Raw genomic sequence first — 401,262 nt, 5'->3', positions numbered from 1 at the left:
GCCAGGGCGCGGGTCCTACGTCGGTGCTCTAGGCACAGGTGGGCAAGGCGGCTCCCGGCGGATCGGCCCGGCCGACCAGCCTACACCAACTGACTGGCCTCCGAACGCCAGAAGGGTACAGGGTGGGTTAGCCGTAGGCGTAACCCACCTCTTTGCAATCCACGCGGATGGCGCTGGTGGGTTACGCCCTGCGATCGCGCTTCGCGCAATCGCAGCGCTAACCCACCCTACGATAGCAGTGCGAGCGTCTAATGCTTCCCCGGCCCCATATACCCGAACAGGAATCCCGCCACTTTCCGCATCTGGATCTCCTCGCTGCCTTCGGTGATCCGATAACGGCGATGGTGGCGATAGATGTGCTCGAACGGCTTGTGGCGTGAATAGCCCATGCCGCCATGGACCTGCATGGCGCGGTCGGCGGCCTCGCAGCAGAGGCGGTTTGCCCAATAATTGCACATCGAGACCCGGTCGGACAGGGTGCGCTCGATTTGCTCCTCATTGAGCTGGTCCATCTCCCAGGCGGTCTTGCGGATCAAGAGGCGCAGCATCTCGGCTTGGGTCGCAAGCTCGACCAACGGGAACTGGATCGCCTGGTTCTCGGCCAGCGCCTTGCCGAACGGTTTGCGCTCACGCGCGTATTTCACACTCTCGTTGATGCAGTAGACCGCGGCGCCGAGCGAGCTTGCCGCCTGGCGAATGCGGTTCTGGTGCACGAAGCATTGCGCCAGCGACAGGCCGCGGCCGACCTCGCCAAACAGCGCATCCTCCGGCACGAACACGTCGGTGAAGCTGACGCGCGGATGATCGGTCGGCATGTTGAAGGTCCACATGTACTCCTCGACCCTGACGCCGGGACTCTTGGCCGGCACTAGGAAGCAGGTGATGCCGCGGGCGTCGCCATCGTTGCCGCTGGTGCGCGCGAACAGCGCGCAGTGCGTGGCGACGTGCATGCCTGTCGTCCACATCTTCTCGCCGTTGATGATCCAGCCCTTGACGTTGTCGCGGGTAGCTGCCACCGCGCGCGTCTCCATATGGGTGGCGTCCGAGCCGTGATGCGGCTCGGTCAATCCAAACGTGATGCGGTACTTGCCTCTGATCGAGCCGTCGATCATCGCCTTCTGGTCGTCGCGGCCGTAGCGGTCGAGCATCGTGACGACGGGGAAGTTGCCGACGATGGAATGCTCGTTCTGGAGGTCGTTATGCAGGCCGAGGCCCTTTGCGGCAAAATGCTCGCGGATCACGGCCATCCAGAGGTTGGAGCCGTCCTTGCCGCCATATTGCTTCGGCACAGGAAAGCGCAAATGCCCGGCGGCATCCGCAAGATCCTTGGCCTTGCGCAGCAGCGCCTCCCATTCGTGACGCGGCAGGCCGCCATTGTCGAAATCGGTGCGCGCCCATTCGCGGCGATGGTCGAAGAAGCGGATGTTGTCGTCGGCCTGTTCCAGCGGCTTGATCTCGCGTTCGATGAAACGGTCGAGCTCTCCGAGATAGGCGACGAGATCGGCAGGCAATGAGAAATCCACAGGTTCTCTCCCGGATTGATTTTATCGTTTTGCGTTAAGGCGCTGGGCGCATTCTTGCTTGGTGCGATTAAGGTGAGAAGAGCGCGTGCAAGTCAAGCAAGCCGAGATGTGAGGAGCGCAAGGCGCGCCCGCGCAATTCGATGGTGCTCTGGCGCACCCGCACGGTAGTATGGCGCCAATATTCCTCGAAAGAAAATCCGGGAGCGCGCGATGGAGCTGAAATTCTCAAAGGTGGAACGCAAGGGGCCAATCACGATCGTGACGCTGTCGCGGCCCGAGGTCTACAACGCGCTGCACACCGATGCGCATTTCGAGCTTCAGAAGGTGTTTGACGATTTCTCCGGAGATCCCGAGCAGTGGATCGCGATCGTCACGGGCAGCGGCGATAAGGCGTTCTGCGCCGGCAACGATCTGAAGTGGCAGGCAGCGGGGGGAAAACGCGGCTGGGACAAGGGCGGTTTTGCCGGCCTCACCTCGCGCTTCGACTGCGACAAGCCTATCATCGCCGCGGTGAACGGCGTCGCGATGGGCGGCGGCTTCGAGATTGCGCTCGCCTGCGACCTCATCATCGCCGCGGAGAACGCGACCTTCGCCCTGCCCGAGCCGCGCGTCGGCCTTGCCGCGCTCGCCGGCGGTCTGCACCGGCTGCCGCGGCAGATCGGGCTGAAGCGCGCCATGGGCATGATCCTCACCGCGCGCCATGTCAGCGCAAAGGAAGGTCGCGAGCTCGGTTTCGTCAACGAGGTGGTGCCGCAGGGCGAGGCGCTCAACGCCGCGCTGCGCTGGGCCGAGATGATCGCCAAGAATTCGCCGATGTCGATCCGGGCCTCCAAGCAGGCGATCCAGAAGGGGCTTGGCGTGTCGCTGGAGCAGGCGATCGCGGAGCAACGGGACTATCCGGCCGTGCAGGCGATGGTCGCCTCGCAGGATTACGTCGAGGGCCCGAAGGCGTTTTCCGAGAAGCGGCCGCCGAAATGGGTGGGGAAGTAGGAAACGGGTCTCCCCACTCGTCATTCCGGAGCGCGCCGACAGGCGCGAGCCCGGAATCCATTGAGCGACAGAACGTGCGGATGAATGGATTCCGGGTTCGTCGCTTCGCGACGCCCCGGAATGACGGCGGAGAGAGGAGCGCCCCCTCTCTCAACACTGTCATTGCGAGCGTAGCGAAGCAATCCAGGCTGCCCAGCAGAGACAGTCTGGATTGCTTCGTCGCAAGGGCTCCTCGCAATGAGGGGGAGAGACCTACCCGCTTCGTCCTAGTTCGCGCTTGTACGAGGCATAATTCGGCTGATCGACCGCCAGCTTGTCCATCGTGGTTGCCCACAGGTGCTCGGCGAGGCCTGGGGTCGCGAGATCCATCTCCCCGCTCGCGATGCGATGTGCGAGAACACGGTTGAGCTCCATGACCGAGCCGTCGATGCCGAGCAGCGCGCGCAGGCGCTCCACCTCCTTCGCATCGCTTCCCTCCTCCCGCGTCAGCTGCCGCGTGACGAGGTCGAGGATGTTGATGGCGACGCGCAGCTTGAAGGCTTGGTGGCCGGAGATCAGCGGCGTGATGTCGCTGCGGAGGAAATCGGCGACTGCCTTGGTCAGCTCGATCGGGGTCGGCTCGTCCTGCATGTGTCAGCTCCCGCGCGGCGCCAGAAGCCGCAACAGATCGATCTCGGTCTCGCTGGCGCGGCGGCCGATCATGGCGCGCTCCATGGAATGGTCGGGCCCCTCGCGAAAGCGCTGCATCATGCCGCCGCACATGATGCCCCAGCGCAGCGTGCCCATCACTTCCCAGAACTTGACGCGCTCAGGGTCGACCTTGCGGCCCGAAGCCTCGTAACCGGCGAACAATTCCTCGCGCGAGCCAAAGCCGCCGACGGGCTTGTCGATCTCGCCGAAGCGCCAGGAGTTCACGCAGACCCAGCCGAGGTCCTCCATGGGATCGCCGAGATGGGCGAGTTCCCAGTCGAGCACGGCGCGAACGCCATCCGCGCCGATGATGAGATTGCCGTTGCGGAAATCGCCGTGCACCAGCGTGGTCTCGACTGAGGGACCCGGATCGTGGTCGCGGAGCCAGCGCAGCGCCAGCTCGAACACGGGCTTGGGCCAGTTCAGGCTGCGATAGTCGCGCTCGAACTCGGCGATCTCCTGGGTCGCGCCCCTGCTGCGCAACGCAGGCAATTTGTCCTGCGGCAGCCGATGCAGACCTGCGAGAATGCCGCCGATCTGCCGCGCCAGACGCGGCCGCGCCGCCGCATACTCTTGATCGCGAAGAATCTTGCGCGCGATGGTCTCGCCCTCGACGCGCTGCATGATGAAGCCGGTGCCGAGATCGTCCTCCGGCACCAGCACATGCAGGACGCGGGGCGACGGCACGCCGGCCTCATAGGCGAGCTGCATCAGCTGCGCTTCCGCGGCAAGACCGGCCGCGCGGGTCGGCGCGGCGCCATAGCCCTTTGGTGAGCGCCGCAGGATCGCGCCGATCGGCCCGTCGGGATGGGAGATGTCGAAGCGCCAGGTTTCCTGGCTGGCGCCGCCGGAGAGCTTTGCCGCACAGGTCGCGCCGGTCGCCCCTTTGCACCAGCGCTGGACGCTGCGTGAAAGCGCCGCCTCGATCATTTGCCCTTGAACTGCGCGGGCCGCTTCTCGAGGAAGGCGCCGACGCCCTCGCGGAAATCCTCGGTGTCGCCGGCGCGGAGCTGGCACTGGAATTCCAGATTGAGCTGATCCTCGAAGGAATTTTCCGGGCTGTCCCAATAGAGCTTGCGGATCAGCGACAGCGCCACGGTCGGCCCGCTGGCGAGATCGCGCGCCAGCTTCATCGCTTCCTCCATCAAGACGCCGTCATCATAGACGCGGTTGACAAGGCCCCATTCCAGCGCCTTCTCGGCCGGCAGGCGCTCGCCCATCAACGACAATTCGATCGAGCGCGCGCGGCCGACGAGGCGCGGCAACAGCCAGGTCGAGCCGCAATCCGGCACGAGGCCGATGCGGCGGAAGGCCTGCAGGAAATAGGACGAGCGCGCGCATAGGATCATGTCGCCGAGCAGCGCGAAGCTCATGCCGGCGCCGGCGGCCGGGCCATTGACCGCGGTGACGATCGGGCAGTGCAGGTTGCGGATGCGGCGCAGGAAGGGATGAAAGCCGGTCTCCAGCGTAATGCCGGCCTTGGTCTTCTTCGCCTGGTTGTTGCGGCCTTGCAGATTGGCGCCCGTGCAGAACGCCCGCCCCGCACCGGTCAGCACCACGCAGCGCACCTCGTCCTTCTTCTCCTCGATCGCATCGAGCGCCTCGGAAAGACCGCCCAGCATGTCGACGGAGACCGCGTTCATCACCTCCTGATGGTCGAGCTTGAGGATCGCGACCGAGCCATCGAAGTCGAGCGTGACGTGTTTGAACTGCATGGTTTCCTCATCAGTTGCGGCCCGCACCAGTTTCGCAGGCCGGAATTCGTTTTGCCGGGGCGCATATTTGATTTTTGGCGCGGTCTTGTCCATGCTGATCGGAGCATAGCAAGCAATCTTGTGCGCAGCGGCTGATGCGCCGCAGTCAGAAAACAGGAAACGCGCCATGAACCTCTTCGACCTTTCCGGCCGCGTGGCCGTGATCACCGGTGGCAATGGCGGCATCGGGCTCGGTATCGCGCAGGCGCTCGCGGGCCAGGGCTGCAACGTCTCGATCTGGGGCCGCAATGCTGACAAGAACAAGGCCGCTGCCGCGAGCATGGAGGGCCTGTCCGGCAAGGTCGACAGCCGCGTCTGCGACGTCACCGATCCGGCCTCGGTCGCTTCAGCGATGAAGGCGACGCTCGACACCTTCGGCCGGGTCGATGGCTGCTTCGCCAATGCGGGCATCGGCGGCGGTGGCCGGCGCGCCTTCATCGAGCGCACCGAGGAGGAATGGCGCACGATGTTCGCGACCAATCTCGACGGCGTGTTCCACGCGTTCCAGGCCGCCGCCAAGCACATGACGGATCGCGCCAATGCCGGCGATCCCTTTGGCCGGCTGGTCGCGACCTCGAGCCTCGCCTCGATCTTCGGCACGGCGCGCAACGAGCATTATGCCGCGACCAAGGCCGCCATCAACGCGCTGGTGCGCGCGCTCGGCGTCGAGCTGGCACGTCACGGCGTCACCGCCAATGCGATCCTGCCGGGCTGGATCAAGAGCGACATGACCGCAGGGCTCATGGCGAACGACAAGTTCGTAGCCAACGTGATGCCGCGGATTCCGATGCGGCGCTTCGGCGAAGCCTCCGATTTCGGCGGCATCGCGGTGTATCTGATGAGCAAGGCGTCGTCGTATCACACCGCGGATACGTTCGTGATCGACGGCGGCTATACCGCGTTTTGATTCTCATAGCCCGGATGGAGCGCAGCGAATCCGGGACGGCCAAAAGCAAGCAGACCCGGATTTCGCTCTGCTCCATCCGGGCTACAACACTGAGGGAACGGGCAAATGTTTTCACACGTCATGATCGGTACCAACGACCTGGACAAGGCCAAGGCGTTCTACGACCAACTGCTCGGCACGCTCGAGGTGCGGCCGGCCAGGGTCGACGGCCACCGCATCTTCTACATCACCAAGACCGGAGTGTTCTCGGTATCGAAGCCGATCAACGGCGAGCCGGCGACCTGCGCCAACGGCGGCACGATCGGCTTTGCCGCCAATTCGCCGGAACAGGTCAATGCGTGGCACGCAGCGGGCGTTGCAGCCGGCGCAAAATCGATCGAGGATCCACCCGGCATTCGCCAGGGCCCGGGCGGCAAGCTCTATCTGGCCTACCTGCGCGATCTCGATGGCAACAAGATCTGCGCGATGCATCGGATGGCGAACTAGCCACATCCACTGCTGTCATTCCCCGCGACCCGGCTACGCCAAGGCTTCGCCGGGGTTGAGGTCCAGGGGCGCCGAAGCTTTAGCGTAGGCGGCAGGCGGGGAATCCAGTACGCCGCAGCTACTCTGTTCAATCACTGCCGTCTCGGAGTGCTGGATCGCCCGCCCCAGTGCGCAAGTGCGCACAAGGCGGGCGATGACGGCGGAGAGCGTGGCGCGGGCGTGCCCAGCGCGCCGCGCCCATTCAAACAACATTTCAAACGGCCTTGCGATATTCCATCGCATGGCATGGCCTCACGCGAGAAAATGCGCGCTCGCACTTTGACGGCGCTGCGACTATTCTTGCGCACAACACATTCCAACGATCCCGGGAGGACCAATGACAAAACACACCTACATTCCCCGCACCACCAACTACACGCTCAATCCCGGCGACGAGCTCAACGACTTGCGGATGTCGGACCAAGTCCGGCCGCTTTACGATCACGTCAAGAAGTTCATCCGCGATACCGTCGAGCCGATGTCGATCGAGTTCGCCAAGGCCGGCGAGGGCAAGGAAGATCGCTGGAGTTTTACGCCGAAGCAGCTCGAGGTGCTGGAGAAGGCCAAGAACAAGGCCAAGCAGGAAGGCCTTTGGAACTTCTTCCTGCCCGATGACGAGACCGGCCAGGGCCTGAAAAATCTCGACTACGCCTATATCGCCGCCGAGCTCGGCAAGAGCCCGCTGGCCTCGGAGACCATGAATTGCTCGGCGCCCGACACCGGCAACATGGAGGTGCTGGAACGCGTCGGCACCAAGGAGCAGAAGGAGAAATGGCTGAAGCCGCTGCTCAACGGCGAGATCCGATCGGCCTATGTCATGACCGAGCCGAACGTCGCCTCCTCCGACGCCAAGAACATCTCGACCACCGCAAAGCTGGTCGGCGACGAATGGGTGATCAACGGCGAGAAGTATTACATCTCGGGTCTCGGCGATCCCCGTTGCAAGATCCTCATCGTGATGGTGAAGACCAACCCGGACGCGCCGCCGAGCAAGCAGCAGTCGCAGATCCTGGTGCCGCGCGACACGCCCGGCGTCGAGGTGCTCGGTCCCATGTACGTGTTCGGCCAGGACCACGCCCCGCGCGGCCACATGCACATGCGCTTCAACAATGTGCGCGTGCCGAAGGAGAACATCCTGCTCGGCGAAGGCCGTGGCTTCGAGATCTCGCAGCTCCGCCTCGGCCCCGGCCGCATCCATCACTGCATGCGCACCATCGGCAAGGCCGAGAAGGCGCTCGACCTGATGGTGCAGCGTGGCCTCACCCGTGAGGCCTTTGGCAAGAAGATCGCCCATCTCGGCGGCAACATGCAGATCATCGCGCAGGCGCGCTGCGAGATCGAGGCGATGCGGCTGATGGTGCTGAAAGCGGCGAAGGCAATGGACGTGCTCGGCAACAAGGAGGCCCGCGTCTGGGTCTCCATGGTCAAGGCCATGGTGCCCGAGCGCGCCTGCAGGATCATCGATCAGGCCATCCAGATGCACGGCGCCACCGGCATCTCGCACTGGACCCCGCTCGCCGAGATGTACCAGGACGTGCGGCACCTGCGCTTCGCCGACGGTCCGGACGAGGTGCACTGGATGGTGGTGGGCCGCCACGAGCTGAGCATGGCGTGAGCCGCTCTCTTGGCGCGCGTCGGCCTCTCCCCGCCCACGGGGAGAGGCGCAGAAAGAAACGGAGCCACCATGGACTACGCCGCCAGCGAGCTGACGCCACGCGAGCGCTACAAGGTGCTGACGTCCTTCATTCTGCCGCGGCCGATCGCGTGGGTGACCACGCTCGGGCCGACCGGCGTGGTCAACGCCGCCCCGTTCAGCTTCTTCAACGCCTTCTGCGAGGATCCGCCGCTCTGCATGTTCGCGGCCAACCGCAAGCCGAACGGCGAGGACAAGGACACATTTCTCAACATCCAGCGCACCGGTGAATTCGTGGTCAACCTCACGGACGAGCCGCTGGCGCGGGCGATGCACGAGAGCAGCGGCGATTTTCCGCCTGAGATCAGCGAGCCCGATTATCTCGGGCTGAAGCTTGCGCCCTCGACGAAGATCGGGGTGCCACGGCTAGCTGACACGCCCTGGGCGATGGAGTGCAAGCTCTGGAAGCTGATCGACGTCAACGACGATCGCCGGCTGATCATGGGCGAAGGCCTCCACTTCCACATCCGCGACGAGCTCTGGGACGACAAGGCGATGCGGGTGCACATGGACCGCTATCACCCGATCGGCCGCATGTTCGCCGACCGTTACTGCCGCACCGATGACCGCGTGGTGTTTCCGGCGGCGGAGGGCATGAAGAAATAGGCCGCAGCAACGGTGCGCTCCCTCGCCCCATTCCTACGGGCCGCGACGAGCTTGGCTCGCGCTGAGAGGGTTGGGGTGAGGGGCTTTCTCCACGCGCGAGACTGTCGAGGGACCTGTACCCCCTCACCCGAATTCGATCTGCGATCGAATTCGACCTCTCCCCGCTTGCGGGGAGAGGTGATGAACCCGTCAGCTACGTTGCGGGCACGAGCTTGTCCTGGGTCTTGGTCTCGAAGTCGCTCGCGTCGTGGCGCTCGTGGAGCTGGCTGGCGGGATCGCCGGAGACCCGGTTGACCATGCGGCCGCGCTTCACGGCGGGGCGCTGCGCAATCTGGTCGGTCCAGCGCTGCACGTTCCTGTAGTCCTGCACCGACAGAAATTCGCCGGCGCCATAGACCAGCCCCTTGGCGAGCGCGCCATACCAGGGCCACACCGCCATGTCGGCGATGGTGTAGTCCTTGCCCGCGAGATATTCGTTGTCAGCGAGACGCCGGTCGAGCACGTCGAGCTGGCGCTTGGTCTCCATTGCGAAACGGTCGATGGCGTATTCGATCTTGGTCGGCGCATAGGCGTAGAAGTGGCCGAAGCCGCCGCCGAGATAGGGCGCACTGCCCATTTGCCAGAACAGCCAGGACATCGCCTCGGTGCGGGCCTTGACGTCCTTCGGCAGGAAGGCGCCAAACTTCTCGGCGAGGTAGAACAGGATCGAGCCTGACTCGAACACCCGGACAGGCTCGGGGCCGGAGCGATCCATCAGCGCCGGGATCTTGGAATTTGGATTGATGTCGACGAAGCCGCTGCCGAACTGATCGCCATGGCCAATCTTGATCAGCCAGGCGTCATATTCGGCGCCCTTGTGGCCGAGCGCCAGGAGCTCCTCCAGCATCACGGTGACCTTGACCCCGTTCGGCGTCGCCAGCGAGTAGAGCTGAAGCGGATGCTTGCCGACTGGCAGCTCCTTGTCGTGGGTAGGGCCGGCAATGGGTCGGTTGATGTTGGCGAATTGCCCGCCGTTCTCCTTGTTCCAGGTCCAGACTTTGGGCGGCACGTAAGGGGCGTCGGTCATGCGGGGCTCCGGGCAAAAAGGATGCGTCTGCATTAATTAGCCCGCAAACGGCCGATGACAAGGGCGCCGCAATGCATTGCCGGATGGGACAACTCTGCGTTTTGTCATGGCAGCCCCTCCCCTCCGTCATTCCCGGGTGCCCGCAGGGCCTGCGGCCCGCGGATAGAGCGCGACGTCTGCACACAAGATGCCTCGCCAGATCCGGCATGTCATCGATCGGCTAGCGTCACTTTGCTTTGCCAGCGAAAGCAACGAGAATGCGAAGCCTGCCGCCGGGAGAGAGCCATGAAATCGCCGATCTGCGACATGCTGGGGATCGAATTCCCGCTGCTCGCCTTCAGCCATTGTCGCGACGTCGTTGCCGCCGTCAGCCGCGCCGGCGGCTTCGGCGTGCTGGGCGCGACCGTGCATACGCCGGACACGCTCGAGCGTGAGCTGACGTGGATCGATGATCACGTCGACGGCAAGCCTTACGGCATCGACGTGCTCATCCCGGAAAACATCTCGACAGCCGGCGAGAAGGACGTCACCTGGAAGAGCCTGGAAGCGCGCGTGCCGCAGGAGCACCGCAACTACACGCGCGATCTCCTGAAGAAGTACGACATCGAGCTGACCACCACCGAGGTCGCGGACAACCAGCCGCAGCCGTTCGACGGCAAGACCGCGCTTCAGCTGCTCGAGGTCTCCTTCAATCATCCGATCCGCCTGATCGCCAATGCGCTGGGCGTGCCGCCGAAGGCGATGATCGAGATGGGCAAGAAGCACGGGGTGCCGGTTGCAGCGCTGGTCGGCGCCAAGGAGCACGCGCTGCGCCAGGTCGCGGCCGGCGTCGACATCCTCGTGGTGCAGGGCACCGAGGCCGGCGGCCATTGCGGCGAGGTTTCGACCATGGTGCTGGTGCCGGAGGTGATCAAGGCGATCAAGCCGATCCGCGACGTGCCGGTGCTGGCGGCCGGCGGCATCATGACGGGGCAGCAGATGGCGGCCTGCATGGCGATGGGCGCGGCCGGCGCCTGGACCGGCTCGGTGTGGCTGGCCACGGTCGAGTCCGAGACAAGCGAGATCTTTCGCGAGAAGATGATCGCGGCATCCTCGCGCGATGCGGTGCGTTCGAAGGGCCGCACCGGCAAGCCGGCCCGGCAGCTCCGCTCAGTCTGGACCGACGCCTGGGACCGCGCGCCGGATAGCCCGGGCGCGCTTCCGATGCCGTTGCAAAGCATCATTAGCCGCGACGCCTTCCATTCGATCGACCGAGCCGCCGCAAGCGGCAACGCCAAGGCGCGCGATCTCGTCAGCTATTTCGTCGGCCAGGGCGTCGGCCTGATCGACAGCGTGAAATCGGCGGGTGCGGTGGTACAGGAGTTCAAGCAGGATTTCGCCGAAGCCGTCGAGCACATGAATGCGCTGGTGGCGGAGTAGTCACTACATCGTCATTGCGAGCGCAGCGAAACAATCCAGGCTGCCGCCGCGGACCCATTTCTGGATTGCTTCGTCGCTTCGCTCCTCGCAATGACGAAGCAACTAACGTCGTGAATCGAGATTATGACTGAGAAGAACAATATCCCCGAAGACCGCATCCCCGTCATCGTCGGCATCGGCGAGATCGTCGATCGCCCGAAGGAGATCGCCGAGGGTCTCGAACCGCTCGACCTGCTCGAACAGGCGCTGCGGCGGGCTGAACAAGACGCCGGCGCAAAGCTGCTCGGCGAGGTGCAATCGCTCGACGTCGTCAATTTCCTGAGCTGGCGCTATCGCGATCCGGAGCAGCTTTTGGCTCAGCGCCTCGGCATCTCGCCCGCGCATTGCTATTACGGCCCAGTCGGCGGCGAGAGCCCGATCCGCTACATCCACGAGGCGGCCAAGCGCATCGCGCGCGGCGAGTGCAGCGTGGCGGCGGTGTGCGGCGCGGAAGCGCAATCGAGCGCGACCAAGGCGGAGCGCGCCGGCGTCAAGCTGCCGTGGACGCCGTTCGCCCATGACGTCGAGGAACCCAAGCGCGGCGCGGCGTTCCAGAAGCCCTTAGCAGTGAAGCTCGGCGTATTTCGGCCTGTGACCGTCTATCCGTTCTATGAGGCGGCCTCCTCGGCGCATTGGGGGCAGACGCCGCGCGAAGCCATGGCGGAATCAGGCACGCTGTGGTCGCGCTATTCGGAAGCCGCCGCGGAGAATCCATACGCCTGGCTGAAGCGGCGTTATGCGCCGGAGGAGATCACGACGCCGACCGCAGACAACCGGCTGATCGCCTGGCCCTACAACAAGCTGATGGTGGCCAATCCCAGCGTCAACATGGGCGGTGCGCTGCTGCTCACCAGTCTCGCCAAGGCACGCGCGGCCGGGATCGCCGAAGACAAACTGGTCTACCCGCTCGGCGGTGCCTCGGCGGAAGAGCCGCGCGACTATCTGATGCGCGACCAGTTTTACGAGAGCCACCCGCAGAATGCCGTGCTCAAGAGCGTGATGGACCTCGCCGGCGGCGATCGCAAGACCTTCGACGCAATCGAGCTCTACAGCTGCTTCCCCTGCGTGCCCAAGATGGCGCGGCGGACGCTGGGCTTGGACCCCGACGTGCAGCCGACCGTGACCGGCGGCCTCACCTTCTTCGGCGCGCCGCTCAACACCTACATGACGCATGCGGCCTGCGCGATGGTGCGGCGACTGCGCGACGGCGCCAAGCTCGGCCTGCTCTATGGCCAGGGCGGCTTCGTCACCAAGCACCACGCGCTGGTGGTGTCGAAGACGGCGCCGCGCGAGGTGCTGGTGCAGGAAACGAGCGTGCAGGCCGATGCCGACCGCAACAATCGCGCAGTGCCGGACTTCGTCGCGGAGGCCACTGGCAAGGGCAAGGTCGAGACCTTCACCGTGCTTTACGGCCGCGGCGGCAATATCGAGCATGGCGTCGTGATGCTGCGGACAGAGGACGATCGCCGCACGCTGGCGCGGGTCCCGGCGAGCGACGGCGCGACGCTGGCGCATCTGCTCGCCATGGATCGCACCCCGGTCGGCTCGCTCGGCGAAATCGCTATGGCAGAAGATAACGTGCCCGAGTGGCGGGTGGCGTGATCTCGTAGGGTGGGCAAAGCGAAGCGTGCCCACGGCCTTCGTGTGATCCGGAAAGAATGGTGGGCAAGGCGCAAGAGCGCCTTTGCCCACCCTACGAGATCTCAGCCCTTCGGCGCCTGTTTTTCCGACGCGGTCGAGAGTCAGGCGGCGCGAACCGAGTTCAGGAACTTGCCGACCTCGAGCTTGAGGCGGTTGGAATCGCGGGACAGCATCTGGGCCGCCGACAGGACCTGCGTGGACGCTGATCCCGTCTCCGAGGCGCCGCGCTGCACGTCGCCGACGTTGGACGAGACCTGCTGGGTGCCCAGGGCGGCCTGCTGCACGTTGCGGGCGATCTCCTGGGTCGCTGCGCCCTGCTGCTGCACGGCCGTCGCGATGGCCGAAGCGATCTCCGACAGACGCGCGATGGTGCCGCTGATCTCCCCGATGGCGCTGACCGAATCCTGCGTCGCCGCCTGGATGCCGCCGACCTGCTGGCCGATCTCGCCGGTGGCCTTGGCCGTCTGCTCGGCGAGCGCCTTGACCTCGGAGGCCACCACCGCGAAGCCGCGGCCGGCTTCGCCAGCCCGCGCCGCCTCGATGGTAGCGTTGAGTGCCAGCAGGTTGGTCTGGCCGGCAATCGCATTGATGAGCTCGACGACATCGCCGATCCGCGCCGCAGCCCGCGACAGCTCGCTAACACGCTCGGTGGTGGCATGCGCCTGGCTGACCGCCTCGCTCGCGATCCGGGAGGAATCCTGCACCTGCCGCCCGATCTCGCGCACCGAGGACGACATCTCCTCGGCAGCCGAAGCCACCGAATGGACATTGCTGGAGGCGGCCTCCGAGCCGGACGCGACTACCGTGGCCAGCTCCTGCGCCCGGCCCGCGGTCGAGGACAGGGTCGAGGCCGATGCCTCAAGCTCAGTCGCGGCGGCCGATACGGTCTCGACGATTTCCCCGATCGCCGCCTCGAAACCGTCGGCAAGCTCGGTCATGTCGGCCTTGCGCTGCGCCTCGGCGCGGCGCTGCACCGCCTGCACCTCGTCGCGGCTGAAGCGGATGATGGTCTGCACGGTCTGAAGGTTGCGCAGCGCCTCGCCGATCTCGTCGTCGCGGTCGATGACGATGCGGTTGTCGAGCTTGTCCTGCACGAGGTTGACCAGGGTGTCGTTGAGATGCTGCATCGGCCCCTTGATCGCACGCATGGTCGCAAGGCCCGCGAAGCCGGCGATGGCGGCCCCGGCAACAGCCAGTAGCGACAGGATCAGGCTGGCCGAACCGCCGGTGGAGACCGCACCACCGACGCCAAGCGCAAGCATGAACAGCGTCTGGAGCGCCATCATCGTGACCAGGCGCGCCTTCAGCGTCCCGGTGAAGATGCCGAAGTGGTCGAGCCAAGAGCGGCGGCGGATGATGCCGGCGTCGATGCGATAGCCGTGCGGCTTCTTCTCGCGGATGGCGGCATAGACCTCTTCGGCGAGCTTGCGCTGATCGGCCGGCAGCCTGGTGCGGATCGAGGTATAGCCCTTCACCTCGCCGTTCTCGCGGATCGGAGAAGCCGTCGCCAGCACCCAATAGAAGTCGCCGTTCTTGCGTCGGTTCTTGACTGCGCCGAGCCAGGGCTTGCCGGCCTTCAGCGTGTCCCAGAGATTGTCGAATGCCTCCGGCGGCATGTCGGGGTGGCGGACGATGTTGTGCGGCTGGCCCATCAGTTCCGCCGACGTGAATCCGGCGGCAGCGAGGAAGTCCTCGTTGAAGTAGGCGAGCTTGCCCTTCAGGTCGGTCCGCGAAACGATCAACGTCTCATCACTGACCGGATATTCAACGGTGGTGACGGGAAGATTCTTGCGCATCAGAGCCCCCAAACAATGCGGTATGCGTTCATTCCAAGACAGGACGGCCGCTGCTCGAGGCGCCTTCCGCCGATTCTCGTGAATCGAATTTAACTATCCATGAAACGGGCGCCCCGTATGTTTACGGTCGGCTCCCCATGATTCTACCGCCAGACGACATCACGCTACCGCAGAAAAAAAAGAGCGGCGCTTTTGGCGCCGCTCCCGGTTTGATCTATCCTTCGGCCGCGCCTTACGCGGCGCGGACGTTGGTCAGGAACTTGCTGACCTCGCTCTTCAGCCGGCCCGAATCATTCGACAACATCTGCGCCGCCGACAGCACCTGCGAGGAGGCCGTGCCGGTCTCGGTTGCGCCGCGCTGCACGTCGGTGATGTTGGACGACACCTGCTGGGTGCCCTGCGCCGCCTGCTGCACGTTGCGGGCAATCTCCTGCGTCGCGGCGCCCTGCTCTTCCACCGCAGCCGCGATGGCCGACGAGATCTCCGACAAGCGCTCGATGGTCGAGGAGATCTCCTTGATGGCGCCGACGGAGTCGTTGGTCGCCGCCTGGATGCCGGAGATCTGCTGGCCGATCTCGCCGGTCGCCTTCGCGGTCTGCTCGGCGAGCGCCTTCACCTCGGAGGCGACGACGGCAAAACCGCGGCCGGCTTCGCCGGCGCGCGCCGCCTCGATGGTGGCGTTCAGCGCCAGCAGGTTGGTCTGGCCGGCGATGGTGTTGATCAACTCGACGACGTCGCCGATGCGCGCGGCGGCCTTGGACAATTCGCTGACGCGCTCGGTGGTGGCACGGGCCTGACCGACTGCATCGCCCGCCATCCGCGCCGATTCCTGCACCTGGCGGCTGATCTCGCCGACCGACGAGGCCATCTCCTCGGTCGCCGAGGCCACCGACTGCACGTTGGTGGAGGCTTCCTCCGAAGCGCCGGCCACCGTGGTCGCGAGCTTCTGGGACCGCTCGGCCGTACCTGTGAGGGTGGTGGCCGATGCTTCCAGCTGGGTCGATGCCGACGACACTGTTCCGATGATCTGGCCGACGGCGCTCTCGAAGTCGTCGGCGAGCCTGACCATGTCGCGTTTGCGCTGCTCGGCATTGCGACGCTCGGTTTCAGCCTGTTCCGCCTTCAGCCGCTCGACCTCGATGGCATTGGTCTTGAACACCTGGACCGCCTGAGCCATCTCACCGATCTCGTCCTTGCGTTCGATACCCGATACGATCACCGAGGTGTCCCCATTCGCGAGAACACCCATCTCGGTCGTGATGCGCTGGATCGGGCGGGTGACCGCGAAGGCGACGCCGAAGGCGCCCACGAGCGAGAGCAGCAGGGTGACGAGGCCTCCGATCAGCATGGCCATGGTGGCGCTGGACGAGGCGGCGTCGGAGGCAGCCGCCCGCACTGACAACAGCGACCGCTCTTCCCTGTCCATTTCCTGGACGACGGCGCGGAGGCCATCCATCGACTTCTTGCCGGCTCCGGAAGCCTCGAGCTCACGCGCCTTCGCCTGGGTTGCCGGATCCTTCATCAGCGCGATTTCGCGCTGCGCGACGTTGGTTGCCCAGTCGTTGGCAAGCGCCTTGACCTGCTCGAGTCGCTTCTGCTGCGTGGCGTTGTCCGAGGTCAGGCTGCCGACTTTGGCCGCCGCAGTCTGAAATTGTTTCAGCCCGGCTTCGTAAGGAGCGAGAAAGCCGGCATCGCCAGACACGAGATAGCCGCGAACGCCGGTTTCCTGATTGACCATCGCACCGACAAGCTCGGAAAGCTGCTCCAGCACCTGATAGGTATGCACTGTCATCTTCGCCGTGGAATTCATTACGCTCAGCGAGTTGTAGATGGCTGCGGTGCTGCCGGCGACGACGAGACAGATCGCCGCGAATACGGCGGAAACCTTAATGGAAATACGAAGGTTGTTGATCCAAGACATTAAATCCTCCCCAATGCTGACGGTCGGGAGTTGCTGGTCCGGACCGGCTCCGATCGTGCTACGACTTCCGCCACGATCTTACCGTCGCTCAGGATTGTTAGGTTTAACGACGCTACGCAGTAGTACGGAGCTTTCGCTGAAGAGTACGTCGCAATTCTACGGGCATATCGACAGCGCAACGCGCGCAGGAAAAACTATGAGCGGCGCCGATGGCGCCGCCCTTGCTTGTGGAACCCACGTCTGTCTACGCGGCGCGGACGTTGGTCAGGAACTTGCTGACCTCGTTCTTCAGCCGGCCCGAATCATTCGACAGCATCTGCGCCGCGGACAGCACCTGCGAGGAGGCCGTGCCGGTCTCGGTTGCGCCGCGCTGCACGTCGGTGATGTTGGACGACACCTGCTGGGTGCCCTGCGCCGCCTGCTGCACGTTGCGGGCAATCTCCTGCGTCGCGGCGCCCTGCTCTTCCACCGCAGCCGCGATGGCCGACGAGATCTCCGACAAGCGCTCGATGGTCGAGGAGATCTCCTTGATGGCGCCGACGGAGTCGTTGGTCGCCGCCTGGATGCCGGAGATCTGCTGGCCGATCTCGCCGGTCGCCTTCGCGGTCTGCTCGGCGAGCGCCTTCACCTCGGAGGCGACGACGGCAAAACCGCGGCCGGCTTCGCCGGCGCGCGCCGCCTCGATGGTGGCGTTCAGCGCCAGCAGGTTGGTCTGGCCGGCGATGGTGTTGATCAACTCGACGACGTCGCCGATGCGCGCGGCGGCCTTGGACAATTCGCTGACGCGCTCGGTGGTGGCACGGGCCTGACCGACTGCATCGCCCGCCATCCGCGCCGATTCCTGCACCTGGCGGCTGATCTCGCCGACCGACGAGGCCATCTCCTCGGTCGCCGAGGCCACCGACTGCACGTTGGTGGAGGCTTCCTCCGAAGCGCCGGCCACCGTGGTCGCCAGCCGCTGCGAGCGGTCGGCGGTCGCGGTCAAGGTCGAGGCGGAGGCCTCTAACTGGGTCGAGGCCGATGACACGGTCTGGACGATCTCGCCGATCATCGTTTCGAATTCGCGGGTGATGTCGTCGACGCGGCGGCCGCGCTCGATCTTGGCTTCGGCGTCGGCCGCGGCGGCTTCGTCGGCGGCCTTCTTGGCGATCAACGCCTCCTTGAAGATCTGGAGCACGTCGGCCATGGCGCCGATCTCGGTCTTCTCGCCGCGATGCGGGACTTCGGCGGAGAGGTCGCCTCGGCCCAGGGCCTGCATCGGCAGGGTGATCGAGTTGATGCCGCTAGACACGTCGCGGACGAGATAGAAACTGACGGCGATGCCGATGACGATGGCGGCGCCGAGAATTGCCGAGACCAGCATGAAGGCGTAGGCGTAGCTGTCGGCGGCGTCCTGAGCGGCCTGTTCTCCGCCTTTGGTGTTGAGCTCGATGTCCTTGGTCAGGACCTCGTCTGCCTGAAGACCGAGCTTGTTGACGGTCTTCGTATTCAGCTCCCGGGCCTCGTGTGGGATCTTGCCGGCTTCCTTGCGCGAGAGCGCCATCACCTCTTCGGTGCCCCTCTTGTAATCGTCCCAGAGCTTTGCCCATTGGGTGTAGAGCGCCCTCTCCTCCGGCGAGGTGATCATCGGCTCGTAGCGGCTGCGGTATTTGGCAAGCGCCTCGAGCACCGTCACGGCCGTCTTTTCGTTGGCGAGCTTCTCGTCCAGCGTGTCGGAAAGCATGTGCTGGCGGACCACGTTGCGATAGGTGATGACGCTCGCCCGAAGCTCGCCCAGCACCCGCACGCTGGGCATCCAATTCATCGTGATGTCGACCGTGTTGGCGTTCATCGACCGCATTTTCATGATGGCGAGCAGGCCCATGCCGGCCATCGCGACGAGCAGGAATGCCACGACACTGATGATCTTGGCGCGGATGGAAATGTTGGCGAACATAATCGGATCTCGTTGTGCTGGCGCGGATGCGCGTCGAAGCTCTAAGAATCAACCAAAGAGGAGCTGCGGCGACATCTGAGCGCAGAGCACCTGCGCAAATGTTAACTGCGGCTCCGTACGAGTACCGAAGCCGAAAGAAATGAACGATGGACTAAGGAGGCTCTGCGCTCAGCGCATGAGCCTAAGCGCGTCGGAGAAGAAGTCCGGACCGCCAAAGTTTCCAGATTTCAAAGCGAGCAACATCTCGCCGGAGCTTGCACCGACCGCGCGCAGCACCGGGACTCCCGCCGCGATTTCTACTCCTACGAGAAATCCAGGAATTTTCAACCGATCGACCACGGCGCCGGATGTCTCGCCACCGGCGACGATCAAGCGACGGACGCCGGCCTGCACCAGACCCTCGGCGATGCCGGCCATGGCCTGCTCGATGGCGTGGCCTGCGGCATCGCGGCCATGGCGTGCCTGCACGGCCGCAACGGCGTCCGGCGTCGCGCTCGAAGCGATCAGCACCGGACCTTCCGCAAGCCGCGGCCTCGCCCAGTCCAGCGCACGCTGCGCTTCAGCGGCGCCCGCGACGATCCGCTCCGGATCGAGATGAAGCACCGGCATGATGCGTTCGGCGCTGGCGATCTGCTGAAGCGTCGCCTGCGAGCAGCTGCCGGCAAGGCATGCCGCCAGGCCGCCGACGGCCGCGCCGGTTTCGCCGCTCGGCGCCGGCTTCACCTTGCCCGTCGACACCAGCGCGCGCGCAAGCCCGAGGCCCATGCCGGACGCGCCGACCGACAGAAGATGTTCAGCGGCGACGAGACCGATGGTCTCGAGGTCGCGGTCGAATACGGCGTCGATGATCGCAGCACCGATGCCTCTGGCGGCGAGCTCAGCCAGCCGTGCCCGCACGGCCTCCGCGCCGCGCGCGACGGTGGCGAGATCGACGAGGCCGATCTGCGTGCTGCTCTGGCGCGCCAGCACGCGCACCAGGTTGGAATCATGCATCGGGTTGAGCGGATGGTCCTTCAGCGGGCTCTCGCTGAGCGGCACGGCGCCGACGAACAGATTGCCCTGATAGACGGTGCGCCCGGTCTCCGGAAAGGCAGGCGTCACCAGCACGGCTCCCTCGCCGCAATCGGCGCGCAGCGCATCCATGACCGGGCCGATATTGCCGGCGTCGGTGGAATCGAAGGTCGAGCAGATCTTGAACAGCACGTGGCCCACGCCGCGGCCGCGCAGCCATTTGTCCGCCGCGCGCGAGCGCGACACGGCAAGGCCGGCCTCGATCGAGCGGCTCTTCAGCGACACCACGACGGCATCGACCTCGGGCAGCATCAGATCGTCGGCAGGGATGCCGATGGTCTGGACGGTGCGCAGGCCGGCGCGCGTCAGCGTGTTGGCGAGATCGGAGGCGCCGGTGTAATCGTCGGCGATGCAGCCTAACGCTGGGGTCACGGCTTCACTCCCGCATAGGGCTTGAACCAGGCGAGGCCATCGGTGGTCTTGCCGCGCGGATTGTATTCGCAGCCGACAAAGCCGGCATAGCCGAGCCGGTCGAGCTCATCGAACAGGAACGGATAGTTCAGCTCCTCGCCATCGGGCTCGTTGCGCGAGGGAATGCTCGCGATCTGGATGTGGCCGATGATCGGCATCATCTCGCGCAGCCGCATGGTGACGTCGCCATGGATGATCTGGCAGTGATAGATGTCGAACTGGAGCTTCAGGTTCGCAAGCCTCAGCTCCTGGATCAGATCCCGCGCAAAGCCGAAATCGTTGAGGAAGTAGCCGGGCACGTTGCGCGCATTGATCGGCTCGATCACGATGTCGATGCCGTGCGGCGCGAAGAACTCGGCGGCCCAGGCCACCGATTTGTAGAAGGCCTCGATCGCGACGCGCTCGCCGCGATTGGCGATGCCGGCCATCAGGTGCAGGCGCTTGACGCCCGTCGCCTTGGCATAAGGCAGCGCCGTCTCCAGGCTCGCCTTGAGATCGGAAAAGCGCGATGGCAGTGCCGCAAAGCCCTTCTCGCCGGCGTTCCAGTCGCCCGGCGGCAGGTTGAACAGCGCCTGGGTCAGGCCGTTGCGCTTGAGCCGTTCGCCGACGGCCTCGGCGGCATGCTCGTACGGAAACAGGAATTCCACCGCGGTGAAGCCCGCTTGCGCGGCGGCGTCGAAGCGGTCGAGGAACGGCACCTCGGTGAACATCATCGAGAGATTGGCGGCGAAACGGGGCATTGGAGATCCTCTGTTACTTGTCGCCGGGCAGCTTGACGCCGGTGACCTGCGCATACATGCGCGCGACCGATGCGTCGTCGTCGCGGCCCATGCCGGCGGCCGATGTCATCAGGAACATCTGGAGCGCGGCGGCGGAGACCGGCACGGGGAATCGGGCCGTGCGCGCCATGTCCTGGATGATGCCGAGGTCCTTGACGAAGATCTCCACCGCGCTTCGCGGCGTGTAGTCGCCGTCGAGCACATGCGGCATGCGGTTCTCGAACATCCAGGAATTACCGGCCGAGGCCGTGATCACCTCGTAGACCTTGCGGATGTCGAGGCCCTGCTTGGCTGCGAACGCCATGGCTTCGCTGGCGGCGGCGATGTGAACGCCGGCGAGCAGCTGATTGATCATCTTGAACGCAGCGCCCTGCCCGGCGGCATCGCCGAGCTCGTAGAGCTTTGCAGCCATGGCATCGAGCGCCGGCCGCGCCTTGGCAAAGGCGGCCGAGCTGCCGGAGGCAAGAATCGTCAATTCGCCTTGCGCGGCGCGCTGCGCCCCGCCGGAGATCGGCGCATCCAGATAGTGCCGGCCGGTCGCCTCCAGCTGCTTGGCAAGACGGCGCGCCACGTCGGGATCCATCGTCGCCGAGGAGACGAACACGCTGTCCTTGGGCATGGTCTCGGCGGCGCCATCCTTGCCGAACAGGATGGTTTCGGTCTGCGCGGCATTGACCACCACGCTGACGACGATGTCTGCGTCCTTGGCCGCTTCGGCCGGCGTCTTGGCCCCCGCGCCGCCGTCCTTCACGAAGCGCGCGACGGCATCCGCCGAGACGTCGCAGCCGGTCACGGCATGGCCGGCGCTCTTGAGCGAGGTCGCCATGCCAAATCCCATCGAGCCGAGCCCGACGACGGCAATACGCTGATTTTGTGAGGTGGAGGCGGACATATGCAACTGACCCTTGCGAGCGTTTCCCAGATGGCCGCCCTTTGCGGCAGCTTGGCAACCGAATAACACGGCTTGGCCGCGCTGCCAAAGCGTGAGACAAGCAGGCATGACGGCCATGAGCAATGAGACATTGCTGCGCGAGGACATCTGCCGCTTCGGACGGTCCCTGTTCGAGCGCGGGCTGACGCCGGGCTCCTCCGGCAATATCAGCGTCAAGCTGGACGATGGCGGCTGGCTGGTGACGCCGACCAACGCCTCGCTCGGCTTCCTCGATCCCGCGAAACTGTCACGGCTGGACCAGCAGGGCCGGCTGGTTTCGGGCGATGCCCCGACCAAGGAAGTTCCGCTGCACAATGCGCTCTACGACACGCGCGGCAGCGCGCGGGCCATCGTGCATCTGCACTCCACGCATTCGGTGGCGCTGTCGATGCTGCCCGAGATCGATCCGCGCGCCGCGCTGCCGCCGATGACGGCCTATTATTTGATGAAATGCGGCGCCACCGCGCTCGTGCCCTATTACCGCCCTGGCGATCCCGCGGTCGCAGATGCGATCAAGGGGCTGGCTGGGAAGTACTCATCCGTGCTGCTCGCCAATCACGGCCCGGTCGTCGCCGGCGACACGCTGGAAGCGGCGGTGTTCGCGACGGAAGAGCTGGAGGAGACGGCGAGGCTGTACCTGCTGCTGCGCGGGATGAACCCACGTTACCTGTCGCCGGAGCAGGTGAAGGATCTGGTGCAGGTGTTCGGGGTGACGTTGCCGGAGCACGGGCACGAGTATTAGCGACTTGCGGTAAGGGGTGGACGAGCGTCGCCTCACCACCGTGTCATTCCCCGCGAAAGCGGGGAATCCAGTACGCCGCGGCTTCTCCGCATATCTCTGACGTCTCGGAGTACTGGATCGCCCGATCAAGTCGGGCGATGACACCGGGTATGTTGCGCGGGCGTGCCCGATACTATTCGGCTACAGCCCCAGATATGCCTTCCGCACATCCGGATTGCCCTTTATCTCGCTGGCTGCGCCCTGCATCAGCACACGGCCGGTCTGCAGGATGTAGGCGCGGTCGGCGATCTCCAGGCATTCGGCCATGCGCTGCTCGACGATGAGGACGGTCATGCCGGAGTCACGGATGAGCTTCACCGCCTGGAAAATTTCGTCGACCAGCTTCGGCATGATGCCCTGCGAGGGCTCGTCCAGCATCAACAGCCGCGGACGCGTCATCAGCGCGCGGCCGATCGCGAGCATCTGCTGCTCGCCGCCAGAGAGCGTCTCGGCGCGCTGCTCCAGACGTTCCTGGAGGCGCGGGAACAGCTTGAAGACGAGATCGAGCGGCTCTTCGCGGTTCGCTTCGCCCCTGTAGAGATAGCTGCCGAGGCGAAGGTTGTCGCGCACCGACAGACGCGGAAACAAACGGCGGTTTTCCGGCACATAGGCGATGCCGGTGGCCGTGATGTGATGCTGCGCCATGCCGTCGAGGCGCTTGCCGTCGAAGGTCACGCTGCCCGAGCGCGGACGCTCGGCGCCGGCGATCGACTTCAGCAGCGTCGACTTGCCCGCGCCGTTGGCGCCGGCGACGCAGACGATCTCGCCCTTCTGGACCTCGATCGAGACCGCGGAGATCGCAACCAGGCCCTGATAGGCGGTGGTGACTTCACGCACCGACAGCATGACGATCTCCCAGATATGCCTTGATCACCTTGGGATCGCGCACGACGTCGGCGGGCTTGCCCTCGACCAGCACCTTGCCGAGATCGAGCACGATGGCGCGATCGACCAGCGGCATCACGATCTCCATGACATGCTCGACCATCAGCACGGTGATGCCGGCATCGCGCACCTTGCGCACCAGCGCCACGCCGGTCTGCGCCTCGGTCGGCGTCAGTCCGGTGAGGACTTCGTCGAGCAGCAGCAGCTTCGGTTCGGTCGCAAGCGCCCGCGCGACTTCGAGGCGGCGCTTCTCGGCCGGCACGAGGTCGCTCGCGAGCACGTCGGCGCGCGCGGCAAGGCCGGTAAACTCCAGCACTTCGTGCGCCTTGCGGCGCGCCTCGCGCATCACGGTGGTACGCACGAGGGCACCGACGATGACGTTGTCAATGACCGTCATGGTCTCGAAGCTCTTTACGACCTGAAAGGTGCGGCCGATGCCCCGCCGGCAGCGTTCGGCCGCCGGCAGTTTGGTGACGTCCTCGCCGTCGAATAGAATTGAGCCTTGCGTCGGCGGCAGCACGCCGGCGATCAGATTGAACAGCGTCGACTTGCCGGCGCCGTTCGGGCCGATCAGGCCGACGATCTCGCCGCGGCCGACCGAGATCGAGACGTCGCTGTTGGCGACGAGGCCGCCGAAGCGCTGCCAGACGCCGCGGGTTTCGAGCAGCGCGCTCATCGGGCAGCTCCCGTCTTCTTCGGGCGTGAAAACAGACTCAGCAGGCCGCGCGGCAGGGCCAGCGAGATCAGAACGATCAGCGTGCCGTAGACAATGAGGTCGACACCCCGCCCCGAGCCGCCGAACTTGAAGCGCGTCAGCTCAGTCAGCGGGATCAGGATGGCCGCCCCTAACACCGGCCCCCACAGGGTGCCGATGCCGCCGAGCACGGCCGGCAGCGCCATCAGCAGCGAGAACTGAAAGCCCATGACGCTTTCCGGATCAATGTAGGAGACGAACTGGGCGTAGAAGCTGCCGCCCACGGCGACAAGGAAGGCGGAGACCGCGGCCGCACCCATCTTGGAATTGAACACGTCGACACCGAGGCTCTCGGCCGCCTCCGGGTTGTCCTTGACGGCGCGCCACCAAAATCCCCACTTGGAGTTTTCCAGCCACCATGTCACGAACCAGGCGAGGCAGCACAGCGCCAGCGCGAAATAGAAGTAGGGCAGCTTGGTGCGCAGAAACTGGAATTTCAGCCAGCTGTCGCCGCGGATCGGAATGGTGATACCCATCGCAGCGCCTGCCCATTCCCAGTTGTGGAACAGAAGCAAGCCGATTTCGGCGATGACGATAGTGGCGATCACGAAGTAATGGCCGCGCAGGCGGAAGAAGGGATAGCCGAGCCCCATCGCGATCAGCGCCGACACCACCCCGCCCGCCAGCATGCCGAACCAGGGCAGCACGCCGAACTTCGTGAACAGCAGCTCGGTGGTATAGGCCCCGAGGCCGAAATACAGCGCGTGGCCGAGCGAGATCTGCCCGCAATAGCCGGACAGGATATTCCAGCTCTGCGACAATCCCGCATACATCAGTGTCAGGATCAGGATGTTCTGGACGACGACGTCCTTCACGAGCAACGGCGTCAGCGCGGCAATGGTAGCGAGCGCTGCGGCGATGATGAGGTTGCGGCAGCGCCGCGCTGCAAAATCCTTGTCCATCACATCGATCCGAACAGGCCGCGCGGCCGGATGAAGACGACCAGCAGATAGACCGAGTAAATGCCGACCGATTTCAGCGACGGCGGCAGCACCAGCGCGGTGACCGCTTCGACGAGACCGACGATGATGCCGCCGGCGAAGGCGCCGAACACGCTGCCGAATCCGCCGAGCGCCACCGTGACATAGGCGATCAGCGCAAAGGACGCGCCGACGTCGGGATAGATGTAGAAGAACACCGCCATGATCGCGCCGGCGAGACCAACCAGCGCGGCGCCGAGCCCCCAGCCGAATGCAAACACGCGGTTCTTGTCGATGCCGACAAGCGCGACTGCACCGGGATCCTCGCGGGTCGCTTCAATCGCGCGGCCGAAATCGGTTCGGTGGATGAAGAAGTAGAGACCTGCAAAAGCGGCGATCGAGACCAGCGCGCCGACCAGTTGCGGCTCCGGCAGAAAGATTCCGCCGACCGAGATGGTTTTGCCGCCGAGCCAGGATTGTGGGATGCTGCGATAGTCCGGCGTGAAGAAATACTGCGCAAGGCCGCGCATGACGATGGCGAGGCCGAAGGTGGTGAAGATCTGCACCATGCCGGCGTTGGCCTTGGCCCGCATGGCGAAACGTACAAGGAGCAGGTAGACGACCGCTCCGAATATGAAGAGTGCCGCGGCGACCAACGGGGCCGACAACAGCGGATCGATGGCGAAGAACGCGAACAGGAAGAAAGACAGATACATCGCGATCATCAGGAATTCGCCATGGGCGAAGTTCGTGACGTCCATCAGGCCGAAGATCAGCGCGAGGCCGACCGCGATCAATCCGTAGAGCAGGCCCATCAGGAGGCCGCTCGCGAGACTCTGGATAATGGCTTGGGCTGTCAACTCTGGTCCCCCGTTCGAAACGTCACGACAGGCTTCGTCATTGCGAGCGAAGCGAAGCAATCCAGGAATGTTTCCAGGGAAGCAGTCTGGATTGCTTCGTCGCTTCGCTCCTCGCAATGACGGTGGGAGCAGTTTGCTCCCACCCCGCCTGCTCCGCTGCCCTCCGCAGCTCTTACTTCATCGGCCAGATCGCCTCGGCGATCGCGGCCTGCGGCGGGAAGATGGTGACGAACTTGCCGCCGACATATTGCAGCAGCACCGGATCGGCGTCGTTGTTCTGGCCCATCTCGTCGAACTTGACGCGCTTCCAGGGCATGATGGTCTTTTCGCCCGGGATGTCGGTCGCGGCAAGCGCGTCGCGGATCTTCTCGCCGTCGGTCGACTTGGCGCGGCTGATGGCGTCGGCGAGGATGATCAGGCCCATGAACTGCCGCGAGGTGAGGTCGTTGAAATCCTTACCGGACCTGGCCTTGAACATCTCGTTGATCTTGCCGACCATCGGCCGCTTCTGCGCGAGGTCGAGCGAGAAGGTGCCGCGCGAGATCACGCCTTCGAGCTTGTCGCCGACGGCATCGTAGAGCGCCTTCTCGGAGAAGCCGGCGTCCTGCGCCACGATCGCATTCGGCTTGTAGCCGAGCTCGGCCATGGTCTTGACCAGGAGGATGCCGTCGGTGGTGTAGCTCGACGGCATCAGCACGTCGGCATTGGCGGTCTTGAGCTGCTGCACCTCGGCAGAGAGCGAGGGCGAGTTGGCGCGATACTTGATGTCGGTGACGATCTTATAGGCGCGCTCGCCGGCGATCTTGGTCTGGGCATTGCCGGAATCGGTGCCGAAGATGGTGTCCTCGTGGAACAGCGACAGCGTCTCGATCTTGGTGCCCTTCTTCTTCATGGCGTCGAAGAAGTCGAACATCGCAGCCGAGTACATCTCGTCGTGCGGCGAGGCGCGGAAGTAATATTTCAGGCCGCGGCGGTGCAGGCTCGGCGAGGAATTGTCGGCGGACAGGAACGGGACCTGATAGCGCTCGCAGATCTGGCTGACGGTGACGGCCACCGCGCTCTGGTAAGTGCCGACGACGGCGCAGACCTTCTCCTGCGTGATCAGGCGCTCGGCCTCGGCGCGGCCCTTCTGCGGATCGGCCTGGTGGTCGGCGAACACGAGGCGGATCTTGGCGCCACCGAGGCCCGGCAGGCCTTCGCCCTTCGCCAGCGGCAGGTCGAAATCGCTGTCCTTGTTGATGACTTCGAGCGCGGTCTCATAGGCCTTCTGCGCGTCGACGCCCTGCTGCGCGCTGCCGCCGGAGAACGGATAGATCACGCCGATCACGACTTCCGAACTCTGTGCGCGCGCCGCCAGCGGCACGAGGGCGGCAGTGGCGGTGGCCCCCAACAACACGTCGCGGCGAGTGATCGTCATGGCAAAGTCCCCTGTTACTGAATTTCGGCTGATCGAATGAAGCGATTGGTGGATGCGGTAAAGCCTGAAGAAGCAGCAGACGCTGCCCACTAAATCACGGCCATGTTTCTGTTCTTGAGATCGGTCACCAGCATCAGGCCGGGCGAATGCGTGATTGCAAACGGCAGCTTCGCGGCGTTGATGACCGATTGCGGCGTCACCCCGCAGGCCCAGAACACCGGAATCTCGTCGTCGGCGACCGGCACCGGATCGCCGTAGTCGGGCTTGGCGATATCCTTGATGCCGATCAGATGCGGATGGCCGAGATGCACGGGCGCGCCGTGCACGGCCGGATAGCGCGAGGTGATCTGCACCGCGCGGATCGCATCGGCCGGCTTGAACGGACGCATCGACACCACCATGGGGCCGGCGAACGGACCTGATACACCGCAGGCGATGTTGGTGCGGTACATCGGCACGCGCACGTTCTTCTCGATGTGGCGGATCGGCATGCCCTCCTCGAGCAGCGCCTCCTCGAACGAGAACGAGCAGCCGAGCACGAAGGTGACGAGATCGTCGCGCCAGTAGCCCTTCACGTCGGTCGGCTCATCCACGACCTCGCCATCGCGCCAGACGCGGTAGCGCGGCACGTCGGTGCGGATGTCGAGATCGGCGCCGAGCGAGGGGATGTAAGGGCTGCCGACATCGGACATGCCGATGATCGGGCACGGCTTGGGATTGAGCTGGCAGAAGCGGTGGAAGGCACCGGCATACTCCGCCGGCAGGATCGCCAGATTGCCCTGGACATATCCGGGAGCGACGCCGGCGGTGGAGGCGACCAGCCCCTCGCGGTAGGCGAGCCGGGCCTTGCGGCTCGGGAGGGCGTCGGGTGTTTCAGTTTGCTGCGCTGCCACCAAAACAGTCATGTGATCGACCTGCCTATAAACTCGACAAAGACAAGCCAACACCAAGCGTGCTATAAAGTCTAATCTTCGTTTCTAATCAATCTCGATAAATCTGATTTATCGATTGGGAAAATCCTTCCAATGCTGGACTTCAGGTCGATCGAGACGTTCCTATGGGTCGTGAAGCTCGGCAGCTTCCGCGGCGCCGCGCAACGCCTCAACACCACCCAGCCGGCGATCTCCCAGCGCATCGCCCAGCTCGAGCGCGAGATGGGCGTGAAGCTCCTGAACCGCGACCATCGCATCGCCTCCCCGACCCCGAGCGGCCGGCAGATGATGGTCTACGCGGAGAAGCTGATCGGCCTGCGCGCTGCGATGATGGCGGAGATCGGCGATGCTTCGGCGATGCGCGGCGTGATGCGGCTCGGCGTCGCCGAGACCATCGTGCACACCTGGCTGCCGCGGCTCGTCAAGAGCGTCAACGAGGTCTATCCGAACCTGTCGCTGGAGATCGAGGTCGACATCACGCCGAACCTCACCGCGCGCCTGCTCGCACAGGAGATCGAGCTCGCCTTCGTGGTCGGACCGCTGTCCGCCTCCGGCGTGCACAACCGCGTGCTCGCCGATTATCCGATCGGCTTCCTCGCGAGTCCCTCGCTCGGGCTCGGCAAGGGCCCGGTGACGCCGGCGGACCTCGCGCGGTTTCCGATCATCACCTTCCCGCGCAAGACCAAGCCCTACGAGGTCGTGCGCGAGGTGTTCGACCGGCCGGAGCTGCCGCCGATCCGCCTGCATGCGTCCGCTTCGCTGGCGACCGTCATCCACATGGCGGTCGAGGGCCTTGGCATCGCCGTGATCCCCGACGCCATCGTCGAGAACGAGCTCGCCGACGGACGGCTGCAGCTGCTCGACACCGATCTTTCCATCGCGCCGCTGACCTTCACCGCGAGCTGGCTGGCCTCGCCCGATGTCGTCGCCGTGGAGCGCGTCGCCGAGCTTGCACGGCAAATTGCGCAGAGCAGCCTCGCGGTTGACGCGCCCGCACAGGCGCGTCATTGAAAAAGGCGCCGGACAAAAGAGAGAACGACCGCATGAGCCGAGCCGCGACCAACCTGCAAATCGATTCCGCCCGCCTGTGGGGCTCCATCCACGAGACCGCGCAATTCGGCGCGACGGCCAAAGGCGGCGTGCGGCGGCTGACGTTGAGCCAGGAAGACAAGCAGGTGCGCGATTGGTTCCGCAAGGCCTGCGAGGATGCCGGACTGGAAGTCCACGTCGACGCGCTCGGATCACAGTTCGGCCTGCGCAAGGGCCGCGACATGTCGAAGCTGCCCGTCGGCATCGGCTCGCACCTCGACACCCAGCCGACCGGCGGCAAGTATGACGGCATCCTGGGAACGCTCGGCGCGCTGGAGGTGATCCGCACGCTGAACGATGCCGGCATCGAGACCGAGGCGCCAATCTGCGTCGTGAACTGGACCAACGAGGAAGGCTCGCGCTTCGCACCGGCGATGATGGCTTCCGCCGCCTATGTCGGCGACTTCACCACAGACGACATTTTGTCGCGCAAGGACGCCGAGGGCACCACCGTCGGCCAGGCGCTCGACGGCATCGGCTATCGCGGCGACAAGCCGGTCGGCTTCCAGAAGCTCGGCTGCTTCGTCGAGCTGCACATCGAGCAGGGGCCGATCCTGGAAGCCGAAGGCAAGACCATCGGCGTGGTCGATTCCGGCCAGGGCGTGCTCTGGTACGACGGCAAGATCTCCGGCTTCGAGAGCCATGCGGGCTCCACGCCGATGCCGCTGCGGCGCGATGCGCTGGCGACCTTGTCCGAAATCGTGCTGGCGATGGAGTCGATTGCGAGGAAGCACGGACCGAACGCCGTCGGCACCATCGGCGAGGCCGTCATCGCCAATCCCTCGCGTAACGTCATTCCCGGCGAGATCGCCTTCACCATGGACTGCCGCAGTGCCGATGGCGCCATCATGGATGCGCTCGACCGCGATCTGCGGGCGGCAATCGCCGAGATCGCCGCGCGCCGCAAGGTCGAGGTCAAGATCGATCTGGTATGGCGCAAGCCGCCGACGCATTTCGATCCGAAGCTGATTGCTGCCGTCGAGAACGCCGCTAAGACGCTCGGCTATTCCTCGCGCCGCATCACCTCCGGCGCCGGCCACGACGCCTGCAACCTCAACACGATCATGCCGGCGGCGATGGTGTTCGTGCCCTGCAAGGACGGCATCAGCCACAACGAGCTGGAGGATGCGACGCAGGGCGACTGCGCCGCGGGCACCAACGTCCTCATGCATACCGTGCTGGCAGTCGCCGGCGTCGCATCCTGAGCGGAGAGAACCATGCGCGGAGTTTTCGTCGACGCCAATGAATCGCTGGCCGTGATCATGGAGCGGCTGGGGAAGCCTGGTGATCCCAAGGTGCGGATCAACAGGAATCCCGACATCACGCCCGAGCAATATCCTGATATTCTCGACGGCGCCGAGATCGCGATCGTCGACCACACCGCACTGCCGACCGAAGTCGCGAAGAAATGCACCGGGCTGAAGCACGTCGTGTTCCTCGGTACCGGCGCGCGCAGCTACATGAATCCGGAAGAGCTCGCCGAGCTCGGCATCTCCGTGCATCTGATCAAGGGCTACGGCGACACGGCGGTTGCGGAATCCGCGATCGCGCTGATGTGGGCGTCGGCCCGCGTCATTGCGATGATGGACCGCGAGATGCGCGCCGGGAACTGGCTGCGGGAGGACGGCATGCAGCTCACCGGCAAGACGCTCGGCCTGATCGGCTTCGGCGGCATCGCCGCGGAGGTCGCGCGCATCGCGTCCGGCAGCGGCATGAAGGTGATCGCCTGGAACCGTTCGCCGAAGAGCTATCCGGGGGTCGAATTTACCGATCTCGACAGCGTGCTGGCGAGAAGCGACGTGGTGTCGCTGCACCTGCTGCTCAACGACGAGACGCGCGGCATGATCACGCGCGAGAAGATCCTTGCTATGAAACGCGGCGTCATTCTCATCAACACCGCCCGCGCCGCTGTTGTCGACGAGGCCGCCATGATCGAGGCGCTGAAGTCCGGCCATATCCGCCACGCCGGCCTTGATGTCTTCAACATCGAGCCGCTGCCCGGCGATCATCCGCTGACGAAGCTGCCGAACGTGACGTTGTCGGCGCATTCGGCCTTCCGCACACCGGAGGCGAGCGAGAACCTGATTGAAGCGGCGTTGGTCCATTGCCGCCGGATCGTGAAGGGATAAGAGCAACAACAATGGCCGAGTATCGCATCATCAAGGCTGAGCCGCTCACCAAGGCCATCCATGCCATCGTCAGGGCCGGCGGCTCCTCGGACCGCGAGGCCGAGCTCGTGGCCACCAATCTCGTCGAAGCCAATCTGAAGGGACACGACTCGCACGGCGTCGGCATGATTCCGCGCTACGTCCAGAGCGTCACGAATGGCGGCCTCGCCGTGAACTCGCACGTCAAGATCGTGCTCGACACCGGCCCGCTTCTCACCCTCGACGGCCTCACCGGCTACGGCCAGGTGATCGGACATGAAGCGATGGAGCTCGCGGCCGAGCGCGCCAAGCAGAACGGCGTCTGCCTCGTCGGCCTCTCCAATTCGCATCACATCGGCCGCATCGGCCATTGGGCCGAGCAGTGCATCGACCACGGCCTGGTCTCGATCCACTTCGTCAACGTGATCTCGCGTCCGATCGTGGCGCCCTGGGGCGGCAGCGACGCACGCCACGGCACCAACCCGTTCTGCGTCGGCATCCCGCGCGCCGGCAAGGACCCCATTGTGCTTGATTTCGCCACCAGCAGGATCGCGCAGGGCAAGACCCGTGTTGCCCATAACAAGGGCGTCGAGCTCGAGGCCGGCACGATCATCGATCACGAGGGCAAGCCCACGATCAATCCGCGCTACACCGTGATCCCGCCCTACGGTGCCATCCTCCCCTTCGGCGAGCACAAGGGCTCGGGCCTTGCGCTGGTGTGTGAAATCCTCGGCGGCGCGCTCTCCGGCGGGCAGGTGGTCAAGGGCTCCTCTGACGGCAAACACAACGTCCTCAACGGCATGCTCTCGATCGTCATCGATCCCGGCAAGCTCGGCACCGGCGAGAACCTTGCACGCGAAGTCGAGAGCTTCGTCGCCTGGCACACCGGCTCGCCGCCCGCGCCCGGCCTCGACAAGGTCAGGATCGCCGGCGAGCCCGAGCGCGAGACCAAGAAGAAGCGCCTGGCCGAAGGCATTCCGGTCGATCCGACCACCTGGCAGGAGATTCTGCAGGCCGGGAAGAAGTTCGGTCTGGACCAAGCGGCGATCGAGAAGATCGCGAGCTGATCGGAACGAGGCGCGTTCCTCGGCCTCGCCTCGCTCCTCATGCACAATCGCGCAAGCGAAGCTGGACGGCGGCGAAATGTCGACGTGCGCGCGGCGCGGGTTTGAACCGCCCCGCATGACCTTGCGACAATGCGGATATCCGATTGCATCCGTCCGAGGTTCGCATGCTCTCCCGTCTCGCAAAATTCGTGTCCGGCTCAAACCTTCCGTCGCCCGGATCCGATCTCTACCGGCAACGGCTCGCCATCTACGAGAGCGAGCTTGGCGAGCCCGAGCGCACATTCACTGATAACGCAGAGCGCCGCATCGACATCCACGCCTTCGGCCGCGATTTCGTCCCGGTCTGCCAGGAGGGCTCCGACGAAGGCTATGTCCTTCTCACCAACGGCATGAGCGAGCAACGGATGCACGGCGTCCCCGGGGACGCAAAGCCCCGGGCCGAGCTGATGTGGTACGTCCGCGAGCCGACGCAGGACGTTTGCGCCAATCTGCGCTGGCTGGCCAATCTGTCGTTCATCGACACGACCTGGTTCGGCTTCGGCCATCGCGTCGCGCTTCCGTGGCCGCCGGTTGCAGGAACGGACTTCCAGACGTTCCTCTTGCTCACACCGATCATCGGCCCCGACAAGGAGATCGCCGAAGCGCTTGAGATCGCCGGCGATCCGGTGGAGATCCTGACCGTGAACCTGATCTCGCATCAGGAGCTCGGGCTGATCAAGTCCAGGGGGCTGGATCCGTTGCTCGATCTGCTCGACGAGAACGATTATCCGCCGATCTTCGATCCGGCGCGGAAATCGTATGTATAATCGTAGGGTGGGTTAGCCGAAGGCGTAACCCACCACTGTGCGCATCCGCGGAGACAGAACAGGTGGGTTACGCCAGCGGACCGCGCTTCGCGCAGTCGCAGGCTAACCCACCCTACGCAGGATCACTCCCGCGCTAATCCACCATATCCGCAACCGCCTTGCCGCACGCCGTCGTGTCGGCATTGCCGCCGAGATCCTTGGTGCGCAGCGTGCGTTCGGCGAGCGTGCGCTCGATCGCCTCGACGATCGACTTGCCGGCTTCCTTCTCGCCGAGATGCTCGAACATCATCGCGCCGGACCAGATCATGCCGATCGGGTTGGCGATGCCCTGGCCTGCGATGTCGGGCGCCGAGCCGTGCACCGGTTCGAACACGGATGGGAAATCACCCTCGGGGTTGATGTTGCCGGACGGAGCGATGCCGATGGTGCCGGTGCAGGCCGGACCGAGATCGGAGAGAATGTCGCCGAACAGGTTGGAGCCGACCACGACGTCGAACCAGTCCGGATGCAGCACGAAGTTCGCGGTGAGAATGTCGATGTGGTACTTGTCCCACTTCACGCTTGGAAACTTCTTGGCCATCGCCTCCACGCGCTCGTCCCAATAGGGCATGGTGATGGAGATGCCGTTGGACTTGGTCGCCGAGGTCAGGTGCTTCTTGGGCCGCGACTGTGCGAGCTCGAAGGCGAATTTCAGGATGCGGTCGACGCCGGTACGGGTCATCACCGTCTGCTGCGTCACGAACTCGCGGTCGGTGTCCGGGAACATGCGGCCGCCGACCGAGGAATATTCGCCTTCGGTGTTCTCGCGCACCACCCAGAAATCGATGTCGCCGGGCTTGCGGCCCGCGAGCGGCGACGGCACGCCGGGCATCAGCCGCACCGGGCGCAGGTTCACGTACTGGTCGAACTCGCGGCGGAACTTGATCAGCGAGCCCCACAGCGAGACGTGGTCCGGGATCTTGGCCGGCCAGCCGACCGCACCGAAATAGATCGCATCGTGCTTTCCGATCTTCTCCTTCCAGTCCTCAGGCATCATCTGGCCGTGCTTCTCGTAATAGTCGTAAGACGAGAAGTCGAAATGGTCGAAATGCAGCGAGACGTTGTGCTTCTTCGCCGCCGCCGCCAAAACGCGCAGCCCCTCCGGCATCACCTCCTTGCCGATGCCGTCGCCGGGAATGACCGCGATCCGGTATTGTTTCTTGCTCATCGAGAACGTCCTTGGTTGGTCCGGCAGTCGCCGCCTTCTGACTGCACTGCAATGGACCAAACGCGGCGGCAGTGCAACGCTGCACTGCAATGTTGACCATGGCGCGGGCGAGCGCCTACTGATTTGATCCTGTTCCCACGAACGAGTACCCCCATGGATCTGCATCTGCGCGGGAAGCGCGTCCTGATCACCGGCGCGTCCAAGGGCATTGGCGCAGCCGCCGCCGAGGCCTTCGCCGAGGAAGGCGCGCATCTCCTCCTCGCGGCGCGTAGTGGCGATCAGCTCAAGGCGCTGGCCGACCGCTTGCGCGCCGCGCACCAGATCGACGCCACAACGAGCATCGTCGATCTGCGCAAGGAAGAGGACGTGGCTCGGCTGGCGAAAGAAGCCGCCGATATCGACGTGCTCGTCAACAATGCCGGCGACATCCCCGGCGGCTCGATCGACAAGATCGACGAGGCGACCTGGCGGCACGCCTGGGAACTGAAGGTGTTCGGCTATATCAACCTGACGCGCTACATCTACGCCCAGATGAAAGCCAGGGGTGGCGGCGTCATCGTCAACGACATCGGCGCGGCCGGCGAGAAGTTCGACGCCAACTACATCTGTGGCAGCGCCGGCAACGCCGCGCTGATGGCGTTCACACGTGCGCTCGGCGGCAAGAGCCTCGCCGACAACATCCGCGTGGTCGGCATCAATCCCGGCCCCGTCGGCACCGACCGCCACGTCACCCTGCTGAAGACTCGGGCCAAGCACCAATTCGGCGACGAGAGCCGCTACAAGGAATTTCAGAAGAGCCTGCCGCTCGGCCGTCCCGCGCATGCGCGCGAGATCGGCGACCTCATGGCGTTCCTGGCCTCGGATCGCGCCGGCTATACGTCGGGCGTGATCTACACGGTCGACGGCGGCATCAGCGCGGGGTGGGGTTAACTCTATCCTCGTCATTGCGAGCGCAGCGAAGCAATCCAGGAATGCCTCTGCAGCAACCAGTATGGATTGCTTCGTCGTTTCGCTCCTCGCAATAACGAGCTTCGAATAAGCACAGGAGTAAACTAGTGTCCCAGGATCTGATCCGCGAAACCGCCTGCACCGTCGTCGACAAGCTGCGCTCCGGCGACGTCTCGCCGCTCGAGCTCTTGGACGTGCTGGAGAAGCGCATCAACGAGGTCGACGGCAAGGTCAACGCGCTGCCGACGCTGTGCTTCGATCGCGCGCGGGAGAGTGCGAAGACACTGATGCAGAAGCCGGCCGGCGCGCGCGGGCTGCTCGCCGGGCTGCCGGTGCCGATCAAGGATCTGACCGACGTTGCGGGCGTGTTGAACACGCAGGGCTCGCCGATCTTCAAGGACAACATCCCCGCGAAGTCTGACCTTATGGTCGAGAACCTCGAGGCCAACGGCGCGGTCGTCTACGCCAAGTCGAACACGCCGGAATTCGGGGCCGGCGCCAACACTTTCAACGAGGTGTTCGGCGCGACGCTTAATCCCTGGGATACGAGGAAATCGGCCGCGGGTTCTTCCGGCGGCGCAGCGGTGGCGCTTGCGACCGGCATGGCCTGGCTCGCCCAGGGCTCCGACATGGGCGGATCCTTGCGCAGCCCCGCGGCCTTCTGCGGCGTCGTCGGCATGCGGCCGAGCATCGGCCGCGTCGCGCATACCCCAAAGTCCGGCATCGATCGCAATCTCGGCTTGGTCGGCCCAATGGCGCGCAACGTCGAGGATCTCGCGCTGCTGCTGGATGCCATGAGCGGCGACTATGCCGACGATCCGCTGTCGCTGCCGGCTCCCGCAACCTCGTTCCTGTCGGCGGCCCAGGCGGGCAAGAAGCCGAAGCGCATCGCCTATTCGCCCGATCTCGGCATCACCCCGGTCGACCCCGAAGTGAAGGCGATCACCCGCAAGGCCGCCGAACGTTTCGCCGAAGCCGGCGCCATCATCGAGGAGGCGCATCCGGACTGGCGCGAGGCGCATGAATGCTTCCACGTGCTGCGCGCCTTCGATTTCGCGATCACCAAGGCCAATCTGCTGCGCACCAAGCGCGACCTGCTCAAGCCCGAGGTGATCTGGAACATCGAGGAAGGCCTCAAGCTCACGGTCGAGCAGCTCGCGCGCGCCGAGGCGCAGCGCGTCGGCATGACGGCGCGGGCAGTCGAGTTCTTCAAGAGCTACGATCTGTTGCTGACGCCGACCACGATCGTTCCGCCCTTCCCGATCGAGCATCGCTATGTCGCCGAATGCGCCGGCAAGAAGTTCGAAAACTACGTCGAGTGGCTCGGCATCGTCTACGCCATCACGCTGGCCTGCTGCCCGTCTCTCTCCCTGCCCTGCGGCTTCACGGCCTCGGGCTTGCCGGTCGGCGTCCAGGTGGTCGGCGCGCCGCGCGCTGATGCGCAGGTGATCGCCGGAGCGAAGGTGCTGGAAGACATTCTGGGCCTGCGCGGCACCACGCCGATCGATCCGAAGGTGAAGAACTAGCCTCACTCTTGTGCCCCGGACGCAGCGCAGCGCTGGAGCGCTGCCACTTGTCCGGGACACGAGACCTCACCTCCCGCTGGTCGCCTCCAGGCTGGGACGGTTGCTCGATTCGCTATTTGGCGATTGGGCAGGAGCCGGGATTATCGCAGCGAGGGGGCGTCGATCGCGTGGTGCCGGTCGCCTCGTCGGAGCTCGGGCCCACCGCCCCGTTCAGAATGACCGAGACACGCCATCGATATGTTGTTTGCGGCGTCAGACCGGAGTCTCCAAAGCTAGCGCCTGTCACGTCGCCAACCGCTTGGAACGCACCATCGGGCCCCGCACGCGAAACCCGGTAGGTTGTTCCGTCGTCCCCTGGAGACCAGGCCAGGTCAGCGCCGCTATCCGACGTATCGATCACCGTGAGCGACTGCGGTGCCGATAGCGAGGGCGCGATCGCGCCGGCGGGCGCCGCGGCAGCGGCCGTGAGCGCATCCAGCATCGCCTTGATCGCCTTGATTTGCGATCCGGACTTCGTGACGTAGCTATCCTGATGGTTGACGTAACTCCACCAATCCCAACAGGCCTGCGGATTGCTTGGCCAGTATGGGCTGGTCTTGGTCTGCGGATAGAGAATGATCAGGCGGTTCGTGTCCGCCCACTCATTGTAGCCGGCCTCATCCACGAATTTGCGTCCGATATCGGCGACGTCCTGCTTGCATCCGTGGAGCGCGACGTGGACGCGACACGGACTGCCCTGCTCGCAATCCCGGGGCACGAACACATAGCCGGTATCGCCCATGCTGAGCGCGTCGGGCAGATGCGGCGTCGTATAGATCGATTGATCAAAGCTCTTCACCGAACCTGCAAGCTGCGCGGCATTGGGCGGATTCAGGCGGCCGTAAATATGCTGCAGGATGACGCCGGCCTGGTCATAGCCGCATTGGTCGATATAGGGCGCCGTGTTGGCCTTGCACTCGTTGAGCCCGGGTGTGCCCTGTTTCGCCACGACGAACGAGTGGCCCGCGCCGAGCGTGGCCTGATAGAACAAGTTGCCGCGATTGGCATCCCCGAGATAGTGGCGATAGAAATCGGCGGCCGCATCGGTCGCGGCCTTGTCGACGATCGCGTCATTGTAGCCGTGAAAGAGATAGATCTTCTGCCTGCCGACATTGCTGAGAGGGTCGATCTCGCCCGCTGCGGCCTTCGCGTCGGCCTTTGCCGTAAAATCCTTCGGATTCAGATCCGACGCCGGCCCTTTCATGCATGCACCCGTGGCCCGCCGGATCGGCCCCCAGTACCAGGTGACGGCGTCGAACGCGTCCGCCTTCGCGCACCAGTAAGGGCCGCCTGCGACCACGCCGACGCCCTTGATCACCGACGACCACGCCGTGCCGAACTGAACGGCCATAAACGCGCCCGACGAAATTCCCGAAATCGAACTCTCACCGATCGGCGCGCGATAGCGCCGTAACCCCTCGGCGGCGCACGCTGACACGCCGAGAGTGGTCGCGAAGATCAGGACGCAAATCTGGGCGGCGGTGAATTGCCGCAAAACGGCCACGCGCATGACAGCCTCGCCAAATCGACCGCAGGAGCAACCTCTGGTATTAGAGATCAAGAGCGGCAATCGGTGCAAGCGCAAACAAGCGGCACCAAACGACAAACCGTCACTTCGGCGTTGTCGGCGCCTCCAGGCTCCGGCTGTAGCGCGACATCGCGAAGCAGAAGACGAAGTAGATCGCGGCCACGAAGATGTAGACCTCGACCGAAAACTGCTGCCAGGCGGGATCGATGATCGCGGTCTTGGCCGTCGTCAGCAGGTCGAAGATGCCGATGATCAGCACCAAGCTGGTGTCCTTGAAGAAGGCGATGAAGGTGTTGACCAGCGGCGGGATGACGTGGCGGATCGCCTGCGGCAGGATGATCAGCCGGTGCTTGCGCCAGTAGGACAGGCCGAGCGCGTCGGCGGCTTCATATTGCCCGCGCGGCACGGCCTGAAGCCCGCCGCGGATCACTTCGGCGAGGTAAGCACCGGCGAACAGGATGATCGCGATCTGAGCACGCAGCAGCTTGTCGATATTGAATCCGGCCGGCATGAACAGCGGAAACATCACGCTCGCCATGAACAGCAGGCTCACCAGCGGCACGCCACGGATCAGCTCGACATAGAGCACGCTGAGCGAGCGGATCGCCGGTAGCTTCGAGCGCCGGCCGAGCGCGACCAGGATACCGAGCGGAAAGCCGACGGCGAGACCGAACGTCGCCAGGATCAGCGTCACCGGCAATCCGCCCCAGCGATCCTGCGAGACGAAGGACAGGCCGAGCACACCGCCCCACATCAGCACGCTGATCAGCGCCAGTGCACCGATCCAGAGATAGACCAGCTCGCGCCGCCACAGCGCGCGCCGGGTCGAGAGGTAGTACAGCGCGATGAACAGCACGACCGACAGCGCCGGCCGCCATTGCTCGTCGAACGGATAGGTGCCGAACAGGATGAAGCGGTACTTCTCGGGGACGATGGCCCAGCAGGCTCCGAGGCCGCGCGCGGCGCGACAGGCGCTGGAATCGCTCGTGGGCGTCAGCCAGACCGCATTGGCGATGCCCCATTGCACGAAGCTGAAAATGCCTTTGGCGAGCAGCACCATTAGCAGGATGGTGATGATCCCATTCGGGATCGAGGAGAACAGGTTCTTGCGCAGCCAGTGCAGCACCGGATTGCCCAGCTGCGGTCGGCGAGTGGCCCGGGGTGCATCGGGGATGTCCGTGATCGCGGTCATGATCAGCGCTCCACCAGCGCGATGCGCGCATTGTACCAGTTCATGAAGAAGCTGATCGAAAGGCTGATGGTCAGGAACACCGCCATGATCAGCGCGATGGCTTCGATGGCCTGTCCGGTCTGATTCAGCGTTGTGTTGGCGATCGAGACCACGTCCTGGTAGCCGATCGCGACCGCGAGCGAGGAGTTCTTGGTCAGGTTGAGATACTGGCTCGTCATCGGCGGCACGATGACGCGCAGCGCCTGCGGCAGGATGATCTGCCGCAGCATGAAGCTGCGACGCAGGCCGAGTGCGTTGGCGGCATCCCATTGCCCGCGTGGCACCGACTGGATGCCGCTGCGCACGATCTCGGCGATGAAGGCGGAGGTGTAGGTCACCAGTGCGATCAGCAGCGCGAAATATTCCGGCGCGAGCGTCAGCCCGCCGACGAAATTGAAGCCGCGCAGCTGCGGCCACTCGACCGTCCAGGACACGCCGAGCACCAGCGAGACCGCCGCCGGCACCACGACGATGAGGCCGAGCGCAGACGGCCAGGCCGGCCGCGGCTTGCCGTCGCGCATCTGCTGTGCGACCAACCAGCGACGGAAGAGGAAGAACACCGCACAGCCCAGCACCGCGGTGCCGAGCACCGTGAGCTGCGGCGGACCGAACGGGATCGCAGGCAGGATCAGGCCGCGATTGGACAGGAATATGCCCTCGACGGGCCGCCAGGCGGCACGTGCAGCCGGCAGCGCCTGCATCAGCACGTACCAGAACAGTAGCTGGAGCAGCAGCGGGATGTCGCGGAGCGTTTCGACGTAGACGGCCGCAAGCCGCGACAGCAACCAATTGGCCGACAGCCGCGAGATCCCGATCAGGGTGCCGAGGATCGTCGCGAGCACGATGCCGATCACGGCGACGCGCAAGGTGTTGGCGACGCCGACGACGAAGGCCCAGAGGTAGGTATCCCCGGGATTGTAGGCGAGCAGGCTGTCGGCAATCGGCATGCCGGCCTCGCGGCCGAGAAAGGCGAAGCCGGTCGTGATGCGGCGGGCCGACAGATTGGTGACGGTGTTGGACCAGAGGAAGGCGATCACTGCGATCGCGATGCCGACCACCAGGACCTGCCAGAACAGGCCCTTCAATTGGTTGCGGCCGAGCACGAAGCGGCGGCGCGGCGGCGGCCTGGGATGATCGGCGGTCACAGCACAAAAATCCTTCGTCGAATGCAGCGATTTCCGGCGACGCACGTCAACTGTTGCACCGAACTCAGATTTATGCAACAAATGTTTCATGGCCGAGCCCGCGAAATCCTCGCCTTTGAGCGAACTGCGCATCGCATTGCCGTCGCTCCCCCTGCGCTTACAGGAGGTCGGCCGTTTCGTCGCCGCCAATGACTACGATGCCACCACCCGCTCGATGCGCGATCTCGCAGCGGAAGCCGGTGCCGATCCCGCCGCGTTCACGCGGCTTGCGAAAGCGATCGGCTATTCCGGATGGGACGAGCTGCGTGCGGCGCTGACCGAGGCGCGGCGGCCGTCCCAGACCGCGCCCTTCTCCGGCCGCACAAGAGGCCGCCGTCACGGGCCGAACGCCGATGTTACGCTCATCCTCGACAAGCTCGAGGCCGAGGCCGCCGGCCTTCCGCGCATCCCGGCACAGCCGATCGCAGAAGCGGCGCGCGCGCTGCACGAGTCCAAGCGGATCTGGATCGCGGGCTATCGCAGCTGCCGCAGCGTCGCGGAACTCCTGAACTACGAGCTGCGCCTGTTCCGGCCCGAACAGGTGCAGCTCGTCGGCACGTCCGGGCCCGACGACCTCGATCTCGGCGCGTTCCGGCCAAGCGAAGCCGTCATCGTCATCGGCTTCCTGCCTTACACGCATGCGAGCGTCCGCGTCGCTCAGGCCGCGCATCGCAGCGGCGCGACGCTGATCGCGATTGCGGATAGCCTGTCGGCACCGATGGCCGAAGGCGCCGACCATGTGCTGCTGTTCGAGGCAGCCTCCTCGCCCGGCTTTTTCCCCAGTCTCACGGGCGCGATCGCGATCGCGCAGTCGCTCGCGGCGGTCACGTTCTCGCTCGGCGGCGCCGCCGCGAAGAAGCGGCTGGAAAACACCGAGGCGCGGCTCACTGCTGCCTCCACCTACGTCCCGGAGAAAGGTTGACCCATGAGCACTCGCACCAGCCGCGTGCTGCATCGCTCGCTGCGCGAAACCCCGCCAAAGGCGATCGGCGGCGAGGGCGTTTATCTCTTCGCCGAGGACGGACGTCGCATCATCGATGCCTCCGGCGGGGCGGCGGTCTCCTGCCTCGGCCACCAGCATCCGCGCGTGATCGCGGCGATGGCCAAGCAGGCGTCCACCCTCGCCTATGCGCATACGGCTTTCTTCTCCTCCGAGCCGGCGGAAGCACTTGCTGAAACACTGGTCGGACACGAGCCTGGCGGGCTCGCCTACGCTTATTTCGTCAGCGGCGGATCGGAGGCGATCGAAGCCAGCATCAAGCTGGCGCGGCAATATTTCATCGAGCGCGGCGAGCCGCAGCGGCAGCACTTCATCGCGCGGCGGCAGAGCTATCACGGCAACACGCTCGGCGCGCTCGCCGCCGGCGGCAATGCCTGGCGTCGCGCGCCCTATGCGCCGCTGCTCTCGACCGCTTTCAGCCACGTCACGCCGGCCTTCGCCTATCGCGAGAAGCGCGAGGGCGAGTTGGACGCGCGGTTCGTCGCGCGTCTCGCCGCCGAGCTCGAAGCCGAGTTCCAGCGGCTCGGCCCCGACACCGTCGCCGCCTTCCTCGCCGAGCCCGTCGTCGGCGCCACCGCCGGCGCCGTGGCCGCCCCGGACGGCTACTTCAAAGCGATGCGCGAGATCTGCGACCGTCACGGTGCGCTGCTCATTCTCGACGAGGTCATGTGCGGCATGGGCCGCACCGGCACGATGCATGCGTGGGAGCAAGAAGGTGTCGCCCCCGACATCCAGGCGATCGCAAAGGGGCTCGGCGGCGGCTATCAGCCGATCGGTGCGATGCTGGCAAGCGGCAAGATCATCGACACGATCCGCTCGGGTTCGGGCGCGTTCCAGCACGGCCACACTTATCTGGCGCATCCCCTCGCCTGCGCTGCGGCGCTCGCGGTGCAGGATGTGATCCGCGAGGATGGCCTGCTCGACCGCGTGAAGGAGCGCGGCAAGCAGCTCGAGCAGCGCCTGACCCAACGCTTCGGCAATCATCGCCATGTCGGCGACATCAGGGGCCGCGGCCTGTTCTGGGCGATCGAGCTGGTCGCCGATCGCGCTAGCCGCATCTCGTTCGATCCGGCCCTCAAGCTGCACCAGAAGATCAAGGCGGAGGCGTTTGCCGGTGGCCTCGGCTGCTATCCCAGCGGCGGTACCGTCGATGGCGTGCGCGGCGACCACGTGCTGCTGGCACCGCCCTATATCGCCTCGGCGGACGAAATCGACCTGATCGTCGACAAGCTGGGCACGGCCGTCGACAGCGTGTTGCGTAGTGTCAATCAGTGAGGGGAGAGTAGTATGAGGAAAGTGGTTATCGCAGCGGGCCTGCTCGCGGCATCGACGGTGATCGCAGCGGCGGCGACGCTCGATACGGTGAAGAGCCGCGGCACGCTGGTGTGTGGCGTCAGTGCCGGTTTTGCCGGCTTCTCGGCGCCGGACTCGCAAGGCAATTACAGGGGTCTCGACGTCGATTATTGCCGCGCGCTGGCGGCCGGCGTGCTGGGCGATCCTACCAAGGTGCGCTACGTCTCGCTGACGGCTCAGAACCGCTTCACCGCCCTGCAATCGGGCGAGATCGACGTGCTCTATCGCAACTCGACGCAGACCTATTTGCGCGGCGCGACGCTGGGCCTGCGGCAGGGTCCGATCAACTTCTACGACGGCCAGGGTTTTGTCGTGAAGAAGGACCTCGGCGTCAAGGAGCTGAAGGACCTCAAGGGCGCCACCGTCTGCGTCGCGCAGGGCACCACGCACGAGGTCACGCTCGGCGATTACGGCCGCGCCAACGGCATCGACTGGAAGCCCCTGGTGTTCGACCGCGTCGACACCATGTACCAGACCTTCTTCGGCGGCCGCTGCGATGCGATGACCCAGGACGCTTCGGCCCTCGCCGGCGCGGTGACCACGGCCGCGCCGAACGCAGCCGACTACATTGTGCTGCCGCAGACCATCAGCAAGGAGCCGCTCGGACCCTTCACCCGCAACGGCGACGAGGTCTGGAGCGACATCATCACCTGGCTGCATTACGGCCTGATCGAGGCCGAGGAGCTCGGCGTCACGCAAGCCAATGTCGAGGAGATGACGAAGTCGCAAACGCCCGCGATCCAGCGGCTGCTGGGGGCCAGCGGCGACCTCGGCTCGCGGCTCGGGCTCGACAACAAATGGCTGGTCAAGGCGATCAAGGTCGGCGGCAATTACGGCGAGATTTTCGAGCGCAATATCGGCAAGGCGAGCCCGCTCAAGCTCGATCGCGGCCTCAACGGTCTCTGGAGCAAAGGCGGCTTGATGTACGCCATTCCGTTCAAGTAAGGGAGTTCACCTCTCCCCGCTTGCGGGGAGAGGTCGGATTGCGCAGCAATCCGGGTGAGGAGGAGTTTCCGCGCGTCCAACTCTCACCTTTTTGTGCCGAGAGAGCCCCTCACCCCCGACCCTCTCCCCGTAAGAACGGGGAGAGGGAGAAGAAGCATCGAGCCCCCCATGCGCATCGCCCTTATCCACGCCCTCAAGCATTCCATCGCCCCGATCGAGGCAGCGTTTGCGCAGGCGTGGCCCGAGGCGCGGCTGATGAACCTGCTTGACGACAGTCTCTCGGCGGATCTCGCCCGCGACGGGCAACTCAACGATGCCATGACGGAACGGTTCCTCGCGCTCGGCGACTATGCAGCGGCGACGGGAGCGGATGGAATCCTGTTCACCTGCTCCGCCTTCGGCCCGTGCATCGAGGCCGTCGCGCGCGCGCATGCGCCGATGCCGGTGCTAAAGCCGAACGAGGCCATGATCGAGAGGGCGGTGACCATCGGCCGGCGCATCGGCCTGCTCTCGACCTTTCCGCCGACGCTGGCGTCGATGCCGCCCGAGTTTCCCGCCTCCGTCGAGGTGGTGCCGAAGCTCGCCGACGGCGCGCTGGCCGCGCTCGACCGCGGCGACCGCGCCACGCATGACCGGCTGATCGCGGAGGCCTCACGGAGCTTGCGCGATTGCGACGTCATCGCGCTGGCGCAATTCAGCATCGCCGCGACGGCGCCGCTGGTCGCGGAGGCCACCGGCCGCCCCGTCGTGACCTCGCCGGACAGCGCGGTCGAAAAGCTGATGAAGCTGCTGAAGGCGAAGGCCTAAAGCGCGATGCAATTAGGATGGATCGTCATCGCGCTTTAGGTTATTGTTTGAGCATGATCTTTTCGGAAAACCGCCATGCACTTTTCCGGATCATGCTCTAAGCGCCGGCCTTGGTCCGACGTCGCGCATCCTTGATCGCGACCGCAAGCGCAGCCTTCGTCTCGTTGACGAAATCCTCGACCAGCTCCTCGCGCGTGGCATGCGCCGCCTCGCCCGTGAACAGGCCCTGCTCGGCCAGCATCACCACGCCGTGCAGCGCCGCCCAGATCTTGAGCGCCTGCCGTTCGCGCAAATAGCCCACGGCGGGCGCTTCCAGAGCTTCGATGACGAGCGCAAAGGTCTCCCGCGTTGCCTCGTGCAGCTCGCTGCCCTTGGCCGCGCAGGACACCGTGCGCGAGGCGAACATCAGGCGGTAGATGCCATTCCGGCGCAAGCCGAAATCGAGCGTCGCCTGTGCGAGCCGCGAGAGCTTCGATTGCTGCGACGGCTTTGCCATCGCATCACGCAAGAGCGCCGAGAGCTGCCGGAATGCTTGCGCGGTGACGGCGGCGAGCAGCGCCTCGCGGTCGGCAAAATGCCGGTATGGCGCCGGTTGCGAGACCCCGAGCTTCTTGGCAAGCGCCTTGATGCTGATCGCCTCCGCGCCGCCCCGCTCCGCATCTTGCAGCGCGGCCTCGATCAACGCATCGCGAAGATCGCCATGGTGGTAGGTCTTCGCGGGCTTGCGGGCTGGTCGTGAACGCATGTCGGGGCGAAGCCTACAAGTTCCCGCTTGACAAGGGAAGCCCGCCGCGAATGTAATAGTATATAACTTAAATAGAACCGAGATGAGGAAACGCGCCGCCTTCGGGCCCTCGCGCGCACACGACCAAGGAAGCCGAGAATGGCAGAGCGACTGAAGGTTCACGTCGATCCCGACAAATGCCAGGGCCATGCCCGCTGCAAGGCGCTCGCGCCGGAGCTTTTCGAGCTCGACGAATACGGCAACGCGCACGAAGCTGGTGACGGCACCGTCCCTCCGGGACTCGAGGACAAGGCCTGGCTTGCGAAATCCAACTGCCCGGAAATCGCAATCGATGTGATCGAGGAATAGTGCGGCCGTTGCCGCCCCGCTGCGTTCAGCGAATACAAGCCAAGGGATTCCCTGCCATGTCCGACGTCGACCAGCCCGTCGCCCATCCGCCCGTCACCGACTGGGTTCATGATTTCGACCACACCGATCCGCAATGGACCGAGGACCCGTTCCCGATCTGGGACGAGCTGCGAGCCGTAAGCCCCGTGGTGCACACGAAACGCTTCCTCGGCTGCTATTTGCCGACGACCTATGAGGCCGTGCGCGAGATCGCCAACGACACCGAGCACTTCTCCTCCCGCCGCATCATCGTCCGCGACGTACGGCCGGAAATCACCAGCAGGAACGCAGCCCCGCCGATCACCTCCGATCCGCCCGAGCACAAGCCGGCCAAGCAATTGCTGCTGCCGCCGTTCACCCCGGACGCGATGAAGAAGCTCGAGCCGCGCGTCCGCGCCATCTGCAACGAGCTGATCGACGACTTCATCGCCGAGCAGAGGGTGGACGCTGCGGCGCGCTACACCAAGCACATCCCGGTTCGGGCGATCGCGCACATGCTCGGAATTCCCGAGAGCGACAGCGACCTTTTCATCAATTGGATCCACATGATCCTCGAGCTCGGCATCAAGGACGAGAGCAAGCTGCTCCAGGCCGTGCAGGAGATGACGGCCTATTTCGGCGGCCATATCGAAGCGCGCAAGAGCAAGCCCACCGACGATCTGATCTCCTACCTGATGAACGCCAGGGACAAGAACGGCAATCCGCTCGAGGACACCCATGTGATGGGCTCGCTGCGCCTGCTGCTGATCGCCGGCATCGACACCACCTGGAGCGCGATCGGCTCCTCGCTCTGGCATCTTGCGAAGACGCCGGCCGACCGCGAGCGGCTGATCGCCGAGCCCGGACTGATTCCAACCGCCGTGGAGGAGCTGCTGCGTGCCTATTCGCCGGTGACGATGGCGCGCGAGGTGGTCAAGGAGACCACGGTGTCCGGCTGTCCGGTCAAGCCGGGCAACATGGTGCTGCTGTCGTTCCCGGCAGCCAACCGCGACCCCACGATGTTTCCGGACGCTGACAAAGTCGTGATCGACCGGCGCGAGAATCGTCACGCGGCCTTCGGCCTCGGCATCCACCGCTGCGTCGGTTCCAACCTCGCGCGCATGGAAATGCAGGTGGCGCTGGAGGAATGGCTGAAGCGGATTCCCGACTTCCGGCTCGATCCGGCAGGCACTGTGACTTGGTCGCAAGGAACGGTGCGCGGCCCCCGCCAGTTGCCATTTTTGCTCGGAAAGGCGATGTAAGGCCTTCCCAAAGGAAGCGGACAGGCCTTTCATGGCGGGCGCGACACCAAGCACGCCTCCGCCATGCATCGCCACGAGCACAGGCCATGACCGACGAGACGCCATCCGACAGCAAGCTGACGCGCACCAAGGAGAAGTGGGCGCGCGAGGGCCGCTTTCTCACCGGCAAGATGACACGCCCGGAGGATCAAAGGCTTCCGCCCGGGCAGCACCTCACCAAGGACTGGCCGGTACTCGATCTCGGGGTCACGCCGCCGGTCTCGCGCGAGCGCTGGCGGCTCGACGTCTATGGCGCGGTCGAGGCCCCCGTGTTCTGGACCTTTGCTGAATTCGCCGCGCAGAAGCAGTCCCGGTTCACCTCGGACATCCATTGCGTCACGACCTGGTCGCGCTATGACAACGAATGGGAAGGGCTCGCCACGCGTGAGCTGCTGGCGGCCTGCCAGCCGCGCGAGGATGCTCGCTTCGTCGTGCTGCATTCCTATGACGGTTACACCACCAATCTCGCGCTGGAGGATTTTGCCGCCGAGGACGCGCTGCTCGCCCACAGCTGGTCCGGCCAGCCGCTGACGGAGGAGCATGGCGGCCCGGTGCGGCTGGTCGTGCCGCACCTCTATTTCTGGAAGAGCGCGAAATGGCTCCAGGCCATCGAATTCCTGACCGAGGACGCGCCGGGCTTCTGGGAAGTCCGCGGCTATCATAACCGCGGTGATCCCTGGGCCGAGCAGCGCTATTCGGGCGATTAGGTTCGAGCAAGACGGGGGGAAGCCCATGCCGACGGAACGCTTTCAATTCACCGGCGAAGGCGGCCATCAGCTCGCGGCCGCGCTGGAGCTGCCTGACGGCGAGCCCGCGGCTTTCGCGCTGTTCGCGCATTGCTTTACCTGCGGCAAGGACACGCTGGCGGCCAAGCGCATCTCGGTCGCGCTCGCCGCCAAGGGCATCGCGGTGCTGCGCTTCGACTTCACCGGGCTCGGCTCCAGCGGCGGTGATTTCGCCAATTCGACGTTCTCCTCCAACGTTGCCGATCTCGTGCGCGCGGCCGATCATCTGCGCGAGACCCGCAAGGCACCCTCGATCCTGATCGGCCATAGCCTGGGTGGCGCCGCGATCCTCGCCGCTGCCGGACAAATTCCCGAGGCACGAGCGGTGGCCACCATCGCGGCGCCCTCGGATCCCGCCCACGTCACCGGCCTGTTCCGGGAGCATCTCGACAACATCCGCGCGCAGGGCGAGGTCGAAGTCTCGCTCGCGGGACGCCCGTTCCGGATCAAGCGCGAATTCCTCGACGACATCGCCGAGCACGAGCTGATGAAGGACGTCACCGGCCTGCACAAGGCGCTGCTGGTGATGCATTCGCCCCTCGACGACACCGTCGGCATCGACAACGCAACGAAGCTCTTCGTCGCGGCAAGACACCCCAAGAGCTTCGTCTCGCTCGACCATGCCGATCATCTTCTGACCAAGCCTGCCGACGCGCTCTACGCCGCCGACGTAATCGTGGCATGGGCCAGCCGTTACGTCGATGCAGCGACGCCCGCGAAGGCGATGGATCTGCCGGAGGAGCCGCGCAAGGTCGTGGTGCAGGAGACCCGCAAGAGCAAGTTCAACCAGACCATCATCGTCGGCCCGCATCATCTGGTGGCGGACGAGCCCATTGCAGCCGGCGGCGCGGATGCCGGGCCCGGCCCGTACGATTTCCTGCTCGCCGGCTTAGGTGCCTGCACCTCGATGACCATGCGTCTCTATGCCGACCGCAAGTCGCTGCCGCTCGACCGCGTCACGGTCACGCTGAAGCATTCCAAGATCTACGCCAAAGATTGTGCGGAGTGCGAGACCCGCGAGGGCATGCTCGACCAGATCGAGCGCGACATCGCGATCGACGGCGCCCTCGATGCCGAGCAGCGCAAGAAGCTGATGGAGATCGCCGACAAGTGCCCGGTGCACCGGACGCTGACATCGGAGATCCGGATCGTGACGAAAGTGGTGGAGTAGCGATGCCCCACTAGAAGCACGACGCCATCGTGCGCACGGCCGCGCTGATCTCGTTTTCGCGCCACGCCGCAAAGCCGAGCAGCAGGCCGTGATCGCGCGGCTTGCCGAGCGCTAGGCTGGACAAGGCGCGCGTTTCGACGCCCGCCTCGACCAGCCGCTTCACCGCCGCCCGATCAGTGCGGCCGCGCTCGAGACGGGCGACGAGCTGGATACCGCCGGGGGGCACCTCGAGCAAGAGCATGCCACCGAGATGCCGCTGCAGCTCCTCGACAAGATGATCGCGGCGCGCGTGATAGAGCCGGCGCATGCGGCGCAGATGCGCGAGGAAGTGCCCATCGGCGATGAATTCGGCCAGCGCCTCCTGAATGTGGCTGGCGGCGATCAGTCCCATGTGCTGCTGCGCGATCTCCAAGGTACTGACCAGCGCCGCCGGCGCTACCAGATAGCCGAGTCGGATGTCCGACCTCATCGCCTTCGAGAATGTGCCGACATAGAACACACGGCCATGGGCATCTAACCCCTGCAAGGCCGGCACCGGCCGGCTGTCGTAGTGGAATTCGCCGTCGTAATCGTCCTCGACGATCCAGGTCCTGCCGGGCCGGCTTGCCGCGAGAAACTCGGTTCGACGGGCCAGCGACATCAACCGGCCGGTTGGGTGCTGATGCGACGGCGTCATGAAGATCAGCCTGGGAGCTCCAAGGCCTGGCATTCGCTGCATGCCCTGTTCATCCAGCCTGATGCCGGTCAGGCGCGCGCCGGATGCGTGAAAGGCAGCCGCCGCGCCGGGATAGCCAGGGTCTTCAACCCATACATGATCGCCCGGTGAAATGAGTGTGGCAGCAATCAAGGTCAGCGCGGCCTGCGCGCTCGGCAGGATCATGATCTGCTCCGCCGTGGCGCGGACGTCCCGGTTCGTCGCCAGATAATGCGTCAGCGCCTCCCGCAGGCGCAGCCGGTTGACCGGTCCCAGCTCGCGCCTGCCTGCATGCACGGCGCTGCGGCGCAGGCACCGTGCCCAGACCTCGTTCGGAAACTCCCTGAAATCGCCCAGCCCCGGGCGCAGCGGTTTGAGCTCCCCTCGATAAGACATCGGCCAGTCGGCCTGCTGGAGCTTCGTAGCCCAAGGCGAGAGCCGCAGTTTGCCGACGCATTCGCCCGCTGCGACGGCGCCCCGTTCGATGCGTTCGTGGCCGTCGATCATGACCACGGGACGGCGGCCATGAGACGCTGCGACATATCCCTCGGCCGCGAGCTGCTCGAACGCGTATGTGACGGTGTTGCGCGAGACGCCGAGATCGCTCGCAAGCCGTCGGCTCGACGGCAGAACGCGGCCTTTGCCGAGGCGGCCGGTCGCGATCAGGCTTCGCAGCTGGCTCGTCAGTTGCGCCACCAGCCCCTCGCCATCGGTCCGCTTCAGCTCGATCAACGCGGAGATCGTCGTGTCGGATACTGGCACTCTCTTCTTCTCCAATCTGGCACTTTTTCAAATGCCAGTCGGGATGCTATCCGGCGGCTCGGACTGCTTCAAGGACCTGCGACATGAACACCCTGTCACCCCGTGCGGCCATCGGCCTGTTCCTCATCGTGGTGCTGGCCTGGGGCGTGAATTGGTCGGTGACCAAGCAGCTCGTGCAGTTCGTCCCGCCGTTGTGGAGCGCGGCAATCCGGAGTTGGATCGCGCTGGTTGGATTGTTCGTGCTGCTCGGACTGAGCAACAATCTCGTGATCCCGGAGCGACGCGACTTTCCCGTGATCCTGAGCGTGGCGCTGCTGCATATGACGCTGTTCTCGATCCTGGTTGCCAGCGGCCTTCGCTTCCTGCCCGCAAGCAAGGGCATCGTGCTCGGCTACACCACGCCGCTCTGGGTCGCACTCGCCGCGCCCCTTTTCGGCAAGGACACGCTGACGGCGCCGAAGCTCGCCGGCGCTCTGCTCGGGCTGATCGGCCTTGCCGTCATCCTGAATCCATCCTCGATCGACTGGACCAACCCAAACGTGCTGCTCGGCGCCGGCATGGTCATCCTGGCCGCGATCTCTTGGGCTGCGAACATCATCTATATCCGCGCGCATCGCTGGATCGGATCTCCGCTTCAGCTTTTGCTTTGGCAGGTGCTCGTGGCAACGATCGTGCTGTCGGTCGGCGCGACAGCTGTGGATGGCCTCCCGCATGTGGGCTGGTCGTGGAGGCTCGTATTGTTGTTTCTCTATTCGGGCCTGGTCGGAACGGTCCTGGCTTATTGGGCGATGTCGATGGTCAACAAGAGCATCTCAGCCCTGACGACGTCGCTCGGCACCACCGGGACACCGCTGGTCGGCATCGCCAGCGCTGCGATCCTTCTGGGTGAACCCATCGACGCGAGCCTTGCCGTCGCGGCCGCGCTGATCGTCTCCGGCATCGGCCTTGCGACGCTGGGCGATCGGTTGTTGCGCAGTCAGGCCACCGCGAGAGGCTGAACCCGCAGAACCCCGCGCAGGCCCGCCGCGGTGCCGAGCAGGATGCCGGCAGCCGCGACGAACGATCCCAGCGCGAGCGTAGACACGCCGGTGAGCCCCTGCCCGATCGAGCAGCCGAACGCCATCACGCCGCCGATCCCCATCAGCGCGGCACCGGTCCCTGAGCGGAGCATGTGGCGCGGCGAGGAATAGCCTTCGAGCTTGAAGCGGCCAGTTGCGAGTGCCGTCACCAGACTGCCGGCGAAGACGCCGGCCACCGTCGCGATGCCGAAGTTGAGCGTCAGTCCAGTCGAGAGCATGGCATATTGCAGGCTATCGGCGATCGGCGCGACGAACGTAAGGGAGGTCACGGGGACCGGATTGAAGTCGTCGGCACCGAGATAGCCGGTGGCCAGCCAGCCGCCGGCGACGAGGAGGCCCACAATGATGCCCGCTACGACCTGACCGGGCGAGCGACGGAACGCAGGATGCGCGAAAGCGAACAGGCTCAGCGCGACGGTTGTCGCGGCCGCGGCGAGCGCGCGTGAAAGCGATTCCGTGAAGCCGAGCGTCGCCAGCAACGACGGCAGCGAATTGGCAGGAGCCGTGGCTTGCGTTGCCTGGACCAGCGCAATGCGCGCCGGTGCGATGAGGCCCTTCAGCGTCATCTGCGCGGCAATCGCGAGCACGATCACGACCACGAAGGAGCGGAGATTGCCGCGGCCGAGCAGCACCAGCGCCCGCGAGCCGCAGCCGTTCGAAAGCACCATGCCGTAGCCGAACAGCAGGCCGCCGAGGAACAGCACCGCCGGCGAAAACGATTGCTGCAGATAGATCGACTTGCCGAGATCGACCGTGCCGCTGCCGGCGAGGAACTGGCTCGCGGCGATCGCAACAGCGATTGCGAGCGCGTAGGTCCGCACCAGCCGCCCGTCGCCCTCCGCCAGAAACCCGCGCATGCTGCTCATCAGGCAGAAACCGCTGAGCAGGCCAACGGCACCGTAGACGAGACCGATGGCCAGGCCGGCGAGGATAACGAGTTGCGTGGATTCCATGGTTACGGCTTCAGGATCACCCGGTCACGTGACGAGCCGGCGACCGCAACATACGCTTCCTTCGCGCGCTCCAGCGGATAGATCGCATTCGCCCTGATCGGAAACGGCTTCAGATGGCCGCTGGCAAAACCCGGCCCGATGTCGCGCAGCACCGCGCCCGTCGCGGCCGAGGATAGACCCAGCGTGTCGATGCCGACATAAGTGTGCTGGCCCCGATAGAATTCGAGGATGTTGAACTGCACGATGCGGTCGATCGCGGCGATCAGGATTTGGCGGCCGCGAAGCGCGAGCGATTTGTGCGCGGCCTGGAAATAGGGATCGCCGACCGTGTTGAAGACGACGTCGGCGCCCTTGCCGCCGGTCAATTCGCGCACGCGCGCGGCGGTTTCGGTGGCGGAGGCGTCGATCACCTCGATGGGCGCGTTAGTGTGGCCTTCATAGGCTTCCGCCCTGCGCACCACACCGATCACGCGCGCGCCCTGCCAGGTCGCGATCTGCACCGCGGCCTGACCGACCTTGCCATTCACCCCGAAAACCAGAACGGTCTCGCCGCGCTTCGGCACGCCCGCCCTGCGAAAGCCTTCCATCGCGGTCACGAAGGGCACGCCGATGCCGGCGGCCTCCTCCCAGGACACAGTCTTCGGCTTCTCCACGACCGCATCGCATTCGACCACGAGATGGCTCGCATGAGTGCCGTCACAACGAATGCCGAGGTCCCCGGACGAGCCGAACACTTCGTTCCCAATGGTGGCGGCGGGCCCGTCAATCACCACGCCGGCATAGTCGCGGCCGGGGGTCCGGGGGAACACGGCATAGGGCATCAGCCCGGTCGCAGCCTTGACGTCGGAGGGATTGACCGCGGCAGCCTTCACCTCGATCAGAAGATCGTTCGGCCCGCGCGCAAGCATCTGCCGCTCAATTGTCGGCGCAAGCGCAGCGGCATTTTCAGCTTTGGCGCTGAGGCGCACACAGCGCGCTTCGACGGTTTTGGCATCGGCTGACATGAAAAGACCCGCGATTTCTCGCGGGCCTTGTCGCCTCTGGCGCCGGTCGAGTCAATCCGTCCGGTCAGTCCTTTGGCCGCTTGTCGAAGAGCCGCTTGGCCTTGCCGAGCGAGCGCTCCAGCGTGGCCGGCGCAACTACCTGCACCCTGGAGCTGACGCCGATCGTATTCTTGATGTGGGTCGAAACTCGATCCGCATGGTCGACGAGGCCGCGGCCGTCCCAGCTCTCGGGCCGCGCCTCGGCGATGATGGTGAGCTCGTCCATGCGGCCTTCCCGGGTGAGCTCGAGGATGAAATGGCCGCCGCACCAGTCGGTCGCGAGCAGCACCTCCTCGATCTGGGTCGGGAACAGATTGACGCCGCGCAGGATGATCATGTCGTCCGAGCGCCCGGTCACCTTCTCCATCCGCCGCATGCCCGGCCGTGCCGTTCCCGGCAGCAGCCGCGTCAGGTCGCGGGTTCGATAGCGGATCACCGGAAAGGCTTCCTTGGTGAGCGAGGTGAAGACCAGCTCGCCCTTCTCGCCGTCGGGCAGCACCGCGCCGGTCTCGGGGTCGATCACTTCCGGGTAGAAATGATCCTCCCAGATGTGCAGGCCATCCTTGGTCTCGATGCATTCCTGAGCGACGCCCGGGCCGATCACCTCGGACAGGCCATAGATGTCGGTCGCGTCCATGTCGAAGGCGTCCTCGATCTCGGCGCGCATCGCGTTGGTCCAGGGTTCCGCGCCGAAGATGCCGATCTTGAGCGAACACTGGCGCGGATCAAGCTTCTGGCGCTTGAACTCGTCGAGGATCGCCAGCATGTAGCTCGGCGTCACCGTGATGATGTCGGGCCGGAAATCATTGATGAGCTGCACCTGCCGCTCGGTCATGCCCCCGGAAATGGGGACAACCGTGCAGCCAAGCTTCTCGGCGCCGTAGTGCACGCCGAGACCGCCGGTGAAGAGTCCATAGCCATACGCATTGTGGATGATCATGCCGGTGCGCCCGCCGGCGGCGCGGATCGAGCGCGCCATCACCTCGGACCAGGTGTCGATATCGCGCTGCGTATAGCCGACCACGATCGGCTTTCCGGTCGTTCCGGATGAAGCATGCACCCGCACCAGCTTTTCGCGCGGCACGGCGAACATGTCGAAGGGATAATTGTCGCGCAGGTCCGTCTTGACCGTGAACGGGAATTTGGCGAGATCAGAGAGCTCGCGAAAGTCGGACGGATGCACGCCCGCTTTGTCGAACGCCTTGCGGTAATGCGCGACGTTGTCGTAGGCGTGCTTCAGCGACCACGCCAACCGCTGCTTCTGCAGCGCCATGATCTCGCCGCGCGAGGCGCGCTCATGCGCATCCATCTCGGCGCTATAGGCGTTGCCACCTTCCTTGAGCCTCGTCAGAGCCATCCTCGTTTCCCCACATTGCCTGTTCTTTTTTGTTTGGTTTTATTGATCTTGCGCCGGCAGCCATTTGCCGGGAATGACGCGGGAATGTCCGCGGAATTCCGCGATGACGACCTCGCCCGCCGTGACACGCACGTCGTAGATGCCGGAGCGGCCGCCGCGGGTGATCTCCCGCGCTCTTGCGATGAGACGATCGCCAAGCTTGCCCGGCTTGATGAACGTGATCTGGCCCTGTGCCGCCACGACGCGCTCATTGTGCGAGTTGCAGGCGAACGCGAAGGCGGAATCGGCGAGCGTGAAGATGAAGCCGCCATGAGCAATACGCTGGCCGTTGACCATATCAGGCCGCACCGTCATGGCGAGCGTCGCAAAGCCCGGGCCGATCTCGACGATCTCCATGCCGAGACCTTTGGAGGCATCGTCCTCGGCCCACATCGCATCGGCGCAGGCGCGGGCGATATCCTCAGACGACAGGGCGGCTTTCACGTTCACGCGCTTCTCCCGGCCAGACGTTTGCTCATGATGTTGTTCTGGTTGGCTCACGCTGTCAAATCATGCGACGCATTTGCATTGCGGAGCCGCAGAACGCCCGATCAGACATGATCATAGTCGACTACGACCCGCTCCGTGGACGGCTTGGCCTGGCAGGTGAGAACAAAACCGGCCTCGAGCTCCCACGGTTCCAGCGAATAGTTGATGTCCATCGGCGCCTCGCCCTCGACCAGTTTTGCGCGGCAGGTCGAGCACATGCCGCCCTTGCAGGCAAAGGGCAGATCGACACCGGCGCGCAGGGCGGCATCGAGGATCGCCTCGTCCTCGGCGACGGGCACGTCGCGGCGCTTGCCGTCGATGATCAGCGACGCCATCGCCTTCGGCGGCGCGTCGGGCGCAACCGCCTTTTTCGGCCGCGGCTTGCCGCCGAACTCGGAGACGAAGCGCTCGACATGGATGCGCTCGTCCGCGATGCCGAGATCGCGGCAGGTCGCCTCGATGTCCTCGCTCATGCCAAGAGGACCGCAGATGAAGACGTGATCGACGCTGGCCGCCGGCACCAATGCGCGGAGCAGCACCCTCACCTTGTCGCCGTCGAGCCGGCCATGCAGGATCGGAATGTCCTGCTCCTCGCCGGAGAGCACGTAAAAGATCGAAAGACGATCGATGAAGCGGTCCTTGAGCTCCTCGAGCGCTTCGAGGAACATGATGTTGTCGGTGGTGCGGTTGCCGTAGAACAAAAAGAAGCGGCTGCCCGGCTCGCGCGCGAGCACGCCCTTCACGATCGACAGGATCGGCGTGATGCCGGAGCCGGCGGCGAAGCCGACATGAACGCGCGCACGATCTGTCGGCGGGACCAGACCGAAGCGGCCGGTCGGCGTCATCACGTCGAGCTCGTCGCCGCATTTGAGATCTTCGGCGGCCCAGCTCGAAAATGCGCCGCCATCGACCTTCTTGACGGCGATACGGATCTCGCCGTCGTCAGGGCCGGAGCAGATCGAATAGGAGCGGCGCACCTCTTCGCCGTCGAGCGTGGCGCGCAGCGTCAGATACTGGCCGGGCGTGAAGGCGTAATCGCCGGCGAGTTCGTTGGGGATGGCAAAGGTCATCGAGACGGCGTCCGTGGCCTCGCGGCGGAGGTCCCTGACGGCGAGGCGATGGAAGCGCGGTGCGGCTGCGGACATGGTCAATGGCACTTGAAATAGTCGAAGGGTTCGCGGCAGGCCTTGCAGCGCCAGAGCGCCTTGCAGGAGGTCGAGCCGAATTCGGACAGCAGCTCTGTCTTGTCCGAGCCGCATTGCGGGCACGCCACCGTCTGATCGCCGAACAGCGCACGGCGCGAGTTCGAGGCTTGCGGCGGCGCGATGCCGTAGGCGCGCAGCTTCTTGCGTCCGTCCTCGGTCAACCAGTCCGTGGTCCAGGCCGGCGACAGCACGGTTCGTACCTTCGGATGATGGAAACCGGCGCGCTCCAGCGCGATCTCGATTTCGAGCGCGATCATGTTCATCGCCGGACAGCCCGAATAGGTCGGCGTGATCGCAACCTCGACATGATCGCCGTCGAGAACGACGTCGCGGAGCACGCCGAGATCGCCGATGGTCAGCACCGGGATTTCCGGATCGACCACGCTGGCGGCGGCGTCCCAGGCGCGCTGGCGCAGCGCGGCGTCATCGGTCACCATCACCATGTCAGCCCCGGAAAAGTCCGCTGCATCGATTGCAACTCCGACAGGAGGTGGCCGAGATGCTCGCTGTGACGACCGGAGCGACCGCCCTGCTGCATCCAGTCGTTCTGCGGCAGCGCGAGCGTTGCTTCACGCGTGACCTCCGAGAGAGTCGCCAGCCAGCGCCCGCGCAAGCTTGCGGGATCGACGGCAATGCCGGCATGGATCAGCGCGCGTTCGCCGTCGTCGACGGCAAACATCTCGCCGGTAAAGGCCCAGAGATTGTCGATCGCAGCCTGCGCCCGGCGATGACTCTCCTCCGTGCCGTCGCCGAGCCGGATGATCCATTCCGAGGCATGGCGCAGATGGTAGGCGCTCTCCTTCTCCGATTTCGCAGCAATCGCCGCCAGCGTCGCATCGCGCGAATTCATCATCGCGCGCCAGTAGAGATCGGCGAAGGCGGAATAGAAGAATTGCCGCACCAGGGTCTGGGCAAAATCGCCGTTGGGTTGCTCGACTAGGAGAAGATTGCGGTACTGCCGCACGTCGCGCAAGTAAGCGAGCTTGTCCTCGTCGTTGTCCCTGCCTTCGACCTTGGCGGCAAAGGTGTAGAGCTCCCGCGCCTGGCCGATCAGGTCGAGCGCGATGTTGGAGAGTGCCATGTCCTCTTCCAGCATCGGCGCATGCCCGCACCATTCCGACAGCCTGTGACCAAGAATCAGCGCATCGTCGGCGCGGCGCAATGCGTAAAGCACCAGCGGCGTTTCGGAGACCTGGATGTTGGCGCAAGACATCACATCATCCCCATCACATGTGCCCCACTTCATCCGGCACCTCGTAGAACGTCGGGTGCCGGTAGATCTTGGATTCCGCCGGCTCGAACATCATGCCCTTCTCGGCGGGATCGCTCGCGGTGATCGCGCTGGAGGGCACGACCCAGATCGACAGGCCCTCGCCGCGCCGGGTGTAGATGTCGCGGGCGGCCTGCAGCGCCATGGTCGCATCGCTCGCATGCAGCGAGCCGACATGCTTGTGTGCGAGCCCGTTGCGGCTGCGAATGAAGACTTCCCACAGCGGCGTGTTCGGCGTGGCCATATCGCTCTCCTATTCGGCAGCCTGGGCGGTCTGACGCTGGGCGCGCTTGGCGGCATAGCTAGCTGCCGCCTCGCGCACCCAGGCGCCCTCCTCGTGTGCCTTGCGGCGCGCGGCCATGCGGTCGCGATTGCACGGGCCGTTGCCGGCCAGCACCTGCTTGAATTCGGTCCAGTCGATCTCGCTGTAGCGCCAGTGGCCGTCAGCGTCCTGCGTCATGCCGGGATCGGGAATGGTGAGGCCGAGATATTGCGCCTGCGGCACGGTGGCATCGACGAACTTCTGGCGCAGCTCGTCATTGGAGAAGCGCTTGATCTTCCACTTCGTCGAGGTGTCGCTGTGCTGGCTCGTCGCGTCGGGCGGACCGAACATCATCAGCACCGGCCACCACCAGCGGTTCAGCGCGTCCTGCGCCATCGCCTTCTGCTCCTCCGAGCCGCGGCACAGCGTCACCATGATCTCGTAACCCTGGCGCTGGTGGAAGGACTCCTCCTTGCAGACGCGGATCATCGCGCGCGCATAAGGCCCGTAGGAGCAGCGGCACAGCGGGATCTGGTTCATGATCGCGGCGCCGTCGACCAGCCAGCCGATCGTGCCGATGTCCGCCCAGGTCAGCGCCGGATAGTTGAAGATCGATGAATATTTGGCCTTGCCGGCGAGCATGGCGTCGACCAGCTCCTCGCGCGAGGAGCCGAGCGTCTCGGCGGCGGCATAGAGATAGAGCCCGTGGCCGCATTCATCCTGCACCTTGGCGAGCAGCGCGGCCTTGCGGCGCAAGGTCGGCGCGCGCGTGATCCAGTTGCCTTCGGGCAGCATGCCGACGATTTCGGAATGCGCGTGCTGGGAGATCTGGCGGGTGAGCGTCTTGCGATAGGCCGCCGGCATCCAATCGTTCGGCTCGATGCGCTCCTCGGCATCGATGCGGGCCTGGAATTGCGCAGCTTTGCCTGCGTCCTCGAGATCGCGATCAGCGGTCTCGGCCGTGTTCAGCGCCTGGGTGTACATGCGCATCCTCCCGTTTATTGGGAGAGAATATATAACAAGATTTACATCATGCAAGATATTTCTGTAACATAATGATCAGGCACCGAACCTTCGTTCCAGCAGCTTTCGCGCGGCCGGCAACGGCCCTTTTTCATTGGTTCCATGGCTGTCGAGCCATTGTTCGGACGGAGCAAGCAGCGCGCGATAGATCTCGCCGCAGAGTTCGCGGGCCGCCCTGCCCGGCCAATCCGGCGGCAGCAGGCTCTCGGGCAGCAATGGATCGCGCAGCACGACGCGGCGGTAATGGTGGATCAAGAGGATCCGCGCGGTGAAGGCGTCGGCCTCGGACAGATCCGTGCCGCGCGCGATCGCAGCGCGCAGCGGCTCGAACGTCTTCATGAATTTCAGATAGGCATCGGCGGTCCGATCGAGCGGCCAGCTCGCGCTGAGCAGACGGCGGCCGCTGTCGTCTTCCGCCGAGACTTCGAGCCGGATCGCGCCCGCGGCCTCATCCGGCACCGGAACGCCCGATGGCGCGACCCATACGCCCGGCAGCGGGCTGCCGAAGCCGGCATTGCGCAGCGCTTCGCGCGATGCGTCGCGATCCTCGCCATTGCCGATCAGCAGCAGCTCGAAACGTCCGGTCCAGTCGGACGGCGGCGGATCGTAGATGTGGCGCGTCGCGGCCTCGAACGTCTGGCGGCCCTTGTCGGCCAGGCGATAGAAACTGTTGCGACCGACCTTCTCGCGCGTCAGCCAGCCGTCGGCGGCAAGCCGCGACATTGCGGTGCGCACCACGCCGCTGACGATGTCGAGGCTTTCGAAGAATTCCAGAAGCGTGCCGAGCCACACCGAGCCACCACGCGGCACGATGGCATCACCAAACACTGTGATGACGATGGAGCCGGTGCGCGAGGGCTCGCGCTTGAGCTGGTCGATGATACGAGAGAGCGGATGCGCCATGCAGCAGCCTTAGCGCGTTTGGTGCAGGCGCGACAGTGGAGCGGGACGACGGCTCTTCTCCTTCTCCCCCTATCGCATCTCCGATGCAATCCGACCTCGCCCAGCTTGCAGAGAGAGGCGAAGAGGAGCGCTACCGATGCGGATCGGGATACACCACGCTGCGCCAGCCGCTGCGATCGAACGGGCGCCACTGGCCTTCCTTCTGCGCGAGGCGATCGGCTACGGCATAGACGGCGGCCGGATGATGGCCCATGCCGCAATGGCTGCTCTCGACCTCGATGCTCTCGGTCTGTGCGCCCGTCTTCTCCATGCAGCCTTGCCAGGCGCAGACGCCGTCGGTACGGCTGAAGATGGCGGTGGTCGGCACCGGCGGCGGAGCGGCAAGCTCGCCGCCGAAACGCGGATCAACCTCGTCGGCCTTGCGGCCGCTCGCCCATTCATACACGCGCCAGGCGTTGGTCGAGCGTGGATCGCCGGCAAAGGGGCTACCAAGCGTGATCACTTGGCGCACGCTGTCCGGCACCATCTTGGCAAGCTGGCGCGAATAGATGCCACCGAGGCTCCAACCGACCAAGCTGATCTTGCGGCCGTGGGTGTCGTTGAGCTCTCGGATCTGACCGAGCATCGCATCCTGCACGCCGGGCCGCAGGCCGTAGTTGCGGCCTTGGCGCCAACCAGCCACTGCATAGCCCTTGCTGCTCAGAAACGTGCGCAGCGCGCCAGTGGAGGTGTCGGAGGCCACGAGGCCTGGCAGCACCAGCACCGGATGCCCATCACCGCGCGGCGCAAGGCTCAACAGCGGCAGCGCGCCGAGGAATGCGCCGAACTCGTGGATCGCGCGCCCCTCCAGAAACATCAAGGTGCGGGACGGCGGGCGCAGCGTCTGGGCAGTTGCGGTCATCAATATTTCCCCTGGGAAGAATTCCTGGAAAGGCCGCCGGCAGCGAGACCGGCAAATCGGCATGAATTCCAATGCACCGGCTTCTTGATCGTTCCGCAGCGCAACATGAATCAGCTAGGCGGCCGGTTCCCGACATTCAAGCGGGAGAGACGCGGGGCGACAATAGGTCCGCGCGTTAATGCTAACGGCCGTGACGCAAAAGTCACAACAATCGGAGCAGGAATTCTACGGTGTAGAGCGCGAGCCCGGCGAGCCCGCCGATCAACGAGCCGTTGAAGCGGATGTATTGCAGGTCGCGGCCGATGTTGATTTCGATCAGCGAAATCAGCTGCGTCATATTCCACGCCTTGACCTGATCGGAGATGAAGGTGGAGACGCCGCTCTTCTGGTCCGCGACGAAGCTGCGCAGCAGGGTCACGAGACCCTTGTTGATCTCGCCGCGCAGCTCGGCATCGCCGGCGAGCGCCTCGCCAGCCGAGACGAACATCCCGGCGAGATGATGTTGCAGCACCTGCGTCTCGCCGCTCGCGCTGCGCTCGATGAAGGAGCGCGTGTTGGCCCAGACGGTGCGGGCGAGATCGGCAAGCTCCGGCCGCGCCAGGAGATCGCGTTTCAGGCCGTCGATGCGGTCGATATAGGCCTGATCGGTGCCGAGCCTGTCGACGAAGTTCAGCACCATGCGGTCGAACTCGCCGCGGAACGGATGCTTGGGATCGCTGCGCACTTCGTTGAAGAAGGCGGTGGCGGAGGCCACGATCTTGTTCACCAAAAACTTGTCGGCGCGATAGAGTTTGAGCAGGGTCGGCAATTCCGCGCGCACCTTCTCGCGGATCATCGCCATCGTCTCTGTCTGGTTCAAGGTCTCGTGCATCACGCGCAGGAGATCGTCGAACAGGATCTGGTGCCGTCCCTCCGCGACGAAGCCGCGCAGCGTGCCGGCCGCGAGCGGCGCAAGGTCGATCGCCTGGAGCTGCGAGGACATGCGGCGGATGATAAAGGTCATCAGGCCGGAGCTTTCGGTTGCGGACACGGCCTCCGGCAAGAGACGCAGGGCAAAGCGCGCGAGGTCGTCGCTGCGCTTGCGGTCGCGCAACCAGTCGGCGACGAAGGAGCCGAAATCGATCTCCTTCAGCTTGGCTTCGACGGGACCCGCCTCGAGGAAATGCACCTGGATGAATTCGCCGAGCTTGTCGGCGATGCGGGCCTGGTTGCTCTGGATGATCGCGGTGTGCGGGATCGGCAGGCCGAGCGGCCGCTTGAACAGCGCCACCACGGCATACCAGTCGGCGAGCCCGCCGATAGTCGCGGCCTCGGCGAAGGCGGCAATGAAGCCGAACACGGGATGCACGGGCAGCAGCCATTTCGCGACGACGAACAGTGCCAGCGTCGCGGCCAGCACCAAAGTCGCCAGCGTCTTGACGCGGCGCAGCTCGGCCGCGCGTGCGGCATCGCCGGGGGCGTCGAAGGAAAAGGTGACAGACGAGTCCATGACTGCATCACAGTACTCGTCATTGCGAGCGAAGCGAAGCAATCCGGAATCTTTCAGAGGAAAGACTTTGGATTGTTCGTCGCATCAGCGCAAAATTGCTACGCAATTTTGTCGCGAGCTCCTCGCAATGACGGCGGCGCAAAAACAAAGGCCCGCCGAAGCGGGCCTCAAATTCAGTTTGTGCTCAGGTGCCAGATCAGGCGGTCTTGCTGTAGACCTTGGCGAAATTGTCCTGAGCGGACTTCGCACCGTTGGCGGCGAGCTTGCCGAGATAGTCGGCGGTCGCCTTGGCGCGCGAGACGAACACTTCGCCGCGGGAGCGGAGCAGGCTCGACTGGATCTCGACGGCTTCGCTGACCGACTTGGCGGACGCGAGCTTGTCGATGCCCGAGAAGAACGCCTCGGCGTCCTCGTAGATCGCCTGCTGGATGTTGCGGCTGATCTTGCCGGCCTCGGTGATGGACTCGGTCACCGCGTTCTCGACGGCGGCGGTCACGCGCTCGGAGCCAGCAAACACCTCGGCAGCACGGTCCTTGGCAGTGTTGGCAGTCTTCTTGACGAATTCGCGGGCGGCCTCGGGAACTTCCAGGTTCTGGATGTTCTTGAAAGCGTCCTTGAAGCCCTCGAAAGCGGTGTTGGTTTCAGTGGTCATGGGGTTCTCTCCATCCTCAATGGTTTGAGCTATGGGCTCACCCCGTCCGCATTGGCCCGGGGCACGACCTATATGGCACGGTTAATTGTGCATCGCAATATTGATATTGCAGTGCGATATCACGAAATCGTGAACAACTCTCACGAGAGACATCGTGATGCTTCCGTAGCCATGGGGGCACGTGAATGGGTTCCGATCCGGACCCAATGTCGGACGCCTCCTGCTTAGTGCTGCACGGCGCCAGGCAGGCCGTAGGCCTCCATCTGAGCCTGGACCTGCGCGATGTTATGGCCGAGCACGACGATGTCGTGGGTCTTGCCGTCGACGTCCCGGACATGGTCCCGCAGCAGGGCCTCGGCCTTGAAGCCGAGGCTCTCGAACAGGGCGATCGCCGCCTGCTGATCCACCGTCATCTGGACCGAGAGCTTTTCCAGGCCCGCTCCGAGCGCCAGCGCAAAAGTCTCCTGCGACAGCGCTTTGCCCACGCCCTTGCCGCGGACCTCGGGCGAAACCACCATCCGGATCTCACCGACATGAGGCGACCAGGAATGGGGATCGCGCACCAGCGTGCCGCAACCAACGACCCTGCCCTCTCTCACCGCGAGCAGGCTCTGAATAGCTCCGCGCTCGATTTCCTTGACCCAGGCCGACAGCACCTTCGGCTCGCTGATGTTGCGTGGCAGGAACAACAGGTCATGGGTCGGCAGGCCCTTGCCAAAAGCCAGCACCGCGGCCTCGTCCGCGGGCGACATCAGGCGGATCTCGATAGTGCCGGCGTCGGTCTTGACATGGCGCGGATAGGAACGCTGCTCGCTCATATCGATCTCTTTCCCAGCCAGGAATCCAGTTTCGGCCACAGCCGCTTCACCGCGTTGGCGCCGGCAACGAGCGAAACGTGACCGCCCTTCAGGATCACCTCTTCCTTGTCGGTCGAGCCGACCTTGGCGATCAGGTGCTTGGCCGCCTCATAGGGCACGATATGATCGTGCTCGGCGACGGCATGCAGGATCGGCACCGTGATGTTCTCGAGCTTGGCCGCACGGCCGCCGACCGACATGGTGCCGTCGAACAGCTTGTTGTCCCACATCAGGTCCTTGGTGATGGTGCGGAAATATTCGCCGGCGAGCGGCAGCGTGTCGGTCGCCCAGCGGTCGAACATGCGGTACGACTTCACGAACTCGTCGTTCCAGATGTTCTCCCAGAGCTGGATCTGGCTCACCGTACGCGAGGCCGGGCGCAGCATCTCGAACGAGGACAGGATCATCTCCGGCGGCACGTTGCCGACGCTGTCCACGAGGTGGTCGACGTCGAAATAGCGGCGGTCGGAGAAGTTCGAGAACAGCTTCATCTCCCGGAAGTCGATCGGCGTGGTGAAGCAGATCAGGTTCTTCATCGGCCCGTCCTTGTGGATCGAGCCGTAGAGCAGCGACAGCACGCCCCCAAAGCAATAGCCGATGACGGAGACGTCCTGCTCGCCGGAATCGGCTTGCACGCGGCGGACGCAGTCCGGAATGAAGTCGAGGACATAGTCCTCCATGCGCAGGCCCTTCTCCTCCGGCCGCGGCGCGCTCCAGTCCAGCATGTAGACGTCGTAGCCGCGTTTCAGCAGAAACTCGATGAAGCTCTGGCCGGGCACGAGATCGAGGATGTAGCCGCGATTGGTGGTTGCCATCACGATCAGCACCGGCACGCGGTAGATCTCGTCCGACATCGGCCGGTAGTGATAGAGGCTCATGGTCCCGCGCGTGTGCAGCACGTCCTTTGGCGTCGAGCCGAGCGAGGGGCCCGAGGTCGAGAAATATTCGACGCCCTTGATGCTGCGCTGAATCGCGCGCTGCACCTCGGACTGGATGCGCTCCGGGATCGAGGCAAGATCAAGTCCCGCCGGCGCGTTCATTTTTGGTCTCCGCCTTCGGACGGCGGACGCTTGGTTCGCGGTGGCCGCGGGGCGGCGCCGGGTTGCGGCGCGCCCGAAGTGGCCGACATCTGGCTCAGCATCGACTTGATCTCGCCGAGCTGGCCTTCGATCGACTGGAGCCGTTCCGCGATGCCGGTCATCTGCTCGCGGCTCGGCAGGTTCATCGAGATCAGGTACCTCTCCATGAGAGCGCCGAATTGCTTCTGAGCACCTGCAGCAACGCCGCCGGCGCGGTTCATGGCCTGCGAGAATTCGGGCGTCTCCATCGCCTTGGTCGCGAAGGAGTTGAAACCCTTCTCCATTTCGCCAACCATCTTCTGCCACAAGGCGACCGGATCGGTGATCTTGTCGGTCATCGGCGTCCTCCCAATGCGGAGGGCTTTGCACCCTTCTTGTCCCGCCATACCACACCGTTGCGCGGTGCCGGTCAACCGGCAAGCAACCGACGCAACGTCGGAGACGCGGCTTCTTCGTGAAATGAAACCGTGCGATACAGCATCGGTCAGCAGGAGGAACCCGTGACCGCCCATCAACCGCCCCAGACCGTCCGCGCCAACGGCATCGATATCTGCTACGAGATCTTCGGCAACGACAATGCCGAGCCGCTGCTGCTGATCATGGGCCTCGGGGCGCAGATGATCCATTGGGACGATGCATTCTGCGAGCAGCTCGCCGCACGCGGCTTCCGCGTGATCCGCTTCGACAATCGCGACATCGGCAAGTCGAGCCATCTCACCGGCGGCAAGCGGCTGACGCCGTTCGAGCTGCTGAAGCTGCGCTTCTTGCGCATCCCGGTGGCCGCGACCTACAAGCTGATCGACATGGCAAAGGACACGGTCGGGCTGATGGATGCGCTCGGCATTAAGTCGGCGCATCTCGTCGGGGCGTCCATGGGCGGCATGATCGCGCAGGAGGTGACGCTGTCGTTTCCGCACCGCGTGCGCTCGCTGACCTCGATCATGTCGACGACGGGCAATCCGCGCGTGCCGCCGCCGACGCGCGAGGCCGCCGCGGTGCTGATGGCACCGCCGCCGCGCAGCAAGGAGGAGTTCATCGTCCGCTATGGCCAGACCTGGAAGGTGCTGCGCGCCGGGCATTTCCCGGAAGAGGAAGCGCTCGACCCCGGCCGCGCCGAGCGGGTGTTCGCGCGCGGGCTCAATCCGGCCGGCGTCGGCCGTCAGCTCCGCGCCGTGCTTGCCTCGGGCAGCCGCAAGGAGCGGCTGCACACCGTGAAGGTTCCGACGCTCGTGATTCACGGCACCGTCGATCCGTTGGTCCGCCCCGAAGGCGGCAAGGACACGGCCGCGTCGATCCCGAACGCAAAGCTGCTGATGATCGAGGGCATGGGCCACGCGCTGCCCATGCGCTTCTGGCCGGAAATCATCGACGCGATCGACAAGCACGCGCATGGCGCGGCGGCGCAGGCGGCCTAGCCCTTCCGCGCGATCCAGATCACGTGGCGCGCGCCGCCGCCTCTGCCGGTGGCGCGAACGTTGACTTCGTTGACGTCGAAGCCGGCGCGCTTGAGGCGCCCTGTGAATGCCGCATTGGGTCCAGACGACCAGACGGCCAGCACGCCTCCCGCCCGCAGCGCCGTCTTCGCAACCTGCAGCCCGCGCGCATCGTAGAGCGCGTCATTGCCTTTCCGGGTCAGCCCCTCGGGACCGTTGTCGACGTCGAGCAGGATGGCGTCGAAGGCCGAACGCTTCGCCCGGATGACTTCGCCAACATCGATCTCGCGAATGCTCACCCTGGCATCATCGAGGCTATCTCCGAAGACCTCGGCCATCGGGCCTCGTGCCCAGGCGACCACCGACGGCACCAACTCGGAGACCACGATCTTCGCCTGGGCTCCGAGCACGGCCAGCGCCGCGCGTAGCGTAAAACCCATGCCGAGACCGCCGATGAGAACGACGGGCTTTGCGACTTTCTCGATCTGCTTCGCGGCAAGGGTTGCCAGCGCTGCTTCCGACCCCGACAGGCGGCTGTTCATCAGCTCGTTGGTGCCGAGCTTGATGGAGAACTCCTTGCCCCGGCGCATCAGGCGAAGCTCCTCGTCGGAACCGGGAATTTTGGCGGTGTCAATCTTTTCCCAGGGAATCATGGGAATGCTTTAGCACGAACAGGATCGTAGGGTGGGTTAGCCGAAGGCGTAACCCGCCGCTCGGACAGAATTGGTGGGTTACGCCTAGCGGTTTGCGCTTCGCGCGATCCGCGGGGCTAACCCACCCCACGATCTGCGGCTACGCTCCCGCCCAGACGTCCAGCACATAGCGGTTGTTCGCGCCCATCTCCTCGATCCAGCGCGCGCCTGCCGCAGCATCACTGCCGCTCCTCTCGCGGTGGATCGCAACCAGCGCCGCCTTCACGTCCGGCTCCATCTTGCCGCCGTCGCCGCACACATAGATGATCGCGCCCTGCTCGATCAGCGGCCAGACCTTGTCCTTCTGCGCGGCAAGCACATGCTGCACATAGGTCTTCGGTCCGTCCGCGCGCGAGAACGCCGTGAACAGCTCGGTGATGCCGCTCGCCGCGAGCGCCTTCAGCTCCTCCGCGTAAAGAAAATCCTGGTCGGGATGGCGGCAGCCGAAGAACAACATGGCCGGGCCGAGCGCGGCCCCTTTCGCCTTGCGCGCGGCGCGCTCCTGGAGGAAGCCGCGGAACGGCGCAAGTCCCGTGCCCGGACCGATCATGATAACAGGCACGGAAGGATCGTCCGGCAGGCAGAAGCCCGCCTTGGTCTCGCGCACGGTGGCATAGATCGTATCGCCCGCCCGCCGATTGGCGAGATAGTTCGAGCAGATGCCCTTGTAGGTGCCGCGGCCGGAGGCAGCCGGACCTTCGACCACGCCGACCGTGACGCTGCAACGCGCGGGGTCGACCGACGGCGAGGACGAGATCGAGTAATAGCGCGGCGCCAGCAGCGAGAGCATTTCGAGATAGACGTGGAACGGCAGTTCGCAAGCCGGATATTCGAGCAGCAGGTCGAAAACCGATTTGCGCTTGGCGAGGATCTCACTGCGATAGCGCTCGAGCGGCTCCGCCTCCTCGCCGACGAAGGCCAGCAGCTTCGGCTTGGTGACGGGACAGCGGGTGTGCTCGGCCATGATCTGGATCTGCTTGCGCGTCGCGACCTGCTGCAGCTCGACGAACTCGCTGAGCAGGCGGCCAACCGACACGGCCGCGCCGACCGGCAATTGCGCGCGCCGGCCTTCGGCCACCTGAAGCCTGATCTGATCGGCCGGCAAAAAGCCGAAGCGGCGGGCAACCGAATCAACCAGCGTAGGATCGTTGCGCGGAACGACGCTGAGGTGATCGCCGACGCGGTAGCTGAGGTTGGCCGGTAGCTGCACCTCGATGTGGCGCGTCGAGCGCTCGGAAGCATTCGCGCCGGACTTGTTCTGGAGCTCGTCATTGACCAGCACCTTCATCGCCACTGCGCCGCCCTGGGCGACGATGGTGTTGACGGCGGTCACCGCGACCGGCTCGATTGCATAGAGCGGATCGTCCTCGGCGGTGCGGGTGAAATTCCAGTCGATGCCGAACTCCTTGGTCGCGACTTGCGCGGCGGCGGGGAACCATTTCTGGAACTGGCCGTCGAGATCGCTGCGGGCATCGCCCTCGCCGCGCGGATAGACCGCGCGCGCACCATGCTTCGACAATTGCTCGTCGATGAAGCGCGGCACCGATTGATAGGTCGCGGCCCAGTCGCTGTTGCCGCAGCCGAACACGGCGTAGCGCACACCGGCGAAGGCATCCTTCGGCAGATCCTCGCCGAGCCATTTGACGAACTGCGTCGCATTGTCCGGCGGCGCGCCGTTATAGGAGGCGCAGATGATCAGCACCCCGCCCTCCTGCGGCAGCTTGCCGACATAGTCGTCGAGCGGGCCGAGATGCACGGCAAAACCGTTGATCTCGGCAAGATCGGCCATGCGCGTTGCGAGCTCCTCGGCGGTGCCGAGATTGGAGCCGTAGAGCACCAGCATCGGCGTGTTGTGGCCGGGCCGCGTGGTGGGCTGACGCTGCGCCTTTGGCGCCGAGGACGCAGCGGCAACGGGCCCGCCATAGGCGCCGCGCTCGCGATCGGCGCGCGGCCGCACCTTGATCTTGAAGCCTTCCGGCTTGATGGTCAGCGTCTCCTTCAGGTGCATCTGGTAGCGCTGGTGGTCGATCAGCTTGAAGCGCTGCAGGATCATGCCGAGCGCGAGCGCTGCCTCGTGCATGGCGAAGCCGCGGCCGATGCAGGCGCGCTGGCCGTTGCCGAACGGCTTCCAGGCATTGATCGGCCGTTTTGCCTCCGCCTCGCGGCTGAAATTCTCGGGGTCGAACGCGTCGGGATTGGGACCCCACACGCTTGGATCACGATGCAGCGCCGTCACCAGAATGGTGACGAACGTTCCTTTCCTGAGCTTGTACTTGCCGCCGCCGATGGTCTCGTCGTTCAGCGGCGAGATGCCATAGGCCGGCGCCGGCGGCCACAACCGCAACGACTCCTTGAGGATCTGCGTGATGTAGGTGAGCTGCGTCACCTGCTGATAGGTCGGCTTGGCGTTGACGTCGGGGCCGAAGACCCGGTCGACCTCGTCATAGGCCTTCTTGAGAATCTCCGGGTGCTTGAGCAGCGCGTACAGCGTGTAGGACAACAGGCCGCTGGTGGTCTCGTGCCCTGCGATCAGGAAGGTGTTGATCTGGTAGCGGATATTGACGTCGTCGAGCTGCTCGCCGGTGGAACGGTCGACGCCGGTCATCATCGCGGCCAGCATGTCCTTCTTGTCGTCGATGCCTTCCGCGCTCTTGCGGCGTTCGGCGATGATCTCGTCGACCATCTTGTTCATGAAAGCGACGTCTTGGACCAGCGTCTTCCGCCGGTTCTGCATCCAGAGCTGCTCGAACGGCAGGCCGCGCGTCATCATGATGGTTTCGAGCGATCGTACCAGTGACTCGACGAAAGGATGGTAGTCGCGCCGGTAGAACGAGTTGAAGCGGTACTCGAAGCCGCACAGGCCGATCGTATCCAGCGTCAGCGCGGTCATGTCGTGGACGACGTCGATCTCGTCGTCGGCGTTGAGCCGCTCCCATTTCTGGACGAGCTGCTCGGCGATGTCGACCATGCTCGGGTGATAGGACTGCATGGCGCGGTTGCCGAAAGGCTGCAGCAGGATGTTGTGCGCCTTGCTCCAGTTCGGCTCACGGGTGTCGGCGGTGAAGAGGCCGTCGCCGCCGACCGCACGCACGCGCCGCAGCGCGCCGCGCACCGTCTTGTCGAACCGCTTCTCGTCGGAGAGCTCGTCGACGAGATCGTGGCCGGAGACGACGACGATCGGCGAGCCCATCATGTCAAGCCAGAAGATCGGACCGAGCTCCTTGGCAAGCCGCGTCAGGTGCTGCACGGGAGCGGCCGCGTCCAGCGACAGCATATTGCCGACCACTGGCTTGGTCGGCGGCTGCGGAATCGGGTCCAGACGGTTCTTGGATGACATCGAAATGTAGTCCCCCTGCCTCAATGTCGTCGTTGCGAGCGAAGCGAAGCAATCCAGAAATGTATCCGTGGAGGCAGTCTGGATTGCTTCGTCGCCAGCGCAAATTGCTTGGCAATTTGCCGCGGGCTCCTCGCAATGACGCGTTCCCAATGACGAGCGCTAGCCAAACCGCCTTCTCCGCCACTCGATCAGCTTGGCGCTGACCTCCTCCGGCTTCTCCTGTTGCGTCCAATGGCCGCTGTCCTTCACCAGATACTTCTCGAGGTCATCGATCAGTTTCTCCATGCCGTCGGCCGCCGAGGGCGGCAGCACGGCATCATTCTCCGCCATGATCATCAACGAGGGCACGTGGATGTGGTGGTCCAGCCCCTCGGCGCGCTCCCAGTTGCGGGTGAAGTTGCGGTACCAGTTGATGCCGCCGGTGAAGCCGGTCTTCGTGAAGGTGTCGACGAACACCTTCTTCTCATCAGCCGACAGGATCGGCGTGCGCGGATCGACCTTGGCGTCGTACGCCGCAATCATCTGCGGGAAAGCCAGGTTGGTCTTCGACGAGGCGCCGACACCCGCGATCGGCGGCTCGTCCGGTTTCGCTGCCGGCTTTGCCAGCGGCTTGCGCATGAAGGCGTCGAAGGTCTGCTCGACGCGGCTGCCGAAGATCTTGTCCGGCTCGCGCGCGGGATCCTGGAACTGGACGATGTACATCTGGTCGCCGTAACGCTGGCGGAACAGCGCGATCGGGTCGATCGGCATGCGGTCCCAATGCGGGGTGTTGACGCCGACGACTCCGGCGACGCGCGTGGGATGCCGCAGCGGCATCTGCCAGACGACGAAGCCGCCCCAGTCGTGGCCGACGAAGATCGCCTTGTCGATCCCGAGATGATCGAGCAGACCGACGAGATCGCCGGTCAGGTGCTCCATGTCATAGGCTTCGACCGGCTCGGGCCGGTCGGTCGCGCCGTAGCCACGCTGGTCGGGCGCGACTACGCGGATGCCGGCCTCGCTTAGTGCCTTGATCTGGTGACGCCAGGAGAATGCGAGCTCCGGCCAGCCGTGGCACAGCACGACCGGCGGTTTGTCATCGGACGGGCCCGCCTCGTAATAGCCCATGCGGATTCCGTTCGTCGTCGCGAACTTGAGCGGCGGCATTTCAATCATTGCAAAGTCCTTACTCGGCGGCGCCCTTGATATCAGCGGCCGGCGGCGTGTACGCCGCCTCCAGCGCGGCGAATTCCTCAGGCAGCATGTCGCACATCACCTGCACATGCGGAATGATGTTGGCACCGACGATAAAGCCGAAATCGAGCTGGTCGCGATAGCTCTGCACGGTGATGTTGAGTGCCTGCCCGTGGGTCGAGATAGACACCGGGAAGATGTGCAAGAGCTCGGCACCGGCGGCATAGAGCGTCTGCCGTGGCCCGGGCACGTTGGACACGGTGATGTTGGCCGCGGGCGGCAGCACGTCGGAGAGGTTCGAGCGGCTATAGAGCAGCGCCAGAATCTGCACCATGATCGGCGCGCCCAGCATCGAGATGTTGGAGACCTGCGGCATCAAAGCCCGCAAAGGATGCGACATCTCCTTGGACTTGGTTGATTGCGCGATGATCGCTTCCAGCCGCGCCTTGGGATCCTCGATGTTGGTGGCGATCGAGCAGATCATGCCGAACACCTGGTTGTTGGCCTCGGTGTTGCCCTCCTCCCGCAGCGAGATCGGCACCGCTGCGGTCAGGGATTTCGCCGGCAGCGTGCCGTATCGCAGGAGATAGCGGCGGACGACGCCGGAGGCGAGCGCCAGCACCACGTCGTTGAGCTTGCCGCCGGCCTGCTTGGCCAGCGCCTTCGCCCGCGACAGCGGGATCGATACGCCGGCAAAGCTCCGCTCCGAGGAGATCGTCTTGTTGAGCATGGTCGCCGGCGACACCATGCTGGCAAGGCTCTCGCGCGACTTCGGATCGGCGATCTTGCCGAGCACGTCGGAGACGCTCTTGAGCACGGTCGGGATGTTGCCGGCGAAGCGCACCGCGCTCTCGATCTGGTACATAGCGTTGTCGAACAGGATCGAGCCGATATCGCTCTTGCCGGTGCGGGGCAGCTGCAGGTTCTTTGCCGCTTGCGAAGCCTCCAGCGGCTGGCTGAACAGCTGCTGATAGGAGTCGAGCAGGTTGGCGGCGATGTCGCGCGGCTCCTGCCCGGGCTTGCTGCCCGCGGTCGGCGGATCGACCTTCCGCGGGATCGGCGAGATGTCGTAGATCATGTTGGTCAGCGCCGCACCGGCGCCGCCATCGATCGCGGCATGGTGCATCTTGGAATAGAGCCCGACCTCGTTGTCCTTCATGCCCTCGAACACGTAGAACTCCCAGAGCGGACGGGCGCGGTTGAGCAGCTTGGCATGCATCCAGCCGACGATGCGCTCGAGCGTAGCGCGGTCGCGCGGCTGCGGCAGGCTGGCGCGGAAGATGTGGCGGTCGATGTCGAACTGGTCGTCCTCGACCCAGGAGGGATGATCGATGTCGAGCGGCGCCTTCTCCAGCCGCGCCTTGAGAATCGGCGCGATGTGCAGGCGCGAGACGATCATCGACTTGAAGTCTTCGAAGAAATCGCCCTTGTAGTCGTCAGGCAGGCGGAAGATCGCCATGCTGCCGACATGCATCGGCATCTCCGGTGTTTCCAGATAGAGAAACGACGCGTCAAGCGACGACAGCTTCTTACCGTCAGCCATGGTTCCCTCCCGAGTATTCGACGGGCGCCTTGGCGGCGCTTCTCGTCAGGCCGATACTGCCCGGTCCGGCGGGGCATATGCAATGGCAAACGGCCCCGCCCGGTCAAATGGCCGGAAGTCTCCCTCCGGTTGCGCCAGGCGATCCGCCACGGCCCACAGCACCGCCGGGTTCACGCCAAGCCCAATATGGCTCGCCAGGTGCACCTCGATGTTCTCGGCACGGTCGGAGGGGCGCAGCACACAGGTCCGCCAGTTCACGACGCCGTCGGCGCGCGAATAGATCGACGTTGCCGGCACCGGCAGATCGCCGGCAATCGCCTCGCGCGCTTCCGCATAGTCCTCCACCTTCTCGCCGGATAGCGTCTCATAGAGCCGCGTCGCGTGGGTCGCCCGCACATCGTTGGCAAAAGGGCTGCCGAGCGTGACGACGTAGCGGACCTTGTCCGGCGCCCAAAGCGCGAGATCGCGGGCATAGACGCCGCCGAGACTCCAACCGACCAGGCTGACCTTGCGTCCCGTGGCGGCATGGATTTCGGCCAAGCGCATGCGCAGCGAATCCCGCATGCGCCCGAGCCCGCCGAGATTGCGGCCCATCCGCCAGGCATGCGGCGCATAACCGAGCTCGCTGAGGTAGCGCCGTATCGGCACCATCGAGAGGTCGCTGGCGAGAAAGCCCGGCAGCGCCAGCACCGGATGGCCATCGCCCCGCGGCGCCCGCATCAGGAGCGGCGACAGCAAGAGGCTCGCATTCAACTCGAATAGCCCACGGGCCTCGGCGAGCAGCAGGCCGAGACCCGGCGGACGAAGCCGGCCTTCTTGCAGCGCCCCGTCCGGCCCGGGCGACACTATTTTTTCTTGTCGCCGCTGCGCGTGCCGCCGAGGCCTGCCATCGCGACGAACATGTCCTGAAACCGCTCGGCGATCTTGGGATCGAAGGTGAACCAGCTCTGGATCAGCGATTCCGGCGAGACCTTCTCGATGTTGCTGAGAACCTGCTGCTGCAGCTTGTCCATCACGGCCGTCTGCATCGGCCCCACATCGGGCAGACCGAAGAACTGGCGGGCCTCAAGGGGGGTGCAGTCGATTTCGATGTTAACCTTCATGTCCCCTCCAGATGAGATTCGAGCGGCCCGTCGGAGTATCACCGCGAGAAGGTCTGCAAGGCAAGCGACCTGAGGGGAAGCCGCTGGGATCGGCTTCCCCAATCGGCTCGTATGGTCAATCAATCAAATTGGCTGGCCCGCGACCCGCGCAGAAGCTCGCCGGCCGGCCCCGGGGGACGCCGGGCAGCATTGCTGCACAGCGGTGCAACTTGGCGCGTTCCTTGCTGGAATGATGCTTGCACGGGTCGAGAACTCTGGGCAACATGGATCAGTCAGCCTCGCCGAACAATCAAAAATCACCGGCGCGGAAGTGTGGAGAGGGTCAAGAATGTCAGTCGGTCAAAGTCTGTTTGCGGCGACACTCGCCGGCACGCTCGCGTTGGCGGTCTCGCCAGCATCGAGCCAGACGCTACGTTATGCCAACCAGGGTGACCTGAAGTCGCTCGATCCCTATACCCTGAACGAGAGCACCACCCACGCTCATCTCGGCCACGTCTATCAGGGCCTCACGGCGCGCGACAAGGACCTCAAGATCATTCCGGCGCTGGCGGAAAGCTGGGAAACCCCAGAGCCGACGCGCTGGCGCTTCCATTTGCGCAAGGGCGTGAAATTCCACAACGGCAACCCCTTCACCGCCGACGACGTGGTGTTCTCGGCCGATCGCGTCCGCAAGAAGGGGTCGAACATGCAGACTCGCCTTGCGCCGGACGTCAAGGTGGTCAAGGTCGATGACTATACCGTCGACTTCGTCCTGCCCTCGCCAAATCCCATTCTGCATAACGCGTGGGATGTCTGGTACATCATGAACAAGAAATGGGCCGAGGAGAACAACGTCGTCGATCCGACGCCGGTGGCGGCGACCACGCCGAGCTATGCCTCACTGAACGAGAACGGCACCGGTCCCTTCATTATTGAAAGCCATCAGCCCGGCGTGAAGACGGTGTTCAAGGCCAATCCCAATTACTGGGGTAAGGTCGAGGGCAATCTCAAGGAGATCATCTTCACCCCGATCGCTTCCGACGCCACCCGCGTCGCCGCCCTGCTCTCGGGCGAAGTCGACGTCATCGAGCCGGTTCCGATCCAGGACATCTCCCGCGTCGATTCCAGCCCGAACGCCCAGGTTCTGAAGGGACCGGAGCTGCGCACCATCTTCCTCGGCTTTGACCAGATGCGTGACGAGCTGCTCTACTCCAACATCAAGGGCAAGAACCCGTTCAAGGACGTCCGCGTCCGCGAGGCCTTCTACAAGGCGATCGACATCGAGCTGATCAAGACGCGCGTGATGCGCGGGCTGTCGACGCCGTCGGCGCTGATGATCGCACCGGAATTGTTCGTGCTGTCCAAGGAGTTCACGCGGCCGAAATTCGATCCCGACGGCGCCAAGAAGCTCCTGACCGAAGCCGGTTACCCCGACGGCTTCGAGGTCACCATGGACTGCCCGAACGATCGCTACGTCAACGACGCCGCGATCTGCCAGGCCGTGGTCGGCATGCTCGCCCGTATCGGCGTCAAGATCAATCTTCTGGCGCAACCGAAGGCGCAGTACTTCGCCAAGGTGCTGAAGCAGGGCGGCTACCAGACCTCGTTCTATCTGCTGGGCTGGACCCCGAGCACGATGGACTCCCACAACGTGCTCTACGACATCATGGGCTGCCGCGACGATGCGAAATCCTCGCGCGGCGAGGCCAATCTCGGCGGTTATTGCAACAAGGAGTTCGACGCCATCACCGACAAGGTGCTGGTCGAAACCGACACCGCCAAGCGCAACCAGCTGATCAAGCAAGCCTACGAAATCGGCATGAAGGGCTGGTCCTACATCCCGCTGCACCAGCAGGCGCTGGCCTGGGGCGTATCGAAGAAGGTGAACCTGCCGCAGCGCGCCGACAATCTCGTCATGTTCCACTGGGCAACCAAGAAGGAATAGGATGGGTTGAACACGAGGTCCCGGCGGCATCCACCTTCCGGGACCTTTTCTTTTCCGGCCGCCAAGGACGTCGGCCGTACGCTCACCCAAGGACAGTGGAAGGCATGCTCGCTTTCACGCTTCGCCGCGCCGTTCAGGCCATCGGCGTCATGTTCGCCGTCGGCATCATCGCGTTCTCGATGTTCCGGTTCGCCGGCGACCCCGTCAACCAAATCGTCTCGATCGACACCTCGGCCGCTGAACGCGCGATCGTGCGCAAGTCGCTCGGCCTCGATGACCCCGTGCCGGTGCAGTTCGTGCGCTATTTCGCCGATGCGGCGCAGTTCAAGTTCGGCGTCTCCTACCAGTTCCGCCAGCCGGTCGCGACGCTGTTGATGGAGCGCATGCCCGCGACGCTGGAACTTGCGATCTGTGCGACCGTGTTTGCAATGGTGTTCGGCATCCTGATGGGCGTCTATTCGGCGCTCAAGCGCGATACCGTGCTGGCCAAACTATTCCAGGCGGTCTCGCTGATCGGCATCTCGCTGCCGACCTTCCTGATCGGCATTCTCCTGATCTACCTGTTCGCAGTGACATTGGGCTGGTTGCCCTCGTTCGGCCGCGGTGAGGTGGTCAAGCTCGGCTGGTGGACGACGGGCCTGCTTACGGTGTCGGGACTGAAGGCACTGATCATGCCTTCGATCACGCTCGGCCTGTTCCAGATGACCCTGATCATGCGGCTGGTGCGCGCGGAGATGCTGGAAGTGTTGCGGACCGACTATATCCGCTTCGCCCGCGCGAGGGGGCTGACTACGCGCGCGATCCACTTCGGCCACGCGCTGAAGAACACGCTGATTCCGGTGATCACCGTGGCCGGGCTTCAGTTTGGCTCGGTTATTGCATTTTCGATCATCACTGAAACCGTGTTCCAATGGCCGGGCATGGGGCTTCTGTTCGTCCAGGCCGTGCAAAACGTCGACATTCCGATCATGGCCGCCTACCTGCTGATGGTTTCACTGATCTTCGTCACCATCAATCTGGTGGTCGACATTCTCTACACCGTGGTCGATCCGCGCCTGCGCTCGACCGTCGGTCGCGCCGCATAGGGCAGCCTGCATGTCCGACGCAGTCGTCTCCAATTCCGACAAGCAAAGCGCGCAGCCGGCGCAGGCCGCCCATAGCTGGTTCAGCCGCACGCTCGACAGCGACCTGTTCTATTCGTTCCGCCGTTCCAAGCTCACCATGGTGGCTGCGGCCATCACGGTCCTGTTCTTCCTGCTTGCGATCTTTGCATCCGTGCTCGCGGTGCAGAACCCGTTCGATCCGGCACAGCTGCAATTGATGAATTCGCGGATTTCACCGCTGTGGACCGCGGACGGCCAGAGCCCGTTCCTGCTCGGCACCGACGAGCAAGGCCGCGACGTGTTCTCCGCGATTCTCTATGGCATGCGCATTTCGCTCGCCGTCGGCGTCGCCGGCGTGATCTTCGCCGGCGCGCTCGGCATCGCCCTCGGCCTGATCGCCGGCTATTTCGGCGGCGCAGTGGACGGCGTGATCATGCGGATCGCCGACGTGCAGCTGACCTTCCCTGCGATCCTGATCGCGCTGCTGGTCAACGGAATCGCGAAGTCGATCCTCGGCAACCGGCTGGACGCCACCAGCATGCTGGTGGTGCTGGTGATCTCGATCGGCCTGAGCTTCTGGGTCGGCTATGCCCGGACGGTGCGCAGCTCCGTGATGGTCGAGAAGAACAAGGACTACGTGGCCGCTGCACAGCTGATCGGCCTGCCGGCGCCGAAGATCATGCTGCGGCACGTGCTGCCGAACACGATGGGCCCGATCTTAGTTATCGCCACCATCAACCTCGCGCTCGCCATCATCACGGAGGCGACGCTGTCCTTCCTCGGCGTCGGCCTGCCCGACACCATGCCCTCGCTCGGCACGCTGATCCGCATCGGCAACAATTATCTGTTCGCCGGCGAATGGTGGATCGTCGCCTTCCCGGGGCTCGCGCTCGCGGCGCTGATCCTGTCGATCAATCTGCTCGGCGACTGGCTGCGCGACGCGCTCAATCCGAAGCTTCGATGAATACGCCTCGTTCATGACCGAACCCGTCCTTTCCGTGCGCGATCTTCACGTGGAGTTCGCCTCCCGCCGCGGCACCCTGCGCGCCATCGACGGCGTCTCCTTCGAGATCGCCAAGGGCGAGGTGCTCGGCGTCGTCGGCGAGTCCGGAGCCGGCAAGTCCGTCACCGGCCTCGCGGTGATCGGCCTGATCGATCCGCCCGGCCGCATCGCCGGCGGCGAGATTCGTCTCGCGGGCCTGCGCATCGACAATCTGCCGCCGGAGGAGATGCGCCGTATCAGGGGCAAGCGCATCGGCATGATCTTCCAGGATCCGCTGACATCGCTCAATCCGCTGTACAAGGTCGGCGACCAGATCGTGGAGACGATCCGCACCCACCTCAATCTGTCCGAGTCGGCCGCCCGCCGCCGCGCCATCGACCTGCTCGCCGAAGTCGGCATACCCGCGCCCGAAAAGCGCATCGACGGCTATCCCCACGAGTTTTCCGGTGGCATGCGTCAGCGCGTCGTGATCGCGCTCGCGATCTGTGCCGAGCCCGAGCTGATCATCGCGGACGAGCCGACCACCGCGCTCGACGTCTCCGTGCAGGCGCAGATCATCTCGTTGATCAAGCGCCTCGGCCGCGACCACGGCACCGCGGTGATGCTGGTGACGCACGACATGGGCGTGATCGCGGAAACCTCCGACCGCGTCGCGGTGATGTATGCCGGCCGTGTCGCGGAGATCGGCCCGGTGCAGGACGTCGTGAAGAATCCGCTGCACCCTTACGCCAAGGGCCTGATGGGCGCGATCCCAACTCTTGCCGGCGAGGACAAGCGCCTGGTGCAGATCCCGGGCTCGATGCCGCGCCTGTCGGCGATCCCGCGCGGCTGCTCGTTCAATCCGCGCTGCGCCTTCGCCTTCGATCGTTGCCGGGTCGACCGGCCGGAGCCGCTGCCGCGCGGCGCGCAATCGGTGGCCTGCCACCTCTATGACGACGTGCCGGCGGAGAGCGTGGCATGAGCGCTCCCTTCGTCCAGGCCACAAACCTGCGCCGCATCTTCGACGTCTCGAAACCCTGGCTCAACCGCGTGCTCGAAGGTGGACATCTCGAATATCTCAAGGCGGTCGATCACGTCACCTTCGACATCAGGAAGGGCGAGACGTTTGCCCTGGTCGGCGAATCCGGCTCCGGCAAGACCACGGTGGCACGGATGGTCGTCGGCCTGCTGCCGCCAAGCGCCGGCGACGTGCTGATCGACGGCGTCTCGATGACCGACCCGCGGCAGGCGCCAGCGCGGCGGAAGCTGCGCCGGCGCATCCAGATGATTTTCCAGGATCCCTATGCGAGCCTGAACCCGCGCTTCCGGGTCGATGCCATCATCTCCGAGCCGATCCGTGCCTTCGACCTGATCCAGGGCGAGCGCGACATCCAGGCTCGCGTCGGCGAGCTGCTCAGCCTCGTCGGCCTGTATCCGGACGACCGGCTGAAATATCCGCACGAATTCTCCGGCGGCCAACGCCAACGCATCGCGATCGCGCGCGCGCTCGCGTCCGACGCCGAATTCATCGTCTGCGACGAGCCGACCTCGGCGCTCGACGTCTCCGTGCAGGCGCAGATCCTGAACCTGATGCGCGACCTCCAGGACAAGTTCGGCCTGACCTACATGTTCATCAGCCACAACCTCGCCGTGGTGCGCCACATGGCGAGCCGCGTCGGCGTGATGTATCTCGGCCGTATCGTCGAGATTGCGGACGGACGCGAGCTGTTCGCCAATCCGCGCATGCCTTACACCAAGATGCTGCTGGGCGCCGTGCCTGATCTTGCCATGAGCGGCCGCCAGCGCATTCCGGTCAAGGGCGAGATTCCGAACCCGATCAATCCGCCCTCCGGCTGCGCCTTCAATCCGCGCTGTCCGCTGGCGTTCGATCTCTGCCGCAAGGAAACCCCGGAACTAATCGACGGCGTCGCCTGCCATGCGGTCAACACCGCGCCGGTCCCGGCGTGACGCGCGCGTGCCATGCAGCCTGCGCATTTGGAAGCGGGGTGGCCCTGTGATCAATTGCGCGCGCCGGAAATAAGGTGGTGAAGTCCCATGGGCAGTAATATCAATCCCGATCCGTTCACGACGAGGCCCGAGATCGAGGGCACGTTCGGGGTCGTCGCCTCGACGCACTGGATTGCGACTGCCGTGGGCATGGCCATCCTGGAAAAGGGCGGCAATGCCTTCGATGCCGGCGTTGCCACCGCCTTCACGCTCCAGGTGGTCGAGCCGCATCTGAACGGTCCCGGCGGCGACGTGCCCATCATCGTGCATGACGTCAAGCGCGGCCGCACCGAGGTAATCTGCGGCCAGGGCCCGGCGCCGGCGCGGGCCACCATCGCGCATTACAGAAGCGAAGGCCTCGACATGGTGCCGGGCACGGGTCTGCTCGCCGCCTGCGTTCCCGGCACCTTCGAATCCTGGATGATGCTGCTGCGCGACTACGGAACGATGCGCGTGCGCGACGTGCTGGAGCCGGCGATCTCCTACGCCCGCGACGGCTATCCGCTGGTCGAGCGCGCCTGCGCCACGATCCAGACCGTCGAGCAGCTGTTCCGCAAGCACTGGCCGACGTCCGCCGCGGTCTACCTCCCGAACAGTGAAGTGCCTAAGCCAGGCACGCTGTTCACCAACAAGACACTGGCTGCGACCTACGCCCGGATCCTGAGCGAGGCGGAAAGCGGCGGCGGTGGCCGCGATGCGGTGATCGAGCGCGCGCGCAAAGCCTGGTCGCAAGGCTTCGTCGCGGAAGCCGTCGACAAGTTCTGCCGAACCCAGGAGGTGATGGACGTCAGCGGCTCGCCACATCGCGGCGTGCTCTCCGCCGACGACATGGCGCGCTGGCAGCCGACAGTCGAGGCGCCGCTCACCTACGATTACGGCCGCTACACGGTCTGCAAGGCCGGCGTATGGAGCCAGGGCCCGGTCACGCTGCAGCAGCTCGCGCTGCTGAAGGGCTTTGCGCTCGACGGCCTCGACCCGACAGGGCCGGAGTTCATCCATCTCCAGATCGAATGCGCCAAGCTCGCCTTTGCTGATCGCGAAAAATTCTACGGCGATCCCAAGTTCAACGAGATCCCGATCGAAACGCTGCTGTCGGATACCTATAACGACGAGCGCCGCAAGCTCGTCACCGACAAGGCTTCGCTCGATTTCATCCCTGGTTCTGTCGAGGGCTTCGGCGGTGTCGTCAAGCTGCGCCGCGCGGAGGGCCAGCGCGAGGCGGTCGGCGCGCTCGGCGCCGGCGAGCCGACCGTGGGCCGCTTCGGCGAGGTGCGCGGCGACACCGTGCATTTCGACATCATCGACAGGGACGGCAACATGGTGTCGTCGACGCCGTCGGGCGGCTGGCTGCAATCCTCGCCGATCATTCCCGAGCTCGGCTTTTGCCTCGGCAGCCGCGCTCAGATGTTCTGGCTGGAGGAAGGTCATCCCGCCGCGCTCGCGCCGGGCAAGCGGCCGCGCACGACGCTCTCTCCGACCATGGCGCTGCGCGACGGCGAGCCTTACCTCGCCTGGGGCTCGCCGGGCGGCGATCAGCAGGACCAGTGGATCACGCAATTCTTCCTGCGCCACGTCCATTGCAACCTCAATCTCCAGGAAGCGATCGACGCGCCGGCCTGGCATTCCGAGCATTTCCCGATCTCGTTCTGGCCTCGCACCGCGCGTCCCGGGGTGCTCGTGGTCGAGAACCGCGTGCCGAAGGCAACCATCGAGAACCTGCGCGAGCGCGGACATATCGTCGAGGTCGGCCCCGACTGGTCCGAAGGACGCCTGACCGCGGCCTCACGCGTGGGTCCGCGCCGGCGCGCCGCCGCCAATCCGCGCGGCATGCAGGGCTACGCGGCGGGACGCTGAAGGCAGCACATGACCTGGTCGATCATCGCGCGCGATCCTGCCACCGGCCAGTTCGGAATCGCGGTCGCGACCCGCTTCTTCGCCGTCGGCGCGCGCGTGCCGTATATTGCCGCCGGCCTCGGCGCGATCGCAACACAAGCCTTCGTCAATCCCTATTACGGCATCGACGGCATCAAGTTGTTGCGCGAGGGCCTCAACGCCCACGACGTGCTCGCCACGCTGCTGGCGACCGATGGCGGCCGCGAGAGCCGCCAGGTCCATATCATGGATGCCAGCGGCGCAATCGCCGCGCATACCGGGCGCGACTGCGTTGATTGGTGCGGCCACGTCGCGGGCAGCGGCTTCTCGATCGCCGGCAATATGCTCGCCGGCCCAGACGTGCTCGACGAGACCGCGAAGACATATATCGCAAATGACAGCCTGCCCTTCCCTCGTCGACTAATCGCGGCGATGCGCGCCGGCGAAGCCGCCGGCGGCGACAAGCGCGGCAAGCAATCGGCCGCGCTCGTGATCCACGGCGAGGAGGAATGGCCAGCGTTGGACATTCGCGCCGACGACCATCCCGATCCGATCAGCGAGCTCGAACGCCTCGAGCGCGTCAGCCACGAGCTCTGGGTGCACTTCCGCGCCTCCATGCCGACGCGGCAGAACCCGGCTGGCAACACCGATCGCAGCGTCATCGATGCCAGCATCGAAGCGGCGCGCGCGAGACGATCATGAGCGCCAGCCCCCTCATCGAGATCAAGGATCTGCGTATCCGCTTTCATGGCGACGACGGCCGCATCACCCACGCGGTCGACAGCGTCGATCTCAGCGTCGCCAATGGCGCGACGCTCGGCCTGGTCGGCGAATCCGGCTGTGGCAAGAGCGTGACGTCGCTGGCGATCATGGGCCTGCTGCCGAAGCAGAGCGCGGAAATAAGTGGCGCGATCCGCTTCGACGGCTTCGACCTGCTGACCACGCCGGACCAGACGTTGCGCGATCTGCGCGGCAACCGGCTGGCGATGATCTTCCAGGAGCCGATGACCTCGCTCAATCCGAGCTTTACGATCGGCGACCAGATCATCGAGACGATCCTGCGTCACCGGGGCGGCTCGCGGAGGAGCGCGCGCGAGCGGGCGATCGAGCTGTTGCGCCGCGTCCATATCCCCTCGCCCAACCGGCGGATCGACGACTACCCACACAAGCTCTCCGGCGGCATGCGCCAGCGCGTGATGATCGCGATGGCACTCGCCTGCGACCCGCGGCTGCTGATCGCGGACGAGCCGACCACCGCGCTCGACGTCACCCTGCAGGCCCAGATCCTGGAGCTGATGCGCGAGCTGAAGGCCGCGAGCGGCGCCGCGATCATCTTGATCACCCACGATCTCGGCGTCGTCGCCGAGGTCTGCGACGAGGTCGCGGTGATGTATGCCGGCGAGATCGTCGAGCGGGCGCCGGTCGACGAGTTGTTCTCCGCGCCGCAGCATCCCTACACGGTCGGCCTGCTCGGCTCGATCCCGCGGCTCGACCACCGCGCCGAGCAGCTTGCGACGATCGAAGGCATGGTGCCGAACATGGCACAGCCGCCCGCCGGCTGCCGCTTCGCCGCGCGTTGCCCCTTCGTGCTCGACGCCTGCACCAAGGTGCCGCCGCCACTGGTCGAACTCAGCGACGGCCACCTCTCGCGCTGCATCCGCGCGCCGCTCGAATTGCTGGTGTCGTGATGGCGCTCCTCGAAGTCGAAGGCCTGGTCAAGCATTTCGTCGCTCAGCGCTCGCTGCTCGGCCGCGCGCTGGCGCACGTCAAGGCGGTCGATGGCGTGTCCTTCTCGCTGGAGGCCGGCAAGACGCTGGCCCTGGTCGGCGAATCCGGTTGCGGCAAGTCCACCGTCAGCCGCCTGGTGCTGCGGCTGATCGAGCCAGACGCTGGTATGATCCGCTTCGACGGCCGCGACCTGCTGGCGCTCGACGCCGGGACCTTGCGCGCCTTCCGGCGCGAGGCGCAGATCATCTTCCAGGACCCCTACGCCTCGCTCAATCCGCGCATGACGGTCGGCCAGATTCTGACCGAGCCGCTGGCGTTGCACGATCTGGTGCCGCCGGTGCGGCGGGCCGAGCGCGTTGCCGAACTGCTGCGGCTGGTCGGGCTGGAGCCGCGCCTCGCCCGGCGCTATCCGCATGAATTCTCCGGCGGCCAGCGCCAACGCATCGCGATCGCCCGCGCGCTCGCGGTCGAGCCGAAGCTCATCATCTGCGATGAGCCGGTCTCGGCGCTCGACGTCTCGATCCGCTCGCAGATCCTCAATCTGCTGCGCGAGCTCCAGGACCGGCTCGGCCTCGCCTACATCTTCGTCTCGCACGACCTTGCCGTGGTCAAGCACATTGCCGACCACGTCGCGGTGATGAATCTCGGCCAGATCGTCGAGACGGCGGAAGCCGACGCGTTGTTCGCCGCGCCGCGCCACCCCTACAGCCGCGCACTGCTGTCGGCGATCCCGCTGCCACAGCCGAAGGCGAAACGGACGACGGTGCTGCTGGAGGGCGAAATCCCGAGCGCCCTCAATCCGCCCGCCGGCTGCCGCTTTCACACCCGCTGCCCGTTCGTGGTCGAGCGCTGCCGCAGCGAGGCGCCTGCGCTTCTGGCCGACCGCACGGGCCACGCCACCGCCTGTCACCGCACCGCGGAGCTGCCGTCCGCCGACGCCATTCTACCCACCGCCGGCGGTTTTTCGCCGGCGCTTGCAAAGCTGGTCGCGGCCTTCAGCCAAAAGACGGAAGGCAGCAGCCCCGCCGGGGTTGGTATACAGTACGCCGCGTCCGCAACGAAATAGCCGAAGCAATGGGGATTGACCGATGAAGATGTTTCGCCTGGCCGCAACAGCCGCCGCTGTGCTGGTGTCGATCGGGGCCGCGCAGGCCCAGACCACGTTGCGCATCGGCCTCGCGGAAGACCCCGATATCCTCGACCCCACGATGGCGCGCACCTATGTCGGCCGCATCGTGTTCTCCTCCTTCTGCGACAAGCTGTTCGACATCGACGAGAAGCTCAACATCGTGCCGCAGCTGGCGCTCTCGAGCGAAACCGCCGACGACGGCAAGGCGCTGGTCATCAAGCTGCGGCCCGGCGTGAAATTCCACGACGGTGAGCCGTTCGATGCCGAGGCCGCAAAATTCTCGCTGGAGCGGCATCTGACGTTCCCCGGCTCGTTCCGCAAGCCGGAGCTCGCCTCGGTCGATCACGTCGAAATCGTCGATCCCCTCACGGTCAAGCTGGTGTTGAAGTCGCCGTTCTCGCCCCTGCTCGCTCAGCTCACCGACCGCGCCGGAATGATGATGTCGCCGAAGGCCGCCAAGGAGGCCGGCGACAAGTTCGGCCTTCGCCCGGTCTGCGCCGGCCCCTACAAGTTCGTCGAGCGCGTGCAGCAGGACCGCATCGTGTTCGAGAAATTCGCCGACTACTGGAACAAGGACAACGTCTTCATCGACAAGATCGTGTTCCAGCCGATCGTCGATGCGACCGTGCGGCTCGCAAACCTGAAATCCGGCGGCCTCGACCTGATCGAGCGCGTGCTCGCCACCGATCTCAAGGAGGTGCGCGCCGACTCGCGGCTGAAGGTCGCGACCGCCATCGAGCTCGGCTATCAGGGCATCACGCTCAACATCGGCAAGGACAAGGCCAAGGGCCCGCTCAGCCAATCCGCCAAGGTGCGGCAGGCACTCGACTGGTCGATCGACCGCGAGGCGATCAACCAAGTGGTGTTCAACGGCGAATTCAAGCCGGGCAACCAATGGGTCAATCCCGATCACCCCTATTATCAGGGCGCATTTCCGATCCACGGCCGCGACATCGCCAAAGCCAAGGCCCTCCTGAAGGAAGCCGGCGTCACTGGGCCAGTCAGCGTTGACTTCCTGGTACCAAAGGGTGCGGAGACCGAAGCGGTGGCTCAAGTGGTGCAATCCATGGCGAGCGAGGCGGGCTTCGATATGAAGATCCGCGTCACCGAGTTTGCGACGTCGCTGAAGCAGGCCGAGTCCGGCGAATACCAGGCCTTCATGCTGGCATGGAGCGGACGCATCGATCCCGATGGCAATTCCTACGTGTTCCTGCGCAAGGATGCGCCGCAGAACTACAGTGCCTGGACCAACGCCGACGCGGACAAGGCGCTCGACGATGCCCGCCGTACGTCGGACATGGCTCAGCGCAAGGCCGCCTACGAGAGACTTGCGAAGCTGGAGCTGGAAGATCACGCCATCCTCTACCTCTATCACCGCCGTATCATCATCGCGCACACGACCAAGCTCGAAGGCTATAGGCAAATGCCGGACGGCCTCATCCGCGTTGTCGGCCTCAAGCTGAAGTGACGCTGCGAGGATGCTGAACTTCCTCGCCCGCCGCCTTGTGCAGATCGTGCCGACGCTGTTCTTCGTCTCGGTGCTGATCTTCTCGCTGCAGCAATTGCTGCCGGGTGACCCCGCGCTGGTGATGGCGGGCGAGGAGCGCGACCCGGCCGTTATCGAGCAGATCCGCCGCCAGTACCGGCTCGATCAGCCCGTCCCGGTGCAGTACGCCTACTGGATCAAGGGCGTGCTCTCGGGCGATTTCGGCGAGTCGCTGCGCAATAAGATGCCGGTGCGCGAGCTGATCGCGCAGAAGCTGCCGGTGACGCTGCAGCTCGGCTCGATGGCGATTCTGATCGCGCTGCTGATCGGCATTCCCGCCGGCATCGTCGCGGCCGTGAAGAAGGGTTCCGCGTGGGACTACGGCGCCAATCTCTTTGCGCTGTGGGGCATCTCAACGCCGAACTTCTGGCTCGGAATCATGCTGATCTTCCTGTTCTCGATCGAGCTTGGATGGTTGCCGGCTTCCGGCTACGTGCCGCTCACCGAGAACTGGCGCGCAAGCCTGGCCGTCACCATCATGCCGGCCTTCGTGCTCGGCAATGCGATCGCCGCGATCCTGATGCGGCATACGCGAAGCGCCATGCTTCAGGTGCTGGAAAGCGACTACGTGCGCACCGCGCGCGCCAAAGGGCTGTTGGAGCGCACGGTGATCCTCAAGCATGCCATGCGCAATGCGCTGACCCCCGTCATCACGCTCGGCGCGCTCGAGCTCGGTACGCTGCTCTCAGGCGCGGTCCTGACCGAGCAGATCTTCTCCATTCCCGGCTTCGGCAAGCTGATCGTGGATGCCGTATTCAACCGCGATTATGCCGTGGTTCAGGGCGTCGTCCTGGTCACGGCCACGGTCTACATCACGCTGAATCTGGTGGCCGACATCGCCTACATCCTCGTCAATCCGCGGCTTCGGGGCTGATCATGACCGATGCCGCGCTGCCGAGTCCTCTCACGCGAGCCGACGAGCTGGATAGCCCGGCCCGCCGCGCGCGTCGGCGGCTGTTCAAGCGCAAGGCAGCGGTGTTCGGGCTCGTCGTGCTCACGATATTCATCACCCTTGCCGTGCTCGCTCCGCTCATCGTGCCCTATGATCCCATCGCGACGAGCTGGAGTCTGGTGCGCAAACCGCCGACCTCGGCCCACTGGTTCGGCACCGACGAGCTCGGCCGCGACATCCTCAGCCGCGTCGTCTACGGCGCGCGCGCCTCGCTGCTCGCAGGCCTGATCTCGGTCGCGATCGCGCTCGGCATCGGCGTGCCGCTCGGTCTCCTCGCCGGCTACCGCGGCGGCTTCACCGACGCGCTGATCAGCCGCATCACCGATGCGATGCTGGCCTGCCCGTTCCTGATCCTGGCGATCGCGCTCGCCGCGTTCCTCGGCCCGAGCCTCGGCAATGCCATGATTGCGATCGGCATCTCGGCGACGCCGATCTTCATCCGCCTGACCCGCGGCCAGGTGCTCGTCGTCAAAGCCGAAGACTATGTCGAGGCCGCGCGCGCACTCGGCAATCCGCCGTGGCGGATCGCGCTCTCGCACATCCTGCCGAACATCCTCCCCTCGCTTCTGGTGCAGGCGACGCTCTCGATCGCTGCGGCCATCATCGCCGAAGCCGCCCTCTCCTTCCTCGGCCTCGGCCAGCAGCCTCCGGCGCCATCGTGGGGCAGCATGCTTAACGCGGCACAACGCTTCCTGACCCAGGCGCCCTGGATGGCAATCTGGCCGGGCCTTGCGATCTTCCTCGTCGTGCTGTCGCTGAACTTGCTCGGTGACGGCCTACGCGACGCGCTCGACCCAAGGCAGCGCTGATTATTCCTCTTGGTGAGAAGCTCAGACCACCACCTCCCGCAGCACGCGGCGGCAATCCATCTCGAATTCCAGATCGACCACCGGCGGACGGGCGAAATGCCAGGTCAGCCCGGAGCGGAGCGCGCCACGGCGGACCAACTCGTCCACCAGCGCATGGTGAAAGTCGTGCACGGAATAGGCCTGCACCCCGGTTGTATCCTTCCAGCCGAAGCCGAAGGCTGCCATCCGGTTTTCCATCTGCGACGTGGTGGTGAAGCGCACCTTCTCGCGCAGCCCCTCCGGGCTGAGATCGCGGTAGCGCACCGTGCGCTCGACATAGGAGCCGCTGCCCTCGCGCGCCTCGGCGCCGCCGGCGATGACGAAGCTCGGCAAATCTGACCGCGTCGGACGCGTGAAGGAGAACGCATAGAACGACGGTTCGGACGGCGGATCGATCTCGGGGCAGACATTGCTGCGCGCCACCGGATTGGTGCTGCCGTCGAAGATGCCCCATTCGGACAGCGTCTTCACATAGTGCAGATTGAACGCGCGAAAGCCTTCCTCGCTGAAGGCCGCGGGCGAGCGCAGCTCGCAGGCACAGAATGCCGTCAGCGGACGCCCCGCCTCCTGGATGAACTTTGCGGCCAGCGCAAACCCTTCCGCGAGCGGCACCAGGCGGTCGAACCGGACCCGCTCGATCTCGTAGCCCTCATCCGCGGCAGCACCGGCGGAATATTGGAACACGGACGGGATGAAACGATAGTTGCCGGCCGAGAATTCGCGCGTCATGACGGACTCCTATTCCAGTTGCATGCGAGTGCCCTTGGCGCCGTTGAGCAGGCGCTTCAGGTGAAATCCGGCCAGCGGATCGTCGGCGTGCATGCCGACCAGCGCGGCGAAGGACGGCATGGCCGCGGCATCGCCGGCCTCCATCTTGGCAAACGCTTCGGCATATTGCGCCGTCGCTGGCGCCTCGAACCTCGCCTGCGGCAGCGGCTCGAATGCGCGCAGCGGCTCGCTGCGTCCGCGCAGCATCAGGTCGCCCACGGGACGGCCACGAAAGTTTTCGGCCCCATTCGCAACGCTGGCACTAACGCAAATGCGCGTTCCCAGGTGCTTGTTCGCCGCCTCAAGCCGGGCCGCAATATTGATGGTGTCGCCATAGGCCGTGTAGTCGAAGAAACGGTTGCCGCCGAAATTGCCGACCAGCGCCGGACCGGCATGAGCGCCGATGCGGGTAGCTCCGAAATTCACGCCTCTTGCCTTCCAGCGCGCCGAAAAGTCCTCCGCCCAGGCGTCGAGAGCATGGGCACAGGCGACCGCGCGCGTTGCATAGTCCGGCTGGTCGCCGGGGGCGTTGAACAGCACCTGGATCGCATCGCCGATGATCTTGGCGACCGTCCCCTCATGGGCGAAGACGATCTCGGTCATGCCGCCGACATATTCGTTGAGGAGCTCGCCCAGGGTCTGCGGAGGCGCGGTCTCGACCAGCGAGGTGAAGCCTGTAATATCGGTGAACAGGGTGGCGACATCGCGCCACTGCACCTCAATGCCGTCGCCATCGACGTTCGCGGCCAGTCGCCTTGCAATCTCCGGCGAGAAGAAGCGCGACAGCGAGGCATGGGCGCGCTCGGCTTCCATCTGGCGCCGCCGCACCTCGCGCAGCATCTCCACATGGCGGACGGTCTTCTCGATCGTAGCTTCGAGGTCGGCGAAGTCGATCGGCTTGGTCAGGAAGTCGAACGCACCGCGGTTCATGGCGGTGCGGATGTTGCTCATGTCGCCGTAGGCCGAGACGATGATGGTCGACTTCTTCTCCTGGGCCTCCTGGAGCTTCGCGAGTAGCGACAGGCCGTCCATTCGCGGCATGTTGATATCGGAGACCACCATGTCGACATGCGGATTCTGCTCCAGCGCTTCCAGCGCCTCCAGGCCGTCGCGCGCGAAGATCAGCGCGAGCTGCCCATCGCGGATCTGCCTGCGGAATTTCTGCAGGATCAGCGCCTCGAGATCCGGCTCGTCGTCGACGAAGAGGATGGTCGCAGTCATGCGGCTTGCTCGAGCCTCGTGTCGATCTCCTGCCGCAGCAGCGCAAAGTCGATCGGCTTGGTGAGGAGCCCGACGGCGCCCCGTTCGATCGCCTTGCGGCGCGTCTCCGCATCGCCATAGGCCGTGATCATGATGACGGGAACATCGGGATGCGCGGCACGCACCTTCGGCAGCATGTCGAGCCCGCTCATGCCGGGCATGTTGATGTCCGACAGGATCAGGATCAGCGAGGGATCACGGACTTCGGCGGCGCGCTCGAGCGCCTCGGGGGCCGAGAGGGCAAACTCCATCTGAAACCGGCCGGCGCGCAGGTCGCGCCGGAACTGCTGCCGAAACAGTGCCTCGACGTCGGGCTCGTCATCGACGACCAGGATGTAAACGTTCAAGACTTTCCTCCGGAAGTGTCGCCCGCTGCCATCGTCCGCGGCAGCGTGATGATGAACTCGGTGAATACACCTTGTGTGGTGTCCACGTCGATCGTGCCGCCGTGTTGTTTCACCACGATGTCGTGGCTCATTGAAAGGCCGAGTCCCGTGCCCTCGCCGGCCGGCTTGGTGGTGAAGAAGGGATTGAACATCTTTTCCTTCACCTCGGCTGGAATCCCGGTGCCGTTGTCGCGAATCCGGATCTGGACCCTGTCGCCGAGATTCTTCGTTGCCGCGCGCAAGGTGGGCTCGAATGCATCGCCCTCGCTCTCCTTGCGCTTGGCCGCGGCATAGAAGCCGTTCGAGATCAGGTTCAGCAAGACGCGCGTGATCTCCTGCGGATACACCTCGATCATGCCGGCATCCGGGTCGAAATCGCGCTGGAGCGTGACGTTGAAGGCGGGCCTTTCGGCGCGCGCGCCGTGATAGGCGAGATTGAGGCTCTCCTCGACCACCGCATTGATGTCGACGGCGCGATGCTCGCCGGAACCCTGACGCGAATGCAGCAGCATGTTCCTGACGATGGAATCGGCGCGCTTGCCGTGCTGCACCACCTTCTCGAGATTGGCCCTGAGCATGCCGGTCAGCTCGTCGACCTCCTTCTTCGTCTTGCCGTCGAGCGCGGCCGATTGCAGGATCTCGTTGAGCTCGTCGATCAGCTCGGTCGAGACCGCGGAGAAGTTGTTGACGAAGTTGAGCGGATTCTTGATCTCGTGGGCGATGCCGGCGGTGAGCTGGCCGAGGGAAGCGAGCTTTTCGGTCTGGATCAGGCGGTCCTGCGCGGTGCGCAACTCATCGAGCGACTGCGACAGCTCAGTGGTGCGCTCCCGAAGCTGCTTCAGCAGACGCGTATTCTCAATTGCGATGACGGCCTGCTTGGTAAAGTTCTGGACGAGAGCGACCTGCTTATCCGTGAAGCTGCGAATCTCTTGTCGGAAAATGGTGATCGCGCCAATCAGATCGTCCTCTTTCAGCATTGGAACGACGAGGAGCGTCCGGGCCCCGGCAATATCTGCCATTCCAACGACATTGGGAACGCCGGCCTTGTAGGTCGGACTCTCTCTCAAATCACGGATCTGCGCCGGCTGATGCGTCGAAACGACTGCAGCCAGAATCGATCCTGGGTGTGGAAGGATCGGCGTCCGCTTGCGGTAGGCGGAGAATTCGGGCGGAATGTTGTAGTCCGTGACGATGTTGAATTTCTGGCCGTCCCACAGATTCATCGTGCCGAAATTCGCACCGCAGACGCGGGTAGCATTCTCCAACATCTTCTGAAACACCGGCTCTAACTCTCCCGGAGAGGAGCTAATGACTTCGAGCACCTCCGACGTCGCCGTTTGTTGCTCGAGCGACTCCCGCAATTCGGCGGTCCGCTTCTCGACCTTGTTCTCGAGGTCCGCATAGGATTCCTGCAGGCGCGCGCCCATGTCGTTGAACTGGTCGGCGAGCCCTTCGAGCTCGTCGCCGGTCTTGATCGAGATGCGCTGGGAGAAATCACCACCGCCCATTCGTTCCGCGCCGCTCCGCAGCGCCTGAATCGGCCCGACCATGCGGCGCGCCAGGAAGATCCCGGCCAGCACCGCGAAGATGGATGCCGCGAGCAGCACGATTGCAAGGCGCTGCAGCGAAGCATAGAGCGCGGCATAGGCTTCCTCGACCGGCAGCTCGACGAACATGGTCCAGCGCAGCGGCTCGATCGGGGCCGATGCGGTCAGCACCTTCTGCCCCTGGATGTTGTGGGCCTCGGAAAGCACGTCAGGCATGGCGCCGCCGGCCTGCACGGCGCGTACCTGCGCAAGGCCGGACATGTCGGTGTTGCGCAGCACGAGACTGATGTCGGGATGCGCGATCAAGCGGCCCTCCGGGCCGACCACGTAGGCGTTGCCGTGCTCGCCGACCTTGATCTGGGACACGACGTCCCAGATCAGCTTGAGATTGACCTCGGCGATGCTGACGCCGGCATCCTTGCGTGCGCCCGCCAGCGCCAGCGTCATGTAGGGCTCGGACTCCCGGCGAAAATAGACCGGCCCGTAATAGACCTTGCGCGCGACCGCTTCGGTGAACTTCGGATCGCTCGACAGGTCGATCCCGCTGTCGAGCACGTCCATCGCCAGCCGCGAGACCCGCAGCCGCTCCTTGCCGGTCGAATCCACCTGGGCCAGCTCGGTGATCGCAGGGACCTGGCGCAACAGGCGCAGCGCGTCGAACCGGCGCTGCTCGATCGAGCCGCCCGACCAGGGCAGCTGCGTGGTCCAGCCGAGCTGGCTCTCGATCTCCTTGACGAACCGGCCGATCTTGGCAGCGGCCGCCTCGGCCTGCTCGTGCTGGACCCGGATCAGAGAGGCCTTGTGCTCGCGATAGTAGAAGTAGACCTCGAACAGGCCATTGGCGAGCAGCGCAATGGCGACGACCGCCACGAAAAGCGCGACGTATTTGGCAAAGAGCCGGGTCCGGATTCCGCGCCCCGCAGTGTCGCCGGAGGCGACCTCGCCTGGGGCCGCGCTCGGCAATGTCCCGGCTCGAGGTGTATCGGGGTGGAGGGACAGGCTCATTCCACGGAACCTAGCAAGAAGACCGGACCTTGTCTCTCGCAAGCGCGGCAAGGAGCTCGCCCGAGACCCAACGAAAAGGGCGGCAGCGGATCACCGCTGCCGCCCTTTCGGGACTAACCTGCCAGCGGCCTCAGGTCGGCCGTAGCGCCTTTGAATCGAGGTCCAGCTCGCCGATCTGCTTGTTCCGCTCCGAATCGGCCGCCGCGCGATGGTCGGTCGCCAGCACCACATAGACTGCCGGCAGCACGAACAGCGTGAACAGCGTGCCGATCGACATGCCGGCGACGACAACGAGACCGATCGAGAAGCGGCTGGCCGCGCCCGCGCCGGTCGCGGTCAGGAGCGGGATCAGGCCGGTCACCATCGCGGCCGTGGTCATCAGGATCGGCCGCAGACGGATGCGGGCCGACATCTCGATGGCCGAGCGGCGGTCGAGCCGCTCGTTAACCTGGAGCTCGTTGGCGAACTCCACCATCAGGATGCCGTGCTTGGTGATCAGGCCGACCAGGGTGAGCAGACCGACCTGGGTGTAGATGTTTATGGTCGCCATGCCGAAGAACAGCGGGATCAGCGCACCGACGATTGCCATCGGCACCGAGATCATGATGACCAGCGGGTCGCGCAAGCTCTCGAACTGGGCCGCCAGCACCAGGAAGATGATGATCAGCGCGAAGCCGAAGGTGATGGCAAGCTGATTGCCTTCCTGCACGTATTGCCGGGAGTCAGCCAGATAGTCGTGGCTGAAGCCTTGCGGCAGCTTCTTGGCCTCGCCTTCGAGGAAGTCGACCGCAGCGCCGACGGTCACGCCGGGCATCGGCACGGCGGAGAACGTCGCCGAATTGAGCTGGTTGTAGTGCGTCAGCGAATTCGGATCGGTCTTGGTCCTGATCGAGACCACGGTCGACAACGGAAGCTGCTGCCCGGTGTTGGTCGTCACATAGTAGCCACCGAGCGATTCCGGGGACAGCCGCTTGCCGCGCGGCACCTGCGGAATCACCTGATAGGAGCGGCCCTCGAGGTTGAACCGGTTGATGTAATTGCCGCCGAGCAGCACCGCGAGCGTCGAGCCGAGGTTCTGCATGTTGACGCCGAGGTCCTGAGCCTTGGTGCGGTCGATCGTCACCTCGACGTTCGGCTGGTTGTAGGCGAGGTCGCTATCGGAGACGATGAACATGCCGCTCTTGCGTGCAGCCTCCTTCAGCTTCTCCATCTGCTCATAGACGGTCTGGAAGCTGGCCGTGGAATTGATCACCATCTGGATCGGCAGACCGCCGGGTCCGCCCGGCAATGGCGGCAGGTTGAACGCGAACGCCTGCACGCCCTCGATCTTGGAGAGCTCGGCCTGCACCAGCGGCTTCAAGGCGATCGACGAGCGTGTGCGCTCGTCCCAGGGCTTCAAGAGCATGCCGGCAATGCCGCCTTGCGGGCCGTTGATGCCGTTCAGTACGAAACGCAGATCGGTCTCGGGGAATTTCTGGAATTCCTTGTCGAGCTTCTCGCCGTAGAAATCGACATAGTCGATGTTGGCGTATTTCGGCGCCTTGGTCACCGCGAACACGATGCCCTGATCTTCCTCGGGCGCCAGCTCCTTCGAAGTGTTCATGTAGAGGAAGCCGACGAGTCCCAGGATCGTCACGGCGAACAGGCCGGTGATGGCCTTGTAGTCGAGCGAGCGGTCGAGCTTGCGGCCATACCACCGCGTCATGGCGCCGAACACCCGGTTCACCAACTTGGCGAAGCGGCCCTCTTCGGTGTTCTTCAGCAGCACCGAGCACATCATGGGCGACAGCGTCAGCGCGATCACGCCTGATACGATGACCGAGCCTGCGAGGGTAAAGGCAAATTCGCGGAACAGCGACCCGGTGAGGCCACCGAGGAACCCGATCGGCGCGTACACGGCGGCGAGCGTGATGGTCATGGAGATGACCGGTCCGACGATTTCGCGCGCGCCTTGTAGCGAGGCCTGGACCGGCGTCTTGCCCTCCTCCAGGTGGCGATGGATGTTCTCCACCACGACGATGGCATCGTCGACGACGAGGCCGATCGCCAGGACCATCGCGAGCAGGGTCAGCAGGTTGAAGCTGAAGCCCAGCGCCAGCATCATCGTGCAGACGCCGATCATCGACAACGGAATGGTGACGACGGGAATGATGACGGAGCGCAGCGAGGCCAGGAACAGGAAAATGACCACGATCACGATGATGACGGCTTCGCCCAATGTATTCCGCACCTCGTCGATCGAAGATTGGATGAACTTGGTCGAGTCGTAGGCGACCTTCATCTTCATCGAGGGCGGGAGGTTGCGTTCGAGCTCGGGGAACAGCGCGCGCACACCCTTGACCAGCGTCAGCGGATTACCCTGTGGCGTCGCCTGCACGCCAATGAAGATCGCGCGCTCGCCGTTAAAGGCGACGCTGGCATCCGTGCTCTGGGCTGCAAGCTCGACGGTGGCGATGTCCTCCATCCGCACGAAGCCGCCGTCCTTGGCCTTGACGATCATCTTCTTGAACTGATCGACGTTGGTCAGGCCCGTGTTGGTCGAGACGTTCGAGACGATCAGATAGCCCTTGGTCTGGCCGGCCGCGGACTGGAAGTTGTTGGCCTGGATCGCCGCCGCAACGTCAGCCGGCGATACGTTGCGGCCCGCCATCTTCACGGGATCGAGCCACAGCCGCATCGCAAAGGTCTGGCCGCCCAAAATGTCGGCCGAGGCGACGCCGTCGACGGTCGACAGCACCGGCTGCACCACACGCGTCAGATAGTCGGAGATGGCCGAGCCGGACAGCTCGTCCGAGGAGAAGCCGAGATACATCACGGCCGTGGTCTGGCCGGTGGTCTTGGTGACGATCGGGTCGTTGGATTCCTTCGGAATCAGGTACTTCACTGAATTGGTCTTCGCCAACACCTCGGTGAGCGCCTGGTTCGGATCGAAATTCAGCTTGATGTAGACCTGGATCGTCGAGGTGCCGAGCACCGAGGACGAGGTGATGTAGTCGACGCCTTCGGCGGACGCGACCGCCTGCTCGATCGGCGTGGTGATGAAGCCCTGGATCAGGTCTGCGGACGCGCCGGGATAGACGGTCGTGATGTTGATGACCGTATTCGACAGCTTCGGATATTGCCGGATCGGCAGCACCATTGCCGCGCGCAGGCCGATCAGCAGGATCAGCAGGCTGACGACGACCGACAGGACCGGTCGTTTGATGAAAATGTCGGTAAAGGCCATCGCGGGCGATCTCGATTTCTTTTTTTCAAGACGCGTGATCCGGCCGGGCCGGATCACGCGAGGATATTGTCAGTAGCGCGGCGGCTGCGCCGGGATCTGCGGGGCCGGATCGGTCGAGATCGATACCGGCGCGCCTGATTGCAGCTTGAGCTGGCCGAGAGCGACGACCTTGTCGCCTACCTTCAGGCCCTTGACGATTTCGACGCGACCCTCGACCCGGTTGCCGGTCTGCACGAAGGTGCGCACCGCCGACAGGCTGGTCTTGCCGTCTTCTTCCTTCTTCTCGGTGATCACGAACACCGAGTCGCCGTACAGCGTGTAATCGACTGCCGTTTCAGGCACCGTGATCACGGCCGGCTTTTCCGGCAGCACCACGGTCGTGGTGACAAACATGCCGGGCTTCAGGATCTTCTCCGGATTGGCAATCGTGGCCTGCACGCGGATGTTGCGAGTATCGGTCGAGATCTGGGGCTCGATCGTGGTGATCTTGCCCTCGAAGGTGCGGCCCGGATAGGCGTCGACCTTCAACCGCACGACCTGGCCGACCTTGAGGCTGCCGGAATCCTTTTCCGTCACCGTGAAGTTGGCCCACAGCTCGGACAGATCGGTCAGCGACACGATCGCCGTGCCGGCGGTCAGATACTGGCCGACCTCGACCTTGCGCATGCCGAGATCGCCGGCGAACGGCGCGCGCACCAGCTTCTGCGAGATCAACGCCTCGGTCTTGGCGATGCCCGCCTGGGCCTGGTCATAGGCAGCCTGCGCGGTATCGACGGTCGCCTGCGGACCGAACTGGCGCGAGGCCAGCTGCTTGGCGCGTTCAAGCGACAGCTGCGCGACGGTCGCTTGCGCCTTGTAATTGGCGAGATCGCCCTGCTCGGGCGCGTCGAACAGTTGCACCAGCGGCGTGCCGGCCTCGACGCGCGTGCCCGGCTCGAACTTGATCGCGGTGACACGGCCGTTGACGTCGGCGCTGACGTCGACCTGATGCACGGCGACGAGGCTGCCGACCGCGGTGAGCAGGTTCGGCACCACCTCGGACTTCGCCTCGGCCGCGCTGACAGCGGTCGGCGGCGGCTTGTTGTTGGCGAAGAATTGCTTGATCATCTGGCCGCGGAAGTAATTGAACCAGACGAGCCCTCCGACGAGCACGGCCAGAAGCGTGCCAACGATGATGAACCAGCGCACTGGCCGGACCGGACGCTTGGGAGCCTTGTTGTCGATCGGTTGCCCCGAAATCTTGTTTTCGGCCACGATGTTCATGTCATGCACTTTCTGCAATCGCCGCCCGGTTCGCATCCGCGGCCTGATTGCGGCCCAGATGCGAAGCAATTGCGGCGTCGTTAAGTCCGATACCCCTCAGGAGAAACTCACAGAGCTGCCGCTCCAGGTCGGTCGCCCTGCCGTAAGCAAGACAGGGCGTGGCCGGCAGCCTGGTCAGCGCCGCGGTCATCACCGCATGATGCGCGAACCAGAACAGGTTGAGCGGATCGCCAGCGCAGGGCCGCGCGTCACCGCTCGCAACCGCACGCTCGAGCGAGGCGACGAAGACAGCGCCGATCAGCGTCTCGATCTTGGCATACAGCAATCGGGCGAATTCGCCGTCATCCAAATGGCTCGTGGCCATTAGCCGCAGGCGCTGGGCCTCTTCCTGATCGGGACCGTCGGCGATCTGGAGGAAGTGTTCGACCATGCCGCGGATCACCTCGACCAGCGTAGCCGTCGACGGCTCGCGCTCGAGCAGCTCCATCAGAGCGGGATCCGCCTCGCATTCGTCGCTGAGGATCTCGGCGTAGAGCGCCGCCTTGGACGGGAAATGCTTGAACAGCAGCGCTTCAGAAATGGCAGCGGCGGCCGCCACGCTCTTGGTCGTGGTGCCGTTATAGCCGTGTCGGGCAAAGCAGCGCTTTGCGGCGCCGAGGATCAATTGACGCCTCAGGTCGCTCGTCATACGCAATGAGCTCATGCTGGGTGAGTAAGCACTCACCCACGCAGGAGTCAAGCACTATGTTGCATCGCAACCTGCGTGCGACCTAGAATCAATGGAAATTGGCCGAGCCTGCACGGCCCGCGTGCAGACGTTCAGCAAGGGATTACCGGACCGCCTAGATCGGCTGGAAGCCCAGGTCAGCACGGATCCGGTTGACGATGTAGGTCCCGTCCCGCGTCGGCAGAATCCGCTCCAGGCCGGCGCTGTCGATCTTCACATTGGCAAAGCGCGGACCCGCGGAGAGGTCATGGACGGCTTTGGCGAAGGCTTCGACTTCGGCCATGGTCGTGACAGCCCGGCTGTCCTTAATGCCGCAAGCCCTGGCGATGCCGACGAGGTCGGCGGCGGCGGAGGTGTGGCTGGTCTGGCCGCCGGTCTCGCCATAGGCCTCGTTGTCGAGCACTGCGATCGAGAGGTTGGCCGGCTTCTGCAGGCCGATGGTGGCAAGGCTGCCCATGCCCATCAGCATCTCGCCGTCGCCGGTGATGACCAATACCGGCAGCTTCGGCTGCGCCAGCGCCAGACCCAGCCCGATCATCGCGGCGCCGCCCATGCCGCCCCAGAGGTAGAAGTTGCGGGCGTGGTCGCCGGCGGCGCACATGTCGTTGGTGGAAGCGCCAAGGCCGCCGATCGCGACGACGTTCTTGCGGTTCGCCAGCAACGTGGACACCACCTGCCGGCGGTCGAGGAGATTGGCCTTGCTCATTTGGTGAAAACCTTGGCGCCGATCAGGCGCTGCGACAGAAGGACGGCGGTTGGCGTCAGGGCGTTGTAGGCCTGCGCCGCGGCCGCTTCCAAGACGGCAGGCACCTCGGCAGCGTGCGAGGCGCGCAGCACCTTGACGCCGGAGAGCTCGAACACGCCTTGCGTGGTCGAGCCCATCGGCACCTGCCACGGATTGAACTCGCCCCACTCGCCGCGCATCGTCACGAGCGTGAGGAACGGAAAGCGCAGGATCGGGATCAGCGACAGCATGTTGATGCAATTGCCGACGCCGCTCGACTGCATCAGCAGCACGCCGCGCTGTCCGCCCGCCCAGGCGCCGGCGAGCAGCGCCACGCCTTCCTCCTCCGTCGTCAGCGCAATGCCGCGCATGGTGGAGGAGGCCAATACGCGCTGGATCAGCTTGGAATGACCGGCGTCCGGAACGTAAGGCACCTGCCGGACGTCAAAGCGCTGGAGGGTCGCGAAAATATCGTCGGGCCAGTTCGGCGCCGTGTCGGCAGCGTCAGCGCGTGCGTGCATTTTCCTGTCCGGTCGGCTAGCAAGGTGCCAAGACTAAAGCTGCGAAGACTGTAGACGCATGCACGCGTCGACCAGAACAACAAAAACGGCATATCGGCTTTAACCGGCGAGTATAACGGGATGAACGCAGATGCGAAGGCGCTGGCGGCAAGCTTCGACCTCGAGAAGCTGACGCCGGAGTTCTACGACAACCCCTATCCGACCTATCGTGCACTGCGGGAGAACGAGCCGGTCAAGCGCCTGCGGAGCGGCACCGTGTTCCTGACCCGCTACGATGATCTCGTCACCACCTACAAGAACACCAAGTCGTTCAGCTCGGACAAGAAGCGCGAGTTCGCGCCGAAATACGGCGACACCCCGCTCTACGAGCACCACACCACGAGCCTCGTGTTCAACGATCCGCCGTCCCATACCCGCGTCCGCCGCCTGATCATGGGCGCGCTGTCGCCGCGCGCGATCGCCAGCATGGAGGGGGACCTGATCAAGCTGGTCGACGGCCTGCTCGATGCCATCGAAACCAAGGGCGCTTGCGAACTGATCGAGGATTTTGCCGCTTCGATTCCCATCGAGGTGATCGGCAACCTGCTCGACGTGCCTCACAAGGAGCGCGGGCCGCTGCGCGACTGGTCGCTGGCGATCCTGGGTGCTCTCGAACCTGTAGTGTCGCCCGAAGTAGCTGCGCGCGGCAACAAGGCGGTGGCGGACTTCCTCGCCTATCTGCAGACGCTGGTGTCGCGGCGGCGCACGAAGCCGGGCAATCCCGAGCGCGACGTGCTGACGCGTTTGATCCAGGGGGAAGAGAACGGCGAGCGGCTGACCGAGAAGGAGCTGCTGCACAATTGCATCTTCCTGCTCAATGCCGGCCACGAGACCACCACCAACCTGATCGGCAACGGCCTCGTGGCGCTCGACCGGCATCCCGATCAGAAACGGCGCCTGATCGAGAACCCGGACATGATCAAGACCACGGTCGAGGAGGTGCTTCGCTACGAGAGCTCCAACCAGCTCGGCAACCGCATGACCACCGAGAAGGTCGAGCTCGGCGGCGTCATGCTCGATGCCGGCACGTCGGTGACGCTGTGCATCGGGGCTGCCAATCGCGACCCCGCGCAGTTTCCCGACCCCGAACGTTTCGATATCGCGCGCACGCCGAACCGGCACCTCGCCTTCGCCACCGGCGCGCATCAATGCGCAGGCATGGCGCTGGCGCGGCTGGAGGGGGCGATTGCGATCTCGCGCTTCCTGGCGCGCTTTCCGAACTATGCCGTGAGCGGCCCGCCAGTGCGCGGCGGACGGGTCCGGTTCCGCGGCTTCTTGAGCGTGCCCTGCGCGCTTGGCTGAGGCGCCGGCAACCAAACTGCGAAAACAACCCCATGCACAGTAGAGCCTGGGTCGCGGAACGGTGCCCTGTGGCCCGGCAGAACCACCTGACATTTCGGGACTATCAGGACGCGCCGCGCCATCGGCGCATCAAGGCTTCCGAGCTGACAAACCGATACCCACATTCATTTGGGCGCGACCCGCCGGTGCAGTCGATTGACGCCCCCGCGCGCAGCAATGGAGTGACGGCAGATGAGCTCGTCGGTCATTGATTTCATCGCGACAGAAGCGCGCTTCGGGGCCCGTAATTACGAGCCGATCGGGGTCGTCCTGTCGCGCGGCGAAGGTGTCTGGGTCTGGGACACCCAAGGCAACCGGTACCTCGATTGCCTCTCGGCCTATTCGGCGGTCAGCCAGGGCCACTGCCATCCCAAGATCCTGGCGGCGATGGTCGAACAGGCGCACAGGCTGACGCTCACCTCGCGTGCCTTCCACAACGACCAGCTCGCCTTGTTCTACGAGGAGATCGCCGCGCTCACCGGTTCCCACAAAGTGCTGCCGATGAACAGCGGCGCTGAGGCGGTCGAAAGCGCGATCAAGTCGGTCCGCAAATGGGGCTACGAGGTGAAAGGCGTGCCGGACGGCCAGGCCGAGATCATCGTCTGTGCCAACAATTTCCACGGACGCACGCTGGGCGTCGTCGGCTTTTCAACCGACCCCGAGACACGCGGACACTTCGGGCCGTTCGCGCCGGGCTTCAAGGTCATCCCGTTCGGCGACGCCACGGCGCTTGCGGGAGCAATCACCCCAAATACGGTCGCCTTTCTGGTCGAGCCGATCCAGGGCGAAGCCGGTGTCGTCATTCCTCCGGCCGGCTATTTCACTGAGGTCCGGGAGCTCTGCACCGCCAACAACGTGATGCTGGTGCTCGACGAGATCCAGACCGGGCTCGGTCGCACCGGCAAGCTGCTCGCCGAACAGCACGAGGGAATTGAGGCGGACGTGACGCTGCTCGGCAAGGCCCTGTCCGGCGGCTTCTATCCGGTCTCGGCCGTGCTCTCGAACAACGACGTGCTCGGGACATTGAGGCCCGGGCAGCACGGCTCCACCTTCGGCGGCAACCCGCTTGCCTGCGCCGTGGCCCGCGCGGCGATGCGCGTGCTGGTCGAGGAAGGCATGATCGAGAACGCGGCGAGGCAAGGCGCGCGCTTTCTGGAGGGCTTGAAGGACATTCGCGCCAATACGATCCGCGAGGTGCGCGGGCGCGGCCTGATGCTGGCGGTCGAGCTGCATCCCGAGGCCGGGCTGGCACGCCGCTATTGCGAGGCGCTCCAGGCCAAGGGCATCCTCGCCAAGGATACCCATGAGCATACGATCCGCATCGCCCCGCCGCTCGTGATCACAAGCGACCAGGTCGACTGGGCGCTGGAGCGGTTCGCCGCGATCCTGACGCAGGATTTCTCTTGAGACTGGCTGCGTCGGAAGATCGCAATGCCGGCCGTGGCCAAGGACGAACGATTCCACGGTCTGTGCGTTGAAAGTCGTGGGCGATTACGAGTTGGGAGCTAGGATCATGCTTCCGCGTGGCGTTTGCCTGACGGCTGTTTTGGTTGGCGTCTCGATGCTGACGACGAGCGCGCCGGCCCAGGGACCTCACGGACACGGACGGGGTGGAGGACCACCAGGACCAGCCGCAGCGCCGCCATCAGCACCACCGGCCATGGCCCGCCCGGCAGCACCACCGGCAGCACCACCGGCTATGGCTCGTCCGGCCGCAGCGCCAGCAGCACCGCCAGCCATGGCACGTCCGGCCGCTCCGCCAGCCATGGCGCGTCCGGCGGCTCCGCCAGCCATGGCGCGTCCCGCCGCGCCGCCAGCCATGCCGCAGCGACCGGCGATGGCGCCACGTCCGGCGCCCCACATCGCCTCACCGCCACCGCGTCCGACCCCACAAATCAGTGCCCCCCGAGCCGCCCCGCAGGTGGCAGCGCCCCGGCGCGAAATCCAGCGCCCGCCGGCAGCGCCGCAACGTCCGGCGATGGCGCCGCGGCCGACGCCGCAGATCGCCGCCCCTTCGCGCCCAAGTGCACCCCCGGCCGTGAGCGAGCGTTCGGGACCGCCGCGTGAGATGCTTTCGCGCCAATCCGCGGAACGCCAAGACCGCATCGACCGCTTGCAGCAGCGCGTGCAGCAACTGCAATCGCAGAAACCGGAAGGCGCAAGGGCGCAGCAACAGCAGCAACGGCTGCTGCAGTCGCAGAGCCGTCTTCTTGAGCGCGAGCAACGCGTGCAACAGCGCTCGCAGCACGTCGAGCAGCGGCAGCGCGACATGCTGTCGCGCCAGACGACGGAGCGCCAGGCCCGCATCGAACGCCTGCAGCAGCGGGTGCAGCAATTGCAGTCGCAAAAGCCCGAAGGCGTGCAAGCGCAACGGGCGCAGCAGCGAATGCTCCAGGCGCAAAACCGCTTGCTTGGCCGAGAGCAGCGCGCGCAGCAAATTGACCTGGCGCGCCAGCAGCGGCTTGGGCTGCAGGCTCCGGCGGAGCGCGCTCCGGCACTTGCAGCCGCTGCGCAGGCCGCCGAGCGCGGACGGTTTGCGGAACGCTTCCGCGAGCAGTCCACTGCGCTGACCCAAGCGGCTCTCGTCACGCGCCAAAGCGGCTGGGCACCCCGGCAGGCCTGGCGTCACCGTCATCCCGCGGTGTTCGTGGCTTGGCTTGGGCCCGTGTTCTGGCCTTACGCCTATTCCGACATCTTCAACTACACATTCTGGTCGTATGGCTACGAGCCCGGATATTGGGCGTACGCCTATGACGACTTCGTCGACACCGTGTTCTGGGGCGGTGACGGCCCCTACTCCGCTTATGCCAGCACCAACTCGTATGACTACCCTCAAGCCGGCGGCGGCTACCGCGCGCGCCAGCGTGCCAGCGTGAGCCCGCAGACGCTTCAGCAATTGTGTGCCACGCCGGACAAGGGCGTGACCGCCTGGCCGCTTGCCGATATCGCACAGGCGGTGCGGCCGACGCCGGAGCAACGCGCATTGCTGGACGAGCTCAAGACCGCGGCGGCCAACGCTGCCGGTGTGTTCAAGGATTCCTGCGCGGAGACTTATGCACTGACTCCCCCTGGCCGCTTGCGCGCGATGATGAACCGCATCAGCGCGACGCTTGAAGCCGTCAAGATCGTTCGACCGGCACTGGAGAATTTCTACAACTCGCTCAGTGACGAGCAGCAGGCCCGCTTCAACGCGCTTGGCCCCAATGTCGGCGAGCGCTCGCCGCAGCAGCAGGAGGCGAGTAGCGAGGGCTGTGGCGATCCGAAGTCCGGGCTGACGCAGTTGCCGATCCAGAGGATCGAGGCTGTGCTCCACCCAGCCGGCAAGCAGAAGGAGGCGCTCGACCGCCTCAGCGAAGCGACGGCGAAGGGCGTTGAGGGCCTACAGGCGGCCTGTCCGAACGATGCGCCGCTGACACCTGTCGGACGGCTGGAGACGATGCAGCATCGGCTCGAGGCCATGCTGACGGCCGCCAAGCTGGTCGAACCCGCCCTGGACGAGTTCTATGCCACGCTGAGCAGCGAGCAGAAGGCGCGCTTCAACAGACTGCAACAGGTCGCAGCCCAATGAAGGCGGCGTCGCGTTCCCTCGTTGCAGTTTGCAGCGGTCGAACGACGTCAGGTGACGTTATCGTTCTCCAACGAAAGCAAGCCCGCGTTTGAGGGAGGGATCATGACAGCCTTAGCTTCCTCCATAAGACACGACATTGCTGCGGCGTACGCCGCGTGGGATTCAGCATTCAACAAAGCAGATGCCAGGGCTATCGCGGCGACTTACGTGCCAGACGCCAAATTGTTGCCGCCAACGCATCAGGTGATATCCGGTCCGACAGAGATCGAGAGCTTCTTTGCTGGGCTGTTTTCAAGCGGATTCACCGATCACAGGTTGGTCGTCATCGACGCCGGCGGAGATGAGAAGATCGTCTACGGCACGGCCCATTGGAGCGCCAACGGTAAGACAGCGGATGGCGCCAGCCAACCTGCAGGCGGGATCGCAACCCACGTGTTTGAGCGTCAGGCAGATGGTTCGCTGAAGCTGAAGTTGCATACTTTCAATTGAGCTGACCGTCGCCTGATCCGGCACGAGGAGGCTTGTCGTGGATATCGCGCAATGGCTTCGCGGTCTCGGGCTGGAGCGCTACATAAAGACCTTTTGTGACGCTGAAATCACGTCCGAAATTTTGCCAGAACTGACCGAAGCCGACCTGCGGGAGCTTGGCTTGCCACTCGGCCCACGCAAGGCTGTGCTAAAGGCAATCCATGCACTCGCTGCGCCGATCACCCCGGTGGCTGTCAACGCCAATGGACCTGCCGACTACGCGAAGCCATCGATCCCTTCGGACGCGGAGCGTCGACAGCTCACAGTCATGTTCGTCGACCTGGTCGGCTCGACGGCACTTGCTTCAGGGCGGGATCCCGAGGAGCTGCGTGACCTCTTGCAGGCCTACCATAACACCGTGGTGGGCGAGATCGACCGATTCGAAGGCCACATAGCCAAATTCCTCGGCGATGGCGTTCTCGCTTATTTCGGCTGGCCGCGGGCGCACGAAGATGAGGCGGAGCGCGCCGTTCGCGCCGGGCTTCGAGTGACCAAGGCGGTCGCATCGCTTACCGAACCGAGTGGTGCAGCGCTCGCCGCTCGCGTCGGCATCGCAACCGGTCTGGTCGTCGTCGGCGAGTTGATTGGCGAGGGAGAGGCCCGCGAGCGCGCAGTCATCGGCGAAACACCAAACCTAGCAGCGCGACTGCAGGGTTTGGCCGAGCCCAATGACGTGGTGATTGCCGAGTCAACGCGCCGCCTACTCGGAGAAGCTTTCACATACCACGACCTCGGCAGAGTGCCTCTCAAGGGGCTCCCGGAACCAGTGCAGGCGTGGCTTGTCATTGGTGAAGGCGCAGCCGAGAGCAGGTTCGAGGCCCAGCACGGCACGGCAACGACCGCACTGGTCGGACGGAATGAAGAACTTGCATTGCTCTTGGACCGCTGGGAGCAGGCAAAGGAGCGGGAAGGACAGATCGTCCTGCTCGGCGGCGAAGCCGGCATTGGCAAGTCGCGGCTCGTGCGAGCCTTACGCGACCAAGTCGCACGTGTGCCGCACACGCCACTGAGCCATTTCTGTTCACCATTTCATACCAACACCGCATTGTATCCCGTCGTTGGCCTCCTTGAACGAGCAGCGGCAATACGGCGGGAGGACGCTTCCGACGAACAGCTCGACAAACTCGAGGCCATGCTCGCGCTTGGTACGGACGATGTGCAGGAGAGCGCGCCGATTCTCGCGGACCTCTTGGCAATCCCGACACGGGACAGATACCCACCCCTTGCACTTAGTCACACCAGAAGAAGGAGCGAACATTCCAGGCCCTTCTGGAACAGATACAAGGCTTGGCGGCAAGACAGCCGGTCCTTGCCATTTACGAGGACGTCCATTGGGCGGACCCTACCATGCTCGAATTTCTCGATCGGCTTGTCGACGAGATGCAGCGGCTTCCGATCTTGATGATCATTACCTTCCGGCCCGAGTTCGTTCCGCGCTGGACGGGTCATGGACACGTGACAGCGCTCTTTCTAAGCCGATTAGGACGTAGGCAAGGGGCGGCAGTCGTTGACCGGATTACGGGCGGCAAAATACTCCCCCAGGACGTGCTTGAGCAGATTTTGGCCAAGACCGATGGCGTGCCGTTGTTCGTCGAGGAGCTCACCAAGGCCGTCGTGGAATCCGGACTGCTCAAAGACCACGGCAGCCGCTATGAATTGATCGGCCCGCTGCCGCCGCTAGCGATTCCGACGACGCTGCAGGACTCGTTGATGGCCCGCCTTGATCGGTTGGCGCCGGTCAAGGAGGTTGCCCAGATTGCAGCTTGCATCGGACGCGAATTCGGACACGATCTTCTCCGCTCCGTAACGGCGCTCGACGAACACGCGCTCCAGCATGCTCTCAATGATCTATTGGCGGCGGAACTGATATTCCGTCGTGGCGTGCCTCCGAATGTTGGCTACAGCTTCAAACATGCGCTGGTGCAGGACATCGCGCACGAGAGTCTTCTAAAGAGCAAGCGGCAGCAGATCCATGCCCGCATAGCTGCAGCTCTCGAACAACATTACCCTGCCCGTGCTGAGGCGGAGCCGGAGACGATCGCTCTGCATCTCACCGAGGGTGGACTGGTAGGAAAGGCGGTGGACTATTGGCTGCGGGCCGGCCGCATTGCGGCTGGGCGTTCCGCAAATCTCGAAGCGATCACTCATCTCACAAGGGGGCTGGAGGCGCTCAAGTCCAATCCACCAGGCCCGGAGCGCGATCGTCAGGAACTCGCTTTGCAAACAGCAATCGGAGGTCCACTGATTGCCATCCACGGATATACGGCTCCGCAGCTTGGCACAGCCTTCAACAGGGCTCATGCGCTCTGCTATGAACTCGACGACACGGGTGCGTTGTTCTCCACCCTTAGCGGCAAATTCATCTTCCACTTCGTGCGCGGCGACTTTGCTGCCATGCAGAGCCTCGTTGCCGAAACGCAGCGCGCCGCCGAGCGCACCAGTGACACAGCGCTGGAACTAGCTGCGCATCGTCTGGCTGCGCTCACCGCCATGCATGCCGGTGATTTTCTAACCGCACGCTCGGAGTTCGAAACGATCTTGAGGCGCTATCAACCAGGGGCGCATCGGCCGCCGCCTGTGCACTACGTACATGACCCGAAGGCCTCGGCGCTACCCTACTTGGCGATTGTGCTTTGGATTCTGGGTTACCCCGAACAGGCTCAGCGGACTAGCCGTGCCGCATCTCAATACGCTATTGAGTTGAATCAGACGAACCTTACCGCGCATGTGCAGGTCTATGGCGGGGCGGCCACTGCGGAGCTAATGGGTGACGTGGCGGCCGTCAAAGCGCACGCCGAGGCCATCATCGATCTCGCCGATCAGAACAGCTTGAACTATTGGCGCGAGAGCGGCCTCATCCTGCGGGGCTGGGCCATGGCCCAAGAGGGCAACGTGGAGGGCGGCCTGGCGCTCATGCGCCTCAGTCTGAACGAGCGGAACAGGCTCGGAGCCAGTTGGTACCAGGTTCGGTACTTATGGATGCTCGCGGCCACCTACCTCCACTTAGGTGACTACGACAACGGCGTCGCTGCCCTTGCCGAAGCAAAGGTCCTTGCCGCGCGCAGTGACGAGCATATGTGGGAGGCAGAACTTGCATGCATCGATGGCGAACTGCACCGGATTCGTGGTGCTCCAGCTGACGAGGTCGAGGGGTATTTGCAAACTGCACTCAAGGTCGCCCAAAGCCAGAGCGCAAAGTCCTTTGAATTACGTGCCGCAATGAGTTTGGCTCGGCTTTGGCACGACCAGGGTAGGATAGCCGACGCGCGGTGCCTTCTTGGCTCGGTTTACGGTTGGTTTACGGAAGGCTTCGAAACGCCGGACCTTCGTTCCGCCAAGGCGCTCATGGAGGAGCTTTCCCGATCATGATCGCGCGCCTTTTCAAGCTTCAGACGTTGCCGCACAGCGAGCACACAGATGATACGGCAACCCTGTACTTGCGTTATTGGATCTGAACACGAGGCAATTCCGCTGTGGGTCACAAGCAGTGCTGCTCTGGACGATCAGCCCGACTTCCTTTTATGAGTACACGACCTTTCTGTCCTCACGCGGCGGAAATCGTCTTCCGCTCAGCACTTCGCATCTGTGATCGCTTGAGGCTGCTCTACCTCATTCAAGCCAATGGCGTTGCATTGTTGGAAATGGGAAGATAGCTCGAGGTCAGCCAGATGATCCCAGTATTCTGCCTCTGCGAGCAGCTTCCATTTGTTCATGCTGTTGTACGCGGCCTGTTGACGGCACAGTGAGCTCATCGCACGCAAGCGTCGCACTTTCTCCACTGCGAACCTCCCTCCGCGCCTGCTTGGTCGCAAGCGCATTTGTGTCGGCAGAGCTTCGCAGATCGAATTGACGAGTGATAGTCCGGGATTCGACGGTAAAATCAATGATAGCGCAATCGTCTGACTTTTCACGAGACACTCGAGGCAACTACACCACCGTCCGATGTCGCTGGATGCAGGTCTTCAGCACCTCGTCCATCGGCTTGCCCCACCATTCGTTGGAGAAGATCTCGATCTCGGAATAGCCGGCAAAGCCCTGCGCTTCGACCGCTGCACGCACCGATTTGATGTCGATGACGCCGTCGCCCATCATGCCGCGGTCGTTGAGGATGTCCCTGGTCGGCACCAGCCAGTCGCAGACATGGAACGCCAGCAGGCGGTCCCGGCCGGCGCGTGCGATCTGGTCCATCAGCTCCGGGTCCCACCAGATGTGATAGACGTCGAGCGCGACGCCGAGCATGCCGGTGCGGCCGGGGTCGAGCCGGTCGCAGATATCGAGCGCCTGCTTGGTTGTGTTCACGCAGGCGCGGTCGGCCGCATAGGCCGGATGCAACGGCTCGATCGCCAACGGCAGCTTGGCTTGCCTCGCGTAGTCGAGCATGTCAGCGAGCGCTTCCTCGACCTGCCCGCGCGCTGCCACCAGATCCTTCGAAGCCTCACTGCCCGGCCGCGAATATTGCGGCAGGCCGCCGACGACAAGGACGATACAGGGCGCGCCTAGTGCCTTGGCTTCATCGACACAGCGCCTGTTATCGTCGCGCACTTCGCCCCGGCGCGAGACATCCGAGGTGAACATGCCGCCGCGGCAATAGCCTGAGAGATCAAGGCCAGCCTCGCGCACCGCGCGCGCGGCGCGGTCGAGACCGACGTTCGCGACCTGGTCACGCCAGGGATCGATGGCGCGGATGCCGTGACGTGCGCAGGCATCAATAATCTCGATAAGGTCACCCTGCTTGCGGACCGTCGCCGTGTTCAGCGACAGCCAGCGGTGATCGGACGAAAAATCGCGCATCAGGATTCGATACCGTGGGTGGCGAGCACGGTTTTCATCCGTTGCGTCGCGAGTTCAGGGTTGGCGAGCAGGCCGGCCTTGTCAGCGAGACGGAACAGTTCGGCCAAATGCAGCGTGGACCGCGTGCTCTCCTGTCCGCCGACCATGGTGAAATGATCCTGGTGTCCGTTGAGATAGGCCATGAACACGACGCCGGTCTTGTAGAAGCGCGTCGGCGCCTTGAAGATGTGACGCGACAGCGGGACCGTCGGGCCAAGCACGTCGTGGAAGCCGGCTTCGTCGCCTGCCGCCAGCCGCGACAGCGCGTAGGACGCCGCCGGCGCGATCGCATCGAAGATGCCGAGCAGCGCGTGCGAAAAGCCCTGTTCGTCGCCGGCGATCAGCTCCGCGTAGTTGAAATCGTCGCCGGTATACATCTTGATCCGCTTGTCCAGACGCCGGCGCATGTCGATCTCGCGCTGCTTGTCGAGCAGCGAGACCTTGACGCCGTCGACCTTGGCGGCATTGCCGTTGATGATGGCGACGGCAATGTCCATGGCCTTGTTGAGATCCCTCGTGCCCCAATAGCCCGCCAGCGCCGGATCGAACATGTCGCCGAGCCAGTGGATGATGACAGGCTCGCGGACCTGCGAGAGCACGCGGTCATAGACTTTGGCGTAATCGTCCGCATTGCGACCGAGTTTTGCGAGAGCCCGCGAGGCCATCAGGATGATGCGGCCGCCGACCTTCTCGACCGCCGATATCTGCTCCTCATAGGCGCGGATGACGTCGTCGAGGTTTCTCGCGTCCTCCACTGCGAGATGATCCGTGCCTGCACCGGAGAACACCAGCGCGTTGCGGCGTTTGGCGGCGGAGACCGAGCGCGTGATCAGCTCCAGCGAGGTCGGCCAGTCCAGCCCCATGCCGCGCTGCGCGGTGTCCATGGCTTCGGCAACGCCGAGGCCGAGGTCCCAGACGTGCTCGCGGAAGGCGATGGTCTTGTCCCAGTCGACCGCAACCGACAGCCAGGGATCGTTGTCGGCGAAGGGATCGGCGACCGTGTGCACGGCCGAGAAGGCGATGCGGTTCAGCGGCCCCTCGAGCTTTGCGGAGAACGTGCGCGAGGCCGCGAGCCGATAGGTCTCGATCGAGCGATCGGCTTTGGGCAGCTTCAGCGACAGGGATGACATTGGTTGGACGGGCTTGTTCATTTTGGTCCTCTCTCCGTCATTGCGAGGAGCGAAGCGACGAAGCAATCCAGGGTCTTTCCGCGGAGGCAGTCTGGATTGCTTCGCTTCGCTCGCAATGACGAAATCATGAGCATCGGAATGTCAAACCTTGATGGGCGCGACGTCGATCCAGCGCCGCTCCTTCCAGCTCTTCAGCGCGCATTCGGCGAGCTGAACGCCCTTGGCGCCTTCGAGCAGTGTGAACTTGTAAGGGGCGTCCTCGTAGACGTGGCGGATGAACATCTCCCATTGCTCCCTAAAGCCGTTGTCGTAGGTGACGTTGTCGGGCAGCTTCTGCCAGTCGCCGTAGAAGTCGTGCAGCCGCTTCTCGTCGGGATTCCACACCGGGCGCGGTGTCGCCTGCCGCGCCTGGATCATGCAATCGGTGAGGCCCGCGACCGCCGAGCCGAGCGTGCCGTCGACCTGAAAGGTGACGAGATCGTCGCGATAGACCCGCGTGACCCAGGACATGTTGATGTGGGCGATGATGCCGCCTTCGAGCTGGAACGTGGCGTAGGCGGAATCGTCAGCCGTCGCCTTGTACTTCTTGCCCTGCTCGTCGAAACGCTCGGGGATGTCGGTGTTACCGATGCAGCTGACGCTCCGGACGTTGCCGAAGAGGTTGTCGAGCACGTAGCGCCAGTGGCAGACCATGTCGAGGATGATGCCGCCGCCATCCTCGTCGCGATAGTTCCAGGAGGGCCGCTGCGCCTCCTGCCAGCCGCCTTCGAACACCCAATAGCCGAACTCGCCGCGCACCGAGAGGATGCGGCCGAAGAAGCCGGAATCGCGCAGGAAAGCGATCTTCTTCAGCCCCGGCAGAAACAGCTTATCCTGCACCGTGCCGTGCTTGACGCCCTTGGCATTGGCGAGCTTCACGACCTCGACCGCTTCCTCGAAATTCGTCGCAATCGGCTTCTCGCAATAGACGTGCTTGCCGGCGTTGATGGCCTGGGTCAGCAGGCCGGGACGGGCCTGCGTCGTCGCGGCGTCGAAGAACATGGTGTCGTTCTTGTCGGCGAGCGCGGCATCGAGATCGGTGGTCCAGCGCGTGATGTTGTAGCGTTTGGCCAGCGCCTCGACCTTGTCGGCGCTGCGGCCGACCAGGATCGGGTCGGGCATGACACGGTCACCGTTCTTCAGGCGCACGCCGCCCTGGTCGCGGATCGCGACGATCGAGCGGATCAGATGCTGGTTGAGCCCCATCCGGCCGGTGACGCCGTTCATGATGAGGCCGAGGCGTTGGGTGGTCATGCCAATTGCTCCTGAGATCTTGGCTGGGCGAGCGGGCGCAATGCCGACCAGTCCGGATGGACCGACGAGGCGAAGCCCGCGCAATGAAGCGATCCCGTCAGGAGATCGCCGTCGTGAATGGAGAGCCGGATACCCCGCCTGGCATCGGCATAGAGATCGGGATGCGCGGCGGCGAAGGCCTGAGCTTCTGCTATGGGCGTTTCACCGAAGCCATCGACGTAGTGGTGGCCGTTGCGCTCGGCGTGGGTGACGCCGATGAAGGCACCGAGCGCAAGATCCTGCTGCACGGCAAGGCCGGCCTGGCAGGTGAGGTCCTCACCAGTGATGAAGAAGGCTTCGCCTTGCGCGCTCCATTTCGCCACACGCGCGGCGTTGATGATGGACTTGTAAAGTCCCTTGCAAGATTTCGAGGAGATGCCGCGATAGCCGAGCGCCCGTGCTGCCGGGAACGCGTCGTAGGAATCGTCGGCTTCGTCGATGATGAAGCCGCGTGTGCCCAGCGCGCCGAGCGGCGTTCGCCGCGTAATGTCGCGCGGCATCGGCTGCTCGACATAGAGCAGGCGCGCGGCAATCGGGCGCAGCGCGGCGTCGCGATTGAGCCCGTCCATCAGCGCCTGTAACGCGGCGAGATCGGCATACTGCTCGTTGGCATCGAGCGTCACCTTGTAGTCGCGTCCAAGCGTGTCGAGCTGCTTGCCGATCCGGGCGAGCCGCGCCGCATCGGCAGCCGGATCGCCGGACAGCTTGAGCTTGAAATAGCGTGCTCCGGTATTCTCGCGTGGATCGGCAACGCCGCCCTCACCCTCGACGACATCATCAAGGCCGACGGTATGCCTGATGGCAACACGCGCCAGCGGCACCCGGCCGGCGAGAAACGTCCTGATGTCCCGCTCGCTCAGGTCAGGAGAAAGCCGCGCGTCGATGCCGGCGATGTTCGCGGCCATTCCTTCAAAGAAGCTGGTACCTATCGCGCGCAGCAGCGCATCGAGGATGGCCTTTTCGATCTCCGCGGGGCCGTAGGCAGCAGCCAGCGCCGGAATGTTCTTCTTCGCGCAGGTCGCGATCTGGGCACCGATGCAGGAGGCATGCAGATCGAACGCCGTCTGGAAGCCGGTCCGTGCCAGATAGAGTCCGCGCGCGATCTCCAGCGAGCGACGCAACTCGTCCACCGTCTGCGCTGGCGACAGCTCCGGCCGCTTGTCGAACCACTTTGGTACCAGCAGCTCGGCGCTGGCACCGACGGCGGTACCCCGGCCCTCGACCTCGATCTCGGCCCGCACGAACAGCTGCGGCGTCGCGTTGATCGTGATCGCACCGAAGCGGAACGGCCGCGCGAACTGCACGGGACGTTCGAAGAAGGCGATGTCTCGCAGCTTCAGGCGGGGGGACATGGTTTCAGTCCAACGCCCCTTGCGAGAAGAAATGCTTGCGGATGCGCTGCACCAGCTCCGTAAACACCGGGTCGGCCATCGCGTCGAGCGAGCGCGGGCGCGGCAGCGGCACGTCGTAGATCGCGGCGATCGCGCCGGGGCGCTCGGTCATGACCAGCACGCGGTCGGCGAGGAACACGGCCTCCGGAATCGAATGCGTGATCAGGAGCACGGTCTTCTTCGTCTCGCGCTGGATCCGCATCAATTCGACATTCATGCGCTCGCGTGTCAGCGCGTCGAGCGCGCCGAACGGCTCGTCCATCAGCATGATCTTCGGATCGTGCACCAGCGCGCGGCAGATCGAGGCGCGCTGCTGCATGCCGCCGGAGAGCTGCCAGGGCAGCTTCTTCTCGAAGCCTTCGAGGCCGACCAGCTTCAGCAGCGACTTGGCGCGGTCGAGATATTCCTGGCGCGGCAGCCGCTTCATGTCGATCGGCAGCATCACGTTGGAGAGGATGTTGCGCCAGGGCAAGAGCAGCGCGTTCTGGAACACGATGCCGACATTGCCGTGCGGCGTCGTCACCTTCTGGCCCTCGACCAGGATCTCGCCCGTGGTCGGCGCCAGCAGGCCCGAGATCAATTTGAGCAGCGTGGACTTGCCGCAGCCGCTTGGGCCGACCACGACGAAGAACTCGCCGTCATTGATGTGGAAGTCGAGCGGCCGCAGCGACGGCACGTCGCCGTCGCGCGTCCGGTAGGTCTTCGACACGCCCGACAGCTTGATGCCCGACGCATCGCCGGCAGCCCGGTCGCTCACCAGTCTCAGATGAGCGGCCGACTGCGCGGTTTCACTCATGACCGTCGCAGGTTTCACGAGCCGCTCTTCGGCAGGTAATCGCTGGTGTAGAAAGCCTTCGGGTTCTCCTTGGCCTTGGCGTCGAGGCCGCCATATTCGACCAGCAGGTTGACGGTCTCGGTCATGTTCTGGTCGGTGACCTGGAACGGCCGCTTGCCCTTGGTCTCCGCGGTCCGATAGAGCGGGATGGTCAGCTCAAAACCCTGCGTCAGCGTGTCGATCTTGCCGCCCTTGGGGTTGGCATCGAGGATCGATTGCGCCGCCGCCTTCGGCTCCTTCTCGGCAGCTTCGACCGCCTTGGTCGTCGCCGACATGAAGCGGCGGACGAGGTCCGCATTGGCCTTCACGTAGTCGGTGTTGGCGATGACGCCCGAGGAGACCATGTTGATGCCGTAGTCGGCGAACTTGATCGGATAGACATCCTTGCCGGTGGCGTCCTTGATCTTCATCGACTGGTCCATGACGTAGCCGAGCAGGAGATCGGCCTGGCCGTTGATGACGGCGTTGAGCTTGGTCTGGCCGTCGCCGGCGACGGTCTTGAAGTCGCTTTCCTTCAGGCCGGTCTTCTTCAGGAACAGCGGCCAGATCTGCGTCATGGAATCGGCCGGCGTGATCGCCACCGTCTTGCCCTTGATGTCTTCAGGCTTCCTGATGTTCTTGTCGGCGAAGCCCATGGCGGACATCGGGCTCGTTTGCAGCAGCACGCCGGTTGCGACCACGGGCGCGCCCTTGATCGCGGCGCGCATCATGGTGGGGACGTCGACATAGCCGAAGTCCGCGGTCTTGGCGGCAACCGCCTGCGTGGTCGCAGCCGAGCCGCGGCCTTCCTGGATCTCGAGCTCGATGCCTTCGGCGGCGTAGATGCCCTTGGCCTTGCCGTAATAGAACGGCGCGTGCTCGCCATAGACGTACCAGTTCAGCATCAGCACGACCTTGTCGGCTGCCTGCGCCGGCATGGCTGCGAACGCCATCAGTGCTACGGATGCAGCTCCAATCAACCGCTTCATCGTTTCTCTCCCTTGCCGTTGGTTGCGTCGGCCGTTGGTGGCCGCTCGTTGCTTTAGTCAGGATGCAAAGATCATGTCCTCGCGCTGGCTGACATGCCAGGGAATGACCAGCTTCTCGACCCGGTCGACGATCCAGAACAGGACCACGCCGAGCAGCGCCAGGATCACCAGCGCCGCGAACATCGTCGGCAGGTCGAAAGTGCCGATCGAGCGCTGCATCACGTAGCCGATGCCGGAATTGGAGCCGACGAACTCGCCGACCACCGCGCCGACCACGGCCAGCGTCACCGACACTTTGAGACCGGAGAAGATCGCCGGCAGCGCATGCGGCAGGTTCACCGCGCGGAACACCTGCAGGCGGCTGCCCTGCATGGCACGGGCGAGATCGACCATATCGGGATCGACCGATTTGAAGCCTTGCACCGCGGAGACCACGACCGGGAAGAAGCCGAGCAGGAACGCCGAGATCACCTTGGGAATGATGCCGAAGCCGAACCACACCACAAACAGCGGGGCGATCGCGATCTTCGGCACCGATTGCGAGAACACCAGCAGTGGATAGACGTAGCTCTCCACCGTCTTCGAGCCCGCGATCAACATCGCGACGGGAATGCCGAACAGCGCCGACAGCAGGAAGCCGCAGACGGTCGCATAGGTGGTCGGCCAGGACTGGCGCAGCAGCTCCGGCCATTCGGTGCGCAGCACGGCGACGACGTCGAGCGGCGCCGGGATTTGGTAGGCCGGGATTCTGAACAGCCGGATCGCGAGATCCCAGGCGACGACGATGAAGACCAGGAACAAGAACGGCCGAACCCAGGTTGCATTCAGCAGCTTGGAAACAGCGTTTTGCGGCTTCGGCTCGGCCAATTTTCACTCCCGGCAGTCTTCTTCATTATGGGGAGAAATTAACCCGTTGGATAAATACTGTCCAGAGCTTTCCCTGTGACGTTTTGTGCTCGGGGTTCCGGGAGCTTGGGGACCGGACTATCGCCTTCCGTGTCCCGGACGCGCTGCAATGTAAGCGTTGCTGCGCTGCGTCGGGGCACGGGGGCGGAGTGAGGTGCACGCGCCTCCACGTGGTCATTGCGAGCGCAGCGAAGCAATCCAGAATCTTTCCGCGGAGACAGTCTGGATTGCTTCGCTGCGCTCGCAATGACGGAGCAAGGCGCCCCATCATGGCTACGGGCTACACCGCCTGCACGACCGCGGCGCGCGACTTCGGCGTCTTCGCGATCTCGAACAGCGCCGCGGATTGCCCCGTCAGCGCGGCCAGCACCAGGCCCACCATATGCGCCAACCGCTCGTCCTTGGCCTTCTTGTCCAGGAGATCGCGGCCGAAGATCACGCTCAGCGTTGCCGAATTGGAGAGATAGAAGAAGCTGAGCGCTGCGATCGAGATGTAGAGCTGCACGGGGTCGACCGCGACCTGGAAGTCGCCGCTGTCGACGCCGCGGCGCACCACGGTGCGGATCATCTCGACGAAGGGCGAGTGCATCGACTTGACCTTGGTCGATTTCTTCAGGTGCTTGGCGCGCGCGAGGTTCTCGGTCTGCAGCAGCGAGAGGAATTCGGGATTGCGCAGGAAGTAGTTCCAGGTGAACTCGATCAGGCGGCGGATCGCCTCGGGCGGATCGAGATGTTCGAGGTCCAGCCCGCGCTCCTCGCTGCGGATCTTGTCATAGGCGCCTTCGAGCACGGCGAGATAGAGCTCGTCCTTGTTGCCGACGTGATAGTACAGCATGCGCTTGTTGGCGCCGGCCTTGGCGGCGATGCGGTCGACGCGCGCGCCGGCAAGGCCATGGGCGGAAAACTCCTGCTTGGCGGCTTCGAGAATGCGCAGCCGCATCCCCTCGGGGTCACGCTGCCATTTCAGAGTTCGCTTTGCCTTCGCCAAACCGGGTGCTCGCTGGGTGCCGACAAGACGCGTGTAGCACGCGAGCGTGAGTTTGAGAATGTTCGTCATTCCGGGGCGCGCCTCTTGGCGCGAGCCCGGAATCCATTGGGCGGCAGAGTCAGCCGCGAAATGGATTCCGGGTTCGATGCTACGCATCGCCCCGGAATGACAGAATCACTCCACCGGCCTCGGCGAACGCTCCAGCAGCACGGTCTGGATTCCGCAGGTGCCGTTGCGCACGGTCATGATGCGCGTCCCCGGCTTGCGGCCGGTGCGGACCTCCGAGACGTCGAGTCCGCTCGCGATCAGGCGGGCGCGGGTGGCGTCGATGTCGCCGACCCGCCAGCTCAGGCCCCAGAGCCGGTCATGCGCGGCATCGCCGCCCGCGACCGGGCGGCGCACCACCTCGACGATGACGTCGCCGCAGCGGAAGAACATCAGCTGGCCCCAGTCCTGGTGCGAGCGGTCGAGCGCGAGATCAAGGCCGAGCCGGGCGCCGTAGAGCGCGGCGGCGCGCTCGGAATCCTCCGTGGTGACGACGACGTGGTCGAGCCCCTCGATCGGCGCGATGTCGGTCACGGCGGACTTCGGACGCTCGTCGGCCAGCTCCAGGAAGAACATGCGCACGCCGCGCGTCAGCTCGGTGGCGGCCCGCGTGCGCTTCCAGTGCAGCACGGCGTCGGTGGCGGTGTCGCTGCTCTCGACCTCGGCGACCGTATCAGGCCTCAGGGCCACCCGCTCCAGCCGCCGGTGCATCTTGCCGATGTCGGCGACACGAAAGCACAGGCTGGCGAGCATGCCTTCCTGGTCGCCGAGCAGTGCGCGCATGCGGTCGGCGGTGACGCTGAAGCCGTGAGGGGCCATCAGCTCGACGGTCATGTTGTCGAGGGTGAACAGCACCCGGTCGGCGCCCTCGCCCGAGTTCTGCCAGGCCGGCGCGCGGGCGAGCAGCGTCTGATAGGCCGCCTTGGCCGCACCGATATCGCCTACGAGAACGACGATGTGATCGAGGCCGGTGATCATTCTGCACCCTTTTTGTGGACGGGGAACCCCGGGAGCGAAAGACGGCGTTTGTCCGGGCTTGGCATAGGCCAGTGATGGTCGTATTCCCGGACCATGCTGACCTCAAGCGCTTCGGACGGCAGTTTTGCGAATAATTTCAGCGTCCCTCCGGAGCGGAACCGGTGCTAGAGTAATCTCGCCGGCCGGGACCACAAGCGCATCACGGACAAGCAATGCAGGCTCTCTTCATCGGACAGACCTATATCGACGTCGTCTTCATCACCGACCACATGCCGACCGGCGACGAGAAGCACGTGGCGCGTGACTACGCGGTCTCCTTCGGCGGCAATGCGGTGACGGCGGCGTTCTGCTGCGCCAAGCTCGGCATCGTGCCGGACCTGATCGCGACCGCAGCCAATGACTGGCTGGGGCGCATGTTCCAGGACATGTGCGCGAAGTACGGCATCTCGCTGCATGGGCGCAAGGTCAACCAGTCCTCGCTCTCCTTCATCATGCCCAAGGACGGCAAGCGCGCCATCGTCCGCTGCCGCGACGACGAGCACATCCACCCCTTTCCGATGCTCAATCTCGGCGGCTGCCGCGCGCTGCATGTCGACGGCCACCAGCCGGATGCCGCCATCCACTACGCCAAGGTGTGCCGCGAGGCCGGCATCCTGACCTCGCTCGACGGCGGCGGCCTGCGCACCAACACCCATGAGCTGCTGGAATTCATCGACGTCGCCATCGTCGCCGAGCGCCTGTGCGAGCAGATGGATCTGACGCCGGAGAAGATGCTCGACTATCTCAAGAGCCGCGGCTGCAAGATCGGCGGCGTCACCATGGGCGAGAAGGGCCTGTTCTGGTACGACGAAACCGGGACGGTGCAGGTGATGCCGGCGATGCCGATCCCGCGCGAGCGCGTGATCGACACCAACGGCGCCGGCGACGTCTTCCACGGCGCCTATGTCTATTCCTACCTCGCCCATCCCGGCAAAAGCTGGCGCGAGCATTTCGACTTTGCCCGCGCCGCCTCGACCTACAAGATCCAGCGCCTCGGCAACGAGGCCGGCTTGCCGACGCTGGTCGACATCGCCAAGGTCAGGCACGAGTTCGAGGTCAGGGTCTAGAAAGAGATGGGGCGGGTCTTCGTTGCCGGCAGCATCAACATGGATGTGGTGGCCACGGCCGATCGCCATCCGCGCGTCGGCGAGACCGTCGCCGGCCGCCAGGTCCTGTATTTCCCAGGCGGCAAGGGCGCGAACCAGGCGGTCGCGGCCTCGCGGTTAGGGGCGCGGACCACGCTGATCGGGCGGCTGGGCAGGGATTCGTTGGGCGCCGAGCTGAAGGCCTTTCTCGGCGACCAGGGCATCGACCTCGGCTATGTCGTGGAGACGGCCGAGGCGCACACCGGGACGGCCATCATCACGGTGGCCGAGGCCGACAACACCATCGTCGTCGTTCCCGGAGCGAACGGGCTGGTCGGCGCTGATGACGTCAAGGTCGTGCCGCTGCTGAAGGGCGACGTCGCCGTCAGCCAGTTCGAGATTCCGCTGCCGACGATCGCTGCCTTCTTCCACCGCGCCCGCGCGGCGGGGGCAGTGACCGTGCTGAACCCGGCGCCGGCGCAGAAGATGCCGGGCGAGCTGCTGGCGCTGGTCGACATCCTCGTGCTGAACGAAACCGAGCTCGGCTTCCTCGCCGGCGTTGAGCTCTCCGAGAGCGACGCGGCCGGCCGCATCATCGATGTCGCGCGAAAACTTCAGGCGCGCGAGGACCAGACCATCTGCGTCACGCTCGGCAAGCGCGGCGTGCTCGCGCTCGCCGGGCACGAGGAGATCTCGGTGGCCGGCCGTGTGGTGAAGGCACTCGACACCACCGGCGCCGGCGACTGCTTCGTCGGCGCGCTCGCCGCGCAACTCGCTGATGGCGCGCCCTTGCGTGAGGCGCTGACGTTCGCCAATGCCGCCGCCTCGATCAGCGTGCAGCGCATGGGCGCCGGACCGTCGATGCCGACGGGGGCGGAAGTGGCGGCGATACTGTAGAGGCCTATCCCAGCGCGCTCTTGAGGTCGAAGCTCTCGTCCGCGGCCTGCTCCGGCGTGATGGAGCGGTCCATAGCCTGCAATCTCCGGCCGAACATGTGATCGCCGGCGCGGTTGATGGATTCGATTCCGAGCAGCTTGTCGCCGTGATAGCAGAACGCCGAGAATGCCTTCTTGGCGGGATCGCCGCGCAGCACGACGCGGTCGTAGCCGGTCGTCAGCCCCGCGATCTGGAGCTTGTCGTCGCCCTGATCGCTCCAGAACCAGGGATGGCTGTCGTACGGTTTCTTATCCCCGGTCAGCTTTGCTGCGAGGCAGCGGGCCTGATCGGTGGCGTTCTGCACCGATTCCAGCCGCAGCGATCCGCCGAAGCGCGGGCTTGCGAACAGCGCGCAATCGCCAATGGCCGAAATGTTGGGATCAGCCGTCGACAGATATTCATCGACGATGATGCCGGCGGCGACCGGCAGCCCTGCCTCGGCCGCGAGTTCGATGTTCGGCAGCACGCCGACGCCGACCACGACGAGGTCGGCCGGCAGATGCCGCCCGTCGCTCAAGGACACGCCGGTGACCTTGCCGGCCTCGGCTTCGATCGAGGTCGCCTGCACACCGAGATGGATACGGATGCCGGCCTCGCGGTGGCGCGCCTGAAAATATTCGGAGACCTCCGCCGTCACCGCCCGCGCCATCACACGCGGGGCGAGCTCGAGCACGTCGACCTCGAGGCCCTTGATGCGGGCGGTCGCGGCGAATTCGAGGCCGATGAAGCCGGCGCCGATGATCACGGCGCGCGTCTTCGACGGCATGATCGCGCGCAGCGCCTCGCTGTCATCGAGAATGCGCAGATATTTCACGTCGGGCAGATTGGCATTGGGCAGATCGAGCAGGCGATTGCGCGCGCCGGTCGCCAGCACGAGGTGCCAATAGTCCAGCGTCTCGCCGGATGCGAGATGCACCTTACGCGCGGCGCGGTCGATCGAGGCGGCGCGGCCGGCGATCAGCTCGATGCTCTGGTCCTGGTAAAACTTCTCAGGCCTGAACATCAGGCTCTCCGGGCCCGCGGAGCCCTTGATGTAGGCCTTGGACAGCGGCGGCCGCTGATAGGGCAGATGCGGCTCGTCATTGATCAGGCAGATGCGCTCGGCAAAGCCGGCCTGGCGCAGCGATGCCGCGATCTGGTAGCCGCCATGGCCGGCACCGACGATGATCACCGGGCCAGTCATCGGACAGCCCATTTCCGGAAGACACGAGCGTGACCCATGCCGCCTCCTCTCTCGCTGATTTTGCTTGCTGGCCTTGCGAGGAGCCGGCGCTCGTGTCCGTCCCTTGGCGAAAGCGGCTCCATTTGAGCCTATCGTTCCGCCCGGCGCAAGAGCGGTGGTTCGGGGATTGTCACCCCTGCCCTTCTGCGATTTAGTTCGAGCCTCGACCTCCTGCCGGAGAATCCAGATGACCGCTCCCGTCTCAAAGCCCGACGATCCCGCCCTGCTCAAGGTCGACGGCCCGATCGCGACCATCACGCTGAACCGCCCTGCCGCATTCAACGCGATCGATCTTGCGATTGCCCAGAAGCTCGAGCAGCTCGCAACCTATATCGAAGGCGCCGACGACATCCGCGTCGTGGTGCTCGAAGGCGAAGGCCGCGCGTTCTGCGCCGGCGGCGACCTGCAGACGATCGGGGCCGCCGCCGAAGCCGGCACGGTGACGCCCGTCGTCGGCGAGCTATTGAAGCACTATCACGCCTTCATCGAGATCATCAGGCGCATGCCGAAGATCTCGCTGTCGAGCGTGCACGGCTCGGCCGCCGGCGCCGGCATGGGCCTCGCCTTCGTCACCGATCTCTGCATCGCCGCTGACGATGCCAAGTTCACGCCGGCCTATGCCAAGATCGGGGTGTCGCCGGACGGCGGCTCGACGGTCGGCATCGTCGGCACGGTCGGCTCCCGCCGGGCGCTGCAGATCTTTCTCGCCGAGGATAATTTTACCGCGCAGCAGGCCTATGAATGGGGCTTGGTTGCCAAGACCGTCCCCGCGGCCGAGTTGAAGACCGCGACGCGAAAACTTGCCGAGCGTCTCGCGCAGAACCCGCCGGCTTCGATCGCCGGCACCAAGCAGCTGGTCTATCAGGCGGCGACCACGCCGGTGAAGCAGCAGCTCGATGCCGAGGAGCACAAGATCATCATGGCGATGAACACGGAAGCGTTCCGCACCGCCGTGAAGAAGTTCACGAGCAAGGGGAAGTAGCGAGGCGGTGGCTCAGCCCTTCGCGGGGCCATTCCTCTGCATGAAGTCGAAATCGCAGCCCTCGTCGGCCTGCAGGATGGTCTCGTTGAACAGCCAGGCGTAGCCGCGCCGCGCCTCTTCCGGCGCGGCCACCGGCTTCAACGCAGCGCGGCGCCGCTCCAGCTCGGCGGCGTCAACCAAGAGCTCGATGCTGCGCTTGGCCACATCAAGGCGGATCATGTCGCCGTTCTCAACCAGCGCCAGCGGCCCGCCGACGGCGGATTCCGGGGTGATGTGCAGCACGATGGTGCCGAACGCGGTGCCGCTCATGCGCGCATCCGAGATGCGCACCATGTCCTTGATGCCGCCGCGCGCGAGCTTCTTCGGGATCGGCAGATAACCGGCTTCCGGCATGCCCGGCGCGCCCTTCGGGCCGGCGTTGCGCAGCACCAGCACGTCGTCGGCGTTGACGTCGAGATCGGGATCGTCGACCCGCAAGGTCATGTCCTCGACGGATTCGAACACGACGGCGCGCCCGGTGTGCTGCAGCAGCTTCGGGCTGGCGGCGGATTGCTTGATGACCGCGCCGCGCGGGGCGAGATTGCCGTGCAGGATGGCGAGGCCGCCCTCCTTCTTGATCGGATTATCACGCGGACGAATCGCATCCTGGCCTGGCACGTCCTCCGCATTCGCCGCGATCTCCCGCAACGTCTGGCCGCTGATGGTCTTGGCATCGAGGTCGACGAGATCGCCGAGCTGCGCCAGCAGCTTCGGCACGCCACCAGCGTGGTGGAAGTGCTCCATATAATGCTCGCCGGACGGCTTGAGATCGACCAGCACCGGCACCTCGCGACCGATCTGGTCGAACGCTGCGAGATCGAGCCGGTGCGGCGAGCGATGCGCCATCGCGGTCAGATGGATCAAGCCGTTGGTCGAGCCGCCGATCGCCTGCAGCACGACTTGCGCGTTCTTGAACGAGGCCGGCGTCAACACGTCGCTCGGCTTCGGGCCCTTGGCCTTGGCCATCTCCGCGGCAACCTTGCCGCTGGCCTCGGCGAGACGGAAACGCTCGGCATGCGGCGCGGGAATCGTCGCGCTCATCGGCAGCGACAGGCCCATCGCCTCGATCATGCAGGCCATGGTCGAGGCCGTGCCCATCACCATGCAGGTGCCGACCGATGGCGCCAGCCGGCCGTTCACCGCCTCGATCTCGGCATCGTCCATGTCGCCGGCGCGATATTTCGCCCAGAGGCGGCGGCAATCGGTGCAGGCCCCCAGCACCTCGCCCTTGTGATGACCGACCACCATGGGACCGACGGGGATGACCACGGTCGGCAGATCGGCGCTGATCGCGGCCATCACCTGCGCCGGCAGCGTCTTGTCGCAGCCGCCGATCACGATCACCGCATCCATCGGCTGGGCGCGGATCATCTCCTCGGTGTCCATCGCCATCAGATTGCGCAGGTACATCGAGGTCGGATGCGCAAAGCTCTCCGCGATCGAGATGGTCGGGAACACGAAGGGCATCGCGCCCGACAGCATCACGCCGCGCTTGGCGGCTTCGATGATGTCAGGGACGTTGCCGTGGCAGGGATTGTAGTCGCTATAGGTGTTGGTGATGCCGACGATCGGGCGCTCCAGCGCGTCGTCAGAATAGCCCATGGCCTTGATGAACGCCTTGCGCAGGAACAGCGAGAAACCGGCATCGCCATAGCTCGTCAGACCCTTGCGCAAGCCACTCGTCATCAGGGCGCTCCCTTCAGCTTTTGTCGTGGTGGTAAGGCCAGCGCCCTGATTGTCAATAACTCGACTTGCAGGCCTGACGCTTGGTTTCTGGCACTCCTGAGCACCGCGCGGCATTGCCGCACGGGACGGCGCCGAACGCGCAGGGAATCTCCCGTTTCCAGCCTCTCCAGCGTGGATCGGACCCGACCCGCCGCCCAGCCGAAGTGAATTCCATTGAACGCAACTAAGAATGATTAGCAAGTAGTTGCACGGCCGGCCATTCTGTGGAATTGTTCTTGCGAATGACTTGCAATCGCAGGGGCTTCGCGTGAACCAAGCTCCTTGCGTCGATCAGTGTCCTTGGTTCGCGCGGGTTGGTGGATGTCGTGCTGAGAAAGTTGAGCTTGCGGGGCGCAATAACGGCCGCAATTGTCGTCGCCGGTCATCTGGCGAGTTGCGTCTCCGCCTCTGCCGACGACGGTCCACGCGGCCTCGCCTATGCCTGGCCCGGCTCAGCACCGGCCCCCGGCGTCAGCAAGCTGACGGGAGGTTTGCCGTCGGCTCATTCGGAAATCGACACCGAGCACATCTTCGGTTTCAGCATGGGCTCCGACATCGGCAAGCCCGGCGAAATGGAGATCGAGTTCGAGAATGTCGGCGCATTCGGCAAGCGCTCCGGCACTTACGCAGCCTGGGCCAATCTCAATCAGGTCAAATACACGGTCTCGGACAACTTCCGGATAGCACCCGGATTCGCACTGACCGGACATCACATCAATGGCGTTCCGGGATTTGCCGATCATCGCGACGTCGCTTTCGGCGGGGTGGCGCTCGAACTGCGCTACAAGCTGCTCGATCGTACCGTCGCGCCCTTTGGGCTGACCCTCCATGCGCAGCCCGGCTGGAGCCGGATCGACGACGGCAGCGGCATGCACATCGCGCAATATGGCGCAGAGTTTGCCGCGCTGTTCGATCGCGAGCTGGTGAAGGACAGGTTGTTCGCCGCCTTCAACGTCTGGTACGGGACCGGCGGAACCCGCGAGACCCTGACCAATCTTTGGCGACACGATTCCGAGATGCAGCTCCAGGCCGCGATCTCCTACGCAGTGAATCCCGACCTCCTCTTCGGCCTCGGCGTACGCTACGCGCGGGCCTATGACGGCGGCGGCCTCGACCGCTTTTTGGGAGACGCCGTCTTTGCTGGCCCAACCTTCTCCTACAACATCTCGAAGGAGGTCGGCATCTCCGGCACCTGGCAGATGCAGGTTGCCGGCCAGGCGATCGGCGACGTTCGCAGCCTCAACCTCGATCAGTTCGAGCGGCACCAGGCGCTGTTGCGGCTCAACCTGCATTTCTGATGTGCGGGCCCGCAGTTACGCCCGCGGCCTCCGCGGCGCAACGTTTCCGGGACTGTCGGCCAAGCGCGCCCTCAGGCGCAGCCCTGCGAAGTCGAGAAACGCTCGCAGCTTCGCCGGCATGAAGCGGTTGGGCGAGTAGACGAAGCTGACCGGCTGCGGCGGCGGTTGAAAGTCCTGCAGGACCGCAACGAGCTCTCCAGACCTCAGCGCATCCGACGCCAGATAGGAGAACACGACGGTGATCCCGATGCCTGCGCGCGCGGCATCGATGGCCGATTCCAGATTGCTCGCAATGAAGCGCGACCGCACCGGCACTGCATACTCGGTCTGCCCTCGTTTGAATCTCCACGTGCCCGGCGATTGAAGCGGAGGATAGCTGATGCAGTCGTGGGCGGAGACATCATCGGGAGCCTTCGGCGTTCCCCGCAGCTTCAGATAGGACGGGCTGGCGCAGGCGACGCGGTGAATTTCCCCAACGCGCACGGCGATCAGGCCGCTGTCGGCGAGATCGCCGACACGAAGCGCGACGTCAATGTTCTCGTCCAGAAGGTTGAGCGTCCGGTCCTGCAAGATGAGCTGAACATCCACCTCCGGAAATGCCGCAAGAAACTCGGCAAGGATCGGCTGCAAGCATAGCCGACCGAGCGCGACCAGCGTCGTGATGCTGAGATCACCACGCGGCGTGGTGTATTCGCCGGAGGCAACGCGCTCGGCTTCGGTGAGATCGGCGAGAATTCGCTTGGCCGCGGCGATGTAGGAGCGACCGGCGTCCGTTGGGACGAGCGCGCGGCTCGAGCGATGAAACAGCTTGGTCTGGAGGTGCTCCTCGAGCTCCGAAACCTTCCGGCTCACCGTTGCCAACGGCATTTTCTGACGGCGCGCGGCGGCGGACAGGCTGCCCGCCTCCGCCACCGCCAGGACCACCGACATGCTTTCGAGACGATCCATGGGACACTTCCATATTCTGGAAGGAAAGATCCCGATTTTGCCAGATACCCACCATTTCCGGAAGTGCCTATTCCTTCCCGCACCCAAACCGAAGGAGAGACGAAAATGACCCAGACCAGAACAGGCACTGCCCTCATCACCGGAGCTTCGACCGGAATCGGCGCGATCTACGCCGATCGCCTGGCGAAGCGCGGCCACGACCTCATCCTCGTTGCGCGCAACAGGCAGCGGCTCGCATCGCTCGCGCGCAGGCTCGGCAACGAAACTGGCCGCAAGGTGGAAACGGTGGAAGCCGATCTCACATCCCCTGCCGACCTCCGCCGCGTCGAGCAACTCATCAGAACCAACGGCGACATTTCGGTGCTGGTCAACAACGCCGGCGTCGGCGCCTCGGCCCCGCTGATCGATTCCGACATCGACAAGATGGAAGACATGATCCGTCTCAACGTCGGTGCACTGACGCGCCTGACCTACGCAGCGGTGCCCGGATTCATCGCCCGCGGCCACGGCACGATCATCAACATCGCTTCCATCGTCGCGATCGCGCCGGAGCTGCTCAACGGCGTCTACGGCGGCTCGAAAGCTTTCGTGCTCGCATTCACCCAGTCACTCGTTCACGAGCTCGCCGGGAAGGGCATCCGCATTCAGGCCGTGCTGCCGGGCGCCACTGCGACGGAGTTTTGGGACATCGCGGGCACGCCGGTTCACCAGCTTCCGGCAGAGATCGTCATGTCGGCCGACGACCTGGTCGACGCCGCCCTCGCCGGTCTCGACCTCGGCGAAGTCGTGACGATCCCGGCGCTGGCCGACAAGTCGGAGTGGGATCGCCACGAGAGCGCGCGGCTTGCCATGACGAACAAGCTCTCGAGCACTATTCCCGCCCCTCGCTACAACCTGCACACGCACGTGAATGCGTGAGCGAACAACCGGCATCAAACGGAGATCACCATGTCACGCATCATCAGCCAATCGTCCACCTTATCCATCGCCCTGCGCCGCACGATCAGTTGGCGCGAACAGTCTGAACGCCTGCTCGCTTACGCCGAACCGATCAGCCGGATCGGTCTCTACGCCTCGCTCGCAATCATCTACGGCTGGTTCGGCGGGATGAAATTCACCGACTACGAAGCACAGGGACTCGTACCCCTGGTCGAGAACAGTCCGCTGCTGCGATGGTTCTACACGCTGTTCTCGGTGCGCGGCTTCTCGACCTTTCTCGGCTTCGTCGAACTCAGCATCGGGCTCCTGATCGCGCTCCGCCTGTCCAGCCCGATCTACTCCGCGGCCGGCGGCCTGTTGTCGGCCGGGCTGTTCGTCACCACGCTGAGCTTCATGATCTCGACGCCCGGCGTCGTCGTGCCGGAGCTCGGGGTCCCCGCGATCACGGTCGCTCCGGGTCAGTTCCTGCTGAAGGACGTCGGCCTGCTCGCCGCTTCCTTCTGGGTGTTCACGGACTCGCTGAAGGCCGTCATCCGCAGGTGAGAGCTCAGCCACAGCGCAATAGCCGAACTCGAACAGGAGCCCCGCCATGAAAATACGATTCAACCTCGGCGGGGCTCGCGCTGCTCGCGGTGTTCGCCATCGATAGCAGCGAGAAGGATCCGACCACCGCCATCCAGCAGAATCACCGCCAAGGAGAGAAACATGAGTAAGCGTCTCGACTACAACCAGATCGCGCCGGCAGGCATCAAGGCGCTCGGGGGCGTCTACGGATACGTCCTGCAGAGCCGGCTTTCCGCCACGCTGATCGAGCTGGTTTATCTGCGGATCTCTCAGATCAACAATTGCGCCTACTGCCTGGACATGCACACCCGCGACCTGCTCAACAAGGGAGAAAAGGTCGAGAAGATCGCGCTGCTGCAGGCATGGCGCGAGGCCGGAAATCTCTTCGACGAACGCGAACGGGCTGCCCTGGCCTGGGCGGAAACGGTGACGCGGGTCGCCGAGACCGGCGTGCCCGACGAGGCATACCAGGCCGCACGCGCTGTGTTCGAAGAACGTGAGCTCGTGGACCTCACGATCGCGATCAGCCTGATGAACGCCTACAACCGCATGGCCATCAGCTTTCGCGCAATGCCGGCGGCTGCCGCCGGTTGATGCGCTCACCGACAACATCCTGCACAATCCGAAAGGACATTCACATGACGAAACGTGGAACCGTGGTTGCGGCGGCGCTGATCGCCGCAATCAGCCTGGCTTCACTCTCGGCACGATCCGAAGAGCCACGACTGGGCGACATCAAGCGCACACATCTCATGAAGGAAGCGCTGAGTGCGCCCGGGCGCGAGGTCATCCAGGTTCGCGTCGACTTTCCTCCGGGCGTCGTTGCCGTCAGGCACAGTCACCCGGGCGAAGAGCTCGTCTATCTGATCGAAGGCGAGCTGGAATATCGGCTCGACGGTAGAGAGCCCGTGATCCTGAAGGCCGGCGACGTGCTGCTCATTCCTCACGGAGTGCATCACGCCGTGAAGAATGTCGGCAGCGGCAACGCCGCGGAGCTTGCGACCTACATTGTCGAGACCGGCAAGCCGCTGTTGACGCTCGGCCGGTGAACGATCTCTACCGCTTATTCCAGTCGATCACACGATCCGGATCAGCGTCGAACTCCATGCTGCAGAACGTGCCGCCCTGGAAATAGTCGCCGACCGGGTCCGGCTTCAGCTTGGCCTGCTCGGCCATGGCGTGCTCACGGAAATCTTCGGCGCGGCCGGTGGGGCGATAGCCGAATTCGTAGGCGCGGTGGTTGTCCCACCAGGCGCGCTCGTTGAAAGAGGCGCCGTAGAATATCTCGAAATGGATGTCGGGATGCTCGAGCCCGATGCGGCAGAGCTGCACGAGATCGTCCGGCTTGAGCCAGATCGAGAGCCGGCGCTTGTCCAGCGGCATGTCGCCGAAATTGCCGATGCGAAGGCACGTCACCTTCATCCCATGCTTGTCGGCGTAGAGCGCGCCGACGGCCTCGCCGAACACCTTGCTGACGCCATAGCGACTGTCGGGCCGCGCAGTGACGTCGGTGCCGATCTTGTGATGGCGCGGATAGAAGCCGACGGCGTGGTTCGACGAGGCGAACACCACGCGCTTGACGCCTTTGCGGTACGCCGCCTCGAACAGATTGTAGCCGCCGATGATGTTGGCCTGGAGGATCTGATCCCAGGTGCCTTCGACCGAATAACCGCCGAAATGGAGAATGCCGTCGACGCCCTCGCAGATCGCCTCGCATTGCGCGAGATCGGCAAGGTCCGCGGCCTTGAATTTTTCATCGGGGCCGAGATCGGCCGGCGGCTTGATATCGGACAGAAGGAGATCCGGGTAGATCGGCGGCAACAGCTTCCGCAGGCTGGTGCCGATTCCGCCCGAAGCTCCCGTCATCAAAATACGCGCCATGTCGTCCCTCGCCGTTGGTGATCGAATTTGCGGTCACGTGTCTCTAATGATAGCAGGATTGTCCAGAGGGAACGAAACGAGAGAACCGGCATGAATGAGGCATCGTCCCACACGGAGGAACGGCCAGGCTGGCGGCCGGCGACCTATTACCCCGATCCCGCGATCAAAGCGCTCGATCCCCGCTTCGAAAAATACTGGCTGAAGCTTTCGGCGGTGGAGCGGCTGGCGACCGGCCTGCGCTGGGCCGAGGGGCCGGTGTGGTTCGGCGATGGGCGTTATCTCCTGTGCAGCGACATCCCGAACCAGCGCATCCTCAAGTGGGAGGAAGAGACCGGTGCGGTCAGCGTGTTCCGCAAGCCCTCGAATTTTGCCAACGGCAACACGCGCGACCGGCAAGGCCGGCTGATCACCTGCGAGCACGGCGGCCGGCGCGTGGTGCGCACCGAGTATGACGGCAGCATCACCGTGCTGATGGATCAATTCAACGGCAAGCGGTTGAACTCGCCGAACGATGTCGTTGTCAAATCGGACGGCTCCATCTGGTTCACCGATCCGACCTTCGGCCTGCTCGGCAATTACGAGGGCTACAAGGCCGAGCCCGAGATCGAGCCCAACGTCTATCGGCTTGATCCCGATACCGGCAAGGCGACCATCGTCGCCGAAGGCGTGCTCGGACCGAACGGCCTGTGCTTCTCACCGGACGAGAAGATCCTCTATGTCGTGGAATCGCGAGGCGTGCCCAACCGCAAGATCCTCGCTTACGACGTTTCGCCCGAGGGCACCACGATCTCGAACAAGCGCGTCCATATCGATGCCGGGCCGGGCACGCCCGACGGCATGCGCTGCGACATCGACGGCAATCTCTGGTGCGGCTGGGGCATGGGCGATCCCGAGCTCGACGGCGTGGTGGTGTTCGCACCCGACGGCGTCCTGATCGGCCGCATCGCCCTGCCCGAGCGCTGCGCCAACCTCTGCTTCGGCGGCGTCAAGCGCAACCGCCTGTTCATGGCCGCGAGCCAGTCGATCTACGCGCTTTACGTGAACACGCAAGGTGCTGTGGGGGGATAGGTTTTACATACAGCGCGCCCAACCACCGACCGCCTCTACCCCTTCTTCTCCTGTACCGCCGCGGTCTGCTTGACGAGCGCCTCTTCGAACGCCTTTTCCAGCGATGCCGCATAGACCTTGAACTCGCCCGGGTCGACGAACGGATTGGGTCCGCCGCCGGCGAGCTTGGCGCGCTTCTCGGCCATCTTGTACATCTCGGGATGAGGAGCCAGCAGGATGTCGACCTTCATGTCCTTGGCACGCGCAAAGGTCTTGCGATAGTCGTCAACGATGCCGGCATAGGTCGGCCTGCCGACAAGCCGGTTCAGCGCGACGGTGCCGCTGCAGAAGATCAACACCGAGCGTGTTGCATCGCCATCCTTCACCGAGAATGCCCAGCTGGTGCAGCCCGGCGAATGGCCGGGCGTCTCGCGCGCCGTTAGCGTGACGCTGCCGACCGCGACGGTCTCGCCCTCACGCACCGCGCGGTCGACTTTCACCGGCGGAAAGTCGAGCGCCTTCTCCTCCTGCGCACCCGGATAATAGCCGCCTTCGAGCAACGGCTTGTCGGCCTCGCCCGCGACCATCTGCGCGCCGCTCGCCCGCTTCAACTCGGCGAAGCCGCCGGTGTGGTCGATATGGGCGTGGGTGTTGATGAGATACTTGATGTCGCTGATGTTGAAGCCGAGCTTCTCGATGCTCGTCCTGATCTGCGACGTCGATTCCGGCATCACGGTATCGACCAGAATATGTCCCTGTGGCGATGTGATCAGGTAGGACGCGAGGCCGTTGGTGCCGACATAGTAGACGTTGTCGATGATCTTGAACGGCTCGGTCGGTTCGTTCCATTTCGCCCTGAGCGTGTTGAGCAGATCCTTCACCGTCTGGGCCTGCGCAGCGCCTGACAGCGCCAGCAGCGCAACGAATGCGATGATCAGTTTTCTCACGTTCCGTCCCTTTGCTTTTCTTGATTTGACGGGCTGTTGTGGCCGTAAAGCGGCTGGTCTCACAGCAAAGATGCCGGCTTCCCTGGAAGCCGGCATCCCCTCGCGGCGCAAGCGCCGTATCAACTACGCCGCGTTGAAGCCGGCGACCGCCTTCACTTCGAGGAAGTCCTCGAGGCCGTACTTGCCCCATTCGCGGCCGTTGCCGGACTGCTTGTAGCCGCCGAACGGCGCGGTGCGGTCGTTGGGCACGCCCTGCAGGTTGACGTTGCCGGCGCGGATCTGGCGGCCGACGCGCTTGGCGTCCTCGACCGTCGGGCCGGTGACGTAACCGGCGAGGCCATAGGGCGTATCATTGGCGATCTTGACCGCGTCGGCCTCGTCCTTGGCGCCGATGATGGTCAGCACCGGCCCGAAGATCTCTTCGCGCGCGATCGTCATGTCAGGCGTGACGTCGGCGAAGATGGTCGGGCGGACATAGAAGCCCTTGTTGACGCCTTCGGGCAGGCCAGGACCGCCGGCAACGAGCGTTGCGCCCTCGTCGATGCCCTTCTTGATCAGGCCCTGGATCTTGTCCCACTGGCCGCGATTGACGACCGGGCCGATGGTGGTGCCTTCGGCGCGGGGATCACCGGCCTTGGTCTTGTCGGCGACGGCCTTCGCGATCGCGGCGACTTCCTTCATCTTCGACAGCGGCACGATCATGCGCGAGGGCGCGTTGCAGGACTGGCCGGAATTGTTGAACATGTGCATCACGCCGCCGGTCACCGCCTTCGTGAGGTCGGCGCCTTCGAGGATGACGTTCGGCGACTTGCCGCCGAGCTCCTGGCTGACGCGCTTCACGGTGGGCGCGGCGCGCTTCGCGACGTCGATGCCGGCGCGGGTCGAGCCGGTGAAGGAGATCATGTCGATATCAGGGTGCTCGCTCATGGCGGCGCCGACCTCGGGCCCGAGGCCGTTGACGAGGTTGAACACGCCCTTGGGCACGCCGGCTTCATGGAGGATCTCCGCGAAGATCAGCGCCGAGGTCGGCGTGAACTCGCTGGGCTTCAGGATCATGGTGCAACCGGCGGCGAGCGCGGGCGCGACCTTGCAGGCGATCTGGTTCAGCGGCCAGTTCCAGGGCGTGATCATGCCGACCACGCCGATCGGCTCGCGCAGCACCATGGCGGTGCCGACCGGCTCCTCGAAATGATAGTTCTTGAGCACATCCAGCGTGGTCATGAGATGGCCGAGGCCGGCGCCGGCCTGCAGCTTCTCCGCCATCGGCAGCGGTGCGCCCATCTCGTCGGAGACGGCGGCGCCGATCTCCTTGAGGCGGCCCTTGTAGACCTCGATGACCTTCGACAGCAGCGCGACGCGCTCCTCGCGGCTGGTCTGGGAGAAGGTTTCGAAGGCGCGCTTGGCGGCGGCGACCGCCTTGTCGACATCGGCCTTGGAGCCGAGCGCAACCTCGTACATCGCCTCTTCCGTCGCCGGATTGATCACGGCGGTGGACTTCTTGACGGCGGGATCGACCCAGGCGCCGTCGATGTAGAATTGCATGCGATTGACCATCGTTAACCTCTTCTTGGGGGCTTGGAGGGGGCGTTTCGGCAGGCATCCTTGCACGAAAGCGCCGGCAATTGAACCCGCCATATGCGGGGCCAGCGTTGCGGCGAGCGGAGGTTATATGAGCCGATGGCGGGAACGTGGCAAGGTGGCCCCGCTGTCATTCCGGGGCGCGGCAAAGCCGCGAGCCCGGAATCCATACTCCCGATCGTGGTTATGGATTCCGGGCTCGACGCTCCGCGTCGCCCCGGAATGACGAGGCAGTTACCTCCGCTACACCGCCATCTTCCGATGCAGCACCGGCGCGCCGGTGGTGAGGCTTTCGGCCGCATCGATGATGGCGTTGGCGTCGATGCCATAGTGCCGATAAAGGTCCGCGATGCTGCCGGTCTGGCCGAACTGCTCGACACCGAGCGCCTCGGCGCGATGGCCACGGACGCTGCCGAGCCAGCCGAGCGCAGACGGATGGCCGTCAATCACGGTCACGATGCCGCAGTCGCGCGGCAGCGGCGCGAGCAGCTTTTCGATGTGGCCGAGATGCTGCACGCCGCGGCGGTCGCGCCGCAATTTCCGCGCCGCGGTCCACCCCGCATGGAGGCGATCGGCCGAGGTGATCGCGAGCAGGCCGACGTCACGGCGGCTCTCGCCGATGAAGCCGGTTGCCTCGATCGCCTCGGGCGCGACCGCGCCGGTATAGGCGATCACGACCTCGGCATTCGGCCCCGGCTTGCGCAGCCAATAGGCGCCGTCGGTGATGCCCTGTCGCAGCTCCGGTGTCATGATCCGCTGCGCCTGCTCGATGGCGCGTGTGGAGAGGCGCAAATAGACCGAACCGCCCTCGCCCGGCTCGCGCTGCATGTGCTCGAAGCCGAAAGCCATGATCACGGCGAGCTCGTCGACGAAGGCCGGCTCGAACGAGGCCAGGCCGTCCTGCGCCATGCCGATCAAGGGCGTTGCGATCGACTGATGCGCGCCGCCTTCGGGCGCGAGCGTGATGCCGGACGGCGTCGCCGCCACCATGAAGCGCGCGTCCTGGTAGCAGGCGTAGTTCAGCGCATCGAGGCCGCGCTCGATGAAGGGATCGTAGAGCGTGCCGACCGGCAAGAGCCGCTCGCCGTTGATCTGGTGCGACAGGCCGAGCGCCGAGAGCATGATGAACAGGTTCATCTCGGCGATGCCGAGCTCCAGATGCTGGCCCTTTGGCGAAGCGTCCCAATTGTAGGTCGAGGGAATTTTCTCGCTGCGGAACAAGTCCGCCTTCTCGGCCCGCGCGAACAGGCCGCGGCGGTTGACCCAGGGGCCGAGATTGGTGGAGACGGTGACGTCCGGCGAGGTCGTGACGATGCGCCTGGCGAGCTCGCTGTCGCTGCGCGCGATCTCGTTCAGCACGAGGCCAAAGCCCTGCTGGGTCGACATCTGCGGCGACGGCTTGAAGGCGAGCTGTTGCGGCACCTCGACGACGGGCGCCGTGAGCCGGCGGCCATCCTGATTGAACGGCACCCGCGCGAGGAAGGCCTCGAGCTCGGCCGCATCCTGCGGCAGCCCTTCGAACTTGTCCCATTCGTGGCCCGGCCGGATGTTCTGGCTGTCGCGATATTTCTCCATCTGCGCGACCGTCATCAGGCCGGCGTGATTGTCCTTGTGGCCCTGGAAAGGCAAGCCGACGCCCTTGATCGTGTAGGCGATGAAGCAGACGGGGCGGTCGTGGTCGATGGAATCGAACGCCTCCAGCACGCTCGCCATGTCGTGGCCGCCAAGGTTCGACATCAGCGCCAGCAGCTCCTCGTCGCTGCGCTTGTCGATCAGTTTTGTGATCGGGCCCTGGTCGCCGATTTCGTCATGGAGGTGCTTGCGGAAGGCCGCGCCGCCCTGGAAGCACAGCGCCGCGTAGAGCGCATTCGGGCAATTGTCGATCCACGTCTTCAGCGCCTCGCCGCCGGGCTCGGCGAAGGCGTCGCGCATCAGGCGGCCGTATTTCACGATGACGACGTCCCAGCCGAAATTGCGGAACATGGTCTCGAACTTTTCCCAAAGACCTTCGCGCACGACGGCATCGAGCGACTGCCTGTTGTAGTCGACCACCCACCAGGTGTTGCGCAGGCCGTGCTTCCAGCCCTCCGCGAGCGCCTCGAAGATGTTGCCTTCGTCCATCTCGGCGTCGCCGACGAGCGCGATCATCCGCCCCTCGCGGCGATCCTTCATCCAGCCATGCGCCTTGACGTAGTCCTGCACAAGCGATGAGAACAGCGTCTGCGCGACGCCGAGGCCGACCGAGCCGGTGGAGAAATCGACGTCGTCGACGTCCTTGGTGCGCGAGGGATAGGACTGCGCGCCCTTGAAGCCGCGAAAATTCTCCAGCTTCTCGCGGCTCTGCCGGCCGAACAGATATTGGATGGCGTGGAACACCGGGCTCGCATGCGGCTTCACCGCGACGCGATCCTCAGGGCGCAGCACGTGGAAGTACAGCGCGGACATGATGGTGGCGAGCGAGGCGGACGAGGCCTGGTGGCCGCCGACCTTGAGGCCATCCGCATTGGAGCGGATGTGGTTGGCGTGGTGGATGGTCCAGGACGACAGCCACAGCGCCTTGCGGCTGAGGGCGGTCAGGATGTCGAGACGGGCGGGGTCAACGGGCATGGCGATGCTCCGGGAAATATGCTCCGATCATACGCCTGCGCGGTGCGTCAAACTTCTCAATTTTTCGCGCCATCCCCGCCGATATTGGGATACTTTACCAACGTAGCGGACAAAATGCAGGTTTCATCCCAATGCCCGAGCTCGACGCCATCGACCGCAAGATCCTCAGCCACCTTCAGAACGACAGCAGGCTGACCATGCAGGAGCTCGCCGACAAGGTCGGGCTCTCGGTCTCGCCCTGCCATCGCCGGGTCAAGCTCCTGGAGGAGCGCGGCGTCATCTCGCGCTATGTCGCGACCGTCGACCAGAAGGCGCTGGGACTGCATGTCAGCGTGTTCATCTCGATCAAGTTGGCACGGCAGAAGGAGGAGGATCTCAACCGCTTTGCCCGCGCCATCTCGAAATGGGACGAGGTGCTGGAATGCTATCTGATGACCGGGAACCGCGATTATCTGCTCCGCGTCGTCGCCGCCGACCTCGCCTCCTACGAGACGTTCCTGAAGACCAAGCTGACCCGGCTTGACGGCATTGCCTCGATCGAGTCCAGCTTTGCGCTCAGCCAGGTGAAATATTCGATCGCGCTGCCGGTGTGACCAAGCGTCCGCCGGATTGCATGTTGTCACATGGGCGCAACAAACCCCGCCGATGGTCGTTGTGCTGGTATCCGAGCCGAGAGAAGAGCCCATGACCGCAGCCGATCGCAAATCCGAGATCTCCAAGCGCGAGCGCATCATCCAGGAAATGGCCGACGATCTCGACGAGGAACTTGAGATGGAGCTGGATGATGCCCGTCTCGACGAGCTCCTCGACGAGACCGGAACGCTGAAACCGACGGTCGATCGCAGGCTCTATTTCCGGGAACTGCTTCGCCTCCAGGGCGAGTTGATCAAGCTCCAGGACTGGGTGCAGAGCGAGAGGAAGAAGGTCGTGGTGCTGTTCGAGGGCCGCGACGCCGCCGGCAAGGGCGGCGTGATCAAGCGCATCACGCAACGGCTCAATCCGCGTATCTGCCGCGTCGCGGCGCTCCCCGCGCCGAACGAGCGCGAGCGTACGCAATGGTATTTCCAGCGCTACGTCGCGCACCTGCCGGCCGGCGGCGAGATCGTGCTATTCGACCGAAGCTGGTACAACCGCGCCGGCGTCGAGCGCGTGATGGGCTTCTGCTCGGAGGCGGAGTACCAGGAGTTCTTCAAGACCGTGCCGGAATTCGAGCGGATGCTGATCCGATCCGGCATCATCCTCGTCAAGTACTGGTTTTCGATTACCGACGACGAGCAGCAATTCCGATTCACCATGCGCATCAAGGATCCCCTGAAGCAGTGGAAGCTGAGCCCGATGGACGTCGAGTCCCGCAGTCGCTGGGAGGCGTACACCAAGGCCAAAGAGACGATGCTGGAGCACACGCATCTGCCGGATAGCCCGTGGTGGATCGTCGATGCCGTGGACAAGAAGCGCGCCCGGCTCAACTGCATCGCACACCTATTGACTCAGATCCCGTACCAGGAGGTCGTGCGGGCTCCGGTGACGCTGCCGCCGCGCGTGCGACATCCCGACTATCAGCGAGGCCCGGTCCCGCCAGAGATGTACGTGCCGGCGAAATATTGACACTCCTAACGCCACGGCTGCACGATGATCTTGGTGTGGGCTTCTGGGTTGGCGAGATCGGCGAAGGCCTTTGCGACGCCGTCGAGGCCGACTTCGGCGGTGACCATCGCGGCCGCGTCCACCTGCCCTTCGGCGATCAGGCGCAGCGACGCAGCAAACTCCTCCGGGGTGTAGCCGAGCACGTATTGGACGTTGAGCTCCTTCATGATGCCGAGCATGGGCTCGCTTCTGTCGCTCTCCATGCAGACGCCGACTACGACGATGCGCGCATCGCGCGGGGCACCCTCGAACACCTGTTGCAACAGGCCGGGCACGCCGACGCATTCGAAGATGATCGCGGGCTTCAGCGCGGGCAGCATGGCCTGGAACGGCGGCCGCGCCGCCTTCTCAGCCTCCGACATCTGCGCGTGCTCAGCCCAGGTCGCGTAAGGCTGCGACGTGCGGGGATCGACGACGATGTCGGCACCGAGCTTTGCGGCGAGCGCGCGCCGCGCCGGCGAATAGTCGGCCGCGACGATCGGATGCAGCCGTTTGAGCTTCAGCGCGGCGATCACCGCGAGTCCGACCGGGCCGCAGCCGATCACGAGCGGCACCTCGCCGCCACGGATATTGGCTTTGGCGACGGCATGAACGCCGACGGCGAGCGGCTCGGTCAGCGCGGCATGCTCCGGCGCGAGGCCGTTGGGTACTTCGAGCAGCAGCGCTTCGCTCAGCAGCATCGCCTCGGCATAGCCACCGACATTGTCGTTGGAATAGCCGATCCCTTCGATGCCCTGCGGCGTCACCAGCACCGGCAGCGAGCAGACCTGGGTTCCCGGCTTCAGCTTGCGTGATGTGCCGGGGCCGTAATCGACGATCTCGCAGCAGAACTCGTGGCCGAACACGACGTCACGGCTGAGGTCCATCGGCTTGCGCCCGGTCTTCCGCGCCATCTCCACCATACGATGGGCGTGCTGGCGCGCGTGCAGATCGGAGCCGCAGATGCCGCAGGCGAGCGTCTTGACCAGAACCTGGCCGGGGCCCGGCGCTGGCTCGGCCATCCGACCTACGACGATTTCACCGTTCCTGAAAATCGCGGCGCGCATCCGGCTCCTCCCCTTTGGAGCGAGTGATAGCACGAAGCAGGACGTGCAAACTTGCGTCAGGGGTTCGGGGACCGCTCTTCCAGCACCAGCAGCTGGGCGCGGCGCACCCGCTCGCGATGGGCGATATAAAGACCGCTGGCGACGATGAAGGCGGCGCCGACGACCGTCCAGATATCCGGGACCTCGCCGAAGATGAAGAAGCCCAGAATGCTGACCCAGAGCAACTGCGTATAGGAGAACGGCGCCAGCACCGAGGCATCGCCGTAGCGATAGGCCAGCACGATGATCCACTGGCCCACGGTCGAGGCGACGCCGATCACGATGCCCAGCCCGATCGCGGTCCAGCTCGGCGTGACCCAGACGAACGGCACCATGACGCTGAGGATCGCAACGCCGGTCAGCGCGGAATAGGCCATGGTGGTGAGCACCGCTTCGCGACCGCTCATCATCCGCGTCAGGATCAGCGCGGCGGCCCAGCAGAACGCCGAGATGATCGGGAAGAATGCGGCGGCATGGAACGCGCTCGTGCCGGGCCTCAGGATGATCAGAACGCCCGTCAAGCCGATCGCGGTCGCGATCCAGCGCCGCATGCCGACCTTCTCGCTCAGGAAGATGATCGACAGTGCGGTGACGAATAGCGGCGAGACGAAGCCGGTGGCGGAGGCTTCGGCGATGGGCAGAAATGCAAGGCCGGTGATGAAGAACAGCGACGAGCCGAGCAGTGCGGCGCCGCGCATCAATTGCAGACCGAGCCGCTCGGTGCGCATCGCATGCAGTGGCGAGCCCGGCAGCATCACGGGCGTGAATAGCAGCGCGAACGTGACGAAGCGGATCCAGGTGATCTCGATCGAAGGCAGGCTGGTCGACAGATATTTCGCGGTGACGTCGGAGCAGCCGAGGAAGATCGTCGAGAGCAACACCAGCGCAATGCCCTTGAAGGGATGATCGACGCGCGCAGGCGCGCGGCGAGCCTGCTGCTTCTTCTCCGGAACGGGCATGGGAATACTGTCGAGCCTTGCGGCTGCGGCGGGCGGCGGTGTCACGGCTGGAACCCGGGCAAAATGCGAATCGAGAACAGCCGTAAAAAACGACATCTGCTCCGCATTCACAACTTCCGAAAACAGGATGCCGATATGCGCGAGCCGCCGCGCGCGTCAATGCTCCGTTAATCTTGCCCGTTGTGCACTACAGCATGGGCAGGCCGCGCGGCTTCGGCCCGCGCGGAAACACCGCGTCGAGCGCCGCAATCTCGTCCTTCGTCAGCACGAGGTCGCCTGCTGCCGCATTCTCGCCGGCATGTTCCGCAGACGAGGCCTTCGGAATGGCGAACACCGTAGTCGCACGGGTGAGAAAGCTCAGCGCAACTTGGCGCGGCGTCGCACGTCGCGCCTCCGCGATGCGCGCCAGCACGGCGCCGCCCTTGCTGCTGCCTGCGGGGAAATCGTCGTGGCCGAAAGGGGAGTAGGCAACGACGGCAACATTATGCCGTTCACACCACGGGATCACCGCATGCTCGATCGCGCGTTCTTTCAGGTGGTAGAGCACCTGGTTGCAGGCGATCCGCCCCTCGCCGGAGACGTCGAGAATCTCATCGAGATCGTCGGCATCGAAATTGGAGACGCCCCAGGACTTGATCTTGCCTGATTGCACCAGCTCCTCGAACGCAGCGACGGTGTCCTCCAGCGGATAGGAGCCGCGCCAGTGCAACAGATAACAGTCGAGCCGGTCGGTCTTCAGCCGCTTCAGCGAGCGCTCGCAGGCGGTGATGGTGCCGCGGCGCGAGGCGTTGCTGGGCAGCACTTTCGAAACGAGGAACACTTCATCGCGCCGGCCTGCGATCGCATCCGCAATGACGAGCTCGGCATCGCCGTACATCTCGGCGGTGTCGATGTGGGTCATGCCAAGATCGAGCCCGCGCTGCAGCGCCGCGATCGCGCGCTTGCGGTCGCCGTGGTCGAGATACCAGGTGCCCTGCCCGATGACGGAGACGCTGGCGCCGATCTTGCCGAAGGGTTTCTTGTTCATGGTCGCTCCGATCTCCGCTGTTATTTTTCCCTCTCCCCGTTCTTACGGGGCCGCGACGAGCTTCGCTCGCGCTGAGAGGGTCGGGGTGAGGGGCTGCTTCCGCAAACTCGATAGCAAAGAGACTCGCGGAGTCCCCCCTCACCCGCCGCGCTTTGCGCGTCGGCCTCTCCCCGCAAGCGGGGAGAGGCGAAACGTCAGCGCTACAATCCGCCGATTTCGGCCACCAGCACGCTGCCGGACGACGACTCCATGATATAGAGCCGATCCTTGTTTTCGCCACCGATCGCGACATTGGTGCAGTTCGGTCCCGCGCACGATTTGATGCGCGCGATCAGTTCCCCGTTCGGCGCGAACACGAAGACGTGGCCGAGCGAGGGGTGGCCGACGAACAGGCGGCCCTTGGCATCCATGGTCAAACCGTCAGGGCCGCTGGTGCCGAACAGCGAGCAGAAGCGGCCGACCTTGGACACGCTGCCGTCCTTCATGAACGGCAGCCGCCACACCGCGTTGTCGCGCGTCATCGCGACGAACAGCACGGTTTCGGTTGGGTCGAGCACCAGGCCGTTCGGACTGATGCCGGTGTCGAGCAGGCAATCGAGGCGGCCGTTCGATGCCAGCCGATAAACCCGGCCACTCGGATCATGCAGGCCGGTCTGCCCCTGGTCGGTAAAATAGATATCGCCGTTGGAGGCGAGATGCAGATCGTTGCAGCCGCGGAACGATTCCGAATTGCGCCCGGTCACGACCGGCTTGACGCGGCCGGATTCGGCATCAAGCTCCATGATGCCATGCCTGTAGTCGGCGACCAGGATGCGTCCGTCGGCTGCGATCTTCAGCCCGTTCGGCCAGCCCTCATATTCGATCACGAGCGACCATTCGCCGTCGGGCGCAATCCGGAAGATGCGGCCGAACGGAATGTCGACGATATAGAGATTACCGTCCTTGTCGAATGACGGCCCCTCGATGAAGCTCTCGGTCGGTATGTTCGGCCGGTTGGCGTCGGCCCAATCGGTTCGCACGCCCTTGCGGCGAAACTTGTCGGGCATGGCGGTGAACAGCCTGGTCTCGATCAGGCGCGGCGGCGTTTCCAGGTACATCATGGTTGTTGTGGATGTTGAAGGGAGCGCGGCACCATACGGCACATTAGCCGGCGCGTCGATTGGGGTGGTCCACATTGCAATGGTGCGGGCGCTGCGTAGGGTGGGTTAGCCCCGGGGCTGCGCGAAGCGCAGTCCCTTGGCGTAACCCCCCTCTTTCGCTTCCGCATTGACGAAGAGTGGTGGGTTACGCTGCGCTAACCCACCCTACGAGACCTATCCCGCCGCGCTCGCGACCTTCGCCTGCTGTGCAGGCACTTCCGTCATCGCAATCAGGCGTTTCAGCTCGGGGATGCAGGAGCCGCAATTGGTGCCGGCCTTGAGCTTGGCGCCGATGTCGGCGGCGGTGCGCGCGCCGCTGGCGATGCTGTCGCAGATGGTGCCGCGGCCGACGCCGAAGCAGGCGCAGACGATGGGGCCGGTCGAGGCCGCGCCTTCGCTTGACCTGCCCGACAGCAGCATGCGGCGCTGCTCGTCGCTGACCTGATCGGCCGCGAACAGACTCTTCACCACCTCCCAGTCGCCGGCATCATGCGCGGGGCCGACGAACAGGCAGGTCTCGATGCGATCGCCTGCGAACGAAGCTGCGCGAAAAACCCCGCCGCCGAAATCGCGATATTCGGCAACGTCCTCGCCGGCGACGCTCTCGAGCCAGGCGGGCCAGCGGGCGAGATCCGCGTTGTCGGCGAAAAGATAGCCGAAGCCGCCGCTGACGGTCACGCGCGACCACAACAGGTTCTGCGGCAGATCGAGCGGCTTGCGCGACAATGCAAAGCCGCGGAAGACAAATTCGTAAGGCGCGATCGCGGCCGGCGTCGCCTTGGCTTCCGGCTGCCCCGAGAACGGATCGGTGAACGGTGCGACCATCGCCCCGACGCGGCCGTGCGAGGCGTTCATTGCGCTCCAGTGGATCGGCACGAACAGGGTGCCGCGCTGCTGCCACTCGCTGACGACGACTTTCAGGATGCACTGGCCGTAATCGGTGGTGATGCGGGCATAGCCGTCATGGACGATGCCGTATTTGCCGGCGTCGTCGGGATGGATCTCGACGAAAGGCTCAGGCAGATGCGCGCCCAGGCGCTGGCTCAGGCCGGTGCGCGTCATGGTGTGCCACTGGTCGCGGATGCGCCCGGTGTTGAGCCTTAAGGGACGCGACGGACCGGTCTCGCCGCGCAGCGCCGGCACCTCCGGCGCAACGAAGCGGCCCTTGCCGTCATTGGTGAAGAAGCCGCCAGCAGCGAAGAAGCGCTCGCCGGGCGTCCCGCCCTCGCGCACCGGCCATTGCACCGGCTTCAAACCATCGAAGGCATCGTCCGACAGCGAGGTCAGCGCGCCGATGTCGAAATCGCGGCTGCCATTGTTCTCGAACGCCGAGAGCGCGGCATGCTCGCGGAAGATATCGGCGGCCGATTTGTAATTGAAGCTGTCGCCGAAGCCGAGGCGCTTTGCGGTCTCGCTCAGGATCCACCAGTCAGGACGCGCTTCCCCCGGCGCCGGCAGGAACGCGCGCTGGCGCGAGATGCGCCGCTCGGAATTGGTCACCGTGCCCGACTTCTCGCCCCAGGCCAGCGCCGGCAGCAGCACGTGCGGGCCGGCCGCGACGGTGTCGTTGGCGAGCACGTTCTCGGACACCACGAACAGCTCGAGCTTCTTCAGGGCATCGCGCACCATGTCGGCATCGGGCAGCGACACCACGGGGTTGGTGCCCATCACCCAGAGCGCCTTGACCTCGCCGCGGTTGATCGCCTCGAACAGCTGCACCGCTTTCAGCCCCTCATGGGTGGCGATGCGCGGCGCCTTCCAGAACCGTCTGACGCGGTCGATGTCGGGCGGCGTGAAGCCCATATGGGCGGCGAGCATGTTGGCGAGGCCGCCGACCTCGCGGCCGCCCATCGCGTTGGGCTGGCCGGTCAGCGAGAACGGCGAGGCGCCCGGCTTGCCGATGCGCCCCGTGGCGAGATGGCAGTTCAGGATGGCGTTGACCTTGTCGGTGCCCTGCGCCGACTGGTTGACCCCTTGCGAATACAGCGTGACGACCTTCTCGGTGTCGCGGAACATCCTGAAGAAGGCGGCGACGTCCTGCTCGGAGAGGCCCGTGGCGAGCGCGGTCGCGGTGACGCTGCCGGCGATGCTGCGCGCGCGCGCCAGCGCATCATCGAAGCCAGACGTGTTCTGCGCGATGTAATCCTGGTCCAGCACGCCATTGTCGGCGAGATGCACGAACAGGCCGGAGAACAGCGCGGTGTCGGTGCCGGGCTTGAGGCCGAGGAACAGGTCGACATCGCTGGCGGTATCGGTGCGGCGCGGATCGATCACGATCATGCGGGCGCCGCGCTCCTGCCTGTTCTTCAGCATGCGCTGGAACAGCACCGGATGACACCAGGCCGCGTTCGAGCCGACGAAGACGAGCAGATCGGCCTGGTCGAGATCCTCATAGCAGCCAGGCACCGTGTCGGCGCCGAAAGCGCGGCGATGGCCCGCAACCGAGGACGACATGCAGAGCCGGGAATTGGTGTCGACATTGGCGGTGCCGACAAACCCCTTCATCAGCTTGTTGGCGACGTAATAGTCTTCGGTGAGGAGCTGGCCGGAGAGATAGAACGCGACCGCGTTGGCGCCATCGCGCGCCACGATGTGCTGCATGCGGTGGGCGACGTGGTCCAGCGCATCGCTCCAGGCGACCCGCTCGAGCACGCCCTTGCAGCGGATCATCGGATAGAGCAGCCGCCCTTCCAGGCCGACGGTCTCGCCGAGCGCGGAGCCCTTCGAGCACAGCCGGCCGAAATTGGCGGGATGATCGGGGTCGCCCGCGATCGCCGCGCCGCCCTTGCCGTCGGGCGTCGCCAGGACGCCGCAGCCGACGCCGCAATAGGGGCAGGTGGTCTTGGTGGTGCGGAGATTTGGATCGATCGCCGTCATATCACGCCGCTTTCGAAGGCTGCGCCAGCGCGCGGCCGAACATCATGTCGGTGCGGATCGAAGCGACCTTGTCGCGATTGCGGATCAGCTCGAGGTACCAGAGCGCATCGATCGTATCGCCGATCAGCACCGCCCCGGTGAGCCGACCGTCGGCGATGACGAGCTTCTTGTAAGTGCCGCGCCTGCGATCCGACAGCACGAGGCTCTCGCTGCCCTCCCCGCCCATGAAGTCGCCAGCGGAGAACACGCTGACGCCGGAGACCTTCAGATTGGTCGAGACCACGCTGCCCTGATAGGCGGCGGGCCGGCCGGCCAGATGCCGCGCCAGCACGCGCGCCTGCTCGTAGGCGGGCTCGACCAAGCCATAGCAGGTGCCGCGATGCTCGGCGCATTCGCCAAGCGCAAAGATATCGGACGCGGAGGTCTGCATCACGTCGTTGACGACGACGCCGCGGTTGACCGCGATCCCCGCCTCCTTCGCCAGCGCGACGTTCGGCTTGATGCCGGCGGCGAAGATCACCGCATCGGCCTCGATGCGGCTGCCATCGGCCAGCTCGACGGCCTGGACGTGGCCCTCGCCGTGGATGCGGGCCGTCGCGGCATTGAGCATGACGCGGATACCCTTGCGCTCGACCAGCGTCTTGAGCAGGTCGGCCGCGGGCGCGTCGAGCTGACGCTCCATCAGCCGATCCATCAGATGCAGCAGCGTCACGGGCGCGCCGGCCTTGGCGAGACCGTAGGCCGCTTCCAGCCCGAGCAGGCCGCCGCCGACCACGACGACGCGCTTCCTAGCCGCGGCCAGTGTCAATAGCAGGTCGACGTCGCGGGTGTCGCGAAACGTGTGCACGCCGGCAAGATCGGCGCCTGGCACGTTGAGCCGCAGCGGCGTCGATCCCGTGGCGAGCACGAGCTTGGAATATTCCATGCTCTCCTCGCCCGCGATCTTGAGCTCACGACGGCCGACATCGATCTCGCTGACGCGATAGCCGTAGCGCACCGTGACGCCGCGGTCTCGCCACCAACCGGCCGGCCGCAGCTCGATCTCGTGCGAGCCGGTCTCGCCCGCCAGCACGGAGGAGAGGAGCACGCGATTGTAAGCGAGCCGCGGCTCTTCGCCGATCACGGCGACCGCATAGCGGCCGAGCGCGGTCTTGGCGAGCTCGTCGACCAGACGCGCGGCCGCCATACCGTTGCCGACGATGACCAGCGGTTCACTCACAACGCATCTCCTATTCGGCGGCCTGCGCTTGCGCGCCGTAGGCCTCGGACATCATGTAGCCGGACAGCACGCCATAAGCGTCGGTCCAGGCTGCGGCGAGTTCGGGCGTCCAGGCTTCGCCAAGGCCCTTCTCGAGGGTCCACAGCAAGGTCGCGCCGACCACGGGGTAGTGCTCGGCCTTGGCGCCATAGTCGACGTGACGCTTGGCGAGCGCGGAGGCCGCGGGAAGAATCGATTCCAGGTTCGACAGGCCGCCGACCACGGCGGCGAGCATGCCCATCAGCTTCTTGCGCTGCTCGGTCATGTCCTCGGGAAACATCGCGCGCACGGACGGCGCCACCTCGAACAGGCGGTCGTAGAACAGCACCGCGGCGGCTTCCGAAATCGGGGCGACCTTGGCGAAGCTCTGCTGAATGAGAGTAATCTGCTCGGGCGTCATAATGTCTCCTGTCTGTTTCGGTCTGCCTTCGTCCGCGCCATTGCGGACAAAGTTCATGGATCAAACGTCATCAGAGAGATTTCTCCCCGCGGACGGGGAGAAGCGACATTCGTGCCAGTTTGTCGTGCTCACACACGCGCCTCGGCGAGGCTTGGCGCGCCTTCGCCCTGCGGGCTGCGACGCAGGTAGAACCACCAGGTCAGAGCGAGGCAGGAGGCGTAGAAGGCGAGATAGACCACGAGCGCGAGCTGCGGCCCGCCGGTCATGGCGATCGACTTGCCGAAGCCGCTCGGGATCAGATAGCCGCCGACGGCACCGACCGCGCCGATGAAGCCGACCGCCGCGCCGCTCTCGATGCTCGCGGTCTTCAGGGCAGCGCTGCGTGCCGCATCGCCCTTGCCGCGCACCTTGAACAGGTTCTCCTCGCGGAAGATCGAGGGGATCATGCGGTAGGTCGAGCCGTTGCCGATGCCCGTCGTCACGAACAGGATCAGGAACATCGACAGGAAGCCGATGAAATCCTTGTGTCCGACGAAATAGAGCGCGCCGACCGTGGCGCCCGCCATCACGATGAAATTCCAGAACGTGATGATGGAGCCGCCGACCCGGTCTGCGAGCCAGCCGCCGAGCGGACGCGACAGCGAGCCGACCAGCGGGCCGAGGAAGGCGATCGAGATCGTCACGGTGGGGAACTGCGTCTTGAGCAGCAGCGGAAACGCCGCCGAATAGCCGATGAAGGACCCGAACGTGCCGATATAAAGATACGCCATGATCCAGGTGTGCTTGCGCTTGACGATCGCGAGCTGGTTCTTCACCGACGATTTCGCCGTGGTGAGGTTGTTCATGAAGAACACCGCGCCGAACACCGCGATTGCGATCGGCAGCACCCACATCAGGCCGGCATTCTGCAGGAAGATGCCGTCGACGGGCGTCGCCTGATACAGGTTGAAGACGGCGAGCGTCATCAGGATCGGGGTCAGGAGCTGCACGCTGGAGACACCGATATTGCCGCCGGCCGCGTTGAGGCCGAGCGCCCATCCCTTCATCCGGTCGGGAAAGAAGAAGGAGATGTTGGTCATGCTGGAGGCGAAATTGCCGCCGCCGAGACCCGCGGTCGAGGCGACCAGCAGCATGAGCCAGAACGGCGTGTCGGGCTGGCTGACGAAATAGGCGAGCGACAAGGTCGGGATGAACAGGATCGCCGCGCTGAAGATGGTCCAGTTGCGGCCGCCGAACGTCGTCACCGCGAAAGTGTAGGGAAAGCGCATGAAGGCGCCGATCAGGCCCGGCACGGCGACGAGCTGGAACAGCTGGTCGGTGGTGTAGTGGAAGCCGGCCTGCGGCAGCTTGGTGGTGACGATGCTCCAGATCAGCCAGACCGAGAAGCCGATATGTTCGGCGACGATGGACCAGATCAGATTGCGCCGCGCGATCGACTTGCCGGTATTGTTCCAGAACGCCTCATCCTCGGGGCGCCAGTCTGAAATCCAGCTGGAGTTCAGGGTCGGATTCTTCGTCATTGCGTATCCCTTCCAGGCTCACCGCTGCGTCGTTGCAGGCTCTGCCTCCGGTCACGGAGGCGCGCTCCGAGGCTTCACCCCGGTGGCGAGATCACGATGCTGATTGATGATGTTGAGGGACGTCGTCGTTGGCGTCGCGCAAAGACGTTTCAATTTCCGTGCCAGTTGCGCGCATACGGGAAACACAGGGATTTCAGGATGTTATTCGTATTGCCCGAATTGTTTGCAGGGCTTTTCCGCACGCAAAATTTGCGTTTCGCTCAATCCCTGTGCGACGCACAAGGATTGAGCTTGATGTCGATTAATTGGGCGCGGGCAGATCTCGCGTGAACGCGTGACTTACGCGGCTTCGACGAAGCGATGACGCTCGTAGAGGAATTCGAGCACGCGCTGGCGACACTTCAGATATGTGGCGTTGGTCGCGAGGTCGAGCCGCTTGCGCGGCCGCGCCAGCGGCACTTCCAGCACCTCGCCGATGCGCGCGCTCGGTCCGTTGGTCATCATCACGATGCGGTCGGACAACAGCACGGCCTCATCGACGTCGTGGGTGATCATCAGGATGGTGTTGCCGAGCTTCTGATGCAGCGCCATCACCGAGTCCTGCAAGTGGGCGCGGGTCAGCGCGTCGAGCGCGCCGAACGGCTCGTCGAGCAGCAGCACCTTCGGCTCCATGGCCAGCGCCCGCGCGATGCCGACGCGCTGCTTCATGCCGCCGGAGATCTCCGATGGACGCTTGTCCCTGGCATGGGCCATCTGCACGAGGTTGAGATTGTGCATCACCCAGGCGTCGCGCTCGGCACGGGACTTGGTCTTGGCGAAGACCTTGTCGACGCCAAGCCTGACGTTTTCGTAGACGGTCAGCCACGGCAGCAGGCTGTGGTTCTGGAACACCACGGCACGATCGGGCCCTGGCGAGTTCACCTCGCGGTTTTCCAGCAGCACGCCCCCCATCGTGGCGCCGGTCAGCCCTGCGATGATGTTGAGCAGGGTCGACTTGCCGCAGCCGGAATGGCCGATGATCGAGACGTATTCGCCTTTCTCGATCGTCAGATTGATGTCCTTGAGCACCTCCGTGGTGGCGGTGCCGCGGGTGAAGACCTTGTCGATGTGGTCGAGTTTCAGGTAGGCGGTCATGTCCCCTCTCCTCAGTTCTGCGCGGTGCCGCGGGTGACGACCTTGCCGAGCCCCGCGATCAGGCGGTCAAGCACGAAGCCGATGATGCCGACATAGAACAGCGCCAGGATGATCTCGCTGATATGCGAGGAGTTCCAGGCGTCCCAGATGAAGAAGCCGATGCCGACGCCGCCGATCAGCATTTCGGCGGCGACGATCGCGAGCCACGACAGGCCGATGCCGATGCGCAGGCCCGTGAAGATGTAGGGCGCCGCCGCCGGGATCATGATCTTGGCGAAGAATTCCAGCGGATTGAGCTGCACCACCGCGGCGACGTTGCGATAGTCCTGCGGGATGTTGCGGATGCCGACCGCGGTGTTGATGATGATCGGCCAGATCGAGGTGATGAAGATGACGAAGATCGCGCTAGGCTGGCCGTCGCGGAAGGCCGCGAGCGAGAGCGGCAGCCAAGCGAGCGGCGGAATCGTGCGCAGCACCTGGAACAGCGGATCGAGCCCGCGCATCGCCCAGACCGACTGCCCGACCAGCACGCCGAGCGCGATGCCGGCGATCGCCGAGAGCGAGTAGCCGAAGGCGACGCGCTGGAGACTGGCGGACAGATGCCAGAACAGGCCCTTGTCGATGCCGCCACGGTCGAAGAACGGATCGAAGATCAGCTCCTTCGTATCCGCAAACACTTTTGAGGGCGGCGGCAGCGCCGAGCCGGCTCTGCGGCAGACCAGCTCCCACACCAGCGTCAGCAGAGCGATCACGACCAGCGGCGGGATCACGCGCACGGCGGTCTCGCGTGCCATGCGTGCGTAAGCCTCAGTACGCGGGGGACGCTTCGGCGTCAGCGTGACGACCGGCGCAATCGTTGCGGCAGGCGTCGCGGTCTCAACCTCGATCTTCGTGGCAGTCATGTTCATCGCTATCTCTCTCCGGCGTGGCAGGGACGATGCGGCCGCCCCTAAAGGCGGCCGCAGGGCTCCATCAGACTTCGACGCGCTTGATCGCGAGCGACTTCAGATAGGCGGCCGGATTTTCGGGGTCGAACACCTTGCCGTCGAAGAAGGTCTCCTTTCCGCGCGAGGTGGTGGCCGGAATGTCGGCGGCGGCGACGCCGAGGGTCTTGGCCGCATCGCGCCACATGTCCTCGCGGTTGACCTTGGCAATCAGCGCCTTGGTATCGAAGTTCGGCTCATACTTGCCCCAGCGGATGTCCTCGGTGAGGAACCAGAGATCGTGGCTCTGGAACGGATAGGAGGCATGATCGCGCCAGTACTTCATGACGTGCGGCGAGTTCTCGACCACCTTGCCGGGGATGCCATAGTCGAACTTGCCGGCGGTGCGATCGTAGACGTCCTCGACCGGGCAGTTGATCCACTGCCGCTTGGCCATGATGGCGGCCAGCTCCTGCTTGTTTTCCGCCTTGTCGGCCCATTGCTGGGCTTCCAGCACGGCCATCAGGATCGCCTTGCTGGCCTTCGGGTATTTGTCGACGAAGGCCGCGCGCATACCGAAGGACTTCTCCGGATGCTTATTCCAGATCTCGCCGGTGTTGACGGCGGTGTAGCCGATGCCCTGGTGGATGAGCTGGAGATTCCAGGGCTCGCCGACGCAGAAGCAGTCCATGGTGCCGACCTTCATGTTCGCCACCATCTGCGGCGGCGGCACCACGATGGTCTCGATGTCCTTGTCGGGATCGATGCCGCCGGCGGCGAGCCAGTACCGGATCCACAGATCGTGGGTACCGCCGGGGAAGGTCATCGCAGCCTTCACGGCCTTGCCGGACGCCTTCTTCTTCTCAAGCGCCGCCTTGAACGGCGCCGCATCGGTGCCGAGCTTGAGGTCGGCATATTCCTTGGCGACCGAGATGCACTGCGCATCGAGATTGAGCCGCGCCAGGATGTACATCGGCGTCGGCTGGTTGTTCTGCGTCACCTTGCCGGCCGAGATCAGGTACGGCATCGGGGTGAGGATGTGCGCGCCGTCGATGCCGTTGCCTTCGGAGCCGAGCACGAGGTTGTCGCGCGTGGTGCCCCAGGACGCCTGCTTCTGCACGTCGGTGTCAGGCACGCCGTGCTTGGCGAACAGGCCCTTGTCCTTGGCGACGAACAGCGGGCCGGCATCGGAGAGCGCAATGAAACCGAGCTTGGCTCCCTTGACCTCGGGGCCTGCGTCCTGCGCGAAGGCGCCGGCGGGGAAATTCAGCTTGGCGGCGGCGAGCAGTGCGGCGGTCGAGCCGGTGGCTTTCAACAATTGACGGCGGCTGAGGCCAGTCTCGGAGGGCCGGCGAATGCGCTTGGTCATAGGTCGTGTCGTCCTTTTGCGTCGTTGCGGAATGATTGCGTCAGTGCGCACGAGCAGCCCGTCCGTCCGTGACGCCAGAAAAAGGCGCATGCGAACGCGCGACGGGGAGACCCCGTTTGGGTGCGTCAGCAATTCGGATGAGAAGTCTCGCGGGACGGCTTCAATGGCGTCGACCTGGAACTATTCAAGCTTCATGCCAAGCCTGCCACCGCCAAAAATGATGGATAATCAGACGCTTGGTAATTCCGCGCCTGACTAACGCAGCCCTGTTCCGCACGCGAAATTTGCGGTCTGCTCAATCCTTGTGCGCCGCACAAACGTTGTGCAGTCGCTCAAGCAAGAGGCGGCGCAGTTCTGCCAATCATCCCCCTGCAGCTGACATCTAGCTGAATTTGCTAGCTTTTTCGATCGACGCGCCACGGCACACAAATTGCTTCTAAGGTTGCGTCAACGACGACTGCGGCTTGGCCGCATTGATGCAGCCTCTGGCGGCTGCATCCCGGAAGCTCACCTGCTTCGCGGTCTCCGGCTTCAGAGTCCTCGTGACGCGATTCCCAAGGCTTCCAAACTTTCCATAGCCCTCGTGCGCGGCAGGCTGCCCGCACGGCCGATGACGTTCAGCCGCGCCCTCGTCGGGGGCGTGTCGATCTCACTTACGAAGCAAAGGAACCATTGATGTCGTATCTCGCGCCTTCGGAATTCGTCACCAAGATGGTGGATGCGGGCGAGTCCAAGATCTTCATGTCCACCCGGGATACCATTATCCGCGCCTACATGGCCGGCGCGATCCTGGCCCTCGCAGCCTGGTTTGCCGTCACGATCACCGTGAACACCGGCCAGCCGCTGGTCGGCGCGCTCTTGTTCCCGGTCGGCTTCGTCATGCTCTATCTCCTGGGCTTCGACCTCCTGACCGGCGTGTTCGTGCTCTCGCCGCTCGCGCTGATCGACAAGCGCCCGGGCGTTACGCTCAACGGCGTGCTGCGCAATTGGGGTCTCGTCTTCGTCGGCAATTTCGCCGGCGCCTTCACCGTCGCCTTCATGATGGCCTTCGTCACGACCTTCGGCTTCACGCAGGCGCCCGACAAGGTCGGCGCCGCCATCGGCAATATTGGCGAGGGCCGAACCCTTGGCTATGCCGCGCACGGCGCGGCCGGCATGGCGACGCTGTTCCTGCGCGGCATGCTCTGCAACTGGATGGTCTCGACCGGCGTCGTCGGCGCCATGATCTCGACTTCCGTCCCCGGCAAGGTCATCGCGATGTGGATGCCGATCCTGGTGTTCTTCTACATGGTGTTCGAGCATTCCGTCGTGAACATGTTCCTGTTCCCGTCGGGCCTGCTGCTCGGCGCGAAGTTCTCGATCATGGATTATCTGATCTGGAACGAGATCCCGACCGTGCTCGGCAACCTCGTCGGCGGCCTCGCCTTCACCGGCATGACCCTCTACGCCACCCACGTCATGACCCTGCCGAAGCGACAGGCGGAGAAGCCCGCGAAGCCCCGCGTCGCGGCCTGATCGAATAGGTATCGACAGGGGAGCCTCGCCCAAGCACGGTGAGGCTCCCTTCTCCCGGTGATGACGATGCCCCGCGGACTCCAGATCTCGGTCGGCCAGCATTCCGACAAGGGTCGCAAGCCCATCAACCAGGACTTTCACGGCGTCCTGATTCCGGAAGAGCCGCTGCTCAGCCTGAAGGGCATCGCGGCCGTTCTCGCCGACGGAATTTCCTCGAGCACGGTAAGCCAGATCGCCAGCGAGTCGGCGGTCAAGAGCTTCCTGATGGACTATTACTGCACGTCGGAATCGTGGACGGTGAAGACCTCCGCCCGCCGCGTGCTGGAGGCGACCAATTCCTGGCTGCATGCGCAGACGCGCAAGAGCCAATATGCCTATGACCGCGACAAGGGCTATGTCTGCACGCTCAGCGCCATGGTCATCAAGGCAACCACCGCGCACATCTTCCATGTCGGCGATTGCCGCGTCTATCGCGTCGCCGGCAAGGCGCTGGAGCAACTGACCGACGATCACCGCATCATCGTCTCGTCCGAGCAGACCTATCTCGGCCGCGCGCTCGGCATCAATCCGCAGCTCGAGATCGACTATCAGGCGATCGAAATCGAGGCCGGCGACACCTTCTTGCTGGCGACCGATGGCGCCTATGAATTCGTCGACGCCCGTTTCATCACGAGCGCGCTAAGCGAGCATGCAGCCGAGCTGGACGGGGCTGCGAAGGCGATCGTGCAGGAAGCCTATCGGCGCGGCAGCGACGACAACATCACCGTGCAGATCCTGCGGATCGATGCGGTGCCGCAGCGCGATCCGGCCGGCATCTTCAATCAGAGCTCGGAATTGCCGCTGCCGACGCTGCCGGAGCCGCGGGCGATCTTCGACGGCTACCGGATCGTCCGCGAGATCCACGGCAGCAGCCGCAGCCATATCTACCTCGCCGTCGACACCGAGACCGAGCAGCCGGTCGCGCTCAAGCTGCCGTCGGTCGACCTACGCGACAACGCCGCCTATCTCAAGCGCTTCTTGATGGAAGAATGGATCGCACGCCGGATCGACAGCCCGCATGTGCTCAAGCCGCTGTCGCAGTCGCGGCGACGCGGCTATCTCTACGTCGCGACCGAGTTCGTCGAGGGGCAGACCTTGAAGCAGTGGATGACCGACAATCCGCGGCCCGATCTCGAAACCGTGCGCGGCCTCATCGAGCAGATCGCCGCAGGCCTGCGCGCCTTCCATCGCATGGAGATGCTGCATCAAGACCTCAGGCCCGACAACATCCTGATCGACAAGACCGGCACCGCCAAGATCATCGACTTCGGATCGGTCAGGGTCGCCGGCGTGGCCGAGGCGGCGCCGCCAGGGGAGGCCGACGAAATCCTGGGCACCGTCCAGTACACGGCGCCGGAATATTTCCTGGGGCAAGGCGGCTCGCCGCGCTCCGACATGTTTTCTCTGGCCGTGATCTGCTACCAGATGCTGACGGGAAAGCTGCCCTACGGCACCCAAATCGCCAAAATCCGGCGCAAGGCGGATGTGCGAAAGCTTAAATATCGCGCCGCCGACGATGACCGCAACGTCCCCGCCTGGGTCGACGGCGCGCTCCGGCGCGCGCTCCATCCCGATCCCTACAAGCGGCACGAGGATCTCTCGGAATTCATCTTCGAGCTTCGCACGCCCAACCCGGCCTATCTCGACACGCGCATCACACCGCTCCTGGAGCGCAGCCCGCTGATGTTCTGGAAGCTGACAACGGCGGCGCTCGCCTGCGCCGTCGTCGTGCTGCTGGCCTTGCTGCATGCGCGCTGATCGAGATTGCCGCTCGCCACATGATTAATAGCGAGCGGCGCAGCCAGCCCGCCTGCGCTTCTGCTCTGGCAAGCCTCAAACGGGGGCCGCGATCTCGGCGACGAAGTCGCGATAGGAGCGCAAGGGACGACCCAGCATGCCGGTCAGACGCTCGACGTCGCCGGGCTCAGGGATCATTCCCTCGGTGAGGAAACGCTCGCCCATCACCCGCATGTCGAAAGCCATCCAGGGCGGCATGAACTGCCTGAGGTTCTTCTCGAACCCCGCGGTGTCGTCTCCGCCGTAGGCGATCGCGCGGCCGAGCACCTCCGACCAGATCGCGGCGGCCTTCGCGCCAGTGAGTGTCTCAGGGCCAACAAGATTGATGCGTTCGAGCGGAAGCGGCGCTGCGGATGTCTCGCGGCGGATCAGTTCGATCGCAGCAATCTCGCCGATGTCGCGCGCGTCGATCATCGCAAGGCCCTTGCTGCCGATCGGCATCGGGTAGACGCCATATCCGGTCACGGCATCCTTGATCATGAGTTCGTTGTTCATGAAATAGGCGGGCCGCAGGATGGTCGCCTTGAAGCCCATCTGCTCGATCATGCGCTCGACCCCGAACTTGCCGGCGAAGTGCGGCACATTCACGTAGAGGTCGCTGTGAATGACCGACAGATAGACGAACCGCTCGATGCCGGCTTCGCGGGCAAGGTTGAGCGCAGTCAGCGCCTGAGTGAATTCGTCGGGCACCACGGCGTTGAGCAGGAACAACGTCGAGACGCCCGAAAACGCAGTGCGCACGGAATCGACGTCCAGCAAGTCGCCCTGGGCGACGGCAACACCTGCCGGAAGGTTGGCCTTCTCGGGATTTCGGACGAGTGCGCGCACATCGGCGCCGCGCTTGACGAGTTGCTCGACGACGTTGCGGCCGATGGTGCCGGTGGCGCCGGTAACGAGGATGGTCATGGGATCACTCCGGTTGGGTTTTGGAAGACACCCGGAAACTAATGATCCACACGCGAGCCGATAGACGCTATATTTGGACAGACCGTCTCACTGGTGGAACAGATGGATTTGCTTGCGCTTGCCGATTTCAATCTCGTCGCCCGTCACGGAGGGTTCGGAAAGGCCGCGCGGGCAGCGGGACGTCCGAAAGCGACCTTGTCTCGACGTGTGTCCGAACTGGAGAGCAGTCTTGATCTGCGTCTGTTTGAGCGCGGCGGGCGCACGCTCAAGCTCACCCAGGAAGGGCGCGCGCTCTATGAACGGACGGGCGCACTTCTCACCGAGCTCGACGAAACCGCGGCCGCGATCGCCTCGGGCGGAGACAAGCCAAAGGGCAGGCTGCGGATCAGCGCACCCCTGCTCTTCTCGCAAACCGCGATGGGCCGTCTCGCGGCCGGCTTCGCCCTTCGACATCCGCAAGTCCGGCTCGAAGTTACGACCGATGACCGCTACGTCGACATGATCGAGGAAGGCTTTGATCTCGTGATCCGGGTCAATCCCGATCCGGATGAAAGCCTGGTCGGCCGCATCTTCTTGCGCGACCGAATGCTGGTCGTCGCCAGCCCCGCTCTGAAGCACCCGAGAGGAAACCTCGCCGTTCCGGCCATCGTGCGCGGCGATGACAAAGCTGCGGTTTGGGACATCAGACGGCCAAGCGGCCCATCGCACATCGCGATCGATCCCGTGCTTCGACTGTCATCCCTGATGATGGTTCGCGATGCCGTGAGAGCCGGTATCGGTGCCGCAAGGCTGCCGCTGTCGCTCGTCAGCCACGATCTTGCCGCCGGCACGCTCGTTCGATGGGGCGACGTCGAGGGAGCCGACATCGCCCTATGGACGCTCTATCCCTCGCGGCGATTGCTCAGTGCGCGCGTCTCCGCTTTCCTCGATTATCTGAGAGACGCCTTTCCAAAGGGAACGCCCGACGAGTTGGCAGCCTATATCGGGGGATGACTGAGATTTCGCATCCTCACGCCGGCTCGGTCGCCTTCATCCCGAGCGGCTTCGGCGCCATGCCGCCGCCCGGCTTGAGGTGGAATTCGTAAGTCATCAAATGCCACCGCCCGTTCGCCGTGGTGCCGTCGGGCATCTCAAGGTCGTTGCGCGGCTCGACCTTGGCGACGAGGTCGTCCTTCACGCCGAACACCACGTCGGAGTCGAGATATTTGTCACCGTCCATGAAGACGTGCGTGATCAGCGGCTCATAGCCTCTGGCATTGACCAGGAAGTGCACATGCGCCGGGCGCATCGGGTGGCGGCCGGTCTGCACGATCATCTCGCCGACCGGACCATCGGTCGGGATCGGATAGCTGCACGGCAGGATGGTGCGGAAGAAGAAGCGGCCCTCGTCATCGGTGATGAAGCGCGCCCGCGCCGAGGCGCCGACCTCATCGTAGTTCGGCTTCTGGGAATCGTAGAAGCCGTCGTCATCGGCGTGCCAGACGTCGACGGGAACGCCGGCGAGCGGCTTGCCCTCGAGGTCGGTGACGCGGCTCTGCACGAACATCCGCTCGCCGGTCTGGTTGTTCGGCGAGATGTCGGTGCCGTGCGCAGTCACCTTGTGCTCGCCGACATAGAACGGGCCGAGCACTGTGGTCTCCGTGGCACCGTCGCGATCCCTGTGATTGACGGCGTCGACCAACATGGAGACGCCGAGCACGTCGGACAAGAGGATGAATTCCTGGCGGATGTCGGTGCATTTCTGCCCGGTCCGGGTCAGGAAATCGATGGCATATTCCCATTCCGCGAAGGTGAGACCGGTCTTGCTCACGTAATCGTGCAGCGACCTCACCAATTCCTGCAGCAGAAATTTCGCGCGCGTGTCGGGCGTGTGGTCGAAGCTCCTGACGACGGCTTCGGTGAGTTCGGTCTCGGTGAACTGAGTCATGGTGCGTTTGCCCTCGCGTTCTTCTCGTTGGCCCCGGCGGGCTCCTTGCGTTCCGAGCCCGAGTCTACACCAGCCGGCCCGGCCTCGTTAAGCGCAACCGGCTTGGAATGCGGCCGTCATTTCGGTATCAACTTTCCGACAAAACGCCCCGGAGGAACTGATGCTCGCCCCCACCCCCGCTTCGCCCGAATCCGTCGGCATGTCCAAGGCCGCGCTCGACCGCATCGATGCGCATCTCAAGCGCCGGTACATCGATGCCGGGCGTTTCCCGGGCACGCATCTTCTGGTCTACCGCCGCGGCAAGGTCGCGCACAGCTCAGTGCAGGGCTTTGCCGATGTCGAGCGCAAGGTGCCGGTGAAGGACGATACGATCTATCGCATCTATTCCATGACCAAGCCGCTCACCAGCGTCGCCTTCATGATGCTGGTCGAGGAAGGCCTCGTCGCCATCGACGAGCCCGTCGCGAAATATATTCCGGAGTGGAAGGACCTCGGCGTGTTCGTCGCCGGCACCTACCCGGCCTTCCTGACCCGGCCGCCGTCGCGGCCGATGCTGATCGTCGACCTCTTGCGCCACACCTCCGGCCTAACCTATGGCTTCCAGCAACGCTCCAACGTCGATGCCGCCTACCGCAGTGAAAAGATCGGCGAGGTCGAAAAATCAGGCACACTCCAGACCATGGTCGAGGGCCTGGCCAAGATCCCGCTGGAGTTTTCGCCGGGCGAGTCCTGGAATTACTCCGTTGCGACCGACGTGATCGGCTATCTCATTGGCAAGATCTCCGGCATGCCGTTCGAGCAGTTCCTGAAACAGCGCATCCTCGATCCACTTGGCATGACCGACACCGACTTCCACGTCCCGGCTTCGAAGGCGCATCGCTTCGCCGCCTGCTATTCCGCCGATCCCGGCGGCGGCATGACCTTCCATGCGGGCCAGCGCCGCGAGGGGCTGACGCTCCAGGACGACCCGGCAACGAGCTCGTTCCTGTCGCCGCCCTCGTTCATCTCCGGCGGCGGCGGGCTGTGCTCGACCGTTGCCGACTATCTGACCTTCTGCCGTGCGCTGCTCAATGGCGGCGAGCTCGGCGGCGTCAGGCTGATCGGGCCGAAGACGCTGGCGCTGATGACGACCAACCACATTCCGGGCGGCCGTGCGCTGCCGGAAGTCTCGCGCTCGCTGTTCTCGGAAGCGACCTATAACGGCATCGGCTTCGGTCTCGGCTTCGCCGTCACCATGCGCCCGGCCGAGACATTGATCGCCGGCAGCCCCGGCGAATACAATTGGGGCGGCGCCGCCACGACCTCGTTCTGGATCGATCCGGCCGAGGACCTGATCGCCATCTTCATGACCCAGGTGCTGCCGTCGAGCGCCTATCCGATCCGCCGCGAGCTGCGCAGCATGGTCTACGCCGCGATCACTGAAAGCAATCTGTAGCCCACCGCGACGACCCCGCGGCCGCCGGCCGCGGGATCACGCCATCGCCCCTCACTTGAGCATTTCCGGCACGATCAGGCGCGGCAGGAACAGCGACACGCTGGGCCAGATGATGACCGCCGCCAGCACGAGCAGCATTGGGATCAGCATGATCACCGTGTCCTTCAGGGCATAGCGCAGCCGCACGCCCGCGATCGAACAGGCGATCATCAGACAGAGGCCGTAGGGGGGCGTCACCAGTCCGAAGGCCAGCGAGACGATGGAGATGATCGCGAACTGGACCGGATGGAGATCGACCGACCTGGCGAGCGGCTCCAGCACGGTGCCGACGATGATGATCGCGGGGATGGCGTCGAGAAAGCAGCCCACCACCAGAAAGCAGAAGGCGATGAAGAAGCCGGCCGCGACGGGACCCATGCCCCATGTCGAAACGTTCGCCAGCAGTTCTTGCGGGATCTTGTAATAGGCCAGCAGCCAGCCGAACGCACTGGCGGTGCCGACGCAGAACAGCGCCACGCCGGCGAGGCGCCCAGTGTCGAGCAAGGCTCTGTACAATTCACGGATTCCCGTCTCGCGGTAGAAGAACGCCGAGAGCACGACGGAATAGAGCACGGCAACGCAGGCGGACTCGGTCGCGGTGAACCAGCCGAGCAGAATGCCGCCGACGATGATGAACGGCGTTATTAACGCGGGTATCGACCGCCAGATGGCGCATCGCATGTCGACCCAGGTCGACTTCGGATAGGTCGGGTAGCCGCGGCGCACCGCATAGACGTGCACCGTCGCCATCTGCGCGCCCGCGATCAGCAGCCCGGGCACGATACCGGCCAGATACATCGCCGCTATCGAGGTCGAGATCAGACCGCCCCACACGATCATCAGGATCGAGGGCGGAATGACGACCGCAAGAACCGCGGAGGCCGCCGTGATGGCAATGGAAAACGAGAGATCGTAGCCCTCCTTGGTCTGCGCATCGATGAAGATCTTCGATTGGCTCGCCGCATCCGCAGTGGAGGAGCCGGAGATGCCGGCAAAGAACACCGACAGCACGACGTTGATCTGCGCCAGCGACCCCGGCCAGTGCCCGACCATCGAGCGCGACAGCGCCACCAGGCGATCCGTGATACCGCCTATACTCATCAGGTTCGCCGTCAACAGAAAGAACGGCACCGCGAGCAGGATGAACGAGTTGTATGCGTTGAAAGTCTCCTGCGCGAGCGTCATCAGCGACAGGCGCGGCTCGATCAGAAGGATCGGCACGCAGGCAAGACCCAGCGCGAAGGCGACCGGCACCCGCACGATCAGCAGGCCGACGAAGACCCCGAACAGCACCATGGCGGCCTGTCCGGCAGAAAGTACGGTGCCGTTCATTGCTGTGCCCCGACCAGAACGCGCAGTTCATCGAGCATCTGTTCGCCCGCAAACACAATCCATGTCACGCCGGCCACCGGCCAGGCGACGTGGATCAGCCAGAGCGGCAGATCGGCCAGCTCCGACGTCCTGTTCCAGGCGAAGCGTGTGAATTCGATGCCGGCCGACACGAACACGAGGGCCAGTGCCAGCACGCCGAGCCGCGCGAGGATCCGCACTGCGGCCTCCGACCGCCGCGACAAATCGGGCCACACGTCGACCTCGAAATGCTGAGCCTCGCGGATGCCGACCATGGCGCCGATCATGATCGTCCAGATGAACAGGAATCGCGCCATCTCCTCGGTCCAGATGTAGGAGGGAATGAACGGCGTGTAGCGCGAGACGATCTGCAATGTGACGGGGATGACCAGGATGCCGACGCAGGCGGCAAGCAGGAATTCCAACAATTTCGCATAGGCCGCGGTGACGCGACGCCACAGCGACGGTGTGGACGGGACGTGCATTTCGGACATTGGAGCTCCGTACGGCGCTCATCCGCCATGTCCGGGCAGGAAGCGGGGCCTGCCCGGAATGCTGTCGGCGGACAGGGCGGCCTCAGACGACGTTGATCTTCTCGAAAATGCCCTCCGCGCCGATCTCCTTGGCGTAGGTGGCCATCACGGGGTCGGCGAGCTTCTTCATGGCGTCCCGCTCCTCGAACGGAACGCGCTTGAGCTTGCCGGCCTTCTCCAGCGTGTCGAGCTTGACGACCTCCTCGCTCGACTCGAGCTGGCGGCCGTAATCGCCGGCCTCCTTGCCCGCTTTCATGATCGCGTCCTGCAGATCCTTCGGCAGGGTCTTCAGCGTCTTGACGGAAAAGCAGATCGGCCGGATCGACACGGCGTGCTGGGTCAAGTTGAGATGCGGCGCCACTTCATAGAACTTCATCGCCTCGACGCCGGCCGCTTCGTTCTCGCCGGCTGATATCACCCCGTTCTGGATCGCGTTGTAGACTTCGTTATAGGCGATCACCGTGGGGCTCATGCCAACGGCCGCAAAGGTCTTCGACCAGATCGGCGCGCCCTGCACGCGCACCTTGAGGCCCTTGAGGTCGGCGAGGTTCTTGAGCGGCTTGTTGGCGAAGATGTTGCGGATGCCGCCGCCGGCATAACCGATCAGAACCACGTCCGCCTTGGCCGCGACCTCGTCGGCGACTGGCGCCAGGATATTGGCTTCGACCACCTTGTTCATGTGCTCGATGCCCTTGAACACGAAGGGCGCATCGATGAACGGGGCGGCCTTGGCGAAGGTCGACATGTGAGCCGGCGAGACGATGCCGTAATCGACTGCCTTGCCTTGCGACATGTACTCGAAATACTGCTTCTCGAGGCCGAGCGAGGAGTTCCTGTGCAGGGTGAAGTTGACGGGCTTGCCGTAATATTTCTTCACCAGCTCCTCGAACCGCAGCAGGGCCCGATTGAAGGCATGGTCGTCATTGAACTGCACGGCACCGTTCAGTGTGATCGGGGCTTGCGCCCTCAGGATCGACGGCATGCCGATGGCAGCTGCCGCAGTGGTTGCACCGATCCCAGCGAGAAATGACCTTCGCTTCATCGTCTCCCCTCCCTTTGATGCTCCGGCCCTGTCGCCGGGCCGTGAGCGCAGCCGTTATGCGGCTTGCGAGAGGCAAGCGTATGAAAAACCTCGGCGGGACGGAAGTCATTTCGCGTGGGCTGGAGCTACCCCTTCGTCGCAGGACTGCACGTAAACGCCTGCTGCACTGCAACTCGCCGCTTCGGTATGCGGCGGAGGCGCGAGGTCTCCGGCGATCAGGAGCGCGCTGGACGGACGGCGAAAATTCGTGGCGCAGCACAATTCCTGCGCCTATGGTCTCTTCAAAATCATTGTCCGGTGCTGCCGCGCTGGAACCGGGACGCCTGCGTTCGCCAAAGCTTACCTTGCCCGTTCGGCTCGCCTCCTTGTCGCCGGAACGACGCTACCGCTGATCGTTTTCGCGGTGGGCCTTGCCTATTACAACTACCATCAGGATCGCAGCGAGGCTGCGCGCCGTTTGCTGGAAACGGTGCGTAGCATGCGCATGGTGCTCGATGCCGAGGTGCAGCGGATCACGGGGGCTTGCCCCTGCCGCGCGGCGTCGTCTGCACTGTGACCTGCACGCTGGAGGAGACGCTTTGATCCGCGGTCCACGCGCATATCGCAACGCAACACGGGGTGTGCTGCGACAATTGCGCTTGCCCTCATCCATTCATCCGATGTTAAACATCCGATGATTGCAGCTGCCGGGGCGTGGCAGCCAAATACAAACGAACCAGCCGCGACAGGCCGGACGGGAGAAACGTACGAGTGGCAAGAGCGCGCCCGAGCCCCGTCGACAAGCCGATCAAGCCCGGCCGCATTCGCGCCGTGCTGACGACGCTCGGCCGGGAGATCGCGCAGGATCTCATTCCGGTCGGGACAGCCCTGCCGCCGGAACCTGAGCTCGAAGCCCGCTTCGGAGTCGGGCGCGGCGTGGTGCGCGAAGCCATCAAGACGCTCGCCGCCAAAGGTCTGGTCAGCGTGCGGCCGCGCCACGGCACGCACGTGCTGCCGCGCCATGAATGGAGCCTGCTCGACCGCGACGTGCTGAGCTGGCTGGTCGGTCAGGACGAGCCGGATCGGGACCTTCTGCTGGCAATCCAGGAGGTGCGCTCGATCATCGAGCCCGCTGCCGCAGCGCTTGCGGCCGAGCGTGCAACAAGGAACGACCGCTGGCGGATCGACACGGCCCTGGCGGCGATGCAGACTGCAAAGGACCAGGCCAGCGCCCTCGCTGCCGACAAGGCTTTCCATCTCGCCATCCTGGACGCGACCCACAATCCGGTCCTCCAGGGCTTTCGCGGCGCGATCGATACCATTCTGGGCACCGTCTTCACCGTTGCCGTCGGCGGCCCCGGCGGCTGGTTCAAGGACAATCTGCCGAACCACGTCATGGCGGCGCGGGCCATCGAGAGCGGCAACCCGGAGAAGGCGCGCGCCGCGATGGAACGGCTGCTGGGCTACACCCGATCGAAGCTGTCGAACCGAAAGACCATTATCGCCGCGGCGGCTCGCAAAGCGGATGGATCGACCCTGCGCGCCGTCAGGAAGCCGAGCCTCAACCGCAAGAGAAAGCGCCATGCACCGTGACATGAGGGGCTTGGCCCGGATCCCCGCTCCGCGCGGATCGCGAGGAGGGTCGCAACCGATACAGATATGCGATTGCGCGAGACGCGGCTACGATACCAGCAATGATCAGTGGGAAATGCCGGTACAGGCATAGCTGAGCGTCAGGGAGGTCGAATGCAGCTGACGGACAGTCTGAAAGGCCGATCGTCGCGGCTGATGCGCAGCGTCAACTCGCTGGCCGGCGCTGCAATGTTCGTCGCGCCGCTGCTTGCGCTGGTCGCGGTCTGGGCCGCCGTGATCCCGCTGTTCAACGTCAATCCGCGCGTGTTTCCCTCGGTCGGCGCGGTCGGCACCGCCGCGCTTGACTCGATCCGGGACGGCACGTTGTTCGCGCATGTCGGCGCCAGCCTTTTGCGCGTCGGCCTGGGGACACTGATCGGCATCGCCACGGCGGTGCCGCTCGGCATCGCCATGGGCGTCAGCCCGACGGTCGCGGCCTTTCTCACGCCGCTGTTCCGGTTCTTCTCGGTGCTCGCCGGCATTGCCTGGATCCCGATCGCGACGCTGTGGTTCGGTTACGGTTTCGGCGCGATCGTCTTCGTGATCTTCAACGCCGTATTCTTCGTCGTCGCCTACAACACGCTTCTCGGCGTCAGGACCATCCCGCACACGCTGCGCAACGCTGCCGCCTCGCTCGGCGCCGGCCGCTGGGCGCTGCTGACCGAAGTACTGCTGCCGGGCGCGCTGCCCAATATCGTCACTGGCATTCGCACCGGCCTGGGCTTTGCCTGGCGCGGCCTGATCGCCGCGGAGATGATCGCGACCAATGTCGGGCTCGGCTACATGCTGTTCGTCGCGCGCGATTTCTACCGCACCGAGGTGATCGTGTTCGGCATGATCGTGATCGGCGTGCTCTGGCTTCTGATCGACCGTTTGCTGCTGGTCCCGCTGGAACGCGCGACTATCGAGCGCTGGGGCATGGTGAGGCGCGCATGAACGTCCTGCTGCAAATCTGGGCCGGCTATGCCCGCCTGATCCGGCGCTGGCCGGGCATCGCCGCGATCATTCCCTTCATCCCGGTGCTGGCGCTGTGGACCGCGGTCAGCGAGGCCGGGCTGTTTCCACGCGCGTTCTTCCCCGGCCCGGCCGACGTCATCCGCGCATTCTTCACGCTGACCTACAAGGGCATCCTGCCCGACTATCTCCAGGACAGCCTGATCCGGCTCGCGACCGGCGCCGCGGTCGGCATGGCGCTCGGCATACCCTTGGGCATCCTGATCGGCACCAGCCGCTGGGCGCATCGCATCTGCTGGCCGGTGCTGCTGTTCTTCCAGGCCATCGGCGACATCGCCTGGCTGCCGATCCTTCTGATCTGGTTCGGCTTCGGTCTGACGACGATGACCTTCGTCATCGTCTACACCGTGCTGTTCCCCGTCGTGCTCAACACCGTGCTCGGCGTCGAATCGGTACCGCGCGATCTGTCACGCGCCGCCTTGAGCCTCGGGGCTTCGCAGGCGCGCGTGCTGTGGGAGGTGACGCTGCCGGGCGCCCTGCCCAACATCATCACCGGCCTGCGCAACGGACTCGGCTACGGCTGGCGCGCGCTGATCGCGGTCGAGATGATCGTCGGCACGTCGGGCATCGGCTTCATGATGTTCGATGCGCGCCGCGCCGGGTCGACCGTCGAGATCATCCTCGGCATGATCATTCTCGGACTGCTCTGGTACATCGTGGACGCCTGGATTCTCGCCCCGCTCGAGCGTGCGACCGGCCAGCGTTGGGGATTGGTGACATCATGAAGACGCTCTCGCTGCGCAATCTCGGCAAGACCTATTTCGACCCTTATGCAGGCGCGCATGTCACCGCCGTCCACGACGTCTCACTCGACGTCGAGCCCGGCGAGTTCATCTCGGTGGTCGGCCCCTCCGGCTGCGGCAAGACGACGATCCTGAACATGATCGCCGGCTTCATTCCCTATTCGAAGGGGGACATCCTGCTCGACGGCAAGCCGGTGCACGGGCCCGGCCCCGAGCGGGGCGTCGTGTTCCAGTCGTTCGCGCTGTTTCCCTGGAAGACCGTGCTCGACAATGTCGGCTTCGGGCCGAAGATGCGCGGCGTGCCGAAGGCCGAGCGCGACCGCATCGCGCATGAATATCTCGCGCTTGCCGGGCTCTCGCATGCGGCGCACCGCTATCCCAACGAGCTTTCCGGGGGCATGCAGCAGCGCGTCGGCGTGGTGCGCGCACTCGCCAACAACCCTGACGTCCTCTTGATGGACGAGCCGTTTGCCAGCGTCGACGCGCAGACGCGCATGACGCTCCAGGAGGAGCTGACGCGCATCTGGCAGGAGCGCAAGCCGACGGTGATCTTCATCACCCATGACGTGTCCGAAGCGGTGTTTCTCGCCAATCGCGTGGTCGTGCTCTCGAAGGGACGCGTGCTCGACGAGATCGCGGTCGACCTGCCGCGTCCTCGCATCTGGGACGATCTCGTCAGGGATGATGAGTTCAAGCAGCTCTCGGCGCGCGTGCTGCAGATGGTGCGCGCAGCATGAGCATCGCCTCCGAAGCCTTGCGATCACCCAAGCTGCGCATCGCGCTCGGCGCAATTGCGGCATGGGCGCTGTTTCAGCTCTGGCTGACCATCGCGGCGCCCGGAAAGATCTCGCCGCAGCTCACGGGCACGTCGGAAAAGGTGAACGTGCAGATCGAGCTGCCGTTCACGCCGGAGCGTTTCCACGTGCTCGCCTTCCAGCAATACGGACGCGTCTCGGGCACGGACGAGCATTCGATCGAGCTGCGCGGTGTCAAAAGAACGGACCTCAATGCCGTGGCCCGGCCCTATTGGGTGACGGCGGTGGGGCCGATAAAAGAGGGAGGCTGAGACTATGAAACGACTCTTGCTGCTTGGATTGGCGCTTCTCGCCGGCATGGTGCCGGCAAGCGCCCAAACCCTGACGAAACTCAAGGCCGGCATGGTCACTGGCATCGACCAGATTGGCCTGCCCATCGCGCTCGAGCGCGGCTTCTTCGAGAAGTACGGGCTCGACGTCACGATCGCACGCCCCTACGCCACCGGTGTCGACGCGCTGAACGCGTTGCAGGCCGGCGAGAGCGAGATCGTGCAGGTCGGCGTACCCATGATCGGCGCGGTGCTGCGCGGCATGGACCTCGTCGCGCTGGGCAATTACAGCGGCAACGCCACCAAGGCCGGCTCCGATGCCACGATGGCGATCATCGCGCGCGAAGGCTCGGGCATCGTCAAGGGCGACCTGTCGACGTTGAAGGGCAAGAAGATCGCGGCGTCGTTCGGCACGATCAACCATCTCTACATCCTGGCGACGCTGGAGAAGGCCGGACTGAAACCCGACGACGTAACATTGGTCAACACCCCGCCCCCGGACATGACCGTCGCCCTGCTCGCCAAGGGCATCGACGCGTTCTCGGGCTGGGACCCCTGGCCGATCGTCGCGGGCAAGGACGTGCCGGGCGCCGTCGAGATCATTCGGGGCGGCGACGTGATCTCCTATATCGGCTTCAACGTCGCGCTGCGCCCATGGGTGCAGGCCAACGGCGAAACCATCGAGAAATTCCTCGCCGCCGTCTCCGAGGCCGACCAATGGATGCGCAAGAACCCGAAGCTGGCGGCACAAGTCGCGACGCGCTGGATTCCAGGCCTGAAGCAGGAGGTCGCGGAGGCCGCGATGCAGTTCAACATCCAGCAGGCGGACCGCCGGCTGTCGGCGAACAACTACCGCGCGCTGTGGAGCGCCCAGGACCGGCTCACCCGGCTCGGCATCCTCAAATCGACCTTCGATGTCAATGCGCATATCGAGCCGAAGCACATTCTCAAGGTCATGAAAGACCGTCCTGAGCTGTTCGCCGACCTGCCGCCGATCCCGGAGACGGCGGCGATCACGCCGGGCTACGTGTTCAAGCCCTGAGCATTGTTGCAAACGTCCAGACCGGCGCGCCATGCACGCCGGTCCGGCCCATCGTCTGCAACGCTGGCGGGCGTCTGGTCTAGACGGTCGAGATGCCGTCGATCGGGCTGACATCCCCGACGAAACGCAGCAGGTCGGCCATCGTGAATTCGCCCGGCACTTGCGACGGCAGCGTCGGTTTCCAGCTCTTGCCCTTGAGCCAGAGATACGACTGGTGGTCGCCATGGACCAGGCCGACGAAGACCTCGGCGAGCAGGGTCGCGCCGACCGGGCCGAGCCTTTCGCCGCTGCCCCGCTGCTCCGCCTCCTTGAGGATGTAGTACCAGAGCGGGGTGTTTTGGTGCAGGCCATGCTTCTTCGCCACGGCGCCGTCGCTCCCCTTCGAGATTTCTTCCGGCGTCAGCGGATTCTTGATCTTCATGGCCTTGGCGACGTCCTGCCCGGACGGCAATCCCAGCAACACGCCGCGCTTGAGGTTGCGGAACGGCAGGCTGCCGCCGTCACCAGGCAGGGTATGGAGTTGCGGCACGATGAACGGGTCGATCTTGCGGGAGGGATTGAAGCCCACGCCCGCAGGATTGTTCGGCAACAGCTTATAGTAGCGCCGCCAGTCGATGATCCAGTTGCTCGAAAGCACCGGAAGCGGGAGCGGCGGCTGAATCGGGTTTGGTGCCAGATCGCCGATGATGCCGCCCGACAGCCCGGTGAACCTGAACAGCAGGTCCAGGGTCGCCGGCGCGAGGCCACCGGGCGTGAAGATCCGGTTGTGGCTATAGACCTGGCGCACCATGCTGTGGCCGAGACGATAGACGGCGCCCGAAAACTCGACGGGCATGTAGGGGATCTTCTTGAAGCGGTAGAAGCGCCGCCCCTGCTCGAGGATCTTCGCGACGATCCCTTTCTCGGTGATCCGCTCCACGAAATCGTGCAGGACCATCCATTGGTAGTGCCAGGTCACGATCCGGCGCGCTTCCTCGAAGATCTCGCCCGCCGGCTTGCCGGACGCCGCGAGCTGATCGCAGACCTTGTTGTGAAACTTCAGCATCGCAAGGTGGGTTTGCGCGACGACCAGGTTCTCGTCGTTGCGGTGATCGCCGATCAGGGCAAACCCCTCGGGATTGCGCGGCAGGTCGTTGCGATGATCGCCGGTGATGTCATCGACGTTGACGGTCTTGCCGATCAGCAGCTTGGGGCCCGGTGTCTTGCCGCTGTCGCTGGCCGAATTGCGCGCGTAGAGATGACGGCTGCCGTCGGGGCCGAGACCATAGACGCTGTCGAGATCGAGTGCGGGCGTGCGGAAATTCGTGACCGCCGTCGGATCGGCTTCCTTCTCGCCGAAGGAGGTCAGATCGAGCGTGATGTCGTGATCCACGAATTGGCCGAGATAGGTGAAACCCGCCGGGACGTTGAGGTTGTTGCCCGCGGCGTCGCCGGGGGCGGGATCCTTCATCGCGTCGGCGAGCTCGCGCAGCGGACCGTCGTCGACAGCCAGCGGCTCCAGGGTCGGAAACATCCGGCCAAACATGCCCGGATCGTCGTGTCCGGAAAGCGTATCCAGAAATTGTCGCGTCGGTTGACGTCCGGCCTTGCCATGACCGGGATGAACATTCACGTCGGTTCCCATCGCTTGCTCCTGCTTAAAATGCTGTAAGGGAGAGGGGCGCCGAAGATGTCGATTCCAAAATTCTCGTTTCAGTATACGTTCAGAAGAATTGCCCCTCAGGGTGTAGTACGATGAAATATTACTACAGATTGCATTCTCTGGGCGGCTCCTACCGCGAGGCTTTTTGCCCCACCAGCCACACAGGCTTTTGATCGTCCGAAGCTCGAGCAGGAAAGACTAAGGCGCGATCGACGCGTCGGCTGAATCTCTCAGCGCGTCAGCGCTTGGCAGCGAACCGCGACCAGATCTCAGCGTCCGTGTAGAAGTCCACGCCGCCATCGAGATCTCTCACCAGCCACTCGCCGAGATAGACGATCTGGGTGCCGCTGCGCCGCTCGTGCCGAAGCTCGAATTTTCCGTCGGCATCCTTCTGCAGCGAGCAATTCGACTGAACCCAGCTCGGCCACTCCTGCAACGGCTGCCCCAAAAATTGCCAGGCAACCAACGCCGCGTTGTCCGACAGGGGTTCTAAGCGCAGTGTCTTGGTCACGTGATCTCCACCATGCGAGTTGTCCCCCGATGCAACGCCTCGGGACCGGAAAGGTTTGGAATCGTCGTTCCGTGGCAGCATGCCTGACCGTTTTCAACGGTTCCTCTACTTTTTCGTCCGTGAAAACCCGGTCCCCGCGCGCCCTAACCGATCGTCTGCAGCACCGGAAACGTCTCCAGCAGCCAGATGCTCACATTCGAGACCGCGCCGGTGAGAAAGCCGATGCCGGTGAGCACCATCAGGACGCCCATGGCGCGCTCGACGTTGACGAGGTGGCCCTTCATGCGCGCGAACAGCGCGGAGAACTGTTCGATCATCAGCGCGGCGATCAGGAATGGGATGCCGAGGCCCGCGGAATAGACCGCGAGCAGGCCGGCGCCCCTCGTCACCGTGGCTTCCGCCGCGGCGACCGAGAGGATCGCGGCGAGGATCGGGCCGATGCAGGGTGTCCAGCCGAACGCGAATGCGAGGCCCATGATATAGGCGCCCCACAGGCCGACCGGTTTGGGGATCGGCAGGCGTCCTTCCCGCATCAGAAAGCCGATCCGCGTCAGGCCGAGAAAGTGCAGGCCCATGATGATGATGACGATGCCGGCGAGGATCGACAGCTCCGCCGACCAGGCACGGATCAGCCCGCCGATCAGCGAAGCGCTGGCGCCGAGCGCCACGAAGATGGTGGAGAAGCCGAGCACGAACAGGAGCGCCGACATCATGATCGCGCGCTTGGAGGCCGCGACCGGCTCGTCGCTCTCGACATGCTCGATCGTGGCGCCCGTGAGGTAGACCAGATAGGGCGGAACCAGAGGCAGGACGCAAGGCGAGAGGAAGCTGACGAGGCCGGCAATCAGTGCGGCCGGAATCGAAACATTTTGCATGATGCAATCGGAGCCATCTCAGGCCCCGTCAGGGCGCGCAGGGAACGCGCCCGGCCCGGAGCCGAACCGGCTCTGGTGTAGCCCATGCCGGAGAATGCGCAACAGAGGCGCACAAAGCCAGGGCTCCGCCCGATGCCCTCCGTGATCACAGATGCGGCATCGGGACGCGCACAAACCTCGCCGGAAAGCGAGATTGGGCGGCGCGGCTACTTCACCACGCGGAGCAGCGGACGCCGGGGCTGGTCCTGCGTCTGCTTGGAAGGGGGCGGCGGCTCGCTGGCAGCGCTCCGCAGCATTTCGTCGCACAGCGCCTTGAGATCGGCACTGTCGATTCCTTTCAGTTTCATCCTGACGTCGAGGATGACGATGGACAGCATCTCGGCCGACTCGCGGCTGTTGCAGGCATTGAGAACCCTGCGGCACTCCTCGAGCGTTTCCAGCACCGACTGCAACTGTTCGTCTGAATGCGACACCGGCGTTCTTTCCGTTAATTCGGCCTGCGAGACGTATCTGTCACGCCCCCTTCGGCCCCCATGGAAGACGATAGATAGCACGAGGCGACTGCGCCTTCGAACCTGATTTCAGTGTGTTTCTGCTGTGGAACCGGGTTCCCGCTCGCATCGCCATGCGGCGCCTTTGGCGACCGCCGCAATGCTCCGGGAGCGAACGCCTGACGCGGTGCGATTGATCCAGCAACGGCGAAGAGCACCGACTCCTGCGCAGACCGTTCATTGCAGTCAGCGCCGGCACTCCCGCAGCCATCTCGCGGCTCGCAACGGAACTCACGTCATACCCCTCACTCGAGCCGATTAGCCTCGCCCGAATTCCCAGCCCATGGGAGCATCCAAATACCGCCCTAAGGTAGTAAGGATGACGTTCAAAACTCGTCGTTCCCCAACCCGTCGTGGTTGTGGTTTGCGCCAGATTCTGCCAGTTTAGCGTTCCAAAGGGAATTGTATGCACTCCTTGGCGGAAAGGGGCGTTCCTCTGGAGGAACGCCCAAAGACAAATATCAGCGGCCTCTCCGACTGGGACGCCGCCCGCATATTCTTGGAAGTCGTCCGATGCGGAAGCTTTCGCTCGGCGGCCGAGCGCCTGTCTCTGTCGATCAACGCCGTGCGGCGCCGCATCGACGATTTCGAACGCCAGACCGGCACCACGTTATTCACGCGCGACGTCCACGGCACCCATCTGACCGATGAGGGCGCCCTGGTGGTCTCCGCCGTCGAGCGCATGGAGGCAGCCACCTTCGACGTGCTGCGCGCCAGCGATTCGATGGCCAACGCGCTGTCGGGCGAGGTCCGCGTCGCCGTCACCGAGGGGCTCGGCACATTCTGGCTTGCCCCCCGCCTGGTCGAATTCCAGCAGGCCTATCCGAAGATCCTGGTGGACCTGCATTGCGCGATGCGCTCGGCCGACGTCTCGCGCCACGAGGCCGACGTCGCCATTCATCTGTCCCGTCCCTCGGCGCTGGACATCAAGCTGGTGCGGCTCGGCCGCATGCATCTGATGTTCTGGGCCTCGGAGAAATACATCGCAAAGCATGGCGCGCCGCGCTCGGCGGCGGAATTGATCAAGCATCGTCTGGTGCTGCAATTCGCCGACCAGCTCGCCGCCAAGGAATCCTTCGAAAGCTTCTTCCCGGGCGTGTCCGAACGTGACCTTCTGGTCATGAAGACCAACGTCTCGAGCGCCAACTATTGGGCGGTCGCGAATGGCGCCGGCATCGGCGTCTTCCCGAGCTACGCCATTGCGCTCGGCGGGAAATTAATTCCACTGGAGGTCGAGCTGAACCGACCGCTGGATATCTGGCTGTCCTACCACCCTGGTAGCGGCCGTATCCCGCGCGTGCGGCACATGATTGACTGGCTGATCGAGGCTTTCAATCCGGCCCGCTTCCCGTGGTTTAAGGAAGAGTTCGTGCACCCGCATGAATTCAAGGACTCGTATATGGGCGAACCCCTGACCCAGCTCTTCGGGGGATTTTCAACCGAAGAACAAAGGTGAAAACAGAGATGAAAGCAGCGGCCAAAAGAATGAAGCAGCGCAGCGCGGGCAAGCCGGACATCGAGCTTGGCAAGCGGATCCGTCTGCGGCGCGTCGAGATGAAGATCTCGCAGGCCGAGCTCGGCGAGAAGCTCGGCGTCAGCTTCCAGCAGGTGCAGAAATACGAGAAGGGCGTCAATCGCGTCGGCGCGGCCCGGCTTCAGCAGATCGCCTCCGCCCTCGATGTGCCCGTGACCTTCTTCTACGACGGCGACAACAAGGCCCGCGAAGTCGAGAGCCTGCTCTTTCTCGATTCGGCCTTCAGCCTCCGCCTGCTGCGCGCCTACAGCAAGATCAAGGATCAGACGGTGCAGCGTCAGCTCGTCTCGCTGATGGAATCGATCGCGGCGAACGAGAGCTGAGGCCGGTCGACGGTCCGGCCTTCACGGCCGACGTTCAATCCGCCGCGTCACGGGGGCGCGGCCGGATTGCACGAGATCGGCCGAAAGATGTCTGCGCGCAACCGCGCGCGGCCGGTCTCGGGGCGGCATGGCCGCCCCTTTTTGTTGGCGGTCTTCCCCCGACCTTTCCGCCTCCGTCGAACGCCGCGCGCCATGCAATCGCAGCACGGGCGGATGCAGGCTCTCCTCTCCCGCGCCGGTTGACCGCGGCGGTGCCTGCGCCGCACATTGCGCCTCGCCACCGAGCAGCGAGCGCGCGATGCCAGACGTTATCAGCACGACCGGAACACCTTACGCCGACGGCAAGATTCTGACGCACACGGCCGATGGCGTCGGCGTGATCACCTTCAACAATCCCGACAAGCGCAACGCGATGTCGCTGGAGATGTGGGAGGGATTTGGCGAGGCGTTGACGGCCTTGCGCGACGACGACACGGTGCGCGTCGTGATCCTGCGCGGCGCCGGCGGCAAGGCGTTCGTCTCGGGTGCCGACATCAGCCAGTTCGAGAAGGTGAGGCACAATGCGGCGGCATCCGAGCAATACGCCAAGCGCAGCGCCGCCCAGCGCGCGCTGCTCGCCGATTATCCCAAGCCGACCATCGCCTGCATCGACGGCTATTGCCTCGGCGGCGGCATGCAGGTCGCCATGCTCGCCGACATCCGCCTCGCCTCGCATGAAAGCCAGTTCGGCATTCCCGCCGCCAAGCTCGGCATCGCCTATGGCTATGACGGCCTGCGGCATCTGGTGTCGCTGGTCGGGCCGTCCTGGGCGCGGCTGCTGATGTATACGGGCATGCGCATCGATTCCGCCGAGGCGCTGCGCATCGGCCTCGTCGAGCGCGTGTTTCCGCAAGGCGAGCTCTGGGGCGAGACCATGGCGATGGCCGAGACGATCGCGCAGAACGCCCCGCTCGCGATCAAGGCGGCCAAGATCACAATCGCGCAGGTGCTGAAGGACGAGAGCCGGCGCGACATGGAGGCGATCAAGGTGATCGGCAATGCCTGCATGGACAGCGCGGATTTCCGCGAGGGCCGGCAGGCCTTCATGGAAAAGCGGAAGCCGCAGTTTAGGGGGAAGTAATTTCGTCGTGGAGAGAGGCCAGGAGCACAGCCCCTACAGCGCTCCCAGCACCGCTTTCGTGATGTCAGCCGTGCCATTGCCGCCGCCGAATTCCATCGGCTTGATGCCGCCGGCATAGACCTGGTCCACCGCACGCTCGATCGTCTCGCCGGCTTCCGCAGCGCTCTCGATGCCGTGCTTGTCGGCGAGCCAATCCAGCATCATCGCGGCGGACAGGATCATGCCGGTGGGGTTGGCCTTGCCCTGCCCCATGATGTCAGGCGCCGTGCCGTGGCACGGCTGGAACACCGCGTACTTGTCGCCGATGTCGGCGGACGGCGCCATGCCGAGGCCGCCGATCAGGCTTGCGGTGATGTCGGAGACGATGTCACCGAACATGTTCTCCATCACCATCACGTCGAAATCCCAGGGACGCTTGACCAGCATCGCCGAGCAGGCATCGACATAGAGCCGGTCGGTCTTCACGCCAGGATGCTTCTTCTCGATCTCGTCGAAGATGCCGCGGAAGAACGCAAAGGCCTTGAACACGTTCGCCTTGTCGACGCAGGTGAGTGCGCCCGGCTTGCCGCGCGCCTTGCGCCGCTCGGCAAGGCGGAACGAGAACTCGAACAGGCGCTCGGAGGTTTTGCGCGTGATCACCATGGTCTCGCGCGCGTCCTCATGGGTGACGACGCCCTTGCCCATCGAGGCGAACAGGCCCTCGGTGGACTCCCGGATCACGACAAGATCGATGCCGCGCTGGTCGGCACCGACGATCGGGCTCGGCACGCCCGGAATGAGGCGCGCCGGGCGCACGCCGGCATAGAGATCGAAGATGAAGCGCAGCTCGATCTGCGGCGCGATCTCGGTGTTGTCGGGGTAGCGCACCGACGGCAGGCCGCAGGCCCCGAGCAGGATCGCGTCCGCCTCCTCGCAGAGCTTGATGGTGCTATCCGGCATCGACTTGCCGGTCGCGAGATAATGGTTGGCGCCGGCCGGCGCCTCGGTGAAGCGGAAGCCGAGGCCGGACTTCTCGCCGACCTTGCGCAGCACCTCCAGCGCCGGCGCCATGACTTCAGGGCCGATGCCGTCACCGGCGAGCACGGCAATGTGGAAGGCGTTGTTTGCGGACATTTAAGGCCTCAAGGGAGGTGTCAACCAGGTCGTCATTGCGAGCGAAGCGAAGCAATCCAGAACTGCATCCACGGAGACATTCTGGATTGCTTCGTCGCTTCGCTCCTCGCAATGACGAGGGAGAGAGCGTTCGTTACGGCGTCAGCACCGTACGCCCGACCACCGCGCCCTGCTGCAATTGCAGCAGCGCGTCGTTGGCCTTGGCGAGCGGTTGCGGCGTCACCGGGATCGGCGGCACCTTCTTCGACCGCACCAGGTCGAGCAGCTCCTGCGTCTCGCGCAAGTTTCCGACATAGCTGCCCTGGATCGTCACCGCCTTGATCGGAATCAGCGGCAGGGCCCAGGTCGCGCCGCCGCCGAACAGGCCGACAAGGACGAGCTTGCCGCCCTTGGTCAGGCAGTCGAAGCCGAGCTGCGTCGTAGCAGCGTTGCCGACGAGGTCGATCACGGCGCGGATAGGGCCGCCCGCCTTCTTGGCAAGCTGCTCCAGCGCGTCAGGCGCCTTGGGATCGACGGTCGCAAGCGCACCGGCCTTCTCCGCCGCCTCGCGCTTCCTCGCGTCGATATCGACCATGATCGCACCCTTGCCGCCCATCGCCTTGAGCAGCGACAGCGCCATCAGCCCGAGGCCGCCGGCGCCGAACATCACGATCGGCGTGTCGAAATGCTGCTCGACCTTCTTCAGCGCGCTATAGGTGGTGACGCCCGAGCAGGCATAGGGCGCGGTCGTTGCAGGATCGAGGCCTTTCAGATTGAGCAGGTAGCGCGGATGCGGCACCAGCATGTGATCGGAATAGCCGCCGTCGCAATAGACCCCGAGCGAGCGCGGCGTCAGGCACATGTTCTCGTCACCGGCGAGGCACGTGGCACATTTGCCGCAGCCGATCCAGGGATAGACCAGCCCGACATCGCCGACCTTCAGGTCGCCCTGGTCGGTCGGCTTCACGTCGGGGCCGAAGGCGAGGACTTCGCCGACCGTCTCGTGGCCCATGATCAGCGGCAGGTTGATGCCGCGGTCCTTCAACGAGAGCGGCTTGCGGCCATGGCCGAGATCGTAGCCGCCTTCCCAGATGTGGAGGTCGCTGTGGCAGACGCCGGCGGCCTTCACCTTGATCAGCACCTGCGTGCCCGAGGGCTGCGGCGTCGCCTCGTCGACCTCCTGCAGCGGCGCCTTGAAATCGGCAACCTTGAAACTCTTCATCGGCGTCCTCCCGCATGCTTCTTGTTGTCGCGCCACCATGCCATGGTCGGCGCGACCAGACAAACCGGTCTTAGTTCAGGCCAGCGGATGATGGCAAGCCGCGAACTGGCCGGGTGCGACCTGGCGCAACTCCGGTATCTCCGCGCTGCAACGCTGATCCGCGCGCGGGCAGCGGGTGCGGAAGCGGCAGCCGGACGGCGGCGCAATCGGCGATGGCGGCTCGCCGGCCGCCACACTTTCGGCGGGTCGCACGTCCGGATCCGGCACCGGGATCGCCTGCAACAGCAGCGCGGTGTAGGGATGCGCAGGCCGCGCGAACAATTGCTCGGAGGGGGCGACCTCGCACAGCCGGCCGAGATACATCACCGCGACGCGGTCGCTGACCGCTTTGACCACCGCGAGGTCGTGCGCGATGAACAGCAGCGTCAGGCCGAAGCGCGCCTTCATCTCCTCCAGCAGGTTGAGGATCTGCGCGCGGATGGAGACGTCGAGAGCCGACACCGGCTCGTCGCAGACGATGAATTCCGGGTTGAGCACCAGCGAGCGCGCGATGCAGATGCGCTGGCACTGGCCGCCGGAGAATTCGTGCGGCAGGCGGTTCGCCACGAGATCGGGGTCGAGTCCGACCGCGGAGAGCACCTCGTGAACGCGCCGTTTGCGCTCGGCGGCATCCTTGATCCCGGCGATGATCAGCGGCTCGGCGACGATGTCGCCGATGCGCCGGCGCGGATTGAGCGAAGCAATCGGATCCTGGAAGATCAGCTGCACGCGGCGGCGCATCCGGCGCAGCGCCTCGCCCTCCATCGCGGTGAGGTCCTCGCCGTCGAACATCACGCGGCCGGACTTGGCGCGGCGCAGTTGCAGCACCGCGCGCCCGAGCGTCGACTTGCCGCAGCCGGATTCGCCGACCAGCCCAAGCGTCTCGCCGCGCGCGACCTGGAGGCTGACACCGGAAACGGCATGAACAATCTTGTTGCCGAGGCCGTATTCGACCACGAGATTGTCGACGTTGAGAAGCGGCGCGGGGCGCGCGGCAAGCTGCATCATGCCTCGATCCCCTCCGTCATCCGGATCGGATGGAAGCAGGCATAGAGATGTCCCGACACCTCGGCGCTGGTCAGGACCGGTTTGGCCTCATGACAGCGCCCGCCGGCATAACTGCAGCGCGGCGCGAAGGAGCAGCCCTTCAGCGGGCGCGTCGGATCGGGTGGACGGCCCGAGATCGCCGGCAGCGGCGTATGCGGCGCGGTATCGAGCTTCGGGATCGCCGCCAGCAGTGCCTCGGTGTAGGGCATGTGCATGCGCTTGAACAAGGCTTGCGTCGGCGCGCGCTCCACCACCCGGCCGGCATACATTACCGCGACCTCGTCGGCGCGGCCGGCTACCACGCCGAGATCGTGGGTGATGATGATCATCGCCATGTGGCGGCGGCGCTGCTCGCGCGCGAGCAGATCGAGGATCTGCGCCTGGATGGTGACGTCGAGCGCGGTGGTCGGCTCGTCCGCGATCAGGAGCTTCGGCTCGCAGGACAGTGCGATCGCAATCGCGATGCGCTGGCGCATGCCGCCGGAGCATTGATGCGGATATTGCGCGAGCCGCTGCTCCGGGGCGGGAATGCCGACGGCGGCGAGCAGCTCGATGCTGCGGGCCTTCGCGACGGGAGCGTCAAGCTCGAGGTGCTCCTGGATCGTCTCCATCAGCTGCGTGCCGATGGTGAGCACCGGGTTCAGCGAGGTCATCGGGTCCTGGAACACGACCGCGAGGTCGCGCCCGCGCAGCCGCCGCAGGCTTTCAGCCTCGAGCCGCACCAGATCCTCGCCGTCGAACATCACCCGGCCCGTCAGCTTCGCCTTCTTCGGCAGCAGTTGCAGCACGGCGCGCGAGAGCATGGTCTTGCCGCAGCCGGATTCACCGACGATCCCGAGCGTGCGGCCGGCCTGCAGCGAAAGGTCGACGTGATCGACCGCGCGCAGGTTTCCGCGCGGGGTCGGCAGCTCGACCGCGACATCCTCGATGGCCAGGAGCGGCGCGGTCACAGTGCCCCCTGACGTGGGTCGGTGAGAGCTCGCAAGGTGTCGCCGACGAGGTTGAACGCCAGCACCGTCGCAAACAGTGCTGCCGCCGGCAGAAAGGCGAGGCGCGGCGCGACGTCCAGACTGTCACGTCCCTCCCCGATCATGCTGCCCCAGCTCGGCATCGGCGGCGGCACGCCGAGGCCGAGGAAGGACAGCGCGCCCTCGACCACGATGGTGACCGCGACGCCGAGCAGGAAGAAGGCGAGCAGCGGCAGGATGACGTTCGGCAGCAGCTCGCGCAGCAGGATGCGCGCATGGCTAGCCCCTAACGCCTCGGCGGCGATCACGAACTCGCGCCGCGCCAGCGTCAGCGTCGCCGCGCGCGCCACGCGCATGAAAGCGGGAATGCCGAGCACGCCGAGGACAATAGTGAGGTTGGGGACCGACTGCCCGAGATAGGCGACCACCGCGAGCGCGAAGATCAGCGGCGGAAAGGCGAGCAACACATCCATGCTGCCGACCACCAGCGTCTCGAACCGGCCGCGGAAATAGCCGGCCAGCAGGCCGAGCGCGCCGCCGATGACGAGGCCGATCATGGGCGCGATCAGCCCGACCGTTAGCGACACCCGCGCACCAAAGATCAGCCGGGCGAGCTCGTCGCGGCCGAGCCCGTCGGTGCCGAGCCAATGTTCCCCGGAGAAGGCGGCTCGCCGTTCCAGCATGTCCATATCGGTCGGGTTCTGCAGCGGCAGCACCGGCGCCAGGATCGCTAGCGAAAGGATGATCGCAACCCAGGCGCTTGCGATCCAGAACAACAGGCCGAGCTTGGGCTTGCGGCCGACCGGCGCAGCTACCTCCTCGTCCTGGATCGACAGCTCAAGCGTGGCCATGGCGGATCCTGGGGTCGAGCACGGCATAGAGCATGTCGACGATGAAGTTGACGATGACGAAGCCGCAGGCGACCAGCAGCACCACGCCCTGGAGAATGACGAGGTCCCGGGTGTAGATCGCCCCGACCAGCAGCCGGCCGATGCCGGGCAGCGCGAAGATCGTTTCCACGATCAGCGTGCCGCCGAGCAGGCGACCGATATTGATGCCCGTCACCGTCACCAGGGTCAGCGAAGAAGGCTTCAGCGCATGCACCAACAGGATGCGCGATGGCTTGAGACCCTTTGCTTTCGCCAGCGCGATATAGTCCTCCTGCAACGTCGCGATCATGTCGGAGCGCAGCACCCGCATGATGCCCGGCCATTCCGCCAGCGCCAGCGTCAGCGCCGGCAGCACGAAGAAGCGCAAATTGGCCAGCGGCGCCTCGGTGAACGGCACATAGCCGGTCGCCGGCAGCCAGCGCAGCTCGACCGCGAACAGATAGATCAGCAGGATCGCAGTCAGGAACGACGGCATCGACAGCATCGCGAAAGCGCTGCCGGTCATGAAGCGGTCGAACGCACCGCCGGCGCGCGCGGCACAGGCGATCGCAACGGGAACACCGATCAGGAGCCCGATGAACTCGGCCATCAGCATCAGCTGCAGCGAGACCGGGATGCGCTCGGCCACCGCCTGCAGCACCGTCTGCCCGGTGCGAAACGAGCGGCCGAGATCGCCCTGCACCACGTGGCCGAGCCAGCTCAGGTAACGCCACCACAGCGGCTGGTCGAGTCCCATGTCGCGGCGCAGCGCCGCGACGTTCTCCGGCGTTGCCTGATCGCCCAGGATGACGAGCGCGAGATCGCCCGGCAGCAGCGAGGCGATCAGGAACGTCAGCAACGAGACGGCGAGCAGGACCGGCAGCATGGCAAGCAGCCGCCGCGCGACGAAGTTCAGCATCGCGCGGTCATTCCAGCCAGGTGGTCGAGACGTCGATCACGCCGTTGTAGATCTTCGGAAAGCCCTTCAGCTTGGCGCTGGACAGCGCGTAATAGGTATTCTGGAAGGTCCAGAACCAGATCGCCTCCTTGTTGATCAGACGGCTGATGGCGCAATAATCCTCGGTGCGCTGGCCGATGTCGGCGGTGACGCGCGCATGGTCCAGAAGCTTGTCGAGCTCGGGGTTCGCGTATCCGGCGAGCGCCAGCGGGCTGCCGCTGCGGAAATTCGCGTACATCTGCGGATCGGGATCGGCGAGATCGACGATGCGCCACGGCGTCAGCTGGAACTGCCGGGTGAAGGCGCGCGTCGGAATCGTGGCCTGGTCGACCTGCTCGATCTCCATGTTGGCGCCGACGCGCTTCCAGAATTGCTGCAGCACTTGGCCGACCATGCGGCCGCGCGGCGTCGCCGTCACCAGCATCTTGAACTCGACCGGCTTGCCGTACTCCTTGATCAGCGCCTTGGCCTTCTCAACGTCGAACGGCAGCGCCCCGTCGTCCTTGCACTTGACCCAGGAGCCGTCGCCGTAAGGATTGCTCGCGGGCCGGCTCAGGCCGTTGCTGATCGCTTGCGACATCTTGGGACGGTCGATCGCCATCACCAGGGCCTGCCGCACCCTCACGTCATCGAACGGCGCCACCTTGGTGTTGAAGGCGTAGACCTGCGCGCCCGAGCCCTTGTAGGTGTGCACGGTGAGCTTGGGGTCCTTCTGCGCCCTCATGATGTTGTCGGCGTCGTTCTCGTCATCCCAGATGATGTCGGCCTCGCCCGATTGCAGCGAGGCAAAGCGCGACTGCGCGTCGGGCAGCGGCTTCAGGACGATGCGGTCGAGATACGGGCGACCCTTGTCCCAATAGTTCGGGTTCTTCTCCAGCACCATGCGGTCGCCGGCGGTCCAGGATTTCAGGATGTAGGGGCCGGTGCCGACGGGATTGCGGTTGTAATCGTCGCCCTTGGTCTTCCAGGCGGTCGGCGAATGGATGACGTTGTTCTGGCTCTGGATGGTGATCGTCGCCGGCAGGTTCACGGAAGGATCGGTGAGATTATAGACGATTGTGTATTCGTCCGGCGCCAGCACCTCCTTGACGTTGGTGATGTAGAAGGCGCAGCGGCACTTGTTGGCGGGGTCCTTCTGCCGGTCGAAATTCTCCTTGAAGGCCTGCGCATTGAACGGCGTGCCGTCGTGGAATTTGACGCCTTCGCGGAGCTTGAAGGTCCAGGTCTTGTAGTCCTCGGAATGGCTCCAGGACACCGCGAGCTTCGGCGCGGCCTCGCCCTTGTCATTCAGCGTCGTCAGCGTGTCGAAGATCGCGGCGGCAGCGGTGAAGGTCGAGGTGTCGTAGACGCCGACCTTGAGCGGATCGAAGCCTGCGATCTCCAGCTCCTGACCGACGGTGATGCTGCCGCCCGATTTCTGCGCCTGCGCTGGCGTAGCCAGTGCAAATGCCGCAACGAGGAAAATAGGCACGCGCCTGCGTGCCAAGGCCGCCGCGTTCGTCATGGTTCCTCCCGGGATCCCTCGTCCGATGTTTCGGATCGTGAATGACTCGGAGGCGAGCTTGGCGACAAATGCCCGCCTCGGCAAGAGGAACGAACGAGAGTTCGAACGCCGCATGTGGCGGCGATGAGACTCAGGATGTCGCGGCCGTTTTGCCTGGCGGAATTGCCGTACGGTCCGCAAGGCCGATCTCCTGGCGCAACGCGTCGGTGTGCTCCCCGAGCACGGACACGGTCTTGGCCGGCGCCGTGTCAGCCCCCGACATCCGAAACGGCAGGTTGAGCACCTGGAACGAGCCGCCCTCGTCCCGCACCTCGGAGAGTGCCTGGCGGTGCGCAAGCTGCGGATCGGCCAAAGCCTCGGACACGCTGCGATAGGCCGAGGCCGGCACGCCGGCAGCGCCAAGCACGCGCAAGCACGCATCGGTCGAAAGCTGCCGCGACCAGATTTCGACGCCGTCCATCAGCTCGGCCCAGTTCTCGCGCCGCGCGGCATAGGTGGCGAAACGCGGATCGGAGACCCAGTCCGGGCGGCCGATCACCCCCATCAGGGCCTGGAACGTCTTCTCGCTGGCGATCGTGATCATGACGTAGCCGCTTGCCGTCTCGGTCGGTCCGAACATCGGGCGTGGCGGCGGCGGCACCGCGAATTGCGAGCTCTGCAGCTCGGTCAGCGTCAGCGACAGCATGGTTTCCAGCATGGAGACGTCGATGTGCTGGCCGGCGCCCGTCACGCAGCGTTGATAGAGCGCCGACGCGATCGCGCCAAAACCATAGGTCCCGGTGACGACGTCGGCGTGGTAGATACCGCAATAGTCGGGACGGTTGCGGCCCGGCTGGTAGGCGAGATGGGCCATGTCGTAGCCCGAGGCCGCGTGGATCACCGGGGCGTAGGCCGGCAGCTCGGCCGAAGGGCCGGTCTGGCCATAGCCCGAGATCGAGCAGTAGATCAGCCTCGGGTTGACCTGACGCAGGCTGTCGTAGTCGAGCCGAAGGCGGCGCATCACGCCGGGACGGAAGTTCTCGACCAGAATATCCGACGTCGCGGCCAGCCGGCGCACCGCCTCCTTGCCGTCCTCGGACTTGAGGTCGAGGACCACGCTCTTCTTGCCGACATTGAGCTGGCCGAACGCGGTGCTGCAGCCGTTGCGGAGGGGAGGCCGGGTCCGCATCGTCTCCCCGCCGTCGGTCTCGATCTTGATGACCTCGGCACCCATGTCGGCGAGCATCCGTGTGCAATGGGGCCCGGCGATGGTGGTCGAAAAATCCAGCACCCGCAGGCCCGCGAAGGCCTTTGTCGTCGTCCCCTCATGCTTATCTGCTAGCTGCATGCCTGCCTGCGCCCTTGAACTCGTGGAACCATCGAAGATCTTTGTTGTTGATGCGGCGACCCTAGAGGGCGGCGGCTGAGTAGGAAAGTGTTTACCGAACAGACGTGCCGCGTGGGCGGGCTTTGGATTTCCAGCACAACTGGACCCGTTCTTGCATAGCAGCAAGCGGGGTCGAAAGAGGGCGGTTGTTCTTGAGGGTCTTGTTCGTCACCACAGAGATGGACGACTTCGTTCGCGTCGGCGGATTGGGCGCCGTTTCCGCCGCCCTCCCCCGCGCACTTCGCTCCTTCGCCGATATCCGGATCATGCTGCCCGGCTATCGCGACATCATCGAGCAACTCACGCATATTCAGGTCGTTGGCCGCTGTCCCGCATTCGCGGAGATGCCGGCCTGCTCGCTCGGCCGTGCCGCGACCAAGGACGGCCTGCCGGTCTATGTGCTGTTGTGCTCGCAGCTCTACGACCGACCCGGCAACCCCTATGGCGACGAGTTCGGGCGCGATTGGCCCGACAACGACATCCGCTTCGCGCGCTTCGCCTCGGCCGCCGCTGAGCTCGCCATGGGCAAGCTGGACAAGAATTGGGCAGCAGACCTGATCCATGCCAACGATTGGCAGGCCTCGCTGGTGCCGGCCTATCTGGCCTGGCAGGGCGCCAAGCTGCCGTCCATCCTGACCATCCATAACCTCGCCTATCAGGGCCTCTTCCCGAAGGACTCGCTGCGGCGGATCGGCGCACCGGAGAGCTCCTTCCACATCGACGGCGTCGAGTTCTACGACCAGGTCTCCTTCCTCAAGGCGGGCCTCGTCTACGCCTCCCACCTCACCACGGTCAGCGGCACCTATGCGCGGGAGATCACCACGGCCGAATTCGGCTGTGGCCTGGAGGGCCTGCTCCGCCTGCGCTCCGACGCCGCCGAGCTCACCGGCATCCTCAACGGCATCGACGAGAGCTGGGACCCGCGCTCCTGCGCCCAGCTTGCCCAGCAATTCGGCGCTGGCGACTGGGTCGGCAAGAAGGCCAATGCGGACTACGTCCGCAAGCAGTTCGGACTGGCGGTCTCGCGCGGGCCGATGTTCGGCATCGTCGCGCGTCTCGTGCACCAGAAGGGCATCGACCTCGTTCTGTCGGCGGCGGACGAGATCGTCGATGCCGGCGGGCAGATCGTGGTCACCGGCTCCGGCGAGCCGGCGCTCGAGCAGGCCCTGATCGACGCGCACCGCCGCCGCCCCGACGCCATCGGGGTCGCGATCGGCTTCAACGAGGCCCAGGCGCGGCGCATCTTCGCCGGCAGCGACTTCACCTTGATGCCGTCGCGGTTCGAGCCGTGCGGGCTCAGCCAGATGTACGCGCAGCGCTTCGGCTCGCTGCCGATCGGTCACCAGACCGGCGGCCTCGCCGAAACCATTAGCGACGGGGAGACCGGATTCCTGTTCTCGAGGCCGTCGCACGAATCTTTCCTCGGCGGCGTGCGGCGGGCCTTCTCGGCCTTCATGGCCCACGACCAGCTCGATACGATGCGCCGCAGCGCCATGGGGCGCTCGTTCTCCTGGAGCATCTCGGCCGGCAGCTACAGCGCGCTGTACCGCAAGCTGGCGTCGGTGTGAGGCACTGCTGTCATTCCGGGGCGCGCCGTTTGGCGCGAGCCCGGAATCCATCGTGCGGCCGGAACGCTCGGAGAAATGGATTCCGGGCTCGCGCTCCGCGCGCCCCGGAATGACAAGCTGCGACAAGCTTGCCTCGAGTCCCTATTTCCCGCGCACATCCATCTGCGGACGGCCGATCCAGGCGCGATTAAGACACCGCGTCATCCAGTCGGGCCGCGCTTCGCCCCGCAGCCGCGCCTGCGCTTCCTGGTAGGGACCGACATAGCGCAGCCGGCCAGGCAATTTCGGATAGACGCGCCGAATCCACCGCAGCGCGTGATCGGCGGATCGGATCGCACGCGCGTCGAGCTCGAAGCCGAAGCCCGCGCGCAAGCGCTCGGGCAGCATGCTCGCGGTGAGCGCGCAATACCAGCGCGGCGGCCGCAGCCACGGGCGCGCGCCGCTGAATATCTGCGCGGCGATCTCGCGGGCCGCAGGGCCAACGGTTAGCGTCTCCGACTGCGCCATTGCCTTGGTGTAGGCGACGAAGCCGGACCAGTCCGCCGGCAAATCATCCCCCTTTAATCCGAAGAGGGCGCCGTACAGCCTGGCCTCGCTCCAATAGCGATCGCGCTCCTCCGCCGAGAGTGGCGGCAGCACCAGATCATGTGCCATGAGCGCGGTCTCGACCAGCGTGGCGTGGACCCAGCGCAGCGCGGGGATGTCGTTGGCGCAGTAGCGCGAGCCGGCCGCGAACGGCCCCACGGTCTCGGGCATCTCGCCGACGATCATGCTGTGACGCCGATGTAGCTGCCGGGACGACAGCAGCGCCCGGTCCAGCGAACCGAACACCATCGTAAAGACGATGTCGAAGGTGCGATGGAAGCGGCCGATCGGATCGGCAAGGGTGCGCGAATGCTCGGCGATCGCCGCCGCCACCCAGGGATGGGCCAGTTGCAGCAGCAGCGCACGGCCGGCGCCGAGAAAGAGCACGGCCTCCCGGTCGATCTGCCAGGTCAGTGAGGCCGGACCGAATACGCCCGCGACCGGTCCCGCCACGTTGGCACGCAGCGTCTCGAGCGACTCCTCCAGATCTTTCTCAGCGACCAATTGCAAGCCTCGCGACGAAGATACGGCGACCATACTCCGGACCGCGCGCCTGCAAAATCGTCGTCGTGCGAGGCTATGACGGACAGAGCCTCACTCCGCCGCCATCGGCATCTCGTCCATATGCTCGTGCAGCACGACGCCGGCGAGCGGATCGAATTCGCCGACCCAGGGCTTGTGCGCCAGCACCGATTTCGTGTGCGCATAGCCGGCGTGCCAGCGCCGCGTGATCCCGGACGGACTGAAGTCGATATCCTTGGTATGGGTCTCGTGCTCGAGCTGCGGCGCCAGCAGACGCACCACATGCATGCGGGTCGGGCAGCCGTAGCTCGTCAGTTCCCTCACCGCGGGATCGTTGCGCTCGCTCTCGGGCAGCTGCGCCGCGAGCTGGTTAATGACGTGGCGCAGACGATGGGCCTGCTGCTGTCGCACGATCTGGCTGGCGATGCGGCTGGAATATTGCACGTCCTTGTGCCGGTTCAGCACCTCCGCCATCGTGGTCGGCTCCGGCCCGACCGGATTCCACAGATGCACGGAGAAGATCAGCGAGTTCCTGCGTGGATTGTCGTCGAACACGGCTTCGGTCGGCGTGTTCGACAGGATGCCGCCGTCCCAATAGAGCTCGCCGTCGATGCGCACGGCGGGGAAAGCCGGCGGCAGCGCGCCCGAGGCCATCACATGCTTCACCGTCAGCTCGCCGTCGCGGCTGTCGAAATAGCGCATTTCGCTGGTGCCGACATGAGCCGCACCGACCGTCAGACGCGGTGCGCAGCGGTTGGCGAGATCAAAATCGACGAGCTCGCTCAGCGTCTTCTCCAGCGGCGCGGTCGAATAATAGCCGGCGTAATCGGCGCCCAGCGGATAGGAATCGCCGGCATGGGCCAGCGGATTGGGCCGGAAGAAACCGGCAATGCCGTGGGTCACGGTCGACCAATAGGCCAGCTTCTCGTTGAAGCCGGGAAACGCGGCTCGCCAGTCCCAGACCGGCTTCTGCTCCATCCGTTTCCAGAACTCCCGCAAGCGCGCGAGCCGGTGCTCGGGCGCGTTGCCGGCGATGAGGCTCGCATTGATCGCACCGATCGAGGTGCCGATGATCCAGTCCGGCTCGATGCCGGCTTCGTGCAAGGCCTGGTAGACCCCGGCCTGGTACGAGCCGAGCGCGCCGCCGCCCTGAAGCACGAGCACGACCTGACCCGGCAGGTCGTGCTGCTTATGCTGAGAATTGTCCTGCGTGCCCATGTCTCGCTCCTGGTGAGCTTGCACTGTTCGAGTATTCGACTTGCTGCGCCGGCCCATGTCAATGCGCGGTCCAACCGCCGTCGACCGGCAGCGCAACGCCGGTGATCGAGGCCGCCGCGTCCGTCGACAGGAACACCGCGAGTGCGCCGAGCTCCTCGACCGCAACAAAGCGCTTGTTCGGCTGTTGCGCCAGCAGCACGTCGCGGATCACCTGATCGCGGGAGATGCCATGGGCCTTGGCCTGGCCGTCGATCTGCGCCTCGACCAGCGGCGTATGGACATAACCAGGGCAGATTGCGTTGCAGGTGATGCCCTGCTCCGCCGTCTCCAGCGCCGTCACCTTGGTGAGGCCGACGATGCCATGCTTGGCGGTGACATAGGCTGCCTTGAACGGCGAACCGACCAGGCCGTGCGTGGAGGCAATGTTGATGATCCGGCCGAAACCGTGCTGCCGCATTGCCGGCAAGGCGAGCCGCGTGGTGTGGAAGGCCGAGGACAGGTTGATTGCCAGGATCTGGTCCCACTTCTCGACCGGAAACTGGTCGAGCGGCGCGACATGCTGGATGCCGGCGTTGTTGACCAAGATGTCCAGCCGGCCGGATTGGGCCACCGTCGCCGCGACCATCTCGGCGATCGATTTCGGCCTCGTCATGTCCGCTGGCGAATAGCTGGCCTTGACGCCGAACTCGGCGGCGATCTGCTCGCGCGTCCGGCCGATCTCGCTGGCGATACCAAGGCCATTGAGCACGATGTCGGCGCCCGAGGCGGCGAGGGCCCGCGCGATACCGAGACCGATGCCGCTGGTCGACCCGGTGACAAGCGCCACCTTGCCGGCAAGCACGCGTGATGAAGCGGACGTCTGCGTCTTGATGGGAATATTCATGATCCAGACCTCTTCTCAGCGCGACACCGCGCCAGGCTGGAGCGAAATGTGCGGGATCTCCGGGATTTGCGGAAATGCCGGTTGGCTTCCGAGTCGATACGTCCGCGCTATCGCAGGCGGGATGTCATTTTTCGCCCTGATCGGCTAGATTTCCGGTCGATTTTTGCTGGGAGCCGATCCATGGAAATGCACCAGGTCCGCTATTTCCTCGCGGTGGCGCAGCTCTTGAACTTCACGCGCGCGGCCGAGGAATGCAACGTCACGCAGCCCTCGCTGACGCGCGCGATCAAGCAGCTCGAGGCCGAGCTGGGCGGCGACCTGTTCCGCCGCGAACGCCCCGCCGCGCAATTGACTGAGCTCGGCCAGCGCATGCATCCACTCCTGAAGCAGTGCTATGACGCGGCCATCGGCGCGCGCTCGCTCGCCTCCTCGTTCAGGAGCGGAGAGATCGGTGCGCTCCGCATTGCGCTGACGCATTCGATCGACCTCGCTTTGCTGATTCCGCATCTCAACGAGATCAAGCGGCAGTTCAACCGGCTCGAATTCCGCTTTCTGCGCGGCTCGGGCCGGGAGGTCGGCGACTTCCTGAAGAAGGGCGAAGCCGAGCTCGGCATTGCTGCCGAGATCGACGAGGCCTGGGACCGGCTGGATGTCTGGCCGCTGTTCACCGAGAGCTTCGAGCTCGTCGTCGGCGACGGGCACCGGCTGGCCGGCCGCAGCTCGGTCGAACTGGACGATCTGCGATCGGAGCTGCTGCTGAGCCGAACTTTCTGCGAGCACGCGCGCCGCATCTCCGCGAGCCTGCGCGAGCACGGCATCGACATCGAACAGGGTCATGAGGTCTCGAACGAGCGCGACTTGATCGAGCTGGTCGAGGCCGAGATGGGCGTCGCCATGGTGCCGCACACCTCGCCCGTGCCGGAGCGGCTGACCCGCGCCGCGGTCACGGGGCTGGACGCCCGCCGCACCGTCAATCTCTATGGGGTCGCCGGCCGGCAACGCACCGCCGTGGGCAACGCCGTGATGCGCATGCTGCGCGGCGCCGACTGGCGCGAGATCGCGGGGTAGTCTTTACAGTGTCGACCGCCCTTCCCCTCTCCCCCTGTGGGAGAGGGTGGCTCGCCGCATAGCGGCGAGACGGGTGAGGGGTATCTCTCCGCGACTCCAATCCTCATTTGTGATTGCGGAGGCAACCCCTCATCCGGCGCTTCGCGCCACCTTCTCCCACAAGGGGAGAAGGAAGAAAGCGTAGCTCAATTCTCCTGGCTCGCGCGCTCCAGCGCTTCGATCAGATCCTCGATCTCCATGCGCTTGCGGAAATCCGGATCGACAAAGCGGGCTTTCACGATGCCGTCGCGTCCGACCAAGAACACGGCCGGGATCGGCAGCATCCAGCCGTCATTGCCGTGGAATTTCGCCATGTCCTGATAGGACAGCAATTGCTGGATCTCGGCACCTAACCAGATCGCGAGGTCGAGCGACAGCGCATAGCCGTTGTCGAGATCCGTCAGGATCGGAAACGGCGCGCCGGATTCGGCCTTGAGCTGCCCGGTATATTCCTGCGTCTCCGGCACGATCGCGACAACCTGCGCCCCCATCGCCTTGATGCGGTCCAGCGCCTGGACCACGGCGCGGACATTGAGCCGGCAATAGGGACACCAATGGCCGCGGAAGAACATCACCGCGACGGGGCCTCCCTCCAGCAGCGAGGGCAGCGACACGAGACGGCCACCCTCGTCGGGCAGCATGAACGGCGGCATCGGGTCGCCCGGCCGCGGCGCGGTCTCGCCGCCGCCGTTGTCGCTCAATCGCGCGACCAGGCGATCGACCGCCTCGCCATAGGCCGGAAAGACCTCGCGGCTGGCATCTGCATAGGCGCGGAGCTGTTCGTTCAGCGTGCTGTCCATGTCGCGGCAGCGCTGGAACGCGAGCCTGAGCTGTTCGGCATCGGCTGGCGAGAGAGACGTCATCTTCCTGCTCCGGCTTCCTTGCGGGCGAATATTAGTTTCCCGGTTCGTCCGCCCGCAAGGGGCGACCGCAATCGGGCGTGCTGGCATCGGACGCCGGATGCTGCGAAAGCGGAAATGCCGATGCCCAATCGGTTCGATAGCTGCCGCCTATCGGCATAGCGCGGGGCTATCGCATCGAAAGCAAGCCGGCATTTCAACATGGAAAAGGTCTCGACGAAGCTCCTGCCATAGCCCGCGGCCATCAGGGCTCGCGGCCAACAGAGGAGACTTTCCATGTCTAGCCATCTCACAATGTCGCGCGTGGTTTGGACAGGCGTTGCCGTTCTCGGCGCGCTGACATTTGCGACGCCGGTTTTCGCCGGCGAATGTCCGGCCGGCAAGACCAAGCCGAATGCGCAGCCGATGGTCGACTACAAGCCTGTCGGCGTTACCGACGTGACGCTCGGCGCGATCGATCTCGGCAAGCAGCCCGCCCGTATTGAGGGCCGCGAGCTGCGCTTCCGCAAGCTGACCATCGAGCCCGGCGGCATCGTGCCCTGGCACAGCCATGACGACCGTCCGGCCCTGATCTTCGTGCAGCAGGGCGAGATCGTCGAATACGCCTCCAACTGCGTCGACCCGATCGTGCACAAGGCCGGCGACATCCGCCCCGAAGTCCACGACACCTCGCACTGGTGGAAGAACCTCGGCAAGGAGACCGTCATTCTCTATGTCGGCGACGTCCGCAAGGATCCCAACGACCGCCATATGTAATTCCGTGCGGCCATCCTTCGAGACGCCCGCTTCAGGCGGGCTCCTCAGGATGAGGACGGAGTGTGCGGCAGCAGCCTCGGCGGCCACGATGTCGCTTAGCCTCATCCTGAGGAGACCGCCACCGGGTCCGCGCAGAGCGCGGCCCGATGACAGGCTCCGCGGTCGTCTCAAAGGACGAGGCGCGCGCTCGGGCATGCCGGGGCATGAGGGAGCGCAACGACATGACCGATCTTTCCGCATCGATCAAACCGACCGCGACGACGATGAATGCGCATTCCCCTGGCTTCGCGTTTCGCTCGCTCGTGATCGGCCTCACCGCATTCCTGACGGTCGTCGATCTCTTCGCGACGCAGGCGATCCTGCCCTCGCTGACACGGCACTACGGCGTCACACCCGCGGCAATGGGCTTTGCCGTCAATGCCAGCACCTTCGGCATGGCCGCAGCCAGCCTCGTCGTCGGCTTCTTCAGCCCGCGTATCGACCGGCGAACGGGCATCCTGCTCAGCCTGGTCCTGCTTGCGGTTCCCACCAGCCTGCTTGCTGTCGCGCCCAATCTTGCCGTCTTCACCGCGTTGCGGGTCGCACAGGGCCTGTGCATGGCGTCCGCCTTCGCGCTCACCCTCGCCTATCTCGGCGAGCAATGCAGCGCCATGGACGCCGGCGGCGCCTTTGCCGCCTACATCACCGGCAATGTCGCCAGCAATCTCGTCGGCCGGCTGATCTCGGCCGCATTGGCCGATGGCCTCGGCCTCGCCTGGAACTTCTACTTCTTCGCGGCGCTCAATCTTGCCGGCGCGGCGCTGGTCTATTTCACCGTCAACTGCGTGCCGCCGATGCATGCGATGACGCCGGCGGCTTCGCCGCTCGCCGCCACCATCGCGCATTGGCGCAATCCGCAGCTGCGCGCCTCTTTCGGCATCGGCTTCTGCATCCTGTTCGCCTTCATCGGCACCTTCACCTACGTCAATTTCGTGCTGGTGCGGCCGCCGCTGTCGCTCGGCATGATGGATCTCGGCCTCGTCTATTTCGTCTTCCTGCCGTCGATCGTCACGACGCTTCTGGCCGGCAGGGTGGCGGCGCGGCTGGGAACGCGGCCCACGATCTGGGGCGCGCTCGCTGTTGCCGGGCTCGGCCTGCCCTTGATGCTGTCGCCGCGTCTGGGCGAAGTGCTCGCCGGCATGGTCCTGGTCGGGGTCGGCACATTCTTCGCACAGGCCGCCGCGACGGGTTTCGTCGGACAGGCCGCAGCCGACAATCGCGGCATCGCCAGCGGGACCTATCTTACGTGTTACTTCTGCGGCGGACTGGTCGGTACGGCCGTGCTCGGGCGCCTGTTCGACGCTTTCGGATGGCAGGCGTGCGTATTCGGCGTGGGCGCGGCGCTCGCTGCCGCAGCCCTGCTTACATTCGCCCTGAAACGCTAGCGCTTGGCCGGCGCTTCCTGCGGCGGCTCGTCGTCGGCGATCGCGCGCCAGGCGGCGCCGTCGAGATCGTCGTACTGGCCGCTCCTGAGTGACCACAGGAAAGCGACGAGACCGGCACCTCCGAGCATCAATGCTAGCGGGACCAGGATGACCAGTATCTCCATTACACGATCTCCCGCGAGGCGCTGCGGGCGCGCAGCGAGTTCAGCATCACCAGGATCGACGATCCGCTCATGGCGGCAGCGGCGATCAGGGGCGTCACGACGCCGCTGATCGCAACCGGCACCGCGAGCACATTGTAGCCGATCGCAAGCCAGAGGTTCTGCCGCATCAAATGCAGCGCCTTGCGCGAGGCGTCGATGGCGGCAACCACCGGCGCCAGCGGCCGGCCGAGGAAGACGAGATCGGCGGTGGCCTGGCTGAGATGCGCGGCCGAGATCGGCGACATCGAGACATGGGCCGCCGCGAGCGATGGCGCATCGTTCATGCCGTCGCCGACCATCAGCACTTTCGCACCGCGCCGTTTCAGCTCCTCGATCCGCGCGATCTTGTCGGCCGGGGTGACGCTGGCGCGCCACTCGGGGATGTCGAGCGATTGGGCCGCGGCCTTCACGGCCGGCTCGCGATCGCCGGACAGGATCTCGATGCCGATTTTGCGCGCCTTCAGAGCCGCGATCACCGCCTTGGCATCGGGTCGCAGGCCCTGGCGAACCGAGAGGATGAATTTTTCGCTGCCCTTGCTGAACGCGACGATGGAAGCTTCGGGATCGACCAAGGCGCTGCCGACCAGCGCCTCGGCACCGCAGAAGGAGGGACGGCCGAGGCGAAGCTCGAGGCCGTCGACGGTCGCACGGACACCCCGCCCGGCCTCCTCCACCGCACTGAGGATCGGAGACTTCGCACCGGCAGCTTGCGCGACGGCGGCAGCCACCGGGTGATGGCTCGACAGTGCGAGCCGGCCGGCGAGTTCGAAGACATCGGCGGGAATGTCGGAGGCATTCATCACTTCGAGCTCGGGCAGCGTCAGCGTGCCGGTCTTGTCAAAGATCACATGGTCGGCTTCAGCCAGCCGCTCGATCGCATCGCCCGCATTGAGCAGCACACCGGCCTTGAACATCGCGCCCGAGGCCACCGTCTGCACCGTCGGGATCGCAAGCCCTAGGGCGCAGGGACAGGTGATGATCAGCACGGCGACGCCGGTCACGATCGCATCGTGCCAGCTCGCACCGGCGAGGACCCATCCGAGAATGGTCAGGAGCGCGGTCGCATGCACCACCGGCGCATAGAGCCGCGAGGCCCGGTCGGCAAGGCGCATGTAGCGCGAGCGCGCCTGGAGCGCGTTGTCGAGCAGCCGCGTGATCTCGGCGAGCAGCGTCGCCTCGGAGGCGGCCGAGACTCGCACCCGCAAGCTGCCGGAGATGTTCATCGATCCCGCATAGACCGGCGTGCCCTGCTCGGCCGTGACATAGAGCGTCTCGCCGGTGATCAGGCTCTGGTCGATCTCGGAACGCCCTTCGATCACGGTGCCGTCGACCGCGCAGCGCTCGCCGGGCCGGAGCAGCACGATGTCGCCCGGATTGATCGCCGCCACCGGCACCTGCGAGATCTCGTCGGGCCCGATGAACTTCGCGGCCGTCTCAGCCTTCAGCGCGGCGAGATTGCCGGCGACCGCGCGGGTCCGCCGCCGCATGTTCTGGTCGAGGAAGCGGCCGACCAGGAGGAAGGTCAGCAGCATGATCGCGGCGTCGAAATAGGCATGCTCGGCGTGGTGGATGGTCTCGACCACGGACATGCCGAGCGCCAGGATCACGCCGATCGAAATCGGCACGTCCATGTTGGTGGTCTTGGCCGACAGAGCGCGCCAGGCCGAGCGAAAGAACGGCTGGCCGGCATAGGCCGCCGCCGGCAGCGCGATCAGCGCCGACAGCCAGTGGAAGAAATCGCGCTGCTCCGGCAGCATGTCCGAGACGTTGCCGGACCACACCGGGATCGACAGCATCATCACGTTCATGGTGGCGAACGCGGCGACCCCGAGGCAGCGCAGCAGGAAGCGGGATTCGGCGACCTCGGCCGCTTCCGCACTCTCGGTCTCGAACGGATAGGCCTTGTAGCCGAGCTCTTCGAGCCGGTCGATGAAACGGCCGGGGTCGAGCGTCCCCGCCTTCCATTCCAGCGCGACGCGGCGGTTGGTGAGGTTGACGCGCGCCAGGGTGACGTCGGGGATGGCCGAGAGCCCGCGCTCGATCTTGGCCATGCAGCCGGCGCAGTGAACGCCCTCGACGGCGAGATCGATGTGCCGGAGGCCCTCGCCCGCATCGCGGACGTAATGAGAGAAATCGCGCGTGACCTGCATGACGGAATCCTTCAGTTCAGGATCACGCGGTTGCGCGACATGAACACGCGCGTCCCCCGCGCCTCGCCCTCGATCACCAGGTCCCATTGGCCCGGCGCGACGGACGCCGCATTGCCGCGATAGAGGCCGATGCCGGCTTCGCTGAGCTCGACCGCGAGGTCGGCGCGCTTGTCGGTCGGCCGCTCCAGCCGGCCGCCGAACTTGAGCCCGGAGATCGGCTGGCCGGCAGCATCGCGGGCCTCGACCTGGACCGAGGCGCCGCCGTCGTTGCGGCGCTCGACATGGGCGCTGACCTTCCACTTCCGCGCGGCCTGGTCCTGCGCCGCGGAGATCTCGCGCTCGTAAGTCAGGCCCGCGGCATAGGGGCTGTCGACGTCGGTGCCGGGCAGCGTTGCGATGGCGAGCTTCATCATGGTGGCGTTGACCCCGATCACGAGGCCGAAGAAGGCGACCAGCATCAGGAAGACCTTGGTTCCGGTCAGCGGCTTGGATGACATGACGGTCTCCTGGATTTACGGCGCGACGAAATTGTCGGTGGCGCTCGCGGCGACGCCGAGCCCGATGTCCATGACGTGGAAGCGGACCGGAATCGATTTCTCCGGATTGTTTTCGGCCGGCGCGGTGACCAGCAGCCGCAGCTCGCTGGTCGCATCGCGCGGGATCACGATGATCGGACGGTCCGGCGTGACCGAATCGATGCCGACGACGTGCATCGTGGGGTTCACGGGCCCCTCGACGTCGATCGCGATGACGCGGTCGTAGCCGCTCTTGTTCAGCAGCCGCACCGTATAGGCGTTGCGGATCGAGCCGTCGCTCAGCTTGACCGCGACCGGGTTGCGGTCGTGCAGCAGGTTGACGTCGAGCAGGCTGCGGGTCGCCAGCGTATAGATCATGAAGCCGCCGACGGCCGCGATAATGGCACTATAGACGACGGTGCGAGGCCGGACGATCCGGTAGATCGGCGCCTTGCCTTCCTGGCGGCGATGGATGTTGATGTCGTTGTCGTAGCCGATCAGCCGCTTCGGCCGGCCGATCTTTGTCATCACGTTGTCGCATGCGTCGATGCAGAGGCCGCACTGGATGCATTCCATCTGCGGCCCGTTGCGGATGTCGATGCCGGTCGGGCAGACCGCGACGCATTGGTAGCAGTCGACGCAATCGCCGACCTGTTGGCCGAGGGCGCGCAGCTCGGCGGACTTTTTCACCGAGGTGCGCTTCTCGCCGCGGTCATAGCGATAGGTGACGTTGAGCGCCCATTCGTCGGTGAGTGCGGCCTGAATGCGCGGCCACGGACACATATAGGTGCAGACCTGCTCGCGCATGAAGCCGGCGAGCAGATAGGTCGTCGCGGTGAGGATGCCGATCCAGATATAGGCGAGCATCGGCCCCTGGAAGGTGACGAGCTCCTTCACCAGGGTCGGCGCGTCGTTGAAATAGAGCACCCAGGCGCCGCCGGTCCACCAGGCGATCATGAGCCAGATCGAATGCTTGAGCACGATCTCGGAGATGCGCTCCAGCTTCATCGGATCGGACGATTTGTCCTTCTTCATCCGCTCGCGCCGGTCGCCCTCGATCAGGCGCTCGACCGCGTAGAACAGGTCGGTCCACACCGTCTGCGGACAGAGATAGCCGCACCAGATCCGCCCGCCGATGGAGTTCATCAGGAACAGCGCCACCGCGGCGACGATCAACAGGCCCGTGAAGTAATAGACCTCCTGCGGCCACAGCTCGATGAAGAAGGAATAGAAGCGGCTGTTGGGAAGATCGATCAGCACCGCCTGGCTCGGCGCGCCGAGACCGCGATTCCAGCGCACGAAGGGCAGGAAGTAGTAGACGCCGAGGCAGAATGCCATCAGGCCCCATTTGATCCGGCGGAAAGTACCGGAGACGCTCTGGGGATAGACCTTCTTGCGCGCCGCATAGAGCGGCCCGACGTCGTCCGCGGGCTTCAGTTCGTTCGGATTGACGGTCTTGTTCATCGCCTCGAGCTTCTTCAAAGGTGCGATTAAACCTAGACCCGGCACCGCCGCGCAGGTTGATCCAACGCAAACGGGGGCGCTTTTCTTCGCCCCCGCCGGAAGTCGTCGGTCGCGGATCGGCCTATTTGCCGCCGCCGAGCGAGTGGACGTAGACCGCCATCGCCTTGATGGTGGCGGGATCGAGCCGGCCTTCCCAGGCCGGCATCACGCCGGCGCGGCCCTGGCCGATGGTCTCGATCAGGCTCGCCTCGTCGGAGCCGTAGAGCCAGATCTTGTCGGTCAGATCAGGTGCGCCCATCTCCTGGTTGCCCTTGCCGGCGTCGCCGTGGCAGGCGGCGCAATTCTCCGCGAAGATCTTCTGGCCCTTGGCGGCGTCATAGCCGTTGCGGGTCGACAGGCCCGACAGCGACCGCACGTAATTGGCGGCGGTGACGATCTCGTCGCCCTTCAGCACGCCATCCTTGCCGAAGGCGAGCATCTGCCCCTCATGGGTCTTGGCATGGCCCGACCGCACGCCGAACTGGATGGTCTGCATGATCTGGTCGAGCGAGCCGCCCCACAGCCATTCGTCGTCGTTCAGGTTGGGATAGCCCTTGGACCCCGTCGCACCCGTGCCGTGGCACGGCGCGCAATTGTCGCCGAACACCGTCTTGCCCTTGGCGCGCGCAAGCGCCAGCAGAGCCGGATCCTTCTGGATGTCGGCGAGCGAGGCCGAGCCCAGCGCCGCCATCTTGTCACCCCGGATCTTCTCGAGGTTAGCGAGCTCGACCGCGACGTCGGCGCGCGAGGAATAGCCGAACAGGCCGGTGGTGTTGCTTTGGATCAGCGGCCAGGCCGGATAGACGATCCAGTAGCCGATCGACCAGACGATGGTGAGATAGAAGGTGATCACCCACCACCGCGGCAGCGGCGTGTTGAGCTCCTTGATGCCGTCCCACTCGTGTCCGGTCGTGGACTTGCCGGAGACGGAATCGATGTCGCTAGAATGATCGGTCATGTTTTCTCACTCCTCCCGCAAGGGCAGGTGCGCTGCCTTGTCGAACGCAGCCTTGTTACGGGGCCAAAATGCGTAGGCGATGATCGCGAGAAAGATCGCGACGAACACCGGTGTCCAGATCGTCGTCACGAGATCGGACGCAAGATTATGGACGGTCAGGATGGCTTTCATCGTTCATGCCTTCTCAGCGAAGATTGGCTTTCTCGTTGTAGATCTTGAAGTCGACCAGCGTGCCGAGCATCTGCAGGTACGCGACCAGCGCGTCCATCTCGGTCGGCGTGCCGGTCTTGCCGTCGAAATTGCGTACGACGGCCTTGGCGTAGCGCTTGGTGAAAGCGTCGGTGCCGGCATTGTCCGGATCGGCCTGGGCCTTCAGGTCGCCGGCGGCATTGGCGATCTGCTCGTCGCTATAGGGGACGCCGACGGTCCTGAGGGCGCGCATGTCGCCGGCGATCGCATCGGGGTCGATCTCGGCCTTGCTGAGGAACGGATAGCCGGGCATCACGGACTGCGGCACGATCGCGCGCGGGTTGGCCAGATGGGTGACGTGCCACTCGTCGGAATATTTGGCGCCGACACGGGCGAGATCCGGGCCGGTGCGCTTGGAGCCCCACTGGAACGGGTGGTCATACATGCTCTCCGCGGCGAGCGAGAAGTGGCCGTAGCGCTCGACCTCGTCGCGCAAGGGCCGGACCATCTGCGAGTGGCAGAGATAGCAGCCCTCGCGGACATAGACGTTGCGCCCCGCCAGCTCCAGCGGCGTGTAGGGCCTGACCCCATCGACCTTCTCGATCGTGCTCTTGAGGTAGAACAGCGGAGTGATCTCGACGAGACCACCGACCGCGACCACCAGCAGGATGCCGACAATCAGGATGATCGAGTTCTTTTCGAAGATTTGGTGACGTGTCCAGAACGACATTGCTTGAGCTCCTCATTCCGCCGGCTGAAGAGCGACGGGCATCTGGACTTCCTGTTCGCCGACGCGAACCGTCATCCAGAGATTGTAGGCCATGATCAGCGAGCCGATCAGGAACAGGCCGCCGCCTGCGGCGCGGATGATGTAGAAGGGATGCATCGCCTCGACGGTCTCGATGAAGGAATATTCGAGGAAGCCGAGCGAGGTGTAGGCGCGCCACATCAGGCCTTGCAGGATGCCGGAGACCCACATCGCCGAGATGTAGAGGACGATGCCGAGGGTGGCGACCCAGAAGTGCCAGTTGACGAGCTTGAGGCTGTAGAGGCCCTTGCGATTCCAGGCCCACGGCACCAGGCAGTACAGCGCGCCGAAGGAGACGAAGCCGACCCAGCCGAGCGCGCCGGAATGCACGTGGCCGATGGTCCAGTCGGTGTAGTGGCTGAGCGAATTGACCACCTTGATCGACATCATCGGGCCTTCGAAGGTCGACATGCCGTAGAAGGCGACGGAGACCACGAGCATGCGCAGCACGGGATCGGTGCGCAGCTTGTCCCAGGCGCCCGACAGCGTCATCAGGCCGTTGATCATGCCGCCCCAGGAGGGCATCCACAGCATGATCGAGAAGGTCATGCCGAGCGTCTGCGTCCAGTCCGGCAGCGCCGTGTAGTGCAGATGGTGGGGACCTGCCCAGATGTAGAGGAAGATCAGCGCCCAGAAGTGGATGATCGAGAGCCGGTAGGAATAGATCGGCCGCTCGGCACGCTTCGGGATGAAGTAGTACATGATGGCGAGGAAGCCGGCGGTCAGGAAGAAGCCGACCGCGTTGTGGCCGTACCACCACTGGAACATGGCGTCCTGGATGCCGCCCCAGGCGACGTAGGACTTCGAGCCGAACACCGAAACGGGCAGCGCCGGGTTGTTGCCGAGATGCAGCACCGCGATCGTCACGATGAAGGCGAGATAGAACCAGTTCGCAACGAAGATGTGCGGCTCCTTGCGCTTGAAGATGGTGGCAAGGAAGACGAGCAGATAGACGACCCAGACGATGGTCAGCCACAGATCGGCGTACCATTCCGGCTCGGCATATTCCTTTGACTGGGTGACGCCGAGCAGATAGCCGGTGCCGGCGATCAGGATGAAGAAGTTGTAGCCGAGCACGACGAACCACGGCGCGAGGTCACCGGCAAGGCGCGCGCGGCAGGACTTCTGCACGGCATAGAACGAGGTTGCGATCAAGACGTTGCCGCCGAAGGCGAAGATCACGGCGGAGGTGTGCAGCGGGCGCAGGCGGCCGAAGCTGATCCAGGGCAGATCGAAATTCAGCGCGGGCCAGGCCAGCTGCGAGGCGATGATGAGGCCGACGAGGAATCCGGCAATGCCCCAGAACATCGCCATGAAGGCCGAGAACTTGATCGGCCCCATGCTGTAGTTCGGGCGGCCGTTGATCTCCTGGGCCGGCAGCGCCGCCGGCCGCTCGAAGTAGCGGTTGACGATGAAGAACACCGCAGCGAGGCTCGCCGCCGCGCTGAGCGCAGCGTGGAACGCGAAGGGCGCATCGAGCGCCTTGGCCGAGGCGATCACGCAGAGGAAAGCGGTGACTGCGAATACGACAGCCAAGCCGCTTTCACCGATGGTCATGGATTTTGAGATGGAGGGCTGGCTCATGCGGATTCTCTCTGAAAGAACACGCTGCCAGAAACCACATCCACCCTCGCGGCGAATTGATTGAAATCAAGATAGATGGATTTCTGTTAATGTGAGCCGATGCAGTGCCAGTTGAAATGCCCTCTCCCCTTGTGGGAGAGGGCAGCGAGAAGGTGCGGCAAACTCACTTGGGTGAGGGGTTGGTTCCGCACGAAAAGTTTTTCCGTTGAAGCGGACCCCTCATCCGGCGCTTCGCGCCACCTTCTCCCGCAAGGGGAGAAGGGAAGAAAGATAGATAACCTCCGTGAAATCACGGAGGTTGGAACAGAAGGATCCAGACGTCACTCCCGCGCCGTCGCCTTGAGCGCCGCAATGACGTCCTCGCGCGCGATGATGCCGGCGAGCTTCTGCGCGCCGTCGAGCACGATGATGCTCCTGATGCGGTGCTCGACCATGATCTGGAGCACGCGCGTCAGCCGCGTGTCGGGGCTGACATAGATGAACTCGGGCGTCATGACGTCGCCGATCTTGCGGCTCATCAGGTCGTCGTAGCGCGGCAACATCTGGCTCGGCGTAAAGGCGAAGCACTTCAGGATGTCGAACTTGGTGACGATGCCGACCACCTGCCCGTCGTCTTCGACCGGATAGGAATTGAAATCGTCGGTCTCGAACATCTCGCTGAGCTGGAACAAGTCGAGGCCGCGCTGCACCGTCTTGACGTTGCGCGTCATGTAGCCGTCGACGGTCTGTTCAAGAAATTGGTACACGGCGCGTCCTCCTCGATTCCTCCAACTGGCCGGCCGATGGTCAGTGCGAGAGCAGCACGCTGCGGACGGTTTGCGTCACCAGATATTGGGTGACGCCTCCTAGGATCAGTTCGCGAAATCTCGAATGACCATAGGCGCCCGCGACGATCAGGCCCGCGCCGGTGTCGCCGGCGACTTTCTCCAACCGCGCAGCAGGGGTTTCGTTTCCTGCGGCCTCGAGGACCCGCGCAGTCGCGGTGATCCCGTGGCGGCCGAGCCAGGCGGCAACGTCGCTGACACCGGCCATCACGGCCGAACGTTCGTCGCCCCGCTCCGGGATTTCCACGATGGTGACGTCCTTCGCCTTGTGCAGCATCGGCAGCGCGCCCGCCACCGCCCGCCGCGCTTCCGGCGTGTCCTTCCACGCCACCAGCACGCTGCGCAGGTCGAGCCAGTTGGCCCGGTCGGGAACGACGAGCAGCGGGCGGCCGGTCTGCATCACCAGGTCCTTGGGACTCGCCAGCGAGAAAGCATCGGAGAAGGCCGGGCTCTGCCCGCCGCTGACGACGATGTCGGCGCAACGCGCCTGCGCCGTGACGAAGCGGGCCGGATAATCCATCGCGCTGCGCCACTCCGCATGCCCACCGCGATTCTTCACGGCGGCGCGGAATTGCGCTTCGAGCCCGGCCAGCCGCCGCTTGATCGAAGCTTCGCCCTCGTCGATCAGCGCTTGCGCCTCTGCGCCGTCGGTGAAATAGAGCGGCGGGACGAACTGCGCCGCAGCGACCCCGACGATGGCCGCCTCGAATCGTTCGGCGAGCTCGCCTGCGACCTGAAGACGCGCTTCGTTGGGCTGATCGAGCGCCAGGCTGACCATGACGGTGGCGTATGTCATCGGGGATCTCCAGCATTACAGAATTTTTTGAATCCTAGACCTGCTGCCGCGCAACAGGCTGAGCTAGATCAAATCCGACGCCTCTGGTGGTCCGCTCTCCCGGCGATGGGGAATCCGCCAGTGGATTCAACGTCCGCGCTTGCCTCCGGCCAAGCCTTGGGCGACATTGCCGAAGCGGTAACGGCATCCTGCCGACCCGCCGAGAAGAGGAGCAGAGCTTGGCGCCGACCCACGTGACCCATCCGGCAGACGATGGTCGGGGCGAGCATTTCCGAGTCCGCATCGAGGGATTCGGGGTCGGCACCTGGGATCTCGACCTGCAGACTCGCGAACTCGACTGGTCGGACACGGCCAGGCGGCTGTTCGGCCTGCAGCCGGACCAGGCCGTCAGCTACGATCTCTTTCTTTCCCTGTTGGAGCCGGGCGATCGGGACCACCTCCTGAAGGCGATCGGGCGCACGTCGGAAGGCGGCGGGGGTCTCGACCTGTCCTTCAAGGTCCGCGGCGCAGCCGGAAACGGTCAATGGATCCGGGTCAGGGCCGGTGTGATCCGGGACGATGCGGGCACGCCGCGTCACCTCAGCGGGATATTCCTCGACATCAACGAGGAGAAGCAGCTCGAGGAGGCCCTGCGGTCCCAGGAGAATCATCTTCGCTCGATTCTCGAAACCGTGCCCGATGCCATGATTGTCATCGATTCACGCGGCATCATGCAGCTCTTCAGCAGCGCCGCGGAGCGGCTGTTCGGCTACACCAGGCAGGAGGCGATCGGCCGGAACGTGAGCATTCTCATGCCGGAACCCGATCAGTCGCGTCACGACAGCTATCTCACGCGCTATCTCAGGACCAATGATCCGCACATCATCGGCATCGGCCGGATCGTGACGGGCAAACGCCGCGACGGCACGACCTTCCCGATGCACCTGTCCGTCGGGAAGACGCAACGCGCGGGCGAGCCCCATTTCACCGGCTTCGTGCGCGATCTCACCGAGCACCAGCAGACCCAGGCGCGGCTCCAGGAGCTGCAATCCGAGCTCGTGCACGTGTCGCGGCTGACCGCGATGGGCGAGATGGCTTCCGCGCTCGCCCACGAGCTCAACCAGCCGCTGGCGGCGATCAGCAATTACATGAAGGGATCGCGGCGCCTCCTCGCCGGCAGCACCGATCCCAACATGCCGAAGGTGGAAAGCGCGCTGGACCGCGCGGCGGAACAGGCGTTGCGCGCCGGCCAGATCATCCGCCGCCTGCGCGACTTCGTCTCCCGCGGCGAATCCGAGAAGCGGGTCGAGAGCCTGTCCAAGCTGATCGAGGAAGCCGGCGCGCTCGGGCTCGCCGGCGCGCGCGAGCAGAACGTGCAGCTCCGCTTCAGCCTCGATCCCGACGCCGACCTCGTTCTCGCCGACCGGGTGCAGATTCAGCAGGTGCTGGTCAACCTGTTCCGCAACGCGCTCGAGGCGATGGCGCAGTCGCAGCGGCGCGAGCTCGTCGTCGCCAACACCCGTGTCGCCGACGGCATGATCGAGGTGGAGGTCTCCGACACCGGCATCGGCTTCCGGGAAGACATCATTCCAAACCTGTTCCAGACCTTCTTCACCACCAAGGACACCGGCATGGGCGTGGGACTCTCCATCAGCCGCTCGATCATCGAGGCCCATGGCGGCCGCATGTGGGCCGAGAGCAACGCAGCGGGCGGAGCGACGTTCCGCTTCACCCTGCCGGCAACCGACGAGAGCTGATCCATGACGACCAAGGGAAATGTTTACGTCATCGACGACGACGCGGCGATGCGGGACTCGCTGAACTTCCTGCTGGATTCCGCCGGCTTCGCCGTCACTTTGTTCGACGACGCGCTCGCCTTTCTCGAAGCCCTGCCCGGCCTCGGTTTCGGCTGCATCGTCTCCGACGTGCGCATGCCCGGCCTCGACGGCATCGAGCTCTTGAAGCGGATGAAGGCGCAGCAAAGCCCGTTCCCGATCGTGATCATGACCGGTCACGGCGACGTGCCGCTGGCGGTCGAGGCGATGAAGCTCGGGGCGGTCGACTTCCTGGAAAAGCCATTCGATGACGACCGTCTCACCGCCATGATCGAGTCGGCGCTCCGCCAGGCGGAGCCCGCCGCCAAGAACGAGGCCGTCGCACAGGATATCGCTGCCCGCGTCGCATCCTTGAGCCCGCGGGAGCGCCAGGTCATGGAGGGGCTGGTCGCGGGCCTCTCCAACAAGCTGATCGCCCGCGAATACGACATCAGCCCGCGGACCATCGAAGTCTACCGGGCCAACGTCATGACCAAGATGCAGGCGAGCAGCCTTTCGGAACTGGTTCGCCTCGCGATGCGCGCCGGCATGCTCAACGATTGAGGCAGGTCAAGGCGACTTCACGGCGCAGTGCTAACCAGAGAGCATGGTTGAGGTCAGCCCACATCGTGCGCGGCCGTCGTCCTCCCCACAACCCACCGTCTATGTGGTCGACGATGATGCCGCAGTCCTGGGATCCCTGCGTTTTCTGCTGGAGACCGATGGCTTCGCTGTGCGGACCTTCAGGAGCGGCACGGCGCTGCTCAATCTCGGCGCCGCGCCCGGGCCGGACTGCTACGTCATCGACTACAAGATGCCCGACATCAACGGCATCGATTTGACCGGCCGGCTGCGCAAATCCCACCGCGACGCACCCGTGATCCTGATCACCGGCTACCCCGACGGGAACATCTCGGCGCGGGCCGCGATGGCGGGCATCAAGGACGTGGTTTTGAAGCCGCTTCTGGATGAAAACCTCGTCAAGTGCATCCGCCACGCCATCCAGGACCGCCCCGGAGCGTGACCTAGGGACTCTACGTAGGTAAACATCCCTAAGATAACGCGCGAAATTTCCGGATTGCGTGTTTCATCGTAGCAGTGCTCCATCACAACGGAGATGGCGCAGATGCTGACCCAGACGCTCAACACCCAGGCGATCAACACCCAAATCGGTGGCAAGATTGCTCCTGCCCACCCCGTTACCGACCAGTTCGGCGCGATCGCGGGCCATGTCGGCCTGGTCGCCACCGAGTTCTCCTACGGCAAGGACGAGGAGATCTATGGCGAGGAGGAGGCGGCCGAATATGTCTATCAGGTCGTGACCGGCGCAGTGCGCAGCTACAAGCTTCTCTCCGACGGCCGCCGCCAGATCGGCGCCTTCCATCTTCCCGGCGACGTGTTCGGCCTCGAATCCGGTCCCACTCACCGCCTCGCCGCTGAAGCCATCATCGATACCACCGTTCGCCTCGTGAAGCGCGCCAGCCTGGAAAAGGCCGCCGGCACCGACGTGCAGGTCGCCCGCAAGCTCTGGGCCATGACCGCCGGCGAGCTGCGCCATGCCGAGGACCACATGCTGCTGCTGGGCCGCAAGACTGCGATGGAGCGTGTTGCGACCTTCCTGCTCGAAATGGACCGCCGCCTCGCCGTCGCCGGCATGATGGCACTGCCGATGTGCCGCCGCGACATCGGCGACTATCTCGGCCTCACCTTGGAGACCGTGTCGCGCGCGCTGTCGCAGCTTCACGCTCAGGGCATTCTCGGTTTCTCCGGTGCCCGCCAGATCGTGCTGCGCAACCGCCAGCGTCTGCACAATCTCGACGCCTGATCCTCCATCTTCCTCCCGACCCACTTTCGCCGGCTGAATACGTTCAGCCGGCCACTTCTTTGGTGGCGGTCAGACCCGTGCGCCGCGTCTCCGGCATCACAAAGAAGATCAGCAGGAGCCCCGCTGCGGCAACGCCGGACAGCCCGATGAATGCGGTGGCATTGCCGAACTTGTCGCTGACATAGCCGCCAAGCACCGTGCTCAGCGACGCGCCGATGCCCGTTGCGGTGCCGACGATCCCCTGCGCCAGGTTGAAATGCCCGCTGCCGAACGCGACGTCGGCGACGATCAGCGGGATCATCACCGCGAAGACCGCCGCGGTGATGCCGTCGAACACCTGCACCAGCACCAACAGATACGGATCGCGCACGGTCGCAAACAACAGGCCGCGAATCGCCAGAGCCCCGAATCCGATCAGCAGCAGCGGCCGCCGGCCCCACGCTTGCGCCTTGCGCCCCACCGTCGGCGACAGCAGCGCCACGATCGCTTGCGGAACGACGATGCAAAAGGCGACGAGCACGGTCGCCCATTGGCTCGATCGCGCCGTCACCGCGCTCGCCATCAGCGGCATCATCGCGGCGTTCGCGAGCTGCAGCAGCAGCACGCTGAGCGCGAACACGATGAGCGGGCGCTGCCGGATCAGGTGCCAGATATTGGGATCGCCGCGGTCGGCGGCTTCAGGCGGCAGCTCGCCGTGACAGCGCCTGATGTCGACCTCGTTCTCGCGGATGCGCGACAGAGCGATCAGGGTTGGAATCACGAGCAGGAAGGTGACCAGGAAGACCGAGCGGCTCGATAACAGGTAGCCCGCGGTGCCCATCACCGCCGCCGCGACGCCGTTGCCGAGCGAGGCGAAGCGCGCGTTGCGCCCGAGCCGCTCGCCGATCGCGAGCGGGCCGACGAGGCCGAGGCTGATCGCGGCGATCGCCGGCCCGAGCACGCAGCTCGCCATCGCATGCAGCGTGGCGGCGGTCACCACGACGGCGAAGATCGGCATCGCCGCATAGGCCAGCGCGCAGGCGCCGATGGTCGCGATCGCGAGGGCGGCGACGAGGCGCTCCGATTTCGCGGCATCGATGATCGCGCCGCCCGGCATCTGGCCGATCAGGGCGACGATGCCGCCGATCGACAGCACGAACCCGATCTCGACCTGGGTCCATTTCTGCGTCGTCAGATAGACCGCGATGAAGGGACCGAATCCGGTCTGCACGTCGGCGAGGAAGAAGATGAACCAGTCGAGGCCGCGGAGGCTCTGCCGCGACGGGGCCGGAATGCCCGCAGCCGCCGGCTCCGCGACGTTGTCCTGCTCGACGACGCCGCCGCGATCTGCATGGTTCGGCTTCCTCGATAACAGCACGGGCGGTCAGCCCTCCCTGCACCTCACTGGATCACTTGCAGCGGCTGAAGGCTGCCGGACGCGCCGAGCACGACGATCGGCGTGTCCTCCTTGTATTCCGGTGCGGCCGCGACCTGCGCCTTGGTCAATTCCAGCGTGATGCTGTCCTTCTTGTTGGCGATCTTGCCGAAGCGCAGCGCGTTCCAGTCGACGACGATCTTGCGGCTGCCGACGCCGAGGAAGCCGCCGAAATCGATCGCCGCAGCGCGGACATGACCGGTGCGATCGACGATGACGTCGACGATGCGACCCATGTCCTCGCCGGCGGCGCTGCGAACGTCGCGGCCGAGAACGCCGTGGGCCTCGCTCGCGCCGATGATGGTCACCGATGGCGGTGGCGCGGCGTCCTTGGGCGTGACGGGCACCGTGGAAGCCGGCGGTTGCACATTTGCCGGTGCCTTTGCCTCGCTCGGGGATGCAGGCGGCTCCTCGGCCGCGCGCGATCCGGCGACCGTCAAGCCCGCGACGATCGACACGCCCAAGATCAACCTTCCGATCGCACGCATGACCTCCTCCTCGCGCCTCTAGCGCGCCAGCACGATCGAGACCTGGATCTGACCGCGCGTGCGCAACACTTCCAGCGCCACGTCGTCGCCGTGACGGCTGACGCGAAGATCGACGCTGGATTCGCCAAGGCGCAGATCGCGCAGGATCACCTCGTTGAGGAACGCCGGCAGATGCGGGTTGCGCAGGCGAATCTCGCCGCGCGCGACGTCGAACTCGAGGCCGAGCGCCGCCTCCAGCAACGTGAACGGCGTCGCGCTGGCCCAGGCCTGCGGCGCGCAGGCGACCGGGTACAGCGTCGGCCCGCGCCGCTTCTCGCGCCGGAAGCCGCAGAACAATTCGGGCAGCCGGCGCAAATCCATGTAGGTCGCGGCGTCGAACAGCCCCTTGAAGACATGCGCCACCGAATGCTTGAGGCCGTAGCGCGCCAGCCCCAGCGCGATCAGCGCGTTGTCGTGCGGCCAGATCGATCCGTCATGGTAGGACATCGGGTTGTAGCGCACCTCGCCTTGCGCGACGGTGCGGATGCCCCAGCCCGAGAAGAAATGCGGCCGCATCAGATCGGCGGCGACGAGACGCGCGCGGTCCTCGCGGACCATGCCGCTGAACAGGATCTGCCCGGCATTCGAGGTCCTGACCTTGCAGGGCCGCTTCTTGCCGTCGAGCGCGAGCGCATAGGTGCCGAGCTCCTCGCACCAGAACGCCTGCTCGAAGCGCTCGGCGAGCGCCCTGGCTTCGGCCTCGAGCTTGCGCACGCGGTCCGGCTTGCCGAGCCGCAGCGCGCAACGCGCCGCGAGCTGCTTGGCGGCAAAGACGTAGCCCTGGACCTCCGCGAGCGCGATATTGCCCTCGGCAAGCCGGCCGTCGGCATGGAAGATCGCGTCATAGGAATCCTTCCAGCCCTGGTTCGCCAGCCCTTTCTCGGTCGCGCGCTGGTACTCGACGAAGCCGTCCTGATCGGGATCGCCCGGACCGTCGATCCAGGCGAGCCCCGCCTCGATCGCGGGCCACAGCTCGATCAACGTGGCTTCGTCGCCGGTGCGCTCGAAATAGCTGCCTGCGAGCAGCACGAACAGCGCGGTCGAATCGACGCTGCCGTAGTAATGCGCGAACGGGACTTCCCCGAGCGCCGCCATCTCGCCGCCGCGCATCTCGTGCAGGATCTTGCCGGGCGCGGCGTCCGCGAGCGGATCGACCGCCGCGGCCTGGAAATGCGCGAGCCGGCGCAGGACGCCCTTGGCAATGCGCGGATCGACCCAGAGCATCTGCAGCGCGGTGATGAGGCCGTCGCGCCCGAACGTCGTCGAGTACCAGGGAATGCCGGCATAGGGATAGCGTCCCTGCGGCGTCTCGGTCATCAGCATGTTGAGGTCGGCCATGGCCTGGCACAGCACCTCGTTGAAGATGTTGTTGGAGGTCTCGATGCTGGCCGCGCCCATGGTCGACTGCCGCATCTCGCGGCGGTGCGCCAGCAGACCCGGGAAGAACCGCACCGGCTTCTCCGTCAGCGGCCGGTTGCAGGACACGGCCACGAACAGCGATTTGGCCTGGTGCGGCTCAAGGTCGAGTTCCCAGGTCGCAGCGTTGACCGAGAGCCGCGTCGGACGCGGATCGAAATGCAGGCCGGTGGTCCGCTCGGCGTCGTCAAGGCCGCGATACTCGAACAGGACGTCGGTCGGCCCGAGCAGCCGGCCGGTTCCGACGCCGCGGCGCGGCCGCCGCTCGCCGCGAACCTCGAACAGATCGGCGAAGTCGTTGCCGAACAGCAGCGTCAGCTCGAAGCTGGTGCGCCGGTCGCCATGGTTCTGCACGCCGATGCGCTGGTAGGCGGTGCCGCGCCACAGGAAGATGGTGCGCACGACGTGCAACAGGTCCTTTTGCAGAACGAGGTTGCCCTGCCGGTAGATGTCCGGATTGGTGAGATCGACGGTCAACGCCGAATTGTCGTCGCGCAGATTCGAGCCGAGCAGCAGCGGCTGGAGGTCGTCGAGCACGAGCTCCAGCCGCGCAAGATAGCGCGTGTCGTGATGGAACAGTCCGTCCGGCCCGCCAGCGGACGCGCCGATGTCGCCGTGGCTGTCGAGCACGATGAAGGTGTCGTCGTGCTTGAGCGAACGCCGCGGCCGGGCCGAGGGCCCGGTCATCGGAATGTAGAAGGGCTGTTCCGCGACCTGTTCCGGGGTCCGCGTCACGGAGACGAACTGGGTTACGGCTTCTGCCGACATGAGCTGCTCCCCTGCGCTTGATTCGAAACGCGACCGACTCGAGAACGCGACTGTTGGTTTACGCGGCGGCTTGCGCGAGCCGGCTCATTTCCTGCGTGACCAGCTCACGATACGGCCCGTGACCCTGCATCAGGCGCTCGGGCGAGCCGTCCTCGATGATCTTACCATTCCTCAACACCACGACACGATCGAAATTGCGCAGCGTCGCAAGGCGATGGGCGATCGCGATCACGGTGCGGCCGCGCATCAGGCGGGACAGCGCCTCGCGGATCGCCTCCTCGGATTCGCTGTCGAGCGCGGCGGTCGCCTCGTCCAGCAGCAGGATCGGCGCGTCCTTCAGGAAGGCGCGCGCGATCGCGATGCGCTGGCGCTGGCCGCCCGACATCTTGACGCCGCGGTCGCCGACCATGGTGTCGAGGCCCTCGGGCAGGCTCTCGACGAAGTCGCAGCGCGCTGCGATCGCCGCGCGCAGCACCTCGTCGTCGGTCGCGTTCGGCCGACCATAACGGATGTTCTCGCGAATCGAGCGATGAAACAAGGAAATGTCCTGCGGCACGACGGAAATCGCCTCGCGCAGGCTCAGCTGCGTCACCTTCGAGATGTCCTGGCCGTCAATGGTGATATTGCCCTCGTCGACGTCGTAGAAGCGCTGCAGCAGCGTGAACAGCGTCGACTTGCCGCCGCCGGACTGGCCGACCAGTCCGACGCGCTGGCCGGGCTGGAGGCGCAGGCTGAAGCGCTCGAAGATCTTGTCGCTGCCGGGATAGCCGAAGGTGACGTTGTTGTACGCGATGGCCGCGCCGCTTTTGACCAGGGGCTCGGCCTCGGGATGATCGCGGAGCTCGTGCGGCACCAGCAGCGTGGCGATCGCCTCTGTCAGACGCGCGACGTGCTGGGTGACGTCGACCAGCGCCACCGCGAGATCGCGCGTCGCGCTCAGGATCGAGATGCCGAGCGTACAGACCAGCACGACGTCGCCGGTCGTCGCTTGGCCCTTCTGCCAGAGCGAGATCGCCCAGGCCATCAGCGCAATGGTCAGAAGCACGGTGATGACGGCATGCAACAGCCGCAGCTTCTCCAGATAACGCAGGCTGCGGCTGCGCGCGGTCAGCTCCTGGTTCACGGTCGCGTCGAACCGCTCATGCTCGTGGCTGATGCCGCAGAAGGCGCGCACCAGCGGCATGTTGCTGATGACGTCGATCATCTCGCCGTCGACCAATGCGGCCTTGTCGGCGAAATCGTCATGCAGCGGCTTGCCGGCCGCGGCCAGACGAAACATCGCAACCACCATGCCGCCCGCGATCGCGATCAGGCCGAGCGCCATGTAGGGACTGACGGTTCCAATCAGGATGATTGCCGCAATTGTGGCAATGCACGGCGGCAACACATTCCAGACGAACATGTTCTCGACGGTGAACACCGCGTTCGAGGTCGCGGTGATGCGGCTCGTCAGCATGCCGGGCATCCGGTCCGAGAAGTAGCTCGGGGCGTGCCCGGTCAGATGACGAAATATGTCACGCCGTAAATCGCCGGTGACCCGGACGAAGGTGAAGCTCGCCGTCCAGCTTGCGATCCGCCACAGGAAGTTGTCGGCGGCAATCAGTGACATGAGCAGAATGAATGCCAGCCATACGCCACCGCCATACGAGGGACCGGCCGACAAGGCGTCAACCAGAGCTTTGACGCCATACTGGGTGCCTACGGAGCAGGCAACGGCCCCCACGACCGCGGTCAGGATCACCAAATGCGATGCGAGACGACGCCGGAGATAGCGCAGGACAAAGGCAAATGGCCTACGCGCGTACCCAGAAAGCTGATCCATATGGCTGTCGCCCCGTTATGCTGATTTTTCGTTTCGTTACTGGTCGAGTGAACATCGACCGCTTCGCCTCGGTTCCCGGGCAATCCCATCACGACATGCGGATGCGGACGATGTGCGAAGATGTAGTGGCAGCATCGCGACGCTCCGCCGACGTGTCGAATATGTAACGTTCGGGGGAAGGAACTTCGCAGGTGCGGGAACGTTCCCTCGTCTGGCATTGCCGGTGCCGTTAAGGCGGGGGTTTCAACTTCATGATCGCAGAGGAGATGGTGAGATGCGCATCGCGCAGGTAGCTCCGTTGACGGAGGCTGTTCCACCCAAGCTGTATGGCGGCACCGAGCGGGTGGTGCATTGGTTGACGGAAGAGCTGGTGGCCCTGGGCCATGACGTGACGCTTTTCGCCAGCGGCGACTCGCGGACATCGGCCAAGCTCGATGCATTATGGCCGCGGGCGCTTCGGCTCGACGGTTCCGTGCGCGATCCCAACGCGCTGCACATGGTGCTACTGGAGCGGGTGCGGCAAAAATGTGACGACGAGGAGTTCGATTTCCTCCACTTCCATCTCGACTATTATCCCTGGTCGTTGTTCCACCGCCAGCCGACCCCGTTCGTGACGACGTTGCACGGCCGGCTCGATCTTCCCGAGCATCAGCCGGTCTTCAACACCTTCACCAAGATGCCGGTCATCTCGATCTCCAATGCGCAGCGGCGGCCGGTGCCGCAGGCGAACTGGGTGACGACGATCCACCACGGCCTGCCGGAGAAGCTGCTGACGCCGAAGCCGGCGAAACAGGAATACCTCGCCGTGCTCGGCCGCATCGCGCCCGAGAAGGGCGTCGATCGCGCCATCAAGATCGCGACCCATTGCGGCATCCCGCTCAAGATCGCCGCCAAGGTCGACCGTGCCGACCAGGATTATTATGACGAGCTGATCCGGCCGATGATCGAGAACAATCCGTTGATCGATTTCATCGGCGAGATCGGCGATCACGAGAAATCGGATTTCCTGAGCGGCGCCCTCGGCCTCTTGCTGCCGATCGACTGGCCGGAGCCGTTCGGCCTCGTCATGATCGAGGCCATGGCGTGCGGAACACCGGTGGTCGCCTTCAACCGCGGCTCGGTGCCGGAGATCATCGACGAGGGCCTCACCGGCTTCATCGTCGAGGACGTCATCAGCGCCGCGGGCGTGGTGAACCGGCTTCCGCAACTCGACCGCGCCGCGATCCGCAAGCAGTTCGAAACGCGCTTCACTGCGCGGCGCATGGCCCTGGACTACCTCGCCGCATATCGCAGCCTGACCGAGGCGCAGGCACCGCGGATCAAGCTGGTGAGCAGCGCGGAGTAGGAAGGCAACTTAGGCGCAAACCTCATGGCCGGGCCAGTACCGGCCATGATTTGCGTAAGCGCCCGGCCCTATCAATTCGTCATTGCGAGCGCAGCGAAGCAATCCAGGATCTTTCCGCGGAGGGACTCTGGATTGCTTCGCTGCGCTCGCAATGACGGAGGACTTGGCGACGGCCTCCTACCCGACCCTCACCCGCTTCGGCTCGGCGATCTCGAACATCCTTCCTACGCCGCTCACCCCGCTACATCCCCAATAGCCGCGGCAGCCACAGCGACAGGCCCGGCCAATAGGTCACCACCACGAGGAAGCCCAGCATCGTCAGCAGCCACGGCCACACTGCGACCGTGAGCTCGGTGATCCCCATCTTGGCGATGCCCGAGGCGACGTAGAGATTGAGGCCGACCGGCGGATGGCACAGGCCGACCTCCATGTTGACCGTCATCAGGATGCCGAAATGGATCGGGTCGATGCCGAGCTTGACCGCGACCGGAAACAGGATCGGGGCCATGATCAGGATGATCGAGGACGGCTCCATCACATTGCCTGCGAGCAGCAGCAGGATGTTGACGAGCAGCAGGAAACCGATCCAGCCCAGGCCCTGGTCGATCATCCATTGCGCCAGCGCCTGCGGCACGTTCTCGTAGGTCATCAGGAACGAGAACAGCACGGCATTGGTGATGATGTAGAGCAGCATCGCCGAAAGGTTGGCCGACGACAGCAGCACGCGCGGCACGTCGCGCAGCTTCAGGTCCTTGTATATGAACACCGCGACGATGAAGGCGTAGACCGCGCTGACGGCGGCAGCTTCAGTCGGCGTGAACAGGCCGCTGTAGATGCCGCCGATCACGATCACGATCAGGAGGATGCCCCAGATCGACTTGCGGAACGCATCGAGACGCTCCATGAAGGTCGCCTTCGGCATCCGCGGATAGTCGTTGCGCCAGGCGCGATAGAACGTCGTCATGCCGAGCAGCGTGGCGAGCGCAAGCCCCGGCACGATGCCGGCGATGAAGAGCTTGCCCACCGAGCTGTTGGTGGAGACGGCGTAGAGCACCATCGGGATCGATGGCGGAATCAGAATGCCGAGCGAGCCCGACGTCGTGATCACGCCGGCGCCGAATCGTTTCGGAAAGCCTTGCGCGACCATCGCGGGCAGGATCACTGAGCCGATCGCCACCACGGTCGCCGGCGAGGAGCCGGAGATCGCGGCGAACAGCGCGCAGGCGACCACGCCCGACAGCGCGAGCCCGCCATACCAATGGCCGACCAGCGAGGTTGCGAAGGTGATCATCCGCCGCGCCACACCGCCATGGGTCAGGAAGTTGCCGGCGAGGATAAAGAACGGGATCGCCATGATCTCGAAATTCTCGATGCCGGTGAACAGCTTCAGCGCCACCGATTCGGTTCGCACGTCGGTCAGCGTGAACATGAAGCTGAGCACGGTCAGACCCAGCGCAATCGAGATCGGCATGCCGGTCAGCATCAGCGAGATCAGCAGCGCGAACACGATGAAGACGCGCAGGCCCTGCGGCAAGGTGATGACATGGGCCGCATGCGCGAAGCACAGCGCGACGATCAGGACCGGCAGCAGCATCAGGATCCAGCCGAGCGGGCTGCGCTCGTCCCGGACCACCTGGGTGGGCGTGACCGGCGCAGGATGCACCGGATCCGCCTCGACGCCCTCGACGCCCGCCATATCATGATGCGGCAGCTCGCCGGTGCGGTAGAACGACCAGGCGACCTGCAGGAAGCGGAAGCACATCAGGCCGGAGCCGATCGGAATGGTGAGATACACCACCCACATCGGCGCCTCGAGGTCGTTGGACTGTTGGCCGCTGTGCCACATGTGGCTGACGAAGGCGGCTCCGAAATAGCCCACGATGGCCGTGAACAGCGCGCCGCACAGGAGGCCGAAGGTGATGATGCGGCGGCGCGAGCCGCCCGGCAGGATGTTGACCAGCACGTCGACGCCGACATGGATGCCGGTCCGCACGCCGTAGGCGGCGCCGAACTTCGCCATCCAGATGAACATGTAGATGCAGAGCTCCTGCGCCCATGACAAATCGAGGGCGGCAAGCCAGGCGAACGTCGCGCGCGCGGGCACGGCGAGGACGGTGAGGTTGCGGGCTTCCGCCCATTTGGCGAGGTCGATCGACAGCCCGGCGCCGTAACGGTGCACCACCGCGACGAAGATGAGCGACGTCGCAGCCGCGATCATCGTCGCGATCAGCCATTCCTCGAGATGATCGAGAAAACGATTCAGCACACGCAGCAACTTGGTCCCCCCGGATTGGATCATTCAAGCGCAACGGCCGGGAGCGCAATTGCCCCCGACCGTTGGTATTGTTGTTATTGGGCCGCAGCCGTCGGTAACAACGAGAGCTAAGCGCTGCCAAGCTAACGTGATGACCGCCGGATGCGCAAGCCGGCATCCGCGCGTGTCCAAGGCAACGCGTGCTATGCCGCGTTGCGGCAGCGCCATCAGCCTTTCCGTTGCGCGACCATGAAGAGGCGCCGGAACGGGAACAGCGTCTGCCCCGCCGCATTCTTCGGATAGGCGCTCGCGACGCGCATCCCGTAGGCGGCTTCGAATGCGGCCTTCTCCTCGCCTTGGAGCACGTCGAGATAGCGCGTCAGCCAGGTGCCCTTGGTCCATTCCTTCACGGGATTGTCGCCTTCGAGCACCTGCAGGTATTCGGTCTCCCAGATGTCGATGTTGGCCGACATCGGCGCGAGCAGATCGTGATAGAAGGCCGGCCCTTCCACCGGCGGCCGGGTGACGAGATGCTCCACCTTGGACCGCCATGGGCCGTCGAGCGCAGTCTCGCCGATCAGCACATGCGAAGGCGCGAGGAAATTGCGCGGCATCTGCACCGCGAGCATGCCCCCGGGCGTCACCTTCTCCATCAGCGAGGGAAACAGTGCCGCATGATTGGGCAACCAATGCAGTGCGGCATTGGAATAGATCAAGTCGTACTGCCCAGCGGGACTCCAATGGCCGAGATCCTCATGTGACCATTCCACGTCAGGCGCGGCCTTGCGTCCTGCCGCGACCATCTCCGCCGAGCCCTCGACCCCGGTCACGCGTGCCTCCGGCCAGCGCTCCGTGATCAATTTGGTGACGTTGCCGGCGCCGGCGCCGAGATCGGCGATCGCGCGTGGGGCAAAATCGGGAATCCGCATCAACAGGTCGACGGCGGGCCGGAGCCGATGGCCGGAGAACTTCAGATATTGCTGCGGATCCCAGACCATCCTTCGACGCCTTTGTTCTTCGTATTTCCCTCGCCAAGGCTCTTGTCCTTCGGCAAGCCTCTTGGTTACCACTGCTCGTCCCGGTCGGGCAATTCGCAAGCCCGCGGGACAGAGCGGCAAACGAACAACAAAAAGCAGGCAGGACCAAGGGAGCGTGCGACCATGGACCTCGGGCTCAAATCGAAAACCGCTGTCATCACCGGCGCGAGCATCGGCATCGGCCGCGCCATCGCCAGGGGCCTCGCCGCCGAAGGCGTGCGCGTCATCGGCGTGGCGCGCCGTACCGATCTCCTCGCCGAGCTGGTGAAGGAGATTGCTACAAGGCAAGTGCACTCCCTCTCCCGCTTGTGAGAGAGGGCTGGGGAATGTTTCCGCAATGGGATAGCCCCGAGAGGAGAAAGCCCTGACCCGCGCCGGAGCCTGTCGTCGGGCGCGCCGTGGGCGCGAGCCGGTGGCGTGACCTCTCCCGCATCCGCCTTCGCCAAGGCTTCGGCTGACAAGAGCGGGAGAGGTTGCACCGAGCCCGTGGCAATCGATTCAACCTAAAGCCATTCCGCTCTAACTGCGCATCCGACAGCCTCATTGTCGCCGGACCTCACGGTTTGACGTAGCTCCAGCCCTGTTCCTGCAGCTCCATGACGCGGACGACACCCGATTTGACCACCGTCGCCTGCGGAATCAGATTGATGTCCTTGTTCTCCGCCTTCCGCATATTTTCCTGGGTGTTGCCGCAGGCTTTGAAGGAGATTTCGGGATTGCTCATCGCGAGCACCTCGATGCGTGGCTTTACCGGCGAGGTATCATCGCGCAGCATATGAAGACCGGGACCAAAGGTGACAATCTCGATTGAGACTGGTTCACCGAGATCGCGGTAATATTGCGCGACATTGGTGGCATTGTTGAGCGTGAGGCTCATCATCGCAGGTTCGTTGGAATTGACCTGCAATATCAGCTGGTGCGGCTTTTTGACGATCTCGGGTTTTGTCGCCTGAGCCATCGCCGCCCGTGTCGCAGCGGTTTGCTTGCTCGTGTGAGTCTGCCCCGGCTTGCTCACGTGCATCCGTCTAGTCGGTTGCTTCGGATCGCGTGCTTGATTCTTCTCGCTCATCTGCGGGATCAACTGGTTGTCCTGTTGCGCCTGCGCGCTTGGTTCGACCAGAAGCACCATCGCCAGGCCGCCGATGATTGCTATCGTCAACTTCGGATTGATCATCTCGTGTCTCCCGTTCCTTGACCATCACCTTCCCGGTCTGGCGACGCTATGTGGCCATTTGCATGCAGCCGCCATTCTCTTGCGCACGTTCTCGAATCCGCTGAGCAGGAACTGTCCGTCTTGCACCTGACCAGTGCGGGCGAAAAGGCGCACGACGATGTGACCCTCGTCGGGTAGCGCGTTCAGCAACTTTACGACGTCGCCCCCGAAAGCGACGCCGGAGCCGAATGACGGCGACGCCGCCGCGAGTTGCATCGGCGTGTCCGCATTCAGCCGAAAGGAGATGACGTATTCGTTGGCGCTCCGTGACAGCGCCGGTCCGGCGACCGTGACTTCCGTTCGGCCTTTGCGGCAGTGGATTGCGAGTTGCATCGTGGCTCCATCCGAGCCGCCAACCGAAAAGGTGGTGGCGGTGACGACGGGTGAATAGTCGACCGGCGAGGTGGTCTCGCTGATCAGCCAGCCGCCGTCTGACGCCCGCCGCCCGGGCGGCGGAATCTTACGTGACAGTTCTTGCAGGCATTCCAGCCGGCCCCGCCCTTCCATCGCCGAACAAGCCCGAAGTGATTCGACGGCATCGCCCGTGTCTTGCGCGTAAGCGATTCCGCAGGCTACGTTCAAGGCGACGGCGAACGGAGGAACGGCACTCTTCATGGCCTCGCCTGTACGCTGCGTGCCTTGCGATCCAGCCATTCCTGCGCAGCCGGGAAGCGGGTGAGCCCGGGGACGGACGCCGCGAGATTGATGGACTGCCATTTCGGATCGAAGCCTGGTGCCTGCAGGCGGTCAATCCGCGAGAACAGGTACTCGACGAGGCGCGCCACGCGTTGATAGCGGTTTGAGCGTGGCGGCCAGTTGAATGCAACGAGAGCCGTCGGCACGGCAAGAGTCGCAACCCGCTCACCCTGTTTGATCAGATTGGGATACTCGTTGGCGTTCAAGGTCGCCGGCAGATAATAGTCCTCGAACTTCCTGTCGTAATGGACCGGCAGGAACTTGAATCCAGCTTCCCAGCGGCCTCGCACGAAGGCGTCCACGGGCTTCGACGTGATGAACACGACGGCCGACATCTCCCCCTTGCGCATCTGTTCCAGGGCAAGCTGATGCGGAATGAACGTCTTGTCGACGTCGATGCCGAGGCGGCTGAAGATCAGCGGACCGGAATAGGCGGCTGCGGTGCCCTGAGTATTGAAGTTCACCTTCTTGCCGGCAAGGTCCTGCAGGCTCGTGATCTCCGGCCGCACGAAGATGTGCAACTCGGACGGAAACAGATTGAGCAGATAAGTGATGCGGCTTTGGATCTGCGGAACCTGAAGCTTGTACTCCTCGAGCGCGTCGGAATTGATGATCGCGGTATCGACACCACGCAGATAGAGCAGCGCATTCAGATTGTCGGTGGCGCCCCGGGTGACGATCGGCAGGAGATGCAGCTCTGCTCCGTCGTCGACGACACGGGCCATTTCTGCCGCGAGGCGGATCGGCGCGCCCTCGAGCAGGCCGCCGGCGAGCCCGACGGTCCAGGCGTTCATCCGGCCCTTTTCGCTCTCCTGAGGGAGCGGCCGTCGGAGCATTTGTGCATCGGCCTTGGCGGATCTTGCGGTTTGTGCTTCCAGGCAAGTCGTTTGAAGCAGCACGGCAATCGGCACCAGCGCGGCGAGCACGAGCGACGAGAGCGACCTTGGCAGCTTGTTCATGTCGTTCCTTTCCGGATTGCCCACCCTCACCACTCTTCCCGGCATGAATGCAAAGCCCACTCTCAGTGATGCAATGCATCCAGTCGTTCCTTGGCTCCGCGAATGCCGCTCCTCTGTGCCTTCGCGTAGAGCTCGCGCGCCTTGGCCGCCTCGCCGCGCGTTCCATAGGCACCCCAAGCCGACAGAACCGCCGGATCATATGTCTCCGCGAGCATGAAGGTCGCCTGCGCACTGTTCTTCTCAGCCGCAAGCTCGAGCACAATCCGCGCTGCACCGATATTGCCCTGATCGAGCAACGCTCTGGCACGCGGGATCAATCGGGCCTCCACCTCGTCCTGGCCTGGATTCGTCGGCGGCTCCGTTGCGGTCACGTTCTGCGCCGTCGACAAGGTCGGGCCGCCGTTTCTTTGCGCCGCCGGGGCGTGCTGATCGATAAGGCGCGATACCGAGGCGATCTCGCTCTCCCTGGCTTCAGTCCTGCTCCGCTCCCGCTCCAGCGACTGTCGCAGTTCGGCGATCTCCCGGTTCGCTGCCTGTCTCTGCTGCGAGGCTGCATCGTTCGCCTCGCGCAGATGCCCGTTCAGCGATTCGATGACGCCGCGCGTTTGCGCAAGCTTGCTCTCCAGCGCGGCAGCATGAGCCTGGGCCTCTTCGAGGGCACGGCGTTGTTGCTCGGCGTTCGCCGTTGCCGACCGCGCGGCGTCCTCTTGTTGCGCGAGGGCTGCGTTCCTTTCGCGCTCCTGCTGCAAGGACTGCCGCAATTCCGCGATCTCCCCGCCCACCGCCTCGCTTTGCTCCGCCGTCGCACCGTCGGCCGTAGCCGATCCGCCAGTCATGCCGGCAAGCTCGCTCGCGAGGGCGGCGGCGCGTGACTGCGCCTCGTAGCGTTCTTGCTCAGCGCTTGCCGCTATCGCCTGCGCGGCGCTCACTCGCTTCGCCAGGACGGCGCTCTTTTCCCGCTCCTGCTGCAGGGACTGCCGCAGTTCAGCGATCTCCCACGCCGCCGCATCCCTCTGCTGTGCGGCCACCTCGTCCGCCTCGCGCGCCTGCGCGATACGAGCCTCTACTTCGCGGCGGGTTCCGGCAAGTTCGTCCGCGAAGGCGGCGCTGCGGGCTCGCTCAATTTGAAGAGACTGCCGCAGCTCCTCCGTGGCAGTTTCCGCTGCATGCGTGCGCTGGACCGCCTCTTCGAGCTCCCTGCGCGCGCCGGCCAGTTCACCGGAGAGCGCGTCACTGCGCCCGTCGGCGTCGAGCCGTGGTGGCGGGCCCGCCGCGCTTGCGGAGACCGCCTGAATCGGGGCCTCGGACATTTCGCTCTGAAGGAGTGCTGGCGATCCGGTCGCGAAGTCAGGCCGCTGGTCGAGGCCGGCGGCGCTCCCGCCGTCGATTCGAGTTGTTTCGGCAGTCGGTTGTGCGTTGAACGGGTCGAAAGCACCGAGCAGGGTCACCCCAGCGAAGATAAGGGCGACCAGAACGACAGCTGCAAGGAGCGAACTACCCGTCTCCTCCGGATCGATATCCTCGGTCTCACCCCACCAATGGGTCCGTGAAGAGCGGAGCGCTGAGCCGTCCTTTGCGCCCCATCTGCCCGTCTCGGGCGACCCGTGACCGAGCTCCTCCGCCGCATCTTCTATTCGGGTGCTTTCTCGGTCCCTGGGTGCAGTATCGATTGATTGGCGCATGCATCACGCCTCTCTCAAGAGCAACTCCAATGGAGCGATCGCCCAGCCTGTTCGCATGGTTTCGGCACCCGATCAGAACACGCGTAGATAATGTGTTGCGGCGCGGCGACACGCCCAAATTAAATATAGCAATTAACTCAAATACATATAATTTTGACTATATTCAAAAGTCAAATTAAATATGCTCGTCGGATGCCGTTAAACAGCTCATACATCGCATGGAATATAGGGCTGGCGCCCCGAATCTGCGTATCTGACCATGTTCTCGTCGCGTCTAGGCATGGAGGAATGACCATGCGCATTGCATTGCCGTATTTGGGAATTGGCGTCTGTTTGTCTGTTGCCAGCTGGTTGGTGCTCGGGCTTGTGCTCTAGCAGCGGTTTTCCGTAAGAACTCGGAATCGAACTGGGGTGGTCGCGCAAAATCACCGATCCAACGGCGCTTTGATCTTTGGCATGTTCCGATCGCGGTCGGCGACGTCCCTGCCGCGCGTGTCAATCAAATTTCATGAACCTTTGCTATGGTCATCAACACTCATAGGTTTAAGTCCATTCTGTTTCTTGGCCCAGCTGTTCATTTCCTGACAGTCATAGTTTAGGGCGCGTCATGAGTACTCGTGGTCAGTGCGACCGTATTGCGATTCTGCGTCAACGTGTTTTGTCGCTCAGCTCTCAACTGACGGAGCTTCAGAACCTTCGTACCCGCCTGGAAAAGGCTGAGGAACGACGAATCCGCAAACGTTCAAAAGTTACTGGTAGCTTGGCGATGCGGCGCCGATCTTGGCAGTAGGCGAGTCGACAGCCCAAGCCCGCGTTGGGAGCGCCTCAAATTTCGAGGATCGTAACTCCCGGATGCGGGTCCTTCACTTGCCTCATCGCGCCCATGCCCGTTACACACCCAGGCGTGTCCCTTCAGTTGTTCTCGTGCCACCACAGCTGGCTCGAGATCGCCGAAACGGCCCGGCTTGACCGCATGAGTGCGTGCGCTCGTAGTGTTTTGGGCCTCGCGGGTGCGATACATCACGGGAGCGGTGATCCCGGTGGATGGGGGGCTTGCGGCGGTATCAGTTCTAGGAATTCATGCGATGCGTTCGACATTGAAGAGCGTGAGGGTTGGGGTCGGCCTCTTGATGCTCGTTGCCGCAGTTCACTTGACCTCCGCCGCGTTTGGCGAGGACAAGCAGAGCGCCGGCAGTCGAGATGACGCCGCTGCGTTCGATCCCATTCGGTTTGGAGGCAGAACGGATTTCCAGGTCTCAGCCCTCGCCGAAGTCCCGCGGCAGGTGGCGCGCGCGGCACAACGCGAAAACTGCGACGTCGAAAAAGGCATGAAACAGATTCCGCTTCGCTTCTTGGTCGAGAGAGAGAGCGCCGTCTCGTCCTCGTTTATTGTCAGTGGATCTTGGGAAGTCATCTCGTCTTCGACCTCAGGGACGCGCGCCACCCGAAGCTCGTCGTGTTTCCATTCCTCGCACAGAACACCGGGTTCGGCACCACGCCGCGGCCGGGCCTCATCACCTGGCGAAAGGAGGCCGGTGAGTTCGAGGCTGAGACCGGAACAGACATGTGTCCGAGCTCTCGCCTTCGTCACGTCTACCGCCTTGGAAGGACCGAAGGCTTTACCAGTGGCACCAGCAGCTTCGTGCTCGTCCGCGTGGATGTCACGGCGCGCGGCTGTGGGGGTGACCAGCCGTGGTCGACGGTGTGGCAAGCACCGAACTGGCCGGAGTCGATGATCGTGCGGTGAGGACGAACGTGAGGGATGGCCAGGTTATCGCACATGACTTGGCCGGTGCGCACGCCTCGTCCTTCGAGACGGCGCTTACGCGCCTCCTCAGGATGAGGCTAATCGGCGTCAGTGTCTTCCGAGACTGCAGCCACACACGCCCTGCTCAGGAGCCCGCCTGAGCGGGCGTCGCGAAGGATGGCACAGAAAAAGGCTCTCGGCCCTTCGGTGGATGGCGGGTTGCGGTATCAGGTCTAGGAGCGAAGGCTCTCGTCTCAAGGATTGCTGCGCCGCGGAATAGTCGGGGTTACGGCAACGTTGATTTGCGTCAAGCGAGTGGTCGAGTCGTTGCGAGATCGTCGCGCGCTATCGGCGAGCCGACACGTGACTGCAGATATCCGTGTTGATCGTCTGTTGACCGGCGATCGCTTTGCATGGCGACCGGCCTTTGGAGTGCGCGCGGTGAACGTTTGGACGCGTTGGGTGCCCGGGATCGATACGCTTCGGTACTACGAAGCGGCCTGGCTTCGGCATGATGTCTTCGCAGGTCTCGTGCTGGCGACCATGCTTGTCCCGGTCGGAATTGCCTATGCCGTGGCGTCCGGTCTGCCGGGCATCCACGGCCTCTACGCGACCATCGTCCCGCTTCTGGCCTACGCGATGTTCGGTCCGAGCCGCATCATCGTGCTCGGACCGGACTCGGCGCTGGCAGCTGTCATCCTCGGCGTCATCGTCCCCCTGTCCGGCGGCGATCCGGTCCGCGCCGCAATGCTTGCCGCCATGATGGCGCTCGTTTCGGGAACGGTGCTCATTGTGGCCGGCATCGCACGGTTAGGGTTCGTGACGGAGCTGCTGTCCAAGCCGATACGGTACGGCTACATGAACGGGATCGCGCTGACCGTTTTGATCAGCCAGTTGCCAAAGCTGCTCGGCTTCTCGATCGAAAGCGAAGGACCGCTGAGAGACCTATGGGCGATCGCCGTTGGGATCGGTGATGGCAAGATCAATTGGGCCGCATTCGCAGTCGGATTTGGTACGTTGATCGTCATACTGCTGCTCAAGGACAGCAAGCGACTGCCGGGAATCCTGATTGCCGTCGTCGGAGCGACCCTTGTCGTCTCACTCCTTGATCTGGGAACTGGTTATGGTGTGAAAGTCTTGGGGCCACTTCCACAAGGTCTGCCGGCCTTCTCCATTCCCAGGATCGGCTATGGCGATCTGATCCCCGTGCTGGCCGGCGGCTGCGCCATCGCTCTGGTCTCGTTCGCCGATACCAGCGTGTTGTCGCGAACCTATGCTGCTCGTCTGGGCGACAAGGTCGATCCGAACCAAGAGATGGTGGGCCTCGGCGCGGCCAATTTGGCGACCGGCTTTTTCCAAGGCTTCCCGATCAGCAGCAGTTCCTCGCGCACGCCCGTTGCCGAAGCCGCCGGCGCCCGCACCCAGCTCACATGTGTCGTCGGCGCGTTTGCGATCGCGTTCCTTCTGTTGGCTGCGCCAAACCTGTTGCAGCACCTGCCGAATGCCGCATTGGCCGCCGTGGTGATCGCAGCCGCAATCGGCCTGATCGAGATCAGTGATCTCAAACGAATCTACCGGATCCAGCGCTGGGAATTCTGGTTGACCGTGCTGTGCTTCGTGGGCGTAGCCGTGCTCGGCGCAATTCCCGGAATCGGCCTCGCCATCGCGGTCGCCATTGCCGAGTTTCTGTGGGACGGCTGGCGTCCGCACTCCGCAATTCTCGGGCGGGCGCAGGGCGTCAAGGGCTATCACGACATCACGAGATATCCCGATGCCCGCCTGATACCCGGACTGGTGCTGTTCCGCTGGGACGCGCCGCTGTTCTTCGCCAATGCCGAGTTCTTCAAGGAACGTATTCTGGCCGCGGTCGAGCAATCGCCGACACCCGTGCGCTGGCTGGTCGTCGCCGCCGAACCGGTCACGAGCGTCGACGTCACCGCCTGCGACACAATTGCCGAACTGGACGAGGCGCTCCACGTCAGGAGCATCGAACTTTGCTTTGCCGAGCTGAAGGATCCCGTGAAGGACAAGCTGAAGCGGTTCGGGTTGTATGCGCAGGTCGGCGAAGCCCAGTTCTTTCCGACCATCGGCTCGGCCGTCTCGAGCTACCTCCACATCAACAATGTCGAATGGGAGGACTGGGAGGATCAGGTCGAGGTCGGTCGTCACGTCGGGTCTTGACGAGCCGGCCAGCGCGACAACCAGCGCAGGGCCGCACCTGCGGCCATTTTCGGCGAGCATGGCGGCCAACCGCCAGACCGCCGCCGGCAATAAGCGAGTCATTGCTGAACCGCGGGCGCGCACTTCGTGCCCGGCTTCGGGGAACATGGGCCCAATCCAATCGTTGCCTCCGCTCCACTGGAGGAAAGTTCATGCCCAAGAAATCGCTCGCCGAAATCTCAAAGGAAATGGCCGGCATCGACATCGCCATTCTCTCGACGCACACCGAGAACGGCGAGATTGCCAACCGTCCGATGAGCAACAACGGCGACGTCGCCTACGACGGCACCTCGTACTACTTCACCTACGAACAGGCGCGAACGGTGTCGGACATCCAACGAAATCCCAAGGTAGCGCTCGGATTCTCATCGGAGGCGGGCCTATTCTCGAAGGGAATCTACCTCGCGGTCGAAGGGACTGCCGAGCTGATCCGCGACAAGGCCGCCTTCCAACAGCATTGGACCAGCGACCTCGACAAGTGGTTCGAAAACGGAATCGATACGCCGGGCATCGTCCTGATCAAGGTCAAAGCCAAGCGCATCACTTATTGGACGGGCCGCGAAGAGGGTGAGGTCGTGATCTGACTGAGGCGGTGATCGTGCGCCGATTCCTCGATTGGTTCTTCAGGAGCCGCGAAACCGGTGCCATCACCATCGCGCAATGGCCCAACCTCATTCTATGGATCGTGATCGTCGCGGGCCTTCTGCTTTGGATCTGGCCTTCCGCGGGAAGAGCCAGCGTCGCCCTGACAATCGTCTTTAAAAGCGGACTAGTGATTTGGGGCGCCGATGAGATTATCCGCGGCGTGAATCCCTGGCGGCGCTGCCTCGGCGCTGCGGTCGTCGTCTACGAGCTCAGCACGTTTGTGCCGTAAGGTGGGTTCGACGAAGCACGCCTAACCTTCGCGGTTTGCTGATCCCTGCGCATCGCGCCGCCATGCACCCGAGCTGACGCCGACGATCGCGGCCTGGAGCCGACATTTTCTCGTACGACCAATAGCCTGCCGGAGCGAGATCGAGGGGCACCGAACTTCACCCCTGCCCCGCCGGCGGGACCACGTACAGCGTCAGCGCGAACACGGAATAGATGAAGATCAGCAGGGCGCCGACGAACCAGGCCGAGCGCCCGCTGGCCGTGATGAAGGCCGACGTCACCGTCGCGATCATCATCATGGTGACCGCGCCCGGCCAGAACTGCAGGTCCATCGGCTTCGGCCCCACGACATAGCTGAGCAGCACCAAAGCGGGTGCGACGAACAACGCGATCTGCGAGGCGCTGCCGAGCGCAATGCTGACGGCCATGTCGAGCCGGTCCTTGCGTGCCGCGGCGAAGGCCACCGCGAATTCCGCGGCGGCGCCGACCAGCGAGACGACGATGAAGCCGACGAAGGCCGGGCTCATTCCGAAGGTTTCCGCCGCCTTCTGCACCGATTCCACGAAGATCTCGCTGACCAGCGCGACCAGCACGGTGACGACCAGCAGCGTGCCGACGGCCGTTCCGATCGGCCAGTGCGCCTCCTTGTCGTCGTCGCCGTGACCGGCGCTTGCGAACAATTCCTTGTGCGTTCGAAGCGAGAACAACAGGCCGAGCCCGTAAGCTGTGATGAGCAGGACCGAAATGCCGAGGCTGAGCTTGTTGAGGATGCCCCCGCCCTGCGGCAGGTGGTCGAGATCGGCGACCGCCGAAGGCGCAAGCAGCGCGACGGTCGCCATCAGCAACAGGCCGGACGAGAGCCGCGCACCGGCGCGGTTATATTCCTGCACATGATAGCGCAGGCCGCCCAGCAACAGGCAGGCGCCCAGCATGAACACCGCGTTGGTGACGATCGCGCCCGCGATCGAGGCCTTCACCAGCATGTACTGGCCGGCGCGCAGCGCCGTGATGGCGATGATCAGCTCGGTCAGATTGCCGAGCGTTGCATTGAGCAATCCGCCCACGGCATCGCCAGTCTTGGCGGCGACCGCCTCGGTGGCGTGGCTGAGCAGCGCCGCCAGCGGAACGATGGCCAGCACCGCGAGCACGAACAGCAGCGTGTGGGAATGCGGCGCCACCGCCTCGGCCACCAGCACGATGGGCACGAAGGCCAGCATCCAGAGCAAAGGGGTATTCCGGATTTCCCTGAGCAGAATCTGCATGTAGCCGCCCTTCCATCGATGCGCTGATGGAAAGTTCGGGCGGCCGCGCAGGTCGAGTGTTGATCTGTCTCAACGTCGGCGTGGTGGAGGCGGCGCGCGCAGGACGCGCATGCGGCCTGCTCCCGGCCGATCGCCGGCACGCTGGCATCCTGCTAGTGTTTTGCCCGACGGGTCAACTTGATTGCGGCTGCGACCGCCGTTTTCGACACGGCAGGAAAATGCCTTGTCGATCAAAGGGCCTCCTACTGTGCATGGGGTTGTTTTTCGACTCTTTTCATTTGGCCCTGCGCTCGCAGCGCAGCCGCATCGCCTGACCTTCGCGCATACACAGCATGCAAGCTTGCGCCTGTGGAAGCCGGCGCCTCCGTAGTACATGCCGAACGTCCCCCATGGCTACGCCGCCGGAGCAGCGCGCCAACAAAAATGACGATCACGTTACCTGCCGCCGCGCGCGAGCCCGACAATCCCACCGCCGACGGTCTTCCGTCGACGCAGCGGCGCTGGGCGGTTGCCGCGATCTTCACTGCGCTCGCGATGGCCTCGCTCGACACTGCCATTGCCAACATCGCCCTGCCCGCCATCGCCGCCGACCTGCACGTCACGCCGGAGCAGTCGGTCTGGGTCGTCAACGTCTACCAGATCGCGCTGGTGGCGACGCTCTTGCCGCTGGGAGCGCTCGGCGAGATCGTCGGGCACCAGCGCATCTATCTCGGGGGACTGATCCTGTTCACCATTGCCTCGCTGTTCTGCGCGGTGGCATGGTCGCTCGACAGCCTGTTGCTGGCGCGCACGCTGCAAGGGCTGGGCGCGAGCGGCATCATGAGCGTCAACACGGCGCTGGTGCGCTTCGTCTATCCCGGCCGCATGCTCGGCCGCGGCTTCGGTCACAACGCGCTCGTGGTCGCGACCGCCTTCACCTTCGGGCCCTCGATCGCCTCCGCCATCCTCGCCTTCGGCCCGTGGCCGTGGCTGTTCGCCGTCAACATCCCCTTCGGCCTCATCGCCATCGGCATCGGCTTTGCCATGCTGCCGAAGACCCCGCGCGCTGATCACGGCTTCGACTTGCTCGGCGCGATCCTGGCCACCGCCTGCCTCGGCCTGTTCATCACCGGCATCGGCAGCGCCGCGCACAATCTGTCGCCATTCGTGGTCGGCATCGAGCTGGTCACAGCCCTCGTGCTCGGCGTGATCCTGACCCGCCGCCACGCCGATCATCCCGCGCCGATGCTGCCGATCGACCTGTTCGCCAGGCCGATGTTCGCGCTGTCGGCGGCGACGGCGGTGTGCTCCTTCGCCGTCCAGGGCCTCGCCTTCGTCTCGCTGCCGTTCTATTTCGAGGATGTGCTCGGCCGCTCGCAGGTCGAGACCGGCTTCTTCATGACGCCCTGGCCGCTGGTGGTCGGCATCATGGCGCCGATCGCAGGCCGCCTCTCCGACCGCCATGCCGTCGGCCTGCTCGGCGGCATCGGGCTCGTGCTGCTCGGTCTCGGCATGGCGCTGCTGGCGACGCTGCCGCCCAATCCCGCCATTGCCGACATCATCTGGCGGATGGTGATCTGCGGCATGGGCTTCGGCTTCTTCCAGGCGCCGAACATGAAGGCGGTGATGGCAAGCGCGCCGCCGCACCGCAGCGGCAGCGCCTCCGGCATCGTCGCGACCGCGCGCCTAACTGGGCAGACCACTGGCGCGGCGCTCGCCGCCGCCTGCTTCGCACTCGCTGGCCACGAGGGCGCGACGCTGGCGCTGGCGCTCGGCGCGGGCTTTGCCGCGCTCGGCAGCGTGATGAGCTTCCTGCGGCTCGCCGTGAAGTAAGGCCTCAGGCCGCCGTCACGCCGACAGCCACAGGAGAGACGGCCTCGTTGTCCAGCGCGGCCAGGCGCTGGTCGATCGCCGCGATGACCTTGCGCGAGTACGGTCCGAGATGCGCATAGGCCGCGATCATCTGCACGGCGATGCGCGCCGATGACGTGTCGCGCTTGGCGCAGTTCATGAAGGTCTGCCAGAGCGGCCCCCGCGCCTCAGGAAGCGCGGACACCACCTTGTGCACGGTCTCCATGGCTCCGAGCTTGGAGCGGATATCGCCTTCGGCAAGCTCGGAACGCTGCCTCGACCGGTCGAGCAGCGTCATCAGGCGGTCGACACGTGCTGCATAGGCCGCCGGGCTGTAGATGTGTTCCAGCACCCGCTTGTAGTCCGTCAGGATGTCGCGCAACGGGCGGACCGGATCGAAATTGATGCCCGCCGTGCACTGATCGGCGCCAATCGTCGGCGCCACGTCGTGCCCGGAATGCAGCCGGCCTTCGCGCTCCAGCCGGCGCGTGAGCTGCGTGTTGGGCAAGGCATAGAGCAGGCCGACCATGGCGACGGGGATTGCCGCCTCCTCGATGAAGTCGATCATCGCCTCCGCCATCGAGACCTTCTCGTTGTCGAAGCCAACGATGAAGCCCGCGGTGACGAGCATGCCGGCGGCGTAGATCTTGTGGATGCTCTCGGCGATGTTGCGCCGCGTGTTCTGCTTCTTGCGCATCGCGACCAGCGTCGCCGGGTCCGGACTTTCGATGCCGACGAAGATGCCGAAGAAATTGGCCGCACCCATCAGCTCCAACAGCTCCGGGTCGTCGGCGAGATTGACCGAGGCTTCCGTGGAGAATTCGAACGGATAGCCGTGCGTGCGCTGCCATTCGGCGAGCTTCGGCAGGAACTGCCGTAGCGACTTCTTGTTGCCGATGAAATTGTCGTCGACGAAGTCGAGATGGCCGCGATAGCCCATCTTGTAGAGCGTCTCGAGCTCGACGAACATCTGCTCGATCGTCTTGGTCCGCGGCACGCGCCCGTAGAGCTCGATGATGTCGCAGAACTCGCAGGTGAAGGGACAGCCGCGCGAATATTGCACACCGAGATAGAGATAGTCCTCGAACTTGAGCAGGTCGAAACGCGGCACCGGCGTCTTGGTGACGTCGGCCTGGAACTTCGGTGCGGTGAAGAGGCCGGATCGCGCGCCGCTCTCCCAGGCCGCGATGAATTCGTTCATGACGCTCTCGGCCTCGCCGAGCACCCGGAAATCGGCCCGTTCATAGATATGGGGGCTCGAGGTGGGGTCGGGTCCGCCGACCACGACCGGCTTGCCGGCAGCGCGGCAGAGCTCGATCAGACGCAACGTGTCGGCCTGCTGGGGCAACATTCCGCCGGTGAAGACGACGTCGGCCCAGGCGAGATCCTCCTCCCCGAACGGCGCGGTGTTGCAATCGATCAGCCGGACGGTCCAGCTCTCGGGCAGCATCGCGGCGACGGTGATCAGGCCCAGGGGGGCGGCCGGGCGCTTGACGCCCAGCACTTTGCAGGATTCGCCGAAGGTCCAGAAGGACTCTGCCGAGAACAGCGGGTAGAGCATCAGTACGTTGCAGGGACTCGGCACGTTCATGGAACTCCTTTTGCGTCGGCGCAGTGTACCAAAGCGCCCGCGACTTGCACCCCGGCAATAGGGACAAACTGTCGCCGCAGCGCAAGCCGCGCGGGGCCCTGGAACCGGCATTCACAGCCGGACGTCGCCTCAAGCCGCGGATTGGCGCCCTCGGAACAAGGCCTCAACCCGAATCGATTGCGAAGGGATGAGCCAAAACGGCGTCCCGGTCCATACCCAGAGCGGGGGCCATGCGCCCTGGTCGCGCTCGGTTTGTTGATTTGAACCTCGGACTATTGATTTGAACCGTTCCAGTTTGCCGCACACATTGCGCCCCTGAGTTCAATCGGTGGATTGGGCCAATCAGGGGACTTGCGATGGCAAACCTAACAATCAACGGAAAACCCTTCACGCTCGACGTCGAGCCGGATACGCCGCTGCTTTGGGCGATCCGCGAGAATGCCGGCCTGACCGGCACCAAATACGGTTGCGGCATTGCACAATGCGGTGCCTGCACGGTTCACCTCGACGGCGTTGCGATGCGCTCCTGCGGCGTCTCGGTCAGCGAGGCCGAGGGCAAGCAGATCACCACCATCGAGGGGCTCGCCTCGGGCAATACGCTGCACAAGGTGCAGGAGGCCTGGATCGCCCAGGACGTGCCGCAATGCGGCTATTGCCAGAGCGGCATGATCATGGCGGTGGCCGCGCTCTTGAACGAGAAGCCGAAGCCGACCGACGCCGACATCGACGAGGCCATCACGAATATCTGCCGCTGCGGCACCTTCCAGCAGGTGCGCGAGGCGATCCACACGATCGCGAGCGCGTAAGGAAATCCCCACATGAACAAGCATATATCGCCGCGGCTCAACCGCCGCGCCTTCGTCATCGGCACCGCTGCGGTCGGTGCCGGCCTTGCCATCGGCCTCGACCTGCCCTTCGGCGGCCCCGCCGTGGTCCGCGCCGCCGACGGCTCGCCGGAGATCGGCGCCTGGGTCGTGGTCAGGCCCGACGACACCGTGGTGATCCGCATCGCCCGCTCGGAGATGGGCCAGGGCTCGCTGACCGGCCTCGCCCAGCTCGTTGCCGAGGAGCTCGAATGCGACTGGACCAAGGTCACGACCGAATATCCGACGCCCGGCCAGAGCGTCGCGCGCAAGCGCGTCTGGGGCGATTTCTCGACTGGCGGCAGCCGCGGCATCCGCTCCTCGCAGGACTATGTCCGCAAGGGCGGCGCCACCGCGCGCGTGATGCTGATCCAGGCCGCAGCCGACGCCTGGAAGGTGCCGGCCTCCGAATGCAGGGCCCAGAACAGCGTCATCACCCATACGCCCTCGGGCCGGACCACGACCTATGGCAAGGTCGCCGAAGCTGCGGCGAAGCTGACGCCGCCGGCGGACGTCAAGCTGAAGGATCCGAAGGACTGGAAGCTGATCGGCAAGGGCGTCAATCGGCTCGACACGGTCGACAAGACCACCGGCGCGATGATCTACGGCGTCGACGTCAAGCTGCCGGGCATGCTGAACGCTGCGATCAAGGACTGCCCGGTGTTCGGCGGCAAGCTGAAGAGCTTTGACGAAGCCAAGATCGCCAACATGAAAGGCGTCAAGAAGGTCGTCAGGGTCGGCGACACCGCCGTCGCGGTCGTCGCCGACACCTGGTGGCACGCCAAGACCGCGCTGGAAGCACTGCCGATCGTCTGGGACGAAGGCGACAACGCAAAAGTCTCCAGCGAGTCGATTGCGAAATGGCTGGCCGAGGGCCTCGACAATGCGCAGCCGGCCTATGTCGGCAACAAGAACGGCGACGCGAAGGCCGCGATTGCCGGCGCCGCCAAGAAGGTCGAGGCCGTCTACTCCTATCCCTACCAGAACCACGCCACGATGGAGCCGATGAATGCCACCGCGCTCTACACGGCGGACCGATGCGAGGTCTGGTGCGGCACGCAGAACGGCGAGGCGGCGTTTGCAGCGGTGCTGGAAGCGTCCGGCCTGCCGCCGGAGAAGTGCGACGTGCACAAGGTGATGTTAGGCGGCGGCTTCGGCCGGCGCGGCCAGACCGACTATGTCCGCCAGGCGGTTATGATCGCCAAGCAGATGCCGGGCACGCCGATCAAGCTGCTGTGGTCGCGCGAAGAGGACATGGCGCACGGCAGGTATCACCCGATCACCCAGTGCAAGATGACCGGCGCGTTCGATGCTAACAACAACCTGATCGCGCTGCACTACCGCCTGTCCGGGCAATCGATCCTGTTCTCGCTCCGCCCCGAAGCGTTGCAGAACGGCATGGATCCCGCGGCATTCCAGGGCGTCGCCCAATCCGGCGAAGCCGCATTCGGCTATTCGGTGCCGAACCTTCTGGTCGAGCATGCGATGCGCAACCCGCACGTCCCGCCCGGCTTCTGGCGCGGCGTCAACGTCAACCACAACGCGATCTACATGGAATGCTTCATGGACGAGCTCGCCCATGCCGCAGGCCAGGACCCCCTCGAATTCCGTCGCAAGCTGATGGGCAACCACCCCAAGCACCTCGCGGTGCTCAATGCGGTGGCCGAGAAGATCGGCTGGACCACGCCGGCGCCGCAAGGCGTCTATCGCGGCATCGCGCAGGTGATGGGCTATGGCAGCTATGTCGCCGGCGCCGCCGAGATCTCGGTGACCGACGCCAACAAGATCAAGGTGCATCGCATCGTCGCCTCCACCGATCCCGGCTACGTCGTCAATCCGGCGCAGGTGGAGCGACAGGTCGCCGGCTCCTTCGTCTATGGCCTCTCCGCGCTGTTCTACGGCGGCTGCACGGTGAAGGACGGCAAGATCGAGCAGACCAACTTCGACACCTACAACTCGATGCGCATCAACGAGATGCCGAAGGTGGAGGCGGTGATGGTGCCGAGCGGCGGGTTCTGGGGTGGCGTCGGCGAGCCGACCATCGGCATCGCGGCGCCGGCGGTGCTGAACGCGTATTTCGCCGCGACCGGCAAGCGCATCCGCCATGTGCCGCTGCGCGACCAGAACATCACCTTCGCGTAAGGCATGATCCGGAGAAGTGTGGAGCGGTTGTCCGAAAAGATCATGCTCAAAGGACAAATCGCGGCGGCCGTATCGGCCGCCGCAGCATTTTCCGGACAGGTCTCATGAATGCGCCGGTGACGCGGCGGAATGCCGTCCTCGGCATCGCCGTCGCGGCTACATCGCTCGCCGCCCCTTCGATCCTGCGCGCGCAATCGGCGGGCCGCGTCGTCGTGGTCGGCGGCGGCTTCGGCGGCGCGGCTTGCGCCCGCGCGCTCGCGCGCGCCGATGCTAAATTGCAGGTCACCCTGATCGAGCCGAACCAGACCTACATCTCCTGTCCATTCAGCAACGAGGTGATCGCGGGCCTGCGCGAGATCGAGGCGCAGCAGTTCGCCTATGACAAGCTTGCCGCCGGGGGCATCAGCATCGTCATCCAGGCTGCGACGGGCATCGACACGCAAACGCGTCGTGTGACGACGGGGGATGGCACCACGTTCGGCTATGACCGCCTCGTGCTCTCGCCCGGCATCGACTTCCATTTCGAAGCCCTGCCCGGCTACGACGACGCCGCATCGGAGACGATGCCGCACGGCTGGAAGGCCGGCGCGCAAACGCTTTTGCTGCGCCGGCAATTGGAAGCGATGGCGGATGGCGGCACGGTCGCCATTGCGATCCCGGCCAATCCTTCCCGGTGCCCGCCAGCGCCCTACGAGCGCGCGAGCCTGATCGCGCATTACCTGAAGTCGAGAAAGCCGCGGTCGAAAGTTCTGATCCTCGATGCCAAGGACGCGTTCTCTCAGCAGCGGCTGTTCGAGAAAGCGTGGAAGGAGCTCTATGGCGACATGATCGAGCGCGTCGCACTGTCGCAAGGCGGCCGCGTCACCTCGGTCGATCCGACGATGCGAACCATCGTCACGGAGTTCGGCAACTACACCCCTGACGTCGCCAACGTCATCCCGCCGCAGCGCGCGGGGCGCATCGCCGCCATCGCGGGCGCTGCGGACGCGACGGGCTGGTGCCCGATCGATCCCGTCACGTTCGAGTCGAAACTCGTTTCGAACGTCCACGTCATCGGCGATGCCTGCCTCGGCGGCGGCATTCCCAAATCGGCATCCGCTGCGAGCGCGCAAGGCAAGGCCTGTGCTGGAGCGATCATGAATCTCCTTGCAGGCCGCGCACCGGAGGCGCCACGCCTGACAGGCGTCTGCTACAACGTCGTCGCGCCCGGTTACGGCTTTTCGCTGGCCGGCAATTACGAGCCCAGGGGCGACATCTTCGCCGAGGTCGAGGGCGGCGCCACCAGCCCGGTCGACGCGCCGCGCGAATTGCGCGCCCGCGAGGCGGACGAGGCCGAGCGCTGGTTTGAAACCATCACGGCGGACACCTTTGGCTAGAGCACCGATCCATATCGCAGCGCTGATCTCTGCCAGCCTCGCCTGCAGCGCGAGCGCGGACGAGCTCGTGCCCTACACAATCGTCGGCGACGGCATTCCCGCCTCGCTCACCGGCTCGCCCAGCGATGCCACGCGTGGGCGCGCGCTGGTGCTCGCACGCACGACGACCTGCATCCTCTGCCATTCCGGCCCATTTCCGGAAACGCGGTTCCAGGGCGACCTCGCGCCTGATCTTGCCGGTGCCGGGAACCGGTGGTCCGCGAGCCAGTTGCGGCTTCGACTGGTCGATGCCTCGCGCTTCAATCCGGACACCATCATGCCGTCCTATTATCGCAACGACGGCCTCGTCCGCGTCGGACGCAACTTCGCCGGCAAGCCGATCCTGTCGGCTGCGGAGATCGAGGACATCGTGGCTTTTCTTGCAACGCTTCGGGACTAGGTTTCATGCCAACCACGCGACGACAATTCTTGAACCTCGCCGGAGGCGTGACAGTCGCCGGCACGGTCCCGATCGTGACGCTGCGGCCGCTTCAAGCGACGCCGGCGATGCTCAACGCTGCGATCCGTAACCTCGTCGGCGAAGCCCAGCTTCGCAGCGGCAGGATCAGGCTCGACATTCCGCCGCTGGTCGAGAACGGCAATACGGTGCCGATAACTGTCAGCGTTGCAAGCCCGATGACGGCGGACGACCACGTCAAGAGCATCCACGTCTTCAACGAGAAGAACCCGCAGCCGAACATCGGCAATTTCTATCTTGGTCCTTCCTCCGGCCGCGCCCAGGTCTCGACCCGGATCCGGCTCGCCGACACCCAGAAGGTGGTCGCGATCGCGCGCCTGTCCGACGACACGTTCTGGCAGGTTGCCGCCGATGTCGTCGTGACGCTGGCGGCCTGCACCGAGGAGATGAACTGATGGCCGCCCTCATCAACGTTCCCTCGAAAGCCAAACGCGGCGAGATCATCGAGATCCGCACGCTGACCTCGCACATCATGGAAACAGGATTCCGCCATACCGCGGACGGCAAGCTCGTGCCGCGCGACATCATCACGAGCTTCATCTGCCGCTACAACGGCGCCGAAATCTTTCGTGCCGACCTGTTTCCGGCGATCGCGGCGAACCCATATTTGTCGTTCTTCACGGTGGCCAAGGAGAGCGGCAAGTTCGAGTTCGAGTGGATTGGCGACAACGGCTATTCGTCCACCGCATCCGCATCGATCAGGGTCGAATGATCGCTTGGCGCGCGATAGCGGCGGCGGCGATATTCCTCGTCACGGGCCCAGCCCTGCTCGCCGCAGAGATCCCGCCCGATGCGCGCCGCTCCGGCTATGCCTTCATGGGCCCGGACACCCGGGCGATGCAGGACGACGACACCGCCAATCCCGGCATGCTGTTCGTGCTCGACGGCGAGCAGCTGTGGAAGAAGAAGACCGGCAGCGCCGACAGGGCATGCGCCGATTGTCATGGCGATGCGCGCACCAGCATGAAGGGCGTCGCGGCGCGTTATCCTGCCTTCGACAAGGCCCTCGGCCGTCCCGTCACGCTCGACCAGCGCATCAATCTCTGCCGGGCCAATCATCAGCAGGCGACGCCGCTACCTTACGAGACCCGCGACCTGCTCGCATTGTCCGCCTTCGTCGCCCACCAGTCGCGTGGCAATCCGATCACGACCGGCGACGATCCGCAACTCAAGCCGTTTGTCGACCAGGGCCGCGACCTCTTCATGCAGCGCGAAGGCCAGCTCAACCTTGCCTGCACCAACTGCCATGACGACAATTTCGACAAGCGCCTCGCGGGCGCTCCGATCACGCAAGGACAGCCGACCGGCTATCCGCTGTATCGACTGGAATGGCAGACGCTGGGCTCGCTGGAGCGACGGCTGCGCAGCTGCATGAGCGGTGTCCGCGCCCAGGCCTATGATTACGGCTCACCCGAGTTGGTCGCACTCGAACTGTACCTGATGTCGCGGGCGCGCGGCCTGCCGATGGAAACGCCGGCGGTACGCCCCTGAAACAGAAGCGGCCGGGCGATCGCCCGGCCGTTTCCTCGAAGTGAAAGCCGGGCCTATTCCGCCGGCGCGGCCGACATCTCCGGATGCGCGGCATAGTGTTCGCTGGCGCCGAGCTTGCTGGCGGCGAATAGGCCTGCCGCCATCACGGCGTAGGCCAGCGCGACCGCGGGGGTCACGCCAAAGCCGCCGCCGATGCCGACGGCCTCGCCATGCATGAAGCCGAAATAGGTCAGGATCGCCCCGACCAGCGCAAAGGCGGAGGCCTTCTCGAAATCGCGCTCGATGATGAAGACACCGATAGCGCCGAGGATGAGGCCGCCGAGGATGGAGCCGCCGCCCATGACTTCGAGGCCGTGATAGAACACGCCCTGCTGCGGCAGCGCCGCCACCGCTGCGGTCTTGACCGCGTCGGCCTTGTCGGCCGCCATCCCGCCGACGGTTGCTGCCGCAGTCATGGTGGAGGCCAGCATCGTATCGATCTGGAGCTTGGCCCAGGCGGCAAGGTGCGGGGTCAGTGCCAGCACGATCGCAGGCGCGTGCTTGACCGGCGTGGTCTGGAACGCCTGCGCGCCGATCAGCATGCCGATGTAGAGCAGGATCGGAGAGATCGCGACCACGGGCACCAGCGCCAGCAGCACCGAGATGATGCCGAACCAGGACAGCACCACCACCATGATGCCGGTCGCAGCCGAATAGCCGATTCGGCCGCCCATCGCCTTCCAGCCGGGATGGCCGATATAGACCGCGTTGATGAAAGGATTGCCCATCAGGCAGCCGATCAGGCTGACGACGCCGTCGGCGGTGAGCACGCGCGTGGTCGGATAGTCGTCGCCGGCCGCTTCCGCGCTCTCGACATTGTCCATGGCCTCGACGAGCTCGTAGATGCCGAACGGAATGGCCGTGACCAGGATGATGCCGAGGAATTCGAAGCCGGAGAAGACGTAGCCAAACGCCGGGATCGGCACCGAGAAGCCGAAATTGGCGAAGGCCGCACCGACGCCCGCGATGCTCAGGCCGCCGAGGCCGAGCCCGAACAGGTTCGAGCCCCAGGCGATGATCATGCCGGCCGCGATTGCGACGAGGCCCGCGGGAATGCCGCGCCAATACTTCACGCCGCCGAACCAGCTCACCAGGATGATGGCGAAGCAGACGAGACCGATCTGCGGCGTCATGTACATCTCTAACGCTGGCCGCATCGAGATGAAGGTGACGGAGACCCCTGCGAGCGTGCCGAGCAGCGCCGCGCGCGGCGTGATCTTGCGGATGAACGGCGCGATGAAGCCGCCGATCATCAGGATGAAGCTCTGGAAGAATACCCAGACGAGGCCCGCCGACCACCCCTTGAGCGGATCGCCGGTCTTGAGCGTGATCGGCAGCATGATCACGAAGGTCACGATGAACATGTGCGGCACGCTGACGCCCGACGGCAGCGCGCAGACGTCGTTGCGGCCGGTCTTCTGGGCCAGGCGATAGGCGAGATAGGCGTAATAGAAGGTGGAGAGACACATCATCAGCCCGAGCGCGGGCAGGATGCGGCCGAACACGAGGCTGTTGGGCATCTTCAGCACGAAGCGCAACAGGCCCGTGAGCACCAACATGTTGACGAGGATGTTGGTGCCGAAGCCGAACAACGCGTTCCAGTCGCCCGACGTCCATAGCGCCGGCTTGAAGTCGAACTTGTTCAGATCAGAACTGCCGGCCGCCCCCGTCAATGTGCTCATGATATACCCCTATGTGGTCGAAACCTTCATTGCCTCCAGAACTGCGGCTGAATCCGCGACCCAACCGAAGATGCCGCCCTGGGCCTTGATCATCTTCAGGCCCATCTCGTGAAACTCGGGGAAGTAGGACGCGCAGCCGTCGGCGATGACGACGCAGCGATAGCCGCGGTCGTTGGCCTCGCGCACCGTGGTGTTGACGCACACTTCGGTGGTGACGCCGCACACCAGCAAATTCTCGATGCCGTATTTTTCCAGGACCTCGCCGAGCTCGGTCGCGTAGAACGCCCCCTTGCCGGGCTTGTCGATCACGATTTCGCTGTCGAGCGGATAGAGCTCGGGAATGATGTCGTGGCCGGCCTCGCCGCGAATGAGGATGCGGCCCATCGGACCAGGATCGCCGATGCGAAGGCTCGGCGCGCCGCGCTCGACCTTGGCCGGCGGCGCATCGGAGAGATCGGGCAGATGCCCCTCCCGCGTGTGGATGACCAGCATGCCGGTGTCGCGCGCGGCCGCCAGCACCGCGCCGATCGGCTTCACCGCGCGCGCGAGCTGGCTGACGTCGTTGCCCAGCGTCTCGCCGAAGCCGCCGGGCTCCATGAAGTCGCGCTGCATGTCGATGATGAGGAGCGCGGTGGCGGGCCAGTCGAGCGCGATCGGCTCGGGCTCGGCGCTGACGACGCCCTTGGTCGGCTTGGCTGAGTTCAACATGACGGCCCCGCGAGAACTCTCCTGGCCGGGAGTTCTGCAAGCGCCGTGCCATTGTGTACAATTGCGGTTGAGCGCGGGTAGCGAGGGAATTTGTCGTCTAGTCAGAAGGTTACGCCGGCGATCGGCGCCTGCTTATTCCCTGTGCGACGGCTTCGCGCCGTGCATCTGCTTAAGAGATAAGCGGCTTCCTCCGTCATTCCGGGCCGACGCGCCAGCGTCGAGCCCGGAATCCATCGGGCCGCGGTACGCGAGGTGAAATGGATTCCGGGTTCGCGCTACGCGCGCCCCGGAATGACGAGCAGAGGCTACCGACCCGCCCCATACAACTGCCGATGCTCTTCCTCATACGGGGCGTAAGACTCCTTCAGCGTCGCCATGTTCAGCAGCATGGCCGCCACCATCGTGCCCGCCTTGTCGAACACGCGCGTCTTGACCCAGGCGCTTTCGGTGCGGCGGCTGCCGGACAGCGCGACCACTTCGCGCTCGACCTCGTATTCCTCGCCCTCGAAAAGTGGACCCTTCAGCAGGCGGATCTCCTGGTCGGCGAACAGGCCGACGGCCGGGCCCTTGGCCGGCAGCGGATCGTCCTTGGAGCGGTACTGGAACAGCACGCTCAGCATCTCCATCGGGATGATGGGCTTGCCCCACGGATTATCCGCGCCCGAATAGTACGGCGAGCTTTCGGTGATGACGGCGAGCTTCTGCCTCAGCGAGAACGGATAGAGGTCGCCCATGTTCTGGTCGAACGCCATGCGCACCGACTGCCGCTTGCTGGTCTGCGCCACCTTCACATCGCGCAAGATCACGGGATCAGTGAGCGGCTTGAGCTCGCCAAGGCGCGCCTCGAGCGCCGTTGCAACCGGCAAATCGCCGACTGATGCCGTGCCGCGCAGCACCTCAGTGCCGTCGCGCTTGACCATCTGGATCTGGCACTGGCGGGTGCCGGGCAATGGCTTCGCCAGGATCGCCTGCACCTCTTCGCCCTCATAGCAGACGCTGCGGTAATGTGCTGAAAGGCAGCCTATCTCGAACCAAGCCTGCCCCCACAGCCGCTCGCCGAGCGGAGCGAACTGGCTGAAATGCGTCGGGCCCTCGATCGTGCCGCCCTTGAAGCCGAGCTTCTGCGCGGTGGCGTCGTCATGGATCGAGGCGTGCGCGTCATAGGTCTGCGCCTGCAGCATCTGGCGTTGCTGACGCCACGGCCCGATCAGGGCCTCGGCCGTCTCCGTGATCTCGGTGTCGAATGCGTTTGCAGTCATGGCGCTCTCCGCGTGCAAGCCATGACTAGCAGGAGCGCCACGGATGCGGCCAGCGATATTGACTTCGCTGGCCCATCCTTTTGACTGTCACAATTCGCATCGCGCAGCCGCGATTCCTCCCGCACCGCAAACCTCCCGCCGAACGAAAGACGAGGACTTCCGAATGACGCTGTTGCAGGTCGAGCTGGACGACAAATACCGGCTCGAATCGAAGCGGATCTTCCTGTCCGGCACGCAGGCCCTGGTCCGCCTGCCCATGTTGCAGCGCGAACGCGACCGGCTTCAGGGCCTCAACACCGGCGGCTTCATCTCGGGCTATCGCGGTTCCCCGCTCGGCATGTACGACCACGCGTTGTGGCGGGCGAAGTCGCACCTTCAGCAGCACGACATCGCTTTCGTCCCTGGTTTGAACGAGGACCTCGCCGCAACTGCGGTCTGGGGCAGCCAGCAGGTCGGCCTGTTTCCCGGCGCCAAGGTCGATGGCGTGTTCGGCATCTGGTACGGCAAGGGCCCGGGCGTCGACCGCTCGGTCGATGCGCTCAAGCACGCCAATGCCGCCGGCACCTCGCGCAACGGCGGCGTGCTGGCGCTCGCTGGCGACGACCACGGCTGCCAGTCCTCGACGCTGGCGCATCAGAGCGAGCAGGTGTTCGCGGCGGCGCTGATTCCCGTGATCAATCCTGCCACGCTCCAGGACTATCTCGACCTCGGCCTCTACGGTTTTGCACTGTCGCGCTTCTCGGGCTGCTGGGTCGGCTTCAAGGCGATCAGCGAGACCGTGGAGAGCTCCGCGTCGATCTATAGCGACCCTGAACGCATCCAGATCGTGGTGCCCGACGATTTCGAGATGCCGCCCGGCGGCCTCAACATCCGCTGGCCCGATCCGCCGCTCGAGGCTGAGAAGCGCCTGTTCGGCCCCAAGATGGCCGCAGTGCAGGCCTTCGCCCGCGCCAACCAGCTCGACCGCATGGTGCTCGATTCCAAGCCTGCGCGGCTCGGCATCGTCGCGACTGGAAAAGCCTATCTCGACCTGCGCCAGGCGCTCGTTGATCTCGGCATCACCGACAAGGACGCGCAGGACCTGGGCCTTCGCATCTACAAGGTTGCCTTGACCTGGCCGCTGGAGGAAAGCGGCGCGAAACGTTTCGCTGAAGGTCTTCAGGACGTGCTGGTGGTCGAGGAGAAGCGCGGCTTCATCGAAGACCAGCTGATGCGGATCCTCTACAACGTCGATGCCTCAAAGCGCCCGACCGTCACCGGCAAGCGCGATGAGCGCGGCGCACCGCTGTTGCCGAGCGAGGGCGAGCTGACGCCGACCATCGTCGCTGGCGCGCTGGTGGCGCGCTTGCGCAAGCTCGGCCATCACAGTCCCGTGCTGGAGCAGCGCCTCGCCAGGCTCGAGGCCTTCGACAACCCGGTGACGACCAGCACGCCGATCAAGCTCGCGCGCACGCCGTTCTTCTGCTCGGGCTGCCCGCACAACACCTCGACGCGGGTGCCCGAGGGCAGCCGCGCCATGGCCGGCATCGGCTGCCACGGCATGGCGCTGAGCATGCCGACCCGCCGCACGGATCTGATCTCGCATATGGGCGCCGAGGGCGTGAACTGGATCGGCCAGTCGCCCTTCACGAACGAGAATCACATCTTCCAGAATCTCGGCGACGGCACCTACACGCATTCCGGCCTGCTCGCCCTTCGTGCGGCTTCGGCCGCCGGCATCAACATCACCTACAAGATCCTCTACAACGACGCCGTGGCGATGACCGGCGGCCAGCCCGCCGAAGGCGCCTTCAACGTCGCGCAGATCGCCCATCAAGTCTGGGCCGAAGGCGTCAAGCGGCTTGCGATCGTCTCCGACGATCCCACAAAGTATCCGCAAGGCGGATACTTCCCGCAAGGCGCGACCATCCACCACCGCCGCGAGCTCGATGCCGTGCAGCGCGAGCTGCGCGATATCAAGGGCCTAACGGTCATCATCTACGACCAGACCTGCGCCGCCGAGAAGCGCCGCCGCCGTAAGCGCGGGCTCTATCCCGATCCCGCCAAGCGCGCCTTCATCAACGAGCTCGTTTGCGAAGGTTGCGGCGATTGCTCGCAGGCCTCGAACTGCGTCTCGGTGCAGCCGCTGGAGACCGAATTCGGCCGCAAGCGCCAGATCGACCAGTCGAACTGCAACAAGGACTTTTCCTGCGTCGAGGGCTTTTGCCCGAGCTTCGTCACCGTCCATGGCGGCTCGCTGAAGCGGATGAAGACCTCGGCTGTGGATTCCGGCCAGCTGTTCGCGGATCTGCCGCTGCCGCCGGCGCGTGAGCTGGACGGGCCCTACAACATCCTCGTCACCGGCATCGGCGGCACCGGCGTCATCACCATCGGTGCCCTGCTCGGCATGGCTGCCCATGTCGACGGCCGCGGCTGCTCGGCGCTCGACTTCACCGGCCTGTCGCAGAAGAACGGCGCGGTGATGAGCCATGTCCGCATCGCACGGAGGCCGGAAGATATTTCCGCGGTCCGCATCACCACGGGCGGCGCTGACGTCATCCTCGGCTGCGACATGATCGTTTCCGCGGGCCCGACGGCGCTGAGCCGCGCCGAGCGCGGTGTGACCAAGGCCTACATCAACGCTGATCTGCAGCCGACCGCGAGCTTCGTGCAAAACCCCGATCTCGATTTCGAGATGGGCGCGATGCAGACCGTGCTCCGCGACGCTATCGGCGACAACAACCTCGACATCATCGACGCGACAGGCATTGCCGCGGCACTGATGGGCGATTCCATCGCGACCAACCCCTTCATGCTCGGCTTTGCGTTCCAGAAGGGCGCGATCCCGCTGTCGCTGGAGGCCCTGCTCCGCGCCATCGAGATCAACGGCGCTGCGATCGAGATGAACAAGCTCGCCTTCACCTGGGGCCGGCTCGCTGCCCACGACATGTCGCGCGTGCGCAGCGTGCTCCAGTTCAAGGCAAGAGCGTCCGCGCCTGCGAAATCGCTCGACGATATCATCGCGACGCGCGCCGAATTCCTGACCTTCTATCAGGACAAGGCCTATGCCGACCGCTACCTCGCAGCCGTCGCCAAGGTGCGCAAGGCGGAGAGCACGGCTTCGGCGGGGTCAACCGAGCTCACCGAAGCGATCGCAAAGAACCTGTTCAAGCTGATGTCCTACAAGGACGAATATGAAGTCGCCCGGCTCTACACCGACGGCAGCTTCGCCAAGCAAGTCTCGGAGAAGTTTGACGGCGACTTCACGCTGAAGTATCACCTCGCACCGCCGATCTTCGCCAAGCGCGACAAGGCAACCGGACATCTGCAGAAGCAGGAGTTCGGCAGCTGGATGACCCACGCCTTCCGCGTGCTCGCCAGGCTGAAATTCCTGCGCGGCACCGCGTTCGATCCGTTCGGCCGCACCGAGGAGCGCCGGACCGAGCGCAAGCTAATCGCGCATTACCTGGCGATGATCGATCAGCGGATCACAGGGCTGAAGGCGGAGCAGATCCCGCTGCTGGCGCGGCTTGCGCGCGTGCCGGAGACCATCCGCGGCTTCGGCCACGTCAAGGAGGCCAACATCAGGCTGGCGGCGGCCGAGACGGCGCGGCTGGAAGCGGAGCTGGAGAACAGCCGCTTTGCCGCCGCGGCGGAGTAGAGGCTAGGCGCCAGCCTCTCTCCGCGTCAGGCACATACACGCTGTCATCGCCCGGTTCAGCGCGCCGGCTTGCGCTCGATCGGGTCGATATCGATCGCCCGGAGGCGGCCGAGGCGCAGCACGTCCATGGCGAGCCGGCGGCCGATCCGGTCGCGGTCGAGCACGCGGATCAGATCGTCGACGCCATTGATCTCGACGCCGTCGAGCCTGATCACGACGTCGCCGGGCAACAGGCCTGCCTTCGCCGCTGGTCCATCCGGCTCGATCTGCATCAGAAGCGCGCCCATCTTGTTCTCGACCCCGGCCAGCACCGCGTGCCGCCGCGGGACCGGCGCGGTCTGCCCGGCGACACCGATATAGGCGCGGCGGACATAGCCGTGGCGGATGATCTCCGACAGCACGAATTGCGCGGTGTTGCTGGCGACCGCAAAACAGATTCCTTGCGCGCCATTGATGATCGCGGTGTTGATGCCGATCACCTCGGCATGCGACGACACCAGCGGCCCGCCGGAATTGCCGGGATTGAGGGCGGCATCGGTCTGGATCACGTCCTCGATGGTGCGCCCGCTCACCGAGCGGATCGAGCGGCCGAGCGCCGAGACCACGCCGGCCGTCACGGTCGATTCGAAGCCGAGCGGATTGCCGATCGCGATCACGAGCTGGCCGCGCCGCAGGCTCTTGGAATTGCCGAGCGCGGCATAGGGCAAGTGCCGCACGCCATTGGCACGCAGCAGCGCCAGATCCGTATCGGGATCAACGCCGAGCACCTGGGCGTCGCCGACATGGCCTTCGACGTCGCGCAGCCGGATCTCCTTCGACGTGCCGACCACATGGCTGTTGGTGAGCACGAGCCCATCCGGCGAGATCACGATGCCGGAGCCGAGCCCGCCGCGCTCGCGACCGTTCGACACCTTGGGGCCGGTCTCGACGCGCACGACCGCGGGCCCGACCCGGTCGGTCACGTCGATCACGGCACTGGAATAGGCGTCCAGCAGCGCCCGGTCATCGGCCGGGCCAGACGCCGTCGTTCGCGATGACGGTGCGTCATCGGCGATATCTGAGGTGAAGTCCAACATGGCAAGAGTCCTTGAGGCTCACACAGATGGTGGCCTGTTCCCGCCGCCGCAAGGGCCCGCCTGGAGCGCAGCGCCGGGCTGCCCAGATGGCTAGGGCGGGCGCCTCAGCGAGCCACCTCTCGCCTTGACCGGATCGAGCAGCGACCAGTCCCCCTCTGGGAGCACATGGCCCTTGGGGAATGGCGCGCGCAGGTCGAGCCCCAGCGAGCCCAGCACGCGGTCGTCGCGGTAATAGCATTGCAGTACGACACGGACGAGCGTTGCCGCGGCGGCACCGCCGCTCTTCCGAAACTCGTGCACCACCGCATCGCGTCTGGCGGCATCGAGCTCGGCGAGCGGGCCCCCGGCGAGCCGCGCCAAATGATCCAGCGCCGCCGCCACCAATTTGGTATCGCGACCGAGCGTTGCCAGCATGTCGGCCTGGATCGCGGGATCGTCGGCGCCCGGCACCTTGTACTCGTCGCTGGCCGGGATGATCATCGCGGCGATAGCGCGGAGATCGTCGCGCTGCCTGCGTGTCAGTTGGTTGTCTGCGGACATCACAGCCTCAATCGAACAAATTGGCGAGGCGCTGCTTCATCTGGTCGGCGATGTAGAGCGCGAGGGCCTGGATGGTGGAGGTCGGGTTCACGCCGCCCGAGGTGACGAAGATGCTGCCGTCGACGATGAAGAGGTTCTTCACGTCGTGCGAGCGGCCCCATTCGTTGACGACGGAGCGCTCTGGGTCGGTGCCCATGCGCGCGGTGCCGAGCAGGTGCCAGCCGCCCCAGGGGATCGGCGAGTTGACGCAGATGTCGCTCGCGCCGGCCGTCTCAAGAAACTCGCGGCCGCGCGCCAGCGCGTGCTCCATCATCTTCCGGCTGTTCTCGCTGATGGTGTAGTCGACCTTCGGCGCGGGAATGCCGTGACTGTCCTTCAGCACCGGATCGAGCGTGACACGATTGTGCTCCTCCGGCAGATCCTCGCAGATTGCGGAGAAACCGAGCCGGTGGCCGTTGAGCTTGCGGAAGACACGGTGGTGATCCTCGCCCCACGGCAAGATGCCCTTTTGCTCGCTCACGACCGCTTCGAACACCGGCCCGGCCCCGCGCACGAACTGAACGCCATAGCCGCGCACGAAACCGCGCGACAGGTCGGTGTCATACCATTGCTTGCTCCACAGACAGGTCGGCGGCGCGCGGTTAGAGTCGGTCGGCTCCTTCACATAGCCGTAGATCTGCGCATAGGGATGGAACATCAGGTTCTTGCCGACGAGGCCCGACGAATTGGCGAGCCCGTTGGGGAAGCGGCCCGATGCCGAGTTGAGCAGCAGCCGCGGCGTGCCGACGCCGTTGCAGGCGATGACGACGACATGCGCGGGCTGAAACTGCTCGATGCCGTCCTTGTCGTAATAGACCACGCCCGAGGCCATGCCGTTCTCGTCGGTGGTGATCTCGCGCACCCGGCAATGCGTGCGCAGCTCGACGCCGGCACGGATCGCATGCGGCCAATAGGTGATGTCGGTGGAGGATTTTGCGCCTTGCGCGCAGGCCGGCGTGCAATGCCCGAGATTGATGCAGCGCGCCCGGCCCTCGTAGTCCATCGTCGCGACCGTGGTGTCCGACGGCCACCAGTGCCAGCCGAGCTTGTTCATGGCCTTGGCGATGATGGCGCCGGACAGACCCATCGGCTGCTGCGGCATCGGCGGATGCGTCAGCGGCGACAGCGGATCGCCTGACAGGCCCGACGTGCCCATCATGCGGTCGTTCTCTTCGAAGAACGGAGTCAATGCCTCGTAGTCGATCGGCCAGTCGTCGGCGACGCCATCGAGCGTCTTCACCTTGAAATCGGAGGGATGCAGCCGCGGCCAGTGCGCGGTGTACATCACCGTCGAGCCGCCGACCGCGTTGTAGTTCACGACCTTGATCGGAGAGTTGTCGTCGTTGATCGGGTAGTCCTCCGGCCGGCCGCGCACGTTCGGGCTCGACGACCATTCGCCGTAGAACTTGGCCTCCCAGTCGCGGCCCGTGCTGGGATATTCCGCCGGGTTCATCCAGCCGCCCTGCTCCAGGCAGAGGATGTGCATCTTGGTCTCGGCCAGCGACCACGCCACCGCCGCGCCCGAAGCGCCGGCGCCGATGATCAGGACATCCACAGGGTCTTTCATCGCAACCTTGTCCTCCCCCTCGCCGCTTACCGGGCGATTCGGCCTTGCGCGGTCAGCGAGGCCGGCGAAACGATACGGGCAGAGCGACGGCGGAGTAAAGCTGCGGGGCCGGAATGTTGCACTTCGCGAGGCGCAGACCATTGGTCTCGCCAGATCCGGATGCTAGGAACGGGGCGCACGAGCCATCGATAGCGAGACCGTATGTCCTTCCAGAAAATCTTTGCAGCCGCCCGCGCTTTTGCGCTCGTTTCGTTTCTCGCCTTGTCCGGATTTCTGGCCTTGTCCGGACCAGTTTCCGCGCTGACCGGCGCCGCGACGGCCCGTGACGGCAACTCGGTCCAGCTCGGCGACGTCACCTACCGGCTCGACGGCGTCGACGCGCCGGAGCTCGACCAGGTCTGTATAGACAATAAAGCCGATGCCTGGACCTGCGGCATCGAGGCCCGCGACCAGCTCGCGAAGCTCATCAACAAACGAACGGTGCGCTGCGACGATGTCGGGCCCGAGAAGAGCTTTGGCAAGCGGCACCGCGCCATCTGCACGGCCGAAGGCGACAAGGCCAGCCTGAACGAGCAGCTGATCAAGCTCGGCTTTGCCCTCGCACGCGAGCCGATGAAGGCCAACGTCAAGCCGGCAGCCACCGAGGCCAAGACGACGGCGGCGGGGATCTGGAAGGGCTGTTTTGTTGCACCGCAAGATTTCCGCAGCGGCAAGAAGGACGGCGCGCTGCTGGGCACCGCCTGCCGCCCGGACCGCGACAAGGAAATCCGCGCCGTGCTGTTTCCGGAGGAGCTGACCATGCCCCCCAACTGCAGCATCAAGGGCAAGCTCGCGGTGCGCGCCCGCGTCACCGGCAATATCGGCATCTACCATCTGCGGGGATGCCCGAGCTATCCCGCGACCACGACACCGGATCGCTGGTTCTGCTCGGAGGACGACGCCCAGGCGGCCGGCTTCCGCAAGGCCTACAATTGCCGCCGGCCAAGGTGAGCAAGCTCCCTCACGCAGCCGTGAGTGGTAATCCGAGACCGTATTGATCCGGAATTGAACTTCGTCGGCGGTTGCTGCATTTGTATGCCAACGCAAGCGCCCTTGCGCGAGCGTTTCCTTGGCAGCAATCCGGCTCCGGCCGATTGTCTTTGCTTGGGCGTTTCCTCCCTAGACTTGGGCCGCTTGTCACTAGCAAGCGGCTCTCTCTTTTTGCGCGGCTGTCACTGCATCCGCATGATCTGGTCCATCGGCGGCATGTTGGCGTTGAGATTCGCCATGATCCAGACCGTGCCGCCGACCACCAGGAACACCACCAGCAGCCCGAAGGCGAGCGCCAGCACGTTGTTGGTGTTGTCGGGGCCGGTAGTGATGTGCAGGAAGAACACCAGATGCACGCCCATCTGTGCGATCGCGAGCACGATCAGCGCGACGGGAATCGAGGGCTGCCAGACCAGGTCCGTGCCGGCGATGAAGAACGACGTCGCCGTGAGCAGCAGCGCGAGCACGAGCCCGACGACGTAACCGAGGATCCTTGCGCCGACGCTATGCTCTTCTTCCTCGCCCGGCGCGAGGTCGCGTTTGACCATCCCATGCGTCTGCTCACTCATGGCGCGCTCCCGAGCAGGTAAACGACGGAGAACACTGCGACCCAGACGATGTCGAGCGCGTGCCAGAACAGCGCAAAGCACGTCATCCGGCGCAAGATGTCTGCGCGAAAGCCCTTGGCGAACACCTGGGCCATCATGGTGAGAAGCCACAGCACGCCGGCGGAGACGTGAAGGCCATGGCAGCCGACCAACGAGAAGAACGCGGTCAGGAACGCACTGCGTGACGGGCCATAGCCGCGCGCGATGAGGTCGGCAAATTCGCGAAACTCGAGAACGAGGAATATCAGCCCGAGCACGCAGGTCACGGTCATGCTAAGATAAAACCAGAACCGGTTGCGCACGTCGGCGGCGATGCTGGCCATGCCGCAGGTGAAGCTCGACAACAGCAGGCAGACCGTCTCGATCGCCACGTTCCTCTGCTCGAAGATCTCCGCGCCCTTGGGGCCGCCGGCGGTCTGGCCTGACAGCACCGCATAGGCCGCGAAGAAGCAGGAGAACATCACGATGTCGGAGAGCAGGAAGATCCAGAAGCCGTAGGCGGTCACGATCCGCTTCGGCGCGGGGCCGGGATGCTCGATGACGAGGCCGATATGATGGGGATCGGCGTGCGCGTGGCTTGCGGTCGCGGTCATCGCCATCAGACTGCTCCCGCCATGCTGACGAGGTTGCGCCGTTCCTCGATGTTGCTGCGGTCGATGCGGGCGACCTCCTCGGCCGGGATGACGTATTCGTCATGGTCGCGCCAGGCGAACACGACGAAGGTCGCCCAAGCGCCCAAGCCGCCCAGGATCACCATCCACCAGATGTGCCAGATCAGCGCGAATCCCATGATGGTGGCGAAGAAGGCACAGACGAATCCGGTCGGGGAATTCCGGGGCATCTCGATATCCTGATAATCCGGCGTCTTATGCGCGAGCGATTGCTGCCTCGCGCGCGCCTTCATATCCCAATAGGCGTCCTCGCCGCGCACATCGGGATTGAAGGCGAAGTTGAACACCGGCGGCGGCGACGAGGTTGCCCATTCCAGCGAGCGCCCGTCCCAGGGATCGCCGGTGCGGTCGCGCAACGCCTCGCGATTGCGGATGCTGACGACGAGCTGCACGATCTGACAGATCACCCCGATCGTCAGCACCGCCACGCCGACCGCCGCAACGATCATCCAGGGCCGCCAGGCCGCGACGTCGTAGTGCTGCATGCGCCGGGTCATGCCGAGCATGCCGGCAATGTAGAGCGGCATGAAGGTTATGAAGAAACCGATGAAGGTGAACCAGAACGCGGCCTTGCCCCAGCGTTCGTCGAGACGGAACCCGAACGCCTTCGGGAACCAGTACTCGAAGCCGGCAAAAACACCGAACAGCACGCCGCCGATGATCACGTTGTGGAAGTGCGCCACCAGGAACATGCTGTTGTGGAGCATGAAGTCGGCCGGCGGCACCGCGAGCAGCACGCCGGTCAGTCCGCCGATGAGAAACGTCACCATAAAGCCGACCGACCACAACATTGGTGTCGCAAAACGGATGCGGCCGCCATACATCGTGAACAGCCAATTGTAGATCTTCACGCCGGTCGGTATCGCAATGATCATGCTGGCGATGCCGAAGATGGCATTGACGTTGGGACCTGCGCCCATCGTGAAGAAGTGGTGCAGCCAGACCATGAAGGAGACGACACAGATCGCCATGGTCGCGAGCACCATGGAGCGGTAGCCGAATAGCGCCTTGCCGGAGAAGGTCGAGACCACCTCGGAGAAGATGCCGAAGGCGGGCAGCACCAGGATGTAGACCTCGGGATGGCCCCAGGCCCAGATCAGGTTCATGAACATCATGACGTTGCCGCCGGCCTCGTTGGTGAAGAAGTGGAAGCCGAGATAGCGGTCGAGCAGCAGCATCGCCAGCGTCGCGGTAAGGATCGGGAACGCCGCGACGATGAGGAGGTTCGAGGCCAGCGTGGTCCAGCAGAACATCGGCATGCGCAGGTAGTTCATGCCCTTGGTGCGCAGCTTCAGCACGGTGGTGACGAGATTGATGCCGGCCACCAGCGTGCCGACGCCGGAGATCTGCAGCGACCAGGCGTAATAGTCGACGCCGACGCCGGGCGAATAGGACAGTTCCGACAGCGGCGGAAAGGCGAGCCAGCCGGTGCGCGCGAATTCGCCGACCACGAGCGAGATATTGACCAAGAGCGCACCCGTCGCCGTCAGCCAGAAGCCGACCGAATTGAGCGTCGGGAAGGCGACGTCGCGCACGCCGAGCTGGAGCGGTACGATGAGGTTCATCAGCCCGATCACGAACGGCATCGCCACGAAGAAGATCATGATGGTGCCGTGCGCGGAGAATATCTGGTTGTAGTGCTCCGGCGGCAGATAGCCCTGCGATTGATACGCCACAGCCTGCTGGATCCGCATCATGATGGCGTCGCTGCCGCCGCGCAGCAGCATGACCGAGGCGAGCAGGATGTACATGACACCGATGCGCTTGTGGTCGACGCTGGTGATCCATTCGTGCCAGAGATAGGGCAGATGTCCCTTCACCACGACCCAGCCCAGCACGCCGAGGATCGCGACAAGCACCACCGCGCCGGCGACGAGCGGAATCGGCTGGTCGAGCGGGATGGCCGACCAATCGAGCTTACCGAGCATCATGGCCTCCACTGTGCGACCGGCCTGCTTCGGACGCGAGGGCCGGCCCGGGCCCCGGCGGAATGTGCTGGGTCGCGATCAAATCGAACAGGCGCGGATCGTCGAGGCGGTAGACCGGCCTGCCCTTCTCAATGCCCTGCTGCATCAGCTTCTTGTAGCTGTCCTCGTTCAGCACCGCGTCCGTCTTCGCCGTGTTCGCCACCCAGTCCGGGAAGGCGAGCGGCGAGATCACGTTGACGTCGAACATCATGTCCGGGAAACCGTCGCCGGAGAAATGCGCGGACAGGCCCTGAAGCTTGCCTTCGTTGTCGGCGCGCAGGTTCAGCTTCGTCACCATGCCGTTCATGGTGTAGATCATGCTGCCGAGCTGCGGGATGAAGAACGTGTTCATCACGCTCGATGACGTCAGCTGGAAATTCAGCTCGGCGCCGGCCGGCACCGTCAGCGTGTTGACGGTGGCGATGCGCTGGTCCGGATAGATGAACAGCCATTTCCAGTCGAGCGAGACCGCCTGGATCCGCACTGGGCTGCCGGTGCCCGGCACGGGCGCGGCGGGATCGAGCTGGTGCGAGCCGATCCAGGCGACGCCGCCGAGCAGGATCACGGTGAGCGCCGGAATAGACCACACCACCATCTCGACTCGGCCGGAATAGACGAACTCCGGCTGGTAGCGCGCCCTCGGATTCGAGGCGCGAAACCAGAACGCGAAAGCCAGAATCGCGAAAATGGTCGGCACCACGATCACGAGCATGATGAAGACCGAATCGACCAAAATAGTTCTATTGGCCGCAGCCACGGGCCCTTGCGGATCGAGCAGATTCATCGGCAAGCCACTGGTGGTTGGGAAGCCCCGAGACTGAGCCTAGCGCGGGAAAGGCTCCGCGACAAACGCTGCGAGGCCGGAACGGTTCCTGGACCGCAACGGCCAGCCATGCGCGATGGACCGGCCGCCACATGCAATTCCGTGCGATGTCAATGACATGAACGCGGAAAGCGCGCTCTTCTCTCCCAGGAGCGCGATTGCTAGTCTGCACGAAAATAATGACAAGGACGGGAGTGAACCGAGATGCGCTTGAAGGACAAGGTCGCGATCGTCGTCGGCGCCGGGCAAAGCCCCGGCGAAGGCATGGGCAACGGCCGCGCGACCGCGCTCACCTTCGCGCGCGAGGGCGCCAACGTCTTGTGTGTCGACCACCATCTGGAATCGGCGCAGGAGACGGTCACGATGATCACCGCGAAAGGCGGCACGGCGGCGGCCTTCAAGGCGGACGTGACCAAGGCTGCGGATATCAAGGCGATGGTTGCGGACGCGCAATCGCGCTGGGAGCGTATCGACGTGCTGCACAACAATGTCGGCGTCAGCCTCGCCGGTGGCGATGCCGAGCTGCTGCAAATAACCGAGGAGGCGTTCGATCGCGTCGTCGCGATCAATCTGAAGAGCTGCATTCTCGCGGCGAAGGAAGTGATCCCGATCATGCGCGCGCAGAGAAGCGGCGCCATTATCAACATCTCGTCCATGGCCGCGATCACCACCTATCCTTACGTCGCCTACAAAGCGACGAAGTCGGCGATGATCGCCTTCACCGAACAGCTCGCCTACCAGAACGCCGAATACGGCATCCGCGCCAACGTCATCCTGCCCGGCCTGATGAACACGCCGATGGCCGTCGACACCCGCGCCCGCGAATGGCACAAGACCCGCGCCGAGGTCGAAGCCGAACGCGACAGCAAGGTGCCGCTGCGCAGAAAGATGGGTACGGGCTGGGACGTCGCCAACGCCGCGCTGTTCCTGGCGAGCGACGAGGCGAATTTCATCACGGGCGTGACGCTGCCGGTGGATGGCGGTGCGAGCGTGAGGCGAGGATGAGGTGCTCTTCTTCCTTCTCCCCTTGTGGGAGAAGGTGGCGCAAAGCGCCGGATGATGAGGGGTTCTCTCTACACCTGAGACTGCTCGTGACGATAGATACCCCTCACCCGGCTTCGCGCGCGAAGCCACCCTCTCCCACAAGGGGAGAGGGTGCAGCGTCACCGCGGCGCGCTTGTCACCCGCCAGATCGTGCCGTTGCCATCTTCCGAGATCAGCAGCGATCCATCCTTCGCCACCGCCACTCCCACCGGCCTGCCCCACACTTCCGTATCGTTCACGACGAACCCCGTCACGAAATCCTCGTACTCGCCGGTCGGCTTGCCGTCCTTCATGCGGATGCGGATCACCTTGTAGCCGGTGCGTTTCGACCTATTCCAGGAGCCGTGCTGGGCGGCGAAGGCGTCGCCCTGGTATTCGGGCGGAAACTGCGCGCCCTGGTAGAAGGTCATGCCGAGTGAGGCCGAGTGCGGCTGGATCAGCACATCGGGCACCGTCACCTTGTCCTTGAGATCCGGCCGCGCGCCGGCATGGCGCGGGTCTTCATTGCCACCGATATAGAACCATGGCCAGCCGTAGAACGCGCCTTCCTTCACGCTCGTGACGTAATCGGGGACGAGGTCGTCGCCGAGACCGTCGCGCTCATTGGTCGAGCACCAGGGCAGACCGGTCTGCGGCTGGATCGCGAGGCCGACGCAGTTGCGGATACCGGTGGCATGGATCTTTCGCTCCTTGCCGTCAGGGTTGAAGGCCAGCACCGCGCCGCGCTCGAGCTCGCTGGCCCATGTGGCGCCGAGCGGCTGCGTCTTCGCCCACGCCTCCATCCCGCCGGGCGGCGTGCCCATGCCTTCGGCGACGTTGCTGAGCGAACCCACCGACACCAGCATACGCTTGTTGTCGGGCGTGAAGACGATATCGCGGGTGGAATGGCCCCCATCCGGCAGGCTTGCGACAACCGTCTCCGCTTTGCCGCGCGCCTTCACATCGCCGGCCTTGTAGGGAAAGCGAACGACGCTGTCGGTGTTGGCGACATAGACCCATTGCGGATCGTCGCCGTTCGGAAAGAAAGCGATGCCGAACGGCTGCCGCAGGCCGCTGGCGAAGATCTCGTTGGTCGCGACCTTGCCGCCCTCGCCCGCGCGCAGCACCCGAACGGTGCCGGCGCGTGTTTCCGCGACGAACACATCGCCATTCGGCGCCGCGCGGATGATGCGCGGCGCACGCAGGCCTTCGGCGAACAGCTCGATCTTGAAGCCGGCCGGCACCTGGAGCTGGGCTTCCGGCGGACGCGGCACCACGCGCGACGAGCTCGCAACCGATCGCGTGGCGCCGGGCCTGACCAGATCCTGCGGCCGGATCAGCCTGACCGTGCCGGGCTTGTCGGCGCGCCAATCGCCATAGGCATCCTTGCCCTGCAACACGGGCTCGGCGTGTGCGCCGGCCGCAGCAGCAGCCAGCAGCGCTGCGAGCATCGCCACGAACCTTATCCTGTCGCTCAATTCGTCGTCCTCCGCCTTGGGCGTGTCGTGCGTCAACGCCGATCACCCGCAAAAGGTCTCTCGGCGAGTTTGGCGCCTGCCGAATCCCACGTCAGTTCATGCCCGCACGATGTGCATCAGCCGCAGTCCATCATACTGGAAAATGCGGTTGAACGGTGCGACACATTGTGAGGGCGGCGATCGCCGGTTACGGTCATGGAGGCTGCGGCATCCAGGTCGCGCCGGATGAGGAGATCATGTGGGGATCCGTCATATCGGAATGGGCGAGCCTGCTGCTGCGCTGGCTGCACGTGGTGGCCGCAATCGCCTGGATCGGCAGTTCCTTCTATTTCATCGCCCTCGACCTCAGCCTGAAGCCGAAGGCCGACCTGCCGGGCGGCGTGCAGGGCGAGGCCTGGCAGGTCCATGGCGGCGGCTTCTACCGGATCATGAAATACCTGGTCGCGCCCAGCCAGATGCCGGACGAGCTGACCTGGTTCAAATGGGAGGCCTACACGACCTGGCTGTCCGGCTTCGCGCTGATGGTGGTGGTGTATTATCTCGAGGCCGACCTGTTCCTGGTCGACAAGTCGATCCTCGACCTCACATCATTCCAGGCCGGACTGTTCAGCTTCTGCAGCCTGGCGCTGGCGTGGCTGCTCTATGAGGCCGCCTGCCGCACCGGGCTCGCCCAGCGCGAACTGCCCTTCGCCATCGGCGGCTATCTGTTCCTGGTCGCACTCACTTACGCCTTCACCCATGTGCTGAGCGGACGCGGCGCCTTCAACCAGATCGGCGCGATCATCGGCACCATCATGGTGGCCAACGTCTTCACGCTGATCATCCCGAACCAGAAGAAGATCGTGGCCAGCCTGATCGCCGGACAGGCGCCTGACCCCAAGCTCGGCAAGGCCAGCAAGGAACGCTCGGTCCACAACAATTACCTGACGCTTCCCGTCGTCGTGCTGATGATCAGCAACCACTATCCCCTGCTCTACGCCACGCGCTTCAACTGGATCATCGTCGCGATCGTCCTGGCGCTCGGGCCGGTGATCCGCCACTTCTTCAACGAGCGTCATGCCGGGCGCAAATCGCCCTGGTGGGTGTGGGGCGTGGCCGCGGCCGGCGTGATTGCGATCCTCCTCCTCTCCGCCGCCGGACCGCGCGAGGTGAAGACGGGCGCATTGTCGGCGCCGGTCACGGCCGCCAATGTCGAGGAGATCGTGATGTCCCGCTGCAGCATGTGCCACGCGGCCGAGCCGGTCTGGGCCGGCATCGTCACCGCGCCGAAGGGCATTGTGCTCGACACGCCCGAGCACATCCATCGCAACATCCGCCTGATCGGACGGGTCGCGGCCTGGTCGAATGCGATGCCGCCGGGCAACATCACGGAAATGACCGGCGAGGAGCGCGCCGTCCTCGCGGCTTACCTCGAGCAGGCGCGCTGAAGCGCGTCGGAGGATGCATCGCGCGGAATGAAATTCCGCATCTCTCGCCGAATTGAAAATGACTTGACGGCCCATCCGGCGTAGACATGGCCGACAGCCGCCGGCGCGGCGCAAAATCAGCTTGCAATCGGGGAATAGCAACAGTGGCCCTCAAGAACGTCATCGGTATCGACCACGCCGTCGTCATGGTGAAGGACCTCGACAAGGCCGCCGAGAACTACAGACAACTCGGCTTCACGGTCTCGCCGCGCGGCACCCACAGCGCGCATATGGGCACCGGCAATTACACCATCATGTTCGACCCCGATTACATGGAGCTGCTCGGCGTGCTCGTGGCAACCGAGCACAATGCGCCGGCCCGCGCCTTCGTCGAGCGCCATGGCGAGGGCATCGAGCGCATCGCTTTCACCGCAGTCGATAGCGCCGCCGGCGCCGAGGAGATCCGTGCACGGGGCCTGGAGCCGATCGGCCCGACCGATTTCGAACGCCCCGTCACGCTGCCAGACGGCACGATCTCGGCGGCGAAATTCCGCACCTTCATGTGGCCGACGGCTGAAGCGCCGGGCGGCGTGCGCATCTTCGCCTGCCAGCACAAGACCCGCGAGACTGTGTGGATCCCCGAGCTGATGACCCACGCCAATGCGGCCAAGCGGATCAAGCAGACGCTGATCGCAACGCCGGAGCCCGCCAAGGAGGCCGCGCATCTCGCCCGCCTGATCGACCGCGAGGCGAAGACCGACGCGGACGGCGCCGTCATCGTGCCCTCCGGCGGCGATCGCGCCGACTTCGTCTACCTGACGCTGGACCAACTCGCCAAGCGCTATCCCGGCGTGTCGCTGAATGGCCTCTCAGAGCGCGGTGGCGCCGCGCTGGTGCTGGTCAGCGGCGATCTCGCGGCGGCCGAGAAGGCGCTGGGGCCAGCCGCGGTGCGGAGCGGAGCTGCGATCTGCGTGCCGCCGGCCAAGGCCAACGGCACCCTGCTCGCCTTCATTGCCGGCTGATTTGAACCAATTCTTTAACAGGCGTTTACCCGGCGGCTGTAGACTTCCCGGCCATCAAGCCACCGGGGCCAAACGCATGTTCAAAGAGGGATCGCCGATCGCCTATGACGCGCCGGCCGAGCTGAAGAAATGGCCGTCGCTGAAGGGCGAGCGGCAGAAGGATCGCGGGCCGCCCTATCTCGTCTACAACGGCACGCTCGCCGAATGCGTCCGCGAGCTCATGGGCAAGCCGATGAAGGGCATCTCGCTCTACGACATCATGACGACGCCGCAGGCCGCCTTCGCAAAACGTGCTGTCGCCCGGCGACGCCGCGGAGATCGCGATGCGCAAGGATTTTCCGAAGGACTAGTTCGCGGCACGCTTCGCAGCGGGCGTGCCCTGCCGCTTCGATGAGGATTCCGTCGGCGCATCGAGGAAGACGACGGGCATGCCGCGCTTCACGTTCTCGCCGAGCACACGCGCGTCCCAATTGGTGAGCCGAACGCAGCCGTGCGACGCCGACTTGCTGACCTTGTCGGGCTCTGCCGTTCCGTGGATGCCGTAGCCCTGCGCCGACAGGCCGATCCAGTATGCGCCCACCGGATTGTTCGGACCCGGCTTGATGTCGAACGGTCTCTTGGACTTGACGCTCTTGAACTTGTAGTCGGGATTGTAGCGGTAGGTCGGCAGCTCGTGGCTGGCGGTGACCTTCAGCGTTCCGGTTGGCGTCGGGCGATCCGGACTGCCGACTGACGCCGGATAGAACGCCAGCAGAGCGCCGCTTGCGTCGAACGCTTTCAAGGTCCCGTTGGTCTTATCGACTTCGAGCCGGGCAATGCGCGGCAGCTCGCGCCGCGCCGGAACGTTTGTGACGACGATCGTCTCTCCGGCCTTGTCGAAGGTCTTGCCCGGATTGAGCGCCTTGAGCAGATCCGCGCTCATGTGGAATTTCTCGGCAAGTCCTTCGAGCGGGCTAGTGTAGCTCAGCGCGTCCAGCGACTTCATGTCATCGAGCTTGGCCGGCAGCTTCCTTAAGAACGGTCCCTTCACGTCGGCGTCGGTGATCTTGTAGTCGACGAGGATCGGGCCCTCGCTCGCCGCGGTCAGCTTGTCCCAGAGCTCCGGCGCCACAACCTTGTCGGATGCGATGCCGTTCTGCTCCGCGAACGCCTTGAGCGCCTTCTGCGCGTTCTCGCCGAGCTTGCCGTCAATCTCGCCGGGCGAATAATGCGCGCGATCGAGCAGCACCTGAAGCTTCACCACGGCTGCATTCAGCTTGTCGGTGGCCGGTGGCTTCGCAGGACGCGCAGCGTCATTCACCGCAGCAGGCTCGAGATTGCCTGCGAGCGCCGGAGCGACGAGCCACAGCGACATCACCGCGCCTAGTATCCATCGCATCGTCATCGCGCATCCCACTCGCAAACGGCCCGCAAAAACCGCGGATGGTTTCGCTTCCGGAACACCGTAGTAACACCGAAGGAACCGACGAGATCGCAGCTTTGCCGCAATCGGACGGTTAAGAACTTCCTATCGCCGGCGCATCGCTGGCCGTTCATCCCACAGTTCGAGGTTCTCCCAGCAAATGCGATTTGTCGTCGCGGCTTGCGCCGCGTTTCTGCTTCTGATGTGCGATCTCGATCCGTCGGCATCCCGCCAAGCATCACGTTTCGACACCACTGTTCTCAAGAACAATCATGCCTCGTCACTTGTTCCGGTGGTCGAGCTCTTCGTCGCCAGCGTGCAAGCGATCGAGCTTGCCAACGCGCACGCGGCTTACGAGCAGGTGATCGAGCCACCGCGCGCGGTCGAGCCGGTGGTGCAGGCGGAGCCCTCGCCAACCGAACGATTTTGTCACGCGCTGCGCGAGGCCGCCGAATCCAGCGGCATTCCGGTGCCGTTCTTCGCGCGCCTGATCTGGCAGGAGAGCCGCTTCAAGTCCAACGAGGTCAGCCATGCTGGCGCGCAGGGCGTCGCGCAGTTCATGCCGGGGACGGCCGCCGAGGTCGGGCTCGACGATCCCTTCGATCCGATGAAGGCGCTGCCGGCGTCGGCAAAATTCCTGCGCAAGCTGCGCGACGATTTCGGCAATCTCGGCCTTGCTGCCGCCGCCTACAATGCCGGTCCCGGCCGCATCCAGAAATGGCTTGCCAGGCAGAGCGAGCTGCCGCGCGAAACGCGTGACTATGTCCGGATCATCACCGGCACCAAGGCCGAAGACTGGACCGAACGGTCGGAGGCACTCGCGATCCGCATCGACCTGCCGCGCGAAGCGCCATGCGAAGGCATCGGCAGTCTTTCGAAGGCCAAGGACGTCGCCTGGGTTCCGGTGAACCTGACGCCTTCGGTTGCGAACATCATTCGCAAGGCGGAGCAAGTCGCGGCGCGCGTGACGACGAAGGGCGCCCGCAAGCGGCTCGCCACACTGTTGCGGAAGAATGTCACGGCTCCCAGCAAGGCCCGCAGCATGATCGCGGCACGCGCGGCCGGAAAGAGCGCGAAGGCTCGCGCCGTTCGTCTCGCATCGCGCGAACGGACGTCAGGCTAACGATCGGAGCCGCTCGCTTGCGGCGGCTCCGACCCAAATCGACCTAGTCGATCTCCTCGATCACCCGCCGCTCGCGGGGCTCGATGACATAGGTCCGGGTGTCGCGGTGGATGTAGCGATATTCACGCAAGCCCGGCGCATCGCGGTAGACCGTGGTCGGGAATTCCTCGACCTCGACGCTCTCGGGAAGACGGTCACCGACGCGGATCTCACTGCGCGCTGTGCTGCCGGTGGTCCGCACTTCCTTGCGTCCCTCGGTACGGGTTTTCGCATGCTTGCGGATCACCTCGCGATCGCGATCCGAGAACTTGCTGGCGCTGCGCTCGCGCGTCGTCGTCGTTGTCGCCGTGGACTGGCCTGAGTACGGCAGCACCGTCACGATCTTGTAGGTCGCCGGATCGACCACGACGATCTGATCTTTCACCAGCGCAAAGCTGTAGCCGCGATATTGCGGCACGATCTCGACGACGTCGGGCGGCAGCGTCGAGAGGTGCACGTCGCGCGGCACCACCGTGCCGACGTTCAGCGCGAAATTGACGTTGGTCAGCGGCCGCACGTTGAGGTGCGAGATCGACGCGCTGATCTTGGTCTCCTGCTGCTTGTTGAGGTTGACGTCGGTCTGGGCGGCCGCCTGGTTGCTCGTCGGCGCAGACGGTGCCTGCTGGGCCTGGTTGGTTCCAGATGTGGCCGGTGCCTGCTGGGCTTGATTGCTGGCCGGCGGCGGATTGGACCGGTCCTGTGCCTGGTTGGTGTTCGCAGCTGGCGGGTTGGCGCTCTGCTGCGTTGCAGGCTGGTTACCGGCTGCATTGGAATTCGCCGTCCCGCTCTGCGACTGCGCAGTCGAGCCCGTATCGGCGGTGCCGGAGCCGGACGATGGTGGATTGGTCTGCGTGGTCTGGGCCGGCGTTCCCGACGACGGGGATTGCTGCGGTTGCGATGTGGTCTGCTGCTTGTCGGTCGCGCTCGACTGCGAGCTCGTGGATGGCGCGGTCGAGTTCGACTGGGACTGCGGCGTCTGCTGAGACGGCGGATTCGTGCTGGGCGATTGCGCATACGCGGCGCTCGCCAGCACCACCCCCAATGCGGTGGTTGCCAACAGGCGGATCATGGTTCACTCCCTTTCATCAAATGAACATTGGCTACTAACCTGCGCTAGGACGCGCAGTTCCACTTTTTCCCGAGGGAAGGCCGCGGCTCTTTTTCTGCGGAACCTGCAATGCCATCGAAGAGTGCCGGGATCATCGCCTATCGCAAGCGTGGGAACATCGAGGTGCTCCTGGTCCATCCCGGAGGGCCGTTCTGGCGCAACAAGGATCTCGGCGCATGGTCGATTCCGAAGGGGGAATACGCGGACGGAGACGACGCAGAGATCGCGGCGCGACGTGAGTTCGCCGAGGAGCTGGGACAGGAGCTTTCCATGCCGCTGACCCCGCTCGGTCAGGTCAGGCAGCGCGGGGGCAAGCTCGTCACCGCCTTCGCGGCCGAGCTCGATCTCGACGTGCGCAGCATTCGCAGCAACACGTTCGAGATGGAATGGCCGCCGCGCAGCGGCAAGCGGCAGGCCTTTCCAGAAGTCGACCGCGCCGAATGGTTCACGCTCGACGCGGCGCAGGAGAAGATCAATGCAGGACAGCGTCCGCTGCTCGACCGGCTTAAGCTGCTGATCGGCAGATAGCGCGTCGCGCCCTATTCCGCCTTGATGTTCGCGGCCGCAACCACCTCCGCGAGCTCCTTGGTCTCCTTGGCGATCTTCGCGGCGTAGTCGGCCGGGCTGAGCACGCTGACGACGCCTTGCGCGCCGAGCTTCTCCTCGGCCGAGGGATCCTTGGCGGCGGCGACGATCTCCCGATGCAGGGTTTCCAGGATCGGCGCGGGCGTTGCCTTCGGCATGAAGAAGCCGACCCAGAACGAGATGTCGAATCCGGGATAGCCGGCTTCCGCCACGGTCGGCACGTCGGGCAGCGCCGGCAGCCGCTCGGCCGAGGACACTGCCAGCGCGCGCAGCTTGCCGGCCTTGACCAGCGGCACGGCGGAGAGCGGATCGAACACCGCCAGCACCTCCTGCGCGAGAATGCCGACCTCGGCGGCCGAGCCGCCGCGATAGGGCACATGGATCAGCTTGATGCCGGCCTTCTGGCTGAGCAGCTCCATGGCGAGATGGGCGAGATTGCCGTTGCCGCCCGAGCCGTAGGCGAGCGCGCCGGGCGCGGCCTTCGCCGCAGCGACGAGATCGGCCACCGACTTGACGTTCGCCGTCTTGGGATTCTCGGGATTGACGACGAGGACGAGCGGCGCCGAGACCACTGTGGTGAGCGGCGCAAAATCGACTTGCGGATCGTAGCGGATGTCCTTGAACAGCGTCTTGTTAAGCGTGATCGTCGACGAGTTGCAGGCGAGCATGGTGTAGCCGTCCGCATCGGCGCGCGCGACGCCTTCGGCCGCGATCATGCCGTTGGCGCCGGCGCGGTTCTCGACGACGAAGGGCTGGCCGAGCTTGTTGCTGAGCCGATCGCCAATGATGCGCGCGACGACGTCGACCGGGCCGCCCGCACTGAAGCCGACCATGATCTTGACCGGCCGCGACGGATATTTCTGCGCGAGAGCCTCTGTCGCCGGCGCCAAGGCGCATAGAGCTGCGATGACTGCCAGCAGGCGGGCGGTTCGTTGCATTCGTTCTCTCCCAGACCTCTTGGCGTCGCTTGTGCATGCTTGTTGGTGCGACGCCGTAGAAGTCATGAATAGCGGCCGTGCCGGATTTCGCAATCGCGTTTGAGCGCCGGCATTCCGCCGCACGGCACGTGTGTGCCGCTTCCAAAACAAAAGTGCGAAAACAACCCCATGCACAGTAGACCGCCCCTTTCAGAACAAAGGCTTGCGCAGGGCCGAGGAAATTTTTCGGATTTACGAAATAAATTCTGTCGCGTCGGGCAAAACAGTGCCATAATGCCATCATCGCAACGGTCGCGAGCGTCACGGCCTGCCGGCCCGGACCCGTGCCGACGCGGTTGCGCCTAAACCCTTCATCGACATTCCGAAATCCGCATTTGCGCGCAGCGGCGAACGGCCGTTCGCGCTTGCGCGCTCAAAGGACACATGCCCATGACGACAGCTCTCGAACGCCACATCCCCTCGCCGCTCGCGGCATCCGATCGCAGCGTCCCCGCCGCGACCCCGCGCGTAAAACTCTACAAGCGGCGCATTGCGATCCGCCATCCCGACCCGCACACCGGCGAGCGGCTGCTGGCCGAGGCGCTCGGCGCCGCCGACCGCGACGCGATGCACGGCATATTGAGGCAGTTGGTCAAGGCCAGCGTGGTCGGGCAGAAGCCGGATGAGGCCAATCTCGCCTTCATGATCTCGACCATCAGGAGCATCGCGCCGAAGGATTCCATCGAGGCCTTGCTGGTCTCCCAGATGGTGTCGGTGCACATGGCGGCGATGCGCTGTGCCTGCCGTCTCGCCTGCACCGACGATCTGACGCAGCAGGAGGGCATCGCCCGCGCCTTGACCCGGCTCTCCCGCACCTTCGCCGCCCAGGTCGAAGCGCTGAACCGCCACCGCAACAGCGACGAGCGCGCGATCACGGTGCAGAATTTGTCGGTGCAGGACGGCGGACGGGCGATCGTGGGCAACGTCACGCAGCATGCCAGCATGATCATTGCGGAGGCTGGCGCAATGGAGACGACTTCGAATGCAGAAACGGGCGCAGGCCGCGAGGTCCATACGAGTGGCGCCTGCGTATGACCGGCGATCACATCCGTCATACCGATGCAATGCAGTCGAGCCCGCGCTGCGGGGCGCAGACGCGCCGCGGTCTCGCGTGCCGCGCGCCAGCCGTGCACGGCAAGCGCCGCTGCCGCATGCATGGCGGCGCGCCAAGATCGGGCGCTCCGAAGGGCAACCGGAATGCATATCAACATGGAATGTGCACACCGGACGCCCGCGCCGAGCGACACCGGATGAAGGCCTTGCTGGAGGACGCTTGGAAGCTGCTGATCGAGTTGAAATAGATTGCGGCCCAGGAGCGACGCGGATGACGCCATTCCGGCGCGAGACATGACCTCAAGAAAACGAAGCTCTGATGGAGCCTTAAGCCAGAAAGCTCGGTGCCGCAGCCATAGAACTAGGGCCGTGTGCTCGCCGGAGCCACAGGGACAATCTGCAGCCCAGCTGCGTTCAGCGCTTCAGTGATTTGCTTGGCCAGCAGCTTGGCTTCCTCAGTGCCGATTTGAGCGTCGGGAAGCCGCTCGAAGAACGCACAAAGCGTCGTCGCTATGATGGTATTGACCTGGTGCGCATCAACCATTTGCTGCACGCGACATTAAGAATGACTTCACCGGCGCGGCGGTCGCCTGCCGGGCCGTGGCGGGTCATCGCAAGCCGAAGAACGAAAGAATGACGGCGATCACAACGATGAGCCCTATGAGGTAGATCAGACTGTTCATCGCAATTCTCCTTTCCCACGTGATGGGTTGGATTCATTCGAGGGTCGTCGCTGCGTCCCTGGCACTACCTTGCTGAACGGCCAGCTTTTCGAGCTCCACTTCCTTCTCGATGGCCGCCAGAGAGTTGCCGATCTTTTCGACGATCCTGACCAGATCGGCATTGGAGATGCGAAGCCGCCTGCGGACCGACTTGACCTGCTCAGCGTTCGCAAGATCGAGCGTCGTGCGAATGGGCCGTGGCGGTCTCGAGGACAGCATGATCAGGTCTCCCTAACCTAGGTAAGAGAGACGATGTCTCCTTTGTTCCTACGTTCGCCAACGGAAGCTCCCAAGAGCGAAGATGATGCAACCGTCGCGCGCACCGCGGAGACGCCCACAACACTTTATCCCCGCGGCGCAACGCCATGACTCCCTACCAGGCTGAGTGCCGTCTCGAAGGTGGTGCGTTGCAATGCGGCTAGCCTCTCGGCAATGTCATTGCTCTCAGTCCGAGGTCACATTCCGGCATGAGGGGGGCGCGCTGCCGCCATTGGCACCCGCCCCCTCAATCCTGTAACCCACCCTAAAACCTTCTCGGGACGGGACGCTCATGACCAATGCCGACGACGACGCGGGCACCGCCACCCGCGCGCTGATCTTCGCGCTGGTCGCGCTCGCCTGCGGCCACATGCTGTCGACCCTGCTGCGCACCATTCCGGCGGTGAGCCTCGACCTGATGGCGGCGGATTTCCACATCGAGCCGCAGGCGCTGGCGAGCCTCACGTCGGTCTACCACTTTGCCTTTGCAGCCTCGCAGATCCCGGTCGGCGCGGCGATGGACCGGTTCGGCGTGCGGCCGGTGTCGCTCGCCCTGCTGGCGGGAACCGTATTCGGCGCGATGGCCTCGGGGTTTGCGACGGGGCCCGAGAGCTTCGCCGTCGGGCAACTGCTGCTCGGCGTCGCCACCTCGGGCATGCTGATGTGCCCGATGACGCTCGCAGCCAAGCAATTGTCGGCGGCGCGATTCGGATTGTGGTCGGGCGCCATCCTCTCGATCGGCAATATCGGCATGCTGCTGTCGGCGAGCCCGCTCGCTTTCGTGATCGATACTTACGGCTGGCGCGCCGGGTTCTGGATCTCCGCAATCGGCGGCATCCTCGTCGCGCTGGCGGTGTTCGTACTGGTGCCGCACCAGCCGGCCGAACACAAGGACGAATCTTCGCCGCTGTCGCAGATGATCGATGTGGTCAGGCTCGGCCTGTCACGGCCGCTGCGCGGCGTGATCGCGCTGGCGATGGTGTCGCTGGCGAGCACGCTGGTGCTGCGCGGCCTGTGGGGAGGACCCTGGCTGATGGAGATCAAGGGCCTGACGCGGATCGAGGCCGGCAACCAGCTCGGCGCGTTCACGCTGGCGATGATCGCAGGCCCGCTGCTCGTCGGCATGATCGACCGCAGGCTCGGCCGCCGCCGCGAGCTGGTCGCCGGCACGCACGCGATCGCGGCGCTACTGCTCGCGCTGATGGCGCTGGGAGCGCCGCACTTTGCCGTTGCATGGCTGTTCGGCGTGAACGTCATGCCGCCCTCCTACGATCTGGCATTGTTCGTGCTCATCGGGCTCTTCACCTCGGCGCAGCCGCTGCTGTTCGGCATGTCCAGGCAACTGGTCGATGCGCAGGTCGCCGGCAAGGCGCTTGCGGCCGTCAATCTCGCCTTCTTTCTCGGCACTGCGCTGATGCAATCCGTCACCGGCGCGGTGGCCGCGCTCGCGGGGCTGCCGGCGGTGCTGCTGTTCATGGCGGCGGCACTGGCGGTAGGCGTGCTGATTTTCTTGATCTACACGCAGCGCGTCTGAGCCCCTTGCGAAATGCGGAAGCGCAGGAGATGCTGCGCCGCCATCCGCATCAGGGGAATTCGAGTCCATGCCCGTCGACACCAAAGCCGCCACCGATCGTCTCATGCGCTTCCTCACTGTCGAGGGCGTCACCGGACAGGAGGCGGCGATCGGGCGGGAGCTCACGGCTGCGCTGAAGGAGAGCGGCGTGCCGGCCAAGGCGATCCGGCTCGACGACGCCAACACGCGCATTCCGGTGCCGACCGAGACCGGCAACCTCGTCGTCGACCTGCCCGGCCGCGGCGCGCTGCACAACCATCCACGCATCATGTTCATGACCCACATGGACACGGTGCCGCTGTGCGCCGGTGCCAAGCCAAAGTTGACGGGGCGCAAGATCGTCAACGACGCCAAGACCGCGCTCGGCGGCGACAATCGCTGCGGCTGCGGCGTGCTGGTGACGCTGGCCGCCGAGCTCCAAAAGCAGAAGCTCGATCATCCGCCGATCACGCTGTTGTTCTGCGTGCGCGAGGAGAGCGGGCTCTATGGCGCGCGGCACGTCAAGCTTGACGAGCTCGGCAAGCCCGTGATGGCGTTCAACTATGACGGCGGCTCGGCCTCCAACGTCGTGATCGGGGCCGTCGGCGCCGACCGCTGGACCGTCGAGATCTTCGGCCGCGCCTCGCATGCCGGCGTCGCACCCGAGCGCGGCATCTCATCGACCATGATCATGGCGCTGGCGCTTGCGGACGTGAAGGCCGGCGGCTGGTTCGGCAAGGTGGTGAAGGGCAAGAAGCAAGGCACCAGCAATGTCGGCCCGGTCACCGGCGGCGAAGGCCGCCCCGCGGGCGATGCCACCAATGTCGTCACCGACTACGTGCATGTGCGCGGCGAGAGCCGCAGCCACGACGGAAAATTCTTCAAGGAGATCACCAAGGCCTACAAGGCCGCGTTCGAGAAGGCGGCCAAGAAGGTGACGAACGCGCAAGGCAAGTCCGGCAAGGTCAAGTTCAAGGCCGAGACCGACTATTATCCGTTCCGCATGAAGGAGAACCTGCCGGTGGTCAAACGCGCGATCGAGGCGGTGTCTGCGGTGGGGGGAAGCCCGAACGTGCGCGCCGCCAATGGCGGCCTGGATGCCAACTGGATGGTCCGCCACGGCGTTCCGACCGTGACCTTCGGCGCCGGCCAGAACGAGGCGCACACGGTCGACGAATGGATCAATCTCGACGAATACGACCGCGCCTGCGCGCTGGCGGTGCAACTGGCGACGATGCGGTGAGATGGCAAACGGCACGTCATAGCGCTTCAACACGGCTCTGATCTAACGGGTCGATCGCGGCTTCCGTGAAGTCCGCGCCTGTCCCGCGCTGCCATCGATGGCGAGCACCGTCACGCGGTTCCTCGGCCGCAATCAAACCGAGTCAGGAGCAAACCTCCGCCATCAACTCCAAGTAGATTCAGATCCAAGCGTGACCGCAGTGCGTCTCGCCGAGACCTCCGCTGTTTTCAGAGTCACGTGACTGACATGAAATGGGAGTGATGCGCCATGCGCACGATGCCGGACGACACCCTGATCCTCACCTTTCCGGACTTCAGCCAAACCGCGACCATCGTCGGGGATCCCAACTTCCCGATCGACGGCTGGGGCGGGAACGACACGGTGACGGCAACCATCCTCAACGCGGACGTGTTCGTTACGCTGATCGGCGAAGACACGGTCATGCAGGGCAATTCCCACGGCGGCAACGACACGCTCACGGCGAACGTGGATTATCCCTTCAGCGGCGCCACCATTATGGGCGACGCCGAGACCATGTTGGGCAATGCTGCAGGCGGCAGCGACACGCTCACCGCCGACGCCGGCGGCAATTTCCGCTCCAACATCTCCATTTACGGAGATGCCGGAGGCGACATGTCGGGCAACACGCAAGGCGGCAATGACACGCTGACAGGCGTGACCGGTGGGCGGGCCTTCGAGAACGTGTTCAGTGGCGATGCCGGGGGATCCATGAGCGACAACGCGCATGGCGGCAACGACACGCTGAACGTATTCGAATATGCATACGAAAGCACGGCGACCCTCAGTGGGGATGCCATCGGTGCCATGACCGGCAATACAATCGGTGGCAACGACGACCTCACGCTCGGCATCAGCAGTGGCATGGCGATCGGAGGTGGAACGCTGGCCGGCGATTCGCTCACGTCATTGACCGACAATGCCCAGGGTGGCAACGATACCCTGACCTTCGTGACGAATGGCGGCGAGCCGCCGCCGGCCGTCTACGGCTCCCAGCTGATTGGCGACGCCATGAACATGTCCGGCAGTGCGCGTGGCGGCAATGACATCCTCAATGGCGGAGAGTTCACTGATCATCTCTACGGCGATGCGCGGACTTATGCGCCATCTACCCCTGGCTCCATCACTGGCGGCACGGACACGCTCAACGGCGGCGCGGGTAATGATCAGCTGTGGGGCGGGCCGAACAACGATGTCTTCGTCTTCACGGCCGGCTCCGGCAACGACGTCATCAACGACTTCAATCAAGGCAACATGGCGGTCGGCAGCACCGCGGGGGAACTCGACGTGATCAACCTGCACGACTACGGTTTTGCCGACTGGGCGACCCTGTCCGGCCTCATCAGCGATGACAGCTCGGGCAATGCGGTGATTCACCTCACTGCCAATGACACCATCACCCTGAGCGGAGTGCATGCGGCCTCGCTGGAGGCGACGGACTTCATAGTCTAGCGTAAGGTGGGTTAGCTCCGCGGATTGCGCGTAGCGCAAACCGCGGGGCGTAACCCACCATCTTCGTATCCGGGGAGACAGAAGTGGTGGGTTACGCCGAGCATATGCGCTTTGCGCATCCGCTCGGCTAACCCACCCTACGAAGAACCAAAGACAGGGAGGCACCATGCCGCGCATCGCAAACATCGAGACCGGGCTCTACCGGATCCCCCTCCCCATCACCCTGTCGGACTCCACGCATGGCGACATGACGGCGTTCGAGCTGATCACCTGCCGCATCCGCGATGCCGATGGCGCCGAGGGCGTCGGCTACACCTATACGGTCGGGCGCAACGGCGGGGCTGTGGCCGACATTCTCAAGCGCGAGATCCCGCCGCTGGTCGAAGGACGCGAGGCCGACGATACCGAGGCGATCTGGCATCATGTCTGGTGGGGGCTGCATTATGGCGGGCGCGGCGGGCCGGCGGTGCTGGCGCTCTCGGCACTCGACATCGCGCTGTGGGATCTGAAGGCGCGGCGCGCCAAGCTGCCGCTGTACCGCCTGCTCGGCGGCTTCGATGCGCACGTGCCGTGCTACGCCGGCGGCATCGACCTCGATCTCTCCGTCGATGCGCTGCTCAAGCAGACCGATGGCAACCTCGCCAAGGGTTTTCGCGCCATCAAGATGAAGGTCGGCCGGCCCGACCTCAAGTCCGATGTCGCGCGCATCTCCGCGATGCGGCAGCATCTCGGCGACGGCTTTCCGCTAATGGCGGATGCCAACATGAAATGGACGGTCGAGGAGGCGATCCGCGCCGCGCGTGCTTTCGTTCCTTTCGACCTCACCTGGCTCGAGGAGCCGATCATCCCCGACGACGTCGCGGGCCATGTGCGTATCATGCAGGCGGGCGGCGTGCCGATCGCAGCGGGCGAGAATCTGCGCTCGCTGTGGGAGTTCAAGAACTACATCGCCAGTGGCGCGGTGTCCTACCCGGAGCCCGACGTCACCAATTGCGGCGGCGTTTCCGCCTTCATGAAGATCGCGCGGCTGGCGGAGGCGTTCAACCTGCCCGTCACCAGCCATGGCGCGCATGACATCACCGTGCACCTGCTCGCGGCCTGCCCGAACCGATCCTATCTGGAGGCGCACGGCTTCGGGCTCGACAAGTATCTCGAGCATCCGCTGGTGCTGAAGGACGGGCTGGCGCTGGCGCCCGATCGGCCGGGTCACGGGATTGGGTTCGATTGGAAGGGGCTGGCGAAGCTGGCGTAACACCTATTGCTCGTCATTCCGGGGCGCGACGAAGTCGCGAACCCGGAATCTATTGGGCCGCGGAGCTCGCTGCACGATGGATTCCGGGTTCGCGCCAAGAGGCGCGCCCCGGAATGACGGAAAAAGCGCACATTGCTGCACGCGAGGCATTCCAAGGCGCAGGGTGCATGGCGGTGATAATCCTTTATGGTGACGGCAACCGACACCTTGCGAAAGGCCCCTGCCTTGTCCCCCGAACTGCACCAGAAACTGACCGCGTGGCGCCGGCATCTCCACGCCCACCCGGAGCTGTCGCTCCAGGAGAAAGAGACCTCTGCCTTCGTGCAGGACAAGCTCACCGAGCTCGGCATTCCCTTCGAGGCTGGCATCGGCGGCCACGGCATCGTCGCGACCTTGAGGCGCGGCCATGCGCAAAGGCGGGTCGGCCTGCGCGCCGACATGGATGCGCTGCCGATCACCGAGGATACCGGACTGCCCTACGCTTCGACGACATCCGGCGTGATGCATGCGTGCGGCCATGACGGCCATACCGCCGCGCTGCTGGGCGCCGCAGCGCTGCTCGCCACTGATACCGATTGGAGCGGCACGGTCGATTTCATCTTCCAGCCGGCCGAGGAAGGCTTTGGCGGCTCGCGGGCGATGGTCGCGGCCGGGCTGTTCGACCGCTTTCCGATGGAGCGGATATTCGGCTTCCACAACTGGCCGGGCCTTGCCGCCGGCACCATCGCCGTGCATGACGGCGTGGTCATGGCCTCCGGCGGGCGCATCACCATCACCATCGAGGGTCACGCCGGGCACGCCGGCATGCCGCACCTGACGCGCGATCCCCTGGTGGCAGCCGGGCACCTCATCGTCGCGCTGCAATCGGTCACCTCGCGCGGCGTCGATCCGCTCGACACCGCCGTGCTGTCGCTCTGCACGATCGAAGGCGGCACCGCGCCGAACCAGATCGCCGGACGCGTCACCATCCGCGGCACGCTGCGCTATCACCGCGAAGCGGTCAAGGACGTCATCCTCGACGGCATCACGCGTACCTGCGCCGGGATCGCGGCCAGCTTCGGCGTCAAGGTCACGCCCGAGATCGTCTGGGGTGTCGGCGTCGTGATCAACACGCCTGATGAGGCCGACCTCGCGCGCATCGCCGCAGAGAAGGTGCAGGCGCCGGTGCGGCGTGATCTCGCGCCGAGCATGGCCGGCGAGGATTTTGCCCATTATCTGCAGCAGCGGCCCGGCGCCTTCGTCTGGATCGGCAATGGCGAGTTGCGCGGCGGCGCCGAGCTGCACGGCCCGCGCTACGATTTCAACGACGCGATCCTGCCCGTGGCTTCACGCTGGATGGCCGAGGTCGCCAAGGCGGCGCTGGCGACGAATTAGACGGCGGGGTCGTTCACCTCTCCGGCTTGCGGGAGAGGTCGCGCCGAAGCGCGGGTGAGGGCTTTCTCCTCTAGGGGCTGTCCCATCGCTGAAGCACCCCTCTCCCCAACCCTCTCCCGCAAGCGGGAGAGGGAGCGCACTTCCGCCATCGCAACGATCATGCCTGATCTTGTCGCACCTTTAGACGTCACGAGATCTCGCGCGGCAGCTTCCAATCCGGCCGCGGCGCGAATGTCTCGTCCACGCGCTCGACGTGATAGCCGGCGGGCAGAAGGTGGCCGCCCTCCTCGTCGGCAACGGGCACGTCGGTGACGAGGCCTTCGATCAAGGCGGCTTCCCACACTTCCTTCTCGGTCGGAAAGGGATTGCCGATCTGCTTGTCGCCTTCGAACAGCGCGTACATCGGTTCCGGTCCTCACCGTTGATGCTCACGAGAAACGTATCGGCCGCACGGACGTTCCCTCCGGCAAATGGCAACGGATGGTACGTGAAACATGGCGCGCGTTCTGATCGGAACTTCGGGCTGGCACTACGCCTCCTGGCGCGGCCCGTTCTTCCCCGAGGGCGTGACGCTGAAGCAGCAGCTCAGCTACTATGCCGGGCAGTTCGACACCACGGAGCTGAACGGGGTGTTCTACCGCACGCCGACGCCGGAGGCGGTGAAGGGATGGCGGGAGCAGACCGGCCGCGATTTCGTGTTCGCCTGGAAGGCGTCGAAATTCATCACGCATTGGAAGCGCCTGTCGGAGCGCTCCGTCAACAGCCTCGAGCTGCTGGAGGACCGCATCTCCAGGCTCGGCGGCAAGGCCGGCCCGATCCTGTTCCAGCTGCCGCCGCAATTCGAGGCGAATGCGGACCGGCTCGCCTCGTTCTTCAAGCTGCTGTCGCGAAAGCGGCGTTACAGTTTCGAATTCCGCCATCCGAGCTGGTATCAGCCGCGCATCCTGCGCATGCTGGCTGAGGAGAACATCTCGCTGTGCCTGTCCGATCATCACGACGCGCCGGCGCCGTGGAAGCGCACAGCGGATTTCGTCTATGTGCGCGGACACGGGCCAAGCGGGCGCTATCACGGGCACTATACCAAACCCACGCTGGCGCAATGGGCCAAGCGCATCAAGTCGTGGAAGCGGCAGGGCTGCGACGTCTATGTCTATTTCGACAACGACCAGAAGAGCGCAGCACCCGCCGATGCAAAGGCGTTGAAGCAGCTGCTGTGAGTTAGATGATGCCGCCTTGCCGGAGCGCCGCGATCTCGTCTGCATTGTAGCCGAGGTCGGCGAGGACGCGGTCGGTGTGCTCGCCGAGCGTCGGCGGACGGTGCGCGATCTCGCCCGGCGTTTCCGACAGCCGCACCGCGGCGCGGGCAACCGGGGCCTGCTTCGGCAGGCCGGGATAGTCGACGTCCTGCATGAAGCCGGCGGCGCGGATATGCGGATGATCCAGCGCCTGTTGCGGCGAGAGCACGGGACCGGTCGGAATCATCGCCTGGCCCAGCGTGTCGACGGCCTCCTGCGTGGTGCGCTCGGCGCACCAGCGCGCCATCCGCTCGCTGATGATGCGGCCGTTATTGCCGCGGCTGATGTCGTCGGCAAAGCGCGGATCGTTCAGCCACACATCCTCCTCGCCCATCAGCCGCGCCCAGCGCTTGAACAGCGGATGGCCGGTGACCTGGCACAGCACCCAGCCGTCTTTGGTGCGGTAGATGTCGGCGGGCGCCGCGGTCTGGCCGAGATTGCCCGTCGGCACGCGGTTGACGTCGATGACGGCCTGCTCGATCAGCGTGGCATTGGTGAAGGACAAAGCGGTTGCGAGCAGCGCGCCTTCGACGATCTGCCCCCGCCCGGACTTGCCGCGCTGGATCAGGGCGGCGAGCGTGCCGAACGCGCAGTGCAGCGCAGTGCCGAAATCGACCCAGTTCACCGCGGCGCGGTACGGCGGATCCCCGGTGCCGGTCATGTACACCGAGCCCGACATCACCTGGCCGACGCCGTCGAAGCCGACGCGGTCGGACCACGGGCCCGGCCCGCCGAACGCGGTCACCGTGGTCAGGATGATGTCCGGCTTGATCGCCTTCAGCGATTCGTAGTCGAGCTTCATCGCGCGCAGGGTCTGCGGCGGCAGATTGGCGACCACGACGTCCGCGGTCGCGATCAGGCGGCGCATCACCTCCTGGCCTTCCGCCTTCATTGGATCGAGTGTGATGCCCTTCTTGTTGCGGTTGATCTGGAGGAACAGCGCGCCCTCGCCGCCTTCGCCCACCGGCGCGACGAACCGATCCTCGCTGCCGTCGCGCTTCTCGACCCGGATGACCTCCGCCCCGAACTCGGCCAGCAAGGTCGCGCAATAGGGCCCGGCAATATAGCGCCCGAAATCGAGCACGCGCACGCCCTCCAAGACTCCTCCCATCGCACCCTTCCCTGTTGTTTTTCGCAGATTACAGGGACTGGCCGCCAGGGCAAGTTGGGAAGCGCGCATGCGACTTCATCGTCACATCGCGAACGGCTCCGATGACGCCGCAGTTCGTGTGCCCGCCTTGAGATTCCCGCTCGCTATTGCTGCGGGGCGGAGCCCTTGCTCCTGTGCATGAACGCCATCATCTCCTCGAAAGTGAGCTTGCCGTCCTTGTCGCGATCCATTGCCTTGAAAATGCGTTCATGAGCGACCTGAAACTCGGGCAGCGAGACGTTCCCGTCTCCATCAGCATCCATCAGCGCGTAGACGATGCGGAAGACGACCGGCGGCTCCATGGCGGTACCGCCCATCGCGCCATGCCCTTTCATTCCTTGTCCCATCATTCCCTGTCCCATCATCCCGCGCCCCATCATTCCCATCATGTCTCCACCGCGCATCGGGCTCTGCCGCTCGGCGGATGGGTTGGCAGGAGAACTCGACTGCGGGGATGCCTGCGTCTGCTCCTGTCCGGGATGATGACCTTGATGGTCCGCTGGCGATTGAGCCAGAGCTGGCTGGCCCAGGATGGCGAGCAGCAACGCTGCAGCAACGGTTCGACCTAGCATGACGCTTCCTCCGGCCTTGATGTCGGTCCGACGAGCTTGCCGAACGTCATCGGAATTATCTTGAGCCAAGTCAAAAAGGCGGCTGGTGGGCCAGGTTTTTCACCCCGCCCCGTGCGGAGGAAGCGGCGCGGTCACCGACGGAAACTCGACGGCCGGAAACTATGCTCTAAGATGCACCCGTTCGTCCCCCAGCGAGAAGTGCACACCCATGCCGCAGCAATTTGATCGATCCGCAGAAGATCTCGGCAACGCCATCCATTTCGAGCACGTCAACATCCAGGTCCCGGACCAGCGCCTCGCCACGCTGTTCTACGTCGCCGGGCTCGGGCTCACCCGCGATCCCTATCTGATGGTGTCCGACACCAACATGTGGATCAATGCCGGGCGGAGCCAGTTTCATCTGCCGAGCGGCCGGCCGCAGGTGCTGCGCGGACACATTGGCCTGGTCATCGAAGGCCGCGATGCGCTGCTGGCGCGGCTTGCAACGGTCGCGAAGAAACTCGAGGGCACCGCGTTCGCATTCACCGAGCATAACGACCATGTCGAGGCGGTCTGCCCCTGGGGTAACCGCGTGCGCTGCTACGAGCCCGACGCGGCGCGGTTCGGCCGGATCGCGCTCGGCATTCCCTATGTCGAGTTCGACGTGCCCAAGGGATCGGCAGCCGGCATCTGCGCCTTCTACCCTGAAGTCATGGGCATGCCCGCGAGCTTGCGGAACGGCGATGGCACTGTGGCCGCCGTGAAGACGGGCCGCAACCAGCATCTGCTGTTCCGCGAGACCGACCGGCCGCAGGCCGACTATGACGGCCACCACGTGCAGATGTACATCACCGACTTCTCCGGCCCCTACCGCAAGCTGCTCGCGCGCAAGCTGATCTCCCGCGAGGACAATCAATACCAGTACCGGTTCTGCGACATCGTCGATCTCGACAGCGGCAAGCCGCTGTTCACGGTCGAGCACGAGGTGCGCTCCGCGACCCATCCGATGTTCATGCGGCCGATGGTCAATCGCAATCCGGCGCTTAACAACCGCAATTACGCGGTCGGCCACGACGAGTCGGCTTGGGCGATGGGGCCGGATCAGTACGAGGGGTAGTCCTCGCGCGGCGCTTCCGTGCGCTTCACGCTACGGCAGATTGTCCCGCAGGAAAATGTCGATGCGGATGCGCTCCTGGTCGGGGCTGATCGGCTCGCCCGAACAATGGGCGAGCAGGACTCGCGCCGCAGACCGCGCCTCATGGCCGGCATCCTGGTTGATGACGGCGTCGAGCGTGCCGCGCACCAGGAACCGCCTGGTGTGCTCGGTCAGCTCATGGGTGATCCAGACCACCTCGCGCGCGCGGCCCGAGGCCTCGAGCGCATCGGCGATGCCGCGGTTTCCGGCGCCGCAGCAATAGATGCCGCGGAGGTCGGCATGGCGGGCGAGCAGCGCGGCCGTGAGGTCCCGGGTGCGGTCGCTGTCGTCGCGCCCCTCGATGACAGGCAGTGCGGACAGGCTCGCATACTCGCTCGACAGGATCTGGTGGAAGCCGAACTGCCGTTCGGTGTGATCGCGCAGCGACAACGATCCCGCAATCACGGCGACGGTGCCCTCGCGTCCGGCAAGGAAGCGTCCCATCAGGGTGGCGGCGGTGCGGCCCGCGGCCGGATTGTCGATCCCGACATAATGCACCCGGGACGAACTCGGCGCGTCCGACACCAGGGTGACCACGGCAACCCCGCGCGCGACGAGCTCGTCGATCGCGGCGCGCACCCGGGGATGATCGAGCGCGATGACGGCGACGCCCCGATAGGCCGGCGAGAGGTTCTCCAGCGCTCGGGCAAGGACATCGGGGTCGAACACGTCGACATGGTGGATGTCGATGAAGCCGCGATGGCCGGCGAGCCAGTCCGCGGTGCGCGCGACCTGCTCGCCGAGGTTGGTCATGAAGCTGTTGCTGCCGGTCGGCAGCACGAAAGCGAAGCGGAAGGTCTGCCCGCGGGCGAGCCGCGCCGCGGCAACATCGGCGCGATAGCCGAGCTTTGCCACCGCGGCCTCGACACGCGCGACGGTCTTGGCGCGGACACCCTCGCGCCGGTTGACGACGCGATCGACGGTGGCGAGCGAAACGCCCGCCGCGCGCGCAACGTCCTCGAGCGTGGCCCGAAGCACCGGCTGGGTCGCGCCTTCAGTCATTCGCGCGCGGCCCACAGCATGCCGCGGGTCATCAACGTCCGGATCTCCGGCACGTCGAGCTCGTAGGCGCGGTGGCCCAGCGAGGAATAGAATACCCTCCCCGCGCCATAGCGCTTCTTCCACACCACCGGCATCACCACGCCCTCGATCCAGGGCGCGTGCTCACCGGTGAAGGTCGTCGTTGCCAGGACCTCGATGGCGGGATCGACATGCATGTAATATTGCTCGGACCGATGCTCGAAGCTCTTCAGACCCGTCATGATCGGATCGTCCGGTTTCGTCAAGTCGACCTTGTAGTCGATGATGTTGCCGGGATGGGCGACCCATTGCCCGCCGCACAGGAACTGGTAATCGACCGATTCGCGGAAGGCATCGCACATGCCGCCATGATGGCCGGCAAGCCCGACGCCGCTGCGCACCGCATCGCAGAGGTTGAGCGCTTCCGCCTTCTCGATCTTGGACATCGTGTAGATCGGTATGATGAGCGACAGATCGTGGATCGCGGGATCGGCAAAGGCTGCCGTCGTGGTTTCGATCCGCACCTCGAAGCCTTCGGCCTTCAGCCAGCCACGGATCATCGACGCGCAGAGATCGGGATCGTGCCCCGGCCACCCACCCCATACAATCATTGCCTTGCGCATGGTCATTCCCTCAATCGATCTGTCCGGTTTCGCGTCCCGCCGGCAGCATCGCCGGGCGCTCGACGCGGCTCTCGATCCCGACGCGGCGGCCCTCGTCGGCGGAAGTCTGGAACGCCTCCATCACCTCCAGCACGTGGAGGGCGAGCGCGCCGCTGGCGCGATGCGGTCGGTCGTTCAGGATCGCGCCAGCCATGTCGGCGACGCCGATCGAGCGGAACTCGCCCTCGACGTGGCCGTGCGTCAGCGGCATCACCTCCCATTCGCCGCCGGTTTTGGCCACCTGAACCTCGCCGCCGAAGCGATTTGGATCCGGCACCAGCATGCTGCCCTTGTCGCCGTAGATCTCGATCGGCGCATGCCGATGTTTCGGCACGTCGAAGCTCATCGTGATCGACACGACCGCCCCGCTTTCGAACTCCAGCGTCCCCGCGACATGGGTCGCGACCTCGACCGGAATCAGCGCGCCGTTCATCGGCTGGCTGGTAACGAGGCGCTCGGTTTTGGGGCGCGCGGTCGAGCCCATCACGCCGGCGACCGGGCCGAGCAATTGCACGAGATCGGTGATGTAGTACGGCCCCATGTCGAGCATCGGCCCGCCGCCGCGCAGGTAATAGAAGCCGGGCGCCGGGTGCCAGCGCTCGTGGCCGGGGCAGCCGAAGAAAACGCTGCCCGCGACGGGCGTGCCGATCGCGCCGTCGTCGATCAGCTTGCGCGCGGTCTGATGGCCGCCGCCAAGGAACGTGTCGGGCGCGCAGCCGACGCGCAGGTTCTTCTGCGCGGCGAGCTCCATGACCTTGCGCGCCTCAGCGACATTGATGCCGAGCGGCTTCTCCGAGTGAACGTGCTTGCCGGCGTTCAGCACCGCCAAACTGACATCGGTGTGGGCGAGCGGCACCGTGAGATTGACGATGATTTCGACGTCGTCTCGCTTCAACAATTGGTCGACCCGCATTCCCGGCAAGCCGAAGGCCGCGCCCTGGCGTTCCGCAATCTCGCTGCGCATGTCGGCGAGCGCCCTGACCTCCATGACCGGAAAGCGCTGGGCCGCCTTGAGATAGGCGGTGCTGATCACCCCGCAGCCGATGATTCCGATGCCGACTTTTCTCATGTTATCTCCTCAGAATACGGCTCATCCCTTGACCGCGCCCGCGGTGAGGCCGGCCACGATGTGCTTCTGCGCCAGCAGGAACAGAATGATCGTGGGCAGGATGGTGAGTGTGATGAAGGCCAGGATCAGGTGCCATTCGGACGAGTATTCGCCCTGGTAGACCATGATGCCGAGCGGCCAGGGATACAGCGCGTCGGTGTTCAGCATCACCAGCGGCAGCAGATAGGCGTTCCAGCTGTTGACGAAGGTGATGGTGCCGACCGTCGCCAGGATCGGACGCGACAAGGGCAGCGTCACATAGCGGAAGAACTTGATGTAGCTGCAGCCGTCGACCAGCGCCGCCTCGAGCAGCTCATAGGGGATGTCCTTGAAGAAACGGCGTAGCAGCAGCACGCTCATGGCGAGGCTGAACGCCACCTGCGGCAGCGCGACGCCGAAATAGGTATCGAGCAGGCCGAGATCGCGCACCTTGATGAACAGAGGCAGCACGGCGGTCGCGGCGGGGAACAGCAGGCCCAGCGTCAGATAGCTGAGCAGCATCGATGAGCCGAAGAACCGGACATGGGCGAAGGTGAACGCGGCCATCGAAGCCGTGATCAGGGTCAGCGCCACCGCCAGCGTCGAGATGACAAGCGAATTACGCAGTAGCTGCCAGTAGCGCGCCGAGAACAGGATGTCGGCGTAGTTCTGCCACTCCCATTGTGCGGGCAGGCCGAATGGATTGACACGGAGCTCGCCGAGCGACTTGAAGCCGCCGAGCAAGGTCGCGAGCAGCGGCACCAGGACGAAGATCGCGACCAAGCCGAGGAACAGCGCCTTGAACAGCGCTGCGGGATCGAATGCGCTTCTAGCCCCGGCACTATTCATCGCGCATGAACCATCGCTTGTAGGTGAAGGCAAAGGTCACGCAGATCGCGAACAGGATGACGCCGATGGCGCTGCCATAGCCGACCCGCATGCGCGAGATGCCGTTGTTGTAGAGAAAGCTCACCAACGTGTTGGAGGAATCGGCCGGCCCGCCGCGCGTCAGCGGCATGACGAGATCGAACAGCTGCAGCGATCCGATGATGGCGAAGAACACCGACAGGCGGATCGTCGGATAGAGCAAGGGGATCACGACGTGGCGCAGCGTCTGCGTCCGCGTCGCGCCGTCGATACGGGCGGCCTCGACCAGGTTCTTGTCGAGGCTCTGGAGCGCGGCGATGAACAGCATCATGTGGAAGCCGAAATATTTCCAGACCACCACGATCAGCACCGCCAGCATCGCCGTGTCGGTCGAGGCCAGGAGATGCGGAGGCTCGGCGCCGAACGTGCGCCAGATCGAGGCGACGAGGCCGTAATCGCCGTCATAGACGAAGCTGAAGATCAGCCCCGTCGCGATCTCGGCGAGGATATAGGGCATGAAGAACAGCATGCGCAGCGCCACGGCGCCGCGAAACTTTTCGGCCAGCATCAATGCCAGGGTCAGCGCGAGCGGCAGCTGGACGGCGAGCGAGACCGCAATGATCAGCCCGTTGTTGCGCAGCGCGAGCCAGAAGGCCCGCGTCTCCAGCACGAAGCGGTAATTGTCGAGGCCGATCCAGTTGGTCGGCCTGCCGAACCCGTTCCAGTTGAAGGCGGAGTACCAGGCGGCCTCGCCGATCGGCAGCACCACGAACAGCGTGAACAGCAGCAGCGCGGGCGGCAGGAACAGGATCAGGACGGTGAAGCGGCCATCCCAGCCGGGGCCACGAACCGCGCCACGAATCCCGACCTGGGGGGCCGCCTCACCGGCGACGCCGATCGGCGACGACATCGCGATCCGTCGCGCCACCGGTCAGTTACCCTGCTTGTACGCCGCTTCGATGGCTTTCGCTGCGTTCTGCGGGCTCATGCTGCCGCCGGCGATCTCGGCCGTGACGTCGTTGACGACGCGACCGACCGAGGGGCCAAGGCTCTGATCATAGAAGTTCTGGTGATAGTTGGACTTCGCCAGATTGGCCGCGATCTGCTTCATGAAGGCGCTGTTGAGACCGGCTTCGCCGCCCTTGACGACGGGAACGATGAAGTTGCCGGCGGCAAGCCGCGCCTGCACGTCCTTGGAGATGAAGAACTTGAGGAAGTCGGTGGCTTCCTTGGGCGCCCCCTTGGTGATCAACCAGCCGGTGATGCCGCCGAGCGTGTCTGACGGCTCGCCCTTGCCGCCGGGTACGACCGGAAAATCGAACCAGCCAAGCTTGTCGTCGCCGAGACCGACCTTGTCGGCGGCAAGCGCGCGCTGGGTGTGATAGAAGGACGAGATGGCCAGGATCATCGCGGCCTTGCCGTCGCCGAAATAGCCGACGGCCTGCGGATTCTTGAAGCCGAGGAAGCCGTTCTGGAAGGGCTGGAGATCGACCAGCTGCTTGAACAGCTCGCCGGATTTCTGAAAGGTTTCGCCGGCGAACCCGCCATTCTCACCCTTCAGTGCTGCATCGAAGGCCGGCTTGCCGCCGATGCGCACTGCGAGATGCGTCCAGTAAAAATGCAGCGGCCATTTATCGGCACCGCCAACCACAATCGGCGTCACGCCCGCGGCCCTCAGCGTTTTCACTGCGCCGAGCAGATCGTCCCATGTCTTGATCTTGCTCGCGTCGACATTGCCCTTGGCCATCAAGTCCTTGTTGTAGAGGAAGCCGACCTGCGAGAGCGCGGTCGGCAGGCCATAGACCTTGCCGTTGCTGGTGAAAGCCGCGAGCGCTGCCGGTGCGATCGTGTCGCTGTAGCCGCCGCTTTTCACGGAATCGGTGATGTCTGCCAGGACGCCGGCCTCGATCTGGGTCTTCAGCACTCCGCCGGCCCAGCTATAGATGATGTGCGGCCGATCCTTGGATTGCAGGATGGTCGGCAGCTTGGCCTTGTAGGCCTCGTTCTCGAGGAACTGCATCTCGACCTTCACACCTGGGTGCGACGCCTCATAGCTGCGTGCGACCTCCTCCCAGATCTTCACCTGGGCCGGGTTGACCTCGATGTGCAGCCATTTGACCGTGGTGTCGGCTGACGCGGAACTGGCCCAAAGCAGGCATGCGACAGCAGCGAGTCCCAGTTTCCCGAGCAATCTCATCACATCCTCCCGACCGTCTTTATTCTTTGGCGCAATCCTGCCCTCAATTTTTGAGGTGCGCAACACAAATTCTGATCTATGCACCTCACCAATGGAATGGCTATGGTTTGCGAAAGAGTCGACGCGGCCTGCCGCGCCGGCCGCAACAAACGAGGTGCCCATGGCTGCGATCTATTCCGACCTCGCCGGCAAGGTCGTACTCGTCACCGGCGGCGCAGCCGGAATCGGCGCTGCGATCGTGCGGCGCTTTGCGGAGCAGAAATCCAAGGTCGTGTTCTTCGACATCAAGGTCGAGGAGGGACAGCGCCTGGCGCGCGAGCTGTCCGAGCAGGGATTGGCTGCGCATTTCCAGCATGTCGATCTCACCGACATACCCGCGCTGCGTGCCGGCGTCGCCGAGGCACGCAAGGCTCATGGCCCGATCAACATCCTGATCAACAATGCCGCTCATGACGAGCGGCACAACACCGAGGAGATGACGCCGGACTATTGGGACGACCGCATCGCGGTGAACCTGAAGCACCAGTTCTTCGCATCTCAGGCCGTGTTGCCGGACATGAAGGCGGCCAATGCCGGCGCCATCGTCAATTTCGGCTCGGTGTCGTGGATCGCAGGACAAGGCGGCATGGCCGCCTACACCGCGAGCAAGTCAGGCGTGATCGGGCTGACGCGCTCGCTGGCGCGCGACTACGGCCCCTACAACATCCGCGTCAATGCGATCGCGCCAGGCTGGATCATGACCGAGCGGCAGCTCGAGAAATGGATGACGCCGGCCGGCGAGATCGAGCTGCAGCAGCGACAATGCCTGAAGCGCCGGCTCATGCCGGACGAGGTTGCGAAGTTCACCGTCTTCCTCGCCTCCGACGAGGCCTCCGCCTGCACCGCCCAGCACTACATCGTCGATGGCGGCTGGGTCTGAGATGCCCTAGGGATCAGTCGGAAGATCCGATCCGGACGCGGCCGGGCGGAGCTCACGCGGTCAAGGCCGCGATGGATCGAGCCGGTCGCCGAGACCGGCTGGCGCCGTGGTCGCGCGAGGCCGACCGATGCCCTCGCTCAAGGTCTTGCCGCTGGCGACATTGACGAAGTGCAGCGAGGCGCAAGCGGGACACCGGACCGGGACGTGCGTGTCCGCGGCGTCGGAGCCTGTGCCGGGAATCCAGTGCTGCACGTTCATGCCCGTGCGGGGGCATTTGAAGATGACGTTGCGCTCCATGCTGGAGATATGCGCCCGGCGCGGCGACCTGGAAATTGCGGTCCAATACTTACGCAGATGTCCTGAACGGATTGACGCGAGCAGCGGTGAAGACATCGCGCAGCGCTTGTAAGCGGCTTGCCGATCGAGAAGCGTTCGGTCAAATACCGCCGCCTCCCTTGAGCTGGATCAAGACATGTTTGCGACGCCGACGATAGTCTTGTGTCGGCATCGGGAACGCTTTTTCGAGGTCCCCTTTGCCGGAGCGAGCGACGTTTGGATTTCGAGGCCTTTCCGGCGCCGCTTTCACGGAGAGTGCAGAAGACCGCGAACATGGAGCAGGCCGGAGAGCGGCTCCGCCGAAGAGTTCGATGGAACGAAGATCGGCAGCGCGGGTTTGCTGGACGAGTTCAGACCCTGGATGGAAGAGCCACGCGAACAATCGGCCTCGGCGCTCCCATCGAGCCCGAGGCCGGTTTTCGTCGAAGGTAGTGCATGGTCTGGACAAGGGAGGACGCCGATCAGGAGAACCGACATGCTTGCCGACATTGACACCGACGATCTCACCGAGGTCGTGCGCTACGCCCTGGAGACGACCCGCGCGACGACGGCCTGCCCGTTCCATCGGGACGTGATCGTCCGCATCGGCGATGACGCCGCCGAGAGTCACGCCTTCGAGCGCGCCAAGCGAATCGTCAGATGCGACGGCGCCGAATGGAACAAGGAGGCTCTCAGGGCCGAGCTCGGCCGCCAGCTCGGCGCAGCCGCCGACGGCCGCTGCCCGAAGTGCGATCCGACCGCCTCGTGCACCTAGCGCGCCGCGATTTGCAAAATGTTGCGGCGCCACGCGTCGGCGACGAGCCATGCAGATCGACCCGCTCCGGCGACTTAACTTGTGTGAAGGCCGCAGATGGAATTGGCACCTAGCCTGAACGACGCGCGTCGTGCATCAGAGGTCAGACTTCCCGTGAAAGTGACAAAGCCGATCGCCTCGATCATGCGCGGGAGTTCCAAGACGGATCCTCCGTCGCCGGATGGGAACGACGAATGTCAGCTGCCGCCATCGGCCGAGAGGCGTCAGGTCGTCGATGAGTACGCCGAAAACTTGCGGAAGATCATCCGAAGACTGCTTGGAAGGCTGAACTGACAGCGCTTGCGGTCGTCCTTGAGCGCTTTGCGGCAAGGGATCAACTTGTCCGGCCCTTTGGCGTGCGATCGTGCTGCCGGTTCGCCTTTCCGGGCGAGCCCTACGGCCAAGCCCCGCCGCCCCGACGGGGCAAGGGTGATACGAGCTTGCCCATTGTCTCAATGACAAGGAAGCCGCATGCCTCAGTGCACCCCAACACCGAGCAGGCGCTCGACCATCTTGGGGTCGTCGCGCAAGTGCGAGCATTCACCACTCCAGACCGCTTTGCCGCGTTCAACCACCATGACATGATCGGCAAAGCGCAGCGCTCGTTCGATCTGCTGCTCGACCAAAACGATGGTCATTTCACCAGAACTCGCCAGCGCGGTGATGATTTCCATGATCTGATCGCAGATCACCGGCGCGAGCCCCTCGAGCGGCTCATCCAAGAGGAGAACTGAAGGCCTTCCCAGCAGCGTCCTGGCGAGCGAGAGCATCTGCTGCTCGCCGCCCGATAATTGCGTCCCGAAATGGCGTCGACGTTCGGCCAACCTCGGAAACATCACGTAGACCTCTTCAAGTGCCTCTCGACCTCGATCCTTGAGACCCGCGACCAGGTTTTCTTCCACCGTCAGCGACCGAAATATGTCGCGTGTCTGCGGTACGTAACCGAGACCTCGTTGAGCGCGTGTCGATGCCTTGGTATCCGTGAGATCAGCCTCGCCCAGGAATACTTTTCCCCCATGATGGGTCGTCAGACCCATCAGCGATGCGAGCAAGGTCGTCTTGCCGGCTCCGTTTCGACCAAGGACGCTGAGACGGCCTCCTGGCAAGACCTCGAACGACATGTGATCGATGATACGGGTGGGGCCATACCCGGCACTGAGACCTTTGACTTCAAGACGCGTGGCGGGCATCTGCGTAGCTACCTAGATAAGCTCGACGGACTTCCTGATGGTGCGTGACTTCTGCCGGATCGCCCTGGAAGATCAGCTTTCCGTTGGCGAGAACGAGCACACGGCGGGCAAATTTGAACACCAGGTCCATGTCATGCTCGATCATCAAGACCGCGATATCAGATGGCAATCTGTCGATCGCCTCGATGATCTTGGAGGACTCCTCTGACGGAACCCCTGCCGCGGGCTCGTCCAGGAGCAGGACCTTCGGCTCGAGAGCAAGCCCGATTGCCAGGTCAAGAAGGCGCTGCTGACCGTACGCCAGTTGCGAGACCTGCCTGTCGGCCAGATGGGCGATACCGAGCGTTCCAAGGGCCCGCTCCCACTCCCGACGAACGTCCGGCCGATCCATCGGGGAGGAAAACATGCTTCTCGTGAGCCCCTTTCGTTGCATCACGGCGAGCGCGACGTTTTGTGCGACCGTCAGGCTCTTGAAGAGCCTCGTGATCTGAAAGGTCCGGATCAAGCCGGCGTCGACGCGATCGGAAATCGGTAGTGCGGTCACATCAACCCCGGCGAGGTGGACGGCGCCCTGTGAAGGGGTCAAGTCGCCGGAGATGACGTTGACGAGCGTGGTTTTGCCGGCGCCGTTCGGGCCAATCAACGCGACCCTTTCTCCCTTCCCGATACTGAAGGAAATATCATCGTTGACCCGCATCCCGCCGAAGGACATCGAAACGTTTCGCAGTTCGAGCAGCGGCCGGCTCACGGGCGCCTCCTCATCACCGAGGCGGTGCGACCAGCAAGCAAGCCTCCAAGGGACACCAGGCCTTTCGGGGCGAACAAAACGACCGCGATCAGCAACGCACCGACCATGGTCATCCAATGGAATGGATTCGCAGCCGAGACGTAGTGCTCGAACACTTGAAAGACGATGGATCCGATCAGCGCGCCCCAGAGACTGCCTGCGCCACCCAGGACCAGCATGACGAGAGCTTCAGCCGACCGCTCAAATCCGATGCTATCCAGTCCCACGACGCCCGTATTGATGGCATTGAGAGCACCACCAATTCCGCCAACAACCCCCGACACGCCATACATCAGCACGAGCCGGGGATACACGCGGGCACCGATCATCCGAGCTCGCAGGCTGTCATCCTTGATTGCCTGACAAAGCAGGCCGAACGGAGAGTGCACGATTCGAAGCAGCACCACGAACACGACCATGAGCACCGCAACGGAGAACACGTAGCCGGTGCGACCGTACATGTCGAACGCGTAGACCCCGAAGACTCGTCCAGGCGAAATGCCGGACAATCCGTCGCTTCCGCCCGTCAGGCTGGACAGTTTGTTGGCCAGCGCCGCGACGAGCTGTCCGACGGCAATGGATAGCACAAGCTGGGGGAGACCCTTGAACCTCGTGACAAGGACGCCTGAGACCAGCCCCATCACGGCACCGGCCACCGCCCCCACGAGCAACAACAGCAGGGGGTCGGAATGTCCGGCAAGGCATGCGTTACCCACGACGTAGGCGCTCACACCGTAGATCGCAGCATGTCCAAGGGTGGCGACACCGCAATACCCCGTGACCAGATCGAGCGACAGCACCAGAAGCGTGATGCTGATCAGTCGCGTCAGAAACGCGAGGTCCTCCGGAAAGAGCGTGTAGCCGAGCACTCCGAGCGCCAGCGTGATTGCGACAGCGCGCAGCTCAAGCGGCACGGAAAAACGCGGCGGGCTCACGCCATCGACCATGGCTCGATCGGTCACGTCAGTGCCTCCTGCCCAAAAGGCCGTTCGGGAACAGAAACACGACCAGGATGACCGCAAGATAGAAGAAGAACTCACCATATTCGGGTGCAAGATACTTGCCGGTCGTGTCCGCGAGGCCAAGCAATATCGATGCCGCCACGGCGCCCGGGATCGATCCTGCCCCGCCGACCGAGACGACGACAAGGAACGTCACCATATATCTGAGCGCGTAAAAAGGTTCGACGGGCAACAGTTCGGCGCCCACCACGCCCCCGAACGCCGCCAGGCCGACCGCAAGCGCGAAGGTCGCGGAAAAAAGGATCTGCGTCTTGATTCCGAGCGACTCGGCCATGTCACCGTTGTCGACCGCGGCACGCAGCCGGATCCCAAACTCGGTGCGGTCGATCAGTAGCCAGAGCAAGCCCGCGGTGCACACTCCGCAAATCGTCACGAAAATCCGATGAGCCGGGATCATTCGGAAGCCGAGATCGACGGGACCGCTCAGCAGCGGAGGCAGCGGAATGGATTTGGTTGTCGGGCCAAGAATGTAGTTGGCAACGCCGATGATGACGAACGCGATGCCGATCGTGAGCAATATCTGGGTCAGCTCATCGGACTTGCGATAAATCCGGCGGTAGAGAAGAAACTCGAGCGGAAAGGCGATCGCGATGGTGCCGAGGACCGCTAGGACAATCGCGAGTGGATATCCAACTCCCGCGTTCTTGAGCGCAAAAGACGCGAGATATCCCCCGATCATCGCAAATGCGCCATGAGCGAGGTTCACGACCCTCATCAGGCCCATCATGATGGATAGGCCGATGGAGATGATGAAAAGCACCATGCCGTACGAGAGGGCATCTAGCCCGATGCTGAGACCCGTCCACGCCATTAGTTGAATGCTTCCGCGGCTTTTCGGATCTGGAGCCGCTCGGCAGCCAGCCCGAACAGGTGGATGTGCGCGTCCGTCAAGCCGGGTATCATCCGGTCGCTGGCATCGCCATAGATGCGACCGTTGACGAAGCGAATAGACTGCGACCGACCACTCATTCCGGGCCCTTATCCGACACGATGAAGAGATTGCTCGCGAGATTTACATCGCGAGCGATCCGCCCTAGTTCTTCGCCAGGCCCCAGTCCGGCTGCGCATCGAACGTTTGCAGTTCCTTGTTGAGGAGCTTGCCGTCCTGCTTCACGACTTCGCGCAGATAAACGTTCTGACGAATATGCCGGGTATCCGGGTCGATCGACACGGGGCCGCGCGGACTGACCCATTTCATGCCCTTCACGGCCGCAAGGGCTTTGTCCGGGTCCTTTTGGCCGTTGGTGGCCTCAACCATCTTGTAGATGAGCCGAGCACCGTCATAGGCCGCGACCGACGCCATGGTGATGTCGTCAGGCTTGGCACCGGCCTTGATCAGATCGGCCAGGAAGGCTTTGTTCTCTGAAGAGTCATGCGAGACCGCGTAGTGGTAAGTCGACAGGATGCCTACGCCGCTGTCACCGATAGTCGGAAGATCGGGCTCGGTCACGACATCACCCGTGGACAACAACTTCACGCCAGACGCTTTCAGTCCATTGTCGATATAGGCCTTGACGAACCCCAGGGTTGGTGGACCGGCCGGCAAGAACGTGAAGATCATGTCTGCGCCGGAATCCTTGATCCTTTGCATGATCGGGCCGAAATCGGTCGTATTGAGCGGCATCCTGATCGATTGGACGATGGTGCCTCCATCTGCCTCGAACGTCTTTTTGAAGGCCGATTCGGCATCGATGCCGGGGCCGTAATCGCTGACGGCGATCGCCACCTTCTTGGCCGCTCTGGCCTTCGCCACCTTCGCCGCGGGGACCGTGTTCTGCCACATCGTAAAGGACGTCCGCACGATGTAGGGGCTCTTCTCGACGATCGCGGACGTCGCGGCGTTCATGACGATCATAGGCACCTTCGCTTCCTCGAGAAGCGGAGCGACGGCCAGGGCGTCCGGAGTGAAGTACAGTCCCGCGATGTACTGAACCTTCTCCTTGACGATCAACTCCTGAGCCAATGATTTCGACTTGGCGGGGTTCGGCGATTCTTCGTCGCGATAGACAAACTCGATCTGATGATCGCCCACTTTCGATCCATGCTTGGCCACCCAGGCGTCAATGCCGTACTTGAAGTTCTGGCCGAACAAGGCATACGGACCGGACATGGTGCCGATGATCCCCACCTTGATGGTGTCGCACTGCGCCGGCGACATCCAGGCAGTGGCAATCGCGACGGCCCCAACAAGTCCAAACCTCAAGCTCATATCTCTCTTCTCCCGCTTCGGTGATGCTGTTTCAGAACATTTCGAAATATTCTCGCTGCTCCCACTCGGTGACCGTCGATTGGAAGCGCTCGATTTCCGCGTTCTTGATGAAAACGTAGTAGTCGACGAATTTCTCTCCCAGAGCCTCGCGGAAGAAGGGGTCATCGCGCAATGCGAACACCGCCTCGCGCAAGGAGGTCGGCAGGAGGTTCGCCTTGGTCTCGTAGGGGGTGTCCGCCGACGGACCGGGATCGAGCTGGCGATCAATGCCGTTGAGGCCGGCCAGAATCTGCGACGCCATGTAAAGATAGGGGTTTGCAGCCGGCTCGCCGATCCTGTTCTCGAGCCGGGTGGCTTTATCGTCGGGACCGCCCAGCACGCGGATCATGACGCCCCTGTTGTCACGTCCCCAGATCGCCCGATCCGGAGCCAGCGAATAGGAACGGTAGCGCTTGTAGCCATTGATCGTCGGCGTCGAGAAGACCGCGGATGCCCTGGCATGCTCCAGCAGCCCGGCCATATAGTGCTTGCCAAGGTTCGACAGGCCGGCCGGTTCGCTGGTCATGAACGCGTTGACGCCGTCTGTTCGGGAGACCAGCGATTGGTGAAGGTGCCACCCCGATGACATCACGTTCGGTATCCGCGGCCGGCACATGAAGGTCGCGTGATAGCCGTGGCGGTTGCAGATCTGCTTCACTGCCGTACGAAACAGCACCATGGTGTCCGCCGGCTCAATGCCGACGGTGGGCTGGAACACGAACTCGCACTGGCTCGGGCCGTATTCCAACTCGATCGACCGAAGCGGCAAGCCCAGCGCCACGATGTTTTGCCTGATCAGCTCGAGCGCAGGCTCCATCTGGTCGTAACGTTGCTCCGTCAGGTACTGATAGCCCTGCGAAAGCAGGCTGACCTCCGGAGGCTCACCCGGTTGGCCGGGACTGCCGGCGTCCCAAGGCGCCAGTCGGGGATTCTCGACTCTGAAGATGTGGCATTCGACCTCGAGGCCCGCTTTGAAATCATAGCCCCGGTCCTTGAGCTGCCCCAGCACGGATTGGTACAGGCCCCTGGAGGCGAAGGGCACGGGTCGTCCGTCGGAGAAGTAGAGGTCGCAAAGCACCCACCCGGTTTTTGGTGCCCAGGGGAGAAGCTTGAAGGTGGTGGGATCGGCGACCATCAAGATGTCGCCTCCCCCCTGCATCTCGTGCATCCCGAACCCGCCGCCGGCGGTGAAGACGGGAAACACCGTGCGGTGAGAGGTATCTTTCGCGAGCAATGTCGTCGTTATCGAGCAGCCGCTCTCGATCGACGAGAGCGCCTCGGAAGCGACCAGCGCCTTGCCGCGCAAGATGCCGTGCTGGTCCGGAAAGGAGAGCCGGATCGTATGCAACTCCTGCTCCTCCGCCATCCGCCGCATGCGGATGGCAGCCTCCTTCTGTTCGGACGACCAGAGACCGTGCTTTTCGACGAAACTCAACGACATCTCCTTTGCTGAGCTGGGCGGCCTGGCTTATTCGGCGGCGGTCAGGTGAGGCACCTTCTTGGCGAGCTCGGCGGGCACCGGCGCGGCCCAGGGAGCGCCCCGACGACGCTTGACGTCCACTTCCATCCAGTAGGTTTCCCAGCCCTTCGTCGGACCGATGCCGTCCATTGTGGCCGGCCCCTGGATGCTGCGCGCGCTGGCAGCGTCGAGGAACAACAGCGGCTTGCCCCCGGAGGCCACCTTCTCGATCTCCTGGCGAAGCAGCCGGCGGTACTGAATGATCGCCTTGTCGGATTGGCCGAGATGCTCACGCGTCCGGTCCTGAATAGCGCCCATCGACTCGACGGCCCACTGGTCGTGGACGTTGATGTCCGCGCCCATGCCGGTGTAAGTCTCGGTCGCCTGCTCGTGCGGGTCGAAGCCGTAGTCGTTCGACTTGTTCTTCCGCGAGCGGTATTCCGGCAACTCGTAAAGCTCGAGGCGCTGCGCGCGCATTTTCGCCTTGTCGACGGGCGCGGCGTAGCTGGTGAAAATCGCATACCAATAGCAATTCACGTCGTCGACGGGCACGTGCCACTGGGTAATCGTCATCTCCGTGCTCATCGGAATGACGAACGCATGCGGGAATAGCTGGTTGGTGACGCGAACGTGGGTGCGCTGCTCGTCGATTTCTCGCAAGGCGATGAGCCGCAGGCCGTATTCGGTGTGCTCGACGTTGATGATCGGCCGGTCGTACTCGCGCAGGACCTTCGTCATGGGCATTTCCGAGTCGGCCGACGCACCGCGAAACTGCTTGCCATAGGCCGCCGATGTATCCTCATCCTCGAAGAACCGGTGAAGGAACGATGCGTGAGCCGGGTCGATGCCGACTTCCAGCGCTTGCAGCCAATTGCATTCGATCAGGCCCTTGAACGCGAAGGTGTATTCGTCCGGCGCCGCGAAGCAGTCGATCTCCGGAAACGCGGGCGGCTCGCCTTCACCCAAATACGCCCACAGGATTCCACCCTTCTCCACGACGGGGTAGGACCGCTGCTTGATATTTTTGCAGAGCGAGGAGTTTGCAGGCTCGGCGGGCGTCTCGAGACACTGTCCCGTGACGTCGAACAGCCACCCGTGGAAGGCGCAGCGCAGGCCACCGTTCTCGAGCCGGCCGAAGGCAAGGTCGGCGCCCCGATGCGGGCAGTCGCGATCGAGCAGGCCATAGCGCCCCGTTTCGTCCTTGAACAGAACGAAGTTCTCACCGAGAAGCTTGACGGCCTTGATGGGGCGCCCCTCCGCGAGTTCGTCGACGAGCGCAGCAGGCTGCCAATACATCCGCATCAGCTTTCCCGCAGGCGCCTTCGGTCCGATGCGGGTAATGAGGTCGTTCTGCTCTTGGCTCATCATGACTTGGATCTCCTCTCTCGGCTTCGAGATGCGTCCTCATGCTATCGGGACGCAGACTAACGCTGAAACACGATCTTGCCGCCGACGATCGTCAGGTCGGCTTTGATGTCTTTGATCTGCTCCTCGGGGACCGTCATGAGGTCCGCCGACAACACGGTCAGGTCCGCGAGTTTTCCGGCCTCGATCGTCCCCTTCTCGTTCTCTTCGAACATATAGTGCGATGCCGCGCTGGTGTAGAGGCGCAGCGCCTGCTCGCGGCTGACGGCTTCGTTCGCTCCATAAACGCGTCCGGCGAGATCCTTGCGGGTTACCATGACGTAGATGTTGATGAAGGGATTGATCGTGTTCACCGGGAAGTCGGTGCCTGCGCCGAGGCTGTTCAGCCCCACCTTCTCGATGAGAGTTTTCGTGGGCACGGCCCGATTGGCGACCGCCGCACCCAGGAAGCGCTCGACGGTGGCCGCCTTGTCCCACATGAAAACGTTCTGGAGGTCGACTCTGACACCGAGGCGTTTCGCGCGCTCCATTTGCTCGGGCACTATCAAGCTTCCATGGATCAGGACGAAACGCCGATCCTTGATCGATTTCTCCTTGTCGGCCGCTTCGAATGCATCAAGGACGTGGTCGATGCCCTTGTCGCCGACGGCATGGACACCCACGCGCCAATTGTGGCGATTGCAAATGGACACCAGATCCTTGAGGCGTTGCGGCGATTGCTGGGCAATGCCGTGGTAGCCATCATGCGAGTCTGGATAGGCCTCGCGCATGAGCGCCGTCTTGAGCGTCATGCCGCCATCGTAAAGGATCTTGATTCCGGCGAACTTCAGCCAGTCATCGCCAAAGCCGGAGGAGGCGCCGTTGCCTCGCATGATGGCCTCCCAGGCCGCGTTCTCGGCAGGGGGTTCCGGGCGCCACATGAGACCGACCCGTAGCGTTGCTTCACCGGCCTGCGCCACGCGCTGCAGGGCCGCGATGTCCCTGGGCGAGGTGGCCCCTTCTACGGCGCTGGTGATCCCGAACGAGTTCAGCACACCTTCCGCGAGCTTGAATTGGCGAAACTCGTCGTCCGCCGTCCACTCCGGAACGGTCTTTTCGACCTGATCGATCGCCGTCTCGACCAGAACGCCGGTCAGGTCACCGGCACTGTCGCGCTCAAACGATCCGCCGCTTGGGTTTGGCGTGGCCTTGGTTACGCCGGCCTTCTCGAGCGCCATCGAATTGGCCATCGAGAAGTGGCCAACGGTCCGGAGATAGACCGGATTGTTCGGCGCGACGCCGTCGATTTCCTGGCGTGTCAGGTAACGCTTTTCCGCGAGCTGTGATGGGGGATGCCAGGCGCTTCCGATGATCCACTCGCCGGGCTTTTTCTTCGCCACGAACTGCTTGATGCTTGCGAGGGCATCCGCAACAGTCTTGGCGCCGCTCATGTTGACGACGTAGTCGGACAGACCGGCAGCCTTGAAATGCGCGTGCGTGTCGATCAGCCCGGGAACGACAGTCTTGCCCTGCAAGTCGATCGTGCGGGTGCGATTTCCGGCCAACGCCTTGATCGTCGCCGCGTCTCCTACGGCCAAGATTCTTCCGTCGCGAACGGCAAGCGCTTCCGCAACCTTTGACTGACCGTCCATGGTGAGAATCTTGCCGTTGATCAAGGCAAGCGAGGGAGCATTGGCCTCCTGCTGCTGGGCAAACGCCGCGCCTGATGTCAGCACCACTCCCACGATCGCTGTCGTCAGCTTCATTGCATCCTGCCTTGTCGTTCGGTAGTCGAACATTAGTTCGATATTGTTCAGAATGACTCCAATGTGACGCGCAAGCAAGCACAATATTTCCGCAGAACTTGCCTAATGGAACCGCAGCGGCGGCCAGCAAGTCGGGATTGAGGGTCCGCCAGAACTGCTGTAACCGGTTAACGAACTTATGTTCTCAGATCGAACAAACTTAGGAAACGGAGGTCGGATGCCGCGAGTGAGATTTGTCCAGCAGGACGGCAGCGGAAAATCCATCGAGGTCGGACGCGACGTGAGCGTGATGCTCGCGGCCGTCCGCAACGGTATTCACGGCATCGACGGCGAATGCGGCGGCTGCCTCGATTGCGCGACCTGTCACGTCTACGTCGATGAAGAACAAGCAAGCTCTCTCCCTCAGCCGAGCGAAGAAGAGCTCGAGTTGCTGTCCGCCGTCTCGGGAGAGCGAAAGCCGAACAGTCGGCTGAGTTGCCAGCTGAAGGTGCCCGCCCCTCTCGACGAGCTGGTGGTCCATGTGCCGGCGAGGCAATCATGACAGGGCTGGTCATCATCGGCGCATCATATGCCGGGGTTCAAGCCGCTCTCACGGCTCGTGACGCCGGCTATTCTCAGCCCATCACCATTGTGTGCGACGAAGAGTGGCTGCCCTATCAGAGGCCGCCGCTATCCAAGGACTTCCTTCTCGGGCGCATCAGCGAGCAAAATCTGATCTTGCGCGACGAGACTTTCTTCGAAGGCAAGCAGATCAATCTCGTTCTTGGGCAGCGCGCCACGCTGCTCGATTTGCACGCGCGACAGGTCACTCTGGCCGGCGGCAACGCTTTGAAGTTTGAAAAACTCCTCTTCGCCACAGGCTCGCGCGCGCGGCGCATCGCGGTTGAGGGCGCGGACTTCGATGGAATTTTCTATCTGCGTTCGGTGACCGATGCGATCGACCTGAAGGCAGGTCTGGCCAATGCTGCGGAGATTGTCATCGTCGGCGGCGGCTTCATAGGGCTGGAAGTTGCGGCCTCCGCGGCAAAGCTGGGCAAGAAGGTCACCGTCGTGGAAGCGAGCAGCCGCCTGCTTGAACGTGCCGTCTCGCCGGTCTTGTCGACCTTTCTTCTTGATACGCATTTGCGGGCTGGCGTCGACGTGATGCTCGACGAAACGGTTGCTTCCTTCAAAGGAAACGATCGAAAAGTTTCCGCTGTCGTGCTGGGCAACGGTGCCGTTGTCCACGCCGACCTGGTGCTGGTGGGGATTGGTGGTGTCGCCAATGACGAGATCGCGCGCTCGGCGGGGCTTAGATGCACGAATGGAATTGTCGTTGACGCGCACGGACAATGCGAAACATCGGACATTTTCGCGGCCGGTGACTGCGCCAACCACTTCAACCGCTTTTGCGAAAGCTGGGTGAGATTGGAATCGGTGCAAAACGCCCAGGATCAAGCGAAGGCCGCTGGACTGGCGATCGCCGGCGCTCGCGCGCCCTATGAGAATGTGCCGAGGTTCTGGTCCGACCAATATGACGTCAAGCTGCAGATCGTCGGGCTGGCCGGACGATATGATCGGCAGGCGGTCCGAGGTTCGGTCGACGACGGAAGATTCTCGGTCTTCTACTATCGCCAGGGCCGATTGGTCGCGGTGGACAGCGTCAACCGGCCAGGCGAGCAAATGGCAGCCCGACGCCTGATTGCGGCGGGAATCTCCCCTGCACCGGAGCAAGCCGCAGACCCTTCCTTTGACCTCAAATCCCTGGTGACAGCCGGAGACAAGGCTGGCGCCTAGCGCGCGGATTTGTGATGGTTCTCGCTTTCGAGAGGACACTGAGAGGGACCGCCCAATAGAATGCCGAGGCTGAAGCGTACGGAAGAAGAGGAAAAGGCGCGGGAGGGCAGCGAGTTCATCGAGACCCTGGATCGGGGTCTTCGCGTGATACAGTCGTTCGGTATCGATCGCCGTCCAATGACCCTCAGCGACCTCTCCAAGAGCGCGAATCTTCCGCGGGCGACGGTGCGCCGGATTCTGATGACCCTCGTAAAATCCGGCTTCGTCGCGGGCAACGAGCGGTTGTTTTCGCTAACGCCCAGAGTGCTGCTTTTGGCTTCGGCCTATTTGACGTCGAACCAAATCAGCACCGTGATGCAGCCGTTGATGGACGAGGTCGCCGGCAAGGCCAGGGAGGTCTGCTCCCTTGCGGTCCTGGATGGCGAAGAGGTCGTTTTCATCGCCCGCTCGAGTCCGGCGCGGGTATTTTCGACCGGACTGGACATAGGATATCGGCTGCCGGCTTTCTGCACGTCGGTGGGACGCGTTCTGCTGGGCAGATTGGCAAACGACGAGCTGACGAGAACGGTCGACGGCATGAAGCTGGCGGCTCTGACCCAGTCGACGCTGGTCGACAAATCGGCAGTGATTGCGACGATCATTGCCGACCGCACCAAAGGGTATAGCCTTGTCGATCAGGAAGCCGAAGAGGGCTTTCGGTCGATATCGGTGCCAATTCGCCGCTACGATGGCGCCGTCATCGCGGCCGCAAATATCGGCGCTCATGTCGATCGCATCACGACCGGTGAGATGATCGATCGCTTCCTGCCTCTCCTCAAGGAGATGTCCCTCGCCGCGCAGCCCCTGCTCGTCTGAGAAGCTGCCGTCTTTTGGCGAGCACCCGTCATTTTAGCCGTTTCTTGTAGGCGACCGGGTCCATGTCACGGACATCCACGCTTATGCTGGCCACATCCGGGCATCGCTCTGTCATCGTCCGTCGAAGGCTCGTACTCAGCTCGACCTTCTGGTCGGGCGATCGACCTTCGAGCAAATAGACAGACAGATGCACGAAGCTGTCACGCTTCCCGGCAACCAGGAAATCGTTGTAGACGCACGCGCGCACCTTGACGTCCTCCGCCTTCATGATGCCCGTTCGCCAAGCGGCTTCAAAGAGCGCTTCCATCAAGCCTATTACGTCGTCGCGAGCGAGCGCCCCTTCCGAATATTCGATCACCAAGTGCGGCATGACGTTGTTCTCGTTTTAGGTGGCGTTCATGAGATGACCTCACCGTCGTAGACCGTTCGCCCCTCAACGTCGCGATCTTTGTCGCGGCGGGTCATGGTTCGCATGGGGAAGGCCCGGTCGGCGGAATCTTTGCCGAGAAACGCCCTGTGCAGCGCAGAGCTGTGCAGCAGCTCCCCAGCCGGGCCGGGTCCGAGGGTGATTTCAGGCTGGGCGGAAGATCTGGCTGGGGCGGGAGGGATCGAACCTCCGAATGGCGGAATCAAAATCCGCTGCCTTACCGCTTGGCTACGCCCCAACAGACGACGAACGGAACGGGCAGAACCGGCACCCGCAGATTCCCGTCGGTCGCAGCCGGTCTATAGGGAGCGGGGCGGCATTTCAACCGCCTGGAGGGGCAAAAAGGGCCCGGCGGCCGACACTCTATTCTGGGCCCCAACGGCCCTGCCCGTTCCGGCCAGGCCATCCGGCGTCCCGGCAGTTGAGACCGCTCCCGTTTCATGGGAATACGGCGCCAATATCTGTTCTCGGGGAGTGAGCCATGACCTACCGCGCGCCGATTTCTGACATGCTGCTGTCGCTCAACCATGGCGCGGGCCTCAAGGCCGCCTTGGAGGCCGGCCATTACGGCGATTTCGACGCCGACATTGCCGCGGCCGTGCTGGAGGAAGCCGGCAAGTTCGCATCCGACGTGCTGGCGCCGCTCAACAAGATCGGCGACGAGCACGGCATCAAGCTCGAGGATGGCAAGGTCACGACCGCGCCGGGCTGGCCTGACGCCTACAAGCGCTGGACCGAGGGCGGCTGGAACGCGGTGTCCGGCCCGGAAGATTTCGGCGGCCAGGGCCTGCCGCTCGCGATCAATGCCGCCTGCACAGAGATCTGGAGCGCGGCCAACGTCGCCTTCGGCCTCTGCCCGCTGCTGACGGCATCGGCGATCGAGGCGCTGGACGCGCATGGCAGCGACGAGCTGAAGACAATCTATCTCGAAAAGCTCGTCTCCGGCGAATGGACCGGAACAATGCAGCTGACCGAGCCGCAGGCCGGCTCAGACGTCGGCGCGCTGCGCACCCGGGCCGAGAAGCAGGCCGACGGCACCTATCGCATCAAGGGGACGAAGATCTTCATCACCTATGGCGAGCACGACATGACCGACAACATCGTGCATTTCGTGCTGGCGCGTCTGCCCGATGCGCCCGCCGGCACCAAAGGCATTTCGCTGTTCCTCGTTCCCAAGTTCATGGTCAACGCGGACGGCTCGCTGGGGCGGCGCAACGACATCTATGCGAGCGGCGTCGAGCACAAGCTCGGCATGCATGCTTCGCCGACCTGCACCATGACCATGGGCGATCATGGCGGCGCGATCGGCTTTTTGATCGGCGAAGAGAACCAGGGCATGCGCTGCATGTTCACGATGATGAACCAGGCCCGCCTCGGCGTCGGCCTGGAGGGCGTCGGCGTCGCCGACCGCGCCTACCAGCAGGCCCTGTCGTATGCGCAGGAGCGCCGCCAAGGCCGCGCGGTAGGCAAGAAAGGCGACGGCTCGGATGCGATCTTCGTGCATCCCGACGTCAAGCGCATGCTGATGCGGATGCGGGCCCAGACCGCGGCCGCCCGCACCATCTGCTATGCGACGGCTGTTGCGATCGACGTCTCGACCCGCGCCAAGGATCCGACGGTGCGCGCTGAAGCCGCCGCACGCGCGGCGCTGCTAACGCCGATGGCCAAGGCCTATTCCACCGATATCGGCAACGAGGTCGCCTATCTCGGCGTGCAGGTGCATGGCGGCATGGGCTTCATCGAGGAGACCGGCGCGGCCCAGCACTACCGCGATGCCCGCATCACCGCGATCTACGAGGGCACCAACGGCATTCAGGCGATCGATCTCGTCACGCGCAAGTTAGCTGCCAACGGCGGCGCATCGGTGTGGGCGCTGCTCGACGAGCTCTCGGCGACCGTCAAGCAGGTGGAGGCCTCCAACGATCCCGCTTTCGGCACCACCGGCACCAAGCTGCGCGAGGCGCTGGAGGCGCTCACGCGCACCAGCAAATGGCTGCTGGAGCGCGTTGCCTCCGCGCCGAACGACGCGCTTGCGGGGGCGACGCCCTATCTGCAGCAATTCGGCGCGACGCTCGGCGGCTGCCTGCTCGCCTCCGAGGCGCTCGCCGCCAAGGCCGAAGGCCTTGGCGATGCGCCACGCTACGTCGCGCTGGCGCGCTTCTTCGCCGAGAACATCGCGGTGCAGGCGGGCGCGCTCGAGCGCACCGTGACCGAGAGCGCGGAATCGGTCGCAGCGGCGGATGCGGCGCTGCTGGGGTAAGGTGAGCGCCGCAAACGCGACATCGTAGCCCGGAAGGAGCGTAGCGAAATCCGGGAAAGTCTCACCGCGGATACAGCGGTCCCGGATTGCGCTGCGCTCCATCCGGGCTACAAAGCTGCGACCTGAGCCCTTCTCCCCGGCCGCCACAGCACCACGCCCGCCGCGGCGAGATCGAGCACCACGCAGATCGCAAACGCCGTCGTGTAATTGCCCGTAACGCTCCGCACGAGACCGACGACACCGGGGCCGAAGGCGCTGACGATGCCGCTGATCGAGGTGCCCAAGCCCACCGCGGTCGCGAAGGCCGAAGCACCGATCTCGCGCTGGATGATCAAGGGCGGGAACGTGATGATGTTGCCCATCGAGAAGCCGTAGACGGCGCAGCAGGCCAGCAGCACGGTCGGGCTCGTGCTTTGCAGAGCTACGAACAGCGCAGCCGCCTGGCTCGTCATCGAAACCGCACAGGCGAGCCGGGCATCGAGCCGGTCGACGAACAGGCCGAGCGAGAGGCGCCCGACGATCGCCATCGCCGCCATGATCGTGACGGCAAGCCCTGCGGCGGAGCGGCCGATCAGCGGCTCGAGAAACGTCACCTGGTGGACGATGAAACCCATCTGCGCCAGCAGCGCGAGCGCGATCGGCAGCACCATGGTCCAGAACGCCGCGTTGGCGAGCACCGCCTTGCGCGAGCGAACCGGCGCTGAGGAGCCGGAGGAACGTCCGCCGGCTGCAGGCGACATCCCTGCGGGCCATCCGATGAAGGTCACGACCGCCGGCAGCACCAGCACCATCATCGCGAGGGTCGCCGTCAGCATCGCAGACCGGAAGCCGATGCTGCCGGTCAGCGATAGCAACAGCGGAACGAGAATGATGCCGCCGCAAGTCGCGCCGTTGAAGGCAAGGCTGAGCGCGAGGCCGCGCCGCTGCTCGAACCAGGAATTCAGCACGGTCGCGATCACCACCGTGCCCATGCCGGTCCAGCCAACCGACATCAGCGCATAGGCGAGATAAAGCTGCCAGGGCGTCTGCACCAGCGCCAGCAGCACGGTCGAAGCGCCGAGCGCCGACAGGCCGCACAGGATCAGCGCGCGCAGCCCGATGCGCTCGAGCAGGTCATCGGTGAAGATGACGAGCACGGAGGTCAGGAGAAACGAGAAGGTGCTGGCCGCGGAGATCAGCGTGCCCGGCCAGCCGTGAGCGCGCTGCAACTCGGCGAGATAGACGCCTTGGCCGTAGAGGCCGAAGCCGAACATGAAGAAGGCCATCAGGAAGCACGCCAGCACGACCCGCCAGCCGCGATAATACGGTGAGGATTCGTCGATCCGGGGGGCGGCAATCATGAATCTGACGGTCTGTCTGAAGCGAACGGGGCCGGATCGTGCCCCACAACCAGCGGTTTTTCAAATGAAACATTGTAGCTAATTGTTGCGGCACGTAGCGGACCTGGCATTCATCGAGCGGCATGGCTCGTGCGATGATGGGATTGTCGGGGGAACGACGCTGCGCGTGCCTCAAAAATGACGACAACAACCTTCGTGAAATCTTCGCGCCGAACGAATAGTCTAACTCCATGCGACATCTTCTCCGCCTGGCTTGCTTCGTCCTCGCTCTCACCGGCACCCTCCCTGCTGCGGCCCAGAGCGCAGCCCCCGTCGAGCTGCGCATTCTCGCGATCAACGATTTCCATGGCCATCTGCGGCCGCCGCCGGGCGGCATCCGCATCAACGACCCCGAGGACAAGTCCAAGAAGGTGACGGTGGCGGCCGGCGGCGCCGAGTACATGGCGACGCTGCTGAAGCAGCTGCGCGAAGGACACAAGAACGCCATCTTCGTCGCCGCAGGCGACCTGATCGGCGCGAGCCCGTTTCTGTCGGCGATGTTTCACGACGAGCCCTCGATCGAGGCGCTCTCGATGATGGGCCTTGCGATCAGCTCGGTCGGCAATCACGAATTCGACGAGGGCAACACCGAGCTTCTGCGCATGCAGAACGGCGGCTGTCATCCCGTCGACGGCTGCCAGGGGCCGCATCCCTTCACGGGCGCCAAATTCCGTTATCTCGCGGCCTCCACCGTCGAGACCGCGACCGGCAAGAGCGTGCTGCCGCCCTACGAGATCAGGGAGTTCGACGGCATCCCCGTCGGCTTCATCGGCCTGACGTTGAAGGAGACCGCCGGCATCGTCTCGCCCGCGGGCATCGCCGGGCTCGAATTCCGCGACGAGGCCGAGACGGTGAACGCGCTGGTGCCGCAGCTGAAGTCGCGCGGCGTCGAAGCGATCGTGGTGCTGATCCACCAGGGCGGCGAGCCCGCCGGCGACTACAATGAATGCCCTGCCATCACGGGACCGATCGTCGACATAGTCAGGAAGTTCGATCCTGCCGTCGACGTCGTCGTCAGCGGCCACACCCATCGCGCCTACATCTGCGATATCGACGGGCGGCTCGTCACCAGCGGCGACAAATACGGCACACTCGTCACCGCGATCGACCTCAAGCTCGATCCTGTGACTCGCGATATCGTCGCCGCCAAGGCCGAGAACGTCATCGTCGCCAATGCTTCGCTGGCCAGGGATCCCGAGCAGACCGCGTTGATCGACGCCTACGACAAGCTCTCCGCGCCGATCGCCAACCGGCCCGCCGGCTCAGTGACGCAGACATTGTCGCGCGTGCCGAACGAGGCCGGCGAAAGCGCGCTCGGCGATATCATCGCCGACGCGCAATTGCTCGCAACGCGCGATGCGAAGGATGGCAGCGCTGTCATCGCGCTCACCAATCCCGGCGGCATCCGCACCGACATCGTTCCAAAGGAGAACGGCGCGATCACGTTCGGCGACGTCTTCGCCAGCCAGCCGTTCCGCAATCGTCTTGTCACCATGACGCTGACGGGCAGCCAGCTCAAGGACTTGCTCGAGCAGCAATGGCTGGACCCGAAGCGGCCGCGGATTCTCCAGGTGTCGAACGGCTTCAGCTATACTTGGGATGCTTCAAAACCGTTCGGCGAGCGCGTCAGCCTCGAGAAGATGACGCTGGGCGGCAGGCCGATCGAGCCGGGAAGCGGCTACCGCGTCACGCTCAACGATTACCTCGCCGTCGGCGGAGACGGGTTTACCGTCGCCAAGCAGGGCACCGCGCCACAATACGGCGGTTACGATGCGGACGCGCTGTTCGCGTTCTTCCGGGCGCACGGGCCGGTCGGTCCGCTGCCGCCCCGGCGCATCCTGCGGGTGAATTGATCCGGATCAAGCGGGCAGCCCTTTGCCATTCCCGGCCAAGCGCTTAGATTGGATTTTGCATTGCGTTTTGGCGCCGGATGCGCCAACGACGGCAAAAGCCCGTTTTCCGTGAGGCCGACCTGATGAGCACGCTTCTCCTTTCCCACAAGGCCTGCCTCGACCATGTCACGCCGCCGGGACACCCTGAGAGGCCGGATCGCCTGCGCGCGGTGGAGGAAGCGTTGTCGCATGAGCGCTTCCAGTTCCTGGCGCGCGAGGAGGCGCCTGAGGGCGATCTCGATCTCGTCACGCTCTGCCACAACGAGCATTACGTCACCGAGCTGCGCCACATCGCGCCCACCAGCGGTCAGGTCTACATCGACGGCGACACCTCGATGTCCCCCGGCACGTGGGAGGCGGTGATGCGCGGCGTCGGCGGCGCGGTTGCGGCGACCGAAGCGGTGATGGCCGGCGAGCATCGCAACGCCTTCGTCGCGGTCCGCCCGCCCGGACATCACGCCGAGATCGGCAAGCCGATGGGCTTCTGCTTCTTCGACAACGTCGCGATCGCCGCGCGCCACGCCCAGCGCAAATACGGCATCAAGCGCGCGGCCATCGTCGACTTCGACGTGCATCACGGCAACGGCACGCAGGACATCTTCTGGTCGGACCCGACCGTGATGTACTGCTCGACGCACCAGATGCCGCTGTTTCCGGGCACCGGCGCCAAAAGCGAGCGCGGCGATCACGACACCATCGTCAATGCGCCGCTCGCCTCCGAGGACGGCGGCCCGGAATTCCGCGTCGCGTTCGAGAATCTGATCCTGCCGCAGCTCGAGAAATTCAGCCCGGAGCTCTTGATCATCTCGGCCGGCTTCGACGCGCATTATCGCGATCCCCTGGCTTCGCTCAACCTGCGCGCGGAGGACTATGCCTGGGTGACGCGCAAGCTGATGGACCTCGCCGACAAGACCGCCGGCGGCCGCGTTGTTTCGGTGCTCGAGGGCGGCTATGACCTGCAGGGACTGAAAGAATCTGTTACGGCGCATGTCGGCGCCCTGATGGGCGCTTGACCCACCCGCCACATTACGCCCGTAAAACTCTGCTTTCTCAAAGGTGAAGCGAATCGGGCAATCGGAAACGGATATGGCCGAAAACACTCAAGTCGACGTCTCCAGGCTCACCTTCGAGCGCGCGATCGAGGAACTCGAAACGATCGTGAAGCGGCTCGAGGACGGCAAGGTGCCGCTCGAGGAATCCGTGACGATCTACGAGCGCGGCGAGGCCCTGAAGCGGCGCTGCGAGGAATTGTTGCGCCAGGCCGAGGCGCGCGTCGACAAGATCACCACCGATGCCAGCGGCCAGGCCACCGGCACGGCCCCGCTCGACGTCCAGTAATAAGAGTGCTCTCCCGCTCAGTCTTCTGACCCCCGCAGGGCCGTGCAAGACCGCGACGCAGGTCCGCGTAGAATGTCTTCGCGGTGAGCGTGGCCGCTGCGTCCTTATCGCCGTGCGCAGTTCCCGGCCGGCATGCGGTTCCCTGGCGGTGGATACGTCCCTGCCTTCGAATCGGGTCGTTGAGAGCTAGAAAAGCCCATACTCGGGCCAAAAAGCCTGCCAAGAACCGAGCAAGGCCGGAACCCCTTACCCCGCCCCGAAGTTAACCACTTCTGGTCCGCGAGTTGCACCTGCATACCCCTAATCGGCCCAGCGGGTTGGCTTTGGCCTAAGCTTTGGTGTAAAGCTGCGCGGAGTGTGGCTTTTTGTAAGCCTTGCGTGGGCACCGATTGCCGACGACAAGTGCTTCAAACTGCTGATGAAATTGGCTTGGGACGGACGAAGCCGATCTAAGTGACAGGGATCACAGAGACTGAACCGGAGCACACTTAAGCTTACCTAAGCTTGAAGGCGGGGCCTTGCCCCGTGCAGGTGGCTCCGACGGTTATAGGACTCGCGCTGCGCCGATATTGTGCAAACCCATCGCGCACCGGAATGACCTTCCGGTGCTGACAAATTGGAAATCGCCGTGAACGCATACAGTAAGACGCCGCTTCTCGACACCATCCGGACGCCGGAAGATCTGCGCAAGCTCAAGGTCGAGCAGGTTCGCCAGGTTGCCGACGAGCTGCGGCAGGAGACCATCGATGCCGTCTCGGTGACCGGCGGTCACTTCGGCGCGGGCCTCGGCGTGGTCGAGCTCACCACCGCGATCCATTACGTCTTCGATACGCCGCGCGACCGGCTGATCTGGGACGTCGGCCACCAGGCCTATCCGCACAAGATCCTCACCGGCCGGCGCGACCGCATCCGCACGCTGCGCACCGGCGGCGGCCTGTCCGGCTTCACCAAGCGCAGCGAGAGCGACTACGATCCGTTCGGCGCGGCGCATTCCTCGACCTCGATCTCCGCCGGCCTCGGCATGGCCGTGGCGCGCGACCTCTCCGGCGGCAAGAACAACGTTATCGCCGTGATCGGTGACGGCGCGATGTCGGCCGGCATGGCGTATGAGGCCATGAACAATGCGGGTGCGATGAACTCGCGCCTGATCGTCATTCTCAACGACAACGACATGTCGATCGCGCCGCCGGTCGGCGCCATGAGCGCCTATCTGTCGCGCCTCTATTCCGGCAAGACCTATCGCACGCTGCGCGATGCGGCCAAGCAGATCAACAAGCGCCTGCCAAAGATCCTCGCCAACCGCGCCAATCGCGTCGAGGAATATTCCCGCGGCTTCATGATGGACGGCGGCACGCTGTTCGAGGAGCTCGGCTTCTACTATGTCGGCCCGATCGACGGCCACAACCTCGACCATCTCCTGCCCGTGCTGAAGAACGTCCGCGACATGGAGACCGGTCCGATCCTGGTCCACGTCGTGACGCAGAAGGGCAAGGGCTACGGCCCGGCGGAAGCCTCCGCCGACAAGTATCACGCCGTCGTCAAGTTCGACGTCGCGACCGGTACGCAGGCCAAGGCCAAGCCGAACGCGCCGGCCTATCAGAACGTGTTCGGCCAGAGCCTCGTCAAGGAAGCCCAGAAGGACGACAAGATCGTCGCCATCACCGCGGCGATGCCGTCCGGCACCGGTGTCGACATCTTCAACAAGGCCTTCCCCGACCGCACCTTCGACGTCGGCATCGCCGAGCAGCACGCGGTGACCTTTGCCGCGGGCCTTGCGACCGAAGGCTACAAGCCGTTCTGCGCGATCTACTCGACCTTCCTGCAGCGCGGCTACGACCAGATCGTCCACGACGTCGCGATCCAGAGCCTGCCCGTCCGCTTCGCCATCGATCGCGCCGGCCTCGTCGGCGCCGACGGCGCGACCCATGCCGGCTCGTTCGACAACGCCTATCTCGGCTGCCTGCCCAACATGGTGATCATGGCGGCGGCGGATGAAGCCGAACTGGTGCACATGGTGGCGACCCAGGTTGCGATCGACGACCGTCCGAGCTCGCTGCGCTATCCGCGCGGCGAAGGCCGCGGCATCGAGATGCCCGAGGTCGGCATTCCGCTCGAGATCGGCAAGGGCCGCGTGATCCGCCAGGGCAGCAAGATCGCGCTGCTCTCCTTCGGCACCCGTCTCGCCGAATGCGAGAAGGCCGCCGACGAGCTCGCCGCCCACGGCCTGTCGACCACGATCGCCGATGCGCGCTTCATGAAGCCGCTCGACACCGAGCTGGTCCTCAAGCTCGCGCGCGACCACGAGATCCTGATCACGATCGAGGAAGGCTCGATCGGCGGCTTCGGCTCGCATGTCGCGCAATACCTGACCGATCAGGGCGTGCTCGACACCGGCATGGTCAAGTTCCGCTCGATGGTGCTGCCCGACGTGTTCCAGGATCACGACACCCCGGCCGCCATGTACGCCCGCGCCGGCCTCGACGCCAAGGGCATCGTGGCCAAGGTGTTCGAGGCGCTCGGCAAGGATGTGAAGACCGAGACGGTCAAGCTGGCTTGATTGTCGCGGCAGACGCTGAACCCCACCTCTCCCGTAGGGAGAGGTGGGGTTGCTCCTGGCGATGCGAAGCATCGTCCAGTGCAATCCGGGTGAGGGGCTCAGATCCCACGTGAGAGCGTAACCCTCACCCGCACCTTCGGCGCGACCTCTCCCCTTGGGAGAGGTTTTGCACCGCCAACGTCGCGGCAACTCCGATGCCTTCTCAATCGGTCGTGCGATGAAAATCTATCTGGCAGGCCCAGACGTGTTCCTGCCGGATGCCGTCGAGATCGGCCGGCGCAAGGTCGAAATCTGCGCCGCGCACGGGCTTACCGGGCTCTACCCCCTCGACAACGCGATCGACCTCACCGCGCGCGACGCTTCGCGGCAGATTTTCTGCGGCAACGAGGCGATGATGGACGATGCCGATGCCATCATCGCCAACCTCACGCCGTTCCGCGGCGCCGGCGCCGATCCGGGCACCGTCTACGAGCTCGGCTACATGGCCGGCCGCCGCAAATTCTGCCTGGCTTATTCCAACGATGGCGCCGTCTATGCCGACCGCCTCAGTCGCTTCATGGACGTCGTGTCCGAGGATGGTCGGCTGGTCGATGCCCAGGGGCTGGCGGTCGAAGATTTCGGCCTCGTCGACAACCTCATGATGATCCATGCGCTGGAGCTGCACGGCTGCCCGCTGGTGACGCCGGCCACTATGCCGACCGACGTCTGGCACGATCTCACCGCGTTCGAGACTTGCGTCCGGATGGCGGCCGCGCGATTGATCGCTACATAAGCTTTTTAGTCGTCCGTCGGAGATCCGATGCCCCCTGCCCGCAAGCGCGCGGATGTATTGCTGGTCGAGCGCGGCCTGTTCGAGAGCCGGGCGCGGGCCCGCGCGGCGATCGAAGCCGGCCTCGTCACAGCCGACGACAAGCAAATCGCAAAGCCGTCGGAGACGATTGCCGAGGACGCGGTGATCCAGGCCGAGCCGGCGCACCCTTACGTCTCCCGCGGCGGCGTCAAGCTCGCCGGGGCGCTGGAGCGGTACCCGATTGAGATCGAGGACCATGTCTGCCTCGACGTCGGCGCATCCACCGGCGGCTTCACCGAGGTGCTGCTGGCGAACGGCGCGAGCCTGGTGTTCGCCATCGATGTCGGCACAAGCCAGCTGCATCCCTCGCTGCGCGATCATCCCAAGATCGTGTCGATGGAGGAGACCGACATCCGCAGCTATGAGGGCAAGCGCCTGCCGGCGCGGCCCGATGTCGTCGTCATCGACGTCAGCTTCATCTCGCTGAAATCAGTGCTGCCGGTAGCTCTGTCGCTGGCAGCCGCACCGATGAGCCTGCTGGCGCTGATCAAGCCGCAATTCGAGGCTGACAGGAAGCACAACAAGAAGGGCATCATCCGCGATGCCGCCGTGCACCGGGAGATCTGCGACGACATCGCAGCCTTCGCGGCTTCGCTCGGCTGCACCGAGATCGACATATTCCCCTCGCCGATCACGGGCGGCGACGGCAACATCGAATTCTTCCTGGGCGCGCGCCGTGGTTGAGCGCATCACGATCGATCATGTCGGCCATCGCGGCGACGGCGTCTGCCTCGACGCCGGCGAAGCAATCTATGTGCCCTATACGCTCGGCGGCGAGACCGTCGAGGTCGATCACGTCGTGGGCCATCATCCCGACCGCCGCAAGCTGCTGGCGGTGGAGGTCGCAAGCCCGGAACGCGTCGAAGCATTCTGTCCGCATTTCGGCGTGTGTGGCGGCTGCGCGATCCAGCATTGGGCGAACGAGCCGTATCGGGCCTGGAAGCGCAACATGGTGATCGAAACGCTGGCGCAGGCCGGCATCGATTGCGAGGTGGCGCCGCTGGTCGACGCCCACGGCGCCGGGCGTCGACGCATCACGCTGCACGGCCGGTTCGGCACGCACGATATCCTCAAGGTCGGCTTTTCGGCTGCGAGCTCGCACGACGTCATCCCGATCCATCGTTGTCCGATCCTCGATCCCGCGCTCGAGGGCGCACTCGATGCCGCCTGGGCGCTCGCCGAGCCGCTGACGTCCAAGATGCCGGTGACCAAGCCATTGGACATCCAGGTCACCGCGACCGCCAACGGGCTCGATGTCGACGTGCGCGGCTCGGGCCCGCTGCCGACGGCGCTGGTCACGGCGCTGTCGCGAGTCGCCGAACAGCACCGTCTGGCGCGGCTGACCCGGCATGGCGAGCTGGTGCTGCAACGCCTGCCGCCGACGGTGAGGATGGGCCGCGCCGAGGTGACGCTGCCGCCGGGCTCGTTCCTGCAGGCGACGGTGGCGGGCGAAGAGACGCTTGCGGCACTCGTCGCAGAGCGCATCGGCAAGGCCAAGGAGGTGCTCGACCTCTTCTGCGGCGTCGGTCCGTTTGCGCTCAGGCTCGCGGAGAAGGCGCGCGTTGCAGCCTATGACAGCGACGCCGGCGCCATCGCGGCGCTGGCGAAAGCTGCGCGAACACCTGGCCTGAAGCCGATCAAATGCGAGCCCCGCGATCTGTTCCGCCGCCCGCTGATGCCGCAGGAGCTGCGGGACTTCGACGCCGTGGTGTTCGACCCGCCGCGCCAGGGCGCGCAGGCGCAGGCGCTGAAGCTTGCGGCGAGCAAGGTGCCGATCGTGATCGCCGTGTCCTGCAACGCCGCGACCTTTGCCCGCGACGCACGGCTCCTGATCGACGGCGGCTATCGGCTGGAGTCCGTGGTACCGGTCGACCAGTTCCGCCACACGCCGCATGTCGAGCTGGTGGCGCGGTTCAGCCGCTGACGCGGGCTACGCCGAAGCCTCGAATTGCGGCTGCCATCGCAAGAGGTAGGACTGCAGCGAACGCACCGCGATCGCCAGCAGGATGCCGACGAACATCATGACGAAGATGGCCACCATCATCTCGCTGGCATTGGCCCGCGCCTCGGCTTCGATGATGAGCTTGCCGAGACCGCGTTCGGCACCGATGAACTCGCCGACGATGACGCCAATCAGCGCGAAAGAAACGGCAGGCAAGAGCGAGGCAAACACCCAGGCGAGCGCGGATGGGATCACAACCGTGCGCAGCACCGTGAATTCGCTGGCGCCGAGCAGGCGGGCGGCAGCGATCTGGTCACGGTCGACCGCACGCGTTCCTTCGAAGGTGTTGAAGAACACCACGAAGAACACGACGAGCCAGGCGGTTGCGATCTTGGAGAGGTCACCGAGGCCGAAGATCAGGATGACGAGCGGGACCAGCGCAATGCGCGGTATGGAGTTGAGTGCCACGATGTAGGGGTTGAACACGCGAGATAGGAAATCGGAACGGCCGAGCACCAGGCCGGCCGCGATCCCGCTCGCCGAGCCGAACAGAAAGCCCCACCAGGTGTTCTTCAACGTAACGAGTGTGGCAAGCCATAGATTGTTGTCGCTGCCCTTGATACAGGCGGTAAAGCCGGTCGCGTCTGCGAAGCAGCCAAGCCGCAAGAAACTCTGCCAGATCAGCGACGGCTTGGCGACGAAATAGGGATCGAGGATTTTCGGCACGTAGGCCTTCGGCAGCAGCGTCTTGCTCCATTCGAAGCCCCATTGCCAGACGACGAGAACCACTGCGAGAATGGCCAATTGCCAGAACAGGATGACGGCGCGGCTGTTGGACATGATCAGTTGGCCCTGGTGCGGCGGAATTCTTCGCCGAGGGAATGCCAGATGTGGGAATAGAGCCGGGCGAACTCGGCGGTCTCGCGCACGGCCACGGGATCGCGCGGACGCGGAATGGCGACGTCGAAGTCTTCCTTGAGACGCCCGGGGCGCGCCGAGAGCAGGATGATGCGGCTCGCCAGCGTCAAGGCTTCGCCGAGATCGTGCGTCACGAACAGAACGGTCTGCCGCTCGCGTTCCCAGATCTCCAGCAGCGTCTTGTGCATCTCGAGCTTGGTGTGGGTGTCGAGCGCACCGAACGGCTCGTCCATCAGCAGGATCTCCGGCTCCAGGATCAGCGTGCGCATCAAGGCGACACGCTGGCGCATGCCGCCGGACAGCATGCGCGGGAAGCTCTGCGCAAAGCCTGCAAGGCCGGCCTTCTCGACGGCCGTGGCAACGCGCCCGGTGCGCTCGCTCTTTGGCACTCCCGCGATCTCCAGCCCATAGCCGATGTTCTGCTCCACGGTCCGCCACGGAAACAGCGTATCGCGCTGGAAGACATAGCCGACCCTGGGGTTGACCTCGCCGGTCTCGACCGTGTCCTGGTCGATCAGGATGCGTCCGCCGGAGCGCGGCAACAGCCCCGCGACCATGTTCAGAATGGTGCTTTTGCCGCAGCCGGATGGACCGAGCAGCGCGACGAACTCGCCCTGCTTGACCTCGAAGGAAACGTCATCCACCGCCACGAACTCGCGTCCGGACGCGTTGAAGCGCTTGGACAGCCCCTGCACGGCAATGCGCGTGCGCGCAACGGCTGCTCGATCCTGATCGCGCGCGAGCGCGAGGCCTTGGCTTGGCGCGGCGATCATTTGTATTTCGCCCTGGCCGCCTGAAGGAAGCTCATGTCGACCGCATCCTCGTACCTGGTCTCGGGAATGTCCGTGCCCTTGCGGTACCAGGGCTTGGCGCCGCGCTCGAACGACGCCTTGTCGATGACGCCGTCATAGGCCCAGGTCGACTTGTCGAAGCCGAGCTCGGCGCTGACGGCATCGGGATCTATCCCTGAAAAATACTTCGGCGTGACCAGCGCCTGCACCTCCGCGAGCGGCGTCGCCTTCACAAAAGCCATCGCCCGGTAGATCGCGTTGACGTAGGCCTGCACCATCGCCTTGTCCTGCTGGACCGTGTCCTGGAGCGTGTAGATCACCAGCACGGGCAACGTCCCGCCGAAATCCTTCTCGAACACGCCAGGCTTCGACGTGTCGTAGATCGTCCGGCCAAAACCCTTCTTCTCGACCTCGACGATCCAGCTCGGCGGCGCCACGATGGCGTCGAACTGCTTGGTCTGCAGCGATGGGAACATCGTGTTGGGCCCGCCGCCCGCAACCCAGTTCACCTTGTTGCCGAGCCCACGCGCTTCGAACACATAGGTGCCGTACACCCAGGTGCCTGACCCGATGGCGGTCGCGGCAACGATCGGCTTGGCGTCGTCGGGGCGCTTGTAATCCGCGAGCTTCTCGACCGAATTGATGCCGCTCTCGTAGAGGTCCTGCCGGACCACGATGTTGGCGTAGGAGCATACCATCTCGGTCGCGAGCAGCATCTTGCAGGGCTTGCCGCGCGCACCGAGCTGGAGCGGATGGCTGGCATCGCCATGCGCGAACAGCGCCTGCCCCGCCGCCAATGTCTGCCGGCCGAACGTACCGGCATTGCCGGTAACGAGCTTGGAATCGAGTCCTTCGTCCTTGAAGTACCCCTTCAGCTCCGCGATCATGCCGATGGCGTAAACCGGCGACACCGGCCCGAAAGCGAGCGAGACCTGCTTGGCCTCCGCACGCAATGGCCCCGGCAGCAGTGACGCGCCGGCCCATGCAGACCCCGCGAACAGCGCCTGGCGTCTCGAAATGCTCATGTGATCCTCCTCCCTTGGTTCTTGTTCAATCGCGCGGTCCGTCAGGACGGCGGGACCTTGATTGTCCCTGCTTGTCGCAGCTGTTCGATCTCATCCGGCGACATCCCGATCTCGCGCAGGATCTCGCCGCTGTGCTCGCCGATACCGGGTGGATCGCAGCGGTTGGACAGCCGCTTTCCGTCCATGGCAATCGGCAACAGCGGTGTCTTGACCTCATTACCGTCAGGCAAACGGATGTCGGTCAGGCCGCCGGATTGGTTGAGATGCGGATCATCGAAGAGATCGCCGGGCTTGTTCACCGGTGCGTAGGGCAGATCGAGCTGCTCGAGCCGCGCGGCGAGATCGGCCTTGTCCCATTGCTTGAAGATATTTGCGATTTCCGGGATCAACCAGCCGCGATGATCGACCCGGTCATTGCTGGTCGCAAAGCGTGGATCGGAGAGCCAGGCTTCGCGATCGAAGGCGCGGCAGAACGCTTCCCATTGCTCTTCACCGACGATGGTGACGAACAGTTTCGAACCATCCCTGGTGTCGAAGAGGTCGTAGACGGGCCACGGGCTGTCCTTGATCGAATAGGGGATCGATGGCTGCCCGCTGACCACCTCGCACATCATCGCCTGGGCCATCAGGAACACGTTGTTCTCATACAGCGCACTCTGGATGTAGCGGCCCCGGCCGGTACGCTGCCGCTCGGCGAGCGCGGCCTGGATCGCGATCACACCGAACATGCCGCCCATGACGTCATTGACCGAGGCGCCGGCGCGCATCGGCCTGTCGGGCAAACCGGTCATGTAGGCGAGGCCGCCCATCATCTGCACGACTTCGTCGAGCGCCAGGCGGTTCTCGTAAGGACCAGGCAGATAGCCCTTGAGCGAGCAATAGATCAGGCGCGGCGCGAAAGCCGCGACGCTCTCGTAGTCGAGACCAATCCGCTTCAAAAGGCCCGGCCGGAAGTTCTCGATCAGCACGTCGCTGTGCTCGATCAGTCTGCGTGCGATGTGCTGGCCCTGTGCTGTCGACGTGTCCAATGCGATGCTGCGCTTGTTGCGGCTGTAGGTCGCAAAGAAGCCGGCGGCAGGTCCCTTGAAGGCGCGGGTACGGTCACCTTTGGGCGGCTCGACCTTGATCACGTCGGCACCGAGATCGGCCAGGATCAAGCCGCAGCTCGGCCCCATCACCATCTGGCTGAATTCGATGACCCGAAGGCCCGCCAACGGACGAAGCTCAGATCCCGTCTCACGCACAGCCATGGTCATGCCGCGCTCCGCAGGAGCTTGGGAATTCCGGCCTCGTGCAGATGCCCGGTCAGATGGTCTGCGGGGATGTGGCGGGCGAGAATCTCGCGGGTCTGCATCAGGCGGTCGAGGTCGATGCCGGTGGAGAGCCCCATGCGCTCCAGCATGAACACCAGATCCTCGGTGACGATGTTGCCGCGTGCGCCCGGAGCGAAGGGACATCCGCCGAGGCCGGATACGGCGGCATCGAAACGGCGAATGCCCGCTTCAAGGCCGGCGACGGCATTGGCCAGGCCGGCGCCGAGCGTATCGTGCAGATGCAGCCGCAGCGTCATTTGCGACCCGAGCTCGCGCTGCACCGCCCCGACGATCTGCCGGATCGATTTCGGCGTCGCATAACCGACGGTGTCGGCAAGCCCGATCTCGTCGGCACGCGCTTCGGCAAAAGCGCGCGCAACCCGGCACACCGCCGCTTCGCTCACCTCCCCTTCCAGCGAGCAGCCGAAGGAGGTGGAGATCGCCCCCATCAAGCGCGGCCGCTGCCCCAACGGCTGGGCGTCGATCGCAGCGCGGACTGCGCGAAACCCCTCGACCTGCTCGTCGACCGAGCGGCGCACGTTTGCGCGGTTGTGCGTCTCGCTGGCCGAGATGACGAAATAGACGGCGTCGACGCCGGCGCCGATGGCGCGCTCGGCGCCCTTCGGGTTCGGCACCAGCGCACCGATGAGAGTCGATTTGTGCATGAGCGCATGCGCCATCACCGCATCAACGTCGGCGAATTGCGGCACGACCTTCGGCGGGACGAACGACCCGGCATCGATCTCGCGTATGCCCGCGGCGGCGATCATGTCGATCAACGCGCATTTGGCCTCGGTCGGAACGAAGATGTCCAGGTTCTGAAGACCATCGCGGGGCGCGACCTCGCAAATGTGGACATCGGGCTCGCGGGCCATGTGGGTCTCCCTGGGGACGATTGTATATTGTTGCATAAAAGAACAATCCATGAGACAGTCTGTCAAGCCCTAAAACTTGCGTGCACTGCAATGAGCGCCACCGACAGTTCCCGACCGCGCAGCGACAAGAACGGTTCCGAGCGGGCCGAGCAGCTCGCCGGCCTGATCATGGCGCTAGCCCGCCGCGAAGGCATGAAGGCCGGAGACCGCTTGGTCGAACAAAGGCTTGCGGATGCGCTGGATCTTTCACGCGCGCCGATCCGGCTCGGCCTGAAGGCCCTGGAAGCGGCGGGGCTGGCGCGCGGCGAGCCGCATCGCGGCTTCGTGCTGGCGAAGAATCCGACCAGCGGCGCCGCCCAACCGGCGCTCGCGGCCGTCAGGCGCGGCGAGCAGGTTTATACGGCCATCGCAGGGGACGTGCTCGCGAGCCGACTCCCAGCCGACGTCACGGAGGCGGAGCTCTTGCGCCGCTATGATCTGAGCCGCGCGGAGTTGCAGCGGCTGCTGGACCGTATCGCCGCCGAGGGCTGGATCGCACGCCTGCCCGGCTATGGCTGGCGTTTCGCGGAGACGGTCTCGAGCCCCGAAGCGCAGGCGCAGGCCAAGGCGTTTCGCGCAGTGATCGAGCCGGCGGCGATCGCACAGCCCGGCTTTGCGCTGCCCCAGGAGGTGATCACACGCCTGCGCGAGCGCCAACAGCGGGTCTTCGACGGCGAAATCGAGAAGATGACGATTGGCGAGATCTTTCACTCCGGCTGCGAATTCCACGAGGAGATCATCCGCGGAACAGGCAATCCATTCTTCCTCGAAGCGCTCAAGCGCGTGAACTCGATCAGGCGCCTGTTCGCCTATCGCAGCTTCGCCGATCGTGACGGCATGAGGCGGCACGTGCGCGAGCATCTGCGCCTGCTCGACGTTCTGGAAGCGCGGCGCTACAGCGAAGCCGCCGACCTGATGGCCCGGCACCTGCAGCGTCCGCTGGTCGCCGGCGTATCGTGATCCTGCCGACCTTGATTCCGGTCAATCTTCTCGGCGCCGCCTGGCGCTAAGAATGCCTCATCATGGGGTGTGGAGCGGAAGTCCGTGGCCAACCGGCGACAATTCATCACGACCGCGCTCGGGCTTTCTGCGGCAGCGATCGGCAGCCCTTCCGCCGCGCTGGCGGCGATGACCTATGACGAGGCCATCAACGCGTCACGGGCTCCGCTGCGAGCAGCGCCCAGGGATCGCGAGCTCGTCCGGTTTGCGACGCTTGCGGCCAACAGCCACAACACCCAGCCGTGGATCTTCGCCGTCCGCGGCAATGTCATCACGATTGCGCCTGACGTCGCGCGGCGCTGTCCGGCCGTCGATCCCGACGATCATCATCTCTTCGTCAGTCTCGGCTGTGCCGCCGAAAACCTCATCCTCGCCGCGGCCACGCTGGGCTGGCGCGCCGATCCGGTCGTCGACGGCGATCGCATCGTGATCACGCTCGACGAGGCCGCTCCTGCCGCATCGGCCCTGGCCGATGCAATTCCCGTCAGGCAATGCACCCGCGCGGCCTTCGCCGGCAAGCAAGCCGCGCCCGAGATCCTGCGCCAACTCGAGAACGCCTGCCGGCAACCCGGCGTCGCTGCGATCCTGATCACCGAGCGTGCCGGAATGGCTGAGGTCGCCGACTATGTGCTCGAAGGCAATTCGGCGCAGATGCGCGACAAGGCCTTCATGCGCGAGCTCGTCGACTGGATCCGCTTCAACGAGGCAGAGGCGGTCGCGACCATGGACGGGTTGTTCGCGCCCGCATCGGGAAATCCTGCGCTGCCGTCCTGGATAGCCCGGCCGCTTCTGAAGCTGTTCTTCACCGAAAGCGGAGAAAACAAGAAATATCGCGAGCAGCTCGACAGCTCGGCCGGTGTCGTCGTGCTTGCTGCCGATCGCAGCGACACCTCGCACTGGATCGCGGTCGGCCGCGCCTGCCAGCGCTTCGGCTTGCAGGCGACCGCACTGGGACTGAAATATTCCTTCGTCAACCAGCCGGTCGAGGTCGCAGCACTGAGGCAGCAATTCGCGACCCGGCTCGGCCTCGGCGAACGACGCCCCGACATCGTGATGCGCTTCGGCACCGGCCCAAGCCTGCCGAAATCGCTGCGGCGTCCACCGGAGCTGGTGATGCGATCTTAGCGCCGAAGGCCGCTCAGCGCCGGCGATTCGCCGGGCAGCATGTTCGATCTGATATCGCTGTCCATGCGGCCCGAATCCTGCTGGGTGTAGCCGACGCCGAACGACAGGCTGAGATTTGAGGTCGGCTTGAATTCGACACCCGCAAACCCGCCATAGCCGGGCGCGGCGGTGGAGGTGAGCGGCGCCAGCGAGCTGCCGATGCCGTTGCCGTATTTCAGCGTGTCGAAGCCGGCGAAAAAGGTGACGGGCATGCCGCCGGCGGTCTTCATCTGATAGCCAAATTGCGTGCTGTCATAAGAGAGCGCGCTGAAATTGCCGAGCGAGCCCGCCTGGTTGAAGCCGCTCAATCCGAGATTTCCGCGTTCGCGACCGATGACGAAGCCGTTCGCAGAGCTCGTACGCCAATCGGCCTCTCCGGCGTTGAAGCCCGCAAAGTTGCCATAGCTGTCGGAGCTCAGGCCGGCAGCGCCGCCAAGGCCGAAAGGCCCGCCGGGAATCCAATATCGCAGCGGCGCCACTTGCGCGTGAACCGGCGCTCCGCCGAGGCAGAACACGGCGAGAGCTGCAAGAGCGCATGAGCGTGCAAGGTCGAACATTCCAGCTACCGTCTAAAAGCCCTTAAAACTATACTCCTCGACCATCATCAATGCCAGCGGAGTGACCGCGCCGGCCCTCGCGGCCGCAGTTCTTTCGGGGAACCGCACCTGATGCCGGACGATCCGCTGCTCACCCGCCTGACATCCGTTCTTGCCGATGTACCTGGCGTTCAAGCTGTCGTGCTCGGCGGCTCTCGCGCGCGGGGCCGCGCGCATGCGGCCTCGGACTACGATATCGGACTCTATTTCAAGTCAGCGCTGGACACCGGACGGTTGCTGGCCGCCGCGAAGACGATCGCGGACGATCCCGCCGCCACGACGGTGACGCCCGTCGGAGAATGGGGGCCCTGGATCGTCGGCGGCGCCTGGCTTTCGGTGGGAGGCTGCAAGGTCGACCTGCTCTATCGCGACGCCGACGCGGTCGAGGCCGTCATGGAATCCTGCGGCGCCGGCGTGGTCACCATGGACTACCAACCCGGCCATCCACATGGCTTCTGCTCGGCGATCTGGATGGGCGAGATCGCATATTGTCAGCCGCTGCACGATCCGACCGGCCTGATTGCCCGATTCAAGTCGATCGCACTTCCCTATCCGGAAGCTCTGCGCAGCGCCCTGATCCGGCGCTTCCAATGGGAAGTCCTGTTCAGCATCGAGAATGCCGAGCTCGCGGCCGCACGCAACGAAAGGACCCATGTCGCGGGATGCCTCTACAGGTCGCTCGCCTGCGTCGCGCAGGTACTGTTCGCGCTGAACGAGCGCTATCTGATCAACGAGAAGGGGGCGCTACAGGAGGCAGCCAGCTTGCCGCTGACGATTCCACACCTGGTGGAGCAGGCCGACGAAATCTGGCGACTTGTCGCTGATGGCGGTTTCGCGCAGGCCTGCGCAATGCTGCGGCAGGTCGACCGAGAATTGAAGGCGCTGGCTCACCCCGGCGGAACAGCGCCGTAAAGGGTTATGCGGTCTTGTCGACCGAAGACGACGAATCCGCCGGCGGATATTTTGTCACCGGCACCATGAAGGATTTGGTGCCGACCTGGTAGATGATCTTGCCGTTCTGCCCGTCGTCGGTCGCGATCTGCGTCTGTCCGAACATGATGACGTTCTTGTAGACGAAGCCGGTGCCCTTGCGGGTGACGCCGTCGGTGGTGACGCTGACCTCGGCCTCCTTGCCATTGACCGACAGCACCTTGAAGCTCGCGCTCTTGCCGTTCTCGCTGGAATAGCCGCCCCAGCTTCCCATCAGGCGGCTGTCGGACGCCGGCGGGTCCTGCTTTTGCAGATTTGCGGTCTGCTTGCCGACGCCCCCGAACGAGAACAGCATCACCATGTTCTTGCCGTCCTTGGTGCCGACCGTAACCCCGCCGAAGGTGATGAGCGTGCCCTGAACCTCGCCGAAGCCGCGCTCGGTGCGTCCGTTGTGGGTGTACTCGACCTGCGCCCGGGCGCCGCGGATGTTGACGACCTTGAAGCCCACGGGCTGGTTGTTGCCGACCCAATTGCCCTTCCAGTCACCGAGCAGTGCGCTCTGGCGATATAGCCGCTCGTTGGCGGGCGAAATCTGGCTGGTGCTCGATGTGACGATGGCCATTGGATTGCTCGGACGGGCCTGACAAACCCGCTTTCGCTGGCTTGGGCAGGTCAGGATGCCGGCGGGAACGAACAGAAACCATGCGATTAGGGCCACGCACCCGTTAACGAGCCGTTAAGCGCGCGCGTTGGCCGGGCGGGCAAAAGGTCTCAGCCGGAACTGGCGGGCGTGATGCCGCCGGAAAAAACCGCCCCCTCACCGCCCCCAGCGATCGGACCAGATCTTCTCGCCGATGAGGCAATTGACGCGCGGCTCCTTGTCGGCAACCGGCATCACGGGCCGCTCCGGGGTGCGGCCGGCGATTTCCCTCAGCAGCTTGGTGCGGATCGCTTCCTTGAACTTGTCGCGCTCCTTGATCGTGATGACGAAGGACCCCGGCCCTCCGATGACGCAGTCCTCGTAATAAAGATCGAGATTGTCGATATCCATGGTCGAATAGGACGGCTCCTTGACCATGATCGGCAGGCCGTTGATGACGATGCCTTTCTCCAGCGCGGCGTCACGCGCCATCGTGACCGGGCCGCCATTGTTGTTCGGACCGTCGCCGGAAATGTCGATGACACGGCGCAGGCCGCGATAGGGATCCTCGTCGAACAGCGGCATCGCGAAGTTGATCGCGCCTGAAATCGAGGTGCGCGAAGCGCGCCGGATCGGCGTCTTCATGATCTCGGCGGCAACCGCGTCCGCCGTCTCCGGACCATCGATCAGCCGCCAGGGAATGATGATCTTCTGGTCGCTGGAGGCGGCCCACTCGAAATAGGTCACTGCGATGCGGCCGTTCGGGCCGAGCTTCAGCGCCTGCAGGAACTCCTTCGACTGGATCGCCTGTGCATAGCCCTCGCGCTGGATCGCGAGTTCGTCCATGTCCATCGAGTAGGACACGTCGACCGCGAGGATCAGCTCGACATCGACGCTCTGCGCGTCCTTGTCGGCCGCAAGCCGCTGCGGTTGAGTTCTGGGCGATTCGAATTTGGGTCCTGGTGCCGCGATGCCCGCGACGTCCCCTCCGGCGAACATGCCGGCCACCAGCACAGCCCCGATCGAGAACAGCAAACGCATCGCAGTCTCCCGTCGTATGACGCGATGGTGACATGCAATCGGCTTGCCGCAAAGGCCGAAGATCGCTTGTGCTTCACATTCGAGTTAGGAATTCACACGTTACGCAAGTCTGCCGCCATGTTGCCGTGCTTGCGTCGGGAACAGGGGCGATCTCAAGAGCCGTCGTTCCGGGACTCGCGAAGCGAGGGCCCGGAATCCAGCTGCCGGCGGAGGCACGCGACCCCGCCCACTTGTCCGGCACGATTTCCATGCTAGGTTGGTCGCAGATGGGGATGGAGTCCCCCGACAACCGCCCGGCGATCGATGACCTCATGGGCTGATGACTCCTGCTCGAGGAGAGGCAATCTTGGGCCTCTGCCTTTGGCGGGAGCATGGACACACCCGCCGATGGCGGGTTTTTTGTTGCCTGCTGGCGGCCGGCAGGCGAATGCGAGGGGACCACGAAGACGTGACGATGACGACACCGAATGCCGTACGTACCACACTGCCCAGAGGGATCTGGGTGCTCGGCTTTGTCTCGATGTTCATGGACATCTCCTCCGAGATGATCCACGCGCTGCTGCCGGTCTATCTCGTCACCGTGCTCGGCGCCTCCACCCTCACCGTCGGCTTCATCGAGGGCATTGCCGAGGCGACCGCCTCGATCACCAAGATCTTCTCCGGTGCGCTGTCGGACTGGCTCGGCCGCCGCAAGCTGCTCGCCGCGCTCGGCTACGGGCTAGCCGCCTTCACCAAGCCGCTGTTCCCGCTCGCGCCCAGCGTCGGATGGCTGGTAGCGGCGCGCTTCATCGATCGCGTCGGCAAGGGAATTCGCGGCGCGCCGCGCGATGCGCTGATCGCAGATATCGCCCCCGTCGGCCTGCGCGGCGCGAGCTTTGGCCTGCGGCAATCGCTCGACACGATCGGCGCCTTCCTCGGCCCGCTCGTGGCAATCGGCCTGATGTGGTGGACGGCAGACAATTTTACCCTCGTGTTCTGGGTGGCGGTGCTGCCGGCCTTCCTGTCCTTCGGGCTGATCGCGTTCGCGGTGAAGGAGCCGGAGCCCGATCCGAGCCGGAAACGTGCGGAAAATCCGCTCAATCTCGCCGCAATGCGCCAGCTCGGAGCGGTCTATTGGCGCGTCGTCGCCGTGGGCGTCGTGTTCACGCTCGCGCGCTTCAGCGAGGCCTTCCTAATCTTGCGCGCACAGAACATCGGGCTCGACGTGATGTGGGTGCCGGCTGTACTGGTGCTGATGAACGTCGCCTATGCACTGTCGGCCTATCCGGCCGGCGTGCTGTCGGACCGGATCAACCGGACCGGCCTGCTCGCGCTCGGCCTGGTCTTCGTCGCCGCGGCCGACCTCGCGCTGGCGCTGCTCCCGAGCCTTGCGGGCCTCGCGCTCGGAGTCGTGCTGTGGGGACTCCATATGGGACTGACGCAGGGCCTGCTCTCGGCCATGGTCGCCGATGCCGCCCCGCCAAGCCTGCGCGGCACCGCCTTCGGCTATTTCAACCTGTTCACCGGGCTTGCCTTGCTGGCTGCGAGCGTGATCGCGGGTGCGCTGTGGGACGCCTATGGACCGGCGGGAACGTTTCTTGCCGGGCTTGGATTCGCGCTGGTTTCGCTGGTGGGGCTGCTCGCCGTCGGCAAAGGTCTGGCCACCGAGGGCAAGTGAAGCAAATGGCGAAGTGGGGAACGAGACATTGAACATTCAATACATCCTCGCCGTTGCCGGCGGCGGAGCGCTCGGCGCGGTCATACGCTATCTCGTTGCGATCGGGTCGGGCCGCGCGTTCGGTACGGATTTTCCGTGGGGCACGCTGATCGTCAACGTCACCGGATCGTTCCTGATCGGCATTTTCGCCGCGCTGTTCGCGACCAAATGGAACCTGCCGCAGGCCGCGCGGATGTTTCTGACGGTCGGAGTTTGTGGCGGATACACGACGTTCTCGACGTTCTCGCTGGATGCCTGGTATCTGATCGAGCGCGGCCAGACATGGGCATCCGCCGCCTACATGATTGCGTCGGTCGTGCTGTCGGTGGGCGCTCTGATCGCCGCATTACAGCTCGTTCGCGCGCTTCCGTAACTCGAGCAGGCGCAAGTCGTGCATTCCTGCCCAGCCGCGACGGCATAGTGGCGAGCAGCCGCATATCTTGGAGCGCTCCCCGCTCCTGCGGTATGATGCGTTGGCTGGTGGCTCATCCGAGCCAGGGCGTTTCGGGACACGATGAACGACACCGTCACCAAACCGAAAACCAGGACCAGGACCAGGACCAAGGTCGAGCGGCCGAAGCTCCACAAGGTCATCCTCATCAACGACGACTACACGCCGCGTGAATTCGTCACCATGGTGCTGAAGGCTGAATTCCGCATGACCGAGGATCAGGCCTACAAGGTGATGATCACCGCGCACAAGCTGGGCGCCTGCGTGGTGGCCGTATTCACCAAGGACGTCGCCGAAACCAAGGCAACGCGTGCCACCGACGCCGGCCGCGCCAAGGGCTATCCGCTATTGTTCACGACAGAGCCGGAGGAATAGGTTTCATCCTGCGACGATGAATGACCTTCAGCTCAGTGCACATCAGGCCATCACCACCGGCGTCTCCTCCGCCAGCCCGTAGACGCGCTGCGCCTTGGAAAATCCTGCGATCGGAAACTCGCCGAGCTGATGCCAATCATGGCGGCAGACATTGGCAAAACCTTCCGAGGCGACGACGGTCCGCCCCAGGCGCCCCGTGATCTTCTCCAGCCTTGCCGCGAGATTGACCGCCGGGCCAATGCAGGTGAAGTCGAGGCGATTGCCGCCGCCGATGTTGCCGTAAAGGATGTTGCCGACATGCAGCGCGACGCCGAAACGGAAGCGCTCGACGGCCTCGCCGACCGGAAAGGCCAGCGCCTCGACGCTGGCGCGCGAGTCGCGCGCCGCCTCCAGCACGTGCGCGCAGACATGAGCGGCATCGCCGACATATTCGTCGATCGGGAACACGGCGAGCAGGCCGTCGCCCATGAACTTCAGCACCTCGCCGCCATGGTCTCGGATCGCCGTGACTTGGCAGTCGAAATAATGATTGAGGATCTGGACAACCGTCTCGGGCGGCAGCCGGTCCGACAGCGCGGTGAAGCCGCGCAGGTCCGACAGCCAGATCGCCGCCTGCATGGTGTCGTTGTGACCGCGGCGGATCTGGCCGCCGAGGATGCGCGCGCCGGCGCGATTACCGACATAGGTGTCGAGCAGCATCTCGGCGGTGCGGCGCATAGTGATGATCTCGCTGATGCGTGCGAGCGGCGCTATGAGAGCTCGGATGGCTGCGATGTCGTCGTCGCTGAAGCCGCCGGGCTGCCGCGTGATCCAGCTCGTCGCGTGAATGGAGCCGTCGAGAAAAGGCACCGGCACCGCGATATAATCGGTCGCGCCTTCCGCTCGCATATCGTCGACGAACGGAAATCGCTTGCTGTCGGGGTCGCTTGGGCGTCCCCTCACCTCGATCCCCTGCTCGAACACGATGCGGAGCGGACTGCGGGCAAATTCGGGCGTGTCCAGGATCTCGAAATCGACGCTGCCGATTTCGACTCCCTGGCCGTGCCGCCAGATGAAGTTGCGGCCGAAAACTTCGGGATGCAGCGTGCGGATGAAGATGCCGAACCGCCACAGCGGCAGGCCGGCCGCGACCAGACGATCACAGAAATCGGCAATCCCTACGGCCGGCTCCTGAGCCGCCCAAGTGCCATCGATCAGCCAGTTGGTGATGCGCTGAAGCTCGGAGCTGTTCATGGCCGCATTTGCGGACGAAGTTGCGGGGCCGTCAAGCTGCACGGTGGACTAGTACCGCGAGTTCAACGCCCGACCTGTCCGCGATCGCGCAGGAAGTGATCGGCAAGCACGCAGGCCATCATGGCCTCGCCGACGGGGACGGCACGGATGCCGACGCAGGGATCGTGACGGCCCTTGGTGAAGATCTCGGTCTCGGTGCCTTGCCGATCGACGGTGAGACGCGGCTGCAGGATCGACGAGGTCGGCTTCACCGCGAAACGTACCACCACGGGCTGCCCGGTGGAGATACCGCCCAGCACGCCGCCGGCGTGGTTGGAGAGGAAGCGCGTGCCGTCATTGCCGGAGCGCATCTCGTCGGCGTTCTGTTCGCCCGTCAGTTCCGCCGCGCCAAAACCGGCGCCGATCTCGACGCCTTTCACCGCGTTGATGGTCATCATCGCGCCCGCCAGATCGGAATCGAGCTTGGCGTAGATCGGCGCGCCGAGACCTGCCGGCACGCCCTCGGCGACGACCTCGATCACGGCGCCGATCGAGGAGCCGCTTTTGCGGATGCCGTCGAGATAGGTCTCGAAGAACGCGGCCTTGTCCTTGTCGGGACAGAAGAAGGGATTCTTGGCGACCTCGTCCCAGTCCCACTTGTCGCGGTCGATCTTGTGCGGGCCGATCTGCACCAGGGCGCCTCGCACCTTCACATCCGGCAGCACTTTCCGCGCGATGGCGCCTGCGGCAACGCGCATCGCGGTCTCGCGCGCCGAGGAGCGCCCGCCGCCGCGATAATCGCGCAGGCCGTACTTCGCCTCATAGGTGAAGTCGGCATGACCGGGACGAAACTTGTCCTTGATCTCGGAATAATCCTTCGAGCGCTGGTCGGTGTTCTCGATCAGAAGGCCGATTGGCGTGCCCGTCGTCACCTGAGCGCCGGTCTCGGGATGGGCCATCACGCCGGACAGGATCTTCACCTGGTCCGGCTCCTGGCGCTGGGTGGTGAAGCGCGACTGGCCGGGACGGCGCCGGTCGAGATCCCGCTGGATGTCGGCCTCGGTGAGCGGGATCATCGGCGGGCAGCCGTCAACCACGCAGCCGATCGCCACCCCATGGCTCTCGCCGAAGGTTGTGACGCGGAACATGTGGCCGAAAGTGTTGAAGGACATCGCTGCTCGCGGGTTCGGTTCCGGCGTGTGGTAACGCGCTCTCGATGAGGGGTCAAATGGCCGTCAATTTCGTCATGGCCGGGCCTGTCCCGGCCATCCACGTTCTCAGTTCGGGAGGTAAAGTGCGTGGATGCCCGGGACAAGCCCGGGCATGACGGTGGGGGGCGGGGCCGCCCTCAACTAAATTTCTCCAGCCGCCCGTCGCCGAACACGTAGACGGCGCCCTGCTCGATATAGAGCTCGGCGGCGCTGGCGGGCGTCTCCAGCCCTAGGGACACCATCAGGGCCCGGCAGGTCCCGCCATGGGCCACCGCGACGGTGTCGGTCAGGAGCTGGTCGTACCAGGCGCGCACGCGAACCTGCACGTCGGCGTAGGTCTCCCCACCCGCAGGCCCCACGGTCCATTTGTCGGCGAGGCGCCTTGCATAGATGTCCGGATCCCTCGCCTCACTCTCGGCCAGCGTCAGCCCCTCCCAGGTGCCGTAGCCGATCTCGCGCAGACGATCGTCGAGCGCGTAATCGGCAGGCGGCAATTCGAGCTTGCCGCGCGCGAGCTCCATGGTCTGGCGCGCACGGCCGAGCGGGCTCGACACGTAAGCCAGCGCGGCCTTGTCGCGCCCGTCGCGCTTGAACAGTTCGGCGACAATGCCGCCGGCCTGCACGGCCTGGCTGCAGCCGCGCGCGTTCAGCGGAATGTCCCTGGTGCCCTGAAGCCTGCCGAGCGCATTCCACTCGGTCTCGCCGTGGCGAAGATAGTAGATCGTAGGCTTGGGCATTTCAGTTAGAGGCTAGTCCTTCCCGCCAAGCGAGATATCAGGCGCATCCGGCCGCTTCATGCCGAGCACGTGATAGCCGGAATCGACGTGGTGCACCTCGCCGGTGACGCCGCGCGAGAGGTCGGAAAGGAAATACAGCGCGCTGCCGCCGACGTCTTCGGTGGACACGTTGCGCCGCATCGGCGCGTTGGTCTCGTTCCACTTCAGGATATAGCGGAAGTCGCCGATGCCGGACGCCGCCAGCGTCTTGATGGGACCTGCCGAGATCGCGTTGACGCGAATGTTCTTCTCGCCGAGATCGGCAGCGAGATAGCGCACGCTGGCTTCCAGCGCCGCCTTGGCCACGCCCATGACGTTGTAATGCGGCATCCACTTCTCGGCGCCGTAATAGGAGAGCGTGATCAGCGAGCCGCCATCCGTCATCAGCTTCTCGGCGCGCTGCGCCACCGCCGTGAACGAATAGCAGGAGATCAGCATCGACTTCGAAAAATTCTCCTGCGTGGTGTCGACGTAGCGGCCGTCGAGTTGCTCGCCATAGGCGATCGCATGCACCAGGAAGTCGATCTTGCCCCATTTCTCCTTCAGCACCGCGAAGACGGCATCGATGGTTGCGGCATCGGTGACGTCGCAATGGCCAAGCACGAGGCCGCCGATCTCGGCGGCGAGCGGCTCGACGCGCTTCTTCAGCGCATCGCCCTGATAGGTGAAGGCGAGCTCGGCGCCCGCGGCGTGGCATGCCTTGGCGATTCCCCAGGCGATCGAGCGGTTGTTGGCGACGCCGAGGATGACCCCGCGCTTTCCTTGCATCAGACCCGAATTCTGCGCCATTTTTGCACGTCCCGTCGAACTCTCGTTGAGGTCTGGAGGTACACCAGCCCTCCCCTGCGGTACAGCCCTAATCCGCAGCATTAACGCTGTTTCGAGTGCCGGAATAGCCGTTCCGCTTGGGTGTTATGATCGCTATAGGCGCGCGCCGAACGCCAGGGATGTCAGGACCGCAATGAGTGCGTTTCGCCAGAGTGTGGAAGCCATGATCCCGGCGTTGCGCCGCTACGCCCGCGCGCTCACACGCGATGCGGATGCGGCCGACGATCTGGTCCAGGATACGTTGGTACGCGCGCTGCGTTCGGAGCGGCTGTTTCTCGGAGGCGACGTCAGGAGCTGGCTCTATACGATCCTGACCAACCTCAACAAGAACCGGCGGCGCTCGCTGGCAAGGCGACCGCAATTCATGCCGCTGACGGATAACAACCCCGATGCCAGCGGGACCGAGGCCGAAGGACGCGACATCGAGAAGGCACTGGCTACTCTCGTCGAGGAGCAGCGTTCGGTGCTGCTGCTGGTGATGCTGGAAGGCATGAGCTACCGCGAGGTTGCCGACATCCAGGGCGTGCCGATCGGCACCGTGATGTCGCGCCTGGCGCGCGCAAGAGCCCACGTCAAAGCCTCGCTGGAGGGCGAGCGTACGGCGCTCAGGCGGGTGAAATGATGGCCGGGTCGATGCATCGAACGATCTCCGCCCGCAGCCGGATAGTGAGCTGCGCGAAGCTAACTCGCAGAAGGCATTTTGGGCCGCAGAGCCAGAGACGACCGATATGAACGACCGCAAGATTCCAGTAACCGAGGACGAACTGCACGCCTATGTCGACGGCGAGTTGCCGGCCGAGCGACGCGCCGACGTCGAGGCCTTTCTTGCCGCCCACCCCGAGGACGCCGAGCGGGTGCAGTCCTGGCGGACCATGGCCGAGATGCTGCACGCGCGTTACGATTCGATTGCCCATGAACGGGTGCCCGCACGGCTCGAGCTCGAGAGGCTGGAGCGCCGCCCGCGGCAATGGTTTTATGGCGCCGCCGCGGCCGTGCTGGTCGCCTTCGTCGCCGGCGGCACCGCCGGCTGGGTGGCGCATGGCGCCGCCAACGCGCCCTCGACCTTCCGGAGCTTTACGGCGGACGCACTCGACGCCCACCGCCTCTATGTCGTCGAGGTCCGTCACCCCGTTGAGGTCGGCGGCAACGAGCGCGATCACTTGCAGGCCTGGCTGACCCGGCGCTGCGGCTGGACCGTGTTCGCGCCGAACCTGGAGGCGAGCGGGCTGAAGCTGGTCGGCGGCCGGCTGCTACCGGGACCGAACGGTCCGGCGTCGTTCCTGATGTACGAGGGCGCCTCGGGCGAGCGGTACACGATCTACAGCGCCAAGACCGAGAATGGTGCAACGCAAATGCGCTACGCCAAGACGGACAAGGACGGCGCGTTATTCTGGTCCGAGCGCGGCGTCGGCTACGTCGTCAGCGGCAGCAGCGATCGCGAACGGCTGACCAAGGTGGCGCAGGCCGTCTACGACCAAGCAGAGAAAAACGGCACCTAGACAACCGCGCAAGGCCAGTGCCCAGATTCCGTCATCGAAAATTTGGAATCAGGACATCGACACGTCTCATTATCGCACCGGGTGCTCACGCGATTATGAGTGGCGTTCGATCCGCCGATCGACGCGGGCGGCCTCGATTGGGGTTTTTGGTACCGCGCTGGTCCCCCTCTCGAGGCCGCACCTTTTTATCGGCTGCCCCGCCGGACAGCCGACACGTCGAGACCATGAAGCGCTACCACGCCTCAGGCGTATGATGGGCATCATCTCCAGGACGATGCCGTGGTCCTTTAGGAGAACCCCTTCAGTTCGCTCTCGCCCTAAAGCGCGATGGCTCGCGCTTTAGCTCTTTGTTTGCGCATGATCTTTCCGGAAAACCGCTCCACACTTTTCCGGACATGCTTTAGCCGACACCGCTACGTGGATTGTAGGGGTGTTGGTCCCGCCACTTCTCCATCAATGCTTCAAGCTCGGCGTCGTTCCCGTCCGGTAGCATAATCCTGATGATGACGAAGAGATCCCCGGTTCCGCCGGCTTTCGGCAGGCCCTTGCCCTTGAGGCGGAAGGTCCGGCCGCTGGACGTGTTCTTGGGGACCGAGAGCTCCACGGCATTGCCGAGGGTCGGCACGCGGACCCTGCCGCCGAGCACCGCCTCGTAGAGCGTGACCGGCAGGTCGATCCTGAGGTCTGCGCCCTCGACCTTGAAGAACGGGTGCGGTGCAATGTTGATGGTGATCAGGAGATCGCCGGGCGGATGGCCCTGCGCACTTTCTCCCTGCCCCCGCAGCCTGATCTGCTGGCCCTCGGTGACCCCGGCCGGAATCTTGACGTTGAGCTCCTTGCCAGTCGGCAGCCGGACACGCTTCTCGCCGCCCTTGACCGCCTCTTCCAGCGAGACGCTCATGGCGACGTTGACGTCGAGATCGAGCCCGATGCCGCCGGTGTCGAACTCGAACTGGGCGCCGCCGCCGGCTCCGGGCCGTGCGCCGCGCATCCCGCCGCCGAACATGCTGTTGAGGATGTCCTCGAACGCACCGCCGCCCGGGCCGCCCGCACCGCCGCTTCGGAACGTATAGCTTTCGAACCCGCCAGGGCCCGCGCGGCCGCGAGGACCGCCGCCGCCCGGAAAACCCTGGAAGCGCGGCTTGCCCTCGGCGTCGATCTCGCCCCGGTCAAACTGCTTGCGCTTGTCCTCGTCGCCGAGGATCTCGTTGGCCGAGTTGATCTCGGCGAAGCGTTCGGCAGCCTTCGGATCACCCTTGTTGCTGTCAGGATGGTGCTTCTTGGCCAGCTTGCGATAGGCGCTTTTGATCGCGGCAGCGCTGGCGCTCCGCGGCACCCCCAAGACCTCATAGGGGTCGCGCATTCGTCACGTCTCCTTCAAGAAATCGAATTGTTCAAAGGGCTCCCCGCCCCACCTGCGGGTGATGTGGGAAGAGAGTGGCATTTTTGCAACTAGGAACGCGAGCTGAAGCTCTATCTTTGGAGCATGGTCTGATCGGAAAACCGGTTCCCACGTTTCCGGATCATGCTCAGCTCCGCCACGGCTTTAGCGTATGAATCTCCCAACGGCCACGACCGCTTTGGCAGCCGGCGCCCTGGAGCCAGCTTTCGGTATTGCCGTTGACGTAGCTCGCCAGGAAGTCGCGGCATTTGCGCCCGTCCTCGGCGGCATAGGACTGGGCGATGGGCGTCACCGAGCCGCGCGCCCCTGTCTCCGGATTCTCCCAATGCTGGCTGGAATCCTTGTCGCCCTTGCTGAGGACGTCAGAGGCGGCGTTGCGGGTGAAGGCGAGATCGGTCTCGGTCGGGGGAGCGTCCTTCGCCGGCCGCGCGATCGAGCCGGTGAGGTCGCTGTCCTCGGCCTTGGCATAGGCGCTGCCGTCGTTGCGGGAAAAGCTGCAGCCGCTGGCACCAAGCCCGATCAGAATCATCGTCATGACGAAGCCGGACGGCCGGATCGCCGATAGGCCAACGCGTCCCCATGCCCTATATAGGGCGGTAGCGGACAACAACGCGTTTTGGGCCGCGGGACGCAACTCGGACTCCGGACATGACCGACACGACCTCGATGAAACACCAGACACCCTTAACATCCGGTGATTTCACCGCTGCCGACGAGCCATTTGCGTTGTTCGAGGCCTGGCTCAACGAAGCGGTCAAGAGCGAGCCGAACGATCCGAACGCCATGGCGCTCGCAACGGTCGATCCCGACGGGCTGCCTGATGTGCGCATGGTGCTGATGAAGGGCTTCGATACCGAGGGTTTCGTCTTCTACAGCCACATCGCCAGCCAGAAGGGCCGCGAACTCGCCGCAAATCCTAAGGCAGCGTTACTTTTTCACTGGAAGTCGTTGCGCCGTCAGGTGCGCATCCGCGGCAACGTGACGCCGGTGACCGACGCGGAGGCCGACGCCTATTTCGCGACGCGACCGAAGCAGGCCCAGATCGGCGCCTGGGCGAGCAAGCAATCGCAAGAGCTGGAGAGCCGCTTCGCGTTCGAGCAGGCCATCGCCAAGGTCGCGGCCAAATACGTCATCGGCGAAGTGCCGCGGCCGCCGGGCTGGAGCGGCTGGCGCATCACGCCGGTGCGGATCGAGTTCTGGCACGACCGCCCGTTCCGCCTGCACGACCGCATTGAATTTCGCCGTGACGCGGCCGGCCAACCGTGGTCCAAGACGCGAATGTATCCGTAAGCTTTGGGCCGACCTGAAAGATGTCCATGCCGCATTCGTCCAATGCGCCGCGCCGTACGCTGCTCCTGACCGGAGCCAGCCGCGGCATCGGCCACGCCACCGTGATCCGTTTCTCCTCGGCGGGCTGGCGCGTCATCACCTGCTCGCGGCATCCTTTCCCGGAGGACTGCCCCTGGGACGCAGGGCCGGAGGACCACATCCAGGTCGACCTCGGCGATCCCAAGGACACCGCGCGCGCGATCTCGGAGATCCGCAACCGGCTCGAGGGCGGCACGCTGCATGCGCTGGTCAACAACGCCGCGATCTCGCCGAAGGGCGCCGGCGGCTCGCGGTTGGGCTCGGTCGACACCGACCTCGATACCTGGACCCACGTCTTCCATGTCAACTTTTTCGCGCCGATCATGATGGCGCGGGGGCTGATCGAGGAATTGAAGGCCGCCAAGGGGTCGGTCGTGAACGTCACATCGATCGCGGGCTCGCGCGTGCACCCCTTCGCAGGCGCGGCCTACGCCACCTCGAAGGCCGCGCTCGCAGCGCTGACACGCGAGATGGCCTCCGACTTCGGCCGCATCGGCGTCCGCGTCAACGCGATCGCCCCGGGCGAGATCGACACCTCGATCCTGTCGCCGGGCACCGAGAAGATCGTCGAGCAGCAGATCCCGATGCACCGCCTCGGCACGCCCGACGAAGTGGCAAAGATCATCTACGTGCTGTGCACGGACACCAGCTCCTACGTCAACGGCGCCGAGATCCACATCAACGGCGGCCAGCACGTGTAGGCGGGCACTGTCATTGCGAGCGAAAGCGAAGCAATCCAGACTGCCTCCGCAAAGACAGTCTGGATTGCTTCGTCGCGGAGCCTGTCATCCGGCCCGCCGGAGGCGGGACCGGGTGGCTCCTCGCAATGACGGAAGTGGAAATGGCCGCTCAGGGAAGCAAGGCGATCCAGACAACGCCGCCGCAAGACCTGGATCGCCCTTACCTTCCGTTCCTCAATCGAGTCGAATCCGACGTGACCGCTCGCGCGGCCGCGGAGCGGCCGTGCTGAATGCAGTCGAGCAGTCGTCGTCGTTCTCACCATCGAGCAGCGGAGCACCACAGTGCCGGCACATGCGTGCCGACATCGACGGCGCCTTGCCGCTCGCCAGAACCTGACGGTAGTTCGCCAGATCGATGACGTTGCGGGGCGACGTTATGTGTTTCTCAACCATGGCTGTTCCTCGCGGCTACGCCCTGCTTATCGCAGACAAGTTTCGCGCAAACGTTCAGCCCACCGCTCAAATTTTACCGGAGGAATTGCGGCATGACACACGCGTCACCGCGTCGCCGCAATCCCGATCGATTCTGCGACACGATTCATCGTGTCTATGCGAGCGGCGTAAGGTCTCGGTAGGTATCTTTGCTCGCGCACGATCCTACAGCCACTTCTTCCACTTGAAGATCCAGTAGGGAACGATGGCGGCGATCAGCATCATCACCAGCGCCATCGGGTAACCGTGCACCCATTCGAGTTCCGGCATCACCTTGAAGTTCATGCCGTAGATCGAGGCGATCAGGGTCGGCGGCATCAGGACAACGGCCATGACCGAAAACAGCTTGATGATGTTGTTCTGCTCGAGATTGACGACGCCGAGCATGGCGTCGAGGACGAAGGTTATCTTGCTGGAGAGATAGGAGGCGTGATCGGTCAGCGAGGCGACGTCGCGCTGCATGGTCTTGAGCTGCTCGCGCATGTCCTTCGACCACTTCACGCCCTCGACCACGGCGGACAGGAACGTCACGACGCGGCCGATCGACACCAGGCTCTCGCGAACCTTCGAGGTCAAGTCGCCCTTGCGGCCGATCGAGATCAGGATCTGGGAATATCGCTTGGCGTGGCCGTGGCGCTCGCTCTCCGGCTCGAAGATCTCGTGGGAGACCTGGTCGATCTCGGCGCCGCAGCGCTCCAGAATGTCGGCGCAGCGGTCGATCACGGCGTCCAGGAGCTCCATCAGCACCATCTCGCCGGTGATCGAGGGCGTGCAGGAGCGGGCGAGCTTGGCCTCGACCAGCGCAAAGGGCTTGGGCAGGTCGTAGCGGACCGTCACCAGGCGGTGGTCGCCGAGGATGAAGGTCACCGCCGTGGTCCGGGGCATGTCGGTATCGGAGTGGCACATCAGCGTCGCGGTCATGTAGCGCGCGCCGTTCTCCATATAGAGGCGACTGGAGATCTCGATCTCCTGCATGTCTTCTCGGGTCGGGATGGCGATGCCCGCCAGCCGCTCGACCGCCTTGTCCTCGGCAGCCGAGGGGTTGACGAGGTCGATCCAGACTGCGTTCTCCGGCAGCGCTGTGAGATCCTCGACAACCGCCTTCTTGAGGGAGGTCTCGGAGGGAACGAACACCGAAAACATCAAAAGCTCCAGAGATCCTGCGACAGAACGACAGCCCTTAGCGCGATTCTGACAGGTTCACGATGACAACAACATTAACGGAGCGTTTGCATCTGCGGCGGCCCTAGGGCTCAACTGTGGCGCCGGAGGAACAGTCTGGCGCGTCTTACCAAATAAACCCGCACGACACCCCCAAATTTGCGGCAGAAAAGCCACAGGTGCGGTCTTACAGCCCTGGAAACCGGCTTCGGCGCTGGAATTGTGGCAGATTTCAACCATAATGGGCTTAACGGAGTCGAGGAACTTGGGCGCTACGCTCAGGTCCCTTCCGCACGGTATTGTTTTGATTGGAACCAAACCATGTCGTCGCTGAAAATTATGTTTGGGATTTTGGCCGCTGGCCTGATGCTGTCGGGCTGCATGCAGGCCACGACGCGTTACGAGGCGACGGACACCAAGGCGTTCAAGCCCAAGGACAAAGAACTCCTTGCCAAGGTGAAATACGAGAATACCGCGGTCGCAGAACCGTTCCGCCGCGCCATTGTCGAATTCCACCGCAAGGAAGCGCCGGGCTCGATCGTGGTCGATTCCGACAACCATTACCTCTATTACGTGCTGGAGGGCGGCAAAGCGATCCGCTACGGCATCACTGTCGGCGAAGAGGCCATGGCCTGGTCGGGCATCGCCAAGGTGGCCAGCAAGACCGAGTGGCCGGCCTGGCACCCCACCCCCGGCGAAATCTCGCGCCTCGGCGTGCCGACCTATGTCGCACCCGGACCGGACAATCCGATGGGCTCCCGCGCGCTGTACCTCCATTCTGGGGGCAAGGACACGCTGTTCCGCATCCACGGCACCAACCAGCCGGAATATATCGGCGCCTCGATCTCGTCAGGCTGCATCCGCCTGACCAACGAGGACGCGATCGATCTCTATGATCGCGTCAAGCTCGGCACCCTCGTCGTGGTGCTCGAGCCCAAGCACGGCGATTCGCCCTACAAGCCGCGCCTCGCGCTCCAGGGTGGTTCCAGTTCACCCTACTAAGCAGGCCTTGCCCGAGGCCTTTCAAAGGCGCCGGTTTCACCGGCGCTTTTTTGTTGCCGGCTGGTGCGATCGGGCTTTGTTGCCATCCGCCGCCGGCTTGTCCGCAGGTGCAGCAGGCTTTTCCGCCTCACCGCCGTCGGCGCCCTCCTTTGCCTCGGGCTTGGCCGCGACCTCGCGCGGCGGTGCCTCCTCGGGACGCTCCGCCGGCAGCAGCGGTGCGACCTGAGGCAGCGGATCCCACACGTTCCATTGGCAAATCCGGTAGTCGTTGCGTCGCTGCGCGAGATCGAGATGGATGTGGTCCTCGTGGTACCAGTCCGAACCCGGGCCGAGCACGGTGGAAAAGCGAGTGCAGACCGAGTGCAGCACGCGCTCGCGCACCTCGCGCGAGGTGGTGCGGTCGGTCAGGCCGATCGACTGCCCATTGGCGAGCTTGACGGCGCGGATGTCGATGGCATTGGCCTTGCCGTGCTCGGACAGCATCGCGCCGGCCACGCGGTTGCGGCCGCGGCACTCGAAGCTGTCGAAATTGTCGAGCTCGCTGACGGCGGAGCCGAGGCTTGTCGCCAGCGGCGCCATGTCCTTGCGCACCCAATCGGCGAGCGCGGACGCCATGGTGCAGCGGAGGATGGCCGCCGGCTTGACCGTCACCTTGCGCTTGTCCGGCAGCACGATGGCCTCCAGTCGCACCAGATCCTCGCCGCCGCAGGCACCGGGACCGCGGATATCCGGAATGGACGGCGCGATCGCGATCTCCTCGGTCAGCGCCAGCCGGCAGGCCGAGGCCTGCTTCTCGGGCGGCGGCGCGGCTTCGGCGGGCTTGTCCGCACCTGGCTTGTCGGGGGACGGCTTGCCGTCTGCCTGCGCCGCCCCCTCATCCGACGCTTTGGGGGCCTCCTCGGGACGCGGCTTCGGCAGCGGAATCCTGGCGGCGCGAACGGTTGCGCGGGGCTTCGGTGCTCCAAGGTTGAAGATATCGAGCGGCGCAGGATATTTCCGCGCCTCTGCCCTTTCGGCGAGCAGCAACAGCCCCGCCGCAGCGGTAACCATTGCCGCCCCGGCGGACATATAGCCGCGACAAGACCATTTGCGACGAAAGTCCGGCAGGCTAAAACTCATGGCAATTCTTTGGCCCAACGCTGAGAGCGATAACGCGCCCAGCGACTTCTCGGAGGAACGTCGGAATGCTTGGTTTGATGCAAGATTGGCCCCTGCTCTGCCACCGGATCATCGAACACGCCGCCAGGATTCATGGCAAGCAGGAGGTGGTCACACGCTCGGTCGAGGGACCGATCCATCGCACCAACTACGCCGAGATCCACAAGCGCGCGCTCAAAGTGTCGCAAATGCTGGAGCGCGACGGCATCAAGCTCGGCGATCGTGTCGCAACGATCGCCTGGAACACCTGGCGCCATCTGGAGGTCTGGTACGGCATCATGGGGATCGGCGCCATCTGCCATACCGTCAATCCGCGCCTTTTCCCCGAACAGATCGCCTGGATCATCAATCATGCGCAGGATCGCGTCGTGATGACCGATCTCACCTTCATTCCGATACTGGAGAAGATCGCGGACAAGTTGCCCAGCGTGGAGCGCTACATCGTGCTCACCGACAAGGCTCACATGCCGGAGACCACGCTGAAGAACGCGGTCGCCTACGAGGACTGGATTGCGCAGGCCGACGGCAAATTCAAATGGAAGGACTTTGACGAGAACACGGCGGCGGCGATGTGCTACACCTCCGGCACGACCGGCGATCCCAAGGGTGTGCTGTATTCGCATCGCTCCAACGTGCTGCACGCGCTGATGGCCAACAACGTCGACGCGCTCGGCACCAGTGCGTCCGAGACAATGCTGCCGGTGGTTCCGCTGTTCCATGCCAACAGCTGGGGCATCGCCTTCTCCGCGCCCTCGCAGGGCACCAAGCTGGTGATGCCGGGCGCCAAGCTCGACGGCGCCTCGGTCTACGAACTGCTCTCGACCGAGAAGGTGACGCACACCGCCGGCGTGCCGACGGTGTGGCTGATGCTGCTCCAGCACATGACGGCCAACAATCTCAAACTGCCGGATCTGAAGATGGTGATCTGCGGCGGCTCGGCGATGCCGCGCTCGATGATCAAGGCCTTCCTCGACATGGGTTCGAACGTCCGCCACGCCTGGGGCATGACCGAGATGAGCCCGATCGGAACCGTCGCGGCGCTGAAGCCGCCGTTCCAGAATGCGACCGGCGATGCCAGGCTCGACGTGCTGCAGATGCAGGGTTATGCGCCGTTCGCCGTGCAGATGAAGATCACCGACGATGCCGGCAAGGAGCTGCCCTGGGACGGCAAGACCTTTGGCCGCCTCAAGGTCTCCGGGCCCGCCGTCGCCAAGGCCTATTACCGCGTCGATAGCAACATCCTCGACGAGGACGGCTTCTTCGACACCGGCGACGTCTCGACCATCGACGAGGACGGCTATATGCGGATCACCGACCGCTCCAAGGATGTGATCAAGTCCGGCGGCGAGTGGATCTCCTCGATCGACCTCGAAAACCTCGCGGTGGGCCACCCCGCCGTGGCGGAAGCCGCCGTGATCGGCGTGTTCCACCCCAAATGGGACGAGCGGCCGCTGCTGATCGTGCAGCTCAAGCAGGGCCAGCAGGCCACGCGCGAGGACATCCTGAAGTTCATGGAGGGCAAGATCGCCAAATGGTGGATGCCCGACGACGTCGCTTTCGTCGACGGCATTCCGCACACCGCCACCGGCAAGATCCTGAAGACGGCGCTGCGCGACCAGTTTAAGGATTACCGGTTCCCGAACGCGGCGGCGTGACGGGCTGGGTGCGCCCCTCCTTGGAGGGGCGTCAGCGTCCGACTTGTTGAAGCCTCCACGACGTCATGGCCGGGCTTGTCCCGGCCATCCACGCCTTCCCCCACGGTGCAGTGAACGTGGATGGCCGGGACAAGCCCGGGCATGACGGCTTGGGCGTAGCCGGAACCCTTGAATTTGCTCCCGCGCCGTGGTCTCAACTGCGCATCGTCGCGCCAAATCGGCCGGCATCGCCAACCCCGGCAGAGCTCACCCGATGGCCCGCAGGTTTTCCGCTCCCTACCAGTCGGAGCCCGTGTCCAGCCTCGCGAGCTGGGCGCGCAATCTGGCCGTGTTCGCGGTTCTGGCGGTGGTGGTGTCGATCATCGTCGTCCGTTTCGATTTCCTGGAGCCCAAGCCGGCGCTGGCGACGTTCATCGGCGGGCTCGCGATCGCCGGCCTCTCGATCCTGTTCGGGCTCGCCGGCTTTGCCGCAATCTGGCAGAACGGCTCGCGCGGCATGGCGCGCATCCTGCTCGCCTTCCTGATCGACGGGGCGATCCTCGCCTATCCCGCCTATCTGGCCTTTCAATATCGCAAGCTGCCGTCGATCTACGACATCACCACCAATCCGATTGATCCGCCGCGCTTCGATGCGCTGGCGCGCCTGCGCACCGGCGAGGGCACCAACACCGCGGTCTATGCCGGCCTCTATTCGGCGGAGCAGCAGCGCCATTTCTATCCCGAGATCGAGCCCGTCGAGCTCGAGATCTCGGCCGACCGCGCCTATGCGATCGCGCTTCAGCTCGTCCACAAGCGCAAATGGATCGTGATCGACGAGCGCGCACCGCAGCCGCCGCGCCGCATCGGCCGCATCGAGGCGGTGGCGCGCACGCCGATCATGGGTTTCCGCGAGGACGTTTCGATCAGGGTCGTGCCGGATGGCGATGATTCCCGCGTCGATATCCGCTCTGCGTCGCGCAATTTCGACAGCGATCTCGGCAGCAATGCCGCACGCGTCAAGACGTTCATCGACGACCTCAACACCGCCGCCGATGCCGATGCACTCAAGCCGGTGAAGAAGACGCCGGTGACGCCGCCCAAGGCGCCGGCGAAGACGGTGAAGAAGTGACTTGGCGAATGGGGAGTAGCGAATAGCGAATGGAGCCGCCCATTCGCTATTCCCCATTCGCTATTCGCCCCCTAGGCCATCCGATAGGTCCCGCCGATCACGGGATCGCCATCCGTCGCCACCACGCCGCGGGCGACCAGATCTTCCAGATGCGCCAGCACGGAATAGCCGGCAGCTGTCGTCAGGCGCGGATCGATACCGATATAGATCGCGCGGACCATGGTCGGGATGTCGGTCTCGCCCTTGGCGAGGCGGTGCAGGATCGAGGCCTCGCGTGCCTTGCGGTGGCGGATCAGGAAGCGCACGAAGCGCTGGCCCTCGGGAATCTCGGGGCCGTGGCCCGAGAAATAGAGATCCTCCTCCCGGGTGGCGAGCCGGTCGAGCGAATCCATGTAGTCGATCATCGAGCCGTCCGGCGGCGCCACGATCGAGGTCGACCAGCCCATCACGTGATCGCCGACGAAGTTGAACTTCCGCTCCGGCCAGGCGAATGCCAGATGGTTGGCCGTGTGGCCGGGCGTCGCGACGGCTTCGAGCCGCCAGCCGTCACCTTCCACGACGTCGCCGTGCGCGAGATTGACGTCCGGGGCAAAATCGCGGTCGGCGCCGGATTCCGGATTGTGCTTCTCGCTCTCGAATCGCGGCCGCGAGGCGCGATGCGGGCCTTCGGCATAGACCGGCGCAGCCGTCGCCTGCTTGATCCGCGCGGTGTTCGGCGAATGGTCGCGATGGGTGTGGGTGACGAAGATGTGCGTCACGGTCTCGCCGCGCACGGCATCGAGCAGCGCCGCCGCATGCGCCGCATCGTCTGGACCGGGATCGATGATCGCGACATTGCCCTTGCCGACGATGTAGCTGACCGTGCCCGTGAAGGTGAACGGGCTCGGATTGTTGCAGAGCACGCGCCGCACACCGGGGCGGACCTCCTCGACGATGCCGGGCTTCAGCGGAAAATTGCGGTTGAACGGGACGTCGTCGTTGTCGGACATGGGACTTCCTGTGCCACACTCTCTGCCGTCATACCCCGCGAAGGCGGGGTATCCAGTACGCCGCAGCGCCAGTGACAAAAGCGAAGTCTCTGGGATACTGGATCGCCCGCCTGCGCGGGCGATGACAGTTGAGCAAGCTAGCCGCGGCGGAAAAACACAGTGACTAGAAAAACGCCTGAATGCCCGTGATCGCGCGGCCCAGGATCAGGGCGTGGACGTCGTGGGTGCCCTCGTAGGTGTTGACCGTCTCGAGGTTATGGACGTGGCGCATCACGTGATACTCGATCGAGATGCCGTTGCCGCCGTGCATGTCGCGGGCGGTGCGGGCGATGTCGAGGGCCTTGCCGCAATTGTTGCGCTTCATGATCGAGATCATCTCGGGCGCGAACTTGCCCTCGTCCATCAGGCGGCCGACGCGAAGCGAGCCCTGCAGGCCGAGGGCGATCTCGGTCTCCATGTCGGCGAGCTTCTTCTGCACCAGCTGGGTCGCGGCGAGCGGCTTGCCGAACTGCTTGCGATCGAGAGTGTATTGACGGGCGCGGTGCATGCAGTCCTCGGCGGCGCCAAGCGCACCCCAGGAGATGCCGTAGCGGGCGCGGTTGAGGCAGCCGAACGGGCCCTTGAGGCCGGACACGTTGGGCAGCAGGGCATCCTCCGGGACCACGACGCCGTCCATCACGACCTCGCCGGTGATGGAGGCGCGCAGCGAGAGCTTGCCGCCGATCTTCGGCGCGGACAGGCCCTTCATGCCCTTCTCCAGCACGAAGCCGCGGATCTGGTTGTCGTGCGCGGCCGACTTGGCCCAGACCACGAAGACGTCGGCGATCGGCGCGTTCGAGATCCACATCTTGCTGCCGGTGAGGCGATAGCCGTCCGACACCTTCTCGGCGCGGGTCTTCATGCCGGCCGGATCGGAGCCGGCATCGGGCTCGGTCAGGCCGAAGCAGCCGACCCACTCGCCGCTGGCGAGCTTGGGCAGGTACTTCTTGCGCTGGTTCTCGTCGCCATAGGCGTAGATCGGGTACATCACCAGCGAGGACTGCACCGAGTTCATCGAGCGATAGCCGGAATCGACCCGCTCGATCTCGCGCGCGACGAGGCCATAGGCGACGTAGCTCGCATTGGCGCAGCCATATTCTTCCGGCAGCGTGATGCCGATCAGGCCGAGCTCGCCCATCTCGTTGAAGATCTCGCGGTCGGTCTTCTCCTCGAGATAGGCCTTGGAGACGCGCGGCAGCAGCTTGTCCTGCGCATAGGCGCGGGCGGTGTCGCGAACCATGCGCTCGTCTTCGGTGAGCTGCTCGTCGAGCAGGAACGGATCGTCCCACTGGAAAGAAGCCGCAGCCGGCTTGTCCTTGGCCTGAGGGCGCACGCTCATGAAACGTCCTTTCGCGTCTGGTTCCGTCGATAATTGCCCGACAAAGTAAAGCGCCGCGGCAACAAGTTCAATTGCATCCTGGCTTGGTCGTTCCGGGGTGGCGCTTTCAGCGCGACCGGGAGAAAGACAATGCGTGTCAGCTTTCGAGCTGCTCGTTGGCGACGATCTCGATGCCGAAGCCCGATAGGCCCTTGTAGTCGTGCACCGACGAGGTGAGATGCCGGATCGAAGTCACGCCGAGGTCGCGCAGGATCTGCGCGCCGACGCCGACCTCGCGCCACTGGCGGTTGCGGTCGGCCTCCGTCGACGTCTCGTCCGGCAGCGGCGAAACGGGCACGCCGGCCGCGCCGTCGCGCAGGTAGACCAGCACGCCGCGGCCGGTCTTCTTGAAATGCTCGAGCACGGCGGCCATGCGCTTGTGGCCGGTGAAGGTGTCCTTGACGATGTTCGGCTTGTGAAAGCGCGTCAGCACGTTCTTGCCGTCGCCGACCCCGTTATAGACGAAGGCGACGTGGGCGATGGAATCGAACGGCGAGCGGTAGGCATAGCCCTGCAAGGGACCGATCGGGCTGTCGGTGACGAAGGTCGAGACCCGCTCGATCAGCTTCTCGCGCGCCTGGCGGTAGGCGATCATGTCCGCGATGGTGACGTGCTTGAGCTTGTGCCTGACCGCGAATTGCGCGACCTGCTCGCCCTTCATCACGCTGCCGTCGTCGTTCATGAGCTCGCTGATGACGCCGACCGGCGGCAGGCCGGAAAGCTTGCAGAGGTCGACCGCGGCCTCGGTGTGGCCGGAGCGAAGCAGCACGCCGCCGTCCTTGGCGATCAGCGGGAAGATGTGGCCGGGCCGGGCGAAGTCGTTGGCGCCGACATTGGGATTGGCGAGCGCGCGGCAGCACGAGGCGCGCTCCTCGGCGGAGATGCCGGTGCCGCCGTCGGGCTTGTAGTCGATCGAGACCGTGAACGCGGTGGTGTGCGCGGAATCGTTGTGGGCGACCATCGGATCGAGCCGCAGCCGGCGCGCGTCCTCGGTCGTCACGGGCGCACAGACGATGCCGGAGGTATGGCGGATGATGAAGGCCATCTTCTCGGCGGTGCAGAGCGAGGCGGCGACGATCAGATCGCCCTCGCCCTCGCGGTCCTCGTCGTCGGTGACGACCACGAGCTCACCCCGGGCAAAGGCCTGCAAGACTTCCTGAACGCTATCGGGCATTTCCCAATCTCTAATCGGTTATGGCCGGGAGGCTTAGCCGGACTTGGGTCGGGGCGCTAGTCTCCACAGCGCAACCACATATGCCCGAGGGCGGGCCTGCCAGTGGGTTTCGGGCTTGCACCGGGCTTACGAGCGATATAGGCGCAGATTGCCCGCAAGGAAGGCGGCAAGGTAGGCGGCCCGACGCCATCAGGGCAGCACCTCGCGGCGCTCGCCGAGGCGCTGATCGAGCTCGGCGCGCTTGTCCGCGAGCAGGCCGGCCTGGGCGGCTTCGATCACGGTAAACAGCTCATGTGCATCGCTGAGCCGGGTCACGGTGACATAGCTGGCGCCGGCCTCGTAGAGCGCGCCGACGTCGGCCAACAGGTCGGCCGTGGCGACGATCAGGGCGGTCGGATTGAGCGCGCGGACGTGACGGACCAGCTTCTCGTTGGTGGCGCCCTTCAGCAGCGAATCCGGCACGCTGAGGATGATCATCTCGGACTTGCCGACGCCGGCATGGAGCAGCGTGTCGGCGCTGCTGATGTCGCCATAGATCACGTGCAGACCACGTGAAAGCAGGGTCTGGTACACATTGGGGTTGAAATCGACCACGGTGATCTGCTCCAGCAGCACCGGTGCCTGCCGTTCGATCTCGGCCAGCAGCGCACTCGCCGCACGGAAAAAGCCGAGGATGACGATGCGGCGGGCCTCGCCATGGCCGCCCCCGTGGCCCTCCTCGGCATGGCCGTTGCCATGGTCGAGATCGCGCAGGCCGATCCGCTTCAAGGGGCCGATCGCCCAACGGGTGATCTCGTCGCTGCGGGTCATCACGAAGGTCGAGAGCACCGCCAGCACCACGAAGGCGAACGAAGCCGCATTCGCCGTCTCGGCTGCGATGTGGCGGTCCGCGACGCCGGTCTGGATCACGACCAGCGAGAACTCGGAGATTTGCGCGAGGTTGAGCGCCGGCAACAGGCTGGCGCGCAGGCCCTGCTTCATCAGATAGAGCGGGGTGAAGGTGGTGACGAGGCGGCTCACCACCGTGAACGCCGCGATCATCAAGGCGAGGCTGATCACCGAGAGGCCGGGCACGGGAATGGTCATGCCGAGCGCGACGAAGAACAGCGTGATGAAGAAGTCGCGCAGCGTGGTGACCTTGGCGGTGACATCGAGCGCATAGGGGAAGGTCGAGAGCGAGACGCCGGCGATCAGCGCACCCATCTCGCGCGACAGCGACAGTTGATAGGCGGTCTCGGCGACGAGAAAGCACCAGGCGAGCGCGCCGAGCAGGATCAGCTCGGGCCGCCGGGCGATCTGGTGGAACACGCGCGGCAGCACGTAGCGGCTGACCAGAAGCGCGGCCGTGACCAGCACCGCGACGCGGCCGATCGAGAGCAGGATGACGCTGACCTGCAGATTGGCGAGACTCGGCTGCACCGCCAGGAACAGGATGGCGAAAATGTCCTGGAGCACCAGCACGCCGAGCGTGATGCGGCCCGGCAGCGTATCGAGCTCGCGCTTCTCGTAGAGCACCTTGACGATGATGACCGTGCTCGACAGCGCGCAGGCGACGCAGAGATAGACCGCATCGAAATGCCCACCGCCGAGCGACAGGCCGATGCCGACGAAGAACAGAAGCCCGAGCAGACAGCCGCCCAGCAGCTGGCTGCCCGCCGCGAACAGGATCACCCGCCCGGCCCGAACGATCTTCTTCAGATCGATCTCGAGCCCGATCATGAACAGCATGAAGATCAGGCCAAGCTCGGAGATGACGCTGATCGATTCCTGCGAATGGACCCAGCCGGCGCCGAATGGACCTATGCAGAAGCCGGCGATAAGGTAGGCCAGGATCAGTGGTTGTCGGGAGAAATGGGCGAGAAGCCCCAGCATCCAGGCGAACAGAATAGAGAGTGTGATATCGCGAATGAGCTCATGCATGCCAAATTGGTCCGTTTTGCCGCACCCTAGAGGTGGGTTGCGGTGCGGCAAGCGAGCAATTCGTCACATGCGGAATGGGCTCTTCGCAGCCATGCTGCTCGCTCCCCTCGCCTTTGCCGTGCCCGCCGCCGCGCAATCCAAGGTCAGTATCGAACAAAACTTTGCCGATTCGCTCACCACGCCGCTGAAGGAGGACCTCGCCGTATCCGGCGGTTTCTACGTGCCCGCCTATTCCAGCGTCGCGATGAGCCAGGGCAAGCTGCGTGTCGACTTCTCGGTGCCGCTGAGCGTACACAACGCCTCCGAGACCCAGCCGCTGGTCATCAAACGCATCGCCTATTTCGACACCGCAGGCAAGCAGGTCGAGAGCTATCTGAAGACGCCGGTGGCGTTGAGGCCGCTCGCCACCGTCTCGATCTTCATTCCGACCGACGACGTGCGCGGCGGGACCGGCGCCAATTTTCTGGTCGACTGGGCCGCCACGGGCGAGATCGCAGAACCCGTGGTCGAAGCCTTAATGGTTGGCGGCATCGCCAACACGCATTACGCTTTCATCAGTCAGGGCCGTCCGACCAGGACGGCCGGCAAGAAGTAAGGCGGCCGGTGCAAAGCCGAGCTCAACAAGAACAAAACGAGGAACGCTCCCATGACGTCCAGCTTCGATTTCGCGCCCCTGTTTCCAGCAGGGCTGCCGGCCCCGTCTGCGCGCTGGACGGGCCTTGCCAAATACAGCTTCGTGGGCGGCAACAACGATTCCGAACAGGTGCCGCTCGACGAGCTGATCGAAGCGGCCGACACGGTGCTGCGGCGCGAGGGCCGCTCGCTCGCCACCTACGGTCTGGCGCATGGTCCGCAGGGCTACCTGCCGTTGCGCGAATTCCTGGTGACGAAACTCAAGCGCGACGCCGGCATCAGCTGCACGGTCGACGACCTCCTGATCGTCTCCGGCTCGCTGCAGGCGCTCGACCTCGTCAACGCCACCCTATTGACGCGCGGCGACACCGTGATTTTCGAGCAGGAGAGCTATCAGGGCTCCCTGACACGGCTGGCGCGGCTCGGCGTCAACGTCGTCGGCATTCCCCTCGACCAGGACGGCATGCGCATGGATCTGCTGGCCTCCGCGCTGGCCGACCTGAAGCGCCGCGGCATCCGGCCGAAATACATCTACACCATTCCGACGGTGCAGAACCCGACCGGCAGCATCATGCCCGAGAGCCGCCGCACCGAGCTGGTGCGGCTCGCGACCGAATATGGCGTGCCCATCTTCGAGGACGATTGCTATGCCGACCTCATCTGGTCGGGGCAGCGGCCGCCCGCGATCTACGCGATGAGCGAGAGCGGCGGCGTGATTCATATCGGCTCGTTCTCCAAGTCGATCGCGCCGGCGCTGCGCGTCGGCTTCGTCGTGGCGCCCTGGGAGGTGATGTCGCGGATGCTGGCGCTGAAGACGGATGCTGGCTCCGGTGCGCTGGAGCAGATGGTGCTCGCCACCTATTGCAAGCCGCATTTTTCAACTCACGTGCCGGCCCTGACCAAGGCGCTGCGCACCAAGCTCGACACGCTCATGGAAGCGCTCAACGAGCAGTTCGGGACCGCCGCTGAGTTCGAGGAGCCCAAGGGCGGCATCTTCCTTTGGGTGAAGCTGCCCGACCAGGTCGATACGCTGAAGCTGTATCAGGCCGCGCTCGCCGCCGGCGTCTCGATCAATCCGGGGCCGGAATGGTCGACCAGCAAGGGCCATTCCGCTTCGCGGCTGCGGCTGTGCTTTGCCAGCCCCACGCACCAGCAGATCCGCGATGGCGTCGCCGTGCTAGCCGAAGTCTGCCGCAAGGAGTTTGGCGTGCCCGCCCGCAGCGCCAATGTGGAGAAGCGAGCCTGAGGCCCAGTCCGGACGTCTCCTCACGCCGCCTGTGGCTGACTGCCGTGAATCGCGGAAGCCAGCCGCAGCAACAGGACGATGGAGACGTTGCCTTTGCCGGCCTCGATCTGGGCGATGTAGCGCTCGGAAATCCCCGAGCGCCGGGCGAGCTCCCGGCGCGACAGATCGCAGCGCATGCGTGAGGACCGCAACCGATCGCCCAGCTCGCTCAGAAACGCGGCCTCGGAATAAGGCGGTACGGCACAGCTCCCCGGCAGTACTTCGCCCGCAAAATCCATGACTTGATTCAGCATTGCTCTATCCACGTTCGCCTTCGGGAAACGCCATCTTATCTTCGAACCGCCCCGCCTCATTGACGCGGATCAAATTCGCGGGCGATCGGCAGCCGCCGTGGCAGGGCCGCGCGCGGGATGCTAAACTTTGGAATTGTTCGAGGCGGGGTTTTTCAGGACATGATGCGTTGTTCGGGCCGCTGGATCGCGGCTGCGGTGCTGTGGGTCGCGTTCACCCCCACGGCTGGTGCCGAGACGCTGGCCGTGACCGTGGAGCAATGGGGCCTGCTCGGCTCCTGGGCGGTCGATTGCTCGGGTAGGCCCGACCGCGACCAGGGCGCGCGCTTGACTTACGAAATCCGGAAAGACGGCCGTGTGATGTACCGGCGCGATTTCGGCGAGGCCAGGGACGAGAACGAGGTGGTGTCCGCCACGGTCAATGCCGAGGGCCTGCTCAATGTCATGGTGTACTTCCCCTCGCTGCATCAGGCCCGCGAGTTCGGGTTGCTGTTGCAGAAGGACGGCAGCCTGCGCGCGATCTACAATCGCGGCGAGCGCGGCGAGTACACGATCAGCAACGGCAAATACGTCGCCAGCGGTGCGCCGACGCCCGCGCAGCAGCGCTGCGATTAGCACGCCTTCGTCTGAACATCCGTTCAGAATTCTCTCCCCGCTCCTCCGGAACGTTCGCGCACATCTGCGGTTTAGATGTGCATTCGTTTGGAGGAGGACATCATGACGAAGCTTGGTTATGTGGTTGCGGCTCTCGGTGCGCTCGTGATCGCGGCGCCGACGCTCGCAAGTGCGGAGACGGTGGTGATCAAGCGCAGCGGCGGCTATCATCATCATCACCACGGCCCGTACGGCGCCCGCGCCGAATTCCGCGGACATCGTCATCATGGCTGGCATCGCCACCATCGCGGCGACAAGGTCGTCGTGATCAAGCGCAGCCATCGCCATCACCACTGGGACTAATGCGCAACGCGACAAGGAAATGGCCCCTCACGGGGCCATTTCTGTTGTGTTCTTTTCCTTCTCCCCTTGTGGGAGAAGGTGGCATAGGCGGCCTTCGGCCGCCGTTCTTGAGAACGCCGATGCTGCGCATCGGCTATGGCGCCGGATGAGGGGTTGCGTCAGCAAGTCCGAAAGTGAAAGACTCATGCGCGGAGAGAGACCCCTCACCCGTCTCGCCGCTTTGCGGCGAGCCACCCTCTCCCACAGGGGGAGAGGGTAAAGAGCGCCTAATCCCACGCCGGCGCGAAACCTGGATTGACGCAGCGTCTGTCCTTCGCCAGCGCGGCGATCTTCTCGCGATCGGCATCGTCGAGCGTGATCTTCAGCGCGTCGAGATTGGCCTGCTGGCTCTCGCGCCGCGAGGCCTTGGGGATCGCGGCGACGCCGTCCTGGTCGAGCAGCCATTTCAACGCGACCTGCGCGGCGGTGGCATCGTGCCGGGCGCCGATGTCGGCCAGCACCGGATCGCTCGCGAAACGCCCTTGCGCCAGCGGACAATAGGCAACCAGCGGGATCGACCTCGGCTGGAGATAGGCAAGCACCTTCGATTGATCGAGCATGGCGTGATATTCGACCTCGTTGCAGGCGATTGGCGCCTTGATCTCCTCGACCGCGACCTCGAGCAGCGCGGTGGTGAAATTGGCAACGCCGATGGCGCGCGTGCGCCCCTCCTCCTTCAGCGTCATCAGCGTTTCGAACACCGCCCCCCAGTTCGCGGCCTTCGACGGCCAATGCACGAGATAGAGGTCGACATGGTCGAGCCGGAGCTTCCTAAGGCTGGCGTCGAAAGCGCGGCGGATCGCATCGGAGCTGAGGTTCTCGTGCCAGACTTTCGTGGTGACGTGCAACTCGCCACGCGACACGCCGGACGCGGCGATGGCCGCGCCGATCGCCTCCTCGTTGGCGTACATCTCGGCGGTATCGATGTGGCGATAGCCGATCGAAAGCGAGCTCTCGACCGCGGCACGGCAGGCATCGCCCTGCATGCGGAAGGTGCCGAGGCCGAGCTTGGGCATGCTGATGCCCTGGGTTTTCAGATGATCCATGCAACAGGCTCCTGAGCAATTCAGCCCACCGGATCGCGCGGCGATGCCGCGTGAGCAGACTTTTCGGTGATGGAAAAGAAGTGGCGGGACCCCTCACCCTAGCGCGGGAGGAGCAAAGCGGCCAATCAAGATCGGGTTAGCAACCTCACCAATGCTGCGCCACGACCGCGGGTTGCACCTGCGGCTGCGGCACGATGTCGACCGACCAGAGGTCGCGATTGTCGACGTCCTTCAGGGTCACCGTCATCACGCCGCTGTGGCCATCGATGTCGACCCGCCCGAAGAACTGCAAGCCGAAGCAGGGCGCGAGATTCTCGCCTTGCGCAGCGCTGCAGCCATGCTGGTACATCGCGACCGGGCCGAAGGTGTCGTCGAGCTCGCCCGGTCCCCAGCTGCCGGCATGCAGCGGGCCGGAGACGAACTCCCAGAACGGCTCGAAATCCTTAAATTGCGCCTTCTTCGGATCGTAGTAGTGCGCGGCGGTGTAATGCATGTCGGCGGTGAGCCAGACGATGTTGCGGATACCGGCGCGCGTGATGAATGCAAGCAGATCGGCGATCTCGTGCTCACGCCGGTCGGGCGGCCCATCGCCGAGCGCAACGGCATCCAGGCTGATCAGGCCAATCGGCAAGTCGGCCGCGATCACCTTCCAGGTCGCGCGCGAAGCGGCGAGCTCGCGCTTGAGCCAGGCGAGCTGCTCGGCGCCCAGGATCCAGCCGCGGTGATCATCGCCCTTGTTCCAGCTCTCGTCGCGGTAGCTGCGCATGTCGATCATGAAGACGTCGAGCAGCGGACCGTAGGCGATCTTGCGATAGATGCGGCCGTGCCGCGCGCCGATGTCGCGGATTGGCATGAAGTCGAAGAAGGCCCGGCGGGCTCGCGCGACCAGGCGTGGGGTGCCGTCGTCCTCGTGTCCGGACTCGTCATAGGTCCCGATCGGCGACCAGTCGTTGGTCACCTCGTGATCGTCCCATTGCGCGAACATCGGCACCTGCGCATGGAAGGCGCGAAAGTGTTCGTCGAGATGGTTGTATTTGTAGTTGCCGCGGAACTGCGCCAGGGTGTGCGCCACCTCCGATTTCTCTTCGGTGACGAGGTTGCGCCACGTCTCGCCATTCGGCAGCGTCTGTTCGGAAGGGATCGTGCAGTCCGCGTAGATGTGATCGCCGCAGTGGATGAAGAAATCCGGATTGTTGTCGAGCATGGTGCGATAGCTGCGATAGCCGCCGCGGGAGACGTCGATGCCCCAGCCCTGCCCCGCAGTATCCCCGGACCACAGGAACGAGATCGACTGGCGCGCTGCCGGCGCGGTGCGGAAATGCCCGACGCGGCTTCCACCGAGGAGACCGGTGGCGATGTCGTCGAAGCGGATGCGGTAGAAGATGTCTTGCCCAGGCGGCAGATCCGCCAGCAGGAGGTTTGCAGTGAGATCGGTGTCGGGCAACGCATCGCCGGAAGCCGAGGCGATGACGGTCTTAAAGCTCTCGACCGTCGAGCATTCCACCTGCATCCGCGCCGGCCGGTCCGCACGCGCCCAGATCACCGCGGAGCCGCCGGAGACATCGCCGGACTGGATGCCGCCTGTGATCTGCGGTCGATCGGCGGCGCGGCTCAAATGAGGCTTCGCGAGCGCGGCGATGGCGAGACCGGAGGCGGAGCGGACCAGAAACTGCCGCCGGGTCCATGCGCGCGAGGCGCGGAGCGTTGCCATTCAGGAGACCTTCGTCGAATCGCGACGGAAGGTGCCTGCGCTCCTTGACTCCCGGCTTACGGTTTCTTGACTCCGCGCCTACGGTTTTGCGACGCTGGGATGACGCCTGTGATCACCGCTTCCAGTTACAGATGCCGCCAGAGCGGCATGGCCAGGTCTGGATGCGGGTGTCCATCGCCTGCGCATCGAGCGGGTTGCCGCGGCGTGCTAACTTGGCGCGGGCCGCCCCGCGCAACGGTGCGCTTCTGGCATGCGCGCTCTTCGGCTCGGCCACACGAACACGTTCGGCGGCAACCTTCTTCGGCACATCGACCGGCTCAGCACGCGCCTGCGCTTCGTTCGCGCCACGCGCTTCGAGCGCAACCGGCGCGAAGTGCGTCTCCGGCCCGAGACGTTTCGGCGACAGCACCGCCTTGGAGAGATCGAGACCAAGATATTCGCCGGGCTTGTAGTCGTCGGCGCGCGCAACACCGGCCCCTGCGACCACGAGGGCGAAGGCAATTGCGAAGGGAACGCTTTTCAGGACCATGGACGCCTCCTGAAATCGATTTATGAAAGGGGCAATTTACCCCTATCTAGGAGGCGCCGCGCGTAATTCCAGCGGTCAGATGCCGCCGTGGTTAAGAAGTTTGACGGTGTCAGGCGACCTTTCGCGCAGCGTCCGTCCCGTCCAGGAACCCCAGCAGGCGGCTGCGGATGATGGTTTCAGCCTCGCCCATGATGCGATCGATCAGCTCCTTGCAGGACGGGATGTCATGGATCAGGCCCGCGACCATGCCGCAGCTCCAGGCGCCGGCATCCATCTGGCCGTCCAGCATGATCTTGGGATAGACGCCCGCGACCTGGTCGTGGATGTCGTCGATCGTGAGCTTGGCGCCCTTTTCGCGCTCGATCTCGAGCAGGCGGTCGACATTGGCGTTCTTCAGGACGCGCTCGGTATTGCGCAACGCCCGCATGATCAGGCGGGTATCGAGCTCGGTGGCTGCGACGAGAGCATTCTTGACGTTCTGGTGCACCGGCGCTTCCTTGGTGGCGATGAAGCGCGTGCCCATGTTCATGCCCGCCGCGCCCAGCGAGAGCGCCGCGACTAGGCTGCGACCATCGGCCATGCCGCCGGAGGCGACGAACGGGATCTTCAGCTCTTCCGCCGCACGCGGCAGCAGGATCATGTTGGGAATGTCGTCCTCGCCGGGATGGCCGCCGCACTCGAAGCCGTCGACGCTGACGGCGTCGCAGCCGATGCGCTCGGCCTTCAGCGAGTGGCGCACCGATGTGCATTTGTGAATCACCTTGATGCCGGCGGCCTTCAGCGCCGGCATGTAGGCTTCCGGGCTGCGGCCCGCGGTCTCCACCGCCTTGATGCCGCCCTCGACGATGGCCGCGATATATTCCGGATAAGGCGGCGCCGAGAAGGCCGGCAGGAAGGTGAGGTTGACGCCGAACGGCTTGTCCGTCATGTCGCGGCAGCGCGCGATCTCCTTGGCGAGCAGCTCGGGTGTCTTCTGCGTGAGACCGGTGATGATGCCGAGCCCGCCGGCATTGGAGACGGCAGCGGCCAGCTCGGCGAAGCCGACGAAATGCATGCCGCCCTGGATGATCGGGTGCTCGATGCCGAACAGTTCGGTGATCGCGGTCTTCACTGAAGGTCCTCCCGGTTTTGCTTGATGTTGAGCTCAGTCTAGCCGGACTTTCTCGCGGCGGTCACCATTTCTCTCCGAAGGGGCGGATCTCCATCTCGAAGGTCCAGGCGCTCTTCGGCTGCTGGTAGAGCTGCCAATAGGCGCTCGCGACCGATGACGGCGGCATCAGGAGATCGGGATTATCGAGCGCATTCGGCCCGAGCGCCTCGAGCCGGCGCTGGCGCACCCATTCGGTATCGACGCCGGAATCGATGATGAGATGGGCGACGTGGATGTTCTTCGGCCCGAGCTCGCGCGCCATCGCCTGCGCGACCGCGCGCAGGCCGAACTTGGCGCTGGCGAAGGCGGCATACCCGCTGCCGCCGCGCAAGCTCGCGGTCGCACCCGTGAAGAAGATGTTGCCGCCGCCGCGCGGCAGCATCAGCCGCGCCGCCTCACGGCCCGCGAGGAAGCCGGAATAGCAGGCCATCTCCCACACTTTCCGAAACACGCGCTCGGTGGTGTCGAGGATCGGGAAATTGACGTTGGCGCCGACGTTGAAGATGCAGACTTCGAGCGGTGCATGCTTGTCGGCGTCGTTGAGGAAGGCGATGACCTCGTCTTCCTTCCGCGCGTCCAGTGAGCGGGCGTGGATCTCGCCACCGGCGGCTTCGATCTCTTGCACCAGCGGCGCCAGCTTATCGCCATTGCGGCGGCCGGCGAAAATCGAGAACCCTTCGGCGGCAAACTTCTTGGCGATCTCGGCGCCGATGAAATCGCCGGCTCCGATGACGGCCGCAGTGGCGTTTCGCTTGGACAAGACCGCCTCCTCCCATGGGCCGCGCTGCGAGCGCGCGGCATTTATGTGCCGGAGGCTATAGTTCAAAAATAGAACTGTCAAACTGAGCGGCTGAATGTTAGCTTCTAGTCAAAATCTCTCTGATCGATCAACTTAGTTCCTTTTTCAGACTGACGACTTGCAGGAACCGCATCATGAAATGGGACACGCTGGAGGAAGAGCCCTGCTCGCTCGCGCGCACCGTCGCCGCGATTGGCGACCGCTGGACGCTGCTGATCCTGCGCGAGTGCTTCCTGCGGGTACGGCGGTTCGAGGCGTTTCAGTCCTCGCTGCAGATCACACGCCATCTGCTCTCGGAGCGGCTGAAGAAGCTGGTCCGCTTCGGCATCCTGCGCCGCGTCCCCTATTCCGAGGCACCGAAGCGCTACGAATACATCCTCACCCAGAAGGGGCTCGACCTCTACCCGATCATCATGGCGATGGTGCATTGGGGCGACGCCCATATGGGCGACGAGCGCGGCCGCCCGCTGCTGCACGAGCACAAGAGCTGCGGCAAGCTGTTCGATCCCGTAATGGTGTGCTCGGAATGCGGCGAGGTGCTGCATGCCAAGCAGGTGCATGTGCATGCGGGCCCGGGGCGGAGAGAAGCGGCGGAGTGAGTGAGGCGCCGCGCCTCTCAAAGCTCAAGCGAAGGGAACACCGTAATAGGAGTTGATGCCGCGCACGGCGGCGTCGTCGCTCCAGTTCCAGTCGGTCTTCTCACCGTATTTCGGCGCGCCTTCGAGATCCTTGGCGGTGATCGCAGTCACGTAACCGCCGAGCTCGGTGTCGTACTTCAGAGATTGCCAGGGCAACGGATAGTGATCATTGCCGAGGCCGAGAAAGCCGCCGAAACCAAGCACCGCATATGAGACCTTGCCGCTGATCTTGTCGATCATGACCCGTTCGATTGAACCGATCTTGTTGCGATCGGCACCGTAGACCGCGGTTCCCTCGACCTTGTCGCTTCCGATCAGCCGGCCCATCTCGTTACGGTCCAGTTCGCTCTGATTGAGCATCGTTATTCTCCACTCAGCCATTTGTGAATCAACCGAAAGGGGTGCGCGATCGTTCCGGCGCGTGTTCCGGAAATGCTTGGGAACATCGCCACAAAGAACCGGTTCTCTGAGGCTATCGAGGCCGCAACAGAGAAAGCCGCCCGCAATGTCCCAGACCGTCTCCGACTTCATCATTCAGCGCCTGCACCAATGGGGCGTGCGCCACATCTTTGGCTATCCCGGCGACGGCATCAACGGCGTGTTCGGTGCAATGAACCGGGCGGGCGGCAAGATCGGCTTCGTGCAGGCGCGGCACGAGGAAATGGCGGCATTCATGGCAACCGCCTACGCAAAATTCTCAGGTCAGCTCGGCGTCTGCATTGCGACCTCCGGTCCCGGCGCCTCGCATCTCGTCACCGGGCTGTACGATGCGCTGCTCGATCACCAGCCGGTGCTGGCGATCGTCGGCCAGCAGTCGCGCAACGCCCTCGGCGGTCAATATCAGCAGGAACTCGACCTCCTCTCGGTGTTCAAGGACGTCGCCGGCGCCTATGTCATGCAGGCCTCCTCGCCTGCGCAGGTGCGGCACCTGATTGATCGGTCGGTGCGGATCGCACTGGCGCGGCGGACTCCCACCGTCATCATCTTGCCCAACGACTTGCAGGAGGAGAATTACGAGGACCCGCCCCGTGCGCACGGCACGCTGCATTCCGGCGTCGGGTACAGCCCACCTAAAGTCGTCCCTCGTGATGCCGATCTCGACCGCGCCGCGGAGATCCTCAATGCTGGCAAGAAGGTCGCAATGCTCGTCGGCGCCGGAGCGCTCGGTGCAACCGACGAAGTCATCGCGGTCGCCGACCGGCTGTCGGCCGGCTGCGCCAAGGCGCTGCTCGGCAAGGCCGCGCTGCCCGACGACCTGCCATGGGTCACCGGCTCGATCGGCCTGCTCGGCACCGAGCCCAGCTACAACATGATGATGGAATGCGACACGCTGCTGATGGTGGGCTCGGCCTTTCCTTACGCCGAATTCCTGCCGAAGGAAGGCAGCGCGCGTGGCGTGCAGATCGACATCGATGCCAGCATGATGTCGATCCGCTTTCCCATGGAAGTCGGCCTCATCGGAGATGCCGCCGAGACGCTGCGCGCATTGCTGCCGCGGCTGAAGCCCAAGAGCGACGGCGCCTGGCGCCAGGGCATTCAGGACGACGTTACGACGTGGTGGAAGACTTTGGATGGCCGCGCGCATCAGCCCGCCGCACCAGTCAATCCGCAGCTCGTCGCCTGGGAATTGTCGCCGCGCCTGCCCGACCGCGCCATCATCACCAGCGATTCCGGCTCCTGCGCCAACTGGTTCGCCCGCGACCTGAAGATGCGGCGCGGCATGACGGCCTCGCTCTCCGGCGGGCTCGCCTCGATGGGCGCTGCGGTGCCTTACGCGCTCGCGGCCAAATACGCCCATCCAGACCGCCCCGTGATTGCACTCGTCGGGGACGGCGCCATGCAGATGAACAACATGGCCGAGCTGATCACCGCGGCGAAGTATTGGCGCGACTGGAACGACCCGCGTTTTATCGTCTGCGTCTTCAACAACGAGGACCTCAACCAAGTCACCTGGGAGCAACGCATCATCAACGGTGATCCCAAGTTCGAGGCGTCACAGCGCATTCCCGACGTCTCCTATTCGCGCTTCGCCGAATTGATCGGCCTGCGCGGCATCTTCGTCGACAGCCCACAGCTGCTCGGCTCGGCCTGGGAACAGGCGCTAACAAGCGAGATGCCCGTCGTGCTGGAAGTGAAAACCGATCCCGAGGTGCCGCCGCTGCCGCCGCACATCACCTTGCAGCAGGCGAAGAACTTCTCGCTCGCCCTGATGAAGGGCGACCCGAACGAGAGCGGGATGATCAAGGGAGCAGCGCGGCAGGTGCTGGAATCGATCCTGCCAGGAAAGCAATGAGGCGAGCCATGAGTGATTTCCGCGACATCCGGCACGGCGTCAACGATCCGGTCGACGGTCTCGACGTCAAGCGCCGGATCAGTGACAACCCCACCTCCCACGAGCAGGCGCAGCACCACGCGGACGTACGGGCCGACGCGACCGCCACGGCGGCCGAACCGTTCCTGCCCGAACGGCTTCGACGCAAGCCGACAGATCCCATCAATCCGCGCACCGGACGGAATCGCGCGGATTAGCCGTTAGGAACCTCGGCCCCGGCGGCGTGTTGGTCGCCGCACGTCGCCGGCAAGCGGCCACGCGACCTTTTCGGAAGGATTTGACCATGAAACGCACAATCATCGCTCTTGCCTGCATGATTCTCGCAGGCCCTGCCCTCGCCCAGTCGCTGGGCGAAAAGACCGGCGTGAATTCGGCGCTCGGCGTTGCGCCTGCGACCGCGGACTTCGTGACGCAGGTCGCGATCAGCGACATGTTTGAGATCGAATCGAGCAAGCTCGCCCAGCAGAAGGGCAACGCGGAAGAGAAAGCCTTCGCGCAGCAGATGATCACCGATCACACCAAGACGAGCAACGAGCTCAAGGGACTGGTCGGCAATGGCAAGGTGCAGGCCAAGCTGCCGACGGCGCTCGACAGCTCGCATCAGAGCAAGATCGACAAGCTCAAGAATGCGAGCGGCAGGGATTTCAGCTCGGACTACAATTCCTATCAGGTCAGCGCGCATGAAGATGCCGTGTCGCTGTTCGAGCGCTACGCCAAGGGCGGCGACAATGCCGAGCTCAAGGATTGGGCCGGCAAGACGCTCCCGGCGTTGAAGCACCACCTCGAGATGGCCAAGAACCTCGGCCGGGCGCCGAGCGTCGGCCAATCCAACAAGTAACGCATTGCTGAGGGATGCCGGCCCTGCCGGCGTCCCTTCTCGCGCGCGATGAGAACGTCATCGCGCTGCCGCTGGGCGGTGCCTGCCGGTTGAGCCAGGAACCTTCTTTGTTTCCAGGCTTTACAAAACTGTCACGGAGGAACAGTCGCCGACGGACCGATGGCCCTTGTAACAGTCAAACCCACCCGGATCGATACGGCGATCGCCAACGAGATCGCGCACAATACCAACTCGGGGCTCGAGCATGCCGCCCAGGCCATGACCTGGGGCGCCGACGAGCATGTCCTGGTTGCGCTCGCGGCAGCAGGATGGCTCTACACCCGCTTCCGGCACCCGCAGCAGCGCCCCGTTGCTGATCATGTCCTGATCGTGTCGCTGGCGACGGCCGTGTTACCGCATGTCTTGAAATCCGTGTTCGATCAGACGAGGCCCGACCGGCTGACGGTGAGCGGCCATGGGCGCGGTGTTCCCTTTTCGGGACGCGCGCACGATGCATTTCCCTCAGGTCACGCCGTGCATATGGGCGCCCTTGCCTCGGCCGCAGGCCTGTTGCCGCCGGTCCCGCGCAACCTGGCGCGCTCCTTTGCGGTGGCGCTGTCCCTGACGCGCGTCGCGCTGCTCGCGCACTGGGCCAGCGATGTCGTGGCAGGCTTCATGCTGGGCATCGTTGTCGAGCGCCTGTTCCGGCCGTTCACGATGGCGAAGTCACGGCAGCGGCAGCGCAAGAGCTCGGGGGGACAGCCATGACTGAATATCTCGTGCGCTTCGTCGCCGGCGGCCTGATCGTATCCGTCTTCGCGATCCTCGGTGACATGCTGCGGCCGAAGAGCTTTGCCGGGCTGCTCGGCGCCGCACCGTCGGTGGCGCTTGCCACCCTCGCCATCGCAGTGGTCCAGCACGGCCCGCAATATGCTGCGGCCCAGAGCTGGACGATGATCTATGGCGCCGTCGCTCTCGCCTGCTACAGCGTCGTCGTCTGCCACCTCCTGATGAGGTTCCGTTTCGGCGCGCTTCCAGCCACGATCCTCGCCTTTGCCGCATGGCTCGTTGTCGCCTTCGGCCTGCTCGCCGGCCTGGGAGGTGCCGCCTGATGCTGGTGAAGCTATCGACATCGGCGCTGAAACAGACGCGGTGGTACGAGTACGCCATTCGCTTCGTGCTCGGCGGCGGTGCGACGGTGCTCGCGGGCGTTATCGGCTCGAAGTTCGGCCCGTCCGTCGGCGGGCTCTTTCTTGCTCTTCCGGCCATCTTCTGCGCCAGCGCGACGCTGATCGAAAGCCACGAGCGTCACGCCAAGGAGAAGGCCGGCCTGAGCGGGCGGCGTCGCGGACAGAAGGCCGCGGCGCTCGATGCTGCCGGCGCCGCGCTCGGCAGCATCGGCCTCGCCGCGTTCGCCGCTATCTTCCATTTAATCGTCGGGGCAAGCGTCGCGCTCGCTTTTTTCGCTGCGCTGACGGTCTGGGCCATCGTGTCCGTGTCGGCCTGGTGGCTCAGGCGCAAGCTTCGCAATGTCTCCCACAAATCGCGCCGATCAGGCCATTCGCCGTCGGCAACGGGCTCTCGCTTCGCAAAGCCTTAAAGCGCGATGAGATTTGGATGAATCGTCATCGCGCTTTAGATTGTTGTTTACGCATGATCTTTGCGGAAAACCGCTTCACACTTTTCCGGATCATGCCCTAGCTCGCTTTCGCTCCCGTCGAAGGCTGCGATTGCGGCGGCTGAAGGCCCGGGCTGTTGGCCCAGCGCTCGACCTCATCGATGATCTTCTGCTGGCTTGGCCGCACCGGCTCGGGCGCTGCGGGTTCTTCGGAAAGCTTGCGAGGTAACCTGACTTCGTCCGTCATGGTTTCTCTCCTTCCGGGAACAATGCCTTACGACGGCATGCGTTTCAATAAATTATTGATTTCATTTGATTTCCTACTCACTTGCGGACTTCGTCGGCTTTCGCGGAACTCTCATCAAGTTGGTTCGTTGAGTAAGCTACTCAACCTACTCAATTTGCGTGATCGCCATGAACGACCTTCGCGCCGAGCGCCTTCAGGTCATGCTCTCGCCGGAAGAGTTGGCCGCCATTGACGATTTCCGGTTCAAGCACCGCATGCCGACGCGGGCGGCAGCAGTCCGCGAACTCCTGAAGTTCGGACTGGCCGCTGTGGGCGTCGATGCCGCTGCCGGCGTGAAGTCAAGCAGCTTCGGCGTATTCGGCCGCGGGCCTGAAGGACATACTCAGGGGGATCCGGAGAGCGGCGCCGAATGACGCACGGAAAGCCCCTCCAGAAGCAAACGACCCCGGCACGGTGGGTGCCAGGGCCGTCCTTTGAGATTGCTTCCGGCGCACCGGGGGCATGACTGCCGGAAGCAATCCGTCGACTCTTCCCGCGGAAATTCGTTCCTGGTGAGAGCTAGCCCGTGGCGTCGCTCGAGCCGTCCGGCATGGCGCCGGAACCCGGCGTCTTGATGTTGTCGTTCAGCTTGGGATCGCGCGTCGCTTCACGCGAGGGCGAGCCTTTCGGATCCGCCTTGTGCACGGATTGCGCACGTTCCTTGTCGCGGGGCTGCTCCTCCCCACGCTTGTCCTTGACGATGCCTTGGTCGGAATGGGCCATGATGCGCTCTCGCTTCTGCTGATGTGTCGGAGCGCTTACGCATTGCGGCGTCGAATGTTCCGCTGCCGCAATCAGCTGCGCACAGCATGGACGGCAGATGCGCTCTCGAGATGCACCTGTCGCACCGTCGTCACCGTCGCGAACGCGACGGAGACGCCAAAGGCGAGAATGAGGGAGAGAAGAGCCAGACGTGGAGCCATCGCCAAACCTCCTTCTGCAATTGGAAATCTCCGCGATCGACGTTCCCGGAGGATCCCAAATCAGTTGTGCGCCTTCCGTGAGCGGTCTCACATGCAGATTTTTGAAGACGAGCTCACCCGTTCCGCTTTGGAGCTGCATGGACGGGAACGGGCGAAATTTCGCCGTCGAGCCAGTCCTGCTCGTTGGCGAGTGCCGTCCAGGCGTCGGCCATGCGCGAATAGCGCTTATGGGCGGGCTGTCCGTCAGCGCGCTCGGCAAGCTGAAGACAATTGTCGGCGTTGTCTCTGAAGACGTCAGACTGTTTCATCTAGAGGACGTGGGGACGGAACTCTTGCGCCGCAACCCGCTTACCGGATCGTAATGGTCGGGGAACTTTCGCATGCGGTTCGTCATTGAAGATCGATGCGAGTTGTCGCCGCAATCATTCTGGCATTGATCAGCGCCTCGGCGCTTGCCGACAGCCTTGGCGAACGAAAGCCCGGCGCACGGGCGCCCTCCGCGATCGAGGTGATCAGCGGCGCCTACAATTTCAGCCGGTTTCAACAGGGGCTGCTCGAGAACACCGACCTCAAGGGCAACGCCGAGGTCAAGAACCTCGCCGCCCTGCGCGCCGAGGAAGCGGCTAAGCGCGACAAGCGACTGAAAGAGGTCCAGGAGGCGATCGGCGCGGAACTGCAGCTCGGCAGGGCAACATCCTCGAGCGCGAGCCTCGTCGAGCCCGAAATGTCGGATGGTCCGGCCTATGTCAGAAGCTTCTATGCCGCGCAGATTCCCGAGTATGAGTCGATCATCAGCCTGCTCGAACGCTATCTGACGGCGCCCGACAATGCAGCGCTCGCAGCGTTCGCGCGCGAACAACTGCCGCTGCTGCGCGCGCAGGTCAGGGACGCCGAGCGCACCATGGCGGACAAATAACTCTACTTGGCGTTCGGATGTTGCTGGCTCTGCGGCCGCACGGTGCGGTCGCTCTCCGGCATCTTGTCGCGACCCGCATCGCCGTTGTCGTCCTTGCCGCCGGACGAGGACGTGCCGCTTCCGCTTGGATTCGAGCGGGTGGCCGCTCCGGTGGTCGGCGTGTCCGCCTGCGGGTTGGCGGAGCTTGCGGCGGGGTCGCCCGTCACGGAGCCGCGCCCGCTTGGCGCACCGCCCTGCGCCAGAGCCGCCCCCGCGGCAAGCGCCGTGATGGCGATGGCGAAAATTGCTGCCTTCATGTCCGTTCTCCCTGTCTGCGCTGGCTAACCGTCGGGCTCGGCGCTCCGTTCCGAAGCAGGGCTGCGGACGTCGGACGCGTTGACGACCCGCCCCTGCGGCCTTTTTCCTTTCGAGGGGTATGGAACAAACCGGTCGGTCCGTTGTTAACTCGGTCGGGCTGAGCAAAGCGGGTTCCATTTCCTTGCGCCGTACGTTGGCGCTTGATTTCGAATTTGGCTGACGCTCTTATTTCGTCGAACGCGTCTTGCCTCAGATTCGGCCGACGCCTGCGGGGGAAACAGTATGAGCGACCTCGATTCCGGAACTGCATCACGCTCCGGTCGTCGCGTCCCAAAGCCAAAAATCAACGGTACGTCCGAGTCAGATTCCCGAGCGGAACTGCTGCTCGCCCTCCAAGCGATGCGCAGCGGTGACTTTTCGGTGCGCATGAGCGGCGACTATCTCGGTATCGACGGCAAGATCGCCGACACTTTTAACGAAATTATCGCCGCGAACCAGCGCATGGCACAGCAGCTCGAGCTGGTGGGCCAGGTGGTGGGACGCGAAGGCAAGACCCGCCAGCGCGTGAAATTCGGCCTCGCCTCGGGCTCCTGGGCCGACATGGAAGGTTCGGTCAACACGCTGATCGACGACTTGTTGTGGCCGACGCGCGAGGTGACACGCGCGGTTGCCGCTGTCGCCCAGGGCGACCTGCTGCAGACCGTCAAGCTCGACGTCGACGGCCGTCCGCTCCGCGGCGAGTTCTTGCAGTCGGCGACGATCGTCAACACCATGATCAAGCAGCTCGGCGTGTTCACCTCGGAGGTGACGCGCGTGGCGCGCGAGGTCGGCACCGAAGGCAAGCTCGGCGGCCAGGCCCAGGTGCCGGAGGTGACCGGCGTCTGGAAGGACCTCACCGAGAGCGTCAACTCGATGGCGAACAACCTGACCAACCAGGTTCGCAACATCGCCGAGGTGACGATCGCGGTCGCCAACGGCGACCTCTCCAAGAAGATCACGGTCGACGTCCGCGGCGAGATCCTCCAGCTCAAGGAAGCCATCAATACGATGGTGGACCAGCTGCGCTCCTTCGCCTCCGAAGTGACGCGCGTGGCGCGCGAGGTCGGCACCGACGGCAAGCTCGGCGGCCAGGCCATCGTGCCCGGCGTCGCCGGCACCTGGAAGGACCTGACCGACTCCGTCAACGCGATGTGCGGCAACCTGACCGCACAGGTCCGCAACATCGCCAACGTCACCACCGCCGTGGCGCGCGGCGACCTCTCGCGCAAGATCACCGTGGACGTGCGCGGCGAGATCCTGGAGCTGAAGGACACCATCAACACCATGGTGGACCAGCTCAACTCGTTCGCCTCGGAGGTCACGCGCGTCGCGCGCGAGGTGGGCACCGAGGGCAAGCTCGGCGGTCAGGCCCAGGTGCCCGGCGTGGCCGGCACCTGGAAGGACCTCACCGACAACGTCAACTTCATGGCCTCCAACCTGACCGCGCAGGTCCGCAACATCGCCGACGTCGCGACCGCCATCGCGAGCGGCGACTTGTCGAAGAAGATCACGGTGAACGTCTCGGGCGAGATCCTTCAGCTGAAGGAAACGCTCAACACCATGGTCGACCAGCTCAACGCCTTCGCCGGCGAAGTCACGCGCGTCGCCCGCGAGGTCGGCACCGAGGGCCGGCTCGGCGGCCAGGCCAACGTGCTCGGCGTCGCCGGCACCTGGAAGGACCTCACCGAGAGCGTCAACTCGATGGCCTCGAACCTGACCGCGCAGGTCCGCAACATCGCCGAGGTGACCACCGCGGTCGCCGGCGGCGATCTCTCGAAGAAGATCACCGTGGACGTGCGCGGCGAGATCCTCGAGCTGAAGGACACCATCAACACGATGGTGGACCAGCTCAACGCCTTCGCCGGCGAAGTCACGCGCGTGGCGCGCGAGGTCGGCACCGAAGGCAAGCTCGGCGGTCAGGCGGTGGTGCGCGGCGTCGGCGGCACGTGGAAGGACCTCACCGACAGCGTCAACTCGATGGCCTCGAACCTCACGGGCCAGGTCCGCAACATCGCCGAGGTCGCAACCGCGGTGGCGAAGGGCGACTTGTCCAAGAAGATCACGGTGAACGTCTCGGGCGAAATCCTTCAGCTGAAGGAAACGCTCAACACCATGGTCGACCAGCTCAACGCCTTCGCCGGCGAAGTCACGCGCGTGGCGCGCGAGGTCGGCACCGACGGCAAGCTCGGCGGCCAGGCCGACGTGCCCGGCGTCGCCGGCACCTGGAAGGACCTGACCGACTCCGTGAACTCGATGGCGGGTAACCTCACCGCGCAGGTCCGCAACATCGCGGAAGTTGCCACCGCCATCGCCGGCGGCGACCTGTCGCGCAAGATCACCGTGGACGTGCGCGGCGAGATCCTTCAGCTCAAGGACACGCTGAACACCATGGTCGACCAGCTCAACCGCTTCGCGGGCGAGGTGACGCGCGTGGCGCGCGAGGTCGGCACCGAAGGCCGCCTCGGCGGTCAGGCCAACGTGCCCGGCGTCGCCGGCACCTGGAAGGATCTCACCGACAGCGTCAACTCGATGGCGGGTAACCTCACCGCCCAGGTCCGCAACATCGCCGAGGTGACGACCGCGGTCGCGCGCGGCGACCTCTCGCGCAAGATCACCGTCGACGTGAAGGGCGAAATCCTCGAGCTGAAGAACACCATCAACACCATGGTGGACCAGCTCAACGGCTTTGCCGGCGAAGTCACGCGCGTGGCGCGCGAGGTCGGCACCGAAGGCAAGCTCGGCGGCCAGGCCGAGGTGCCCGGCGTCGCCGGCACCTGGAAGGACCTCACCGACAACGTGAACTTCATGGCCTCCAACCTGACGGCGCAGGTCCGCAACATCGCCGAGGTCGCAACCGCGATCGCCGGCGGCGACCTGTCGAAGAAGATCACGGTGGACGTACGCGGCGAGATCCTTCTCCTGAAGGACACGCTGAACACCATGGTCGAGCAGCTCCGCTCCTTCGCCGCCGAGGTCACGCGCGTGGCGCGCGAGGTCGGCACCGAGGGCCGGCTCGGCGGTCAGGCCGTGGTGCCCGGCGTCGGCGGCACTTGGAAGGATCTCACGGACAACGTCAACCTCTTGGCTGCGAACCTCACCACCCAGGTCCGCAACATCGCCGAAGTCACCACGGCGGTCGCGCGCGGCGACCTCTCGCGCAAGATCACCGTCGACGTGAAGGGCGAAATCCTGGAGCTGAAGAACACCATCAACACCATGGTGGACCAGCTCAACGCCTTCGCCGGCGAAGTGACGCGCGTCGCGCGCGAGGTGGGCACGGAAGGAAAGCTGGGCGGCCAGGCGCAAGTGCCCGGCGTCGCCGGCACCTGGAAGGATCTCACCGACACCGTCAACTTCATGGCGGCGAACCTGACCGAGCAGGTGCGCGGCATCGTCAAGGTGGTGACCGCGGTCGCCAACGGCGATCTGAAGCAGAACCTCACGGTGAAGTCGAAGGGCGAGGTCGCGGCGCTCGCCGACACCATCAACAACATGACCGAGACGCTCGCGACCTTCGCCGATCAGGTGACGTCGGTGGCGCGCGAGGTCGGCGTCGAAGGCCGGCTCGGCGGCCAGGCCAACGTGCCCGGCGCTGCCGGCACCTGGAAGGATCTCACCGGCAACGTCAACCTGCTCGCGGCCAACCTGACCTCGCAGGTGCGCGCGATCGCGGAAGTCGCAACTGCGGTGACCAAGGGCGACCTGACGCGGTCGATCCAGGTCGACGCCCGCGGCGAAGTGGCGGAGCTGAAGGACAACATCAACACGATGATCACCAACCTCCGTCTCACGACGGACGTGAATACCGAGCAGGACTGGCTCAAGACCAACCTCGCCAAGTTCACCAACATGCTCCAGGGACAGCGCGATCTCACCACGGTCGGCCGATTGCTGCTCACCGAATTGTCGCCGCTGGTGAACGCCCATACGGGCGTGATCTACCAGGTCGAGAACGAGAACGATCCCCAGCTCCTGCTGCTCGCCTCCTACGCCAGCGACGGCGTCTACCCCTATCAGCCGGTGCTGCAGTTCGGCGAAGGCCTGATCGGCCAATGCGCCTTCGACAAGCGGCCGCGCGTCGTCTCCGACATTCCCTCGGACGTGGTGCCGATCAACTCGGCGCTGTTCCGCGTCGCCCCGAAGAACCTCGTCGTGCTCCCGGTCCTGTTCGAAGGCCAGGTCAAGGCCGTGATCGAGCTCGCCTCGCTGGTCTCCTTCACGACCTCGCAGATGACGTTCCTGGAGCAGCTCACCGACTCCATCGGCATCGTGCTCAATTCGATCGAGGCCACGATGCAGACCGAAGGCCTGCTCAAGCAGTCGCAGCAGCTCGCCGGCGAGCTGCAGACCCAGCAGCGCGAATTGCAGCAGACCAACGACCAGCTCGAGCAGAAGGCGCAGCAGCTCGCCGAGCGCAACGTCGAGGTCGAACGCAAGAACCAGGAAATCGAGCAGGCCCGCCGCGCGCTCGAGGAGAAGGCGACCGAGCTCGCGCTGACGTCGAAGTACAAGTCCGAATTCCTCGCCAATATGAGCCACGAGCTGCGTACGCCGCTGAACTCGATCCTGATCCTCGGACAGCAGCTCAGCGACAATCCCGATGGCAACCTCTCGGCCAAGCAGGTCGAGTTCGCCCGCACCATCCATGGTGCCGGCACCGACCTGCTCAACCTCATCAGCGACATTCTCGATCTCTCCAAGATCGAGTCCGGCACCGTGACGGTCGACGCCGAGGAAATCCTGACCGCGAACCTGCTCGAGACCGTCGGCCGGCCGTTCCGGCACGAGGCGGACAACCGCAACCTGTCGTTCAAGATCGACGTCGATCCGAACCTGCCGCGCAGCATCGTGACCGACTCCAAGCGGCTGCAACAGGTTCTGAAGAATCTGCTCTCCAACGCCTTCAAGTTCACCGCCGACGGCGAAGTGCGCCTGAAAGTCGCCGGCGCAATCGGCGGCTGGGGGTCGGATCATCCGGTGCTGAACTCGGCGCCGGCCGTGATCGCCTTCGAAGTGTCCGACACCGGCATCGGCATTCCCCTGGAGAAGCAGAAGCTGATCTTCGAGGCGTTCCAGCAGGCCGATGCCGGCACCAGCCGCAAATATGGCGGCACCGGCCTCGGCCTTGCGATCAGCCGCGAGCTTGCCAGCCTGCTCGGCGGCGAGATCCACCTGCGCAGCGCGCCGGGCAAGGGCTCGACCTTCACGCTCTATCTGCCCTTGAAATATTCCGGCCCGACCCTCGCGCCGCGGGCGCCGGCGTCACAGCAATACGGCCAGCCGCCGGCGCTGCAGCCTGCCGCGCCTGACCAGCAGCGCGTTATCGAGCAGCTGCCCGACGACCGCCTCAACCTCGAGCCCGGCGACACCATTCTCCTGATCGTCGAGGACGACCCGCATTATGCCCGCGTGCTGGTCGATCTGGCCCGCGACAAGGGCTTCAAGGTCCTGGTCGCCGCGCGCGGCGCCGAGGCCCTCGAGCTCGCCAAGCAATACCAGCCGACGGCCGTCTCGCTCGACGTGTTCCTGCCCGACATGCTCGGCTGGACCGTGCTGAGCCAGCTCAAGCACAATCCGCTCACCCGCCACATCCCGGTCCAGATCATCACGCTCGACGAGGACCGCCAGCATGCGCTGGCGCGCGGCGCCTTCTCCTTCGTCAACAAGCCGACGACGACCGAGGGCGTCTCGGCCGCGCTGACGCAGATCAAGGAATATGCGCGGCCGCGGCGCAAGCGGCTCTTGATCGTCGAGGACAACGAGGCCGAGCGGCTCTCGATCCGCGAGCTGCTGCACCACGACGACATCGAGATCCTGGCCACGGATACCGGGGCAGGCGCGCTCACGACGTTGCGCGAGCAACCCTGCGATTGCGTGGTGCTCGACCTCAGGCTGCCCGACATGAGCGGCTTCGAGGTGCTCGATCAGATCCGCAACGACGAGGCGCTGTCGAACATCCCCGTCGTGGTGTTCACCGGCCGCGAGCTCTCGGCCGAGGAGGATGCGGAACTCCACACTATGGCACGCAGCATCGTGGTCAAGGGCGTGGAATCGCCCGAGCGCCTGCTCGACGAGACCGCGTTGTTCCTGCACCGCGTGATCACGGAGTTGCCGCTCGAGAAGCAGCGCATGCTGGAGAAGCTGAACAGTTCCGACGAGGACCTGATCGGCAAGACCGCCCTGCTCGTCGACGACGATGCCCGCAATATCTTCGCGCTCTCGAGCGTGCTGGAACGACGCGGCATGAAGGTGCTGACGGCCACGACCGGCAGCGAGGCGGTGACCTTGGTCGAATCCAATCCGGAGATCGCGATCGTGCTGATGGACATCATGATGCCGCAGATGGATGGCTACCAGACCATCGGCGTGATCCGCGAGAACCCGGCCTTCGCCCGTCTGCCGATCATCGCGTTGACCGCCAAGGCGATGAAGGGCGACCGGGAGAAATGCCTCGAAGCCGGCGCGTCCGACTACCTCGCCAAACCGGTCAACACCGACCAATTGCTGCTTGCGATCCGCATGTGGCTGCATCGCTGAGTTGGACATGCGTATGGACCAGGAAAAGGTCAACATCCTGCTCGTCGACGACCAGCCGGCCAAGCTGCTCGCCTATGAGGTGATCCTGAAGGATCTCGGCGAGAACCTCGTCATCGCCTCCTCGGGCCGCGAGGCGTTGGAGGTGCTGCTCAAGACCGAGATCGCGGTGATCCTGGTCGACGTCTGCATGCCCGAGCTCGACGGCTTCGAGCTCGCCGCGATGATCCGCGAGCATCCGCGTTTCCAGAAGACCGCCATGATCTTCATCTCGGCGATCCAGGTCAGCGACATCGACCGGCTGCGCGGCTACGAGATGGGCGCGGTCGATTACGTGCCGGTTCCGGTCGTGCCGGAGGTACTGCGCGCCAAGATCAAGGTGTTTGCCGAGCTCTACCGCAAGACGCGCGAGCTCGAACGGCTGAACCACGAGCTCGAGGATCGCGTCCGCGCCCGCACCGCGGAACTGGAGGCTTCCACCGCGAAGCTGCGCGAGAGCGAGCAGCGGCGCAGCATGGCGATCGCGGCAGGCAAGATGGGGTCCTGGGACTGGGACTGGATCAGCGGCGATTGGATGTGGGACGAGGGGCAATACAATATCTTCGGCGTCAGCCCCGACAATTTCGAGATCAATCCGGCCAACGTTCAGGCCCTGCTGCACCCCGACGACGTCGACCAGTTGCGCAAGGCGATCGCCGAGTTCAACAAGGGCACACGCGCCTATGAGACGGAGTTCCGCATCATCCGGCCCGACGGCGAGGTGCGCTGGTGCGTCGGCACGGCGGCCGCAACCACGGACGAGAGCGGGCGCGTGGTGCGCGTCAGCGGCGTGACCGTCGACATCACCGAGCGCAAGCGCGCCGAGGAGCGGCAGAACCTGCTGGCGCGGGAAGTCGATCATCGCGCGAAGAACGCGCTGGCGCTGGCGCAGTCGATCGTGCGCCTCACCCGGGCCGACGAGGTCAAGGCCTATGTCAACGCCGTCGAGGGGCGCATCAATGCGCTGGCGCGCGTGCACACCATCCTGTCGCTGTCGAGCTGGCAAGGCGCCGAGCTCTCCAGGCTGATCGACGAGGAGCTTGCGCCCTACTCGCTGGGCGACCAGATCAAATTGGCAGGGCCCGAAGTTCAGTTGCTGCCGGCGACGGCCCAGACGCTGGCGCTCGCACTGCACGAGCTCTTCACTAACTCGGCAAAGTACGGCGCGCTATCCACGCGAGCGGGGCGGCTCGCGATCGATTGGCAGGTCGACGAGGAGCTGCTCACGCTGAGCTGGGAGGAATCCGGCGGTCCCCTGGTCAAGACCCCGAAATCGCGCGGCTTCGGCACGCGAAGCCTGCTTGCGAGCATCGAGTCCCAGCTTGGCGGACAGGCGCAGTTCGATTGGCGCGCCGAGGGCCTGCTGTGCCGTCTTGAGGTGCCGTTGACACGCAAGACCGCGGCGGCTGCACCAAGCAAGTTCGACACCGCCGGCGCTGCCGAATTGCAACGCGCATCCGGTTAACCTGACGCTGCGCTGGTCATGCTCTGCGCCGTGCGCGGTTCGCGCGCGACGCGCCCCTCGAGCCAGGCTTCCGTTCGGGCGAGATCGCGCAGCGCCCTCGCGTAGCGGCGGGCCGCGCTCCGCTCCGCGCCAAGCGGAAGCTTGCGCGCCTTGCGCAGGATGTCCGCGGCCGCGTTGCGATAGGCCAGCGAGCGGTAAAGAAAGACGACCTTACCCATATCGATGTTCCCGTTTTGCTGGCGCCCATCTTGGCAAGCCCGGCATGAACGCCGGATGAAACGGGCGGTAACAATTCCTTCAGCGGAACGGAACCCGGCGATCACATGCGCGTTGGCGTGGCAGTTCGGGATGCCGTCCCATGCGCACCAAGAAGTCGTCTGAGCTGATCTCTGCCAGCGGCCTTATCAAGCTGATGACGCATGCAATGATGGGCGCAGCGCTCGGCCTCATTTTCAGCCTCACGCTCGTCCTGTCCAATCCAGCCGTCGCCAACCTGCTGAACAATGGCGGAAGCCAGGCCGCGATGGTCTTCGCCCTCACCTTGGTGACGACCTTCGCGATCGGCGCGACGCTCACCGGCGCCGTGTTCATCCTGGCCGAGGACAAGCAAACTTGAAGCGTGGAAGATACTTCGCCGGGAACTCCCTGCCGCGACGCGCGGTTTGTGCCTGCGTCAATTTAACTCAGGGAGTTTCCCCGCATGAAGACGACCAAGCTCGCTCTCGCCGTAATATTGGCAACCGGCCTTGCCGCCGCGCCGTTTGCCGCCCAGGCCAAATCGCACAAGACTAAGCATGGATCCTCGATGTCGTCGGCACAGACCACCGGCGCCAACACCAAGTCCTCCAAGGGCGCTGATCCGTCCGGCCAAGGCGGCGCCGGTCCCGGCTCTGATCAGGGCGGCACCATGACCAACAAGGGCGGCATGACCGACACCAAATAGGCGCTCCCTGGAATCATGAAGGGCTCCGCATTGCGGAGCCCTTTGTCTTCTATCTTTGGTTCGGCACTCGGCCTTCAGTATACGGCGCCAAGGATCTCAGCGGCGCTCGGCTGCGCGCGCGGAGTTGCCGCCTGTCTTCACGGCACGAAGCCGCACCCGGTCGCGGACGTTCGGCAGTACGTCGCTGCCGCCGGCAGCCTTCCATTCGGCGATCAAGAGATTGATCTTCCGGCGCAAGTCCATCTGCGCCAGGGCTCTCTCCGTGCAGTCGTGATCGCGCTTGACGAGGTCGCGCACCGACGCCTCGACGTCGGCCATCTCAAGCCTCAAGGCTCTGATTTTACGTCGAATTTCATTAATTCTGTTGTCCATGCCTTGTTAGAACAAAATAAGAACATATAGTCAAGTCACGATTTCAGGACGGAGACGCCAGATGCAGGTTCAAGGTAAATACGACGCCAGATTTTTCCTGGGCGAGCAGATGACGCGGGCGCAGGGTCTCAAGCTGAAGCGGCTCAGCGAAGAGGCCTACCAGCCCGGCCAATATGCGCGGGATCTGTCCTTCAGCGAGGCCGCCCGGCGCATCCAGGTGCTGGAAGCGGAGATCGAGCTGGCAAACTCCTTCTAGAGCATCGCATCGCGCTTTAGGCATGCGCCGTTCCACGCTCCCGGAACCATGGCTGTGCAGAATGGTTCTCCCCGCCGAGGGAGAATATGCATGGCACGCAAGGCAAAAAAGCGCCGCTACTCACGCAGCTCGGGAAGCGATGTCGCCACCGAGATGCGGCGTTACAAGAAGGGCACCGCGAAGAGCGGCCGTGGCGGGCGCGGCGGCCGCGTCAAGAACCGCAAGCAGGCCATCGCGATCGGACTGTCGAAGGCACGCAAGAAGGGCAAGAAGGTCCCGAAGAAGGCTTCGAAGCGCAAGAGCGCCAAGAAGACGTCCAAGAAAGCATCCAAGAAAACGTCCGCGACGTCGTCCAAGAAATCGTCGAACAAGAAATCATCGAAGCGCAAATCCAAGCGGTCGCGCTGACCCGCCTCAGATCATGCTCCCCGGCATGAAGCAGCGGATCGAAATCCCGAACGCAGTCTTGACCGGCCACACCATCGTGCGGCCGGCCCGGTTGGGCTCGGTGATGACGGCCTCATCCGGCACATCGATCCACTGTCCGTCGATGCGGACACGGTAGCGCCCGTTGTGCGACTCCCAGTCGAGATCGGCAAGGGCGAAACCGTCCGCGTCCGAGCAGCACGGACCGAGATGGCTGCGCAAACTGTCGAACCATGGCTTCAGAGGAGAATTCGCGTAGCGGCCGTCGTCGCGCCCGAGCGCGTTTCCCCCCGAGAGCACCAATGGCGCCACGAGCAGCGCACCCCTGAGCGAGAGCTTCAATCGATCCATGTCGGCACCGATCACTTGTGAACCACCGGCGAGTTCCACAAAGCGCCGGGAGGCTCGAAGTTCCACGCTTGCAACCCCTCTCAGCGGCGACGTTGGCGCAGAGCACCGAGGCGCCCTGCGAGTGTGATCAGCGAACACGGCTTTTTCGGACGCACCAGGTCATCATCCCTGCCGTTAACGAGAATGTGACCGGCCTGGTGCGGACGTGACGTGTGTGCAAAAGGCGGCCCGAAGGCCGCCTTCCTGGATTGGTAAGGGTCGAGTTGACGTTATGCGAGTGGCACCGCAACGAAGCGGGTGGCCTCCGCGCTTCTGACCTGAAGCAGCACGCTGCGCTTGCCCGACGATTTGGCCTGCGCCAGCTCGGAGCGCACCTCGCCGACATTGCTGACAGCCTTGCCGCCGACATTGAGGATGACGTCGCCGGTCCGGATGCCGCGTTGCGCGGCCGGGCCTTGCGGATCAACCTCGGTGACGACGACGCCGTTCTGGCCTGCGCCCTGAACGTCACCGGCGGGCGCCAGGCTGAGGCCGAGGCGCGGCGTGCCGGCACCCGGCTGTCCGCTGCCCTCGTCGGCATTGCCACTGCCATTGCCCTTGGCCTGCCGCTCGTTCGGCAACTCGCCGAGCGCCAGCGTCACCGTCTTGCTGTCGCCCTTGCGGAAGACATCGAGCTTCACGGACGTGCCCGGCGTCAAGCCGGCGATGGTGCGGGCGAGGTCGCGAGAGTCCTTGATCGTGGTGCCGTTGACGGCGGTGATGACATCGCCCGCCTGGATGCCGGCCTTCGCCGCCGGGCTGCCATCCTGCGGATTGTCGACGATCGCGCCGCGCGCCTCCTTGAGCCCGAGGCTGTCGGCGATATCCGACGTCACCGGCTGCACCTGCACGCCGAGCCAGCCCCGGGTGACCGCGCCCTTGTCCTTCAATTGCGCGACGACGAGCTTGGCGGTCGAAGCCGGGATATCGAAGCCGATGCCGACCGAGCCGCCCGAGGGCGAGAAGATCGCAGTGTTCACGCCGATCACGTTGCCGTTCATGTCGAAGGCCGGGCCGCCGGAATTACCCTTGTTGATCGGCGCGTCGATCTGGATGAAGTCGTCATAGGGACCGTTGCCGATGTCGCGGCCGCTGGCCGAGACGATGCCGGCGGTCACGGTGCCGCCAAGACCGAAGGGATTGCCGACCGCGACCACCCAGTCGCCAATGCGCGGCTTCTGGTCGGAGAACTTGACGAACGGAAAGTCCTTCTTGCCGTCGACCTTGATCAGCGCGAGATCTGTCTTCGGATCGGTGCCGACCACTTTCGCGGTGTAGGTCGTGCCGTCGTCCATCGTCACCTGCACGGACTCGGCGCGATCGACGACGTGATTGTTGGTCACGGCATAGCCGTCGGCGGAGATGAAAAAGCCGGAGCCTTCGCCCGTGATCATCTGGTGGCGCTGGCGCGGCATGCCGTTCGCGCCGCCCGGAAAGCGGAAACCGAACTGTCGCGAGAACTGGTCGAACGGCGTGTCCTCGTCCGAATCCATCCGGTTCTGCTGCAGCATCGCGCTCTTGTCGTTGTCCTGATCGATTTTGACCCGCACCGAGATCACAGCGGGTTTGACCCTGCTAACGAGATCGCCGAAGCCGGGCGGCGTCGCGGCGGCTTCGGCCGCCTGAGCCGGCGCAATCAAGGAGTTGATGCCGTACGGCGAGGCGCCTGGCGCAACTGCCAGGGCGGCCACGCCCAGCGCGGCCACGGTGCCGAGCAGCGCGAGCCGCCGCGGCCGCAAGATCTTGCGAGACGTGGTGATGTCGGAATTGACGCGATCGTTCATGTCGAAATGTCCATGTTGAGCAGGTGTCGCCTTGCCCGCAACATGGTCGCTGCCACCTTACGGCGTCCCGTCCGTCCGATTAAATCTCGGCAAAGAATGGATGAGCGGTCGCAGCAGGCAATCCGGACGTTTGATACAGCTCAACGCGCCGCCTTCGCGCAGTGAAAAACTGCGACCATCGGATGATGCTCAGCGGAGGCGCGCCATGTACAAAGACATTCTCGTCCACATTCCCACCGAACGTCCCATGCGTCCCGCGATCGAGGGCTCGGTCTCGCTCGCGGCGAAGCTCAACGCGCATCTCGACGCGGTCGCGGTCGGCTATGTCGCCACCAGTACGGCTTACGTCATGGAAGGCGGCGCGGCGGTGGCGGCCGTGTTCGAGCTGGAGCGCGAGCGCGCCGTGGAGCGGGCCGAGGCGGCGCTCGCGGTATTCAAGAGCGAGGCGGCGAACGCCGGCATCTCCTATACCTGCCACGCACTCGGCGCGATCCCGGCAGATGCCGCCGGCTCGCTCGGCGAGATGGCACGGCTGCACGACCTCAGCGTCGTGCTCCAGCCCGATCCGGCGCAAGGCTCGTTCGACAACGACATGCCGAGCGAGATCCTGTTCCGCGCGGGCGGCCCGGTGCTGTTCCTGCCCTACACCTTCCGGGGAGCCTTCAAGGCGAAGCGGATCGGCATCTGCTGGGACGGCAGTCGCGTTGCCGCCCGCGCTATGCGCGACGCAGCTCCGTTCCTGGCGCGCGCCGAAGAGATCGTGATCATCACCGTCAACGAGACCGACGACGTCTGCGGCGAAGCTTCAGCGAGCGGCTTGGCCAGACATCTCGGCCGGCGCGGATTGTCCACCCGCACGGTCAGCCTGACCGCCTCGCGCGCCGACATTCAGCCGATCATTCTGTCGCTGGCGGCCGACGAGAGTCTCGATCTTCTGGTGATGGGCGGCTACGGCCATTCGCGGTTGCAGGAACGCTTTCTCGGGGGCGTCACCCGCGCCATGCTGGAAGCCATGACGGTCCCGACGCTGATGTCGCATTGACGCGCCGGCCTGGCGCCGTCACGCCGCGACGGGAGCTTCCCATGTCGTGGGCGCGGCGGCGTCCTTGTCGCGGTGCACATTGCACGCGTCGAAGTGCGCCTTGAGCTCGATTTCGGCGAGATGTTCGAAATGTTCGGCCTGGCCGAGAAGTTCCCAGTTCTGGAGCGGCCGGTAGGCCGCCTGCTGACGGCAGAGGGACGCCAGCGCCCGGTAGCGACGTACGTTCTCCATGAGACCCTCCCTCGCGTTCACCGGCTTATTGCCCTGATTTGCGTCAGGCCGATGGCGTTTATGCAAAACATTTGCTGCGCGCCAACGCGCCTGAACCAAGTTTATTTTCGAGAAGCGCCGGTAAGGATTTTAGTTCCAAACGTCCGCTCGGAACTCTGTGCCCAATGCTAGGCGTAGAGGCGGCGCTCCACGGCGAGGCCCACCAGGTCGAGATAGCGCTCGATCAAGTCGGGACGGCCGACGAGATAGCCTTGCATCTCCTCGCAGGCCTCGCGGGCCAAGAAGGCACGTTGGGCTTCCGTCTCCACCCCCTCGGCAATGACCGGGATCTTCAGCGCGTGCGCCAGGCTCAGGACGGCGCGGACAATCTCGGCCGATTGCGGCGTCGCCTCCAGGTTGGAGATGAAACTGCGGCCGATCTTGATCTTGTCGAACGGGAACGACTGCAGATAGGACAGCGAGGAATAGCCGGTACCGAAATCGTCCATGGCGATGCGGATGCCGAGCGCCTTCAGCCGCCGCAGCAGGTTGAGCGCGCGGGTGAAATCGCCGATCAGCACGCCCTCGGTGATCTCGACCTCGAGCCGCGTCGGCGTCAATCCCGTCTCCAACAGGATCTGATGGATCGAGCGCTCGAGATCGCCCGCCTGAAACTGGACCGGCGACAGATTGACCGCGACCTGCAACGGCCGCGGCCAGGATGCCGCCTCACGGCACGCCTCGCGCAGCACCCATTCACCGATCTCGACGATCAGCCTGTTCTCCTCGGCGAGCGGAATGAACTGGTCCGGCGGCACGAAGCCCCTCGTCGGGTGATTCCATCGCAGCAGCGCCTCGAAGCCGATGACCTCGCCATCCACCCGCGCCTGCGGCTGGAAATAGACGAGGAGCTGGTTCTGCTCCAGCGCCTGCCGCAGGTCGTGCTGCAACAGCCTGCGATCGCGCAGCTCCTGGTCCATCTCGGATTCGAAGCAGCGGACCCGGCTCCTGCCCTCGCGCTTGGCGCGGTAGAGAGCCGAGTCGGCATTGGCGAGCAGCGTCGCCGCGTTCACGCCATCGTCGGGATAGAACGCGATGCCGACGCTGAGGCCCACGTGGGAGAGATAGTCGTCGACCTCGAGTTCCTTGCCGATCGTCTCGACCAGGCGTTCGGCCAGCGCCAGAACGTCCTCACGGCTGGCGTTGTCGGGCATCAGGATCATGAACTCGTCGCCGCCGATGCGGGCGACGAAGGCGCCTTCGGCTTCCGCGGCAAGCCGGTCGGCGGCCGCCCGCATCAGCATGTCGCCGACGGGGTGACCGAACACGTCGTTGACCTCCTTGAAGCGGTCGAGATCGAGGCTCAGCACGGCGAAACTGGTCGACGCCTCCTGCGCCCGTTCCAGCCGTTCGTCGAGCGCGGCGTTGAAGGCGCTGCGGTTCGGCAGGTCCGTGAGCGCATCATGATGCGCAAGATGGCTGATCCGCTGCCGGGTGGTGACACGCTCCGTGACATCCTCGATCACGCCGACGAGATATTGCGGATCCCCGTTGCCATCCGTGATCAGCATCTTGCGTGAATTGACGACCCGGTCGCGGCCCTTGACGCCGACTTCGAGCAGATGCTCCTCCAGAACCATCGGCATGCCGCTGGCCGCGACGCGTCTATCCTGCTCGTTGACCACGCGGGCCACGTCAGCCGGGAAGATCTGCTCGGGCGTTCGGCCCAGCATCTGTTCGCGCGGCATGCCGTAATAGTCTTCTCCGGCGCGGTTGAGCAGGATGTAGCGCGAACTCTCCGCACATTTCGCGAAGACGGCGATCGGAATGTTTTCGATGATTGTGTCAAGGAACTCGCGGGTCCGCAGCAGATCCTGCTCGACCTCGTCGCGCGTTTGCGCGCGTACTTCGATCATCCGCTGACGCTCGCGATCACCGGCCTCGTAAGCCGCGCTGACGAACTTGCCCAGCTTGACGAGATCGACCTGTCCGGTGGCATCGGTGGCGCAGCGGAGCTGCTCGGCGAACAGGCGATGCATGCTCATGCCATCACTTTGCGCCGCGTGCGGGCTTCATGCCGCAGTTTCCGTCGTTACGCATCCGCGCTCTCATAGCGTCCCTAAACCACAGATTGAGACGCTTGGCATTGCGCGGTCGTTAATCGATTGTCCTTCTCCGGTGCGTTGGTTACCCCGGCCTGAATGAGCCGATCGATTTGGAAGGCATGCTCCGTAGAGATCCGGAGAAAGTGGCGCCTTGACACACCGGAGCCACGGCGATGGGCTGATCCGTAATCTACCGGATGAGCGCACTTTCTTCGGCCCGCTTCGCGGGCGCGGAACTATCTTGCAGCTTCGGAACCCGGCCGGTCTCCGCGGCGATGCGAATAGCCGCGATATTGGCGGCATATTCGCCAGCGCTCTTGCCGCGAAACACGGCGGAGCCCGCGACCAGCGTGTCGGCACCCGCTGCAGCCACGGCCGCGGCATTGTCGCACGTGACACCGCCGTCGACCTCGAGCCGGATCGGCCGCCCGCCGATCATGGTCCTGATCCGCCTGATCTTGTCGATCTGCGATGCGATGAAGGATTGGCCGCCAAAGCCCGGATTGACCGTCATCACCAGCACGAGATCGATACGATCGAGCACATACTCGATCACCGCTTCCGGGGTCGACGGACAAAGGCTGACGCCAGCCTTGCTGCCGAGCGAGCGGATCGCCTGGAGCGAGCGGTCGAGATGCGCCCCCGCTTCGGCGTGCACCGTGATGATGTCCGCTCCGGCCTTTGCGAACGCCTCGAGATAGGGATCTGTCGGCGCGATCATCAAATGCACGTCGAACGGCTTCTTCGAATAGGGACGGATCGCCTTGATGACCTCGGCACCGAAACTGATGTTCGGCACGAAGTGCCCGTCCATGACGTCGCAATGAATCCAGTCGGCCCCAGCGGCGTCGATCGCGGCGACCTCCTCGCCGAGACGCGCGAAATCCGCGGCGAGGATCGAGGGAGCGATCATGATCTCCTTCGTCATGGCACTGCACTCCGCGCATCCGCACCGCCGCTGAAGACTCGGCTCGCCAAGACGTCCATGGCATCGATGGTTTCGAGGTCGGCGACATCGAGCATGCGATCGAGATCGGACACCAGCCGATCGGCCTGCCGCAGGCGGATGCGGTCGACGGCGTTGCGGATCGAGCGCGCATTGGAGAAGAACGGCTGGGTCCGGCGCAGCGCGATGTATTTCTCGAACGCCTCGCGCGCCGCAGCCGAGAAGCGGTAGCCGCGCTCCTTCAGCATCAGCTCGGCGATAACGAGCAGCTCGGCCTCTGCATAGTCAGGGAATTCGATGTGGTGGGCGATCCGCGACCGGAAGCCGGGATTGGAGGCGAAGAATTTCGTCATCCGCTCGCCATAGCCGGCGAGGATCACGACGAGGTCCTCGCGCTGGTTCTCCATCACCTGGAGCAGGATCTCGATCGATTCCTGACCATAGTCGCGCTCGTTGTCGGGACGATGCAGGTAATAGGCCTCGTCGATGAACAGCACGCCGCCCATCGCTTTTTTCAGGATCTCCTTGGTCTTCGGCGCAGTGTGGCCGATATACTGGCCGACGAGATCGTCGCGCGTCACCGAGATCACCTGCCCGCGCCGCACGAAGCCGAGCCCGTGCAGGATCCTGGCCATGCGCAGCGCGACGGTGGTCTTGCCTGTTCCAGGATTGCCGGTGAACGACATGTGCAGCGTCGGCGGCGCGGAGGCGAGGCCGGCACGCTGCCGGATGCGCTCGATCAGCAGCAGCGAGGCGATCTGGCGCACGCGGTTCTTGACCGGCTTGAGTCCGATCAGCTCCTGATCGAGCTGTTGAAGCGTCTCGGTGATTCCGGCGGCTTCAGCCTCCTTGCGGAGATCGAAATGGGTCTCGCTGTGTTCGGTCGTGGTTGCGTGGGGGACATCGAGCATGGCTACCCTCGAAGAAAAGAGCTTCGCCGCGAGCGAGGCGGCGAAGCAGTGGTCCGCCAGGATGCGGAGCAGGGAGAGCTCCGCGCGGAAGCGGATGACTCAAGCTGGCGCGTGCGCAACCGGCTTGCGCACGGTGGTGTAGCGGACCGCACGGCCGCCGACCTCCTGCCGCACCAGCTCGAACTCCGTCTCTTGCTTCGGCCGGTTGACGAGGAAGGAGATCCGCACCGACTCCCAGCCGTGGCTGGCATCGAAGCCGCTGATGCGGATATAGCGGTCGCCGTAGACCCTGCGGCACTCGGCGAGCTCCATCATCACGCCGGCGGCGTCCTGGAGATCGAACATCGGCAGGCCCCACATCTCCCAATAGGTGTTTCGGGGATGCGGATCGTCGGTGAACTCGATGTTCACCGCCCAGCCATTGGCGAGGCAATACTGCACCTGGCTGGTGATCTGCTCGTCGGTCAGATCCGGCAGGTACGAGAAGCAGCCCTGGGTGATCTTCATCTCAAATCTCCTCAGACGGTTTCCAGCGCGGTCGGCACGAAGTCCGGCGTGTCGGTGGATTGATAGTTGAAAGTGACATCCTTCCAGACCTCGAGCGCGGCCTTCAGCGGCGTGCAGGTCTGGGCCGCCTTGGCCAAAATCTCCGGGCCCTCGTGGACATAGTCGCGGCCCTCGTTGCGGGCGAGGATCATCGCTTCCAGCGCCACGCGGTTGGCGGTCGCGCCGGCCGCAATGCCCATGGGATGACCGATCGTGCCGCCGCCGAACTGCAGCACGACGTCCTCGCCTAACAGGTCGAGCAGCTGGTGCATCTGCCCGGCATGGATGCCGCCGGAGGCTACCGGCATCATCTTGTTGAGGCTCGCCCAGGACTGGTCGAAGAACAGGCCATGCTCGAGCTTGGTCGGGTTGAAGTCTTCGCGGCAGACATCGTAGTAGCCGCGTGTGGTGTTGGGATCGCCTTCGAGCTTGCCGACCACAGTACCGGCGTGGATGTGGTCTACGCCGGCGAGCCGCATCCACTTCGCGATGACGCGGAACGACACGCCATGGCTCTTCTGCCGCGTATAGGTGGAGTGGCCGGCGCGATGCAGATGCAGGATCATGTCGTTGCGCCGCGCCCATTTGGCCATGGACTGGATCGCAGTGTAACCGATCACGAGGTCGATCATCACGATCACCGAGCCGAGCTCCTTTGCGAACTCGGCGCGCTCGTACATGTCCTCCATGGTGGCCGCGGTGACGTTCAGGTAGGTGCCCTTCACCTCGCCGGAAGCGGCCTGCGCGCGGTTCACCGCCTCCATGCAATAGAGGAGTCGATCGCGCCAATGCATGAAGGGCTGCGAGTTGATGTTCTCGTCGTCCTTGGTGAAGTCGAGCCCGCCCTTCAGCGCCTCATAGACCACACGGCCGTAATTGCGGCCGGACAGACCGAGCTTCGGCTTCACCGTCGCGCCGAGCAGCGGCCGGCCGAACTTGTCGAGCCGCTCGCGCTCCACCACGATGCCGGTCGCCGGTCCCTGGAACGTCTTCACATAGGCGACGGGAAAGCGCATGTCCTCGAGTCGCAGCGCCTTCAGCGGCTTGAAGCCGAACACGTTGCCGATGATCGAGGCCGAGAGGTTGGCGATCGAGCCCGGCTCGAACAGGTCGAGATCGTAGGCGATGTAGGCGAAATACGAGCCTGGCGAGCCCGGAACGGGATCGACGCGGTAGCACTTGGCGCGATACTTCTCGGCCGCCGTCAAGCGATCGGTCCACACCACCGTCCAGGTCGCGGTCGAGGATTCGCCGGCAACCGCGGCGGAGGCCTCAATCGGGTCGACGCCTTCCTGCGGCGTGACGCGGAACAGCGCGATGACGTCGGTGTCCTTCGGCGTGTAGTCGGGCTCCCAATAGCCCATGCGCTTGTATTCCATCACGCCGGAGCGATAGCGCTCTTTGCCGCGGACCGTGCCTGCATGTGCGTTCATGTCTCTCTCCTGCTCTTTTCTCTGCTCTTTCTGATTGGCTAAGCGGCAACCGGCTCGCGGGCGTCGATGCGCGGATCGAGCTCGCCGGCGCGATAGCGCCGCGCCATCTCGCTCATTGGAATGACCTTGATCTTGCTGGCGTGGCCTGCGGTACCGAACTGCTCGAACCGCTCGCGGCACAATTCGCGCATTGCGTCCATCGCCGGCTTCAGGAACTTGCGCGGATCGAATTCGGAGCGCGCTTCCGCCGCCACCTTCCGGAACACCGCGGTCATCGCCAGCCGGCAATCGGTGTCGATATTGACCTTGCGCACGCCGCTTCGGATGCCGCGAACGATCTCCTCGACCGGCACGCCCCAGGTCTGCGGCATCTCGCCGCCGAACTGGTTGAACATGTCCTGGAGCGGCTGCGGCACCGAGGACGAGCCGTGCATGACCAGATGCGTGTTCGGCAGCCGGCGGTGGATCTCCTCGACCACCCGCATCGCCAGGATATCGCCGTCCGGCTTGCGGCTGAACTTGTAGGCGCCGTGCGAGGTGCCCATCGCGATCGCGAGCGCATCGACCTTGGTTGCACGGACGAAGTCGACGGCCTGGTCCGGATCGGTCAAGAGCTGATCGTGGCCGACCTTGCCCTCGACGCCGTGACCATCCTCCTGCTCGCCGCCACCGTGCTCGAGCGAACCGAGCACGCCGAGCTCGCCTTCGACGGACGCGCCGACCCAATGAGCGAGATCGACGACGCGGCGCGTGATCGCGACGTTATAGCCATAGTCGGCCGCCGTCTTGGCGTCGGCTTTGAGCGAGCCATCCATCATGACGGAGGTGAAGCCATGGGCGATGGCCGAGGCGCAGGTCGCTTCGTCATTGCCGTGGTCCTGGTGCATGCAGAGCGGAATGTCGGGATAGGTCCGCTCCAGCGCGTCGATCATGTGCGAAAGCATGAGATCGCCGGCATAGCTGCGCGCGCCGCGCGAGGCCTGGATGATGACCGGCGCATCGACCGCGGCCGCCGCCTGCATGATCGCGATGCCCTGCTCCATGTTGTTGATGTTGAACGCCGGCACGGCGTAGCCGTGGCTGGCAGCGTGATCGAGCAATTGGCGAAGGGTGATACGGGCCAAGATTCGTCCTCCTTATTGGCTCTTGCGGGCCATCGCCCGGCGAGCCGCTTCCGCAATGCTTTGCGGTGTGATGCCGAATTCACGGTACAACACCGGGGCGGGGGCCGAGGCGCCGAAGCCGCGCATGCCGACGAATTCGCCGTCAGCGCCGATCCAGCGATGCCAGTCGCCGGCGACAGCTGCCTCGATGCCGACGCGCGGCGCGGTGCCGAGCACCGAGGCGCGGTAATCCTCCGGCTGCTCCTCGAACAGTGCGAAACACGGAGCCGAGACCACGGCGGCGCGAACGTGCTCGGTCGCGAGCAGGCGTGCGGCTTCCAGCGCGATCGAGACTTCCGAGCCGGTTGCGATGAGCGTCACGTCGCGGCCGCCATCCGGCGAGACGACGAGATAGGCACCATTGGCGACGCGGTTTCTGCCGCGCCCATCGCTGCGGAAGGTCGGTAACACCTGCCGCGACAGGCACAGCACTGAGGGGCGATGCTCTGCCGCGAGCGCGCAATCCCAGGCCTCCAGCGTCTCCACGGCATCGGCGGGGCGGAACACCAGCAGGTTCGGAATCACGCGGAGCGCGGCCAGATGCTCGACCGGCTGATGCGTCGGACCATCCTCGCCAAGACCGATGGAGTCGTGCGTCATCACGTGGATGACGCGCAGCCGCATCAAGGCCGCAAGTCGGATCGCCGGCCGGCTGTAGTCGGAGAACGCCAGAAACGTGCCGCCATAGGGAATGAAGCCGCCATGCAGCGCCAGGCCATTCATCGCTGCGGCCATGCCGTGCTCGCGGATGCCATAGTGGATGTAGTCGCCGGCGAACGCACCGCTCTTGACCGGCGCCTGCGCCTTGGCATGCGTCAGGTTCGAATGGGTGAGGTCCGCGGAGCCGCCGACCAGGCCGGGAATTGTTCCTGCGATTCCCCCGAGCACCTGTTGCGAGGCCTGCCGCGTCGCCAGCTTCGGCCGCTCGGATGCAAAGTGCTCACGCAATTTCGCCGCGGCCAGCGCATAGGCGGCGGGCAGAGCCGCGACTTTGCCCTCGACGAACAGGTCGCGCTGCTCCGGCGTCGCACCTTCGTAACGATCGAGCCAAGCGAGGCGGTCGACCTGCCCGCGCTGCCCGATCATCCGCCAAGCCTTGAGCACCGGGATCGGCACCACGAAAGGCTGATAGTCCCAACCCAGCGTCCGCCGCGCCGCTGCCGTCTGCTCGGTGCCGAGCGGCGCGCCATGCACTTTCTCGGTGCCCTGTCTATCAGGCGCGCCATAGCCGATGATTGTGCGACAGGCGATCAGTGACGGCTTCGCGGTCTCCCGCTCCTCCGCTATCGCCTGCGCCACCGCTTCGGGATCATGTCCGTCGACGCGGCGCACCGACCAGCCGGAGGCAGCGAAGCGCGCGAGCTGGTCGTCCGATGTCGCCAGCGAGGTCGGACCGTCGATGGAGATGCCGTTGTCGTCGAAAAGCACGATCAGCCGGCCGAGCCCGAGATGACCGGCCAGCGAGATCGCCTCATGGCTGAGGCCTTCCATCAGGCAGCCATCGCCCGCGATAACATAGGTGAAGTGATCGACGAGCCCATCGCCATGCCGCGCATTCGCCATCCGCTCGGCGAGCGCCATGCCGACCGCGGTCGCAATGCCCTGGCCGAGCGGTCCCGTCGTGGTCTCGACACCAGCCGTGTGGCCATATTCGGGGTGGCCCGGCGTCTTCGAGCCCCACTGGCGAAAGGCCTTGATGTCGTCGAGGCTGATATCGCCGCCGGTGAGATGCAGCAGCGCATAGAGCAGCATCGAGCCGTGCCCCGCCGACAGCACGAAGCGGTCGCGGTCCGGCCAGTTCGGATGCGCCGAGTCGAACCTCAGGAAGCGCGAGAACAGCACAGTCGCGACGTCGGCCATGCCCATGGGCAGCCCGGGATGGCCTGACTGCGCTGCCTCGATGGCGTCGACCGCGAGGAAGCGGACGGCATTGGCGAGATCGTTGTGCGTGACCGCATTGAGGTCGGCTTCGGCATGGACGGAGATGTTCATCGGAGTCTCTCCCTGTTCACTTCAGGCTGCGCTTGCGCTCGATCAGCTGCATGATCAGCGGCGTCAGGATCAGCTGCATGGCCAGGTCCAGCTTCGCGCCGGGGCAGACGATCGAGTTGGCGCGCGACATCCAGCTCTGCGGCAGCATCGAGAGCAGATAGGGGAAGTCGATACCGCGCGGATTCTTGAAGCGGATCACCACCATCGATTCGTCCGGCGTCGGGATCCAGCGCGCGATGAATGGATTGGAGGTGTCCACGGTCGGGACGCGCTGGAAGTTGATGTCGGTCTCGGTGAATTGCGGGCAGATGTAGTGGATGTAGTCGGGCATCCGCCGCAGGATGGTGTCGGTGACCGCCTCGGTCGAATAGCCGCGTGCGCTGCGGTCGCGGTGCAGCTTCTGGATCCATTCGAGGTTGATGACGGGCACGACGCCGATCTTGAGGTCGGCATAGCGCGCGACGTTCACCTTATCGGTGACTACGGCGCCGTGCAGGCCCTCGTAGAACAGAAGGTCCGAATCCTCCGGCAGCTGCTTCCAGTCGGTGAAGGTGCCTGGTGCCGCACCATGCAGCGCCGATTCCTCGGCGTCGTGGACGTAGTGCCGCGTCACCGCGGTGCCGGTCTCGCCGTAGTCGCGGAAGGCGCGTTCCAGCTCCTCGAACAAATTGGTCTCGGGGCTGAAATGGCTGAAGTGCTTGTTGCCGCGCTCGGCCTCCTTCGCCATCTGCGCACGCATCTCGGCACGGTCGTAGCGGTGGAAGGCGTCGCCCTCGATGTAGACGGCGTTGACCTTCTCGCGGAAAAAGATCTGCTCGAAGGTCTTCTTGACGGAGGTGGTGCCGGCGCCGGAGGAGCCGGTGATGGAGATGATCGGATGCTTCCTGGACATCGGACGCCTCGCTCAGAGCCGGAAGAATCCGCGCCGCGCGAACAGCGGCGCCGAGACGCTGGCAACCAGCAGCGGATCGCAATGCAGCTCCTCGACGCGCCGCACCTCGTTGCTCGAGCCCATGATCAGCGGCACGCGCTGGTGCAGGCTCTGCGCCGATAGATCGAGGATGCGCTCGCGCCCGGTCGAGGCCGAGCCGCCGGCCTGCTCGATGATCATCGCCATCGGGTGTGCTTCGTAGGTCAGGCGTAGGCGGCCGTCGCCGTAGCCGGGCCGCGCATCGGAAGGGTAGAGAAACACGCCGCCACGGGTGAGGATGCGATAGGCCTCCGCGACCAGCGACCCGATCCAGCGCATGTTGAAATCGTGGTTGGCGGGCCCGTCGACGCCGGCGAGGCATTCGTCGATGAAGGCGCGCACCGGCGGATCCCAATGCCGGCGGTTCGAGGCGTTGATCGCGAACTCCTCGCAGGCTTCGGCGATCTGCACGCCGCTGCGCGCGAAGCGGAAGCAGCCCGCCTTGCGATCGAGCGTGAAGATGTCGACGCCGTCGCCGAGCGTCAGCACCAGCGAGGTCTGCGGGCCGTAGGTGACGAAGCCCGCCGCGAGCTGCGCCGAGCCGCGCTGCTGAAAGGCGAGTGAGAGATCATCGGGGGCCGGCAGGATCGAGAAGATCGTGCCGACGGTCATGTTGATGTCGATGTTGGAGGAGCCGTCGAGCGGATCGATCGCGATGCAGATTCGCCCCTGACGATCGACGATCTGGGCCTCACGCATCTCCTCCGACGCCAGCGCCGCGATCGGCAGCCGGCCGAGGCAGCGGCGCAGGATCGCGTCCGCCTGGACGTCGAGGTCGCGTTGGAGATCGCCGTCGCTGTTGCGCCCGGTGGTCAGGCCCGAGGCGTCGGCGAGATCGCCGCTGGCGATGAGATCGGCAATCTCGATCGCCGCGGCCGCGATGGCATCGACCGCGGCTGCCACGGCCAACGCATGCGGCGCGGTCTCAGAATACCGTTGAAGGTGGTCGTCCAGCCTGAGTTGCCCGGTCATCTGCGTCCATCCCCTTGCCGGTGCCGCACCCATTCCCTCCTGGTGGAGGCAGGTCACGGTCAGTGCCGGCATTCAGGAGATTGACAGGAGCGGCTTAATAAGGAAAATTTCTATTGATAATGAGCCTCAAAGAATTTTCTTATAATGGCCCCGGCCATGCAGCGGCCCAGCTCCGGCATCTGACGATCCGGCAGCTGCGCTCGCTTGCGGCGCTCTCGGCCAAAGGCAGCGTGACGGCGGCGTCGAGCCATCTCGGGCTGACCCAGCCGGCCGTGACCCAGCAGCTGCGGCAGCTGCAGGACCTGGCCGGCCTGCCCCTGGTGCAGCGAACCGGCGACGGCATGCTGCTGACGGAAGCCGGCAGGGAGGTGCTGGCGCTGGCCGAACGGGTCGAAGCCGCGATCACCGATTGCCAGGGCGCGCTCGACCTGCTCGCGGGGCGGACCGGCGGCACCGTGCATCTCGGCGCGGTCTCGACCGCGAAATATTTCGTGCCGCACGCGATCGCGGCGTTCTCCAAGCGCTACCCCAAGATCGAGATCAAGCTGACCATCGGCAATCGCGAGGAGATCCGCGAGGCCATGCACGGCTACGACCTCGACTTCGCGGTAATGGGTCGGCCACCGGCCGACGTCACCGTCGACGTCCGCCAGCTCGGGCGCAACCCGCACATCATCGTCGCGCGCAAGGGCCATTGGCTGGAGAAGGATTCCGGCCTCAGCCTGACCGATCTCGTGCACGAGACCTTCCTCACCCGCGAGCCCGGCTCGGGCACGCGGACGCTGATGGAGGGCATGTTCCAGAAATCGGATCTCGAGCCGATCATCGGCATGGAGATGAGCAGCAACGAGACCATCAAGCAGGCGGTCATCGCCGGGCTCGGCATCGCCTTCATCTCGGCTCACACCGTGGCGCATGAGCTCGCCGAGGGCCGGCTCGTCGTGCTCGACGTCGCGGGCCTGCCGATCGTGCGGCAATGGTACGTGATCCGCCGCAGCGACAAGGTGCTGCTGCCGCCCGCGCAGGCGATGTTCGATTTCCTCGGCTCGGAAGGCTCGAATTATCTGCCTGATTTGCCCGAGCTAGGCGGACGATAGCCGGCCTTCGCTCAGCTCATCAGCTTCATGGCGAGCGTCGCCGCCAGCACCACGATGATCTGGAGCAGGCGCTCCGTCGTGAAGATGCGGTTGAAGGTGGTCATCGCGTGCCCCGGCCGAGGTGAAGAAGAATCTCTCGGCCGTTGCTAGCACAGAAGGATGCGGAGACAACTCCGTAGTTGCCCGTGGCGGTCGCGCCTTCGGCGAGCCGGTTCAGGGCGCGCCGATGGCCGGCGATCAGGCCGCGAGCGGGGCGGTGTGGTCCGTTCGCGAGGCGAAATAGGCTTCCAGCTCCGACAGCGCCCGCGCCTCCCACTCGCTCGCCTGCTCCAGCAGCGACCAGCTCTGGCCCGGGCGGAACGCTGCGGTCTGGCGATAGAGCGATGCGATGCCGCGGTAGCGGCGCACGTTCTCCAGGATGGCGTGACCGTTCATGTCCGAAAACTCCCTCGTCATTCCCGCGGGAGAAACTGCGGCCAAATCTTTTTCGAAAAGTTAGCGGCGCGCGGCAAGTTCGCGGATGGTTGCCGGACTGTTGCTCGGGCGCAACGCGCGCGGCGCGATCTATTGCGGATTCGTTGCCGCGCTCTCGCCCGAAGGCTTCAGCCCGCCGCTTCTGACGATTGTCATCGTCGCGCGGCAGAGATCGGCAAGGCCGATCAGGAGGACGGCAAGAAGACAGAACAGGTTGATGGAATCGGCATGCGCGCTGGTCAGCGCATTGAGCTCGAAGAACGGCGGGATGAACGCCCACCACACCAGCGGCACGGTGAGCAGCGCGGCGAATGCCGCCGCCGGTGCACCCGCCATCAGCGCAAGCACGAACAGGCCGGGCAGAAACGCTGCGAAATAGAACTTTGCGCCGAGCAGGACGCAGATGCCCTGAACCACGGCCGAAACCGCGACGACGGCGAGCCCGAGCAGAAACGCCCCCCACGACCATGGCCGTACCCGCCGTGCGCCAAACAGCCCCGCACGTTTCATCAGCATCCCCCTGCCGCCCGTTAACCAGGTGCGTTGCGACGAAAGTACTACAACCGCAACCAATCCGCGAGATGGAAATTGCGTCATCGCGAGGTCGGTCGCACCGTTCGGGCGACGGCCGCTACTCGGTCAGCGCGTAGAGCAACCCCGCGACGGGCAAAGCAAGGCCAATGGCCGATGCGAGCGTCCAGCCTCCCTGTGCGAACGCCCATGCTCCGACCGCCGAGCCGACCGCGCCGGCGGCGAAGAACGTCGCCATGTAGAGACCATTGAGGCGACTGCGGTGCTCGTGCCCGAGCGCGAAGATGGCGCGGAAGCCCAGCACCACATTGCCCTGGACGCCGATATCGATCGCAATCGCGGCCACCACCAGACAGGCGAGGTTCAGCATCGAGCCGGACGCGCCGATGGAGGTCACCAGGAAGCCGGCGGCCGTGAGCAGCATCGCGACCAGCGTCGCGATGCTGCTATGGCCGCGGTCCGCGAGGCGCCCGGCGATCGGTGCTGCGAACACGCCGGCGACGCCGGCCAGCGCGAACAGCGCGATGCCGCGCTGGGAGAAGCCGAACTCGCCGGCGAGCTGGAGTGGCGCCACCGTCCAGAACAGGGTGAAGGCGCCGAACAGGCTCGCCTGGTACAGCGCGCGGCGCCGCAGCAGCGGCGTGGCCCGCACCAGGTCCGGCATCGACAGCAGCAATTGGCCGTAATGCATCCGCGTGACCGGCTTGCGCTTCGGCAGCGTCATCCAGAGCACGGCTGCGAGCACGATCATCAGCGCGGCGGAGGCGAAGAACACTGCGTGCCACGACAGCAAGGCGGTGACGAAGCTCGACACCGGACGCGCCAGCATGATGCCGAGCATCAGGCCGGTCGAGACGTTGCCGACGACGCGGCCGCGGATGGCTTCGGGCGCCAGATGCGCTGCATAGGGGATGATGATCTGCACCGCGACCGAGCCGAGGCCGATGAACAGTGCGGCGAGCAGGAACGGCAGCGCATGGGTTGCGAACGCCGCGGCGAGCAGCGCCGCGGCGCCGAGCATGATCACCGAGCAGATCAGCGCGCGGTTCTCGACGAGATCGCCGAGCGGCACGATCAGCAGCAGCCCGGTGCAGTAGCCGATCTGCGTCATCGTCACGATCAGCCCGCTAGCTGCATGCGACAGGCCGAGCGCGGCGCTGATTGGGGCGATCAGCGGCTGCGCATAATAGATGTTGGCGGCGACCATGCCACAAGCCGCGGCAAGCACGAAGGTCAGGCGCTGCGACACCGCATCCGGCCCCGGCGCGGTCTCGATCGTGGCATTCATCGTCATTCGCATGGTCTCCAGGTAAGGCGCAGGGAATGGCCGTTAGGTAAGGTATAGGGAATGGTCATTCCCTATTCTGACAAAAAATTCAGGCGAGCAGCTTCATTGCGGCGCCGACGAGACGCTCTGCGTCGAGCGGCAGACGCGCCTTGCCGACGACGCGCATTCCCTGCGTGATGCAGAGCATCAGCCGCGCGGTGTCGTCGGCTACGACATGGCGGGGGATCGAGCCATCGGCCTGTCCGGCGCGTATGAGGCCGGCGATGAAGCTCTCGTTGCTCGCGAGCTGTGTGCTGACGCGGGCACCCACGACCGGATCGAGCGCGGACAGTTCGACCGCGCTGCCGACCACGAGGCAGCCGCGCCGCCCCTCGCTGCCCCGGGAATGCTCGACATAGGACAGCAGCACGTTGCGGATTTGCTCGCGGCCGTTTGCACCACGCGCCGCCGCGCTGCGGGTATGCTGCTGGCGCAGGGCCGTGTAGCGCTCGAAGGCGGCGAGAAACACCGCATGCTTGTCGCGAAACGCCTTGTAGATGCTTCCCGTCGCGAGCCGCATCGCCGCAGTGAGGTCCCCGATCGAGGTGGCATGATAGCCGCGCTCACGAAACACGCGCACGGCGCGGTCGAGCGCGGTGTCCATGTCGAATTCCCGGGGACGGCCGGGCAGACGGGCGGCAGGTCGGGAGCGGCGGGCGGTCTTTTGCATTGCGGGATAATAGGGAATGAACGTTTCCGAATAAACACACGTGGTCGTGAAGAGGATCAATGACGAAGGAGAGAGCGTCACCCCCTCCGCGGCACCGGCGTCCCATCCGCCATGATCGTCACGCCCTTCCGCTCGACGATCATGCCGTAGGCGCGCGGCTGGCGGTGCACGTCGAAATTGAAGGTGGTGCGCTTGTAGGAACTGCAGAGATCGAGATCGCAGCGCGCCAGCGCGATCTCGTCGCCCTTTGTCGTGCAGGCCGCAATGATCTCGCCCGAGGGCGCGATGATGCAGCTGCCTCCGATGTGGTCGACGCCCTCCTCCACACCGGCCTTGGCGACCCCGACCACGAATGTGCCGTTCTGATAGGCGCCGGCCTGCATCACCAGATGATTGTGGAACAGCGAGAGATCGTCATGCTCCGGCGCGGGCGGATTGTGCACGGGCGTGTTGTAGCCGATCAGCACCATCTCGACGCCCTGCAGGCCCATCACGCGATAGGTCTCGCTCCAGCGGCGGTCGTTGCAGATCGCCATGCCGATCACGCCGCCGAAGGCACCGACCACGCCGAAGCCGCTGCCGGGCTCGAAATAGCGCTTCTCCAGATGCTGGAATTCGCGCCACGGTTCGTGCTCGGCATGGCCGGGCAGATGCACCTTGCGATATTTCAGGACGATCGCGCCGCTCTTGTCGACGAGGATGGACGTGTTGTAGCGCCTGACAATCCCGACCTCGAGCGTCAGTTCGGCATAGCCGAGGCAGAAGCCGATGCCGAGCTGGCGGGCGAGATCGAACAGCGCCTGTGTCTCGGCACCCGGCATCTCGCGCTCGAAGAAGCTGTCGATCTCGGCCTGGTCCTCGAAGTACCAGCGCGGAAAGAACGTGGTCAGCGCCAGCTCGGGATAGACGATCAGGTCGCAGCCGCAGGCCCGCGCCTCGCGCATCAACGCCATCAGTCGCGCCACCACCGCGGACCTCGACTCGCTCCTCGCGATCGGTCCGAGCTGGCCGGCTGCAATGGTCACAGTTCTCGTCACGCGTCGTTCCTCATCTTTTTCGAGTGCGCCCGGCCAGAGCCTATCACCCGCGCGCACAGGCCGCCTCGGCGCCCCGTACTGAGGGCACAATCAAATTCCGGGCCTGCGGGTATCATCGTGCGGCGCTGGGTGAGCACCAAACAGGAACTTCGTTGCCGATCTGCAACGGTTCCCCGCCGTCTGAAGCCGGACAAAACAAACTCCCATTCCGGCCATGAACCGCTCTCACAAGGCCGTGAGACTATCAGGGGAACGACGATGCGCGCACAACGCGTTTGGAAAGTGAATGGGGCCGCCAGCATCGGGCAGCTTCAATCGAGATTAGACGATCTGAACAAGCGTCTCGGTCAGCTCGAAAACCAGCATCCGGACAGCTGGAAGCTCGAGGAGCTGAGATCGAGCGCGCTCAGCCTGTCGCGGGAGATCGACGACATCCGCTGCGCCGAAGCGACGGCGGCCTTGAGCGAGCTGCTGCGGAAATAGTCGGCCTGCCGATTCGCGCCGGCGCAGGGAACCAAGCGCGGCGGCGGCCATTTCCATGCAAAGCATGGAGCAAGACCATGAGCAGGCAGCTGACGCGCGCCGATCTCGCGCGCGACGTGGCCGGGCCCACGCTGGTTCTGTGCACGGCGGCGGCCTTCACCATCGCGCGCCATTTCTCATTGTGAAGAATTTGACGCTGTGAGGGATTTTGCATGACGTCCGATCCCGAGGAGCAGGTCAGGCTGCAAGGCTACGGCGAGATGACGCTGCGCACCGCGGTCGAGACCTTGATGCTGCTCGCACCGCGTGAGCGGTCCGAGGCCGCGATCTATCGCGTCCGCGACGGCGTGCGCCTCGCGCAAAGCGAGGTCGCCGAGCTCGCATCACACTGGGGTATCCAGCCCGCGCCCAACGTGCGATCGCCGAGACTGGTGCCGGAGCAGCACTGGCAAGACGTCGTCCGCGGCATGGTGCGCGACGCCCCGCTGCCGTCGCTGCTGGTGGCCTTTCTGGTCGGTGTGCTGGTCGCTCGCAGATGATGCGCGCTCGCGATGACGCGCTCACGTCAATGGAAATCGCGGCGTTCCGTGAAACCCGAGGAAACCTTTTTTGCTCGCGAAAACGCGACCGTTCCGCGCGGAACGTCTCGCGGCAGGAGGGATTGGTCCCCCGTTAAGCCTCGAACATGGAGACAACCATGACACGTACGAAACTCGTGAGCGTCGCCGCAACTCTGGCCGCGATTTTGCCGCTCGCAACTGTAAGCCCCAGCCTCGCTGCGGGCCGCGGTCCCGGCCCGTGCACCCCACCGGCTGGAGAAGCAGTCGGCGCCGCCGGGCCCGCCATGAGCGGCGGCCAGTTGATGGCCGGCATCGGCCAATGCCAGCGCATCGGCAGTTGGCACCCTGCCAACACCTACGGTTATTGGGGCCCGGGATACGGCTATGACGGGCCTCGCTGGGGCGCATCAGCCTACGCACCCTACGAAGACTAGGCCCTTCACATCAGAAGATCACAGCGGCGCGGTCGATCACGGCCGCGCCGTTTGCGTTGGAGGGTGGCAAACATGAGGCGGCGCGGCCATCGAGACCTTGATTTGCAGCGGCCCGAAGCATGAAGAATAGTCTTAGCAACCGCCTGCCAGAGCAGGATCAATCACTTCTGTTCGCTTGCCCGCATCTGCTCGGCAAAAGGACGCAGGGCTTCGGACATGTCGTCGAGGCGTTTCTGCCACTCCGCGCCAGGCAGGAAGGCGATCACCGGCTCGTCGCCGGGCGAACCCGTCAGGTACTCTGGACTACGCAGGCCCTCGGCGATCCCGGCTTCCAGCTTCTTGACGATGTCGTCCGGAACGCCCTTGGGGACCGCGAAGCCGCGTTCCGCCGTCGTCATGACCGGAAAGCCCGCCTCCTCTGCCGTCGGAACGCCCGGCAGCGATGGAAAGCGCTTCTTCGACAGGATCGCGATGACACGAAGTGGCCCCTTGTTGGTGCCATGCAATTCGGGGATCTCGCTGAGGGTGACCATGCCGACGTCCAGATGCCCGCCCAGGAGATCGGTCCGCTGTGCGGCCGTTCCTCTGTAGGAGATCTCGTTGGGCTCGACTTTCGCGGCTGCCGCAAGCATGCGAATGGCCAGATGACCGTTCGTGCCGGCACCATTGTGACCGAAGGTCACCGAGCCCGGCTTGCTGCGCAGTGCGGCAACGACATCCGGCAGATTGCTGAATCTGCTATCGGCAGGCACCACCATGACATTCGGATCTTCGACGACGCGAGCGACCAGCCGGATTTCATCCGTGGTGTATTGGGTTTTGCGGGTCATCGGCAGGAAGTTGTAGCCTGGCACGTTGACGACACCGATCGAATAGCCCTCGGGCGCCGCGCGCGCGATCGACGCAAACGCGATCTCTCCGCCGGCGCCGGGCTTGTTCAGGACGACGAACTTCGCCTTGCCGCCCAGCACACGCTCGACAAAGGGAAGGAGCTTGCGCGCCATGACATCGGTGCCGCCGCCGGGCGCAAAGCCGACGACGACTTCGATCGGCTTGTCGTCGGGCCACGCGGCCCATGCCGACCCGCAGGCCGCGAAGCCAAAAGCCGTAGCGAGCGCGAGGATTTTATTGTTCATGATTTCCAGCCCTGTTTTTGTTATTGGCCGATCGCGCCTCAGGCGCGCGATCAGCTTGGGACTCATCTAGCCGTCGGGATGACTGGAGGGCAACCGGCGAGGCACCACGGCCCGGCGCTGATGATGGCGTTTTTTGTTGGGTGTGCTGATGGCGCGGCGGTAGGCCCCTAACCTAGCTCCGCAAGTCAGAACCGCCGGCGCTCGCTTCTGGCAAGCCATGCTACCGCGACAGGCCACCCTGCCCCGCCAAATCGGCCGTGGACCCAATCCCGAAATCGTTGCAAAAAGGCGTCCTGAGGCGCCGGCAGCCGGTCTGCCAAGACTCTGGAAAACGTCGACTTTTGGAAGAATGGTCGGAGTGGCAGGATTCGAACCTGCGACCCCTGCGTCCCGAACGCAGTGAATATCTTCTAAGTTATTGATTTTTATCGAGGTGGCAGCGGTTACCGTCCCGTTTTGTTCACGGTCGTTTCACCCAATTCGTTGCGATTTCGTTGCGGCGTTCTCTGGGGGAACGGGGCACAAGTGTGCGCGCTGGTTTGAACTTGGATCTGCTGATTTAGCCGCGTTTGTCAGAATCACCGCCCATCGATGCCACCGGAGGCGCCCGTGATCACGAAAATGCGAAATCCGGGACTGCTAAAGGGGAGAAGCCAACGAAAAGATCACTGAAGACGGTCCGTTCCGTGCGACTCAAACCGTCACATGTGTAGATCACGCGCTCTGGGGCCGGGTCGCGGGATCGTGGTCGAGTAGCTCGGCCATTTGGCTTTGCCCTCACAGATCCGGGCAGGCGGCTTTCCCGCACCCGGCTCTTCCCGAGGGTAACCCGCGTCATATCCGCGCCTGCGCCCATGTGCGAGTGATGCGTGGAGTTGGCAGGCGGAAGCGTGCCGTCAGGGTCTCGAACTCCGGCCAGCCCATGCGCCGACTTTTCTGGCTACGCCGTCTCAGACAACGCAGCCAGGTCCGACGCACTTCGCGGTAGAAGCCGTTGAGCGCTGGATAATTGTGCGGCCTGCCATAATAGCCATAGTGCCCGCGCAGAACGGCGGCGAACTACTCGTGCTGCGTGGCCAGTGGCGCGTGCATGAGCCGCCAGGTCTCCTGGCGCAACGCCGTCAGCTTGCGCGTCAGGCGTTTCCCTTCCGTCTTGTGCCTCACGATGAACCGGCCATCTCGGGTCCGCCCGCAGTAGTGGGTGAAGCCGAGGAAGGCGAAGGTCTCTGGCCGCCGCTCGCCCCGCCGCTGACGCGAGAGGGCCGCGAACCGGCCAAACTCGATCAGCCGCGTCTTGTCCTCATGGAGCGTCAGGCCGAAGCTGGCCAGCCGCGCCTTGAGGGCCAACAGCATTTCCCGCGCATCTGCCTTGTTCTCGAAGCCCATGACGAAGTCGTCCGCGTAGCGCACGATCACGATACGACCGCGTGCGCGGCGACGACGCCATTTCTGGGTCCAGAGATCGAGGATGTAGTGCAGGAAGATGTTGGCAAGGAGCGGGCTGATGCCCGCCCCTTGTGGCGTGCCCCTGTCCGTCTCTTGCTTCTCGCCGCTCTCAAGAACGCCGGCTCGCAGCCACAGCCCGATGAGCTGCAAGATGCGAGGATCGGCGATCCTGTGCGCCAGCATCCGCAACAGCCACTCGTGGTCGACCGAGTCGAAGGAAGCGGCCACAGACTGCCCATCGCCAAGATATTCCGGCTTCGGTAACGATCACGCGCACGCGTCACGCTTTCGAAGGTCGGACGCTGGCCGTCATCAGTACCATCAGGCGGCGCGGCATCCACTTTCTCCTCACGGTTCTGCCGGATGGCAGTCGGTCGTTGATTCCGGCGAGCTGGACCGATTGGAAGGTGGAGCCGCTTGGAGGCACGCCGCCAATCGATGCCGATGACGCTGTCCACGATCTCGGCAGGCTCGGTGATTTGCTCCACTTGCGCAAGCTGGTCGACGCTCTTTGCATCCGGGGTGCCGAGTCGGCGCCGTGCAAGGAGAGCCGCCATGCAATTGAACCTGGACTTGTTCGATCAGCCCGAGGTTCCACCAAGCGCGCCAGTCGCGTGGGACCAAATCGACGAAGCCGCCCGCATCGCGGCAATCGAGCTTCTGGCGCGCCTCATGTCACGCCTGCTTCAGAGCGGCCCGGCGACGGAGGCAAGCGATGAATGAGCACGTCAAGATTACGTCAATTCATCTCTCTCGACAGGCCGTCGTCTATCTGCGCCAATCCAGCGCCGCACAGGTCGAGCACAACCGCGAATCGACCGAGCGGCAATATGCACTTGTCGGCAAAGCGCGCGACCTCGGCTGGCCCGATGACCGCATCATCGTTATCGACGAGGATCTTGGCCTCTCCGGTTCGGGCACGGTGGCGCGTTCGGGCTTTGCCCGCCTCACCGCCGAAGTGGCGCTCGCGCGCGTCGGACTGGTGCTCGGTCTCGAAGTCTCGCGGCTCGCGCGTAATAACGCCGAATGGTACCGCCTGATTGATCTGGCCGGATTGACACGCTGATCGGCGATGCCGACGGCATTTATCATCCGGCCATGTTCAATGACCGTCTCTTGCTGGGGCTCAAAGGCACGATGAGCGAAGCCGAACTGCACGTGCTGCGGGCTCGCCTCAACGGTGGAATCCGCAACAAGGCGGCGCGCGGCGAACTGCGCCGCGGTCTGCCGGTCGGCTTCGTCTGGGGCGAGACTGATGGCGAGGTCCGCTTCCATCCCGATGAGGCTGTCGTTACCGCCATTCGCCATGTTTTTGCGCGCTTTGCCGAGATGGGATCGGCACGTCGCGTTTGGCTCTGGTTTCGGTCCGAGGGGCTCACGTTCCCGCTGCAGCTGCACGCCCGCGCCGAGATCCGCTGGGTCGAGGCCAGTTACACCGCCATCCACCAGGTCTTGACCAATCCCGTCTATGCCGGCGCCTATGTCTATGGCAAAACGCGCCATGAGACGATTCTCGATGGCACTGGCGCGCGCAAGCAGCGGATTCGATTCTTGCCGCGTTCCCAATGGCAGGTTCTCATCCCCGAGCATCATCCAGGCTTCATCGATTGGCAGACCTATGAAGCAAATCAGCAACGTCTCGCCGCGAACACGCGACCTCAGCCGCACAAGGGCGGCGGTGCCGTGAGAGAGGGTGGCGCCCTCCTGCAAGGTCTTGCCAGTTGCGGCCATTGCAGCCGCCGCCTGCACACCCACTATCGCGGACGCAATGCTTCGCCAGGCTATCACTGTGCTGGCAAAGTGCTGGTCGAGAACCGAGGCGTCTACTGCCTCAATATCGGCGGCGTTCAAATCGACCACGCCATCACCCAAGCGTTCATCGCCGCCTTAGAACCCGCAAAGCTGACCGCGACACTCACCGCCGCGGAACGGCTTGAGGCGGATCGCGAGGCGGGGCTCAAGCAATGGCGACTTGCCGCGGAACGCGCCAGCTACGAAGCCCGGCGTGCAGAACGGCGCTATCGCGCCGTCGATCCCGATAACCGTCTCGTCGCGCGCGGTCTCGAGCGAGAGTGGGAAGCGTGCCTGAAGGCGCTGGAGGCCGCCAAGGCCGATCTTGCGCGTCGTGAGGCTGCTCGCCCCCATACGATCAGCCAACAGGAGCGTGACCGCCTGCTCGCGCTCGGACCTGATCTCGTCTCCGTCTGGAACGCAAGCACGACGACGCCGCGCGACCGGAAAGAGTTGCTGCGGACGCTCCTCGACGAGGTCATCGTCAAAGTCGATCGCGAGGCCTTTGCCGCCCATTTGACGCTGCGCTGGAAGGGCGGCGCGCTGACCGAGATTGATCTCGGCCTGCCCCGATCGCGGCCAGCGACGATCCGCACCGACGAGGATACAGTTGCGCTCCTGCGACGACTGGCAGTGCATTATCCCGATGCCGTGATCGCCGGCATCCTCAACCGGCAGAGCCGCACAACGGCCTACGGCCACCGCTTCGACCGCAACCGCGTCGGTAATTTACGCCGGCACTGGAAGATCCCAGGCTTCCAAGATAAACCGCAAGCCGCCGGCGATCTTTTGACCATCAAGCAAGCCGCCGCCGCGCTTGGTGTCGCTCCCTCGACGATCCATCGTTTGCTCAACGACGGCATTATCGCCGGCGAGCAGCTCACGCCAGGCGCTCCCTGGCGCATTCGCCTGACCGATGAACTCAAGGCCCGCTTCAACGGTGAAACGTCCGACGACTTTCTGCCGATGCGCGAGGCTATGCGGGCGCTCGGGGTCTCGCGCCAAACCGTCTTGCAGCGAGTCAAGCGCGGCGAACTCGAAGCCGTGCACGTTGTGCGCGGGAAGCAAAAAGGACTCCCCATCAAGGTCTTAGCCCCGCAAGCCGGCCCTTTTCGACCAAACCGCATGAACCAGGGGGTATTATGAAGCCACGTCCAAGAAGCTGCGTATGTCGGCATCGAGCACCCAGTTCACGTGCTGGCTCATGATCGCCGTATGCAGAGCATCAAGCACCATGTGAGGATTCCGCCCCGGCCGGAAGCCATAGGAGAACCCGAGGAAGTCGGCCTCGTAGACGGCGCTCAGCACCTCGGCCACCGCGCTTTGGACAATCTTGTCCTCTAGCGCCGGCACGCCGAGAGGCCGCTTACCGCCATCGGCTTTGGGGATGTAGACGCGCCGCACCGGCTGTGGCCGGTAACGACCGGAGTGGACCCGTCCGCAGAGGTCGCGGAGGTTATCCGTCAGCCTCTCTTCGTACTTCGCCACCGTCACCTCATCGACCCCCGCGCTGGCCTGCCGCTTTTGTCGTCGAAACGCCCGAAGAAGAGCGTCTTCCTCGACATGGTGCAGCAGGGCCGTGAACCGGGTTTGGGCAGCTTGCTTGGCTGCCGCGTTCACCCGCTTGAGGTTCGGCGGCAAGGTAACCCGGCTCTGTGTCCGGACCCTGGCCTCCTCGCGCAGGCTCCCCTCGGGCTGGTCCCTTCCCTCCATGCGTCTCGTTACCTTCGACGACTTCACAGGTAGTATGGACCAGTCCGACTCCCGACCTCAGCTCGGACAACGGCTCTGGCAGTGCCTTGCCGCTGTCCCCCGCTGGAGATCAATCCAGCGGACCCGGTCGGGCCTCTCATGTTCCGATGATTGCCTTCCGTGCGTGATGCGGCCATCGACCCCGACGGAGCGGCATCGTCTCGCGTATCGACGATGCTCATGCAGCCTTCGTGCTTAGGGAACACACTCGGCCTCCGCGAACATCCACCTTTCGAGGCTCATTCCCGCACCCCGCACGACTCCTGTCTACACTTCGGACTCCAGCGTTGCCGCGACGCCCGCAAGACTCGGTCCCGGCTTGCCTGCTACGGCTTTGGCCGGATGGGACTTGCACCCACAAGCAATCATCAGCTTGGCATGACGTACTCCCTGAGCGTGGTGTAACTGGCGGTGGGATACCGCGTTCGCCGGCAAGAGCCGGACTAGTCAGCTGGCGATAGCCGGGAGGCTGACGGTTGGATCATTACTCAACGGCGCGATGGTTTCCAGCGTCATGTAGCGGGCCCGCTGAACCGCCCACTCGTCGTTCTGCTCGAGAAGGATCGCGCCGACCAGGCGAACGATGGCGTCTTCATTTGGGAAGATGCCAACCACCTCGGTCCGCCGCTTGATCTCGCCGTTGAGGCGCTCGATCGGATTGGTAACCGGTATGAGATGTCTCGGTGCCAACGTTCCCGCTGCGGTGTTCTACATCGTGGCGTATGGTGCGACCATCGGGACAGAGGCACCGGGAGCACGAAGTGCGGGCAGGCCGATGTTATTCGATGAGCCGAGAGCTCGAGTTAGTAGCTGGCCGCCTCTGCGACTCGCCCGGTTGCGCTGGGAGCGCGAATCCGTAGTTGTCGTGTCGCCCGCAGCTCCCGTCATTATGTCTGGCAGGAGGTGCGAATGCGACGGGTGATTGGCATCGACGTCCACCGAACTTTCGGCGAGGTGGTGTTTTGGGAGGACGGCAGGCTCCGACATGCGGGCCGCATCGATATGACGCGGACTGCGCTGGAGGGATTTGGCAAGACCCTGCTGGCCAGTGATGAGGTGGTGCTCGAAGCGACTGCCAACAGCATGGCGGTGTCGCGGGTTCTGGCGCCGTTCGTGGCACGGGTGATTATCGCCAATCCGCTGCAGGTGAAGGCGATCGCCCAGGCTCACGTTAAGACCGACAAGATCGATGCCGGCACGCTCGCCAGTCTGCAGGCGGCCGGGTACCTGCCGCAGATCTGGACGCCTGACGCGGAGACCGAACGCAAGCGTCGGCTGGTGGCGCGGCGCTACCAGGTCGTGCGGCATCGCACGCGGCTCAAGAACGAGGTGCATTCGATCCTGCACGCGCACCTAATCCCGAAGTGCCCGCATGCCGATCTTTTCAACGCCCGCGGCCGGGCGTGGTTGGCCGCCCAACAGCTGCCGCACGATGAGCGCGCGGCCATCGATCGGCATGTCCGTGAGCTTGACCGGCTGGCGGAAGACCTGGCTCTGCTCGACCGTGAGATCGCTCAGGACGCCATCGACGACCTCGCGGTCAACAGATTGATGACGATCACCGGCGTCAATCTGGCGGTCGCCGCCGGCATCGTGGCGGCGATCGGCGACATCAGCCGGTTCGACAGCCCGCAGAAGCTGGTGAGCTATTTCGGGCTGAACCCGCGGGTGCGGCAGTCGGGACTGGGAGCCGCCCATCACGGTCGCATCAGCAAGATCGGCCGCAGTCACGCGCGCGCCATGCTGGTCGAGGCCGCCTGGGCCGCGGCCAAGGCGCCCGGTCCACTGCATGCTTTTTTCGTGCGGATTCGCGCCCGGCGTGGCCATCAGGTCGCCGCGGTGGCCGTGGCTCGCAAGCTCACGGTGCTCTGCTGGCATTTGTTGACGAAGGGCGAAGATTAGCTGTGGGCGCGTCCGGCGCTGGTCGCCAACAAGACCCGCGCAATGCAACTTCAAGCTGGACATCCGCAACAGAAGGGCAGCCGGCTGCGGACCAGCCTATGCCTACAACATCAAGGCGCTGCGCGACCGTGAGATGTTGATTGCCGCCCAGGCGGAGCGAAACTACGAACAATTGGTGTCGCAATGGAAACCGCGGCGGCCAAAACCTGGCGCGCGGGCGCCTCAGCTCGGCAGGACAAAATAGGCAGTCCGGTGACGCTTTCAGCCGACGCGTCACGCTTCGCCACGAGGTCGCCCGCGCCGGACAACCATAACCGCCGCTGACGGCAGTGCCAGCCAGGAATGCAGTCCCGTTCCACGCCAGCATGCCGCCGTGCTCGGGCCGGTCAAGGCCAAGCCGTGCGGTGGCCGCAAACGCGGCCAGCCTTGACCGACCCTGCGCGCGGCGGCTGCGAGATCGGTGACCGGGACGGAAGAATGGCCCGCGCCGCGGCCGAACAAAAGAATGGACGCGATTTCCGCATAGTCATCGGGGCGATCATTTAAAAATCGCTTGTCCATCTCATCCGTCGAATGCAGCTTGGCACGGTGCTGAGGCGGGAAGCTCATATAGGCGAGCACGTCTGGCTCGGCCTCATCCATGAAGGCGGCGAGCTTTGGCAGTTTGGGACGGAGCTGGTCGGCGACCTTGCGCCACTGAGCCCTGGCCGCTTCGGCATCGTCCTGGGCAAAGGCGGTGGCGATGAAGGCGGAGACGACGCGTCTTCCGCTCTTGCCGGCATGGGCCAGGACGTTGCGCATGAAGTGGACGCGGGCGTCGTTGAACAAGTGGTTCACCGAATCCGCTCGATGCAGCGACCGGCCCATTCATGCCTTCACATCAACCCGGCACTCCGCGCGATGCCGACGGAGACGCGTCGAGGGAGGCGATCAAGCACAAAAGAAGCGCAACAAGAGCGGCTGCCAGCCGCTTGAGGTTGATGGCGGCGGCCGTCAGATAGGCCTGGATCTTCATGTTCGGTAGACCACGCCGTATGGCGCGCGCCAGCCCATGCCAGGTCTTGGCTTCGCCATGGAAGCCCTCTGAACGCCAGCGATGACGCTGATAGAGCCGTCGATCCTGCCAGCTCCATCGTTCGCGACGGCGCCGGGCGCGGAGCAGTGCCGGATAATCGTTCCCTACAACAACTGCCTTATTAACTCGCCCCTTCGATAGGCAATCACCCTTGAGCGGACACCGGGCACAATCCTTTGCCTTTGAGTAAAAGAAACGGCCGTGCTTGATGGGTCGCGCGGGCCGCAAGACACGTCCTCGCGGGCACTTCAGGATGTCGTGCTTGGCGTCGTACCGGAAGCGCCTGAGCGGTACGCGACTCTTGATCGGTTCAGCTTTAGCTGGGATCAGGGCATCGATGCCGCGCCGTTCGAGAGCACCGTATACTTTAGCGTAGGCATAGCCGGCATCGGCGGTGACCGTTTTGATGTCAATGCCTGTAATCGCTTCAACCTCGTCGACTTGCGGCTCGATCATCTCGCCTTCGTTCGTTTGTCCAGTTGTGACCGCGACGTCCAAAATGACTCCGACCTTGTCATCGACGGCCGTGTGCTGCTTGTAAGAGGGCTCCAGCCGCCGGTTGCGGGCATTCGTGGCCATCGTCGCATCGGGGTCGGTCGTGCAGACCTTCTTGTACTTGCCACTCTGTCGGCCCGTTTTCTCAGCCTCGCTTTCATCCTCGTTTTGATTTTCGCTCAGGACATCCACCACATGCTGCTCGGTGAGGCTGTCCCAACTCACATTGGCGCGGATCAGCGACGCATCGATGTGGACCACCTCCGCAGTGGCGATCTTGGCCTTCAGGCAGGCCTCGACCGTGCGCTTGAAGATCCTACGGAACCGCTCTTCGCCCCAGCGCTGGCGAATGCGCGTCAGGCTTGAATGGTGCGGTAGTTGCTCATGCAGGCCATAACCGACAAACCAGCGGATCGCGATGTTGACCTGAGCTTCACGCATCAGCTTGCGATCGTGCACGATGCCGCTGAGCAGACCGGCGAGCATCAGCCGTACCGCCGCTTCGGGATCGATGCCGGGCCGGCCGTCATTCGCGCAGTAACAGTCGGTGACCTCTTGCCTTAGCCAAGTCAGGTCGAGCACACGATCGACCCGCGCCAGCACGTGCTCGTCTGGGACGAGTTGTTTGAGCGAGCCGGTGATGAAGAGCTCAAGCTGATCCCGCTCCTTGCGCCCCAGCATCTCGTTTGCTCCGCCGATCGCGAATCGCCGACAAGAATGGAATCAGTCAATTCGGACTTTTTCAACGATCCCACGCGGCAGCGCTGCCAGGCGGTGTTGAGCACCTTGCTGACGGCGGCCTTGATGCCCTCATGCGCATCGGAGATCACGAGCTTGACGCCACGAAGCCCGCGCCGAGCGAGCTTGAGCAAGAACGCGGTCCAGAACGTCTCGGCCTCCGAGGGACCGATGTCCATGCCGAGAACTTCACGCCGGCCGTAGTCGTCCGTGAAGAGTGGCTAAGCGATTGAGCTAGAATCGCATTTGTCGTTGTGGACTGTTTTGCGTTTGCAGGGGTTTGATGCTTCGGGCGTCGGAACCTTGCAATTTCATTTTCAGGATTCGGTCGAATCGCCAACCATGATTCCGTCATCGCATCGGAGGTGGCGATGCGACCGAAGAAGCACAGGACGACGGGATCGGGCGATCTGTTCCGGGCCAGGCTGGACCAAATCATCAATATGAAGCACGAGCTGGTTCAGCTCGCCGGCAAGGTCGATTGGGACTGGATCGACGGCGAGATCGCGCCGCTCTACAGCGAGAATGGTCG

General features: G+C 64.6%; 378 protein-coding genes, 1 tRNA gene, 8 pseudogenes and 1 riboswitch. Of the genes and pseudogenes, 163 read left to right on the top strand and 224 right to left on the bottom strand.

Annotated features, from left to right (window positions below; genetic code table 11):
• Positions 1-248: 248 nt before the first annotated feature.
• Positions 249-1,523, bottom strand: a complete 1,275-nt coding sequence (locus I6F33_RS19665) for an acyl-CoA dehydrogenase family protein (RefSeq protein WP_225143812.1) — start codon at positions 1,521-1,523, stop codon at positions 249-251.
• A 210-nt stretch (positions 1,524-1,733) separates the two neighbouring features.
• On the opposite strand from I6F33_RS19665, the gene I6F33_RS19660 reads away from it, so the two are divergent.
• Positions 1,734-2,513 carry an enoyl-CoA hydratase-related protein gene (locus tag I6F33_RS19660; RefSeq protein WP_225143810.1) on the top strand — a complete coding sequence of 260 codons (780 nt, stop codon included), beginning with the start codon at positions 1,734-1,736 and terminating at the stop codon, positions 2,511-2,513.
• Between the two features lie 252 nt (positions 2,514-2,765).
• Here the strand turns inward: I6F33_RS19660 and I6F33_RS19655 are convergent, their stop codons facing one another.
• Genes I6F33_RS19655 through I6F33_RS19645 form a run of 3 tightly spaced genes read right to left on the bottom strand, consistent with a single transcriptional unit; the run spans position 2,766 to position 4,918 of the window.
• A complete protein-coding gene (locus tag I6F33_RS19655) occupies positions 2,766-3,143 on the bottom strand; it encodes a DUF6285 domain-containing protein (protein ID WP_036016253.1) in 378 nt (125 codons plus the stop codon).
• 3 nt (positions 3,144-3,146) lie between these two features.
• A complete protein-coding gene (locus I6F33_RS19650; RefSeq protein WP_036023006.1) occupies positions 3,147-4,133 on the bottom strand; it encodes a phosphotransferase family protein in 987 nt (328 codons plus the stop codon).
• Entirely contained in the window at positions 4,130-4,918 is a 789-nt protein-coding gene (locus I6F33_RS19645) for an enoyl-CoA hydratase/isomerase (protein WP_225143809.1), read from the bottom strand. Before I6F33_RS19645 ends, I6F33_RS19650 begins: the two co-directional genes overlap by 4 nt.
• 166 nt (positions 4,919-5,084) lie before the next feature.
• Between I6F33_RS19645 and I6F33_RS19640 the strand changes: the two genes are divergently transcribed.
• The 4 genes from I6F33_RS19640 to I6F33_RS19625 all read left to right on the top strand — a co-directional run bounded on the left by I6F33_RS19640 (position 5,085) and on the right by I6F33_RS19625 (position 8,688).
• Complete coding sequence (locus I6F33_RS19640) at positions 5,085-5,864, top strand: SDR family NAD(P)-dependent oxidoreductase (RefSeq protein ID WP_036044683.1); 780 nt, start codon at positions 5,085-5,087, stop codon at positions 5,862-5,864.
• A 105-nt stretch (positions 5,865-5,969) separates the two neighbouring features.
• Positions 5,970-6,350, top strand: coding sequence for a VOC family protein (locus tag I6F33_RS19635; protein WP_225143808.1), 381 nt, complete (start codon positions 5,970-5,972; stop codon positions 6,348-6,350).
• 376 nt (positions 6,351-6,726) lie between these two features.
• Positions 6,727-8,004, top strand: a complete 1,278-nt coding sequence (locus I6F33_RS19630) for an acyl-CoA dehydrogenase family protein (protein ID WP_225143807.1) — start codon at positions 6,727-6,729, stop codon at positions 8,002-8,004.
• Positions 8,005-8,073: 69 nt separating this feature from the next.
• Positions 8,074-8,688: a flavin reductase family protein gene (locus I6F33_RS19625; RefSeq protein ID WP_036016244.1), complete on the top strand. Its 615-nt coding sequence runs from the start codon at positions 8,074-8,076 to the stop codon at positions 8,686-8,688.
• A gap of 193 nt (positions 8,689-8,881) precedes the next feature.
• On the opposite strand, the gene yghU is transcribed toward I6F33_RS19625, so the two are convergent.
• On the bottom strand, positions 8,882-9,754 hold the full coding sequence (yghU, locus tag I6F33_RS19620) for a glutathione-dependent disulfide-bond oxidoreductase (RefSeq protein ID WP_225143806.1): 873 nt from the start codon (positions 9,752-9,754) through the stop codon (positions 8,882-8,884).
• A 285-nt stretch (positions 9,755-10,039) separates the two neighbouring features.
• Between yghU and I6F33_RS19615 the strand changes: the two genes are divergently transcribed.
• Together I6F33_RS19615 and I6F33_RS19610 are read left to right on the top strand one after the other, a co-directional pair.
• On the top strand, positions 10,040-11,173 hold the full coding sequence (locus I6F33_RS19615) for a nitronate monooxygenase (protein ID WP_225127329.1): 1,134 nt from the start codon (positions 10,040-10,042) through the stop codon (positions 11,171-11,173).
• A gap of 123 nt (positions 11,174-11,296) precedes the next feature.
• Positions 11,297-12,814 (top strand): acetyl-CoA acetyltransferase, encoded by a 1,518-nt coding sequence (locus I6F33_RS19610; protein WP_225143805.1) that lies wholly within the window; start codon positions 11,297-11,299, stop codon positions 12,812-12,814.
• A 140-nt stretch (positions 12,815-12,954) separates the two neighbouring features.
• On the opposite strand, the gene I6F33_RS19605 is transcribed toward I6F33_RS19610, so the two are convergent.
• The 6 genes from I6F33_RS19605 to ltnD all read right to left on the bottom strand — a co-directional run bounded on the left by I6F33_RS19605 (position 12,955) and on the right by ltnD (position 21,659).
• On the bottom strand, positions 12,955-14,649 hold the full coding sequence (locus I6F33_RS19605) for a methyl-accepting chemotaxis protein (RefSeq protein ID WP_225143804.1): 1,695 nt from the start codon (positions 14,647-14,649) through the stop codon (positions 12,955-12,957).
• Between the two features lie 232 nt (positions 14,650-14,881).
• Entirely contained in the window at positions 14,882-16,570 is a 1,689-nt protein-coding gene (locus I6F33_RS19600) for a methyl-accepting chemotaxis protein (RefSeq protein WP_225143803.1), read from the bottom strand.
• 244 nt (positions 16,571-16,814) lie between these two features.
• Positions 16,815-18,506 carry a methyl-accepting chemotaxis protein gene (locus I6F33_RS19595; RefSeq protein ID WP_225114882.1) on the bottom strand — a complete coding sequence of 564 codons (1,692 nt, stop codon included), beginning with the start codon at positions 18,504-18,506 and terminating at the stop codon, positions 16,815-16,817.
• Between the two features lie 168 nt (positions 18,507-18,674).
• A complete protein-coding gene (otnK, locus tag I6F33_RS19590; protein ID WP_225114881.1) occupies positions 18,675-19,949 on the bottom strand; it encodes a 3-oxo-tetronate kinase in 1,275 nt (424 codons plus the stop codon).
• A complete protein-coding gene (gene otnI / locus I6F33_RS19585; protein ID WP_036025697.1) occupies positions 19,946-20,728 on the bottom strand; it encodes a 2-oxo-tetronate isomerase in 783 nt (260 codons plus the stop codon). The genes otnK and otnI overlap by 4 nt, the downstream gene beginning before the upstream one ends.
• Positions 20,729-20,741: 13 nt before the next feature.
• On the bottom strand, positions 20,742-21,659 hold the full coding sequence (ltnD, locus tag I6F33_RS19580; protein ID WP_036025711.1) for an L-threonate dehydrogenase: 918 nt from the start codon (positions 21,657-21,659) through the stop codon (positions 20,742-20,744).
• 106 nt (positions 21,660-21,765) lie between these two features.
• On the opposite strand from ltnD, the gene I6F33_RS19575 reads away from it, so the two are divergent.
• Positions 21,766-22,440, top strand: a complete 675-nt coding sequence (locus I6F33_RS19575) for an aldolase (RefSeq protein ID WP_225139552.1) — start codon at positions 21,766-21,768, stop codon at positions 22,438-22,440.
• A gap of 180 nt (positions 22,441-22,620) precedes the next feature.
• Here I6F33_RS19575 and I6F33_RS19570 read toward each other — a convergent pair whose 3' ends face one another.
• From I6F33_RS19570 to I6F33_RS19545, 6 genes are all read right to left on the bottom strand, one after another.
• Entirely contained in the window at positions 22,621-23,325 is a 705-nt protein-coding gene (locus I6F33_RS19570) for an ABC transporter ATP-binding protein (RefSeq protein ID WP_061878149.1), read from the bottom strand.
• Positions 23,309-24,040 (bottom strand): ABC transporter ATP-binding protein, encoded by a 732-nt coding sequence (locus tag I6F33_RS19565; RefSeq protein ID WP_057027088.1) that lies wholly within the window; start codon positions 24,038-24,040, stop codon positions 23,309-23,311. Before I6F33_RS19565 ends, I6F33_RS19570 begins: the two co-directional genes overlap by 17 nt.
• Positions 24,037-25,020, bottom strand: a complete 984-nt coding sequence (locus I6F33_RS19560) for a branched-chain amino acid ABC transporter permease (protein WP_225143802.1) — start codon at positions 25,018-25,020, stop codon at positions 24,037-24,039. The genes I6F33_RS19565 and I6F33_RS19560 overlap by 4 nt, the downstream gene beginning before the upstream one ends.
• The gene (locus I6F33_RS19555; protein WP_036004931.1) at positions 25,020-25,898 is read right to left on the bottom strand and encodes a branched-chain amino acid ABC transporter permease; all 879 of its coding nucleotides are present in this window, start codon (positions 25,896-25,898) and stop codon (positions 25,020-25,022) included. Before I6F33_RS19555 ends, I6F33_RS19560 begins: the two co-directional genes overlap by 1 nt.
• A gap of 172 nt (positions 25,899-26,070) precedes the next feature.
• Positions 26,071-27,315, bottom strand: a complete 1,245-nt coding sequence (locus tag I6F33_RS19550; RefSeq protein WP_192893276.1) for an ABC transporter substrate-binding protein — start codon at positions 27,313-27,315, stop codon at positions 26,071-26,073.
• An 89-nt stretch (positions 27,316-27,404) separates the two neighbouring features.
• Positions 27,405-28,220, bottom strand: coding sequence for a putative hydro-lyase (locus I6F33_RS19545; RefSeq protein ID WP_109144481.1), 816 nt, complete (start codon positions 28,218-28,220; stop codon positions 27,405-27,407).
• 120 nt (positions 28,221-28,340) lie between these two features.
• On the opposite strand from I6F33_RS19545, the gene I6F33_RS19540 reads away from it, so the two are divergent.
• From I6F33_RS19540 to I6F33_RS19520, 5 genes are all read left to right on the top strand, one after another.
• Entirely contained in the window at positions 28,341-29,258 is a 918-nt protein-coding gene (locus tag I6F33_RS19540) for a LysR family transcriptional regulator (RefSeq protein ID WP_036004923.1), read from the top strand.
• Positions 29,259-29,290: 32 nt separating this feature from the next.
• Positions 29,291-30,541 carry a Zn-dependent hydrolase gene (locus tag I6F33_RS19535; protein ID WP_109144482.1) on the top strand — a complete coding sequence of 417 codons (1,251 nt, stop codon included), beginning with the start codon at positions 29,291-29,293 and terminating at the stop codon, positions 30,539-30,541.
• A 12-nt stretch (positions 30,542-30,553) separates the two neighbouring features.
• The gene (locus I6F33_RS19530; protein WP_036004881.1) at positions 30,554-31,465 is read left to right on the top strand and encodes an NAD(P)-dependent oxidoreductase; all 912 of its coding nucleotides are present in this window, start codon (positions 30,554-30,556) and stop codon (positions 31,463-31,465) included.
• An 11-nt stretch (positions 31,466-31,476) separates the two neighbouring features.
• Entirely contained in the window at positions 31,477-32,550 is a 1,074-nt protein-coding gene (locus tag I6F33_RS19525; RefSeq protein WP_225143801.1) for a malate/lactate/ureidoglycolate dehydrogenase, read from the top strand.
• Positions 32,551-32,714: 164 nt separating this feature from the next.
• Entirely contained in the window at positions 32,715-33,356 is a 642-nt protein-coding gene (locus I6F33_RS19520) for a suppressor of fused domain protein (RefSeq protein WP_225143800.1), read from the top strand.
• A gap of 133 nt (positions 33,357-33,489) precedes the next feature.
• Here the strand turns inward: I6F33_RS19520 and I6F33_RS19515 are convergent, their stop codons facing one another.
• Positions 33,490-34,563: a tartrate dehydrogenase gene (locus I6F33_RS19515; RefSeq protein ID WP_225143798.1), complete on the bottom strand. Its 1,074-nt coding sequence runs from the start codon at positions 34,561-34,563 to the stop codon at positions 33,490-33,492.
• Between the two features lie 153 nt (positions 34,564-34,716).
• Here I6F33_RS19515 and I6F33_RS19510 point away from each other — a divergent pair, with 153 nt between their 5' ends.
• A complete protein-coding gene (locus tag I6F33_RS19510; RefSeq protein WP_157281184.1) occupies positions 34,717-35,493 on the top strand; it encodes an SDR family oxidoreductase in 777 nt (258 codons plus the stop codon).
• Positions 35,494-35,618: 125 nt separating this feature from the next.
• On the top strand, positions 35,619-37,037 hold the full coding sequence (locus I6F33_RS19505) for an amidase family protein (protein WP_225143796.1): 1,419 nt from the start codon (positions 35,619-35,621) through the stop codon (positions 37,035-37,037).
• Between the two features lie 112 nt (positions 37,038-37,149).
• Here the strand turns inward: I6F33_RS19505 and I6F33_RS19500 are convergent, their stop codons facing one another.
• The 3 genes from I6F33_RS19500 to I6F33_RS19490 all read right to left on the bottom strand — a co-directional run bounded on the left by I6F33_RS19500 (position 37,150) and on the right by I6F33_RS19490 (position 40,980).
• Entirely contained in the window at positions 37,150-38,586 is a 1,437-nt protein-coding gene (locus I6F33_RS19500) for a hypothetical protein (protein ID WP_225143794.1), read from the bottom strand.
• 100 nt (positions 38,587-38,686) lie between these two features.
• Positions 38,687-39,796: an amino acid ABC transporter permease gene (locus I6F33_RS19495; protein WP_225143793.1), complete on the bottom strand. Its 1,110-nt coding sequence runs from the start codon at positions 39,794-39,796 to the stop codon at positions 38,687-38,689.
• 2 nt (positions 39,797-39,798) lie between these two features.
• A complete protein-coding gene (locus I6F33_RS19490) occupies positions 39,799-40,980 on the bottom strand; it encodes an ABC transporter permease subunit (protein WP_225143792.1) in 1,182 nt (393 codons plus the stop codon).
• An 88-nt stretch (positions 40,981-41,068) separates the two neighbouring features.
• On the opposite strand from I6F33_RS19490, the gene I6F33_RS19485 reads away from it, so the two are divergent.
• The 4 genes from I6F33_RS19485 to I6F33_RS19470 all read left to right on the top strand — a co-directional run bounded on the left by I6F33_RS19485 (position 41,069) and on the right by I6F33_RS19470 (position 45,124).
• Positions 41,069-41,941: a MurR/RpiR family transcriptional regulator gene (locus I6F33_RS19485; protein ID WP_036004863.1), complete on the top strand. Its 873-nt coding sequence runs from the start codon at positions 41,069-41,071 to the stop codon at positions 41,939-41,941.
• Positions 41,942-41,944: 3 nt separating this feature from the next.
• Entirely contained in the window at positions 41,945-43,294 is a 1,350-nt protein-coding gene (locus I6F33_RS19480; RefSeq protein WP_225143791.1) for an aspartate aminotransferase family protein, read from the top strand.
• Positions 43,295-43,306: 12 nt separating this feature from the next.
• Positions 43,307-44,317, top strand: coding sequence for an amino acid ABC transporter substrate-binding protein (locus I6F33_RS19475; protein WP_225127352.1), 1,011 nt, complete (start codon positions 43,307-43,309; stop codon positions 44,315-44,317).
• Between the two features lie 168 nt (positions 44,318-44,485).
• Positions 44,486-45,124, top strand: a complete 639-nt coding sequence (locus I6F33_RS19470; RefSeq protein WP_225143790.1) for an aspartate/glutamate racemase family protein — start codon at positions 44,486-44,488, stop codon at positions 45,122-45,124.
• A gap of 97 nt (positions 45,125-45,221) precedes the next feature.
• Here I6F33_RS19470 and I6F33_RS19465 read toward each other — a convergent pair whose 3' ends face one another.
• Entirely contained in the window at positions 45,222-45,869 is a 648-nt protein-coding gene (locus I6F33_RS19465) for a TetR/AcrR family transcriptional regulator (RefSeq protein WP_225143789.1), read from the bottom strand.
• A 138-nt stretch (positions 45,870-46,007) separates the two neighbouring features.
• On the opposite strand from I6F33_RS19465, the gene I6F33_RS19460 reads away from it, so the two are divergent.
• From I6F33_RS19460 to I6F33_RS19445, 4 genes are all read left to right on the top strand, one after another.
• Positions 46,008-46,217 (top strand): ferredoxin, encoded by a 210-nt coding sequence (locus tag I6F33_RS19460; RefSeq protein WP_018648108.1) that lies wholly within the window; start codon positions 46,008-46,010, stop codon positions 46,215-46,217.
• A gap of 56 nt (positions 46,218-46,273) precedes the next feature.
• The gene (locus I6F33_RS19455; protein ID WP_036025735.1) at positions 46,274-47,497 is read left to right on the top strand and encodes a cytochrome P450; all 1,224 of its coding nucleotides are present in this window, start codon (positions 46,274-46,276) and stop codon (positions 47,495-47,497) included.
• An 86-nt stretch (positions 47,498-47,583) separates the two neighbouring features.
• Complete coding sequence (locus I6F33_RS19450) at positions 47,584-48,243, top strand: sulfite oxidase-like oxidoreductase (RefSeq protein WP_225143788.1); 660 nt, start codon at positions 47,584-47,586, stop codon at positions 48,241-48,243.
• A gap of 25 nt (positions 48,244-48,268) precedes the next feature.
• Positions 48,269-49,492 (top strand): bifunctional alpha/beta hydrolase/OsmC family protein, encoded by a 1,224-nt coding sequence (locus I6F33_RS19445; RefSeq protein ID WP_225143787.1) that lies wholly within the window; start codon positions 48,269-48,271, stop codon positions 49,490-49,492.
• Between the two features lie 10 nt (positions 49,493-49,502).
• Here the strand turns inward: I6F33_RS19445 and I6F33_RS19440 are convergent, their stop codons facing one another.
• On the bottom strand, positions 49,503-50,948 hold the full coding sequence (locus tag I6F33_RS19440) for a PLP-dependent aminotransferase family protein (RefSeq protein WP_225143786.1): 1,446 nt from the start codon (positions 50,946-50,948) through the stop codon (positions 49,503-49,505).
• A gap of 83 nt (positions 50,949-51,031) precedes the next feature.
• On the opposite strand from I6F33_RS19440, the gene I6F33_RS19435 reads away from it, so the two are divergent.
• Positions 51,032-51,946, top strand: a complete 915-nt coding sequence (locus tag I6F33_RS19435) for a DMT family transporter (RefSeq protein ID WP_225143785.1) — start codon at positions 51,032-51,034, stop codon at positions 51,944-51,946.
• On the opposite strand, the gene I6F33_RS19430 is transcribed toward I6F33_RS19435, so the two are convergent.
• The 16 genes from I6F33_RS19430 to I6F33_RS19355 form a co-directional block, all read right to left on the bottom strand.
• A complete protein-coding gene (locus tag I6F33_RS19430) occupies positions 51,925-52,980 on the bottom strand; it encodes a YeeE/YedE family protein (RefSeq protein ID WP_225143782.1) in 1,056 nt (351 codons plus the stop codon). The genes I6F33_RS19435 and I6F33_RS19430 overlap by 22 nt on opposite strands.
• A gap of 2 nt (positions 52,981-52,982) precedes the next feature.
• Positions 52,983-53,984, bottom strand: a complete 1,002-nt coding sequence (locus I6F33_RS19425; RefSeq protein ID WP_225143780.1) for a zinc-binding alcohol dehydrogenase family protein — start codon at positions 53,982-53,984, stop codon at positions 52,983-52,985.
• A gap of 64 nt (positions 53,985-54,048) precedes the next feature.
• Positions 54,049-55,380 carry a phenylacetate--CoA ligase PaaK gene (gene paaK, locus I6F33_RS19420; RefSeq protein ID WP_225143778.1) on the bottom strand — a complete coding sequence of 444 codons (1,332 nt, stop codon included), beginning with the start codon at positions 55,378-55,380 and terminating at the stop codon, positions 54,049-54,051.
• Positions 55,381-55,419: 39 nt separating this feature from the next.
• Positions 55,420-55,869: a hydroxyphenylacetyl-CoA thioesterase PaaI gene (gene paaI, locus I6F33_RS19415; RefSeq protein ID WP_225127359.1), complete on the bottom strand. Its 450-nt coding sequence runs from the start codon at positions 55,867-55,869 to the stop codon at positions 55,420-55,422.
• 101 nt (positions 55,870-55,970) lie between these two features.
• On the bottom strand, positions 55,971-57,053 hold the full coding sequence (paaE, locus tag I6F33_RS19410; protein ID WP_225143776.1) for a 1,2-phenylacetyl-CoA epoxidase subunit PaaE: 1,083 nt from the start codon (positions 57,051-57,053) through the stop codon (positions 55,971-55,973).
• A gap of 2 nt (positions 57,054-57,055) precedes the next feature.
• The gene (gene paaD, locus I6F33_RS19405) at positions 57,056-57,550 is read right to left on the bottom strand and encodes a 1,2-phenylacetyl-CoA epoxidase subunit PaaD (RefSeq protein WP_225143821.1); all 495 of its coding nucleotides are present in this window, start codon (positions 57,548-57,550) and stop codon (positions 57,056-57,058) included.
• Positions 57,550-58,326 (bottom strand): 1,2-phenylacetyl-CoA epoxidase subunit PaaC, encoded by a 777-nt coding sequence (paaC, locus tag I6F33_RS19400; RefSeq protein WP_225143774.1) that lies wholly within the window; start codon positions 58,324-58,326, stop codon positions 57,550-57,552. The genes paaD and paaC overlap by 1 nt, the downstream gene beginning before the upstream one ends.
• Before the next feature lie 13 nt (positions 58,327-58,339).
• On the bottom strand, positions 58,340-58,627 hold the full coding sequence (gene paaB, locus I6F33_RS19395) for a 1,2-phenylacetyl-CoA epoxidase subunit PaaB (RefSeq protein ID WP_109144501.1): 288 nt from the start codon (positions 58,625-58,627) through the stop codon (positions 58,340-58,342).
• 9 nt (positions 58,628-58,636) lie between these two features.
• The gene (gene paaA, locus I6F33_RS19390) at positions 58,637-59,629 is read right to left on the bottom strand and encodes a 1,2-phenylacetyl-CoA epoxidase subunit PaaA (RefSeq protein ID WP_225143772.1); all 993 of its coding nucleotides are present in this window, start codon (positions 59,627-59,629) and stop codon (positions 58,637-58,639) included.
• Between the two features lie 75 nt (positions 59,630-59,704).
• On the bottom strand, positions 59,705-60,571 hold the full coding sequence (gene paaX, locus I6F33_RS19385; protein WP_036025750.1) for a phenylacetic acid degradation operon negative regulatory protein PaaX: 867 nt from the start codon (positions 60,569-60,571) through the stop codon (positions 59,705-59,707).
• 130 nt (positions 60,572-60,701) lie between these two features.
• Positions 60,702-61,472, bottom strand: a complete 771-nt coding sequence (locus I6F33_RS19380) for a triacylglycerol lipase (protein WP_225143770.1) — start codon at positions 61,470-61,472, stop codon at positions 60,702-60,704.
• A 202-nt stretch (positions 61,473-61,674) separates the two neighbouring features.
• The gene (locus I6F33_RS19375) at positions 61,675-62,961 is read right to left on the bottom strand and encodes a DUF445 domain-containing protein (RefSeq protein ID WP_225143769.1); all 1,287 of its coding nucleotides are present in this window, start codon (positions 62,959-62,961) and stop codon (positions 61,675-61,677) included.
• A 196-nt stretch (positions 62,962-63,157) separates the two neighbouring features.
• Positions 63,158-63,613 (bottom strand): phasin, encoded by a 456-nt coding sequence (locus I6F33_RS19370; protein WP_036004804.1) that lies wholly within the window; start codon positions 63,611-63,613, stop codon positions 63,158-63,160.
• Between the two features lie 224 nt (positions 63,614-63,837).
• On the bottom strand, positions 63,838-64,431 hold the full coding sequence (locus I6F33_RS19365) for a GNAT family N-acetyltransferase (RefSeq protein WP_225127366.1): 594 nt from the start codon (positions 64,429-64,431) through the stop codon (positions 63,838-63,840).
• Entirely contained in the window at positions 64,428-65,510 is a 1,083-nt protein-coding gene (locus I6F33_RS19360) for an alpha/beta hydrolase (protein WP_225134106.1), read from the bottom strand. Before I6F33_RS19360 ends, I6F33_RS19365 begins: the two co-directional genes overlap by 4 nt.
• A complete protein-coding gene (locus I6F33_RS19355) occupies positions 65,507-65,887 on the bottom strand; it encodes a hypothetical protein (protein ID WP_225143767.1) in 381 nt (126 codons plus the stop codon). Before I6F33_RS19355 ends, I6F33_RS19360 begins: the two co-directional genes overlap by 4 nt.
• Before the next feature lie 162 nt (positions 65,888-66,049).
• On the opposite strand from I6F33_RS19355, the gene I6F33_RS19350 reads away from it, so the two are divergent.
• On the top strand, positions 66,050-66,964 hold the full coding sequence (locus I6F33_RS19350; RefSeq protein WP_225114436.1) for an alpha/beta fold hydrolase: 915 nt from the start codon (positions 66,050-66,052) through the stop codon (positions 66,962-66,964).
• Here I6F33_RS19350 and I6F33_RS19345 read toward each other — a convergent pair.
• The 6 genes from I6F33_RS19345 to I6F33_RS19320 form a co-directional block, all read right to left on the bottom strand.
• A complete protein-coding gene (locus I6F33_RS19345; RefSeq protein ID WP_036025757.1) occupies positions 66,961-67,635 on the bottom strand; it encodes a spermidine synthase in 675 nt (224 codons plus the stop codon). The two genes, I6F33_RS19350 and I6F33_RS19345, sit on opposite strands and share 4 nt — an antisense overlap.
• Positions 67,636-67,774: 139 nt before the next feature.
• Positions 67,775-71,011 carry a bifunctional cytochrome P450/NADPH--P450 reductase gene (locus I6F33_RS19340; protein WP_225143764.1) on the bottom strand — a complete coding sequence of 1,079 codons (3,237 nt, stop codon included), beginning with the start codon at positions 71,009-71,011 and terminating at the stop codon, positions 67,775-67,777.
• Positions 71,012-71,170: 159 nt separating this feature from the next.
• Positions 71,171-72,166 (bottom strand): alpha/beta fold hydrolase, encoded by a 996-nt coding sequence (locus I6F33_RS19335; protein WP_036004787.1) that lies wholly within the window; start codon positions 72,164-72,166, stop codon positions 71,171-71,173.
• A 10-nt stretch (positions 72,167-72,176) separates the two neighbouring features.
• On the bottom strand, positions 72,177-73,727 hold the full coding sequence (locus I6F33_RS19330) for a wax ester/triacylglycerol synthase family O-acyltransferase (protein ID WP_225143763.1): 1,551 nt from the start codon (positions 73,725-73,727) through the stop codon (positions 72,177-72,179).
• 45 nt (positions 73,728-73,772) lie between these two features.
• Positions 73,773-74,573 carry an alpha/beta fold hydrolase gene (locus I6F33_RS19325; RefSeq protein WP_225143762.1) on the bottom strand — a complete coding sequence of 267 codons (801 nt, stop codon included), beginning with the start codon at positions 74,571-74,573 and terminating at the stop codon, positions 73,773-73,775.
• On the bottom strand, positions 74,573-74,830 hold the full coding sequence (locus tag I6F33_RS19320; RefSeq protein WP_036004778.1) for a DUF6489 family protein: 258 nt from the start codon (positions 74,828-74,830) through the stop codon (positions 74,573-74,575). Before I6F33_RS19320 ends, I6F33_RS19325 begins: the two co-directional genes overlap by 1 nt.
• 328 nt (positions 74,831-75,158) lie before the next feature.
• On the opposite strand from I6F33_RS19320, the gene I6F33_RS19315 reads away from it, so the two are divergent.
• The 12 genes from I6F33_RS19315 (at position 75,159) to I6F33_RS19260 (ending at position 88,882) form a co-directional block, all read left to right on the top strand.
• Positions 75,159-76,754 carry an ABC transporter substrate-binding protein gene (locus I6F33_RS19315; RefSeq protein ID WP_225143761.1) on the top strand — a complete coding sequence of 532 codons (1,596 nt, stop codon included), beginning with the start codon at positions 75,159-75,161 and terminating at the stop codon, positions 76,752-76,754.
• Positions 76,755-76,858: 104 nt separating this feature from the next.
• Positions 76,859-77,839, top strand: coding sequence for an ABC transporter permease (locus I6F33_RS19310; protein ID WP_036025775.1), 981 nt, complete (start codon positions 76,859-76,861; stop codon positions 77,837-77,839).
• A gap of 10 nt (positions 77,840-77,849) precedes the next feature.
• On the top strand, positions 77,850-78,821 hold the full coding sequence (locus I6F33_RS19305; RefSeq protein ID WP_225143760.1) for an ABC transporter permease: 972 nt from the start codon (positions 77,850-77,852) through the stop codon (positions 78,819-78,821).
• A gap of 13 nt (positions 78,822-78,834) precedes the next feature.
• Entirely contained in the window at positions 78,835-79,821 is a 987-nt protein-coding gene (locus tag I6F33_RS19300) for an ABC transporter ATP-binding protein (protein WP_036004770.1), read from the top strand.
• Positions 79,818-80,807 carry an ABC transporter ATP-binding protein gene (locus tag I6F33_RS19295; protein WP_225143759.1) on the top strand — a complete coding sequence of 330 codons (990 nt, stop codon included), beginning with the start codon at positions 79,818-79,820 and terminating at the stop codon, positions 80,805-80,807. Before I6F33_RS19300 ends, I6F33_RS19295 begins: the two co-directional genes overlap by 4 nt.
• A gap of 87 nt (positions 80,808-80,894) precedes the next feature.
• Entirely contained in the window at positions 80,895-82,700 is a 1,806-nt protein-coding gene (locus I6F33_RS19290; protein ID WP_225143758.1) for a gamma-glutamyltransferase family protein, read from the top strand.
• 9 nt (positions 82,701-82,709) lie between these two features.
• Complete coding sequence (locus I6F33_RS19285; protein WP_225143757.1) at positions 82,710-83,420, top strand: DUF1028 domain-containing protein; 711 nt, start codon at positions 82,710-82,712, stop codon at positions 83,418-83,420.
• The gene (locus I6F33_RS19280) at positions 83,417-84,406 is read left to right on the top strand and encodes an ABC transporter ATP-binding protein (protein WP_225143756.1); all 990 of its coding nucleotides are present in this window, start codon (positions 83,417-83,419) and stop codon (positions 84,404-84,406) included. Before I6F33_RS19285 ends, I6F33_RS19280 begins: the two co-directional genes overlap by 4 nt.
• Positions 84,406-85,512: an ABC transporter ATP-binding protein gene (locus tag I6F33_RS19275; protein WP_225143755.1), complete on the top strand. Its 1,107-nt coding sequence runs from the start codon at positions 84,406-84,408 to the stop codon at positions 85,510-85,512. Before I6F33_RS19280 ends, I6F33_RS19275 begins: the two co-directional genes overlap by 1 nt.
• A gap of 22 nt (positions 85,513-85,534) precedes the next feature.
• Positions 85,535-87,043 carry an ABC transporter substrate-binding protein gene (locus I6F33_RS19270; RefSeq protein WP_225143754.1) on the top strand — a complete coding sequence of 503 codons (1,509 nt, stop codon included), beginning with the start codon at positions 85,535-85,537 and terminating at the stop codon, positions 87,041-87,043.
• Between the two features lie 10 nt (positions 87,044-87,053).
• A complete protein-coding gene (locus I6F33_RS19265; RefSeq protein ID WP_025034874.1) occupies positions 87,054-87,995 on the top strand; it encodes an ABC transporter permease in 942 nt (313 codons plus the stop codon).
• A gap of 2 nt (positions 87,996-87,997) precedes the next feature.
• Positions 87,998-88,882 carry an ABC transporter permease gene (locus I6F33_RS19260; protein ID WP_225143751.1) on the top strand — a complete coding sequence of 295 codons (885 nt, stop codon included), beginning with the start codon at positions 87,998-88,000 and terminating at the stop codon, positions 88,880-88,882.
• A gap of 21 nt (positions 88,883-88,903) precedes the next feature.
• Here I6F33_RS19260 and I6F33_RS19255 read toward each other — a convergent pair whose 3' ends face one another.
• The 9 genes from I6F33_RS19255 to I6F33_RS19215 form a co-directional block, all read right to left on the bottom strand.
• The gene (locus tag I6F33_RS19255) at positions 88,904-89,650 is read right to left on the bottom strand and encodes a hypothetical protein (RefSeq protein WP_225127385.1); all 747 of its coding nucleotides are present in this window, start codon (positions 89,648-89,650) and stop codon (positions 88,904-88,906) included.
• 9 nt (positions 89,651-89,659) lie between these two features.
• The gene (locus tag I6F33_RS19250; protein ID WP_036004735.1) at positions 89,660-90,910 is read right to left on the bottom strand and encodes an adenylate/guanylate cyclase domain-containing protein; all 1,251 of its coding nucleotides are present in this window, start codon (positions 90,908-90,910) and stop codon (positions 89,660-89,662) included.
• The gene (locus I6F33_RS19245) at positions 90,907-91,296 is read right to left on the bottom strand and encodes a response regulator (protein WP_025034870.1); all 390 of its coding nucleotides are present in this window, start codon (positions 91,294-91,296) and stop codon (positions 90,907-90,909) included. The genes I6F33_RS19250 and I6F33_RS19245 overlap by 4 nt, the downstream gene beginning before the upstream one ends.
• On the bottom strand, positions 91,293-93,887 hold the full coding sequence (locus I6F33_RS19240; RefSeq protein WP_225143750.1) for an ATP-binding protein: 2,595 nt from the start codon (positions 93,885-93,887) through the stop codon (positions 91,293-91,295). The genes I6F33_RS19245 and I6F33_RS19240 overlap by 4 nt, the downstream gene beginning before the upstream one ends.
• A 130-nt stretch (positions 93,888-94,017) precedes the next feature.
• Positions 94,018-97,113 carry a MexW/MexI family multidrug efflux RND transporter permease subunit gene (locus tag I6F33_RS19235; RefSeq protein ID WP_036025801.1) on the bottom strand — a complete coding sequence of 1,032 codons (3,096 nt, stop codon included), beginning with the start codon at positions 97,111-97,113 and terminating at the stop codon, positions 94,018-94,020.
• Positions 97,114-97,182: 69 nt separating this feature from the next.
• On the bottom strand, positions 97,183-98,376 hold the full coding sequence (locus tag I6F33_RS19230) for an efflux RND transporter periplasmic adaptor subunit (RefSeq protein ID WP_036004727.1): 1,194 nt from the start codon (positions 98,374-98,376) through the stop codon (positions 97,183-97,185).
• Between the two features lies 1 nt (position 98,377).
• On the bottom strand, positions 98,378-99,079 hold the full coding sequence (locus I6F33_RS19225; RefSeq protein WP_063822469.1) for a TetR/AcrR family transcriptional regulator: 702 nt from the start codon (positions 99,077-99,079) through the stop codon (positions 98,378-98,380).
• A gap of 139 nt (positions 99,080-99,218) precedes the next feature.
• Positions 99,219-99,809: a thiamine pyrophosphate-dependent enzyme gene (locus tag I6F33_RS19220; protein WP_225143748.1), complete on the bottom strand. Its 591-nt coding sequence runs from the start codon at positions 99,807-99,809 to the stop codon at positions 99,219-99,221.
• Positions 99,806-100,348, bottom strand: coding sequence for a phosphonopyruvate decarboxylase (locus I6F33_RS19215; protein WP_036004713.1), 543 nt, complete (start codon positions 100,346-100,348; stop codon positions 99,806-99,808). The genes I6F33_RS19220 and I6F33_RS19215 overlap by 4 nt, the downstream gene beginning before the upstream one ends.
• A gap of 120 nt (positions 100,349-100,468) precedes the next feature.
• On the opposite strand from I6F33_RS19215, the gene I6F33_RS19210 reads away from it, so the two are divergent.
• Both I6F33_RS19210 and rocD read left to right on the top strand, forming a co-directional pair.
• The gene (locus tag I6F33_RS19210) at positions 100,469-101,689 is read left to right on the top strand and encodes a cytochrome P450 (RefSeq protein WP_225143746.1); all 1,221 of its coding nucleotides are present in this window, start codon (positions 100,469-100,471) and stop codon (positions 101,687-101,689) included.
• A 231-nt stretch (positions 101,690-101,920) separates the two neighbouring features.
• The gene (rocD, locus tag I6F33_RS19205; RefSeq protein WP_225143744.1) at positions 101,921-103,135 is read left to right on the top strand and encodes an ornithine--oxo-acid transaminase; all 1,215 of its coding nucleotides are present in this window, start codon (positions 101,921-101,923) and stop codon (positions 103,133-103,135) included.
• A 290-nt stretch (positions 103,136-103,425) separates the two neighbouring features.
• Here the strand turns inward: rocD and I6F33_RS19200 are convergent, their stop codons facing one another.
• Entirely contained in the window at positions 103,426-103,599 is a 174-nt protein-coding gene (locus tag I6F33_RS19200) for a hypothetical protein (RefSeq protein ID WP_225143742.1), read from the bottom strand.
• 242 nt (positions 103,600-103,841) lie between these two features.
• On the opposite strand from I6F33_RS19200, the gene I6F33_RS19195 reads away from it, so the two are divergent.
• The 4 genes from I6F33_RS19195 to I6F33_RS19180 all read left to right on the top strand — a co-directional run bounded on the left by I6F33_RS19195 (position 103,842) and on the right by I6F33_RS19180 (position 109,193).
• On the top strand, positions 103,842-105,296 hold the full coding sequence (locus I6F33_RS19195; protein WP_225143739.1) for a Spy/CpxP family protein refolding chaperone: 1,455 nt from the start codon (positions 103,842-103,844) through the stop codon (positions 105,294-105,296).
• A 102-nt stretch (positions 105,297-105,398) separates the two neighbouring features.
• Positions 105,399-105,785 (top strand): DUF4440 domain-containing protein, encoded by a 387-nt coding sequence (locus I6F33_RS19190; protein ID WP_051056878.1) that lies wholly within the window; start codon positions 105,399-105,401, stop codon positions 105,783-105,785.
• A 37-nt stretch (positions 105,786-105,822) separates the two neighbouring features.
• The gene (locus I6F33_RS19185; RefSeq protein ID WP_225143737.1) at positions 105,823-107,226 is read left to right on the top strand and encodes an adenylate/guanylate cyclase domain-containing protein; all 1,404 of its coding nucleotides are present in this window, start codon (positions 105,823-105,825) and stop codon (positions 107,224-107,226) included.
• Entirely contained in the window at positions 107,172-109,193 is a 2,022-nt protein-coding gene (locus tag I6F33_RS19180; protein ID WP_225143735.1) for a hypothetical protein, read from the top strand. The genes I6F33_RS19185 and I6F33_RS19180 overlap by 55 nt, the downstream gene beginning before the upstream one ends.
• 200 nt (positions 109,194-109,393) lie before the next feature.
• On the opposite strand, the gene I6F33_RS19175 is transcribed toward I6F33_RS19180, so the two are convergent.
• The 10 genes from I6F33_RS19175 to I6F33_RS19130 form a co-directional block, all read right to left on the bottom strand.
• Positions 109,394-109,603: a hypothetical protein gene (locus tag I6F33_RS19175; protein WP_225123842.1), complete on the bottom strand. Its 210-nt coding sequence runs from the start codon at positions 109,601-109,603 to the stop codon at positions 109,394-109,396.
• 148 nt (positions 109,604-109,751) lie between these two features.
• Complete coding sequence (locus I6F33_RS19170) at positions 109,752-110,615, bottom strand: sugar phosphate isomerase/epimerase (protein ID WP_225143733.1); 864 nt, start codon at positions 110,613-110,615, stop codon at positions 109,752-109,754.
• Positions 110,615-111,805, bottom strand: a complete 1,191-nt coding sequence (locus I6F33_RS19165; RefSeq protein WP_225143731.1) for a dihydrodipicolinate synthase family protein — start codon at positions 111,803-111,805, stop codon at positions 110,615-110,617. The genes I6F33_RS19170 and I6F33_RS19165 overlap by 1 nt, the downstream gene beginning before the upstream one ends.
• Positions 111,806-111,925: 120 nt before the next feature.
• A complete protein-coding gene (locus I6F33_RS19160) occupies positions 111,926-113,077 on the bottom strand; it encodes a Gfo/Idh/MocA family protein (RefSeq protein ID WP_225143729.1) in 1,152 nt (383 codons plus the stop codon).
• Positions 113,074-114,468, bottom strand: coding sequence for a hypothetical protein (locus I6F33_RS19155; protein WP_225143728.1), 1,395 nt, complete (start codon positions 114,466-114,468; stop codon positions 113,074-113,076). The genes I6F33_RS19160 and I6F33_RS19155 overlap by 4 nt, the downstream gene beginning before the upstream one ends.
• 4 nt (positions 114,469-114,472) lie before the next feature.
• A complete protein-coding gene (locus tag I6F33_RS19150; protein ID WP_192893460.1) occupies positions 114,473-115,303 on the bottom strand; it encodes an ABC transporter ATP-binding protein in 831 nt (276 codons plus the stop codon).
• Positions 115,304-115,317: 14 nt separating this feature from the next.
• Entirely contained in the window at positions 115,318-116,310 is a 993-nt protein-coding gene (locus I6F33_RS19145; RefSeq protein ID WP_036025832.1) for an ABC transporter substrate-binding protein, read from the bottom strand.
• Between the two features lie 57 nt (positions 116,311-116,367).
• On the bottom strand, positions 116,368-117,177 hold the full coding sequence (locus I6F33_RS19140) for an ABC transporter permease (protein WP_225143727.1): 810 nt from the start codon (positions 117,175-117,177) through the stop codon (positions 116,368-116,370).
• 319 nt (positions 117,178-117,496) lie between these two features.
• Entirely contained in the window at positions 117,497-118,204 is a 708-nt protein-coding gene (locus tag I6F33_RS19135) for a TetR/AcrR family transcriptional regulator (RefSeq protein ID WP_192893462.1), read from the bottom strand.
• A 174-nt stretch (positions 118,205-118,378) separates the two neighbouring features.
• The gene (locus I6F33_RS19130; RefSeq protein ID WP_225143726.1) at positions 118,379-119,227 is read right to left on the bottom strand and encodes a VOC family protein; all 849 of its coding nucleotides are present in this window, start codon (positions 119,225-119,227) and stop codon (positions 118,379-118,381) included.
• Positions 119,228-119,439: 212 nt separating this feature from the next.
• On the opposite strand from I6F33_RS19130, the gene I6F33_RS19125 reads away from it, so the two are divergent.
• Both I6F33_RS19125 and I6F33_RS19120 read left to right on the top strand, forming a co-directional pair.
• Positions 119,440-120,333 carry a sugar kinase gene (locus I6F33_RS19125; RefSeq protein ID WP_057027031.1) on the top strand — a complete coding sequence of 298 codons (894 nt, stop codon included), beginning with the start codon at positions 119,440-119,442 and terminating at the stop codon, positions 120,331-120,333.
• Between the two features lie 6 nt (positions 120,334-120,339).
• The gene (locus tag I6F33_RS19120; protein WP_225143725.1) at positions 120,340-121,248 is read left to right on the top strand and encodes a ribokinase; all 909 of its coding nucleotides are present in this window, start codon (positions 120,340-120,342) and stop codon (positions 121,246-121,248) included.
• 4 nt (positions 121,249-121,252) lie between these two features.
• On the opposite strand, the gene I6F33_RS19115 is transcribed toward I6F33_RS19120, so the two are convergent.
• Complete coding sequence (locus tag I6F33_RS19115; protein WP_225143724.1) at positions 121,253-122,470, bottom strand: NAD(P)/FAD-dependent oxidoreductase; 1,218 nt, start codon at positions 122,468-122,470, stop codon at positions 121,253-121,255.
• Between the two features lie 226 nt (positions 122,471-122,696).
• Here I6F33_RS19115 and I6F33_RS19110 point away from each other — a divergent pair, with 226 nt between their 5' ends.
• Complete coding sequence (locus tag I6F33_RS19110) at positions 122,697-123,491, top strand: enoyl-CoA hydratase/isomerase family protein (protein ID WP_057027029.1); 795 nt, start codon at positions 122,697-122,699, stop codon at positions 123,489-123,491.
• 12 nt (positions 123,492-123,503) lie between these two features.
• On the opposite strand, the gene I6F33_RS19105 is transcribed toward I6F33_RS19110, so the two are convergent.
• Positions 123,504-125,216: an IlvD/Edd family dehydratase gene (locus I6F33_RS19105; RefSeq protein ID WP_225127401.1), complete on the bottom strand. Its 1,713-nt coding sequence runs from the start codon at positions 125,214-125,216 to the stop codon at positions 123,504-123,506.
• Between the two features lie 365 nt (positions 125,217-125,581).
• Between I6F33_RS19105 and I6F33_RS19100 the strand changes: the two genes are divergently transcribed.
• Positions 125,582-126,553 carry a hypothetical protein gene (locus I6F33_RS19100; protein WP_225127403.1) on the top strand — a complete coding sequence of 324 codons (972 nt, stop codon included), beginning with the start codon at positions 125,582-125,584 and terminating at the stop codon, positions 126,551-126,553.
• 15 nt (positions 126,554-126,568) lie between these two features.
• Here I6F33_RS19100 and I6F33_RS19095 read toward each other — a convergent pair whose 3' ends face one another.
• A complete protein-coding gene (locus tag I6F33_RS19095) occupies positions 126,569-127,501 on the bottom strand; it encodes a LysR family transcriptional regulator (RefSeq protein ID WP_225127405.1) in 933 nt (310 codons plus the stop codon).
• A 105-nt stretch (positions 127,502-127,606) separates the two neighbouring features.
• Here I6F33_RS19095 and I6F33_RS19090 point away from each other — a divergent pair, with 105 nt between their 5' ends.
• From I6F33_RS19090 to I6F33_RS19075, 4 genes are all read left to right on the top strand, one after another.
• Positions 127,607-128,419: an SDR family oxidoreductase gene (locus I6F33_RS19090; RefSeq protein ID WP_036004628.1), complete on the top strand. Its 813-nt coding sequence runs from the start codon at positions 127,607-127,609 to the stop codon at positions 128,417-128,419.
• Positions 128,420-128,449: 30 nt separating this feature from the next.
• Entirely contained in the window at positions 128,450-128,983 is a 534-nt protein-coding gene (locus tag I6F33_RS19085) for a YkgB family protein (RefSeq protein WP_225127406.1), read from the top strand.
• Positions 128,984-129,145: 162 nt separating this feature from the next.
• On the top strand, positions 129,146-129,598 hold the full coding sequence (locus tag I6F33_RS19080; RefSeq protein ID WP_036025851.1) for a carboxymuconolactone decarboxylase family protein: 453 nt from the start codon (positions 129,146-129,148) through the stop codon (positions 129,596-129,598).
• A gap of 44 nt (positions 129,599-129,642) precedes the next feature.
• Complete coding sequence (locus I6F33_RS19075) at positions 129,643-130,053, top strand: cupin domain-containing protein (protein WP_109144534.1); 411 nt, start codon at positions 129,643-129,645, stop codon at positions 130,051-130,053.
• A 7-nt stretch (positions 130,054-130,060) separates the two neighbouring features.
• Here I6F33_RS19075 and I6F33_RS19070 read toward each other — a convergent pair whose 3' ends face one another.
• Positions 130,061-130,885: an NAD(P)-dependent oxidoreductase gene (locus I6F33_RS19070; RefSeq protein ID WP_225127407.1), complete on the bottom strand. Its 825-nt coding sequence runs from the start codon at positions 130,883-130,885 to the stop codon at positions 130,061-130,063.
• Positions 130,886-130,975: 90 nt separating this feature from the next.
• On the opposite strand from I6F33_RS19070, the gene I6F33_RS19065 reads away from it, so the two are divergent.
• Positions 130,976-131,953 (top strand): SMP-30/gluconolactonase/LRE family protein, encoded by a 978-nt coding sequence (locus I6F33_RS19065; RefSeq protein WP_225143723.1) that lies wholly within the window; start codon positions 130,976-130,978, stop codon positions 131,951-131,953.
• A gap of 35 nt (positions 131,954-131,988) precedes the next feature.
• On the opposite strand, the gene bla is transcribed toward I6F33_RS19065, so the two are convergent.
• From bla to I6F33_RS19050, 3 genes are all read right to left on the bottom strand, one after another.
• Complete coding sequence (bla, locus tag I6F33_RS19060) at positions 131,989-132,879, bottom strand: subclass B3 metallo-beta-lactamase (RefSeq protein ID WP_225143722.1); 891 nt, start codon at positions 132,877-132,879, stop codon at positions 131,989-131,991.
• Positions 132,880-133,002: 123 nt separating this feature from the next.
• Positions 133,003-134,433 (bottom strand): aldehyde dehydrogenase family protein, encoded by a 1,431-nt coding sequence (locus tag I6F33_RS19055; RefSeq protein ID WP_225143721.1) that lies wholly within the window; start codon positions 134,431-134,433, stop codon positions 133,003-133,005.
• Between the two features lie 267 nt (positions 134,434-134,700).
• On the bottom strand, positions 134,701-137,064 hold the full coding sequence (locus I6F33_RS19050) for a transketolase (protein ID WP_225143720.1): 2,364 nt from the start codon (positions 137,062-137,064) through the stop codon (positions 134,701-134,703).
• A gap of 131 nt (positions 137,065-137,195) precedes the next feature.
• On the opposite strand from I6F33_RS19050, the gene I6F33_RS19045 reads away from it, so the two are divergent.
• Both I6F33_RS19045 and ppk2 read left to right on the top strand, forming a co-directional pair.
• A complete protein-coding gene (locus tag I6F33_RS19045) occupies positions 137,196-137,657 on the top strand; it encodes an Lrp/AsnC family transcriptional regulator (RefSeq protein ID WP_027571162.1) in 462 nt (153 codons plus the stop codon).
• 91 nt (positions 137,658-137,748) lie between these two features.
• Entirely contained in the window at positions 137,749-138,669 is a 921-nt protein-coding gene (gene ppk2, locus I6F33_RS19040) for a polyphosphate kinase 2 (protein ID WP_036037707.1), read from the top strand.
• Between the two features lie 5 nt (positions 138,670-138,674).
• On the opposite strand, the gene I6F33_RS19035 is transcribed toward ppk2, so the two are convergent.
• The 8 genes from I6F33_RS19035 to I6F33_RS19000 all read right to left on the bottom strand — a co-directional run bounded on the left by I6F33_RS19035 (position 138,675) and on the right by I6F33_RS19000 (position 148,973).
• A complete protein-coding gene (locus I6F33_RS19035; RefSeq protein WP_225143719.1) occupies positions 138,675-139,754 on the bottom strand; it encodes a zinc-binding dehydrogenase in 1,080 nt (359 codons plus the stop codon).
• Between the two features lie 56 nt (positions 139,755-139,810).
• Positions 139,811-140,752, bottom strand: a complete 942-nt coding sequence (locus I6F33_RS19030) for a DMT family transporter (RefSeq protein WP_057027221.1) — start codon at positions 140,750-140,752, stop codon at positions 139,811-139,813.
• A 187-nt stretch (positions 140,753-140,939) separates the two neighbouring features.
• Complete coding sequence (locus I6F33_RS19025; protein ID WP_225143717.1) at positions 140,940-141,779, bottom strand: aldo/keto reductase; 840 nt, start codon at positions 141,777-141,779, stop codon at positions 140,940-140,942.
• A gap of 200 nt (positions 141,780-141,979) precedes the next feature.
• Positions 141,980-142,876, bottom strand: coding sequence for an SMP-30/gluconolactonase/LRE family protein (locus I6F33_RS19020; protein ID WP_225143820.1), 897 nt, complete (start codon positions 142,874-142,876; stop codon positions 141,980-141,982).
• Positions 142,877-143,092: 216 nt separating this feature from the next.
• Positions 143,093-145,795, bottom strand: coding sequence for a nitrate reductase (locus I6F33_RS19015; protein ID WP_225143715.1), 2,703 nt, complete (start codon positions 145,793-145,795; stop codon positions 143,093-143,095).
• Position 145,796: 1 nt separating this feature from the next.
• Positions 145,797-147,014, bottom strand: a complete 1,218-nt coding sequence (locus tag I6F33_RS19010) for an NAD(P)/FAD-dependent oxidoreductase (RefSeq protein ID WP_074447509.1) — start codon at positions 147,012-147,014, stop codon at positions 145,797-145,799.
• Positions 147,015-147,024: 10 nt separating this feature from the next.
• The gene (locus I6F33_RS19005; RefSeq protein WP_036004577.1) at positions 147,025-147,453 is read right to left on the bottom strand and encodes a globin family protein; all 429 of its coding nucleotides are present in this window, start codon (positions 147,451-147,453) and stop codon (positions 147,025-147,027) included.
• A 128-nt stretch (positions 147,454-147,581) separates the two neighbouring features.
• Complete coding sequence (locus tag I6F33_RS19000; RefSeq protein WP_036025866.1) at positions 147,582-148,973, bottom strand: MFS transporter; 1,392 nt, start codon at positions 148,971-148,973, stop codon at positions 147,582-147,584.
• Between the two features lie 96 nt (positions 148,974-149,069).
• Between I6F33_RS19000 and I6F33_RS18995 the strand changes: the two genes are divergently transcribed.
• Positions 149,070-149,303 (top strand): hypothetical protein, encoded by a 234-nt coding sequence (locus tag I6F33_RS18995; protein WP_141697547.1) that lies wholly within the window; start codon positions 149,070-149,072, stop codon positions 149,301-149,303.
• Positions 149,304-149,312: 9 nt separating this feature from the next.
• On the opposite strand, the gene I6F33_RS18990 is transcribed toward I6F33_RS18995, so the two are convergent.
• From I6F33_RS18990 to I6F33_RS18980, 3 genes are all read right to left on the bottom strand, one after another.
• Entirely contained in the window at positions 149,313-150,107 is a 795-nt protein-coding gene (locus I6F33_RS18990) for an ABC transporter ATP-binding protein (protein WP_036004558.1), read from the bottom strand.
• 11 nt (positions 150,108-150,118) lie between these two features.
• Positions 150,119-151,015 (bottom strand): nitrate ABC transporter permease, encoded by an 897-nt coding sequence (ntrB, locus tag I6F33_RS18985; protein WP_074447510.1) that lies wholly within the window; start codon positions 151,013-151,015, stop codon positions 150,119-150,121.
• 64 nt (positions 151,016-151,079) lie between these two features.
• On the bottom strand, positions 151,080-152,399 hold the full coding sequence (locus tag I6F33_RS18980) for a CmpA/NrtA family ABC transporter substrate-binding protein (protein WP_036004553.1): 1,320 nt from the start codon (positions 152,397-152,399) through the stop codon (positions 151,080-151,082).
• A gap of 675 nt (positions 152,400-153,074) precedes the next feature.
• On the opposite strand from I6F33_RS18980, the gene I6F33_RS18975 reads away from it, so the two are divergent.
• Positions 153,075-153,914: a formate/nitrite transporter family protein gene (locus I6F33_RS18975; RefSeq protein ID WP_036004575.1), complete on the top strand. Its 840-nt coding sequence runs from the start codon at positions 153,075-153,077 to the stop codon at positions 153,912-153,914.
• A 60-nt stretch (positions 153,915-153,974) separates the two neighbouring features.
• The gene (locus I6F33_RS18970; protein ID WP_225143819.1) at positions 153,975-155,711 is read left to right on the top strand and encodes a bifunctional protein-serine/threonine kinase/phosphatase; all 1,737 of its coding nucleotides are present in this window, start codon (positions 153,975-153,977) and stop codon (positions 155,709-155,711) included.
• Positions 155,712-155,786: 75 nt separating this feature from the next.
• Here I6F33_RS18970 and I6F33_RS18965 read toward each other — a convergent pair whose 3' ends face one another.
• Positions 155,787-156,656, bottom strand: coding sequence for an SDR family oxidoreductase (locus I6F33_RS18965; RefSeq protein WP_057026771.1), 870 nt, complete (start codon positions 156,654-156,656; stop codon positions 155,787-155,789).
• Between the two features lie 102 nt (positions 156,657-156,758).
• On the opposite strand from I6F33_RS18965, the gene I6F33_RS18960 reads away from it, so the two are divergent.
• A complete protein-coding gene (locus I6F33_RS18960) occupies positions 156,759-157,649 on the top strand; it encodes a LysR family transcriptional regulator (protein WP_225139620.1) in 891 nt (296 codons plus the stop codon).
• 16 nt (positions 157,650-157,665) lie between these two features.
• Here I6F33_RS18960 and I6F33_RS18955 read toward each other — a convergent pair whose 3' ends face one another.
• Positions 157,666-158,583, bottom strand: a complete 918-nt coding sequence (locus I6F33_RS18955; RefSeq protein WP_225143703.1) for a dioxygenase — start codon at positions 158,581-158,583, stop codon at positions 157,666-157,668.
• 160 nt (positions 158,584-158,743) lie between these two features.
• Between I6F33_RS18955 and I6F33_RS18950 the strand changes: the two genes are divergently transcribed.
• Positions 158,744-160,018 carry a serine hydrolase gene (locus tag I6F33_RS18950; RefSeq protein ID WP_225143701.1) on the top strand — a complete coding sequence of 425 codons (1,275 nt, stop codon included), beginning with the start codon at positions 158,744-158,746 and terminating at the stop codon, positions 160,016-160,018.
• Between the two features lie 51 nt (positions 160,019-160,069).
• On the opposite strand, the gene I6F33_RS18945 is transcribed toward I6F33_RS18950, so the two are convergent.
• The 3 genes from I6F33_RS18945 to I6F33_RS18935 form a co-directional block, all read right to left on the bottom strand.
• The gene (locus I6F33_RS18945) at positions 160,070-161,389 is read right to left on the bottom strand and encodes a TRAP transporter large permease (protein ID WP_036025880.1); all 1,320 of its coding nucleotides are present in this window, start codon (positions 161,387-161,389) and stop codon (positions 160,070-160,072) included.
• Positions 161,386-161,901: a TRAP transporter small permease gene (locus tag I6F33_RS18940; RefSeq protein WP_057026775.1), complete on the bottom strand. Its 516-nt coding sequence runs from the start codon at positions 161,899-161,901 to the stop codon at positions 161,386-161,388. Before I6F33_RS18940 ends, I6F33_RS18945 begins: the two co-directional genes overlap by 4 nt.
• Before the next feature lie 82 nt (positions 161,902-161,983).
• Positions 161,984-162,982, bottom strand: coding sequence for a TRAP transporter substrate-binding protein (locus tag I6F33_RS18935; protein WP_036004529.1), 999 nt, complete (start codon positions 162,980-162,982; stop codon positions 161,984-161,986).
• A gap of 272 nt (positions 162,983-163,254) precedes the next feature.
• On the opposite strand from I6F33_RS18935, the pseudogene I6F33_RS18930 reads away from it, so the two are divergent.
• The 7 genes and pseudogenes from I6F33_RS18930 to I6F33_RS18900 all read left to right on the top strand — a co-directional run.
• Positions 163,255-163,502 (top strand): annotated as a pseudogene (locus tag I6F33_RS18930) (hypothetical protein); the annotation flags it as partial.
• Positions 163,503-163,732: 230 nt separating this feature from the next.
• Positions 163,733-164,554 carry a FadR/GntR family transcriptional regulator gene (locus I6F33_RS18925; RefSeq protein WP_225127427.1) on the top strand — a complete coding sequence of 274 codons (822 nt, stop codon included), beginning with the start codon at positions 163,733-163,735 and terminating at the stop codon, positions 164,552-164,554.
• 153 nt (positions 164,555-164,707) lie between these two features.
• On the top strand, positions 164,708-165,529 hold the full coding sequence (locus I6F33_RS18920; protein WP_225143699.1) for an ABC transporter permease: 822 nt from the start codon (positions 164,708-164,710) through the stop codon (positions 165,527-165,529).
• Positions 165,526-166,332, top strand: a complete 807-nt coding sequence (locus I6F33_RS18915) for an ABC transporter permease (protein ID WP_225143697.1) — start codon at positions 165,526-165,528, stop codon at positions 166,330-166,332. The genes I6F33_RS18920 and I6F33_RS18915 overlap by 4 nt, the downstream gene beginning before the upstream one ends.
• Positions 166,329-167,087 carry an ABC transporter ATP-binding protein gene (locus tag I6F33_RS18910; RefSeq protein WP_036025889.1) on the top strand — a complete coding sequence of 253 codons (759 nt, stop codon included), beginning with the start codon at positions 166,329-166,331 and terminating at the stop codon, positions 167,085-167,087. Before I6F33_RS18915 ends, I6F33_RS18910 begins: the two co-directional genes overlap by 4 nt.
• On the top strand, positions 167,084-167,416 hold the full coding sequence (locus I6F33_RS18905; RefSeq protein WP_036025891.1) for a hypothetical protein: 333 nt from the start codon (positions 167,084-167,086) through the stop codon (positions 167,414-167,416). Before I6F33_RS18910 ends, I6F33_RS18905 begins: the two co-directional genes overlap by 4 nt.
• A gap of 4 nt (positions 167,417-167,420) precedes the next feature.
• Positions 167,421-168,476 (top strand): ABC transporter substrate-binding protein, encoded by a 1,056-nt coding sequence (locus I6F33_RS18900; RefSeq protein ID WP_036037747.1) that lies wholly within the window; start codon positions 167,421-167,423, stop codon positions 168,474-168,476.
• Between the two features lie 79 nt (positions 168,477-168,555).
• On the opposite strand, the gene I6F33_RS18895 is transcribed toward I6F33_RS18900, so the two are convergent.
• The 4 genes from I6F33_RS18895 to I6F33_RS18880 form a co-directional block, all read right to left on the bottom strand.
• Positions 168,556-170,100: a heme peroxidase family protein gene (locus I6F33_RS18895; protein ID WP_225143695.1), complete on the bottom strand. Its 1,545-nt coding sequence runs from the start codon at positions 170,098-170,100 to the stop codon at positions 168,556-168,558.
• 256 nt (positions 170,101-170,356) lie between these two features.
• Entirely contained in the window at positions 170,357-170,629 is a 273-nt protein-coding gene (locus I6F33_RS18890) for a hypothetical protein (RefSeq protein ID WP_036025895.1), read from the bottom strand.
• Between the two features lie 143 nt (positions 170,630-170,772).
• Positions 170,773-171,504, bottom strand: coding sequence for a cytochrome c biogenesis CcdA family protein (locus tag I6F33_RS18885; RefSeq protein ID WP_036004503.1), 732 nt, complete (start codon positions 171,502-171,504; stop codon positions 170,773-170,775).
• A 206-nt stretch (positions 171,505-171,710) separates the two neighbouring features.
• Entirely contained in the window at positions 171,711-171,947 is a 237-nt protein-coding gene (locus I6F33_RS18880) for a hypothetical protein (protein ID WP_225112735.1), read from the bottom strand.
• A 514-nt stretch (positions 171,948-172,461) separates the two neighbouring features.
• Here I6F33_RS18880 and I6F33_RS18875 point away from each other — a divergent pair.
• The 3 genes from I6F33_RS18875 (at position 172,462) to I6F33_RS18865 (ending at position 175,032) form a co-directional block, all read left to right on the top strand.
• The gene (locus I6F33_RS18875; RefSeq protein ID WP_036025896.1) at positions 172,462-173,511 is read left to right on the top strand and encodes a LysR family transcriptional regulator; all 1,050 of its coding nucleotides are present in this window, start codon (positions 172,462-172,464) and stop codon (positions 173,509-173,511) included.
• Between the two features lie 29 nt (positions 173,512-173,540).
• Positions 173,541-173,912 carry a helix-turn-helix domain-containing protein gene (locus I6F33_RS18870; protein ID WP_020608151.1) on the top strand — a complete coding sequence of 124 codons (372 nt, stop codon included), beginning with the start codon at positions 173,541-173,543 and terminating at the stop codon, positions 173,910-173,912.
• Between the two features lie 298 nt (positions 173,913-174,210).
• Positions 174,211-175,032 carry an enoyl-CoA hydratase gene (locus I6F33_RS18865; protein WP_225112665.1) on the top strand — a complete coding sequence of 274 codons (822 nt, stop codon included), beginning with the start codon at positions 174,211-174,213 and terminating at the stop codon, positions 175,030-175,032.
• Between the two features lie 33 nt (positions 175,033-175,065).
• On the opposite strand, the gene I6F33_RS18860 is transcribed toward I6F33_RS18865, so the two are convergent.
• The 8 genes from I6F33_RS18860 to I6F33_RS18825 all read right to left on the bottom strand — a co-directional run bounded on the left by I6F33_RS18860 (position 175,066) and on the right by I6F33_RS18825 (position 184,058).
• Positions 175,066-176,145, bottom strand: coding sequence for an isocitrate/isopropylmalate dehydrogenase family protein (locus tag I6F33_RS18860; RefSeq protein WP_225143693.1), 1,080 nt, complete (start codon positions 176,143-176,145; stop codon positions 175,066-175,068).
• A 133-nt stretch (positions 176,146-176,278) separates the two neighbouring features.
• Complete coding sequence (locus I6F33_RS18855) at positions 176,279-177,346, bottom strand: alcohol dehydrogenase (RefSeq protein ID WP_225143691.1); 1,068 nt, start codon at positions 177,344-177,346, stop codon at positions 176,279-176,281.
• Between the two features lie 75 nt (positions 177,347-177,421).
• Positions 177,422-178,393, bottom strand: a complete 972-nt coding sequence (locus I6F33_RS18850; protein WP_225123703.1) for an ABC transporter ATP-binding protein — start codon at positions 178,391-178,393, stop codon at positions 177,422-177,424.
• Positions 178,390-179,382 (bottom strand): ABC transporter ATP-binding protein, encoded by a 993-nt coding sequence (locus tag I6F33_RS18845; RefSeq protein WP_225143689.1) that lies wholly within the window; start codon positions 179,380-179,382, stop codon positions 178,390-178,392. Before I6F33_RS18845 ends, I6F33_RS18850 begins: the two co-directional genes overlap by 4 nt.
• Entirely contained in the window at positions 179,379-180,251 is an 873-nt protein-coding gene (locus tag I6F33_RS18840; protein WP_036004454.1) for an ABC transporter permease, read from the bottom strand. Before I6F33_RS18840 ends, I6F33_RS18845 begins: the two co-directional genes overlap by 4 nt.
• The gene (locus I6F33_RS18835) at positions 180,238-181,188 is read right to left on the bottom strand and encodes an ABC transporter permease (RefSeq protein ID WP_036025925.1); all 951 of its coding nucleotides are present in this window, start codon (positions 181,186-181,188) and stop codon (positions 180,238-180,240) included. Before I6F33_RS18835 ends, I6F33_RS18840 begins: the two co-directional genes overlap by 14 nt.
• A gap of 7 nt (positions 181,189-181,195) precedes the next feature.
• The gene (locus I6F33_RS18830) at positions 181,196-182,731 is read right to left on the bottom strand and encodes an ABC transporter substrate-binding protein (RefSeq protein ID WP_109144553.1); all 1,536 of its coding nucleotides are present in this window, start codon (positions 182,729-182,731) and stop codon (positions 181,196-181,198) included.
• Between the two features lie 130 nt (positions 182,732-182,861).
• Positions 182,862-184,058 carry a CaiB/BaiF CoA-transferase family protein gene (locus tag I6F33_RS18825; RefSeq protein WP_225143688.1) on the bottom strand — a complete coding sequence of 399 codons (1,197 nt, stop codon included), beginning with the start codon at positions 184,056-184,058 and terminating at the stop codon, positions 182,862-182,864.
• 191 nt (positions 184,059-184,249) lie between these two features.
• Between I6F33_RS18825 and glgA the strand changes: the two genes are divergently transcribed.
• Positions 184,250-185,665, top strand: coding sequence for a glycogen synthase GlgA (glgA, locus tag I6F33_RS18820; protein ID WP_225143686.1), 1,416 nt, complete (start codon positions 184,250-184,252; stop codon positions 185,663-185,665).
• A gap of 141 nt (positions 185,666-185,806) precedes the next feature.
• Here the strand turns inward: glgA and I6F33_RS18815 are convergent, their stop codons facing one another.
• The 3 genes from I6F33_RS18815 to I6F33_RS18805 form a co-directional block, all read right to left on the bottom strand.
• Positions 185,807-186,754, bottom strand: a complete 948-nt coding sequence (locus tag I6F33_RS18815; protein ID WP_225143684.1) for an oxygenase MpaB family protein — start codon at positions 186,752-186,754, stop codon at positions 185,807-185,809.
• Between the two features lie 90 nt (positions 186,755-186,844).
• The gene (locus I6F33_RS18810) at positions 186,845-187,990 is read right to left on the bottom strand and encodes a patatin-like phospholipase family protein (RefSeq protein ID WP_225143682.1); all 1,146 of its coding nucleotides are present in this window, start codon (positions 187,988-187,990) and stop codon (positions 186,845-186,847) included.
• A gap of 58 nt (positions 187,991-188,048) precedes the next feature.
• Positions 188,049-188,873: a 3-hydroxybutyrate dehydrogenase gene (locus I6F33_RS18805; protein ID WP_225143680.1), complete on the bottom strand. Its 825-nt coding sequence runs from the start codon at positions 188,871-188,873 to the stop codon at positions 188,049-188,051.
• A gap of 180 nt (positions 188,874-189,053) precedes the next feature.
• Between I6F33_RS18805 and I6F33_RS18800 the strand changes: the two genes are divergently transcribed.
• Entirely contained in the window at positions 189,054-189,941 is an 888-nt protein-coding gene (locus I6F33_RS18800) for a LysR family transcriptional regulator (protein WP_225127450.1), read from the top strand.
• 185 nt (positions 189,942-190,126) lie between these two features.
• On the opposite strand, the gene I6F33_RS18795 is transcribed toward I6F33_RS18800, so the two are convergent.
• On the bottom strand, positions 190,127-190,843 hold the full coding sequence (locus tag I6F33_RS18795; protein ID WP_225112672.1) for a peroxiredoxin-like family protein: 717 nt from the start codon (positions 190,841-190,843) through the stop codon (positions 190,127-190,129).
• A 273-nt stretch (positions 190,844-191,116) separates the two neighbouring features.
• On the opposite strand from I6F33_RS18795, the gene I6F33_RS18790 reads away from it, so the two are divergent.
• Both I6F33_RS18790 and I6F33_RS18785 read left to right on the top strand, forming a co-directional pair.
• Entirely contained in the window at positions 191,117-191,596 is a 480-nt protein-coding gene (locus I6F33_RS18790; protein WP_225143678.1) for a cupin domain-containing protein, read from the top strand.
• Between the two features lie 221 nt (positions 191,597-191,817).
• Complete coding sequence (locus tag I6F33_RS18785) at positions 191,818-193,020, top strand: MFS transporter (RefSeq protein ID WP_225143676.1); 1,203 nt, start codon at positions 191,818-191,820, stop codon at positions 193,018-193,020.
• Here I6F33_RS18785 and ccoS read toward each other — a convergent pair.
• The 10 genes from ccoS to I6F33_RS18735 form a co-directional block, all read right to left on the bottom strand.
• Entirely contained in the window at positions 193,017-193,184 is a 168-nt protein-coding gene (gene ccoS, locus I6F33_RS18780) for a cbb3-type cytochrome oxidase assembly protein CcoS (RefSeq protein ID WP_008550618.1), read from the bottom strand. The two genes, I6F33_RS18785 and ccoS, sit on opposite strands and share 4 nt — an antisense overlap.
• Positions 193,184-195,373 carry a cation-translocating P-type ATPase gene (locus I6F33_RS18775; protein ID WP_225143675.1) on the bottom strand — a complete coding sequence of 730 codons (2,190 nt, stop codon included), beginning with the start codon at positions 195,371-195,373 and terminating at the stop codon, positions 193,184-193,186. The genes ccoS and I6F33_RS18775 overlap by 1 nt, the downstream gene beginning before the upstream one ends.
• A gap of 11 nt (positions 195,374-195,384) precedes the next feature.
• Positions 195,385-195,870, bottom strand: a complete 486-nt coding sequence (locus I6F33_RS18770) for a FixH family protein (RefSeq protein ID WP_225143674.1) — start codon at positions 195,868-195,870, stop codon at positions 195,385-195,387.
• Between the two features lie 15 nt (positions 195,871-195,885).
• Positions 195,886-197,352 carry a cytochrome c oxidase accessory protein CcoG gene (gene ccoG, locus I6F33_RS18765; RefSeq protein ID WP_225143673.1) on the bottom strand — a complete coding sequence of 489 codons (1,467 nt, stop codon included), beginning with the start codon at positions 197,350-197,352 and terminating at the stop codon, positions 195,886-195,888.
• Positions 197,353-197,473: 121 nt separating this feature from the next.
• Positions 197,474-198,349, bottom strand: coding sequence for a cytochrome-c oxidase, cbb3-type subunit III (gene ccoP, locus I6F33_RS18760; protein WP_225143672.1), 876 nt, complete (start codon positions 198,347-198,349; stop codon positions 197,474-197,476).
• Between the two features lie 6 nt (positions 198,350-198,355).
• On the bottom strand, positions 198,356-198,520 hold the full coding sequence (locus I6F33_RS18755) for a cbb3-type cytochrome c oxidase subunit 3 (protein ID WP_025034779.1): 165 nt from the start codon (positions 198,518-198,520) through the stop codon (positions 198,356-198,358).
• 13 nt (positions 198,521-198,533) lie between these two features.
• Positions 198,534-199,268 carry a cytochrome-c oxidase, cbb3-type subunit II gene (gene ccoO, locus I6F33_RS18750; protein ID WP_225143671.1) on the bottom strand — a complete coding sequence of 245 codons (735 nt, stop codon included), beginning with the start codon at positions 199,266-199,268 and terminating at the stop codon, positions 198,534-198,536.
• Positions 199,269-199,280: 12 nt separating this feature from the next.
• Positions 199,281-200,930: a cytochrome-c oxidase, cbb3-type subunit I gene (ccoN, locus tag I6F33_RS18745; RefSeq protein ID WP_225143670.1), complete on the bottom strand. Its 1,650-nt coding sequence runs from the start codon at positions 200,928-200,930 to the stop codon at positions 199,281-199,283.
• A 320-nt stretch (positions 200,931-201,250) separates the two neighbouring features.
• Positions 201,251-201,676, bottom strand: coding sequence for an HPP family protein (locus tag I6F33_RS18740; RefSeq protein ID WP_036004405.1), 426 nt, complete (start codon positions 201,674-201,676; stop codon positions 201,251-201,253).
• 40 nt (positions 201,677-201,716) lie between these two features.
• Positions 201,717-202,550, bottom strand: a complete 834-nt coding sequence (locus tag I6F33_RS18735; protein ID WP_036004402.1) for a universal stress protein — start codon at positions 202,548-202,550, stop codon at positions 201,717-201,719.
• Positions 202,551-202,768: 218 nt separating this feature from the next.
• On the opposite strand from I6F33_RS18735, the gene fixL reads away from it, so the two are divergent.
• The 4 genes from fixL (at position 202,769) to I6F33_RS18715 (ending at position 206,168) form a co-directional block, all read left to right on the top strand.
• Positions 202,769-204,286, top strand: a complete 1,518-nt coding sequence (gene fixL, locus I6F33_RS18730) for a sensor protein FixL (RefSeq protein ID WP_225143669.1) — start codon at positions 202,769-202,771, stop codon at positions 204,284-204,286.
• A gap of 3 nt (positions 204,287-204,289) precedes the next feature.
• Positions 204,290-204,907, top strand: coding sequence for a response regulator FixJ (gene fixJ, locus I6F33_RS18725; protein ID WP_225112679.1), 618 nt, complete (start codon positions 204,290-204,292; stop codon positions 204,905-204,907).
• A 43-nt stretch (positions 204,908-204,950) separates the two neighbouring features.
• Positions 204,951-205,367 carry a response regulator transcription factor gene (locus I6F33_RS18720; protein WP_225143668.1) on the top strand — a complete coding sequence of 139 codons (417 nt, stop codon included), beginning with the start codon at positions 204,951-204,953 and terminating at the stop codon, positions 205,365-205,367.
• 102 nt (positions 205,368-205,469) lie between these two features.
• Complete coding sequence (locus I6F33_RS18715; protein WP_036004466.1) at positions 205,470-206,168, top strand: helix-turn-helix domain-containing protein; 699 nt, start codon at positions 205,470-205,472, stop codon at positions 206,166-206,168.
• Positions 206,169-206,211: 43 nt separating this feature from the next.
• On the opposite strand, the gene I6F33_RS18710 is transcribed toward I6F33_RS18715, so the two are convergent.
• From I6F33_RS18710 to I6F33_RS18695, 4 genes are read right to left on the bottom strand one after another with little or no spacing between them, the layout of a single operon-like run.
• Positions 206,212-207,525: an MFS transporter gene (locus I6F33_RS18710; RefSeq protein WP_109144569.1), complete on the bottom strand. Its 1,314-nt coding sequence runs from the start codon at positions 207,523-207,525 to the stop codon at positions 206,212-206,214.
• 23 nt (positions 207,526-207,548) lie between these two features.
• Positions 207,549-208,070, bottom strand: a complete 522-nt coding sequence (locus I6F33_RS18705; RefSeq protein ID WP_225143666.1) for a PRC-barrel domain-containing protein — start codon at positions 208,068-208,070, stop codon at positions 207,549-207,551.
• Between the two features lie 18 nt (positions 208,071-208,088).
• Positions 208,089-210,293, bottom strand: coding sequence for an amylo-alpha-1,6-glucosidase (locus tag I6F33_RS18700; RefSeq protein WP_036004384.1), 2,205 nt, complete (start codon positions 210,291-210,293; stop codon positions 208,089-208,091).
• Between the two features lie 58 nt (positions 210,294-210,351).
• On the bottom strand, positions 210,352-212,115 hold the full coding sequence (locus tag I6F33_RS18695) for an ABC transporter ATP-binding protein (RefSeq protein ID WP_036004382.1): 1,764 nt from the start codon (positions 212,113-212,115) through the stop codon (positions 210,352-210,354).
• Positions 212,116-212,389: 274 nt separating this feature from the next.
• Between I6F33_RS18695 and I6F33_RS18690 the strand changes: the two genes are divergently transcribed.
• Positions 212,390-213,460 (top strand): glycosyltransferase family 4 protein, encoded by a 1,071-nt coding sequence (locus I6F33_RS18690; RefSeq protein WP_225143665.1) that lies wholly within the window; start codon positions 212,390-212,392, stop codon positions 213,458-213,460.
• 241 nt (positions 213,461-213,701) lie between these two features.
• Here the strand turns inward: I6F33_RS18690 and I6F33_RS38495 are convergent, their stop codons facing one another.
• From I6F33_RS38495 to I6F33_RS18675, 3 genes and pseudogenes are all read right to left on the bottom strand, one after another.
• Positions 213,702-214,982: a TRAP transporter large permease gene (locus I6F33_RS38495; RefSeq protein WP_036004463.1), complete on the bottom strand. Its 1,281-nt coding sequence runs from the start codon at positions 214,980-214,982 to the stop codon at positions 213,702-213,704.
• Between the two features lie 219 nt (positions 214,983-215,201).
• Positions 215,202-215,678 (bottom strand): annotated as a pseudogene (locus tag I6F33_RS38490) (TRAP transporter small permease); the annotation flags it as partial.
• Positions 215,679-215,941: 263 nt separating this feature from the next.
• Positions 215,942-216,712, bottom strand: a complete 771-nt coding sequence (locus tag I6F33_RS18675) for a methyltransferase domain-containing protein (protein ID WP_225143664.1) — start codon at positions 216,710-216,712, stop codon at positions 215,942-215,944.
• A gap of 162 nt (positions 216,713-216,874) precedes the next feature.
• Here I6F33_RS18675 and I6F33_RS18670 point away from each other — a divergent pair.
• Positions 216,875-217,027, top strand: a pseudogene (locus I6F33_RS18670) (SDR family NAD(P)-dependent oxidoreductase); the annotation flags it as partial.
• 280 nt (positions 217,028-217,307) lie between these two features.
• Here I6F33_RS18670 and I6F33_RS18665 read toward each other — a convergent pair.
• The 4 genes from I6F33_RS18665 to I6F33_RS18650 all read right to left on the bottom strand — a co-directional run bounded on the left by I6F33_RS18665 (position 217,308) and on the right by I6F33_RS18650 (position 221,301).
• Positions 217,308-217,925: a hypothetical protein gene (locus tag I6F33_RS18665; RefSeq protein WP_225127477.1), complete on the bottom strand. Its 618-nt coding sequence runs from the start codon at positions 217,923-217,925 to the stop codon at positions 217,308-217,310.
• Between the two features lie 24 nt (positions 217,926-217,949).
• Positions 217,950-218,579 (bottom strand): hypothetical protein, encoded by a 630-nt coding sequence (locus tag I6F33_RS18660; RefSeq protein WP_074447514.1) that lies wholly within the window; start codon positions 218,577-218,579, stop codon positions 217,950-217,952.
• On the bottom strand, positions 218,576-219,619 hold the full coding sequence (locus I6F33_RS18655; RefSeq protein WP_157783996.1) for a TAXI family TRAP transporter solute-binding subunit: 1,044 nt from the start codon (positions 219,617-219,619) through the stop codon (positions 218,576-218,578). The genes I6F33_RS18660 and I6F33_RS18655 overlap by 4 nt, the downstream gene beginning before the upstream one ends.
• A gap of 62 nt (positions 219,620-219,681) precedes the next feature.
• Positions 219,682-221,301 carry a hypothetical protein gene (locus I6F33_RS18650; protein ID WP_225143662.1) on the bottom strand — a complete coding sequence of 540 codons (1,620 nt, stop codon included), beginning with the start codon at positions 221,299-221,301 and terminating at the stop codon, positions 219,682-219,684.
• Positions 221,302-222,703: 1,402 nt separating this feature from the next.
• Here I6F33_RS18650 and I6F33_RS18645 point away from each other — a divergent pair.
• The 4 genes from I6F33_RS18645 to I6F33_RS18630 all read left to right on the top strand — a co-directional run bounded on the left by I6F33_RS18645 (position 222,704) and on the right by I6F33_RS18630 (position 226,142).
• Positions 222,704-223,048, top strand: a complete 345-nt coding sequence (locus tag I6F33_RS18645) for a hypothetical protein (protein WP_225143661.1) — start codon at positions 222,704-222,706, stop codon at positions 223,046-223,048.
• Positions 223,049-223,489: 441 nt separating this feature from the next.
• A complete protein-coding gene (locus I6F33_RS18640; protein ID WP_225127480.1) occupies positions 223,490-225,229 on the top strand; it encodes a sulfate permease in 1,740 nt (579 codons plus the stop codon).
• Between the two features lie 191 nt (positions 225,230-225,420).
• A complete protein-coding gene (locus I6F33_RS18635) occupies positions 225,421-225,852 on the top strand; it encodes a pyridoxamine 5'-phosphate oxidase family protein (RefSeq protein WP_109144574.1) in 432 nt (143 codons plus the stop codon).
• A gap of 14 nt (positions 225,853-225,866) precedes the next feature.
• Positions 225,867-226,142 (top strand): hypothetical protein, encoded by a 276-nt coding sequence (locus tag I6F33_RS18630; RefSeq protein ID WP_225127481.1) that lies wholly within the window; start codon positions 225,867-225,869, stop codon positions 226,140-226,142.
• Positions 226,143-226,299: 157 nt separating this feature from the next.
• On the opposite strand, the gene cax is transcribed toward I6F33_RS18630, so the two are convergent.
• On the bottom strand, positions 226,300-227,403 hold the full coding sequence (cax, locus tag I6F33_RS18625; RefSeq protein ID WP_225127482.1) for a calcium/proton exchanger: 1,104 nt from the start codon (positions 227,401-227,403) through the stop codon (positions 226,300-226,302).
• Between the two features lie 423 nt (positions 227,404-227,826).
• On the opposite strand from cax, the gene I6F33_RS18620 reads away from it, so the two are divergent.
• Positions 227,827-229,215 carry an MFS transporter gene (locus I6F33_RS18620; protein ID WP_036004335.1) on the top strand — a complete coding sequence of 463 codons (1,389 nt, stop codon included), beginning with the start codon at positions 227,827-227,829 and terminating at the stop codon, positions 229,213-229,215.
• A 4-nt stretch (positions 229,216-229,219) separates the two neighbouring features.
• Here I6F33_RS18620 and I6F33_RS18615 read toward each other — a convergent pair whose 3' ends face one another.
• The gene (locus tag I6F33_RS18615; RefSeq protein ID WP_036004332.1) at positions 229,220-230,824 is read right to left on the bottom strand and encodes a B12-binding domain-containing radical SAM protein; all 1,605 of its coding nucleotides are present in this window, start codon (positions 230,822-230,824) and stop codon (positions 229,220-229,222) included.
• Between the two features lie 356 nt (positions 230,825-231,180).
• Between I6F33_RS18615 and I6F33_RS18610 the strand changes: the two genes are divergently transcribed.
• The 7 genes from I6F33_RS18610 to soxA all read left to right on the top strand — a co-directional run bounded on the left by I6F33_RS18610 (position 231,181) and on the right by soxA (position 237,213).
• Positions 231,181-231,630 (top strand): (2Fe-2S)-binding protein, encoded by a 450-nt coding sequence (locus I6F33_RS18610; protein ID WP_225143659.1) that lies wholly within the window; start codon positions 231,181-231,183, stop codon positions 231,628-231,630.
• 12 nt (positions 231,631-231,642) lie between these two features.
• Positions 231,643-233,829, top strand: coding sequence for a xanthine dehydrogenase family protein molybdopterin-binding subunit (locus tag I6F33_RS18605; protein ID WP_225143657.1), 2,187 nt, complete (start codon positions 231,643-231,645; stop codon positions 233,827-233,829).
• Between the two features lie 104 nt (positions 233,830-233,933).
• Complete coding sequence (locus I6F33_RS18600) at positions 233,934-235,205, top strand: NAD(P)/FAD-dependent oxidoreductase (protein ID WP_225143654.1); 1,272 nt, start codon at positions 233,934-233,936, stop codon at positions 235,203-235,205.
• Positions 235,198-235,644 carry a sulfur oxidation c-type cytochrome SoxX gene (gene soxX / locus I6F33_RS18595; protein ID WP_036004323.1) on the top strand — a complete coding sequence of 149 codons (447 nt, stop codon included), beginning with the start codon at positions 235,198-235,200 and terminating at the stop codon, positions 235,642-235,644. The genes I6F33_RS18600 and soxX overlap by 8 nt, the downstream gene beginning before the upstream one ends.
• A gap of 5 nt (positions 235,645-235,649) precedes the next feature.
• On the top strand, positions 235,650-236,117 hold the full coding sequence (locus I6F33_RS18590; RefSeq protein ID WP_036004321.1) for a SoxY-related AACIE arm protein: 468 nt from the start codon (positions 235,650-235,652) through the stop codon (positions 236,115-236,117).
• Positions 236,117-236,434, top strand: a complete 318-nt coding sequence (gene soxZ / locus I6F33_RS18585) for a thiosulfate oxidation carrier complex protein SoxZ (protein WP_036004317.1) — start codon at positions 236,117-236,119, stop codon at positions 236,432-236,434. Before I6F33_RS18590 ends, soxZ begins: the two co-directional genes overlap by 1 nt.
• Complete coding sequence (gene soxA / locus I6F33_RS18580; RefSeq protein WP_225143652.1) at positions 236,431-237,213, top strand: sulfur oxidation c-type cytochrome SoxA; 783 nt, start codon at positions 236,431-236,433, stop codon at positions 237,211-237,213. Before soxZ ends, soxA begins: the two co-directional genes overlap by 4 nt.
• Before the next feature lie 53 nt (positions 237,214-237,266).
• On the opposite strand, the gene I6F33_RS18575 is transcribed toward soxA, so the two are convergent.
• The 3 genes from I6F33_RS18575 to I6F33_RS18565 all read right to left on the bottom strand — a co-directional run bounded on the left by I6F33_RS18575 (position 237,267) and on the right by I6F33_RS18565 (position 240,901).
• The gene (locus tag I6F33_RS18575) at positions 237,267-238,934 is read right to left on the bottom strand and encodes a regulator (RefSeq protein ID WP_225143650.1); all 1,668 of its coding nucleotides are present in this window, start codon (positions 238,932-238,934) and stop codon (positions 237,267-237,269) included.
• 9 nt (positions 238,935-238,943) lie between these two features.
• The gene (locus tag I6F33_RS18570) at positions 238,944-239,642 is read right to left on the bottom strand and encodes a cysteine hydrolase family protein (protein ID WP_225143648.1); all 699 of its coding nucleotides are present in this window, start codon (positions 239,640-239,642) and stop codon (positions 238,944-238,946) included.
• 305 nt (positions 239,643-239,947) lie between these two features.
• Complete coding sequence (locus tag I6F33_RS18565) at positions 239,948-240,901, bottom strand: hypothetical protein (protein ID WP_225143646.1); 954 nt, start codon at positions 240,899-240,901, stop codon at positions 239,948-239,950.
• Between the two features lie 163 nt (positions 240,902-241,064).
• Between I6F33_RS18565 and I6F33_RS18560 the strand changes: the two genes are divergently transcribed.
• Positions 241,065-244,541, top strand: coding sequence for an indolepyruvate ferredoxin oxidoreductase family protein (locus I6F33_RS18560; RefSeq protein ID WP_225143644.1), 3,477 nt, complete (start codon positions 241,065-241,067; stop codon positions 244,539-244,541).
• Between the two features lie 56 nt (positions 244,542-244,597).
• Here I6F33_RS18560 and I6F33_RS18555 read toward each other — a convergent pair whose 3' ends face one another.
• The 3 genes from I6F33_RS18555 to I6F33_RS18545 form a co-directional block, all read right to left on the bottom strand.
• On the bottom strand, positions 244,598-245,617 hold the full coding sequence (locus tag I6F33_RS18555) for a S1C family serine protease (protein ID WP_225143642.1): 1,020 nt from the start codon (positions 245,615-245,617) through the stop codon (positions 244,598-244,600).
• A gap of 90 nt (positions 245,618-245,707) precedes the next feature.
• The gene (locus I6F33_RS18550; RefSeq protein WP_225143640.1) at positions 245,708-246,157 is read right to left on the bottom strand and encodes a gluconate 2-dehydrogenase subunit 3 family protein; all 450 of its coding nucleotides are present in this window, start codon (positions 246,155-246,157) and stop codon (positions 245,708-245,710) included.
• Positions 246,158-246,164: 7 nt separating this feature from the next.
• Positions 246,165-247,763: a GMC family oxidoreductase gene (locus I6F33_RS18545; RefSeq protein ID WP_225112699.1), complete on the bottom strand. Its 1,599-nt coding sequence runs from the start codon at positions 247,761-247,763 to the stop codon at positions 246,165-246,167.
• A 201-nt stretch (positions 247,764-247,964) separates the two neighbouring features.
• On the opposite strand from I6F33_RS18545, the gene I6F33_RS18540 reads away from it, so the two are divergent.
• Positions 247,965-248,753: a thermonuclease family protein gene (locus I6F33_RS18540; RefSeq protein ID WP_109144585.1), complete on the top strand. Its 789-nt coding sequence runs from the start codon at positions 247,965-247,967 to the stop codon at positions 248,751-248,753.
• Between the two features lie 221 nt (positions 248,754-248,974).
• On the opposite strand, the gene cyoD is transcribed toward I6F33_RS18540, so the two are convergent.
• Genes cyoD through I6F33_RS18520 form a run of 4 tightly spaced genes read right to left on the bottom strand, consistent with a single transcriptional unit; the run spans position 248,975 to position 252,822 of the window.
• Positions 248,975-249,361, bottom strand: a complete 387-nt coding sequence (gene cyoD, locus I6F33_RS18535; RefSeq protein ID WP_036026014.1) for a cytochrome o ubiquinol oxidase subunit IV — start codon at positions 249,359-249,361, stop codon at positions 248,975-248,977.
• Positions 249,358-249,999: a cytochrome (ubi)quinol oxidase subunit III gene (locus I6F33_RS18530; protein ID WP_036037890.1), complete on the bottom strand. Its 642-nt coding sequence runs from the start codon at positions 249,997-249,999 to the stop codon at positions 249,358-249,360. The genes cyoD and I6F33_RS18530 overlap by 4 nt, the downstream gene beginning before the upstream one ends.
• On the bottom strand, positions 249,999-251,999 hold the full coding sequence (gene cyoB, locus I6F33_RS18525; RefSeq protein WP_225143818.1) for a cytochrome o ubiquinol oxidase subunit I: 2,001 nt from the start codon (positions 251,997-251,999) through the stop codon (positions 249,999-250,001). Before cyoB ends, I6F33_RS18530 begins: the two co-directional genes overlap by 1 nt.
• Positions 251,989-252,822, bottom strand: coding sequence for a ubiquinol oxidase subunit II (locus I6F33_RS18520; protein ID WP_036026020.1), 834 nt, complete (start codon positions 252,820-252,822; stop codon positions 251,989-251,991). Before I6F33_RS18520 ends, cyoB begins: the two co-directional genes overlap by 11 nt.
• A gap of 243 nt (positions 252,823-253,065) precedes the next feature.
• On the opposite strand from I6F33_RS18520, the gene I6F33_RS18515 reads away from it, so the two are divergent.
• Complete coding sequence (locus I6F33_RS18515; RefSeq protein ID WP_225143639.1) at positions 253,066-253,866, top strand: SDR family NAD(P)-dependent oxidoreductase; 801 nt, start codon at positions 253,066-253,068, stop codon at positions 253,864-253,866.
• A 158-nt stretch (positions 253,867-254,024) separates the two neighbouring features.
• Here the strand turns inward: I6F33_RS18515 and I6F33_RS18510 are convergent, their stop codons facing one another.
• Positions 254,025-255,335, bottom strand: coding sequence for a sorbosone dehydrogenase family protein (locus I6F33_RS18510; protein WP_225143817.1), 1,311 nt, complete (start codon positions 255,333-255,335; stop codon positions 254,025-254,027).
• Positions 255,336-255,598: 263 nt separating this feature from the next.
• Between I6F33_RS18510 and I6F33_RS18505 the strand changes: the two genes are divergently transcribed.
• The 3 genes from I6F33_RS18505 (at position 255,599) to I6F33_RS18495 (ending at position 258,184) form a co-directional block, all read left to right on the top strand.
• Positions 255,599-256,789 (top strand): urate hydroxylase PuuD, encoded by a 1,191-nt coding sequence (locus tag I6F33_RS18505; RefSeq protein ID WP_225112737.1) that lies wholly within the window; start codon positions 255,599-255,601, stop codon positions 256,787-256,789.
• Positions 256,790-256,932: 143 nt separating this feature from the next.
• Positions 256,933-257,790: a VOC family protein gene (locus tag I6F33_RS18500; RefSeq protein WP_225143637.1), complete on the top strand. Its 858-nt coding sequence runs from the start codon at positions 256,933-256,935 to the stop codon at positions 257,788-257,790.
• A gap of 76 nt (positions 257,791-257,866) precedes the next feature.
• Positions 257,867-258,184: a hypothetical protein gene (locus tag I6F33_RS18495; RefSeq protein WP_225143635.1), complete on the top strand. Its 318-nt coding sequence runs from the start codon at positions 257,867-257,869 to the stop codon at positions 258,182-258,184.
• Here the strand turns inward: I6F33_RS18495 and I6F33_RS18490 are convergent.
• Entirely contained in the window at positions 258,137-259,168 is a 1,032-nt protein-coding gene (locus tag I6F33_RS18490; RefSeq protein ID WP_225143816.1) for a L,D-transpeptidase family protein, read from the bottom strand. The two genes, I6F33_RS18495 and I6F33_RS18490, sit on opposite strands and share 48 nt — an antisense overlap.
• 184 nt (positions 259,169-259,352) lie before the next feature.
• Between I6F33_RS18490 and I6F33_RS18485 the strand changes: the two genes are divergently transcribed.
• Positions 259,353-260,315, top strand: a complete 963-nt coding sequence (locus I6F33_RS18485) for a lytic transglycosylase domain-containing protein (protein WP_225143633.1) — start codon at positions 259,353-259,355, stop codon at positions 260,313-260,315.
• Positions 260,316-260,358: 43 nt separating this feature from the next.
• Here I6F33_RS18485 and I6F33_RS18480 read toward each other — a convergent pair whose 3' ends face one another.
• A complete protein-coding gene (locus tag I6F33_RS18480) occupies positions 260,359-261,423 on the bottom strand; it encodes a DUF1236 domain-containing protein (RefSeq protein ID WP_225143631.1) in 1,065 nt (354 codons plus the stop codon).
• A gap of 108 nt (positions 261,424-261,531) precedes the next feature.
• Between I6F33_RS18480 and I6F33_RS18475 the strand changes: the two genes are divergently transcribed.
• Entirely contained in the window at positions 261,532-261,990 is a 459-nt protein-coding gene (locus I6F33_RS18475) for an NUDIX domain-containing protein (protein WP_225143629.1), read from the top strand.
• A gap of 11 nt (positions 261,991-262,001) precedes the next feature.
• Here the strand turns inward: I6F33_RS18475 and I6F33_RS18470 are convergent, their stop codons facing one another.
• Positions 262,002-262,985 (bottom strand): tripartite tricarboxylate transporter substrate binding protein, encoded by a 984-nt coding sequence (locus I6F33_RS18470; RefSeq protein WP_225139660.1) that lies wholly within the window; start codon positions 262,983-262,985, stop codon positions 262,002-262,004.
• Positions 262,986-263,414: 429 nt separating this feature from the next.
• Here I6F33_RS18470 and I6F33_RS18465 point away from each other — a divergent pair, with 429 nt between their 5' ends.
• Both I6F33_RS18465 and I6F33_RS18460 read left to right on the top strand, forming a co-directional pair.
• Positions 263,415-264,059 carry a hypothetical protein gene (locus I6F33_RS18465; RefSeq protein ID WP_036026057.1) on the top strand — a complete coding sequence of 215 codons (645 nt, stop codon included), beginning with the start codon at positions 263,415-263,417 and terminating at the stop codon, positions 264,057-264,059.
• Positions 264,056-264,325 carry an HGGxSTG domain-containing protein gene (locus tag I6F33_RS18460; RefSeq protein ID WP_036026046.1) on the top strand — a complete coding sequence of 90 codons (270 nt, stop codon included), beginning with the start codon at positions 264,056-264,058 and terminating at the stop codon, positions 264,323-264,325. Before I6F33_RS18465 ends, I6F33_RS18460 begins: the two co-directional genes overlap by 4 nt.
• Positions 264,326-264,438: 113 nt before the next feature.
• Here I6F33_RS18460 and I6F33_RS18455 read toward each other — a convergent pair whose 3' ends face one another.
• Positions 264,439-264,621, bottom strand: coding sequence for a hypothetical protein (locus tag I6F33_RS18455; RefSeq protein ID WP_036004233.1), 183 nt, complete (start codon positions 264,619-264,621; stop codon positions 264,439-264,441).
• Between the two features lie 172 nt (positions 264,622-264,793).
• Entirely contained in the window at positions 264,794-265,018 is a 225-nt protein-coding gene (locus I6F33_RS18450; RefSeq protein ID WP_225143627.1) for a DUF3606 domain-containing protein, read from the bottom strand.
• Positions 265,019-265,349: 331 nt separating this feature from the next.
• Between I6F33_RS18450 and I6F33_RS18445 the strand changes: the two genes are divergently transcribed.
• The 5 genes from I6F33_RS18445 (at position 265,350) to I6F33_RS18425 (ending at position 271,948) form a co-directional block, all read left to right on the top strand.
• On the top strand, positions 265,350-266,591 hold the full coding sequence (locus tag I6F33_RS18445; protein ID WP_036026052.1) for an MFS transporter: 1,242 nt from the start codon (positions 265,350-265,352) through the stop codon (positions 266,589-266,591).
• A 67-nt stretch (positions 266,592-266,658) separates the two neighbouring features.
• On the top strand, positions 266,659-267,852 hold the full coding sequence (locus tag I6F33_RS18440; RefSeq protein WP_225143624.1) for a M20/M25/M40 family metallo-hydrolase: 1,194 nt from the start codon (positions 266,659-266,661) through the stop codon (positions 267,850-267,852).
• Positions 267,853-268,119: 267 nt separating this feature from the next.
• Positions 268,120-269,322: a calcium-binding protein gene (locus tag I6F33_RS18435; protein WP_225143622.1), complete on the top strand. Its 1,203-nt coding sequence runs from the start codon at positions 268,120-268,122 to the stop codon at positions 269,320-269,322.
• Between the two features lie 166 nt (positions 269,323-269,488).
• Positions 269,489-270,574 (top strand): mandelate racemase/muconate lactonizing enzyme family protein, encoded by a 1,086-nt coding sequence (locus tag I6F33_RS18430; protein WP_225139664.1) that lies wholly within the window; start codon positions 269,489-269,491, stop codon positions 270,572-270,574.
• 225 nt (positions 270,575-270,799) lie between these two features.
• On the top strand, positions 270,800-271,948 hold the full coding sequence (locus I6F33_RS18425; RefSeq protein WP_225143619.1) for an amidohydrolase: 1,149 nt from the start codon (positions 270,800-270,802) through the stop codon (positions 271,946-271,948).
• Between the two features lie 187 nt (positions 271,949-272,135).
• On the opposite strand, the gene I6F33_RS18420 is transcribed toward I6F33_RS18425, so the two are convergent.
• On the bottom strand, positions 272,136-272,351 hold the full coding sequence (locus tag I6F33_RS18420; RefSeq protein WP_036004204.1) for a hypothetical protein: 216 nt from the start codon (positions 272,349-272,351) through the stop codon (positions 272,136-272,138).
• 91 nt (positions 272,352-272,442) lie between these two features.
• Here I6F33_RS18420 and I6F33_RS18415 point away from each other — a divergent pair, with 91 nt between their 5' ends.
• Positions 272,443-273,165, top strand: a complete 723-nt coding sequence (locus tag I6F33_RS18415) for a DUF72 domain-containing protein (RefSeq protein WP_225143617.1) — start codon at positions 272,443-272,445, stop codon at positions 273,163-273,165.
• Position 273,166: 1 nt separating this feature from the next.
• On the opposite strand, the gene I6F33_RS18410 is transcribed toward I6F33_RS18415, so the two are convergent.
• A complete protein-coding gene (locus tag I6F33_RS18410; protein ID WP_225143615.1) occupies positions 273,167-274,354 on the bottom strand; it encodes a CaiB/BaiF CoA-transferase family protein in 1,188 nt (395 codons plus the stop codon).
• Positions 274,355-274,497: 143 nt separating this feature from the next.
• A complete protein-coding gene (locus tag I6F33_RS18405; RefSeq protein ID WP_225134200.1) occupies positions 274,498-274,965 on the bottom strand; it encodes an EF-hand domain-containing protein in 468 nt (155 codons plus the stop codon).
• 208 nt (positions 274,966-275,173) lie between these two features.
• Here I6F33_RS18405 and I6F33_RS18400 point away from each other — a divergent pair, with 208 nt between their 5' ends.
• Positions 275,174-276,061, top strand: coding sequence for a VOC family protein (locus I6F33_RS18400; protein ID WP_225143613.1), 888 nt, complete (start codon positions 275,174-275,176; stop codon positions 276,059-276,061).
• Between the two features lie 30 nt (positions 276,062-276,091).
• Here I6F33_RS18400 and I6F33_RS18395 read toward each other — a convergent pair whose 3' ends face one another.
• The 6 genes from I6F33_RS18395 to I6F33_RS18370 are packed head-to-tail and all read right to left on the bottom strand — an operon-like array spanning position 276,092 to position 281,972.
• Positions 276,092-277,141 carry a LacI family DNA-binding transcriptional regulator gene (locus I6F33_RS18395; RefSeq protein ID WP_036026106.1) on the bottom strand — a complete coding sequence of 350 codons (1,050 nt, stop codon included), beginning with the start codon at positions 277,139-277,141 and terminating at the stop codon, positions 276,092-276,094.
• The gene (locus I6F33_RS18390) at positions 277,138-277,782 is read right to left on the bottom strand and encodes a ThuA domain-containing protein (protein ID WP_036004213.1); all 645 of its coding nucleotides are present in this window, start codon (positions 277,780-277,782) and stop codon (positions 277,138-277,140) included. Before I6F33_RS18390 ends, I6F33_RS18395 begins: the two co-directional genes overlap by 4 nt.
• A gap of 10 nt (positions 277,783-277,792) precedes the next feature.
• Complete coding sequence (locus tag I6F33_RS18385; protein ID WP_036026073.1) at positions 277,793-278,890, bottom strand: Gfo/Idh/MocA family protein; 1,098 nt, start codon at positions 278,888-278,890, stop codon at positions 277,793-277,795.
• Between the two features lie 21 nt (positions 278,891-278,911).
• Positions 278,912-279,757, bottom strand: coding sequence for a carbohydrate ABC transporter permease (locus I6F33_RS18380; RefSeq protein WP_225143611.1), 846 nt, complete (start codon positions 279,755-279,757; stop codon positions 278,912-278,914).
• Positions 279,750-280,703 carry a carbohydrate ABC transporter permease gene (locus I6F33_RS18375; RefSeq protein WP_225143609.1) on the bottom strand — a complete coding sequence of 318 codons (954 nt, stop codon included), beginning with the start codon at positions 280,701-280,703 and terminating at the stop codon, positions 279,750-279,752. Before I6F33_RS18375 ends, I6F33_RS18380 begins: the two co-directional genes overlap by 8 nt.
• 3 nt (positions 280,704-280,706) lie before the next feature.
• Positions 280,707-281,972, bottom strand: a complete 1,266-nt coding sequence (locus I6F33_RS18370) for an extracellular solute-binding protein (RefSeq protein WP_225143607.1) — start codon at positions 281,970-281,972, stop codon at positions 280,707-280,709.
• A 160-nt stretch (positions 281,973-282,132) separates the two neighbouring features.
• Here I6F33_RS18370 and I6F33_RS18365 point away from each other — a divergent pair, with 160 nt between their 5' ends.
• Positions 282,133-282,891 carry an SDR family NAD(P)-dependent oxidoreductase gene (locus tag I6F33_RS18365; RefSeq protein WP_057026998.1) on the top strand — a complete coding sequence of 253 codons (759 nt, stop codon included), beginning with the start codon at positions 282,133-282,135 and terminating at the stop codon, positions 282,889-282,891.
• 60 nt (positions 282,892-282,951) lie between these two features.
• Here I6F33_RS18365 and I6F33_RS18360 read toward each other — a convergent pair whose 3' ends face one another.
• Entirely contained in the window at positions 282,952-283,188 is a 237-nt protein-coding gene (locus I6F33_RS18360) for a hypothetical protein (protein ID WP_225143605.1), read from the bottom strand.
• Between the two features lie 514 nt (positions 283,189-283,702).
• Between I6F33_RS18360 and I6F33_RS18355 the strand changes: the two genes are divergently transcribed.
• Positions 283,703-283,981, top strand: coding sequence for a hypothetical protein (locus I6F33_RS18355; protein WP_036026108.1), 279 nt, complete (start codon positions 283,703-283,705; stop codon positions 283,979-283,981).
• Between the two features lie 515 nt (positions 283,982-284,496).
• Here the strand turns inward: I6F33_RS18355 and I6F33_RS18350 are convergent.
• The 9 genes from I6F33_RS18350 to I6F33_RS18310 all read right to left on the bottom strand — a co-directional run bounded on the left by I6F33_RS18350 (position 284,497) and on the right by I6F33_RS18310 (position 293,815).
• Positions 284,497-285,210: an ABC transporter ATP-binding protein gene (locus tag I6F33_RS18350; protein WP_225143603.1), complete on the bottom strand. Its 714-nt coding sequence runs from the start codon at positions 285,208-285,210 to the stop codon at positions 284,497-284,499.
• Entirely contained in the window at positions 285,191-285,922 is a 732-nt protein-coding gene (locus tag I6F33_RS18345; protein WP_225112739.1) for an ABC transporter ATP-binding protein, read from the bottom strand. The genes I6F33_RS18350 and I6F33_RS18345 overlap by 20 nt, the downstream gene beginning before the upstream one ends.
• A gap of 32 nt (positions 285,923-285,954) precedes the next feature.
• Complete coding sequence (locus I6F33_RS18340; protein ID WP_109144604.1) at positions 285,955-286,944, bottom strand: branched-chain amino acid ABC transporter permease; 990 nt, start codon at positions 286,942-286,944, stop codon at positions 285,955-285,957.
• Positions 286,945-286,960: 16 nt separating this feature from the next.
• Entirely contained in the window at positions 286,961-287,830 is an 870-nt protein-coding gene (locus I6F33_RS18335; protein WP_036004151.1) for a branched-chain amino acid ABC transporter permease, read from the bottom strand.
• A complete protein-coding gene (locus tag I6F33_RS18330; RefSeq protein WP_225139674.1) occupies positions 287,830-287,988 on the bottom strand; it encodes a hypothetical protein in 159 nt (52 codons plus the stop codon). The genes I6F33_RS18335 and I6F33_RS18330 overlap by 1 nt, the downstream gene beginning before the upstream one ends.
• 64 nt (positions 287,989-288,052) lie before the next feature.
• On the bottom strand, positions 288,053-289,177 hold the full coding sequence (locus I6F33_RS18325; protein ID WP_225112740.1) for an ABC transporter substrate-binding protein: 1,125 nt from the start codon (positions 289,175-289,177) through the stop codon (positions 288,053-288,055).
• A gap of 82 nt (positions 289,178-289,259) precedes the next feature.
• Positions 289,260-290,702 (bottom strand): glutamine synthetase family protein, encoded by a 1,443-nt coding sequence (locus tag I6F33_RS18320; protein WP_057027000.1) that lies wholly within the window; start codon positions 290,700-290,702, stop codon positions 289,260-289,262.
• Positions 290,703-290,735: 33 nt separating this feature from the next.
• A complete protein-coding gene (locus I6F33_RS18315; RefSeq protein ID WP_036004148.1) occupies positions 290,736-292,094 on the bottom strand; it encodes an aromatic ring-hydroxylating dioxygenase subunit alpha in 1,359 nt (452 codons plus the stop codon).
• Between the two features lie 56 nt (positions 292,095-292,150).
• The gene (locus I6F33_RS18310; RefSeq protein WP_225143601.1) at positions 292,151-293,815 is read right to left on the bottom strand and encodes an amidohydrolase; all 1,665 of its coding nucleotides are present in this window, start codon (positions 293,813-293,815) and stop codon (positions 292,151-292,153) included.
• A gap of 199 nt (positions 293,816-294,014) precedes the next feature.
• Here I6F33_RS18310 and I6F33_RS18305 point away from each other — a divergent pair, with 199 nt between their 5' ends.
• From I6F33_RS18305 to I6F33_RS18295, 3 genes are read left to right on the top strand one after another with little or no spacing between them, the layout of a single operon-like run.
• Positions 294,015-294,377, top strand: coding sequence for a 2Fe-2S iron-sulfur cluster-binding protein (locus I6F33_RS18305; RefSeq protein ID WP_346657209.1), 363 nt, complete (start codon positions 294,015-294,017; stop codon positions 294,375-294,377).
• Positions 294,374-295,612, top strand: coding sequence for an NAD(P)/FAD-dependent oxidoreductase (locus tag I6F33_RS18300; protein WP_225143599.1), 1,239 nt, complete (start codon positions 294,374-294,376; stop codon positions 295,610-295,612). The genes I6F33_RS18305 and I6F33_RS18300 overlap by 4 nt, the downstream gene beginning before the upstream one ends.
• Positions 295,613-295,672: 60 nt before the next feature.
• Positions 295,673-296,467, top strand: coding sequence for an IclR family transcriptional regulator C-terminal domain-containing protein (locus tag I6F33_RS18295; RefSeq protein ID WP_036026095.1), 795 nt, complete (start codon positions 295,673-295,675; stop codon positions 296,465-296,467).
• A 28-nt stretch (positions 296,468-296,495) separates the two neighbouring features.
• Here the strand turns inward: I6F33_RS18295 and I6F33_RS18290 are convergent, their stop codons facing one another.
• Together I6F33_RS18290 and I6F33_RS18285 are read right to left on the bottom strand one after the other, a co-directional pair.
• Positions 296,496-296,837 carry a 5-carboxymethyl-2-hydroxymuconate Delta-isomerase gene (locus I6F33_RS18290; protein WP_225143598.1) on the bottom strand — a complete coding sequence of 114 codons (342 nt, stop codon included), beginning with the start codon at positions 296,835-296,837 and terminating at the stop codon, positions 296,496-296,498.
• Positions 296,838-297,057: 220 nt separating this feature from the next.
• A tRNA-Gln gene (locus I6F33_RS18285) sits at positions 297,058-297,132 on the bottom strand.
• A gap of 243 nt (positions 297,133-297,375) precedes the next feature.
• On the opposite strand from I6F33_RS18285, the gene I6F33_RS18280 reads away from it, so the two are divergent.
• Complete coding sequence (locus I6F33_RS18280; protein WP_225143597.1) at positions 297,376-299,154, top strand: acyl-CoA dehydrogenase; 1,779 nt, start codon at positions 297,376-297,378, stop codon at positions 299,152-299,154.
• A 107-nt stretch (positions 299,155-299,261) separates the two neighbouring features.
• Here the strand turns inward: I6F33_RS18280 and I6F33_RS18275 are convergent, their stop codons facing one another.
• Complete coding sequence (locus tag I6F33_RS18275; protein ID WP_225127532.1) at positions 299,262-300,494, bottom strand: MFS transporter; 1,233 nt, start codon at positions 300,492-300,494, stop codon at positions 299,262-299,264.
• Positions 300,495-300,724: 230 nt separating this feature from the next.
• On the opposite strand from I6F33_RS18275, the gene I6F33_RS18270 reads away from it, so the two are divergent.
• From I6F33_RS18270 to I6F33_RS18240, 7 genes are all read left to right on the top strand, one after another.
• Positions 300,725-302,386, top strand: coding sequence for a bifunctional UDP-sugar hydrolase/5'-nucleotidase (locus I6F33_RS18270; protein ID WP_225143596.1), 1,662 nt, complete (start codon positions 300,725-300,727; stop codon positions 302,384-302,386).
• Positions 302,387-302,508: 122 nt separating this feature from the next.
• Positions 302,509-303,438 carry a histone deacetylase family protein gene (locus I6F33_RS18265; RefSeq protein WP_036004131.1) on the top strand — a complete coding sequence of 310 codons (930 nt, stop codon included), beginning with the start codon at positions 302,509-302,511 and terminating at the stop codon, positions 303,436-303,438.
• Positions 303,439-303,511: 73 nt separating this feature from the next.
• The gene (locus I6F33_RS18260) at positions 303,512-303,763 is read left to right on the top strand and encodes an exodeoxyribonuclease VII small subunit (RefSeq protein ID WP_008132970.1); all 252 of its coding nucleotides are present in this window, start codon (positions 303,512-303,514) and stop codon (positions 303,761-303,763) included.
• Between the two features lie 628 nt (positions 303,764-304,391).
• The gene (gene dxs, locus I6F33_RS18255; protein ID WP_036004129.1) at positions 304,392-306,320 is read left to right on the top strand and encodes a 1-deoxy-D-xylulose-5-phosphate synthase; all 1,929 of its coding nucleotides are present in this window, start codon (positions 304,392-304,394) and stop codon (positions 306,318-306,320) included.
• A 217-nt stretch (positions 306,321-306,537) separates the two neighbouring features.
• Positions 306,538-307,092, top strand: a complete 555-nt coding sequence (locus tag I6F33_RS18250) for a nucleoside 2-deoxyribosyltransferase (RefSeq protein WP_225143595.1) — start codon at positions 306,538-306,540, stop codon at positions 307,090-307,092.
• A gap of 27 nt (positions 307,093-307,119) precedes the next feature.
• Positions 307,120-307,854 (top strand): TlyA family RNA methyltransferase, encoded by a 735-nt coding sequence (locus I6F33_RS18245; protein WP_225143594.1) that lies wholly within the window; start codon positions 307,120-307,122, stop codon positions 307,852-307,854.
• A complete protein-coding gene (locus I6F33_RS18240; RefSeq protein WP_225143593.1) occupies positions 307,847-309,094 on the top strand; it encodes a methyltransferase in 1,248 nt (415 codons plus the stop codon). Before I6F33_RS18245 ends, I6F33_RS18240 begins: the two co-directional genes overlap by 8 nt.
• Positions 309,095-309,100: 6 nt before the next feature.
• Here the strand turns inward: I6F33_RS18240 and I6F33_RS18235 are convergent, their stop codons facing one another.
• Genes I6F33_RS18235 through I6F33_RS18215 form a run of 5 tightly spaced genes read right to left on the bottom strand, consistent with a single transcriptional unit; the run spans position 309,101 to position 314,034 of the window.
• On the bottom strand, positions 309,101-309,952 hold the full coding sequence (locus tag I6F33_RS18235) for an ABC transporter permease (protein ID WP_225143592.1): 852 nt from the start codon (positions 309,950-309,952) through the stop codon (positions 309,101-309,103).
• Between the two features lie 2 nt (positions 309,953-309,954).
• Complete coding sequence (locus tag I6F33_RS18230) at positions 309,955-310,803, bottom strand: ABC transporter ATP-binding protein (RefSeq protein WP_225143591.1); 849 nt, start codon at positions 310,801-310,803, stop codon at positions 309,955-309,957.
• Entirely contained in the window at positions 310,800-311,846 is a 1,047-nt protein-coding gene (locus I6F33_RS18225; RefSeq protein WP_225143590.1) for an ABC transporter substrate-binding protein, read from the bottom strand. The genes I6F33_RS18230 and I6F33_RS18225 overlap by 4 nt, the downstream gene beginning before the upstream one ends.
• A gap of 41 nt (positions 311,847-311,887) precedes the next feature.
• Positions 311,888-313,102, bottom strand: coding sequence for a CaiB/BaiF CoA-transferase family protein (locus tag I6F33_RS18220; protein ID WP_225143589.1), 1,215 nt, complete (start codon positions 313,100-313,102; stop codon positions 311,888-311,890).
• Positions 313,099-314,034, bottom strand: a complete 936-nt coding sequence (locus I6F33_RS18215) for a hydroxymethylglutaryl-CoA lyase (protein WP_036004099.1) — start codon at positions 314,032-314,034, stop codon at positions 313,099-313,101. Before I6F33_RS18215 ends, I6F33_RS18220 begins: the two co-directional genes overlap by 4 nt.
• On the opposite strand from I6F33_RS18215, the gene I6F33_RS18210 reads away from it, so the two are divergent.
• Together I6F33_RS18210 and I6F33_RS18205 are read left to right on the top strand one after the other, a co-directional pair.
• Entirely contained in the window at positions 314,011-315,033 is a 1,023-nt protein-coding gene (locus I6F33_RS18210; RefSeq protein ID WP_225143588.1) for a GntR family transcriptional regulator, read from the top strand. The two genes, I6F33_RS18215 and I6F33_RS18210, sit on opposite strands and share 24 nt — an antisense overlap.
• A gap of 84 nt (positions 315,034-315,117) precedes the next feature.
• Positions 315,118-316,197 (top strand): Tat pathway signal protein, encoded by a 1,080-nt coding sequence (locus tag I6F33_RS18205; protein ID WP_225143586.1) that lies wholly within the window; start codon positions 315,118-315,120, stop codon positions 316,195-316,197.
• Here the strand turns inward: I6F33_RS18205 and I6F33_RS18200 are convergent.
• Complete coding sequence (locus I6F33_RS18200; protein WP_225143584.1) at positions 316,194-316,793, bottom strand: hypothetical protein; 600 nt, start codon at positions 316,791-316,793, stop codon at positions 316,194-316,196. The two genes, I6F33_RS18205 and I6F33_RS18200, sit on opposite strands and share 4 nt — an antisense overlap.
• Before the next feature lie 111 nt (positions 316,794-316,904).
• Here I6F33_RS18200 and I6F33_RS18195 point away from each other — a divergent pair, with 111 nt between their 5' ends.
• Positions 316,905-317,744: a nucleotidyltransferase domain-containing protein gene (locus tag I6F33_RS18195; RefSeq protein ID WP_225143582.1), complete on the top strand. Its 840-nt coding sequence runs from the start codon at positions 316,905-316,907 to the stop codon at positions 317,742-317,744.
• Between the two features lie 4 nt (positions 317,745-317,748).
• Here the strand turns inward: I6F33_RS18195 and I6F33_RS18190 are convergent, their stop codons facing one another.
• Together I6F33_RS18190 and I6F33_RS18185 are read right to left on the bottom strand one after the other, a co-directional pair.
• Complete coding sequence (locus tag I6F33_RS18190; RefSeq protein ID WP_225143580.1) at positions 317,749-318,384, bottom strand: hypothetical protein; 636 nt, start codon at positions 318,382-318,384, stop codon at positions 317,749-317,751.
• A gap of 195 nt (positions 318,385-318,579) precedes the next feature.
• Positions 318,580-319,443: a DUF1194 domain-containing protein gene (locus tag I6F33_RS18185; RefSeq protein ID WP_225143578.1), complete on the bottom strand. Its 864-nt coding sequence runs from the start codon at positions 319,441-319,443 to the stop codon at positions 318,580-318,582.
• Positions 319,444-319,702: 259 nt separating this feature from the next.
• A riboswitch (Fluoride riboswitch) is annotated at positions 319,703-319,779 on the top strand.
• A gap of 118 nt (positions 319,780-319,897) precedes the next feature.
• Here I6F33_RS18185 and I6F33_RS18180 point away from each other — a divergent pair.
• The 3 genes from I6F33_RS18180 to clpS all read left to right on the top strand — a co-directional run bounded on the left by I6F33_RS18180 (position 319,898) and on the right by clpS (position 321,965).
• Positions 319,898-321,100, top strand: coding sequence for an MFS transporter (locus I6F33_RS18180; RefSeq protein ID WP_225139685.1), 1,203 nt, complete (start codon positions 319,898-319,900; stop codon positions 321,098-321,100).
• 28 nt (positions 321,101-321,128) lie between these two features.
• A complete protein-coding gene (gene crcB / locus I6F33_RS18175; protein ID WP_225143576.1) occupies positions 321,129-321,512 on the top strand; it encodes a fluoride efflux transporter CrcB in 384 nt (127 codons plus the stop codon).
• A 141-nt stretch (positions 321,513-321,653) separates the two neighbouring features.
• Positions 321,654-321,965, top strand: a complete 312-nt coding sequence (gene clpS, locus I6F33_RS18170) for an ATP-dependent Clp protease adapter ClpS (protein ID WP_225143575.1) — start codon at positions 321,654-321,656, stop codon at positions 321,963-321,965.
• A gap of 42 nt (positions 321,966-322,007) precedes the next feature.
• Here clpS and I6F33_RS18165 read toward each other — a convergent pair whose 3' ends face one another.
• From I6F33_RS18165 to fabI, 4 genes are all read right to left on the bottom strand, one after another.
• Positions 322,008-323,198, bottom strand: a complete 1,191-nt coding sequence (locus I6F33_RS18165) for an adenylate/guanylate cyclase domain-containing protein (RefSeq protein WP_225143573.1) — start codon at positions 323,196-323,198, stop codon at positions 322,008-322,010.
• Positions 323,199-323,260: 62 nt separating this feature from the next.
• On the bottom strand, positions 323,261-324,349 hold the full coding sequence (gene aroC / locus I6F33_RS18160) for a chorismate synthase (protein WP_036026145.1): 1,089 nt from the start codon (positions 324,347-324,349) through the stop codon (positions 323,261-323,263).
• Positions 324,350-324,525: 176 nt separating this feature from the next.
• Positions 324,526-325,125 (bottom strand): histidine phosphatase family protein, encoded by a 600-nt coding sequence (locus I6F33_RS18155; RefSeq protein ID WP_225143572.1) that lies wholly within the window; start codon positions 325,123-325,125, stop codon positions 324,526-324,528.
• A 12-nt stretch (positions 325,126-325,137) separates the two neighbouring features.
• Positions 325,138-325,953 carry an enoyl-ACP reductase FabI gene (gene fabI, locus I6F33_RS18150; protein ID WP_018648668.1) on the bottom strand — a complete coding sequence of 272 codons (816 nt, stop codon included), beginning with the start codon at positions 325,951-325,953 and terminating at the stop codon, positions 325,138-325,140.
• A 172-nt stretch (positions 325,954-326,125) separates the two neighbouring features.
• Between fabI and I6F33_RS18145 the strand changes: the two genes are divergently transcribed.
• Entirely contained in the window at positions 326,126-326,614 is a 489-nt protein-coding gene (locus I6F33_RS18145; RefSeq protein WP_036004059.1) for an RNA polymerase sigma factor, read from the top strand.
• 106 nt (positions 326,615-326,720) lie between these two features.
• On the top strand, positions 326,721-327,491 hold the full coding sequence (locus I6F33_RS18140; RefSeq protein WP_036004055.1) for an anti-sigma factor: 771 nt from the start codon (positions 326,721-326,723) through the stop codon (positions 327,489-327,491).
• A gap of 400 nt (positions 327,492-327,891) precedes the next feature.
• Here the strand turns inward: I6F33_RS18140 and I6F33_RS18135 are convergent, their stop codons facing one another.
• Together I6F33_RS18135 and I6F33_RS18130 are read right to left on the bottom strand one after the other, a co-directional pair.
• Entirely contained in the window at positions 327,892-328,854 is a 963-nt protein-coding gene (locus I6F33_RS18135; protein WP_225112631.1) for a DnaJ C-terminal domain-containing protein, read from the bottom strand.
• Positions 328,855-329,020: 166 nt separating this feature from the next.
• Positions 329,021-329,428 carry an RT0821/Lpp0805 family surface protein gene (locus I6F33_RS18130; RefSeq protein ID WP_225143571.1) on the bottom strand — a complete coding sequence of 136 codons (408 nt, stop codon included), beginning with the start codon at positions 329,426-329,428 and terminating at the stop codon, positions 329,021-329,023.
• 113 nt (positions 329,429-329,541) lie between these two features.
• Between I6F33_RS18130 and pdxH the strand changes: the two genes are divergently transcribed.
• Positions 329,542-330,183: a pyridoxamine 5'-phosphate oxidase gene (gene pdxH / locus I6F33_RS18125; protein WP_036004041.1), complete on the top strand. Its 642-nt coding sequence runs from the start codon at positions 329,542-329,544 to the stop codon at positions 330,181-330,183.
• Between the two features lie 26 nt (positions 330,184-330,209).
• Positions 330,210-330,962: an SDR family NAD(P)-dependent oxidoreductase gene (locus I6F33_RS18120; RefSeq protein ID WP_036004050.1), complete on the top strand. Its 753-nt coding sequence runs from the start codon at positions 330,210-330,212 to the stop codon at positions 330,960-330,962.
• 213 nt (positions 330,963-331,175) lie between these two features.
• On the opposite strand, the gene I6F33_RS18115 is transcribed toward I6F33_RS18120, so the two are convergent.
• Entirely contained in the window at positions 331,176-331,394 is a 219-nt protein-coding gene (locus I6F33_RS18115) for a hypothetical protein (protein ID WP_035696491.1), read from the bottom strand.
• Between the two features lie 204 nt (positions 331,395-331,598).
• Complete coding sequence (locus tag I6F33_RS18110) at positions 331,599-332,576, bottom strand: magnesium transporter CorA family protein (RefSeq protein ID WP_109144626.1); 978 nt, start codon at positions 332,574-332,576, stop codon at positions 331,599-331,601.
• Between the two features lie 339 nt (positions 332,577-332,915).
• Between I6F33_RS18110 and I6F33_RS18105 the strand changes: the two genes are divergently transcribed.
• Positions 332,916-333,596, top strand: a complete 681-nt coding sequence (locus tag I6F33_RS18105) for a L,D-transpeptidase (protein WP_036031037.1) — start codon at positions 332,916-332,918, stop codon at positions 333,594-333,596.
• 36 nt (positions 333,597-333,632) lie between these two features.
• On the opposite strand, the gene I6F33_RS18100 is transcribed toward I6F33_RS18105, so the two are convergent.
• A complete protein-coding gene (locus tag I6F33_RS18100; protein WP_225143570.1) occupies positions 333,633-334,715 on the bottom strand; it encodes an extensin family protein in 1,083 nt (360 codons plus the stop codon).
• A gap of 65 nt (positions 334,716-334,780) precedes the next feature.
• Here I6F33_RS18100 and I6F33_RS18095 point away from each other — a divergent pair, with 65 nt between their 5' ends.
• Positions 334,781-336,409 (top strand): fatty-acid--CoA ligase, encoded by a 1,629-nt coding sequence (locus I6F33_RS18095; protein WP_036004029.1) that lies wholly within the window; start codon positions 334,781-334,783, stop codon positions 336,407-336,409.
• A 253-nt stretch (positions 336,410-336,662) separates the two neighbouring features.
• Positions 336,663-337,517, top strand: a complete 855-nt coding sequence (locus I6F33_RS18090; RefSeq protein ID WP_036004020.1) for a DUF1499 domain-containing protein — start codon at positions 336,663-336,665, stop codon at positions 337,515-337,517.
• A 71-nt stretch (positions 337,518-337,588) separates the two neighbouring features.
• On the opposite strand, the gene I6F33_RS18085 is transcribed toward I6F33_RS18090, so the two are convergent.
• The 4 genes from I6F33_RS18085 to I6F33_RS18070 all read right to left on the bottom strand — a co-directional run bounded on the left by I6F33_RS18085 (position 337,589) and on the right by I6F33_RS18070 (position 343,017).
• Positions 337,589-338,506: an MBL fold metallo-hydrolase gene (locus I6F33_RS18085; RefSeq protein WP_036004017.1), complete on the bottom strand. Its 918-nt coding sequence runs from the start codon at positions 338,504-338,506 to the stop codon at positions 337,589-337,591.
• A 163-nt stretch (positions 338,507-338,669) separates the two neighbouring features.
• Positions 338,670-339,884: an acyl-CoA dehydrogenase gene (locus I6F33_RS18080; RefSeq protein ID WP_036004014.1), complete on the bottom strand. Its 1,215-nt coding sequence runs from the start codon at positions 339,882-339,884 to the stop codon at positions 338,670-338,672.
• A gap of 136 nt (positions 339,885-340,020) precedes the next feature.
• Entirely contained in the window at positions 340,021-341,097 is a 1,077-nt protein-coding gene (gene ribB / locus I6F33_RS18075; protein WP_036004011.1) for a 3,4-dihydroxy-2-butanone-4-phosphate synthase, read from the bottom strand.
• Positions 341,098-341,286: 189 nt separating this feature from the next.
• On the bottom strand, positions 341,287-343,017 hold the full coding sequence (locus tag I6F33_RS18070) for a cation:proton antiporter (protein WP_036004008.1): 1,731 nt from the start codon (positions 343,015-343,017) through the stop codon (positions 341,287-341,289).
• Positions 343,018-343,084: 67 nt separating this feature from the next.
• On the opposite strand from I6F33_RS18070, the gene I6F33_RS18065 reads away from it, so the two are divergent.
• A complete protein-coding gene (locus I6F33_RS18065) occupies positions 343,085-343,612 on the top strand; it encodes a DUF3124 domain-containing protein (protein WP_225143569.1) in 528 nt (175 codons plus the stop codon).
• A 51-nt stretch (positions 343,613-343,663) separates the two neighbouring features.
• Positions 343,664-344,896: a PLP-dependent aminotransferase family protein gene (locus tag I6F33_RS18060; RefSeq protein WP_036031027.1), complete on the top strand. Its 1,233-nt coding sequence runs from the start codon at positions 343,664-343,666 to the stop codon at positions 344,894-344,896.
• Between the two features lie 20 nt (positions 344,897-344,916).
• Here I6F33_RS18060 and I6F33_RS18055 read toward each other — a convergent pair whose 3' ends face one another.
• Positions 344,917-345,189: a helix-turn-helix domain-containing protein gene (locus tag I6F33_RS18055; RefSeq protein ID WP_036031024.1), complete on the bottom strand. Its 273-nt coding sequence runs from the start codon at positions 345,187-345,189 to the stop codon at positions 344,917-344,919.
• A 159-nt stretch (positions 345,190-345,348) separates the two neighbouring features.
• On the opposite strand from I6F33_RS18055, the gene I6F33_RS18050 reads away from it, so the two are divergent.
• Together I6F33_RS18050 and I6F33_RS18045 are read left to right on the top strand one after the other, a co-directional pair.
• On the top strand, positions 345,349-345,801 hold the full coding sequence (locus tag I6F33_RS18050; RefSeq protein WP_192893286.1) for a hypothetical protein: 453 nt from the start codon (positions 345,349-345,351) through the stop codon (positions 345,799-345,801).
• 102 nt (positions 345,802-345,903) lie between these two features.
• Positions 345,904-346,143 carry a hypothetical protein gene (locus I6F33_RS18045; protein ID WP_225136478.1) on the top strand — a complete coding sequence of 80 codons (240 nt, stop codon included), beginning with the start codon at positions 345,904-345,906 and terminating at the stop codon, positions 346,141-346,143.
• Between the two features lie 266 nt (positions 346,144-346,409).
• Here the strand turns inward: I6F33_RS18045 and I6F33_RS18040 are convergent, their stop codons facing one another.
• The 5 genes from I6F33_RS18040 to I6F33_RS18020 form a co-directional block, all read right to left on the bottom strand.
• The gene (locus tag I6F33_RS18040; protein ID WP_225143568.1) at positions 346,410-347,228 is read right to left on the bottom strand and encodes an aldo/keto reductase; all 819 of its coding nucleotides are present in this window, start codon (positions 347,226-347,228) and stop codon (positions 346,410-346,412) included.
• Positions 347,229-347,373: 145 nt separating this feature from the next.
• The gene (locus I6F33_RS18035; protein WP_225143567.1) at positions 347,374-348,939 is read right to left on the bottom strand and encodes an alkaline phosphatase; all 1,566 of its coding nucleotides are present in this window, start codon (positions 348,937-348,939) and stop codon (positions 347,374-347,376) included.
• Positions 348,940-349,051: 112 nt separating this feature from the next.
• Positions 349,052-349,468, bottom strand: a complete 417-nt coding sequence (locus I6F33_RS18030) for a hypothetical protein (protein ID WP_225143566.1) — start codon at positions 349,466-349,468, stop codon at positions 349,052-349,054.
• Between the two features lie 109 nt (positions 349,469-349,577).
• Positions 349,578-350,579, bottom strand: coding sequence for a nitronate monooxygenase family protein (locus I6F33_RS18025; protein ID WP_036031011.1), 1,002 nt, complete (start codon positions 350,577-350,579; stop codon positions 349,578-349,580).
• Between the two features lie 61 nt (positions 350,580-350,640).
• Positions 350,641-351,378, bottom strand: coding sequence for an SDR family oxidoreductase (locus I6F33_RS18020; RefSeq protein WP_036003972.1), 738 nt, complete (start codon positions 351,376-351,378; stop codon positions 350,641-350,643).
• Between the two features lie 173 nt (positions 351,379-351,551).
• Here I6F33_RS18020 and I6F33_RS18015 point away from each other — a divergent pair, with 173 nt between their 5' ends.
• Complete coding sequence (locus tag I6F33_RS18015) at positions 351,552-352,016, top strand: helix-turn-helix domain-containing protein (RefSeq protein WP_036031008.1); 465 nt, start codon at positions 351,552-351,554, stop codon at positions 352,014-352,016.
• Positions 352,017-352,040: 24 nt separating this feature from the next.
• On the opposite strand, the gene I6F33_RS18010 is transcribed toward I6F33_RS18015, so the two are convergent.
• Positions 352,041-352,415, bottom strand: a complete 375-nt coding sequence (locus tag I6F33_RS18010; RefSeq protein ID WP_036003959.1) for a PRC-barrel domain-containing protein — start codon at positions 352,413-352,415, stop codon at positions 352,041-352,043.
• A 145-nt stretch (positions 352,416-352,560) separates the two neighbouring features.
• On the opposite strand from I6F33_RS18010, the gene I6F33_RS18005 reads away from it, so the two are divergent.
• The 6 genes from I6F33_RS18005 to I6F33_RS17980 all read left to right on the top strand — a co-directional run bounded on the left by I6F33_RS18005 (position 352,561) and on the right by I6F33_RS17980 (position 356,804).
• A complete protein-coding gene (locus I6F33_RS18005; RefSeq protein WP_225143565.1) occupies positions 352,561-354,348 on the top strand; it encodes a thiamine pyrophosphate-requiring protein in 1,788 nt (595 codons plus the stop codon).
• Between the two features lie 8 nt (positions 354,349-354,356).
• Positions 354,357-354,584: a hypothetical protein gene (locus I6F33_RS18000; RefSeq protein WP_036003954.1), complete on the top strand. Its 228-nt coding sequence runs from the start codon at positions 354,357-354,359 to the stop codon at positions 354,582-354,584.
• 86 nt (positions 354,585-354,670) lie between these two features.
• Positions 354,671-355,225: a DUF4142 domain-containing protein gene (locus tag I6F33_RS17995; protein ID WP_225143564.1), complete on the top strand. Its 555-nt coding sequence runs from the start codon at positions 354,671-354,673 to the stop codon at positions 355,223-355,225.
• 159 nt (positions 355,226-355,384) lie between these two features.
• Positions 355,385-355,972, top strand: coding sequence for a phosphatase PAP2 family protein (locus tag I6F33_RS17990; protein ID WP_225143563.1), 588 nt, complete (start codon positions 355,385-355,387; stop codon positions 355,970-355,972).
• Positions 355,969-356,316, top strand: a complete 348-nt coding sequence (locus tag I6F33_RS17985; protein WP_036030998.1) for a DUF3147 family protein — start codon at positions 355,969-355,971, stop codon at positions 356,314-356,316. Before I6F33_RS17990 ends, I6F33_RS17985 begins: the two co-directional genes overlap by 4 nt.
• Positions 356,316-356,804 carry a DUF3147 family protein gene (locus I6F33_RS17980; protein ID WP_225139695.1) on the top strand — a complete coding sequence of 163 codons (489 nt, stop codon included), beginning with the start codon at positions 356,316-356,318 and terminating at the stop codon, positions 356,802-356,804. Before I6F33_RS17985 ends, I6F33_RS17980 begins: the two co-directional genes overlap by 1 nt.
• Positions 356,805-356,901: 97 nt before the next feature.
• Here the strand turns inward: I6F33_RS17980 and I6F33_RS17975 are convergent, their stop codons facing one another.
• Positions 356,902-357,069 (bottom strand): hypothetical protein, encoded by a 168-nt coding sequence (locus I6F33_RS17975; protein ID WP_167361644.1) that lies wholly within the window; start codon positions 357,067-357,069, stop codon positions 356,902-356,904.
• Between the two features lie 167 nt (positions 357,070-357,236).
• Between I6F33_RS17975 and I6F33_RS17970 the strand changes: the two genes are divergently transcribed.
• Complete coding sequence (locus tag I6F33_RS17970) at positions 357,237-357,482, top strand: hypothetical protein (RefSeq protein ID WP_036003940.1); 246 nt, start codon at positions 357,237-357,239, stop codon at positions 357,480-357,482.
• Positions 357,483-357,627: 145 nt separating this feature from the next.
• Here I6F33_RS17970 and I6F33_RS17965 read toward each other — a convergent pair whose 3' ends face one another.
• From I6F33_RS17965 to I6F33_RS17960, 3 genes are all read right to left on the bottom strand, one after another.
• Entirely contained in the window at positions 357,628-357,831 is a 204-nt protein-coding gene (locus I6F33_RS17965) for a hypothetical protein (protein WP_036038118.1), read from the bottom strand.
• 71 nt (positions 357,832-357,902) lie between these two features.
• Positions 357,903-358,031 (bottom strand): hypothetical protein, encoded by a 129-nt coding sequence (locus I6F33_RS38335; RefSeq protein WP_271542554.1) that lies wholly within the window; start codon positions 358,029-358,031, stop codon positions 357,903-357,905.
• 113 nt (positions 358,032-358,144) lie between these two features.
• Entirely contained in the window at positions 358,145-358,339 is a 195-nt protein-coding gene (locus I6F33_RS17960; protein ID WP_074447527.1) for a hypothetical protein, read from the bottom strand.
• A gap of 95 nt (positions 358,340-358,434) precedes the next feature.
• On the opposite strand from I6F33_RS17960, the gene I6F33_RS17955 reads away from it, so the two are divergent.
• Positions 358,435-358,947 carry a DUF4142 domain-containing protein gene (locus I6F33_RS17955; protein ID WP_036003929.1) on the top strand — a complete coding sequence of 171 codons (513 nt, stop codon included), beginning with the start codon at positions 358,435-358,437 and terminating at the stop codon, positions 358,945-358,947.
• A gap of 2 nt (positions 358,948-358,949) precedes the next feature.
• Here I6F33_RS17955 and I6F33_RS17950 read toward each other — a convergent pair whose 3' ends face one another.
• Positions 358,950-359,243, bottom strand: a complete 294-nt coding sequence (locus tag I6F33_RS17950; protein ID WP_036003926.1) for a hypothetical protein — start codon at positions 359,241-359,243, stop codon at positions 358,950-358,952.
• Between the two features lie 283 nt (positions 359,244-359,526).
• Between I6F33_RS17950 and I6F33_RS17945 the strand changes: the two genes are divergently transcribed.
• Together I6F33_RS17945 and I6F33_RS17940 are read left to right on the top strand one after the other, a co-directional pair.
• A complete protein-coding gene (locus tag I6F33_RS17945; RefSeq protein WP_074447528.1) occupies positions 359,527-365,820 on the top strand; it encodes a HAMP domain-containing protein in 6,294 nt (2,097 codons plus the stop codon).
• A 13-nt stretch (positions 365,821-365,833) separates the two neighbouring features.
• On the top strand, positions 365,834-367,321 hold the full coding sequence (locus I6F33_RS17940) for an HWE histidine kinase domain-containing protein (protein ID WP_036003924.1): 1,488 nt from the start codon (positions 365,834-365,836) through the stop codon (positions 367,319-367,321).
• Here the strand turns inward: I6F33_RS17940 and I6F33_RS17935 are convergent.
• On the bottom strand, positions 367,318-367,539 hold the full coding sequence (locus tag I6F33_RS17935; RefSeq protein ID WP_225143561.1) for a hypothetical protein: 222 nt from the start codon (positions 367,537-367,539) through the stop codon (positions 367,318-367,320). The two genes, I6F33_RS17940 and I6F33_RS17935, sit on opposite strands and share 4 nt — an antisense overlap.
• Before the next feature lie 140 nt (positions 367,540-367,679).
• On the opposite strand from I6F33_RS17935, the gene I6F33_RS17930 reads away from it, so the two are divergent.
• A complete protein-coding gene (locus I6F33_RS17930) occupies positions 367,680-367,937 on the top strand; it encodes a hypothetical protein (protein ID WP_036029986.1) in 258 nt (85 codons plus the stop codon).
• Positions 367,938-368,021: 84 nt separating this feature from the next.
• Positions 368,022-368,264, top strand: coding sequence for a hypothetical protein (locus tag I6F33_RS17925; RefSeq protein ID WP_036003915.1), 243 nt, complete (start codon positions 368,022-368,024; stop codon positions 368,262-368,264).
• Positions 368,265-368,360: 96 nt separating this feature from the next.
• On the opposite strand, the gene I6F33_RS17920 is transcribed toward I6F33_RS17925, so the two are convergent.
• Positions 368,361-368,582 (bottom strand): hypothetical protein, encoded by a 222-nt coding sequence (locus tag I6F33_RS17920; RefSeq protein ID WP_225143559.1) that lies wholly within the window; start codon positions 368,580-368,582, stop codon positions 368,361-368,363.
• Between the two features lie 115 nt (positions 368,583-368,697).
• Here I6F33_RS17920 and I6F33_RS17915 point away from each other — a divergent pair, with 115 nt between their 5' ends.
• Both I6F33_RS17915 and I6F33_RS17910 read left to right on the top strand, forming a co-directional pair.
• The gene (locus tag I6F33_RS17915; protein ID WP_057026883.1) at positions 368,698-368,892 is read left to right on the top strand and encodes a DUF3072 domain-containing protein; all 195 of its coding nucleotides are present in this window, start codon (positions 368,698-368,700) and stop codon (positions 368,890-368,892) included.
• Between the two features lie 90 nt (positions 368,893-368,982).
• Positions 368,983-369,300, top strand: coding sequence for a DUF6496 domain-containing protein (locus I6F33_RS17910; RefSeq protein ID WP_225143557.1), 318 nt, complete (start codon positions 368,983-368,985; stop codon positions 369,298-369,300).
• 6 nt (positions 369,301-369,306) lie between these two features.
• On the opposite strand, the gene I6F33_RS17905 is transcribed toward I6F33_RS17910, so the two are convergent.
• Both I6F33_RS17905 and I6F33_RS17900 read right to left on the bottom strand, forming a co-directional pair.
• Positions 369,307-369,669, bottom strand: a complete 363-nt coding sequence (locus tag I6F33_RS17905; RefSeq protein WP_225143814.1) for a hypothetical protein — start codon at positions 369,667-369,669, stop codon at positions 369,307-369,309.
• Positions 369,670-369,938: 269 nt separating this feature from the next.
• Positions 369,939-371,492 carry a Do family serine endopeptidase gene (locus tag I6F33_RS17900; protein ID WP_225112616.1) on the bottom strand — a complete coding sequence of 518 codons (1,554 nt, stop codon included), beginning with the start codon at positions 371,490-371,492 and terminating at the stop codon, positions 369,939-369,941.
• Positions 371,493-371,697: 205 nt separating this feature from the next.
• On the opposite strand from I6F33_RS17900, the gene I6F33_RS17895 reads away from it, so the two are divergent.
• Entirely contained in the window at positions 371,698-372,534 is an 837-nt protein-coding gene (locus I6F33_RS17895) for a universal stress protein (protein WP_225143555.1), read from the top strand.
• A gap of 18 nt (positions 372,535-372,552) precedes the next feature.
• Here the strand turns inward: I6F33_RS17895 and I6F33_RS17890 are convergent, their stop codons facing one another.
• The 10 genes from I6F33_RS17890 to I6F33_RS17845 form a co-directional block, all read right to left on the bottom strand.
• On the bottom strand, positions 372,553-372,765 hold the full coding sequence (locus tag I6F33_RS17890) for a hypothetical protein (protein ID WP_036003891.1): 213 nt from the start codon (positions 372,763-372,765) through the stop codon (positions 372,553-372,555).
• Positions 372,766-372,932: 167 nt separating this feature from the next.
• Positions 372,933-374,789, bottom strand: coding sequence for a bifunctional diguanylate cyclase/phosphodiesterase (locus I6F33_RS17885; RefSeq protein WP_225143553.1), 1,857 nt, complete (start codon positions 374,787-374,789; stop codon positions 372,933-372,935).
• A 250-nt stretch (positions 374,790-375,039) separates the two neighbouring features.
• Positions 375,040-375,777 carry a ribulose-phosphate 3-epimerase gene (gene rpe / locus I6F33_RS17880; protein ID WP_225143552.1) on the bottom strand — a complete coding sequence of 246 codons (738 nt, stop codon included), beginning with the start codon at positions 375,775-375,777 and terminating at the stop codon, positions 375,040-375,042.
• A complete protein-coding gene (cbbX, locus tag I6F33_RS17875; protein ID WP_225143551.1) occupies positions 375,774-376,706 on the bottom strand; it encodes a CbbX protein in 933 nt (310 codons plus the stop codon). Before cbbX ends, rpe begins: the two co-directional genes overlap by 4 nt.
• A 99-nt stretch (positions 376,707-376,805) precedes the next feature.
• A complete protein-coding gene (locus I6F33_RS17870) occupies positions 376,806-377,213 on the bottom strand; it encodes a ribulose bisphosphate carboxylase small subunit (protein ID WP_036003868.1) in 408 nt (135 codons plus the stop codon).
• 11 nt (positions 377,214-377,224) lie between these two features.
• Positions 377,225-378,685, bottom strand: coding sequence for a form I ribulose bisphosphate carboxylase large subunit (locus I6F33_RS17865; protein WP_225143550.1), 1,461 nt, complete (start codon positions 378,683-378,685; stop codon positions 377,225-377,227).
• Positions 378,686-378,723: 38 nt separating this feature from the next.
• Positions 378,724-379,809 (bottom strand): class II fructose-bisphosphate aldolase, encoded by a 1,086-nt coding sequence (fba, locus tag I6F33_RS17860; protein WP_225143549.1) that lies wholly within the window; start codon positions 379,807-379,809, stop codon positions 378,724-378,726.
• Positions 379,810-379,821: 12 nt separating this feature from the next.
• Positions 379,822-381,840, bottom strand: a complete 2,019-nt coding sequence (gene tkt / locus I6F33_RS17855; protein ID WP_225143548.1) for a transketolase — start codon at positions 381,838-381,840, stop codon at positions 379,822-379,824.
• Between the two features lie 16 nt (positions 381,841-381,856).
• The gene (locus I6F33_RS17850) at positions 381,857-382,732 is read right to left on the bottom strand and encodes a phosphoribulokinase (protein WP_036003856.1); all 876 of its coding nucleotides are present in this window, start codon (positions 382,730-382,732) and stop codon (positions 381,857-381,859) included.
• 12 nt (positions 382,733-382,744) lie between these two features.
• Positions 382,745-383,782, bottom strand: a complete 1,038-nt coding sequence (locus tag I6F33_RS17845) for a class 1 fructose-bisphosphatase (RefSeq protein ID WP_057027006.1) — start codon at positions 383,780-383,782, stop codon at positions 382,745-382,747.
• A 119-nt stretch (positions 383,783-383,901) separates the two neighbouring features.
• On the opposite strand from I6F33_RS17845, the gene I6F33_RS17840 reads away from it, so the two are divergent.
• A complete protein-coding gene (locus tag I6F33_RS17840; protein ID WP_057026893.1) occupies positions 383,902-384,879 on the top strand; it encodes a LysR family transcriptional regulator in 978 nt (325 codons plus the stop codon).
• 237 nt (positions 384,880-385,116) lie between these two features.
• Here I6F33_RS17840 and I6F33_RS17835 read toward each other — a convergent pair whose 3' ends face one another.
• From I6F33_RS17835 to I6F33_RS17815, 5 genes are all read right to left on the bottom strand, one after another.
• Positions 385,117-385,314: a hypothetical protein gene (locus tag I6F33_RS17835; protein ID WP_036003876.1), complete on the bottom strand. Its 198-nt coding sequence runs from the start codon at positions 385,312-385,314 to the stop codon at positions 385,117-385,119.
• A gap of 129 nt (positions 385,315-385,443) precedes the next feature.
• Positions 385,444-385,863, bottom strand: a complete 420-nt coding sequence (locus I6F33_RS17830; protein ID WP_036003874.1) for a hypothetical protein — start codon at positions 385,861-385,863, stop codon at positions 385,444-385,446.
• Positions 385,864-385,984: 121 nt separating this feature from the next.
• Positions 385,985-387,178, bottom strand: a complete 1,194-nt coding sequence (locus I6F33_RS17825; protein ID WP_225143547.1) for an MFS transporter — start codon at positions 387,176-387,178, stop codon at positions 385,985-385,987.
• A gap of 82 nt (positions 387,179-387,260) precedes the next feature.
• The gene (locus I6F33_RS17820; RefSeq protein WP_225143546.1) at positions 387,261-387,815 is read right to left on the bottom strand and encodes a TetR/AcrR family transcriptional regulator; all 555 of its coding nucleotides are present in this window, start codon (positions 387,813-387,815) and stop codon (positions 387,261-387,263) included.
• Positions 387,816-387,958: 143 nt separating this feature from the next.
• Positions 387,959-388,918 (bottom strand): N-carbamoyl-D-amino-acid hydrolase, encoded by a 960-nt coding sequence (locus tag I6F33_RS17815; protein ID WP_225112606.1) that lies wholly within the window; start codon positions 388,916-388,918, stop codon positions 387,959-387,961.
• A 129-nt stretch (positions 388,919-389,047) separates the two neighbouring features.
• Between I6F33_RS17815 and I6F33_RS17810 the strand changes: the two genes are divergently transcribed.
• The 3 genes from I6F33_RS17810 to I6F33_RS17800 all read left to right on the top strand — a co-directional run bounded on the left by I6F33_RS17810 (position 389,048) and on the right by I6F33_RS17800 (position 390,395).
• Positions 389,048-389,401, top strand: a complete 354-nt coding sequence (locus I6F33_RS17810) for a hypothetical protein (protein WP_225112605.1) — start codon at positions 389,048-389,050, stop codon at positions 389,399-389,401.
• A gap of 212 nt (positions 389,402-389,613) precedes the next feature.
• A complete protein-coding gene (locus tag I6F33_RS17805) occupies positions 389,614-389,940 on the top strand; it encodes a hypothetical protein (RefSeq protein ID WP_036003836.1) in 327 nt (108 codons plus the stop codon).
• Positions 389,941-390,098: 158 nt separating this feature from the next.
• Positions 390,099-390,395 carry a hypothetical protein gene (locus I6F33_RS17800; protein ID WP_100213453.1) on the top strand — a complete coding sequence of 99 codons (297 nt, stop codon included), beginning with the start codon at positions 390,099-390,101 and terminating at the stop codon, positions 390,393-390,395.
• Positions 390,396-390,556: 161 nt separating this feature from the next.
• On the opposite strand, the gene I6F33_RS17795 is transcribed toward I6F33_RS17800, so the two are convergent.
• Together I6F33_RS17795 and I6F33_RS17790 are read right to left on the bottom strand one after the other, a co-directional pair.
• Positions 390,557-391,531 carry a tripartite tricarboxylate transporter substrate binding protein gene (locus tag I6F33_RS17795; RefSeq protein WP_225143545.1) on the bottom strand — a complete coding sequence of 325 codons (975 nt, stop codon included), beginning with the start codon at positions 391,529-391,531 and terminating at the stop codon, positions 390,557-390,559.
• Positions 391,532-392,590: 1,059 nt separating this feature from the next.
• Positions 392,591-393,205, bottom strand: a complete 615-nt coding sequence (locus tag I6F33_RS17790) for a reverse transcriptase domain-containing protein (protein WP_225143543.1) — start codon at positions 393,203-393,205, stop codon at positions 392,591-392,593.
• A gap of 327 nt (positions 393,206-393,532) precedes the next feature.
• Between I6F33_RS17790 and I6F33_RS17785 the strand changes: the two genes are divergently transcribed.
• From I6F33_RS17785 to I6F33_RS17775, 3 genes are read left to right on the top strand one after another with little or no spacing between them, the layout of a single operon-like run.
• The gene (locus I6F33_RS17785) at positions 393,533-393,700 is read left to right on the top strand and encodes a hypothetical protein (protein WP_225127594.1); all 168 of its coding nucleotides are present in this window, start codon (positions 393,533-393,535) and stop codon (positions 393,698-393,700) included.
• Entirely contained in the window at positions 393,693-394,043 is a 351-nt protein-coding gene (locus I6F33_RS17780; RefSeq protein WP_225143541.1) for a recombinase family protein, read from the top strand. Before I6F33_RS17785 ends, I6F33_RS17780 begins: the two co-directional genes overlap by 8 nt.
• Before the next feature lie 32 nt (positions 394,044-394,075).
• Complete coding sequence (locus I6F33_RS17775; RefSeq protein ID WP_225143539.1) at positions 394,076-395,914, top strand: recombinase family protein; 1,839 nt, start codon at positions 394,076-394,078, stop codon at positions 395,912-395,914.
• Here the strand turns inward: I6F33_RS17775 and I6F33_RS17770 are convergent.
• Together I6F33_RS17770 and I6F33_RS17765 are read right to left on the bottom strand one after the other, a co-directional pair.
• Positions 395,909-396,409: a reverse transcriptase domain-containing protein gene (locus I6F33_RS17770; protein WP_225143537.1), complete on the bottom strand. Its 501-nt coding sequence runs from the start codon at positions 396,407-396,409 to the stop codon at positions 395,909-395,911. The two genes, I6F33_RS17775 and I6F33_RS17770, sit on opposite strands and share 6 nt — an antisense overlap.
• A 558-nt stretch (positions 396,410-396,967) precedes the next feature.
• Positions 396,968-397,183: pseudogene (locus tag I6F33_RS17765) on the bottom strand (transposase); the annotation flags it as partial.
• Between the two features lie 264 nt (positions 397,184-397,447).
• On the opposite strand from I6F33_RS17765, the pseudogene I6F33_RS17760 reads away from it, so the two are divergent.
• A pseudogene (locus I6F33_RS17760) lies at positions 397,448-398,666 on the top strand (IS110 family transposase).
• Positions 398,667-398,974: 308 nt separating this feature from the next.
• On the opposite strand, the pseudogene I6F33_RS17755 reads toward I6F33_RS17760, so the two are convergent.
• The 3 genes and pseudogenes from I6F33_RS17755 to I6F33_RS17745 form a co-directional block, all read right to left on the bottom strand.
• Positions 398,975-399,235 (bottom strand): annotated as a pseudogene (locus tag I6F33_RS17755) (transposase); the annotation flags it as partial.
• Between the two features lie 67 nt (positions 399,236-399,302).
• On the bottom strand, positions 399,303-400,673 hold the full coding sequence (locus tag I6F33_RS17750; RefSeq protein ID WP_225127598.1) for a transposase: 1,371 nt from the start codon (positions 400,671-400,673) through the stop codon (positions 399,303-399,305).
• Positions 400,674-400,744: 71 nt separating this feature from the next.
• A pseudogene (locus tag I6F33_RS17745) lies at positions 400,745-400,930 on the bottom strand (transposase); the annotation flags it as partial.
• A 171-nt stretch (positions 400,931-401,101) separates the two neighbouring features.
• Between I6F33_RS17745 and I6F33_RS17740 the strand changes: the two are divergent.
• Positions 401,102-401,262 (top strand): annotated as a pseudogene (locus tag I6F33_RS17740) (IS5/IS1182 family transposase); the annotation flags it as partial.

Source organism: Bradyrhizobium sp. BRP20 (assembly GCF_020194215.1).
Lineage (GTDB): Bacteria > Pseudomonadota > Alphaproteobacteria > Rhizobiales > Xanthobacteraceae > Bradyrhizobium > Bradyrhizobium yuanmingense.
Note: the sequence above shows the minus strand (reverse complement) of the source record. Positions and strands in the feature narration are given on the sequence as shown.

Coding starts and splice junctions, on each gene's coding strand:
- I6F33_RS18905 (WP_036025891.1), top strand. CDS start 167,084: ATGAGCATCGCCTCCGAAGCCTTGCGATCACCCAAGCTGCGCATCGCG.
- I6F33_RS18250 (WP_225143595.1), top strand. CDS start 306,538: ATGAAAATCTATCTGGCAGGCCCAGACGTGTTCCTGCCGGATGCCGTC.
- I6F33_RS17955 (WP_036003929.1), top strand. CDS start 358,435: ATGCGAGTTGTCGCCGCAATCATTCTGGCATTGATCAGCGCCTCGGCG.
- I6F33_RS17970 (WP_036003940.1), top strand. CDS start 357,237: ATGAACGACCTTCGCGCCGAGCGCCTTCAGGTCATGCTCTCGCCGGAA.
- I6F33_RS18735 (WP_036004402.1), bottom strand. CDS start 202,550: ATGACATACGCCACCGTCATGGTCAGCCTGGCGCTCGATCAGCCCAAC.
- I6F33_RS18970 (WP_225143819.1), top strand. CDS start 153,975: ATGACGATGCCCCGCGGACTCCAGATCTCGGTCGGCCAGCATTCCGAC.
- I6F33_RS19260 (WP_225143751.1), top strand. CDS start 87,998: ATGACCGATGCCGCGCTGCCGAGTCCTCTCACGCGAGCCGACGAGCTG.
- I6F33_RS19080 (WP_036025851.1), top strand. CDS start 129,146: ATGAGTAAGCGTCTCGACTACAACCAGATCGCGCCGGCAGGCATCAAG.
- I6F33_RS17965 (WP_036038118.1), bottom strand. CDS start 357,831: ATGGCCCATTCCGACCAAGGCATCGTCAAGGACAAGCGTGGGGAGGAG.
- I6F33_RS19055 (WP_225143721.1), bottom strand. CDS start 134,433: ATGGTCAATCGCATGCAATTCTACATCGACGGCGCCTGGGTCGATCCC.
- I6F33_RS19050 (WP_225143720.1), bottom strand. CDS start 137,064: ATGCCCGTTGACCCCGCCCGTCTCGACATCCTGACCGCCCTCAGCCGC.
- paaC (WP_225143774.1), bottom strand. CDS start 58,326: ATGTCTTGCGCCAACATCCAGGTCTCCGAAACGCCGCTGGTGCTTTAC.
- I6F33_RS18410 (WP_225143615.1), bottom strand. CDS start 274,354: ATGGGAGGAGTCTTGGAGGGCGTGCGCGTGCTCGATTTCGGGCGCTAT.
- I6F33_RS18900 (WP_036037747.1), top strand. CDS start 167,421: ATGAAACGACTCTTGCTGCTTGGATTGGCGCTTCTCGCCGGCATGGTG.
- cyoD (WP_036026014.1), bottom strand. CDS start 249,361: ATGAGTGAGCAGACGCATGGGATGGTCAAACGCGACCTCGCGCCGGGC.
- I6F33_RS17775 (WP_225143539.1), top strand. CDS start 394,076: ATGTTCAATGACCGTCTCTTGCTGGGGCTCAAAGGCACGATGAGCGAA.
- fabI (WP_018648668.1), bottom strand. CDS start 325,953: ATGGCGCAGAATTCGGGTCTGATGCAAGGAAAGCGCGGGGTCATCCTC.
- I6F33_RS18110 (WP_109144626.1), bottom strand. CDS start 332,576: ATGTTTTCGGTGTTCGTTCCCTCCGAGACCTCCCTCAAGAAGGCGGTT.
- I6F33_RS18195 (WP_225143582.1), top strand. CDS start 316,905: ATGCCGGACGATCCGCTGCTCACCCGCCTGACATCCGTTCTTGCCGAT.
- I6F33_RS19360 (WP_225134106.1), bottom strand. CDS start 65,510: ATGAACGCGCCGGCGGGACTTGATCTTGCCTCGATCCCGGAGCGCATC.
- ccoN (WP_225143670.1), bottom strand. CDS start 200,930: ATGAGCCAGCCCTCCATCTCAAAATCCATGACCATCGGTGAAAGCGGC.
- I6F33_RS19030 (WP_057027221.1), bottom strand. CDS start 140,752: ATGCCCGTTCCGGAGAAGAAGCAGCAGGCTCGCCGCGCGCCTGCGCGC.
- I6F33_RS18945 (WP_036025880.1), bottom strand. CDS start 161,389: ATGAACGGCACCGTACTTTCTGCCGGACAGGCCGCCATGGTGCTGTTC.
- I6F33_RS19430 (WP_225143782.1), bottom strand. CDS start 52,980: ATGGAATCCACGCAACTCGTTATCCTCGCCGGCCTGGCCATCGGTCTC.
- I6F33_RS19520 (WP_225143800.1), top strand. CDS start 32,715: ATGCTCTCCCGTCTCGCAAAATTCGTGTCCGGCTCAAACCTTCCGTCG.
- rocD (WP_225143744.1), top strand. CDS start 101,921: ATGAGCTCGTCGGTCATTGATTTCATCGCGACAGAAGCGCGCTTCGGG.
- I6F33_RS18505 (WP_225112737.1), top strand. CDS start 255,599: ATGTGGGGATCCGTCATATCGGAATGGGCGAGCCTGCTGCTGCGCTGG.
- paaB (WP_109144501.1), bottom strand. CDS start 58,627: ATGGCCACGCCGAACACGCCGCTGTGGGAAGTCTTCATTCGCAGCCGC.
- I6F33_RS19285 (WP_225143757.1), top strand. CDS start 82,710: ATGACCTGGTCGATCATCGCGCGCGATCCTGCCACCGGCCAGTTCGGA.
- paaK (WP_225143778.1), bottom strand. CDS start 55,380: ATGGCTCTGACGAGGCTCAAGGAAGGTGGCAACGCCTATAGCGCCGAG.
- I6F33_RS18155 (WP_225143572.1), bottom strand. CDS start 325,125: ATGCCCAAGCCTACGATCTACTATCTTCGCCACGGCGAGACCGAGTGG.
- I6F33_RS18405 (WP_225134200.1), bottom strand. CDS start 274,965: ATGCTAGGTCGAACCGTTGCTGCAGCGTTGCTGCTCGCCATCCTGGGC.
- pdxH (WP_036004041.1), top strand. CDS start 329,542: ATGACCGACACGACCTCGATGAAACACCAGACACCCTTAACATCCGGT.
- I6F33_RS18365 (WP_057026998.1), top strand. CDS start 282,133: ATGGCTGCGATCTATTCCGACCTCGCCGGCAAGGTCGTACTCGTCACC.
- I6F33_RS18715 (WP_036004466.1), top strand. CDS start 205,470: ATGCTGACCCAGACGCTCAACACCCAGGCGATCAACACCCAAATCGGT.
- I6F33_RS19615 (WP_225127329.1), top strand. CDS start 10,040: ATGAAATCGCCGATCTGCGACATGCTGGGGATCGAATTCCCGCTGCTC.
- I6F33_RS18225 (WP_225143590.1), bottom strand. CDS start 311,846: ATGAGCATTTCGAGACGCCAGGCGCTGTTCGCGGGGTCTGCATGGGCC.
- I6F33_RS19145 (WP_036025832.1), bottom strand. CDS start 116,310: ATGAAGCGGTTGATTGGAGCTGCATCCGTAGCACTGATGGCGTTCGCA.
- I6F33_RS18660 (WP_074447514.1), bottom strand. CDS start 218,579: ATGAAGAGTGCCGTTCCTCCGTTCGCCGTCGCCTTGAACGTAGCCTGC.
- I6F33_RS18675 (WP_225143664.1), bottom strand. CDS start 216,712: ATGGTCTGGGATCCGCAGCAATATCTGAAGTTCTCCGGCCATCGGCTC.
- I6F33_RS18055 (WP_036031024.1), bottom strand. CDS start 345,189: ATGCTGAATCAAGTCATGGATTTTGCGGGCGAAGTACTGCCGGGGAGC.
- I6F33_RS18200 (WP_225143584.1), bottom strand. CDS start 316,793: ATGTTCGACCTTGCACGCTCATGCGCTCTTGCAGCTCTCGCCGTGTTC.
- I6F33_RS18215 (WP_036004099.1), bottom strand. CDS start 314,034: ATGGCCCGCGAGCCCGATGTCCACATTTGCGAGGTCGCGCCCCGCGAT.
- I6F33_RS17915 (WP_057026883.1), top strand. CDS start 368,698: ATGCAGGTTCAAGGTAAATACGACGCCAGATTTTTCCTGGGCGAGCAG.
- I6F33_RS19070 (WP_225127407.1), bottom strand. CDS start 130,885: ATGGCGCGTATTTTGATGACGGGAGCTTCGGGCGGAATCGGCACCAGC.
- I6F33_RS19625 (WP_036016244.1), top strand. CDS start 8,074: ATGGACTACGCCGCCAGCGAGCTGACGCCACGCGAGCGCTACAAGGTG.
- I6F33_RS18995 (WP_141697547.1), top strand. CDS start 149,070: ATGCTGATTGATGATGTTGAGGGACGTCGTCGTTGGCGTCGCGCAAAG.
- soxZ (WP_036004317.1), top strand. CDS start 236,117: ATGGCCGCCCTCATCAACGTTCCCTCGAAAGCCAAACGCGGCGAGATC.
- clpS (WP_225143575.1), top strand. CDS start 321,654: ATGAACGACACCGTCACCAAACCGAAAACCAGGACCAGGACCAGGACC.
- I6F33_RS19480 (WP_225143791.1), top strand. CDS start 41,945: ATGAGCACTCGCACCAGCCGCGTGCTGCATCGCTCGCTGCGCGAAACC.
- paaA (WP_225143772.1), bottom strand. CDS start 59,629: ATGTACACCCAGGCGCTGAACACGGCCGAGACCGCTGATCGCGATCTC.
- I6F33_RS18445 (WP_036026052.1), top strand. CDS start 265,350: ATGACCAATGCCGACGACGACGCGGGCACCGCCACCCGCGCGCTGATC.
- I6F33_RS18140 (WP_036004055.1), top strand. CDS start 326,721: ATGAACGACCGCAAGATTCCAGTAACCGAGGACGAACTGCACGCCTAT.
- I6F33_RS19380 (WP_225143770.1), bottom strand. CDS start 61,472: ATGACCGCAACTGCCCAGACGCTGCGCCCGCCGTCCCGCACCTTGATG.
- I6F33_RS18435 (WP_225143622.1), top strand. CDS start 268,120: ATGCGCACGATGCCGGACGACACCCTGATCCTCACCTTTCCGGACTTC.
- I6F33_RS18130 (WP_225143571.1), bottom strand. CDS start 329,428: ATGACGATGATTCTGATCGGGCTTGGTGCCAGCGGCTGCAGCTTTTCC.
- I6F33_RS19645 (WP_225143809.1), bottom strand. CDS start 4,918: ATGCAGTTCAAACACGTCACGCTCGACTTCGATGGCTCGGTCGCGATC.
- I6F33_RS19215 (WP_036004713.1), bottom strand. CDS start 100,348: ATGCACGCACGCGCTGACGCTGCCGACACGGCGCCGAACTGGCCCGAC.
- I6F33_RS18965 (WP_057026771.1), bottom strand. CDS start 156,656: ATGACCATCCTCGTTACCGGCGCCACCGGCACCATCGGCCGCAACGTC.
- I6F33_RS18920 (WP_225143699.1), top strand. CDS start 164,708: ATGCAGCTGACGGACAGTCTGAAAGGCCGATCGTCGCGGCTGATGCGC.
- I6F33_RS19155 (WP_225143728.1), bottom strand. CDS start 114,468: ATGTCCCCCCGCCTGAAGCTGCGAGACATCGCCTTCTTCGAACGTCCC.
- I6F33_RS19310 (WP_036025775.1), top strand. CDS start 76,859: ATGCTCGCTTTCACGCTTCGCCGCGCCGTTCAGGCCATCGGCGTCATG.
- I6F33_RS18655 (WP_157783996.1), bottom strand. CDS start 219,619: ATGAACAAGCTGCCAAGGTCGCTCTCGTCGCTCGTGCTCGCCGCGCTG.
- I6F33_RS18950 (WP_225143701.1), top strand. CDS start 158,744: ATGCTCGCCCCCACCCCCGCTTCGCCCGAATCCGTCGGCATGTCCAAG.
- I6F33_RS18220 (WP_225143589.1), bottom strand. CDS start 313,102: ATGACCATGGCTGTGCGTGAGACGGGATCTGAGCTTCGTCCGTTGGCG.
- I6F33_RS18145 (WP_036004059.1), top strand. CDS start 326,126: ATGAGTGCGTTTCGCCAGAGTGTGGAAGCCATGATCCCGGCGTTGCGC.
- I6F33_RS18370 (WP_225143607.1), bottom strand. CDS start 281,972: ATGAGATTGCTCGGGAAACTGGGACTCGCTGCTGTCGCATGCCTGCTT.
- I6F33_RS19165 (WP_225143731.1), bottom strand. CDS start 111,805: ATGAACAAGCCCGTCCAACCAATGTCATCCCTGTCGCTGAAGCTGCCC.
- cbbX (WP_225143551.1), bottom strand. CDS start 376,706: ATGCTCGATGTCCCCCACGCAACCACGACCGAACACAGCGAGACCCAT.
- I6F33_RS17750 (WP_225127598.1), bottom strand. CDS start 400,673: ATGCTGGGGCGCAAGGAGCGGGATCAGCTTGAGCTCTTCATCACCGGC.
- I6F33_RS18515 (WP_225143639.1), top strand. CDS start 253,066: ATGCGCTTGAAGGACAAGGTCGCGATCGTCGTCGGCGCCGGGCAAAGC.
- I6F33_RS17985 (WP_036030998.1), top strand. CDS start 355,969: ATGACTGAATATCTCGTGCGCTTCGTCGCCGGCGGCCTGATCGTATCC.
- I6F33_RS18940 (WP_057026775.1), bottom strand. CDS start 161,901: ATGTCCGAAATGCACGTCCCGTCCACACCGTCGCTGTGGCGTCGCGTC.
- I6F33_RS18785 (WP_225143676.1), top strand. CDS start 191,818: ATGACCGATCTTTCCGCATCGATCAAACCGACCGCGACGACGATGAAT.
- I6F33_RS18315 (WP_036004148.1), bottom strand. CDS start 292,094: ATGATGAGCCAAGAGCAGAACGACCTCATTACCCGCATCGGACCGAAG.
- ccoG (WP_225143673.1), bottom strand. CDS start 197,352: ATGAACAAGACCGTCAATCCGAACGAACTGAAGCCCGCGGACGACGTC.
- I6F33_RS19005 (WP_036004577.1), bottom strand. CDS start 147,453: ATGACGCCCGAGCAGATTACTCTCATTCAGCAGAGCTTCGCCAAGGTC.
- I6F33_RS19220 (WP_225143748.1), bottom strand. CDS start 99,809: ATGAGCAAGGCCAATCTCCTCGACCGCCGGCAGGTGGTGTCCACGTTG.
- I6F33_RS18805 (WP_225143680.1), bottom strand. CDS start 188,873: ATGAATATTCCCATCAAGACGCAGACGTCCGCTTCATCACGCGTGCTT.
- I6F33_RS19265 (WP_025034874.1), top strand. CDS start 87,054: ATGCTGAACTTCCTCGCCCGCCGCCTTGTGCAGATCGTGCCGACGCTG.
- I6F33_RS19000 (WP_036025866.1), bottom strand. CDS start 148,973: ATGACGAAGAATCCGACCCTGAACTCCAGCTGGATTTCAGACTGGCGC.
- I6F33_RS19635 (WP_225143808.1), top strand. CDS start 5,970: ATGTTTTCACACGTCATGATCGGTACCAACGACCTGGACAAGGCCAAG.
- I6F33_RS19560 (WP_225143802.1), bottom strand. CDS start 25,020: ATGGACAAGGATTTTGCAGCGCGGCGCTGCCGCAACCTCATCATCGCC.
- I6F33_RS19435 (WP_225143785.1), top strand. CDS start 51,032: ATGAACACCCTGTCACCCCGTGCGGCCATCGGCCTGTTCCTCATCGTG.
- I6F33_RS19525 (WP_225143801.1), top strand. CDS start 31,477: ATGGCCGAGTATCGCATCATCAAGGCTGAGCCGCTCACCAAGGCCATC.
- I6F33_RS19250 (WP_036004735.1), bottom strand. CDS start 90,910: ATGACTGCGACCATCCTCTTCGTCGACGACGAGCCGGATCTCGAGGCG.
- I6F33_RS18975 (WP_036004575.1), top strand. CDS start 153,075: ATGTCGTATCTCGCGCCTTCGGAATTCGTCACCAAGATGGTGGATGCG.
- I6F33_RS18470 (WP_225139660.1), bottom strand. CDS start 262,985: ATGCAACGAACCGCCCGCCTGCTGGCAGTCATCGCAGCTCTATGCGCC.
- I6F33_RS17910 (WP_225143557.1), top strand. CDS start 368,983: ATGGCACGCAAGGCAAAAAAGCGCCGCTACTCACGCAGCTCGGGAAGC.
- I6F33_RS19160 (WP_225143729.1), bottom strand. CDS start 113,077: ATGACCACCCAACGCCTCGGCCTCATCATGAACGGCGTCACCGGCCGG.
- I6F33_RS19150 (WP_192893460.1), bottom strand. CDS start 115,303: ATGAGTGAAACCGCGCAGTCGGCCGCTCATCTGAGACTGGTGAGCGAC.
- I6F33_RS18385 (WP_036026073.1), bottom strand. CDS start 278,890: ATGAGAAAAGTCGGCATCGGAATCATCGGCTGCGGGGTGATCAGCACC.
- I6F33_RS19540 (WP_036004923.1), top strand. CDS start 28,341: ATGCTGGACTTCAGGTCGATCGAGACGTTCCTATGGGTCGTGAAGCTC.
- I6F33_RS18450 (WP_225143627.1), bottom strand. CDS start 265,018: ATGCTGTCCTCGAGACCGCCACGGCCCATTCGCACGACGCTCGATCTT.
- I6F33_RS18545 (WP_225112699.1), bottom strand. CDS start 247,763: ATGAAAGACCCTGTGGATGTCCTGATCATCGGCGCCGGCGCTTCGGGC.
- I6F33_RS17885 (WP_225143553.1), bottom strand. CDS start 374,789: ATGAGCATGCATCGCCTGTTCGCCGAGCAGCTCCGCTGCGCCACCGAT.
- I6F33_RS19270 (WP_225143754.1), top strand. CDS start 85,535: ATGAAGATGTTTCGCCTGGCCGCAACAGCCGCCGCTGTGCTGGTGTCG.
- I6F33_RS19130 (WP_225143726.1), bottom strand. CDS start 119,227: ATGATCACCGGCCTCGATCACATCGTCGTTCTCGTAGGCGATATCGGT.
- I6F33_RS18490 (WP_225143816.1), bottom strand. CDS start 259,168: ATGCGATGGATACTAGGCGCGGTGATGTCGCTGTGGCTCGTCGCTCCG.
- paaE (WP_225143776.1), bottom strand. CDS start 57,053: ATGTCCGCAGCCGCACCGCGCTTCCATCGCCTCGCCGTCAGGGACCTC.
- I6F33_RS19045 (WP_027571162.1), top strand. CDS start 137,196: ATGCCCGAGCTCGACGCCATCGACCGCAAGATCCTCAGCCACCTTCAG.
- I6F33_RS17780 (WP_225143541.1), top strand. CDS start 393,693: ATGAATGAGCACGTCAAGATTACGTCAATTCATCTCTCTCGACAGGCC.
- paaX (WP_036025750.1), bottom strand. CDS start 60,571: ATGGCGCATCCGCTCTCTCGTATCATCGACCAGCTCAAGCGCGAGCCC.
- I6F33_RS18600 (WP_225143654.1), top strand. CDS start 233,934: ATGAATGCGCCGGTGACGCGGCGGAATGCCGTCCTCGGCATCGCCGTC.
- I6F33_RS17930 (WP_036029986.1), top strand. CDS start 367,680: ATGCGCACCAAGAAGTCGTCTGAGCTGATCTCTGCCAGCGGCCTTATC.
- I6F33_RS17940 (WP_036003924.1), top strand. CDS start 365,834: ATGGACCAGGAAAAGGTCAACATCCTGCTCGTCGACGACCAGCCGGCC.
- I6F33_RS17920 (WP_225143559.1), bottom strand. CDS start 368,582: ATGGCCGACGTCGAGGCGTCGGTGCGCGACCTCGTCAAGCGCGATCAC.
- I6F33_RS19515 (WP_225143798.1), bottom strand. CDS start 34,563: ATGAGCAAGAAACAATACCGGATCGCGGTCATTCCCGGCGACGGCATC.
- I6F33_RS17850 (WP_036003856.1), bottom strand. CDS start 382,732: ATGTCCAGGAAGCATCCGATCATCTCCATCACCGGCTCCTCCGGCGCC.
- I6F33_RS18095 (WP_036004029.1), top strand. CDS start 334,781: ATGCTTGGTTTGATGCAAGATTGGCCCCTGCTCTGCCACCGGATCATC.
- I6F33_RS18980 (WP_036004553.1), bottom strand. CDS start 152,399: ATGACCAAGCGCATTCGCCGGCCCTCCGAGACTGGCCTCAGCCGCCGT.
- I6F33_RS18330 (WP_225139674.1), bottom strand. CDS start 287,988: ATGAGTGGTCGGTCGCAGTCTATTCGCTTCGTCAACGGTCGCATCTAT.
- I6F33_RS19340 (WP_225143764.1), bottom strand. CDS start 71,011: ATGTCATCCAAGAACCGTCTGGACCCGATTCCGCAGCCGCCGACCAAG.
- I6F33_RS18465 (WP_036026057.1), top strand. CDS start 263,415: ATGACGACAGCTCTCGAACGCCACATCCCCTCGCCGCTCGCGGCATCC.
- I6F33_RS19655 (WP_036016253.1), bottom strand. CDS start 3,143: ATGCAGGACGAGCCGACCCCGATCGAGCTGACCAAGGCAGTCGCCGAT.
- I6F33_RS17870 (WP_036003868.1), bottom strand. CDS start 377,213: ATGAAGATCACCCAGGGCTGCTTCTCGTACCTGCCGGATCTGACCGAC.
- I6F33_RS19095 (WP_225127405.1), bottom strand. CDS start 127,501: ATGGATCGTCTCGAAAGCATGTCGGTGGTCCTGGCGGTGGCGGAGGCG.
- I6F33_RS18460 (WP_036026046.1), top strand. CDS start 264,056: ATGACCGGCGATCACATCCGTCATACCGATGCAATGCAGTCGAGCCCG.
- tkt (WP_225143548.1), bottom strand. CDS start 381,840: ATGAACATCTCCGTCCATGCCGAAGCCGACCTCAATGCGGTCACGCAC.
- I6F33_RS18885 (WP_036004503.1), bottom strand. CDS start 171,504: ATGCAAAATGTTTCGATTCCGGCCGCACTGATTGCCGGCCTCGTCAGC.
- I6F33_RS18790 (WP_225143678.1), top strand. CDS start 191,117: ATGTCTAGCCATCTCACAATGTCGCGCGTGGTTTGGACAGGCGTTGCC.
- I6F33_RS18350 (WP_225143603.1), bottom strand. CDS start 285,210: ATGCCCGCCACGCGTCTTGAAGTCAAAGGTCTCAGTGCCGGGTATGGC.
- ccoP (WP_225143672.1), bottom strand. CDS start 198,349: ATGACCGATCATTCTAGCGACATCGATTCCGTCTCCGGCAAGTCCACG.
- I6F33_RS19470 (WP_225143790.1), top strand. CDS start 44,486: ATGCGCATCGCCCTTATCCACGCCCTCAAGCATTCCATCGCCCCGATC.
- I6F33_RS17960 (WP_074447527.1), bottom strand. CDS start 358,339: ATGAAACAGTCTGACGTCTTCAGAGACAACGCCGACAATTGTCTTCAG.
- I6F33_RS17900 (WP_225112616.1), bottom strand. CDS start 371,492: ATGAACGATCGCGTCAATTCCGACATCACCACGTCTCGCAAGATCTTG.
- I6F33_RS19290 (WP_225143758.1), top strand. CDS start 80,895: ATGGGCAGTAATATCAATCCCGATCCGTTCACGACGAGGCCCGAGATC.
- I6F33_RS19345 (WP_036025757.1), bottom strand. CDS start 67,635: ATGATTCCCTGGGAAAAGATTGACACCGCCAAAATTCCCGGTTCCGAC.
- cyoB (WP_225143818.1), bottom strand. CDS start 251,999: ATGCTCGGTAAGCTCGATTGGTCGGCCATCCCGCTCGACCAGCCGATT.
- I6F33_RS18230 (WP_225143591.1), bottom strand. CDS start 310,803: ATGATCGCCGCGCCAAGCCAAGGCCTCGCGCTCGCGCGCGATCAGGAT.
- I6F33_RS18910 (WP_036025889.1), top strand. CDS start 166,329: ATGAAGACGCTCTCGCTGCGCAATCTCGGCAAGACCTATTTCGACCCT.
- I6F33_RS18060 (WP_036031027.1), top strand. CDS start 343,664: ATGACGTCCAGCTTCGATTTCGCGCCCCTGTTTCCAGCAGGGCTGCCG.
- I6F33_RS19065 (WP_225143723.1), top strand. CDS start 130,976: ATGAATGAGGCATCGTCCCACACGGAGGAACGGCCAGGCTGGCGGCCG.
- I6F33_RS19570 (WP_061878149.1), bottom strand. CDS start 23,325: ATGCTGTCGGTGCGTGAAGTCACCACCGCCTATCAGGGCCTGGTTGCG.
- I6F33_RS18440 (WP_225143624.1), top strand. CDS start 266,659: ATGCCCGTCGACACCAAAGCCGCCACCGATCGTCTCATGCGCTTCCTC.
- I6F33_RS19335 (WP_036004787.1), bottom strand. CDS start 72,166: ATGATTGAAATGCCGCCGCTCAAGTTCGCGACGACGAACGGAATCCGC.
- I6F33_RS18590 (WP_036004321.1), top strand. CDS start 235,650: ATGCCAACCACGCGACGACAATTCTTGAACCTCGCCGGAGGCGTGACA.
- I6F33_RS18610 (WP_225143659.1), top strand. CDS start 231,181: ATGGCAAACCTAACAATCAACGGAAAACCCTTCACGCTCGACGTCGAG.
- I6F33_RS18575 (WP_225143650.1), bottom strand. CDS start 238,934: ATGAGCACATTGACGGGGGCGGCCGGCAGTTCTGATCTGAACAAGTTC.
- I6F33_RS19355 (WP_225143767.1), bottom strand. CDS start 65,887: ATGACCGACAAGATCACCGATCCGGTCGCCTTGTGGCAGAAGATGGTT.
- I6F33_RS18235 (WP_225143592.1), bottom strand. CDS start 309,952: ATGTCCAACAGCCGCGCCGTCATCCTGTTCTGGCAATTGGCCATTCTC.
- I6F33_RS19110 (WP_057027029.1), top strand. CDS start 122,697: ATGACCGCTCCCGTCTCAAAGCCCGACGATCCCGCCCTGCTCAAGGTC.
- I6F33_RS17795 (WP_225143545.1), bottom strand. CDS start 391,531: ATGAACAATAAAATCCTCGCGCTCGCTACGGCTTTTGGCTTCGCGGCC.
- I6F33_RS19530 (WP_036004881.1), top strand. CDS start 30,554: ATGCGCGGAGTTTTCGTCGACGCCAATGAATCGCTGGCCGTGATCATG.
- I6F33_RS19460 (WP_018648108.1), top strand. CDS start 46,008: ATGGCAGAGCGACTGAAGGTTCACGTCGATCCCGACAAATGCCAGGGC.
- fixJ (WP_225112679.1), top strand. CDS start 204,290: ATGACGACCAAGGGAAATGTTTACGTCATCGACGACGACGCGGCGATG.
- I6F33_RS18270 (WP_225143596.1), top strand. CDS start 300,725: ATGCGACATCTTCTCCGCCTGGCTTGCTTCGTCCTCGCTCTCACCGGC.
- I6F33_RS18485 (WP_225143633.1), top strand. CDS start 259,353: ATGCGATTTGTCGTCGCGGCTTGCGCCGCGTTTCTGCTTCTGATGTGC.
- I6F33_RS18420 (WP_036004204.1), bottom strand. CDS start 272,351: ATGTACGCGCTGTTCGAAGGCGACAAGCAGATCGGCAATCCCTTTCCG.
- I6F33_RS19075 (WP_109144534.1), top strand. CDS start 129,643: ATGACGAAACGTGGAACCGTGGTTGCGGCGGCGCTGATCGCCGCAATC.
- I6F33_RS38335 (WP_271542554.1), bottom strand. CDS start 358,031: ATGGCTCCACGTCTGGCTCTTCTCTCCCTCATTCTCGCCTTTGGCGTC.
- I6F33_RS19115 (WP_225143724.1), bottom strand. CDS start 122,470: ATGACTGGCCCGGTGATCATCGTCGGTGCCGGCCATGGCGGCTACCAG.
- I6F33_RS18380 (WP_225143611.1), bottom strand. CDS start 279,757: ATGAATAGTGCCGGGGCTAGAAGCGCATTCGATCCCGCAGCGCTGTTC.
- I6F33_RS18345 (WP_225112739.1), bottom strand. CDS start 285,922: ATGTCCTTCGGCGGGATGCGGGTCAACGATGATATTTCCTTCAGTATC.
- I6F33_RS19275 (WP_225143755.1), top strand. CDS start 84,406: ATGGCGCTCCTCGAAGTCGAAGGCCTGGTCAAGCATTTCGTCGCTCAG.
- I6F33_RS17825 (WP_225143547.1), bottom strand. CDS start 387,178: ATGACGATGAATGCCACGATCGAGACCGCGCCGGGGCCGGATGCGGTG.
- I6F33_RS18860 (WP_225143693.1), bottom strand. CDS start 176,145: ATGTCCGCAAACAACGCCTTCCACATTGCCGTGCTCGCCGGTGACGGC.
- I6F33_RS17840 (WP_057026893.1), top strand. CDS start 383,902: ATGAGCCTCAAAGAATTTTCTTATAATGGCCCCGGCCATGCAGCGGCC.
- I6F33_RS18720 (WP_225143668.1), top strand. CDS start 204,951: ATGGTTGAGGTCAGCCCACATCGTGCGCGGCCGTCGTCCTCCCCACAA.
- I6F33_RS19280 (WP_225143756.1), top strand. CDS start 83,417: ATGAGCGCCAGCCCCCTCATCGAGATCAAGGATCTGCGTATCCGCTTT.
- I6F33_RS18825 (WP_225143688.1), bottom strand. CDS start 184,058: ATGCAGCTAGCAGATAAGCATGAGGGGACGACGACAAAGGCCTTCGCG.
- I6F33_RS18455 (WP_036004233.1), bottom strand. CDS start 264,621: ATGGTTGATGCGCACCAGGTCAATACCATCATAGCGACGACGCTTTGT.
- I6F33_RS18415 (WP_225143617.1), top strand. CDS start 272,443: ATGGCGCGCGTTCTGATCGGAACTTCGGGCTGGCACTACGCCTCCTGG.
- ccoO (WP_225143671.1), bottom strand. CDS start 199,268: ATGTCGTTCTGGACACGTCACCAAATCTTCGAAAAGAACTCGATCATC.
- I6F33_RS18015 (WP_036031008.1), top strand. CDS start 351,552: ATGAAATGGGACACGCTGGAGGAAGAGCCCTGCTCGCTCGCGCGCACC.
- I6F33_RS18565 (WP_225143646.1), bottom strand. CDS start 240,901: ATGACTGCAAACGCATTCGACACCGAGATCACGGAGACGGCCGAGGCC.
- I6F33_RS17895 (WP_225143555.1), top strand. CDS start 371,698: ATGTACAAAGACATTCTCGTCCACATTCCCACCGAACGTCCCATGCGT.
- I6F33_RS18865 (WP_225112665.1), top strand. CDS start 174,211: ATGCCAGACGTTATCAGCACGACCGGAACACCTTACGCCGACGGCAAG.
- I6F33_RS19085 (WP_225127406.1), top strand. CDS start 128,450: ATGTCACGCATCATCAGCCAATCGTCCACCTTATCCATCGCCCTGCGC.
- I6F33_RS19235 (WP_036025801.1), bottom strand. CDS start 97,113: ATGGCCTTTACCGACATTTTCATCAAACGACCGGTCCTGTCGGTCGTC.
- I6F33_RS18475 (WP_225143629.1), top strand. CDS start 261,532: ATGCCATCGAAGAGTGCCGGGATCATCGCCTATCGCAAGCGTGGGAAC.
- I6F33_RS18300 (WP_225143599.1), top strand. CDS start 294,374: ATGACAGGGCTGGTCATCATCGGCGCATCATATGCCGGGGTTCAAGCC.
- I6F33_RS17990 (WP_225143563.1), top strand. CDS start 355,385: ATGGCCCTTGTAACAGTCAAACCCACCCGGATCGATACGGCGATCGCC.
- I6F33_RS19330 (WP_225143763.1), bottom strand. CDS start 73,727: ATGGCTGACGGTAAGAAGCTGTCGTCGCTTGACGCGTCGTTTCTCTAT.
- I6F33_RS18275 (WP_225127532.1), bottom strand. CDS start 300,494: ATGATTGCCGCCCCCCGGATCGACGAATCCTCACCGTATTATCGCGGC.
- I6F33_RS18635 (WP_109144574.1), top strand. CDS start 225,421: ATGCCCAAGAAATCGCTCGCCGAAATCTCAAAGGAAATGGCCGGCATC.
- I6F33_RS18085 (WP_036004017.1), bottom strand. CDS start 338,506: ATGTCCGACAACGACGACGTCCCGTTCAACCGCAATTTTCCGCTGAAG.
- I6F33_RS19370 (WP_036004804.1), bottom strand. CDS start 63,613: ATGACCACTGAAACCAACACCGCTTTCGAGGGCTTCAAGGACGCTTTC.
- aroC (WP_036026145.1), bottom strand. CDS start 324,349: ATGTCCTTCAACACTTTCGGCCACATGTTCCGCGTCACAACCTTCGGC.
- I6F33_RS18290 (WP_225143598.1), bottom strand. CDS start 296,837: ATGCCGCACTTGGTGATCGAATATTCGGAAGGGGCGCTCGCTCGCGAC.
- I6F33_RS19240 (WP_225143750.1), bottom strand. CDS start 93,887: ATGAGCCTGTCCCTCCACCCCGATACACCTCGAGCCGGGACATTGCCG.
- I6F33_RS19035 (WP_225143719.1), bottom strand. CDS start 139,754: ATGCGCGCCGCGATTTTCAGGAACGGTGAAATCGTCGTAGGTCGGATG.
- I6F33_RS19230 (WP_036004727.1), bottom strand. CDS start 98,376: ATGAACATCGTGGCCGAAAACAAGATTTCGGGGCAACCGATCGACAAC.
- I6F33_RS17890 (WP_036003891.1), bottom strand. CDS start 372,765: ATGGAGAACGTACGTCGCTACCGGGCGCTGGCGTCCCTCTGCCGTCAG.
- I6F33_RS18360 (WP_225143605.1), bottom strand. CDS start 283,188: ATGGAGCGCAACGTCATCTTCAAATGCCCCCGCACGGGCATGAACGTG.
- I6F33_RS19315 (WP_225143761.1), top strand. CDS start 75,159: ATGTCAGTCGGTCAAAGTCTGTTTGCGGCGACACTCGCCGGCACGCTC.
- I6F33_RS18755 (WP_025034779.1), bottom strand. CDS start 198,520: ATGAAAGCCATCCTGACCGTCCATAATCTTGCGTCCGATCTCGTGACG.
- I6F33_RS19485 (WP_036004863.1), top strand. CDS start 41,069: ATGGCCGAGCCCGCGAAATCCTCGCCTTTGAGCGAACTGCGCATCGCA.
- I6F33_RS18835 (WP_036025925.1), bottom strand. CDS start 181,188: ATGCTGAACTTCGTCGCGCGGCGGCTGCTTGCCATGCTGCCGGTCCTG.
- I6F33_RS19465 (WP_225143789.1), bottom strand. CDS start 45,869: ATGCGTTCACGACCAGCCCGCAAGCCCGCGAAGACCTACCACCATGGC.
- I6F33_RS18840 (WP_036004454.1), bottom strand. CDS start 180,251: ATGGCCACGCTTGAGCTGTCGATCCAGGACGAGGAGGTAGCTGCGCCG.
- I6F33_RS17820 (WP_225143546.1), bottom strand. CDS start 387,815: ATGGACACCGCGCTCGACCGCGCCGTGCGCGTGTTTCGTGAGCGCGGC.
- I6F33_RS18795 (WP_225112672.1), bottom strand. CDS start 190,843: ATGACGTCTCTCTCGCCAGCCGATGCCGAACAGCTCAGGCTCGCGTTC.
- I6F33_RS18650 (WP_225143662.1), bottom strand. CDS start 221,301: ATGCGCCAATCAATCGATACTGCACCCAGGGACCGAGAAAGCACCCGA.
- I6F33_RS18400 (WP_225143613.1), top strand. CDS start 275,174: ATGCCGCAGCAATTTGATCGATCCGCAGAAGATCTCGGCAACGCCATC.
- I6F33_RS19090 (WP_036004628.1), top strand. CDS start 127,607: ATGACCCAGACCAGAACAGGCACTGCCCTCATCACCGGAGCTTCGACC.
- I6F33_RS18915 (WP_225143697.1), top strand. CDS start 165,526: ATGAACGTCCTGCTGCAAATCTGGGCCGGCTATGCCCGCCTGATCCGG.
- I6F33_RS19255 (WP_225127385.1), bottom strand. CDS start 89,650: ATGACGCGCGAATTCTCGGCCGGCAACTATCGTTTCATCCCGTCCGTG.
- I6F33_RS19300 (WP_036004770.1), top strand. CDS start 78,835: ATGACCGAACCCGTCCTTTCCGTGCGCGATCTTCACGTGGAGTTCGCC.
- I6F33_RS19450 (WP_225143788.1), top strand. CDS start 47,584: ATGACCGACGAGACGCCATCCGACAGCAAGCTGACGCGCACCAAGGAG.
- I6F33_RS18550 (WP_225143640.1), bottom strand. CDS start 246,157: ATGTCCGCAGACAACCAACTGACACGCAGGCAGCGCGACGATCTCCGC.
- I6F33_RS19180 (WP_225143735.1), top strand. CDS start 107,172: ATGCTCGAATTTCTCGATCGGCTTGTCGACGAGATGCAGCGGCTTCCG.
- I6F33_RS18875 (WP_036025896.1), top strand. CDS start 172,462: ATGCACTCCTTGGCGGAAAGGGGCGTTCCTCTGGAGGAACGCCCAAAG.
- I6F33_RS18855 (WP_225143691.1), bottom strand. CDS start 177,346: ATGAAGAGTTTCAAGGTTGCCGATTTCAAGGCGCCGCTGCAGGAGGTC.
- I6F33_RS19630 (WP_225143807.1), top strand. CDS start 6,727: ATGACAAAACACACCTACATTCCCCGCACCACCAACTACACGCTCAAT.
- I6F33_RS17865 (WP_225143550.1), bottom strand. CDS start 378,685: ATGAACGCACATGCAGGCACGGTCCGCGGCAAAGAGCGCTATCGCTCC.
- I6F33_RS18070 (WP_036004008.1), bottom strand. CDS start 343,017: ATGCATGAGCTCATTCGCGATATCACACTCTCTATTCTGTTCGCCTGG.
- I6F33_RS18895 (WP_225143695.1), bottom strand. CDS start 170,100: ATGGGAACCGACGTGAATGTTCATCCCGGTCATGGCAAGGCCGGACGT.
- I6F33_RS17830 (WP_036003874.1), bottom strand. CDS start 385,863: ATGAAACGTGCGGGGCTGTTTGGCGCACGGCGGGTACGGCCATGGTCG.
- I6F33_RS19120 (WP_225143725.1), top strand. CDS start 120,340: ATGGGGCGGGTCTTCGTTGCCGGCAGCATCAACATGGATGTGGTGGCC.
- I6F33_RS18390 (WP_036004213.1), bottom strand. CDS start 277,782: ATGCGCAAGGCAATGATTGTATGGGGTGGGTGGCCGGGGCACGATCCC.
- I6F33_RS18810 (WP_225143682.1), bottom strand. CDS start 187,990: ATGGGCACGCAGGACAATTCTCAGCATAAGCAGCACGACCTGCCGGGT.
- I6F33_RS18935 (WP_036004529.1), bottom strand. CDS start 162,982: ATGAAGCGAAGGTCATTTCTCGCTGGGATCGGTGCAACCACTGCGGCA.
- I6F33_RS18555 (WP_225143642.1), bottom strand. CDS start 245,617: ATGTTGGACTTCACCTCAGATATCGCCGATGACGCACCGTCATCGCGA.
- I6F33_RS18615 (WP_036004332.1), bottom strand. CDS start 230,824: ATGAACGTGCCGAGTCCCTGCAACGTACTGATGCTCTACCCGCTGTTC.
- I6F33_RS18520 (WP_036026020.1), bottom strand. CDS start 252,822: ATGAATCTGCTCGATCCGCAAGGGCCCGTGGCTGCGGCCAATAGAACT.
- I6F33_RS18990 (WP_036004558.1), bottom strand. CDS start 150,107: ATGACCGCCTACCTGAAACTCGACCACATCGACAAGGTCTTCACCCGC.
- I6F33_RS18090 (WP_036004020.1), top strand. CDS start 336,663: ATGGCCCGCAGGTTTTCCGCTCCCTACCAGTCGGAGCCCGTGTCCAGC.
- I6F33_RS19545 (WP_109144481.1), bottom strand. CDS start 28,220: ATGACTGTTTTGGTGGCAGCGCAGCAAACTGAAACACCCGACGCCCTC.
- I6F33_RS18430 (WP_225139664.1), top strand. CDS start 269,489: ATGCCGCGCATCGCAAACATCGAGACCGGGCTCTACCGGATCCCCCTC.
- I6F33_RS19500 (WP_225143794.1), bottom strand. CDS start 38,586: ATGCGCGTGGCCGTTTTGCGGCAATTCACCGCCGCCCAGATTTGCGTC.
- I6F33_RS18775 (WP_225143675.1), bottom strand. CDS start 195,373: ATGCAGGTCACGCGCGATTTCTCTCATTACGTCCGCGATGCGGGCGAG.
- I6F33_RS19015 (WP_225143715.1), bottom strand. CDS start 145,795: ATGACGGCGATCGATCCAAATCTCCGCACCACCAAGACCACCTGCCCC.
- I6F33_RS18770 (WP_225143674.1), bottom strand. CDS start 195,870: ATGTCATCCAAGCCGCTGACCGGAACCAAGGTCTTCCTGATGCTGGTC.
- I6F33_RS18605 (WP_225143657.1), top strand. CDS start 231,643: ATGAACAAGCATATATCGCCGCGGCTCAACCGCCGCGCCTTCGTCATC.
- I6F33_RS17785 (WP_225127594.1), top strand. CDS start 393,533: ATGCAATTGAACCTGGACTTGTTCGATCAGCCCGAGGTTCCACCAAGC.
- I6F33_RS18305 (WP_346657209.1), top strand. CDS start 294,015: ATGTTCTCAGATCGAACAAACTTAGGAAACGGAGGTCGGATGCCGCGA.
- I6F33_RS18960 (WP_225139620.1), top strand. CDS start 156,759: ATGGATTTGCTTGCGCTTGCCGATTTCAATCTCGTCGCCCGTCACGGA.
- cax (WP_225127482.1), bottom strand. CDS start 227,403: ATGCAGATTCTGCTCAGGGAAATCCGGAATACCCCTTTGCTCTGGATG.
- I6F33_RS18115 (WP_035696491.1), bottom strand. CDS start 331,394: ATGGTTGAGAAACACATAACGTCGCCCCGCAACGTCATCGATCTGGCG.
- ribB (WP_036004011.1), bottom strand. CDS start 341,097: ATGCCCGATAGCGTTCAGGAAGTCTTGCAGGCCTTTGCCCGGGGTGAG.
- I6F33_RS19455 (WP_036025735.1), top strand. CDS start 46,274: ATGTCCGACGTCGACCAGCCCGTCGCCCATCCGCCCGTCACCGACTGG.
- yghU (WP_225143806.1), bottom strand. CDS start 9,754: ATGACCGACGCCCCTTACGTGCCGCCCAAAGTCTGGACCTGGAACAAG.
- ntrB (WP_074447510.1), bottom strand. CDS start 151,015: ATGAACATGACTGCCACGAAGATCGAGGTTGAGACCGCGACGCCTGCC.
- I6F33_RS18540 (WP_109144585.1), top strand. CDS start 247,965: ATGTCCTTCCAGAAAATCTTTGCAGCCGCCCGCGCTTTTGCGCTCGTT.
- I6F33_RS18700 (WP_036004384.1), bottom strand. CDS start 210,293: ATGTCGGCAGAAGCCGTAACCCAGTTCGTCTCCGTGACGCGGACCCCG.
- I6F33_RS18480 (WP_225143631.1), bottom strand. CDS start 261,423: ATGATCCGCCTGTTGGCAACCACCGCATTGGGGGTGGTGCTGGCGAGC.
- I6F33_RS18690 (WP_225143665.1), top strand. CDS start 212,390: ATGCGCATCGCGCAGGTAGCTCCGTTGACGGAGGCTGTTCCACCCAAG.
- I6F33_RS18105 (WP_036031037.1), top strand. CDS start 332,916: ATGTCGTCGCTGAAAATTATGTTTGGGATTTTGGCCGCTGGCCTGATG.
- I6F33_RS19650 (WP_036023006.1), bottom strand. CDS start 4,133: ATGATCGAGGCGGCGCTTTCACGCAGCGTCCAGCGCTGGTGCAAAGGG.
- I6F33_RS18280 (WP_225143597.1), top strand. CDS start 297,376: ATGACCTACCGCGCGCCGATTTCTGACATGCTGCTGTCGCTCAACCAT.
- I6F33_RS17995 (WP_225143564.1), top strand. CDS start 354,671: ATGAAACGCACAATCATCGCTCTTGCCTGCATGATTCTCGCAGGCCCT.
- I6F33_RS19595 (WP_225114882.1), bottom strand. CDS start 18,506: ATGTTCGCCAACATTTCCATCCGCGCCAAGATCATCAGTGTCGTGGCA.
- I6F33_RS19295 (WP_225143759.1), top strand. CDS start 79,818: ATGAGCGCTCCCTTCGTCCAGGCCACAAACCTGCGCCGCATCTTCGAC.
- I6F33_RS18010 (WP_036003959.1), bottom strand. CDS start 352,415: ATGCTCAATCAGAGCGAACTGGACCGTAACGAGATGGGCCGGCTGATC.
- I6F33_RS18030 (WP_225143566.1), bottom strand. CDS start 349,468: ATGGTCCTGAAAAGCGTTCCCTTCGCAATTGCCTTCGCCCTCGTGGTC.
- I6F33_RS18355 (WP_036026108.1), top strand. CDS start 283,703: ATGCTTGCCGACATTGACACCGACGATCTCACCGAGGTCGTGCGCTAC.
- I6F33_RS18040 (WP_225143568.1), bottom strand. CDS start 347,228: ATGGATCATCTGAAAACCCAGGGCATCAGCATGCCCAAGCTCGGCCTC.
- ccoS (WP_008550618.1), bottom strand. CDS start 193,184: ATGGAGATACTGGTCATCCTGGTCCCGCTAGCATTGATGCTCGGAGGT.
- I6F33_RS17945 (WP_074447528.1), top strand. CDS start 359,527: ATGAGCGACCTCGATTCCGGAACTGCATCACGCTCCGGTCGTCGCGTC.
- I6F33_RS18000 (WP_036003954.1), top strand. CDS start 354,357: ATGAGTGATTTCCGCGACATCCGGCACGGCGTCAACGATCCGGTCGAC.
- I6F33_RS19610 (WP_225143805.1), top strand. CDS start 11,297: ATGACTGAGAAGAACAATATCCCCGAAGACCGCATCCCCGTCATCGTC.
- I6F33_RS18335 (WP_036004151.1), bottom strand. CDS start 287,830: ATGGCGTGGACGGGTCTCAGCATCGGGCTAGATGCCCTCTCGTACGGC.
- I6F33_RS18100 (WP_225143570.1), bottom strand. CDS start 334,715: ATGAGTTTTAGCCTGCCGGACTTTCGTCGCAAATGGTCTTGTCGCGGC.
- I6F33_RS17805 (WP_036003836.1), top strand. CDS start 389,614: ATGACGTCCGATCCCGAGGAGCAGGTCAGGCTGCAAGGCTACGGCGAG.
- I6F33_RS18265 (WP_036004131.1), top strand. CDS start 302,509: ATGAGCACGCTTCTCCTTTCCCACAAGGCCTGCCTCGACCATGTCACG.
- I6F33_RS19365 (WP_225127366.1), bottom strand. CDS start 64,431: ATGAGCGAGCAGCGTTCCTATCCGCGCCATGTCAAGACCGACGCCGGC.
- I6F33_RS17980 (WP_225139695.1), top strand. CDS start 356,316: ATGCTGGTGAAGCTATCGACATCGGCGCTGAAACAGACGCGGTGGTAC.
- I6F33_RS18180 (WP_225139685.1), top strand. CDS start 319,898: ATGACGACACCGAATGCCGTACGTACCACACTGCCCAGAGGGATCTGG.
- I6F33_RS18295 (WP_036026095.1), top strand. CDS start 295,673: ATGCCGAGGCTGAAGCGTACGGAAGAAGAGGAAAAGGCGCGGGAGGGC.
- I6F33_RS18830 (WP_109144553.1), bottom strand. CDS start 182,731: ATGACGAACGCGGCGGCCTTGGCACGCAGGCGCGTGCCTATTTTCCTC.
- I6F33_RS18080 (WP_036004014.1), bottom strand. CDS start 339,884: ATGAGCGTGCGCCCTCAGGCCAAGGACAAGCCGGCTGCGGCTTCTTTC.
- I6F33_RS18340 (WP_109144604.1), bottom strand. CDS start 286,944: ATGGTCGATGGCGTGAGCCCGCCGCGTTTTTCCGTGCCGCTTGAGCTG.
- I6F33_RS17950 (WP_036003926.1), bottom strand. CDS start 359,243: ATGAAGGCAGCAATTTTCGCCATCGCCATCACGGCGCTTGCCGCGGGG.
- I6F33_RS18800 (WP_225127450.1), top strand. CDS start 189,054: ATGGAAATGCACCAGGTCCGCTATTTCCTCGCGGTGGCGCAGCTCTTG.
- otnI (WP_036025697.1), bottom strand. CDS start 20,728: ATGCCCCGTTTCGCCGCCAATCTCTCGATGATGTTCACCGAGGTGCCG.
- I6F33_RS17975 (WP_167361644.1), bottom strand. CDS start 357,069: ATGACGGACGAAGTCAGGTTACCTCGCAAGCTTTCCGAAGAACCCGCA.
- I6F33_RS18665 (WP_225127477.1), bottom strand. CDS start 217,925: ATGATCAATCCGAAGTTGACGATAGCAATCATCGGCGGCCTGGCGATG.
- I6F33_RS19320 (WP_036004778.1), bottom strand. CDS start 74,830: ATGAAGGTTAACATCGAAATCGACTGCACCCCCCTTGAGGCCCGCCAG.
- I6F33_RS17800 (WP_100213453.1), top strand. CDS start 390,099: ATGACACGTACGAAACTCGTGAGCGTCGCCGCAACTCTGGCCGCGATT.
- I6F33_RS18035 (WP_225143567.1), bottom strand. CDS start 348,939: ATGGCAACGCTCCGCGCCTCGCGCGCATGGACCCGGCGGCAGTTTCTG.
- ltnD (WP_036025711.1), bottom strand. CDS start 21,659: ATGTCCGCCTCCACCTCACAAAATCAGCGTATTGCCGTCGTCGGGCTC.
- I6F33_RS18185 (WP_225143578.1), bottom strand. CDS start 319,443: ATGCGTTTGCTGTTCTCGATCGGGGCTGTGCTGGTGGCCGGCATGTTC.
- I6F33_RS18560 (WP_225143644.1), top strand. CDS start 241,065: ATGACGCTGTTGCAGGTCGAGCTGGACGACAAATACCGGCTCGAATCG.
- I6F33_RS18005 (WP_225143565.1), top strand. CDS start 352,561: ATGTCCCAGACCGTCTCCGACTTCATCATTCAGCGCCTGCACCAATGG.
- I6F33_RS19375 (WP_225143769.1), bottom strand. CDS start 62,961: ATGGACTCGTCTGTCACCTTTTCCTTCGACGCCCCCGGCGATGCCGCA.
- I6F33_RS18495 (WP_225143635.1), top strand. CDS start 257,867: ATGTTCAAAGAGGGATCGCCGATCGCCTATGACGCGCCGGCCGAGCTG.
- I6F33_RS18260 (WP_008132970.1), top strand. CDS start 303,512: ATGGCCGAAAACACTCAAGTCGACGTCTCCAGGCTCACCTTCGAGCGC.
- rpe (WP_225143552.1), bottom strand. CDS start 375,777: ATGACGAAGGAGATCATGATCGCTCCCTCGATCCTCGCCGCGGATTTC.
- I6F33_RS19495 (WP_225143793.1), bottom strand. CDS start 39,796: ATGACCGCGATCACGGACATCCCCGATGCACCCCGGGCCACTCGCCGA.
- I6F33_RS18245 (WP_225143594.1), top strand. CDS start 307,120: ATGCCCCCTGCCCGCAAGCGCGCGGATGTATTGCTGGTCGAGCGCGGC.
- I6F33_RS18850 (WP_225123703.1), bottom strand. CDS start 178,393: ATGATGCAGCTTGCCGCGCGCCCCGCGCCGCTTCTCAACGTCGACAAT.
- I6F33_RS18695 (WP_036004382.1), bottom strand. CDS start 212,115: ATGGATCAGCTTTCTGGGTACGCGCGTAGGCCATTTGCCTTTGTCCTG.
- paaD (WP_225143821.1), bottom strand. CDS start 57,550: ATGGTGACCGATGACGCCGCGCTGCGCCAGCGCGCCTGGGACGCCGCC.
- I6F33_RS19125 (WP_057027031.1), top strand. CDS start 119,440: ATGCAGGCTCTCTTCATCGGACAGACCTATATCGACGTCGTCTTCATC.
- I6F33_RS19565 (WP_057027088.1), bottom strand. CDS start 24,040: ATGAGCGCGCTGCTCGAAACCCGCGGCGTCTGGCAGCGCTTCGGCGGC.
- I6F33_RS19305 (WP_225143760.1), top strand. CDS start 77,850: ATGTCCGACGCAGTCGTCTCCAATTCCGACAAGCAAAGCGCGCAGCCG.
- I6F33_RS19600 (WP_225143803.1), bottom strand. CDS start 16,570: ATGTCTTGGATCAACAACCTTCGTATTTCCATTAAGGTTTCCGCCGTA.
- I6F33_RS19535 (WP_109144482.1), top strand. CDS start 29,291: ATGAGCCGAGCCGCGACCAACCTGCAAATCGATTCCGCCCGCCTGTGG.
- I6F33_RS19660 (WP_225143810.1), top strand. CDS start 1,734: ATGGAGCTGAAATTCTCAAAGGTGGAACGCAAGGGGCCAATCACGATC.
- I6F33_RS19550 (WP_192893276.1), bottom strand. CDS start 27,315: ATGACGATCACTCGCCGCGACGTGTTGTTGGGGGCCACCGCCACTGCC.
- I6F33_RS19190 (WP_051056878.1), top strand. CDS start 105,399: ATGACAGCCTTAGCTTCCTCCATAAGACACGACATTGCTGCGGCGTAC.
- I6F33_RS19210 (WP_225143746.1), top strand. CDS start 100,469: ATGAACGCAGATGCGAAGGCGCTGGCGGCAAGCTTCGACCTCGAGAAG.
- I6F33_RS18190 (WP_225143580.1), bottom strand. CDS start 318,384: ATGGCCATCGTCACATCGAGCACCAGCCAGATTTCGCCCGCCAACGAG.
- I6F33_RS18045 (WP_225136478.1), top strand. CDS start 345,904: ATGACGAAGCTTGGTTATGTGGTTGCGGCTCTCGGTGCGCTCGTGATC.
- I6F33_RS17905 (WP_225143814.1), bottom strand. CDS start 369,669: ATGGATCGATTGAAGCTCTCGCTCAGGGGTGCGCTGCTCGTGGCGCCA.
- I6F33_RS19020 (WP_225143820.1), bottom strand. CDS start 142,876: ATGTACCTGGAAACGCCGCCGCGCCTGATCGAGACCAGGCTGTTCACC.
- I6F33_RS18955 (WP_225143703.1), bottom strand. CDS start 158,583: ATGACTCAGTTCACCGAGACCGAACTCACCGAAGCCGTCGTCAGGAGC.
- I6F33_RS19105 (WP_225127401.1), bottom strand. CDS start 125,216: ATGACGAGTGGCTTGCGCAAGGGTCTGACGAGCTATGGCGATGCCGGT.
- I6F33_RS19225 (WP_063822469.1), bottom strand. CDS start 99,079: ATGAGCTCATTGCGTATGACGAGCGACCTGAGGCGTCAATTGATCCTC.
- I6F33_RS18395 (WP_036026106.1), bottom strand. CDS start 277,141: ATGACTGAAGGCGCGACCCAGCCGGTGCTTCGGGCCACGCTCGAGGAC.
- I6F33_RS18510 (WP_225143817.1), bottom strand. CDS start 255,335: ATGCTCGCAGCGCTGCTGGCTGCTGCTGCGGCCGGCGCACACGCCGAG.
- I6F33_RS18050 (WP_192893286.1), top strand. CDS start 345,349: ATGATGCGTTGTTCGGGCCGCTGGATCGCGGCTGCGGTGCTGTGGGTC.
- I6F33_RS19640 (WP_036044683.1), top strand. CDS start 5,085: ATGAACCTCTTCGACCTTTCCGGCCGCGTGGCCGTGATCACCGGTGGC.
- I6F33_RS19425 (WP_225143780.1), bottom strand. CDS start 53,984: ATGTCAGCCGATGCCAAAACCGTCGAAGCGCGCTGTGTGCGCCTCAGC.
- I6F33_RS18120 (WP_036004050.1), top strand. CDS start 330,210: ATGCCGCATTCGTCCAATGCGCCGCGCCGTACGCTGCTCCTGACCGGA.
- ppk2 (WP_036037707.1), top strand. CDS start 137,749: ATGACCGCAGCCGATCGCAAATCCGAGATCTCCAAGCGCGAGCGCATC.
- I6F33_RS17925 (WP_036003915.1), top strand. CDS start 368,022: ATGAAGACGACCAAGCTCGCTCTCGCCGTAATATTGGCAACCGGCCTT.
- I6F33_RS18870 (WP_020608151.1), top strand. CDS start 173,541: ATGAAGCAGCGCAGCGCGGGCAAGCCGGACATCGAGCTTGGCAAGCGG.
- I6F33_RS19445 (WP_225143787.1), top strand. CDS start 48,269: ATGCCGACGGAACGCTTTCAATTCACCGGCGAAGGCGGCCATCAGCTC.
- I6F33_RS18530 (WP_036037890.1), bottom strand. CDS start 249,999: ATGGCGATGACCGCGACCGCAAGCCACGCGCACGCCGATCCCCATCAT.
- soxA (WP_225143652.1), top strand. CDS start 236,431: ATGATCGCTTGGCGCGCGATAGCGGCGGCGGCGATATTCCTCGTCACG.
- I6F33_RS19575 (WP_225139552.1), top strand. CDS start 21,766: ATGACGGCCATGAGCAATGAGACATTGCTGCGCGAGGACATCTGCCGC.
- I6F33_RS19475 (WP_225127352.1), top strand. CDS start 43,307: ATGAGGAAAGTGGTTATCGCAGCGGGCCTGCTCGCGGCATCGACGGTG.
- I6F33_RS18620 (WP_036004335.1), top strand. CDS start 227,827: ATGACGATCACGTTACCTGCCGCCGCGCGCGAGCCCGACAATCCCACC.
- I6F33_RS19025 (WP_225143717.1), bottom strand. CDS start 141,779: ATGAACAAGAAACCCTTCGGCAAGATCGGCGCCAGCGTCTCCGTCATC.
- I6F33_RS18135 (WP_225112631.1), bottom strand. CDS start 328,854: ATGCGCGACCCCTATGAGGTCTTGGGGGTGCCGCGGAGCGCCAGCGCT.
- I6F33_RS18570 (WP_225143648.1), bottom strand. CDS start 239,642: ATGTTGAACTCAGCCAAGCCGACCAAGGGCGTCGTCAGCGCCGAGCCC.
- I6F33_RS17935 (WP_225143561.1), bottom strand. CDS start 367,539: ATGGGTAAGGTCGTCTTTCTTTACCGCTCGCTGGCCTATCGCAACGCG.
- I6F33_RS18065 (WP_225143569.1), top strand. CDS start 343,085: ATGCGGAATGGGCTCTTCGCAGCCATGCTGCTCGCTCCCCTCGCCTTT.
- I6F33_RS19510 (WP_157281184.1), top strand. CDS start 34,717: ATGGATCTGCATCTGCGCGGGAAGCGCGTCCTGATCACCGGCGCGTCC.
- I6F33_RS19170 (WP_225143733.1), bottom strand. CDS start 110,615: ATGCGCGATTTTTCGTCCGATCACCGCTGGCTGTCGCTGAACACGGCG.
- I6F33_RS18705 (WP_225143666.1), bottom strand. CDS start 208,070: ATGCGTGCGATCGGAAGGTTGATCTTGGGCGTGTCGATCGTCGCGGGC.
- I6F33_RS17845 (WP_057027006.1), bottom strand. CDS start 383,782: ATGACCGGGCAACTCAGGCTGGACGACCACCTTCAACGGTATTCTGAG.
- I6F33_RS18325 (WP_225112740.1), bottom strand. CDS start 289,177: ATGTCGCCGGCGCAGTGCGACACCATCAAGGTGGGGATCATCGGCACC.
- I6F33_RS17835 (WP_036003876.1), bottom strand. CDS start 385,314: ATGAACGGTCACGCCATCCTGGAGAACGTGCGCCGCTACCGCGGCATC.
- I6F33_RS19605 (WP_225143804.1), bottom strand. CDS start 14,649: ATGCGCAAGAATCTTCCCGTCACCACCGTTGAATATCCGGTCAGTGAT.
- I6F33_RS18165 (WP_225143573.1), bottom strand. CDS start 323,198: ATGAACAGCTCCGAGCTTCAGCGCATCACCAACTGGCTGATCGATGGC.